372 protein-coding genes, 17 tRNA genes and 4 pseudogenes (2 of these 393 cut by a window edge) are annotated in these 461,373 nt (G+C 46.7%); 197 read left to right on the forward strand and 196 right to left on the reverse strand.

The annotated features are described in order from the left end of the window. The 3 genes from SHEWMR4_RS09970 to cmoA all read right to left on the reverse strand — a co-directional run. On the reverse strand, positions 1 to 415 hold the 5' portion of the coding sequence (locus tag SHEWMR4_RS09970) for an ATP-dependent zinc protease (RefSeq protein ID WP_011622665.1). 410 nt of this gene lie to the left of the window's left edge; only the first 415 of its 825 coding nucleotides appear in the window; it begins with the start codon at positions 413 to 415; its stop codon lies off the left edge, out of view. A gap of 83 nt (positions 416 to 498) precedes the next feature. Next, positions 499 to 1,491 carry a tRNA 5-methoxyuridine(34)/uridine 5-oxyacetic acid(34) synthase CmoB gene (cmoB, locus tag SHEWMR4_RS09975; RefSeq protein WP_011622666.1) on the reverse strand — a complete coding sequence of 331 codons (993 nt, stop codon included), beginning with the start codon at positions 1,489 to 1,491 and terminating at the stop codon, positions 499 to 501. Continuing rightward, on the reverse strand, positions 1,488 to 2,219 hold the full coding sequence (gene cmoA, locus SHEWMR4_RS09980) for a carboxy-S-adenosyl-L-methionine synthase CmoA (RefSeq protein WP_011622667.1): 732 nt from the start codon (positions 2,217 to 2,219) through the stop codon (positions 1,488 to 1,490). The genes cmoB and cmoA overlap by 4 nt, the downstream gene beginning before the upstream one ends. 148 nt (positions 2,220 to 2,367) lie before the next feature. Between cmoA and SHEWMR4_RS09985 the strand changes: the two genes are divergently transcribed. The 11 genes from SHEWMR4_RS09985 (at position 2,368) to SHEWMR4_RS10035 (ending at position 16,940) form a co-directional block, all read left to right on the forward strand. Beyond that, entirely contained in the window at positions 2,368 to 5,181 is a 2,814-nt protein-coding gene (locus tag SHEWMR4_RS09985; RefSeq protein WP_011622668.1) for a diguanylate cyclase domain-containing protein, read from the forward strand. A 184-nt stretch (positions 5,182 to 5,365) separates the two neighbouring features. Next, entirely contained in the window at positions 5,366 to 7,141 is a 1,776-nt protein-coding gene (gene aspS, locus SHEWMR4_RS09990) for an aspartate--tRNA ligase (protein WP_011622669.1), read from the forward strand. Between the two features lie 216 nt (positions 7,142 to 7,357). Continuing rightward, entirely contained in the window at positions 7,358 to 8,104 is a 747-nt protein-coding gene (locus SHEWMR4_RS09995) for a YebC/PmpR family DNA-binding transcriptional regulator (RefSeq protein WP_011622670.1), read from the forward strand. A gap of 257 nt (positions 8,105 to 8,361) precedes the next feature. Further along, positions 8,362 to 8,883, forward strand: a complete 522-nt coding sequence (gene ruvC / locus SHEWMR4_RS10000) for a crossover junction endodeoxyribonuclease RuvC (RefSeq protein WP_011622671.1) — start codon at positions 8,362 to 8,364, stop codon at positions 8,881 to 8,883. Further along, entirely contained in the window at positions 8,880 to 9,497 is a 618-nt protein-coding gene (ruvA, locus tag SHEWMR4_RS10005; RefSeq protein ID WP_011622672.1) for a Holliday junction branch migration protein RuvA, read from the forward strand. Before ruvC ends, ruvA begins: the two co-directional genes overlap by 4 nt. A gap of 120 nt (positions 9,498 to 9,617) precedes the next feature. Beyond that, positions 9,618 to 10,622 carry a Holliday junction branch migration DNA helicase RuvB gene (gene ruvB, locus SHEWMR4_RS10010; protein ID WP_011622673.1) on the forward strand — a complete coding sequence of 335 codons (1,005 nt, stop codon included), beginning with the start codon at positions 9,618 to 9,620 and terminating at the stop codon, positions 10,620 to 10,622. 961 nt (positions 10,623 to 11,583) lie between these two features. Next, on the forward strand, positions 11,584 to 14,151 hold the full coding sequence (locus tag SHEWMR4_RS10015) for a TonB-dependent receptor plug domain-containing protein (protein WP_011622674.1): 2,568 nt from the start codon (positions 11,584 to 11,586) through the stop codon (positions 14,149 to 14,151). A 196-nt stretch (positions 14,152 to 14,347) separates the two neighbouring features. After that, complete coding sequence (locus SHEWMR4_RS10020) at positions 14,348 to 15,028, forward strand: response regulator transcription factor (protein ID WP_011622675.1); 681 nt, start codon at positions 14,348 to 14,350, stop codon at positions 15,026 to 15,028. Between the two features lie 180 nt (positions 15,029 to 15,208). Then, entirely contained in the window at positions 15,209 to 16,336 is a 1,128-nt protein-coding gene (locus SHEWMR4_RS10025; RefSeq protein WP_011622676.1) for a M14-type cytosolic carboxypeptidase, read from the forward strand. A gap of 8 nt (positions 16,337 to 16,344) precedes the next feature. Continuing rightward, the gene (locus tag SHEWMR4_RS10030) at positions 16,345 to 16,662 is read left to right on the forward strand and encodes a hypothetical protein (protein WP_011622677.1); all 318 of its coding nucleotides are present in this window, start codon (positions 16,345 to 16,347) and stop codon (positions 16,660 to 16,662) included. Next, on the forward strand, positions 16,659 to 16,940 hold the full coding sequence (locus SHEWMR4_RS10035; RefSeq protein WP_011622678.1) for a YeaC family protein: 282 nt from the start codon (positions 16,659 to 16,661) through the stop codon (positions 16,938 to 16,940). Before SHEWMR4_RS10030 ends, SHEWMR4_RS10035 begins: the two co-directional genes overlap by 4 nt. 70 nt (positions 16,941 to 17,010) lie before the next feature. On the opposite strand, the gene ansA is transcribed toward SHEWMR4_RS10035, so the two are convergent. Together ansA and sppA are read right to left on the reverse strand one after the other, a co-directional pair. Further along, a complete protein-coding gene (ansA, locus tag SHEWMR4_RS10040) occupies positions 17,011 to 18,024 on the reverse strand; it encodes an asparaginase (protein ID WP_011622679.1) in 1,014 nt (337 codons plus the stop codon). A gap of 111 nt (positions 18,025 to 18,135) precedes the next feature. Further along, positions 18,136 to 19,980: a signal peptide peptidase SppA gene (gene sppA / locus SHEWMR4_RS10045; RefSeq protein ID WP_011622680.1), complete on the reverse strand. Its 1,845-nt coding sequence runs from the start codon at positions 19,978 to 19,980 to the stop codon at positions 18,136 to 18,138. A gap of 165 nt (positions 19,981 to 20,145) precedes the next feature. Between sppA and SHEWMR4_RS10050 the strand changes: the two genes are divergently transcribed. Next, positions 20,146 to 22,164: an FAD-dependent oxidoreductase gene (locus SHEWMR4_RS10050; RefSeq protein ID WP_011622681.1), complete on the forward strand. Its 2,019-nt coding sequence runs from the start codon at positions 20,146 to 20,148 to the stop codon at positions 22,162 to 22,164. Positions 22,165 to 22,208: 44 nt separating this feature from the next. On the opposite strand, the gene SHEWMR4_RS20760 is transcribed toward SHEWMR4_RS10050, so the two are convergent. The 7 genes from SHEWMR4_RS20760 to ubiG form a co-directional block, all read right to left on the reverse strand. Beyond that, positions 22,209 to 23,437 (reverse strand): IS3 family transposase gene (locus SHEWMR4_RS20760; protein WP_086022262.1). Its coding sequence is split into 2 segments (ribosomal slippage): positions 22,209 to 23,086 and positions 23,086 to 23,437, totalling 1,230 coding nucleotides; the frame shifts between segments, so codons are not numbered across the junction. A gap of 129 nt (positions 23,438 to 23,566) precedes the next feature. Next, complete coding sequence (locus SHEWMR4_RS10065; protein WP_227499240.1) at positions 23,567 to 24,022, reverse strand: nuclear transport factor 2 family protein; 456 nt, start codon at positions 24,020 to 24,022, stop codon at positions 23,567 to 23,569. A 198-nt stretch (positions 24,023 to 24,220) separates the two neighbouring features. Then, positions 24,221 to 24,631: a class I ribonucleotide reductase maintenance protein YfaE gene (yfaE, locus tag SHEWMR4_RS10070; RefSeq protein ID WP_011622685.1), complete on the reverse strand. Its 411-nt coding sequence runs from the start codon at positions 24,629 to 24,631 to the stop codon at positions 24,221 to 24,223. A gap of 16 nt (positions 24,632 to 24,647) precedes the next feature. Further along, positions 24,648 to 25,778: a class Ia ribonucleoside-diphosphate reductase subunit beta gene (gene nrdB / locus SHEWMR4_RS10075; RefSeq protein WP_011622686.1), complete on the reverse strand. Its 1,131-nt coding sequence runs from the start codon at positions 25,776 to 25,778 to the stop codon at positions 24,648 to 24,650. 61 nt (positions 25,779 to 25,839) lie between these two features. After that, a complete protein-coding gene (nrdA, locus tag SHEWMR4_RS10080; RefSeq protein WP_011622687.1) occupies positions 25,840 to 28,128 on the reverse strand; it encodes a class 1a ribonucleoside-diphosphate reductase subunit alpha in 2,289 nt (762 codons plus the stop codon). 487 nt (positions 28,129 to 28,615) lie between these two features. Then, complete coding sequence (locus SHEWMR4_RS10085; protein WP_011622688.1) at positions 28,616 to 29,290, reverse strand: HAD family hydrolase; 675 nt, start codon at positions 29,288 to 29,290, stop codon at positions 28,616 to 28,618. Between the two features lies 1 nt (position 29,291). Then, the gene (gene ubiG / locus SHEWMR4_RS10090) at positions 29,292 to 30,002 is read right to left on the reverse strand and encodes a bifunctional 2-polyprenyl-6-hydroxyphenol methylase/3-demethylubiquinol 3-O-methyltransferase UbiG (protein ID WP_011622689.1); all 711 of its coding nucleotides are present in this window, start codon (positions 30,000 to 30,002) and stop codon (positions 29,292 to 29,294) included. A gap of 385 nt (positions 30,003 to 30,387) precedes the next feature. On the opposite strand from ubiG, the gene gyrA reads away from it, so the two are divergent. Both gyrA and serC read left to right on the forward strand, forming a co-directional pair. Then, on the forward strand, positions 30,388 to 33,150 hold the full coding sequence (gene gyrA / locus SHEWMR4_RS10095; protein ID WP_041409038.1) for a DNA gyrase subunit A: 2,763 nt from the start codon (positions 30,388 to 30,390) through the stop codon (positions 33,148 to 33,150). A 105-nt stretch (positions 33,151 to 33,255) separates the two neighbouring features. After that, positions 33,256 to 34,347 (forward strand): 3-phosphoserine/phosphohydroxythreonine transaminase, encoded by a 1,092-nt coding sequence (gene serC / locus SHEWMR4_RS10100; protein WP_011622691.1) that lies wholly within the window; start codon positions 33,256 to 33,258, stop codon positions 34,345 to 34,347. Between the two features lie 258 nt (positions 34,348 to 34,605). On the opposite strand, the gene SHEWMR4_RS10105 is transcribed toward serC, so the two are convergent. Next, the gene (locus SHEWMR4_RS10105) at positions 34,606 to 35,796 is read right to left on the reverse strand and encodes an amino acid aminotransferase (RefSeq protein WP_011622692.1); all 1,191 of its coding nucleotides are present in this window, start codon (positions 35,794 to 35,796) and stop codon (positions 34,606 to 34,608) included. A 435-nt stretch (positions 35,797 to 36,231) separates the two neighbouring features. Here SHEWMR4_RS10105 and aroA point away from each other — a divergent pair, with 435 nt between their 5' ends. The 10 genes from aroA (at position 36,232) to SHEWMR4_RS10155 (ending at position 46,293) form a co-directional block, all read left to right on the forward strand. Further along, the gene (gene aroA, locus SHEWMR4_RS10110) at positions 36,232 to 37,512 is read left to right on the forward strand and encodes a 3-phosphoshikimate 1-carboxyvinyltransferase (RefSeq protein ID WP_011622693.1); all 1,281 of its coding nucleotides are present in this window, start codon (positions 36,232 to 36,234) and stop codon (positions 37,510 to 37,512) included. A 182-nt stretch (positions 37,513 to 37,694) separates the two neighbouring features. After that, a complete protein-coding gene (cmk, locus tag SHEWMR4_RS10115) occupies positions 37,695 to 38,387 on the forward strand; it encodes a (d)CMP kinase (RefSeq protein ID WP_011622694.1) in 693 nt (230 codons plus the stop codon). A 102-nt stretch (positions 38,388 to 38,489) separates the two neighbouring features. Continuing rightward, a complete protein-coding gene (gene rpsA, locus SHEWMR4_RS10120; protein ID WP_011622695.1) occupies positions 38,490 to 40,157 on the forward strand; it encodes a 30S ribosomal protein S1 in 1,668 nt (555 codons plus the stop codon). A 72-nt stretch (positions 40,158 to 40,229) separates the two neighbouring features. Next, the gene (gene ihfB / locus SHEWMR4_RS10125; protein ID WP_011072380.1) at positions 40,230 to 40,517 is read left to right on the forward strand and encodes an integration host factor subunit beta; all 288 of its coding nucleotides are present in this window, start codon (positions 40,230 to 40,232) and stop codon (positions 40,515 to 40,517) included. 123 nt (positions 40,518 to 40,640) lie between these two features. Then, complete coding sequence (locus SHEWMR4_RS10130) at positions 40,641 to 40,916, forward strand: LapA family protein (protein WP_011622696.1); 276 nt, start codon at positions 40,641 to 40,643, stop codon at positions 40,914 to 40,916. Between the two features lies 1 nt (position 40,917). Further along, the gene (gene lapB, locus SHEWMR4_RS10135; protein ID WP_011622697.1) at positions 40,918 to 42,078 is read left to right on the forward strand and encodes a lipopolysaccharide assembly protein LapB; all 1,161 of its coding nucleotides are present in this window, start codon (positions 40,918 to 40,920) and stop codon (positions 42,076 to 42,078) included. 42 nt (positions 42,079 to 42,120) lie between these two features. Beyond that, positions 42,121 to 42,816 carry an orotidine-5'-phosphate decarboxylase gene (gene pyrF / locus SHEWMR4_RS10140; RefSeq protein WP_011622698.1) on the forward strand — a complete coding sequence of 232 codons (696 nt, stop codon included), beginning with the start codon at positions 42,121 to 42,123 and terminating at the stop codon, positions 42,814 to 42,816. 72 nt (positions 42,817 to 42,888) lie between these two features. Continuing rightward, positions 42,889 to 43,686, forward strand: coding sequence for an SDR family oxidoreductase (locus tag SHEWMR4_RS10145; RefSeq protein ID WP_011622699.1), 798 nt, complete (start codon positions 42,889 to 42,891; stop codon positions 43,684 to 43,686). A gap of 89 nt (positions 43,687 to 43,775) precedes the next feature. Next, the gene (locus SHEWMR4_RS10150) at positions 43,776 to 44,318 is read left to right on the forward strand and encodes a DUF2058 domain-containing protein (RefSeq protein WP_011622700.1); all 543 of its coding nucleotides are present in this window, start codon (positions 43,776 to 43,778) and stop codon (positions 44,316 to 44,318) included. A 217-nt stretch (positions 44,319 to 44,535) separates the two neighbouring features. Then, the gene (locus SHEWMR4_RS10155; protein WP_011622701.1) at positions 44,536 to 46,293 is read left to right on the forward strand and encodes an acyl-CoA dehydrogenase family protein; all 1,758 of its coding nucleotides are present in this window, start codon (positions 44,536 to 44,538) and stop codon (positions 46,291 to 46,293) included. Between the two features lie 108 nt (positions 46,294 to 46,401). On the opposite strand, the gene dacB is transcribed toward SHEWMR4_RS10155, so the two are convergent. Together dacB and SHEWMR4_RS10165 are read right to left on the reverse strand one after the other, a co-directional pair. Next, a complete protein-coding gene (dacB, locus tag SHEWMR4_RS10160) occupies positions 46,402 to 47,943 on the reverse strand; it encodes a D-alanyl-D-alanine carboxypeptidase/D-alanyl-D-alanine-endopeptidase (protein WP_011622702.1) in 1,542 nt (513 codons plus the stop codon). Between the two features lie 26 nt (positions 47,944 to 47,969). After that, complete coding sequence (locus SHEWMR4_RS10165) at positions 47,970 to 48,146, reverse strand: hypothetical protein (RefSeq protein ID WP_011622703.1); 177 nt, start codon at positions 48,144 to 48,146, stop codon at positions 47,970 to 47,972. A 380-nt stretch (positions 48,147 to 48,526) separates the two neighbouring features. Here SHEWMR4_RS10165 and SHEWMR4_RS10170 point away from each other — a divergent pair, with 380 nt between their 5' ends. Together SHEWMR4_RS10170 and pssA are read left to right on the forward strand one after the other, a co-directional pair. Then, positions 48,527 to 48,859, forward strand: a complete 333-nt coding sequence (locus tag SHEWMR4_RS10170; RefSeq protein ID WP_011622704.1) for a DUF1904 domain-containing protein — start codon at positions 48,527 to 48,529, stop codon at positions 48,857 to 48,859. An 11-nt stretch (positions 48,860 to 48,870) separates the two neighbouring features. Continuing rightward, a complete protein-coding gene (gene pssA, locus SHEWMR4_RS10175; protein WP_011622705.1) occupies positions 48,871 to 50,184 on the forward strand; it encodes a CDP-diacylglycerol--serine O-phosphatidyltransferase in 1,314 nt (437 codons plus the stop codon). Between the two features lie 63 nt (positions 50,185 to 50,247). Here pssA and emrD read toward each other — a convergent pair whose 3' ends face one another. Beyond that, a complete protein-coding gene (gene emrD / locus SHEWMR4_RS10180) occupies positions 50,248 to 51,492 on the reverse strand; it encodes a multidrug efflux MFS transporter EmrD (RefSeq protein WP_011622706.1) in 1,245 nt (414 codons plus the stop codon). A 340-nt stretch (positions 51,493 to 51,832) separates the two neighbouring features. Then, complete coding sequence (gene ampC / locus SHEWMR4_RS10185) at positions 51,833 to 53,086, reverse strand: class C beta-lactamase (RefSeq protein ID WP_011622707.1); 1,254 nt, start codon at positions 53,084 to 53,086, stop codon at positions 51,833 to 51,835. Between the two features lie 427 nt (positions 53,087 to 53,513). Here ampC and SHEWMR4_RS10190 point away from each other — a divergent pair, with 427 nt between their 5' ends. From SHEWMR4_RS10190 to SHEWMR4_RS10205, 4 genes are all read left to right on the forward strand, one after another. Next, positions 53,514 to 54,278 carry a tRNA-uridine aminocarboxypropyltransferase gene (locus tag SHEWMR4_RS10190; RefSeq protein ID WP_011622708.1) on the forward strand — a complete coding sequence of 255 codons (765 nt, stop codon included), beginning with the start codon at positions 53,514 to 53,516 and terminating at the stop codon, positions 54,276 to 54,278. Between the two features lie 265 nt (positions 54,279 to 54,543). Next, entirely contained in the window at positions 54,544 to 55,800 is a 1,257-nt protein-coding gene (locus SHEWMR4_RS10195) for an efflux RND transporter periplasmic adaptor subunit (RefSeq protein WP_011622709.1), read from the forward strand. Then, entirely contained in the window at positions 55,800 to 58,967 is a 3,168-nt protein-coding gene (locus SHEWMR4_RS10200; protein ID WP_011622710.1) for an efflux RND transporter permease subunit, read from the forward strand. Before SHEWMR4_RS10195 ends, SHEWMR4_RS10200 begins: the two co-directional genes overlap by 1 nt. Continuing rightward, positions 58,960 to 60,453 (forward strand): efflux transporter outer membrane subunit, encoded by a 1,494-nt coding sequence (locus SHEWMR4_RS10205; protein ID WP_011622711.1) that lies wholly within the window; start codon positions 58,960 to 58,962, stop codon positions 60,451 to 60,453. The genes SHEWMR4_RS10200 and SHEWMR4_RS10205 overlap by 8 nt, the downstream gene beginning before the upstream one ends. A gap of 50 nt (positions 60,454 to 60,503) precedes the next feature. Here the strand turns inward: SHEWMR4_RS10205 and SHEWMR4_RS10210 are convergent, their stop codons facing one another. Beyond that, positions 60,504 to 62,561, reverse strand: coding sequence for a PhoX family protein (locus SHEWMR4_RS10210; protein WP_011622712.1), 2,058 nt, complete (start codon positions 62,559 to 62,561; stop codon positions 60,504 to 60,506). A 195-nt stretch (positions 62,562 to 62,756) separates the two neighbouring features. After that, positions 62,757 to 63,866, reverse strand: coding sequence for a tyrosine-type recombinase/integrase (locus SHEWMR4_RS10215; protein WP_011622713.1), 1,110 nt, complete (start codon positions 63,864 to 63,866; stop codon positions 62,757 to 62,759). Positions 63,867 to 64,491: 625 nt separating this feature from the next. Between SHEWMR4_RS10215 and SHEWMR4_RS10220 the strand changes: the two genes are divergently transcribed. From SHEWMR4_RS10220 to SHEWMR4_RS10230, 3 genes are all read left to right on the forward strand, one after another. Continuing rightward, positions 64,492 to 64,992: a hypothetical protein gene (locus SHEWMR4_RS10220; RefSeq protein ID WP_011622714.1), complete on the forward strand. Its 501-nt coding sequence runs from the start codon at positions 64,492 to 64,494 to the stop codon at positions 64,990 to 64,992. A 156-nt stretch (positions 64,993 to 65,148) separates the two neighbouring features. After that, positions 65,149 to 65,475 carry a hypothetical protein gene (locus SHEWMR4_RS10225; protein ID WP_011622715.1) on the forward strand — a complete coding sequence of 109 codons (327 nt, stop codon included), beginning with the start codon at positions 65,149 to 65,151 and terminating at the stop codon, positions 65,473 to 65,475. An 88-nt stretch (positions 65,476 to 65,563) separates the two neighbouring features. Next, a complete protein-coding gene (locus SHEWMR4_RS10230) occupies positions 65,564 to 67,540 on the forward strand; it encodes an ATP-dependent DNA helicase RecQ (RefSeq protein WP_011622716.1) in 1,977 nt (658 codons plus the stop codon). A gap of 84 nt (positions 67,541 to 67,624) precedes the next feature. Here the strand turns inward: SHEWMR4_RS10230 and eco are convergent, their stop codons facing one another. Further along, on the reverse strand, positions 67,625 to 68,176 hold the full coding sequence (gene eco / locus SHEWMR4_RS10235) for a serine protease inhibitor ecotin (RefSeq protein ID WP_011622717.1): 552 nt from the start codon (positions 68,174 to 68,176) through the stop codon (positions 67,625 to 67,627). 730 nt (positions 68,177 to 68,906) lie between these two features. On the opposite strand from eco, the gene SHEWMR4_RS10240 reads away from it, so the two are divergent. The 3 genes and pseudogenes from SHEWMR4_RS10240 to SHEWMR4_RS10250 all read left to right on the forward strand — a co-directional run bounded on the left by SHEWMR4_RS10240 (position 68,907) and on the right by SHEWMR4_RS10250 (position 71,696). After that, the gene (locus tag SHEWMR4_RS10240; protein ID WP_011622718.1) at positions 68,907 to 69,908 is read left to right on the forward strand and encodes a DUF4382 domain-containing protein; all 1,002 of its coding nucleotides are present in this window, start codon (positions 68,907 to 68,909) and stop codon (positions 69,906 to 69,908) included. A 300-nt stretch (positions 69,909 to 70,208) separates the two neighbouring features. After that, a pseudogene (locus SHEWMR4_RS10245) lies at positions 70,209 to 70,790 on the forward strand (IS5 family transposase); the annotation flags it as partial. Positions 70,791 to 70,850: 60 nt separating this feature from the next. Beyond that, positions 70,851 to 71,696, forward strand: a complete 846-nt coding sequence (locus SHEWMR4_RS10250) for a HupE/UreJ family protein (protein ID WP_011622719.1) — start codon at positions 70,851 to 70,853, stop codon at positions 71,694 to 71,696. A gap of 153 nt (positions 71,697 to 71,849) precedes the next feature. Here SHEWMR4_RS10250 and SHEWMR4_RS10255 read toward each other — a convergent pair. The 3 genes from SHEWMR4_RS10255 to SHEWMR4_RS10265 form a co-directional block, all read right to left on the reverse strand. Continuing rightward, positions 71,850 to 71,926: transfer RNA gene (locus SHEWMR4_RS10255), tRNA-Val, on the reverse strand. A 38-nt stretch (positions 71,927 to 71,964) separates the two neighbouring features. Continuing rightward, positions 71,965 to 72,041: transfer RNA gene (locus tag SHEWMR4_RS10260), tRNA-Val, on the reverse strand. A gap of 250 nt (positions 72,042 to 72,291) precedes the next feature. Beyond that, complete coding sequence (locus SHEWMR4_RS10265) at positions 72,292 to 73,671, reverse strand: MATE family efflux transporter (RefSeq protein ID WP_011622720.1); 1,380 nt, start codon at positions 73,669 to 73,671, stop codon at positions 72,292 to 72,294. 33 nt (positions 73,672 to 73,704) lie between these two features. Between SHEWMR4_RS10265 and SHEWMR4_RS10270 the strand changes: the two genes are divergently transcribed. After that, positions 73,705 to 74,325: a riboflavin synthase gene (locus tag SHEWMR4_RS10270; RefSeq protein WP_011622721.1), complete on the forward strand. Its 621-nt coding sequence runs from the start codon at positions 73,705 to 73,707 to the stop codon at positions 74,323 to 74,325. A gap of 9 nt (positions 74,326 to 74,334) precedes the next feature. Here SHEWMR4_RS10270 and SHEWMR4_RS10275 read toward each other — a convergent pair whose 3' ends face one another. Further along, the gene (locus SHEWMR4_RS10275; RefSeq protein ID WP_011622722.1) at positions 74,335 to 74,535 is read right to left on the reverse strand and encodes a CPXCG motif-containing cysteine-rich protein; all 201 of its coding nucleotides are present in this window, start codon (positions 74,533 to 74,535) and stop codon (positions 74,335 to 74,337) included. Between the two features lie 214 nt (positions 74,536 to 74,749). Beyond that, entirely contained in the window at positions 74,750 to 75,010 is a 261-nt protein-coding gene (locus SHEWMR4_RS10280) for a hypothetical protein (RefSeq protein ID WP_227499241.1), read from the reverse strand. A 374-nt stretch (positions 75,011 to 75,384) separates the two neighbouring features. On the opposite strand from SHEWMR4_RS10280, the gene thrS reads away from it, so the two are divergent. The 4 genes from thrS to rplT all read left to right on the forward strand — a co-directional run bounded on the left by thrS (position 75,385) and on the right by rplT (position 78,511). Next, entirely contained in the window at positions 75,385 to 77,313 is a 1,929-nt protein-coding gene (gene thrS / locus SHEWMR4_RS10285) for a threonine--tRNA ligase (protein ID WP_011622724.1), read from the forward strand. A 3-nt stretch (positions 77,314 to 77,316) separates the two neighbouring features. Further along, a complete protein-coding gene (infC, locus tag SHEWMR4_RS10290; RefSeq protein WP_083757895.1) occupies positions 77,317 to 77,859 on the forward strand; it encodes a translation initiation factor IF-3 in 543 nt (180 codons plus the stop codon). 84 nt (positions 77,860 to 77,943) lie between these two features. Beyond that, positions 77,944 to 78,138, forward strand: coding sequence for a 50S ribosomal protein L35 (rpmI, locus tag SHEWMR4_RS10295; protein ID WP_011072303.1), 195 nt, complete (start codon positions 77,944 to 77,946; stop codon positions 78,136 to 78,138). Between the two features lie 16 nt (positions 78,139 to 78,154). After that, positions 78,155 to 78,511, forward strand: a complete 357-nt coding sequence (gene rplT / locus SHEWMR4_RS10300; RefSeq protein ID WP_006081652.1) for a 50S ribosomal protein L20 — start codon at positions 78,155 to 78,157, stop codon at positions 78,509 to 78,511. A gap of 163 nt (positions 78,512 to 78,674) precedes the next feature. On the opposite strand, the gene trxB is transcribed toward rplT, so the two are convergent. Next, on the reverse strand, positions 78,675 to 79,628 hold the full coding sequence (gene trxB, locus SHEWMR4_RS10305) for a thioredoxin-disulfide reductase (protein WP_011622726.1): 954 nt from the start codon (positions 79,626 to 79,628) through the stop codon (positions 78,675 to 78,677). Between the two features lie 265 nt (positions 79,629 to 79,893). Between trxB and SHEWMR4_RS21100 the strand changes: the two genes are divergently transcribed. After that, positions 79,894 to 80,097, forward strand: a complete 204-nt coding sequence (locus SHEWMR4_RS21100) for a hypothetical protein (protein WP_011622727.1) — start codon at positions 79,894 to 79,896, stop codon at positions 80,095 to 80,097. Positions 80,098 to 80,145: 48 nt separating this feature from the next. Here SHEWMR4_RS21100 and ald read toward each other — a convergent pair whose 3' ends face one another. Next, a complete protein-coding gene (ald, locus tag SHEWMR4_RS10310) occupies positions 80,146 to 81,261 on the reverse strand; it encodes an alanine dehydrogenase (protein WP_011622728.1) in 1,116 nt (371 codons plus the stop codon). A 180-nt stretch (positions 81,262 to 81,441) separates the two neighbouring features. Here ald and lrp point away from each other — a divergent pair, with 180 nt between their 5' ends. The 7 genes from lrp (at position 81,442) to SHEWMR4_RS21185 (ending at position 88,857) form a co-directional block, all read left to right on the forward strand. Further along, a complete protein-coding gene (lrp, locus tag SHEWMR4_RS10315) occupies positions 81,442 to 81,948 on the forward strand; it encodes a leucine-responsive transcriptional regulator Lrp (protein WP_007647640.1) in 507 nt (168 codons plus the stop codon). A gap of 321 nt (positions 81,949 to 82,269) precedes the next feature. Beyond that, the gene (locus tag SHEWMR4_RS10320; RefSeq protein WP_011622729.1) at positions 82,270 to 85,014 is read left to right on the forward strand and encodes a DNA translocase FtsK; all 2,745 of its coding nucleotides are present in this window, start codon (positions 82,270 to 82,272) and stop codon (positions 85,012 to 85,014) included. A 69-nt stretch (positions 85,015 to 85,083) separates the two neighbouring features. Continuing rightward, a complete protein-coding gene (gene lolA, locus SHEWMR4_RS10325) occupies positions 85,084 to 85,704 on the forward strand; it encodes an outer membrane lipoprotein chaperone LolA (RefSeq protein WP_011622730.1) in 621 nt (206 codons plus the stop codon). 8 nt (positions 85,705 to 85,712) lie between these two features. After that, positions 85,713 to 87,044: a replication-associated recombination protein A gene (locus tag SHEWMR4_RS10330; protein ID WP_011622731.1), complete on the forward strand. Its 1,332-nt coding sequence runs from the start codon at positions 85,713 to 85,715 to the stop codon at positions 87,042 to 87,044. Further along, positions 87,037 to 87,411, forward strand: a complete 375-nt coding sequence (gene crcB, locus SHEWMR4_RS10335) for a fluoride efflux transporter CrcB (RefSeq protein WP_011622732.1) — start codon at positions 87,037 to 87,039, stop codon at positions 87,409 to 87,411. Before SHEWMR4_RS10330 ends, crcB begins: the two co-directional genes overlap by 8 nt. A gap of 18 nt (positions 87,412 to 87,429) precedes the next feature. Then, positions 87,430 to 88,716: a serine--tRNA ligase gene (gene serS, locus SHEWMR4_RS10340; protein WP_011622733.1), complete on the forward strand. Its 1,287-nt coding sequence runs from the start codon at positions 87,430 to 87,432 to the stop codon at positions 88,714 to 88,716. A gap of 18 nt (positions 88,717 to 88,734) precedes the next feature. After that, a complete protein-coding gene (locus SHEWMR4_RS21185) occupies positions 88,735 to 88,857 on the forward strand; it encodes a hypothetical protein (protein ID WP_011622734.1) in 123 nt (40 codons plus the stop codon). A gap of 67 nt (positions 88,858 to 88,924) precedes the next feature. Here the strand turns inward: SHEWMR4_RS21185 and SHEWMR4_RS10350 are convergent, their stop codons facing one another. The 6 genes from SHEWMR4_RS10350 to punR form a co-directional block, all read right to left on the reverse strand. Next, positions 88,925 to 89,263: a TusE/DsrC/DsvC family sulfur relay protein gene (locus SHEWMR4_RS10350; protein ID WP_011622735.1), complete on the reverse strand. Its 339-nt coding sequence runs from the start codon at positions 89,261 to 89,263 to the stop codon at positions 88,925 to 88,927. Then, a complete protein-coding gene (gene tusB, locus SHEWMR4_RS10355) occupies positions 89,257 to 89,538 on the reverse strand; it encodes a sulfurtransferase complex subunit TusB (protein WP_011622736.1) in 282 nt (93 codons plus the stop codon). Before tusB ends, SHEWMR4_RS10350 begins: the two co-directional genes overlap by 7 nt. Further along, on the reverse strand, positions 89,538 to 89,894 hold the full coding sequence (gene tusC, locus SHEWMR4_RS10360; RefSeq protein WP_011622737.1) for a sulfurtransferase complex subunit TusC: 357 nt from the start codon (positions 89,892 to 89,894) through the stop codon (positions 89,538 to 89,540). Before tusC ends, tusB begins: the two co-directional genes overlap by 1 nt. 14 nt (positions 89,895 to 89,908) lie before the next feature. Continuing rightward, positions 89,909 to 90,298, reverse strand: a complete 390-nt coding sequence (gene tusD, locus SHEWMR4_RS10365) for a sulfurtransferase complex subunit TusD (RefSeq protein WP_041409040.1) — start codon at positions 90,296 to 90,298, stop codon at positions 89,909 to 89,911. A gap of 59 nt (positions 90,299 to 90,357) precedes the next feature. Next, complete coding sequence (locus tag SHEWMR4_RS10370; RefSeq protein WP_011622739.1) at positions 90,358 to 91,017, reverse strand: Bax inhibitor-1/YccA family protein; 660 nt, start codon at positions 91,015 to 91,017, stop codon at positions 90,358 to 90,360. A gap of 259 nt (positions 91,018 to 91,276) precedes the next feature. Continuing rightward, positions 91,277 to 92,179, reverse strand: coding sequence for a DNA-binding transcriptional activator PunR (gene punR, locus SHEWMR4_RS10375; protein ID WP_041408771.1), 903 nt, complete (start codon positions 92,177 to 92,179; stop codon positions 91,277 to 91,279). A gap of 115 nt (positions 92,180 to 92,294) precedes the next feature. Between punR and punC the strand changes: the two genes are divergently transcribed. Together punC and SHEWMR4_RS10385 are read left to right on the forward strand one after the other, a co-directional pair. Then, on the forward strand, positions 92,295 to 93,566 hold the full coding sequence (gene punC, locus SHEWMR4_RS10380; protein ID WP_011622741.1) for a purine nucleoside transporter PunC: 1,272 nt from the start codon (positions 92,295 to 92,297) through the stop codon (positions 93,564 to 93,566). Positions 93,567 to 93,646: 80 nt separating this feature from the next. Then, positions 93,647 to 93,737: transfer RNA gene (locus SHEWMR4_RS10385), tRNA-Ser, on the forward strand. A 228-nt stretch (positions 93,738 to 93,965) separates the two neighbouring features. On the opposite strand, the gene SHEWMR4_RS10390 is transcribed toward SHEWMR4_RS10385, so the two are convergent. Then, positions 93,966 to 94,496: a hypothetical protein gene (locus SHEWMR4_RS10390; RefSeq protein WP_011622742.1), complete on the reverse strand. Its 531-nt coding sequence runs from the start codon at positions 94,494 to 94,496 to the stop codon at positions 93,966 to 93,968. Between the two features lie 369 nt (positions 94,497 to 94,865). On the opposite strand from SHEWMR4_RS10390, the gene SHEWMR4_RS10395 reads away from it, so the two are divergent. The 5 genes from SHEWMR4_RS10395 (at position 94,866) to SHEWMR4_RS10415 (ending at position 100,414) form a co-directional block, all read left to right on the forward strand. After that, entirely contained in the window at positions 94,866 to 96,539 is a 1,674-nt protein-coding gene (locus tag SHEWMR4_RS10395) for a ribulokinase (protein ID WP_011622743.1), read from the forward strand. A gap of 1 nt (position 96,540) precedes the next feature. Then, positions 96,541 to 97,236, forward strand: a complete 696-nt coding sequence (locus SHEWMR4_RS10400) for an L-ribulose-5-phosphate 4-epimerase (protein WP_011622744.1) — start codon at positions 96,541 to 96,543, stop codon at positions 97,234 to 97,236. 38 nt (positions 97,237 to 97,274) lie between these two features. Then, positions 97,275 to 98,777: an L-arabinose isomerase gene (araA, locus tag SHEWMR4_RS10405; protein WP_011622745.1), complete on the forward strand. Its 1,503-nt coding sequence runs from the start codon at positions 97,275 to 97,277 to the stop codon at positions 98,775 to 98,777. Between the two features lie 76 nt (positions 98,778 to 98,853). Further along, complete coding sequence (locus SHEWMR4_RS10410; RefSeq protein WP_011622746.1) at positions 98,854 to 99,462, forward strand: HAD family hydrolase; 609 nt, start codon at positions 98,854 to 98,856, stop codon at positions 99,460 to 99,462. Between the two features lie 235 nt (positions 99,463 to 99,697). After that, complete coding sequence (locus SHEWMR4_RS10415) at positions 99,698 to 100,414, forward strand: FadR/GntR family transcriptional regulator (RefSeq protein ID WP_011622747.1); 717 nt, start codon at positions 99,698 to 99,700, stop codon at positions 100,412 to 100,414. Positions 100,415 to 100,502: 88 nt separating this feature from the next. On the opposite strand, the gene SHEWMR4_RS10420 is transcribed toward SHEWMR4_RS10415, so the two are convergent. Beyond that, positions 100,503 to 101,450 carry a glycoside hydrolase family 43 protein gene (locus SHEWMR4_RS10420; RefSeq protein ID WP_011622748.1) on the reverse strand — a complete coding sequence of 316 codons (948 nt, stop codon included), beginning with the start codon at positions 101,448 to 101,450 and terminating at the stop codon, positions 100,503 to 100,505. 176 nt (positions 101,451 to 101,626) lie between these two features. Here SHEWMR4_RS10420 and SHEWMR4_RS10425 point away from each other — a divergent pair, with 176 nt between their 5' ends. The 10 genes from SHEWMR4_RS10425 to SHEWMR4_RS10470 all read left to right on the forward strand — a co-directional run bounded on the left by SHEWMR4_RS10425 (position 101,627) and on the right by SHEWMR4_RS10470 (position 113,121). Beyond that, positions 101,627 to 103,360 carry an IlvD/Edd family dehydratase gene (locus SHEWMR4_RS10425; protein ID WP_011622749.1) on the forward strand — a complete coding sequence of 578 codons (1,734 nt, stop codon included), beginning with the start codon at positions 101,627 to 101,629 and terminating at the stop codon, positions 103,358 to 103,360. A gap of 60 nt (positions 103,361 to 103,420) precedes the next feature. Continuing rightward, the gene (locus SHEWMR4_RS10430) at positions 103,421 to 104,191 is read left to right on the forward strand and encodes an SDR family NAD(P)-dependent oxidoreductase (protein WP_011622750.1); all 771 of its coding nucleotides are present in this window, start codon (positions 103,421 to 103,423) and stop codon (positions 104,189 to 104,191) included. A gap of 79 nt (positions 104,192 to 104,270) precedes the next feature. Then, positions 104,271 to 105,326: an aldose epimerase family protein gene (locus SHEWMR4_RS10435; protein WP_011622751.1), complete on the forward strand. Its 1,056-nt coding sequence runs from the start codon at positions 104,271 to 104,273 to the stop codon at positions 105,324 to 105,326. Between the two features lie 98 nt (positions 105,327 to 105,424). Then, positions 105,425 to 106,366, forward strand: coding sequence for an ABC transporter substrate-binding protein (locus SHEWMR4_RS10440; RefSeq protein WP_011622752.1), 942 nt, complete (start codon positions 105,425 to 105,427; stop codon positions 106,364 to 106,366). Positions 106,367 to 106,397: 31 nt separating this feature from the next. Further along, the gene (locus tag SHEWMR4_RS10445; RefSeq protein ID WP_011622753.1) at positions 106,398 to 107,900 is read left to right on the forward strand and encodes a sugar ABC transporter ATP-binding protein; all 1,503 of its coding nucleotides are present in this window, start codon (positions 106,398 to 106,400) and stop codon (positions 107,898 to 107,900) included. After that, the gene (locus tag SHEWMR4_RS10450; protein WP_011622754.1) at positions 107,897 to 109,114 is read left to right on the forward strand and encodes an ABC transporter permease; all 1,218 of its coding nucleotides are present in this window, start codon (positions 107,897 to 107,899) and stop codon (positions 109,112 to 109,114) included. Before SHEWMR4_RS10445 ends, SHEWMR4_RS10450 begins: the two co-directional genes overlap by 4 nt. Beyond that, positions 109,111 to 110,073, forward strand: coding sequence for a galactofuranose ABC transporter, permease protein YjfF (gene yjfF / locus SHEWMR4_RS10455; protein ID WP_011622755.1), 963 nt, complete (start codon positions 109,111 to 109,113; stop codon positions 110,071 to 110,073). The genes SHEWMR4_RS10450 and yjfF overlap by 4 nt, the downstream gene beginning before the upstream one ends. Then, positions 110,048 to 111,184: a family 43 glycosylhydrolase gene (locus SHEWMR4_RS10460; protein WP_011622756.1), complete on the forward strand. Its 1,137-nt coding sequence runs from the start codon at positions 110,048 to 110,050 to the stop codon at positions 111,182 to 111,184. Before yjfF ends, SHEWMR4_RS10460 begins: the two co-directional genes overlap by 26 nt. 61 nt (positions 111,185 to 111,245) lie before the next feature. Then, entirely contained in the window at positions 111,246 to 112,247 is a 1,002-nt protein-coding gene (locus tag SHEWMR4_RS10465; protein ID WP_011622757.1) for a family 43 glycosylhydrolase, read from the forward strand. Positions 112,248 to 112,530: 283 nt separating this feature from the next. Next, positions 112,531 to 113,121, forward strand: coding sequence for a DUF4303 domain-containing protein (locus tag SHEWMR4_RS10470; protein ID WP_011622758.1), 591 nt, complete (start codon positions 112,531 to 112,533; stop codon positions 113,119 to 113,121). A 268-nt stretch (positions 113,122 to 113,389) separates the two neighbouring features. Here the strand turns inward: SHEWMR4_RS10470 and SHEWMR4_RS10475 are convergent, their stop codons facing one another. Then, positions 113,390 to 115,777 carry a glycoside hydrolase family 127 protein gene (locus SHEWMR4_RS10475; RefSeq protein ID WP_011622759.1) on the reverse strand — a complete coding sequence of 796 codons (2,388 nt, stop codon included), beginning with the start codon at positions 115,775 to 115,777 and terminating at the stop codon, positions 113,390 to 113,392. Between the two features lie 107 nt (positions 115,778 to 115,884). Next, positions 115,885 to 117,330, reverse strand: a complete 1,446-nt coding sequence (locus tag SHEWMR4_RS10480; RefSeq protein WP_011622760.1) for an MFS transporter — start codon at positions 117,328 to 117,330, stop codon at positions 115,885 to 115,887. Positions 117,331 to 117,538: 208 nt separating this feature from the next. Between SHEWMR4_RS10480 and SHEWMR4_RS10485 the strand changes: the two genes are divergently transcribed. After that, a complete protein-coding gene (locus SHEWMR4_RS10485) occupies positions 117,539 to 118,606 on the forward strand; it encodes an arabinan endo-1,5-alpha-L-arabinosidase (RefSeq protein WP_011622761.1) in 1,068 nt (355 codons plus the stop codon). 2 nt (positions 118,607 to 118,608) lie between these two features. Further along, positions 118,609 to 120,513, forward strand: a complete 1,905-nt coding sequence (locus SHEWMR4_RS10490; protein WP_011622762.1) for a family 43 glycosylhydrolase — start codon at positions 118,609 to 118,611, stop codon at positions 120,511 to 120,513. Positions 120,514 to 120,872: 359 nt separating this feature from the next. On the opposite strand, the gene SHEWMR4_RS10495 is transcribed toward SHEWMR4_RS10490, so the two are convergent. Together SHEWMR4_RS10495 and SHEWMR4_RS10500 are read right to left on the reverse strand one after the other, a co-directional pair. After that, on the reverse strand, positions 120,873 to 121,628 hold the full coding sequence (locus SHEWMR4_RS10495; protein ID WP_011622763.1) for a sulfite exporter TauE/SafE family protein: 756 nt from the start codon (positions 121,626 to 121,628) through the stop codon (positions 120,873 to 120,875). 174 nt (positions 121,629 to 121,802) lie between these two features. After that, positions 121,803 to 124,613, reverse strand: coding sequence for a TonB-dependent receptor (locus SHEWMR4_RS10500; protein ID WP_011622764.1), 2,811 nt, complete (start codon positions 124,611 to 124,613; stop codon positions 121,803 to 121,805). Positions 124,614 to 125,200: 587 nt separating this feature from the next. Between SHEWMR4_RS10500 and SHEWMR4_RS10505 the strand changes: the two genes are divergently transcribed. The 3 genes from SHEWMR4_RS10505 to SHEWMR4_RS10515 all read left to right on the forward strand — a co-directional run bounded on the left by SHEWMR4_RS10505 (position 125,201) and on the right by SHEWMR4_RS10515 (position 130,525). Next, positions 125,201 to 128,566, forward strand: a complete 3,366-nt coding sequence (locus tag SHEWMR4_RS10505) for a LamG-like jellyroll fold domain-containing protein (protein WP_011622765.1) — start codon at positions 125,201 to 125,203, stop codon at positions 128,564 to 128,566. A 99-nt stretch (positions 128,567 to 128,665) separates the two neighbouring features. After that, the gene (locus SHEWMR4_RS10510) at positions 128,666 to 129,517 is read left to right on the forward strand and encodes a DMT family transporter (RefSeq protein WP_011622766.1); all 852 of its coding nucleotides are present in this window, start codon (positions 128,666 to 128,668) and stop codon (positions 129,515 to 129,517) included. 99 nt (positions 129,518 to 129,616) lie between these two features. Next, entirely contained in the window at positions 129,617 to 130,525 is a 909-nt protein-coding gene (locus tag SHEWMR4_RS10515; protein ID WP_011622767.1) for an SMP-30/gluconolactonase/LRE family protein, read from the forward strand. A 506-nt stretch (positions 130,526 to 131,031) separates the two neighbouring features. Here SHEWMR4_RS10515 and SHEWMR4_RS10520 read toward each other — a convergent pair. After that, entirely contained in the window at positions 131,032 to 132,327 is a 1,296-nt protein-coding gene (locus SHEWMR4_RS10520) for a tyrosine-type recombinase/integrase (RefSeq protein ID WP_011622768.1), read from the reverse strand. A gap of 61 nt (positions 132,328 to 132,388) precedes the next feature. Beyond that, positions 132,389 to 132,607, reverse strand: coding sequence for a hypothetical protein (locus SHEWMR4_RS10525; RefSeq protein WP_011622769.1), 219 nt, complete (start codon positions 132,605 to 132,607; stop codon positions 132,389 to 132,391). Positions 132,608 to 132,778: 171 nt separating this feature from the next. On the opposite strand from SHEWMR4_RS10525, the gene SHEWMR4_RS10530 reads away from it, so the two are divergent. Further along, positions 132,779 to 134,356, forward strand: coding sequence for a DUF3369 domain-containing protein (locus SHEWMR4_RS10530; protein WP_011622770.1), 1,578 nt, complete (start codon positions 132,779 to 132,781; stop codon positions 134,354 to 134,356). A 108-nt stretch (positions 134,357 to 134,464) separates the two neighbouring features. Here the strand turns inward: SHEWMR4_RS10530 and SHEWMR4_RS10535 are convergent, their stop codons facing one another. After that, positions 134,465 to 134,950, reverse strand: coding sequence for a hypothetical protein (locus tag SHEWMR4_RS10535; RefSeq protein ID WP_011622771.1), 486 nt, complete (start codon positions 134,948 to 134,950; stop codon positions 134,465 to 134,467). 223 nt (positions 134,951 to 135,173) lie between these two features. Here SHEWMR4_RS10535 and ccoN point away from each other — a divergent pair, with 223 nt between their 5' ends. The 11 genes from ccoN (at position 135,174) to ttcA (ending at position 145,268) form a co-directional block, all read left to right on the forward strand. After that, the gene (gene ccoN, locus SHEWMR4_RS10540) at positions 135,174 to 136,610 is read left to right on the forward strand and encodes a cytochrome-c oxidase, cbb3-type subunit I (RefSeq protein ID WP_011072351.1); all 1,437 of its coding nucleotides are present in this window, start codon (positions 135,174 to 135,176) and stop codon (positions 136,608 to 136,610) included. Between the two features lie 12 nt (positions 136,611 to 136,622). Continuing rightward, positions 136,623 to 137,249: a cytochrome-c oxidase, cbb3-type subunit II gene (ccoO, locus tag SHEWMR4_RS10545; protein ID WP_011622772.1), complete on the forward strand. Its 627-nt coding sequence runs from the start codon at positions 136,623 to 136,625 to the stop codon at positions 137,247 to 137,249. An 11-nt stretch (positions 137,250 to 137,260) separates the two neighbouring features. Beyond that, positions 137,261 to 137,437: a CcoQ/FixQ family Cbb3-type cytochrome c oxidase assembly chaperone gene (locus SHEWMR4_RS10550; RefSeq protein WP_011072349.1), complete on the forward strand. Its 177-nt coding sequence runs from the start codon at positions 137,261 to 137,263 to the stop codon at positions 137,435 to 137,437. Next, positions 137,437 to 138,405, forward strand: a complete 969-nt coding sequence (gene ccoP / locus SHEWMR4_RS10555) for a cytochrome-c oxidase, cbb3-type subunit III (RefSeq protein WP_011622773.1) — start codon at positions 137,437 to 137,439, stop codon at positions 138,403 to 138,405. The genes SHEWMR4_RS10550 and ccoP overlap by 1 nt, the downstream gene beginning before the upstream one ends. Positions 138,406 to 138,515: 110 nt before the next feature. After that, a complete protein-coding gene (locus SHEWMR4_RS10560) occupies positions 138,516 to 138,995 on the forward strand; it encodes a FixH family protein (RefSeq protein ID WP_011622774.1) in 480 nt (159 codons plus the stop codon). A gap of 22 nt (positions 138,996 to 139,017) precedes the next feature. After that, positions 139,018 to 141,417, forward strand: coding sequence for a heavy metal translocating P-type ATPase (locus SHEWMR4_RS10565; RefSeq protein ID WP_041408772.1), 2,400 nt, complete (start codon positions 139,018 to 139,020; stop codon positions 141,415 to 141,417). A gap of 20 nt (positions 141,418 to 141,437) precedes the next feature. Further along, positions 141,438 to 141,638 carry a cbb3-type cytochrome oxidase assembly protein CcoS gene (ccoS, locus tag SHEWMR4_RS10570; RefSeq protein ID WP_011622776.1) on the forward strand — a complete coding sequence of 67 codons (201 nt, stop codon included), beginning with the start codon at positions 141,438 to 141,440 and terminating at the stop codon, positions 141,636 to 141,638. 8 nt (positions 141,639 to 141,646) lie between these two features. Beyond that, complete coding sequence (locus SHEWMR4_RS10575) at positions 141,647 to 142,339, forward strand: sulfite exporter TauE/SafE family protein (RefSeq protein ID WP_011622777.1); 693 nt, start codon at positions 141,647 to 141,649, stop codon at positions 142,337 to 142,339. Between the two features lie 55 nt (positions 142,340 to 142,394). Continuing rightward, positions 142,395 to 143,147 carry an electron transport transcriptional regulator EtrA gene (gene etrA / locus SHEWMR4_RS10580; protein ID WP_011622778.1) on the forward strand — a complete coding sequence of 251 codons (753 nt, stop codon included), beginning with the start codon at positions 142,395 to 142,397 and terminating at the stop codon, positions 143,145 to 143,147. A 142-nt stretch (positions 143,148 to 143,289) separates the two neighbouring features. Beyond that, positions 143,290 to 144,222 (forward strand): universal stress protein UspE, encoded by a 933-nt coding sequence (uspE, locus tag SHEWMR4_RS10585; protein ID WP_011622779.1) that lies wholly within the window; start codon positions 143,290 to 143,292, stop codon positions 144,220 to 144,222. A gap of 77 nt (positions 144,223 to 144,299) precedes the next feature. Then, on the forward strand, positions 144,300 to 145,268 hold the full coding sequence (gene ttcA / locus SHEWMR4_RS10590; RefSeq protein ID WP_011622780.1) for a tRNA 2-thiocytidine(32) synthetase TtcA: 969 nt from the start codon (positions 144,300 to 144,302) through the stop codon (positions 145,266 to 145,268). 58 nt (positions 145,269 to 145,326) lie between these two features. Here the strand turns inward: ttcA and SHEWMR4_RS10595 are convergent, their stop codons facing one another. Both SHEWMR4_RS10595 and SHEWMR4_RS10600 read right to left on the reverse strand, forming a co-directional pair. Beyond that, positions 145,327 to 145,950 carry a DUF2987 domain-containing protein gene (locus SHEWMR4_RS10595; protein ID WP_011622781.1) on the reverse strand — a complete coding sequence of 208 codons (624 nt, stop codon included), beginning with the start codon at positions 145,948 to 145,950 and terminating at the stop codon, positions 145,327 to 145,329. Then, positions 145,943 to 146,755 carry a glucosaminidase domain-containing protein gene (locus SHEWMR4_RS10600; protein WP_011622782.1) on the reverse strand — a complete coding sequence of 271 codons (813 nt, stop codon included), beginning with the start codon at positions 146,753 to 146,755 and terminating at the stop codon, positions 145,943 to 145,945. Before SHEWMR4_RS10600 ends, SHEWMR4_RS10595 begins: the two co-directional genes overlap by 8 nt. 317 nt (positions 146,756 to 147,072) lie before the next feature. On the opposite strand from SHEWMR4_RS10600, the gene SHEWMR4_RS10605 reads away from it, so the two are divergent. Then, positions 147,073 to 147,996: a YvcK family protein gene (locus SHEWMR4_RS10605; RefSeq protein ID WP_011622783.1), complete on the forward strand. Its 924-nt coding sequence runs from the start codon at positions 147,073 to 147,075 to the stop codon at positions 147,994 to 147,996. Positions 147,997 to 148,147: 151 nt separating this feature from the next. Here the strand turns inward: SHEWMR4_RS10605 and SHEWMR4_RS10610 are convergent, their stop codons facing one another. The 5 genes from SHEWMR4_RS10610 to SHEWMR4_RS10630 form a co-directional block, all read right to left on the reverse strand. Then, complete coding sequence (locus tag SHEWMR4_RS10610; RefSeq protein WP_011622784.1) at positions 148,148 to 149,341, reverse strand: amino acid aminotransferase; 1,194 nt, start codon at positions 149,339 to 149,341, stop codon at positions 148,148 to 148,150. A 293-nt stretch (positions 149,342 to 149,634) separates the two neighbouring features. After that, positions 149,635 to 149,721: transfer RNA gene (locus SHEWMR4_RS10615), tRNA-Leu, on the reverse strand. A gap of 49 nt (positions 149,722 to 149,770) precedes the next feature. Continuing rightward, a tRNA-Cys gene (locus SHEWMR4_RS10620) sits at positions 149,771 to 149,844 on the reverse strand. Positions 149,845 to 149,867: 23 nt separating this feature from the next. Next, positions 149,868 to 149,943: transfer RNA gene (locus SHEWMR4_RS10625), tRNA-Gly, on the reverse strand. A 314-nt stretch (positions 149,944 to 150,257) separates the two neighbouring features. Further along, entirely contained in the window at positions 150,258 to 151,691 is a 1,434-nt protein-coding gene (locus SHEWMR4_RS10630) for a glyceraldehyde-3-phosphate dehydrogenase (RefSeq protein ID WP_011622785.1), read from the reverse strand. Between the two features lie 206 nt (positions 151,692 to 151,897). On the opposite strand from SHEWMR4_RS10630, the gene SHEWMR4_RS10635 reads away from it, so the two are divergent. Next, on the forward strand, positions 151,898 to 152,788 hold the full coding sequence (locus tag SHEWMR4_RS10635; protein WP_011622786.1) for a DUF2989 domain-containing protein: 891 nt from the start codon (positions 151,898 to 151,900) through the stop codon (positions 152,786 to 152,788). Between the two features lie 212 nt (positions 152,789 to 153,000). Then, a complete protein-coding gene (gene gap / locus SHEWMR4_RS10640; protein ID WP_011622787.1) occupies positions 153,001 to 154,011 on the forward strand; it encodes a type I glyceraldehyde-3-phosphate dehydrogenase in 1,011 nt (336 codons plus the stop codon). A 125-nt stretch (positions 154,012 to 154,136) separates the two neighbouring features. On the opposite strand, the gene sodC is transcribed toward gap, so the two are convergent. From sodC to astE, 6 genes are all read right to left on the reverse strand, one after another. Beyond that, a complete protein-coding gene (gene sodC, locus SHEWMR4_RS10645) occupies positions 154,137 to 154,649 on the reverse strand; it encodes a superoxide dismutase family protein (protein ID WP_011622788.1) in 513 nt (170 codons plus the stop codon). Positions 154,650 to 154,940: 291 nt separating this feature from the next. Continuing rightward, positions 154,941 to 156,014, reverse strand: a complete 1,074-nt coding sequence (nadA, locus tag SHEWMR4_RS10650; protein ID WP_011622789.1) for a quinolinate synthase NadA — start codon at positions 156,012 to 156,014, stop codon at positions 154,941 to 154,943. Between the two features lie 144 nt (positions 156,015 to 156,158). Beyond that, on the reverse strand, positions 156,159 to 157,754 hold the full coding sequence (locus SHEWMR4_RS10655; protein ID WP_011622790.1) for a dihydrolipoyllysine-residue acetyltransferase: 1,596 nt from the start codon (positions 157,752 to 157,754) through the stop codon (positions 156,159 to 156,161). A 9-nt stretch (positions 157,755 to 157,763) separates the two neighbouring features. Next, positions 157,764 to 158,741 (reverse strand): alpha-ketoacid dehydrogenase subunit beta, encoded by a 978-nt coding sequence (locus tag SHEWMR4_RS10660; protein ID WP_011622791.1) that lies wholly within the window; start codon positions 158,739 to 158,741, stop codon positions 157,764 to 157,766. 3 nt (positions 158,742 to 158,744) lie between these two features. After that, positions 158,745 to 159,923: a thiamine pyrophosphate-dependent dehydrogenase E1 component subunit alpha gene (locus SHEWMR4_RS10665; protein WP_011622792.1), complete on the reverse strand. Its 1,179-nt coding sequence runs from the start codon at positions 159,921 to 159,923 to the stop codon at positions 158,745 to 158,747. A gap of 162 nt (positions 159,924 to 160,085) precedes the next feature. Continuing rightward, positions 160,086 to 161,120 carry a succinylglutamate desuccinylase gene (astE, locus tag SHEWMR4_RS10670; RefSeq protein WP_011622793.1) on the reverse strand — a complete coding sequence of 345 codons (1,035 nt, stop codon included), beginning with the start codon at positions 161,118 to 161,120 and terminating at the stop codon, positions 160,086 to 160,088. Positions 161,121 to 161,398: 278 nt separating this feature from the next. Here astE and msrA point away from each other — a divergent pair, with 278 nt between their 5' ends. Next, the gene (msrA, locus tag SHEWMR4_RS10675) at positions 161,399 to 161,878 is read left to right on the forward strand and encodes a peptide-methionine (S)-S-oxide reductase MsrA (RefSeq protein WP_011622794.1); all 480 of its coding nucleotides are present in this window, start codon (positions 161,399 to 161,401) and stop codon (positions 161,876 to 161,878) included. A gap of 119 nt (positions 161,879 to 161,997) precedes the next feature. Here the strand turns inward: msrA and pgm are convergent, their stop codons facing one another. Next, entirely contained in the window at positions 161,998 to 163,650 is a 1,653-nt protein-coding gene (gene pgm, locus SHEWMR4_RS10680; protein ID WP_011622795.1) for a phosphoglucomutase (alpha-D-glucose-1,6-bisphosphate-dependent), read from the reverse strand. Positions 163,651 to 163,721: 71 nt separating this feature from the next. Further along, positions 163,722 to 164,273, reverse strand: a complete 552-nt coding sequence (gene seqA, locus SHEWMR4_RS10685) for a replication initiation negative regulator SeqA (RefSeq protein ID WP_011622796.1) — start codon at positions 164,271 to 164,273, stop codon at positions 163,722 to 163,724. Positions 164,274 to 164,568: 295 nt separating this feature from the next. Between seqA and SHEWMR4_RS10690 the strand changes: the two genes are divergently transcribed. The 6 genes from SHEWMR4_RS10690 to efp all read left to right on the forward strand — a co-directional run bounded on the left by SHEWMR4_RS10690 (position 164,569) and on the right by efp (position 168,401). Then, positions 164,569 to 165,345: an alpha/beta fold hydrolase gene (locus SHEWMR4_RS10690; protein WP_041408773.1), complete on the forward strand. Its 777-nt coding sequence runs from the start codon at positions 164,569 to 164,571 to the stop codon at positions 165,343 to 165,345. A gap of 101 nt (positions 165,346 to 165,446) precedes the next feature. Next, the gene (locus SHEWMR4_RS10695; RefSeq protein ID WP_007648263.1) at positions 165,447 to 165,668 is read left to right on the forward strand and encodes a DUF2788 domain-containing protein; all 222 of its coding nucleotides are present in this window, start codon (positions 165,447 to 165,449) and stop codon (positions 165,666 to 165,668) included. 11 nt (positions 165,669 to 165,679) lie between these two features. Then, positions 165,680 to 165,952: a LexA regulated protein gene (gene ybfE, locus SHEWMR4_RS10700; protein WP_011622798.1), complete on the forward strand. Its 273-nt coding sequence runs from the start codon at positions 165,680 to 165,682 to the stop codon at positions 165,950 to 165,952. 55 nt (positions 165,953 to 166,007) lie between these two features. Then, positions 166,008 to 166,535, forward strand: coding sequence for a flavodoxin FldA (gene fldA / locus SHEWMR4_RS10705; RefSeq protein WP_011622799.1), 528 nt, complete (start codon positions 166,008 to 166,010; stop codon positions 166,533 to 166,535). A gap of 79 nt (positions 166,536 to 166,614) precedes the next feature. Further along, positions 166,615 to 167,796 (forward strand): elongation factor P maturation arginine rhamnosyltransferase EarP, encoded by a 1,182-nt coding sequence (earP, locus tag SHEWMR4_RS10710; protein WP_041408774.1) that lies wholly within the window; start codon positions 166,615 to 166,617, stop codon positions 167,794 to 167,796. Positions 167,797 to 167,840: 44 nt separating this feature from the next. After that, positions 167,841 to 168,401 carry an elongation factor P gene (gene efp / locus SHEWMR4_RS10715; protein ID WP_011622801.1) on the forward strand — a complete coding sequence of 187 codons (561 nt, stop codon included), beginning with the start codon at positions 167,841 to 167,843 and terminating at the stop codon, positions 168,399 to 168,401. A 326-nt stretch (positions 168,402 to 168,727) separates the two neighbouring features. Here efp and SHEWMR4_RS10720 read toward each other — a convergent pair whose 3' ends face one another. After that, on the reverse strand, positions 168,728 to 170,110 hold the full coding sequence (locus SHEWMR4_RS10720) for a Na+/H+ antiporter NhaC family protein (RefSeq protein WP_011622802.1): 1,383 nt from the start codon (positions 170,108 to 170,110) through the stop codon (positions 168,728 to 168,730). 740 nt (positions 170,111 to 170,850) lie between these two features. Between SHEWMR4_RS10720 and SHEWMR4_RS10725 the strand changes: the two genes are divergently transcribed. The 3 genes from SHEWMR4_RS10725 to SHEWMR4_RS10735 all read left to right on the forward strand — a co-directional run bounded on the left by SHEWMR4_RS10725 (position 170,851) and on the right by SHEWMR4_RS10735 (position 174,273). Then, the gene (locus SHEWMR4_RS10725) at positions 170,851 to 172,065 is read left to right on the forward strand and encodes a pyridoxal phosphate-dependent aminotransferase (protein WP_011622803.1); all 1,215 of its coding nucleotides are present in this window, start codon (positions 170,851 to 170,853) and stop codon (positions 172,063 to 172,065) included. Between the two features lie 254 nt (positions 172,066 to 172,319). Next, positions 172,320 to 172,907, forward strand: coding sequence for a 5'-deoxynucleotidase (yfbR, locus tag SHEWMR4_RS10730; RefSeq protein ID WP_011622804.1), 588 nt, complete (start codon positions 172,320 to 172,322; stop codon positions 172,905 to 172,907). A 25-nt stretch (positions 172,908 to 172,932) separates the two neighbouring features. After that, entirely contained in the window at positions 172,933 to 174,273 is a 1,341-nt protein-coding gene (locus tag SHEWMR4_RS10735) for an anti-phage deoxyguanosine triphosphatase (RefSeq protein ID WP_011622805.1), read from the forward strand. 70 nt (positions 174,274 to 174,343) lie between these two features. Here the strand turns inward: SHEWMR4_RS10735 and SHEWMR4_RS10740 are convergent, their stop codons facing one another. Genes SHEWMR4_RS10740 through zwf form a run of 4 tightly spaced genes read right to left on the reverse strand, consistent with a single transcriptional unit; the run spans position 174,344 to position 179,025 of the window. Beyond that, on the reverse strand, positions 174,344 to 174,985 hold the full coding sequence (locus SHEWMR4_RS10740; RefSeq protein WP_011622806.1) for a bifunctional 4-hydroxy-2-oxoglutarate aldolase/2-dehydro-3-deoxy-phosphogluconate aldolase: 642 nt from the start codon (positions 174,983 to 174,985) through the stop codon (positions 174,344 to 174,346). Between the two features lie 20 nt (positions 174,986 to 175,005). After that, positions 175,006 to 176,832, reverse strand: coding sequence for a phosphogluconate dehydratase (edd, locus tag SHEWMR4_RS10745; RefSeq protein ID WP_011622807.1), 1,827 nt, complete (start codon positions 176,830 to 176,832; stop codon positions 175,006 to 175,008). A gap of 12 nt (positions 176,833 to 176,844) precedes the next feature. Next, the gene (pgl, locus tag SHEWMR4_RS10750; protein ID WP_011622808.1) at positions 176,845 to 177,543 is read right to left on the reverse strand and encodes a 6-phosphogluconolactonase; all 699 of its coding nucleotides are present in this window, start codon (positions 177,541 to 177,543) and stop codon (positions 176,845 to 176,847) included. Between the two features lie 9 nt (positions 177,544 to 177,552). Continuing rightward, the gene (gene zwf, locus SHEWMR4_RS10755; RefSeq protein ID WP_011622809.1) at positions 177,553 to 179,025 is read right to left on the reverse strand and encodes a glucose-6-phosphate dehydrogenase; all 1,473 of its coding nucleotides are present in this window, start codon (positions 179,023 to 179,025) and stop codon (positions 177,553 to 177,555) included. A gap of 312 nt (positions 179,026 to 179,337) precedes the next feature. Between zwf and SHEWMR4_RS10760 the strand changes: the two genes are divergently transcribed. Continuing rightward, complete coding sequence (locus SHEWMR4_RS10760; RefSeq protein ID WP_011622810.1) at positions 179,338 to 180,192, forward strand: MurR/RpiR family transcriptional regulator; 855 nt, start codon at positions 179,338 to 179,340, stop codon at positions 180,190 to 180,192. A 184-nt stretch (positions 180,193 to 180,376) separates the two neighbouring features. Continuing rightward, complete coding sequence (gene pyk / locus SHEWMR4_RS10765) at positions 180,377 to 181,816, forward strand: pyruvate kinase (protein ID WP_011622811.1); 1,440 nt, start codon at positions 180,377 to 180,379, stop codon at positions 181,814 to 181,816. 139 nt (positions 181,817 to 181,955) lie between these two features. On the opposite strand, the gene SHEWMR4_RS10770 is transcribed toward pyk, so the two are convergent. Further along, complete coding sequence (locus tag SHEWMR4_RS10770) at positions 181,956 to 184,235, reverse strand: acyl-CoA dehydrogenase (protein WP_011622812.1); 2,280 nt, start codon at positions 184,233 to 184,235, stop codon at positions 181,956 to 181,958. Positions 184,236 to 184,250: 15 nt separating this feature from the next. Beyond that, positions 184,251 to 184,889, reverse strand: a complete 639-nt coding sequence (locus tag SHEWMR4_RS10775) for a TetR/AcrR family transcriptional regulator (protein WP_011622813.1) — start codon at positions 184,887 to 184,889, stop codon at positions 184,251 to 184,253. A 218-nt stretch (positions 184,890 to 185,107) separates the two neighbouring features. On the opposite strand from SHEWMR4_RS10775, the gene SHEWMR4_RS10780 reads away from it, so the two are divergent. Continuing rightward, positions 185,108 to 186,970: a M2 family metallopeptidase gene (locus SHEWMR4_RS10780; RefSeq protein WP_011622814.1), complete on the forward strand. Its 1,863-nt coding sequence runs from the start codon at positions 185,108 to 185,110 to the stop codon at positions 186,968 to 186,970. 170 nt (positions 186,971 to 187,140) lie between these two features. Here the strand turns inward: SHEWMR4_RS10780 and smrA are convergent, their stop codons facing one another. Further along, positions 187,141 to 187,731 carry a DNA endonuclease SmrA gene (gene smrA / locus SHEWMR4_RS10785; protein ID WP_011622815.1) on the reverse strand — a complete coding sequence of 197 codons (591 nt, stop codon included), beginning with the start codon at positions 187,729 to 187,731 and terminating at the stop codon, positions 187,141 to 187,143. A gap of 132 nt (positions 187,732 to 187,863) precedes the next feature. Here smrA and SHEWMR4_RS10790 point away from each other — a divergent pair, with 132 nt between their 5' ends. Both SHEWMR4_RS10790 and SHEWMR4_RS10795 read left to right on the forward strand, forming a co-directional pair. Next, positions 187,864 to 188,442, forward strand: coding sequence for a hypothetical protein (locus SHEWMR4_RS10790; RefSeq protein WP_011622816.1), 579 nt, complete (start codon positions 187,864 to 187,866; stop codon positions 188,440 to 188,442). Between the two features lie 27 nt (positions 188,443 to 188,469). Further along, a complete protein-coding gene (locus tag SHEWMR4_RS10795) occupies positions 188,470 to 188,964 on the forward strand; it encodes a YchJ family protein (protein WP_011622817.1) in 495 nt (164 codons plus the stop codon). 79 nt (positions 188,965 to 189,043) lie between these two features. Here SHEWMR4_RS10795 and SHEWMR4_RS10800 read toward each other — a convergent pair whose 3' ends face one another. From SHEWMR4_RS10800 to SHEWMR4_RS10810, 3 genes are all read right to left on the reverse strand, one after another. Further along, the gene (locus SHEWMR4_RS10800) at positions 189,044 to 191,227 is read right to left on the reverse strand and encodes a putative bifunctional diguanylate cyclase/phosphodiesterase (RefSeq protein ID WP_011622818.1); all 2,184 of its coding nucleotides are present in this window, start codon (positions 191,225 to 191,227) and stop codon (positions 189,044 to 189,046) included. 191 nt (positions 191,228 to 191,418) lie between these two features. Further along, positions 191,419 to 191,706, reverse strand: a complete 288-nt coding sequence (locus SHEWMR4_RS10805; protein WP_011622819.1) for a DUF406 family protein — start codon at positions 191,704 to 191,706, stop codon at positions 191,419 to 191,421. 238 nt (positions 191,707 to 191,944) lie between these two features. Continuing rightward, on the reverse strand, positions 191,945 to 192,433 hold the full coding sequence (locus tag SHEWMR4_RS10810; RefSeq protein ID WP_011622820.1) for a VC2046/SO_2500 family protein: 489 nt from the start codon (positions 192,431 to 192,433) through the stop codon (positions 191,945 to 191,947). Positions 192,434 to 192,558: 125 nt separating this feature from the next. On the opposite strand from SHEWMR4_RS10810, the gene SHEWMR4_RS10815 reads away from it, so the two are divergent. The 3 genes from SHEWMR4_RS10815 (at position 192,559) to SHEWMR4_RS10825 (ending at position 192,968) form a co-directional block, all read left to right on the forward strand. Next, positions 192,559 to 192,643: transfer RNA gene (locus tag SHEWMR4_RS10815), tRNA-Tyr, on the forward strand. A gap of 39 nt (positions 192,644 to 192,682) precedes the next feature. Next, positions 192,683 to 192,767 (forward strand) — tRNA-Tyr (locus SHEWMR4_RS10820). Positions 192,768 to 192,883: 116 nt separating this feature from the next. Beyond that, a tRNA-Tyr gene (locus SHEWMR4_RS10825) sits at positions 192,884 to 192,968 on the forward strand. Between the two features lie 180 nt (positions 192,969 to 193,148). Here the strand turns inward: SHEWMR4_RS10825 and queE are convergent. Next, positions 193,149 to 193,817: a 7-carboxy-7-deazaguanine synthase QueE gene (gene queE / locus SHEWMR4_RS10830; protein ID WP_011622821.1), complete on the reverse strand. Its 669-nt coding sequence runs from the start codon at positions 193,815 to 193,817 to the stop codon at positions 193,149 to 193,151. A gap of 188 nt (positions 193,818 to 194,005) precedes the next feature. Here queE and queC point away from each other — a divergent pair, with 188 nt between their 5' ends. Both queC and rrtA read left to right on the forward strand, forming a co-directional pair. Then, on the forward strand, positions 194,006 to 194,725 hold the full coding sequence (gene queC / locus SHEWMR4_RS10835; RefSeq protein WP_011622822.1) for a 7-cyano-7-deazaguanine synthase QueC: 720 nt from the start codon (positions 194,006 to 194,008) through the stop codon (positions 194,723 to 194,725). Further along, positions 194,722 to 195,336, forward strand: coding sequence for a rhombosortase (rrtA, locus tag SHEWMR4_RS10840; RefSeq protein WP_011622823.1), 615 nt, complete (start codon positions 194,722 to 194,724; stop codon positions 195,334 to 195,336). The genes queC and rrtA overlap by 4 nt, the downstream gene beginning before the upstream one ends. A gap of 146 nt (positions 195,337 to 195,482) precedes the next feature. Here rrtA and uvrB read toward each other — a convergent pair whose 3' ends face one another. Continuing rightward, entirely contained in the window at positions 195,483 to 197,504 is a 2,022-nt protein-coding gene (gene uvrB / locus SHEWMR4_RS10845; protein WP_011622824.1) for an excinuclease ABC subunit UvrB, read from the reverse strand. 711 nt (positions 197,505 to 198,215) lie between these two features. Further along, positions 198,216 to 198,419, reverse strand: coding sequence for a hypothetical protein (locus tag SHEWMR4_RS10850; RefSeq protein WP_011622825.1), 204 nt, complete (start codon positions 198,417 to 198,419; stop codon positions 198,216 to 198,218). A gap of 587 nt (positions 198,420 to 199,006) precedes the next feature. Between SHEWMR4_RS10850 and SHEWMR4_RS10855 the strand changes: the two genes are divergently transcribed. The 13 genes from SHEWMR4_RS10855 to nth all read left to right on the forward strand — a co-directional run bounded on the left by SHEWMR4_RS10855 (position 199,007) and on the right by nth (position 208,604). After that, a tRNA-Asn gene (locus tag SHEWMR4_RS10855) sits at positions 199,007 to 199,082 on the forward strand. A 46-nt stretch (positions 199,083 to 199,128) separates the two neighbouring features. Beyond that, a tRNA-Asn gene (locus tag SHEWMR4_RS10860) sits at positions 199,129 to 199,204 on the forward strand. A gap of 30 nt (positions 199,205 to 199,234) precedes the next feature. Further along, positions 199,235 to 199,310: transfer RNA gene (locus tag SHEWMR4_RS10865), tRNA-Asn, on the forward strand. A gap of 45 nt (positions 199,311 to 199,355) precedes the next feature. Then, positions 199,356 to 199,431 (forward strand) — tRNA-Asn (locus tag SHEWMR4_RS10870). Positions 199,432 to 199,477: 46 nt separating this feature from the next. Then, positions 199,478 to 199,553, forward strand: a tRNA-Asn gene (locus tag SHEWMR4_RS10875). A gap of 206 nt (positions 199,554 to 199,759) precedes the next feature. Continuing rightward, the gene (locus tag SHEWMR4_RS10880) at positions 199,760 to 201,664 is read left to right on the forward strand and encodes a GGDEF domain-containing protein (RefSeq protein ID WP_011622826.1); all 1,905 of its coding nucleotides are present in this window, start codon (positions 199,760 to 199,762) and stop codon (positions 201,662 to 201,664) included. 125 nt (positions 201,665 to 201,789) lie between these two features. Then, complete coding sequence (rsxA, locus tag SHEWMR4_RS10885; RefSeq protein WP_011622827.1) at positions 201,790 to 202,368, forward strand: electron transport complex subunit RsxA; 579 nt, start codon at positions 201,790 to 201,792, stop codon at positions 202,366 to 202,368. Further along, positions 202,369 to 202,950: an electron transport complex subunit RsxB gene (gene rsxB, locus SHEWMR4_RS10890; RefSeq protein WP_011622828.1), complete on the forward strand. Its 582-nt coding sequence runs from the start codon at positions 202,369 to 202,371 to the stop codon at positions 202,948 to 202,950. A 3-nt stretch (positions 202,951 to 202,953) separates the two neighbouring features. Further along, a complete protein-coding gene (gene rsxC / locus SHEWMR4_RS10895; RefSeq protein ID WP_011622829.1) occupies positions 202,954 to 205,383 on the forward strand; it encodes an electron transport complex subunit RsxC in 2,430 nt (809 codons plus the stop codon). A gap of 80 nt (positions 205,384 to 205,463) precedes the next feature. After that, the gene (rsxD, locus tag SHEWMR4_RS10900; RefSeq protein ID WP_011622830.1) at positions 205,464 to 206,513 is read left to right on the forward strand and encodes an electron transport complex subunit RsxD; all 1,050 of its coding nucleotides are present in this window, start codon (positions 205,464 to 205,466) and stop codon (positions 206,511 to 206,513) included. Between the two features lie 53 nt (positions 206,514 to 206,566). After that, positions 206,567 to 207,205 (forward strand): electron transport complex subunit RsxG, encoded by a 639-nt coding sequence (rsxG, locus tag SHEWMR4_RS10905; protein ID WP_083757899.1) that lies wholly within the window; start codon positions 206,567 to 206,569, stop codon positions 207,203 to 207,205. Then, the gene (locus SHEWMR4_RS10910) at positions 207,198 to 207,896 is read left to right on the forward strand and encodes an electron transport complex subunit E (RefSeq protein WP_011622832.1); all 699 of its coding nucleotides are present in this window, start codon (positions 207,198 to 207,200) and stop codon (positions 207,894 to 207,896) included. The genes rsxG and SHEWMR4_RS10910 overlap by 8 nt, the downstream gene beginning before the upstream one ends. 66 nt (positions 207,897 to 207,962) lie before the next feature. Then, positions 207,963 to 208,604: an endonuclease III gene (nth, locus tag SHEWMR4_RS10915; RefSeq protein WP_011622833.1), complete on the forward strand. Its 642-nt coding sequence runs from the start codon at positions 207,963 to 207,965 to the stop codon at positions 208,602 to 208,604. A 161-nt stretch (positions 208,605 to 208,765) separates the two neighbouring features. Here the strand turns inward: nth and SHEWMR4_RS10920 are convergent, their stop codons facing one another. After that, positions 208,766 to 209,032: a hypothetical protein gene (locus SHEWMR4_RS10920; RefSeq protein ID WP_011622834.1), complete on the reverse strand. Its 267-nt coding sequence runs from the start codon at positions 209,030 to 209,032 to the stop codon at positions 208,766 to 208,768. 148 nt (positions 209,033 to 209,180) lie between these two features. Beyond that, positions 209,181 to 210,056 carry a LysR family transcriptional regulator gene (locus tag SHEWMR4_RS10925; protein ID WP_264622713.1) on the reverse strand — a complete coding sequence of 292 codons (876 nt, stop codon included), beginning with the start codon at positions 210,054 to 210,056 and terminating at the stop codon, positions 209,181 to 209,183. Between the two features lie 238 nt (positions 210,057 to 210,294). Here SHEWMR4_RS10925 and SHEWMR4_RS10930 point away from each other — a divergent pair, with 238 nt between their 5' ends. Beyond that, a complete protein-coding gene (locus SHEWMR4_RS10930) occupies positions 210,295 to 211,527 on the forward strand; it encodes an anaerobic sulfatase maturase (RefSeq protein ID WP_011622836.1) in 1,233 nt (410 codons plus the stop codon). A gap of 5 nt (positions 211,528 to 211,532) precedes the next feature. Then, entirely contained in the window at positions 211,533 to 213,902 is a 2,370-nt protein-coding gene (locus SHEWMR4_RS10935; protein WP_011622837.1) for an arylsulfatase, read from the forward strand. A gap of 218 nt (positions 213,903 to 214,120) precedes the next feature. On the opposite strand, the gene SHEWMR4_RS10940 is transcribed toward SHEWMR4_RS10935, so the two are convergent. Further along, entirely contained in the window at positions 214,121 to 214,585 is a 465-nt protein-coding gene (locus SHEWMR4_RS10940; protein ID WP_011622838.1) for a hypothetical protein, read from the reverse strand. Beyond that, positions 214,585 to 215,754 (reverse strand): PepSY-associated TM helix domain-containing protein, encoded by a 1,170-nt coding sequence (locus SHEWMR4_RS10945; protein WP_011622839.1) that lies wholly within the window; start codon positions 215,752 to 215,754, stop codon positions 214,585 to 214,587. Before SHEWMR4_RS10945 ends, SHEWMR4_RS10940 begins: the two co-directional genes overlap by 1 nt. A gap of 229 nt (positions 215,755 to 215,983) precedes the next feature. Between SHEWMR4_RS10945 and SHEWMR4_RS10950 the strand changes: the two genes are divergently transcribed. Then, positions 215,984 to 216,805 carry an MBL fold metallo-hydrolase gene (locus SHEWMR4_RS10950; RefSeq protein WP_011622840.1) on the forward strand — a complete coding sequence of 274 codons (822 nt, stop codon included), beginning with the start codon at positions 215,984 to 215,986 and terminating at the stop codon, positions 216,803 to 216,805. Between the two features lie 254 nt (positions 216,806 to 217,059). After that, a complete protein-coding gene (locus tag SHEWMR4_RS10955; protein ID WP_011622841.1) occupies positions 217,060 to 218,016 on the forward strand; it encodes a hypothetical protein in 957 nt (318 codons plus the stop codon). Between the two features lie 10 nt (positions 218,017 to 218,026). Here the strand turns inward: SHEWMR4_RS10955 and SHEWMR4_RS10960 are convergent, their stop codons facing one another. From SHEWMR4_RS10960 to SHEWMR4_RS10975, 3 genes are all read right to left on the reverse strand, one after another. Beyond that, the gene (locus tag SHEWMR4_RS10960) at positions 218,027 to 218,809 is read right to left on the reverse strand and encodes a CLCA_X family protein (protein ID WP_041408775.1); all 783 of its coding nucleotides are present in this window, start codon (positions 218,807 to 218,809) and stop codon (positions 218,027 to 218,029) included. A 331-nt stretch (positions 218,810 to 219,140) separates the two neighbouring features. Next, positions 219,141 to 220,364 (reverse strand): AraC family transcriptional regulator, encoded by a 1,224-nt coding sequence (locus tag SHEWMR4_RS20775; RefSeq protein WP_011622843.1) that lies wholly within the window; start codon positions 220,362 to 220,364, stop codon positions 219,141 to 219,143. Then, on the reverse strand, positions 220,364 to 221,329 hold the full coding sequence (locus SHEWMR4_RS10975) for a GGDEF domain-containing protein (protein ID WP_011622844.1): 966 nt from the start codon (positions 221,327 to 221,329) through the stop codon (positions 220,364 to 220,366). Before SHEWMR4_RS10975 ends, SHEWMR4_RS20775 begins: the two co-directional genes overlap by 1 nt. 651 nt (positions 221,330 to 221,980) lie before the next feature. Here SHEWMR4_RS10975 and SHEWMR4_RS10980 point away from each other — a divergent pair. The 3 genes from SHEWMR4_RS10980 (at position 221,981) to SHEWMR4_RS10990 (ending at position 228,593) form a co-directional block, all read left to right on the forward strand. Beyond that, complete coding sequence (locus SHEWMR4_RS10980) at positions 221,981 to 224,809, forward strand: TonB-dependent receptor (protein ID WP_011622845.1); 2,829 nt, start codon at positions 221,981 to 221,983, stop codon at positions 224,807 to 224,809. Positions 224,810 to 224,833: 24 nt separating this feature from the next. Continuing rightward, positions 224,834 to 226,771, forward strand: coding sequence for a phytase (locus SHEWMR4_RS10985; protein ID WP_011622846.1), 1,938 nt, complete (start codon positions 224,834 to 224,836; stop codon positions 226,769 to 226,771). Positions 226,772 to 227,000: 229 nt separating this feature from the next. Further along, entirely contained in the window at positions 227,001 to 228,593 is a 1,593-nt protein-coding gene (locus tag SHEWMR4_RS10990; RefSeq protein ID WP_011622847.1) for an ABC-F family ATPase, read from the forward strand. A gap of 169 nt (positions 228,594 to 228,762) precedes the next feature. Here SHEWMR4_RS10990 and SHEWMR4_RS10995 read toward each other — a convergent pair whose 3' ends face one another. Both SHEWMR4_RS10995 and SHEWMR4_RS11000 read right to left on the reverse strand, forming a co-directional pair. Further along, positions 228,763 to 229,212, reverse strand: coding sequence for an SRPBCC family protein (locus SHEWMR4_RS10995; RefSeq protein WP_011622848.1), 450 nt, complete (start codon positions 229,210 to 229,212; stop codon positions 228,763 to 228,765). 111 nt (positions 229,213 to 229,323) lie between these two features. Then, on the reverse strand, positions 229,324 to 230,478 hold the full coding sequence (locus SHEWMR4_RS11000) for a DUF1570 domain-containing protein (RefSeq protein ID WP_011622849.1): 1,155 nt from the start codon (positions 230,476 to 230,478) through the stop codon (positions 229,324 to 229,326). Between the two features lie 352 nt (positions 230,479 to 230,830). Here SHEWMR4_RS11000 and SHEWMR4_RS11005 point away from each other — a divergent pair, with 352 nt between their 5' ends. Next, entirely contained in the window at positions 230,831 to 232,465 is a 1,635-nt protein-coding gene (locus tag SHEWMR4_RS11005) for a diguanylate cyclase (RefSeq protein WP_011622850.1), read from the forward strand. Positions 232,466 to 232,697: 232 nt separating this feature from the next. Here the strand turns inward: SHEWMR4_RS11005 and SHEWMR4_RS11010 are convergent, their stop codons facing one another. From SHEWMR4_RS11010 to SHEWMR4_RS11055, 10 genes are read right to left on the reverse strand one after another with little or no spacing between them, the layout of a single operon-like run. Then, positions 232,698 to 233,753 (reverse strand): protein-glutamate methylesterase/protein-glutamine glutaminase, encoded by a 1,056-nt coding sequence (locus SHEWMR4_RS11010; protein ID WP_011622851.1) that lies wholly within the window; start codon positions 233,751 to 233,753, stop codon positions 232,698 to 232,700. Positions 233,754 to 233,756: 3 nt separating this feature from the next. After that, entirely contained in the window at positions 233,757 to 234,377 is a 621-nt protein-coding gene (cheD, locus tag SHEWMR4_RS11015) for a chemoreceptor glutamine deamidase CheD (protein ID WP_011622852.1), read from the reverse strand. Continuing rightward, a complete protein-coding gene (locus SHEWMR4_RS11020) occupies positions 234,378 to 235,208 on the reverse strand; it encodes a CheR family methyltransferase (protein WP_011622853.1) in 831 nt (276 codons plus the stop codon). Then, on the reverse strand, positions 235,209 to 237,179 hold the full coding sequence (locus SHEWMR4_RS11025) for a methyl-accepting chemotaxis protein (RefSeq protein WP_011622854.1): 1,971 nt from the start codon (positions 237,177 to 237,179) through the stop codon (positions 235,209 to 235,211). A 5-nt stretch (positions 237,180 to 237,184) separates the two neighbouring features. Next, on the reverse strand, positions 237,185 to 237,697 hold the full coding sequence (locus SHEWMR4_RS11030) for a chemotaxis protein CheW (protein WP_011622855.1): 513 nt from the start codon (positions 237,695 to 237,697) through the stop codon (positions 237,185 to 237,187). Positions 237,698 to 237,711: 14 nt separating this feature from the next. After that, the gene (locus tag SHEWMR4_RS11035) at positions 237,712 to 239,922 is read right to left on the reverse strand and encodes a chemotaxis protein CheA (protein ID WP_011622856.1); all 2,211 of its coding nucleotides are present in this window, start codon (positions 239,920 to 239,922) and stop codon (positions 237,712 to 237,714) included. An 18-nt stretch (positions 239,923 to 239,940) separates the two neighbouring features. Continuing rightward, positions 239,941 to 240,306 carry a response regulator gene (locus tag SHEWMR4_RS11040; RefSeq protein ID WP_011622857.1) on the reverse strand — a complete coding sequence of 122 codons (366 nt, stop codon included), beginning with the start codon at positions 240,304 to 240,306 and terminating at the stop codon, positions 239,941 to 239,943. Then, the gene (locus tag SHEWMR4_RS11045) at positions 240,307 to 242,010 is read right to left on the reverse strand and encodes a fused response regulator/phosphatase (protein ID WP_011622858.1); all 1,704 of its coding nucleotides are present in this window, start codon (positions 242,008 to 242,010) and stop codon (positions 240,307 to 240,309) included. Beyond that, positions 242,011 to 242,304 (reverse strand): STAS domain-containing protein, encoded by a 294-nt coding sequence (locus SHEWMR4_RS11050; protein WP_011622859.1) that lies wholly within the window; start codon positions 242,302 to 242,304, stop codon positions 242,011 to 242,013. Between the two features lie 15 nt (positions 242,305 to 242,319). Continuing rightward, entirely contained in the window at positions 242,320 to 243,456 is a 1,137-nt protein-coding gene (locus tag SHEWMR4_RS11055; RefSeq protein WP_011622860.1) for a methyl-accepting chemotaxis protein, read from the reverse strand. A gap of 253 nt (positions 243,457 to 243,709) precedes the next feature. Between SHEWMR4_RS11055 and SHEWMR4_RS11060 the strand changes: the two genes are divergently transcribed. Continuing rightward, a complete protein-coding gene (locus SHEWMR4_RS11060) occupies positions 243,710 to 246,424 on the forward strand; it encodes an acetate--CoA ligase family protein (protein WP_041408776.1) in 2,715 nt (904 codons plus the stop codon). Between the two features lie 123 nt (positions 246,425 to 246,547). Here SHEWMR4_RS11060 and SHEWMR4_RS11065 read toward each other — a convergent pair whose 3' ends face one another. The 8 genes and pseudogenes from SHEWMR4_RS11065 to dmeF form a co-directional block, all read right to left on the reverse strand. Then, positions 246,548 to 248,131: a DHA2 family efflux MFS transporter permease subunit gene (locus SHEWMR4_RS11065; protein WP_011622862.1), complete on the reverse strand. Its 1,584-nt coding sequence runs from the start codon at positions 248,129 to 248,131 to the stop codon at positions 246,548 to 246,550. After that, positions 248,128 to 249,183 carry an HlyD family secretion protein gene (locus tag SHEWMR4_RS11070; RefSeq protein ID WP_011622863.1) on the reverse strand — a complete coding sequence of 352 codons (1,056 nt, stop codon included), beginning with the start codon at positions 249,181 to 249,183 and terminating at the stop codon, positions 248,128 to 248,130. The genes SHEWMR4_RS11065 and SHEWMR4_RS11070 overlap by 4 nt, the downstream gene beginning before the upstream one ends. A 55-nt stretch (positions 249,184 to 249,238) precedes the next feature. Further along, positions 249,239 to 249,667, reverse strand: coding sequence for a MarR family winged helix-turn-helix transcriptional regulator (locus SHEWMR4_RS11075; protein WP_011622864.1), 429 nt, complete (start codon positions 249,665 to 249,667; stop codon positions 249,239 to 249,241). Positions 249,668 to 249,960: 293 nt separating this feature from the next. Then, positions 249,961 to 250,989, reverse strand: a pseudogene (locus tag SHEWMR4_RS11080) (GGDEF domain-containing protein). 155 nt (positions 250,990 to 251,144) lie between these two features. Beyond that, complete coding sequence (locus SHEWMR4_RS11085; protein WP_011622866.1) at positions 251,145 to 252,770, reverse strand: phosphoethanolamine transferase; 1,626 nt, start codon at positions 252,768 to 252,770, stop codon at positions 251,145 to 251,147. Between the two features lie 253 nt (positions 252,771 to 253,023). Continuing rightward, positions 253,024 to 255,117, reverse strand: a complete 2,094-nt coding sequence (locus tag SHEWMR4_RS11090) for a prolyl oligopeptidase family serine peptidase (protein ID WP_011622867.1) — start codon at positions 255,115 to 255,117, stop codon at positions 253,024 to 253,026. A gap of 548 nt (positions 255,118 to 255,665) precedes the next feature. Further along, the gene (locus tag SHEWMR4_RS11095; RefSeq protein WP_011622868.1) at positions 255,666 to 256,127 is read right to left on the reverse strand and encodes a MarR family winged helix-turn-helix transcriptional regulator; all 462 of its coding nucleotides are present in this window, start codon (positions 256,125 to 256,127) and stop codon (positions 255,666 to 255,668) included. Then, positions 256,127 to 257,341, reverse strand: coding sequence for a CDF family Co(II)/Ni(II) efflux transporter DmeF (gene dmeF, locus SHEWMR4_RS11100; protein WP_011622869.1), 1,215 nt, complete (start codon positions 257,339 to 257,341; stop codon positions 256,127 to 256,129). The genes SHEWMR4_RS11095 and dmeF overlap by 1 nt, the downstream gene beginning before the upstream one ends. Positions 257,342 to 258,070: 729 nt before the next feature. Between dmeF and gloA the strand changes: the two genes are divergently transcribed. Then, positions 258,071 to 258,481 carry a lactoylglutathione lyase gene (gene gloA, locus SHEWMR4_RS11105; RefSeq protein WP_011622870.1) on the forward strand — a complete coding sequence of 137 codons (411 nt, stop codon included), beginning with the start codon at positions 258,071 to 258,073 and terminating at the stop codon, positions 258,479 to 258,481. 92 nt (positions 258,482 to 258,573) lie between these two features. Here the strand turns inward: gloA and msrQ are convergent, their stop codons facing one another. Together msrQ and msrP are read right to left on the reverse strand one after the other, a co-directional pair. Continuing rightward, on the reverse strand, positions 258,574 to 259,221 hold the full coding sequence (msrQ, locus tag SHEWMR4_RS11110; protein WP_011622871.1) for a protein-methionine-sulfoxide reductase heme-binding subunit MsrQ: 648 nt from the start codon (positions 259,219 to 259,221) through the stop codon (positions 258,574 to 258,576). Positions 259,222 to 259,327: 106 nt separating this feature from the next. Next, complete coding sequence (msrP, locus tag SHEWMR4_RS11115; RefSeq protein ID WP_011622872.1) at positions 259,328 to 260,362, reverse strand: protein-methionine-sulfoxide reductase catalytic subunit MsrP; 1,035 nt, start codon at positions 260,360 to 260,362, stop codon at positions 259,328 to 259,330. A gap of 274 nt (positions 260,363 to 260,636) precedes the next feature. Here msrP and rmuC point away from each other — a divergent pair, with 274 nt between their 5' ends. The 3 genes from rmuC (at position 260,637) to SHEWMR4_RS11130 (ending at position 265,137) form a co-directional block, all read left to right on the forward strand. Then, positions 260,637 to 262,202 (forward strand): DNA recombination protein RmuC, encoded by a 1,566-nt coding sequence (gene rmuC, locus SHEWMR4_RS11120; protein ID WP_011622873.1) that lies wholly within the window; start codon positions 260,637 to 260,639, stop codon positions 262,200 to 262,202. A gap of 93 nt (positions 262,203 to 262,295) precedes the next feature. After that, positions 262,296 to 264,221, forward strand: coding sequence for a transglycosylase SLT domain-containing protein (locus tag SHEWMR4_RS11125; protein WP_011622874.1), 1,926 nt, complete (start codon positions 262,296 to 262,298; stop codon positions 264,219 to 264,221). Positions 264,222 to 264,435: 214 nt separating this feature from the next. Next, positions 264,436 to 265,137 carry an EAL domain-containing protein gene (locus tag SHEWMR4_RS11130; protein ID WP_011622875.1) on the forward strand — a complete coding sequence of 234 codons (702 nt, stop codon included), beginning with the start codon at positions 264,436 to 264,438 and terminating at the stop codon, positions 265,135 to 265,137. A 312-nt stretch (positions 265,138 to 265,449) separates the two neighbouring features. Here the strand turns inward: SHEWMR4_RS11130 and SHEWMR4_RS11135 are convergent, their stop codons facing one another. The 3 genes from SHEWMR4_RS11135 to SHEWMR4_RS11145 all read right to left on the reverse strand — a co-directional run bounded on the left by SHEWMR4_RS11135 (position 265,450) and on the right by SHEWMR4_RS11145 (position 268,797). After that, positions 265,450 to 266,103 (reverse strand): hypothetical protein, encoded by a 654-nt coding sequence (locus SHEWMR4_RS11135; RefSeq protein WP_011622876.1) that lies wholly within the window; start codon positions 266,101 to 266,103, stop codon positions 265,450 to 265,452. A 694-nt stretch (positions 266,104 to 266,797) separates the two neighbouring features. Next, the gene (locus SHEWMR4_RS11140) at positions 266,798 to 267,721 is read right to left on the reverse strand and encodes an IS5-like element ISSod12 family transposase (protein WP_011622877.1); all 924 of its coding nucleotides are present in this window, start codon (positions 267,719 to 267,721) and stop codon (positions 266,798 to 266,800) included. A 248-nt stretch (positions 267,722 to 267,969) separates the two neighbouring features. Further along, the gene (locus SHEWMR4_RS11145) at positions 267,970 to 268,797 is read right to left on the reverse strand and encodes a hypothetical protein (RefSeq protein ID WP_157037028.1); all 828 of its coding nucleotides are present in this window, start codon (positions 268,795 to 268,797) and stop codon (positions 267,970 to 267,972) included. Between the two features lie 313 nt (positions 268,798 to 269,110). Here SHEWMR4_RS11145 and SHEWMR4_RS20780 point away from each other — a divergent pair. Then, a protein-coding gene (locus SHEWMR4_RS20780) for an IS3-like element ISShes2 family transposase (protein WP_086022263.1) occupies positions 269,111 to 270,339 on the forward strand; the annotation gives its coding sequence in 2 pieces (ribosomal slippage) (positions 269,111 to 269,462 and positions 269,462 to 270,339; 1,230 coding nt in all). A 148-nt stretch (positions 270,340 to 270,487) separates the two neighbouring features. Here SHEWMR4_RS20780 and ltrA read toward each other — a convergent pair. Continuing rightward, positions 270,488 to 271,960, reverse strand: coding sequence for a group II intron reverse transcriptase/maturase (gene ltrA / locus SHEWMR4_RS11160; protein ID WP_011622881.1), 1,473 nt, complete (start codon positions 271,958 to 271,960; stop codon positions 270,488 to 270,490). Between the two features lie 1,449 nt (positions 271,961 to 273,409). Between ltrA and SHEWMR4_RS11165 the strand changes: the two genes are divergently transcribed. Further along, positions 273,410 to 273,844 carry a hypothetical protein gene (locus SHEWMR4_RS11165; protein WP_041408778.1) on the forward strand — a complete coding sequence of 145 codons (435 nt, stop codon included), beginning with the start codon at positions 273,410 to 273,412 and terminating at the stop codon, positions 273,842 to 273,844. 445 nt (positions 273,845 to 274,289) lie between these two features. Beyond that, positions 274,290 to 275,342: pseudogene (locus tag SHEWMR4_RS11170) on the forward strand (Y-family DNA polymerase); the annotation flags it as partial. Positions 275,343 to 275,609: 267 nt separating this feature from the next. On the opposite strand, the gene SHEWMR4_RS11175 reads toward SHEWMR4_RS11170, so the two are convergent. From SHEWMR4_RS11175 to SHEWMR4_RS11190, 4 genes are all read right to left on the reverse strand, one after another. Then, the gene (locus SHEWMR4_RS11175) at positions 275,610 to 276,545 is read right to left on the reverse strand and encodes a M14 family metallocarboxypeptidase (RefSeq protein WP_011622884.1); all 936 of its coding nucleotides are present in this window, start codon (positions 276,543 to 276,545) and stop codon (positions 275,610 to 275,612) included. Positions 276,546 to 276,600: 55 nt separating this feature from the next. Beyond that, positions 276,601 to 277,059 (reverse strand): GNAT family N-acetyltransferase, encoded by a 459-nt coding sequence (locus tag SHEWMR4_RS11180; RefSeq protein WP_011622885.1) that lies wholly within the window; start codon positions 277,057 to 277,059, stop codon positions 276,601 to 276,603. A 137-nt stretch (positions 277,060 to 277,196) separates the two neighbouring features. Continuing rightward, positions 277,197 to 279,248 (reverse strand): alpha/beta hydrolase family protein, encoded by a 2,052-nt coding sequence (locus tag SHEWMR4_RS11185; RefSeq protein WP_041408779.1) that lies wholly within the window; start codon positions 279,246 to 279,248, stop codon positions 277,197 to 277,199. A 274-nt stretch (positions 279,249 to 279,522) separates the two neighbouring features. Next, complete coding sequence (locus SHEWMR4_RS11190; protein ID WP_011622887.1) at positions 279,523 to 281,067, reverse strand: fumarate hydratase; 1,545 nt, start codon at positions 281,065 to 281,067, stop codon at positions 279,523 to 279,525. 121 nt (positions 281,068 to 281,188) lie between these two features. Here SHEWMR4_RS11190 and pabB point away from each other — a divergent pair, with 121 nt between their 5' ends. Both pabB and SHEWMR4_RS11200 read left to right on the forward strand, forming a co-directional pair. Next, positions 281,189 to 282,592 (forward strand): aminodeoxychorismate synthase component I, encoded by a 1,404-nt coding sequence (gene pabB, locus SHEWMR4_RS11195; protein WP_011622888.1) that lies wholly within the window; start codon positions 281,189 to 281,191, stop codon positions 282,590 to 282,592. 25 nt (positions 282,593 to 282,617) lie between these two features. Next, positions 282,618 to 283,205: a CoA pyrophosphatase gene (locus SHEWMR4_RS11200; RefSeq protein ID WP_011622889.1), complete on the forward strand. Its 588-nt coding sequence runs from the start codon at positions 282,618 to 282,620 to the stop codon at positions 283,203 to 283,205. A gap of 24 nt (positions 283,206 to 283,229) precedes the next feature. Here SHEWMR4_RS11200 and SHEWMR4_RS11205 read toward each other — a convergent pair whose 3' ends face one another. Then, positions 283,230 to 283,565: a hypothetical protein gene (locus SHEWMR4_RS11205; RefSeq protein WP_011622890.1), complete on the reverse strand. Its 336-nt coding sequence runs from the start codon at positions 283,563 to 283,565 to the stop codon at positions 283,230 to 283,232. A 151-nt stretch (positions 283,566 to 283,716) separates the two neighbouring features. On the opposite strand from SHEWMR4_RS11205, the gene asnS reads away from it, so the two are divergent. Next, entirely contained in the window at positions 283,717 to 285,117 is a 1,401-nt protein-coding gene (gene asnS, locus SHEWMR4_RS11210) for an asparagine--tRNA ligase (RefSeq protein ID WP_011622891.1), read from the forward strand. A gap of 263 nt (positions 285,118 to 285,380) precedes the next feature. Continuing rightward, positions 285,381 to 286,391 (forward strand): D-alanine--D-alanine ligase, encoded by a 1,011-nt coding sequence (locus tag SHEWMR4_RS11215; RefSeq protein ID WP_011622892.1) that lies wholly within the window; start codon positions 285,381 to 285,383, stop codon positions 286,389 to 286,391. A 52-nt stretch (positions 286,392 to 286,443) separates the two neighbouring features. Here the strand turns inward: SHEWMR4_RS11215 and SHEWMR4_RS11220 are convergent, their stop codons facing one another. From SHEWMR4_RS11220 to SHEWMR4_RS11235, 4 genes are all read right to left on the reverse strand, one after another. Next, positions 286,444 to 288,702: a putative bifunctional diguanylate cyclase/phosphodiesterase gene (locus tag SHEWMR4_RS11220; protein WP_011622893.1), complete on the reverse strand. Its 2,259-nt coding sequence runs from the start codon at positions 288,700 to 288,702 to the stop codon at positions 286,444 to 286,446. Between the two features lie 150 nt (positions 288,703 to 288,852). Beyond that, positions 288,853 to 290,067 (reverse strand): RsmB/NOP family class I SAM-dependent RNA methyltransferase, encoded by a 1,215-nt coding sequence (locus SHEWMR4_RS11225; protein WP_011622894.1) that lies wholly within the window; start codon positions 290,065 to 290,067, stop codon positions 288,853 to 288,855. A gap of 152 nt (positions 290,068 to 290,219) precedes the next feature. After that, entirely contained in the window at positions 290,220 to 291,491 is a 1,272-nt protein-coding gene (locus SHEWMR4_RS11230) for a sugar MFS transporter (RefSeq protein ID WP_011622895.1), read from the reverse strand. A 125-nt stretch (positions 291,492 to 291,616) separates the two neighbouring features. Beyond that, positions 291,617 to 293,239 carry an alpha-amylase family glycosyl hydrolase gene (locus SHEWMR4_RS11235; RefSeq protein ID WP_011622896.1) on the reverse strand — a complete coding sequence of 541 codons (1,623 nt, stop codon included), beginning with the start codon at positions 293,237 to 293,239 and terminating at the stop codon, positions 291,617 to 291,619. Positions 293,240 to 293,737: 498 nt separating this feature from the next. On the opposite strand from SHEWMR4_RS11235, the gene SHEWMR4_RS11240 reads away from it, so the two are divergent. The 5 genes from SHEWMR4_RS11240 to SHEWMR4_RS11260 all read left to right on the forward strand — a co-directional run bounded on the left by SHEWMR4_RS11240 (position 293,738) and on the right by SHEWMR4_RS11260 (position 301,797). After that, positions 293,738 to 296,557, forward strand: a complete 2,820-nt coding sequence (locus tag SHEWMR4_RS11240; RefSeq protein WP_011622897.1) for a TonB-dependent receptor — start codon at positions 293,738 to 293,740, stop codon at positions 296,555 to 296,557. A 129-nt stretch (positions 296,558 to 296,686) separates the two neighbouring features. Beyond that, positions 296,687 to 298,684 carry a glycoside hydrolase family 13 protein gene (locus tag SHEWMR4_RS11245; protein WP_011622898.1) on the forward strand — a complete coding sequence of 666 codons (1,998 nt, stop codon included), beginning with the start codon at positions 296,687 to 296,689 and terminating at the stop codon, positions 298,682 to 298,684. Between the two features lie 77 nt (positions 298,685 to 298,761). After that, a complete protein-coding gene (locus SHEWMR4_RS11250; protein WP_011622899.1) occupies positions 298,762 to 300,876 on the forward strand; it encodes an alpha-amylase family protein in 2,115 nt (704 codons plus the stop codon). Between the two features lie 118 nt (positions 300,877 to 300,994). Further along, positions 300,995 to 301,378 carry a VOC family protein gene (locus SHEWMR4_RS11255; protein ID WP_011622900.1) on the forward strand — a complete coding sequence of 128 codons (384 nt, stop codon included), beginning with the start codon at positions 300,995 to 300,997 and terminating at the stop codon, positions 301,376 to 301,378. 209 nt (positions 301,379 to 301,587) lie between these two features. Then, positions 301,588 to 301,797, forward strand: a complete 210-nt coding sequence (locus tag SHEWMR4_RS11260) for a hypothetical protein (RefSeq protein ID WP_011622901.1) — start codon at positions 301,588 to 301,590, stop codon at positions 301,795 to 301,797. A 609-nt stretch (positions 301,798 to 302,406) separates the two neighbouring features. On the opposite strand, the gene SHEWMR4_RS11265 is transcribed toward SHEWMR4_RS11260, so the two are convergent. The 4 genes from SHEWMR4_RS11265 to def form a co-directional block, all read right to left on the reverse strand. After that, positions 302,407 to 304,260 carry an NERD domain-containing protein/DEAD/DEAH box helicase gene (locus SHEWMR4_RS11265; protein ID WP_011622902.1) on the reverse strand — a complete coding sequence of 618 codons (1,854 nt, stop codon included), beginning with the start codon at positions 304,258 to 304,260 and terminating at the stop codon, positions 302,407 to 302,409. 116 nt (positions 304,261 to 304,376) lie between these two features. Beyond that, the gene (locus SHEWMR4_RS11270; protein ID WP_011622903.1) at positions 304,377 to 305,255 is read right to left on the reverse strand and encodes a hypothetical protein; all 879 of its coding nucleotides are present in this window, start codon (positions 305,253 to 305,255) and stop codon (positions 304,377 to 304,379) included. A gap of 790 nt (positions 305,256 to 306,045) precedes the next feature. After that, positions 306,046 to 306,894, reverse strand: a complete 849-nt coding sequence (gene rhlP, locus SHEWMR4_RS11275) for a rhombotarget lipoprotein (RefSeq protein WP_011622904.1) — start codon at positions 306,892 to 306,894, stop codon at positions 306,046 to 306,048. A 209-nt stretch (positions 306,895 to 307,103) separates the two neighbouring features. After that, a complete protein-coding gene (gene def / locus SHEWMR4_RS11280) occupies positions 307,104 to 307,595 on the reverse strand; it encodes a peptide deformylase (RefSeq protein ID WP_011622905.1) in 492 nt (163 codons plus the stop codon). A 210-nt stretch (positions 307,596 to 307,805) separates the two neighbouring features. Between def and SHEWMR4_RS11285 the strand changes: the two genes are divergently transcribed. Beyond that, a complete protein-coding gene (locus SHEWMR4_RS11285) occupies positions 307,806 to 308,246 on the forward strand; it encodes an MGMT family protein (RefSeq protein WP_109286028.1) in 441 nt (146 codons plus the stop codon). Positions 308,247 to 308,375: 129 nt separating this feature from the next. Next, positions 308,376 to 309,188: a DUF3108 domain-containing protein gene (locus SHEWMR4_RS11290; RefSeq protein ID WP_011622907.1), complete on the forward strand. Its 813-nt coding sequence runs from the start codon at positions 308,376 to 308,378 to the stop codon at positions 309,186 to 309,188. A 165-nt stretch (positions 309,189 to 309,353) separates the two neighbouring features. On the opposite strand, the gene SHEWMR4_RS11295 is transcribed toward SHEWMR4_RS11290, so the two are convergent. Further along, positions 309,354 to 310,133: a class II glutamine amidotransferase gene (locus tag SHEWMR4_RS11295; protein ID WP_011622908.1), complete on the reverse strand. Its 780-nt coding sequence runs from the start codon at positions 310,131 to 310,133 to the stop codon at positions 309,354 to 309,356. 243 nt (positions 310,134 to 310,376) lie between these two features. On the opposite strand from SHEWMR4_RS11295, the gene fadE reads away from it, so the two are divergent. Continuing rightward, a complete protein-coding gene (fadE, locus tag SHEWMR4_RS11300) occupies positions 310,377 to 312,824 on the forward strand; it encodes an acyl-CoA dehydrogenase FadE (protein ID WP_011622909.1) in 2,448 nt (815 codons plus the stop codon). 118 nt (positions 312,825 to 312,942) lie between these two features. Here fadE and SHEWMR4_RS11305 read toward each other — a convergent pair whose 3' ends face one another. Next, the gene (locus SHEWMR4_RS11305) at positions 312,943 to 314,955 is read right to left on the reverse strand and encodes a cation:proton antiporter (RefSeq protein ID WP_011622910.1); all 2,013 of its coding nucleotides are present in this window, start codon (positions 314,953 to 314,955) and stop codon (positions 312,943 to 312,945) included. An 802-nt stretch (positions 314,956 to 315,757) separates the two neighbouring features. Beyond that, entirely contained in the window at positions 315,758 to 316,414 is a 657-nt protein-coding gene (locus SHEWMR4_RS11310; protein ID WP_041408780.1) for a TetR/AcrR family transcriptional regulator, read from the reverse strand. A gap of 121 nt (positions 316,415 to 316,535) precedes the next feature. On the opposite strand from SHEWMR4_RS11310, the gene SHEWMR4_RS11315 reads away from it, so the two are divergent. Beyond that, positions 316,536 to 317,420 carry a LysR family transcriptional regulator gene (locus SHEWMR4_RS11315; protein WP_011622912.1) on the forward strand — a complete coding sequence of 295 codons (885 nt, stop codon included), beginning with the start codon at positions 316,536 to 316,538 and terminating at the stop codon, positions 317,418 to 317,420. A gap of 86 nt (positions 317,421 to 317,506) precedes the next feature. On the opposite strand, the gene SHEWMR4_RS11320 is transcribed toward SHEWMR4_RS11315, so the two are convergent. From SHEWMR4_RS11320 to SHEWMR4_RS11340, 5 genes are all read right to left on the reverse strand, one after another. Beyond that, on the reverse strand, positions 317,507 to 318,634 hold the full coding sequence (locus SHEWMR4_RS11320) for a hypothetical protein (protein WP_011622913.1): 1,128 nt from the start codon (positions 318,632 to 318,634) through the stop codon (positions 317,507 to 317,509). Between the two features lie 84 nt (positions 318,635 to 318,718). After that, positions 318,719 to 319,963, reverse strand: coding sequence for a hypothetical protein (locus tag SHEWMR4_RS11325; protein WP_011622914.1), 1,245 nt, complete (start codon positions 319,961 to 319,963; stop codon positions 318,719 to 318,721). 383 nt (positions 319,964 to 320,346) lie between these two features. After that, positions 320,347 to 320,700: a cytochrome c3 family protein gene (locus SHEWMR4_RS11330; protein ID WP_011622915.1), complete on the reverse strand. Its 354-nt coding sequence runs from the start codon at positions 320,698 to 320,700 to the stop codon at positions 320,347 to 320,349. Between the two features lie 27 nt (positions 320,701 to 320,727). Then, positions 320,728 to 322,248, reverse strand: a complete 1,521-nt coding sequence (locus SHEWMR4_RS11335; RefSeq protein WP_011622916.1) for a flavocytochrome c — start codon at positions 322,246 to 322,248, stop codon at positions 320,728 to 320,730. Positions 322,249 to 322,556: 308 nt separating this feature from the next. Then, positions 322,557 to 323,537 carry an MDR family oxidoreductase gene (locus tag SHEWMR4_RS11340; protein ID WP_011622917.1) on the reverse strand — a complete coding sequence of 327 codons (981 nt, stop codon included), beginning with the start codon at positions 323,535 to 323,537 and terminating at the stop codon, positions 322,557 to 322,559. A gap of 1,069 nt (positions 323,538 to 324,606) precedes the next feature. Here SHEWMR4_RS11340 and SHEWMR4_RS11345 point away from each other — a divergent pair. After that, positions 324,607 to 326,700, forward strand: coding sequence for a putative bifunctional diguanylate cyclase/phosphodiesterase (locus SHEWMR4_RS11345; RefSeq protein WP_011622918.1), 2,094 nt, complete (start codon positions 324,607 to 324,609; stop codon positions 326,698 to 326,700). A gap of 661 nt (positions 326,701 to 327,361) precedes the next feature. On the opposite strand, the gene SHEWMR4_RS11350 is transcribed toward SHEWMR4_RS11345, so the two are convergent. The 4 genes from SHEWMR4_RS11350 to dnaQ all read right to left on the reverse strand — a co-directional run bounded on the left by SHEWMR4_RS11350 (position 327,362) and on the right by dnaQ (position 330,026). After that, positions 327,362 to 327,438, reverse strand: a tRNA-Asp gene (locus tag SHEWMR4_RS11350). A gap of 57 nt (positions 327,439 to 327,495) precedes the next feature. Beyond that, a tRNA-Asp gene (locus SHEWMR4_RS11355) sits at positions 327,496 to 327,572 on the reverse strand. Between the two features lie 167 nt (positions 327,573 to 327,739). Continuing rightward, positions 327,740 to 328,990 (reverse strand): TIGR03503 family protein, encoded by a 1,251-nt coding sequence (locus tag SHEWMR4_RS11360; RefSeq protein ID WP_227499253.1) that lies wholly within the window; start codon positions 328,988 to 328,990, stop codon positions 327,740 to 327,742. A gap of 307 nt (positions 328,991 to 329,297) precedes the next feature. After that, positions 329,298 to 330,026: a DNA polymerase III subunit epsilon gene (gene dnaQ, locus SHEWMR4_RS11365; protein WP_011622920.1), complete on the reverse strand. Its 729-nt coding sequence runs from the start codon at positions 330,024 to 330,026 to the stop codon at positions 329,298 to 329,300. A gap of 70 nt (positions 330,027 to 330,096) precedes the next feature. Here dnaQ and rnhA point away from each other — a divergent pair, with 70 nt between their 5' ends. Next, positions 330,097 to 330,573 carry a ribonuclease HI gene (gene rnhA / locus SHEWMR4_RS11370; protein WP_011622921.1) on the forward strand — a complete coding sequence of 159 codons (477 nt, stop codon included), beginning with the start codon at positions 330,097 to 330,099 and terminating at the stop codon, positions 330,571 to 330,573. A 21-nt stretch (positions 330,574 to 330,594) separates the two neighbouring features. On the opposite strand, the gene SHEWMR4_RS11375 is transcribed toward rnhA, so the two are convergent. Together SHEWMR4_RS11375 and SHEWMR4_RS11380 are read right to left on the reverse strand one after the other, a co-directional pair. Next, positions 330,595 to 331,509 (reverse strand): LysR substrate-binding domain-containing protein, encoded by a 915-nt coding sequence (locus SHEWMR4_RS11375; RefSeq protein WP_011622922.1) that lies wholly within the window; start codon positions 331,507 to 331,509, stop codon positions 330,595 to 330,597. Positions 331,510 to 331,533: 24 nt separating this feature from the next. Next, entirely contained in the window at positions 331,534 to 332,268 is a 735-nt protein-coding gene (locus SHEWMR4_RS11380; RefSeq protein WP_011622923.1) for a class I SAM-dependent methyltransferase, read from the reverse strand. 168 nt (positions 332,269 to 332,436) lie between these two features. Between SHEWMR4_RS11380 and gloB the strand changes: the two genes are divergently transcribed. Beyond that, positions 332,437 to 333,240, forward strand: coding sequence for a hydroxyacylglutathione hydrolase (gene gloB, locus SHEWMR4_RS11385; protein ID WP_041408782.1), 804 nt, complete (start codon positions 332,437 to 332,439; stop codon positions 333,238 to 333,240). 251 nt (positions 333,241 to 333,491) lie between these two features. Next, positions 333,492 to 335,039 (forward strand): LysM peptidoglycan-binding domain-containing protein, encoded by a 1,548-nt coding sequence (locus SHEWMR4_RS11390; RefSeq protein ID WP_011622925.1) that lies wholly within the window; start codon positions 333,492 to 333,494, stop codon positions 335,037 to 335,039. A 228-nt stretch (positions 335,040 to 335,267) separates the two neighbouring features. On the opposite strand, the gene SHEWMR4_RS11395 is transcribed toward SHEWMR4_RS11390, so the two are convergent. The 3 genes from SHEWMR4_RS11395 to SHEWMR4_RS11405 are packed head-to-tail and all read right to left on the reverse strand — an operon-like array spanning position 335,268 to position 338,287. Beyond that, positions 335,268 to 335,927: a BsuPI-related putative proteinase inhibitor gene (locus SHEWMR4_RS11395; RefSeq protein WP_011622926.1), complete on the reverse strand. Its 660-nt coding sequence runs from the start codon at positions 335,925 to 335,927 to the stop codon at positions 335,268 to 335,270. Between the two features lie 2 nt (positions 335,928 to 335,929). Continuing rightward, positions 335,930 to 337,750, reverse strand: coding sequence for an AsmA family protein (locus SHEWMR4_RS11400; protein ID WP_011622927.1), 1,821 nt, complete (start codon positions 337,748 to 337,750; stop codon positions 335,930 to 335,932). Between the two features lie 42 nt (positions 337,751 to 337,792). Continuing rightward, positions 337,793 to 338,287 (reverse strand): putative 4-hydroxy-4-methyl-2-oxoglutarate aldolase, encoded by a 495-nt coding sequence (locus SHEWMR4_RS11405; protein WP_011622928.1) that lies wholly within the window; start codon positions 338,285 to 338,287, stop codon positions 337,793 to 337,795. Between the two features lie 220 nt (positions 338,288 to 338,507). Here SHEWMR4_RS11405 and SHEWMR4_RS11410 point away from each other — a divergent pair, with 220 nt between their 5' ends. Then, complete coding sequence (locus SHEWMR4_RS11410; RefSeq protein WP_011622929.1) at positions 338,508 to 338,828, forward strand: hypothetical protein; 321 nt, start codon at positions 338,508 to 338,510, stop codon at positions 338,826 to 338,828. A gap of 188 nt (positions 338,829 to 339,016) precedes the next feature. Here the strand turns inward: SHEWMR4_RS11410 and SHEWMR4_RS11415 are convergent, their stop codons facing one another. Continuing rightward, on the reverse strand, positions 339,017 to 340,807 hold the full coding sequence (locus SHEWMR4_RS11415; RefSeq protein ID WP_011622930.1) for a DUF885 domain-containing protein: 1,791 nt from the start codon (positions 340,805 to 340,807) through the stop codon (positions 339,017 to 339,019). A 312-nt stretch (positions 340,808 to 341,119) separates the two neighbouring features. Between SHEWMR4_RS11415 and SHEWMR4_RS11420 the strand changes: the two genes are divergently transcribed. After that, entirely contained in the window at positions 341,120 to 342,583 is a 1,464-nt protein-coding gene (locus tag SHEWMR4_RS11420) for a DEAD/DEAH box helicase (RefSeq protein WP_011622931.1), read from the forward strand. A gap of 45 nt (positions 342,584 to 342,628) precedes the next feature. After that, positions 342,629 to 343,129, forward strand: a complete 501-nt coding sequence (locus tag SHEWMR4_RS11425; RefSeq protein ID WP_011622932.1) for a peptidylprolyl isomerase — start codon at positions 342,629 to 342,631, stop codon at positions 343,127 to 343,129. 244 nt (positions 343,130 to 343,373) lie between these two features. Here the strand turns inward: SHEWMR4_RS11425 and SHEWMR4_RS11430 are convergent, their stop codons facing one another. Genes SHEWMR4_RS11430 through SHEWMR4_RS11440 form a run of 3 tightly spaced genes read right to left on the reverse strand, consistent with a single transcriptional unit; the run spans position 343,374 to position 345,175 of the window. Continuing rightward, entirely contained in the window at positions 343,374 to 343,814 is a 441-nt protein-coding gene (locus tag SHEWMR4_RS11430) for a YcgN family cysteine cluster protein (protein WP_041408783.1), read from the reverse strand. A gap of 56 nt (positions 343,815 to 343,870) precedes the next feature. Next, entirely contained in the window at positions 343,871 to 344,872 is a 1,002-nt protein-coding gene (locus SHEWMR4_RS11435) for a lytic transglycosylase domain-containing protein (RefSeq protein ID WP_011622934.1), read from the reverse strand. A gap of 24 nt (positions 344,873 to 344,896) precedes the next feature. Then, entirely contained in the window at positions 344,897 to 345,175 is a 279-nt protein-coding gene (locus SHEWMR4_RS11440) for a YcgL domain-containing protein (protein ID WP_011622935.1), read from the reverse strand. Positions 345,176 to 345,298: 123 nt separating this feature from the next. Between SHEWMR4_RS11440 and minC the strand changes: the two genes are divergently transcribed. The 3 genes from minC to minE are packed head-to-tail and all read left to right on the forward strand — an operon-like array spanning position 345,299 to position 347,061. Next, a complete protein-coding gene (minC, locus tag SHEWMR4_RS11445) occupies positions 345,299 to 345,964 on the forward strand; it encodes a septum site-determining protein MinC (protein WP_011622936.1) in 666 nt (221 codons plus the stop codon). Positions 345,965 to 345,991: 27 nt separating this feature from the next. After that, positions 345,992 to 346,801, forward strand: coding sequence for a septum site-determining protein MinD (gene minD / locus SHEWMR4_RS11450; RefSeq protein ID WP_011622937.1), 810 nt, complete (start codon positions 345,992 to 345,994; stop codon positions 346,799 to 346,801). Between the two features lie 2 nt (positions 346,802 to 346,803). Continuing rightward, on the forward strand, positions 346,804 to 347,061 hold the full coding sequence (gene minE, locus SHEWMR4_RS11455) for a cell division topological specificity factor MinE (RefSeq protein ID WP_011622938.1): 258 nt from the start codon (positions 346,804 to 346,806) through the stop codon (positions 347,059 to 347,061). A 188-nt stretch (positions 347,062 to 347,249) separates the two neighbouring features. Here the strand turns inward: minE and rnd are convergent, their stop codons facing one another. The 7 genes from rnd to tsaB all read right to left on the reverse strand — a co-directional run bounded on the left by rnd (position 347,250) and on the right by tsaB (position 353,996). Further along, positions 347,250 to 348,359 carry a ribonuclease D gene (gene rnd / locus SHEWMR4_RS11460; protein ID WP_041408784.1) on the reverse strand — a complete coding sequence of 370 codons (1,110 nt, stop codon included), beginning with the start codon at positions 348,357 to 348,359 and terminating at the stop codon, positions 347,250 to 347,252. A gap of 70 nt (positions 348,360 to 348,429) precedes the next feature. Then, entirely contained in the window at positions 348,430 to 350,103 is a 1,674-nt protein-coding gene (gene fadD / locus SHEWMR4_RS11465) for a long-chain-fatty-acid--CoA ligase FadD (RefSeq protein ID WP_011622940.1), read from the reverse strand. Between the two features lie 199 nt (positions 350,104 to 350,302). After that, positions 350,303 to 351,169, reverse strand: coding sequence for an alpha/beta hydrolase (locus SHEWMR4_RS11470; RefSeq protein WP_011622941.1), 867 nt, complete (start codon positions 351,167 to 351,169; stop codon positions 350,303 to 350,305). Between the two features lie 21 nt (positions 351,170 to 351,190). Beyond that, positions 351,191 to 352,003, reverse strand: coding sequence for a class I SAM-dependent methyltransferase (locus SHEWMR4_RS11475; protein ID WP_011622942.1), 813 nt, complete (start codon positions 352,001 to 352,003; stop codon positions 351,191 to 351,193). Between the two features lie 131 nt (positions 352,004 to 352,134). Beyond that, positions 352,135 to 352,842 (reverse strand): M50 family metallopeptidase, encoded by a 708-nt coding sequence (locus SHEWMR4_RS11480; protein ID WP_011622943.1) that lies wholly within the window; start codon positions 352,840 to 352,842, stop codon positions 352,135 to 352,137. Continuing rightward, positions 352,835 to 353,143, reverse strand: a complete 309-nt coding sequence (locus SHEWMR4_RS11485; protein WP_011622944.1) for a hypothetical protein — start codon at positions 353,141 to 353,143, stop codon at positions 352,835 to 352,837. Before SHEWMR4_RS11485 ends, SHEWMR4_RS11480 begins: the two co-directional genes overlap by 8 nt. Before the next feature lie 142 nt (positions 353,144 to 353,285). Then, the gene (tsaB, locus tag SHEWMR4_RS11490; protein WP_011622945.1) at positions 353,286 to 353,996 is read right to left on the reverse strand and encodes a tRNA (adenosine(37)-N6)-threonylcarbamoyltransferase complex dimerization subunit type 1 TsaB; all 711 of its coding nucleotides are present in this window, start codon (positions 353,994 to 353,996) and stop codon (positions 353,286 to 353,288) included. Between the two features lie 372 nt (positions 353,997 to 354,368). Here tsaB and hemB point away from each other — a divergent pair, with 372 nt between their 5' ends. Next, positions 354,369 to 355,367, forward strand: coding sequence for a porphobilinogen synthase (gene hemB / locus SHEWMR4_RS11495; protein WP_011622946.1), 999 nt, complete (start codon positions 354,369 to 354,371; stop codon positions 355,365 to 355,367). A 92-nt stretch (positions 355,368 to 355,459) separates the two neighbouring features. Here the strand turns inward: hemB and SHEWMR4_RS11500 are convergent, their stop codons facing one another. After that, positions 355,460 to 356,365, reverse strand: a complete 906-nt coding sequence (locus SHEWMR4_RS11500; RefSeq protein ID WP_011622947.1) for a bifunctional methionine sulfoxide reductase B/A protein — start codon at positions 356,363 to 356,365, stop codon at positions 355,460 to 355,462. Between the two features lie 377 nt (positions 356,366 to 356,742). Here SHEWMR4_RS11500 and SHEWMR4_RS11505 point away from each other — a divergent pair, with 377 nt between their 5' ends. Both SHEWMR4_RS11505 and ylqF read left to right on the forward strand, forming a co-directional pair. Further along, positions 356,743 to 357,582: an isopenicillin N synthase family dioxygenase gene (locus SHEWMR4_RS11505; RefSeq protein ID WP_011622948.1), complete on the forward strand. Its 840-nt coding sequence runs from the start codon at positions 356,743 to 356,745 to the stop codon at positions 357,580 to 357,582. 136 nt (positions 357,583 to 357,718) lie between these two features. Next, positions 357,719 to 358,660, forward strand: a complete 942-nt coding sequence (gene ylqF / locus SHEWMR4_RS11510; RefSeq protein WP_011622949.1) for a ribosome biogenesis GTPase YlqF — start codon at positions 357,719 to 357,721, stop codon at positions 358,658 to 358,660. A gap of 313 nt (positions 358,661 to 358,973) precedes the next feature. On the opposite strand, the gene SHEWMR4_RS11515 is transcribed toward ylqF, so the two are convergent. The 6 genes from SHEWMR4_RS11515 to SHEWMR4_RS11535 all read right to left on the reverse strand — a co-directional run bounded on the left by SHEWMR4_RS11515 (position 358,974) and on the right by SHEWMR4_RS11535 (position 363,437). Next, entirely contained in the window at positions 358,974 to 359,414 is a 441-nt protein-coding gene (locus SHEWMR4_RS11515; protein WP_011622950.1) for a hypothetical protein, read from the reverse strand. A gap of 232 nt (positions 359,415 to 359,646) precedes the next feature. After that, positions 359,647 to 360,213 (reverse strand): hypothetical protein, encoded by a 567-nt coding sequence (locus SHEWMR4_RS11520; RefSeq protein ID WP_011622951.1) that lies wholly within the window; start codon positions 360,211 to 360,213, stop codon positions 359,647 to 359,649. Between the two features lie 73 nt (positions 360,214 to 360,286). Continuing rightward, entirely contained in the window at positions 360,287 to 360,421 is a 135-nt protein-coding gene (locus SHEWMR4_RS21265) for a hypothetical protein (protein WP_413540367.1), read from the reverse strand. A gap of 446 nt (positions 360,422 to 360,867) precedes the next feature. Next, complete coding sequence (locus SHEWMR4_RS11525) at positions 360,868 to 361,332, reverse strand: low molecular weight protein-tyrosine-phosphatase (protein ID WP_041409055.1); 465 nt, start codon at positions 361,330 to 361,332, stop codon at positions 360,868 to 360,870. A 71-nt stretch (positions 361,333 to 361,403) separates the two neighbouring features. Next, positions 361,404 to 362,426, reverse strand: a complete 1,023-nt coding sequence (locus SHEWMR4_RS11530; RefSeq protein ID WP_011622953.1) for a hypothetical protein — start codon at positions 362,424 to 362,426, stop codon at positions 361,404 to 361,406. Positions 362,427 to 362,528: 102 nt separating this feature from the next. Next, positions 362,529 to 363,437, reverse strand: a complete 909-nt coding sequence (locus tag SHEWMR4_RS11535; RefSeq protein ID WP_011622954.1) for a DNA ligase — start codon at positions 363,435 to 363,437, stop codon at positions 362,529 to 362,531. A gap of 253 nt (positions 363,438 to 363,690) precedes the next feature. Between SHEWMR4_RS11535 and SHEWMR4_RS11540 the strand changes: the two genes are divergently transcribed. Then, complete coding sequence (locus SHEWMR4_RS11540) at positions 363,691 to 364,062, forward strand: diacylglycerol kinase (RefSeq protein ID WP_011622955.1); 372 nt, start codon at positions 363,691 to 363,693, stop codon at positions 364,060 to 364,062. A gap of 148 nt (positions 364,063 to 364,210) precedes the next feature. Here SHEWMR4_RS11540 and hdfR read toward each other — a convergent pair whose 3' ends face one another. After that, complete coding sequence (gene hdfR / locus SHEWMR4_RS11545) at positions 364,211 to 365,071, reverse strand: HTH-type transcriptional regulator HdfR (RefSeq protein ID WP_011622956.1); 861 nt, start codon at positions 365,069 to 365,071, stop codon at positions 364,211 to 364,213. A gap of 108 nt (positions 365,072 to 365,179) precedes the next feature. Between hdfR and SHEWMR4_RS11550 the strand changes: the two genes are divergently transcribed. The 3 genes from SHEWMR4_RS11550 (at position 365,180) to SHEWMR4_RS11560 (ending at position 367,839) form a co-directional block, all read left to right on the forward strand. Beyond that, positions 365,180 to 365,632 (forward strand): DUF413 domain-containing protein, encoded by a 453-nt coding sequence (locus tag SHEWMR4_RS11550; RefSeq protein ID WP_011622957.1) that lies wholly within the window; start codon positions 365,180 to 365,182, stop codon positions 365,630 to 365,632. A 20-nt stretch (positions 365,633 to 365,652) separates the two neighbouring features. Next, entirely contained in the window at positions 365,653 to 366,663 is a 1,011-nt protein-coding gene (locus SHEWMR4_RS11555) for an ATP-grasp domain-containing protein (protein WP_011622958.1), read from the forward strand. A gap of 312 nt (positions 366,664 to 366,975) precedes the next feature. Beyond that, a complete protein-coding gene (locus SHEWMR4_RS11560) occupies positions 366,976 to 367,839 on the forward strand; it encodes a hypothetical protein (protein WP_041409057.1) in 864 nt (287 codons plus the stop codon). A 55-nt stretch (positions 367,840 to 367,894) separates the two neighbouring features. On the opposite strand, the gene SHEWMR4_RS11565 is transcribed toward SHEWMR4_RS11560, so the two are convergent. Continuing rightward, positions 367,895 to 369,520 (reverse strand): M28 family metallopeptidase, encoded by a 1,626-nt coding sequence (locus SHEWMR4_RS11565; protein WP_011622960.1) that lies wholly within the window; start codon positions 369,518 to 369,520, stop codon positions 367,895 to 367,897. Between the two features lie 160 nt (positions 369,521 to 369,680). Here SHEWMR4_RS11565 and SHEWMR4_RS11570 point away from each other — a divergent pair, with 160 nt between their 5' ends. Next, positions 369,681 to 370,706 (forward strand): GGDEF domain-containing protein, encoded by a 1,026-nt coding sequence (locus tag SHEWMR4_RS11570; RefSeq protein WP_011622961.1) that lies wholly within the window; start codon positions 369,681 to 369,683, stop codon positions 370,704 to 370,706. A gap of 123 nt (positions 370,707 to 370,829) precedes the next feature. On the opposite strand, the gene SHEWMR4_RS11575 is transcribed toward SHEWMR4_RS11570, so the two are convergent. Genes SHEWMR4_RS11575 through pdsO form a run of 3 tightly spaced genes read right to left on the reverse strand, consistent with a single transcriptional unit; the run spans position 370,830 to position 374,642 of the window. Continuing rightward, a complete protein-coding gene (locus tag SHEWMR4_RS11575; RefSeq protein WP_041408785.1) occupies positions 370,830 to 371,513 on the reverse strand; it encodes a class GN sortase in 684 nt (227 codons plus the stop codon). A 9-nt stretch (positions 371,514 to 371,522) separates the two neighbouring features. Beyond that, positions 371,523 to 373,802 carry a marine proteobacterial sortase target protein gene (locus SHEWMR4_RS11580; protein ID WP_011622963.1) on the reverse strand — a complete coding sequence of 760 codons (2,280 nt, stop codon included), beginning with the start codon at positions 373,800 to 373,802 and terminating at the stop codon, positions 371,523 to 371,525. Between the two features lie 45 nt (positions 373,803 to 373,847). Then, entirely contained in the window at positions 373,848 to 374,642 is a 795-nt protein-coding gene (gene pdsO, locus SHEWMR4_RS11585) for a sortase-associated OmpA-like protein PdsO (RefSeq protein ID WP_011622964.1), read from the reverse strand. A gap of 245 nt (positions 374,643 to 374,887) precedes the next feature. Between pdsO and pdsR the strand changes: the two genes are divergently transcribed. The 3 genes from pdsR (at position 374,888) to SHEWMR4_RS11600 (ending at position 379,096) form a co-directional block, all read left to right on the forward strand. Continuing rightward, positions 374,888 to 375,580, forward strand: coding sequence for a proteobacterial dedicated sortase system response regulator (gene pdsR, locus SHEWMR4_RS11590; RefSeq protein ID WP_011622965.1), 693 nt, complete (start codon positions 374,888 to 374,890; stop codon positions 375,578 to 375,580). Positions 375,581 to 375,612: 32 nt separating this feature from the next. Further along, on the forward strand, positions 375,613 to 377,772 hold the full coding sequence (gene pdsS, locus SHEWMR4_RS11595) for a proteobacterial dedicated sortase system histidine kinase (protein WP_011622966.1): 2,160 nt from the start codon (positions 375,613 to 375,615) through the stop codon (positions 377,770 to 377,772). Between the two features lie 124 nt (positions 377,773 to 377,896). Beyond that, entirely contained in the window at positions 377,897 to 379,096 is a 1,200-nt protein-coding gene (locus tag SHEWMR4_RS11600) for a cystathionine beta-lyase (RefSeq protein ID WP_011622967.1), read from the forward strand. A gap of 112 nt (positions 379,097 to 379,208) precedes the next feature. Here the strand turns inward: SHEWMR4_RS11600 and SHEWMR4_RS11605 are convergent, their stop codons facing one another. Both SHEWMR4_RS11605 and yegD read right to left on the reverse strand, forming a co-directional pair. Further along, the gene (locus tag SHEWMR4_RS11605; RefSeq protein WP_083757983.1) at positions 379,209 to 379,706 is read right to left on the reverse strand and encodes a CreA family protein; all 498 of its coding nucleotides are present in this window, start codon (positions 379,704 to 379,706) and stop codon (positions 379,209 to 379,211) included. A 27-nt stretch (positions 379,707 to 379,733) separates the two neighbouring features. Beyond that, positions 379,734 to 381,188, reverse strand: coding sequence for a molecular chaperone (gene yegD / locus SHEWMR4_RS11610; RefSeq protein WP_011622969.1), 1,455 nt, complete (start codon positions 381,186 to 381,188; stop codon positions 379,734 to 379,736). Positions 381,189 to 381,512: 324 nt separating this feature from the next. Between yegD and ppk1 the strand changes: the two genes are divergently transcribed. Both ppk1 and ppx read left to right on the forward strand, forming a co-directional pair. Next, complete coding sequence (ppk1, locus tag SHEWMR4_RS11615) at positions 381,513 to 383,675, forward strand: polyphosphate kinase 1 (RefSeq protein ID WP_011622970.1); 2,163 nt, start codon at positions 381,513 to 381,515, stop codon at positions 383,673 to 383,675. A gap of 42 nt (positions 383,676 to 383,717) precedes the next feature. Continuing rightward, positions 383,718 to 385,274 carry an exopolyphosphatase gene (gene ppx, locus SHEWMR4_RS11620; protein WP_011622971.1) on the forward strand — a complete coding sequence of 519 codons (1,557 nt, stop codon included), beginning with the start codon at positions 383,718 to 383,720 and terminating at the stop codon, positions 385,272 to 385,274. A gap of 79 nt (positions 385,275 to 385,353) precedes the next feature. On the opposite strand, the gene SHEWMR4_RS11625 is transcribed toward ppx, so the two are convergent. Continuing rightward, entirely contained in the window at positions 385,354 to 386,223 is an 870-nt protein-coding gene (locus tag SHEWMR4_RS11625; RefSeq protein ID WP_011622972.1) for an ion transporter, read from the reverse strand. A 157-nt stretch (positions 386,224 to 386,380) separates the two neighbouring features. Here SHEWMR4_RS11625 and SHEWMR4_RS11630 point away from each other — a divergent pair, with 157 nt between their 5' ends. The 4 genes from SHEWMR4_RS11630 to SHEWMR4_RS11645 all read left to right on the forward strand — a co-directional run bounded on the left by SHEWMR4_RS11630 (position 386,381) and on the right by SHEWMR4_RS11645 (position 388,650). Next, positions 386,381 to 386,896 carry a L,D-transpeptidase family protein gene (locus SHEWMR4_RS11630; RefSeq protein WP_011622973.1) on the forward strand — a complete coding sequence of 172 codons (516 nt, stop codon included), beginning with the start codon at positions 386,381 to 386,383 and terminating at the stop codon, positions 386,894 to 386,896. A gap of 97 nt (positions 386,897 to 386,993) precedes the next feature. Then, a complete protein-coding gene (locus SHEWMR4_RS11635; protein WP_011622974.1) occupies positions 386,994 to 387,608 on the forward strand; it encodes a VOC family protein in 615 nt (204 codons plus the stop codon). Positions 387,609 to 387,836: 228 nt separating this feature from the next. Further along, complete coding sequence (locus tag SHEWMR4_RS11640; RefSeq protein ID WP_011622975.1) at positions 387,837 to 388,097, forward strand: DUF5062 family protein; 261 nt, start codon at positions 387,837 to 387,839, stop codon at positions 388,095 to 388,097. A 196-nt stretch (positions 388,098 to 388,293) separates the two neighbouring features. Then, complete coding sequence (locus tag SHEWMR4_RS11645) at positions 388,294 to 388,650, forward strand: hypothetical protein (protein ID WP_011622976.1); 357 nt, start codon at positions 388,294 to 388,296, stop codon at positions 388,648 to 388,650. 120 nt (positions 388,651 to 388,770) lie between these two features. Here the strand turns inward: SHEWMR4_RS11645 and SHEWMR4_RS11650 are convergent, their stop codons facing one another. Together SHEWMR4_RS11650 and SHEWMR4_RS11655 are read right to left on the reverse strand one after the other, a co-directional pair. Beyond that, the gene (locus SHEWMR4_RS11650) at positions 388,771 to 389,676 is read right to left on the reverse strand and encodes a M23 family metallopeptidase (protein WP_011622977.1); all 906 of its coding nucleotides are present in this window, start codon (positions 389,674 to 389,676) and stop codon (positions 388,771 to 388,773) included. Between the two features lie 67 nt (positions 389,677 to 389,743). Then, entirely contained in the window at positions 389,744 to 390,619 is an 876-nt protein-coding gene (locus SHEWMR4_RS11655) for a 6-pyruvoyl trahydropterin synthase family protein (protein WP_011622978.1), read from the reverse strand. A 582-nt stretch (positions 390,620 to 391,201) separates the two neighbouring features. Between SHEWMR4_RS11655 and SHEWMR4_RS11660 the strand changes: the two genes are divergently transcribed. After that, the gene (locus SHEWMR4_RS11660) at positions 391,202 to 392,203 is read left to right on the forward strand and encodes a cytochrome-c peroxidase (RefSeq protein ID WP_011622979.1); all 1,002 of its coding nucleotides are present in this window, start codon (positions 391,202 to 391,204) and stop codon (positions 392,201 to 392,203) included. A 138-nt stretch (positions 392,204 to 392,341) separates the two neighbouring features. On the opposite strand, the gene yejK is transcribed toward SHEWMR4_RS11660, so the two are convergent. Next, entirely contained in the window at positions 392,342 to 393,370 is a 1,029-nt protein-coding gene (gene yejK, locus SHEWMR4_RS11665; protein WP_011622980.1) for a nucleoid-associated protein YejK, read from the reverse strand. Positions 393,371 to 393,447: 77 nt separating this feature from the next. On the opposite strand from yejK, the gene SHEWMR4_RS11670 reads away from it, so the two are divergent. Together SHEWMR4_RS11670 and SHEWMR4_RS11675 are read left to right on the forward strand one after the other, a co-directional pair. After that, positions 393,448 to 393,666, forward strand: a complete 219-nt coding sequence (locus SHEWMR4_RS11670; RefSeq protein ID WP_011622981.1) for a YejL family protein — start codon at positions 393,448 to 393,450, stop codon at positions 393,664 to 393,666. 66 nt (positions 393,667 to 393,732) lie between these two features. Beyond that, positions 393,733 to 395,523, forward strand: coding sequence for a DUF3413 domain-containing protein (locus SHEWMR4_RS11675; RefSeq protein ID WP_011622982.1), 1,791 nt, complete (start codon positions 393,733 to 393,735; stop codon positions 395,521 to 395,523). A 127-nt stretch (positions 395,524 to 395,650) separates the two neighbouring features. Here the strand turns inward: SHEWMR4_RS11675 and SHEWMR4_RS11680 are convergent, their stop codons facing one another. Next, positions 395,651 to 396,763 (reverse strand): NADH:flavin oxidoreductase/NADH oxidase, encoded by a 1,113-nt coding sequence (locus tag SHEWMR4_RS11680; RefSeq protein WP_011622983.1) that lies wholly within the window; start codon positions 396,761 to 396,763, stop codon positions 395,651 to 395,653. Between the two features lie 101 nt (positions 396,764 to 396,864). Here SHEWMR4_RS11680 and SHEWMR4_RS11685 point away from each other — a divergent pair, with 101 nt between their 5' ends. Both SHEWMR4_RS11685 and SHEWMR4_RS11690 read left to right on the forward strand, forming a co-directional pair. Then, on the forward strand, positions 396,865 to 397,731 hold the full coding sequence (locus SHEWMR4_RS11685) for a LysR family transcriptional regulator (RefSeq protein ID WP_011622984.1): 867 nt from the start codon (positions 396,865 to 396,867) through the stop codon (positions 397,729 to 397,731). 182 nt (positions 397,732 to 397,913) lie between these two features. Beyond that, on the forward strand, positions 397,914 to 398,852 hold the full coding sequence (locus SHEWMR4_RS11690; protein ID WP_011622985.1) for a GGDEF domain-containing protein: 939 nt from the start codon (positions 397,914 to 397,916) through the stop codon (positions 398,850 to 398,852). 202 nt (positions 398,853 to 399,054) lie between these two features. Here the strand turns inward: SHEWMR4_RS11690 and narL are convergent, their stop codons facing one another. Further along, positions 399,055 to 399,720 (reverse strand): two-component system response regulator NarL, encoded by a 666-nt coding sequence (gene narL / locus SHEWMR4_RS11695; protein WP_011622986.1) that lies wholly within the window; start codon positions 399,718 to 399,720, stop codon positions 399,055 to 399,057. Continuing rightward, the gene (gene narX, locus SHEWMR4_RS11700; RefSeq protein ID WP_041409066.1) at positions 399,713 to 401,566 is read right to left on the reverse strand and encodes a nitrate/nitrite two-component system sensor histidine kinase NarX; all 1,854 of its coding nucleotides are present in this window, start codon (positions 401,564 to 401,566) and stop codon (positions 399,713 to 399,715) included. The genes narL and narX overlap by 8 nt, the downstream gene beginning before the upstream one ends. Positions 401,567 to 401,884: 318 nt before the next feature. Here narX and SHEWMR4_RS11705 point away from each other — a divergent pair, with 318 nt between their 5' ends. The 6 genes from SHEWMR4_RS11705 (at position 401,885) to SHEWMR4_RS21105 (ending at position 410,940) form a co-directional block, all read left to right on the forward strand. After that, entirely contained in the window at positions 401,885 to 403,303 is a 1,419-nt protein-coding gene (locus SHEWMR4_RS11705) for a NarK family nitrate/nitrite MFS transporter (protein ID WP_011622988.1), read from the forward strand. 406 nt (positions 403,304 to 403,709) lie between these two features. Continuing rightward, the gene (locus tag SHEWMR4_RS11710) at positions 403,710 to 407,474 is read left to right on the forward strand and encodes a nitrate reductase subunit alpha (protein ID WP_011622989.1); all 3,765 of its coding nucleotides are present in this window, start codon (positions 403,710 to 403,712) and stop codon (positions 407,472 to 407,474) included. A 2-nt stretch (positions 407,475 to 407,476) separates the two neighbouring features. Further along, positions 407,477 to 409,015: a nitrate reductase subunit beta gene (narH, locus tag SHEWMR4_RS11715; protein WP_011622990.1), complete on the forward strand. Its 1,539-nt coding sequence runs from the start codon at positions 407,477 to 407,479 to the stop codon at positions 409,013 to 409,015. Beyond that, entirely contained in the window at positions 409,015 to 409,731 is a 717-nt protein-coding gene (gene narJ, locus SHEWMR4_RS11720) for a nitrate reductase molybdenum cofactor assembly chaperone (RefSeq protein ID WP_227499200.1), read from the forward strand. Before narH ends, narJ begins: the two co-directional genes overlap by 1 nt. Positions 409,732 to 409,733: 2 nt before the next feature. Next, the gene (narI, locus tag SHEWMR4_RS11725; protein WP_011622992.1) at positions 409,734 to 410,417 is read left to right on the forward strand and encodes a respiratory nitrate reductase subunit gamma; all 684 of its coding nucleotides are present in this window, start codon (positions 409,734 to 409,736) and stop codon (positions 410,415 to 410,417) included. Between the two features lie 163 nt (positions 410,418 to 410,580). Next, positions 410,581 to 410,940 (forward strand): diguanylate cyclase domain-containing protein, encoded by a 360-nt coding sequence (locus tag SHEWMR4_RS21105; protein WP_011622993.1) that lies wholly within the window; start codon positions 410,581 to 410,583, stop codon positions 410,938 to 410,940. A 287-nt stretch (positions 410,941 to 411,227) separates the two neighbouring features. Here the strand turns inward: SHEWMR4_RS21105 and SHEWMR4_RS11730 are convergent, their stop codons facing one another. Next, positions 411,228 to 412,163 carry a helix-turn-helix domain-containing protein gene (locus tag SHEWMR4_RS11730; protein ID WP_011622994.1) on the reverse strand — a complete coding sequence of 312 codons (936 nt, stop codon included), beginning with the start codon at positions 412,161 to 412,163 and terminating at the stop codon, positions 411,228 to 411,230. Positions 412,164 to 412,742: 579 nt separating this feature from the next. On the opposite strand from SHEWMR4_RS11730, the pseudogene SHEWMR4_RS11740 reads away from it, so the two are divergent. After that, positions 412,743 to 413,698 (forward strand): annotated as a pseudogene (locus SHEWMR4_RS11740) (transposase). 50 nt (positions 413,699 to 413,748) lie between these two features. Here SHEWMR4_RS11740 and SHEWMR4_RS11745 read toward each other — a convergent pair. From SHEWMR4_RS11745 to SHEWMR4_RS11760, 4 genes are all read right to left on the reverse strand, one after another. Beyond that, the gene (locus tag SHEWMR4_RS11745; protein ID WP_011622996.1) at positions 413,749 to 414,765 is read right to left on the reverse strand and encodes a fimbrial protein; all 1,017 of its coding nucleotides are present in this window, start codon (positions 414,763 to 414,765) and stop codon (positions 413,749 to 413,751) included. Between the two features lie 96 nt (positions 414,766 to 414,861). Next, on the reverse strand, positions 414,862 to 417,321 hold the full coding sequence (locus SHEWMR4_RS11750) for a fimbria/pilus outer membrane usher protein (protein ID WP_011622997.1): 2,460 nt from the start codon (positions 417,319 to 417,321) through the stop codon (positions 414,862 to 414,864). 2 nt (positions 417,322 to 417,323) lie between these two features. After that, positions 417,324 to 418,025, reverse strand: coding sequence for a molecular chaperone (locus SHEWMR4_RS11755; RefSeq protein WP_011622998.1), 702 nt, complete (start codon positions 418,023 to 418,025; stop codon positions 417,324 to 417,326). Positions 418,026 to 418,092: 67 nt separating this feature from the next. Beyond that, positions 418,093 to 418,641, reverse strand: coding sequence for a fimbrial protein (locus SHEWMR4_RS11760; protein ID WP_011622999.1), 549 nt, complete (start codon positions 418,639 to 418,641; stop codon positions 418,093 to 418,095). Positions 418,642 to 419,878: 1,237 nt separating this feature from the next. Here SHEWMR4_RS11760 and SHEWMR4_RS11770 point away from each other — a divergent pair. Together SHEWMR4_RS11770 and SHEWMR4_RS11775 are read left to right on the forward strand one after the other, a co-directional pair. Then, on the forward strand, positions 419,879 to 420,856 hold the full coding sequence (locus tag SHEWMR4_RS11770; RefSeq protein ID WP_157037030.1) for a fimbrial protein: 978 nt from the start codon (positions 419,879 to 419,881) through the stop codon (positions 420,854 to 420,856). A 1,067-nt stretch (positions 420,857 to 421,923) separates the two neighbouring features. Next, on the forward strand, positions 421,924 to 423,126 hold the full coding sequence (locus SHEWMR4_RS11775) for an IS4-like element ISShes5 family transposase (protein ID WP_011623001.1): 1,203 nt from the start codon (positions 421,924 to 421,926) through the stop codon (positions 423,124 to 423,126). A 224-nt stretch (positions 423,127 to 423,350) separates the two neighbouring features. Here the strand turns inward: SHEWMR4_RS11775 and SHEWMR4_RS20605 are convergent, their stop codons facing one another. Further along, a complete protein-coding gene (locus SHEWMR4_RS20605) occupies positions 423,351 to 424,346 on the reverse strand; it encodes a fimbrial protein (RefSeq protein WP_011623002.1) in 996 nt (331 codons plus the stop codon). A 173-nt stretch (positions 424,347 to 424,519) separates the two neighbouring features. Here SHEWMR4_RS20605 and SHEWMR4_RS11785 point away from each other — a divergent pair, with 173 nt between their 5' ends. Further along, complete coding sequence (locus SHEWMR4_RS11785; RefSeq protein WP_011623003.1) at positions 424,520 to 425,242, forward strand: EAL domain-containing protein; 723 nt, start codon at positions 424,520 to 424,522, stop codon at positions 425,240 to 425,242. Positions 425,243 to 425,521: 279 nt separating this feature from the next. Here the strand turns inward: SHEWMR4_RS11785 and SHEWMR4_RS11790 are convergent. Beyond that, positions 425,522 to 425,598: transfer RNA gene (locus tag SHEWMR4_RS11790), tRNA-Pro, on the reverse strand. Positions 425,599 to 425,951: 353 nt separating this feature from the next. On the opposite strand from SHEWMR4_RS11790, the gene SHEWMR4_RS11795 reads away from it, so the two are divergent. Then, positions 425,952 to 428,132, forward strand: a complete 2,181-nt coding sequence (locus tag SHEWMR4_RS11795; protein WP_011623004.1) for a diguanylate cyclase — start codon at positions 425,952 to 425,954, stop codon at positions 428,130 to 428,132. Here SHEWMR4_RS11795 and SHEWMR4_RS11800 read toward each other — a convergent pair. Next, positions 428,129 to 429,595 (reverse strand): alpha/beta hydrolase, encoded by a 1,467-nt coding sequence (locus SHEWMR4_RS11800; RefSeq protein ID WP_011623005.1) that lies wholly within the window; start codon positions 429,593 to 429,595, stop codon positions 428,129 to 428,131. The two genes, SHEWMR4_RS11795 and SHEWMR4_RS11800, sit on opposite strands and share 4 nt — an antisense overlap. Before the next feature lie 164 nt (positions 429,596 to 429,759). Between SHEWMR4_RS11800 and SHEWMR4_RS11805 the strand changes: the two genes are divergently transcribed. Then, positions 429,760 to 430,296 carry a DUF6942 family protein gene (locus SHEWMR4_RS11805; protein WP_011623006.1) on the forward strand — a complete coding sequence of 179 codons (537 nt, stop codon included), beginning with the start codon at positions 429,760 to 429,762 and terminating at the stop codon, positions 430,294 to 430,296. Positions 430,297 to 430,474: 178 nt separating this feature from the next. On the opposite strand, the gene nadE is transcribed toward SHEWMR4_RS11805, so the two are convergent. From nadE to SHEWMR4_RS11880, 15 genes are all read right to left on the reverse strand, one after another. Next, entirely contained in the window at positions 430,475 to 431,305 is an 831-nt protein-coding gene (gene nadE, locus SHEWMR4_RS11810; protein WP_041409073.1) for an ammonia-dependent NAD(+) synthetase, read from the reverse strand. A gap of 209 nt (positions 431,306 to 431,514) precedes the next feature. After that, positions 431,515 to 432,819, reverse strand: a complete 1,305-nt coding sequence (locus tag SHEWMR4_RS11815) for an inosine/guanosine kinase (RefSeq protein ID WP_011623008.1) — start codon at positions 432,817 to 432,819, stop codon at positions 431,515 to 431,517. A 190-nt stretch (positions 432,820 to 433,009) separates the two neighbouring features. Further along, positions 433,010 to 434,056 carry a ferrochelatase gene (hemH, locus tag SHEWMR4_RS11820; protein WP_011623009.1) on the reverse strand — a complete coding sequence of 349 codons (1,047 nt, stop codon included), beginning with the start codon at positions 434,054 to 434,056 and terminating at the stop codon, positions 433,010 to 433,012. Positions 434,057 to 434,135: 79 nt separating this feature from the next. Further along, positions 434,136 to 434,780 (reverse strand): adenylate kinase, encoded by a 645-nt coding sequence (adk, locus tag SHEWMR4_RS11825; protein ID WP_011623010.1) that lies wholly within the window; start codon positions 434,778 to 434,780, stop codon positions 434,136 to 434,138. A gap of 141 nt (positions 434,781 to 434,921) precedes the next feature. After that, a complete protein-coding gene (locus tag SHEWMR4_RS11830; protein ID WP_011623011.1) occupies positions 434,922 to 435,785 on the reverse strand; it encodes a co-chaperone YbbN in 864 nt (287 codons plus the stop codon). A gap of 117 nt (positions 435,786 to 435,902) precedes the next feature. Next, positions 435,903 to 437,816, reverse strand: coding sequence for a molecular chaperone HtpG (gene htpG / locus SHEWMR4_RS11835; RefSeq protein ID WP_011623012.1), 1,914 nt, complete (start codon positions 437,814 to 437,816; stop codon positions 435,903 to 435,905). 290 nt (positions 437,817 to 438,106) lie between these two features. Beyond that, positions 438,107 to 438,706, reverse strand: coding sequence for a recombination mediator RecR (recR, locus tag SHEWMR4_RS11840; protein WP_011623013.1), 600 nt, complete (start codon positions 438,704 to 438,706; stop codon positions 438,107 to 438,109). A gap of 12 nt (positions 438,707 to 438,718) precedes the next feature. Continuing rightward, the gene (locus tag SHEWMR4_RS11845) at positions 438,719 to 439,048 is read right to left on the reverse strand and encodes a YbaB/EbfC family nucleoid-associated protein (protein WP_041409075.1); all 330 of its coding nucleotides are present in this window, start codon (positions 439,046 to 439,048) and stop codon (positions 438,719 to 438,721) included. A gap of 170 nt (positions 439,049 to 439,218) precedes the next feature. Beyond that, the gene (gene dnaX, locus SHEWMR4_RS11850) at positions 439,219 to 442,434 is read right to left on the reverse strand and encodes a DNA polymerase III subunit gamma/tau (protein WP_011623015.1); all 3,216 of its coding nucleotides are present in this window, start codon (positions 442,432 to 442,434) and stop codon (positions 439,219 to 439,221) included. A gap of 129 nt (positions 442,435 to 442,563) precedes the next feature. Continuing rightward, positions 442,564 to 443,115 carry an adenine phosphoribosyltransferase gene (gene apt, locus SHEWMR4_RS11855; RefSeq protein ID WP_011623016.1) on the reverse strand — a complete coding sequence of 184 codons (552 nt, stop codon included), beginning with the start codon at positions 443,113 to 443,115 and terminating at the stop codon, positions 442,564 to 442,566. Between the two features lie 180 nt (positions 443,116 to 443,295). Next, a complete protein-coding gene (locus tag SHEWMR4_RS11860; protein ID WP_011623017.1) occupies positions 443,296 to 443,664 on the reverse strand; it encodes a YbaN family protein in 369 nt (122 codons plus the stop codon). Positions 443,665 to 443,764: 100 nt separating this feature from the next. Beyond that, on the reverse strand, positions 443,765 to 443,887 hold the full coding sequence (locus SHEWMR4_RS21195) for a hypothetical protein (protein ID WP_011623018.1): 123 nt from the start codon (positions 443,885 to 443,887) through the stop codon (positions 443,765 to 443,767). 156 nt (positions 443,888 to 444,043) lie between these two features. Continuing rightward, positions 444,044 to 444,784 carry a DUF2063 domain-containing protein gene (locus tag SHEWMR4_RS11870; RefSeq protein ID WP_011623019.1) on the reverse strand — a complete coding sequence of 247 codons (741 nt, stop codon included), beginning with the start codon at positions 444,782 to 444,784 and terminating at the stop codon, positions 444,044 to 444,046. Continuing rightward, positions 444,784 to 445,623 carry a DUF692 domain-containing protein gene (locus SHEWMR4_RS11875; RefSeq protein WP_011623020.1) on the reverse strand — a complete coding sequence of 280 codons (840 nt, stop codon included), beginning with the start codon at positions 445,621 to 445,623 and terminating at the stop codon, positions 444,784 to 444,786. Before SHEWMR4_RS11875 ends, SHEWMR4_RS11870 begins: the two co-directional genes overlap by 1 nt. Positions 445,624 to 445,757: 134 nt before the next feature. Continuing rightward, entirely contained in the window at positions 445,758 to 446,189 is a 432-nt protein-coding gene (locus tag SHEWMR4_RS11880; RefSeq protein ID WP_011623021.1) for a hypothetical protein, read from the reverse strand. A 259-nt stretch (positions 446,190 to 446,448) separates the two neighbouring features. Here SHEWMR4_RS11880 and SHEWMR4_RS11885 point away from each other — a divergent pair, with 259 nt between their 5' ends. Beyond that, positions 446,449 to 447,396 carry a tRNA-dihydrouridine synthase gene (locus SHEWMR4_RS11885; protein ID WP_011623022.1) on the forward strand — a complete coding sequence of 316 codons (948 nt, stop codon included), beginning with the start codon at positions 446,449 to 446,451 and terminating at the stop codon, positions 447,394 to 447,396. A 163-nt stretch (positions 447,397 to 447,559) separates the two neighbouring features. Further along, a complete protein-coding gene (locus tag SHEWMR4_RS11890; RefSeq protein ID WP_011623023.1) occupies positions 447,560 to 447,919 on the forward strand; it encodes a TraR/DksA C4-type zinc finger protein in 360 nt (119 codons plus the stop codon). Positions 447,920 to 448,235: 316 nt separating this feature from the next. Here SHEWMR4_RS11890 and SHEWMR4_RS11895 read toward each other — a convergent pair whose 3' ends face one another. The 4 genes from SHEWMR4_RS11895 to SHEWMR4_RS11910 all read right to left on the reverse strand — a co-directional run bounded on the left by SHEWMR4_RS11895 (position 448,236) and on the right by SHEWMR4_RS11910 (position 454,363). After that, positions 448,236 to 450,884 carry a TonB-dependent receptor gene (locus SHEWMR4_RS11895; protein WP_011623024.1) on the reverse strand — a complete coding sequence of 883 codons (2,649 nt, stop codon included), beginning with the start codon at positions 450,882 to 450,884 and terminating at the stop codon, positions 448,236 to 448,238. 447 nt (positions 450,885 to 451,331) lie between these two features. Further along, positions 451,332 to 453,053 carry a bifunctional UDP-sugar hydrolase/5'-nucleotidase UshA gene (gene ushA / locus SHEWMR4_RS11900; RefSeq protein ID WP_011623025.1) on the reverse strand — a complete coding sequence of 574 codons (1,722 nt, stop codon included), beginning with the start codon at positions 453,051 to 453,053 and terminating at the stop codon, positions 451,332 to 451,334. 364 nt (positions 453,054 to 453,417) lie between these two features. Beyond that, positions 453,418 to 454,083: an alpha/beta hydrolase gene (locus SHEWMR4_RS11905; RefSeq protein WP_011623026.1), complete on the reverse strand. Its 666-nt coding sequence runs from the start codon at positions 454,081 to 454,083 to the stop codon at positions 453,418 to 453,420. A gap of 52 nt (positions 454,084 to 454,135) precedes the next feature. Further along, entirely contained in the window at positions 454,136 to 454,363 is a 228-nt protein-coding gene (locus SHEWMR4_RS11910) for a DUF3389 domain-containing protein (protein WP_011623027.1), read from the reverse strand. 386 nt (positions 454,364 to 454,749) lie between these two features. Here SHEWMR4_RS11910 and SHEWMR4_RS11915 point away from each other — a divergent pair, with 386 nt between their 5' ends. Beyond that, positions 454,750 to 456,678 carry a M1 family metallopeptidase gene (locus tag SHEWMR4_RS11915; protein WP_011623028.1) on the forward strand — a complete coding sequence of 643 codons (1,929 nt, stop codon included), beginning with the start codon at positions 454,750 to 454,752 and terminating at the stop codon, positions 456,676 to 456,678. Positions 456,679 to 456,966: 288 nt separating this feature from the next. On the opposite strand, the gene SHEWMR4_RS11920 is transcribed toward SHEWMR4_RS11915, so the two are convergent. Then, positions 456,967 to 457,455 carry an FKBP-type peptidyl-prolyl cis-trans isomerase gene (locus SHEWMR4_RS11920; protein ID WP_011623029.1) on the reverse strand — a complete coding sequence of 163 codons (489 nt, stop codon included), beginning with the start codon at positions 457,453 to 457,455 and terminating at the stop codon, positions 456,967 to 456,969. A 208-nt stretch (positions 457,456 to 457,663) separates the two neighbouring features. Next, positions 457,664 to 458,938: a lytic murein transglycosylase gene (locus SHEWMR4_RS11925; RefSeq protein ID WP_011623030.1), complete on the reverse strand. Its 1,275-nt coding sequence runs from the start codon at positions 458,936 to 458,938 to the stop codon at positions 457,664 to 457,666. 424 nt (positions 458,939 to 459,362) lie between these two features. Here SHEWMR4_RS11925 and SHEWMR4_RS11930 point away from each other — a divergent pair, with 424 nt between their 5' ends. Then, positions 459,363 to 459,722, forward strand: a complete 360-nt coding sequence (locus SHEWMR4_RS11930) for a DUF2750 domain-containing protein (protein ID WP_011623031.1) — start codon at positions 459,363 to 459,365, stop codon at positions 459,720 to 459,722. 57 nt (positions 459,723 to 459,779) lie between these two features. Next, a complete protein-coding gene (locus tag SHEWMR4_RS11935) occupies positions 459,780 to 460,421 on the forward strand; it encodes a hypothetical protein (protein ID WP_011623032.1) in 642 nt (213 codons plus the stop codon). 102 nt (positions 460,422 to 460,523) lie between these two features. Here SHEWMR4_RS11935 and SHEWMR4_RS11940 read toward each other — a convergent pair whose 3' ends face one another. Continuing rightward, positions 460,524 to 461,373, reverse strand: partial view of a chemotaxis protein CheV gene (locus SHEWMR4_RS11940; protein WP_011623033.1) — the 3' portion only. Its footprint extends 95 nt past the window's final position; 850 of the gene's 945 nt are visible here — the last part of the coding sequence; its start codon lies beyond the right edge, outside the window — the gene reads right to left on this strand; the stop codon is at positions 460,524 to 460,526.

The raw sequence follows: 461,373 nt of genomic DNA on the forward strand, positions 1-461,373 counted from the left end.
AGGACTCTGCGCCGGTATCAATGCGGGTGGCAAAGCTGGCGTTGAGTTCATCGATAAACACATTTTCGATTTCACCGAGTAAAAACTTATCCCCAAGGGCGGATTTGGGGCATTGGCTCGGTGCAGGCGTCACCACCGCGGCTTGCTTTTGCGCGGTGAGGTTTTTCGCCGCTTGATTTAAATGATTGATTTGCAGACTGAGCTGCTCGACTTGGCTATTGAGTGTCGCAAGCGAGGTTAAATCTGCAGGCTGGCATTGCTGATTAATCGCAGCCACTAATTGATCTTGCTGCTGATTAAGACGGGTATTAAAGGTATCAGTATCGAGTGGTTTGGGGGCGTGGGCGGTCGGTTCTGTCGCTGCGCAACCCATTAAGCTGCTGGCAACGGCGATAGCGATCAACTGCTTTAGCATAGTACTTCCTATTGGCGTTAAAACGGGTTTTATGCCTAGGGTTTACCTAGGCATAAGCGTATTAGGCCACTGGAGTTAACTCGTTAGGTCAAATCTTGATTGGGTTGATTTTTCACCGCAATAATCGTTGCGCGTTTCGGCGCGGGGTAACCCTCGATAGTCTTAGTGATATCGTTAGGGTCAAGATATTCAACCAGTGACTCATTCGGCATCCAATCGGTTCGGCGCTGTTCGGCTAATGCGGTGACATCGGTGTCGACACAACGTATGTCTGTGAAATCACACTTCTTTAGCCAGAGCATCAGGGCCGCGACGGATGGAATAAACCATACATTATTCATTTTCCCATATCTATCTTGAGGGACGAGTACGGCGTTTTCATCACCATCTATTACCAAAGTCTCTAACACTAATTCCCCACCCATACGTAACTGATCACGTAATTGTAACAAGTGATCAATAGGCGAACGTCTGTGATACAAGACGCCCATGGAGAAAACCGTATCGAATGCATCCAGTGGTGGCAGCTCTTCAATGCCAAGTGGCAGTAAGTGTACCGGGTGATTTTCACCACTTAGGCGTTTAACGGCTTCGAATTGGCATAAAAACAATGGCGAAGGGTCGATGCCCACCACGCGTTTTGCGCCCGCACCAAGCATGCGCCACATGTGATAACCGCTGCCACAGCCGACATCGAGCACAGTGCGGTTTTGCAAAGGAGAAATATGCGGGCTCACGCGATCCCACTTCCAATCGCTGCGCCATTCGGTATCGATATGAATGCCGTGGATATGGAAAGGGCCTTTGCGCCAAGGCATAAACAAGCGCAGTAGGTTCTCAAGCTTTTCCTTTTCGCCGGGCGTGAGTTGCTCGCCAGTGCCGACGGTCACGCTGCTGACAAAGTCAACGCGATCTGGGGCAGGATAGTGCAGCTTATTGAGCACTTTTTCCCACTTGGGTAAGTTGCCGTGCTTATGTTCTCTTTGCCATTTGCCGAGAATGGCTGGCAAAGTCTCGAGCCAATGCTGCAAATTGGAATCGGCAATTTGTTGGTAAAAGGAGCTGAAACTGATCACTTGATGGCCACCATGGAAGAGAAATTAAAACATTGGAACCACAAGCTAAAGTGGCTAAACCCTTGGCGAGTCAAACGTTGCTGGTGGAGAGTTAAGGTATCGGGCTTCATCACGTTTTCGAGCGCGCTGCGCTTTTGACTGATTTCGAGCTCGCTGTAGCCATTGGCGCGTTTAAAGTCTAAGTGCAGCTCTTCGAGCACACTTTGGATCGGCGCATCATCGAAGCGAATTTTTTCCGACAGCACTAACAGACCGCCGGGATTCAAGCCGTGATAAATCTTCGCGATCAGCGCTTCTCTGTCCTCTGGCGGTAAAAATTGCAGGGTAAAGTTAAGCACGACTAAAGAAGCGTTTTCGATGTGAATATCACGAATATCGCCGCAGATCAGCTCAACCTCAGTATCACTCACATAGGCATTGAGGTTTTCTTGGCAGCGCGTCACCATGGATTCGCTATTGTCCACGGCGATAATGCGACAATCGCGGCCCTGGATTTGACGGCGAATACTTAAAGTGGCTGCGCCTAAAGAGCAACCTAAATCATAGACTTGGGTATTCGGCTTGACGAAACGATCCGCAAAATCGCCAATAGTATTGATAATTTGCGTATAGCCAGGAACCGAGCGGCGGATCATGTCACTGAAGACACCCGCGACACGATTATCAAACTGGAAATCGCTAATGTGTTCGCTCGCTTGAGCGTAGATAGTATCTTGGGAAGCGTTCATCTGGGAATATCTCGAAAATTCAGCCATGCATTTTAACGAATCCCGTTGACTAGCAGCAAGTCTCGGCTAGTAATTTGCCCGAAATTTCTGTCTAATATGCATCAATAACAAAGTCTTTACATTGTACATCAAGTACTAGGGACCCCAGTTGAAGTTAGTGCTCCAGCTTATCGTGATCCTGTGTTGCACACTCTTAAGTAGCGCAGTTAACGCCAGTCAAGGACAGACTGAGTCACTGATTGTGGTGATGGGGGAAGACAGCTTTCCCTATCAGTTTGTCGACAACGACGGCGAAGCCACGGGACTATTAGTCGATCTCTGGAAGGAATGGGGCAAGCGCACCGATACACCATTAGTGTTTGTGGCGCGGCATTGGAATGAATCTTTGGTGCAATTACAGCAAGGCAAAGCCCAAGTGCATATTGGGATGGGGCAGACTCCTGAACGTGAACAATTGTTTGATTTCGCACAGCCTATCGCTAATGTCAGCACCTATTTATACCTGCATAAATCCTTACAAGGCAAAAAGTCCATCAAGGAACTTATTCCTTATCAAATCGGCATTGTGAGCGGCTCATCCCATGAGGCGGAGCTGCGCCGTATCGAACCGAATTTAGTCTTCAAATATTATGAGAGCCGTGAAAAACTGCTGGCGGGTGTTGCAGCGGGAGAGACGGTTGTGTTTGCCGGACTCGATGGTTATCTTCGCGATCCCGCCTCCAGTCAAGCCATTGCAGGTAGCTTTCCGATCAGTGCGCGTATCCCCATCAAAGCCATGCAGTTTGTCCCCGCGGTGATGAAAGGTAATCACGGCTTAGTCAAGAAGATTAATAAAGGCTTTCAGGCGCTCGATCCGCGTTTTGTGCAACAAACCGAGCGGCGCTGGCTTGGGTATCATGGTCAAAAGGCTGGCCTAGTGGTGGCCATGCAATTGGGCGTTGAACCCTTTGTTGATCTCGGCGTTGACGGTTTGCCCCATGGGCTTTATGTGGATCTGTGGCAATTATGGTCGGCAAAAACGGGTATCAATGTCGATTTTATCCCAGGCGACATGAATGCCACCGTCAACGATGTGCGTCAAGGTTTAGCCGATGCGCATATTGGTTACCCAGAAAGTGACGATCTGAAAACCGGCTTAACCCGTGCGTGGCAACTCTATACGGTGAAGAGTCGGCTGTTCTTATATCAACAACAACTGACCGATTTGCAGAGTTTAAAGGGCAAACGTATCGGTGTTGTGCCTACGGCACCTTATTTAGTGGCGCTGCGTAAAGCGCTGCCCGACATTACTCTGCGTTATTACGACAATATGGATAACATGGTGGCGGGGGCGAGATCTGGGGAAATTGTCGGCTTTGTGGCTGCGGGGGCATGGACTTCCCATTATTTATTGCAAAATAAGGCCTGGTCCGAATTTCACCAATATCCTGAGCTTGAGTTTCCGACCGATGTGTATGTGCTCACGCGAAGTGACGATCCAGGCTTAACCCAACGCATCGCTAATGGTTTTCGCAGCATTAGCATGCAGGAATTTGCCGAAGTTGAGCAGAAATGGATGCTGAATCCTAAGGACCGTATTTTTAATCAGAAGGGATTACATGGTACTCAGCTCTCAAGTAGCGAACAGGATTACCTCGCACAATTAGGTGAAGTTAAGTTAGGTTACTTAAAACAGTGGCCACCGATGGAGTTTAACGATGACGAGGGTCAATTTGCGGGGATTAATAGTGATGTAAGCCATATCCTCGCCGAGCAATTGCAGATAAATCTTCGACCCGTTGCCTTCGATGATTGGCAATCGCTGATCAGTGCTTTACGCTCGGGGGAAATTGCGCTTGCGGGTAGTATTGCCCAAACGGCTGAACGACAACAATACTTAGCTTTTAGTGATCCCTACTGGCCATCGCCGTGGGGTTTAGTGTCACAGCTTGAGCAGGTGTCGGTATTTAATCTGGCGCAATTGGCGGGGCAAAGAGTCGCTGTGGTGGAGGGGTACCATCTTGTGGCACAACTGATGGCGTTGCAGCCTTCGCTTAAGCTCGTGTTGGTGCAAGATATCCAGTCGGGACTCGCTGCGGTCAATGAGGGTCATGCGGATGTATTTATCGACAAAGTAGTGACGCTGGCCTCTGAGTTAAAAACGGGCCAATATCCGCTACTCAAAATGTCGCTACTCAGTGATTTAGCCGATCAGCACAGCCACTTTGGACTTAATCCGCAATATGCGCCTTTGGTTCCCTTAATCAATCGTGTGTTAGCGCAAATCGACCTGCATACTCAGCAACAAATCTATTCCCATTGGGTGAGTTTCTCCCTTGATTCGGACAATAGCCGCTATGTGCAATGGATCCGCTATCTATTGGTTGGTGCGCTAAGCTTAGCGGTCGTTATGGTTGCGGTATTAATGGTGAATCGTCGCTTAAACTTGGAGATCACTCGCCGCATTGCCGCAGAAAAACGTTTACAACACGTTGCCAGCCACGATGCTTTAACCCAGTTACCTAATCGGGCACTCTTGGATGACAGATTGTCACAGGCTTTGTTGGCCCATCGGCGGGATCATAGTCACTTTGCCTTACTGTTTATCGATTTAGACAACTTTAAACAGATTAATGATCAATATGGTCACCCGGTAGGAGATGCGTTGTTATTGCAAGTGGCGGGATTACTGACCAAAGCCATTCGTCATTCTGATACAGTAGCAAGATTCGGGGGAGATGAGTTTGTGATCCTGCTAAATCGTGTGCAAGATCTCGATGCTGCCACCCAAGTTGCTGATAATATTCTGCACTCGCTTTCGTCACCTTTTAGCGTAGAAGGGGTGACAGTCGAGGTTGCCATCAGCATAGGTGTGGTGATTTATCCCCGCGATGGCGATACGGCCATCGAGTTAATGAAGAAAGCTGACCAACTGATGTATCAAGCCAAAACGGCGGGTGGCCGTTGCTACCGCCTAGCTTGATGTTTTTTTGAACGCTTATACGCAGATAGTGCGTTCGCCTCTAGTCAAGGGCGTAAAACTGTTTGATACTTCACCGCCTAAAAGTGAAGTACTTTGGTAATCGGCATTATTTGACTATAATGCCGCTTTTATCTCGTTTTGATTATTTCCAAAGCACCGGTTTCCGGATAAAGGATAGAGTTAGATGCGCAGTCATTATTGTGGAGACGTCAATAAGTCTCACGTTGGACAAGAAGTTACCTTGGTAGGTTGGGTTAATCGTAGCCGTGATTTGGGTGGCGTGGTCTTTTTAGATTTAAGAGACAGAGAAGGTCTGGTCCAAGTGGTTTACGATCCAGATTTACCTGAGGTCTTTAATGTTGCCAGTACGCTGCGCGCCGAGTTTTGTGTTCAGGTCAAAGGTCTCGTGCGTGCCCGTCCTAATAGCCAAGTTAACGCGCAAATGAAGACCGGCGAAATTGAAGTATTAGGTAAAGAACTGACGATCATCAATAGTTCTGAGCCGCTGCCGCTGAGCTTAGATAACTATCAAAACAACAGTGAAGAGCAGCGTCTAAAGTACCGTTATTTAGATTTACGTCGCCCAGAAATGGCGCAGCGCTTAATGTTCCGCGCGAAAGTGACCAGTGCTGTGCGTCGTTTCCTCGACTCAAACGGCTTCTTAGATATCGAAACGCCTATTCTGACTAAGGCGACGCCAGAAGGTGCACGTGACTATTTAGTGCCAAGCCGCACTTACAAAGGTCAATTCTTCGCGCTGCCACAATCACCACAGCTGTTTAAACAGTTACTGATGATGTCAGGCTTTGATCGTTACTATCAAATCGTAAAATGCTTCCGTGACGAAGACTTACGTGCTGACCGTCAGCCAGAATTTACTCAAATCGATATCGAAACTTCATTTATGACGTCTGAGCAGGTGATGGCTAAGACCGAAGAAATGATGCGTGGTCTGTTCCTTGAGATGCTGAACGTCGATTTAGGCGAATTCCCACGTATGACCTATAACGAAGCCATGCGTCGTTTCGGTTCAGATAAGCCTGATTTACGTAACCCATTAGAACTGGTTGACGTAGCTGACTTGCTCAAAGAAGTGGAGTTTGCGGTATTCTCAGGCCCAGCTAATGACGAAGAAGGTCGTGTTGCGGCCCTGCGTATTCCAGGTGGCGCGAGCTTATCCCGTAAGCAAATCGATGATTACACTAAGTTTGTCGGTATATACGGTGCTAAAGGTTTAGCGTGGATGAAGCTAAACGACCTTACTCAAGGCTTAGAAGGCATTCAATCACCTGTGCTCAAGTTCTTGAACGAAGACATTGTGAACGAAATCATCAGCCGCACTGGCGCACAAACTGGCGATATCATCCTGTTTGGTGCCGATAACGCGACTGTGGTTGCTGAATCTATGGGCGCACTGCGTCTAAAAGCCGGTGAAGACTTTAACCTGCTCGAAGGTCAATGGCGTCCACTGTGGGTGGTTGACTTCCCAATGTTTGAGAAGATCAACGGCAGCTTCCACGCGGTTCACCATCCGTTTACTGCGCCACGCGGCGTGACACCACAAGAGCTGGAAGCCAATCCGGCTAACCGTGTGTCAGATGCCTACGACATGGTATTAAACGGCTGTGAATTAGGTGGTGGTTCAGTTCGTATCCACAACCAAGAGATGCAATCTGCGGTATTCCGTATCCTTGGCATTACTGATGAAGAAGCGAAAGAGAAATTCGGCTTCTTACTCGAAGCGCTGCGCTACGGTACGCCACCACATGCGGGTCTGGCATTCGGTTTAGACCGTATTATCATGCTGATGACGGGCGCAAGCTCAATCCGTGATGTGATGGCTTTCCCGAAAACCACCACTGCTGCGTGTCCGTTAACCAATGCTCCAGGTTTTGCTAACCCACAACAATTAGCTGAACTAGGTATTTCCGTGGTGAAAGCCGCGAAGACTGAAGACTAATCTTTAGTGATTATCGAGTACCGAGGCGCAAGCCTCGGTCTATTTTTACCCCGTCATTTCATTTCTTATCAATATCTGCGTCATCGACGTCACTGAATTTGCCGTCAATCTTTGTGTAAAGGAACATTGGTTATAGGAACCTCACAAGAGGCGCCGTCAAGGTTACCTTAGGCTATTGATAAGATGTGCAATGGCTATGTGTAGAGGAGAACTCCCATGGCAGGTCATAGTAAGTGGGCCAACATTAAGCACCGCAAAGCAGCGCAAGATGCTAAACGCGGTAAACTCTTTACCAAATTTATCCGCGAGTTAACGGTTTCAGCCCGTGAAGGTGGCTCAGATCCCGATTCAAACCCGCGTCTGCGTATCGCAATCGATAAAGCGCTCGGCGGCAACATGACCCGCGACACCATTGAGCGCGCAATCAAACGCGGCGCTGGTGAGCTTGAAGGCCAGCAACTCGAAACCATTATTTACGAAGGCTATGGCCCAGGCGGCACCGCTGTGATGGTCGAAACCATGACTGATAACCGTAACCGTACCGTGAGCGGCGTGCGTAATGCCTTTAGTAAATCGGGTGGGAACTTAGGGACCGATGGTTCGGTTGCCTATTTGTTCACTAAGCGCGGCGTGTTGTCCTATGCGCCGGGCACAGATGAAGACGCCCTGATGGACGCGGCGCTAGAAGCGGGCGCCGAAGATGTGGTGAGTTACGATGATGGTGCAATTGACGTATTTACCGAACCGACGGAGTTTTATGGGGTGAAAGATGCCCTCGATGCGGCGGGATTTGTCAGTGATAACGCCGAAATCGCGATGATAGCCTCGACCAAAGCGGAGTTAGATGCAGAGACGGCAGAGAAGTTTATGCGTCTTATCGATACCCTCGAAGAGCACGATGATGTGCAAGAGGTGTATCATAATGCCGAAATCTCCGATGAGATTATGGAAAGCTTAGGGTAAACCCAAGCTGTCATTTGATTTTTATCTTAGTAGGTGGCCGGAACTGAACTCGCCAGAGCTTAATTCTTGCATAGATCGATTCTTACATAGAGCAAGCGTTTAACACTCAGCTTTGAACCAGCGTTTAGACACCGCATCTTGCTTATAGGGTCACCTTAGATTTATCTTTGATTTATTGATGTTTTTTGCGCTGTTACTCGGCTTACAACCGCCGTTATCTAGGTTGAATAAAGTCGAGCACAGGCATTAGGGATAGCATGGCGATTATTTTAGGGGTTGACCCAGGTTCTCGGATCACAGGTTACGGCGTTATCCAATGCCAAGGGCGGCAGCAACTTTATTTGGGCAGCGGCTGCATTCGCACCTCGGGTGAGGATTTACCATTAAGACTCAAGCAAATCTTTGATGGGATCAGTGAAATTATTCGCCAATACCAACCCGATGAATTTGCGATTGAGCGAGTGTTTCTCGCCAAGAATGCCGACTCGGCCTTGAAATTGGGCCAAGCCCGTGGTGCGGCCATCGTGGCTGCAACAGTGGCCAACTTACCCGTTGCCGAATACAGTGCCACCCAAATTAAGAATGCGGTGGTCGGAACGGGGCGAGCCAAGAAAGAACAGGTTCAACATATGATCCAGCAATTACTTAAGCTGCCCGCGGCGCCACAGGCCGACGCTGCGGATGCGCTTGGCGTTGCGGTATGTCATTATCACACCAATCAAAGTTTGGTCGCCTTAAGCGGCCGAGCGACAACAAGAACATATGGACGGTACAGATGATAGGTCGTTTACGTGGCGTGTTAATTGAAAAGCAAGCGCCAGAGGTGTTGATTGATGTCAATGGCGTGGGTTACGAGTTACAGATGCCCCTTACCAGCTTCTATGAACTCCCGGAGGTCAATCAACCGACCACAGTGTATACCCATTTTGTGGTGCGTGAAGATGCCCAGCTGCTTTACGGCTTTATCACTAAAAAAGAGCGCTCACTGTTTCGCTTGCTTATCAAGGCCAACGGCGTGGGTCCTAAACTGGCGTTAACCATTCTTTCTGGCATGACCGCCAGCGAGTTTGTGGGCTGTGTCGAGCGCGATGATATAGTGACGCTGGTGAAATTACCCGGTGTTGGTAAAAAGACCGCCGAACGTTTATTAGTCGAGATGCGCGATAAATTGAAGAGCTTGATGGAAGCATCGGTAGGCTCTGAGCGTGAGTTCGTGCTGCAATCTAACTATTCACCGGCTCCGACGGTCAATAGTGCCGAAGAGGATGCGATTTCAGCCTTGCTCTCCCTCGGCTATAAACCACCACAGGCGAGTAAAGCCGTTTCTGCCGCCTATAAAGAAGGCATGGACAGTGAGACCTTGATTAAGGCCGCGTTAAAATCGATGCTCTAATGGCATGGTTTTCATTGAGGCTAGTGTTATATTGCGGTACGCGATTTTTGCAGCCAGTTAGGTTGCAACTGCACAAAAATAGCAAGTGCCGTATGTCGATGCGGTAACAGGAATAGGTAAATGATTGAAGCAGATAGACTGATCCAGCCGCAGCTGCAAGGTCAAGATGATGTTATCGACAGGGCGATGCGCCCTAAATTGCTCGATGAATATACTGGGCAGGATGATACGCGTGCCCAATTAAAAGTGTTTATTCAAGCGGCAAAGAATCGCGAAGAAGCCTTAGACCATATGTTGATCTACGGCCCGCCGGGGTTAGGTAAAACCACCTTAGCCATGATCGTGGCTAATGAAATGGGGGTGAACATCAAATCGACGTCGGGGCCAGTGCTCGAGAAAGCCGGGGATTTGGCGGCGCTGCTCACCAATCTTGAGGCGGGGGATGTGCTTTTTATCGATGAAATTCACCGTTTAAGTCCTGTCGTCGAAGAAATTCTGTATCCTGCGATGGAAGACTATCAGCTGGATATTATGATAGGTGAGGGGCCAGCAGCTCGCTCGATTAAGTTGGATCTACCGCCTTTTACCTTGGTGGGGGCGACCACGCGGGCAGGTGCGTTAACCTCTCCGCTAAGGGCGCGTTTTGGCATTCCACTTCGGCTCGAGTTTTATAATGTTAAAGATTTAAGCACCATTGTGACACGTTCGGCGCAGGTGATGGGATTGGCCATTGATAGTGAAGGGGCGACCGAAATTGCCAAACGCTCACGGGGCACTCCGAGGATTGCCAACCGTTTACTGCGCCGAGTGCGTGATTATGCGGAAGTGAAACACGATGGCGCTGTAACCAAGAAAGTCGCTGAGCACGCGCTCGATTTACTCGATGTTGATGGTGAAGGGTTCGATTATATGGACCGAAAACTGCTACTCGCGATTATCGATAAGTTTATGGGTGGCCCTGTGGGGCTTGATAACCTTGCCGCGGCAATTGGTGAGGAGCGTGAAACCATTGAAGATGTATTGGAACCTTTCCTTATCCAACAAGGCTTTATCCAACGAACGCCACGCGGTCGTATTGCCACAACCAGAGCCTATCTGCATTTTGGCATGATAAAACCAGAGTAACATCCAAGAAGGATGACCTTGTTAACAAAAAGCGGCCTTGGCCGCTTTTTGTTTTTACCGATTTTATTATTGTCCTTTTTGTCACCAGATAACTTTGTCGCTAGAACGAACCACATCCAAATCATTAAGATGAATATTATTTAATGAATAGTGGTTTAATTTAATGGACTATGGAGCGGGATAGTCATTGGGATGCTGTTTTTATTTAAATTTATTCGCCTAAATAATAATCTTTTTTGGTTTCTAAAAAATATTTAACTCGACTCATTAACAATAATAAAACAAATATATTTATGTGTTGAGTTGGAATAACTCGAATGGTATTTATATTGTTCATAAAATCAGCATTCAGATGGTTTTGGCTCAGCGTTTCCTATCCGATAGATGCATTATATTTCCGCTTTTTTATCCCTATCTCCCCCTGAAGCATCTCATGCTTAAGATTGATAATAATTTACAATGAATTGTTGCGTTTTTGTTTATCGTATATGTGTGGTGCATAAAAATCACAAGTTATTCATTTTTTATCTATGTCCAGCATGAAATCTCTTATATTTGCACGATTCTTTTTGTTGCAAAGATTGCCTGCGTGCATAATTAATCGACATTTGATTCTGTGCGTCAGATAGTTCTCATTTGATGAAATGTGATGTGCGTCACATTTTTAAGGGAATTCAATGTTTGTTAAATGTTATTTTATTAACAGCTGAAATCACTGTTTACCCCTAAAATTTACGGTTTTAAATGCTGTTAATAGGAGTTGATTGGTACTCAATATCAGAGTTAAACAATTGGGTTACAACATTGGTCAAAATAATAAACAAATTTGTTGTTAAGGTTAAAAAAATGAACGTTGACTGAATGAAAGTGAATCCTCAGTATCAAGCGCAACAGTCGTACAGCAATAGTCGTACAAACTGTAAGCATAAAAATAATAGTAAGATCTAGGGAGCATTCATTCATGATCAAAAGAACCAAAGTTGCATCAGCTATTAATTTAGCTGTCGTTAGCTCAATTGCTGCAGGTACCTTTGTTGCATCAAGCGCATTTGCAGCCGAAGAGACTGCAAAAGTTGAACGTATTGAAGTCACGGGTTCACGTATTCAACGTCAAGATATGGAAACAGCTTCTCCTGTTACCGTTATTGATGCAGCTGCAATCAAAGCCGAAGGCTTCACCTCTGTAGACCAAATGCTACAAGTTCAAACTTCAATGGCAGGTGCTGCGATTGGTTCAACCACTAACAACGGTGCAGACGGTGTTGCTCAAGTTGACTTACGTGGTATGGGCTCGCAACGTACACTCGTACTATTAAACGGCCGTCGCATGGTGAACTCAGGTTCAGGTGCTGACAGTGCAGTGGATTTAAACTCTATCCCTGTAGCTATGATCGCTCGCGTTGAAATCCTGAAAGACGGTGCCTCAGCGGTATACGGTTCTGATGCGATCGCCGGTGTAGTGAACATCATCACTAAGAAAGATTTCGATGGTTTCCAATTAGACTTCAACGGTAGCGGCACCGACAAGGGTGACGGTCAAAACGGTGATGTCAGTGCATTATATGGTTTCAATACCGATGGTGGTAACTACACCTTTGGTGCGGCTTACTCAGATCGTCGTGGTGTGATCCAATCGGACCGTAGTTGGACTAAACCTGGTGCTAGCTCTTTTGTACCAAATGGCGGACTTGTCGGTAACGTTTTAGATGAAAATGGCCAGCCTGTTCTGGATGAAGATGGTGTCAATGAGAAAGAAGTTAAAATTAATCAAGGAGGAAATTGGAGTCCATTAGAAAATGGTTACAATTTCACCCAAGATAGTTTTTATCAGACTCCGAGTGAAAGACGTAGCTTGTTTGCAAATATGACGCAAGAGCTTGGTAATGATGTGGTGTTAACTGCTGATGCCTTATACACAAACCGTCGCTCTAACCAACAGTTAGCTCCACAACCTGCTGATATTATGCTGAATGTTTGTGGTCAAGGTGTTGACCCAACAAAATGTGTTACGTTGGATAACTCAATGGCTACAGCTGGCATTGTTGCAGATGATGGCATGGTTAACTATCGCCGTCGTATGAATGATGTTGGACCACGTATTTATTCTCAGGATACTGATACTTGGCGTTTATCTGGTGGTTTAGCGGGTACTTTAGATGTACATACAGGTATGAACTGGGACGTTACTTATACCTATGGTAAAAACCAGGCTAAAACAGCTGTTGCAAACTCTATTAATGCTAAAGATGTTGCTAATTCAATATATGCTGACCAAGATGTTTGGTTTAGCGGTGCAGAATTATCAAACCAAATTGGTAATGATGTAAGCTACACAGAAAAGGCAAACGGCGGTAATGAGCAACAAACACTGTCAGCTGGTCTGAACGGTGAGTTATTCGACCTGAGCGCTGGTGCTGTAGGTTTCGCTATCGGTGCAGAGTACCGTCGTGAAAGTGGCTTCTATAATCCAGATCCTATTGTTGTTGCGGGTGAAAGTACTGCTTCACAACAAGATCCAACCGATGGTAACTACAACGTAATTTCTATTTTCCAAGAAGTTAGCGTGCCTTTTACTGAAAAACTGACGGGTGAATTTGCACTGCGTTTAGATGATTACTCAACCTTTGGTAAAGCGACCACTTGGAAAATCGGTTTAACATATAATGCAACAGACGAGCTGATGGTTCGTACCGTAGCAGCAACAGGTTTCCGTGCTCCGAGTGTAAGTGAGCTTTATGGCGGCAACTCAGGTTCATTTGATTACCTAACAGATCCTTGGGGTAAAGAATTAGATGAACAAATTGAAGTTAACTATATATCAGATGCAGATCTTAAGCCTGAAGAATCAGACTCTTACACTGCTGGTTTAGTGTACTCACCAAGCTACCTCGATGGTATGTCAGTGACACTTGACTACTGGCGCTTCAAAGTAACTAATGCAATCGCTCGTGCAAACACACAAGATGGTTTAGATGCGTGTTTCGCGGGTGATACTGCAGCTTGTGATCAATTCAATATTGGCGCAGGTGGAGATTTAACAAACTTGTCGAATGCGTTAACTAACGTAGGTTCACAAGACACTAGTGGTATCGACTTCAACTTAGCCTACAACTTCGAGCTGATTGGCTTAGATTGGAAAGTAAACAACGATACGACTTACTTAGTGAAGTTCGAGCAGGATGGTGAAGAATACACTGGCACTATCGACGGTAACTTCGGTGCTTATGCTCGCGTACGTAACAACTTCAGTATCTCTGCAGGTCAAGACGATTGGAACGTAATGTACTTCAACCGTTTCATCGGCGACATGCGTGACCTGAGCAAAGGTTACAATGTAGGTGATATCCTTTATCACAACATTTCTGGTACTTATCATATCAATGATATGGCAACTATTAGCTTCGGTGTGAAGAACTTTACTGATGAAAAACCATTGACCGTTTCTAACGGTAGTGATGGCGGTACTGTTCCAGAAGTTTACGACACTATCGGCCGTACCATTTACGGTGGTGTGACAGTTAAGTTCTAATCTTAGATAGAACCAACCCTCAAAAAGCGCCTTCGGGCGCTTTTTTGTTTTGGTGCAAAAGGTTACAACCCATTATTCATCGCTGCCAACTTGATCACAAATAAGCTAAAACTGATTTTTAATCACTTATGATGCTAGAGACATATTTTTAGTTATGGTAACATAAATGATATTGATTCTCGTTTGGTGTTTAGGGATGAGTAGAATACTGTTAGTCGATGATGATCCTTTATTCAGAGTTTGGTTAACTGATGCGCTGAAAACACAGGGACATGAGGTTGAATGTGCCATAAATGGCATTGAAGGGCTGAAACGGATCCGCAGTTTTATGCCCGACATTATCATGCTCGATCTGATCATGCCGCAGATGGATGGTTTTTCGCTTTTAGAGGCGAGGGACTGTATGACACCGATCATGATGCTTTCTGCCCGTGACAATGAGGAAGATAGGATCAGATGTTATGAGCTTGGCGCGGATGATTTTTTGACGAAACCCTTTAGCATTAAAGAGTTATTAGTCCGTTTGCATGCCTTAGAGCGGCGATTGATATCGCGCCCACCAGAGCAAATGGCCATAGAGCAGGCAACAATTCAGCCGGTCAAATTCGATGAAACGGCCTATAGGATCACTATCGGAAAAAATGCCGTAGAACTCACGCAAACCGAGTTTAGGCTGTTTAAATACCTGTTTGAGCGTAAGGGGCAAGTGATCACTAAGCAAGAACTGCAAAAATCTGTATTGCAGAAGGAGCTAGGGCGCTTTGACCGCAATTTAGATATGCATATCAGTAACACGCGGCGCAAACTGGCAAATACCCGTTTACCGCGGACATTAATCAACACTGTCCGTGGTCAAGGATACAGTTTTTCTGCTTGATGTGTAGTGAAAGGCTAACAAACTTGGCACTGATAAATAAAAGCACGACTGCTGGCTTCTTAGGCAATTTTGGTCGCTTTCATTTTCCCCAAATACGGATTTGGTTTATTCTAACGGGCATTAAAGTAGATGTGCATTTAGCATCATTACCCTCACATGAATAACCAAGTAGGAATCATTATGCGGATCAGTGCCAATTTTGATGGCGGAAATATCCAAGTCATTAATCTTGATAATAAAGACGATATTCAACTGGCAATCCGTCCCGATGCGGGCGGTGAGTTTTATCAATGGTTCAACTTCCGATTCGAAGGTGAGGTGGGTAATCAATACACCTTGAATATCATCAATGCGGGCACGGCTTCCTATCCTAAGGGCTGGCAAGATTATCACGCGGTTGCCAGTTACGATCGCCAACATTGGTTCCGTGTGCCAACCCAATATATCGACGGCAAACTGAGCATTCAGTTAGCGCTTGATTGTGATGCGATTCAAATCGCATACTTTGCGCCCTACAGCTATGAGCGTCATTTAGATCTTCTCAGCAACGCACAATTGCATCCCGATGTTAATCTTGAGCATTTAGGACTGACCTTAGATGGCCGTGATATCACCCTGATGAAAGTGGGCGATGGCAATCCCGATAAACGCAATATCTGGATCACCGCAAGACAACATCCTGGTGAAACCATGGCGGAATGGCTAGTCGAAGGCTTAGTTAACCGACTGCTGGATAATGATTGTCCAACGGCAAAAGCGCTGCTCGATAAAGCAAATTTCTACATTGTGCCGAACATGAACCCGGATGGCAGCGTAAGAGGTCATCTGCGTACCAATGCGATTGGGGTTAACCTTAACCGTGAATGGCAAACCTCGAGCTTAGAAAGAAGCCCTGAGGTTTACCATGTAGTGCATAAGATGCAGCAAACTGGCGTTGATTTGTTCTACGATGTCCATGGTGATGAAGGCCTCCCTTATGTGTTCCTCGCGGGTTGTGAGGGGGTGCCAGCTTACAATGAGCGATTGGCGCAGCTGCAAGCTGACTTGACTCAGGCATTAACCTTAGCCAGTGCAGATTTCCAAACCGAATTTGGTTACGCCAAAGATGAGCCAGGTCAAGCCAACCTGACCGTGGCCTCTAATTGGGTAGCGCAAACCTTCGACTGTTTGTCTAACACCTTAGAAATGCCATTTAAAGACAATAACAATCTGCAGGATCCATTTGTGGGTTGGTCACCAGAGCGCAGTATTTATTTAGGCGAAGCGTCATTGATTGCCATGCTCGCCGTGGTTGATAAGTTAAGATAGGTGCGAGTATGGCATTAATCGAATGTCCAATCTGCCGTAAACGGATGTCTAGCAAGGCACCAGCTTGCCCGCACTGTGAGGCAAAAACCAATGGTGACAATGACTCGCTTGCACGGATCAGTCATATCCAAAAGTCCAGCAGCCTCATGAACCATAGCTTTGTCGCCATGACGCTGTTTATTGCGGGAGTGGTGATTTGGTTTTGGGGCGGAGAGCCTGCCGAAGGTTTACGTGCGACCATTGGTGCCATCTGTTTTGTCTTTGGTTTTGTGGGTTATTTAATTACCCGTGTCAGAATCGTATTACATAAGCGAAAGAGTGTATGACAGATATTAATCAAGTGATCGACCAAATGCCCGAAGAAGTCTATGAAAGGCTGCGTAGCGCCGCTGAATTAGGCAAATGGGAGGATGGCACAGTATTAACTGAAGCCCAGCGTGAATCGACTCTACAAGTGGTGATGCTCTATCAGGCACGCCGTTTAGAGCAAACTGAACATTTCACCATAGGTGCCGGTGGAAAGTTAAATGAGCTGTCAAAGGCGGAGTTGAAGAAACAATTCCGTGGCGAGTCGATTGCCGAGTTTAAAGCTGACGAACTGTAATAGCAGAGTTGATGCTTAAACAACAAAAAGCCCACCAATGTGGGCTTTTTTATGCGTAACGTTGCGATATTTAGTCGGGACTGAGTTCACCGACCAAGTTTTGCAACATAGCCGCTTTGATTTCGCTCGGTTTTAGGTTTTTCGAGAGTAGGTAATGCAACTTCGCCAGTGCGGCTTCAATAGTCATATCTGCACCACTGATCACCCCCGCTTTGGCGAGGGCATTGCCTGTAGCGTAACCGCCCATATTGACCTTGCCTTGGAAACACTGAGTCAGGTTCACTAGCACAATTCCCCGTTCATCCGCTTGCTTTAGGGTATGGAGCAATGCCGGATCCTGCGGCGCATTGCCCACGCCAAAGGTCAGTAAAATAAGCGCCTTAACGGGTTGCTGCAGAATATTTTCAAAAATTTGCGTCGAAATGCCAGGGTAGAGAGTCACTACACCAACGGGCTGCGGGCTGATATTAGCGACTTCCAAAGGCTTATCGCTTGGCGTGGCAATTTTACCTGCACGCAGATTAATTTTGATGCCCGCTTCAAGCAGTAAGGGGAAGTTTGGCGAGGCAAAGGCATCGAAGCCGTCGGCATGAGCTTTGGTGGAGCGATTGCCGCGGAACAGTTTGTTATTAAAGAATAAACAAACCTCAGCCACCGGATAATTGGCGGCGATATATAAAGAGTTGAGCAGATTGGTTTGACCGTCAGATCTTAACTGTGCCAAGGGGATTTGTGAGCCAGTGACGATAACAGGTTTGGACAGGCCTTGAAGCATAAACGACAGTGCCGATGCGGTGTAGGCCATGGTATCTGTGCCATGGAGGATTACAAAGCCATCGTACTTGTCGTAATTGGCCTTGATATCATCGGCGATCATTTGCCAGTCGGTCGGTGCCATATTGGATGAGTCGATGAGCGGGCAGTACTCGTGGATCACAAATTCTGGCATTTCATCATGGTAAAACTCGGGCATGGATTGTACGCATTGGGTGAGAAATCCCGCCACTGGCGCAAAGCCATTTGCGGTTTTTTGCATGCCTATGGTGCCGCCCGTATAGGCGACATAAATGGAGCGTTTAGTCATTGTTATCGTTATCTTAGCTTCGAGTGGGCTGAATTATACGATTTTGCAGGCAGAAACCCAATAAAAAAGCCCGAGGGTTCGGGCTTTTCTCTTATGGATGTTGAGTGAGGTTTAGTTGATCACGCAGCTGTCACAATACACATACACATGGTTAGGATCGTTAAAGGCGGCGATGGTCTTTAAGTTGCCAGTCCATTGAGCCAGCATTTGCTCAAGCAGTGTTGAATGGCTGAGTGACGCGGGTAAGTAGGCTGAAACAGAGGCAAACATTTGCTGCACAAAACGCTGCTCAGGCGTGAGCTCTTGCTCAATTAAGCGGGTGTCGAACAAACTTAAATCCGCGAGTTTAGCGGCTTTAGCAACGGCTTGGTCGATATCGCCAAGCTCATCCACTAAACCTAACTCTAGGGCTTTTTTACCACTCCACACACGGCCTTGGGCGATGCTATCCACTTGTTCTAAGGTCATTTTACGTTCCTTAGCGACCAGAGAGATAAAGTCTAAATAGCCACGCTCGATATGGCGCTGGATAACCGACTCGATTTGTGGCGAGAGGGTACGAGTCACTGACAAACCTGCCCATTCTGAGGTCGATACGCCATCGGTATGGATGCCTAAGCTGGCGAGTGAATCTTCGAAAGTGGTGATCATCCCAAAGATCCCGATAGAACCCGTCAGTGTGGTTGGGGTTGCGAAGATATAATCGGCGCTGGCCGAAATCCAATAGCCACCGGACGCCGCAAGGCTACCCATACTCACCACCACAGGTTTACCCGCCGCTTTGAGGGCGAGTAATTCTTGGCGAATTTGCTCCGAGGCAAAGGCGCTACCACCAGGGCTGTCGACGCGAAGAACTAGCGCTTTGATATGTTTATCAAATCGCGCCTTGCGTAACAGCTCTGCGGTGCTATCACCACCGATTTGGCCGGCGGGTTGGCTGCCATTTAAAATAGTGCCGCTGGCAACGATAATGCCGACACTGTCTTGTTCTACGAAGCTTGGCAGAGGTGTCACTAAGGTTAAATAGTCGTAAAAGCTGACTTGTTTAAAGCTGTCACCCGACTTCTCTTTACCCACGCTATCTAGCATGACTTTACGGAACTCTTCATCGGTCGCTAGGGTATCGACCCATTTCATATTGATGGCCATAGTGGCGGAGTCGCCTTCGGCCTTATCGAGTTGCGCGAGGTAATTTGCCGAGTCGAGCACTAAGGTATTGGCATCAATTTGGCGATTTTGTGCCACAGTTTGAGTGTAACTCTGCCATACATCGGCGAGTAGGGCGCTGCTGGCTTCTCTGGCCGCATCCGACATATCGTCACGCATGTATGGTTCTACTGCGGATTTAAAGGTGCCGACGCGGAAAATGTGGGCCTTTATCTTGAGCTTCTCGAGGGCAGACTTGAAGTATTGGTTATACATACTTAGGCCATCGAGGGCGACGCTACCTTGGGGATTGAGGTAAATGGTATCGGCAAAGCTGGCAAGAAAGTATTGGTTTTGCTCGTAGTAGTTTCCAATTGCCACCACCTTTTTGCCGCTTTCTTTAAAACGATTTAGGGCATCACCGATGGATTGTAATTTGCTGATCCCTGCGCGTTTCAGCTCGGCCAAGTCTAAGACTATGGTGCTGATCCTGTTATCGTGCGTCGCGTTATCAATCACATAGATAATATCTGCCAGCAGGATTTCGCCATCGCTACTGCCGTTATTGCCTTGCTTAAGTGCGGCTTCAATCGGATCGACCTGCTGTTTTTGATCGACAATCGAACCCGCCAGATTAAGCACCAATGCTGAGTTATCTTCGACCTGAATATCTTCACTGCTGCCAATAGTAATGAGGATGATGGCGAGGAAGCCAAAAAAAATCAGGTTGAGTATGAATTTACGGATCCCGTTAAGGGTGTTCCATATAAATAAACATATTCTCTTGAAAAACGATGGGTTAGCGGACATTAGCCACTCCTTTGCTTATCGAATGTGCCAATGCTAACTGAAAATCCCCTCACTGGCTAAACACAATTGTAAAGGATTTTAACTTTTAACCCCCTAGCAACAGTTGAGCTTACATTTGACTCAAGGTATGCTCATTTAAATCACTTGTTTAAAAAGGATGTTTGAATGTCGTTTCCCCATTTATTAGAACCCTTAGATCTGGGATTTACCCAGCTCAAAAATCGTGTGTTAATGGGCTCCATGCACACGGGTTTAGAAGAAGAAAAGGGCGGATTTGAGAAACTGGCAGCGTTTTATAAAGAGCGCGCGTTAGGCGGCGTCGGTTTAATTGTCACCGGCGGTATCTCACCCAACCTACGTGGTCGCTTGACTCCCCATGCTTGTCAGCTGAGTTTTCCCTGGCAAGTAGGTAAACACCGCATTGTGACTCAAGCAGTGCACGAGGCTGGCGGTAAGATCTGTATGCAAATCCTGCATGCGGGGCGCTATGGTTACCATCCTTTTTCGCAGGCGCCGAGTAAAATCAAGTCGCCTATCACTCCCTTTACACCTTCGGCCATGTCAAGCCGCCAAGTACGCGCCACCATTAAGGATTACGCCAGTTCTGCCGCTTTAGCGAAAAGAGCGGGGTACGATGGTGTTGAAGTGATGGGCTCTGAGGGGTATTTGATTAACCAATTTATCAGTTCGCGAACTAATACGCGCACCGATGAATGGGGAGGCAGTTTTGAAAAACGCGCGCAATTCCCGATTGAGATTGTGAATGCGATTCGCGCCAAAGTGGGCAAAGACTTTATCATTATCTTCCGCTTATCCATGCTCGACTTAGTCGATAACGGTTCCACCTGGGACGAAGTCGTACAACTGGCCAAGTGGCTTGAGCATGCTGGGGTGTCGATTATTAATACTGGGATTGGCTGGCATGAGGCTCGTGTGCCAACCATTGCGACCAGCGTGCCCCGCGGCGCCTTTGCTTGGGTAACAGAAAAACTTAAAAAATCGGTTTCAGTGCCTCTGATTGCCACAAACCGCATCAATACGCCTGAGATTGGCGAGCAAATCATTGTCTCTGGTCAAGCGGATATGGTGTCAATGGCGCGGCCGTTCCTAGCCGATCCTGAGTTTGTGAATAAAGCGGCGGCTAACACGCCAGAGCTTATCAACACCTGTATTGGCTGTAATCAGGCCTGTTTGGATCATACATTCTCACTCAAACGTGCCACTTGCTTGGTCAACCCTCGTGCCTGTTATGAGACCGAAATTAACTTTTTACCCACCAGTAACAAGAAGCGTATTGCTGTGATGGGCGCAGGCCCCGCTGGGATGGCATTTTCGGTGTATGCGGCCATGCGCGGCCATGAAGTGGTACTCTTTGAGGCTAAGTCCGAGGTGGGTGGTCAGTTTAACCTGGCACGTAAAATCCCAGGAAAAGAAGAGTTTAACGAGACGATTCGTTATTTCCTTAATCAAATCAAACTGCATAAAATTGATTTGCGCTTAAATACCCGTTTAGATGCTAAGGTACTGGAAACCGAAACCTTTGATGAAATCGTTATCGCCTCGGGCGTGGTCCCGCGTGAGTTAAGCTTACCAGGATTTGATAGCCCCAAAGTGGTGGATTATCAACAGGTACTGACGGGCCAAGCCACGATTGGCAACAAAGTGGCCCTGATTGGTGCCGGCGGTATCGGCTTTGATATGGCGCATTACCTCTGCGAATCTGAGTCGAGTACGCTTAATCCTGAAAAATGGTTAAAGCAGTGGGGTATCGACAAGCAATATCAGCATGCGGGCGGTTTAGCTGAGCCTGAAGTCGATAATAGCGAGCATAGACAAGTCTATCTGTTACAACGTAAGACCTCTAAGATGGGCCAAGGCTTAGGTAAAACCACCGGCTGGATCCACCGTTTAGTGTTAAAACAGCACGATGTGAAGATGAAAACCGGCGTCAGCTATGACAAGTTTGACGATGCGGGCCTGCATATCCGCGTTGGCGAGCAAACCGAAGTATTGGCCGTGGATAATGTTATCCTTTGCGCCGGACAAGAATCTAACCGCACCTTAGTCGATGAGATGAAAGCAACGGGCATTCCAGTGCACTTGATTGGCGGTGTTGATGTGGCCGCCGAGCTCGATGCAAAACGTGCCATTCGCCAAGGCGCCGAGCTTGCCATGCGACTGTAGTTTTTATGAGGTTTATGTCCCGTCCTAAGATAGGTTGACAGTTTTTAGGCCAGCTCCAGTAGCTGGCCTTTTCTATTGTGCACCTGATTAGGGGAGTCCATATTCAAACTCAGATGCGGTCTCATATTGTTGTATATTGCTATCGATTCTCTAACAAGTATCTTCAGCTCCGCAAATGTCCTACATCGGTGCAGTAAAAACTCCTGCTTCAGTATGCCATTCACTCTTTCTGCTAATGCATTTTGGTAGCAATCATAACCATCCGTCATTGACGGCTGGATTTGGCTCGCCTGAAGCGCATTCTGATAAACTGCTGAGCAGTATTGTAAACCTCTGTCTGAGTGATGCACTGCGTTGCCGATATAGCGCTTATCTTTTATGGCCATTTTTAACGCTTTCACCACACTCTCGGCTTTCATGTCTTTACTCACGTGATGACCGACTATCTTACGAGAACTGGCATCGGTGACTAGTGACAGGTAGTGCACACCTTGGTCTGACTCAAGATAGGTGATATCGCTGACCAGTACATGCTCTGCATCATGCAGTCCTTCCTCTTTCAGCAGATTAGGATGCTTCTTCATCCAGTGTTTGCTGAACGTGGTTTTTGTGTAGCTTTTCTTCGGTTTAACCTGTAAACCTTCACTTCTCAAATAGGTAAAGAACCCATCTCGCCCGAGTTTAATATCGTGCTCAACCAGCCTGGATTTTATCAACGTGTAGAGCTTACGGGCCCCTAACCTTGGCATATATTTACGCCAGTACTGGACCCAGTCTTTGATGACCGATAGCTCAGCTCTACGACTTTCCATTCGCGCAACTGCCTGATAAATACCTTGCCTCGACATACCCGCAGCACGACATGCGGCAGCGAGGTTTATTTCTCCGTTGCCTTTTGCTTGCCAGACGTACCGGATAAGTACTTTTTTCTGAGGCCTGCTCCATATTCATTGTCCATGATATCAACCATGCCATTGAGGATTTTGTTACGCAGTTTCTCTTCTGCTAACTCACGTTCAAGGCGCTTGATAGTTTCGGCAGGGGTTTCTTTTGACTTAGGCATAAGGGGATGCTGAAAAGGTTTCGACCAATCGAGTCTACCATGTTTTCTAAGCCAAACGAGTACCGTTGAACGGCCTTGAATACCAAAATGGGCTTGGGCTTGTTTGTACGTCATTTCGCCTTTTTCAACACGCTCTACAACGCCTAATTTAAAGGCTAAGGTGTAATCTCGTTGTGTGCGCTTACGGCTTGAGTTAATTGATGTTGTCATAAAGAAGTCCTCTTTATGTCAACGTATTTCAGGACTAGACATTACTAACACAAAAGCCTGAGTCAGACTCAGGCTTTTTTGTTGATTGATATGAAGATAAGCGCTTATCTATATGAGTGGGCCATCTGCTTAGTTGGGTAAATGCCCATAACTTACCACCCGCGTGACTTGCCACTGGCCATTGGCGTGTTGCCAGACCATTAAAAATTTGGCTTTGCCGTCACAACTGCCTGTTTCTTGGCTGCAAAATTTATGTACGCCCTCAGTTATCGCACCAAAGTCCTTGATGGGATAGGCTTGAAAGCTTTCTTCAACCAGTGAGCGGGTGTATTTACCGCAGGCATAGTTTTTAGTGTTGTCGATCATCGACTGGCGATCCCAAGTGACACCACCGTTGTCATGGTAAAACTCGACCTTCTCTGCAAAGTAACTTTCGTGTAGCTTGAGTTGTTGCTCATCGGCACAATGATTAAATGAATCAAATACCTTGCTATCCATATCTTTCATCTCGGCAACGAGGTTATCTGCACTTGAAAATGCACTCATTGACACAAGCAGCAAGCTGATCGCGATTAACTTATCCATAGCTCTCCTTGGCATAAACTGGTCCACCTAATACAAAGTAAAAGTTAGTGGAAAGCAATAACATAATGATCTTTTGGCAAGCTAACAAGGACGAGTGATAAAGCGTTTGGGAAGCCGTAATAATGCTGTCTTTTGCTAATTAGTAAGTGTTATGCAGGGAAGATGTTCGTCAATACGAATCGGTAGCAAACGACTCTGCTAGTCTTCGACCACTTCTTGCTGTGGCACAGCTTTGAGATTGGCGGTTTTACGCGTCGATGGGGTTTGGGCGCGAGTGTTACCGCAAGCATAGGTCACCACGGCAGCACCTTCGGGGGATAAATCGAGTTCTAAATCTTCGCTAGGAATACAGCAGCAGGGCAGACATTCGTCGGCATTAAGCTCGGCCAAAGGCTCGGTTAAATAGCTGACGCTGCCGCTAATAATACGGGTCTTGCAAGCGCCGCAAAAACCACTGCGGCACTCAGAGAAAATGGTCACTTTTTTGGCTTCGAGTGCTTGCAACAACGAATTGTGCTGTTCGGTAAACAGCAGCACAGGTTGCCCTTGAAGGCGCACAATGGGCGCCTTCGCAAAGGGGTTGTTTAACAGCAGGTTCGATTTAGCCATAAGCAATCAAATCCCGTTAGAGATCGAAATCGAGGAATTCATCACTGTCGACGGCCGAATCGATTTGACCGACAAGATAAGATGACACTTCGACTTCCTGTGGTGCCACTTGTACTGCATCACTCTCTAACCAGTTCTTCATCCAAGGCAGTGGGTTAGACTGCTCTGCATAAGGCTGTGGCAGGTTAACGGACTTCATCCGTTGGTTAGTGATGTACTCAACGTATTGGCAGAGGATCTGCTCGTTGAGACCGATCATCGAGCCGTCTTTGAACAGGTATTTCGCCCATTCTTTTTCTTGCTCGGCGGCTTTTAGGAACAGGTTATAGGCTTCCTGTTGGCACTCTGCTGCAATTTCACCCATTTCAGGATCGTCTTTGCCGGCCTGCATAATGGTTAAAATATGCTGAGTACTGTTTAAGTGCAGCGCTTCGTCACGGGCGATAAGACGAATAATTTTCGCGTTACCTTCCATGAGCTTGCGCTCAGCAAATGCGAATGAGCAGGCAAAACTGACGTAGAAGCGAATCGCTTCGAGGGCGTTAACTGACATCATGCACAGGTACAACGCTTTCTTTAGCGTGCGAGTGTTGACTTCAATCGGCTCGCCATCGATCACATGGGTGCCTTCACCTAACAGGTGGTAAACCTGCGTGAGTTTAATTAAGTGATCGTAATATTCGGCAATGTCAGTCGCGCGGCGCAGGATCTCTTGATTCACCACGATATCGTCAAAAATCACTGAAGGATCGTTCACGATATTGCGAATAATGTGAGTGTATGAGCGCGAGTGGATGGTCTCCGAGAATGACCAAGTCTCAATCCAGGTTTCTAACTCTGGCAGCGATACCAGCGGTAGAAATGCCACGTTGGGCGAACGACCTTGGATAGAATCGAGCAGTGTTTGGTATTTCAGGTTCGAAATAAAAATATGCTTTTCATGATCTGGCAGTGAGTTGTAATCGATCTTATCGCGGCTCACGTCGACTTCCTCTGGGCGCCAGAAGAAAGACAGCTGCTTTTCAATTAGTTTTTCAAACACTTCATATTTTTGTTGGTCGTAACGAGCGACGTTAACCGATTGTCCGAAAAACATAGGTTCACGGGTGGCATCGTTCGGTGTTTGGCAAAAAGTAGAGTAGGTCATGGTACGAGTATTCCAATAAGTCGGGATCCCAAAGGGATCCCGTAACCGTTAACATTAAAGATTAGATTTTGCAGGCGCCGCCAGCACAGCCGTCATCTTCTTTCTCTATGTTGGTAATGTCATCGTGTTGATCCGATGCACCATCGCGAGTGTTATGGTAGTACAGCGTTTTTACACCTAACTTATAGGCATTGAGTAAGTCTTTCAGCAGAGTCTGCATCGGAACCTTACGGCCTTCGAAACGCGTGGGATCATAGTTAGTGTTGGCCGAAATTGCTTGGTCAACGAATTTCTGCATGATACCCACGAGCTGTAAGTAACCTTCGTTGCTTGGCATTTGCCATAGCAGCTCGTAGTTGTATTTCAGCTCATCAAAATCAGGCACCACTTGCTTTAACTGGCCATCTTTACTGGCTTTGACACTGATCAAACCGCGTGGCGGTTCGATACCGTTAGTCGCGTTTGAGATCTGTGATGAAGTTTCAGACGGCATCAGCGCAGACAGGGTCGAGTTACGTAAACCGTGCTGTTTGATGTCTTGGCGCAGTGTTTCCCAGTCTAAATGCAATGGCTCGCTGCAAATTTTATCTAAATCACGTTTGTAGGTATCGATAGGTAAAATACCTTGGGCGTAAGTGGTCTCATTAAATAATGGGCACGCACCTTGCTCTTTTGCCAGATTCATTGACGCCTTGAGCAGATAGAATTGAATCGCTTCAAAGGTCTTGTGAGTCAGGTTGTTCGCGCTACCATCGGAGTACTTCATGCCATTCTTCGCTAAGTAGTTAGCGAAGTTGATAACACCAATACCTAAGGTACGACGGTTCATCGATGAAATTTCAGCCGCTTTGATTGGATAATCTTGGTAATCCAGCAGGTTATCCAGTGCACGTACCGCTAAATCGGCTAATGGCTCAAGCTCGGCTAAGTTTTTGATCGCACCTAAGTTTAACGCTGACAGTGTACACAGCGCGATTTCACCGTTCGGATCGTCAATGTTGTTCAGTGGCTTGGTCGGCAACGCGATTTCAAGACAAAGGTTAGATTGTCTGATCGGAGCGACTTTCGAGTCGAACGGACTGTGGGTGTTACAGTGGTCAACGTTTTGGATGTAGATACGGCCTGTTGAAGCACGCTCTTGCATCATTAATGAAAACAGTTCGACTGCTTTCAATGTCTTCTTACGAATGCTGCTGTCTTGCTCATATTGCAGGTACAGACGTTCGAATTCGTCTTGATCTTCGAAGAAGGCATCGTAAAGACCTGGCACGTCCGATGGACTGAACAGGCTGATGTTTTCGCCTTTGATCAGACGTTGATACATCAGCTTGTTGAGCTGCACGCCGTAGTCTAAGTGGCGAATACGGTTATCTTCAACACCGCGGTTGTTTTTCAGTACCAGCAGCGATTCTACTTCTAAGTGCCAAATGGGGTAGAAGAGGGTCGCTGCACCACCACGAACGCCGCCTTGCGAGCAAGACTTCACCGCCGTTTGGAAATACTTGTAGAAAGGTAAGCAACCAGTGTGGAAGGCTTCGCCGCCGCGGATTGGGCTACCTAATGCACGGATACGACCGGCGTTGATACCGATACCCGCGCGTTGGCTGACATACTTCACGATAGAAGAGGCGGTCGCGTTGATAGAATCTAAGCTGTCGCCACACTCAATCAGAACACATGAACTGAATTGACGCGTTGGCGTACGTACACCCGCCATGATTGGCGTGGGCAGAGAAATCTTAAAGGTCGATACCGCGTCGTAAAAATCTTTAACGTATTGTAGGCGCGTTTCTTTTGGATAACGGGCAAACAAGCAGGCCGCCACCAGAATATAGAGGAACTGGGCGCTCTCATAGATCTCGTGGGTGACACGGTTTTGTACCAGATACTTACCTTCGAGCTGTTTTACCGCCGCGTAGGAGAAGTTCATATCGCGCCAATGGTCGATATAGGTATCCATGATATCGAGTTCTTCGCGGGTGTAATCCTGCAGAATATGCATATCATACTTGCCAAGCTCGACCAGTTTAGTCACATGGTCGTATAACTTTGGCGGCTCGAACTGACCAAAGGCCTTCTTACGTAAATGGAATACGGCTAAGCGCGCAGCCAGAAACTGATAATCCGGTGATTCTGGGGAAATTAAATCCGCCGCAGATTTGATGATCGTTTCGTGGATAGCTTCGGTTGGGATCCCGTCGAAAAACTGTAAATGCGTGCGAAGTTCAACTTCAGAAACAGAAACGTTTTTTAATCCCTTGGCTGCCCAAGTAATTACGCGGTGTATTTTGTCGAGATCGATTGTCTCACGTGCACCACAGCGTTTTGTGACTGTCATATTGCTATTCATTGAAGAGAGGCCTTGGTTCTGATATCTGTTCAGGTGAACTAAGTCACCGTACGTTTCCTTGTAAAACAATCAACCTGAAAACCCTTAATACTGCTGACTATGCAGGAGATAGTCGATTTAACGGGGAACTTCTAGTGTGTCTGATTGCTACCTATACACAAGATATGGTGTTTTAAATAATCTGAGATACAAGATAGTGAGGTTTGACGCTATTTGCAAGTCTCAATTCAGGGGGTATCTTGTGGATATCTTGAGGATAATGAAAAGCGTTAGTGATGACTAACCCTGAAGCTCAAATTGAGATTAGCGTGCGACATTGATGACGTTTTTTTGCGCAAATTTCACTGTGTGATCGATCGCTAAAATAAGCAGCGATCGCGATCGCAAGGATTGACCCTTAGCCTAAATTGCATTACCAGCGAAGGGCGCATTTTTTCGCCGTTAATGGGATTCGGTTGGGCCGTTAACCTTGGTCAATCCGTTACTGCTATTTGGCCAATGCTTGGCTTAAGGCCGAATGCAAACTCGATGGCGAGTTAAACTGCGCATAGGCAGGCCATGCATCGGGCGTATCGGCTTCACTCAAATATCCCCACAAGGCCACACCGCCGAGCATGCCCGCCGCTTGAGCCGCGAGTAAATCCCGCTCCGCATCCCCTAGATAGAGGATTTGCTGTGGATGGCACTGCAGCTGCTGCGCGCCCAATAGCATAGGTGCGGTATGGGGCTTAGGGAAACGAGTCGAATCGCCACTGATCATCACTGGCATACGCGAGCTGAGCTTCAGCTTATGCAATAGAGGGCGAGTAAAGCGGGCGGGTTTATTGGTGATCACTCCAAACGGCACGCGGCATAACTCGAGCCAATCGAGCAGGGGAGCGATACCATCAAACAACTGGCAATGGTCGCCATTGATCCTTTGATAGTGGGCGAGGAGTCCTTGCTGTACTTGAGTGCGCAGTGCGTCATCAGCGCCGGGAATCGCCGCATCGACTAAGGCAAAGCTGCCATGGGAGGCGGCGCTACGCATGTCAGCTAAAGGTTTTGCCGCGATACCGACATCAGACAAACTGAGGTTAAGGGCCTGAACCAGATCCGGCGCGGTATCGGCAAGGGTACCGTCAAGGTCGAATAAGACCCCTTTAACCTCAGCTAAGCTCATCTTAATCTACCTTTTGCGTCGCAATCATATAGTTAACATCGACCTTTGGGGTGTACTTAAAGATCCCCGTCAGTGGGTTATAGGTGATCCCAAGTGCATCTTTGCAGAGAAGATCGGTGTTATCGACTAAGGCCATGAGTTCCGATGGCTTGATGAACTTATTATGGTCATGGGTGCCAATTGGCAGCATCTTTAATAGGTACTCGGCGCCGATAATGGTCTCGACAAAAGACTTAATATTACGGTTGATGGTTGAGAAAAACACAAAACCGCCGGGTTTAACCATATCGCAGCAGGCTTGAATGACCGATTGCGGATCTGGCACATGCTCGAGCATCTCCATACAAGTCACCACATCGTAGTATTCGCGGTGATCTTCTCGATGGGCCTCGGCAGTGTTTTTGACATAGTTGATGCTCACGCCAGTTTCCAATGCATGTAAACGCGCGACTTCTAATGGTTCTTCACCCATATCGAGGCCGTCAACGACCGCGCCGATGCGCGCCATGCTTTCGGATAAAATGCCGCCGCCGCAGCCGACGTCTAGCACTTTCTTACCAAAAATCCCGCCTGCCGTTTGATCGATATAGTTAAGGCGCAGGGGATTTAATAGATGCAGCGGCTTAAACTCGCCGTTAAGATCCCACCAGGTTTCGGCCATACGTTCAAACTTTGCGATTTCCTGCGGGTCTACGTTGGTACTCTGTTGCATGCTATTACCTATAGCGGCTGTCATTGTGCGGCCATTATAACGACAATGGGGGATAAACACAGTATTGGCTGATTCTAAGTCTTTGTGGTTGAGTGAAATTTCAACAATTATCATTAATTCTTCGACACTTTGTGATGCAGAGCGGTTTTTCTGCTCAGAGATTAATCAAGTGTTGGCCTCAATTTAACCGTTAACGACGGATTTTATTGAGTTTAATAGGCCAAATTGACAGTGTTTTCATCTATTAAGCCACATCCTTCGCAATTCACGAAGGATAGGTCTGGCGACATTAAATAACTGTGTTAGAATGCCAAATCACGTTTTTGGGCCGCTCAATGATACGGATTATGCGTTGTCGGCTAATTTTCAGGGGAACGAGCAGTTTATGACTGATCTGGCATCATCTATTTCGCCAATTAATATCGAAGACGAACTAAAGAATTCGTACCTTGATTACGCCATGAGCGTCATCGTGGGACGTGCATTACCAGACGTGCGTGATGGCCTCAAGCCTGTGCATCGCCGCGTGCTGTTTGCCATGAGTGAATTGAAGAACGATTGGAACAAGCCGTACAAAAAGTCTGCCCGTGTGGTTGGTGACGTGATCGGTAAATATCACCCCCATGGTGATTCAGCGGTTTACGATACAATCGTACGTATGGCTCAGCCTTTCTCTCTGCGTTACACCTTAGTCGATGGTCAAGGAAACTTCGGTTCGGTTGACGGTGACTCCGCAGCGGCAATGCGTTATACCGAAATCCGTATGGATAAGTTAGCGCACCAGCTCCTCGCCGATCTTGAAAAAGAAACCGTTGACTATGTGCCAAACTACGACGGCACTGAACAAATTCCTGCGGTATTACCGACACGCGTACCTAACCTGTTGATCAACGGTTCATCGGGTATTGCGGTAGGTATGGCGACTAACATTCCGCCCCATAACTTAACCGAAGTCGTTAAGGGCTGTTTAGCGCTGATCGCCGATCCTGCGCTGTCTATTGAACAGCTGATGGAACATATTCCAGGCCCGGACTTCCCAACGGCTGCGATTATCAATGGCCGTAAGGGCATTATCGATGCCTATAAAACAGGCCGCGGCCGTGCTGTCATGCGCGCGCTGGCTGAAGTCGAAACTGAAGACAACGGCCGTGAACGTATTATCGTCACCGAAATCCCTTATCAGGTGAACAAGGCGAAACTCATCGAGAAAATCGCTGAGTTAGTCAAAGATAAGAAGATTGAAGGCATCAGCGGTCTGCGCGACGAGTCTGACAAAGACGGTATGCGCATCGTTATCGAAATCAAACGCGGTGAAGTGGGTGAAGTTGTCCTGAACAATCTCTATGCCCAGACACAGATGCAATGTTCTTTTGGTATCAACATGGTGGCATTGACCAATGGTCAGCCTAAGTTGTTCAACTTAAAAGAAATGCTCGAGTGCTTTATCCTGCACCGCCGTGAAGTGGTGACTCGTCGTACCGTATTCGAACTGCGTAAAGCGCGAGAACGCGCCCATATTCTTGAGGCATTAGCGGTTGCGCTGGCCAACATCGACCCGATTATTGCGCTGATCAAAGCTTCGCCAACGCCAGCAGACGCTAAAGTCAAACTGGTTGAGCAGGGCTGGGCACTTGGCCATGTACAGGGCATGCTTGAAAAAGCGGGTGACGATGCGGCGCGTCCTGAATGGTTAGAGCCAGAATTCGGTATCCGTGATGGCTTATATTACCTGACTGAGCAACAGGCTCAGGCGATTCTAGAGCTGCGTTTACACCGTTTAACTGGTCTTGAGCACGATAAGATCATCGCCGAATACGAAGAACTGCTCGAGTTCATCGCGGGTCTGCTGTTTATTCTGCGCAGCCCTGAGCGTTTGATGGAAGTGATCAAAGAAGAGCTAGAAGAAATTCTTGCTGAATACGGTGATGCTCGCCGCACTGTCATCAACGCCAATGAAATTGATATGAGTCTTGAAGACTTAATCAACGAAGAAGACGTGGTTGTGACCCTGTCACACTTAGGTTACGCCAAGTACCAACCGCTGAGCGATTATCAAGCCCAGCGCCGTGGTGGTAAGGGTAAAGCCGCAACTAAGGTGAAAGACGAAGATTTCGTTGAAAAACTGCTGGTTGCCAACACTCACGATACCATTTTGTGCTTCTCAGATTTCGGTAAGATGTACTGGCTTAAGGTCTATCAATTACCGCTGGCGAGCCGTACTTCCCGTGGTCGTCCGATTGTTAACTTACTGCCGCTGTCCGATGGTGAACGCATTACTGCGATTCTACCAGTGCGTGAATACGCAGAAGATAAGTACATTATCATGGCGACCTCTAACGGTACCGTGAAGAAAACTGCGCTGACAGCTTATAGCAACCCACGTGCTAACGGCATTATCGCCGTGAACCTGAAAGACGGTGACCAACTGATCGGTGTCGATATCACCAACGGTGATGATGAGATCATGTTGTTCTCGAACGAAGGTAAAGTGGTTCGCTTTAAAGAAGGCGAAGAAGTGTCCGTACTCGATGAAAACGGCAACCCAGTGCTGGATGAAGAAGGTAACCCACAAATCAACTTCAAGGGCGTGCGTCCAATGGGTCGCGGCGCGACCGGTGTTCGCGGTATCAAGCTTGAAGAAGGTCAAAAAGTGGTGTCTCTCATCGTACCTAAGGGCGATGGCGCTATCTTAACCGTGACCGAAAACGGCTATGGTAAACGTACTGAACTGTCTGAATACCCATCTAAGAGCCGCGCGACTAAAGGTGTGGTATCGATCAAGGTGAGTGAGCGTAACGGTGCGGTTGTTGGCGCGGTACAAGTTGGCGGTAATGACGAAATCATGCTGATCAGCGATAAAGGTACCTTAGTCCGTACGCCTGCGAACGGTGTGTCAATCATCGGCCGTAACACCCAAGGTGTGACCATTATCCGTACGGCTAGTGATGAGAAAGTGGTTGGTCTGCAACGTATCGATGAGATCCAAGGCGACGAAGATGAAGTCGAGCTGGATGAAAACGGTATGCCAATCGTCCCAGTTGTCGCTGAAGGTAACTCTGTTCATGAAGAGCCTTTAGAAGAGGAACTGGAAGAAGAATTAGACGAAGACGAAGACGAAGAGCTTGACGACGAGCAAGACGAAGACTAATTCGAGAGTATGAAAACGAGCGTCCAATTGGACGCTCGTTTTTTTCATGGCAACGTTTTATTTTATGAATTCTAATATCATGGTTTGTAAATAAGGAGAGTGGCAGTGAGCGCGATTTATAATTTCTGTGCAGGTCCTGCGATGTTACCCGCAGCGGTAATGAAAAAAGCACAACAGGAATTACTCGATTGGAATGGGCTAGGTGTCTCCGTGATGGAAGTCAGCCACAGAGGTAAGGAATTTATCGCGCTGACCAAGCAAGCTGAGGCGGATTTACGCGAGCTGATGCACATTCCACAGAACTATCATGTGCTGTTTATGCACGGCGGTGGTCGCGGTCAGTTCTCTGCCGTTGTGAATAATTTTTTAGGCAACCAAGGCCGAGCCCTGTATTTAGTCAGTGGTCAATGGTCTTCTGCAGCGTTAGCCGAAGCACAAAAGCTGGCGGGCGACACGCAAATTGATAGCCTTAACATTGTTGAAAAACATAATGGACTCAATGCAGTAGTGTTGCCTGATCTGCATAAGATTGATGCCGATTACCGTTATGTGCACTATTGCCCAAATGAGACAGTTGATGGTATCGAAATTTTTGATGAGTTAGACAGTCCATGGCCAATTGTCGCGGACTTATCATCTACCATCATGTCTCGCGAAATCGATGTCAGTCGTTACGGCTTAATCTATGCTGGCGCACAGAAGAACATTGGTCCTTCGGGCTTATCAATTGTGATCGTGCGTGATGATATGTTGAAACTGCCGAGTTTAACCCAATCATCCATCATGGATTACCGTTTAGCGGTGGAGCATGACTCTATGTTCAATACGCCGCCAACCTTTGCTTGGTACTTAGCGGCTGAAGTGTTTGCCTGGCTCAAATCCTTAGGTGGTGTGGCCAGTATCGCGAAAATCAATCAGCAAAAAGCGCAAATGCTGTATGCCTGTATCGATGCCAATCCTTTCTATAAAAATGGTGTCGTCGCGGCAAACCGCTCACAAATGAACGTGACTTTCCAACTGGCGGATGAATCCCTTGATGGCGCCTTCTTAAAAGAGGCCGAAGCGGCGGGCCTAGTGGCCTTAAAAGGGCACCGAATCGTTGGTGGCATGCGTGCCAGCCTTTACAATGCTATGCCACTTGAAGGCGTAGCTGCGCTGGTGAGCTTTATGAACGAATTTGCGGCAAAGCATAGCTAGGCCAAGCCATGAAGTTTACCTAACTTGCTTAACTCGCTAATTGATACGTGTCGTTTAAAGTCAGTTTTAACAGCGTAAAGTGAGAAAAAAACGAATGCCTAGGCATTCGTTTTTTATTGGTTGCATAAAGCTAAATGCTTATTTAAAGCAGACTCTTATGTGAAAGCGGCATTTATGTCAAAGCTGGCACTAAGTAAGAGCTGAAGTGTAAGGCGAGGGGACTTAGGCCGAATTAGGCGCTTTATCCCAACAGTCTTGTTACAGTACTTCGGCAATCGACTTAGCTAAGTAATCCACATTGTCTTCGCTAATGCCTGCAATGCTAATGCGGCTCGAACCCACCATATAAATGCTGAATTCTTTCTGCAGACGCGCCACTTGCTCAGGATTAACCCCTAGGAAAGAGAACATGCCTTTTTGACGTGCGATAAAGCTAAAGTCGCGGTCCACGCCATTGGTTTTGAGGTTTTCCACTAAAATGGCGCGGTTACCGTTGATACGGTCGCGCATTACTTTGAGCTCATCTAACCACTCTTGCTTTAATTCTGCCGAACCTAGAATGGTTTCGACAATCGCCGCGCCGTGGGCTGGCGGCATGGAGTAGAGGCAACGAACTACGTAAAGCAGTACTGATTGCGCGATGCTTGCCGTGTTTGCATCTTTTGCAACCACAGAGCATGAACCGATACGCTCACGGTACAGACCAAAGTTTTTCGAGCAAGAGCTACACAGGATCATATTATCGACCGCGGCGGCCATTTTACGCACGCCGTAGGCATCGATATCGACCCCATCACCAAAACCTTGGTAAGCCATGTCGATAAGCGGGGTAAAACCTTGCTCCTTGGTGAGGGCAACCACTTTATCCCATTGTTCTGCCGTTAAATCCATCCCGCTCGGGTTATGGCAACAGGCGTGGAATAGCACAACATCGTTCGGGCCAATCTGCGCAAGCGCGCTGAGCATCTCATCAAACTTTAACGATTTAGTGTCGTAATCATAGTAAGGGTAGGTTTTAACAGTCAGACCCGCCGCTTCAAACAAGCCTATATGGTTAGCCCATGTGGGATCGCTCACCCATAGCACAGCATTAGGATTGCAGCGTTTAATAAAATCACCGGCAACGCGCAGGGCGCCTGTACCACCAGGCGTGGATACAGTACGAATTCGGTTGGCGATAATCGCGCTGTGATCACTGCCAAAGGCTAATTCTGTTATCAGGGTATTAAACTGAGGCGAACCGGTTGGGCCGATATACACTTTGGTGGTTTCAGTGTCTAAACGGAATTTTTCGGCTTTTTTCACGCAATTAAGGATGGGAGTGTTTCCAGCGGGATCCTTATAAACGCCCACACCTAAGTCGACTTTTTGAGGATGTGAGTCTTCACGGTACTGGGTTAATAGGCCGAGGATAGGATCCGCAGGCATTGCGACGAGTGAGTTAAACATGGCTCCATCTACCTTTTTGGTTATATTGCGACAACATGAATTGCAAAGAATATGCGTGATTTATCGTTTGAAACCTAGAATAGCGTGGATAGATGAAAAATTTAAAGCAAAAACTGTGAACTATGGCCAATTAATCTGGCAAAAAAGCCTGCCAAAAAACGCTTTAGATCACAATTTAACCGCAGATATTTTGTGTTTTTGTTATTTTTAGACTGACTTGAGTAATTTTCCGGTTTAAAAAGCCGTTTTTTAGTAAAAAACGGTTGAATCCTGCGTCACTATCGGTAATTTTATAACGACGAAGCACCAACAAGGTCCCCAATCTCCTTTAATTTGTAATCTTAACTTGACGCCATGTAGCGTGAGGTTGCCATTTACCTATTTTCAGTCTGCGTGCCATCGATGGTTACGCCCTAAGAGAAAGAAGATTTATTCATGAAGCAATTACGTCTTGAACCTGTTGTGCAAGTCCGCGGTGAGATCAATATCCCTGGCTCAAAAAGCATTTCTAACCGCGCGTTATTATTGGCGACCTTAGCTAAAGGCACCACCACGCTAACCAATTTGCTCGACTCCGATGATATTCGTCATATGTTGGCGTCTTTAAAGCAGTTGGGGGTTGAATACCGCTTATCGCAAAATAATACTGTCTGCGAGCTTATTGGTTTAGGTGGCGCTATCTCGGCGGACACCGCGCAAACGTTGTTTCTAGGCAATGCGGGCACGGCTATGCGTCCATTGTGCGCTGCGCTGACCTTAGGTCGTGGCGAATTTACCCTAACGGGCGAACCGCGCATGGAAGAGCGTCCCATTGGTGACTTGGTCGATGCCCTAAAACAATTGGGCGCTAATATTGTGTACCTTAAGAATGAAGGGTTTCCGCCTCTGGCCATCAATGCAACCGGGCTTAACGGTGGCGATGTGGAAATTGCTGGCGATCTGTCTAGCCAATTCTTAACCGCGCTGTTAATGGTTGCCCCCCTCGCTAAGGACAGTGTGAATATTCATGTCAAAGGTGAACTGGTTTCAAAACCTTATATCGACATTACCTTAGCCTTGATGGCCCAGTTTGGCGTTCAGGTGATTAACCATGACTATGCCCGCTTTGAGATCCCAGCTGGGCAGCAGTATGTGTCTCCGGGTAAAGTGTTAGTAGAAGGGGATGCATCTTCTGCATCTTACTTTTTAGCAGCGGGAGCCATTAAAGGCGGCGAAGTGAAAGTCACTGGTGTTGGCCGTTTAAGCATTCAGGGCGATGTGAAATTTGCCGATGTGCTGGAAAAAATGGGCGCTGATATTGAGTGGGGCGATGATTACATTATTGCCCGTGGCGCGCCGTTAACCGCGGTTGATTTAGACATGAATCATATTCCCGATGCGGCAATGACCATTGCCACCGCGGCCTTGTTTGCTAAGGGCACGACCACCATTCGTAACATCTATAACTGGCGCATTAAAGAGACCGACCGATTAGCTGCGATGGCCACAGAGCTGCGTAAAGTGGGAGCGTTAGTGGAAGAGGGGCATGATTATATTCAAATCACGCCGCCAGCTGTGTTGAATACCGCAGAGATTGATACTTATAACGACCACCGCATGGCCATGTGCTTCTCCATGATGGCCTTTGCCAATTGCGGGATCACTATCAACGATCCCGACTGCACCTCGAAAACCTTCCCTGATTATTTTGCCCAATTTGCCAGTCTGAAAGTCTAATTGCACCCAATAACAGACTGAATTTGGTCATATCAAGATGATGAAGCCGCATTTGAGCGGCTTCTAAACTTCATAAAAAATCCACGGATTTTATTTGTATAGTATTGTACAATGCGGCGCGCTCATTTTCGGGGCTCTAGTTAAGAACTCACGGATGATGATTATTTTTTGCGGAGGAATGTATGTCTGAACGGGCTCCTGTAGTCACAATCGACGGCCCAAGTGGTGCTGGTAAAGGGACAATTAGCCAATTATTGGCTAAGCATCTTGGATGGCAACTGCTTGATAGTGGTGCTATTTACCGAGTGCTTGCGTTAGCTGCAATTCACCACGATGTAGAACTGGAAAATGAAGAATCCATCACACTCCTTGCTGCGCACCTTGATGTGAAATTTTTAACCGGCAACGAGAAAGATCCAGTTCAAGTGATCTTAGAAGGTGAAGACGTCACTACTGCGATACGTACTCAAGAATGCTCAAATGCGGCCTCTAAAGTGGCGGCATTTCCCCGTGTACGGGAAGCCTTATTACGCCGTCAACGTGCCTTTAGAACAGCACCTGGATTAATCGCCGATGGCCGCGACATGGGCACGGTTGTTTTCCCAACGGCATCGGCTAAATTATATTTAACTGCTTCTGCAGAGGAGCGAGCTCAAAGACGCTATAATCAGTTGCAGGACAAGGGCTTCGATGTTAATATCGAGCGCCTTTTAGCTGAAATTATCGAGCGTGACGACCGCGATATGAATCGTCCAGTGGCCCCTTTGGTCCCTGCCGAGGATGCGCTCGTTATCGATACTAGCGATAAAGGTATTGATGAAGTACTTGAGCTTGCGCTCAACTACATCAACCAAAAATTATCCAACACTAACTAAGTTATTGTTTGGATAGGTATTCGTATTAAGGATGATACGGATAATTTGACTGACTCCACGTCTAGGATTGACTGTGGTTTATTACATTAAAGTAACCTAAACATGACTGAATCTTTTGCTGATCTATTTGAACAATCCCTTCAAACTCTGGAATTCCGTCCAGGCTCTATCGTTCGTGGTACTGTAGTTGCTATCGAAAACGGTATGGTTCTGGTTGATGCCGGTCTGAAGTCTGAAAGCCCAATCCCAGCTGAACAATTCAAAAACGCTCAAGGCGTTTTAGAAATCGCTGTTGGTGATGAAGTTGACGTAGCTCTTGACTCTGTTGAAGACGGCTTCGGTGAGACTCAACTGTCTCGCGAAAAAGCGAAACGTCACGAAGCTTGGATCGTTCTGGAAAAAGCTTACGAAGATGCTGAAACTGTAATCGGTATCATCAATGGTAAAGTGAAAGGCGGTTTCACTGTTGAATTAAACGGTATCCGTGCCTTCTTACCAGGTTCTCTAGTTGACGTGCGCCCAGTTCGCGACACCGCTCACTTAGAGTACAAAGAATTAGAATTCAAAGTTATCAAACTAGACCAGAAGCGTAACAACGTTGTTGTTTCTCGTCGTGCAGTTATCGAATCAGAAAGCAGCGCAGAGCGTGATGCACTGTTAGAAAACCTGCAAGAAGGTCAAGCAGTTAAAGGTATCGTTAAGAACCTGACTGACTACGGTGCATTCGTAGATTTAGGTGGTGTTGACGGTCTGTTACATATCACTGATATGGCATGGAAACGCGTTAAGCACCCATCTGAAATCGTAAACGTTGGTGACGAAATCAACGTTAAAGTTCTGAAGTACGATCGTGAGCGCACTCGTGTGTCTTTAGGTCTGAAACAACTTGGCGAAGATCCATGGTTAGAAATCAGCAAGCGCTACCCAGAAAACACTAAGTTAACTGGTCGCGTAACTAACCTGACTGACTACGGCTGTTTCGTTGAAATCGAAGAAGGCGTTGAAGGCTTAGTTCACGTTTCTGAAATGGATTGGACTAACAAGAACATTCACCCATCTAAAGTGGTTAACTTAGGTGATGAAGTTGAAGTTCTGGTTCTGGACATCGATGAAGAGCGTCGTCGTATTTCTCTAGGTCTGAAGCAATGTAAGACCAACCCATGGGATGACTTCGCAACTCGTTACAACAAAGGCGACAAGGTTTCTGGTAAGATCAAGTCAATCACTGACTTCGGTATCTTCATCGGTCTTGACGGCGGTATCGATGGTTTAGTTCACCTGTCTGACATTTCTTGGAACGGTACTGGCGAAGACGCAGTATCTGAGTACAAGAAAGGCGACGAAATCCACGCAGTGGTTCTGTCTGTTGACCCAGAGCGCGAGCGCATCAGCTTAGGCGTTAAGCAAACTGAAGACGATCCATTCAACGCTTACTTAGCTGACAAGAAGAAAGGTACTATCGTAAACGGTACTGTTTCTGCTGTTGATGCTAAAGGTGTGACTGTTGAACTAGCTGACACTGTTGAAGGTTACATCCGTGTAGCTGACATCAGCCGTGAGCGCATCGAAGATGCATCTACTGTTTACTCAGTAGGTGACGCTATCGAAGCTAAGTTCATGGGTGTTGACCGTAAGAACCGTTCTATCAGCCTGTCAATCAAAGCGAAAGACGAAGCTGAAGAAAAAGAAGTAATGGCGACCTTGAATAAACAAGAAGACGCTGTTATTAGTAATGCAATGGCTGAAGCGTTTAAAGCAGCTCGCAAATAATCGCCTGTTGTATGGGGAGTTTTTCTCCCCATTAGGTGACTGTGTTTGGCTTGATAATAGGGGATAGCTAGGATGACAAAATCCGAACTGATCGAAAAACTCGCCACCAGGCAGTCGCAGCTGTCGGCGAAAGAGGTTGAAGGCGCAATCAAAGAGATGTTGGAGCAAATGGCAACAACATTAGAAAGCGGTGATCGTATTGAGATCCGTGGCTTTGGTAGTTTCTCGCTTCATTATCGTGCACCGCGTACTGGCCGTAATCCAAAGACTGGTTCATCAGTCGAATTGGAAGGCAAATACGTCCCGCACTTTAAGCCAGGCAAAGAACTGCGCGAACGCGTTGACGCAGTTAATGTATAATTGACCGCATTACAAAAAGCCTCCGTAAGGGGGCTTTTTTATATCTAATGCAAGGCAAAGCTGGTCAGCTCAGTAAATTTCTTGGATAATCAGAAAATTGAAAGGCGTTTAAGGGAGTGCGACGTGAAATCTTTTGTAGCGACAGTCCTTGTGGCACTGTTATTTATCGTGGCATTGATTTTTGGTGCGCGTAATGAACAAGTAGTGACGATCAGCTACTTTGTGGCTCAGGGTGAGTACCGTTTACCCGTAGTCTTGGCCGTGGTTTTCTTTGCTGGCTTTATGTTGAGTTGGCTTGTGGCCAGCTATTATATTGTCAAACTCAAATTGGCTTTAGCGGCAACCAGAAAGAAGTTAACGGTCCAAACCGCTAAAAATCCTCAAGGTGTAGACGCCTAATATGCTTGAGATCCTCTTCCTGTTGCTCCCTATTGCTGCCGGTTACGGCTGGTATATGGGGCGGCGGAGCATAAGGCAAAACCAGAGTAATCAGCGTAAACAATTAAGTCGTGATTATTTCACCGGCTTAAATTTCCTGTTGTCGAACGAGTCAGACAAAGCGGTCGACTTGTTTATCAGTATGCTCGATGTGGATGATGAAACTATCGATACCCATCTTTCCCTCGGTTCGTTATTTCGCAAACGCGGTGAAGTTGACCGTTCCATTCGTATCCATCAGAACTTAATTGCACGACCAACGCTCACCAATGAGCAGCGCGATATGGCTATGATGGAACTGGGTAAAGATTACCTTGCCGCAGGGTTTTACGACCGCGCTGAGGAAATTTTCTTGAATTTAGTGAGTCAAGATGATCACAGTGAAGAGTCTGAAACTCAGCTGATTGCCATTTATCAGGTGATTAAGGAATGGCAAAAAGCCATCGACATCACCAAACGCTTAAGCCGTAAGCGTCAGCAGGCACTCAAACCGATTATTGCCCATTTTTATTGCCAGCTTGCGGATGAATCCGGGGATGATGCGGATAAAATAAAGCTGCTGCAACAGGCATTAAAACAAGATCCTAAGTGCGGCCGAGCCTTGCTCACGCTCGCCAAAAAATTTCTCGATGCTAAGGATTACACCCAGTGTAAATCCATGCTGATGGCACTGAAAAAAGCCGATATAGAACTCTTTGCCGATGCTTTGCCCACCGCGAAACAAGTGTATCGCGATACCCAAGATAAAGAGGGTTATCAAGAATTATTAGCGGGTGCTATGGCCGAAGGGGCGGGAGCCTCTGTGGTGGTAGCGCTTGCTCAACATATGATTAGTCTCGATGAGATAAAGGCCGCTGAAAACATGGTATTGGATGCCCTGTATCGCCATCCCACCATGAAGGGATTTCAGCACTTAATGCAGATGCACCTGCGTCAAGCCGAAGAAGGGCAAGCCAAACAAAGTTTGACTATGCTTGAGCAACTCGTTGAACAACAAATTAAATTCCGTCCAAGTTATCGCTGTAAAGAATGCGGTTTTCCATCCCACACACTTTATTGGCATTGTCCCTCCTGTAAAAAATGGGGCACCATTAAACGGATCCGTGGTTTAGACGGTGAATAACCTTTTGAAAAAACCTGTTAGTGTAACCCAGTTGGAGAGATGATGACGACCAAACCTATCCTCGTAGCGCTTGATTACGATAATAAAAACCACGCCTTACAACTGATAGATCAACTCGATCCCAACATGTGCCGCCTTAAAGTGGGCAAAGAAATGTTCACCCTGTTTGGCCCACAATTGGTGAAAGATATTCACGACCGTGGTTTCGATCTTTTCCTCGACTTAAAGTTTCACGATATTCCTAATACGGTCGCCAAAGCGGTCGCGGCCGCGGCAGAACTGGGCGTGTGGATGACAAACGTGCATGCCAGCGGCGGCTTGGCCATGATGGAAGCGGCAAAAAAAGCGTTGCTGCCCTATGGTAATGATGCGCCTATGCTAATCGCAGTAACGGTTCTCACTTCCATGAGTGATGAAGATTTAAAACTCATCGGCATTGATGTTCCTGCCTTTGAGCATGTGCAACGTCTCGCGAAACTCACCAAGCAGGCGGGCCTCGATGGTGTAGTCTGTTCGGCGCAAGAGGCAAGCGTACTTAAATCACTCTTAGGTCAAGATTTTAAACTTATCACCCCGGGGATCCGCCCTGTGGGCAGCGACGTGGGCGACCAACACCGGGTGATGACGCCATCGCAGGCGCTTGCAGCCGGTTCTGATTATTTAGTGATTGGTCGACCAATCACTAAGGCCGCCGACCCTCTGGCTGCACTGCAGGCGATTCATCAATCTCTAGCTTGAGAGACATGGTGACAGCCATTGCGGCTTAAGCACTTATTCGCGCGTTAATTTGACCGTTCACGGAGAATGCCCATGCTGAATACTACGATGTTTAATTATCAAGGTAAGAATGTTGTCGTTGTCGGTGGTACGAGTGGAATTAACCTCGCGATTGCCAACGCCTTTGCGCTGGCTGGCGCGAATGTGGCGGTGGCGAGTCGCAGCCAAGACAAGATTGATGCCGCCGTGTTGCAGCTAAAGCAGTCAAATCCTGATGGGATCCACCTTGGGGTGAGTTTTGATGTCAGGGATTTGGCTGCGGTCGAGCAGGGGTTTGACACTATCGCCTCCGAATTTGGCTTTATCGATGTGTTGGTAAGTGGCGCTGCAGGTAACTTTCCGGCTACAGCGGCAAAACTCTCTGCTAATGGCTTTAAAGCCGTGATGGACATTGATCTGCTGGGCAGTTTTCAAGTGCTAAAGACGGCTTATCCTTTACTGCGTCGCCCCCAAGGGAATATTATTCAAATCTCGGCGCCGCAGGCATCGATAGCCATGCCAATGCAAGCTCATGTGTGCGCTGCTAAAGCTGGTGTAGACATGCTCACTCGGACATTGGCGATAGAATGGGGCTGTGAAGGGATTCGAATTAACTCGATTGTGCCTGGTCCTATTGCGGGCACAGAAGGCTTTAACCGCTTAGCGCCGAGTGCAGCTCTGCAACAAGGAGTGGCACAATCAGTACCGTTAAAACGCAATGGTGAAGGGCAGGACATTGCTAATGCCGCGATGTTTTTAGGCTCTGAGTTGGCCTCCTACATCACAGGGGTTGTGCTTCCTGTCGATGGCGGATGGTCGCTCGGTGGCGCCAGCATTGCGATGTCGGATTAAGCGAATTGGCACCAAAGGGCAATAAGTGATAGTGCAACACTCAAAACCTTGTAACTAATTTATTTGATAGAGAAATCGGGTGAAAATCCATGGCGAATGCATTACAAGAGCAGCTGCTTAAGGCTGGCCTTGCCAGTAAACAAAAAGTGCGCGATGTGAAAACGCAAAAACGTCGCGATAAAAAGGCGCGCGTTGACGATGGTTCAAGTGCATTGAAGCACGAGATTGCTGAGCAAAAACGTCTGCAGGCAGAAAAAGATAAGGCATTAAACGAACAGCGTTTTGCTGAGGCTACAGCACGCGGGCAAGTGCGTGGTTTGGTGAGTGAGTTCACTCAATTTGCCATTAAGATCCCAAGCCATGCCGAGGTCAAGTTTAACTATACCCTCGATAATAAAATCTATTCAGTCTATATCGATGAGAAAATCCAATCGGAACTGCTTAAAGGACTGTTAGGGATCGTTCGATATGAAGATAAGAGCTACCTTGTCCCCCATAAATTGGCTGAGCGCGTCAATCTTTTAGTGCCACAATGGTGCGGTTATCTATGGCAACAGGATGAAGGGAAGGCGATAGAGGTCGAAGATGACCCCTATGCTGATTATGCGATCCCGGACGATTTAATGTGGTAATCAATGCGTTAATCGTGAGCTAAGCCGACGACGCATTGCTTATCTCTGGCTACACTAAAACCCTTAAGGCAACTTAAGGGTTTTTTATTGCCCGTATTTCACATTAACGGTTTTACTGGTTCTTAGTTACAAAGTGAATTTGTAATGAGATTGTTTTCTGTATTGAACTGGTATAAATTAAAACAACTGTTTAAATCCTACGTTTAAGAGTCTACCCATGAATCCTTACCAAGCTCCGTTAGCGGATATGCGTTTCTTATTGGAACAGGTTTTTGATGCGCCAAATACTTGGGCACAACTCCCTGATATTGCTGAAATGGTCGATATGGATACGGCCGGCGCGATTCTCGAAGAAGCCGCGAAAATCAGTGCTGAATTAATCCATCCGCTTAACCGTGCTGGCGATGAGCAAGGTGTTCTTCATCAGGATAATCGAGTGATTACGCCCGATGGTTATAAAGCCGTTTACGATCAATATTCCCAAGGCGGCTGGGTGGGCCTGTGTGGTGAACCCGAGTTTGGTGGTATGGGTATGCCGAAAATGCTCGGTGTGTTAGTCGATGAAATGGCTTACAGCGCCTGTAATGCATTTACCCTGTATGGTTCACTCACGGCTGGTGCCGCGCTGTGTATTAATGCCCACGGCAGTGAAGAGATCAAAGAAACCTATTTACCAAAACTCTACAGCGGTGAATGGGCAGGGGCTATGGATATGACGGAGCCTCAGGCGGGCTCAGATCTACGTAATATCCGTACCCGTGCGATCCCACAGGATGACGGCAGTTATGCCATCAGCGGCAGCAAGATTTTTATCACGGGTGGCGATCATGATTTAACCGAGAACGTCATTCATTTAGTGCTCGCAAAACTTCCTGAAAGCAAAGGTATTTCACTGTTCCTCGTGCCTAAAACAACGGTCAATGCCGATGGCAGTTTAGGCCAAGCGAACGGTGTCACTGTCGGTTCAATCGAACACAAAATGGGTCTTAAGGGCTCTGCAACCTGCGTGATGAACTTTGATGAGGCCAAAGGTTACCTGATTGGCGAGCCTAATCGTGGTCTAGTGTGTATGTTCACTATGATGAATTACGAACGTTTAGCCATTGGTATTCAAGGGCTTGGCAGTGCACAAGCCGCTTATCAAATGGCCGCCGATTATGCCAAAGAGCGCAACCAAGGCGTTGCCGCTGGCGGCTCACCTACGGGCAGCGACTCCGATCCTATTATTGTGCATGGTGACGTGCGTCGTATGCTGATGACAATCAGAGCGATGACAGAGGCGGGGCGCGCACTCTCAGTATTTACCGGTAAACAACTCGATTTAGCAAAATATGCCGAAGATGAAGTTAAAGCCAAGGCTGCTCGTTATGTGGGCTTGTTAACACCTGTAGCGAAAGCATTTTTAACAGACCGTGGTTTAGATGCCACTATCATGGCACAGCAAGTGTTTGGTGGTCATGGCTATATTCGCGAAACAGGCATTGAGCAGTTAGTACGTGATACTCGTATTGCCCAGATTTACGAAGGTACCAACGGCATTCAGGCCATCGACTTCCTCGGTCGAAAAGTCACAGGTGACAACTTAGCGACGCTAAAAGAATTTGTCGCCGAGTTGAAAGCGCAAATGCGCGGGTTCACCCGAGTTGATGCGGTGAAAGTGGCCGCCGTTTGTGCCCGTTTAGATGCCTTAGTCATTGTCGCTGAGTCAGTCAATGAACACAAAGTCGCTCAGCCAGCACTAATCAACGCGAGTGCCGTCGACTTTTTGGATGCCTTTGGTTACACCCTCTATGGTTTCTATTGGTTAGCCATGTTAGATAAAGCCGTTGATGCTGAAGATAAACAGTTTGCCGAGCAGAAATCCTACCTAGCCAAATTCTATTTCGACAAGTTGCTGCCTAAAGCTGACTATCACTTAGCGCAAGTGCGCGCGGGAGATACCAGCACAATGGCGATACCAGCAGAACTGTTCTAACGCAAGCTTAATCGCGTTAAGCGTTCGAATTTACCTAATAAAAAAGCACTGATATTCAGTGCTTTTTGTTTTAATTGCTGTGTATATGACTCTACACCTTATTGGATATTAATCACTTAACTTAACGGTGCTCAGCTCTGTGGTCGTTGTTTGGCTGGTCTGAGTCTGAGTTTCGACAGCGCTCAGCAGCCGAGTTAAAAAATCGGCGCTAAAGGCGGGTTTACGCTGTTTTTTAGTTTCGGGGCTAATGCCGTTCTCAAGTACCACAAATAGAATATCCCGTTGCTGCGCTAAACGCATAAAGCCAGCTAAATTGGCAACGCCCTGCATCGAGCCGGTCTTGGCAAACACTAGATGTTTTAAGGGCGGTTTAGTATATCCCAAGCGATATTGCAGTGTGCCGCTGACACCGGCCTCGGGCAAACTGTCAATGAGGGTGTGAAAGCGTGCATCTTGGTAAATGAGCGCCAGTACATCGGCTAACTGTTTTGCGCTCAACAGGTTATAGCGAGAAAGCCCTGAACCATCGACAATATTAGCGTTGGTTAAATCAATCCCAAGCTCAGTCAGAATATGGCGCATAGCCGCAGCACCATGGGTAAAGCTGCCTTGGGCTTTGTAATAATTTTGCCCCACGCGCTTAAACAAACTGTCGGCGATGAGGTTATCCGACTTCAACAGCATGGTTTTTAACAGCTCAGGCAAGGGCGCGCTGCTATGGCTGGCAATCAGTTTCGCCTTAGAAGGGATGGTATTGCCTATTTTCACTTTCCCCGAAAGTGATATTTCCCCCTTGAGCGTCGCGGTTAGGGTGTCCATGGCAAATTTTTCGGGATCGCTAATGGCAATCGCCAGTGGTATCGCTTCACTGCCGGGATAGCAGCCGCGTAGATGATATTGGTTTTGGCCAAGGCGTACTAAATCGAGCTGGCAAAAATCATGGCCTGCTTTAGGGGAGAATATGGCATCGCTACTGACTTTCACCCCAAAACTGGATGCCCTTAATTTGACCTCAGAGGCATGTTTGGCTGAGCTTGGCGCAAACTGCCCATAAACGCAGTTTTGATTGATGATGTAACTGGATACCGGCGCTGCAAAGCAAATCCCTAGGTCATCCCACACCCAACCAGGTGCTTGTAATTGTTCCTGTTTATCCCCGATCAGATAGAGATGCCCCTCAATGCTTGTTATGCCTTGCTTTTGTAGATGGGCAAACAAGGCTTTGAGATCGTCCTGAGTCAGCGTTGGATCGCCGCTAAAACGCAGATAAACACTGCCCGCAATATGACCTTGGCGAATGGGCGCATCACTCCAGAGCTCAGTGACATAGCGAAAATCTGGGCCAAGGCTGGCCATAGCGGTCACGGCGGTCAGCACCTTTTGCGTGCTGGCGGGGATAAATAAGGTATCGGCTTGCTGGCTGTATAACAGGGTATTAGTACTTAAATCACGGGCCAGCAAAGCGACTTGCGAATGACGCGGGGCAATGTCGGCGATTTGCTTGGCAAATGTCGACTCATCCAGCGGATGAATTGCTGCAATCGCTTGGGTTGGCAGCAGAATACTTAACATGCTGCCTAAAAGTAATCCCTTAAGCTTGGGGCGAGTGAATGATGCCTGTAACTGATCCTTGTTTATCGAGTGCGTCATAGGTGTCCTGAATGTCCTTTTTACCATTAGCGGTCATTGCTGCCATCGTCTTTTTCCATAAGACGATACAGCCTTAGGGTGACAAATAAAACTAATCCAATAAAAAGCGGCAAAATGAGTAAGCCAAGTTGTGCTTTAAAATGAAAAATTCCCCAGGCTAAGGCTAGAGTGAGGGCGAGGGTCAGTAGGATTTTTTTATTCATAGTGTTTGACAATAGGGACGGACATACGACGTTTTAGTTTACGCTAAAACAACAGAGACAGGCAGGCATGTCCGCGGAATAACCCTTTTTTGTGACTCACGCACCATTTTATTAACGTGATTTTGTACGGCCCAATACGCTCTGGAGATAAAGAATAAAAGCATTTAGTTAACCTTTAAAGCCAGTATCTTAGCCTGCATCTTGTGTGACAAATCGCGGCATTTTAATCCTTAGGATTGGCAATTCGTCGTTTCAGGTCAAATTACCAGCAAAATAGGCGCTATCCCGGGTCCTTTTCGCCGAAAAGTCTTGCCGAGTTGCAGTGAAGTCGGTAATTTCTACCCCTTACGATTTTAGGATCTCAGGTAACCACTAAAACCATGCCTCATATTAGTATGCGCGGCTTGCCACAGGCAGTTGTTGCAGAGCTTAGCCAAACATTACTGCAGTCTTTGGCGGCTATATGTAAAGGTAATGCAGAGAGTTTTACATTAGATTGGATCCCAAGCATCAGCTACCGTAATGGTAGAATTGATCAACGCTTTGTCCAAATCGAATTGCTTTGGTTTCCTGTCGACCCTGATATCCATCTTAAAGTAGAACAAACGATCAGGCTGGCAGTGACAGAAGCCTATCCAGAATTAACCCAAATTGCTGTGATGTTTTTGTCACTGACCCCAAGCGCTTCCTATCGGGGTGGTCAGCATGTTTAAAGGAGGATGCCTTGCTAGATAAGCTTGGTGGAATAGCCATTCAACCCGAGGCTTTAACGTGGTTGCTTACGCCATGCCGATTTAAGGCAGAATTGCTTAGCCGTATCGAAAATGCCAAGGACAGCATTTATATCGCCGCACTCTATCTTGAAGACGATGAGGCGGGGCGCGAAATTTTACAGGCCTTGATGACGGCTAAGGCGAATAACCCCGCGTTAGATATCAAGATTTTGGTCGATTTTCACCGTGCTAGACGCGGCTTGATTGGTCACAAGGGCGACAGCGGTAACTATCTGATGTACCGCAAGGTTATGGCCGAGGCAGAGCATCCTATTGACATTATGGGCGTGCCGGTCAAATCCCGTGAGTTTATGGGCGTGCTGCACCTTAAGGGCTTTGTGATTGATGATGCGGTGATTTACAGCGGTGCCAGCCTGAATAACATTTATCTGCAGCAAAACGATAAATACCGCTTCGACCGTTACCATGTAATTGAGTCGGCCGAGTTAGCGCGCAGTATGCGCACTATGATCCAGCGTTATATCATTGCCGATCCTGCCGTTGCCTCACTTACTCAAGATGCGCAGCAAGAAGTCTTGCCACCTAAAACCGATGTGCGCAGCTTCAAACTGCGATTATCACAGGCACAGTACGAGTTTAACGCGACCCGCAGTGGCAACCGTGTCACCCCTTTACTGGGATTAGGCCGCAAACATAACCTGCTGAATAAAGCCGTGATTGCCATGGTGGAAGAGTCAAAAGATAGGCTGTTTATTTGCACGCCTTATTTTAATCCTCCCTATATTTTGGTGCGTGCCTTGGCTAAGCACCTGCGCAAAGGCAAACGTATCGACATAGTCGTAGGGGATAAAACGGCGAATGATTTTTACATTCCGCCCGAGCAGGATTTTTCTACCATAGGGGCCTTGCCGTATCTGTATGAGCAATCGCTGCGAAAATTTGCTAAGCGTCAGCAATGGGCAATCGATAATGGTCAGCTTAATATTCACCTGTGGAAACACGGCATCAATAGCTATCACCTCAAGGGGATCAGTGCAGATGGTCGTAAGCATTTGATCACGGGCTCAAACTTAAACCCAAGAGCATGGGCGCTGGATTTAGAGAATGGGTTACTCATTCACGATGAAAGCGGTAGCTGGAAGGCGCAATTCGAGGCCGAACAAAGCCATATCCTCGAACACACGCAACGGCTGTATCACTACAGTCAAGTGGATACCTTACAAAGCTATCCCGCCCCAGTGAAGAAGATTATGAATCGCATTAGAAGGCTAAAAGCAGATTTCCTGCTCAGACGGATCCTCTAATCTAAATCGGAACAATAAAATAGCCCACATCTGTGGGCTATTTTATTATTGGCTATATGCTCACTATGAGTTTTGTGGTAACAGAGTGTGATGGCTATCGTTTTGATCCCTAGCATAATGCAAGGCGACAATCACTAACAGCACCATCAGTGCACTCAGCAAACCGATACTTAACTGGCCACCCATAGGCACTAAAGACATGGTTAAGGCGGCAAGCCCCGCGCCGAAATTTTGTAAACCGCCTAGCAAGGCACCTGCAATTCCTGCCTGACGCGGAAATGGTTCTAAAGCGGCCGAGGTTAATGTCGGAAATAACATGCCTGCGCCGCTAAAGAACAGAATTGAACCTATCAATAAACTCCACCCCACGACCAGCTGAAATATTCCGGGGATCAAGATAAACAGCGCACCCGCTCCCAGAAGGGCAACACCTTGTAAAACAGTTCGCTGTGGCTGTTTTTTTCTGCCAGCAATAAGGGCACCGAGCAAATATCCTGGGATTGGGGCCACAAAATAGCAGCTCACCATAACAGGCGAGAGTTGCAAATATTGGCCATAGAGCACACCAGCTATGGCTTCGAAGGCGGCTATTCCGGCAAAAGTGGCGATAAGAGACAGCAAATAGGCCCTAAAGCCACGGTGACGCAGCACATGGCGATAGGATGCCAATATGGGTTGTTGTTCCCGCTTCTCTTTTGGTAAGGACTCCTTAAAGCCAAAGCAAATGAGTAGCCAAACAAAAGAGCCAAATCCAAATAGCACCCAATAAACCGCTTGCCATCCAAAGTAAGCCGAGGCGAAGCTGCCTAAGAAGGGCGCCACCAAGGGCAAAAACACCACGGCCATAGACACATAACTATTAAATTTTACTAAGTTATCGCCAAAATAATGGTCCCTTGGAATACTGCGGCACAGCGCGCCGGCACTCGCTGTACCCAGTCCCTGAAGTAAGCTCGCGAAAATCAGTTGGCTAAAACTTGTGGCTTCTGCCGCCATAAACGCGCCGACGATAAAAATCCCGATGCCAATGAGCAGCGGAATTTTACGCCCAACTCGGTCGGATAATGGGCCATAGATAAACTGACATAAGCCGTAGGCGAGTAGATAACAGGCCATCAACGCCTGTAATTTACTGGCATCCACGGCTAAGCCCTGGGCGATAAGGGGGAGTGCGGGGACAAATATGGTTTGTGCCATCTGCCCGCAAGCCACCATAAATACCAGCATAAAGAGTAACTGAGTAGTGTTGCCTGCTGCGGGTGTCGGCGCTTTTTGTGAGATTAAAGACGGTATTTTGTCTGACATCATAATTCCATTAAAAAGCAAAGCTGAACGATGGCGCGCATATTACGCCCAAATAATTTCAGTTCAAGTATCAATCATATTGATTAACATAGATATTTTTTCGTCGAGTTGACAAGTTTTATTATCAATTTATGGCTGTAAAATTTAGCTTACACCTAGTTTTTAAGTGGTTAATAAGGTTTGATTATTGATAACTGAGTGCTGGTAAAATTAATTGCCACAAGCCTTTTATTCACAATATTTTAATTAAACAGATAGGGATGGAGAGCTATAACGTTGCTCTCCACCGAGATGGACTGTGAAGGCTATCGCAAGTAAAAGGAATAAATGTCTAGATTGTGGATTAGTTTGGCAGTGTTTCTAAACTGGTTAATATTTGGTAGCCCACAGTCACCCTAGGGGGCACGGGATAATTTTTATTACTGAGTAACACCATGGCCAGTTTTTTTGCGGGAAGATAAGCCACATAGGCGGCAAAACCGCCGGTTGAGCCAGTCTTATTTACCCACTGATCAGACTGTTGTACCTGTCGCGGCTCGATGGCTTTAACTGGCATGCTACCAAACACTACATCTTGAGTATGTCCCGCAAGTAGCTTGTCGAGGGTTATTGGATAGGGATAATGCTCCCAAATCATCTCTTGTGTCATCATGCCCACATCAAAATAGCCCATATGTGTGGCATCGATAGCCTGTTGCAGCGTGTTAGAAATAGTATGCTGTTGCATATTAGTCTCAACAAAACGCAGTAGATCGACGGCAGATGTTTTTATTCCGTAAGCCTCATCGGCCAATACGCCGGGATTAAGACGCACCGGCTGGTCTTGCTTATTATAACCTTGGGCATAATCAACCATTTTATTTGTTGGCACCTTAAGATAACTGCTAGTCATGCCAAGTTGTGGAAAGACGGTTTGTTCCATGGCCTCAGTAAAGCTTTGCCCCAACTGTTTTGCCGCAATTAAGCCGAGTAAGCCAATGCTGGGATTGGCATAGTTACGGTGTGTTCCCGCGGCATAAGCGGGTTGCCATTCTTTAAAATAACGCATTAATTCAACATTGTTGGTCACCTTATCAGGCACTTGCATGGGCAAATCGCCCGCGGTATGGGTCGCGAGATTGATAAGATTTATCTGGTCAAAAGCACTGCCCCTTAATTCGGGCACATACTCACTCACCTTATCCGTGAGTGTGAGTTTCCCTTGAACTTGAGCATAAGTTGCGAGTGTCGCGGTAAAGGTTTTACTGATGGAACCTATCTCAAACAATGTGTTTGTACTGACTCTTTGATTGCTGGTCTTAGAGCTAACACCATAGGGGAAGAAATACCTTTGCCCATTGAGGCTGATCCCAACGATTGCACCTGGGATCCCATACTCTGTCATTAAGGGATTAACCGCCGAATCTACAAGGGCTTGGATCTGCTCTGTTTGTAGGTGTTCCGCATTGCGCGCATCTGATGCTGCATAGGTTAACAATGGCGTAGTCGAGAGCAGCAATAAGCCTAACGCGGTTGGCCCCAAACGATTTGAACTCAATTGACCTGAAAATCGGGCATTATGGGGATGTCTTAGGAGGGACTGACTAAATGTAGACATATAATTCCTTTGATTATGATGGAGGCTCACCGAATGCTACAGTTTAAACATCTTCTACGTATAAAAATCGGTGAAGTAAAACCATATATTGATGAAAGATTTAGCATGATTTAAGCCATACTGGCTATCAGATTTGCCCTAGGCGACTTAAGTGATGGCAAAAGGTTATCAATCAACTGGTAAAGCGTTGCAATCTAAGCTGCTTAATGTTGCTTAAATGCTTTTTAGTTGACTAATACAATATCGTTTTCGGTCAAATTGATGCGCTTTGAGTTTATGTAAAGGGCGCTTTTACATTAGGCTAATTGCGCCTTTCTCGGCCAAAGGATACACTGCGCCACCGCGCCGAGGTATATGCTAAGCCGCGTATACTGAGTACTGCTTTTGATAACGAATTTGACAGAGAATTGACCGAGAATTGGCTGCCATGGCTCTAGCCCCCCACGCTGTACATCGTTTATATGAATACCGTAAATCCCTTTCAACTAAGCCCTTTGGCGCCCGCGGAAAAAAACTCATCCGCTGTCACTTGTGTCTATTGGGTGAGCAATTTTGTACCTGTTCGCTGCGTAAACAGTTGACTACTCAGGCAAGTTTTATACTTATCATGTATAACGATGAGGTATTAAAACCCACCAATAGTGGCCGCTTGATTGCCGATCTTATTCCCGATACTCATGCCTTTCTCTGGTCGCGCACCGAACCCGCCCCTGAGCTGCTGGCACTATTGGCCTCAAGCGACTATCAACCGTTTTTAGTCTTTCCCGCGCAATATGCCGACCAAGGGCAAACCGTATTGACTGAAGTTCCTATGGCGAGTCTTGCCGAGGGTAAACGACCTTTGCTGATTATGCTCGACGGCAGTTGGCGTGAGGCAATTAAGATGTTTCGCAAGAGTACCTATCTGCAAGGCTTACCTATGTTGTCCTTCGATCCCGACACCTTAGCAACCTACGCCCTGCGTAAGGGCAGCCATGACTTTCAATTAGGCACGGCGGAAGTGGCGTCATTGGCATTGGCGGCTATGGGCGAAGAGGCCAATGCCAAGGCATTAACGGCATGGTTCGATCTCTTTGTTGAGTCATCATTGCTAGGACGTAACCGCCGCTGCCGTGAAGACATTTTACCCATCAGCGATTTTACCGACGCCTTTGAAGCGGCTTACCATGCTGCAACGCCTACCAGCAATTAATCACTTAATTCATCATTTTATGCTCCCCGAGTGTGCAGCCATGTACGCTTGGGGAAAAATGTTTCCCAAGCATTCCTGTAGTAATCGTTTTAGCATTCCCGTCACAAATCATTGAACTTATTGATTTTAAAATTTCAATTTTATCCCGTTTGTCTTACACTGGGTTTGCATTGGTCACAGGACGTTACCTAGAACCGACTAAAATTGTTCAGACCACTTTGCCTATGCGAGTGGTTCCACTGTGTTTAGAGTGCGGGATTCGCAAATGCCTCAACCATCTGTTATAGCTCGTTTTTCAGTATCACGCTTCGGCTCATTTCCCCTTTATTTGAGTGGTGTTTTGCTCTGTCTCTCTGTGAGTGGCTGCAAGGAACCCGAGATTAAAATCTCCCCCAAAATGGTCGTGGTGGAGAAAGTCACCACGGCAACTGTGCCGCTCTACGGTAATTATATCGGCGTGACCCAAGCCTCCTTAGATGTGGAAGTACGGGCGCGGGTCGATGGCTTTGTAGAGGAAAAACGTTTTGTCGAAGGCAGCGCGGTCAAGGCGGGTGAACTGCTGTATCAGATTGATAATAAACCCTATGTAGCTGTGGTGAATCGGTTAAAGGCCAAACTCTCTTCACAACAGGCCATTGTTGATAAGGCCGAGCGGGATGTTAAACGTCTAAAGCCGCTATATGAGCAAGATGCCGCCAGTCAACTCGATTATGATAATGCACTTTCCACACTGGCTCAGGCACGATCTAACCTCACTGCGAGCCGCGCCGAAGTGGAGGAGGCCGAATTAGAGCTGAGTTATACCGAAATTAAGGCACCGATAGCCGGACTGGTGAGTCGCTCCGAGGTCGACATTGGCGCACTCGTGGGCAGTAAGGGCCAATCGCTCCTGACGCGGGTTAAACAAGTTGACCCGATTTATGTCAGCTTTAATATGTCGGCGCTCGATTACTTAAATGCCCAGCGACGCTTGACCAGTTACTCGGCGAAGAAAGAAGCTGAGGTTGAAGGTAAGGCGCTGGCAGGCTTTGTGCGAATTACGCTTCCCGATAACAGTGAATACCGCTATTTAGGGGATGTGAGTTTTACCGATCCCCAGGTTAACCCCAATACTGGCACCTTTGAGGTGCGGGCCATTCTGCCCAACCCTGAGAAGGAGCTGTTGCCCGGCCAATATACCAATGTACGGATTAAATTATCCGAAATCCCCAATGCGATTGTCATCCCGCAAAGAGCTACCCAAGTGGACCAAGGCGGGGTATACGTGATGGTAGTATTGCCCAATAACACGGTCGAACGGCGCTTTATCGTGATCGATCACCAAGGGATTGAAGGTGTGGTGGTCAAAAGTGGCCTCAAGGCTGGGGAGATGGTGATCACCGAAGGTATGCACCGTGTACGCCACGGGCAAATTGCTGAGCCATTAAGTGCTAAGGAATACGCCGAGAAGGAAGATGAAATGTCAAAAGCCGAGGCACTTAAGCGCCAAGCCTTGGAGCAGCAAAAGCAGGAGCAAAAATAATGGCGCAGTTTTTTATTAATCGGCCGATTTTTGCCAGCGTTATCTCCATCGTTATCGTGCTGCTCGGGGTGATCGCTATGTTTAAGCTGCCCGTCGATCAGTATCCTTACATCACGCCGCCACAGGTGACGATTTCGGCCTCTTATCCGGGCGCCAGTTCTACTACGGCCGCCGAGTCCGTCGCCACACCGCTCGAACAGGAAGTGAACGGTGTGCCCAATATGATTTATATGAGTTCAAAGAGTACGAACTCGGGCAGCACCAGTGTGACTATTACCTTCGATGTGGGTACTAATGCGGACTTGGCTGCGGTGGATGTGCAAAACTCCGCTCAACAAGCTTCGGGTGGACTGCCAATCGACGTGCAAACCGAAGGGGTGACTGTCTCTAAAGATGCGTCGGTGGAATTATTAAAACTGGCGTTAACCTCGAACGATGAAAGGTTCGATGAGATTTACCTCAGTAATTACGCCACCATCAATATCGAATCGGCGCTCAAGCGGATCCCCGGCGTGGGCCGCACCCGTAACACGGGTTCACGCAGTTATGCGATGCGTATTTGGTTAAAACCCGATGCCATGGCGGGGTATAGCTTAACCACCACAGATGTGATCAACGCCATCAAGGCACAAAATAAAGAATCCCCCGCAGGCACCATTGGTACTCAACCCAATAATGACGATATCAGTTTAACCTTGCCCATCAGTGTGGCGGGCAGATTAAGCTCGGTGCAAGCATTTAACGAGATCATAGTGCGCGCCAACCCCGACGGCTCAATTATCCGGCTACGGGATATTGCTGGCGTAGAACTCGGCTCCTCCGCCTACACGTTGCAATCCCAGTTAAACGGTGAAAATGCCACCATCTTACAGGTGTATTTGCTCCCCGGCGCCAATGCCCTCGAGGTTACCCATAAGGTGAAACAGGCGATGGCCGAACTGTCGCAAAAGTTTCCCCAAGGGATGAAATGGGAAGTGTTTTATGACGCATCCATCTTTATTCAAGAATCTATCGATGAGGTGATCCACACCCTCATCGAGGCCTTAGTGCTTGTGGTGTTGGTGGTTTACTTGTTCCTGCAGAATGTGCGCGCCACTTTGATCCCCGCCATTGCGGTACCAGTTTCCTTGATAGGCACCTTGGCGGCCATGCTGGCCTTTGGTTTTACCATTAATACTGTGAGTTTACTCGCGCTGGTTCTCGCCATTGGGATTGTGGTCGACGATGCCATTGTGGTGGTCGAAAACGTCGAGCGTTTAATTCACGAGAAAGGCATGAGCGCCATCGATGCGACTCGGATTGCGATGAAAGAATTGTCGGGTGCACTGGTTGCCACCAGTTTAGTGCTCTGCGCGGTATTCGTCCCCGTGTCATTCTTAGCGGGGATCACAGGCATCATGTACCGCGAGTTTGCGGTGGCAATTACGGTTGCCGTGTTGATTTCTACTCTAGTGGCGTTGACCCTAAGTCCCGCACTCTGCGCCTTACTATTAAAACCGAGTAAGGCACCACAGCGGGGATTCTTTCACTGGCTGAATCGCAAACTCGACTTGGGGACCAATCAATATGTCGGTTTAGTCGCCTTAACCAATAAATACGCCAAACGCAGTTACTTAGCTTTTGCAATTATGTTTGGTGGTACCTATTTCATCATGTCCCACTTACCGAGCAGCTTTATGCCCGACGAGGACCAAGGTCGATTCTTTATCGATATGACATTACCCGATGGCTCTACGGTTAATCGTACCGAGGCGATTTTAAAGAAAGCCGAGCAATATGTGCGCGCCAATCCCGCTGTTGCCTATTCATTTACGCTGGCGGGGGAAAACCGCCGCTCGGGGGCAAATCAGGCTAACGGCCAATTTGAAGTGGTGCTTAAGCCTTGGGCTGAGCGCGAAGCCAGTCATGCCACGGTACAATCCGTGATGAAGGCGATAGATAAGGATCTGAAAAACGTCTTAGAAGCTGAGTTTAACCTGTATTTGCCATCGGCCGTCCCCGGTTTAGGCAATGGATCTGGGGTGGAAATGCAGCTCCAAGATACCTCAGGCACCCATTTTGATGGCTTGATTGAAACCGCCAACGAATTAGTCGAGCAGCTAAAGCTGCAGCCTGAGGTTGCCAGTGCCAGCGTGTCGTTGCAGAGCGCAATCCCGCAATTGCACTTAACGGTCGATGAGGCAAAGGCGATGGCGATTGGGGTGAATGTGGGTGATATCTACAGCACAATCAAAACCTTAACCGACTCATCAACCGTGAATGACTTTAACCTCTTTGGCCGGGTGTATCGGGTGAAGATCCAAGCGGAAGAGAGTTACCGTCAATTCCCACACCAAATCAAAGATTATTATGTGCGCTCATCGAACGGCGCTATGGTGCCGATTGGTGTGCTGGCTAAGTATGATTATACGGTGGGACCATCTTCCGTGACCCACTACAATTTATTCTCCAGCGCCTCCATCAATGTGACGCCCGCAACGGGCTACGCGACAGGCGATGTTATTCAAGCCATCGAGCGGGTCGCAACGCCGATCCTGCCCGATGAGTTTAAATACGAATGGACAGGCATTACCTACCAAGAGGTGCAGTCGGCAAACCAAACCGGCATTGCCATTGGGTTAGCCCTGTTATTTGTATTCCTGTTTTTAGCTGCGCTCTATGAGAGTTGGAGTATCCCTGTGGCGGTATTGCTGATCGCGCCCATCGCACTCTTAGGCGCGGCGGTCACGACCTTAATCAGTGGTATGCAGAGTAACTTATTCTTCCAAGTGGCATTTATTGCCTTAATCGGCATGGCCGCGAAGAATGCGATTTTAATTGTCGAGTTTGCCAATCAGTTGCACCAGCAGGGGCGTACGCGAATTTCGGCGGCGCTCGAAGCGGCGACCATGCGCTTTAGGCCGATTTTAATGACCTCAATGGCGTTTATTCTTGGGGTGTTACCGCTGGTGTTATCCGAAGGGCCAGGGGCCGTGAGTCGGCAATCAATTTCGTTACCTATCCTGGGTGGAATGGTGTTGGCAACCACCATAGGTATAGTGTTTGTGCCGCTATTCTTTGTGACGACCGCAGGCTGGGTAAAAAAGAAAACCGTTAAACAACCTATTAAAACAAAAGAGGAATTACTCCTAGATCAAGAAACCGTTGAGGAGGTGAGCCGTGGTTAATCGCCTAACTCTATCCGACTCTCAATCAACGGCGGCTCAGCCTTGGATACAGCCCATTTCGTTTGTTTTTCGTTTGCGCGTAAAGCCGCTTTATCTAGGGCTAGTGACGGCATTCAGTGTTGCGGGTTGCGCCATGGGGCCAGATTACCAGCGACCCGAGCTGGCATTACCGAGTCAGTATCAAGCGCAAATCTTGTCGCAAACAACTGCCGAGCAGGGGAATATAAAGGACGTCTCGGCCCTCTCTTGGCGGCATTTTTACCAAGATCCTGTACTGATTTCCTTGATTGAACATGCGCTGGCGAACAATTTGGATCTGCAAATGGCGCAGTCGCGCCTGCTCGCCGCCCGTTCAAAAATGACTGTGGTCGACAGTGCGCTTTGGCCAGAAGTCTCGGCAAATTTAGGCTATGAGCGCAGTCTCGATAGCGGTGCAACCAGTAAGGATCCCAGCCCGACTACCGCAGTGGATCTGGCGGGCACTGTGTCGTGGGAGCTCGATCTATGGGGTGCCAACCGCAGGGCGAGTGAGGCCGCAAAAGCTGATTATCTCTCTGAGGTTGAAAAACTGAGGCTCACCTATGTCAGCCTTATCAGTGACATTGCTAGCCGTTATTATGAATGGCTCGATATCGAGCAGCGTTATAGTGTGTCTATCGATACCGTAGGCATACGGCAGAAGGAACTGGATATTGCCAAGCTTCGCCATGCCAATGGTGTGATTTCGGGTCTTGATGTGCGTCAGGCTGAAGTTGAGCTGCAGAGTACAAAAGTGACCTTGCCGACATTAGACTATGAAAGAAAATACAAAATAAATCAGCTGCATATCTTACTCGGAGAATACGATTACGCCTTTCCATCTCCTCAAGGTTTACCCGAGAATGTTGGTTTACCCTATGAGCTGAGCGCAGGCGTGCCCTCTGAATTATTGACATTAAGGCCCGATGTCAAAATGTCAGAACAAGCAATGATAGCCGCCAATGCGCAGGTTGGGATTGCCAAGGCTGCGTTCTTTCCTAAGTTCACCATTTCGGGCCAATATGGCCGGGAAAATAATCACCTTAAGGATATTTTTGATAGCAATGGTGTGACTTGGTCGCTCCTTGGCGGCATTAGCGCGCCGATTTTTAATCGCGGCAAGATTGCCGCCGAATACGATATCGCCACCGAAGAGGCGAAACAGTCGATGCTAAGTTATCGCAATGTGGTGTTGACCGCTTATTTTGATGTGAACGATGCGCTGAATAATCTAAAACGTGCCCAAGAGGCCATCAAAGCGCAAAGGGAATTAGTCCAATCTTCATCGGCTTATGCGCGTCTTGCACGGCTACGTTACCAAAATGGTGTCGCTACTTCGCTGGATTTAATGGATGCGCAGCGGCAATTATTTAGCGCTCAACTAGCCTACAGCGAGATCTTAAGGGATAAGCAATTGGCCAAAATTGCCCTGTATCGCGCCCTCGGTGGTGGCCCAGTTAACGAATAAAAAATCCCCGCAGTAGCGGGGATTTTTATCGGGTTTCGGTGGGGTGACGATTAGACCGCCACTTCTTTACCATCGAGTTTACGAATAACAACCGTTGCCGCGCGTGGACGCAGCACGGTACCAGCAGGCGTTATTTCGGCGGCATTATTCGAATAAGGCCAGTTACCCGGATGCTGAATGTTGGCAAAAACCGAAGTGTAATCGGGGCTGATTGCAAAACCTGTGACTTCGCAATCGTTTGGCCCGACAAAGAAACGCTTCAATTCCATTTGGTTTTCGGCCGTCACACTCGCTTGCTTGTTAGCACTGTCGACTAAGGTCGATGGCACAATCGCCAGCATTTGATCGTTGGTTTCTTCGGCGACTTCTTTGGCACCATTATCGGTTTGCACCCATAAAATACCGCGGGCGTCGAAGGCCAATCCATCGGGGCTGGCAAATTGGTTTAGATCCGTTAAGCCCGACAGGTTGGTCTCGGCATTGCCATCACTCGGTGAGCCAAAGACAAAAATATCCCATGTGAATTCAGTGTCTATATCACCTTCATCCCAACGAATAATATGTCCAAAGGTGTTTTTGAGTCTGGGGTTGGCAGGGTTAGCTTCGGTACGTTTAGAGTTGTTGGTCAGGGTTAAATAGGCTGAACCTGTGAAGGGGTCTACCGCACACCATTCAGGTCGATCCATAGGTGTCGCGCCGACTAAATCCGCTGCACCCGCGGTATTTAAGATAATCTCGGCCAGACTGGCAAAGCTATCACCTAGGGTTTTACCGTCTGTCGTTTGGCTATCTAAGGTTAAAGGTAACCAGACACCACCGCCATTTTCGTTAAACTTAGCGGCATATAATGTTCCTTCATTCATATACTTATCACCCATTTGCAGGCGATTTGAGCTGTTGGCATCCTGTGGATCCCACACCGCATTCGACACAAATTTATATAAGTATTCGAATCGAGAATCGTGGCCAGAGTAGAACACCACAGGCTTACCTTCGGCTAATTTTCCGAAGGTACAACCCTCGTGGCGGAAGCGGCCAAGGGCAGTTCGTTTGATGGCGCGTGAACTTGGATTGTAGGGGTCAATTTCAACGATATAACCGTGGCCATTAGCCTCGTTGCGATAATCATCTTGTGCACTATTGCCCTTTGGCGTGACATCAAAACGCGCGAATTCATCGAGACGTTCCTCGGCGTGACCCGCTAAATCACCCCAGCCATAGCGAGTGCTGCTTTTGCTGATCCCGATGCGCGCTTGATCGGCGGCTAAAGTGCCACGGTTGGCAAAGTAACCCGGCCAGTTTTCTTCGCAGGTCAAATAGGTGCCCCAAGGCGTGTAACCATTACCACAGTTATTTAAGGTGCCACGAGCTTGACTGCCATCGGGGGAGTAACGGGTTTCGAGTAGCGGTGAATAGGCGAGGGGGCCGGCGATATCCATCACAGTTGCGCCAGTAAAGCGGCGGTTATGGTCGTCGTTGTAAACAACTTCCCATTGATTATTAATGAGTTTAATTCTTACCACCGACACGCCGTGGGCATTAATTTCCTTACGGACCTCATCGATTATGGTCCGTAATCCAATGGTTTCATCCACGGTTGGGCCATAAGGATGTAAGGCCATCTCATCGATATATTCATGGTTGATACAGAGTAAACCGTCATCGCCGGCGTCATTCAATGGGAAGAAATGCATGCCATCATGGTGCATACCAACGGAGTTTGCTTGGTCATCGGCGGTATTGCTGCCATCGGCTTTCCAAGGCGCAGCCTTAGAATTTAATGGTGTTCCCCAAGGGGCGAGTACTTGGGCGCTGTAACCTTCGGGTACCACAACCGCATCCAAGCGAGCGCCAGCGACTGATGTGAAGTTTAATTTAGCGCTACTTTGAGTTGGTGGCAGTGGCGGCACGGGATCTATAGGGGTTGGGGCGGGCGAACTGTCTGAACCACAGCCTACTAATCCCACACCTGCAAAAGCGGTCATTGCCCCTAGGCCTAATCCGCTTTTAACAAAATTGCGGCGGGATAAATGTTTATCCAACACTTGATTAAAAGGTTCGTTATTACTTTTATTATAAAGTGTCGGGTCAAAGGTGGCCTTGCTCATATTTTACTCCAGCTAGTACGAAGAATTAAATTTCGAAGCTAAGCCTAAAGTAGCAATATGACACTAAAGCTGAGTTTATATGACAGTAATACTGCAATATGTAAAACTTATTGTTTATTAATTTTATCTTAAAATTGCAGTGTTTTTTAATCAATAGATGAAAAGAGAGTTGTTAATTAAGAGATAATATTGCGGTTAATCTTCTTTTGGCTTGAGGTAATGGCGTAATGAGCGGGGATCCGTATGTCCAGTTCTTGCCATGATATACAATGTATCTCGATTATTTTCATGAAGTTGCGTAACACATCCACTACGCAAACTATGGGCGCCATAATATTGCGCTGGTAAACCTGCCTTTAGACAATATTGTTTAATGATCCGATAAATATCATCACCATTTAAGAATCCACTATTTCGAATGAGTGATGATTTAGATGTGACATTATCACTGACTTGATAAGGTCTTAAGGTTTTTCCATCTCGAGAAATTGAGCGAAATAAATGACCTTCGGTAATTTTACTTTCATTTAACCAGTCCTTGACGGCATTATATGCAGCAAAAGGTTCAGAGTCGGGTAAATTCTTCCATTCCCTTAATCCCTGCTGATTGCTTTTAGAAAAAGGCAGCCGTACTTTTAATTTATCCCGCATAAAACTTAAATATTGTACTTTTAAATTGGCCAATTCTGAGCGGCGAAATCCACCTTGTAGTCCAAGTTGAATAATGGCCTTATCCCTTGAGCGCAACAATGGATGGGGTTGTTGCTCTATCGCTTGGAGCAATAGCTCGACCTCATCGTACATGATTGGTTGCTGATCATAATCTTGGACTTGCCTATGGTGATTACGACTAAGGCCGCGCATCACACGGATCACCAACGGGTGTTCGGTGGGGGATGGAAATCCTGCTTGAATATGATAGTAACGGATCGCGGCTAGCCGAGTCGTTAAGGTTTGCTTTGAAAGCTGAGTCCCACTGCTTGCTTGGAGCAATTCTTTTTGATGACCGATAAAAGAAATAATACTGCGCGGATCGGCGGGTAAGGACTGCAGCTGATGCGCCGTGCAATATTGTTCAAATAGGCCAAAGCTGGTCCGATAAACCCGACGGGTATTGATGGAGATTTCGTATTCAGTTTCGGCGGCCGCGTTAAAAAAATCACTGTGAACCGATTGGGGCAGTGAGCTTTCCTCAAAAAATGGCGTATCCATTTGTTTATCACTTGATGTGAAATTTGATGCTATGCCAGAGGAACGGCTAGGAGCATTTCCACCTGTGGAATAATGGATAATCGATTTAGACATGGGAGTATTTTACGGCCGATAAAACTGGCGCAATTATAAGTAATTTCATTCCTTATCTACCAGTGATAATCGTCATTATCACTGGTAGTGCTGTTGTTTGTATTTTAATTAATCGTATCGATTAAAAAGAAAGCATTATTTAAGATAGAGGAGTAGGCAAGGCGGGCTCAATACGAATTAAATGTATAAGGTGGGTTCAGGTAACAGATTAATAAGCGATAAAGATGAGCCTGGTTTGTTGTTTGTTATTTAGTCAATTACGGCTGTGCGAGTTAAATTTGGCTGGAAAATAACCTGCATTTATTTTGCTAGTCGGTTAACTGTGTTGGTGAGTACCTTTATTTTTAAAAGATGGTTTAACCATTTTATGCGATTAAAAAGTAGCATAAAAATTTAACTTATGATTTGCTGATGTAAAACTGATATGGATTTAGCCATGCTAAAACAGGGGATTAGTGGACAAAAGAAGTGCGAGCTCAACCTCGTTTGTTTGTGGAGTGGAGCGTTTAACCTTGTGCTGTAAAAATGAACCTATAAAATGGTGTAACCATTCTTTTAATTTATAATGTTTGTCGGTATCATGAGTCTATTCATAAACCATTATTAGAAGTATAAAACGATACCAATGACGACAAACACGCTATGGGAATATCATCATGCCGCGCCTACCGCGGGCCGAAAATTATTACTGTTAGATAAAACTGAATTAGTGTTTGCCCTGCCGTTAATTTATCGCATGGTTCATCCCGAAAGTGTCACAGAGCGGGCAGAGTGGTTTCAGTTAAATCAGTCGCAATCCAGTTATACCGAATTAATTGCTAATTTAAATTTACTGGTTCAACTGCGTAAAAAAAATCAGCCCGTTGACCAACAACTGCAATCTGTAAATCGAATGCTGAATCAATATTTCAGTGACTTGGGCTGGCGCATGGTGCGAAAAGAACTTTCACAAATTAAAAAGCGCCAGAAGAAATCCCATATCGAAGTCAGTAAAGATATTATTTTACGTTTGAAGCGTTATATGGAACTCGAACGTTTGGACAGTTTTGATCAAGCGCTCGATACGTTATTATCGGAACATGCCGCGGCCGTAGCAGCCATGGCTGAAGATGATAGTGATGCTTAAAATATTGAAGTGTGATTTTTAACCTTAGCGTACGTGACTTCTTACGGGTGTCACATACACTCAAAGAGAGGCAGTTAAAGCGTGAATATAGCTAATTCGCTTCTGCCACCTCTTTTGTAACTTTCTATTTTTGATGAGTTTTATACAGGGAATAGCATGTCACAGCATAGAACTGTCGCCGTCCTTTGCCGCATCGAACCCGGATGTTTAGGGCCTGATGGACGTGAACATATTGAAGCTTTTTGTGCCTTAGCGCAGCAAGCGATGAAGCACTTTGCCGCCGATGTGGTGACTTGGACGCTAGTGCCCCGTTACGATAAAACACTGCCAGAAATGGAATACAGTATCGCCAACAAAAGTTTATCTCGCGCGCAAGTGACACAGTATTTCAATACCTTAGGTCAAGATGTTGATGCCTTTGAAGAAGCCTTCAATGACAAACTCACCGCCTTTATCAATTTATATTTAGCCAGAAAATCATAGCGACACGCTTACTCGCATTCACTCGCCCATTCATCTGTTTGCGTGGTCGCCAACGCCTCCACACTTGTGGTGGCATAAGGATTTGTTTATGACTTATTCAATAACGCCGTCAGCGAACGCTGTGGATTATGCTTCTTTATTACAGCAACAGTTTGGTTTTGATGGGTTCAGGCAAGGGCAACATGAGGTTGTCTCGCAGTTGTTGTCGGGCCATTCGAGCCTTGCTATTTTCCCCACCGGCTCAGGAAAATCACTCTGTTACCAATTTACCGCTCTGCAACTTCCGCATCTAACCTTAGTGGTATCACCCTTACTGGCGTTGATCAAAGATCAACTGAGTTTTCTGCATGAAAAAGGTATCAAGGCGGCAAGTATCGACTCGACCTTAACGCCTGAATTAACCCAACAGGTCATGCGTGATGCTCGCTCTGGCGAATTAAAACTCTTGATGGTATCGGTTGAACGTTTTAAAAATGAGCGCTTTAGGCAATTTATTCAATCAATTCCTATCTCTATGCTGGTTGTCGATGAAGCGCACTGCATCTCGGAATGGGGGCATAATTTTCGCCCCGACTATTTAAAGCTTCCCGATTATCGCCGTGAATTAGCAATTCCATTGGTGCTGTTACTCACGGCGACCGCGACACGTAAAGTGAAACTGGATATGGCGGCGCGTTTCGATATCAAGCCACAACATATTGTTCAAACAGGCTTTTATCGTTCAAACCTCGACTTGACGGTCTTGCCTGTAGCAAGCCAACACAAACTGACGGCACTGCAACAACAGCTTAATCACTTTACTGGTGCGGGGATTGTGTATGTGACTTTGCAGCATACTGCGGAGGATGTTGCCGCGAAACTTTGCCAAATGGGCTTTGATGCGAGTGCCTATCATGCGGGGTTTGAGGATGAAAAACGTCAGCAAATTCAGCAGGATTTTATGCAAGGTAAGATCCGCATCGTGGTTGCGACTATCGCCTTTGGTATGGGCATAGACAAAAGCAATATTCGCTTTGTGGTTCACTACGATCTGCCTAAATCCATAGAGAATTATTGCCAAGAAATTGGCCGTGCAGGAAGGGATGGTCAGCTCTCCCATTGTGTGACTTTGGCGAATTTAGATGGCATAAACACGGTCGAAAATTTTGTTTACGGCGATACGCCGGAACTGGCCAGTATTACTGCCGTGATTGATAACATTCGCGAAGAAACCCATAACGGACGTTGGGAGCTGCAACTTCATCAGCTATCAAATGTGAGTAATATCAGGCAGCTCCCCCTTAAAACCTTGCTAGTTCAGCTTGAAATGATGGGCGTGATTAAGCCGCTATATGCTTATTACGCCGATATCAGTTACCGTTTTATTGAGCCACAGGCGCAGATCTTGAGCCAGTTTTCCCCCGAGCGTCAGGCATTTTTAAATGACATCTTTACCCATACTCAGATGAAGCGAGTATGGGGCAGTTTAGATTTTTCCGCGCTCTACCAAGCCACAGGTGCGGAACGTACTCGAGTATTAGCGGCATTAGAATATCTTGCCAGTCAGCAGCTTATCGAATTGGAAGCTAAGCGAGTAACGGATGTTTATCAAGTGAATACTGAGGTGCTAGCACAGGGGCATTTAGCCGACGGGCTCCATCAATACTTTACCGACAAAGAGGCGAAAGAAGTCGCCCGTATTGCCCAGTTAGTGCGATTTTTTGAGCTAACGACTTGCTTAAATTACAATTTGGCCCGCTATTTTGATGATAATGCCGCGCCTCAATCCTGTGGTCATTGCAGTGTATGCCGTGGCCAATTGGCTAAATTGACGTATTCCGACGTGCCAAAGTGGCCTGATGATGCGCAGCTTAAGGCCGATTTGCATGAGCTGGAGCGCGCGGCGGAGTCGAAAGGTCTAGCTTCATTATCCTTAGATACTCAATGCCGGTTTTTGGCTGGCATGACATTACCGCTGTTTACTCGCCTACAAGTACGGAAATTATCGGGTTTTGGTCGCTGCGAACACCTCAGATATGCAGAAATTAAAGCTAAATTAGCGCAGTTAGCCGACGCACCTTGCTGATAAAAAAAGGGCATATCTTGTGAGATATGCCCTTTATATCACCGCAGTAATACCTTTAAATAAACAACTTATATTGATGCACGTTTATTTAGCGTAGTGATAAGTTGAATCGACTTTCCAGGTTCTAAAGCGCAGCTCTGTGCCTTCTGGTAGATAAAATACCTTAGGCAAACGGCTGTCGTAACGCATTTTAAGTTCACCAGGAATGCGGACAAAGGCTTCTTTTTTTGCCATCTCTAAACAGGCCATCATAGTGCTTGGGCCTTCTGAGACTTCAGACACTTGATAATAGCTATAACCCCATCCCTTAACCGAGAGTTCTTTTAACTCGCCGTTCAAACCATGCTTATTACAGTCGACTAATTGGGTCTGGCCAATTTGGATTTCAACCATGTAATCGTCTTCATTTTCTAGTTTAGGTAAGGTCAAAATATGTTGCACCATACCCGCCTCAGGTGCAGGAAACATTTTCGTGGCTTCTTGCTCGGCATAATTTTTATGGTTGAAACTCGCGACACTGATCATAGGTGCATTTAATCCCGTTGGATGTGGTAGGCTCACTGCTGCGGCATTAAAAGACAGTAATGCAAAGGCAAGGGGAAGAGCCGCAGTGTTAAATACGTGAGTCAATTTCATAATATTCTCCTTTTGAATGTCATTAAGGTATAGAGCGGATGGATGTACCATCATTTGCTGTATTCCTATCCTTGTAAACGCTGTAGCAGGTAAAAAGGGTTAATCTTTTCTAAAATTTTTTCAAAAAAACTGGGGTTTTTCTGCAACATTATGAAAATAAAGCTTTTAAAATTTAAGCGCTAGTTTAATTTCTGTCGTTATTTTATCTTAATTTTGGACATCCTCATCGATTAAATGAATCACTGATTCAACTTGATATTTATGATACCAACCGACTCATGATAAATTTTAATCTGAAACGAAACTCTCTCATTCGAGCTAAAAGTCTAACTGAGAGTTGTCTCTATTCATTTGCATGAACAAACATCTAGGTTAAACAGTGCTCTGGGCCTGCAAGTGTCCGTTGGGTAGGTTTGCTATCCATTGAGAAGGATGCATAAGCTGCGCAGACCAGTTATCCAAAAGCAAAAATGCGCAGTTTGCGTTTTAGGAAATTGCGGTGGGAGGAATCCATGATCTTCCCCATGGATTGAAATGTTCTTTCCTGCCTGAACTTTTCGCAAATGTTAATTTTATTTCAGCTTAATTTACAATTTGGTCACAATTCGGCCTAAAATAAGGCGTTTTGATGTCTCAAACAGAGTTGCTTTGATTTACATCACAATTTTCAATCTCCTACCATCAGATTATTTACGGGCTATTGCACCGTTAAATTGAGTGGGAGTATAAAATGAAATGTTCCAACTTTATGTTATTGTTTTTAAGTATGTTTTTAGTGGCTTGTGGCGGTAACAGCGACACGAGTAACAATCCTTCCCCTAATACCCCGACAACTGGCAGCTCAACTGGCACATTGAGCATAGCGCTATCTGACGCTCCGATGAGAGGAGTGACAGGGGTGATGTTGCAGTTAGATGAGTTGGTGATGACCGATGAATCTAATGTTCAGCATCATTACTCCCTGCAAGGTCAACATGTGGACCTTATTGACTATCAAGGCAGCCATAGTTTGAAGGTTGTAGATGGGCTGACAATGCCTATCGGTAACTATCACAATGTTTATATGTCCGTTATTCAAGGTGATGGGAACAATGGTTGCTATGTTGAAGATGATCAGGGGATCCATGTAATGCAGGTTCAGGATGGTAGGATCCCACTGATGGACTTTGCGGTGGTCGCAAACCAACACCACAGCTTTACCGCTGAGATAGGGCTTTATATGGGGCTTCATCAAGATCAGGAGCATAACTATACATTAAGCCACCATGGAAGTTGGTCGGTAAACAACCGATATATGGGGCATCTGCTTGGGGAAGTGGATCCTCAATGGATAGCTGAATGTGAGACTCAGCATTCCGCCATGCTTCCCATCAATAGTGAATACATGCACTTAGCCTACTTATATCCCAATACCGTGACTAGCCTTACCCAGATGGGGGATGTTAATGATGCAATGTCTGCGGGACATATTTCTGCCATCGCCGTTGCCCCATTAAGACAAGATAGTGCTGGAAACTGGTACTTTGAGATGGGCTATTTACCCGAAGGCACATATCGTGTGGGCTATAGCTGTTTAGGTGATTTAGATGATCCACACAGAGATGATATCAACAGTGGCTTATTTTCTATGTTTGCAGATGCAGGCACAGTGACAATTGACGCGGGCACCGATGGTGGAAGTCATACTGTGATGCAGTGCGGTAGGGGGAATGGCGGTCATCACGGAGGTTAATCGCCCATTTCTAACTGTCGAACGAAATATTGAGTTAACCCTAAGCTATTATTATTGAATAATAATATTTTAGAAAGTTAATTACAGCAATGCCTTGTCTATTAAGATAAGGCATTTTTTGGTCCTCATTTTGTGAAATGTTTAAATGCCGTGACAGTCTTCATCTTTGAGTCACTTTAGGATAAAGCAGTCGCTAACGTGATGATTATCGCAGGAGACTAAGGATGATAGCGATGCTTCGAGTTTTGCAAGCTCCCGTTGAGTTTGACGAATATGCTCGAGTTGTTCGGCAATAATGTCATCGAGCACTTGGCTATCGACTCCACAGGCTTAAAGGTTTACGGCGAAGGTGACTTGGAAAGTGAAGAAATAGGGTACAGATGGCAAACGCCGAGTGTGGCGTAAACGACACATTACCGTTGATACACATACTCACGAGATTATTGCTGCAGAGTTCAGCTTATCAAAGGTGACCGACGCTGAAGTCATGCCGAATTTGCTCAAACAAACCCATCGAAAAATCCGCAATATCTCAGGTGATGGTGCATACGATACGAGAGCCTATGATGATGCCGTTCGTCGAAAACGCGCTTTTGTGCTCATCCCGCCTCGGGAAGGTGCAGCGCTCTGGGAACCAGGACATCCACGTAACTTAGCGGTCAGTTGGCAACAACTTCATGGTTCAAATAAACAGTGTAAGAAGCGCTATGGGTATCATAGTCGGTCAATCTCCGAAACGGCCATGTACAGTATGAAGCAACTACTAGGTGGCAGATAAGCCTGCGAAATTATAACGGTCAGGAAGGAGAAACTTACGCGATGATAAGGGCGTTTAACAAGCTTACAGGGCTAGGCATGCCTGAAACTCACTATGTAGCTTAATAATTGAACAGCCATAGGGCGCTTTGTTCGCTGAGTCGATTTAGGAAACAAAGCCACGGCATGGTTCAGAATATCCGCCCTGTCTTTGACAATCGATTCAATTTAACGCCATTGCCGGGGGAAAGTATCGTTAATGGCTTTGTTCTGTTTCGATACCGACTTTCTGGTGAGAACGGCCTTGGCGGTTCGTCAGTGACAATTGATAATCTAGACCGCACAACAATGGATGCGTTGATTAATGTCTCTATGTTGGATGGCTCTAGGTACAGTTTACTGTTAAAGCCAAGAGAGAATTCTGTGGTTATTCCTGAGGTTCAAACTGGCTGGCAGTTAGTCTATTCCTACACTCGTCTTGGTGTAGAGCATATTCTTGAAGGGTGGGATCACTTAGCGTTTGTCGCAGCACTGATGCTCATAGTCAGTGGCTGGCCAATGTTATTTAAAACCATTACAGCCTTTACTCTGGCACACTCAATTACACTAGCCTTAGCAACATTGGAATATTTAACGCTTCCACCACCTCCGGTAGAAGCATTAATTGCTCTGAGCATAGTATTCATTGCGTCAGAAGCCGTCCATCTTCGTCAAGGAAGACAAACGTTAGCCAGTCGCTGGCCTTGGATTCTGGCGTTTACATTCGGTTTACTACACGGTTTTGGCTTTGCTGGTGCGCTTAAGGAAATAGGTCTTCCCCAAAGTGATGTACCAATGGCATTACTCTTCTTTAACGTGGGGGTCGAGTTAGGGCAACTGATGTTTATCAGCGCAATACTTGCGCTAGTTTCACTATATCGTAAAGTTGCCAGAGTACCTAAGCGAGCACCGATTTTCACGGCTTACTGTTTAGGTGCATTAGCCACATTTTGGTTAATAGAACGATTAGATCTTATGTTTGTTAGTTCGTGACGGCGAGTTTAGCAAAGGGGAGTGCATGTTTGAATGTTTTAGGAAAATCTAGAACAGGCATGAAGATTTTATCTTAGGCACAAATATGCATCTAAAACCCTACTGGGGTAAATCATAATAAATTGAGATTTTATAGCGAGGTAAAGCAAGATATGGTACACCCGAGTGGACTCGAACCACCGACCCCTACCATGTCAAGGTAGTGCTCTAACCAACTGAGCTACGGGTGCACTGTTTGAATTTCAAAATTTAGACTCTTTGAAGAGAGTGGTACACCCGAGTGGACTCGAACCACCGACCCCTACCATGTCAAGGTAGTGCTCTAACCAACTGAGCTACGGGTGCATTGTTTTAATCGTTACGACAACACTACTTTGCGTTGTGCTTCGGAACGAGCGCTATATTAGGGGGATAGCGAAAGGCTGGCAAGCAAAAAAATGAATTTTATTGCCAAATGGTGAATTGCTGTGCAACTTGTCCAGTGTTTCAGCAAAGTTGTTGATAAAACGGCAAGTTAGATTGTTATGCAAGCCAAAATCACCCCGCACGGAATAAAACGGCGAGCATTTAGCTCGCCGTTTATCTTTCCATCTGCTTAGTGATGCACGCTGTCGCCTTCAATCAAACTTAAATGCACACCATGCTTTTGAATATAACGAAGGCGGATGAAAAACAGCAGCGCCGCCGAGGTGAGGCCTGCAATTAATCCTGTCCAAAAACCATGGGCGCCCATGGCGGGGACGATTAAGTCGGTATACGCCAAGGTGTAACCTAATGTCATGCCGATGCCCCAATAGGAGAATAGCGTAATGTAAAACGCACTGCGGGTATCTTTATATCCACGCAAGGCGCCGGCGGCGACCACTTGGACAGAGTCAGATAATTGATACAGCGCGGCCATCAGCATCAAACTGCCCGCAAGTACCACCACTTCGGGATCGCCGTTATACAACTCGGCGATTTGGAAACGGAATAACACAGTTAAGATTGCCGTCGACAATGCCAATGAAAGCGCCAACCACAATCCGACCTTTGCCACCACGGCAGAAATATCCGCACGATCGCGGCCGAGGTAGTAGCCAATACGAATCGAGACGGCAATACCTATCGAAAGTGGCAACATAAATACTATGGCGGAGAAGTTCAACGCAATCTGATGGCTGGCCACCACAGTCGCGCCTAATGGCGCCAGCAGCAGGGCGATAATCGCAAACAGGCTCACCTCAAAGAAGAGCGCCATCGCAATCGGCATCCCAAGCTTCGTCATCTTCTTCATCGTGGTAAAATCGGGGCGATGGAACTGGCTAAAGGGCGCCAATGCAGCAAACTTTTTATGGAACTGCATATAAATCGTCATGGCTATTAACATGGCCCAAAAGACTAAAGCAGTCGCGACACCACAACCTGCGCCGCCCATGGCTGGCACGCCGAAATGGCCATAGATAAAGATATAGTTTGCCGGGATATTCACCGCTAACCCCACGAATCCGATGATCATGGTCGGTAATGTGTAAGAAATCCCTTCACTGCAACCGCGTAATACCTGATAGAGCACAAATGCGGGCGCGCCCCATAAAATACCGTCGATATATCCTATGGTTAAGTTGTACAATTGGGGCTCTAAATTCATATGGCTAAGCACGAGTGGCGCGGATGCGAGAAACGCCATCACGCCAAGGCCACCAATTAAGGCCAGATAAGCGCCTTGAAACGCCAGCGGTTGAATGGCTTTCTGATTGTTTGCGCCATTGTGATGGGCAAATAACGGCGTAAACGCCATCAACAACCCTTGGACAAATAAGATGGCGGGTAACCAAAGACTAGTTCCTACGGCCACGGCGGCCATATCGACAGCACTGACGCGGCCCGCCATAACAGTATCGATAAACCCCATCATGGTTTGTGTCACTTGGGCGATCAACACTGGGAGTGCGAGTTGAATTAAGCGTTTGGCCTGAAAGCCTGAATGATTCATAAATACAGCCTTTAACGAATAAGCGAGCAAAAAATGTTTACTGGTATAGTTCAAGCCACCTGTGAGGTGGTTGCAATACATAAGAAAGATGGCCTAAATACCCTTGAGGTAGCGTTTAAACCTGATTTGCATGAGGGACTTGCGATCGGTGCAAGTGTGGCAAATAACGGGGTATGTCTGACGGTGACTCAGGTCGTTGATGATAGGGTATTTTTCGATGTAGTGGAAGAGACCTTAAGGTTGACAAACCTTGCCAATTTGACCGTTGGCCAGCGGGTGAACATTGAGCGTTCTTTGACGTTTGGCAGCGAAATCGGCGGCCATATCCTCTCGGGACACATTCATACTAAGGCGAAAGTGAGCCACATTAGTCACACCGAGCAGCATTATGATCTAACCTTAAGCGTCGAGCCCAAATGGATGAACTATATCCTTTATAAAGGTTTTGTCGGGGTAAACGGTTGCAGCTTAACGGTAGGCGAGGTGACCGAAAGCAGTTTTATGCTGCACTTGATCCCAGAAACCCTCAAATTAACCAATTTAGGCCAGTGTCAGGTCGGAGATGAGTTAAATATCGAAATTGACAGCCAAACCCAAGCGATCGTCGACACCGTCGAACGCGTGCTGGCCAAACGTTTTAGCGGCCAATCTTAATCAAGATGCCTAGTAAATTTGCTCGTCGTCCGAGTCAATATATAACTCTATGGTGCGGCGGGCATCATCCACATGTAAACGCAGGTGGATGGGATTGCAACAAATTCGGCAGTCATCGTAATAATCCTGATCGCCACTGCTGGCATCAATACTAATATGTTGATGGTGTCCGCAGTGGGGGCAGGCAATCACTTTATTCATGATCCTCATGGCGCAACTCCTCTCTAACGAATGCTAGGGATACACTTGTCGCTAAGCCTTCACACTGGCTTTAGTTGAGTATACAAGAATATGTCCTGGTAACTTAGATAAAGTCGGTATCAAAATCTCAGTAACTAGATTTTTCCGCTCAGCGCTTGGTACTTTTTTCACTGATATTTATCTAGCGTAAGAATCGTCAAGCATATACACCAGCTAAGTTAACTCAATCTTTTACTGTCATCAGTTCGACAGGCGCAGTCGGTAATATGCCTTCCTCTATATTGTCACTTATGGCCTGCGATAGCTGTTCTATCTGCAGCAAAAGCTCGGCGTGAATATCGGCCTGCAAACCAATGGCGTCAAATTGCACCGCTTGACGTTGAACCGCTCGGGGTTCAGGTTGAGTGAGTGCCGTGGGGCTAACTGGGATTGGGTTCTGGGCGACTTGGCTAAGTGCAACCGTCAATAGGATACTTGTGAACATACCAACTCCTTTGGCTTCATTATTTACAGCGATGCGACTGCGCGGTATGCGTGGTGGTAAACCTCCAACCCACCCGCAATCATTTAACGCGCATAGCGTAGGGGCGTTAAATGACTGCCACATGAACGATTGACTGCAATATGATGAATTCACGGCAAACTTCGCAGATGGTGTTAATAAAGGAGCTGATTTGGGGGCTAAGCCTCGCAATTGGGCCATTTAACTTGCGTGCCTTAAAGACTATCCCGTAGAATAACTGTCCTGCTACGCAAGGCGGCTAAGACTCCTGTACTGTCTTAACCTCGCGAGCATTCTCTTTTTACTTAATCACCATGTGGCCCTACGTGTGGGTCACCACTGGACAAGGATATTTCATGCCTGTAATTACACTTCCTGATGGTAGCAAACGCGAGTTTGCACATCCCGTATCGACTCTCGATGTTGCCGCTGATATCGGCCCTGGTCTAGCTAAAGCCTGTATCGCTGGTCGCGTGAATGGCGAACTAAAAGACGCTTGCGATCTGATCGAAACCGATGCTGAACTTTCTATTATTACCGCTAAAGACGAAGAAGGTATTGAAATCCTTCGCCATTCTTGCGCGCATTTATTAGGCCATGCAATCAAGCAATTATGGCCACAAACCAAGATGGCGATCGGTCCCGTGATCGATAACGGCTTCTACTACGACATCGATCTTGAGCACAAGCTGACTCAAGAAGATATCGAAGCCCTCGAAAAACGTATGCTTGAACTGGCGAAAACCAATTACGACGTAGTGAAACGCGTTGTGAGCTGGCAAGAAGCCCGTGATACCTTCGCCGCCCGCGGTGAAGAATACAAGATCGCGATTCTGGATGAGAACATCAGCAAAGATGCGACTCCAGCGCTCTATCATCACGAAGAATACACCGACATGTGCCGTGGTCCACACGTGCCAAACATGCGTTTCTGCCACCATTTCAAGTTGATGAGCATTGCTGGCGCTTATTGGCGTGGTAACTCTGAAAACAAGATGCTGCAACGTATTTACGGTACAGCATGGGCTGATAAAAAAGCCCTGAGCACCCATTTAGCCCGTCTTGAAGAAGCGGCTAAACGTGACCACCGTAAAATTGGTAAGCAGCTTGACCTCTACCATATGCAAGAAGAAGCACCAGGCATGGTGTTCTGGCATAACGATGGTTGGAGCATCTTCCTTGAATTAGAACGTTTCATTCGCCGTAAGTTAAATCAATACACTTACCAAGAAGTAAAAGGTCCATTGATGATGGACCGCGTACTGTGGGAACGTTCTGGTCACTGGGATAAATACTCAGAAGCCATGTTCACAACCAGCAGTGAAAACCGTGAATACGCGGTTAAGCCAATGAACTGCCCAGGCCACGTACAGATCTTCAACCAAGGCTTGAAATCTTACCGTGATCTGCCATTGCGTATGGCGGAGTTTGGTTGCTGTCACCGCAATGAGCCCTCAGGTTCGCTGCACGGACTCATGCGCGTACGTGGTTTTACTCAAGACGATGCCCATATCTTCTGTACTGAAGATCAAGTTCAAGCAGAAGTGAGCTCTTGTATCCAAATGGTATACGACACTTACTCGACATTTGGCTTTGAAAACATCGTTGTAAAACTGTCGACTCGCCCAGAAAAACGTATCGGTGACGATGCCATGTGGGACAGAGCCGAAGAAGCACTCAAGCAAGCCTTACGTGCGAACAACATCGAGTTCACCATTTTACCGGGTGAAGGCGCCTTCTACGGTCCTAAGATTGAGTTCACGTTGCACGACTGTTTAGACCGTGCATGGCAGTGCGGTACTGTGCAATTAGACTACGCATTACCGAGCCGTTTAGGGGCAACTTACGTTGCCGAAGATAACAGCCGTCAAACACCTGTGATGATCCATCGTGCGATTTTAGGCTCGTTGGAACGTTTCTTAGGTATTTTGATTGAAGAATACGCTGGTCGCTTCCCAACTTGGTTGGCCCCAATGCAAGTTGTCGTGATGAATATCACCGACAAACAGGCTGATTATGTTGAAGAAGTGGTCAAATTCTTCAAAGAACAAGGTATTCGTGCCTCATTTGACTTGAGGAATGAGAAAATAGGCTTTAAAATACGCGAGCACACCTTAAGGCGTGTTCCTTATTTATTGGTCGTTGGCGATCAGGAAATGGAAAATAAGGAAGTTGCGGTGCGTACACGTGATGGAGTCGATTTAGGTAAGATGCGAATCGAAGATTTCGCCGCCAAGATCCATCAACAAATTTCGCTCCGTAGTCTCAAATTGTTGGAGGAATAGGTCATAAAGATCAAGAAAACAGCAGGGCGTCAGCCGGCCCCTAATAGAATCAATGAAGAAATCACAGGTGTACCTGAAGTACGCTTAACTGGCATTGATGGTGAAGCTATTGGTGTGGTAAGCATCAGAGATGCTCAGAATTTGGCAGATGAAGCGGGTGTAGACCTAGTCGAAATTAGTCCAAACGCTGAACCTCCAGTATGTCGCATTATGGACTACGGTAAGTTCCTATTTGATAAAGCGAAAGCTCAAAAGGAACAAAAGAAGAAGCAAAAACAGGTTCAGGTTAAGGAAATCAAATTCCGTCCTGGAACTGACGAAAACGACTATCAGGTAAAACTACGCAACCTGATACGTTTTCTGGAAGACGGGGACAAAGCGAAAATTACGCTGCGTTTCCGAGGTCGCGAAATGGCTCACCAAAACCTGGGTATGGATCTATTGAACCGTATCAAAACAGACTTGGATGAGTATGCAATTGTTGAATCCTTCCCGAAAATGGAAGGCCGACAAGCCATTATGGTGCTAGCGCCTAAAAAGAAATAAGTAGGGCAACCTATAAAGTAGCGAAGGCTATATGCTTTCGCTCGCCTTGCTTTTTATTTAACATCCCAATGCGGAGTTTTAGTAATGCCTAAAATGAAAACCGACAGAGGTGTAGCGAAGCGTTTTAAGAAAACCGCCAATGGTTTCAAGCGCAAGCAAGCCCATTTACGTCACATTCTGACCAAAAAGAGCACTAAGCGTAAGCGTCACTTACGTAACAAGTGTTTAGTTGCCAAAGTTGACGTTCCAGCAATCGCGCGTCAATTACCATACGCTTAATTTAGGAGATTAGAAAATGCCAAGAGTTAAGCGTGGTGTAACCGCACGTGCTCGTCACAAGAAAGTTTTAAAATTAGCTAAAGGTTATTATGGCGCTCGTAGCCGTACTTACCGCGTTGCTGTTCAAGCAGTAACTAAAGCTGGTCAATATGCTTACCGTGACCGCCGTCAGAAAAAACGTCAATTCCGTCAACTGTGGATTGCACGTATTAATGCTGCAGCTCGTCAAAATGGTCTGTCTTACAGCCGTTTCATCAACGGTCTGAAGAAGGCGTCTATCGAAATCGATCGTAAGATTTTGGCTGACATCGCTGTATTCGACAAAGTTGTATTCGCAACTTTAGTTGAAAAAGCAAAAGAAGCGTTAAACTAAGCAATTAGTTTGTCGCACTTAAGAGGGGACCATTTGGTCCCTTTTTTTGTTGCTGAAGTTGAGGCTTGCTTCAGGCGAGCCATAAAGCAGATAAAAAAATAGCAGGCTGATGCCTGCTATTTTTATTTGAGTGGACACTCGGAAAGACTCACACTCGATTGTTTTACTTTTTAGCGTCTAAGTAACGTTCTGCATCTAATGCAGCCATACAACCTGTACCCGCAGAGGTAATCGCTTGACGGTAATGTTGGTCCATAACGTCACCTGCGGCAAACACCCCTTCGATGCTGGTTTGGGTCGCGTTACCTTGAAGGCCGCTTTGCACCTTCAAATAGCCATTGTTCATCTCTAATTGGCCTTCGAAAATCCCAGTATTTGGGCTGTGACCAATGGCCACGAACACACCAGCGACAGCTAAATCAGTGATAGAACCATCTTTGGTGCTCTTCATTTTCAGGCCTGTTACACCCATAGCATCACCAACCACTTCCTCCATAGTTTGGTCAAGGTGCAGGATAATGTTGCCGTTGGCCACTTTATCCATTAAACGGTCGATAAGGATTTTCTCTGAGCGGAAGGTGTCGCGGCGGTGAATTAAGTGCACTTCAGCGGCGATGTTACTCAAATAAAGTGCTTCTTCAACGGCAGTGTTACCGCCACCAATCACTGCTACTTTTTGATTGCGATAGAAGAAACCATCGCAGGTCGCACAGGCCGATACACCGCGTCCTTTGAACGCTTCTTCAGACTCAAGTCCTAAGTAACGAGCAGAGGCGCCTGTCGCAATGATCAGCGCATCACAAGTGTATTCACCGTTATCGCCTTTTAGACGGAAAGGGCGCTCAGTCAGCGTGACTTCATTGATATGGTCGAAAAGGATTTCAGTATCAAACTTTTCCGCATGCTTTTGCATACGTTCCATTAATGCTGGACCCGTTAAGTCTTCTGCATCACCTGGCCAGTTTTCAACTTCAGTCGTGGTGGTTAACTGACCACCTTGCTGCATACCTGTGATCATCACTGGCTTTAAGTTTGCGCGCGCAGCATAAACTGCGGCCGTGTATCCTGCGGGACCTGAACCTAAAATCAATAGGTTGCTGTGTCTGACTTGGCTCATTTTTCTCTCCGTGCCTTTAGCAAATTGCATGGATTGTAGGGAATTTACCTGTAGGGGTAAAGCGCTGTTTGGTGATTCTTTTAGATTATGCTAATCGAATCCTAAGGCAAATTGTCAGCCAGAGTTTACTAAGGCTTTGGCTTATACCAATCACATTAAATATCTAATCAGTTCAGAGCCTCGCAGGCATTTCAATCCAAGGCGCATTGACGCAGAAATGGTCATTCCCTTTTAAGTCAATGTAACACCGGAGTGGGATGCCTGTGTGGCTCCCAAAGGGCAGGTTTCAACGCGCTTTATACTGCGTTTAAGGCTTTCGAAAGAGCGCCACTATGCCTTCAAGCCTTCGCCTTGTCTAAAGCGCGTTGAATTCCCGCTGAATGAACAGATATTTAATACGATTGGTATTAAACCCCGCACGGGTGAAGATATTTGTGATCAGCATAAAAAATCGGCCTCAACAGAGTGAGGCCGAACAAAACTGAGTAGGTAAGTGAAGACCTATGCTCTCATATGATTAGGCTAATAAACTTGCTGGTGCTGTGTACTCAAGATTTAATGCTTGAGCTACTTCTTTACAAACCAGTTTGCCGTGCATCACGTTCAAACCGTTTAGTAAGTGTTTGTCTTGTAACAGGGCAGCTTTATAACCTAAGTTAGCTAACTTAAGGATATAAGGCAGAGTCGCGTTATTCAGAGCAAAAGTTGAAGTGCGGGCAACGGCACCAGGCATGTTTGCCACACAGTAGTGCACTACGTCATCAACGATGTAGGTTGGATCTTGGTGAGTCGTTGCATGTGAAGTTTCCACACAACCACCTTGGTCGATTGCTACGTCAACGATAGCACTGCCTGGTTTCATGCGTGCAATCATGCTACGAGTCACAAGTTTAGGTGCCGCAGCACCAGGAATTAATACGCCACCAATCACGAGATCAGCTTCTAATACATGGCGCTCAATTGCGTCGGCAGTAGAGTAAACCGCTTTAACTGCTGAACCAAATTGTACGTTTAAGCGACGCAGTGCATCGATACTGCGGTCAAGTACGACAACATCAGCGCCCATGCCCACAGCCATTTGTGCTGCATTGGTACCGACCATGCCGCCACCGATAATCACAACTTTAGCTGGCTCAACACCAGGTACGCCACCAAGTAACATGCCGCGGCCACCAGAGGATTTCTCTAATGCCATCGCGCCTGCTTGAATCGACATGCGACCCGCCACTTCTGACATTGGCGCAAGCAGGGGCAGGCCACCACGGTCATCAGTTACGGTTTCATAAGCGATACATACGGCACCACTTTTAATTAAATCTTCTGTTTGCGGTAAATCTGGCGCTAAATGCAGATAAGTGAATAAAATCTGGTCATGACGCAGCATAGCGCGTTCAACTGCTTGAGGCTCTTTTACCTTTACGATCATCTCTGCTTTAGCAAAGACTTCAGCAGCAGTTGCTAATATTTTGGCACCTGCATCAACATAATCCTGATCTGAAAAACCAATTCCCGTGCCGGCATTAGTTTCTACAAACACTTCGTGACCTTTGATTGTCAATTCGCGAACGCTTGAAGGAACCATACCGACACGATACTCGTGGTTTTTAATTTCCTTTGGTACACCAATAATCATTTTTGAGCCTCAATTGCCTGAAAAACCCACTTTTAATGGGCATAATTGTTATTTTATCGTGACCTGAACGTGATTAATTCAGGGATATCTAGTATAGTATCGGCGACGCAGTTTATGCTGCTGAACTTTTGACATACGTAGAATAAAATGTTGTTTTAGTGATAAAGCAAGGTTAAATAAATGGCATATAATAAAAAGAGTCCTGTAAAAGACTTGGATCGCATCGATCGCAACATTCTTAATGAATTACAAATTGATGGACGCATTTCAAATGTGGAACTATCTAAAAGAGTTGGATTAAGTCCGACTCCGTGTTTAGAAAGAGTGAAACGGCTCGAAAAGCAAGGATATATCAATGGCTATACCGCCTTGGTCAATCCTCATTTCTTGGGTGCATCCCTACTGGTATTCGTGGAAATCACGTTGAGCCGTGATACTCCCGAAGTATTTGATAAGTTTAATCGCGCTGTGCAACTGTTAGATGATATTCAAGAGTGTCATCTGGTTTCTGGTGACTTTGACTACTTATTGAAGACACGTGTTTCTGATATGTCAGCTTACCGCCGTTTACTCGGTGAGACGCTGCTGAAATTACCTTCAGTCTCCGATACCCGTACTTACGTGGTGATGGAAGAAGTGAAACACACCAGTCGCGTCGCAATAAACCACTTGCTCTCCGATATTTAATACCCTGAACGTTTTCAATAAGGGGCTTAGGCCCCTTATTTATTCCAGTGTAAGTCGTTTCGAACACAATGATCACCTTGCTTTGCCCTTAGGTTTGCCAGCTTAGGGGCATATTTTTATCTCGCATTTATCTTAAATAAATGCAGCAAATTGGTTGTGTAATAACCAGTTAGTGCGCAAAAGCTTGGCTTTATGTCGTTAGCGCCGTTTTTTTGTCTTGCACCAGTAATTCTTAGGATAAAAACGCCCTAAGATGCTCCACATTTAGTGGGATTCTGGTATCGTTAGCCCACCTGTTTTCATTTTTATGGATTAAGTCGTTTGTCTCAAGGAAATAGTGTACGCACGCTCTCAGGGCTGCAGCGTCTGCTCGAAGGCGGACTCATCATTTGCTGTGTTTTAGCCACCTATATTTTGCTTGCCTTAACCAGTTTTAGTCCGTCGGATCCGGGCTGGAGCCAGTCTCATTTTCAAGGCGATATCAAAAACTGGACGGGGGCAGTCGGGGCGTGGATTGCCGACATTCTGCTGTACTTTTTTGGCGTCACTGCTTACATCATGCCGATCATTGTGGCCTCCACAGGTTGGCTGCTTTTCAAACGCGCCCATGATTTATTGGAAATTGACTACTTTTCAGTCGCACTGCGCATCATAGGTTTTCTACTGCTTATTCTTGGTTTTTCAGCATTAGCCAGCATGAATGCCAATAATATCTATGAGTTTTCCGCAGGTGGCGTGGCAGGGGATGTTATCGGCCAAGCCATGTTGCCGTATTTTAATAAGCTCGGTACGACCTTGTTGCTGCTGTGCTTTTTAGGCTCGGGCTTTACGCTCTTAACTGGGATCAGCTGGTTGACTGTGGTCGAGAAGGTCGGCTTTGCCTCCATTTGGTGTTTTAGAAAGCTCAAACGTCTGCCGCAGGCGTTAAAACGCGAGCGTGAAACCGAAGATACCCGCGGTTTTATGACGGTCGTTGATAAGTTTAAACAGCGCCGTGACTCACAGCATCAGCTTGAAAAAGCCCGGGTGCGTGAGCCAGAGGTGGCACCGAGTCGTATCTTCACGACTCGCCCCGCGAAGGAAGAAGAGGTCAGCGACGAAATCATCACCGAAGCAAGCACAGGTAAGGGCAAGCTGTCGGCGCTCGCGAAAATCTTAAGTTTAAACAGCAATAAAACCAAGGCTGAACCTAAAGGCCTGCAAAGAGTTGAGCCCCAATTAGATCAAGCCAGTGCCGTGGCTGAGCATGGTCATTTTGAAGCGCCGCCTTGGGTCGCCAAGCCTAAAGAGGCCGAGTTAGATTTAGATGATGAAACTGAGTTCAAGGCGCACGTTTTCGAAGATGAAGATGACGATGAACCCGTATTCCATCGTGAAACCATGCTCGATGATGAGGTTGAAGACGAATTAGGTTTCAACGATGATGATGTCATCGATTTTGATACTAAGGCCTCAACGGGCGCAGTGACTCAGGCGCAACGTCAAAAAGAAGCGCCAAAGGCGAAGATTGTCGATGGCATTGTGGTCTTACCGGGACAAGAAGATAAACCTGTTCCAGCAAAACCTATGGATCCGTTGCCAAGCATCAGCTTGCTGGATGTGCCTAATCGTAAAAAGAATCCGATAAGCCCTGAGGAATTAGAGCAAGTAGCCCGCTTAGTCGAGGCCAAGCTTGCCGACTTTAACATTGTGGCCACTGTAGTGGGGGTTTATCCCGGTCCTGTGATCACCCGTTTTGAGCTAGATTTAGCGCCAGGTATTAAAGCCTCGAAGATTTCAAACCTTGCCAACGACCTAGCGCGTTCGCTACTGGCCGAGCGTGTGCGTGTGGTTGAAGTCATTCCGGGTAAATCCTATGTGGGTCTCGAACTGCCAAACAAGTTCCGCGAAACCGTGTACATGCGCGATGTGCTCGATTGCGAAGCTTTTACCGAGAGCAAATCGAACCTGACCATGGTGCTTGGCCAAGACATTTCCGGCGAGCCTGTAGTGGTTGATTTAGGCAAAATGCCGCACTTACTGGTAGCCGGTACCACAGGTTCGGGTAAATCGGTCGGGGTGAACGTGATGATCACCAGCTTATTGTATAAGTCTGGCCCTGAAGATGTTCGCTTTATCATGATCGACCCGAAAATGCTGGAATTATCGGTTTATGAAGGCATCCCACATTTACTCTGTGAAGTGGTTACCGACATGAAAGAAGCGGCCAATGCGCTGCGCTGGTGTGTGGGTGAGATGGAGCGCCGCTACAAGCTAATGTCTATGATGGGCGTTCGTAACATCAAGGGATATAACGCGAAGATTGCCGAAGCGAAAGCGAATGGCGAAGTGATTTTAGACCCCATGTGGAAGTCATCTGACAGCATGGAGCCAGAGGCGCCAGCCTTAGATAAACTGCCATCGATTGTGGTTGTCGTCGACGAATTTGCTGACATGATGATGATTGTCGGTAAGAAAGTGGAAGAACTGATCGCCCGTATCGCCCAAAAGGCCCGTGCTGCGGGTATCCATTTAATCCTCGCGACCCAACGTCCATCGGTGGATGTGATCACGGGCTTAATTAAGGCCAACATCCCGACACGGATGGCCTTCCAAGTGTCTTCCCGTATCGACTCCCGTACCATTTTGGATCAGCAGGGCGCTGAAACCTTATTGGGCATGGGTGACATGCTGTATTTACCACCCGGAACTGCGGTGCCAAACCGTGTTCATGGTGCCTTTATCGATGACCATGAAGTTCACCGTGTGGTGGCCGATTGGTGTGCCCGTGGTAAGCCACAATACATTGATGAGATCCTCAATGGTGTGAGTGAAGGCGAACAAGTGCTCTTGCCGGGTGAAACCGCCGAATCCGATGAAGAATACGATCCGCTTTACGATGAGGCCGTCGCCTTCGTGACCGAAACTCGCCGCGGTTCAATTTCGAGCGTGCAGCGTAAATTTAAGATTGGTTATAACCGCGCCGCGCGTATTATCGAACAAATGGAAATGCAGGGTGTGGTCTCGGCGCAGGGCCATAATGGTAACCGCGAAGTGCTGGCACCGCCGGCCCCGAAACACTATTAATGTTAAGCTAGATGTCAGTTTGAACTCGCCATAATGCGGCGAGTTCAACTTTTAGTCCAAAGGATACCTATGAAAAAACTGTTGTGTGCTGTGTTGTTATCACCATTGTTATACAGCAATGCAGTATTGGCCGATGACGCAAAGCAATTACGCGAAACCTTAAACGGCACTGAGTCACTCAAGGCCGATTTCAAGCAAACCGTTACCGATATCAATAAAAAGGTCATCCAAACGGGCGCGGGTGTATTCGCACTGGCCCATCCAAACCAGTTTTATTGGCATTTAACCGCGCCCGATGAATCCCAAATTGTCGCCGACGGTAAAGATTTATGGATCTACAATCCCTTCGCCGAAGAAGTGGTGATTATGGATTTTGCTGAAGCCATTAATGCATCGCCCATCGCCTTATTGGTGCACCGCGATGACGCCACTTGGTCGCAATATAGCGTGACCAAAAAGCAAGACTGTTATGAAATCAAACCTAAGTCCACGGATGCGGGAATCACCTCGGTCAATGTCTGTTTTAACAAAGGTACACTGAATAAATTTAATGTGCTCGATGATAAAGGCAACCTGAGCCAATTTGACCTGAGTAACCAACACAGCATTAACGCCGCAGATAAAGCGCTGTTTAAGTTTGTGTTGCCAGAAAACGTTGATGTGGATGATCAACGTCTTAAAACCCAATAGGTTAGCGCGTGAGCAGTTTATCGTTTAATTTTGCGCCTGATTTTCGTCCATTAGCCGCGCGTATGCGGCCAAGGACGATTGCCGAGTATATGGGTCAAGCCCATTTGTTGGGGGAAGGCCAACCACTGCGCCAAGCATTAGAAGCGGGCCGTGCCCATTCGATGATGTTATGGGGACCACCGGGCACAGGTAAAACGACACTTGCCGAACTTATTGCCCATTATTCCAATGCCCATGTTGAACGCATCTCGGCGGTTACCTCGGGTGTAAAAGACATTCGCGCCGCCATCGAGCAGGCCCAAGCCGTTGCCCAATCCCGTGGACAACGCACTTTACTGTTTGTCGACGAAGTGCATCGCTTTAATAAGAGTCAACAGGACGCCTTTTTGCCCTTCATTGAAGATGGCACTGTGATTTTTATTGGGGCGACCACTGAAAACCCTTCATTTGAAATCAATAACGCTTTACTGTCGCGGGCACGTGTCTATCTTATCAAGCGCTTAAGCCAAGACGAGATAGTACATATCATCACCCAAGCCTTAACGGATACCGAGCGTGGTTTAGGGCAGCGTCAGTTAGTCATGCCAACGGATGTGCTCAATAAGCTGGCGCAGCTCTGTGACGGCGATGCGCGCAAGGCGCTAAACTTGCTTGAGTTGATGAGCGATATGGTGGCCGATAGCGGCAGTTTTACCACAGAGATGCTGGTACAAGTCGCCGGCCATCAAGTGGCGGGGTTCGATAAAAACGGCGATCAGTTTTACGATTTGATTTCGGCGGTACACAAATCGATTCGTGGCTCGGCGCCCGATGCCGCGCTGTATTGGTTCTGCCGCATTCTAGAAGGCGGCGGCGATCCGTTATATGTCGCCAGACGCTTATTAGCCATAGCCTCGGAAGATGTGGGTAATGCCGATCCTAATGCCATGACAGTCGCGCTCAATGCCTGGGATTGTTTCCACCGCGTAGGACCCGCCGAAGGTGAGCGGGCGATTGCCCAAGCGATTGTGTATTTAGCCAGCGCGCCTAAGAGTAATGCCGTTTACACCGCCTTTAAAGCTGCGAGGGCGCTCGCCCGCGAAACGGGCCAAGAGGCAGTGCCTTATCATCTGCGCAATGCGCCGACCAAACTCATGGCGGAAATGGGCTTTGGCGCCGAATATCGCTATGCCCACGATGAACCCAATGCCTATGCCAGTGGCGAGAATTATTTCCCCGAATCCTTACAAGCATCGCAATTTTATTTCCCGACCGAACGCGGATTTGAGAAGCGGATTAAGGACAAATTGGCGCAATTAGCGCAATTAGATCAAGCCAGTGGGAGAAAAAGGTATGAATAATCTCCTACTTGTGGCCTTGGGTGGTTCCATTGGTGCGGTTTTTCGCTATCTTATTTCAATATTCATGATCCAAGTATTTGGCAGCAGTTTTCCTTTTGGTACACTGTTGGTCAATGTCCTCGGTTCATTTTTAATGGGCGTCATTTACGCACTGGGACAAATGAGTCATATCAGCCCAGAACTCAAAGCCCTGATCGGCGTTGGCCTGTTAGGCGCTTTGACAACGTTTTCAACTTTCTCAAACGAAACTTTATTGCTGATGCAAGAAGGAGATTGGTTGAAGGCGGCTTTGAATGTGGTGTTGAACCTAAGTCTATGTTTGTTTATGGTTTACTTAGGCCAACAACTGGTTTTTTCTCGCATTTAACTATTAAGAATATATCACATGTTAGATCCTAAATTTTTGCGCAACGAATTAGCAGTTACCGCTGAGCGATTAGCTACCCGTGGTTTTATTTTAGATGTCGCTCATCTCACTCAATTAGAAGAAAAACGTAAGTCACTGCAAGTGGCGACTGAAGAGTTACAAGCTTCGCGTAATGCTATTTCCAAGTCCATCGGACAAGCAAAAGCCCGCGGCGAAGATGTGGATGCCATCATGGCGCAGGTTGGCGATTTAGGTGCGCAATTAGATGCGAAGAAAGTCGAGCTGGCTGCGGTACTTGAAGAAGTGAACGCGATTGCCATGTCGATGCCAAACCTGCCGGATGAGTCTGCGCCTATAGGTGCTGACGAGACTGAAAACGTTGAAATCCGTCGTTGGGGCACACCACGCAGCTTCGATTTCCCTGTTAAAGATCATATCGACTTAGGTGAAGGCCTAAACGGTTTAGATTTTAAGAGCGCCGTGAAAATCACTGGCTCACGCTTTATCGTGATGAAAGGCCAAATCGCCCGTTTAAACCGCGCATTAGGTCAGTTCATGTTAGATCTGCACACTACTGAGCACGGTTATACCGAAGCTTACGTGCCATTACTGGTTAACGAAGCAAGCTTACTGGGTACAGGCCAATTGCCTAAGTTTGGTGAAGACTTGTTCCACACTAAACCTGCGACCGAAGAAGGCCAAGGTTTAAGCCTGATCCCAACCGCAGAAGTGCCATTAACGAACTTAGTGCGTGACAGCATTGTCGATGAAGACGAATTACCGATTAAGTTAACCGCGCATACCGCCTGTTTCCGCAGTGAAGCTGGCTCATACGGTAAAGATACCCGTGGTCTTATCCGTCAGCACCAATTCGATAAAGTGGAATTAGTGCAACTGGTTAAGCCTGAAGACTCAATGGCGGCGCTCGAAGCACTAACGGGCCACGCTGAAACCGTACTGCAACGCCTCGGTCTGCCATACCGCACTGTGATCCTGTGTACCGGTGACATGGGCTTTGGTTCAAGCAAAACCTACGATATCGAAGTGTGGTTACCAGGCCAAAACACTTACCGCGAGATTTCTTCATGTTCAAACATGAAAGACTTCCAAGCCCGTCGTATGCAAGCCCGTTACCGCGTTAAGGCCGATAACAAGCCAGCCTTGCTGCACACCTTAAACGGCTCAGGCCTAGCGGTAGGTCGTACGTTAGTTGCGATTTTAGAAAACTATCAAAATGCCGATGGTAGCGTGACCATTCCAGAAGCTCTGCGTCCATACATGGGCGGACTGACTCAGATCGGTTAATTGGCGTAACACAACACCATGGATAAAGGTCAACGTTATCTTCGTTGGCTTTCCTACACCGCTGTCATCGCCGTGTTTTGCGCTGTGATGTTGGCCACCCTAGGTAAAGCCGTCTGGGTTGTGTTAGAAAACGTGAAATAGCACGACTCAAATAAAAAGGTATATTCCACTGGAATATACCTTTTTTGTTAGCAGAAGTGATTAAACCTTAAATACACTTGGCAGGTTTAGGCAGGCCCGCAATCTTTGTCGCCTGTTTGGCAGGACCAACCGGAAAGAGGGTATAGAGGTACTTGGAGTTACCTTTATCCGGCCCTAAGGCTTGTCCAATAGCTTTAACTAACACCCTGATCGCAGGGCTGGTTTTATATTCCAGATAAAAATCTCGAACAAAGTGGATCACTTCCCAGTGGGCACTGGTCAGTTCAATCTGTTCTTCTTGGGCTAACAGCGGCGCCATATCCGGCTGCCAGTCGGCGATATTCTTTAAATAACCTTGATGGTCGCGCTCAATTTCGACGCCATTGAATATAAGCGGATTTACCACGTGATCACCTTATCGTGCTGCAAAGATTGAGCGACAAACTCGTTGTAATCAATTTGACTAATGTTTTTAAGACGTTCCGTTAAGCCGCGGGCGATGACATCGTCCTTCAGCACCATCACCTTAAAGGGCGATAGCGCCATGGCCCATTGGCGCAGTAATAATGCGTTAACGCCATCGCTTGAGAGTAAAATCGCATCCTCTTTGCAAGCATAACGCAGGCAAAGTTTGAGGGCATTGTCTCGGCTAGGCGAGGTTTGGATATGATGTAAAATCATTAGAATACTAAGACCTCATCGACGGCTTTTAAGTGAGCCGAGATGGCTTCATCGTTTAAGATAGTCACCGGAATCGACAGCAAGCCATGGCTTAAGCCGTAGTCACCTAAGGACTGTTTGCAGGCGAACACTGATTCGATGTCGTACAGCGGGAGCGCTTTTAGCGCGGCGAGGTAATCTTTTCCGCCGATAAGCTCGGGTTGTTGGTCTTTTAGCAGATGCAACACGCCTTCATCGACAAACACTAAACTCACTTCTTGCTCAAAGCTGGCGCTTAACAGGGCAAAGTCTAAGGCTTCGCGGCCCTTAGTGGTGCCATGGGGCGCGCTTCGGAACAATATACAGATTTTTTTCATAACATTTCCGAAGCTTAAAAGCAGATCAAACGATCGGCTGATTCAATTCCCGTGACCAGTTCACCTAGTCCACCCATAATAAAAGAATGTTCAACATTCCAGTGGCTTAAGCCGTTCTCTTGCGCCTCTTGCTGCGAGACTATGCCACGTCGTAATGCCGCTGAGACACAGTTTACTAACGAGACTTGATGCTCGGCTGCCAGTTGTTTCCAAGCTTTAACCACATCATATTCATCGGATGCGGGTAAGTTAAAGTCCGTCGAGTTATACACGCCATCCTGATAGAAAAACACGCAGACAATCTCATGTCCGCTTTGCAAGGAGGCTTGGGTGAAACGTAGGGCATTCACGCTTGCCGACGTGCCATAGGCTGGCCCGTTTACTTGGATAATAAATTTGCTCATCATAAAAAAAATGGCCCTAAAAGTAGGGCCATTTTAGCGTAAGTTTCGCGAAAAGGGGATTAATCATCGTTACCAATGCCAAGCAAATGCAAAATGGCAATGAACAGGTTTAAAAAGTCCAGATACAAGGAGATAGTGGCGCGGATATAGTTAGTCTCGCCACCATTCACGATACGGCTAGTATCGAACAGGATAAAGCCGGTCATTAACAGTGCAAGAGCCGCGTTAATCGCCATAAAGGCCACACTGTTACCCACGAAAATGTTAATCAGCGCAGCGGCGATCACCACAATCAATCCGGCGAACAGGAAACCACGTAGGAAAGAGAAATCTTTCTTCGTTGTGACTGCATAGGCTGAGAGCGCAATAAAGATAACCGAGGTTAATCCTAAAGCTTGCATGATAAGCTCAGAGCCATTGGTCATGCCAGCGTAGTGGTTAAGCATGTAACCTAATGAGGCGCCTTCCATACCGGTGAAGGCAAATACCCAGAAGATGCCCGCAGCCGAGTCAGCTTTGCGTAGGGTAACGAACAACAGCACTAAACCACCGATAGATAAACCGAGTGACATCAGAGGGCTAATATTGAGTGCCATCGCTAAGCCTGCACACAATGCCGAGAAGGCGAGGGTCATGGCCAACAATAAATAGGTATTTTTAAGAAGTTTATTCACTTCTAAGGTGGATGCACTCGCTGAGTACAAAGTTTGCTGAGTCATATATTTCTCCATTAGCTTTTAAATCCAAACTGATCATTTTGATTTTTAACGGGGACGAGAGTTCCCATCAATATCGCAAATCCAGTAAAACTGGGTGAATACTACCGAAAACAGCGCTGTGCTTAAAGGATTCACGCCACAAATAACAAGTTGTAATGACTGATTTTTCTGTGCGGCCTAACGCTTAAGGCGTATTTCGTTACACCAGTGCAACACAAAGACTTTAAAACAAGCTTAATCCTGTGGTAATACGGAAATATTACGCCAGCCATTCACGGTGTAATTTCTCGGTATCTCCTAAGTAGTCGAGCACCCAAGCTAGGGCGGGCGACATCTTATCGGCGTTCCAAGCTAAGCAACATGGGCTGGTTAATTTCGGATTTTCAAGCTGCTTTTCAACCAAGGCGCCCGCTTTAATAAATACGCTGGCCAGATGTACTGGCATATAGCCGATACCTAATCCCTCTCTAAAGCAGTTAATTGCGCGGATCCAATCTGGCACCACGAGTCTGCGTTGATTCTCCAATAACCAGGTCATGCGCTTAGGAATTTCCCGCGAGGTATCTTCCAAACAAATAGAGGGGAAGGGACGCAATTCATCATCCGTCAAGGGCCGGTCAATACTGGCTAAGGGATGGTTTTTACTCACCAAAAATGCCCATTGAATATCGCCCATGTCTTTATATTGATATACGCCTCCAACAGGGATCGCCGTTGTTGCACCAATGGCGATATCACTGCGACCGGTCGCAAGCGCCTCCCACACACCGTTAAAGACCTCGATGCGGATGATAAGCTCAATATCATGGAAATGACGGTAAAAGTCGGCAATTAATACGCTAATTCTATCGGCGCGCACTATGTTATCTAAGGCGATAGACAATGTGGGTTGCCAGCCGTTGGCCACACGCTGGGTGCCGCGTTTCATCTCATCCATTTGAGTCAGCAAGTTTCTGGCTTGCTTAACAAAATGCTCTCCCGCGGGGGTCAAGGTCACGCTGCGGTGGTGGCGCTCAAATAACACTACGCCAAGTTCTTCTTCGATTTGTTTAACGGCATAACTGACCGCAGAAGGGACCTTGTGTAGTCGATTGGCTGCTGCCGTAAAACTCCCAACACGGGCCACGATATCAATGAGTTCTAACGCTTGTTCCGAGAGCATAGCTGACATCCATTGTGATGAAAATAATTGATAGCATCTGTCAAAAATAAACGTTTCCAATCAAATTAACAAGTATTTAGACTGCACGCCTTAAGTCTTTTGACATGATTATTTTATGAAAACGTCTAGTAATATCTTTGTAAATATGAAGTTTTTTATATTCTTATTCTATTTGGCATTATTAAGCATGTTAGGCTTTATTGCCACTGACATGTATTTGCCTGCTTTCAAAGCAATTGAAAGTTCGTTCAATTCTTCACCGTCTCAAGTAGCAATGTCGCTCACCTGTTTTTTGGCTGGTTTAGCCTTAGGGCAACTGATTTATGGCCCCTTGGTCAGTAAACTCGGCAAACGTTATGCTCTTATCCTCGGCCTTGGCATTTTTGCGCTCGCCAGTGTGGCCATCGCCAATAGCGACTCGATACTGATGTTAAACATCGCTCGCTTCTTCCAAGCCGTTGGCGCCTGTAGTGCAGGGGTCATCTGGCAAGCGATTGTGGTCGAGCAATATGATGCCGAAAAAGCGCAGGGGATTTTCAGTAACATTATGCCGTTAGTGGCATTATCACCCGCATTAGCCCCCATCCTTGGCGCTTATATTCTGAACGATTTTGGATGGCGTGCAATCTTTATCTCATTGTGTGTGATTGCCTTTTTATTGGTGTTGATGACCTTATACTTCGTGCCGAGCCATGCAGAGCATCAGGATGCTAAGCCAAGCGCGGTTTCCTACGGCAAGATTTTGAAAAATACCCGTTACCTTGGCAATGTGGTGATTTTTGGTGCCTGTTCGGGTGCGTTTTTCGCATATCTTACTGTATGGCCGATTGTGATGGAGCAACACGGCTATCAGGCAACAGAGATTGGGCTGAGCTTTATTCCGCAAACCATCATGTTTATTGTGGGCGGATACGCAAGCAAGTTATTGATAAAACGCATTGGTGCCGACCGTACACTCAACGTATTGCTGTCCATTTTTGGACTCTGCGTTATCTCGATTGTGTTTTTCACCTTATTAATGAAGGCGGAAACCATTTTCCCACTGCTGATTTCCTTCTCGATACTCGCAGCGGCGAACGGGGCGGTTTATCCCATTGTGGTGAACAGTGCTTTGCAGCAATTCACTCAAAATGCGGCTAAGGCGGCAGGATTACAGAACTTTTTGCAAATCACCATCGCCTTTGGCGCCTCAAGTTTAGTCGCACTCTGGGCAAGTTCAGGAGAAGTCGCCATAGGTTGGGGCATTCTGAGCTGTTCATTAGTGGTGATCTTGGGTTACCTGTTAAAAACCGAACAAACTTGGGCTGATTTTGCTAAACACTTTACTGCGCCAGATCCTGCTCGTCTTGGGATCAATGCAGATACGAAGCAAAATCAAGCAGATTGAATGTAATACGAGCAGTTAGCGCATAATTATCAGTTAGTGCTTTACAGTCAGTAAACTAACTTATATTATGCGCCTCGTTCGGAGGGGTGGCAGAGTGGTTTAATGCACCGGTCTTGAAAACCGGCGTGGGTTTATAGCCCACCCAGGGTTCAAATCCCTGCTCCTCCGCCATATTCTACGAAAAAGCCATCAGCAATGATGGCTTTTTTGTTTTTGCAGTTCCGGAAGTAGAACCCTAGGGTTCCTCATGCTAACCACAGTACCTCCACCCAATTCAGATAAAAAGGCCGCTAATGATTAGCAGCCTTTTTCTTTCGCAATGGATTTCGTTTACCTATTAGCCTAGTTGTTTAAATAGCAAAGCAGCTTAGGTTAAAGGCTAGGTTAAGTAAGGCTAGGCTAAGTGAGCTTATGCCTGATAAGACTTAGCGCAAAAGCTTCATAGGCAACAACCGTTTCACTTCCCACCCATATACAGTCGATGCTGGCGGGGTCACTCAATTTAAGCCCCAGAGCGTCAAGATAGTCGGCGCCATTAACCACAAAGAACTGCTTTTTGTAGGGCAACAACACCATCTGTGGTGATTGCTGTAAAAAAGCCTGCGCCTCATCAAAAACGCTGAACCAGTGATTGAGCAAGCTATCGCAGCGCCTGCTATGGAATAGGGTACCTAAGTCTTCACCGATTTGTGCTTGACCCGATAACACTCTTTGACAGTGATTAAAATCAGTAAAACCGAGCTCACGAGCCAATAGGCTTTGGCAATGCTTAAGCTGGATATCCTGCTGCGTTAAACCTTGCTTATTCATCAAGGAAGCGAGTTTATCTAGCGCCACGGCATCGCCAGCTTGGCAGGCTTTAAGGTGCTTTTTAGCGAGGATTTTAACTTCGGTTAAGGCGCGTGGTGCAGGGGTAATTTGTTGTATCACAAACAATTCTCCTAAGTTTTATTGGCATCTCCGCTAAGCCAAACCTAATCAATTGTTGTGTCATACATGTGATGCGAACATCGAGATATGAGTCAGAGTGATGTCATCTTCTGCGGATAGGCGTCTCTGCAACCTAGCGCCATTATTCGACTTCTTCATGCTCGAGTCAAGCTCAGCACTGCTTCTACCTTTCTTACGCTTCATCCCCTAAATCGTTACATGCTCAGCCTTAATGTTAAAAATTTTATCACTCAATAATTAAAATCATATTGTATTACTATTAAGCTGTAGTAATATTGTAGTACTAAATAATATTCACTCTACCTGCGTAAACCTGATCGGACGCAGATAAAATGTACGGGGATGCAAATGTCGAATGTTTTAGGGGCTTACGCGTTAGGGCTTGATTACGGCTCAGATTCAGTTCGCGCGTTATTGGTGGATACCCAAACGGGCGCAGAAGTAGCAACGAATGTGGTTTACTACCCACGTTGGAAGAAGGGGCTTTTTTGCGATCCTGCCAAGAATCAATTTAGACAACATCCCCTCGATTACATCGAAAGCCTTATCGAGGTAGTTCAAGGACTCTGGGCAAAAGCTCCCAGTGGCGCCGCGCAAAGAGTCTGCGGTTTGAGTGTTGATACCACAGGCTCAACCCCGATTGCGGTTGATGAATCCGGTGTTGCTCTAGCCTTAAAGCCAGAGTTTGCGAGTAATCCCAATGCCATGTTTTTGCTTTGGAAAGATCACAGCGCCATCCTCGAAGCCCAGCAAATTACCGCTGCGGCAAACAATGCAAGTGAAAACTACCTGAAATATGAAGGAGGAATTTACTCCTCCGAATGGTTTTGGGCGAAAGCGCTATTTGTATTGCGCCACGACACAGAAGTCAGACAAGCCGCTTATAGCTGGGTCGAACACTGTGATTGGATCACCGCATTAATGACAGGCACCACACATCCAAAAGTCTTTAAGGCAGGGCGCTGCGCCGCCGGTCACAAAGTGATGTGGCATGAGTCATGGAATGGTTATCCGCCGAATGACTTTTTCGTTGGTATCGACCCCTTACTCGATGGATTGAGAGACAAGTTACCGCTTGAAACCTGCACATCTGACAAAGTTTGCGGCCAGCTAACCCCTGAGTGGGCTCAGCATTTAGGGCTATCGACCGAGGTTATTGTATCTTTTGGCTCATTTGACTGCCACGCAGGCGCCGTTGGAGCCAATGTTAAACCTGGTGTCTTAACCAAGGTGATGGGGACTTCTACCTGCGACATTACGGTCGCCAGTTATGATGATATAGGTGAGCGTTGTATCAAAGGTATTTGCGGTCAAGTGGATGGCTCAGTATTACCCGGCATGATAGGGCTGGAAGCGGGTCAGTCAGCCTTCGGCGATCTCTACGCTTGGTTTAGGGATCTCACCGCATGGCCGATGCAACAGCTTGACACCTCTGCCTTATTTGATGACAACACCAAAGCCAAACTCATTCAGCAACTCGAATCTGAAACCCTGACAATGTTAGGCAATGCGGCTGCGAAAATTCCCGTTGGCGAGACTGGTATTGTCGCGCTGGATTGGATTAACGGACGTCGCACCCCCGATGCCGACCAATCTGTTGCCATGGCTATCACAGGGTTAACCATGGGCAGCCAAGCACCGCAAGTCTTCAAAGCTTTAGTGGAAGCCAGTGCCTATGGCGCACGGGCCATTATCGAGCGCTTCAAACAAGAAGGCGTTTGCATTGACCATGTGGTCACCATTGGTGGGATCTCGAAAAAATCCGACTTCATTATGCAAACCTGTGCCGATGTGTGGAATTGCAACATCGACGTACTCGAGAGCGAGCAAAGCTGTGCCCTAGGCGCCGCTATTTATGCTGCAACCGCAGCCGGGGTTTATCCCGATGTGCTGAGTGCCCAAGCCGCCATGGCCTCAAACGTTGCGAAAACCTATCAGCCAAATCCTGAAAACGCAGAGAAATATCAAGCGCTTTACCAAGGGTACTTAGCCCTTGGCCACTATGTTGATGGAGCGAAATAAGATGTCTTTTTTAGAGCTAAAACGCGAAGTATACGAAGCCAACATGGAGCTTGAGAAACGCAAACTGGTGACTTACACCTTCGGCAACGTTTCACAAATTGACCGCCAACTCGGCGTGATTGGTATCAAGCCCAGCGGCGTGCCCTATGAAGATTTGAAGGTTGAAGACATTGTAATTGTTGACCTTGAGAATCAAATCGTAGAAGGGCGCATGCGTCCTTCATCCGATACCAAGACACACACCTATTTGTATCGCCAGTGGCAGAGTATTGGTGGCATTACCCATACCCATTCAACCTATGCCACCGCCTGGGCGCAAGCGCAGATAGCGATTCCCTGCTTAGGCACGACACAAGCCGATTATGTGTACGGTGAAATCCCATGCACAGCAGTGATGCGAAGCGATCAGATCAGCCGCGACTATGAAGAAGAAACCGGCGTGCAGATCCTCGATTGTTTCGCCGACCGAGATCCCAACGAGTCGCCCATGGTGATAGTGGCAGGCCATGCACCGTTCACTTGGGGCGCGAATGCGGCTAAATCTGTGTACCACGCCGTGTTGCTCGAAGAAATCGCTCGGATGGCGTATCTCACCAAAACTTTATCACCAGGCATTAGTCAGTTAAAACAAGAGCTTATTGATAAGCATTATTTGCGTAAGCATGGAAAAGACGCTTATTACGGCCAAAGCAAGTAATTGCCAGTCGGGTCTCATTTCAAACTAGAGAGAGTAATATGAAAGCCTTCAAACAAAAACAAGTGTGGTTTATCACGGGTTCGCAGGATTTATACGGCCCAAAAGTATTAGAGCAAGTCGCTAAAAACAGTGAGCAAATTGTTTATGGCTTTAATGAATCTTCCGCCATTTCCATTGAAGTGGTGTATAAGCCAACCGTAAAATCCCCACGTGAAATTCACGCCGTATGTCAAGCGGCCAACAGCGATGAAAACTGTGTTGGCGTTATTCTGTGGATGCACACTTTCTCTCCTGCCAAGATGTGGATTGCTGGCCTTAATGAATTAAGCAAGCCATTCATGCACTTACACACTCAGTTCAATGCTGAGCTCCCTTGGAGCGAAATCAATATGAACTACATGAACACCCACCAAAGTGCTCACGGTTGCCGCGAATTTGGTTTTATCGGCACTCGTATGCGTAAAGAGCGCAAAGTGGTTGTGGGTCACTGGCAATCGAGCGATGTACAGGCTCAAATCGATGATTGGTGCCGCGCAGCGGCGGGTTGGCACGAGAGCCAAAACCTGCGTATTGCCCGCTTTGGCGACAACATGCGTCAAGTGGCCGTAACCGAAGGCGACAAAGTTGCCGCACAAATTCAATTCGGTTACGAAGTGCACGCCTACAGCTTAGGTGAACTCAATGAAGCGATTGCAGCCATTGCCGAAGGCGATGTAACCGCACAACTCGACCGTTACGCCAGCGAATACCAAGTGGGTAACGAGCTATTTGGCGATGAATACCAATTAGACCGTTTAAGAAAAGAAGCCAAGATTGAACTCGGCTTAACCCAATTCTTAACCCAAGGTGGATTTGGTGCCTTTACCAACTGCTTCGAAAACCTCACCGGCATGACAGGATTACCAGGACTGGCTACCCAACGTCTGATGGCGAACGGTTTCGGTTACGGCGGTGAAGGTGACTGGAAAACGGCTGCCATGGTGCGCATCATGAAGGTGATGGGCCAAGGCCGCGCCGGTGGTACTTCATTTATGGAAGACTACACCTATAACTTTGGGGCGACTGACCAAGTTCTTGGCGCCCACATGTTAGAAGTGTGCCCATCGATTGCTGCTGCAAAACCGCGTTTAGAAGTTCACCGCCACACCATTGGTGTGCGTTGTGACGTGCCACGTCTGTTATTCACAGGTAAAGCGGGCCCAGCAATCAACGTATCGACTATCGATTTAGGCAACCGTTTCCGTATCATTCTCAATGAATTAGATACAGTGACACCACCACAGGATCTGCCAAATCTGCCTGTCGCATCTGCGCTGTGGGAGCCTCGTCCGAATTTAGCGGTTGCCGCCGCAGCTTGGATCCACGCCGGTGGTGCTCACCACTCAGCTTACAGCCAAGCTATCACGACGGATCAGATTGTCGACTTTGCTGAAATGGCCGGTGCTGAACTGGTTATCATCGATGCCGATACTAAGATCCGCGAGTTTAAGAATGAGCTTCGCCAAAATTCCGTTTATTACGGTTTAGCAAGAGGTTTATAATTCTCGCGCAGCAATAAAGCCGCCTTCGGGCGGCTTTCATTTTTCTGGCACCATTCATTTGATAGGGTTAACACAGATGTATACAGAATTTGACGGCATTATCTTCGATATGGATGGCACCTTAGTCGACAGTGGTCAATTGCATGAGCAGGCATGGCGACAAACCTTGAATCACTTTGGGATCCCCGTAGAGCCTGCACTGATGCGCTCGTTAGCGGGTGTGCCCACCATTGGTACCTTAGAGATTTTGATCGCCCATTTTGGCGTCACGCCAACGGCCAGTTGTGAGGCCATGAACGAGTATAAAGAAGCCCTAGTGCGCGACACTATGCATTTATATGTCAAACCGACGGCATTAGCCGAATTTGCCAAGCAGAATCAGGGCAAACGCCCAATGGCGGTCGGCACAGGCGCCTACACAGAGGAAGCAATTCAAATCTTGACCCTGTGTGGATTGTTGGAATTAGTCGATTATGTGGTGGGCGCCGACCAAGTCGCGTCACCCAAACCTGCGCCCGATACCTTTTTACGCTGCGCCGAACTGATGGGCATAGCGCCTGAGCGCTGTATCGTATTTGAAGATGCGAAGGCGGGCATCCAAGCCGCCGAAGCTGCGGGGATGTTTGTGGTCGATGTGCATGCCGAATTACAGATTGAAAATGACTATTTCCTAGGCGCTCAGTAGCCGTTGTGAGCTTGTCCAATCACTGGCTAAAACGCAAAATTAGGCTTTACAATGTAAAAGTTTGGGGTAAGGTAGGGACAGTAAGTTTGAGGAAATTCCCATAAATTCTTAGCGTTAACAAAATTTTTATTACCTTTATCAGGAAAGGTAGTATCATAACATTTGTTTATCAGCGTTAAGCACCTTATCCAGCTGATTGGATTGAGCACAGAGATAGAGAGTTAAAGAGGGCACTATGGCAAATCAGGCAAATAACCGTCCGCAGAATATCCATAACTGGGTGGCAAGCGAATTAGGTTCTCGCATTGTGGGCGGCTTTTATGCGCCAGGTGAATATATCCCTAATGAAAATGCTATCTGTGAAGAGCTGGAAGTGTCACGCACCTCGTTGAGGGAAGCCTTTAAGGTGCTCACGGCAAAAGGGCTTATCGAATCTCGTCCTAAACTTGGCACCCGTATTCGTGAGCGTCGCCACTGGAATATGTTCGATCCGGTGATCTTAAACTGGTTTTCCCAATCTAAACCTTCGCCCGAGTTTTACACTTCTCTCTATGAAATCCGTGAAGTGTTTGAACCCGCAGCGGCTGAACTGGCGGCGAAAAAACGCACCCCTGAGCAGCTTGAGGTGATTGCGGCGGCCTATGCCAAGATGGAAGCGGCCGAATTAGGTACGGATGAAGTCTATACCTCGGACATCGATTTCCACATGGCGATTTTAGATGCGACCAATAACGAGTTTATGGTGTCCCTCGGCGTGTCAATCCAATCTGCGCTGCTCGAAATCTTTAGACTCAGTAGCACAATTCAGGATGACTTTATCCAATCACTCCCAGGCCATAAGGCCATTTATACTGCGATTGCCGCAGGGGACAGTGAAGGCGCGAAAGCCGAGATGAATAAATTACTCTCGACCTCTCAAGATACAGTGCATAAAAATATTGAGCGTAAATAACGAGTTATTCATTTTTAACGCACTCTACCGATAAAAAAAGGTGAACTTAGGTTCACCTTTTTTACTTTGGCGCGAGCAAAAAATAGGATTACTGCGGCTCGCTGATGCCTTCGCTCGTCATATGAATGCGCTGTAGGGTGCCATCGGCATTGTAATGCAGCGGGTCAATTGCCACTGAACGTCTAAACTCACCGCCACCATCCTGCGATGCGCCGGTATGGTAGATAAAGTAGGATTTCCCTTTAAATTCAATAATCGCTTGATGGTTTGTCGGCGAGTTGCCCGCCACTTCATTTAAGATGCCTTGGTACTTCCACGGCCCCAGAATACTATCGCTGGTTGCATAGGCAATTTTTTCAGGGAAGCCTGAAGCGTATGAAAGATAATAAGTTTTATCTTTTTTATGAACCCAAAGCGCTTCGGTAAAGTTAGGGACATCAATGGCGTGTATTGGGCCATCGAGTTCAATCATATTGGCTTTTAACTTGGCAAATCTTGGCTTAGTGTTGCCCCAAAACAGATAGGCTTGCTTGTCATCATCGATAAAGACAGCAGGATCGATATCATCCCAATCAATCTCGGTATCAGTGGTCATGTCATTAGTGATGAGGGCGCTGCCGCGGGCATCCTTGAAGGGGCCAAGTGGACTATCTGCAACCGCGACACCAATCGCAAAACCATTGATTTTGTTGTGTCTTGCCGTTACATACCAGTAAAACTTACCTTCTTTTTCGATCACATGGCTAGCCCATGCATCTCCTTTAGCCCAGCTGAAATCTTTCACAGATAACTTGCTGCCATGGGCCGTCCAATTGTGCATATCCTTAGAGCTAAAAACGAGCCAATCATGCATTTCGAAGAAGGTGCGATTGTCCTTTGCAACGTCATGACCAGTATAAAGATAAACAGTATCTTGATGCACTATGGCGGCAGGATCGGCGGTAAATACATCCGTAAACAGAGGGTTAGCAGCAATCGCTGCAGTGCTGACACTCGTACTCAATGCCAAACACACACTCAAAAATGCCTTTTTCATACTTCCTCTATTGTTTTTTGATATTTTGGTATTATAGTAATACCAATACTTTTACGTGCTAGCAATATTAAAGTACAAATTGTTAACTCAGGGCATTAGGTTCGTCCGTTTGTTTTATGTTGAGTGTTACTCAATCGTTCGGGCAGGGCATGTGCCTTGGAAGACGAAGGTGTCATATGAATAATAAAAAACCGAAAACACTTCGTTCGGCTAGTTGGTTTGGTAGTGATGACAAAAATGGCTTTATGTATCGCAGTTGGATGAAAAACCAAGGCATACCCGAGCATCACTTTCAAAATAAGCCTGTAATTGGTATTTGCAATACCTGGTCAGAATTGACGCCCTGTAATGGTCATCTACGGGAATTGGCGCAAAGAGTAAAGAATGGCATTCGGGAAGCGGGTGGCATTCCAGTGGAGTTTCCAGTGTTTTCGAATGGCGAGTCCAACTTACGTCCAAGCGCCATGCTTACCCGTAATCTTGCTGCCATGGACACGGAAGAAGCCATTCGAGGCAACCCCATCGACGGAGTTGTGCTGTTAGTGGGCTGTGATAAAACGACTCCGGCTTTATTGATGGGCGCGGCCAGTTGTGATTTACCGACAATCGTTGTTACCGGTGGTCCCATGCTCAATGGTAAGCATAAGGGCAAGGATGTCGGTTCGGGCACTCTCGTATGGGAACTGCATCAAGAATATAAAGCGGGCAACATCAGTCTCGCCGCATTTATGAATGCCGAAGCGGATATGTCACGCTCAACGGGCACCTGCAACACTATGGGCACAGCATCGACCATGGCCTGTATGGTGGAAACCCTTGGGGTGAGTTTGCCACACAATGCAGCCATTCCTGCGGTGGATTCTCGCCGCCAAGTATTGGCGCATATGTCGGGAATGCGAATTGTGGACATGGTCAAAGAGGATTTGACCTTAAGTAAAATTTTAAGCCGTGATGCTTTTATCAATGCCATCAAAGTCAATGCTGCCATTGGTGGTTCAACCAACGCCGTTATCCATTTAAAGGCGATTGCCGGCAGGATAGGGGTTGAGCTGTCACTCGATGACTGGCGCCATGGTTACACAGTACCGACCATAGTGAATCTTAAGCCTTCGGGTCAGTACTTAATGGAAGACTTTTACTACGCAGGTGGCCTGCCAGCAGTATTAAGGCAGCTGTTTGAGCATGATTTACTGAGCAAAAACACGCTTACAGTCAATGCCGCTAGCCTCTGGGACAATGTCAAAGAGGCGCCTTGTTATAACCAAGAGGTGATCATGTCACTTGAAAATCCCTTGGTTGAAAATGGCGGCATTCGCGTACTTCGCGGCAATCTCGCGCCCCGAGGCGCAGTGATCAAAACGTCAGCCGCCAGCGCACACCTGATGCAACACCGCGGTAAAGCCGTGGTGTTTGAAAGCTTCGACGATTACAACGCCCGCATCGGCGATCCTGAATTGGATATCGATGAAAACAGCATTATGGTGCTTAAAAACTGTGGCCCGAAGGGATATCCGGGCATGGCTGAGGTCGGCAATATGGGACTGCCACCTAAGTTGTTGAAAAAAGGAATTAAGGACATGGTTAGGATTTCTGATGCACGCATGAGTGGCACCGCCTTTGGCACAGTTGTGCTGCATGTTGCCCCAGAAGCACAAGCCCTTGGGCCACTGGCCGCCGTTCAAAATGGTGACATGATAGCGCTTGATACCTATGCCGGAACGTTACAGCTGGAGATCAGTGACCAAGAGTTACAAGCCCGTCTTGCCAAACTGGCGACGGTGAAATCCATTCCCGTGAATGGTGGCTATCTCTCGCTATTTAAGGAGCATGTTCTCCAGGCGGATGAGGGATGTGATTTTGATTTTCTCGTGGGATGTCGAGGTGCAGAGATACCAGCACATTCCCATTAAATATGAACTCGTTTTCTTTTATAATAAAACCAGATAATTATTTTAATAAAAGGTTGAGTTATGAAGTTGACTAATCAATACCCGAGTTTACAAGGGAAAACCATTTTTATCAGTGGTGGCGCAACGGGTATTGGAGCTTGCTTGGTTAATGCTTTTTTAGAGCAGGGCGCTAAGGTGGCATTTGTCGATATTTTAGTTGAGGAGTCGACTCAACTCGTCGCTGACCTTAAGCAGACTCAACCAGAGGCCAGCGTACAATTTTATCACTGCGATCTTGTCGATATCGCCGCCCTCAAGCGTGTGATTGCTCAGGTCGAGGACGATTTAGGTTCAATCTCGGTATTAATTAACAATGCCGCGTGCGATCAACGCCATAGCATCGACGAAGTGACCCCAGAATATTGGGACCAATGCCTAAACACCAATTTGCGGCATTATTTTTTCGCCGTACAAGCGGTCAGGCCGCAAATGCAGCGCCTCGGTGGAGGCTCAGTGATCAACTTAGGTTCAATGAGTTGGCACAATCGGCAAGCGGGCATGGCGGGTTACACCGCATCTAAGGCCGGCGCCATGGGCTTAACCCGAGGGTTAGCTGCCGATTTAGGTAAAGATAAAATCCGGATTAATACCTTAACGCCGGGTTGGGTGATGACAAAACGTCAACTCACACACTGGGTAGATAAAGATACGGCAAAACATATCGAAAATAACCAATGTATTAAAGAATATGTAATGCCCGAAGATATTGCTGCTATGGCGTTATTTTTAGCAGCAGATGATAGCAAACTCTGCACCGCACAAAATTTTATTGTCGATGGTGGTTGGATTTAAATATCACAATAAAATTTCAGTTCATTAAATAATGAGGTGAGTGCTGAGTTTATTTTAAATAAAAGGTAAAGCACTCACCATGCAACTCTCTGTTACTAAAAAAAGCCTACAACACGCCGCATTTGCGGATGAATTACAATTAGTCACGCTCACCAATAGCCACGGGCTTGAAGTGGTTCTGTCAAATTACGGCGCCAGCATTTGGTCGGTCAAATTTTATGGTCAAGCGCAAGAACCTATTTCATTAAGTCTTGGCTATCAAGATATTAAAGATTGGGCGACTAATCCGTATTATTTTGGTATTACCGCAGGCCGTGTCGCAAATCGTATTGGTAAAGCACAATTCCCCTTAGCAGGTAAAACAATTCAATTAGTCGCCAATGAAGGCAATAATCAACTTCACGGCGGACCTAAAGGATTAAGCCATTGCACTTGGCAGGTTGAGACGCTGCAGGACAATGACAGTGTGGCGGCGGTTTTCAGCATTACCAGCCCCGATGGCGATCAAGGATTTCCGGGTAATCTTGCCATTAAGCTAGAATACCGCCTCAATGAAAACAATGAATTAACTCTGAATTATCAAGCCGTTTGCGATCAAACCACCCCCGTCTGTTTAACCAATCATGCTTACTGGAATCTTGCCTCCAACAAACAGCAGGGCATTTTAGGGCACGAACTCTCCATTCAAGCCAGCCATTTCCTGGCACTCGATAATGAACAGATCCCAACAGGCGAATTAACCTTAGTCGACGATGGCGCTTACGATTTCAAACAACCGAAGCTAATTGCCACGGATATTAAGCAATTAACTAATGGTTATGATCATTATTTTGTTATGGATAGAAATCCTGACAATAAAAACAGTTTGCAGACTATTGCGGTGTTAAAAGATCCTCTTTCTGGCCGAGAACTCGAAATTAGTACCACTGAAGTCGGCGTGCAATTTTATAGCGGTAACTTTCTCGATGGCAGCCATATTGATGATGAAGGGTATAGCATTAATCAATTCCATGGCCTGTGTTTAGAAACCCACGGTTATCCGAATGCGGTAAACATTGCCCATTTCCCGAGTGTCATGCTTGAGGCAAATACTCAATATCAACAAATTACGGTACATAAGTTTAAGAATATTTAATTCAATCAAGGCTAAATAACATTTATTTGTACGAGTTGGCCTGCTGTTAACAGCAGGCTAGGGGATCTCTGTTACCTAAAATTATAAAGGGAATAATAATGAAACATAATAAAATCATTACCGCATTGGGATTATGGGCTGTCAGTGCAACTTGTGCCTACGCCACCACGGTGGGCTTTTCACAGGTTGGCTCCGAGAGTGGTTGGCGCACCAGCTTTAGTGAAGCGGTCAAGGCCGAAGCCAAACAGCGTGGCATCGATTTAAAATTTGCCGACGCTCAGCAAAAACAAGAGAACCAAATCAAAGCCGTGCGTAGCTTTATCGCCCAAGGCGTGGATGCCATTATTATCGCTCCCGTGGTAGAAACAGGCTGGAAACCCGTACTCAAAGAAGCCAAACGTGCCCATATTCCTGTGGTGATTGTCGACCGTAATATTAAGGTCGATGATGACTCCTTATTCCTTACCCGTATCGCCTCCGACTTTACCGAAGAAGGCCGCAAGATTGGCCAATGGCTAATGGATAAAACCCAAGGCAACTGCGATATCGCCGAGTTGCAGGGCACAGTAGGTGCAACCGCAGCGATTGATCGCGCCGCCGGTTTTAACCAAGTGATTGCCAATTATCCCAATGCCAAGATCGTTCGCAGCCAAACCGGCGAATTTACCCGCGCTAAGGGTAAAGAAGTGATGGAAGGTTTCCTCAAGGCGCAAAACGGTCAACCACTGTGCGCCGTGTGGTCGCATAACGATGAAATGGCCCTTGGCGCCGTGCAAGCCATTAAAGAAGCGGGTTTAAAACCGGGCAAAGATATTCTGATTGTCTCCGTGGACGGTGTTCCCGATTACTTTAAGGCGATGGCCGATGGCGATGTTAATGCCACGGTTGAGCTTAGCCCATACTTAGGCGGCCCAGCGTTCGATGCTATCGATGCGTACCTGAAGGGCAATAAGGATCAAGCCAAGCTTATTAGCACCACGGGTGATGTATTTACCCAAGAAACCGCTGCCGCAGAGTACGAAAAGCGCCGCCAGCAATAATCCCATTGACGCTTTCTTGGGGAATAGCGCTATGAGCCTTATTTTAGAACTCAAGCAGATCAGTAAGCATTATCCGGGCGTTAAAGCCCTTGAGGATGTGAGCTTACGGTTATTTGCAGGGGAAGTTCACGCCCTATTGGGCGAAAACGGTGCGGGTAAATCAACCCTGGTGAAAGTGATGACAGGCGCCCAGTCGAAAGACATGGGCGACATCCTTTTCCTCGGTGAGCCGCAACACTTCAACACACCAATGGACGCGCAAAAGGCGGGGATCAGCACGGTTTATCAAGAGGTGAACTTAGTGCCTAACCTGACCGTGGCACAAAACCTGTTCCTCGGTTACGAACCGCGCCGCCTTGGGCTGATCCATTTTAAAAAAATGTATGCCGACGCGCGGGCCGTGTTAACCCAGTTCAAACTGGATATCGATGTTAGCGCGCCGCTGTCAGATTATTCCATCGCGGTGCAGCAACTGATCGCCATCGCCCGCGGCGTAGCCATGTCGGCCAAGGTATTAGTGCTCGATGAGCCTACCGCGAGCTTAGATGCCAAAGAAGTGCAAGTGCTGTTTGGGATCTTAAACCAGCTCAAAGCCAAGGGCGTGGCTATTGTCTTTATCACTCACTTCCTCGATCAGGTTTATCAGATAAGCGATCGCATTACCGTGTTACGTAACGGGCAGTTTATCGGCGAATATCTGACGGCAGAACTGCCACAACCTAAGTTGATTGAAGCCATGCTCGGGCGTTCTCTGCAGGAGCAATTGGTTGATAAACAGGAAAAGGAGCGCACAGTCACCCGCGCTGAGGCTGTGCTCTTGTCCCTCAAAGATGTGTCGGTAAAAGGTTCAATCCAATCGATGAATCTCACCGTGCCAAAGGGGCAGGCAGTTGGACTTGCGGGGCTGCTAGGCTCTGGGCGCAGCGAAGTCTGCAACGCCGTATTTGGGCTGGACTTGGTCGATAGCGGCAGTATCCATTTAGCTGGGCAGAAATTGAATCTGTCACAACCCGTGGATGCGATCAGCGCCGGGATCGCCCTGTGCCCGGAAGATCGCAAGATTGACGGCATCATCGGCCCTTTATCGATTCGTGAAAATATTATCCTCGCGCTGCAGGCACGTATCGGTTGGTGGCGGTATTTATCTAAAGCTCGGCAACAGGAAATTGCCCAGTTCTTTATCGATAAATTACAGATTGCAACCCCAGATGCGGATAAACCCATAGAGCAATTGAGTGGCGGTAATCAGCAGAAGGTGATCCTCGCGCGTTGGTTAGCCATCGAGCCGATTTTATTGGTACTGGATGAGCCTACCCGCGGCATCGATATTGGCGCCCACGCAGAAATCGTCAAGCTTATCAGAACCTTGTGTGATGAAGGCATGTCACTGCTGGTTGCATCGTCTGAGCTCGATGAGCTCGTGGCCTTTTCGAATAAAGTCGTGGTATTACGCGACAGATATGCAGTACGTGAACTTTCAGGAGCGGAATTAACCTCGCAACACGTAATGCAAGCGATTGCGGAGGGAAAATGAAAAGCTCAGCCGAAACCCTATCATCCACACGCATGTCCGCCGATTTGATCTCACCCCAGATGAACGCATCTGAGGCGCATTCATCTGAGCGGCAACCGCGGATGCAGGAAAGCGACAAGACCATGGTTCAAGAAAAAAACGCTCGTTACCAAGCGGGCAAGTCGACCTCCATTGGTCGATACCTGTGGCCACTATTGGCCTTAACTATTCTGTTACTGGCCAATCTGTTCATTGACAGCAGTTTCTTCAATATCAGCTATCAAGACGACCGACTCTATGGCTCTTTGATTGATATTTTAAATCGCAGTGCACCCGTGGCGCTGCTCTCCATTGGCATGAGTCTCGTGATTGCCACTGGCGGTATTGACCTGTCGGTTGGTGCCGTGATGGCGATTGCGGGCGCGGTTTGCGCGAATCTACTGTTAGTGCCGGATATCAGCTTAGTCACCGTTATTGCAGCAGGCCTGATCGTTGGGCTCTTAGCTGGCTGTATTAATGGCGGTCTGGTGAGTTTCTTAGGCATTCAACCAATTGTTGCGACCTTGCTGCTCATGGTGGCGGGGCGCGGTGTCGCTCAGCTTATCAACCAAGGACAAATTATCACCTTCCAGCACCCTGGCTTTGCCGCCATTGGCGTGGGCCAGTTTTTAGGCCTGCCGATGCCAGTGTGGATTGTGATTGGGATGCTAACCTTCAGCCAATTACTGCTGCGTAAAACCGCTTTAGGGCTTTTTATCGAAGCGGTTGGCTGTAATGCCAAGGCGAGTCGTTACCTTGGGATCAACGATAAATCCATCAAACTGTTTGCCTATGGCATTGCGGGTCTGTGTGCGGCCTTAGCCGGCATGATCAGCACCGCCGATATCCAAGGGTCAGATGCGAATAACGCAGGGCTTTGGCTTGAGCTCGATGCGGTGCTGGCCGTCGTAATTGGCGGCGCAGCGCTCACAGGCGGGCGTTTCTCGTTAATTTTGTCGGTCGTCGGCGCGCTGATCATTCAAACCTTAGCGACCACCATTATCGTCAGTGGTTTACCCGCTAAGTTTAACCTGCTGATCAAAGCCATCGTTATCCTGACCGTACTGCTGTTGCAATCGGCTAAATTTAGGCGCCAATTGTCGGCGCTGTTCACATCCAAGCGTCAAGCGAATGCTAAACCAGCAGAAAAGGGCACAAGTGCAAAAGCCAGTACCGCAACAGGAGAAAAACTATGATAGCAAGACGTTTTATTCCGCTGTGGATCACCGCCTCATTGCTGCTGACCATGTTTTTGGTCGGCACCTTTCAGTTTGACGGTTTTGCCAGTGGCCGAGTGGTCACCAACCTGTTGCGTGACAATGCATTCCTATTGATCACCGCATTAGGTATGACCTTAGTGATTATCTCTGGGGGGATCGATCTCTCGGTTGGCGCCGTCATCGCCTTAAGTGGAGTCGTCACCAGTTTATTGATCACCGAGTACCAGTGGCATCCATTGTTGGCCTTTGCGGTTATTCTGCCCCTGGGCACTCTGTTTGGCGCGCTCATGGGCACTATTATCCATGTGTATAAGTTGCAGCCATTTATTGTGACGCTTGCGGGGATGTTTCTGGCGCGGGGCTTAGCGACGACGCTCAGCGAAGAGTCGATTGCCATTGACCATCCATTTTACGATGCGGTGGCCGAGATGAGCATTGCACTACCAGGCAATGGTGCGCTCGATTTAAGCTCGCTGATCTTTATCCTGTTCTTTGTGATTATCGCCGTGGTTATGCATTACACCCGTTTTGGTACGAATGTGTATGCCATTGGTGGCAATCAACATTCCGCCGAGCTAATGGGGATTTCCATCGCTAAAACCACCATCAGTATTTACGCCATCAGTAGCTTCCTGGCGACGCTGGCGGGCATTGTCTTTACCTTTTACACCTTCTCTGGCTATGCGCTTGGCGCCATTGGCGTCGAACTGGATGCCATTGCGGCCGTAGTCATTGGTGGCACCCTGTTAACTGGCGGCAGTGGCTTTGTGCTCGGCACTGTGCTTGGGGTGATTTTGATGGGGGTGATTCAAACCTATATTACCTTCGATGGCAGCTTAAGCAGTTGGTGGACCAAGATTGTCATTGGCCTGTTACTGTTCTTCTTCATCCTGTTACAGAAACTCTTGAATGGACGCAAAACACAACATGGATAATCGTCAACCTAACCTGTCGGTCTTTCGACGCTTGCCTTTGACCTGCGGCTTACTCGCCGCATTGGCGGTGCCATTAGCACAAGCCGTGCCTGTGCTTGAGATTAGCCGCGCACAATCCCACAGCGCCACGGTGCAAACCCTCGATGCGAATGCGCCCTTTATCGAGAGAAGGGCGGATCCTTGGGTCATCCGCGATGATGACGGCAGTTACTACTTTATTGCCTCGGTGCCTGAGTTTGACCGCATCGAACTTCGCCACGCCAAAACCATCGACGGTTTACGCCAAGCAACACCTAAAACCCTGTGGCACAAGCATGAAAATGGCCCCATGAGTATCGATATTTGGGCACCTGAGCTGCACAAAATCGATGGTCGCTGGTATATCTATTTTGCGGCCAGCAATAAGGATGTGCGTTTTCATAACCGCATGTTTGTCTTAGGACTTGAAGGCGACTCACCGATGACAGGCCAATGGCAAGAACTTGGTAAGTTACAATCGGCGCAGGATGCTTTCTCCCTCGATGCGACCAGCTTTAGCCTCAAGGGCGAGCGATATTTTATTTGGGCGCAGCAGGACAAAGCCAAGCGTTACAACACCGGCTTAGTGATTGCCAAAATGCTATCGCCAACTCAACTCTCTGATAACGAAACCATTATCAGCGAGCCCTTATTGGATTGGGAACGTTTGGGCTTTAAAGTCAACGAGGGCGCCGCTGTGTTGGTTAAAAACGGTAAAGTCTTCGTGACCTATTCCGCCAGTGCCACGGATGACCGTTATGCCATGGGGCTGTTATGGGCCGATGAAAATGCCGATTTACTCGATCCCAAGAGTTGGCATAAATCGCCAAGCCCAGTCTTTACCACTGAGCCTAGCTTGAATCGTTTTGGTCCTGGCCATAATAGTTTTGTGCTGGCAGAGGATGGTAAAACCGAGCTGATGTTTTACCATGCACGTAATTACCTTGAGCTGCAGGGGACGCCATTGACCGACGGTAATAGACACACTTACTACCGCGCCATTCGCTGGTCGGCGGACGGTTTCCCAGTATTTGATAATCCGCAGAGCGATAGCCAAACCTTGAATCAGCAAGACACGCAATCCCGCGAATAAGCGAAATGCGTTTAACAGACACGAATAGCACACTTAAGTAATCGAAATAGACAGGTTTTCCATGATAAGAGCAACAAACAGCCCCCTAGTCGAGCAGCGCGCCGATCCCTTTGTGTACCTACATAGCGACGGTTATTACTACTTTACGGGCTCTGTTCCGACCTACGATCGGATTGAACTGCGTAAATCCAAGACCTTAGACGGCTTAAAAGACGCACAAACCTTCGATATCTGGTTTAAACACCAAAGCGGCCCAATGAGCCGCCACGTATGGGCGCCCGAGATCCATTATCTCGACGGCAAATGGTATATCTACTTTGCGGCAAGTGAAGAGGAAAATATTTGGGCCTTACGCCCCTATGTGCTTGAGTGTCTAGGACAAGATCCATTAAATGATGAATGGATTGAACTTGGCATGATGCAGGCGGCTGAGGGTGATAATAAGTCCTTTATCGACTTTTCCTTAGATGCGACCATTTTCGAAAACAACGGTAAGCGTTACTTCTGCTGGGCGGAGAAAACCGGTGGACAATTTGCGGCATCCAACCTGTATCTTGCGGAAATGGCATCGCCCATCAAGTTAAAGACGGCGCAATTTATGCTCACCACCCCAGATTATGATTGGGAGCGCGTCGATTTTTGGGTTAACGAAGGGCCTGCAGTACTTAAACACCAAGGTAAAATCTTCATTACTTTCTCAGCCAGCGCCACAGGTGCTTGTTATTGCATGGGTTATATGGAGGCCGATGAGCATGCTGATCTGCTCGATCGTAACTCATGGAAGAAAACCCGCCAGCCAGTGCTGTGCACAGATGTCGACAAGCAAATATTCGGCCCTGGTCATAACAGTTTCACCGTGGCAGAAGATGGCGTGACGCCCATCTGTGTTTACCATGCCCGTGATTATGAACATGCGGTGGGCGATCCTAGCGTGGTGCCAAAGACAGATACCCGTCCATTAGCGCAAATCATTAAAGATCCACTCTATGATCCCAATCGCCATGCGCGGACGTTAGCGGTGTCATTTGATGAGAGCGGGCGCCCCTTGTTCAACCTCTACTAATTGATTTGCCGCCATAAATGATGTGATAACCGCGGGGCATGCTTCAGCAGCCCCGCTTTTTTATGCCTGACTTAAGCGCTATTGCTTAGGTAAAACGCGATTTTTAGGCTCGCACGCACAACAAGCTATTCCGCTCGCTATTTCAATCACTTAACCGATTCAACCTTTGAACCTATTGATGTTATATTGCCGCCCGAACATTCACTTGGTGGGCAGAAGTACTGCCTGCGTGTGGAAGTGAATATCAGTGATGATGATTTTGCCAAGTTCGAGGAGTAGGGAAATGGCGATAAACAAGGACAAACTTAGTGCAGATATTGAAGCAAGAATGGATGAGTTTGCTCAAGAACTCACTCAGGCACTTGCGAAATATTTCGATTGGTGGCTGTCAGAATATCCGGCGCAGACCCTCTACGGTTTTTGCCTATACAGCACGCCCTTAGTGGAATATTTAGGCGCCACCCTTTTCACCGAGGAAGGCCTGACGGCCGTCGCAGAGCAATATCAAAACGATCATCGTTTTCGGCATAAATCCCTCACACAGCTTAAGCAAACGCTGCGCTGGTCGGCCTGCGACTCTCCACATCACAATGAAAATGAAGATATTTTTGAGGCGATTAACGACAAACTGCAATTGCTGCAAGAGGACGCTGAGGCGCTCGAGTCCGAAAAGACATACGATGCTTACCTTAAAGCCTTGTACGCCATATTAGTCAGGGCGCTCAATGAGGTTAAAGCCATGCGCCCGCTAAACCCACAGGCAATATTGTTCTCCGTCTGGTTTGGCGATCAAAGCGATACTGATATCAATTATTTTGTTCAAAATTGCAATAACAAAGAGATGGTTGCTCTTTTTTATCAGCAATGGCGATAGATTTTGCCTACAAATATTTTCAACTAAACAGGCTTATTTCGTCTATTACCGAAGAGGTCCCACTCAATATTGACTGAAATGGTGACTGAAATATTGACGGCTAGTGGTTGATATTTACGGCGAGTCGCATAGGGCCACCAGCAAACATTAGGTAGTGCCAAGCGCAGAAACTCTGGGTTAGGGGATAAAAACAAGGGAAAGCGTTTCACTTTCCCTTATCTGAATCAGTGTGTTAAGCCCGAGGCCTACATGCGCGAGGGATGCTCGCTTACTGAGTCGAGCTTGGCTCACTTTTTAGTAGGCGCACCTCATATAAACCGCCGACAATCGAGCCCGGTTTTGCCACAAATTTCACCCTGAAGGGCACTGTGCTATCCGAAAGCATGTCGGCGGGAATAGGGTAGTCGACGTTGTAAAATATCGGCCCCTTATCGGCAGGCAGAGTGACTTCGGCAAGGCGTTTATCGTTGATCCAAATGTCGAAACGTCGCCCAGCATCCAAGCCAAAGTAAGTTAAGCGCAATATGGGTTGCGGCTCACCTTTAGCATCGAGTTGATAGCTAAACCAATCCTCGGCATGGCGCCAATGGCGATTACCATTAAGGCCCGCTTCACTCTTTGATGCCTTAAAGAAATGATCCGACTCAGGTTGCTGCTCACCGGGCTGCACACTATCTAAGGTTTGCGCCATCAGCTTGGCTTCCATTTGGGCTTTTTGAGCTAACTCTTGCTGTTTCTGTTGCCATTCATCAGGAGCACTCTGGCCAAAATACAAGGTATAGCGGCTGTCATGCAGGCGAAAGAAGGGGATCAGCGTGATGGGGCTCGCTTGATTTGTACGGGCTTTGCCCGTGGTAAATTGCAGCTGACTCATGGGCTCACGGCGGATATCGGTTAAAAAGCGGGTACCATCACTGATAAAAATTGGCGCCTGACTGGGTTCGCACATAGGGCCACTGGCAATATGCCCCATGCGACTGGCATCGCCGATAAAGTTTAAGGCTTCATTGGCGATAGGCGCCGTTTTTGCCGCTAGCACAATTGGCCCATAAAGCACTGAGTAATAGGCGGTTTTATCGGGTAGCTGCTCAAGACTAATGTCCATGGGTAAGGTGATGGTCACGCTATCGCCCTTGCGCCAGTGCCGTGTTAAAGGAATATATTGCCCTTGAGTCGGTGTAAACCTTTGCGGCTCGCCATTAATGCTCACGGTCACGTCACCCTTAGCCCATGTGGGATAGCGCAGATTGAGGGTAAAGTCCGCTTCCTGATGGATAATCATCTGCGAAGTATTGTCATCGGGAAACTGAGTTTTTTGGCTAAGGCTGATGCCCTTGGCTTTCCAGTTGACCTCGGAGTCGACAAACAGGTTCACAAACAGATTGTTGTCCTCCTCGGCATAGATGAGCTCGCCGTATTTAGCATGGTTTTCGATGCCAGAGCCGACACAACACCACATACTTTCCTGCGCCGAGGAATAGACGCGGTAATGGTCTGGGCGCATTGGCGTAAAATACACTAGGCCGCCAGTTTGCGGATGCTGGGACGAGAGAATATGGTTGTAGAGTGCGCGCTCGTAGTAATCGATATAACGCAAATCACGTTTGTTTTCATAGAGTAATTTAGACAGCTTCAGCATGTTGTAGGTATTGCAGGTCTCAGGGCCTTCTACCGAATCGAGCATACTGCTGAAGTCTTCGCTGGGATGAAAATGCTCGCGCACACTGTTGCCACCGATGGAAACGGTGCGCTGGTGAACCACTTGCTGCCAAAAGTAATCGGCGCTCTCTAACCACGCCTTGTTATGACTGAGCTCGGCAATACGTGCCACTCCCACAATTTTAGGAATTTGTGTATTGGCATGTAGGCCCGTCAGTTTCTCTTGATGCTGCAACAGGGGTTGTAACAGGCTTTGATCCGTATAACGATTCGCAAGATTTAAGTATTTGTTTTGACCTGTAATGCTGTACACATCCGCTAAGGTTTCATTTAAGCCACCGTATTCGGTGCGCAGCATAAGCTGCAGCTGCTCATCAGTTAGATTGCGACTTAAATCCAGCATCCAATCGGCAAAACCGACGAGCATTTTCTTCGCCGTAGGATTTTGAGTATAAAGATAGGCATCCCGCAGGCCTGCAAATACCTTATGCAGGTTATACCAAGGCACCCATGATTGGTTGAGCGTAAACAGATCCGCTTCAATATGGCCAGCGGCGACCTGCTGCCATAATTTGTCTCCATGAGGGACACCGCCCACGTAACCATTGCCATGGGCCTGTTGGCACTTTTCCAACTCAGCCACCATGTAGTTGAGTCGCTCAAGCACCGCCTGATCGCCCGTGGCGGCATACATAAGGGCCAATGCCGATAGATAATGCCCACCGATATGGCCATCGAGGCCCGTATTTTCCCAATTGGGGTAGTTGTCGGCCGTAGTCGCAATTCCCGCTTCCTTACGGTAAGGGGCCAGTAGTCGCTCGGGATCCATCGACATGATGTAAGCCAAATCGGTCTGCTGGGCATGCAGAAACGGCCCGGCTGTGAGGCGCACATCGTTTAGTGGAATGGGGGTAAGGCTAGCAAAACTTGGCTGGGATACGAATGGGCAAGTTAATGGCAATAACAGGCAAAGGCCAAACAATCGGGCAGTGTTCATCTTGGCTCCCTTTATTATACGGATTGGAGTTTTACGTTTGGATTAACTCAGTTTTTGCGTGATAAAAAAGCCCCTGGGTAGGGGCTTAGGGTGTTATCGCAGATAGATTACGCCGATACTTGGGGCGCAGCAGTCTTAGGCGTTACGGCCTCAGAGGATTCAGTGCTAGAGGCTAGAGCCTTAGACGTCAGGTTGGCGTCCGTTTGGCTTGAATGGGCCTGCTCGGGTAAAGCCTGTTTGATTTCTTCATAAACGCGGTCAGAAATCTTGTATTTGAACATCAGTAAGCCCATCAGCGCGTGGAATGCGCCAGGGATCACCGTCAGCATTAACGAAATACCGGTCAACGCAAACTCGCTTTGGGTTTCACCGGGTTGATAGTTGAAGTAGGTCAGCAGCATACCCACCACAAATCCCGCCGCGCCCATACCCGCTTTTTGGGCGAATGAAATCCCGCCAAAGGCAAGGCCAGAGACCCTGTGGCCCGTTTTGACTGTGCCATAATCCACCGACTCGGAAATCACCGACCAGAAGACAGGCGCATGTAAATCCACCACGAATGAAATCGAAAAATAGAGTACAAAGGCCAGCACTATGTCGCCCGGCTGCACGGCAAAGAACATGATGACGCTTAAGATCCCAACCACGATTTGGCTGTAGCGGAAGAGTTTTAGTTTGCAGTAACGCTTAGTGATCCAAGTAGAAGCGACCATGGCCAGAATCGCGGCACCCACACCGGTCGACAGGAATGCCGAGAGCATTTTGGCATCGCCGCCCAAGTAATAGGTGGCGTAGTAGGCTGCTACCGAGCCGCGGATCACATAGCCAATGGTGCCAATCACACAAATCGCGACTAATACTAACCATTGATCGTTTTTGAACAATAATCGCAGTTGCATGCCAACAGGCTTAGTTTCCACCTTGTAGGCCACGCGCTCTGTGGTAGTGAAAAAGCAGAATAAAAACAGTAGTGTTGCCATCAATGCCATCACGCCCATGGCTTTTTGATAGCCCGCGGCAATGTTCTCTCCGCCCCAGGCAGACGCTAGCATAGGCACGATAATGGTCACTAAAAAGGCGGCAATCTTTGCGAAGAACAAACGATAACCGTTGGCGGATAACCGCTCTTTAGGATCGTCGGTGATCACGCTGATAATCGAAATATACGGAATAGTCACAGTGGTGAAGATGATAGTGACCAGAATATAGGTCGAGTAAGCCCAGATAAGTTTGGCATTGTAATCCCAATCTGGGGTTGAGAAGGTTAAGAAAACCGAAATACCAAAGGGAATCGCCATAAACAGGAAGTAGGGGCGATATCTTCCCCAGCGGGTCGTCACTTTATCGTTAATAATGCCCATTAAAGGATCGGTAATGGCATCGATAAGGCGAACCAACAGGAACAATATCCCGACATCGGCGGGTTTTAACCCAAAAATATCGGTATAAAAGAAGGTAATAATTAACATCATTGACGAAATCACCACGTTAACGGCCATGTCCCCGGAGCCGTAACCGATCTTTTCAATGACTGACAATTTATGAGAACTCATCAGAAATCCTTATTATATTTATTATAAACAGTGAGTTATTGTGTTATTTTGCAATTTACCGCATCCGCAATGTTAACACATTTTTCTCCTGTTAATTTTTTTGCATTTGATTGTTACTTCCTTGTCCTGATAGTATGATAACTTAATTCATCATACAATAGCATAATAACTATTTTGTTATATGGGATGGGGTTCATAAGGAGAATTGATGCCAGCTATGAGAGTCACACCGAAAACAGCCCTAAAACGTCACCTTAAGATGCTCAATTGTGCGCTGCTAGGCGTATTGGGAACCCTAGGCCAAGCGAGTGCCAAACAGGTGAGTATTCACGATCCTGTGATGGCAAAAGAGGCCGGACAGTATTATCTCTTCAGCACTGGCCCCGGCATTACCTATTATTCCTCAAAGGATAAAATCCATTGGGAATTAGCTGGGCGGGTATTCGAAACCGAGCCTAGCTGGGCAAAGGACGTTGCGCCAGAGTTTAACGGCCATTTATGGGCGCCGGATATCATTGAGCATAACGGCTTGTTTTATCTGTATTACTCAGTATCAGCCTTTGGTAAAAACACCTCGGCCATTGGCGTGACAGTCAATAAAACCCTCGACAAAAACTCAAAGGAATATCAGTGGACAGATAAGGGGATCGTTATTCAATCTGTGCCAAATCGCGATGCATGGAACGCGATTGATCCCAATATTATTGTCGATGAGCAGGGTACACCTTGGATGAGTTTTGGCTCCTTTTGGCAAGGGTTAAAACTGGTCAAACTCAATCCAGACTTTATCTCCATCTCCAAACCAGAGGAGTGGCATACGCTAGCCAAGTTAGAACGCCCCGCACTGCTTGGTGAAACCGAGCCAGGCCCTGCTGAAATCGAAGCGCCGTTTATCTATAAAAAAGATGACTATTACTATCTTTTTGTCTCCTATGGCCTTTGCTGTCGTGGGGACGACAGCACTTACCACTTAGCCGTGGGCCGCACCAAAACGGTGACTGGGCCTTACCTCGATAAAGAGGGCAAAGACATGGCGCAAGGCGGCGGTTCGGTTTTACTGCATGGCACTAAGGCTTGGCCGGGATTGGGCCATAACAGTGTTTATGCCTTCGATGGCAAAGATTACTTAGTCTTTCATGCCTACGAATCGGCTGATAATGGCTTACAAAAACTCAAGATGGCGGAACTGAGCTGGCGCCAAGGTTGGCCAGAGGTCGATCCTAAGGCGCTCAATCAATACCAGAGCGTATTAGTTGCACCCGAAGGAACAAAATAATAATGACTCACACAATCAACAAACGAATGGCTACGCTTGCGCTGGCCATGGGACTTAGTGCGACCTGCTTGGGGGCAGGTAACCTACATGCTGCAGAGAGTGCGAAGGGCGTGGATGGAAACCGCATTACCGCTGCGACCTTTGCGAATCCGTTATTTCGAAATGGAGCCGATCCTTGGCTCGAATACCACAATGGTAACTATTACCTCACCACCACCACGTGGACCTCTGAGCTGGTGATGCGTAAATCGCCCACCATTGCAGGGCTTGCCGATGCGCCGGCCCACAATATTTGGAGCGGCACCGATAAGTCCAACTGCTGTAATTTTTGGGCATTCGAATTCCACCCTCTGCAAACTGCGCAGGGATTACGTTGGTATGTAATTTACACCTCGGGCGTGGCAGAAAACTTCGATGGCCAGCGTAACCATATCCTCGAGAGTGAAGGCAGTGACCCTATGGGGCCATACAAGTTTAAGGGCACGCCAATGCCCGACCACTGGAATATCGACGGCAGCTATTTGGAGTATAAAGGCCAGCTATATTTCCTCTGGTCCGAATGGCACGGCCAAGATCAAGTCAACTTGATTGCCAAGATGAGTAACCCTTGGACCGTCGAGGGCGAACATAAGGTGATCACAGCGCCCATTCACGACTGGGAAAAATCAGGCTTAAACGTCAACGAAGGCCCTGAAATCATCCAGCATGAGGGCAGAACCTTTTTAGTTCACTCGGCAAGCTTTTGTAATACTGAGGATTATTCCTTAGCCGTGGTTGAACTCACAGGTGACGATCCTATGGATCCCGCCGCATGGACTAAGTACGACAAGCCTTTCTTTAGCAAAGCCAATGGCGTCTATGGCCCTGGCCACCATGGTTTCTTCAAGTCTCCCGATGGAAAAGAAGATTGGCTCATTTACCATGGCAACTCCTCGGCCTCAGACGGCTGTAGTGGTACCCGAGCGGCACGTGCTCAACCCTTTACTTGGGATAACAAAGGCTTGCCTAAATTTGGCGAACCATTGGCGGATAAAAAGCAATTGCCAGTCCCAAGTGGCGAGTTTGGCCCGATAACCACTCAAGTGGAAGGCGTGAAATACCGCATCGTGAGCCGTGAAGTCGGTCAATGCCTAGTGACCAATGCCAAGGGCCAGGTCAGTGTCGGTAAGTGCGAGGATGACAACAGCCAATGGGTAATTGATCCGAGTAACGATGGCCTGTATCGCTTTGCTAATGTGGGTCAGGGAACCTTTTTAACTCAGGCTCTGTGCCAAGATGAGTCTTCAACGGCACTGAATTCGGCGCCTTGGGTCGCCTCCCGTTGTCAGCGTTGGTCGGTGGATTCGACCCGTGAAGGCTGGTTCCGTTTCGCAAACGATCGCTCCATTGGCAATCTGCAGGTGAAAAACTGCAGTAAAAAGGCCGGCGCAGAGGTGATTGCGGGGGAAAACCGTGTCAGTGAATGCACCGATTGGCGGATTGAGCCAGTCTCCACATTTGCCATAGTCAACGCCCATAGCGGCCGAGTGGTTAGCGCCGAACAATGTCAGCTTAAACCTAATGCCAATGTGGCTCAGTTTGAATACACCGGCGATGCCTGTCAGCAGTGGCAAGCAATGCCGACAACCGATGGATTTTACCGTCTGCAATCCATCCAACTTTCAAACAACAAGGCGCAACAATGCCTTGTGACCAACGAAGGTAATCTGGAGCTAGGGGCGTGTAATGCAATCGACAGCGAGTTCCGTAGCGAGTTGATGCCAAATGGATCATTAAGGCTAGTGTCTCGCAAGGGTGGTTCGTCCATGAAAGTGGCCAATGGCTCCTATGCCAATGGCGATAACATAGTGGAAGACGTGTGGAAAAACACCATTTCACAACAGTTCTATTTTAGAGAGGTGAAATAATTCATCCTTCTAAATAACTGAGCATCACCACGGCGGTGGTAATACCCAAACAACCTGAAGATGTAGGATTTAGCGGGAGTTTAACGCACTTTAGGCAAGGCGGTTATTTGAGAATCTATGAGCTAAGTTAAAAATAACCAACACAGCATAAAGTACGTTAAAACCCGCCGGGACGGAGCGCCCTAGGCGCACTGAAACTCGTATCGTCAGGTAGCTTGGGTATATACGCGTGCTTGTAATGTCGTTTAAGTTGAGGTCGCTTAACGGCATCTTGGTTGAGCCTTGTTTGCTCGGCACCAGAGCAGTAGTTGTGTATGCAGCTGCTGCTCTTTTTTACTCAGGCTCTCTTATTCCAAGTTTTATCCCACTAAGGCCTGCCACAATAAACGTATCGCCAGCAGTGTCAGCACCCAATTAAAGGCGACGCTGAAATGTTTATCCGTCACCCGCGCTAACATCTTAAAGCCAAGCCAGGTTCCCAAGGCGCCGCTTAAAATCATGCAGAGTAGCAGCGGCCACCACGGCAGGATAGGAATATCCAGCCCCTCAAAAACGAGAATTTTGACGCCATGTTGCAGTGACATCGCCATCGCAAAGGTCGCGACAGTGCGAAAACGGTCAACGTCTAATTGTTTGATAAAGGCAGCTACTAAGGGACCTGTCGCGCCGACAAATAACGAGATAAAGGTTGTTAACGCACCAGCGATTATCGTCCCGGCTGTTCCCAGCACCACGCGAGGGATTTTCGGTCCCCAGCAGGAATACAAAATAAACAGGGCGATGGTGAGGTACATGACCTTTGGCGGCAATGCGACTAACACTAAGCTCCCCAAGGCGGCGCCAACGAGCGCGCCAGGTAAGAAACGACTGATAAGCCACCACTGCACATGCTGCCAACCTAATAGGGCGCGGCCCAGATTCGAGCCTAATTGCACCACGCCATGGAGGGGAATAATTACTTGAGGCGGAAGGACTTGCGCCATCACGCCTAATAACATTACGCCACCACCAATCCCGAAGCAGGCGGTAAAAAATGCAGTAAAGGCCGAGGCTAAGGTTAACAGCGTGAATATATCGATAGGGATCAGCGTAAAGTCGAACCAGGCGGTATGCATAGTCAATATTCAAGGAAGAAAAGAAATATAAACTAGCAAAGCATGGGCTCAGACAAAAGCAATTTGATAAATAAGCATTAGAAATATCGAGTAAAGATCTTGTTATTTGCCTGATATAAAAAGAAAAAGCTAATCCATAGGATTAGCTTTTTCGGTTTACACAACAGTGGTCAATTAGAAGGAGTAACGAACGCCCAGAGCAAAGGTACGAGTGAAGATATTGTTCGTACGGTTGAATAGGGTCGAATCCTCATAGTATTCCTGATATACATCGTCCAGCAGGTTAGTCGCATCGAAGCTCACGACTAAGTCATCGCTGATGTTGTAGCTTAATTGGAAGTCCAATGACTGCTCCGGCTTACGATAGATACCGCGAGGCATGGCAAAGTTAGGCGCATCATAGGCGTTTAAGAACTCACTACGCCAGGTATAAGACATACGCGCGCTGAAGAAATCTTTGTCGTAAATCAACACGGCACTATAAGACTCATCGGATACCCCAAACATATCACGGGTCGTAACACCAATTCGCTCACCCGTCCCTGTGTTATATTCAGGAATATCCTGTGAAGAATCCAGCAGTGTCCCACTAAGCTGAGCGCCTAAACCGTCTAACAGACTAGGTAATCCTTCGGGGAAGTACACTGCACCTAACTCGAATCCGGTTAACTTACCGTTAGAAGTGTTACCAGGACGACTTAGGATATAGGTTTCATCTACTCCATCGCCATCATAGTCGTAGAGCGTGGTCGATAGAGAGTTATATACTAAACCTTCAATATCGCGGCGGAAATAAGTACCGTAAATCGAATTACCATTCCCAAAATAGTACTCGAGGGTGAAGTCATAGTTTTTAGAGGTCACAGGCTCTAAATCAGGATTACCACCACTGGCAGAACCATAATTCGTCTTAGATAAGTCAGGTACGTAATAGGTGAAAGAGTTCAGATCCGCAAAGGCGGGTTGACGAATGGTTTCGGTATAGGCGAAACGCGCAACAAAATCATCCGTTAACCAGTAACGCATCACTAAACTAGGTAACAATTTTGAGGTATCCGTAGTATCGCTGCTCACGGCGGTATAGACATTGCCATTAGCGTCTTTGGCATCATTGTCAAAGAAGTCCATATCCGCTTTCGTGCCTTCGTAGCGAACACCCATTTGACCATCTAAACGCTTACCAAAGACTTCAGTATCAAAGTCGGCCATCAGGTAGCCTGCCCAAGCTTGTTCAGAGATATCAAAGGTTTTCATGAGTTGTAACTTTCTGGCTTCGAAGCCCCAAAGCTTTTCAAACTCACTGCGGTTTTTGTATAGGTTATAACCATTGATTACTGCCCATGAATCAGGCACATTCGCGCGGCCTTCAAAGAAGCCCGATGTCACCATATACATGGAAGGATCTAAATCAGTATAGGCAATTTTCTTAGCGCTACTGACAGTGCGGCTGAAGTTAGTAGCGCCACGTTTTTCATAACGAGCGCCAAATTGCACTTTAGTGAAAATGGCATAATCCACATACACGCTGCCATCCATTGTCCAAGACAAGGAATCACCCTCGTCTTTGCTGCCATTATCAAAGAAATCAGCTGTTTGCCATAGATCTGGATTTGTCATGTCTGACTCATCGAGTACGGTATCGGGATTATCTAAATAACTCCAGCTTGGGATACCATCGTCAGCATTAGCATCAATCTCGACACCATAAACCGTGGCATCACCGCGCATTGCTGTAAATTCATTCTCATAGGTACTCTGTTGATAAACCACTTCCGACTTTAATTGGAACTCGTCGGAAATGTCCCATTTACCCCCTAAGGCAAAGACATAGCTATCTGTGCTGGCTTTAGAGTGATCGCCACTGGTGAAGTTGTAGGCATTGTATGCGGTGCGCGATTTCACCACATTGGTGCCATCGTACACTTCAATCCCATCCTGGATCACTTGCTGCCAGTTCGCAGGAGAATCAACAAAACTAAACAACATTGAGTTAAAACTTTCATTGCGATAGCCATTGTAGAAGGCTTCGAAGGTGTATTCAGAGCTATCATTTGGCGCCCATTGCAATGAGATATTAAACGCAGGACGTTCACGCTCGCCCTCGAGAATGTTGCCAAACATGGCATCGCGAGCCAGTAAATATTCTTTGCCATCGATGGTGGCGCCAGCGCTGGTATCGATACCATGGGCAGAACCCACGTTCCAACCACTGGTAATGCGAGTACCATCTTCAACAAAATAGGGGAAGGATGCACCAGGTGAGACACTTTCATCTTTATAGTTAGTGCGGATATAAGACACGTTAACTAAAGCGCCCACTTCACCAATACTGGTATCCCAACGATTACTTGCTAATGCACTGAAATTAGGGTCGATAGTATCGGGTTGGTCTGAATAGATGCCTTTCGCAGCAACAGAGACTTTACTGTCTTCAAAATCGAAAGGCTTATGGGTGCGGATATCAATTTGACCTGCGATACCGCTGGCCACTTGAGAAGAAGAACGGGTTTTAAAGACTTCAACACTGCCAAGCAGTGCGGCGGGAATATCGGCGATAGCAACTGAGCGGCCCGTTGCGGTGAAGATTTGGCGGCCGTTCACTGTGGTCGTCACATCCGTTAAACCACGAATACTGACAACATTCGCTTCACCAGACGCGCGGTCAGTCACTTGAACACCGGTTACCCGTTGTAAGGCTTCAACCACGTTATTATCTGGGAATTTGCCAATATCTTCGGCAACGATGGCATCGACAACTTGAATGTTTTGACGTTTAAGTTCTACCGCTTTATTTAAACTACCGCGGATCCCCTGAACCTGTATGATCTCCATCTCTTCATTATTATTTTGCGCTTTGCCGCCAGAAGAGGGCTGAGCCGTTTCTTCTGCCTGAGGCGATTGTGTCGCTTCAGCTTCCGCCGCATAAGTCGCTTGACTAGCAAGAGCAAGCAGAATAGCACTTGCCAAATAAGTCTGTTTAAACATCTAGTTAATCTCCGGTAGTTTTATTATTTGACCCGGTAGCCTAAGACACCATCTGACGTCCCGGTCTTTTTTATTCCACTTCAGAGTCACGGACATCCCCACAGTGTCCCTGAAAATTTAGAATTTTGTAGCCTATTTTGTAGCGTATAGTGCGCCGCGTTAAGTCAATTACGCTCCAACGGGCGAGGTTAAGAATTTATCACAACTGTTAAAATCATATTGTATGACTATTTGCATGTCAACTCACTGTTTGACGCAATAGGAAAGCAAGATCACATTTCGTTAAAATGCGGAAAAAGGGATGAATCACAGTTATCCATATGAAATAAAATGAATTAATTGAAAATAATGATGGTTTGGTGGTGAAAACACGACCTGAATTGAATAGGCACTACAGACCCAGCAAGCTGACCTTAACGTCGAATGTTTTGCAAAATCTCACAAATCTCTGTCACAAGATATTTACTTCTATCCCCATAATGCTAATGTAACTTTAGTGTTACAGTAGTATTGTATTACTTTTTCATTTGATACATTGATACACGCTAACCTAATTATCAAACACAACAATAAAAGGAACGACGCTCATGGTGCTTAAACGCTCATTCGTGTCAGCAAGCTTGATCATGGCACTAGCCTCCTGTGGTGGGGACGACAGCAGCTACAGTGCGAACGACACAAATACCTTTACCCCTCCCGCCCCTGTGACATCGGCAGACCCAACAATTGCAGGTGAGGTGAGCTACAAAAACGCAGTAGTTCATGATCCTTCCATCATTAAAGATACCGATGGTACCTATTATGTTTTCGGATCCCACTTGGCGGTGGCCAGTTCTACCGACTTGATGAACTGGACACAAATTGCCTCGGATGGTGCCGCCAAGAGCAGCCTGTTTAATACCTATGAGTCAGAAATCGCGGAAGGCACTGCATGGACGGGTGGCTTTGTTGGTTCGTGGGCACCGGATGTGATAAAGCTTGCCGACGGTAAGTATCATTTCTATTACGACTTCTGTGGCGGCCCCGATAAGATTGATTGCGTATCGCGCTCCTATTTGGGGATGGCCACCTCGGACAATATTTTAGGCCCTTATGTTAACCAAGGCTTGATCCTGAAATCAGGTCATGAGGGGGCTGAAAACCCTGGCGCAAACGGTCAAATTTACGATGGCTTTGTCGACCCTAACGCTATCGATCCAGCCGTGTTTTACGATAAAGATGGCGGCCTATGGATGACCTATGGTTCCTATTCCGGCGGGATCTGGGTGATGCAGTTAGATCCAGCAACGGGTAAACCGTTAGCGGATCAGGGCTATGGCACTAAGATCATGGGCGGCAATTACAGTGCGATTGAAGGGTCTTATGTTATCTATAGCCCTGAATCCGAATACTATTATATGTTTACCTCCTTTGGTGGCTTCGCCCAAAAAGACGGTTACAACATTCGTATCTCTCGCTCTAAAAATCCTAACGGTCCCTATGTGGATGCTGCGGGTCTGGACATGATTGGCGCAACGGCCGCAGGCAATATCGCCGACTATGGCGTCAAACTGATGGGCGGTTTCCAATTTGTGGCCCACCCGGGCGATGTGGGTCATGATCACGGTTACCTGTCACCCGGCCACAACTCCGCTTTTTATGATGCACAAACGGGCAAATACTTCTTAGTATTCCATACGCGCTTCCCCGATACCGGCGAAGGTCACAGCGTGCGCGTGCATGAGCTATTTCTCAACAGCGATGGTTGGCTAGTTGCCTCACCACAGCGTTATGCACCGATCAACGGCGATAACATTGTCGATGAAATCGATGTCACTGGTGATTATCAATTTATTAATCACGCAAAAAATATCAATACGGCGGCGCACACCTCCCTGCACATTAAGTTATCCCGTACTTGGACCAATAAAGGCAGTGTGTCTGGCGATGTGACTGGTACTTACCAACAGGGCGATGACAACCAAATCACCTTAATGCTAGACAATTTAGGCACTTTTGAAGGCGTACTCGCCTGGCAATGGGATCCTGAGCAAAACAAACTCATGCCAACCTTTAGCGCCATTTCTAATGATGGGGTGAGTATTTGGGGCGTGAAGCTCACCGATAACACCACTGAGGAAATTTTATCGGCATCGGCAAACGGCATTAGCCTGCCGACCGAAGCTACCGAAGGTAAGATCGCCTTACCGATACAAGGTACCCGTGGATCAACTATCGAGTGGCAATCGAGCGACGAGTCAGTGATCCGTGCCGATGGCACCATTATCCGACCCAACGTGGGCGAGGGCGATAAGGTCGTGACCTTAACCGCGACAATTATGGTCAATGGTAAGAAGGTGACTAAAACCTTCCAAATTACTGTATTTGCCCATAAAACCTATAACCGTATTGCCCAGTACAGCTTCGAGAATAACCTCAAGGATTCCTTAGGCTTATTTGGTGATGGTCAGCCCACTGGCGATAGGATCTTCAAAGCGGGTGATACCATTGGCTACGCCACAGGCTTTGAAGGACAAGCCCTATCATTAGATGGTGCCCACGGGGTGTTACTGCCATCGGGCATTATCTCTAGCTACGAGTACACAGTGTCTTTTTGGGCAAGTCCTGCAGTGATTACAGGATTTACCACGGCATTCTTCGGCGCAGTTAACGAGCAAACCGCTGAAGATGGTAGTAAGTTCTCCAATACTTGGGTCAGCTTGCTGCCACAGGGCTGGGACGGTAATACCATGTTCTGGAGCCATAATATCGATACCAGCGGCAGCTCAGTGCTTGAGACCTGGTTTGATGGTGTCACCGGTGAGCGCATCGCTGAAAACACTTGGTCGCATCTGGCGTTCTCAGTCAATAAAGGGTTGGTAAAAGTCTTTATCAACGGGGTTGAGCGCTTTAGCAGCGGTAACCTTGCCAACTACTTTACGGGTGCTCAGGGCGTTTTCGGTCTTGGGGTTAACTACTGGGATGTTCCATACAACGGCCTTATCGATGAGCTAAAAATATATGAAGCGGCATTAACGGCTGAAGAAGTCAAAGCCCTCGATATCGACAAGTTAGCCGACAGTGAACTCTTGTCCTCAGCAACGGCCATTCTGGAGCTAGGCGACTTATCGGCGGTGCGTGAAAATATCGAACTGCCAGTAACGGGACCTTATGCTTCGGCAATCACTTGGGTCTCTTCCGATCCAACCATTATCGATACCCGCGGCACGGTCAATCAGCCAGGCCGTGAGGAAACCGATAAGGTGGTGACCCTAACGGCGACCTTAAAACTCGGTCAAGCGACACAGACGAAAGTCTTCACCGCCACCGTTAAGTCTAAGGCGCCGCCAACACCGGTCGCAGTCTATAGCTTTGAAGACAATCTTAACGACAGTACCGCTAACTTCGGCGCGGGCACTGTAGTGGGTAACCTGATTGGCGTTGAAGGCGGTAAAATCAGCTATGTGGATGGCGCGGTAGGCAAGGCGGCGGTCTTTGATGGTGCCTCTGGTGTTGTATTGCCGAATAACCTTATCAAAGACTACACCTACTCAGTGTCGATGTGGCTCAACCCTGAGCAGCTGAATAAGTACACTACAGCCTTGTTTGGTTATGCGACCGATTCTAGCTGGACCAGCGTCTTACCAGGCGGTCAAAATGATTATGAGCGCATGGTGTTATGGTCAGGCACAGCATGGTACGACGGTAGAACCGGTTTTGTGATGCCAAAATCCCAATGGACGCACCTGGCGTACACAGTGAATGGCGGCGATGTGAAGGTCTATATCAATGGTGAATTGAAGTTTACCGGCGCGAACTTCCCGAACATCTTCTCAGTACCAACCACTAAGTTTGCGGTCGGGGTCAACTTCTGGGATACGCCTTTCAAAGGGGCAATCGATGAAATCAAGTTCTATGACGAAGCGATTACTGAACAAGATGTAGCTGATTTATTTGGCGAATCTAATCAATAATCGAGATTAGCTGTCTATACTGAAAGCACCCATTCGGGTGCTTTTTTATTATTTTCAGCATGGTAATTGAATTCAGGTTATCCGTGACTAAGGAATCTAATGACTGTTTTTCGTCTATTTACGCTGACAACGCTCACCATGTTGGCCTTTGCCTGTAACTCGATACTTTGCCGGCTCGCGTTAAAGGATGGCAGTATCGATGCGGGCAGCTTTACCCTGATCCGGTTGTTATCGGGTGCCATCATGCTCTGGCTATTAAGCCTCAACAAACCTGCGCAGGAGGCCAAGGGCCATTGGGGCTCAGCCTTGGCATTGTTTGTCTACGCAGCGGGATTTTCCTATGCCTATATCAATATGACGGCCTCAATGGGCGCGCTGTTACTCTTTGGCGCCGTACAAGCCACCATGATTGGCTATGGGCTTTACCGAAAAGAAACCTTTAATACCAGACAATGGCTTGGATTAGCCTGCGCCGCTGCCGGTTTGATTTTTCTGCTGTTACCTGGGCTGTCGGCGCCGCCGCTACTGAGTTCATTGCTGATGATAAGCGCTGGAGTCGCTTGGGGGATTTATTCGATTAAGGGCAGGGGAGCCAAGCATCCCATTCCAGTCAGTGCAGGCAACTTTATCCGCACTGTGCCGATAGCACTGTTATTACTGTTAGTAGTTCGAGATCCCTTAGCGGTAAGTCAGATGGGGATTATCTATGCGTTAGCTTCGGGCGCTATCGCTTCAGGCTTAGGTTATGCGATTTGGTATTCCATTTTACCTTTATTGTCATCCACCTACGCCGCCACTGTACAATTGAGTGTGCCGTTAATTGCCGCGGTTGGCGGGGTGCTATTGCTGGATGAACCTCTAAGCCTTCGATTATTGCTAGCCTCCGGTGCCATCCTCGGTGGCATTGCACTGGTTGTCCTCAGCAAATCTGCACCACAAAATAAAAGCTAAATAGAAAGAAACATTTATCTTTTCCTTTTGCCCTTGCGTCTGCCAACGCCTTGTTTAAGAATAAGGCCATTCTGGGTAAAAGGACGTCTTGAGTAAATCATGCAAACGGTCACGGTTGGCGATCTGTTGATGACAATCCCTGTGGGCAACCGCCTTGGCGAAGGTGTGCTATGGGATGAGTTACACCAATCCATTTGGTGGACCGACATTTTATCCTCTGTGATTTATCGTTTTCATCTCGCGAGCCGCTCCTTAGAGACTTTTTCCATGCCACACCGCGTCGGCTCCTTTGGCCTCACGGCAAAGCCTACAACACTTATCGTCGCATTCGATATCGGTATTGCAACTTATGATATTGAAGATCAAAGCCTGACATGGTTGGCGCAGCCAGAATCTCATTTTGCTGGCAATCGCTTTAATGATGGTCGCATCGATAGGCAAGGGCGTTTTTGGGCGGGCACTATGGTTGAGCAGCGCGATACTTTGCAACAAACCGCAGCCCTGTATTGTCTAGATGAGAAAGGGCATTGCCACCAACACCTTACAAATCTCGAAATCTCCAACGGCCTGTGCTGGAGCGTGGATGGACGAACGCTCTACCATGCTGATTCGCCAAAACACCAAATCTATCAATATGATTTTGATATTGAGCAGGGGTTATTGAGTCGTAAGCGCCTCTTTGCGAGCACGAGCCATAATATTTTCCCTGATGGTTCAGATGTCGATGCGGCGGGTTATCTCTGGAATGCCCAGTGGGGCGGTGGCCAGGTGGTGCGCTATCGTCCCGATGGTGAAGTCGATCTTATCCTCAAATTACCCGTTACCCACCCAACCAGCATCGCCTTTGGCGGCGAAAAGCGCGATTTACTGATCGTCACCAGTGCCAAACACTCACTTAACGCATCGCAATTAGACCAAGAGCCGCAAGCTGGCGATGTGTTTATCTACCCATTACAGGGTATTTGTGGTGTAAATAATCCACGTTACTTGAGTGGGGATCCATGGTGACAGGCCTCTCTAAATGGATAGCGTGAACATCTCGAACCATGGGATGATTTCGGCGGGCGATATAGCTGGAATTTTTCTTAAAAACAATTGTATAGATGGAGAGTATGTAAATTGTAGGAAAATGTAACGTAACGAGGATAATCTCACAGCGTTTCACAATAGAGCGTAAAGCAACTCAACCGATGCTTAAGATCACTTAAATATGAAACCTTTATCCTTTAAGTCTCATTCGTGCGCTACGTAAAATCTGAGAAACTCGGCGAGGTAACTTAGCCAATTATTCACGTAGTAACGCCGTTAAATAAAGCCGTAAAGTTCATCCATCACTTTGATTAGATCAAATCAGCAGTAAGCGCTAAAACGAGGGCATTCATAGCTGTTGATTTGACCGACCAATAAAGCTTTTGAATAGAGTATTGGGAAACTAGGATTTGACAATACTCCATTTAACATAATATACATTGTGCGCAGTTTTGTGTGAGAGGGATTTAAACATCAACATTTATCTAGCCAATGCCTTGTAGATGGTCTAATGGCTTATTAAAGGCGCTTTCGTGTCTTTCTATTTGTGTGGTATGCAAATATTTCGATGTGGTGTCGATACTCTCATGACCCGCATCGGCTTGTACGTGTGACAATGGCCGACGATTGATGTTGATATCATGAGTGATCCCCGTGTGCCGAATGTTGTGCGCGGTGAGTTTTCGCATTTGCTCTGCATCTTGGCCAAAGCCATCGGTTTGTGCATTATCCGCCGCGAGATTGATAATGGTTTGAATGTCTTCGCGGATTTGCCGGATCCCAAGATTGGCATTTACAAGACCCGCGTCGCGGCCGCGACCGGCGGCACGATGGCGTACAAACAAAGGATGATGTTCGCCTTGGTTTGGAAAATCTGACAGCTCCAAAAATTGCCTGTATTTAACCAAACCATCGAGTAACGCCTTAGAAATCGCAACGCTACGTTTTTTCCCGCCTTTACTGAGTGGAATGTGAAAACTCCAAATACCCGTCTGTGGATTTTGCCTAAATTGCCCCATAACGGGCGCATAGCCAACCCGAGCGGATACGTCTGAAATACGTAGGTAGCAAGAATAAATTAATGAAATCAAAAACAAACTTCGTTGATGTAATTCGGGTGACGTTTCAGCTAATTGAGTGACTGTGCTCATCACATAGGACCACTGTAATTCAGTGAAAGCCAAGCTGTTTTCATCTTCATCAGTTTGTCTTTGGTATTGTTTGTTTTGGCCAAAGCGACTGTGATTCAACCAAATTTGTGCAGGATTGCGCTCACAAAACTCCTCGCTCATTAAGTAGCTATAAAACGAGGATAAAATGGCAATCTTAGTCTTTAACGCGTTATCGCTCAGCACATAAGGTTGCACTTGCCCAAGGGTTTTCTTGCCGACAAATGGCCGCCAAAGGCTGTTGGGCACTCGCTCATCCCGCAATTTATCGAGTTTAAACTGTGGCACGTTAAAGTAACCGATTAGCATTAATGGTGGCGCCAGGCAGTAATCCACATAGCGACTCATATCCTTACGTAGCACCTGTGTGGGCGACATTTTCGCGACATCAAAACACCAATGCAGGAACGTAGTTACTTCACTCCGATAGGCTTTATAGTTGTTTTCACTGTGTTTTTGCTCAAATAACCAATCAGTTGCGTGTTCCATCACTAAACCCGCATCCGGTACGTCAGCAAGACTGACTTGAGTGATGTATTGATTCACCACACTGTTGCCGTCTTGTATGAACTGAATTGAATCAAATAATGGTAATACGGGAGGAAGCTGCATATTAACTTTAAAATTTAATGGTTTATTGCATGATAATACTTAAATGCAAATGCCGATAACGTTATTTATCGGCATTAACCAAAAACTCAATTTGTGGACAGCTCGTTTGTGTACATTGCTGGCAACTGATGCGTTTTTGGCAGCAAATCAGACACAGCTGCCAGACTTTGCGTTTAGATTGACTATCGAGACAAGAAAAGTCCGCCGCACATAACGAGCCTTCACGAATAAGCTGTGCCAGTTTCTCCTCTGATATGGATAAATTGATCCGTTCTGCCATATAAATCCCCTGCGATTAACCCTGTGTCGATAATACTAAAATGAGAATAGTTATCAACAAGGTTAATGCAATAATGCTAACTCCCCCACTATCTTAATTATTTTCAACTGATCTTATTGGCTTCAACTACACTCTAACTGTGTGCTGCTCCTTAACGTGTTGAGGTACCGGATGGTGATTGATCTTACAAACAAAAAGCCGTTGTTCTCCACTAAGAAAACCACTGAAACATCTACCTCTGGGAGCCCTTGGAAGATCCTTGTTGTCGATGATGAGCCCGATGTCCATACCGTGACAAAACTCGCCCTTTCCCGTTTTCGACTCGATGGCCGTGCCCTCACCTTTATTAATGCTTACAGTGGCGAACAGGCAAAGGAGCTGCTCGCCAATGAACAAGATATTGCCGTTGCTTTTATCGATGTTGTCATGGAAAGCGACCATGCGGGGCTCGAGCTGGTGAAATGGATCCGTGAAGTGCAAGTAAACAAAAATATTAGACTGATTTTACGTACCGGTCAGCCCGGACAAGCCCCCGAAGAAGATGTGATAGTTAATTACGATATCAATGATTACAAAGCAAAATCGGAGCTAGATTCCCGCAAACTGATGACCAGCGTCTACTCTGCCCTGCGCTCCTATCGCGATATTATGGAAATAGAGCAAGCAAGACGAACACAGGTTAATCATCGTAAGGGTTTAGAGCGTGTGCTTGAGGCCACCTCGGGCTTATTTGAACTCAGGACCTTACATAGATTTGCTGATGGCCTATTAACCCAGGTCGCCACCTTGCTTAATCTTGATACCGAGACCCTACTGCTGACCTGCAATGCGATGGATGCTATCAGTGGCCATGTAGATTCAGCCGAAATTGAAATCTTGGCGGGCACGGGACAGTTTGCTAATAGCCCTCCACATAAGGATTTACCTGAGCATATCAGCAAGCTACTGCGTAGTGCGTTAATGCAAAAGCGCTGTTTGTACGAAGATAATTGTTTTGTTGGTTATTTTCCGACAAAGAGTGGCCTTATTAATCTGCTCTATATGGATGGTATTGATAAGATAGATGATTTGGACAAAAAGCTTGTCGATATTTTTGCAATAAATGTGGGGGTTGCCTTTGAAAATCTGCTCCTTAATCAGGAGGTCGAAGATACTCAATCTGAACTGATCCTGCGCTTGGGAGATGTGGTTGAAAGTCGCTCTAAAGAGGCCGCGAATCACGTTAAACGCATGGCAGAATACTGTGCCCAACTGGCGTTATTGGCGGGGTTAACTGAGACCGAGGCAGACTTATTACGTCGGGCTTCACCTATGCACGACATAGGTAAAATCGCGATCCCAGATGCTGTGTTACTCAAACCCGGCAAGTTAGACGACCATGAGTGGTCGGTGATGCGCCAACACCCCACTATTGGACATCAAATTCTTGCCAATTCCGAGCGGCCGATTTTAAAAGCGGCGGCAATTATCGCCCTACAGCACCATGAAAAATATGACGGCTCTGGCTATCCTGGCAATTTAAAACAAGATCAAATTCACATTTTTGCCCGCATCGTTGCCATCGCGGATGTGTTTGACGCCCTCTCCCATGCACGTTGTTATAAAGCCGCGTGGCCTTTGGATGAAGTTATCGACGAAATGCGTAAAGGAGCGGGTAAACATTTTGACCCGGATTTACTCTCACTCTTTATTGAAAACATCGATATCTTTGTCCAAGTCAAAGAAAGCTGGAAGGATCATGACGAATAATTAAATTAATCTTAAAAATCAGAACAAAGTGAGTTATAAGTGACCATATCCGCTGATTGCGCAATAAAAGTCAGCGAACCTGAGTTTTATTTACCTCAACTACTCCGATTAACTGGGATTATCGGCGAGAAAGTCAAAAACAACGGCTTGTTCTACACCGTTTCGACTAAAACGTACAAATCCTCGCCATACCATGTATCCACTACTGCAAGCGCCGTAAATCATCTGGCCTTCATAGCTGGTTTTGTTTATTTCACGAAGATTAACTGGAATAACCCCCATAAACATATCTCTACCTTCTAAACGGATCTGAAGGTTATCGATAGCATCGGATGATAATAGCTTCAATGTTAATGGTTTTTCGCTCGGTGCATGCGCTGGTGTTAGACTAATACTCAGCTCTAAATCGCCAATGCGTTTAATACAATCCCCCTGTGTAAAGGCACAAAGTGTCGGGTCAGCGGGCATTGTTTTTATCTGTTGCGTGGTCTTTTCATTGCAAGCTGCGAGATTAACCATAACTAGCATGAGAGAGAGTGGGAGAAGTTTGCGAATAAGCACAAAAATTAACCTTGTGATGCAAGATGTTAACATTCTATGGCGTAGGTTGATCTAGATCAACTTTCCAGCCCCCTTCTTTGGTATCTTTTTTGACATGGCTCAAGTATCATTGCGAAACCTCATATTTGAGCACAAATGTGTAGGGTAACGCATTGACATGACTTCACAACCCTAATAGGGAAGTGGATTTTGTGTCATATATAACAGGTAAAGCTTGTCTTTACTAAAAGTAAAAGTAATAAGCAGTGGAAGCATTATGATGAACCATTCCCAGCCAACAGGCGCTGATTACAATTACACCATTGTCCGCCAATTTGCCTTAACCACAGTTTTGTGGGGTATTGTTGGTATGTCAGTCGGTGTATTAATTGCGGCTCAGTTAATCTGGCCACATCTGAACTTTGATACTCCTTGGTTTACGTATAGTCGCTTGCGACCATTACATACCAATGCGGTAATCTTCGCGTTCGGAACATCAGCCCTCTTTGCAACATCCTATTATGTCGTACAACGCACCTGTCAAACCCGACTATTTGCACCTAAATTAGCTGCATTTACGTTTTGGGGATGGCAAGCCATCATTCTGTCAGCAGCCATCACTCTGCCAATGGGTTACACCAGCGGTAAAGAATATGCTGAATTAGAATGGCCAATCGATATTGCCATCACCATCGTTTGGGTATCCTATGCAATAGTGTTCTTCGGCACTATTATCAAACGAACAACATCGCATATTTACGTAGCGAACTGGTTCTTTGGTGCATTTATCATTACGGTTGCCGTGCTTCACATCGTGAACTCAATGGCCGTTCCTGTTAGCTTGTTCAAGTCATACTCTATGTACAGTGGCGCGGTCGATGCCATGGTGCAATGGTGGTATGGTCACAACGCGGTAGGCTTCCTGTTAACCGCAGGCTTCTTAGGTATGATGTACTACTTCGTTCCTAAGCAAGCGGGTCGTCCTGTTTACTCATATCGTCTGTCGATTGTGCACTTCTGGGCACTGATCGCACTGTACATTTGGGCAGGTCCTCACCACTTACACTACACTGCCCTGCCAGACTGGACTCAGTCTTTAGGTATGGTGATGTCACTGATCCTGTTCGCACCATCTTGGGGCGGTATGATCAACGGTATCATGACCTTATCTGGCGCATGGCATAAACTCCGTACTGACCCAGTACTGCGTTTCTTAGTGGTTTCTCTGTCTTTCTACGGTATGTCGACCTTCGAAGGTCCGATGATGGCCATCAAGACAGTTAACGCTTTATCTCACTACACAGACTGGACTGTCGGTCACGTTCACTCAGGCGCGCTAGGCTGGGTTGCAATGGTGTCTATCGGTTCTCTGTATCACTTGATCCCAGTACTGTTCGGCCACGGCCGTATGTACAGCATCAAGTTAGTCAACGTGCATTTCTGGTTAGCGACTATCGGTACCGTACTTTACATCGTGTCTATGTGGATTTCGGGTGTAATGCAAGGTCTGATGTGGCGTGCAGTTAACGCTGACGGTACTTTGACTTATAGCTTTGTTGAAAGTCTGGAAGCTTCTTATCCTTTCTACTTCGTACGTTTCCTCGGCGGTTGTTTCTTCTTAACCGGTATGCTGATCATGGCATACAACGTGATCCGTACTGTGAAAGCCTCTAAAGATTCATTGCCAGCACTGGCTGAAGCAAAAGCGGCTTAAGGAGCAAACTCGATGAAATTTAATCATGAGATAGTTGAAAAAAACATCGGTTTGTTAGCGATCTTCACTGTTATCGCTATCAGCTTCGGTAGCTTGGTAGAAATCACGCCGTTGATTTTCCAAAAAGATACCACTGAGCCTGTTGAAGGTTTGAAACCCTACACTGCCCTGCAGCTTGAAGGCCGTGACATTTATGTGCGTGAAGGTTGCTACAACTGCCACAGCCAGATGATCCGTCCTTTACGTGCAGAGACTGAACGTTACGGTCACTACTCTGTTGCCGGTGAGTCTGTTTGGGATCACCCATTCCAATGGGGTTCTAAGCGTACTGGTCCAGACTTGGCCCGTGTTGGTGGTCGCTACAGCGATAAATGGCATGAAGTTCACTTAATCGATCCTCGTGCTGTGGTCCCTCAATCGAATATGCCAGGCTTCCCATGGCTTGCCGAAAACAAGTTAGACGGCAAGTTAACCGGCGACAAGATGACTATTCTGCGTAACATGCACAAAGGCGGTTACAAAGGTAATGATCTTTACACCGATGAAGAAATCGCAGGCGCTCAGAAAGCTGTTGAAGGTAAGACAGAGCTGGAAGCCTTGATTGCATATCTTCAGTCTTTGGGTCACGCACTCAAATAAGGAGGCAATATATGGATTACGGCACATTACAAGGTATTTTAACCATCATTGTGATGCTGACCTTCGTCGGTATATTTGCTTGGGCATATAGCTCGCGCCGTCAAAAATCCTTTGATGAAGCAGCTAATCTTGTGTTTTCCGATGAGGAAATCAGCAAGGAATCGAAGGACTCAGGAGAGAATAAGTGATGAGTAGCTTCTGGAGTATTTGGATTAGCGTACTCTCGTTAATTGTGATCGCAGGATGTTTTCTGTTGCTGCGTGTGTGTTCAAAGAACACCACGGATGTCAAAGAAGGCGAATCTATGGGTCACAGTTTCGATGGTATCGAAGAACTCAATAACCCACTGCCAAAATGGTGGAGTTATATGTTCTATATCACTATCGTGTTTGGCCTGGTTTACTTAGCCCTCTTCCCAGGTTTAGGTAACTACAAAGGTCTACTGAACTGGACCAGCTCTAACCAGAGCATTGGTACAGAGAAAGGTATTAAAGCCGATTCTGCAGCAGCGGTTGAGCTGGCTGCAAAAGAAGGCATGTACGTTCAGTATGATCAAGAAGTTAAACATGCTAACGAAAAATATGGCCCAATCTTCGCGGCTTACTTGGCTACACCACTCGAAGAGTTAGTGAAAAACCAAGAAGCGTTGAAAGTGGGCGGCCGTTTGTTCCTACAAAACTGCGCTCAGTGCCATGGCTCTGACGCACGTGGTAGCAAAGGCTTCCCTAACCTGACCGACAGTGATTGGTTATATGGTGGTGATTTAGCCACTATCAAGACCACTATCATGAACGGTCGTCATGGCATGATGCCACCAAAAGGTGGTTTGCCAATCGACGATAGCGAAATTGCAGGTCTAGCCGAGTACGTAGTTAAGTTATCTGGCCGTGAGCACGACGAGAAACTCGCCGCTCAAGGTCAAGGTTCATTCATGAAGGGTTGTTTTGCGTGTCACGGTATGGACGCAAAAGGCAACAAACTCATGGGCGCACCTAACTTAACTGACGATGTTTGGTTATATGGCGGTAGCCGCGGCATGATCGAAGAAACGATCAAGCACGGCCGCGCAGGCGTAATGCCAGCATGGAAAGACGTTCTCGGTGAAGAGAAAGTCCACGTGATCGCAGCTTATGTTTATAGCTTGTCAAACAAGTAATTAGATGTGAGTAACGCTAAGGCCTCGATAACGTCGAGGCCTTTTTTTTAAAGTGCTAAAGCCACCTTTTAACGGTAAAATGGCGCAAATTTTTATTATGGGTATTTAACATGAGCGAACAACAACCCTGGTATAAGCAGTTTTGGCCTTGGTTTTTAATTATTCTTCCTTTGTGTGCCGTCGTCGCAAGTTTTACCACGCTAAAAATTGCCCTCTCTAACTCTGACTCTCTGGTCGCCGAGGATTATTACAAAGAAGGCAAAGCCATCAACATGGACTTGAGTAAAGTCAAATATGCCAAGCAGCTTGGCATGCAATGGCAACTCGAACAAAATCACCACGAAGTGCTATTCACCCAACACGGTGGACCTGCCTATCAAGCCGCGTTAAAAGTCGAATTTTATCACCCAACAATTGCCGAAAAAGACATCAAGATGACGGTAACGGCCGATGCTAACCATGTGTATCGCATTACCCTGCCCGATGTATTAACGGGTGCTTGGGAAGTCCGCCTCGAAGGTTTTGACGGTAAATGGCGTATTCATCAACGTGTCGAACTCAAAGACAACGTCCAATTGTGGTTGAACTAATTGTGGTTGAATGAATATTGCTATGACACATCCAAGTTGTTTTCACTGTAATGAGCCCGTGCTCACTGGGACTCAGTTTGTCACCCGCATTAATGACCGCGATGAACTCATGTGTTGCCCAGGCTGCCAAGCGGTATCTCAAGCCATTGTGGATGCAGGCTTATTAAGCTATTACAAGTTTCGAACCGAACCTGGCAGTAAACAGACGGCACTGGTACCAGATGAATTAAATCAGTTTAGTGCCTACGATTTGCCCGAAGTACAGCAGGACTTTGTCCACTCGGAGGAAAAGAGTGACTCTGTGTCGCTGTCCATCGACGGCATTACCTGTGCGGCCTGCGCTTGGTTAATCGAACATAAAGTGAAACAACTGCCTGGCGTCAGCCAAGTGATGGTCAACTCCACCACCCAAAGGGCGATGATCAGCTGGGATAAACAGCAAGTTAAACTCAGTGATATTCTTGGGCAAATTAGCCGTATTGGTTATCAAGCCGCGCCCTATCAAGTGGATGAGCAAGAACTGACCGCCAAGCAAAATAGCCGCAAATTTTTACTGCGCTTAGGCTTGGCGGGCTTTGCTACCATGCAAGTGATGATGTTCGCCCTCGCCCTCTATACCGGTTACTTTACCGATTTGGATGTGCAATATCGGGATTATTTCCGCTGGGTGAGCATGATTTTTGCCACACCCGTGGTGCTTTACTCGGCGCAGCCCTTCTATTTCAGCGCCATTCGCACCCTGCTCAGTGGCAAACTCAATATGGATGTGTCGGTCTCTATCGCCATTGGCGGCGCCTATATCGCCAGTTGCTTTGCGACGGTTAACGGCACGGGCGAAGTCTATTTTGAATCCGTCTCCATGTTTACCTTCTTCCTGCTGCTGGGGCGTTATTTCGAGCAGAAGGCAAGACAAAAAGCTTCCGTTAGCTCCAGTAATCTCCATAAATTAGTGCCGTTAACGGCGCATTTGGTTACGGCCCAAGGGCAAGAAGAGATCCCCGCGAAAAAATTACGTCTCGGGGACATTATCCTAATTAAACCCGGCGAAATGGTCGCCGCCGACGGAATCGTTGTTGACGGCCACACCAGCATCAATGAAGCCATGCTCACCGGTGAGCAAATGCCGATTGAAAAGCCCGTCGATAGCCAAGTATTTGCTGGCACCATTAACCTAGACCAACCCATTAAGGTTAAAGTGACCGCCCTTGGGCAAGACCAATTGGTTGCCGAAATTATTCGTCTGCAGGAATTAGCCTCAAACACTAAACCTGCCGTCGCTATGTTGGCTGATAAATTGTCGCGTTATTTCTCAGGCACTATCTTATCCATTGCGACGATCACCTATCTGGTGTGGCTCCAAATCTCCCCCGAAGATGCATTTTGGGTCACCTTGTCGGTATTAGTGGCAACTTGCCCTTGCGCGCTTGCGCTAGCCACCCCTACAGCCGTCACCTGCGCGACCGCGATTTTTACTCGCCTTGGGATTATTACCCGCAAAGCCGGCGTCTTTGAAAAACTGCCACAAATCAAACATGTGGTATTTGATAAAACTGGCACCCTCACCTGCGGCACCCTATCAATTGCCAAGGTTGAATGCCATAGCGATATCGAGAAAGAACAGGTACTGGCAATCGCAGCAGCGCTAGAATCAGGCTCACGCCACCCTATCGCTGCGGCCTTTGCCAGCTTTGCCCAAGTCGATGTTGTGGCCGAGCAAGTTCACCATGAAGTGGGTTTTGGGGTGAAAGGCTTGATTAATGGCACCGAGTACCGCATTGGTAATTCAAGTTTTACGGGGGCCGCCGCCGAGCCCAAACTTGCAAACCAGCTGATTTGGCTCGCCCGAAGTCAGAATGGCCAGCTTGAAGTCATCGCCACGATTGAGATCCAAGATAATATCCGTGTCGATAGCAAAGAAACCGTCGATATTTTGAAGCAACAAGGTTGCCAGGTCAGTATCGCCAGTGGCGATAGCTCAGGGCATGTGCATCAATTGGCGAAAGACCTCGGCATTAGCGATGTCCACAGTGGACTGACTCCAGCCGATAAACTGGCACTGGTGACCAAACTGCAGCAATCGACACCAGTTGCCATGTTCGGCGATGGCATCAACGATGCGCCCGTGCTGGCGGGCGCCGACTTATCCGTGGCTATGGGCAGCGGTAGTGCGATAGCCAAAAATAGCGCCGATCTTATTCTGCTTGGCGATCACCTCTCCCGCTTCACCCAAGCGGTTAAGGTTGCTAAACTGACCACACAAATTATTCGTCAAAACCTCGCTTGGGCCTTAAGCTATAACGCGCTTATTTTACCGCTGGCGGTAACTGGGCATGTTGCGCCTTATATTGCCGCCCTTGGTATGTCGGCAAGCTCTTTGATTGTTGTGGGTAACAGTTTGAGATTATTACGAATTAAATTATAACAATGAAATAGGCTTAGGTTATGAGCATCATTTATGTACTAATCCCTATCGCGATGATCTTTGTGTTGATCGCCGTAGCCGTGTTCTTTTGGGCGGTAAAATCCGAACAATTCGATGACTTAGACCGTCAAAGTGTGTCGATTCTTTTCGATGAGGATGCAGACAAACCGACTCAAGCCAATCCATCGTCACAGGCACAAGATAAAGGCATGCCTCAGTGATTGGCTCTGTGATTGAATATAACGTCACAGGGGCATTTCTGGTGGGATTAATGGGCGCAGCCCACTGCTTTGGTATGTGTGGCGGCCTCGTTGGCGCCTTTTCCTCCCAACTGCCGAATCCTAAACAGGGTAATCACTTAGCCCATCAACTCACCTACTTATTAAGCTATAACCTCGGCCGGATTTTAAGTTATACCCTCGCAGGTGCCTTAGTCGGCGGTTCGTCGGCCATGCTTGGGCACTTATTCGAACTCGACAGTTACCTGTTAATCCTAAGGATCATTGCTGGCGTGATGATGATTGCAACAGGGCTTTACATTGCAAAAATCTGGGTGGGTATAGTGCAGATTGAGCGCCTTGGCCAAGTGTTATGGCGCTACCTTAAACCTTTAGCCCAACGCCTCGTGCCCATCACTACGCCCATGCAGGCCATCACCGCTGGACTCATTTGGGGCTGGCTACCCTGCGGCTTGGTCTATAGCACCTTAACCTGGTCGGTGGCGGCAGGCTCTGCCAGCCAAGGCGCCTTGATTATGTTCGCCTTTGGATTAGGGACACTGCCAGCGTTACTGAGTGCCGGAGTGGCGGCCAAACGTTTAGCCAATTGGGTACAGCAAAAAACCGTTAGATTATTGAGTGGCTTACTTTTAATTGCCTTTGGCGCACAAACTTTATATATCGCCCTGTCGCAGCTAAACTAGCCCAAGCGAGTGAATTGGTTTAACATGGCTGCAGTGGATTAACTTGAGAACCGACATGACAATAGAGCAGAATAAAAACCGTCGTCCCGCCGCGAGTGGGTGCGCAATTCATTGTCACGATTGCAGTATGGGTACCCTTTGTATTCCGTTTACCCTCAATGCCAACGAGCTCGATCAGCTCGATGACATCATTGAGCGTAAAAAGCCAATTCAAAAAGGTGAGCAGATTTTTAAATCAGGCGATCCATTAAAGTCCTTGTTCGCCATCCGCTCTGGTACTGTCAAAAGTTATACGATTACCGAACAGGGCGATGAACAGATCACCGGTTTCCATTTAGCGGGCGATGTGATTGGTTTTGACGGTATTCATGCTCAATCCCACCAGAGTTTTGCCCAAGCCTTAGAAACCTCCATGGTATGTGAAATCCCCTTCAATATTCTCGATGAGCTTTCAGGCAGCATGCCCAAGTTACGCCAACAAATCATGCGCTTAATGAGTAATGAAATCATGAGCGATCAAGAAATGATTTTATTGCTGAGCAAGAAAAACGCTGAAGAGCGCCTCGCCGCGTTTATCAGCAATCTTGCAAATCGCTTTGGCAACCGTGGTTTTTCTCCGAAAGAATTCCGTTTAACCATGACCCGTGGTGACATTGGTAACTACCTTGGCTTAACCGTAGAAACCATCAGCCGCTTGTTAGGCCGTTTCCAAAAGTCAGGTTTGATTGAAGTGAAAGGCAAGTACATCACCATCCTTGACCACCACGAACTGAATCTCTTGGCAGGTAATGCCAGGATCGCCAGATAAGTCACACCTTCCTGCGTTTGTGCTTTAATATTCGTAATTAATGCGCTAGGCACTGGTTTTGAAAAGAGTTTTGATCTAGAACAATACAGATAATTGCCAAAGGCTCATGATGAACATGAGCCTATGACTAAAGGAACATGTTATGAAGGATTATCAAAAAATACTGGTAGTAGTCGACCCTACGACAGAGCATCAAGTTGCACTCGCCCGAGCGGTGACCTTGGCCAGTAAAAGTAACGCCCATGTGACTGTGTTTCTCTCTATTTTTGACTTCTCCTACGAAATGACATCGATTCTATCGAGCCAAGAGCGCGAAGCCATGCGCCAAGGTGTGATTGATCAGCGTCTGGCGTGGATCCAAGATCTACTGACCGCCTATAACCACCTGCAACTCGATATTGATACTCAAGTTATTTGGCACAATCGCCCATTTGAAAGCATCATCAACCATGCGATTGCAGGGCAATATGATTTGATCGTCAAAGGCACCCACGCCCACGACAAGTTAAAGGCCGTTATTTTTACTCCAACCGATTGGCATTTAATGCGTAAAGCGCCTGTGCCCGTGTTGATGGTTAAAGATCATGATTGGCCTGAAGCGGGTAAGATCCTCTGCGCCGTCAACGTGGCAACCGAAGACACCGATCATCAGATGCTAAACGGCAAGATTATCGAACATGCCAAGGATTTAGCCGCAAAATTTGCCGCCGAAGTGCACTTAGTCAATGGTTATCCCGGCACACCGGTGAATCTTGCCATTGAACTGCCTGATTTCGATGCACAAACCTATAACGACACCATTCGCATGCAACATGAGCAACGAGTGCAATACCTTGCCAATGCCTATGGTATCGATACCCTGCACTGCCATGTGAAAGAAGGCTTGCCAGAGGATGTGATCCCTGAGCTTGCCGAGCAACTCGATGCCGAGCTGGTCATTTTAGGCACCGTCGGTCGGACTGGATTCTCGGCGGCGCTTATCGGCAATACCGCAGAGCATGTGATTGATAGCATTAACTGTGATTTATTAGCCATCAAACCCGATGGTTATAAATCGCCGCTTGAAGAGGCATAACGCACGCCGCTCTTTACCCCGCCGTCGATAGCTGGAATAATACGCGCCCTGAAACTGAGTTACTGGGCGCTTTTTTTATGTTGGAAGCTATGTCTGAAGTTACGGCGAGTCAAATGCCTGAAGAATTATCAAAAAAACAAATTACCCGTCTGAATAAATTACAGAAGCGTCTGCGCCGTGAAGTGGGTAGTGCCATCGCCGATTACAACATGATTGAAGATGGCGACCGAGTCATGTGCTGCTTAAGTGGCGGTAAAGACAGTTACGCCATGCTGGATATTCTGCTTAATCTACAGCAGCGCGCGCCCGTACAGTTCGAAATTATTGCCGTTAATTTAGATCAAAAACAGCCGGGTTTCCCTGAACACGTACTGCCAGCCTATTTAGACAGCCTAAATATTCCTTATCACATCCTCGAGAAAGACACTTACTCGATTGTGAAAGAAAAGATCCCTGAAGGCAAAACCACTTGCTCGCTGTGCTCTCGCCTGCGTCGCGGTACACTCTATGGCTTTGCCCAGCGCATTGGCGCAACCAAAATCGCCCTAGGCCACCACAGAGACGATATTATTGAGACCATGTTCCTCAACATGTTCTACGGCGGCAAGATGAAAGCCATGCCACCTAAGTTGCTCTCGGACGACGGCGCTAACGTGGTTATTCGTCCACTCGCCTATTGCCGCGAAAAGGATTTAGAAGAATATGCGGAATTGAAAAAATTCCCCATCATTCCCTGTAACCTTTGTGGCTCGCAGGAAAACCTCAAGCGCCAAGCAGTGAAAGACATGCTCAATCAGTGGGATAGACTCTACCCAGGCCGTATTGAAACCATTTTTACCGCCATGCAAAACACCGCCCCTTCACAGGGTGTTGACCGTGAGCAGTTTGACTTTGTGTCGTTGAAACGCGATCCCAACGCGCCAATGAAGGGTGATGTGGCCGAAGCCGATTTACCCGCATTTGACTTTTTGGATATCGCCAACAGCGGCCATATCGATTTAGATGCGGCAAAACGCATCAATATCGTCAACGTTTACGAAGCGTAAACGCGATACGCATAAAAAAGCCCACGAGAGTGGGCTTTTTTATAACTTAAATCTATCGTTACTTAACCCAAGGGCTCAATACGGTCGGCGCCTGGCTAAATTGCAACGACGTCAAGCTGTTAAGCTGCTCAACACTCAACTTAAAGCTGCTGTTCACCTGTTGCTCACGCCCATCAAGCGTCACAGTAACGGCTTGGTCTTGAGCAAATTCAAAGTTTAATCCCGCGATTGGCTCCTTAAAATAGCGCATCGGGAAGCCCTGCATGGCTCCGAGTAAAGCATCCATTTCGCTGGCGATTTGCGCTAGTCGCGCCTTGTCGTATGTGGCTAAAGTCTGCTTAGCTCTGACTTGCATTGCAATACCACAGCCCTCAGCCTTGCCTTCAAACTCTAGATTCACTAATGCGCGTTGATCTTTAAGCGCGTCATCAAAGGGAATAAACAACCGCTGCGCCGCAGTATAAGTGAGTGGCGTTGAATTTAATTCACTCGAAATGCTTCCACTCTGGATCTGACAATTAGGTAGCATTGGTACACTAAAGGCGATTTCGACTAACTGATAATTTCCCTTATTGACTTGCTTTAATCTGTCATAAAAGCCTTTATATTCGAGGGAAATCGTTTCTGCCTGCAGACTTGTCGCACACAAGCAAAGCCCCACTAACCACCATTTTTTATGCATCCGCCTTCACCAAATATTTTTCATTATGACGTAACATATCGAGTAACTCGTCGATATAAGCCTCTTGCCTTTCAGAATAATTCACTAGTCCATAGATCAGTTGGTCGGCACTTAATTCGGCTTCCTGAGAGCGTAAATCTGCACGTATTGAGCGAAACAGCGTGTATGCCGTATTCGAGTTCAAATTGCGCATATAGGAAGACACTGAAGCGTCCACCGAGGGAAACACTTTCACTTCATGGGTTTTGCCCGAACCTCGAGAGGATGGCACTATGCCGCAACCATTGCTAAAACACCATTCACCGAAAAAGTTAAAGCCTTCACGGGCAAAACGCGAACTACCCCACCCCGATTCATTGGCCGCCTGAATAAGCACCATAGATTCGGGAATAATATCGACCCGTTTGAGTAAACTGTTCAGGGATTTTGCATCCACATTACGGGCAGCATATTGATATTTATCAAATAACTGATTGAGCTGTGCTAACTGTTTATCCGACAGAGTGCTGTCGTTCTCCACTAAGGCCAACATGTCGGTGATAAAGTCACGCTCGGTGGCAATAATGGCATTTTGCTGTTGAATGATCGGCCTGAGAAAATCAAAAAAGGCACGCTTTTTTTCCGCCACATCATTGATGGCAGAAAAGTCAGGCACTTGAGTAACGGGATCAACGGAGTTTTCCAGTTGGTTAACGATAGATTCAGGCTCATCAATAGTAGGAATGAGCCAGACTCTCAGCGAAAAAATCGCTAAGATCACTAGGGCTAACGCGAGTGTAAACGAACCAATTCTACCTGTTTTCAATAAGTCACCTTTGATATTGAGTCACGAGTGGCAAAATAAGCGCCAGATTATATGTCATATCTTGAAATTCACGAAATCTGACGACAAAACCGCCCATGCCAAGTGCAGTCAAAGCGTATCTGTGCTGAAAATGCGATCCCACGCTTAACTCATACACATTGGCACAATTTGAGCGTGAATATTTAGTGCATGCTTTTGACTGAGCTTTTATACTAAGGTTCCGTTAACGCAAGTATTGGTAACCGAGCCCAAACGAAGGTTCGCAGCACCGCTTAACAACAGGACAGGATTTTTTGGGTATTCAGGAAGGAACCCTCATGCAGCATCAAATCTTAAATCAATACAGACACGTGGTTGCCATTGGCGGTGGTCACGGCTTGGGTCGTGTGCTCTCATCGCTGGATTTTCTGGGCAATCGTCTCACGGGCATTGTTGCAACCACAGATAATGGTGGCTCTACAGGCAGATTACGGGCCGAACAGGACTGTATTGCCTGGGGCGATCTGCGTAATTGTCTGTCTCAACTTGCCCATCGCCCTTCGGTGAGCTCACAATTATTTGAGTACCGCTTTCAGGGTGAAACCGAACTAAGCGGCCACAATCTGGGTAATTTGATGTTGCTTGCCCTCGACAAGCTTTGCGTTAGGCCCCTCGAGGCCGTCAATCTTATTCGTCATATGCTTAAGATTGAAACCAATATCATCCCTATGTCAGAGCAACCAACCCATTTAGTGGCATTGCAGGCCTCTGGCTGTAAGGTCTTTGGTGAGGTTAATGTCGATAAGATGAATGAGGCGCCCATTGCCTTATGCCTTGAGCCACAGGTTGATGCGACTGCCGAAGCCTGTGAGGCCATCAGCCGTGCGGATCTGATTATCCTAGGTCCAGGGAGCTTCCTGACCAGTATTATGCCACCGCTGTTACTGCCCTGCTTTGCTAAAGCCTTAGCGACGACCACTGCGCCCGTGGTTTTTATCGATAATCTGAATGAAGAAACTTCACCAGCCGGCCAGTTTAGTATTGAGCAACGGATAGCTTGGTGCCATCAAGTGATTGGCAAGCCTGTGGTCACTAAGGTGCTGCGTCACTCTGAACAAGTGCGCCTTGGCACTTTAATGAATTACTTTCCGTTAAGGAATCGCCACAATCCGCAATTACACGATCAGGCTGGACTGCGTGATGCGCTCAGCGCTGTGTTGAGAATTAAGTCGGATTTACCGCTAGAAACCTTGGCGTCATAACGACAGACTAACCGCATCCTTTAGCATCCAACAGATTCAAAATGCTAAAGGACAACTCAAAATACAAAAAGGACAGCCTAGGCTGTCCTTTTTAGTGAGCCCTCTTCTAATATTAGAGGACTAAATTAAAGAGCTAAATTAAAGAACTAAGTTAAAGAACCTGGGCAATCGCTTTACAGATCACAGGCATATTGGTTTTGGTCATACCGGCAACACTAATACGGCCTGAGCCTACGATATAAATACCAAACTCGTCTTTCAAGCGTGCAACCTGCGCTTTGTTTAAACCAGAGAAGCTAAACATACCGTTTTGACGGGAAATAAAGCTAAAGTCCTGGGTGACGCCTTCATCCTTTAAGCTTTGGACGAACAGGGTACGCATCTCGGCGATACGCTCACGCATTTCGGTCAACTCTTGTACCCAAAGTGCTTTCAATGCCGCATCACTTAAAATGGTGCTAACGATTAACGCACCGTGTGCTGGTGGGTTTGAGTAATTAGCGCGGATAGTACGTTTCACTTGGCTAAAGGCACGTACTGCTTCATCGGCATTTTGTGCAACCACAGTCACAGCACCGATACGCTCGTTATAAAGACCAAAGTTTTTAGAGAATGAGTTAGCCACTAACAACTCAGGTACTTTTGCAGCCACTAAACGTAAACCTGCGGCATCTTCTTCAATCCCAGCACCAAAACCTTGGTAAGCAAAGTCAAACAATGGCACTAACTGTTTGTCTGCACACAGGTTAGCAACCAATTCCCATTGGGCTAAGGTCAAATCAATACCCGTTGGGTTATGGCAGCAGCCGTGCAGTAGAACAATGTCACCCGCCTGTGCATTGGCGAGATCAGTCATCATGCCATCGAAATCGATATCGTGAGCACTTGCATTGTAGTAACCGTATTCTTTAACCGTTAAACCTGCAGTTTCAAAAATATTCTGATGGTTCGCCCAAGTTGGGTTACTGACCCACACAGTGCGCGATGGCGTGTTGCGCAGTAGAAACTCGGCGGCAATACGCAGTGCACCAGTACCACCTGGCGCCTGAGCGGTCGCGGCACGGCCTGACGTCACAAGCGTACTGCCCTCGCCAAATAATAGCTCTTGTACCACGCGGTTATAGGTTTGAACCCCTTCAATACCTAAATAGTTCTTGGTCTTCTCTTGCTCAAGCAATAGGGCTTCTGCTTTCTTCACTGACTGTAATACTGGAGTCTGCCCTGCTTCATCCTTATAAATGCCAACACCGAGGTTCACTTTATCTTGGCGTGGATCGGCCTTGAAGGTATCGGTTAAACCAAGGATGGGATCAGCGGGTGCGAGTACTACCTGAGAGAAAATCATGACTACTTATCCTAAATGTTCACGTGTAGGGGAAATTCGGCTTATTTATACCACTGTCTTAAGAGGGGGAATAGCGCCTATTGCCGCATCTTAAGGAAATAGTTTGCGTATTATGGATTGATTAAAATAAATAACAACTAAATGAGAGATCAATTGTCTTGAGGCTGAAATTTTTGATAATTGTGATTTTTAAGAGGCTGATCACTATTTGTTTAAGGATTAATTTGTAGGGGTTAGAACGGGATTTGCGGCAATAAAAAAGGCCTAACATCTGTTAGGCCTTCTCTATGTTATGGTACCCGAGGCCAGACTTGAACTGGCACGCTGTTACCAGCGAGGGATTTTAAATCCCTTGTGTCTACCGATTCCACCACTCGGGCAAACTCTTTATATTAACGACGGGAATCGTGTCATTAATACCTTAATCTATGGAGGCGCGACCCGGAGTCGAACCGAGATCGACGGATTTGCAATCCGCAGCATAGCCATTCTGCCATCGCGCCAGATTTCCAAACTCGTAAAGAGTTGGAGCGACATATCGGGTTCGAACCGATGACCTATACCTTGGCAAGGTATCGCTCTACCAACTGAGCTAATGTCGCATCGATGTCACAGCTTAATCAGCGATTAAGCTTAGGAGTTACGTTGCTACGCTTTCCCCTGACTGCGGATTGGCATTCTACCGATTTAACATTCAGAGTCAATCAACAAATTTGAAATATTGCGCTTAGAAGCACTGTTTGCCCAATATTCAGCCACAGAAATAAAAACTTGCCGATGGAATAATCAATTTGATGATTTTCTTTGCAACAACAAGAGCTGAAGTGATGTTATCCAGCCTTATCAACGCGCATCATGCCATAAAAAAAGCGCCCTACTGGACGCTTTTTCTTGGACGTTTTTATGTGCGTAGCGATTATGCTGGCAGAGACAGAGTCGTCAGGCCTAACATCGTCTGCATCACACCGACTACTTGGCAGCTGTAACCAAATTCGTTGTCATACCATACGTACAGAATGGCACGTTTACCTTCGGCGATAGTCGCTTGTGAATCAACCACACCCGCATAGCGAGAACCCACTAAATCGCTTGATACGATTTCAGTTGAGTCTGTGTAATCGATTTGATTCTGCAATGGTGATTGCAGCGCCGTGTCTTTCAAGTATTCGTTCAATTCGTCTTTGTTGGTCTCAGCATTGAGGTTCATGCTGATGATCGCCATAGATACGTTTGGTGTTGGCACGCGAATCGCGTTACCCGTCAGTTTACCCGCTAATACTGGCAGAGCTTTAGCTACGGCTTTAGCCGCGCCCGTTTCAGTGATCACCATGTTTAATGGTGCACTGCGACCACGACGGTCAGCACTGTGGTAGTTGTCGATCAGGTTTTGATCGTTCGTGTATGAGTGAATAGTCTCAACGTGACCATTCTCGATACCGTACTTGTCGTTTACCGCTTTCAGTACTGGTGTGATGGCGTTAGTGGTACAGCTCGCCGCAGACACAATGATATCTTCTGCAGTGATGTCGCCTTCATTCACGCCGTAAACGATGTTCTTGATGGCGCCTTTTGCAGGTGCAGTCAGTAACACTTTGCTGGCACCAGGGCTCTTCAAGTGTAAACCTAGGCCAGCTTCATCTTTCCAAATACCCGTGTTGTCTACCACTAAGGCATCTGTAATACCGTATTTGGTGTAATCCACTTCATCTGGCGAGTTTGCGTAAATAACTTGGATATAAGTGCCGTTAGCGATGATAGCGTTGTTCTCTTCATCCACTTCAACTGAACCGTTAAATGGACCATGAACAGAGTCACGACGCAGTAAGCTTGCGCGTTTTTCTAAATCGCCCTTCTTACCACCACGTAACACGATAGCGCGCAGTCTTAACTTGTTGCTGCGGCCAGTACGTTCGATCAGTAAGCGCGCTAATAAGCGGCCAATACGACCAAAACCATACAACACTACATCACGCGGGGCGATATCATCAGCATGATCAATCGCTGCCGCTAATTCACGTGCCATATAGCTTTCAATTTCGTTGGTATCGGTATGTTCAGCCCAGTATTTAACGGCAAGCTTACCAATATCCACTTTACATTGTTTAACAGCGAGTCTGCTTAAGGCTTGAACAAACGGGAAACTCTCGCGTAAACGTAATTTCTCGCCGACATGACGACGAACTAAACGGTGCGCTTTAATAATCTCAATAGTAGAAGCATTGAGTAATGGCTTACCATAAACCACAACTTCGACGCCTTGGTTACGGTACAACTTGCCCAGCAAAGGTTGCATTGCCTCTGCCATTTCAAAACGTTCTTGCCAACTTTGTAGGTGTTTATCAGCGCTCATTTACAGATCCTTTATCTCACTTTTCAATAAAATATATTGAAAGGTTTGAGTAACATGACGAAAAGACCAATAATCTTATGGAGGTTTTAGGGAAAACCCTGTGTTTTGGTCGGCGCCATTGTAATGAAAACTGACCCAGCTTGCCAGTAAGATATTTTCTGTAAATCTGTAATTTTATTAGAGAAAATTGCATTTTGGAGCGTATTTTGAGACAAAATCTAGTAATAATTACATCATTTACCCTCGCGATAAGCCTTTTCGGTTGTGATAATGGCCGAAATATCGAAACGATTTGTAAAAATAATCCTGAAATTTGTGCCGATTTGCATAAGGATGGATGGTGTTTAACCGAGAAAACCCTGCTGATCCAGAGCCGATTCGACCTATTAGACAACAAAAATCCTACGGGTAAGCAACTTTACCAACAGTTAACTTACCTTGAAGATTACAGCCGTTGTATTGAATTGGCCTCAGGGGTGCAACATATCATCCATACGAATCGCACAGCTGACCGAGCAAGAGCCTTTCGCCTAAGTACAGAAAACCTCAGCCGTCTACAGGAAGAAACCCGCGAACGCCAAGACCCCTTTATGTCTTACTATCAATGGACACGTTTTGGTGACACCGATGCCTTAAACCGACTATTAGCGCAAGAAAATGCCGGTGAAGTCACAGAGCCTTTTCTCCTTGCACAAATCGCCACCTATTACAGCAATCGAAATGCCATCAAAGCGCAACAACTCTATCTTAAAGTGTTTGCAGAAATTCAATATGCCGACTTTGATCCCAACTGGTTGCTTGGGCTCGCCTCAGCCTATCGTCAAACCCAAGCGTTTGAAAAAACATATATGCTGACCAAAGCCAATTTACTACTTACGCAGCAGAAGTATTCTGAAGATAAGATGCTAGCCTTAATCGGTGGCGACAAGACGCTTGCGGCCAAATTAGATCAATACGCCCAGAACTTAATCGACGCGTTAGAAGATGGCCTCTATTCGACCAGTCCGGTTGCGCTCTGGCTTGCTCCGCCCCAGACGGAGGTCACACCGCCTGCGGCAACAACAACTGTCGAGCCAGAGAAGCCAAATTCGCCTTAACTTGCGTTTTGAAGAACGTCGGCAAAATGTTTGCCACCTTGTAATTTTTTACCCAAATACAGCGCTGAAAATGGTGTTTTCGCGAGCAATGTAAAAAAAACACCTAATTTGTTAACCGAATCCCGGCAAAATTGCCGAATTCACTTGACGATAGCTGTCAGTTTGGTAATTTTACTACCAGTTGAATTTTATAATCACCAGAGGGATATGAGATGACTATCCGTGTAGCAATAAATGGTTATGGCCGTATCGGTAGAAACGTATTACGCGCCCTGTATGAAAGCGAAAAAGCTTACCCAATCAAAATTGTTGCCATCAACGATTTAGGCGACGCTTCAATCAACGCTCACCTGACAAAATACGATTCTGTACATGGTCGTTTCAATGCCAAAGTTGAGCATGATGCTGAAGCAATTTATGTCAACGGCGACAAGATCCTCACCTTCCAAGAACGCGATCCAGGTAAATTACCTTGGGGCGACTTACAAGTTGACGTCGTGTTCGAATGTACTGGTATCTTCACTTCTAAAGAATCTGTACAGCCACATTTAGCGGCGGGCGCGAAGAAAGTCATTATTTCTGCACCAGGTAAAAACGTTGATGCAACCGTCGTTTACGGTGTGAACAACAATGTATTGACCGCGGATATGACTGTTATCTCTAACGCTTCATGTACCACTAACTGTTTAGCGCCTTTCGCTAAGCCGTTAAATGACGAAATTGGCATCGAATCCGGTCTGATGACCACCATTCATGCTTACACCAACGATCAACGTTTATCTGACGTATACCACACAGATTTACGCCGTGCCCGCGCTGCAGCACTGTCAATGATCCCAACTAAAACTGGCGCTGCCGCGGCAGTAGGTTTAGTTGTACCTGAATTACAAGGTAAATTCGATGGTTTAGCAGTACGTGTACCGACTGTTAACGTGTCTTTAGTGGATTTATCTTTCATTGCAGCACGTGATACCACTGTTGAAGAAGTTAACGCCATCATCGAACGTGCCGCTGCTGTTGCGCCTCTGAGCGAAGTGTTAGCGGTTAACAAAGAGCCACTGGTGTCTATCGACTTTAACCACAATGCGTTTTCATCTAACTTCGATGCGACTCAAACCCGCGTTAACGGCCGTTTAGTTAAAGTGATGGCATGGTACGATAACGAATGGGGCTTCAGTAACCGTATGTTGGACAACGCGGTTGCGCTGATGAACGCGAAGTAATCATTCTTCTTTATCAAAAAGCCCCGCTCTTGCGGGGCTTTTTTTATACCGATTTCACGGCTCATTAATCCACTGTCGTTACCAATGCTCGCATTTCGCCGCTAACAACTGAATGTGGCGATACATTAATTGATAATACCGCAGGCTACACGCGCACCGCCGCCACCTAAAGGCGCTGGGTGATCGGAATGGTTGTCGCCACCGGCATGGATCATGATCGCATGGCCTTTAAGATCACCCATTTTTAAGCGCGGTGCCAGCACGGCCTGACTAGCTGCACCGTCTGCATCGACAAACAATGGTGGCAGATCGCCTAAATGCCCTTCTCCCCATGGCGTGCCGTGGGCTTTTGTGGCGGCAGGATCATAGTGTCCACCTGCCGCGCCAGCAGGGACGATTTTTCCGTCCTTTTCCTTTGGATCACAGCTGCCGTTCTCATGTAGATGGAAACCATGTAATCCTGGCATTAAGCCTTTGAGTGATGGCGTAAATACCACTCCATACTGTGACTCTGAAATGGTCACTTGACCGACACTTTCACCCACGCCCTTTTCGTTGACAAGATTCATTGGCACGCTCACGTCTGCAAATGCACTGGCAGCAGACATTGATGCAAGCAGTAACACGATGTTTTTCATACCCTTCTCCATGGTTATCTTATACAAAATTGCATGAACACAGCGCAATGAGTGAACTCTCCTACGCTTTGCTATATCAAATTTAGGCCAACAACACCGATCCAGTAAGTAAAAGAGCGTGAATTTCTTTAAATTGAAGCATATATGCATCTATGAAGAATGGCGTCTAAAAGCTAGCGCACCTTATTAAGCACATACTTAGCAGCTTAGCTGCTGATCAATTTGAACCGATACAAAAATCCCCGCCAAGTGGCAGGGATTTCATTTTTCGTGAGTGTTATGGACGCTTGATTAAGCGTTGCCTTTCACTTTCATATTCAGTGTTTTAGCGAAATCGAGCATACGGGTCAGCGGGATTAAGGCTTTCACGCGTAAATCTTCATCGACAAAGATTTCGTGAGTCGTTTTGTCGCTGTCACTTAAAGACGCTTCAATCGCCTTTAAGCCGTTCATTGCCATCCAAGGACAGTGAGCACAGCTCTTACAGGTGGCACCATTACCGCCAGTAGGCGCTTCAATCAGTGTTTTACCCGGCGCCGCTTGTTGCATTTTGTAGAAAATACCGCGATCGGTCGCCACAATAAAACGCTCATTAGCCATGGTTTGCGCAGCTTTAATCAACTGGCTGGTGGAGCCGACAGCATCCGCCATCGCCACCACACTCGCGGGTGACTCTGGGTGCACTAGAATAGCGGCATCGGGGTAAACACGCTTTAAATCACGCAGCGCATTGGCCTTAAACTCATCGTGAACGATACAGTCGCCCTGCCACATCAACATCTCGGCGCCGGTTTGTTTGGCAATATAACTGCCTAAATGACGGTCTGGGCCCCAAATGATTTTTTTGCCTTCGCTGTCTAAGTGCTCAACGATTTCAAGGGCAATACTCGAGGTAACCACCCAATCGGCACGGGCTTTTACCGCCGCCGAAGTATTGGCATAAACGACCACGGTATGATCAGGATGCGCATCACAGAAGGCGCTGAATTTATCGATGGGGCAACCTAAGTCCAATGAACAGGTCGCCTCCAAGGTCGGCATCAGAATGGTTTTTTCTGGGCTTAAGATTTTGGCGGTTTCACCCATAAATTTCACCCCAGCGACAATTAACGTCTTGGCGGGATGATCGCGGCCAAAGCGCGCCATTTCGAGTGAGTCGGAAACACAACCGCCGGTTTCTTCGGCCAGCGCTTGAATTTCAGGGTCGGTATAATAATGGGCAACCAATACCGCATCTTTTTCAATCAGCAGCTGCTTGATACGTGCCTTGTAGTCCGCCTTTTCGGCATCGGACAGAGGAATTGGCTTAGGCGGAAACGGATAATCAATAGTTTCGATTGTTGGGGCAAATGGGCTGGGGCTCATAACAAATCCATCAGGATAACAACGTTCGCGAATTATACGTAATTGGGATCAAAAGATTAACCCATTTATGGCCTGCGAATAAAAAAGGACGCTAAATTGCGTCCTTTTTTGCTGGATTGGCTGTAAGTATTGGCTGACAGCCGATTAGCGCATGGCTAATAGCATATCCTGCGGCTGCTCAAGGTATTGTTTCCAAAGGTTACAGAAACGAGCAATGGTGCCGCCATCAATAACGCGGTGATCCCCTGACCAACTCACTTGCATGATCTGACGCGCTTCGACTTCACCTTTCGCATTGAAGCGCGGCAAGGTTTGTAACTTACCTAATGCGACAATCGCGACTTCCGGCTTATTGATAATAGGCGTTGCAACTGTGCCACCTAAGGCGCCAATATTCGAAATCGAGATGGTGCCTTCTTTAAGATCCGCCGGCGCCACACGGCCGCTGCGTGCAGCATTGGTTAAGCGGGTGATTTCGGCAGCAACCTCGAGGATGCTCTTATCTTGCACATCCTTCACGTTTGGTACCAATAATCCCACCTTAGAGTCGACCGCCATACCTATGTTATGACGCGCCTTGTAGGTGATTTCCGTACAATCAGCATTCACTTGGCTGTTAAGCACAGGGAACTGCGTTAAGGCTAACGACATGGCTTTCATAAAGAATGGCATCATGGTTAGCTTAACTTCGTCGGAGGAATACTTGGCCTTCATGCTTTCACGCAGAGCGACTAAGTCTGTCAAATCAAACTCTTCGCAATAAGTGAAGTGTGGAATGGTGGATACCGATTCCACCATCATTTTTGCCATCACGGCTTTCACGCCACGGATAGGCTCAACAATGTCACCCCGTGCAGCGCTTGCCACTGCGGTAGAAACGGTCGATTGAGCCACAGTTGGGGCAGCTACCACTAGCGCAGCGGCAGGCACAGCGCCACCCTGTGCTTGGAAGCGAGTAATGTCTTCCTTATACACACGGCCATGTTTACCACTACCAGGGACGCGACTTAAATCGATATCTAAGGCACGTGCCATACGGCGAACGGCTGGACTGGCTAAGGCTTTACCTTGGCGAGCAGGCTCCGAGGACACCGCCGCGCAAGCGGCTGGTGCTGCAGTATTCACAGCGGCAGCGCTTGCTTCCTGTGCATGGCTGACTGGCGCACTCACGCCACCTTCGACCTCAATCGCAAATAGTGGTGCATGTACTTTCGCTAACTGGCCCTTACGGTAGTGCAATTTGACAATTTTACCCGCTTTGATAGCAGGGATTTGCACTAGGGCTTTATCTGTCATCACATCGGCGATGGGTTGATCTTCAACCACAGTATCGCCTTCTTGGACTAACCATTCGACCAGTTCACACTCAACAATGCCTTCGCCAATATCGGGCAGCAGAAATTCTTCTACGCTCGTACCCACCGCGCTGGATTGGCTTGCAGGTGTTTGAGTAGATGCCTGTACTTCAGGTTGAGAAGCAGCAACAGGTGCGGCTTCGTCGGACTCAATCTGCACGGCATAAAGCGGCGCATGCACCTTAGCGATATCGCCTTTGGCGTAATACAGCTTGGTCACGACTCCCGCAAAAGGCGCCGGAATTTGCACTAAGGCTTTGTCAGTCATTACATCGGCGATGGGTTGATCTTCAGCAATCGTATCGCCCTCTTGCACCAACCACTCGACGAGTTCGCACTCGACAACGCCTTCACCAATGTCCGGCAAAATAAAATCTTTAATCATACCGGACTCCTAGAAGTTCACCGATGCCTTAATGGCTTCAAAGGTTTTGAGCGCATCGGGCATATATTCTTTTTCGTGGACCAGTGGATATGGGGTATCTAGACCACATACACGGCTGATAGGTGATTCTAAATACAGGAAACATTCCTGCTGAATCGTCGCCGCGATTTCACCGGCAAAACCACCCGTTAATGGTGCTTCATGGTTGATCAGTAAGCGGCCGGTCTTCTTCACAGAATCAGCAACGGTATCCACATCCCAAGGTGCGAGTGTACGTAGGTCGATAATTTCGCAGGAAATCCCCTCTTTTGCCGCCATGTCAGCCGCTTTTTCGATGATTTCCATCTGTGCGCCCCACGCCACTAAGGTGATGTCTTTCCCTTCGCGCACCACTTCGGCTTTACCCAGCTCGATTTCATAATCGCCCGCAGGGACTTCACCCACAGAAGCACGGTATAAACGCTTTGGCTCGAAGAACACCACAGGGTTTTTATCGCGAATAGAGGCTAATAATAAGCCCTTGGCCTGCTCAGGATTACGTGGCACAACCACTTTTAAGCCTGGCGTTTGGGTAAAATAAGCTTCTGGCGATTGTGAATGATAATGGCCGCCCGCAATACCGCCGCCATAAGGTGTACGGAACACTAGGCTTCCCACGTTAAATTCATTACCGCTGCGGTAACGGAATTTAGCAGACTCGTTCACTATTTGATCGAATGCTGGAAAGATGTAATCGGCGAACTGGATTTCGGCTACGGCGGTCATACCATTAGAGGCTAAACCGTTGGCAAAACCCGCAATGCCTTGTTCAGTCAGCGGCGTGTTAAAGCAGCGACTGCGACCAAACTTTTCCTGTAAACCTGAGGTTGCGCGAAACACACCGCCAAAGTGGCCAACGTCTTCACCAAACACCACCATGCGCTCGTCAGATTGCATGGCAATAGACAAGGCCTCATTGACGGCCTGTAACATATTCATTTCTGCCACGGCTTATAGCCTCCCTGCACTTTTGGGATAGGATTGCGGATATTTCTTGATGTGTTCTTTAAGTTCACTCAGCTGCTTTTTCAGCGCTGGTGTTGGCTTGTCGAACACATCTTCAATGATCTCATCCAGCATAGGGATAGGTAATTTTTCAGCGACTTTAACGGCGGCTAACACTTCTTCACGGTACTTTTCGTAACGCAGGGCATCATCGGCCTCGGCCAACCACCCTTTGTTGATCAACCATAACTTGAAGCGTTTGACTGGATCGTGTTGCTGCCATTTTGCCTCTTCTTCTTTGGAGCGATAGCCAGAAGGATCGTCAGAAGATGAGTGCGCGCCAAGGCGATAAGTCATGGCTTCAATCAACACGGGGGCATTGTGCTCAATCGCATAGGCACGCGCCTGTTGCGTCGCGGCTAACACCGCCAGCATATCGTTACCGTCGACACGAATGGTGTGCATGCCGTAACCCACACCGCGGCTAGCGATACCGTTACCAGCAAACTGTTCTTCGGTTGGGGTGGAAATCGCATAACCATTGTTACGGCAGAAGAAAATCACCGGGCATTTTAACACCGCAGCCATATTCAAGCCGGCGTGGAAGTCACCTTCAGACGCAGCGCCTTCACCAAAATAACAGACGGCAACATTACGTTTGCCTTGCATTTTCAGGCTATAACCGACACCTGTCGCTTGCGGGATTTGCGTGGCCAGTGGCGATGAGATGGTTTGGTAGTTTAACGCAGCGCAGCCGTAATGAATTGGCATTTGGCGACCTTTACCTAAGTCCTTCTCATTACTGAACATTTGGTTCATAAACTGTTCAGTGGTAAAGCCACGGTAACGTAGCGCCGCATGTTCACGATATTGCGCGAGGATCACGTCCTCAGCGTCCAGCGCCGCGACACTGCCGACGATCGCCGCTTCTTCACCTGTACAGGTCATATAGAAGCTGATCCGGCCCTGACGCTGCGCGCCTAACATACGTTCGTCGAGTACCCGCGTAAACACGCAGGTATCGTAAATTTTGGTGGCTAAGGCTTCATCTATTACAGGCAAAACCGCGGTTTCATAGGTAGTGCCGTCTGCTTGTAGAATTCGAAGGATAGGAATGTGAAGCGATGCCTTATCCAAGAAGCCGACACGGTGCACTGTATCAGTGTTGAGTGTTGCTTTGCTCATATTGTGCTCTTGTTATCTCGTTACGCCATGGAAAATCCACAACGCCTAATTTATACGAATATGCCGGATGAACATTACGTTAACGTAAACTACCTATCAACCGTTGGCACAGTTCAAACGACAACTAATCCCCTGTGGGCATGTATATAATGCTTTACAAAACTAGCGAACATCTGGCGCGACTGAAGGGATCAGGCAAATCACAGTGCGATTGCCGATGGGCACCTTAGCATTGGGGAAGACAATCGATTCACATTCCTGTTCGACTTTAATTTCCTGCCCACCCTCTCGGGCCAATACAAAGCCTTTCGGGAACGATCGGAAGTTTTCGACATCGGTCGCGAAGGTAAATTCAAAATCATCAAAATGTTTGTTAATCACCCGACATACTTGATACAGATTCACCTTATCCGCTGAGAATGGCTCAAGCGCTAAGGGTTTGTCTGTGATAAGGCGCATAAACATCTCTTGGGCGGCAATAAAACGCGTCATATCGTTTTGCCCCATGGGATACACCTTACCTAATTCAATGGTAAAGGCATCGGCGCCATACTGCTCGGAGGAAAAATAACTAAAGGTGGTCGTCGGCTCATGGTGAAATAACACAGTATCGACGCCACTGGCCGCTAAAAACATGATTTGCTCGGCGCTGTAAGCACGGCCGGGACGATAGGGATAAATCGCAAACTTTTCGTGTTTTGACGCACGCATCGCCGTGTGTAAATCGTAGTGAATACGCTGGCGCCCTGCTGCTGCGCCCTTAAAGAAGCGGTCGACATAGGCTTCTAATTTTTTTGCCCGCACCCGCTCAGGATTCACTAATCCCGGTGGGTTTGAATGCTCGCCACTAAACAGACGATTCATGTTCTCGTCGATAATGCGAGTCCCATTATTAATCGCTAAAGGGTTACCAATAAGAAAGAGCGTGCGTTGTTTGGCGATGATTTTTTGTTGGAGAAGCTGTTTGATTAAGGTATTGCAGAGTTCGATGGGGGCGGTTTCATTCCCGTGGACACCGCAGGAGAGAATGACATCCTTACCTTGGGCTTGTACTGGCTCAAAAACGATGACGCCGGTGTCCCACACTTCGACTCGAGTATGTTCCCCTAAGGTGAAACTAAACTCATCTCCGAGGGTTTCAGGATTGGCGAGGGTCAGCGCGAGAAAATCCTTCGAATCTAACAGAGCTTGTAACACAGAATTCTCCTTATAATAGCGTGTTAAAGGCGTGTGTGATGGTAATAACTGCCTGTTTCATGGCACTTATCGCTACCCGCCTTAAAAAGCGCATCCATACTAACACAAGTTTTTGGGCCGTTACTCTGTCATTCTGGTCAAACAAGCGCATTTCGCGGCAAAACCACAGCATCTTAGCCGCCTTTGGTCGACATAGGATTAATTTTGTCGACACACTTGCTTTTAGGCATGAGTTTTATCACAATCCTTAGCCATCTAGACTTCTATCAGGATTTATCATGGCGTTAGCAACTTTCGGTGCCGGCTGTTTTTGGGGCGTGGAGTATTTCTTTAGACAAGTCAACGGCGTGACCAACGCGACCTGTGGCTATATGGGTGGCAATAACGACGCGACCACCTATGAGGAAGTCAAAAAAGGCAAGACAGGCCATGCTGAAGTCGTGCAAGTGGAATTTGACCCTGCGATTGTCAGCTACGACGAGTTATTAGATGTGTTTTGGAAGAACCACAACCCCACCACACTCAATATGCAGGGCGGCGATATCGGCACTCAGTACCGCAGTACCATTTTCTTCCATGACCGTGAGCAAAAAGCGACGGCCGAAGCTTCTAAACTGGCCTTTGCCCGCTCGGGCCGCTGGGGATTACGCCACATTGTGACTGAAATTGTACCTTTGCAGCAATTCCATGTGGCAGAGGAATATCATCAAAACTATATCGATAAGAACAACTTACCAAGTTGCCATCTCGAGTATTGATCATCACCATTTAGCATCTGCGTGAAAGGCTTGGCTTCTCATCGCTGCAAATAAAAACGCACTCATAGGATTTCCATGAGTGCGTTTTTTATCGGTAAAAAGAATGCTTAACTGCTAGGTCAGGCGCTAAGCGCCTTATCAATCAAGGCCTGTGCGTCCTTAATGATATCGGCAAGATGCTGCTCACTGATAAAGCTCTCACCGTAAATCTTAAATAACGCCTCAGTGCCCGACGGCCGCGCCGCGAACCAACCATTGGCCGTCGTCACTTTAATGCCACCTATCGAGGCATTGTTACCTGGGGCGTGGGTCAATACGGCATCAATCTTCTCACCCGCCAGCATAGTAGCGTTTAAGGTCTCGGCATTAAGCTTGGCAAATTTGGCTTTGTTCTCAAGACTAATCGGGCTGTCGATACGCTTGTAGAAGCTTTGACCGAATTGCGCCACTAATTCTTGATGGCGTTGCCCAGGCGTCTTGCCAGTAACCGCGAGCATTTCGGCCGCTAGCAGTACCAGAATAAAACCGTCTTTGTCGGTACACCAAGTCGTGCCATCACGGCGCAGGAACGCCGCGCCCGCACTCTCCTCACCACCAAAGGCAATAGTCGCCTCGGCTAACCCATCGACGAACCACTTAAAGCCGACAGGGACTTCGAGTAATTTTTTGCCATGGAAGGTACAGATTTTATCGATAAGCGCGCTCGATACCAGCGTCTTGCCGATGGCTAACTGCTCGCTCCATTCGGGTCTGTGGGTCAGCAAATAATCAATTGCTACCGCTAAATAGTGGTTGGGATCCATCAGCCCTGTGCCCGGACACACGATGCCGTGTCTGTCGTAGTCAGGATCGTTACCAACGCATAAATCGAAGGATTCTTTGTGGGCAAGTAAGCCTGCCATCGCATAGGGAGAAGAGCAATCCATACGGATCTTGCCGTCTTTATCGAGCGACATAAAGCTAAAACTTGGGTCGACCTTATCGTTAACTAAGGTGATATCAATGCCATAGTGCTTGGCAATCGGTGCCCAATAATGAATACCCGAGCCGCCTAATGGGTCAACGCCCAATTTCAGCTTAGCCTTAGCGATAGCGTGCATATCGACCACATTGACTAAATCCGCGACATAGGGCGTGATCAAATCAATGGCATGCACATAACCCGAAGTTAACGCATCGGCATAAGCCAGCTTATTAACGCCCTTAAGCCCTGCGCGCAGGTAATCATTAGCACGGGACTCAATCCACGCTGTGATATTGCCTTCGGCTGGGCCGCCATGGGGAGGATTGTACTTGATACCACCATCCTGCGGTGGATTATGGGATGGCGTAATAATCAAACCATCGCTTAACGCGGCGCCACTCAGCGCCGCTTCACGATTAGCGCAAATAATGGCATGGGACACCACAGGTGTGGGGGTAAAGCTATCATTTTGCTGAATATGCACAGTCACCTTATTGGCGGCTAACACTTCAATCGCCGACACGTAAGCCGCATAAGATAAGGCGTGGGTATCGATACCTAAAAATAGCGGGCCGTCGATATTCACCGATTGGCGATAATCCACCACGGCCTGAGTGATCGCCCAAATATGGTCTTGGTTAAAACTTGCTTGAAACGCCGTTCCACGGTGACCCGAGGTCCCGAACGTCACACGTTGCTCGGCAGCATCCACATTAGGTTTGATGCTGTAATAATGGCTCATCAGCTTTGGAATATTCACCAGATCCGTCTGACTCGCGGTTTGTCCTGCCCGTTGATGTATTGCCACCTGATCCTCTCCTACTGGAAAATCGGTTAATTAAATGGAAACGCCGCATCATTGCGGCGTCGATAAAGGCGTTATACGCGTTCGGCAATGCCGTTGGCGATTTGGGCATCGCAGCCAAATTGCATTAAGGCTTCGACTAAAATCGCCCGTTTTTTGGCGGTGTTATTGTTGGTCGTGACCCAAAATCCGGTGTTACCGATTTCCTTGGGGTTAGCGGTAGCACTGGCCTTGAGTAACTCTTCCCTTGAGCGCGCAAAATAGAGTCGATCGCGACCTTGGATCTGTAAAATTTGCGAGAATTGCGCTTGGCTCTGTTGATATAAACTCTCAAGCAAAAATAAGAAACGACCCACGGCGCCTTTTTGCTGCTCTAACTTATGCTCATCCACCAATTGATTGAAATCGGTCGCAGAGACTAAGGTTTCGACCTGAGGCGCAATCTGTGGCTCAGGCGTCGCTGCCTCTAAACTCGGTTGGCTAATGGCCTGTGGCTGCGCCTGTTCAACCGCATCGACGGACAGGCCGAGTAATCGACGGAGAATGTCAGAGGCGCTCTCACCAATACGTTCCGTTTTGCTGGCAATATGACGATAGAGCTCTTCATCCACTTCGATGTATTTCATAACCTTATTATCCTTTGTTATTCGATAGGCTTAACCGAAAAAGTGCACCACAGGCGATCCTCGCAAAGGATCTGTGCGATCATTGCCCCAGTGTATCTATCTCTATCAATCTGATAAAGCATCATTAATCTAAAAATGCGTGAAATCGCACATCAAATTAGCACAAGCGCGTTAATCGCTGAAAAAGCCAGCAAGTTCGGCGCACGGAGCCTCAAAATTGCCTCAAGACTTGTCAAACTTAACCCATTAGGGGCACAATCCGCAGCACTTTATGTACCACAGCACAGGCGATTCCATGAATTTTGCATCCACAGGTCAAGGAGAAGCAGTCCTCCTTATCCACGGACTCTTTGGCAATTTAGATAATCTTAAGGGGCTAGGACAAGTCCTCGAAGCAAATCATCAGGTTATCCGCGTTGATGTGCCTAATCATGGTTTGAGTGAACATTGGCAGGAGATGGATTACCCAAGCCTAGCCGAGGCCATGGTGGCATTGTTAGATGAACTTGAGCTTGAGCGTGTACACATTGTTGGCCATTCCATGGGCGGCAAAATCGCCATGGCAACGGCCCTTGCCTATCCAGAACGCATCATCAGCATGGTGGCCGCCGATATTGCCCCAGTAGCTTATCAGCCGCGCCATGATGCGGTATTTGCGGCACTCGAAAGTTTGCCTCTTGAAGGCCACACCGACCGCCGTTTTGCGTTATCGCATTTATTAGCAGGTGGCATTGATGAACCGACCGCGCAGTTTTTACTCAAAAACCTCCAGCGCACCGACACAGGCTTTCGTTGGAAGATGAATCTTACAGGCTTAAAAAGCTGTTATCCCAACATCATTGGTTGGCCTAATGAAAACCACAAATCGCAGCAAGTCTATAACGGACCGAGCCTTTTTATCCGTGGTGGTGAATCTAATTATGTGACCGCCGAACATCGCGATGAGATCATGCGTCAATTTCCCGCGGCGCAGGCCAAAACATTAGAAGGTTGTGGCCATTGGCTACATGCTCAAAAACCAGCGGTGTTTAATCGTATTGTGTCTGAATTTATTGACAAACACTCAGTGTAAATGACAATGATTCTCGACCTAAATCATATAGCCGACACCCTGCTGATGTGATATATTCGCGCCTCTTTTAGCCTTAGAAGACTCTAGAGGACTAAGAAAGTATGTTATCTCAGTACATGGAACAAATTGAAACCATCGGCCTGAACCTGTTTTTTGCCGCGATATTTTTCTTTATCGGCATGGCCATCCACGATGTGCTTAAACAAGGTAATGTGCCGAAATTTGGTCGATTTATTGTGTGGTTAGTGTTATTTCTCGGCTGCGCCGGGTTTATTGCAAAAGGTATTATCCAGATGTCCTGGGAAGGTTCAGGCATCGGTTAAACAATAAGAACATGGCAAAAGAAGCAACAGATAGAACAACCATTGACCTTTTTGCCAATGAAAAGCGCCGGGGCCGCCCACGTAGCAATCCTTTGTCCCGTAGCCAGCAACTTAAGGTCAATAAGCGCAACCAGATCCAGCGGGATAAAGCCAAAGGATTAAAGCGAATAGAGTTAAAGGTGTCACAAGATTTATATGACGCCTTGAATGAGCAGGCATTGGCCAGTAACATCAGCCGAAGCCAGTTAATCGAATTAATTCTTCAGCAAAAAATTGAATGCTGAGCAATCGATAGCAGCAAGATTAACGTATAAGTGAACTAGACATAAAGGATAGACAATGGCAACTGTAGGTCTTTTTTTCGGTAGCGACACAGGCAACACCGAAGCTGTCGCCAAGATGATCCAGAAGAAACTGGGTAAGAAAATGGTTGAGGTGAAAGATATCGCCAAGAGCACCAAAGAACAGATCGCAGAATACGACCTGCTGCTGTTCGGCATCCCAACCTGGTATTACGGTGAAGCACAGTGCGACTGGGATGACTTTTTCCCTGAATTAGAACAGATTGATTTTACAGACAAACTGGTTGCTATCTTCGGTTGTGGTGACCAAGAAGACTACGCAGAATACTTCCTCGATGCCATGGGTATGGTGGGCGATATCGTTCAAGCTCGTGGCGGTATCATCATCGGTCACTGGCCAACGGCTGGTTATAACTTCGAAGCGTCAAAAGGCTTAGTCGATGATGACCACTTCATCGGTTTAGGGATTGACGAAGACCGTCAACCAGAGCTGACTGAAGAGCGTGTGGATGCTTGGGTTAAGCAAATCTACGAAGAAATGTGCTTAGCCGAGTTCGAAGACTAAGCACAGCTCCGTAAAAAAAGCGGCCGAAACGCCGCTTTTTTTATGTGTGCTCTCCCGATTAATGAAAGCGATACACTCAATGGCAACCACCGCCCCCCACTGGGACATCTTTTGCTGCGTCGTCGATAATTACGGCGATATCGGCGTCACTTGGCGCTTAGCCAAACAGCTGGTCAATGAATATCAGCTCCCCATTATACTCTGGGTCGATGACTTAAACAGCTTCTCGCATATTTTACCAAGCCTTGATCCAAACCAAAGCAGCCAAGTCTTTAATGGCGTCACCATCAATCATTGGACAACGCCCCTGCCCGTGGCATTTGTGCCCGGCGCCGTGTTAATTGAAGCCTTTGCCTGCGAACTGCCTGACGAGGTCAAACAACAACTCATCACGCTGCACAGCACCACACCGCAAGCTGTGCCCGTATGGCTGAATTTAGAATATTTAAGCGCCGAAGACTGGGTCGATGGCTGCCATGGGTTACCCTCGATGCAGGCAAGTGGCATCAAAAAGTATTTCTTTTTCCCGGGTTTTACCCCAAAGACGGGTGGACTGATCTGTGAGCGTGAGCTGTTTGCCGAACGCGATGCATGGCAACTGGATAGCACCAATAAATTGCAATTATTTGAGCGCCTTGGTCTTAAGGATATTCAAGCGCAAGATACTGTCTACAGTGTCTTTAGTTATGAAACTGATTCTCTGCCGGCCTTATGTGAGCTCTGGCAAGCCAGTGCAACAAGCGATGCCAAAATCCATGCGCTTATTCCCAAGGGACGCAGCTTAAACAGCTTACAACACTTATTACCCTGCAAGGTTGAGGCGCTCAGCCCCGGACAGCAAATTAAGCTAGGTCATTTGACCCTGCATATCTTGCCGATGACAGACCAACAAGGGTTCGACCGCCTGCTGTGGAGCTGCGACTTTAATATTGTCCGCGGTGAAGACAGCTTCCTGAGGGCGCAATGGGCCGCTAAACCCTTCATTTGGCATATTTATCCGCAAGAAGATGATTATCATCTAATAAAATTAGAAGCTTTTATCCAACTTTACTGCGATAATCTGCCCCCTGATATTGCTGGTACTTGGTCTAAATTGAATGTTGCATTTAACCAAGGCGAGCAATCTGCCGTGAAAACTCACTGGCAAAACCTAAATCCTGTCAGTTTGCCACTTTTGCAACATGCTAAAGATTGGCCAATTGACGCAATAAATGCTGCAGATCTTGCGACTCGGCTAGTCCAATTCGTCAAAAAAAGCTAAGATGCTGCGCTGAAATAGAAAATCGACATATAGGAAATTGTGTAATGAAAACTGCTCATGAAGTCCGTCCTGGTAACGTGATCATGTTTGAAGGCAGCCCATGGGTTGTACAGAAAACAGAAACAACTCGTTCTGGCCGTAACGCTGCCATCGTTAAGTTAAAGCTGAAAAACTTGCTGCTTAACTCTGGTACTGAAACCACTTTCAAAGGTGAAGATAAGATTGACGATATTATCCTAGATCGTCTGGATTGTACTTATTCTTACTTTGCTGATCCTATGTACGTGTTCATGGATGCAGAATACAACCAATACGACGTAGAAGCTGAGAACTTAGGTGATGCAGCGGCTTACATCGTTGACGGTATGGAAGAAACTTGCCAAGTAACTTTCTACGAAGGCAAAGCAATTTCTGTTGAAATGCCAACCACTATCGTACGTGAAGTGATCTACACTGAGCCATCAGCTCGTGGCGATACTTCAGGTAAAGTAATGAAGCCAGCAACTATCACTGGCGGCGGTACAATCAGCGTGGCTGACTTCGTTAAAGTTGGCGACAAGATTGAAATCGACACTCGTACTGGCGAATTCAAGAAGCGCGTATAATCGCCCTTCCTACTCCCAGATAAAAAAGCCAGTGCCTACACTGGCTTTTTTATTGGCTTTGCTCTGCCCTAACTCGTGTTAACACTCACCAAACAGATACTTCCCGGCGAAACCAACTCCACCCGATTATTCCTTAGTGTTAAATGGTTCGTCGTTCTGGAGTTCACAAGGCATGTGCCACAAGGGAAATACCTTATAAACCAGCCAAGCCAAAAACAATTAAGGTGTTCAAGAGCAGTCAGCTGTGTTCATTTACTAAGCCGCCCTAAACACAAGCAATAAAAAAACCAGCCGTAGCTGGTTTTTTATATTTACTGTATCGCGGCTTAGGCAATCAAGATAAAGCCAATGAACGCAATCACAGCGGCAATTAACGCATAGGGTAACTGAGTCACCGCATGGCTCACTAAGTTACAACCAGAGCCTTGTGCGGCCAATACAGTTGAATCCGAGTAGAAACACGCTTGGCTACCAAAAGATGATGCCGACAGCAGCGCACCAATCACCAGTGGAATATCAGCACCAACCGATTGCGCCAATGGCATCACGATTGGAATTGTCACCGCAAAAATCCCCCAGCTTGAACCCGTCGCAAAAGCAAGGATAGCCATAGAGAGGAATACTACCGCTGGCAACATCTTAGGCGTCATGAATGGGCTCAATGATTCAATCACATATTGTGGCAGCAGCAGCGCATCACACACATCCTTAAACACGAATGCGGCGATCACGGTACCAATGGCGGGCAACATGCTCTTAAAACCATCGATCATCTGATCCATCATCTCTGACAGTGGCATTAAACGTTGCACTGCATAGTAAGGCAACGTGATAACTAATGTCGCTAATAAGCCCTTCCACACGTCGATATCAAAATAAACGGTAAAGGCAACCAGTAGCAGAATAGGCACCAAGAAGTTGTGCAGCTTGCCCTGATTGTCGGCATGCTTAAACTCTTCTTCAATCGCAGCAATCGCGTATTCGTCAGAGGTTTGTACCTGGTCTAAATCGACTTGCGCCTCAGCAGGTTCACCTTGGGCGGCGCGCAGCTGGGCTTTTTTCATCGGACCAATGGCAGGCACAACACCTAACACCACCAGTAACACCATGGCTACGGCTAACCAAGCGTAAAGCATGTAGGGGATCGCCTGCATATATACGCTAATGCCCTGACCTTCTGCCGCCACACCGTTATCGACCAGCAAGCCACCAAAGAATACTGCCCAGGTGGATAATGGCACGAGCACGCAAACTGGCGCTGCTGTAGAGTCAACCACATAGGCCAGCATTTCACGTGACACTTTAAACTTATCGGTCACACGTTTCATGGTTTCACCCACGGTTAACGCGTTCAGATAGTCATCGATAAAAATCACAATCCCGAGAATAAAGGTCATAAACAGAGAGGATTTAGGGCCTTTAGCAAATTTCAGTGCATTTCGACCAAACGCCAGTGCACCACCAGTACGCACTAACAGGGCAATTAACGCACCAAAACAACCACAGACTAAAATCAACCAACCGATGGTTTCATCGGCCATGACTTTTAATGAAGTACTGGCGAAATTATTTAAGACTTGCGACGGATCGAGTAACAGAAACCCAGTTACCGCACCAATGATCAGAGAAAGAATGGGGCGGCGTAACCAAATGGCCAACACCAATACCACCAGAGGTGGAATAAGACTTAACGCTGTCGGTTCAGACATGCACTTAGGTCCTCTAAATAAGTTGCCTAAAAGGCAAAAGTTTTTAGAACAGCGCCTGAAATCACCTCGATAACGGACGCCAATATTGCTGCTTCATGATGACTAACTCCGCTGATAAAACCTGCTAAAAGCTTGTTATCTTAGGTGCCTTGCCAAAAACATCGCGCAGAAAATAAAGCGCATCGAATATCGAGTCAACCATAAATTTATGCTAACCATAAATAATTTTTAATACTGAAATAAGTATTGGCATATGCATTTGATTCTAAATGACTTTAAGCCAGCGTAACGAAATCTTTATTTGACCTTAAATGCTTAATAAGCATTCAGTTAATCTGCCTAAATATCAAAAAATCGCTGAACACCCGATAAAACCGCATTAACTAAAATCACCACTAGTAAATCAGCGGTTAAGCAAAAACTGATTAACAATTTTATTAACATTTAACCGCTGAATGGATTTTCAGTTTCAAAAAATGCGGCCACAGGCTCAAGCAAGCCACTTGATAGTCGCAAAGGCTGACCCCACCAAAACCAACAGTGAATTAGTTTGATACTTTGCATGCATTCAGCATTTAAAACTTGTTTTAATTTATTTAAAGCTTGGTTAAAGCATATTTAACTGGAGAGTTTGATGAAAAAAACTTGTTATTTGTGCTCAAGCCCCCTTCCTTAAGCCCAATAATTTCGTTATGGTGCACAAACTTAAGCCTAAATTAACTGCATGTTTCGAGGTGTAAATGCGCCCTATCATCAAGTCCAACAAGTTGGATACTGTTTGCTACGACATCCGCGGCCCAGTGCACAAGGAAGCCAGACGTTTAGAAGACGAGGGACACCGCATCCTCAAACTCAACATTGGTAACCCCGCCCCCTTCGGTTTTGAAGCGCCGGAAGAAATTGTGCGCGATGTGATCCTCAATCTTCCCAGCGCTCAAGGCTACTGTGAGTCGAAAGGATTATTCTCTGCCCGCAAGGCGATTGTGCAGCATTATCAAGCACAGGGCATTAAAGGCGTCGATATCGAAGATGTCTATATCGGTAATGGTGTGTCAGAGCTGATTATGATGGCCATGCAGGGCTTATTAAACACCGATGATGAAGTGCTTATCCCCTCTCCCGACTATCCGCTATGGACCGCGGCGGCGAATTTAGCCGGCGGTAAAGCGGTACATTACCGCTGCGATGAAGAGGCGGATTGGTTCCCGGATCTTGATGATATTAAGAGCAAAATTTCGTCTCGTACCCGTGGTATTGTGCTGATTAACCCGAACAACCCTACGGGCGCTGTTTACAGCAAAGAATTACTGCTGCAAGTTATCGAGCTCTGCCGCGAGCACAACCTGATCCTGTTTGCCGATGAAATCTACGATAAGATTTTATACGACGAGGCCAAACATATTCCGGCCGCGAGCCTCTCTGACGATATCTTAACCGTGACCTTTAATGGTCTTTCAAAAGCCTATCGCGCAGCGGGCTTTCGTGTCGGTTGGATGATGTTGTCTGGCAATCTTAAGGCAGCCAAGAGTTATATCGAAGGTTTAGAGATGCTCTCCTCGATGCGCCTATGTGCCAACGTGCCGAATCAACACGCGATTCAAACCGCGCTCGGCGGTTACCAAAGCATTAATGAGCTGATTTTACCTAGCGGCCGCTTAACGGTTCAGCGCGATACCTGTTATGAGTTATTGAACCAAATTCCCGGTGTGAGCGTGAAAAAGCCCAAGGGGGCACTGTACGCCTTCCCCAAACTGGACATGAAAAAGTTCAACCTCAGGGATGATGAGCGCTTAGTACTCGATTTGCTCAGGGATAAAAAAATCCTCCTCGTCCACGGCAGCGCCTTTAACTGGCCAGAGCCGGATCATTTAAGAGTGGTGTTTTTACCCTATAAGGAAGATTTGACTAAAGCATTGACAGAGTTTGGCAATTTCCTCGAGACCTACAAACAATAATGTTTTAGTCTCACCGCCAAGATGACCATTAGGTTAACCTCGACTAAAGCGATCCACTGGGTCGCTTTATTTTTTGCAGTGCGTAAAAACTCTTCAATCATTCCACTCACTTATCCTCTTGCCTGTGTTAGGCTAAAGCTTCATCACCGTACTTTTTTATGCAGTATTTTTAAGCCGTATTTTTAAGCCACGCTTCTCGCCAATTTACCTCGAGTTGAGTGTTGTGCGATCCGGCATTCATATAAAGGAGCATTATGAGTCATTTATTTGCCCACCTCGCCCGAATGAAACTTATCCAGCGCTGGCCCTTAATGTACAACGTGCGCACCGAAAACGTTCAAGAGCATTCACTGCAAGTTGCCATGGTGGCCCATGCCCTAGTTATTATCAGTAATAAGAAATTTGGCACCACGCTCGATGCCCATCAGGCGACCAGTTTAGCGATTTTCCATGATGCCAGTGAGATTTTAACTGGCGACTTACCGACTCCGGTAAAGTACTTTAATAAAGAAATCGAAGCCGAGTATAAGAAGATTGAGGCCATTGCCGAGCAGCGTATGCTCGATATGGTACCCGATGAATTTAAAGAGGATTATCGCAGCCTGTTTATTAGCGATTACGCCGATCCGATTTACAAAGCCATAGTCAAATCCGCCGATACCCTGTGCGCTTACCTTAAATGTCTAGAGGAAAACCGCGCTGGCAACACCGAATTTAATACCGCGCGTAAACGACTCGAAGCCATGCTGGCGGCCAATTCCGATCCGGCGGTGAAATATTTTATGGATTGCTTTGTGCCAAGTTTCACCTTGAATTTAGACGAAATTAACAAGATGTTGTGATGTATCACTCTCGCTAGGAATGCATATGAGCTCAAGTGTTTGGCAAGAACGCCGCCATGGCGAAGATAAACAAAGACGTAATGATCATCGAAGCCCTTTCCAAAGGGACAGAGCAAGGATCCTCCACTCCGCCGCTTTTCGCCGCCTACAGGCCAAAACCCAAGTGCTTGGGGTGGGCATGAATGACTTTTATCGCACACGCTTAACCCATTCACTCGAAGTGTCACAAATCGGCACGGGCATCGCCGCACAGCTCAGCCGCAAGTATCCCGAGCATAAGCCTTTATTAGGCTCGATGAGCCTACTCGAATCCCTCTGTCTTGCCCATGATATTGGCCATCCACCCTTTGGTCACGGCGGTGAAGTCGCGCTCAACTATATGATGCGCCACCACGGTGGCTTTGAAGGCAATGGCCAGACGTTTCGTATTCTCTCGAAACTCGAGCCTTATACCGAGGCCTTTGGGATGAATCTGTGCCGCCGTACTATGCTCGGCATTTTAAAATATCCCGCGCCGCAATCACTGCTCTTTGTGCCGGGATCACATCCTGAAATCACCAATCACAGACAGCTTAAACCATCACAATGGCCGCCTGTTAAAGGCATATTCGACGATGATAGCGACATTTTCGATTGGGTACTGGAACCGTTATCCGTTGCCGATAGAGCGCGCTTTACCTCCGTTCAGCCGAGCCTGCAGCCAAACTACCCGCATCTACGCACTCAGTTTAAATCCTTCGATTGCTCGATTATGGAGCTGGCAGACGACATCGCCTACGCCGTGCACGATCTTGAAGATGCGATTGTCATGGGCATAGTCACCGCCTCACAATGGCAACAGGATGTGGCGCCGACACTTAAGCACAGTGGCGATCCTTGGATCCGCCAGGAGCTTGCCGATATCGGCACTAAGCTCTTCTCCCATGAACATCATCTGCGAAAGGATGCCATCGGTACCTTAGTAAATGGTTTTGTCACCGCCATTATTATCAACGACGATCCGGCTTTCGAGGAACCGTTGCTGCGGTTTAATGCCAGCCTCGAACCCGAATTTGCTAATGCGCTCAATGTGCTAAAGCAGTTAGTGTTTAAATACGTTATCCGTAAACCCGAGATCCAAATGCTAGAATACAAGGGACAACAGATTGTAATGGGGCTCTTTGAGGCGTTTGCCTCGGATCCTGAGCGGTTATTACCACTCAATACCCAAGAACGTTGGCGCACCAGTGAGCTGCAAGGTCAAAACAGCCACAGGGTGTTGGCGGATTATATTTCTGGCATGACGGATGAATTTGCCGGACGACTGTACCAGCAGTTATTTAGCCCCAAGGCCGGCTCGAACGTGGAACTCAGCAAAGAGATGTAGCGCTGAACAGGCAATAAAAAACCACCGCAAGGTGGTTTTTTATTATCAGTGCGTTCCGCAAGTAAACGGCTTAGAGTCCGCCAATCGCATCTTTACACAATTGGGTGATACGCGCCCAATCGCCCTGCTCCATTGCATCGGTTGGGGCAATCCAACTGCCGCCGATACAATCCACATTTTTCAGCGCTAAGTAATCTTTATAGCTGCTTGGCGTAATTCCACCCGTTGGGCAGAAACGGATATCCGCTAATGGGCCAGAGAATGCTTTTAGCGCATCCACACCGCCCGAAGCTTCCGCTGGGAAGAATTTAAAGTGTGTGTAACCGAGCGCCATGCCCGTCATCACTTCGGAGATACTGGCAACGCCAGGGATCAAAGGCACAGGGCCTTGCATACCCGCTTTAAGCAGCTCAACCGTCGCCCCTGGGGTGATAATAAATTGTGCGCCGGCGGCAATCGCTTGATCGAGCTGGGCTTCATTTAAAATGGTACCCGCGCCAACAAGTGCCTCAGGCACTTCTTGGGCGATTTTAGTGATAGCTTCGAGGGCGCATGGAGTACGTAATGTCACTTCCAAAACGCTGATCCCGCCAGCGACTAAGGCTTTAGCCAACGGCACCGCATGTTCAATCTTGTTAATGACCATAACAGGAACAATAGGGCTGCGTTTAAAAATATCTTGTGGTTGTAATGACCAGTTATTCTCAAGCATTGCGGTATTCTTCCTTTGTATTAATAAAGTTCGTCAATGGCGCTGGTACTGCGCGCACCGGTTTCTGGACTGCTTAAGTTTGAACGCAGTGCCCCAAACAACTCACGACCCATTCCATAGCGTGAGTGGCGTAAATCGATTTCTGTAGCGGTTCTCGCGGCAAGTTCGGCATCAGAGACCAATAAGCTCAGCTCACCGGTCAGCGCGTCGACACGAATAAGATCGCCATCTTGCACTTTGGCAATCAGCCCGCCATCGATAGCCTCTGGCGTTAAGTGAATCGCTGCTGGTACTTTGCCCGATGCGCCTGACATACGACCGTCGGTCATCAGTGCCACTTTAAAGCCTTTATCCTGCAAAGAGCCTAACAGCGGCGTTAACTTGTGCAGCTCTGGCATACCGTTCGCTTTCGGCCCTTGACCTTTTACTACCACCACACAATCTCGGTCTAATGCGCCGGATTTAAACAGCGCATCCAGTTTGTTTTGATCGTCAATCACCACGGCTGGCGCTTCAACTACACGGTGCTTTTCTTGCACGGCTGACACTTTAATCACAGCACGACCCAAGTTGCCCTTAAGCAGTTTTAAGCCACCGTTGTTTTGGAAAGGCGTAGCGACAGACGTTAATACTTCGGTATCTAGGCTGACGGTTGGACCATCTACCCAGCGCACCTCGCCATCGAGTAATTTGGGCTCTTGGGTGTAACGACGTAGACCAAAACCTGCAACTGTGTTGACATCCTCGTGCAGTAGGCCCGCATCGAGTAATTCCTTGATAAGGAAAGCCATACCGCCTGCGGCGTGGAAGTGGTTAATGTCCGCATGACCGTTTGGATAAACACGTGCCAATAATGGAACCGCGTCAGATAATTCAGAAAAATCATCCCAGTTAACGATAATGCCGGCCGCACGCGCCGCCGCCACAATGTGCATGGTTAAGTTAGTTGAACCACCCGTTGCCAGTAGCGCCACTATGCCGTTCACGACGGATTTCTCGTTAACCACTTCACCGATTGGGCTGTATTGAGTACCCAGTTCGGTTAAGCGGCACACTTGCTTGGCCGCCATTTTATTCAGGGCTTCACGCAGTGGATCGTCAGGATTTACAAATGATGAACCCGGCAATTGCAGCCCCATCACTTCAAGCATCAGCTGATTCGAGTTGGCCGTACCGTAGAAGGTACAGGTACCAGCGCTGTGGTAAGACTGCGCTTCGGCTTCAAGCAGCTGCGCTCTATCGACTTTACCTTGGGCAAATTGCTGGCGAATACGGGCTTTTTCCTTGTTTGGGATCCCCGACTTCATTGGGCCTGCAGGCACAAACAGCATAGGTAAATGGCCAAAACTTAAGGCGCCAATCAATAAGCCCGGCACGATTTTGTCGCAGATACCCAGTAATAAGGCGCCATCAAACATGTTGTGGGATAAGCCCACCGCCGTCGCCATGGCAATCACTTCACGACTCAGTAAGCTCAGTTCCATCCCGGGTTGACCTTGAGTCACACCGTCACACATCGCGGGTACACCACCTGCGACCTGTGCAACACTGCCCACTTCCTGACAAGCTTTTTTCAGCAATTCAGGATAGGTTTCATAGGGTTGGTGTGCAGACAACATATCGTTGAATGCGGTAATAATCCCGATGTTAGCTTTGGTCAGTTGACGCAATGAATTTTTGTCATCTGGACTACAAGCAGCAAAACCGTGGGCTAAGTTACCGCAGCTTAAGGAGCTACGGTGTACGCCATGGTTACGAGCATCATTTAACGCGGCTAAATACGCTTCACGAGATGCTTTGCTACGGGCAATAATTCTGTCGGTAACAGATTGAACGACTGAGTGCATGAGAGTGACTCCTTAAGCGCTCCAGAACACGTCAACGGGCGTTTTACGCTGCGCTAATACGGCTCTGATGGGCATAGCATTAACATCATCATTTTCTAAGGCTTGACGATATACGGATAATTTCTGTTCCCCGACCAAATGCAGATAAATCTGTCTGCTATTGAGGATCGCATTCTTAGATAATGTGATCCGGCCGTGGGGCGCTGTGGTGGGATTGGTTGCCACACACAGGGCCTGAGTGCTCAAGGCATCATTTAACTCGGCGCTGCAAGGGAACCATGAGCAAGTGTGACCATCGTTGCCCATACCGAGCACCACTACATCGAAGGGACGCGGAAAATTAGACAGCGACTCGGCGGTCATATCGGCGCCCGCTTCGGCGGTGGAAAACATATTCTTTAATCCGCGGAACTTGGCATTGGCCGCGCGGTTTTGCAGTAAATGTTCACGCACTAAACGCTCATTCGATGCACTGTCTTCCACATCTACCCAGCGCTCATCGGCGAGCGTGACATAAACATCACTCCAATCGATGGATTTCATGCTGAGGAGCTCAAACAGTTTCAGCGGTGTTGAGCCGCCGGAAACGACTAAGCTAGCCTTACCACGCGCATCCACAGCCTCTTGCAACTGGCTGGCGATCTTATTCGCCAACTGTTGCTCGAGCGCTGCAGGTGTATCAAAGGATTTAAATACGGTTTCTTTAATCATCGAAGCCCCCTATTCATCCCACGAACGGCCGTCTTTGGTGATCAGCGCGACCGACGCTACAGGTCCCCAAGTGCCCGCAGGATAAGGTTTCGGTTTCTCGTTACTTTGTTCCCATGATTGGATGATGCCATCCACCCAAGTCCAAGCCTGCTCTACTTCGTCACGGCGAACGAACAGTGCTTGGTTACCGAGCATGGCTTCGAGCAACAGACGCTCGTAAGCATCGGCGATACGCTCATTTTTAAAGGTATCCGAGAAACTCAAGTCGAGTTTAGTGGTTTGTAAACGTTGCTTCTGCTCTAGCCCCGGCACCTTGTTCATCATCTGGATCTCAACCCCTTCATGTGGTTGCAGACGGATGGTTAACTTGTTAGGTGGCAAGTTACGGTAGCTTGAGCGATACAAGTTGTGGGGTGGGTTTTTAAAATACACCACAATTTCAGAGCTCTTGAACGGCATGCGTTTACCGCTACGCAGATAAAATGGCACGCCCGCCCAACGCCAGTTGTCGATATCGACACGCAGCGCCACAAAGGTTTCGGTGTGGGACTGAAGGTTAGCGCCCTCTTCCTCTAAATACCCAGGAACTGGACTGCCCTTGAGGAAGCCGGCACTGTACTGACCACGGACAGTGTTTTCATAGACATTGTCGGCATTAATTGGGCGCAGCGACTTCAGTACTTTCACTTTTTCATCGCGAATACTGTCGGCATCTAAGTTAACCGGAGGATCCATGGCAACCAGTGTCAACACTTGCAGTAAGTGGTTTTGGATCATATCGCGCATCTGACCGGCTTTATCGAAGTAACCCCAACGGCCTTCGATACCCACTTCTTCAGCAACGGTGATCTGGACATGGTCAATGGTCCGGTTGTCCCACTTAGACGCGAATAACGAGTTAGCAAAACGCAGCGCAATCAGGTTTTGGACCGTCTCTTTACCTAAGTAATGGTCGATACGATAAACTTGGTTTTCTTTGAAGTAGGCAGAAACTTGATCGTTAATCACGCGGGAAGAAGCGAGATCAGAGCCAATGGGCTTTTCGAGTACCACGCGAGAATCGCTATGGATAAGATTTTGTTCGTGTAGACAGCGGCAGATATCACCAAAAATCGCAGGAGGGGTGGCAAAATAACTGACCATGACGCGCTCTTCTGGTTTGAGCAATTCATGGAAGGCGCTGTAGCCTGCAGATTCGGTGAAATTCGTGCCGACATAATGGCAGCGGGACAAGAAACGTTCGACAGTCTCTTCGCAGAGCGGTTCTTTTACGAAGGTTTTTAACGCAAGGATGACGAGTTCTCTAAATTCATCCTGACTGAACTCATCTTTGGCAACCCCAATGACTTTGGTGTTTTTATCCAGAAGTTCAGCTTTATCTAGCTGGTATAAAGAAGGTAACAACTTGCGTCGTGCCAAGTCGCCTTTAGTACCAAAGAGTACGAAGTCACAAGCTTTGGCGCCTGATGTTGTTTTGCCCATTGCGTTACGCTCTCCTTTGTATGTCGTGTCCCTTCATGCCAATGAAGAAATCCACACTTTTGTTGTAATATAACAACAGAATTTGTTAAATGCATCTATTTTTATCAATATTAACATTCTTGCTAACTAGGCACCTAGGGCATAAATCTGATATGCTTTTTGTGCTTAAATTACTGATGATAGTAAATTCTTATTTCAAAAATGTACTTAAAACTTACTTAAGCAGTGTCGATTAGTGAGATCCTGAAACAGATCAGCAGCACTAAACAAAAATAAATAAAATTACATTCTCAATTTAGCGGACGTACGCGTATGAATACCCTAGAAAAGGTTCAAAAAAGCCTCACCCATTTTAGTAAGTCAGAACGCAAGGTTGCAGAGGTGATCTTAGCCTCTCCGCAAACAGCTATTCACTCGAGTATTGCCACTCTAGCTAAGATGGCAGATGTGAGTGAACCTACTGTGAACCGTTTCTGTCGCCGCTTAGATACTAAAGGCTTTCCTGATTTTAAGTTACATCTGGCGCAAAGTCTCGCAAACGGTACGCCTTATGTGAGCCGCCATGTGGAAGAAGATGACTCTCCAGAGTCTTACACGACAAAAATTTTCGAATCATCAATGGCTTCCTTAGATACAGCACGTCAAAGCTTAGACGTCACTGCCATCAATAAAGCCGTGGATATTCTGACTCAAGCCAAAACCATCTCCTTCTTTGGCTTAGGCGCTTCGGCCTCCGTTGCCCATGATGCCCAGAATAAATTTTTCCGTTTTAATGTGCCTGTCATCTGTTTTGACGATGTTCTGATGCAGCGCATGAGCTGTATTAACAGCAATGAAGGCGATGTTGTGGTGCTGATTTCCCATACAGGCCGCACTAAATCATTGATAGAAATAGCGCGTTTAGCGAGAGAAAACGGCGCGGCTGTGATTGGTATTACGGCTCGTAACTCACCGTTATCCATGGAATGTACACTGCCCGTGACGATGGAAGTGCCTGAAGATACCGATATGTATTTGCCTATGGCCTCGCGTTTAGCGCAATTGGTGACTATAGATGTATTGGCGACTGGTTTTACCCTACGCCGCGGCCCACGTTTCCGTGACAATTTAAAGCGTGTGAAAGAAGTGTTGAAAGAGTCTCGTATCAATAAAGATCCGATACTGTAATTCACTTCCTATCTTAAAAAAGGCTAGTGCAAATCGCCCGTCTAGCCTTTTTTAAAGCAAATTTCAGCGATACCTCACAAATTTGAAACATAACTTTAGATCAATTTGATTGTAACTTTACTACATAATTTGGAATTGCATGGTAATATAGCCCCAAGATTTTTTAACTTTAACGGAGTATCTTATGTTCCGCAGAACCAAAATCGTCACCACTCTGGGCCCCGCCACTGACCGTGACGATAACTTACGCCGTATTATCGCGGCAGGTGCAAACGTTGTTCGTCTTAACTTCTCCCACGGTTCCCCCGAAGATCATCTCAAACGCGCGACTCAAGCTCGCGAAATTGCAAAAGAATTAGGTGTCCATGTTGCTATTTTAGGTGACTTACAAGGTCCTAAGATCCGTGTATCTACCTTTAAAGACAACAAAAAAGTTCAACTGAACTTAGGTCAAGCCTACATTCTGGATGCCGAGTTAGGTAAAGGCGAAGGCGACGAGAATCAAGTCGGTATCGACTACAAGCAATTGCCAGACGATGTGAAAATTGGCGATATCCTGATGCTCGACGACGGCCGTGTACAACTGCGTGTTGAGCGCGTTGAAGGTCGTAAAGTGCACACGACTGTTACCGTTGCTGGCCCTCTATCAAACAATAAAGGGATCAACAAACAAGGTGGTGGTCTATCTGCAGCGGCTCTGACTGAAAAAGACAAGGCTGATATCCTGACTGCGGCCATGATCCAAGTGGATTACTTAGCCGTGTCTTTCCCACGTAGTGGCGCCGATCTGGAATACGCGCGTTCTTTAGCGCAGCAAGCTGGCAGTAATGCACTGATCGTCGCAAAAGTAGAACGTGCTGAAGCCGTGGCTAGCGAAGAAGCGATGGATGATGTAATTTTAGCCTCTGACGTAGTCATGGTTGCCCGTGGTGACTTAGGGGTTGAGATTGGTGATGCAGCGCTTGTAGCAGTACAGAAGAAGCTTATCGCTCGCTCTCGTCAACTGAATAAAATCGTGATCACTGCGACTCAAATGATGGAGTCAATGATTTCGAGCCCAATGCCTACTCGCGCGGAAGTCATGGACGTGGCCAACGCCGTGCTCGATGGTACTGACGCAGTGATGCTGTCTGCCGAAACTGCTGCTGGTGACTTCCCAGAAGAAACCGTTAAGGCGATGGCGAATGTGTGTATCGGTGCCGAATCTCACCCAAGCGTGAAAGTTTCTAAGCACAGATTAGATGCACGTTTCACTTCAGTTGAAGAAACGATTGCACTATCGACTATGTATGCTGCTAACCACTTAGAAGGCGTGAAAGCAATTATTGCCTTAACTGAGTCTGGCGCAACACCTAAACTGATGTCACGTATCAGTTCATCTTTACCCATCCTTGGTTTATCACGCCATGAGACAACGCTGGCGAAGATGGCACTGTACCGTGGTGTGTTACCGATTTACTTCGACTCAACCATTTATCCTGCCGATGAGTTAGCGCAAAAAGCGTTGGAATCATTAACAACTGCGGGTTATCTGCAGAGTGGCGACTTGGTATTAATGACCAAGGGTGATGCGATGGAAACTATCGGCGGCACTAACACTTGTAAAGTGTTGATCGTTGCATAATTTTTGCTGATTGGCGTTAGCTAGACGTAAAGAGTAAGGCTAACCGTCATCAAGCTTAAAAACAAAAACCACCTCAATTGAGGTGGTTTTTTATATCTTGTCAGGCTAGAAACGATTGCAGTCGTGCTAGCCGATCGGATTATAAGGCTTCAAAATCATTCACATTGATGGCCGCTAAGCGCAGCTTATCAGCATGTAACAGCTTTTGATGCTCATCTTGAGTCACAGTGCCCTGCTCCAACGCTTTAGCAAATAACACCAAGTTAGGCACTTTGGCTGGTAACTCACCGGCGCGTTGCGCTTTCTTGAGCTTCTTGTAAATCTCTTTACAGGCATATTGCGCCACGAAGGCCTGTTCAACTTCAGCAATACCACCCACGTCGCCTTCAAACTCAGGGCATAGGAAAGTAATGCGTTCACGGGCAGGACTTGGTTTTAACATGCCAGAGACCAATTCGGTCCCCATTTTATCGCTAGGCGCGTTGAAATGGTTGCCGATGGGGAAAATCAGCGCACGTAGCAGCCATGCAAATGGGCGGTTCGGGAAGTTACGGATCACTTCTTCAAGCGCTTTAGCTGCTAAGTGCAAGCGATTTGCCATCACATAACGCACCGCGGGTAAATCGTCCTGTTGACGGCCATTGTCTTCAAACAGTTTTAGGGTAGCCGAGCCTAAGTACAGCTGGCTTAACACATCCCCCATACGTGCCGACAACATTTCCTTACGCTTCAAATCGCCGCCCATGATCAGCATCGAAATATCTGTCATCAAGGCTAATGCCGATGAAATGCGCGACATATCTTTATAATACTGCTTAGTTTCACCGCTCACTGGCGCACTACCAAAGCGGCTGGCAGTCAAGGCGTTGAATAAGGCGCTAAACGCGTTACGAGTGGCGTAACCCATATGACCCATTAACAGCGAGTCGAAACGCTCGAGCGCATCGTGCTCGTTTTCCATCGCCGCGGCTTCCATTTCGGCCAACACATAAGGATGGCAACGGGTTGCACCTTGACCAAAAATCATCAAGGAACGCGTCAAAATGTTCGCTCCTTCAACGGTAATCGAAATAGGATTCGACATATAAGGGTGGCCTAAGTAGTTTTTAGGTCCTAATTGAATGCCCTTACCCGACTGAATATCCATCGCATCGTTCATCACCGCGCGGCCAAGTTCAGTCATGTGGAATTTGGCAATCGCTGTCACCACTGAAGGTTTAACTTTAAGATCGATCCCCGTGGTGGTTAAACGGCGCGCCGCTTCCAATTGATAAGTATTGGCGATAATGCGCGCCAGCGCTTCCTGCACACCTTCAAAGTTGCCAATCGCCATACCAAATTGATGACGCACATAGCTGTAAGCCGTGGTGGTTTTGGTCGCCATATGGCCAGACGCGGTAGCCAATGCAGGCAGAGAAATACCGCGACCCGCCGATAAACATTCAACCAGCATGCGCCAGCCTCTGCCCGCAAACTCAGGACCACCGATGATCCAATCCAGCGGAATAAAGACTTCTTCGCCCTTAGTAGTCCCGTTCATAAACGCCATGTTGAGCGGATTATGACGACGGCCAATGACAACACCAGGATGATCGGTTGGGATCAAGGCACAGGTAATACCTAAATTCTTTTTATCACCAAGCAAACCATCAGGATCGCGCATCTGGAAGGCTAAACCTAATACGGTTGCCACTGGTGCGAGGGTAATATAACGCTTGTCCCAGGTTAATTTCAGGCCTAAAACTTCTTCACCGTTAAACTCACCACGGCAAACAATACCCACATCGGGGATAGCGCCCGCATCACTACCTGCTTCTGGACCAGTTAATGCAAAGCATGGGATCTCATCACCCTTAGCTAATGCAGGTAACCAGCGCTCCTTTTGCTCCTTAGTGCCATAGTGAGTCAAAAGCTCACCAGGGCCTAATGAGTTTGGCACCATCACAGTGACCGCGGCACTCACGCTGCGGCTGGCTAATTTACTCACAATCGTCGAGTTGGCGTAGGCAGAAAACGCACGACCACCAAACTTTTTCGGGATGATCAGCGCAAAAAAGCCTTCTTTCTTAAAGTAGTCCCACAGCTCTGGTGGCAAATCCTTACGGTTATGCACGATATCAAAATCATCGATCATCTTCAGGGCGGTCATCACCTGATTATCGATAAAGTCTTTCTCTTCAGCCGTGAGTGTGGGTTTACCGTAGCTGTGCAGGGTATTCCAATTTGGATTACCGCGGAATAGCTCGCCTTCCCACCACACATCACCCGCTTCCATCGCTTCGCGCTCGGTATCGGATAATGGCGGTAATACTTTTTTAAAGAAGTGAAAAACCGGCTGGGTGATAAATTGCATCCGAAGGCTCTTTACTGCAAACAGCGCAATAATCGCAATCAGGGCAATAATTATAATCGTCAACATAATCAAGACCTTTTATTAAGAAGCCACGGGGACAGATACGCCCGCTGCCATGTAGGGGATCACTTTACGGATCACGGCTTCGATGTCGTTATGCTCACCAAATTCGGCCGCGGCAATATCATTGAGCGCATCGGCTGACGCCATGGTGAAAACAATCGTGCCTAGGGTAAAGTGTAAGCGCCAAAACATTTCAGCAGGAGGAATATGCGGTGCACTGGCCGAAACAGCTTTTACAAAGGTGTCTAAATGCTGCCCATAATGGGTGGTGATAAACCAACGCAGGTGCCCTTGGCTTTCAATGTAACCGCGACCCAGCAATTGTAGGAAAATTGTCGTGCCTTCGGTGCGCAGCTCGTTCAAATCCAATAATGGATCGACTAACGCAGAGAAAATCTCCTCTAACGAAGCTTGTGTTGGCGCTGTATGCAAGCGTTTTATGGCCGTCGATGCGGCGGGCATAAACACGTCTAAATAGCGGGCTAACACGGCGCGAATTAACTCTTTTTTAGAGCCAAAGTGATAGTTCACCGAGGCTAAGTTAACCTCCGCCTTGCTGGTAATAAGTCGCAATGACGTCTCAGAAAACCCCCTTTCGGCAAAAAGCTTCTCTGCGGCATCAAGTATTCTAGTTTTTGTATCGGATCGACTTGCCATTCCGTGACCTTGAATTAATTTAAAACACTCGTTTAAATTAAACATTGGTATGGGAGTTGTCAAACGAAAAATGGCCAAATAAGCTGCGCCTTGCTGACAGGGATTAACAGGCCACTCACATCTATTGCAAAAAACCATGAAAAGTCATCAAGTCCTGTGCAAAAAACACTGTGCTTAGGTAGAATGCTTAACACAAAAACAACAAAGGACTGCAATACATGGCTATTCTATTGAATCGTCCCACCACTCTTGCGCTCACCATAGCGCTAACCTTAGGTTTAACCGCCTGTAATGATGCCCAAAGCAAGGCCGAAACCACTGCAGCGGCACCAGCTGCAACTCAGGCCGCGCCCGATAAAGCTCAGGCCATCGCCTTTATTCAAGATGCTGAAGCCCAGATGGCGCAGCTCTCTATCGAAGCGAATCGCGCCGAATGGATTTACAGTAACTTCATCACCGAAGATACCGCTGCACTCTCGGCCGCAGTGGGTGAAAAAGTCAGTGCCGCGTCGGTCAAATTCGCCACCGAAGCCGCCAAGTTCGCCAATGTGGAGCTCGATCCTGCCAATGCGCGTAAACTGAATATTCTGCGCAGCGCACTCGTGTTACCTGCGCCGCTTGATCCCGCCAAAAATGCTGAGCTGGCGCAAATCAGCTCCGAGCTCAATGGACTCTATGGTAAAGGCAAATACTGTTTCGCCGATGGCAAGTGTATGACCCAGCCAGAGCTGTCGAGCCTGATGGCGGAATCGCGTGACCCCGCCAAACTGCTTGAGGCATGGAAAGGCTGGCGTGAAATTGCAAAACCGATGCGCCCGCTATTTCAACGTGAAGTTGAACTCGCCAACGAAGGTGCAAAAGATCTAGGTTACGCTAACCTCTCTGAGTTATGGCGCAGCCAATACGATATGAAACCCGATGAATTTTCACAGGAATTAGATCGTTTATGGGGTCAAGTTAAGCCTCTCTACGAATCCCTGCATTGTTATGTTCGCGGCGAGCTGAATAACGAATACGGTGACGCCATCGCGCCAAAAACTGGCCCTATTCCCGCACACTTACTTGGAAATATGTGGGCGCAGCAATGGGGTAATGTGTACGATCTCGTCGCCCCTGACGATGCCGATCCTGGCTACGATGTGACAGAATTACTCGAGCAAAAAGGCTATGATGAACACAAGATGGTCAAACAGGCCGAAAGCTTTTTCACCTCGTTAGGCTTTGCGCCGCTGCCAGACAGTTTTTGGAGCCGCTCTTTATTCTTGCAACCCAAGGATCGTGATGTCGTTTGTCATGCCTCGGCGTGGGATTTGGATAACCTCGACGATATTCGCATCAAGATGTGTATCCAGAAAACCGCTGAAGACTTCACCGTTATTCACCACGAACTTGGGCACAACTTCTATCAACGTGCCTATAAACAGCAGCCTTTCCTGTTTAAAAACAGTGCCAATGATGGTTTCCATGAGGCCATTGGTGACACGATCGCGCTATCAATTACCCCAAGCTATCTAAAACAGATTGGCTTGCTCGAAGACGTGCCCGATGCTTCCAAGGATATTGGCTTACTGCTGAAACAAGCTCTGGATAAAATCGCCTTCCTACCCTTTGGTTTGATGATTGACCAGTGGCGCTGGAAAGTCTTTAGCGGTGAAATCACTCCAGCACAATATAACCAAGCCTGGTGGGAATTAAGAGAGAAATACCAAGGCGTTAAGGCGCCGACAGACCGCAGCGAAGCCGATTTTGACCCAGGTGCCAAGTACCATGTGCCCGGTAACGTGCCTTATACGCGCTACTTCCTCGCGCATATTCTACAATTCCAGTTCCATAAGGCACTGTGTGATACCGCTGGCGATAAAGGGCCTGTGCACAGATGCAGTATTTATGGCAACCAAGCTGCAGGGGAAAAGCTCAATAAAATGTTAGAGCTGGGTGCAAGTCAACCTTGGCCAGTTGCTTTAAAAGAAGTGACAGGTACTGAGGGGATGGATGCCAAAGCCGTACTCGATTATTTTGCGCCGCTTAAAACCTGGCTCGATGAGCAAAACACGGCGGCGAATCGTCAATGTGGTTGGTAATTAAGCCTCTGACGAAATGAAGCCTCTGACGTCAGTAACACCTAAGCTCTTAGGTGTGAAAATGTAACCGATAAAAATGCCCAACGATGTTGGGCATTTTCTTTTTAAGCTTCGGTATTAGTAACGAACGCGAGGAACAATCAGATAAAATCAATGCATTCAGAAACCTATTAACGCCAACCCATTCCCTTGCGATTTGCCTCTTTATTCTCAATCTTAAGCTGTTCGGATTTAGTCAGCATCACATATAAGGCGCCCGTGCCGCCCTGCTCGGTTTTCGCCGAATGATAGGCCAGCACCATATCAAGCTGAGACAACCAATGGCAGACGGCAGATTTCAGCAGGCCAGCCACGGGTTTACTGTTATGGCCCTTACCATGGATAAGCATGACGCAGCGTTCCCCATGGGCCTGCGCTGCTAACAGATAATTGAGCAACGCATCACGGGCCTGACTTAAACGGTAGGCATGTACATCTAATTCCATCTTAACGCTGTACTGCCCCAGCCTTAAGCGCTTAAATACCGCTCCTTGTACCCCTTCGCGCTTAAAACTGGCAATATCATCGGGCGCTATTATCGGGATCAAACTCAAATCCAAGGGCATGCAGGCTAAATAAGCCTCGCGTTGCAAGGCATCACGGCGCTGAAGTTGCTCCTCCGTTAGTGCCTTAGGCTGCAAATTCACCGCTTTCACATCACCCTTAAGTGGCACAACCCCCGCCATTTCTTCAAAAAACAGTGCTGATTCATCATCTAGCATGGCAAGCTCCTCCACTCTTAACGCTCAGTGTGCACTTTTAGAACAGAAACACACTTTGTAAACATTCAACCCTTTAGTTCAGCGGGCACCTCCATTATAGTGGCGCCATGAATGCTTGATTAGAATAATGTAATGAGATTTTTGCTGCTAGCCCTGATATGCCTATTGTCGCTTCCAAGTTTTGCTACTCCCGCAAAAGCCAAAACAACCATGACAACCGATCAGCTGATCAATGCTAATTATCCGCTGTTCACTAAAGCATTTACTGAGCTTGCCCCCGAAGTCACCGCCGAGATTTATGCGAAAGATGCAAGCTATCTCTCTGAAAGCCAAAGTAAAGAGATCTATTATGGCCGTGAGAGCATTGTTGCTATATACCAACGTTTTTTCGATAAAATCCGCAATAAAAAGGCCCGTATCGATATCGATTTCCGGGTACTCAACCGTAAGCTATCCGGCAACAGCGCGTTCGACACTGGCTATTATTTAGTGCGTTTTTACCCCGCAGAAGAAACTGGCGAACCTGTGAGTGAATTTGCTGGCAAATTTGTGATTGGCACCCAAAAAGACTCTCAGCAGCGCTGGAACGTCACACTGGATATGAATAACCGTGCCGAACCCAGTTTCTATTTGAATGCCAAACCTGTACCCAATCTTTACTATGGCCGCCAGTTCCCACCGTTACCGGACAGCCAAAAGAAAAAGCAGTAATCTATTATATTTTAAAGCATTACCATTATGACACACGACAAAAACTGCCCTTGCGGCAGCCAGAAATCCTACCAAGACTGCTGCCAAGCACTGCATCTAGGGCTCGATTCAGGAGCACAACTGGCGACAAGTCCTGAGCAATTAATGCGCTCTCGCTACTGCGCTTTTGTGTTGAAAAATTTTGATTACATTATCAAAACACACCATGCAGCTTACCTCGATGGCTTAACCCTTGAGCAGCTCCAACAAGGTCCACATCCCGAATGGTTAGGGCTCGATGTATTATCCGCCAATGACACTACCCAGCCCGATGGCAGCAAGTTCGGTACTGTAACTTTCAAAGCCTGGTATAAGATGAATGGCGAGATTGATGCCATTTACGAGCGCTCAGAGTTTATCTTCGAGCAAGGTCGTTGGTTTTACACTAAAGGCCATCAAATGCATGCCAAATTACCGGGGCGCAATGATCCCTGCGTCTGCCACAGCGGTAAGAAGTTTAAGCAGTGCTGCATGAAGGGTTAACCAAGTCCACAGATAAAACAAAAGGCAATCGATTGATTGCCTTTTGTTTTTATATCACCTGTACGACTAATCTAACTGGTTAATGCGTCACAAGATTAGGTTCTTTTGCCGCCAATAAGAATTGCGCAAATTCGGGCTCTCGCAACGCAGGACTGTATAAATACCCCTGCGCCTGATGGCAAAAACTCTTGGCCAAAAACGCTTCCTGCTCGGCGGTTTCAACCCCTTCTGCGGTCAAGGAAATATTGAGCGCGCTTGCCATCGCAATAATGGCCGAGACGATTTCTTGGCTTTCGCGGCTAATGGTGAGATCGGAGATAAAGGAGCGGTCGATTTTTAACTTACTGATCGGGAACTGTTTAAGATAGCGCATCGAGCTGTAACCCGTACCAAAGTCATCGATGGCCAGCCCCACACCCAGCTCTGCCAATTCCTGACATAAGAGCGTGGCATGGCGAATGTCGCCCATTAATTCCGTCTCGGTGATCTCAAGGATCAGGGTCTTAGGCTTTAAACGATAGCGCGTCAGCAGTTGCCAGACTTGCTCATACAGGTTTCCACTAAAAAACTGCCGCGCCGACACATTAACATGCATGCTTAAATCGGCATTATGGTGCTGCCATATATTTAATTGTCGGCACGCGGCCTCCAGTACCCAGCTACCAATGGCGTTGATCATCCCAGATTGTTCGGCAATATCGATAAAAGCGCCGGGATACAGCACGCCTCTTTTAGGGTGATGCCAGCGGATCAGTGCTTCGGCGCCGATATAGGTTTGCTGCTCTAAATCCCTCAAGGGCTGATAATAAAGCTCAAACTGACGACCGCGAATCGCACTATGTAAATCACGCTCTATTTGCGCATCTTCCTTAAAAGCACTGAGCAAGGCACTGTTAAACACTTGAATAGCAGTGCCCTTTTTCTTTTTCGCGTATTGCACGGCAATATCGGCACAAGTTAGCGGTGCAAACAAATTTGCCACCGAGGCGATATCGACAACTGCCAGTGCGGGTTTTGGCTCGATTTGCTCACGACCGATTAAAATCGGCATGGCTAAATGCTGATACAGGCGGGTACTGAAATAATCCAGATCGTAAACCGCGTTATCATCGGTGAGCAACACGGCAAACTCGTCGCTACCGACGCGGGCAATTTCGGTTGCCTTATTGATTTCAGAGAAATGTTTTAAGCGTCGGCCAATTTCAATCAGCAAGCTGTCGCCATTTTCGTGACCATAAGTATCGTTAAAACGCTTAAAAGCCACTAAATCAACGAGTAACAATAATCCCTTGTTGGTTTTCTCTAGTACTCGATTAAAGTGACTGCGGTTATTCAGCCCAGTCAAACTACAACGCCAAGCTAAACGCTCAAGCTCTGCTTTATAGTTGTGTTCATCCGTGCTTTCTTCGCCGGAGACTAAGGCGTAATGATTACCTCGATCGGTGATAAATTGGCTGACCACATACTTAAGCCAGTATCGACTTCCATCGGCTCGATTAAATTGCACTTCGCCCTTGGCCTGCTCGCCTCTGAAGATTTGCGCGAGCGTTAGTTCAGCTAATTCATTGTGCTGTTTAAAAAAACTTAACTCGCGTAAATTGGTGCCTATGCTTTTTTCACGCGCTAAGCCAGTGATCTCCGCGTGAGCTTGATTCACGTATTCCACTTTTTCGGTGTGCAGGTTAATCAGCATGCTCATCTGGCGAGACTGCTCGGTGGCACAGCGGAACAGGCTTAAGCGCTCTTCTTTGTCATAGGAGTGTTTGGTGGCCAGCGTGAGGGCCAGTTGATCGGCCATTTGGCAGGCAAGATGGATTTCGCTATCGTGCCAATGGTGAGTTAATTGCGCACGCTCAAGACAGAGTACACCTTCGAGATGGCCGTTAATGCGAATACCAATCTCGAGACTGGATAAAATCTGCCGTGGGACAAAGTAGTTATCGACTAACTCAGTCAAGCGCGGATCGATAAGCGTGTTGCCCGCATCTATGTGTCTATGACTTTTTAGTTCATTTAAATAGCGTGGCAGTGTCTGCAACTGCGAAGGTCGGTAGGTGTCTTGTAGGGCCATGGCGCCAAATTGCGCCACCAGGGATTGGCTCGATTGATCGGCGGAAAAAATCCACACCGATACCAGAGAAATGGCTAAATTTTGGCAAAGTAGCTCAGTGGCTAACTCTGCGGTCTTAGTAAAATCCCCCTGCTGTTTAGCTGTGGAATGCACTAAAGACTCGACTAAATGCTGATGCTGACGTCGCTTCACTCTGATCCCTACAAAACTTCGTGTTGGGTAAAACGATACTGCTGCGACTAACACGCCTGTGTGTCGGCGGGTTAATGGAGCCGATTTATCATTATTTTTGTTGATGCAGATTACACTATCTATATTTTAAACAGCAACATCGGCCACAATTTATTACAAATTAACACTAACGGACTTCACAGTCGCTTGCATCATAGGCCATTCTCTAATTGGAAAATCATTTTCTCGACACTCACATCGAAGACCAGCTTGAGGGTAACACCCGCTTCATCCTGCACAATATTCCCTTGGGTTTGGCTAAAACGCGCTTGAGCCCGCTCCAACATCTTAGTCGCTTCGACCTCAGCCTCTGCACCCGCGAAGGATAACTCCAACACTGTATCCTGCTCATCAATCACAGCGCCAATATCCACAAAACTGCCGCAATCGGTGCATGTGTCGTTTACGGTAGCCGCTTGTCCTGCAATGATACCTTTCATCTGTTTTTCCTCTCTAATCGCTGTAAGGGTGATGCATCAACTTAAACCAGCATCATTAACGCCTTATTATAGATAACAGTGGCTGCAGAGACTCAGCTTTAGCTCACGCTTATTATTGTGCATCAGCACAGTTGACGGCTATTTGGCCAACAAGTTCCTTTCATCCCAACCAGTGCTTTTAAAGACAGCATCTTGCTTAACCGCCCGATAGCGACTAGGAAGCAAGACGACATACTCGTTAGGCGCTGGCCAATAACGGCACTAAGTTCCGTTGAATCGCCAGTTGATCGGCAAAATGCATGACGTCCATTTTCGGGGATGGCAACTGGCCACGTTGGCGCAGACGTGTGGTGAGATCGCAATTGCTTAAGGCTTCGGCCATCGCGATAGGCTCAGCACCGCGGATCACTAACGCTTCAGGGCGCAGCGCCTGTTGCAATTGAAACGCCCTCGCCCCTTGCTCGACAAAAACAGCACTATTGTCGGTAACCTTGTTATCCGTCGATAAATCCGCCACAAGTGCTTGCTTTGGGGGTAACTCGAACTGACGTTGTAATTTTTCTGCATTATCGAGCTCTTTTTGCCATTGAAACTGCGCCATGTCCCTCGCGTCTGCAGACAATAGCGACAGCAACAGGGCGAACTCTCCTCGCCTGTTGTGTTCGATTGCCGCATTTAAGCGGGAGCCAATTTGGGCTTCATTGATTAAAGGAACATCGATTCGCATAAAAAAACATCACAAAAACAACTCGTTGTTAGTTAATCGACCAGTTGAACCAGAACTTTAGGAAAATTTTCATATTTAGACTTTACATGCCAAACGTTTCTGACTACTATGGCGGCCGCAATTGAGGAGGGGTTCCCGAGTGGCCAAAGGGATCAGACTGTAAATCTGACGGCTCCGCCTTCGAAGGTTCGAATCCTTCTCCCTCCACCATTTGCACTAACAATTAGCGATGCTATAAAAGATACTCGTGGAGGGGTTCCCGAGTGGCCAAAGGGATCAGACTGTAAATCTGACGGCTCCGCCTTCGAAGGTTCGAATCCTTCTCCCTCCACCACTTTTATCTTATGTGGTTCGTCAATCGTTAGTCTGCTGTAAACTTGCTTTACTCTTAAATCCGGCCAAGATTTAAGATGTCTTTTAAGTTCTACTTGAAAGCGAAAGAAAATATGTGGAGGGGTTCCCGAGTGGCCAAAGGGATCAGACTGTAAATCTGACGGCTCCGCCTTCGAAGGTTCGAATCCTTCTCCCTCCACCACTTCTTTCTCATTTCATTCTCTATCTCGCTTTATTTCCCAAGTTTTCAAATCCATAACCCGTGTGACCCCCTTTTAGCACTTTTGCTTGCTCAAACGCATTTCTCGCAAACATCGATTTAGCCAATAAAAAAACGCCCCATTCGGAGCGTTAAATAACAGTGCACAGCGCTAAGTGGCGATTAATCGATATTCAGGTACTTATGGGTCTGAATCGATAAACGCCAGTTGCGGGCAATACACACCTTCATGGCTAATTCCGTCGCCCTTGGTTTTTGGCTGATCGGTTGCAGACAAATAGTTTTCACTGACACATCAATCCCTTTGAGTAACTCATCGAGTTCGTCGATATGATTTTCGGTCGCTATCGGATGCTTTATCTCGTTGGCGCGAGTCAAGGCTTGCGCTAACACCTGATAACCGCCCTTCATATTCACCTTGGGCGAGACAGTCACCCAGGTATCAGCATCGCACTTCACCTCAAAGGTGCCACTGGTCTCGATTTGAGTGGCAAAACCGGCAGCATGAAGCGTGTGAGTTAGTTCATTCAGATCGTACATACAAGGCTCACCACCTGTGATCACCACATGGCGCGCCGTGTATCCCTTAGCGTTGAACGCCTCAATAAGACTCTGCGCCGTATGATTAGCCCAGCGCCCCACGGAGCCATCGACGGTAATCACTTGTTGGGGTGACACCTTATTTTCCTCAAGCAGACCCCAAGTCTGTTTCGTATCACACCATGCACATCCCACAGGGCAACCCTGTAAACGCACAAAAATGGCGGGCACTCCGGTAAAGACACCTTCACCTTGAATGGTTTCAAAGACTTCGTTGACTGGGTAATTCATGCTAGCGTTCCGTTTTTCTGGGGCGGCATTTATAGAGGATTTTAGCTGCAGCTGCAAGTTTTTACCGCCTCTGCCATTGTGATACCAAGTGCCGCATAGCCGTCGCCACGCGCCAGCAAAGAGTTTGCAAGCCCTAGCGCCTGAGTTACACTTACGCCCTATTTTATGTGTCAATTTAAGTGGATCCTATGTCAGCAGCATCAGTTTCAAAGGTGGTAGTGGTTTTCAGTGGCGGACAAGACTCAACGACTTGTCTTATTCAAGCCTTAACTCAGTTTGATGAAGTCCACGGGATCACCTTCGATTATGGTCAGCGTCACCGTGAAGAAATTGAAGTTGCTAAATCCCTCGCCAAGCGCTTAAAGATCACTAGCCATAAAGTGATGGATGTAAGCTTACTCAATGAGTTAGCGATTTCTGCCCTCACCCGCGATGCGATCCCCGTGTCCCACGAATTAATGGAAAATGGCTTACCCAATACCTTTGTGCCCGGTCGTAATATCCTGTTTTTGACTTTAGCGGGGATCTACGCCTATCAATTAGGGGCAGAGGCGATTATTACCGGTGTCTGCGAAACCGATTTTTCGGGTTATCCCGACTGTCGCCACGACTTTGTCCGCGCGATGGAATCGGCACTGGTGCAAGGCATGGATAAAAAGCTTGAGATCATCACGCCATTAATGTGGCTCAACAAAGCCCAAACCTGGGCGCTGGCCGATAAATATCAGCAGCTCGATTTAGTTCGCCACCATACACTGACCTGTTATAACGGCATTGTCGGCGATGGTTGCGGTGAATGCCCAGCCTGCCATCTTCGTAAACGCGGCTTAGAGGATTACCTGCAAAATAAAGCAGAGGTAATGGCCTCACTCGACAAGGCAACTGAAACGGGTAAACCGCAGACGTGAAACTGGTGACGTTAAAAAAACTCGGCCCCTATTGGTTGGCGCTAATCGTCAGTCTGCTCTGCGCACTCTTGTATGTTGCGGGACTTCTTACCCCGAGCATAGATAACTTGCTCGCCTATCGCCGCAGCGCTATCAGTGACGGCCAGTGGTGGCGTCTGATCACAGGCAATCTACTGCATACCAATCATTGGCACCTGTTGATGAACCTCGCAGGATTATGGGTAGTGTTGTTTTTGCACCACTTTCATTACCGACTTAAAGGATTAACCGCGCTGTTTATCCTACTCTGTCTGTTTGAAGGCATTGGCCTGTATCTAGGTTATCCGCAACTCTTAGGCTATGTTGGGCTGAGCGGCATGTTACACGGCCTATTTAGTTATGGTGCTGTGCAGGATATACGCCGCAAAATGCGCTCGGGTTATTTGCTGCTGCTCGGCGTGATAGTCAAAGTCGGCCACGAACAGTTTTATGGCGCAAGTGACGATGTGACCGCAATGATTGGTGCACGCGTGGCCACCGAGGCACATTTAGTCGGCCTGATCTGCGGCTTAGTCTGCGCGTTACTATTCTTTGTACTCCAACGCACGATGTTAACCAAACAAAAAGCCTAATTGAACGATTTCCTTTGACTATTGAGTCAATAAAAAGCCGCCTAACACTGTCGTGTTGGCGGCTTTTATTTTGCCGAGAACTATAGTGCCGATCTTTAAGCACCAAGCGTCGAGTACTAACGCCTTGCTTAAACTCGGCACTAAATTTAAGCGGTGATCAGCAACTCCCGTAACCGTTTCACCTCATCGCGTAGCGCCGCTGCCTGTTCAAACTCCAAGTTACGCGCATGTTCATGCATTTGCTTCTCGAGCTTGTCGATATCATGGCTCAGCTGCGCCGCATCGGCTTGATAACGTTTGGCTTTAGGTTCAGCCACTTTATTCAGTGATGACTGACGATAACCTTTTTCAGACTCTCTACCATCATCGACATCCATTACGTCGGTAATGCGTTTCACCACCCCTTTAGGCACAATGCCGTGCTCAAGATTGTAGGCGCGCTGTTTCTCACGGCGGCGCTCAGTTTCTCCCATCGCCTTGGCCATCGACTGAGTGATCCTATCCGCATAGAGGATAACCTTGCCATTGACGTTACGAGCGGCGCGACCAATGGTCTGAATCAGTGAACGCTCCGAACGTAAAAAGCCTTCCTTATCCGCATCGAGAATACAGACCAAGGAGACTTCCGGCATATCTAAGCCTTCGCGTAACAAGTTGATACCGACCAGCACATCAAACTTACCAAGGCGCAGATCGCGAATGATCTCCACCCGCTCCACGGTATCGATATCCGAGTGCAAATAACGGACTTTGACGCCATGTTCATCGAGGTATTCGGTTAAATCCTCCGACATGCGCTTGGTTAAGGTGGTAACAAGCACCCGCTCATTGACGGCGACGCGTTTAGCGACCTCGGAGAGTAAATCATCCACTTGAATGCTAACCGGGCGCACTTCTAACTCGGGATCGAGCAATCCCGTTGGCCGCACGACTTGCTCAACAATCTCGCCGTCGCTTTTCTCCAGTTCGTAAGGATTAGGCGTTGCCGACACATAAATGGTCTGCGGCATCAATTGCTCAAACTCTTCGAACTTCAATGGCCGGTTATCCAGCGCCGAGGGTAAACGGAAGCCATATTCCACAAGCGTGGTCTTACGGGAGCGGTCACCCTTATACATGGCACCAATTTGCGGCACAGTGACGTGGGACTCGTCGATGATCAACAAACCATCGGCGGGTAAATAATCCAGCAAGGTTGGTGGCCCTTCTCCCGGCGCCCGTCCCGACAAATAGCGGGAGTAGTTCTCAATGCCGGAGCAATAACCCAACTCAACCATCATCTCGATATCGTATTGCACCCGCTCATGGATCCGCTGCGCTTCGATGAGCTTATTGTTGTCGAGCAGATACTGCTTACGCTCGCGCAGCTCTTGCTTAATTGACTCAGTCGCTTCAAGGATTTTTTCCCGTGGCGTCACATAGTGGGTTTTGGGATACACAGTGGTGCGCGCGATACGCTTAACTATCTGCCCCGTTAACGGGTCAAATTCGCTTAGGCGCTCAATTTCATCGTCAAAGAGTTCTACCCGAATCCCGTAGCGGTCAGAATCGGCGGGGAAAATATCGATAACTTCACCACGGGCGCGGAAAGTACCGCGCTGCAACTCGAGATCGTTACGAGTATATTGCAGCTCACTCAAGCGCTTAAGAATATCCCGCTGCCCCATGGTATCGCCCTGGCGTAGGTGCAAAAGCATCTTCATGTAGGAATCGGGATCGCCCAGACCGTAAATTGCCGATACAGAGGCAATCAAGACGACATCCTTACGCTCCAACAAGGCTTTAGTCGCCGAGAGTCGCATTTGCTCGATATGGGCGTTAACCGACGCATCCTTTTCAATAAAGGTGTTTGATGCGGGCACATAGGCTTCTGGCTGGTAATAATCGTAATAGGAGACAAAGTATTCCACCGCATTATTGGGGAAAAACTCTTTCATCTCGCCATAAAGCTGCGCCGCCAGCGTCTTGTTTGGCGCCATAATAATGGTTGGGCGCCCCAGTTGGGCGATCACATTGGCGATAGTGAATGTCTTGCCCGAGCCTGTTACCCCCAATAGGGTTTGGCAAGCTAGGCCCGATTCTAAGCCATCGACCAACTTGGCAATGGCCGTGGGCTGATCCCCTGCGGGAGCAAATTGAGATTCAAGCTGAAAAACAGATTCTGACACGCGAACATATCCTTGTGGTTAGTCGCCCCATTCTAATCAACTCATCCTTTAAGCTCCAGCAGTTCTCCTTTAGAAGTCGAAGGGAACATTAAGCCCTAAACCATCTGAATGACAGTTTGATGGACAGAAAATGAAACTTTTTGACCACGAGCTTTTAATGCTCAAATTGGCGATAAAACGCCCAAAAATACAGGGGAAATGCCAAATTAATACACAAGAGTCGACTTTCACTTGCTTACAAAATTGCAACCTCAAACAAGCCCAAAAAAGATAAGACTTGCAATTCATATCTATTTGATAAATATATTATTAAATTTTTATCGCCAAAATAGTGCAATTTAAGTCCAGCGCACGTACCACAAGGCTTTGCCGCCTGTTTCAAGCCGCAACCCACAGGGTTATCCACAGATTTTGTTGATAAGTCGAAATTAGTGAGAAACCATGCGGGATTGAGGACTATTCCACCCTTAGTTCGCGCGCTCGTCGGGTTTGGTAATTTTATTACATTTGATAAATGTTACTACTTGTTACAACCGATAACATTCACAAAATCTGATTGATCTCCTGCTGTTACGCCTTTATTCGTGTTTTACAGCATAAAATGACAGCGTTTTCCGCTTTATCCGTATCAGTCAGTAGAATTGGGGCTATCTGTTCGCAGAAAAGAGTAGAAAGTGAATATTCATGACCGAGGGATAACTTGATTAGCGCTTAAATTAAGTCTTCTGCAAGCGCAGCCGCAAAAAGCGCTTCGTCCGTAGAGGCAACCACAAAGAGGATTTCGGCTAAATCTTGGATTTTTTGAAAATCAGGATCATCTAAATGCATGGACAACTCACGGTACTGACGCAGTACATCTAAGGTTAAGGGCTGCTCGAGTAACGCTTCTGCTTGTTCTAATCGACTCATTGCCATTGTTTTCACCTCTCGATAAGTGTTTTGCCACTCGGCTGAGATGGGCTTGCCGCTGTCGCTTTAGGGATAACCAGTGGAAGCTGCAGTGCTGCCTAATATACCTACCGCATAATGTGCACTTTATAAATAGTCAGCACTTCATTATTAGTATCTTATATTGTGAGCTCAGTAATTAAAGCATCAGGTTAAGACTTACCAAGCGAGTGGCAGCATGACTGCGTAACTGTTTTGACCACAAAAGCATCGATTCGTTGCCACTCAAGTAAACTTTATCTATTTAAGTCTGAGGTTTTTGAAAGATCAAATGGGTCTCTCGCCAGAATAATGCTGAGAATTTAACCAAATAGGTCTATTTGCGCTTTTTGTCTCCCTGAAAAATCCCAAGTGTTTTTAAGATGAAGACACGCTATCTTACGAAAACATAAGTTATTTCTTCATCAAAATGCTGATTTTGGCACCACGATGCACATTAGATGAGCACTTAACAGCATAATTACACTTTTTTTAGTAACTCGAGTTGACTCATCCCACAGAGCGTTTTACTATGCGCTCCGTTCTCAACGAGTCATCGAGACGAGAGAAACGATTCCCCTGTAGTTCAGTCGGTAGAACGGCGGACTGTTAATCCGTATGTCACTGGTTCAAGTCCAGTCAGGGGAGCCAAATTTCAATCTCGGTAAAAGTGAGGCGCAGTTAGGTAACTAATGATTCCCCTGTAGTTCAGTCGGTAGAACGGCGGACTGTTAATCCGTATGTCACTGGTTCAAGTCCAGTCAGGGGAGCCACTTAATTATCAAGCTGATGCGTTAAACGATTCCCCTGTAGTTCAGTCGGTAGAACGGCGGACTGTTAATCCGTATGTCACTGGTTCAAGTCCAGTCAGGGGAGCCACTAACGCAAGACAAGTAAAGTCGATAGCAATATCGCATCATCTACTCCCCTGTAGTTCAGTCGGTAGAACGGCGGACTGTTAATCCGTATGTCACTGGTTCAAGTCCAGTCAGGGGAGCCACTTTAAAGATGATATCTCAAGTCGATAGCAATATCGCACCCTCTACTCCCCTGTAGTTCAGTCGGTAGAACGGCGGACTGTTAATCCGTATGTCACTGGTTCAAGTCCAGTCAGGGGAGCCATTTTCTTATAGTAATACACAAAATCCCCTCCTTTGTTACTCCGTTAAACTAATCGCTTTTCATTTCTGTTTTGCCTCAAATACAGTTACACTGTGATCTGATTGTTAACCAAAATGTTGAGTATCATCACGCAGATAGGCATATTAACTGGGCACTCCTTTAATATTACTGTCCGTAATACTGAGACACTTTAAGAGCGGATTTTTATGGCGATGTCTAAATCATATCCCATCTTTTTATTGCTGATTTTTTTAGGACTGTTTGGTTGGATTTATCACAACGAGAATAGCCAACTCAAAGTACAGCAACAGCAAGAACTCAATAACTTCAAACAATACTTGGGTAACTTTTCCCAGTGGCAAGGCAATGGTGCCGAACTCTATCAAACTATTTCCGCCCATTATCCGCTGCAGTTTTTTCAATATATCGATGACACCGATGGACAACTCAATTACACCCAAGGCGAACTCAATGCTCCAGGCATCAATCCGGTGGCCACATTATTTGCCTTAGATTTATCCCATACGCAAAAACTGACCGCCGGTCGTTTACAGGTAAAATTAAGTGCCGATCAGGCAATCAAAAATGCCATCGACAGTACCCAACAATTGGGTCTAATGCTGATACTGGCCTACATTATCTTGATAGTTGTTTTTATCCTGCTTATCAATAAATTAAAGTCATCTATCCGTTATGCGGCTGAGTATATTTCCCACATTCCAGAGATGAATTTTTCCGCCATTGAGTCCTCCAAACTCAATGGTGAAATGACACCAGTGAGATTGGCACTCGAAGACTGCCGCCTGCAGCTCAAATCGCAAATGGATACCCTCACTCAAGAAAACCAGAAACTGCATAAGGTGGCTTATCAGGATCCAATCACCGGATTTGGCAGCCGCCCACGTTTTACCACAAAGTTAGAAAACATTAGTAACCGCAGCGTGCCGCAACTTGGGCTGCTAGCCATGGTTAAAGCGACTGAGCTTTCCCATGTGAACCAGTTACAAGGTCGCTCCGCCGGTGACGATTATTTAGCCAGTGTCGCCAATTGCATTCGTAAGGCCTGTTCAAAATATCCCGATTCGGAATGCTACCGCGTCTCAAGCGCCGATTTTGCGATTTTTTTACCCGATTTAGTGTTAAAAGACGGCCCGAAGTTTTTAGAACAACTTAAAGTATTCCTCGATGAATACCAGCAGATGACTAGAGCCGAATCCGTGGCGCATATGGGCTTAGTGCCATATCAACAGGGCACAGATCCCGTTAACCTGCTCTCCTTGGCCGACACCGCCGTGAGCATAGCGCAAACCTTAGGCCCCAACAGTTTCCATATTCAAGAGAAACTCAATGGTGACGAGCAGTTTGGTGACGACCGTTGGAAAGTAGCAATCAATGACTTGATCGCCCGCCAAGCGCTGAAGTTTTTTCAACAACCCATACAACCTTGCCGCAATGATGTCGAGGTCTACCGCGAGTTACTGGCACGCTTTTACAACAGCGAAGGCAAGTTTTTACCCACCACCACAGTTATCGCCATGGCCGAGCGCCACGGCATGAGCACCGAATTAGATAAACTCGTGGTGATCAGCACATTAAGAATGCTTAAAGAAAATCCGACCATTAGCGGTAATTTTGGCATCAATATCAGCGCTTTTTCGGCCCATCAAGAACTGTTTGTCGGCTGGTTGCGAGATGTTCTCGGCAAGCACAGGTATATCGCCTCACGTTTAGTGTTTGAGATCAACGAGTCAGGTATGCAAGCCAATTTAGGTGCCAGCTATAAGTTTGTCCGTGAGGTTCACAGTGTTGGTTCGCGGGTCTCAATCGAGCGATTCGGGATGAGCTTTACCTCTTTCAAATTCTTCAGCGAAGTCCGCCCAGACTACATAAAACTAGATGGCAGCTACACCTCATCAATCGATGAAGACAGCAATAATAAGTTCTTCGTGCGTATGATGGTGGATGTGGCAAGACGCATCGGCATTCGTGTTATCGCGACGAGTGTCGAACGTCAGGAGGAAAAACTGACCCTCGAAAAACTCCTCGTCGATGGGCTGCAGGGCTATTATATTGCCCAGCCCCAAGCCATTACCTTAACTGACCAAATTTAAGCCAGCGCAGGGTTAACGGAGCGCGCAAATTTACAGTAAAGATAGTTAACCCTGCATTCTATATGTTGTTTATGCAAACGGAAAAGTCGATAATACGGCCAAGATCCGTTTAGACAAGTATTCAGATGAGTGAATATCTCCTGTTGTTGATCAGCACAGTGCTGGTTAACAATTTCGTTTTAGTGAAATTCTTAGGTTTATGTCCATTTATGGGGGTCTCCAGCAAGTTGGAGTCCGCTATCGGCATGTCTATGGCCACGACCTTTGTGTTGACCTTAGCGTCAATCCTCAGTTACCTCGTCAACCAATATCTGTTATTGCCCTTTGACTTAGGTTACCTGCGTACCATGAGCTTTATTCTGGTGATTGCCGTGGTGGTGCAATTTACTGAGATGGTGGTGCAAAAAACCAGTGCGGCTTTACACCGCGCCCTCGGTATCTATCTGCCGCTCATCACCACTAACTGCGCCGTACTCGGGGTTGCCCTGTTAAACGTGAACGAAAAACACGATTTTATTCAATCTGCTATCTATGGTTTTGGTGCAGCGGTGGGTTTTTCCTTAGTGTTAATTCTGTTTTCCGCGATGCGTGAACGTTTAGCTGCGGCCGACGTGCCTATGCCTTTCAAAGGTGGCGCGATTGCCATGATCACCGCAGGGCTGATGTCCTTGGCCTTTATGGGATTCACAGGATTGGTTAAATAGATGTCCACCATGTTAATTGCCGTTATTTTATTAACCCTATTGGCATTGTTCTTTGGGGTATTACTCGGATTTGCCGCCTTAAAATTTAAGGTTGAAGGTAATCCCATCGTCGATGAACTCGAAGCGATTCTGCCACAAACCCAATGCGGTCAATGTGGTTATCCCGGCTGCCGCCCCTACGCTGAAGCGATTGCCAATGGCGATAAAGTCAACAAGTGCCCGCCTGGCGGCACCGCGACCATGGAAAAGCTCGCCAGCTTAATGGGTGTAGAGCCAGAGCCGCTCAATGCAGAGGCCCAATCCCAAGTCAAAAAAGTCGCCTACATTCGCGAAGATGAATGTATTGGCTGCACTAAATGTATTCAGGCCTGTCCTGTTGACGCCATTATTGGTGCGGGCAAACTCATGCATACCGTGCTTACGGCAGACTGCACAGGTTGCGATCTCTGTGTCGAGCCCTGCCCCGTTGACTGTATCGATATGCTCCCTGTGGGCCAAAATCTGAAAAACTGGAACTGGCGCTTAAATGCCATTCCCGTGACTCTTATCCAAGAGACCCCGCACGAAGAAAAGAGAGGATAAGCGGTGCTGACTTTATTAGATCAATTAGATAAAGGAACCCTTTGGCGCTCACCCGGTGGCATTCATCCACCTGAAGTCAAATTCCTCTCCAACACGACACCGATTAGCCAACTGCCCTTAGCGCAGGAATACCTTGTACCCGTGCCACAGGTGGGTGAAAACTGCACCCTTGTAGTCAAAGTGGGTGACAAAGTATTAAAAGGCGCGCCATTAACTCAAGGCACCTCGATTTGGCATTTGCCAGTACATGCGCCAACCTCTGGCACGGTCGTCGCCATTGAGCCAAGAGCCAGTAACCACGCCTCGGCCTTGCCGGTCAATACCTGCGTGATTGCCGCCGATGGTGAAGACCGCTGGTGCGAGTTAACGCCAGGCTCAATTGAGCTTAGCAATCATGAGATGATTGCCAAAATCCATGGTGCAGGCATTGCCGGTATGGGCGGCGCCGCCTTCCCAAGCCATATCAAGCTGAATCCCGTCAGTGAAATCGAATTAGTGATTATCAACGGCGTGGAATGTGAGCCTTATATCAGCGCCGACGATCGCTTAATGCGCGAATACAGCCAAGACATTCTGGCGGGGATTGGGATTATCCATCGCCTCCTCGCGCCCAAGCGTATTGTGATTGCTATCGAAGACAACAAGCCCGAAGCCATCAAAGCCATGCAACAGGCGGTGAGTCAATCCACGCTCCCTGCGGGCAGCACGCGGGTGACAGCGATACCAACCAAGTATCCTTCTGGCGGTGAAAAGCAGCTTATTCAGATCATCACGGGGCGTGAAGTGCCCTCAGGCTCCATCCCCGCTAAGCTTGGGATTGTCGTGCATAACGTAGGAACCGCGTTTGCGATTCACCAAGCCGTGACCCAAGGTAAACCGTTGATTGAGCGAGTGGTTACCGTTACCGGACAAAATATCGGTAAGCCCGGCAACTATTGGTTACCCATAGGCACGCCCGTTGAACATGTGCTCAAACACACTGAATTTAACGCAGAAGCCGATCAAAAAGTGATTATTGGCGGTCCTATGATGGGCCATGCGTTACCCACCATCCAAGTGCCTATTTTAAAGGGCACAAACTGTATTTTGGTGCCAAGCAGTCAAGAGATTGGAACCACTCCAGAGGAAAAGGCCTGTATCCGCTGCGGCGAATGTGCCAATGCCTGCCCTGCACTCTTGCTACCACAACAACTGTTTTGGCATGCAAAAGCCGAAGAATATGACAAGGCGGCCAGCTACAACCTTAAAGATTGCATCGAATGCGGTTGCTGTAGCTACGTGTGCCCCAGTGATATACCACTGGTGGAATATTACCGCATCGCTAAATCGGCACTAAAACAAGCCGCCGATGAAAAACATCAAGCCGAGCGCGCCAAACTGCGTTTCGAGGCGCGTATTCAACGCCTCGAAGAAGAAAAACTCGCCCGCGAAGCCAAGGCTAAGGAAGCCGCTGCGCGTCGCCAAGCAACCATGAGCTCAACGGATAAAAATGCCGTTGCCGAAGCCATGGCGCGGATCGCGGCCAAAAAGGCAGCTGCGGCAGAAACCACAGCTGATAACACGCAGGTCGAAGTTGTAAATGCTGATGCAAACAGCACTGAGGCGCCTAAGGGGAAAGCAGCCGTAGCCGCCGCGATTGCCCGCGCTAAAGCCAAGAAAGCTGCCGCTGCAGCTCAAAGTGCGGATGATGCAGAATCGTCTCAACAAGCAGTCTCTTCTGAACAAACGGTATCTTCTGAGCAAAGCGAGCCAACTGAGCAGGCTGAGACGTTATCGCAAAAAGATAAAGTCGCCGCAGCCATCGCTCGCGCCAAAGCGAAAAAAGCGGCGTTGAAGGCCGACTCGGATCCCAATAGCGATACTGATGCCGCGACAGACAACACAGATAAGCCAGCAACAGAAACGACTGCTAACGCAGAAGCGGATGACAAAAAAGCCAAGGTCGCTGCAGCCGTTGCCCGTGCAAAAGCCAAAAAAGCCGCCGCGCAGCAAGCTGAATCAACTGATGTTGTTGACGAGCAGCCCAAGCTAGCTGCAGACGCTCAGCCAGCTTCAAGCTCTGAATTTGGCAATGAATCAAGTTCAGTCGCTGAACCAAACGCACCACTCAGTCCCGAAGATGAGAAGAAAGCCAAAGTCGCAGCTGCCGTTGCCCGCGCAAAAGCAAAGAAAGCCGCCGCACAGCAAGCTGATTCGACTGAGGTTACCGAAGTTCAGCCCGAGTTAGTCTCAGTTGCTAAGCCTGAATCAGACATTGAGTCAGGTTCTGAATCAGACTCTGAATCAGGCGATGAATCAAGCTCAGTCGCTGAACCAAGTGCGCCACTCAGTCCCGAAGATGAGAAGAAAGCCAAGGTCGCTGCTGCCGTTGCCCGTGCGAAAGCCAAAAAAGCGGCCAGAGAAGCGAATGCGATCAGCGACGCAAATGAATAGCACTGCGGGTTTTAACCTCAGTGCTTTAAAAATGATTAGCTTAAAAATCAGTGACTCAAGATTAGATAAAAGGGATCACAATGGCGTTTAAAATAGCCTCATCACCCCATGTTACCCGTAATTTGCATACTTCAACGGTTATGCAAAGGGTCATTTTATGCTTGTTACCCGGCCTTGTGGTGCAATGCGCCTTTTTCGGCTGGGGCACACTTATTCAAGTGTTACTGGCGATTATCGTTGCCCTAAGCTGTGAAGCCGCGGTGATGAAACTGCGTAACCGCAGCATCAAAGCAAGCTTAAGCGATAACAGCGCTATGCTGACGGCGATCTTAATCGGGGTTGCGATCCCGCCGCTGGCACCTTGGTGGATGATCGTTATGGGCACAGTGTTTGCGATTGTTATCGTCAAACACCTCTACGGTGGCCTAGGCCATAACCTGTTCAACCCCGCGATGGCCGCCTATGTGTTACTGCTGGTTTCATTCCCTGTGCAGATGACCAGTTGGATTGCGCCAAGTACGGTTGCGCTCAATACCCCAAGTGTAATCGATAGTTTGCAATTGATCTTCAATGTCGGCGCCCATGGTGGCATGGAGCAATTCCGCCTCGGTATCGATGGGATCAGTATGGCGACTCCGCTCGATACCCTCAAAACAGATCTGTCCTTAGGGCTCACCACCACCGAAAGTATGGCTAAAAGCATATTCGATGGCGGCACTGGCGTTGGTTGGTTTTGGGTCAATTTAGCCTATTTGGCTGGCGGTTTAGTGCTGCTTAAATTAAAAGCCATCCGTTGGCATATCAGCACCGGCGTCTTGGCGGGATTATTTGTGGCATCGAGCATTGGCTTTTTACTGTCGCCCGATACTCAGGCAAGCCCACTGTTCCATTTATTCTCGGGCGCGACCATGCTCGCCGCCTTCTTTATTGCAACCGATCCTGTCACCGCGGCGACCAGTCCGCGTGGCCGTTTGATTTTCGGCGCATTAATTGGCGTCTTGGTCTATGTCATTCGTACCCAAGGTGGCTACCCCGATGCCTTCGCCTTTGCCGTGCTGCTCGCAAACCTTTGCGCGCCATTTATTGACTACTATGTGCGTCCGCGCACCTATGGCCATTCAGCGCCCTAGGCCTGTGGCAAAAGAATCAAGCATGCTTGAACAAAGATTCTTGAGGAATAAAAGTGAATAATCCAATGATTAAAAATGGTCTGTTACTTGCGCTATTTGCCCTGCTCTGCACGGGCTTAGTCGCAGTGGTCAATCAACAGACCTTAGACAAAATTAAGCAGCAAGAGCAGCAGGAATTGATGCGCGTGTTGCATCAACTGATCCCTGATGAGCTCCATGACAATGAGCTGACCGCGCAATGCACTCTGTTGCAGGATAAAGAGGCGCTCGGCACCGAAGATGCCATGCCCGCCTATATCGCCACAGCTGCCGGTAAACCCGTTGCTATCGCCCTAGAAGCCATTGCCCCCGATGGTTACAACGGCAATATTAAGCTGATTGTGGGCATCAATACCCAAGGTGAAGTATTAGGCGTGCGCACACTCGCCCACCAAGAAACCCCAGGCCTTGGGGATAAAATCGATTTACGTAAATCCGACTGGGTAACGCAATTCGTCGGTAAAGTGCTTAAATCAGAAGATGATAAGCAATGGCAAGTGCAAAAAGACGGGGGTGATTTCGACCAATTTACCGGCGCGACAATCACACCACGCGCCTATGTGAAAGCGGTTAAACGCGCCGTATGGTACTTTACTCAGCATCAAGCAGAGATTTTCAGCCAACCTCTGAATTGTGAGGCCAACCATGACTAATTATCGCGAAATTGCCTGGCAAGGACTGTGGAAAAACAACCCTGGCTTAGTGCAATTACTGGGCTTGTGCCCACTGTTAGCCGTAACGGCCACCCTCACCAACGCCCTCGGGCTTGGGGTTGCCACTATGTTGGTGCTGATAGGCTCAAACATTTTAGTCTCGTTGGTACGTGACTATGTGCCTAAGGAAATCCGTATCCCCGTGTTTGTGATGATCATTGCCGCGCTGGTGACGGCGGTGCAACTGCTGATCAACGCCTACGCCTATGGTCTGTATTTGTCCTTAGGGATCTTCTTGCCGCTGATTGTGACCAACTGCATTATCATTGGCCGCGCCGAGGCGTTTGCCTCCCGTAATAATGCCTTTAGCGCCGCCTTCGATGGGCTGATGATGGGGCTTGGCTTTACCTTAGTCTTAGCGGTTCTTGGCGCTACGCGCGAAATTCTCGGCCAAGGCACCCTGTTTGATGGCGCCGACCAACTGCTCGGCCCATGGGCTAAAGCCTTAACGATTCAGGTATGGCAAGTCGATACCCCCTTCCTGCTGGCGATGTTACCACCTGGCGCCTTTATTGTGATGGGCCTACTTATCGCCCTGAAAAACGTTATCGATAAAAAGCTTAAAGAGCGTCAACCCGAAGCGGCTGTACAACCAAGCGTGACACGGGCACGGATCACCAAAGTGAGTTAAGCCCTTATTGAGATAACAGCTTAAGTAGTGGGTTTAGCGTTAAACCCACTACTTCCAAGGATCACTATGAATCAAGAAAAACGCATCCAAATCCTCACCCGCCTTCGCGAAAACAATCCCAAACCCGAAACCGAGCTGAATTTCTCCAGTCCCTTTGAATTACTGGTGGCGGTGACTTTATCGGCGCAGGCGACCGATGTGAGCGTAAATAAGGCGACTGATAAACTGTTTCCAGTCGCCAATACCGCCCACAGTATTTATGCCTTAGGCGTGGAGGGATTAAAGGAATATATCAAGACCATTGGCCTGTATAACAACAAGGCCATCAATGTGATTAAAGCCTGTGAGATCTTGATTGAAAAATACAACGGCGAAGTCCCAGAAGACAGAGAGGCGCTAGAGTCGCTTCCAGGCGTAGGTCGTAAAACCGCTAACGTGGTGCTCAATACCGCCTTTGGCTGGCCAACCATCGCCGTCGACACCCATATCTTTCGCATGGCAAACCGCACTAAATTCGCCCCTGGTAAAAACGTGGTCGAAGTCGAGGAGCGCATGTTAAAGGTTGTTCCCGCCGAATTTAAAGTCGATGTGCATCACTGGTTTATTCTGCATGGCCGCTATACCTGTCTGGCTCGCAAACCCCGCTGTGGCAGTTGCATTATTGAGGACCTTTGCGAATTTAAAGAAAAGGTCTATCCCGAAGAATAAGGGCGCCATATGGCTATCGTTAAGCGCTTTAACTAACGGAATGAACAAGTAACAAGGGCTTTCGAATACTTTCGGCTAGTTAAGATTTTGCTGAAAGCCCTTTGTTATTAGCGCTGTTGTTAGCACCGTTCTTAGCACTGTGATTAGTACTGTGGTGCAGATTAATCGTTTTGCTGAGCGGCTTTTTGCTGCAACAATTCTAGCAATTCTTCATATTTTGGCCCTTGGCCAAACTGGGGTAGCGCAACCGCAAAAACCACCAGCGCAAAGGCAATATAAATCGCGTAAGGGTGACTCCAAAATCCTGCCAGCAGCGTAAGCGTGCCTAAGATAAGCAACATAATTACCCCAACTCGCACCCGCTGCGCCATGTGCACTTTTTGTTTCGCGGCAGTGATTAGCGCGAGTTCTGCCTCAGTAAATTCCATTAAAATCGTTATCCTTTTAATTTTAAAATCAAATACTAATGTCCCAAACTGCATTCCATGTTGGACCAAAATACACGTTAGTTAAAATAAGTTAAGGTAAATTCAATATCAATATGAATCTAACCGAGCACATTGAAAAATATACACCTTAATGATTTCTAACTTGGTTACGCATCAATTCCGATATTTCACCGTGAAACCAATGAATTAATTCATCATTACTCCTGGTTTTATCATACAGAAAACCAAAATTTCGTTGCTGCAAAGGAACAAATGATAACGAATCAGAACTGATATACGTAAATTTTGTATCCAAGGTTTTCGCTAAGTTAATTGAGCAAGGAAATAAGTAATCATTGTTTTCAAGCGCCTTTAACAACACGCTTAAATGAGTCGTACGCAGTGCCACATTTGTCTCGACCCCAAGTTTCTTGAGATATCGAGACAAATGATCTTGGCCTTCATTCCAATACTTCATCACATGTACAGCTAAAGGAAATTGACTAAAGTGATCTAGCTTAATATTTTGTGTCGCTAGAGGATGTTGTGTACGACACACAACCACAAAATGGTCTAGCTCACCGCATTTTTGCACTAAGTTCTTCGATAAATTTAATGGAAAATAATGGATCCCATAATCAACTCTATGTTCACAAATATGTTGAGGTGTTGCATCACTCCAGTCTTCAATTGTCAATTTTATACCTGGAGCATTTTTTGCCAAATGGTCAATTAGTAAAGGAGCAAACCATTGAGCAATAGATGCATTCATCGCTATGGTAATATTGCTGGTGAGCATGAGAGGGTTGAATGATTCATTCTCCGTTAGGCTTTCAATTTCCTCGATGATACGACTTACTTTTTCACGTAATGCGATAGCTTTAGTCGTAAGTTCCATTTTGCCATTTTTTCTTGTTAGCAATTCATCTTCAAAAATATGTCTTAACGTTTTCAGCGTACGACTTACGGCCGACGAACTCGTCTTTAGCTGAGTGGCGGTGTCGTTAATACTCTGTGTTTCCAATAAAAAACTCAATGGTTTAAGCAGGTTGTAGTTTAGCCGCATCGTCTTTTAATTTATGTAATGTGTTATCTTATCAAGTTATCAAAACTGATAATATGAGTCTATCAACATTGTCAATTGCTGAATGATGCTCAGATTGCTAAAGTAAGTTTTAACGTCATGTGCTAGATTTTAATATTGTCAATAAGGCAAGAATAAATTGAAATTGCACCTCAACAGGAAATAAGAAGTCGAATAAATGACAGGGATACACACAACAGTCAAAGTAGTAGGTTCAAAATGTAATTATGATTGCCAATACTGTTTTTATCTTGAAAAAGATTTGGTCCTAAACTCAAAAAAGGTTATGAGTTTAGACGTGTTAGAGCGTTACATTCAAAACTATATTGCTAATCAAGACTCTCAGATTGTTGAGTTTGCATGGCATGGCGGCGAGCCGACCTTAGCTGGACTCGATTTTTTTCGACATGCTGTGGCGTTGCAACGAAAATACGCACAAGACAAAATCATTAAAAATACCTTACAGACCAATGGTTCTAAACTCGATAAACAATGGTGCCAATTCTTTAAAGAAAATAATTTTCTTGTAGGCCTGAGTCTTGATGGCCCTGAATGGCTACAAGCAACTTATCGCACTAAGCAAGGTAAAAGTGTGTTTGATGAGAATCTGAAAGCTCTCAAGCTCTTGCAAAAAATGAACGTTGAACACAATGTGTTAGCTTGTGTAACGCAGGAATATTGTCAACACGCAGAGAGCATTTATGCCTTTTTCAGAAAGCATAAAGTGAAATACATTCAATTCTCCCCTATCGTCGAGTCTAAGCCCTCTGAACAAGAGCAAGCCCGTGGCCAACATTTTTCCAGTAATCTCATTTTATCGACCGGTAAACAAGCTGAAGTGCATCAACCTATGCCATGGTCCGTAAACAGCAAAGATTACGGTAAGTTCCTCGTCGATATTTTCCAGCAGTGGATAAAACAAGATGTCGGCAAAGTGTTTATTTCCAATTTTGAGCAGGCTTTAACTCAGTATATTGGCAATGACTCACCCAATTGCATTCACGCACAAGAATGTGGTTCTTCCTACGCTATCGAGTCCAATGGAGACGTCTATTTTTGTGACCATGTCGCCTATCCCGAATCTCATCTCGGTAACATCACCCTCCACCCCTTAAAACAAATAAAAGAACATTCGACACAATTTCATTTTAACAAGCAATCACGACTCTCCAATCGTTGTAAACAGTGCCGGTATTTAAAAATGTGTAATGGTGGTTGCCCTAAACACCGCTATCTCGCCGCCAATGGTGAATATGAAAATGTACTTTGCGAAGGATACTTCTATTTCTTTCAGCAGATAGAGAAGTACTTACATGCCATGACTAGGTTATTAGCTAACGGTTACCCCGCTAGTTATGTGATGCAAGCCTTAGATGGTCCGTTAATCCTCACTACCTCCAACAAAAGGTAAACAATATGGATGTTTTTAAAACAACCTTAACTGTCAGTAGCTTACTGGCGCCGTGTCTGACATCAGCGCAAACTATTGACAGAACACAGCTGCCAATTGCTGATATTGAACCTCAAACCTACGACCAACTCGATGTACGTGATGTTCAGCGTCCAACTCCAGCGAGCCGGATTAAGGCGCCAGATGGAGCGCCGAACGTGTTAGTGATTTTGCTCGACGATGTTGGTTTTAGTCAAAGCTCACTCTTTGGTGGGGCTGTGGATATGCCAACTTTAGATGCATTGGCGGCACAGGGATTGATTTACAATCAGTTTCATACCACAGGTGTCAGCTCGGCGACACGAACCGCGTTGTTGACGGGGCGAAACCATCATCAAAACAACATGGGATCGATTGCAGAAACCTCGACGGCCTTTCCTGGTAATACGGGAGCGCGTCCAAATTATATTGCCGCATTACCTAAAGTGTTAAAATACAACGGCTATAGCACAGCGATGTTTGGCAAAAACCATGAGATTCCGCCCTGGGAAACCGGTCCAGCAGCCAACCAGAGTTTATGGCCCAGCCAAATTGGTTTTGAGAAGTTCTATGGTTTTTTTGGCGGTGAAACAGATCAATTCCAACCCGTGCTTATCGATGGCAATACCCGTATAAAAACACCGAGAAAGGAAAACTACCATTTCACAACCGATATGACAGATCAAACCATTCAATGGTTAAATCTGCAGCAAAGTTATAATGCCGATAAACCTTTCTTCGTTTACTATGCCCCAGGTGCAGCACACGCGCCGCATCAAGCGCCTAAAGAATGGATTGATAAGTTCAAAGGAAAATTCTCGATGGGTTGGGACAAACTCAGACAAGACACCTTTGAGCGTCAAAAGGCTGCGGGGATTATTCCTAAAGACACCATTCTCCCCCCCATGCCTGAGCAAGTGCCGCGATGGGATTCACTCACCCCAGATGAAAAACGTGTGTTTGAACGCCAAATGGAAGTTTACGCGGGCTTTTTGACTCACACCGATCATGAGATAGGGCGAATCGTAGATACCCTGAAGAAAAATGGTAAGTTCGACAATACGCTCATTTTCTACATAGTTGGTGATAATGGGGCAAGTGGCGAAGGTAACCGCAACGGTAGCTTCAATTCGCTCGCATTTTATAACGGTATCGAAGAGGACACAAAAACAGTACTCGACAACATTGATAAGCTAGGTGGGCCCGATAGCTTCGGTCACTATGCTGCGGGATGGTCAATTGCCGGAGATACGCCCTTTGTATGGATGAAGGGCATGGCATCCGATCTCGGCGGTACTCGTAATGGCATGGTCGTCAGTTGGCCCAAGGGCATCAAGTCGAAAGGAGAAGAGATCCGTAATCAATGGTCACACGTGATTGATATTGCACCTACGATATTGGAGGTAGCCGACCTTCCCGACCCCAAAATGGTCGATGGCGTGAAACAATTACCTATCGCTGGAGTCAGTTTTGCTGACACCTTCAACAATGCTCAAGCCAAAACCAAACATACCACTCAGTATTTTGAATTGGGTGGTAATCGCGCTATCTATAATGATGGTTGGTTGGCTCGTGTAATACATTTTCCATTGTGGGAAGACTCTAAAAAGTTCGCAACTCTGCAAACTGATAAATGGGAACTGTTTGACACACGTAAAGATTGGTCATTGTCTACCGATCTTGCAAAAAACAACCCTGATAAGCTGAAAGAGCTGCGCTCGATATTCGACAAAGAAGCTGAAATCAATCATGTGTATCCCATTGATGACCGAACTTTAGAGCGCATGAATGCCGAAGTTGCAGGCAGACCAGACGCCCTATTTGGAAAGAAGAGTTTAACTCTCTATGAAGGTGCAAAGGGGATCCCCGAAAACTCATTCTTAAACATCAAAAATAAATCCTTCGATCTTGTCGCGAAAGTCATGATTGACGATGTTGACAATACCAATGGGGTGATCATTGCTCAAGGCGGTAATTTCGCAGGATGGAGTTTGTATGTGATGAAGGGAATACCTACCTTTGAATACAACTGGTTAACCTATGAATACACCAAGCTTTCTGGCGCAAAACTCCAGCCTGGCGAGAATGAGATCACAATGAAGTTCCGTTATGACGAAAATGGCGTTGGCGGAAAAGGAAACTCAGTCGGTACCGGGAAAGGAGGTAATGCCTATCTTTACGTCAATGGCAAATTGGTAGAGAAGAAACTGATCCCCAACACCATTAGTCGGCTTTACTCACTGGATGATGGTGTGGGTATCGGTGAAGACGAAGGCGGTTCTGTCAGTCGAGATTATCAAGCCCCATTTGAGTTCTCTCAGCGTATTGAAAGTGTAACAACATCAATCGTGGAATAATCCATACAAGTAGTTGTTTAACCAAAGAAAAGGCCATCAAAATTAGATGGCCTTTTACTTTCAACCCCACAAATCTGAATACCGTTTATCAGTCTATAGCCTAAAGCTATTTTATTTCGCCCACGTTTGTGACTATCGTCTGCACCATTTTAGTCAAGGCTGTGAAATATAGACTGGAAAGCAACCTCACCCCTTTTGAGTAAACAAACTCAACGCTATTACTGCACTAACACCGCCTCGGGTACGGGCCATTGGCTAACCAACCATTCGCCCTGCCAATTTTGAATCGACACCCACAAGCTGTCCGTTGCCGCTAACTTAGCGCCAGTGATCGCATGCACATGCTGACCATGTTTGCTGCCATGCAACACCCCGTTTTCGCCTTTTTGTAGGGCTTCCAATGGCAGAGCCTCTGGACCGATATTGGCATAACCCTGGCGAATATGGGCCACATTCCCCTGTTCAAAGATCAACATAAAATCTTTTACGTAATCATCGTGGTGCTTATAAGGTGCCTTTAAATCTAACGGCATTGGCGCGATTTTAAATTCACCTAATTGCTGGCTCGGCCACGCGGGGGGAAAACTCGGGTTAAGCGACTGATAGAGAAACACTAAGGGTAAGATCAAAATCAAACCACTGAGCTTATATTTATGTTTTAACCAAAATACCGATGATGCCATTAGCGTGCCTCCCCTAACATATCTGCGGCTAAGTCTTTGCTTTCGGCCTGTTTAAAGGCACGGACATGGCGTAATCCCCACATCATAAAACCGGTGATCGACATGCCCGAAAGCACTAGCCCAAAGAAGAACCAAATCAATTTAGTCCAAATCCCGCCTAAGGTGCCGTAATGCAGCGGATCGGCAATATGCATTAAGGTCTGCATACCTGTCATGGTTTCTGGCGAGGTCGCGCTAGCAATCTCACCCGTCCACGGATTGATACTGAGGTTGTAGGAATATTGATCGTAGAAGATATGATCGCCACTACCGCTCAGATGATACATATCCCGTTGATGCTCAGGCAGCATCACATAACTTGGCTGAAAATCGGGGAAGCGCTGCTTAGCTAAACTTAAGGCCTCAGTAAAAGAGACATTGGCGCTTGGCGCTTGTGGATCACCCGCTTGCATCAGCGGCACTTGCTCGGCGGCAATAATAGGGGCATGGGGCTCGATATCAATATCCGCATGCCAGAAGATAGCTTGAACTAAATACCACAGCCCAGTCAGGCTCATAATCGCAATAAACCAAATCGACCAGACGCCGGATAATTTATGCAAATCAGAGAGTAAAGTTTTCTTCCCTTGGGTAAGTCTAAGTTTGGGTGCAAAAAAGCTGCGCCAAAAACGCTTATAAACGATCAATCCAGTAATCAATGAGGCAAGCATCATAAGTGCCATAGAGCAAACAAGGTAATAGCCGATGCTGTAACCGCTTTGCCAAGGAAACAACAACCAACCATGCAAAGAACGCATAAAGCCAATAAAGGTTAGTCCTTCGTTGATCTGCTGAATTTGCCCCGTATATTGATTCACATAGGCGATAGCATAAGGTTTATCGGCATCGGTAAAGGTAAACGCATTGACTAAGTAAGGCTCAAAGGTCATCGCCCCCATCACCTGCGCATTCGGATAGGCCTTTTCGACCACCAGCATTAATTCATCGACGGGTTTCGCGGGCAGCTCATCTGGATTGAGCGCACGGGCTGCGGGGTTGGTCAGCCAAGTCAGTTCATGACTGAGTACGGCAACCGTGCCCGTTAAGCAGATAAAACTGAATAAAATCCAGATGGGCAAAGATACCCAACCGTGTAACATAAACCAGAAGCGATTACTTATTTTCGCCATGGGGGATTGTTCCTACCTCTTTTAGAATCCCGATAGTGTAAGGTTAATGCGAATTGTTATCAATACGACATATTGATAATACGATAGGTTTATAAGATTTGTCACAAATTAAGCAGATGTGAGAGTTGGCGAGACAGCTAACTGACGCTAATAATGCGTATAGATTTGATGCGAATAGATTTGATGCGAATAGATTTCAACACTCACACTTAATCATAGGCTTGCCTACATGTATAAAGCATTAGCTCCCCTCGTCTTTGTTACATGCTATTTTGCAGCCAACGCCGATACCATCACTATTGAAAAAGTCTCCGATCAACTACTGCAGTTGAAAGGTGTGGACTACGGAACCAATATCGGCGTGCTATCAACGAGCGAAGGCTTAGTGTTTATCGACCCTATGCCAGGGGATGAACACTTAGATACCTTAAGTCGTACCATCCAATCCCTCTATGGCAAACCCGTTAAATTTATCTTGAATACCCATGAACACACCGATCATACCGGCGGTAATCAATATTTTATCCAACAAGGTGCCAGCTTAGCGCCAACACAAAGCCTAGCGTCAGCGCAGTCATTCATGGCAGAGATAGTGACCATTCAAGTTTCATCCCATTCTGCTGCCGACAGGATCTATTTTCACCCGCAAAGTAACAGCCTATTTGTCGGCGATATTGTCGATAACAGCTGGCACCCCACATTCTATGCCGGTGGAATACGCGGCTTTAATGCGGCAATCAACCACATTTTACGCCTCGGCGATGAAGACAGCCTTATCGTGCCGGGGCATGGTAAGCCAAGTAATAAAGCATCACTTCGCAGCTTTCAGCAAAACACCAACGACTGGGTACACTTGATTGAAACCCAGCTAGATGCGGGTAACAGTGTGGAGGACATCATTCAACATCCACAGGTCGCGACCCTTATTGCACGCTTTAATCAGGAGGATAAATCCCCTTTTCTACCGCCAAAGGCTTTAAGGAAATTTATCGAAAGAACCATTAGCGTGATTGAAAAAGCGCGTCTTAGCACGCCAACCAATAGCAACTAAATCATTCAGTGAGCCATTTAGTTAACTCACTAAAAACGCTAAATAATGAGTTCAAAAAGGCGTTCGATGGCATCAGGTTGCAAGTGTCTCTTTAAACGTGAAACTCCCCATCAAACCTTAATAAAACAGTCTAACGTACTGTTATTGTGAAATTTTATTAATGAGTCTACAGAGACTCGATAGGGAATAGCCCTTTAGTCAGCGGGGAAGTTCCAGTACAATTAGCCTCTTTGTTTTACAGAGTCCTTGCGAGTATGTCCTATCCACAGCCCTTAGCCGATGCGCCTCAATCACATACGCATATGCACCGTCAATTGGCTGAGCCACAACCCAGGATTTCGTTAAGCGCATTTGCCGAGCAGCTCAAGCTTGAGCAGGCCACCATTATCGGTAACGCTTCGGGCGACTGGCAACCCGCAAACAAAGGACTCACCTTTATCTTCAATGGCACCCAATGCCCAGAAGATGTATCTTCCCATGGCCAAGTGGTCAATATTGCCAATGGTGGCTTTGCCGAATCTCAATATGCCTTCGAAGTGCAAGGTCATCCCCAAGGCGTGCAACTGGCAAAGGCTCTGACCCAAATCGCGACCGATCTCACCCCTTCCCTCGGCTGCTGGCCTTCTTCGGGCCTAACCACAGTCGTGTTAATGATGTCATTAGCCAAAAAGGTACAAGTTCAGCGGATGTCGCTGTTGCCGAGCTTACAGCGCAGTATGGACCTGCCAGACAACATTCATTTGCCTTGTATGGTACACAACTGGCTTGGAGAGAGAAGAATCGCCCAAACGCTGCTATGCGAGCGTATCGATTGGCCTGAATTTACCTTAACGCCGTGGGAGAGTATGCATAAGGCCTGTGAGACTGATGGCGCAGAGAGTAAACCAACTCGCCACACTGACCGAAACGAACGATTTGAAGATCCCTTCAGCCAACTGGATTTACTCAGACAATCCACACTTACACCAAACGTAAGTGAGCAAACAAAGCAACAACTACGTGAACAGTTAGCCAAACTCGCCCTTACACCCAGTGCGATTTGGCAACAATTTGCTGAAAAATCGAAGCTTAAAGCATGCGAGTCACTGTTTTTTAATCATCAGCCCGAAAGCCAAATCAGCCCTTGGTATCTGATGGATTATGCCGCCTCACAAACCCTCGATGCCATTCGCCACCAGCTCGCCTATTGCCAGCAGCAACTCACGGACTAGCGCCTAAGGTTTATCCGGTTTTCCCTAACGCCATGCCTAATGGCTCAAAGTAGGCAATCAAGGCATTAAAGATACGTTGTCTATGTGGCTCATCGGGGTAGGCCCCTTCCTTTGCCAGCGCTGAATAGCGCGTGCCAGAGACTAAATAGGGATTTTGGATCCCTTGATAGGATTCGATGCAGGCCTCAAAGGCCCTCGCCATCATTTCCGTCGGTTTAGCAAAATACTGCGCACCATAACGCTTATCTAAGGCAATTGCGCGGCGAACGTAATCACTTGGCTCCAAATTGTCCTCGGAGAGCAAGGTAACCCGAAAGATCTCAGCTAAACGGTGATTAAGGGGATGCTCGATAAGCGGCTGATCCGCAAGCCAGAGATCGCTGGCGCACTTAAAACGTCCCGTGGCGCGCGAAAACGCCTTAGGGGCAACATAGTGGTCAAACGCATGCCAAAACTCATGGGCCAGCGCCCCAGCACCCGCATTTTTCGCTAATGCCAATTCTCGCGCCCCTGGCGCATAGTGTGCCTGCACACCCTTTTGCCCACCGTGGCCAAAGGCAAGGCTTAAGGTTTGCCTTAGTCCTAAGGTCAACGGCGGTAAAATGAGGATAAAGGCAAGATCTGCCAGCGAATCAAATACCAAATTCGCGGCAATCAATGACTCCTCGCGCGTGACCCAACGTCCCACACGTACATGGCTAAAACCAAAGGTTTGCTTCACATCGAGAAAGGTCATTTGCTCCCCAAAGCGATAATCGGGGCCATGACGATGGTATTGCTGATGGATTAGCACGCGATCCCTTAAAACGGCAAGTGAAAGGTCGAGGACGGTTATTCTAAGTGAAACAAAACAGCATTTATAGCCCAGTCCTTCAACGATACAAGGCACTTTAATACTCACATACGTAATGGCACAGACAAAAATCCATTTTGAGTATCTATTCACACATTTGCATAAATAAAAATATAACCCTCGGGAATTTTCTAACAAATATTCAAATCAATGAATAGTCATTCAAAAACGGATAAAGATGGTTTATTTATCATCAGTCTGGAGGGAAATTGCGGGGAGCTGTTGTTTAAGCTAATTGGGGCCTGGCTTATGGGGACTGGGCTAATTGGAGCTAGGCTAACCAAAAGCGGAAATACGCAGGCAGTTGACCTGTCCAACGTTTAAAGGAACGCCTGAAATTACTGGCATCACTGAAGGATAGAGAATTAGCAATCGTGTGCGCGTCTTGCTCGGGTTCGGCTAAAAAATACAGCGCCCGGATCAAACGCGTTTCGTCGGCAAGTTGCCCGTAACTTAAGCCCATCTCCGTCAGGCGGCGTTTTAAGGTTGCGGGGCTCATCTCCAGCGATTGTGCCATCTCTGGCAAGGAAAGAGTGCTGCGCATCAGTTTAAGGCGGATCCCTCCCGCCAACCCAAGGCGAAACTCGTGTGTTAACAACGCTTGGCGAGCCGCCTGGGTCATATTCGGCGCAGGAGCGATATTCGACGCTGACATTATATTTGGCGCCTGATCCAGCCTATTCTGTTGAGATACAATAGTTTGAGACGCTGTGGCTTGAGTTCCTATTGCTTGTGATGCAATGGCTAAAGAGTCACCCACAGAATGACTAGCGCCATGATGAATCACACCATTATGAATGAGATTGTCATCCCTCTCTTCCCCAGTTGATAAGGCATAGGCCGTGCTCTGGCGCGCAAATAATGAGGGTTGGCGTAACTGGGCTTTAGTCATCGAAATCCGGCAAAGGGGCGCATCGAAACTTAAGTCGGTACCAAAGTATTTATAGTAATGGGCCAAATTATCCGGCGCGCGGTAGGGAAAGCACAGACTGCCGCGCCAAGCTTGCCCAAGCAGCTGCTTACAGGCTGCGGTAAGCGACGACAGACTCAGCTCAATCAAAAACTGCCGATGGCGCTGCATACCTAAGTCTAGACTCAAGAGATAATGCCACTCATGCTCGCCTTGGCAGCACCAAGTTTGCAGCCAAGGCTGAGTGAGCCAATGATACTTATGCCAAACGCGGCTTAATGCCTGTAAATCCTGCGCGCAAAACATGGCCGCCGTCAGCGCGCCGCTTTGGGATGGCAACCAACGTTGACCCAATAAAAAACTTAAATCGCCGCTTGGCCACAGGGAGAGCGCATTATCCAGCAGTCGTGATAATTGCTTGGGACTAATAAGGTGATCGGGTTTACGAATATCCGCGATAAAAATCCCCGTCCCGCGCAGTAACTTATCAGTATCCAATTCACGCTGCTTAAATAACATCACTAAACTTGCCACCAGCAATTGGCTATCGATACATTTATCCTGCCATGTGGCGAGCGCGCGCATCAGTTAAGCCCGCTTTCAGTCGAGGTGCTGCACGAATGAAACGGCTGAGTGAAAGGTGCCGCTGAGGCGCGATACGCTTTTTGCTGTGATATTTTTTGATTCAATAATTGCAACAGCGTTGCAGCCTCAGCCTTTGGACTATTCTGCTTGTCCTGCCTATCCAATGCTTTGGGAGAGGGTAGCGTCCAAACCACTGAAACAGAGCAGCCCAACTCCTTCACCCCTTGCTGTATCTGCTCTGCCATCACACTCACTAAGGGCGGAATGGCGCCACGCATCAGAATGATAAAGCGATCGCCAGCATAACGGCAGACTAAATCCTGACTTCTTAGGCTCGCGCTTAGCCACAATGCCAACTGGGACAACAGCCTATCACCCTCTTCGACGCCGTTTGATTCGTTGTATTGATGAAAATTATCGACATCAAGCATAATAAGACCAAATGATTGATTTTGCGATATTTGTCTAATGAGATGCTGTTCGAAGGCCTTGGCATCATTGAGTAAGGTTAAACCGTCGGTTAACTGATGTTCGCGGTGAAACTGCTCCCGAGTTTGTAGCTGGCGATTGACGACGGTTTGCTCATCGCGCCATAACCATAAACCGTAGGTCAACACCAGCAGCCCGACAGGCGTGGGCATCTTTTCAAACCAGTTATATACAGGAATGGTTTTGACGATAAAAATCTCGTCCAGTAAATCCAAATAACAACCCAAACAATAGCTTGATAGGCCCGCAATCAACAGATTTGTCACTCTACCCGAGGGGCGCACCGAGACCATCACCATCAGCCAGCACATGCCGAGCACGAATAAGGCGCCCTCGGTGACCACATCAAACCAATCGACCGCCGTTATGGTTTTGGCCGTGGTGCTCTGCCAAAGCAGTAAAGGCACCATAAAGATGATCAGCAGACTCACGACATAGACGCTGGCGAGCCGTAATGATTTTGCAGGAGTTTCCAAAATACACACCTTGTTTAATAAAGCCCTAAAGGGAGAATTAAGCCTTGATACTATGGGGACGCAAGTTAGCGGGCTTTTATGACAACTCGGTGACGTCACTTGTCGCGACTTTACGATAGAAAATGCAGGATATATCTATAACTAATTAAATTTAAAGCTAAAAATAACCTTCCAACCTCACAACACGCAATGCTGCTGCGGCAAATTAGCTCAGGCAGTTTTCCGCTGAGTCGAGAAAAGTGCCATCTTCGCTTAATTTGAGTCCCTGTGAACTCAATCTACGCCGTATTCACGGCCCCAAAATCATCGCACCCCGCCCTAAAATAACGAGCCAAAATCTAAATAAACACTCTCTAACCCATTCTAAAGATGGGTTATTTTCACTTCAAACGGGATTAAACGATTCAATCATGCGAGCGACCCATAACAGCCAACGCCTTCTTATATGACGCTGATTCTGTAAGCGTCATTTTGGCTCAGCCTTAGCTCAAAATCGCCATATTACTCGGTAAAAGCGGGCCAAACCGTACGGCTCAACGATGCCGTCACAAATCTGACATTTTGCTCCCCTAACTTGGCCGCCATGACGAAGAGGCCTTCCCACAAGGCTTGCAATAACACTCAACTGAAACAACTGAAACGGAACTCAAGATGCAATCTCCAATCGCTCGACAATTAGGTTCTCTGATACCACAACAAGCGCATCCTGTCGCTAGGGTCCACAAACGTCTCACGTCGCGTCTCTCGGCCTTAAGCTTAGCCATGGTGCTCGCTGGACTGAGTCACAATGCTCTCGCCATAGGCAAACTTGAGGGGCAAATTCGCGATAACAGCAGCCAACAGCCCCTTGCAGGTGCAACCGTCACCTTAAAAGAGCTCAACCTTAGCCAACAAGCAGGCCGTGATGGCCGTTTCTTTTTTGTCGGTGTGCAGGATGGCGATTACACCTTAGTGGTCAACTACCTAGGGGCGATGCCAAACGAGCATAGGATCAGCATTCGCGATAAACAAACCACACTGCAAGATATCAACTTAAGCAGCCAAGATGATGTGGAGCATATCCGCGTGGTCGGCCAACAAGGCGCATTAAGTAAATCCATGAACCGCCAACGCGGCGCCGACAATGTGCTGAGCGTGGTCAGTGCCGATGTGCTGGGGAATTTCCCCGACAGCAATATCAGTGAATCACTGCAACGGGTGCCAGGGCTGTCTATCGAGCGGGATCAGGGCGAAGGTCGCTTTGTGCGCGTGCGCGGTATGGCGCCTGACTATAACTCAGTGTCGATGAACGGCACGCGCTTACCCTCACCCGAAAGCGATCGCCGTGCGGTTGCCCTTGATGTAGTGCCATCGGATCTATTGCAATCGGTAGAAGTGAGTAAAACCTTAACACCGGATATGGATGCCGATGCACTGGGCGGCGCCATTGAGGTCAAAAGTCTGTCGGCCTTCGATCGCGATGATACTTATCTCAACCTCAACGCCGAGGCGAGCCAAGATACCTTAACCGACAATACCAATCCCAAACTTGCCGCCAGCTACAGCGATATCTTTGCCGACAAGCTAGGGGTAGCCATAGGTGCCAGTTGGTATAACCGTGACTTTGGCTCAGACAACGTCGAAACCGGCGGTAAATGGGAATTTGCCGGGGATAACGGCTTTGAGGATGCGGCGCTTGAATCCGTCGATGCACGGGATTATGAAATCAATCGTGAACGTTTAGGCATAGGGGTGAACTTCGATTATCGCCCGAGCGATGATACCGATCTGTATCTGCGCACCCTTTACAGTGAGTTTGATGATACCGAAACCCGCAACAGCGCTAAAACCAAGTGGAAATCGCCGCAGCAAGAAAATGCCCTCAGCCAAGGCAAAACCACCCGCTCGCTAAAATCACGCACCGAGAACCAAAACATCACCTCCTTTGTGCTGGGCGGTCAAACCCGCTTCGAACGCTGGACCTTTGACTATCAAGCAAGCCACAGCACCGCCAGCGCCGACAAACCGCGGGATATTGCCGGCGCCAACTTTGTCGCCAAGATTGATAACACGGGTTTTAGCAATACCAATCAGCCACAGATAATCGCCCCCGAAGACTATTACCAAAACGACAATTTTGAATTAGATGAAATTGAAGTTGCCGCCTCCAAGGCCGAAGACACCATCAACAGTGGCCAACTGGATCTCACCCGCCAGTTAACCATTGCGGATTACAGCGTCGAGCTAAAAACTGGGGTCAAGCTGAGCCGCCGCGATAAATCCAATCGCGAAGATATTTGGATCTACAGCGACTTAGGCGATCAAGGCGTGAGCGATGAAGACTTGTTATTGAGTCAATACGCAGGCAATGAGCTTGACTATGACCTCGGCCGCTTTGGCAGCGGCATCAATGCTGCGCCGCTATGGCAGCTTATCGACAGCCTCGATGCCGACAGCAATCGCGATGATATCGAGTCCACCATTAACGATTTTGATATCAGCGAAGATATCAACGCCGCCTACCTGATGGGCCACATCGATATCGAGAAACTGCGTATCTTAACTGGGCTGCGTTTTGAGCAAAATCAATGGGATTCTAGCGGGTACGGTTACGATGGTGCCAAGGGCGAGTTTATCGATATCAAGCATTCCCGCGATGAAGATCATTGGCTGCCCGCACTGCACCTCACTTACCGCTATAGCGACAATACCGTGCTGCGCGCCGCTTGGACCAACACCTTAGTGCGCCCAACATTCGGCCAATTAGCGCCGGGATATTTGCTCGAAGAGGATGATGGCGATATCGACTTAACCTTTGGTAATCCACAACTTAAGTCGCTCGAATCGATGAACTTTGACTTAAGCCTCGAGCACTATTTTGGCAATATCGGCTTAATTTCGGCGGGGCTGTTTTATAAAGATATCGACAACTTTATCTATCAGGCAGATTTAGCTGGTCGTGGCGATTATATCGATGCCCACAGCGCCGTGACCTTTGTCAATGGCGACAGTGCCGACATCTACGGCGTGGAGCTCAGCTATGTGCAAGAGTTTAACTTTTTGCCCGAGCCCTTTAATGCGCTGGTGCTCAACTCTAACCTCACCTACACAGATTCCAGTGCTCAGATCAGTTGGCTGGAGGATGGCCAATTACTGAGCCGCGATATTCCCATGCCAAGCCAATCGGATCTCACCGCAAACCTGTCCCTTGGCTATGAAAACAGCTACGCCAGTGTTTGGTTATCGGCGGCCTATAAATCCGAATATTTACAGGAAGTCACAGAGCTCAGTGATGAGCGCTACGATCTCTATCAAGACAATCATTTGCAGTGGGACTTTGTCGCCAAGGCCCATTTAACCAGCAATTTAACCTTGTATTTCAAAGGGGTGAACCTGACCGACGAGCCCTACTACAGCTACACGGGTGACAGCAGCTATAACGCCCAATACGAAGCCTATGGCCGCACTTTCCAGTTAGGCGTGCAGTACACCAACTATTAATCACCCATTGAAAAGAACGAAGATATGACAACAGCATTTACCCAAATTAGTGCCATAGCACTGACCTTAGGCCTTATCAGTGCGCCCTTGAGCGCCTTAGCTCAACCCGTCTCAGCCCAAGCTTATAAAGGCAGCCAAGCCCAAGCCTTGCTGTTTAACAACGATAACAACGCAGTAATCCCTGCAGTCGATTGGCTGTGGGTGAGTGAAAAGCAAGGTTTGATGCGACAAAGCATGCCAAGCGCAGATAAAACGCCCCTGCCCGCCGCGAAAACCTTAGTTAAGGGTGAGTTTGAGCTGTTAGCCTTTAGCGATCCCTATGCTTTAACGCTCGATCGCCGCGCCGATCGCATTCGCCCTATCATGATCAAACAGATAGAAGGCAAAGTCGCGACCAATGTATTGCCATTGCTGCCGATGGCATCGTTTGAAATCAATTGGATCTGCATTCAGCCAAGGCCGCAGGATGGCAATATCTATGCGTGGTTTGGCGGCGAAGACGGTTATAGCGAGCAATGGCTGTTAGGCGATGCCGGACACTTTATGCCGAAAAAGCTGCGCAGTCAGGCGATTCCCGTCAACAGCACCAGCTGCGCCATCGATGGCGACAAACTGCTAGTCAGTGAGCCAGAAGCCGGTGTCTGGCAATTTGATGCCAGCCCCTTTGCCGACAATAGCGCTAAGTTGGTTCTCGCCGCACTCAATAATGATATCGCGGGCATGCAAGTCATCGATGGCAAGTTATTGTTAAGCGATAAAAAAGGCGCCATTACCTTAGATAAACAGGCTATTGCGAACTACGACTTAGGGAAGGTACAGGGATTCAGTGGTTATCTAAGCGGAACCAGCACCAACAAGGCAATCCAGTTTGCTCTCTATGATGATAAAACCGATCAGTACTTATTTAGCCAAGCAGTCTTACCTAAAGACCTGAGTCAATCAAATAACGAGTCTAGCGATAATATTATCGAAATCCCTGCTTGGGTTGAAAGCGCGCCATCCGATAGGCCCGGCGATACCATGGACGACCCTGCGATTTGGGTGCATCCAACTCAACCAGAAAAAAGCCTAGTGCTTGGCACCAACAAACGTTGGGGACTCTTGAGCTTTAATATGCGTGGCGAGCAGGTTCAAGCCCTGCCATCGGGGCGTATCAATAACGTCGATCTGCGCCAGCAAGTGATGCTGGGCGGTAAAAAACGCGATATCGCGGTGGCGACCTTAAGAGATAACGACAGCCTCGCCTTCTATGAAATCGACGCTGAAGGGAAGCTCAACGAGTATTCCAATCAAGCCACCAATATGGTGGATATTTATGGTCTGTGCCTGTATCAAGATGCCGATACCCTGTATGTGTTCGCCAATGAAAAGTCTGGCCGCATCGCCCAATACCGCGTCGATTGGCAGGCAAATGGCCCAAGTATCGCGCTGGTGCGCGATATTCATACTCCAAGCCAAGTCGAAGGTTGTGTGGTCGATGAGGCTCAGCACGCGCTATTTATCGGTGAAGAGGACAAAGGCATTTGGCGCTTTAATGCCAAGGCCAATGGCGGCACCCAAGGCGAACTCATCATTAAAGCCGAGGGCGACTTAGTCCCTGATGTCGAAGGGATTTCACTCTACCAAGGCGCAACTATTCACGGTAAAAAGCAGGATCTGCTGGTGGTCTCCAGCCAAGGCGATAACAGCTACTTGCTGTATCAGGCGCAGCCGCCCTACGCCCAATTAGGCAAATTCCGCATTGGAATGAACCTTAACGGGATGGAAAATGGCCGTGAAACCAGTATCGATGCGAGCAGTGAAACCGATGGCTTAGCCGTGACTCACTTAAGCGTCGGCACGGGAGCTTGGCAACAGGGAATGCTAGTAGTACAGGATGGGCATAATCATTTACCCGATAATAATCAATCCTTTAAATGGCTGCCTTGGCGCAGTATTGTCGAGAAGTTATCGCTTAACTGAATATTGTCTCAATTGAAATCGGCATCTTCTGGTTAGACGAATGATAACCGAGCCCGAGTGGCTCGGTTTGCTTTTGCCTTGAACCTTTATGCTTGAAACTCGCATCTTGAGCCTGAAATCGCTATACTCCGCGCCCAAATATGTGGCCAATAACTAGCTCGATATTGCAATCCTTTGCGGTTGTCAGCTTTTTAAGCCGTTATTAACGACTTTTTCCTAGGACATACCCTTGATCTCTACCGCAAATATCACCATGCAATTCGGCCCAGAGCCATTATTTGAAAATATCTCGGCAAAATTTGGCAACGGCAACCGTTATGGTTTGATTGGCGCAAACGGCTGCGGCAAATCGACTTTTATGAAGATCTTAAGTGGCGCCCTCGCCCCAACCTCAGGCAATGTGTCTATCACGCCGGGTTTAAAGGTCGGCACCCTAAGCCAAGATCAATTCGCCTTCGAACAATACACAGTTATCGATGCGGTAATCATGGGCGATACCCAGCTGTGGAAAATCAAGCAAGAGCGTGATGCTATTTATGCCAAACCCGATATGACCGAGGAAGATGGCATGCGTGTGGGCGATCTCGAGAGTGAATTCGCCGAAATGGACGGCTACAGCGCCGAGAGCCGCGCGGGCGAAATCTTGATTGAAGCCGGTATCGAAGAGTCCTTCCACTATGGCCCTATGTCACAGGTTGCACCCGGTTGGAAACTGCGCGTACTGTTAGCCCAAGCCCTGTTTGCTAACCCCGATATTCTGCTGCTCGACGAGCCCACCAACAACTTGGATATTCACACCATCAGTTGGCTCGAAACTGAGCTGAATAAGCGCAAATGCACCATGATCATCATTTCCCACGACAGACACTTCTTAAATGCTGTCTGTACCCATATGGCGGATATCGATTACGGTGAACTGCGAATTTACCCTGGCAACTACGAATACTTCCTCGAGCAATCGGCTCTGCAGCGCGAACAACTGCTGTCGAGCAACGCCAAGAAGAGCGCCGAAATTGAAGAACTACAGGACTTCGTTAACCGCTTCGGGGCTAACGCCTCTAAGGCAAAACTCGCCAGCTCACGCGCCAAGCGCATGGACAAAATTAAGCTGGATGAGGTCAAATCCTCCAGCCGTATCGCGCCATCGATTCGCTTCGCGCCGGGCAAAAAGATGCACCGTCAGGCATTGGTGCTTGAGAACCTCGCCCACGGTTTTGATGGCGAATTATTATTCGAAGGCGGCGATTTAATCCTCGAAGCCGGTGCAAAGCTTGCGATTATCGGCGAGAACGGCGTAGGTAAAACAACTTTATTACGCTGTTTAGTCAATGAGTTAATCCATAATCAAGGCGTGATTAAGTGGTCCGAAAACGCTTCCATTGGTTACTGCCCGCAGGACAGCACTAGCGACTTCGATAATGATTTGACTATTATTGAATGGATGGACCAATGGCGTCAGCCAAAACATAACGACTTGATGGTGCGAGCCATGTTAGGTCGTTTGCTGTTTACCGAAGATGATGCCAACAAAAAAGCGAAAAACTGCTCAGGCGGTGAGAAAAACCGTTTAATTTTCGGCAAGTTAATGATGCAAGATATCAACGTCATCATTATGGACGAACCGACTAACCATATGGATATGGAAGCGATTGAATCCTTAAATAATGCCCTCAAAGATTTTGAAGGCACATTGATTTTCGTTAGCCACGACCGCGAATTCGTGTCCTCGTTAGCGACCCGCATTATCGATATTCGGGATAGAAAATTGGTCAACTTCCAAGGGACCTTTGATGAGTATCTGGCAAACCTTGCCAGTGCATAATCCTGCTGCTGTTGTGTGATAAGCCTTTTTTAAAAGGCTTTATCCATTACCTAATAAGATAGCCCTATAAAGTTACCTAATAAAAAGACGCTACACTCTACTCGAGATAAGCGTCTTTTTTATATCCCACTCGCATATCACCCTTTATAACACCCAGTGACTGACTGCTTCATTCTGTTTTCGCTTCTACCAAAGCCGCAAGTTGCAGTAATGATTCCTGCCAACCTAAGTAACACATCTCCTCTGGGATCACGGCAGGAATGCCCTCCTGCGTGATCTGCAAACTGGTACCGCAGGAAACCTCGGTTAACTCAATAGTCACCTGCATCCCCCCAGGCAGATGTTCATCATCAAACTGGTCGGTATGGCGGATAAGTGTGTTGGGGATAAGCTCGTTATAGACCACCTTAAAGGAGTGACTGTGTCCGGTCGCAAATTGGGTAAAGCTCATGGAATACCCTGACCCAACGGCTAATTCAAACTCATGAATCGTTCCCACAAAGCCGCAAGGTGGTAACCAACGCTCTAGGGCCGCTTTATCGGTAAACGCCTTGTAGACTAACGCCGCTGGCGCACGTAGCACCCGATGTAACGTCACTGTACCTGTGTTATTGGGCATAACCTTATCCTTTAAAATGACCTTGAAGCATCGTGTCTGCTCTCAGTATTTAACCAGAGCGAAGACAAAATTATAGTTGCTCGGTTAATTTCTATAGTCAAAATTCTCTATCTATCGTTGCCTCCACCCCAGCCAATCTCGATTCAATTGATTGAGCCCGCCGGGATAGGAAGCGAGTATTTCATCAACATTCTTATTTTCACAACGCTGAGCACTAAGGTGCTCAAATAATTTCCTTAATAACTGTTTGCCATTTTTATGCTGAAACAGAAAGCGAACAAAGCTGTGAGAATGTTGATAGAGCGCATCTTGCTTCTGTCCTTGCCAATCTTGTTCTGAACTAAGTAGTTCAACAAGTCCCATCGATAAAGGAGCTCTATCATCCACAAAAATCATATTCGACTTCTTCCGAGTGTTATTGTTAATAATTGATTCATAGCGAGTATTTAACTCAACGGTCTCTAAGAATTCTGAAGATTCAAAGTACTCTGCAAGTCCTTCATTTAACCAGCGAGGCGTACCACCAAATTGTCCGGCGTTCATCACATGAACACTCTCATGGATTGCGGTTCTAAATGCTTGTGAGTCTTCACGATGCCATACGGCTGCCAGATTATGTTGACCGGAGTAAAATCCTTGGCTTGCTCCTACTTGCGAAGCATACATTGCCTTTAATTTGTTATAAGCAGACAGGTTTCCAGCCAACATTAAGTTGACCTTAACGGGATGAAGTTGGCGTTTGGGTAAGTATTTTCGGTAAATACTATCAATGTCTTTAATCGTTGCGCTGAGGCGATCTCGAAAAAATGGTGGAGGAGTTGTCGCCAATGAATCTATCTTCAACTCAAAACTATATTGAGGCTCGGTGTAATGTGTCAGCTGACTATCCTTAATTGCATGGCTACTATAGGAGAAATGTGTCAGCCCTTTTTCATCAACCCAAGTATATATTCCTCTACTTTGCAGAGCCTCTTCCGCTTGTTTTATAACTAAGTCATCACATCCACCATAATCCATTTGATGTGACTCATTATCCACATTCCGAGATGTTGTTTGACTCATTGTGGGAGTGATCTCTGCTGATGCACTGCACCAATCCCATTGATTCACAGAACAATTGCGGTGAATGGGCTCCAGAATGTCTGCCAATAGATGACTAGCCTCAATTCGGCTCCATCGACCTTGATAGTGAAAATAATCGACTAGCAAAGCAATAATGGCCATTGAAAATAACGTTACAAAAATACGCTTTGTGCGGCTTTCCATTGCCAACACTCCCTTTAGATTCAATTACGATTAAGCTGCCGAGTGAACACATAAAACTTGTCTTCAATTCTCAAAAGTTGAATGCCAAGATGCCTTGAAACAAGACGTTATTTGATCAGTCAGCAAACTACTACATCAAAATACACAACACTATAGTATTCACTTAAGACTAAACAAAATATCCACCAGAAAAGGCTTGTTTTGCCGCATTTTCTCAACCTTGGTTTACACTCTTAGGGTATCGAATAAGCAGAAAATCCCACTAATTGTGCCGACTAATACTTATGAGGTATTGCATACGCGCCAGCAGTGCACCAGCTTATCCTATAAATTCTGATGGTGGTGATAGCCTATGAGTCTTGAAGAATCCTTAGAACAACTAAAACGTCAGTACTTACATGCACTACCCGATAAGAAGAAACAAATTATCACCCTGTGGATCTCGCTACGGAAAAACTGGCAGAGCCATATGCTGTCGGCGGTCTACCGTGAAGTCCATAACTTAAAAGGCTCCTGCGAAACTTTTGGCTTGACCGACACCAAAGAGATTGTCGATAAACTTGAGCTGCTGTTAAAGAATTTACTCGATTCGCCAGCTCCAGCGCTGAATGTGATCAAAAGCTTAGATACCCTCTTTCACCAACTGCTGCAAAATAACCTCCGTGGCGAGCCAGCGGCCCCCGTGGTTGAAGCGCAAATGCAGCACAGTCCCTATAAGCCGACAAAAGCACGGCACGAGTATCGAATTGCAATTATTGAGGATGACAATAATGTCGGGGCGATGATAACCAAGCAGCTGCATGAGTTTGGCTTTAATGTGCAGCACTTTTTAAATTTCACCGACTTCCTCGAAATTCAAAATACCTCGCCCTTCGATTTGATTCTATTAGATCTCATCTTGCCCGATTATACCGAAGAGGCCTTATTTACCGCGGCGACCGAGTTTGAGAAACACAATACCCGTGTATTTGTTCTCTCTTCCCGCGGTGATTTTGAGATGCGACTGCTGGCGATCCGTGCCAATGTCAGCGAGTATTTTGTTAAACCCGCCGAAACCACCCTACTGGTACGCAAGATCCACCAGTGGCTCAAAATGTCAGAAAAACAGCCGCTTAAAATTTTGCTGGTGGACGATCAGCAATCCATGGTCGATTATTTTTCCAGTCTGCTTCGCAGTCATGGGCTGATGGTGAAAGGCATGACCAAACCCGAGCAAGTGCTGCCGACCCTAGAGCAATTTGAGCCAGATCTGTTTATTTTCGATTTGTATATGCCCGATGTGAATGGTTTAGAGCTGGCAAAAATGATCCGCCAATTAGATAAATACAGCTCAAGCCCTATCCTAGTGCTCAGCTCCGACGACACTATGCAGAACAAAGTCAGCATCATTCAGGCGGGTTCCGACGATTTAATCTCGAAACAAACCGCACCGAGTTTATTCGTGACGCAAGTGATTTCCCGCGCCCAGCGTGGCCATGATATTCGAAGCTCCGCCAGCCGCGATAGCTTAACGGGTCTGCTTAATCACACCCAGATCCTCGTTGCTGCCCGCCGCTGTTTTAACCTCGCCAAACGCATCAACTCCTCGGTGTGCATTGCTATGCTGGACTTAGATCACTTTAAACAAGTGAATGATACCTATGGGCATTCTGGCGGCGACAAAGTGCTATTAGCCTTTGCTCATTTGTTGCAGCAATCCCTGCGCCCCGTGGATTTTATGGGTCGTTACGGCGGCGAAGAATTTATGTTGGTCTTACCCGATCTGCCCGCCCCCTTAGCCATTGCTAAGCTTAATGCTATTCGCGAGAGCTTTAGCCATATTGTGTTTGTTGAAGATGCCGCCGAATTTAAAGTCACCTTAAGCGGAGGGTTAGCCTTCTCGGCCGAATGCGGCGAGTTTCAAGATTGTTTATTACTAGCGGATAAAAATCTGTATGAGGCAAAACGTACTGGACGTAACCGTTTGATCACTAACTTAATAAAATAAGCCCGACTCTCGCGATATGCTCTGATCATATGTTCTGGCGATAATCTCGTTATGTTAGGGCTTTAAAAAATTGATCAATGGTAGTGTGCATGAGTAACTAAACGAATGCGCACAAATAAGGTTGTTGTGTGGAATGACAAGGTAGCGCGTAATTTGCCATTGTTTGCGATTGATAAGAACAAAGAGCATCGACGCGCTAAGCCTACAATCTCAACAGACGTTGTAAGTGCTTTTAGTCTCGCTTAAGCGAGGCTAAATAATTGAGCATCTTATCCGCCAGTTGTGGCAGTTCGACGACATGATGGATAACGCCGCGTTTGATCGCTTCCCTTGGCATGCCAAATACGACGCAGCTCTGTTCCCCCTGCGCAAAGGTTTTACCGCCCTGTTCATCGATTAACGCCATCCCATCGGCGCCATCTTTGCCCATGCCAGTTAGGATCGCCGCAGTAGTATTGGCCCCCGCGCACTCGGCAACCGAGTTAAATAACACATCCACCGAGGGTCTATGGCCACTCACCTTGTCGCCCTGGGTCAAACGGGTCTTAAAACTGCCGCCGACCTTAATCACTTCTAAATGTTGATCTCCCGGCGCAATATACACATAACAGGGCAGCAAACGTTCACCATCTTCGGCCTGTTTGACATTCAAACGGGTAAGTTTATTTAGCCGCTCAGCAAAGGTGCGAGTAAAGCCCGGTGGCATATGTTGGGTGATCACAATCGGTGGCATCACCGCCGGAAACTGCTGTAACAGCGACAAAATGGCTTCGGTACCGCCGGTAGAGGCGCCAATTGCCACCAATTGCGTGTTGATCACTCGGCTGCTCAGCGCGGGTTTATGGCTAGGTTGCACCACGACGGCAGGAGCTGCTCGTTGGGTTTTCAGTTTAGCGTGGGCGGCTGATTTAATTTTCTCCAAAATTAAATCTTGGTATTCATTAAAATCCTGGGGCGAATCTAATTTCGGCTTAGGGATAAAATCCACCGCCCCGAGGGCGAGCGCGTTAAATGTAGCGTCCGCGCCTTCTTCGGTTAACGACGAAATCATCACCACCGCCGTGGGTCTAGCCTTCATTAAGCGGTCTAAAAAGGTCAAGCCATCCACTTTAGGCATTTCAATATCTAAAGTAATCACATCGGGGCGATGCTGATTGACCATATCCTTGGCCATGTAGGCATCCGCTGCCATGCCAACTAGGGAAAGTTCGCTATCGGCTTCGATCATCTGACCCAATAAGTTACGGATCAATGCCGAATCATCAACCACCAGTACTTTTATCGTCATGTCTTAGTCACCAAAGAGTTCCACATCACCGCCGCTCGGCAAATTCCTGATCCTTAGGCGATACTCACTTTCCCTGTCCATAATGGTGCTATTATGCATTGTTCTGATTTTTCTAACTTTTACTAAACCTGTCGCCGGAAAAAAATATACCTTTCGAGGATAATAATCGAGTAAGTCTGCGGCCAGTATCGGGATTTGCTCAAGCTGCAAATATTCGAGCACAAACTCCGAATTACGCTCGCCGATATTATGGGTGGTGATCCCGTTAAGCATATTTCCACCACCAAACACTTTAGCGACCAAGGCACGGCGCCTAGCACCGAGTTTGAGCAGCTCGTTGATCAATAACTCCATGGCGTACACACCGTAACGAGCTGAATCTGCTAATATTCCCGAACAATTGCCGTTGTCACTCGGCAATAGAAAATGGTTCATCCCCCCAATTTTTAATTCAGGATCGGAGAGGCAAACGGACACACATGAGCCTAACACTGTGACTATCATGGTTTGGTCCCGTGTGGCGTAAAACTCCCCCGGCAGAATTTTAACCGCATCACAGCCAAAATGATGATCAAAATAGCGATTCGGCTCAATAACAGGGTATTCAATATTCGGCTTTGGCACTCAAGCTCCCTTTACCGCCTTGTAGGTTGTATTGCCCACTGGCTTAATAATCTGGGGGAACATATTAAAGTTCTCCGAATGGCCTGCGATGTAGAGTCCATCATCGGCAAGGGAAAGCATCATGTGTTTAAGAATGCTTTCCTGCGTGGTTTTATCGAAATAAATCATCACGTTTCGACAAAAAATCACATCGATAGGCATCTTGATTGACCAAAACTCATCGACTAAGTTGAGCCGGGTAAACTGCAGCATCTGTTTGAGCTCTGGCACCACGCGCACATTGCCTTGTTGTGCCCCGCGCCCCCGCTGAAAAAACGCTTTCTTGCGCTCGGCACTTACCGCCTCGATACGCTCGATAGGATAAATACCCAGTTGCGCCTTTTTCAGTACGCCGCTGTCGATGTCCGAAGCAATGATTTCGATGGGTGTGTTGAAGCGGCCGAAATGCTCCGCGACCACCATAGCAATGGAGTAAGGTTCCTCCCCCGTGCTACTGGCCGCACACCAGATCCTTTTAGTGTGCGGATGGGCCTGCAAATATTGTTTTAGGATCTCAAAGTGATGGGGCTCGCGAAAGAACGCCGTCTGATTAGTGGTTAGCGCATTAATAAACTCCTGATGTTCACTCTCATGCGCCTGCAAATACTCAAAATACGCGGTAAATCCCGCTAACTTGAGCGCCCTTATCCGCCGGACTAAACGGCTGTACACCATGGCGTCTTTACTGTCGGCCAACTTAATGCCGGCAAATTGGTACAGCCGAGTTTTCACCGTATTAAAGTGCGCCGCCGTAAAAACAAACTCTTTCCCTAGAGGTTGATGTTCGCTCAATCAAAAATCTTCCCATTCATCTTGGTCGGCTTTATTGACCTTTGGCGCCATCGCCTTAGGTTTAACGGGCATGCGAGTCACAGTCGATGGCGGTTTAACCGCTAACTTCTTGTGACTCGCCACGGGTTTGGGCGCAGCTGTGGTGTCTTCGTCCACGGTAAAGTTGGCCACACTGTCCGCTAACTGCTGTGCCTGTGATTGCATGCTTTCGGCTGCTGCGGCGGCCTCTTCCACTAAGGCCGCGTTTTGCTGCGTCATTTCATCCATTTGCACTACGGCTTTACTGATCTCATCGATACCGATCGCCTGCTCATTCGAGGCTGAGGCAATTTCGGCCATAATGTCGTTCACCCGTTTAATGGCGATGACGATTTCTTTCATGGTGTCGCCGGATTTGCCGACTAAGCTGTTACCGCTTTCGATTTTGGTCACCGAGTCGGAGATCAAGGCTTTAATGTCTTTGGCTGCGTTGGCCGAACGTTGGGCCAAACTTCTCACCTCTGAGGCCACCACCGCAAATCCACGACCTTGCTCACCGGCTCTGGCCGCTTCGACCGCCGCATTTAGCGCTAAGATATTGGTTTGGAAGGCTATGCCATCAATTACACCGATAATATCGGCAATCTTGCGTGCCGATTCGTTAATCGATGCCATGGTTTGCACCACTTGCTGGATAAGTTCGCCCCCATCGACGGCGACATCGGCGGCCTTAGAGGCAAGTGCATTGGCCTGGCTAGCGTTGTCGGCATTTAGCTTCACTGTGCCCGTCAGTTCTTCCATACTCGCCGAGGTTTGTTCAAGACTCGAGGCTTGCTCCTCGGTGCGGCTCGACAGATCAGCATTGCCCTGAGCGATTTCGGAAGAGGCGGTATTGATGGTATCGGCGGCCTTTTGAATGTCTCTTATCATGTAAGAGAGCTTTTCAGCGGTTTGATTTGAATAGTTTTTCAAATCATTAAAGGTACCTTCGTAATCGTTATAGATACGCGTGGTTAAATCGCCTTCGGCGAGCGCCATCAACACCCGCGCCACATCCTGTAGACCGCGATCCGAGGTTTCAATCAAAGCATTGAGGCTGTTGGCCAGCATTAAGAAGAAGCCCTGCTTACCTTGTGTCTCAGCCCGTTGGGAGAAATCTCCCGCCGCCGCCGCATTGACGATCCGCGAGATTTCCTGCTCGATTTGCACTTCGACCGTGCGGTCGAGCCATTCGACGACAGAACCTAACCGCTCACCCGTTTTGGAAATAATCGGGCTTGCGGTTAAGCGGAAGTGACAACTGGCCACTTTGATTTGCGATTCATATTTACGGTCGAGCTTGTCTAACAGACTGGCTTGATGGGCAGGATTCTTATGGAAAATATCCATCGAGCTGCCAAGAATTTTATCGACGGAGAAATGCGGCAGCGCTTGCCTGATCTCATTCTCTGATTGGCGCAGCATCAATTCCACCGAGCGGTTCATATAGATGATGGTGCGGTTGGCATCGGCGATCATCACATTGGTACTGGTATTATTCAGCGCTTCTAAAATGCGCTGCGTCGCCCGCTCGGACTCTATGCTCTCCGTTCTATCAATCCACTCAACCCCCGTACCTAAGTGCTTATTCTCGCGGGTGATAATGGGCGTCAGGATCAGTTTAAAAGTCCGCTTCCCAATGGTGATTTGCGCCGTATGGGATTGGGTTAGGCGCTCGAGCATATTGCGTTGATGGGCCGGGTTTTTATGGAAAATATCGATATTACTGCCCACCACCTTGGCCACAGAGAACTGCGGCAGCTCTTTGCGAATGTCCGCCTCAGCCTCGGATAACATATTCAATACCGCTTTATTGGCGTAGATAATATTGCGGTTGCTGTCGGCGATCATAAAGCTGTTGCCGCTGTTATCTAATAATTGGAAATAGCGTTGCAGCTCCTCTTCCTTTTGCTGGCGCGCCTCTTCATTTCCAAACACATTGAAAATACCCATTATGATTACTCCTGATCAGACAGACTATTTGCATCAATTAGACCCAGCTCATCACTGCTGATCAGAGCCTGTATATTTACCAAAATGATCATCTTGTCTTCTACCGTTGCCAGCCCCTTGAGGTAACGGCTATCGAAGGCCACCCCAAATTCGGGGGCGGGTAGAATTTCTTCGGCGGCGAGTTTAATCACATCCGACACCGCATCGACGACAATCCCGACGATACGGTCAAACACATTCAACATAATGACGATGGTGAACTCGTTGTAGGTCGCACTGCCCACGGCAAACTTCATCCTTAAATCGACAATAGGTACGATATCGCCCCTAAGATTCAGTACGCCTTTGATAAAACTCGGCGCATTGGCGATTTTGGTGACAGGCTCATACCCGCGGATCTCCTTCACCGACATAATGTCGAGCGCATAGTGTTCTTCACCCAGCACAAAACTTAAAAACTCGACCTCATCGTGGACGCTGTACTCCTGCTTACTCACCGTGTTCGTGCGGTTATCCATTGCGACATCCTTAGTTAATTTTTGATATGCAGTGCAAGTGATTCAACATCGAGGATCAAGGCCACGCTGCCATCGCCCATGATGGTCGCCCCCGATACGCCGGGGATCCGCCGATAATGTTTTTCAAGGCTCTTGATCACCACTTGTTGCTGCCCGACGAGTGCATCGACACACAGGCCAAAGCGTTTATTATTGCTTTCGAGCAAGACCACTATGCCGGCTTCTGGCGTCTTAGCTTGGGGTTCGATTTCCATTAATTGATAGAGGTTTAGTAGGGGTAAATATTCTTCCCGCACCCTGAGTAACCGCTCTTTGGCCAAAAATTTAAGCTGCTCAGTTTGCGGTTGTATCGATTCGATAATGTGTACTAAAGGTAAGATATAAATTTGATTGCCTACGCTGACGCTCATGCCATCGACAATGGCTAAGGTAAGAGGAAGTTGGATTTCGAAGGTCGCGCCCTGACCCGCAACGGAATCAATATCGATGCGACCACCTAAGGCCTCAATATTCTTGCGTACCACATCCATACCCACGCCGCGCCCCGAGACATCGGTAACCTCAGCCGCCGTTGAGAACCCTGCGGCAAAGATCAATTGCCACACTTGTTTGTCCGTCATGTTCTCGGGCAGTGCCATGCCATTTTCCCGGGCCTTTTGCAAAATGCGCTCGCGGTTTAAACCGCCGCCATCATCGTGGACGGCGATCACTATACTGCCGCCGCGCTGACTGGCTTTAAGGGACAAGACACCGGCTTCAGTTTTGCCTGCTGCAAGTCTTTTTTCTGGTTTTTCAATACCATGGTCAAGACTGTTACGAACAAGGTGAGTGAGCGGATCGACTAACTTTTCAATCATCCCCTTATCAATTTCAGTGTTACCGCCCTCAATCACCAGACTGACATTTTTGCCAAGCTGATCCGATAAATCCCGCACCAGTCGATGAAAACGATTAAACACAAACGACACGGGTAACATGCGCACCGACATGACGGCTTCCTGCATTTCCCGGGTATTGCGTTCTAACTCATTAAGCGCGGTTTTTAGCCGCTCACCTAATTCACCGCCCAGTTCATTGCCGATAAGGGTGAGCATGGATTGGGTGATCACCAATTCACCCGCAAGATTAACCAAGGTATCTATCTTGGAGGTTTCTACCCTCAAAGTGGCATCTTGGCTGGCGGCACTGGCTTTTTTCGCTGCGGGTTGGTTACTACTGGCTGGTGCTGCGCTGATTGCAGCAGAGGAAGATAGTAGTTGCGTTGTCTCTGCGTTAGTACTGGTGTTTGCTTGGAGTGGCTTTGCCTCCTTTGACTGTTTTTTCGCTCGAGTCGGCTTCGATATTGAGCTTTCAGTCTGTACATCAAGGGGCGATATCGCATCTTTCATTGGATTGGCTTTTGCCGATGCTGAGGTTAAGGCATCGATTTCACTGGCGAATGTCTCGGGTGTTAATGACTCAAAAAAGCCATAGCCCAGTTCATCATCCAGTCCATAACCATTTACTGCCGAGTCTTCATTTACTGGCGCTGCTTTATTAACGGCAATATGTTCGTTCGTACTGGTCTTAAGCACCGCTGAAGGCTTGGCATTAATATCCTCGGCGCGGATTTCCTTTGCGGTATAAGCCTCATCAAAAAAGCCGAAATGTTCCGTTTCATCGACTAACCCAAGCTCCACTTCATCCTCAAAAAAACCGAAGCTATCGTCTACTGATTGAGTGGCCACGCTTGACGTAACCGCAGCTTGTAAGGGTTTATCTTCGGTCTGATTATTGGTATTGGGATTAGCGGCACTCACCCCATTTGCCGCATTGGCGGTTTGAGTAGAAAAGGTTTCGCCATTTAAGACCGCCACCAGCTGGTTTTTAGCAAACTCCACCTGTTGCCAATCGATGGGCTCCTCTTCCCGATAGAGGTTTAAAATATGTGAAAGGGTATCGACGGTACGAAGCAGAAGATCAATCACTGAGGAGGAAAGCTCAAACGTGCCCTTACGGGTCTTATCGAGCAAATTCTCCATTACATGGGTCACGCTGGTAAGCGCGGTAAAACCAAAGATGCCACTGCCGCCTTTAATCGAATGAGCAGCGCGAAAAATGGTATTTAATTCTTCGGGATCGGGGGCGTCTAAATCTAATGCAAGGAGCAATTGCTCCATATTTTCAAGATGTTCGTGGCTTTCTTCAAAAAAAACCTGATGGAACTCTGCCATATTAATGGACATAGCACACCCCGACCTAGTTTAGCCCAGAACTTTGGCTGTGATAGCTAATAGCTTCTGCGGATCAAAGGGCTTGACCATCCATCCCGTTGCGCCAGCGGCTCGACCTTGCGCCTTCATGTCTTCTCCGGCTTCGGTGGTTAGCATAACAATGGGAGTGCGCATAAAGGCCGACATGCCCCTAAGGGATTTAATGAGCGTCAAACCGTCCATACGGGGCATATTTTGATCCGTCAAAATAAAATCGAATCGTTGTCCACCACATAAATCTAGGGCTTCACGACCATCCTTGGCGAGCACGACTTGGTAATTTGCCGACTTTAACGTCGCCTCAACCATCTGTCTGATCGCGGCCGAGTCATCAACAATTAATATTTTTTTACTCATCTACCATTCCATTATGACTTTAGTTTTATTTCCTGGAGCCACTAATTCATAGCTCTTAGAGAGGGATTTCACCAATAAAAGCCCACGACCCGAAATTTGAAACCAATCTGTTATTGCCTCCTGCTCATTAGGAAGATAACCCTCTCCACTGTCTGAAACGCTAATCCAAAGTTCGCTGAGTTGCGCATGCCATTCAAGCTCAACTTTGACCCAATCTTCAGCCTTAAGCTTGTCGATGCTGCTTTCACGTATACTGTGATATAACTCAAAACGTTCAGGATCATTTTTAAGACGAGAGTCTAACTTGAGTACACCATGGTCAACTGCGTTAGTAACTAACTCAGAAACAACAGTAAATACTCTCTGACTAAACGTAGTAGAAAACCCAAAAATATTCAAAAACTGATTCAGTGAATTTAAATAATCCACATTCAACAACATGGCCCCCATCATTTTAATGGCCCATGCAAACTCTCCCCGCATACAAATTTGACTCGATTTATGTTCTCGTTCTCGATACCAATTATGTAATAACTCAAAATCGAGTACACAGACCGCAATATCATCTGTGATCTCATGTTCAAAAATGGTTTTGAGTTTTGTTCTTAGGTATTCGGTTAAATCGCGGCCATAGAAACTCAGCAGCGAAATCACGCTATCCATACCAAAAAATGCGCCGCCTTTGCTCTTACTCTGCTGTTCAATTAACCCGTCACTGAGTAAACAGATCCGGCCCGTACGCGGAATGGGGAAAGTGGCAATATTGGCCACAAACGCACTGGGAGATAAAATCCCTAACGCCATGTTTTTAGAGCGGTATTTCTGTATATGCTCATGCTCGGCATAAGCCGAATCGCTTTCCAATTCATCTTGATAAAGCAATGCGTCCGGCATGCCGCCATTCCAAAGATTGATTTGATTTTTAAAGAAATCTATCTCTAAGACCACAGCCGCCACAAAACGATCGCCAGGGCTATCTTCATATACGTTAGCATTAAGTTCATAAATCAAACTGACGAGATTAAAGCCTTTCGCGACCATGGCCCTAAAGGTATTGGCCACCCGCAAAATCGGCATAGCCGCGCTTAATCCATGGCCAGTCGAATCCGCAATAATTAAAAAGAAGTTTCCGTTGGGACCAACGGTATTAAGAATAATATCGCCGCTAAAATTAGCACTGGCTTGGGTAAAGGATTTAACGAAATCAAAACTGGCATTGCGAATATTAACGAGGTGCTCAAATAAATGTCTTGCCATTTGTTCTTCGCGGGCTTTTTGATACAACATTTTTTCCAATATTGAACGTTGCTGCTTAACTTGCTTCTCTAAGGAAAAATGCGCTAAAAGCCCTTCAACTTTATGCCAGAAGAGTTCTAAATTAATCGGTTTAATAATAAAATCTAAGGCGCCTAACCGAAAGCAGGATAATATCTTTTGATATTCATTATCCGCACTGATCACAATAACAGGGACGGTTGGCTCACGGTATCGCAATCTTTCTAGTAAGGTTAGTGCGGTACCATCGGGCAAATAATAGTCTAATAAAATAAGCTCGATATTTTGCTGATTAATTTCTTCATAAGCTTCTTCTAGATTACAGCAAGTGATCACCCCCCACCCTTTACTGTGAATAAACGCCGTAAGAATTTGGTTTGTGACTAAGTCATCATCAATGACCAGAATATAACGTTGGCTTTTAGGCACTTATTCATCCCGTTCAACAAGATACAAACGTCCCATATTGGCAATGGTAATAATTTCTTCGGCTTGCCCATGTAATCCACGAATCGCAGTGCTGATCTGACGCTCAAGCGCCTTACGATGTAGCAGCACCATCATCCCCAGCGCCGAACTATCAATGTAAAGCACGCGGCTAAAGTCCAACACTAAGTGCTTAATATCTTCTTCGAGAAAGGCTTTTTGATAGTCGCTGGTGAATTTTTTATGATGATAAAAATCAAAACGTTCAGGCAAAGAGATATAGAAAATATTAGCCATCAGAATCGTCCCTGTTTAGAAAAGCTCAATCTCACCACAACTAATTTGACTTGCGGATACTGGATTATGAGTGTTGGTACGCCGACTACTGATCTGAGAAACCAGGCCATCGCAATGTTCATCGAATTCTTCAGGCGACATTGCCGTGACTCGATTAATAGATTCACGCAAATGTTTCAGACTCTGATTGGTGTAAATCAAACTTTGCGAGGTAATATCGCTAAATTGTAAACCACGGATCGTATCGGCGATGGCGCTTTCTAATTCGTGTGCAGAAGTGTCGATCCGTTCGATAACCACAGCGTCTTTTTCTGCTTTAACAATAATTTGTTTCAATGCCGTATCGAGATCTTTTTTCGCCTCGATAATGTAAGACATATCCTGAGCAGCCACTTTACTCACTTGATGGGTTAACTGTTCAATTTGCACTTGAATTGTATGTAATTGTTTTTGAATACTTTCGCTAAAACCAGCGCTGCGGTTAGACAAGGCGCGCACCTCATCGGCCACCACAGCAAAGCCTCTACCCGCATCCCCTGCACGGGCGGCCTCAATTGCCGCGTTCAAGGCCAGTAAATTGGTTTGCGAAGAGATTTGGTCGATATCCTTTAATGCCTTCATCGCTTGGGGCATAGATTCATAAATCACATTCACTTTCTCGAGCAAATCGATATTAGAGGCTGACATTTCAATGGTCGATTGAATAAAACGCTCCAACGTGGTCGAGGTGTTATTGGCAAATAACTTCATCTGCTCTGAATGGAAAATCTCTTCATCATCGTTGCTATGCACCAGTGCTGAGATAAACTCGCTTTGCTCATTCATCAGCTTTCCAAGACCATCGAAGGCGCCGCCCAATAGGTTGACCGCATCCGACTGCACCGACAGCACATCGTCGATACTCTGCTCGCAGGTTTTTAATGAGACTGATACTTCTTGATAGAGATTAAGCTGATCTTGCCAATCGGCGCGGGCACTTGGAGTAGCATAGGCGTGAGTGGCGGTTTGAGATGCTGAAGATTGTCGATAAAACTGCCAAGCAAGCATGATTATCACGGCAATTAAGGGACTCAGTACAAAGCTGACTAAGCTGCCGATGAAATATCCTATTACTGCAGCAAACACTGCAACAATGCCATCCTTGTATGTCATAGAGACTTCGCAATTATTGATCTGTGATTAAAAAGTAGTTTCATATTCAGGGGTTTTCAAACAGCTAATCGACTTTTTTCACTAAAATCAGAACGGCATGCGCAAAATGGATACGCTATACAGGCATTCGGTCTGCAGTCAGGCGAATGACTGATTAATGTAGAGACTTGTCTAGTGGATACATAAACTTAGCTGTGCAGCCACTACAGGCTAGGTTACACTGGCGATGTCTTCGACTGGGATGGGATCTTTTATGAGTCAACGTACATTACACTCCTTATTTAAACCCACATCCGTAGCCATTATTGGCGCCTCCAATAGCGAGAAACGTGCCGGTAATGTGCTGATGAAAAACCTGCTCTCGAGCGGATTTTCTGGCCCCATCATGCCCGTGACGCCAAAATACCGCGCCGTGATGGGGGTGCTTGCTTATCCCAATATTGAAGCCTTGCCGATAAAGCCCGATTTAGCGGTCATCTGTACCCGCGCCAGCCGCGTGCCCGCCATCGTCGAAACCCTAGCCCAATTCGGCTGTAAAGTGGCGATTATCATGGCCTCCGGCATGGCACAGGAAGTCAATGAAGAAGGTGTCAGCCTACTCGACTTAGCCATGCAACATGCTAAACGCTACGGCATGCGCATTCTTGGCCCCAATAGTTTGGGGATGTTATTGCCGCCGCTAGGACTCAATGCCAGTTTGGCCCATGCCAGCGCCCTGCCCGGCAAAATTGCTTTTGTATCGCAATCAGCCGCCATTTGTACCACAGTGCTGGATTGGGCGAATAACAAAGGCATTGGCTTCTCATCCTTTATTTCCCTTGGGGATGCCACCGATATTAACTTCGATGAATTACTCGATTTCCTCGGGCGCGATAGCCGTACCAGCGCCATCATGTTGTATATCGATTCGGTCAATGAAAAGCGCCATTTCCTCTCCGCCGCCCGCGCCGCTTCCCGCAATAAGCCCATATTAGTGATTAAATCCGGCCGCAGCGCTGAAGGCGTGCGTGCCGCTAAATTACATACGGGTGGGATTGGCGGCAACGATGCCGTGTATGAAGCCGCCTTTAGGCGCGCGGGTATGCTGCGGGTAAATGATTTGATTGAACTTTTTGCCGCAGTAGAAAGTCTCGCCCACTCTAATCCATTGCAGGGCGAGCGATTAGGCATTATCAGTAATGGTGGCGGCCCCGCGGTATTAGCCGTCGATGAACTGATCCTACGCGGTGGTAAACTGGCAGAATTATCCCAAGACACCATAGCGAAACTCGATGCCGTACTGCCCAATACTTGGTCGAAACAAAATCCCGTCGATATTATCGGCGATGCCAACGCCAGCCGTTACTCCAGCGCGCTTAATATCTTGATGGATTGTGAAGAATTAGACGCCATCTTAGTGCTGCATTCGCCGTCCGCCCTTGGCGAAAGTGTCGAGATTGCCGATGCCTTAATTAAAGTGATCCACGCGCATCCGAAGAAAAACCGCTTAAATATCCTCACCAACTGGAGCGGTGAAGACTCGGCCTATCAGGCCCGCAAACGCTTTACCAAGGGCGGCATCTCTACCTATCGCACCCCCGAAGGTGCGGTCGGTGCCTTTATGCATATGGTGGAATATCGCCGTAACCAAAAACTGCTGCAGGAAGTGCCGCAGTCGATCCCCGACAATATTCCAACCGATAGCCAAACGGCGCGAAAACTGCTGCAAGCGGCGCAGGCCAAGGGCAAAGCGGTGCTCGAAACCCACGAGGCTAGCCCGATTTTGCGCGCCTATGGTCTCAATACTATCGACACTTGGTTTGTCAAAGATGCCGATGAGGCCGTCGCCATCGCCAACGAGGCGGGTTATCCCCTCGCGCTCAAGGTGCAATCACCGAATATTTTGCATAAATCCGATGTCCACGGCGTCATGCTTAACCTCACCTCGGCAGATGATATTCGCCATGCCGCCAATGCAATTACCCAGAGGGTGCATCAGGCCAATCCCGACGCGATTATCGAGGGCATGATAGTGCAGAAGATGGCCTTGACCGCGGGCGCGCAGGAAATTCGGGTCGCCGTGATAAGTGATCCCGTGTTCGGCCCGGCCATCTGTTTAGGTGAAGGCGGCTCGGAGTGGGATCCGACTCAAGATGCCGCGGTCGCCTTGCCGCCACTCAATATGGCACTGGCCCGCTACATGGTGATCCAAGCTTTAAAGACCCATAAGTTAAAGGACAGGCATTTACCGCTGGGGCTGGATATGAACGCCCTATGCGTGATGCTGACGCAAATTTCCCACATCATCATCGACTGCCCAGAGATAGCATCATTAGATCTTAACCCTGTGCTGGCGGCGGGGGAAAACATCACCCTGCTCGATGTGAATATCCGTCTGCACGATGCCAATACCGATAATACCTCGCGCCTTGCCATCATGCCTTATCCCAAGGAATTAGAGGAATTTGCCGAGCTTAAAAATGGCCTTAAAGTCATGCTGCGCCCGATTCTGCCCGAGGATGAGCCCAAGCATTTGGCCTTTGATAATTCCCTCTCCGATGAAGATAGATACAAACGCTACTTTGGTGTGCGCTCTAAGATGACCCACGAGGAAATGGCAGTACTGACCCAAATCGACTATGCCCGCGAAATGGCGTTTATCGCCACCGCCAAGGGGCCGGACGGTGATGACATTACCTTAGGTGCGGTCAGGGCCTCCATCGATCCCGACAATACCGAAGCCGAATTTGCCATGGCGGTGCGAGGCGATCACCAAGGTATTGGGCTGGGTAAATTACTGCTCGAAAAATTGATTAAATACTATCAAGCCAACGACACTCCAGTGCTGACGGGCTTTACCATGTTTGAAAACCGTAATATGGCAAGCCTTGCCAAGAGCTTAGGCTTTAAGGTCACCTTCGATATGGAGGAACATTTGATCAAAATGCATATGGATCTTAAGGCGCCCAATGCCAATAGCAGTCAATAGCGCGAAGCAAGCTTCGGTTCGCTGAACACAATAAAAAACGCCGCACTCAAAAGATGCGGCGTTTTTATTTATCATGCAGTTAGCGCTTAGCTGAACCCACTAAACCCCGATTTACTGATCGCCTTAAAGCTTTGGTTTTTTATGCACGCCTTTAAGCAGAAACACTAAGGGCACGGCGGATAACGTCACCCACATCATTAATCTAAAGTCCTGCAAATAGGCCAAGGTAGCCGCCTGACGATTCACTTCGGCATTGAGTAATGCCATGCCCTGCGTCGTCGATAAATCAACGGCATGAACATCAACAGCATGTTGCAGCGCAAAACTAAAGGGATGAATGTAATCGGCAAACACCGCATGATTCATCTGTGTGTGCTGAGCAAGATAGGTGATCACCACAGAGATCCCTATGCTGCTGCCGATATTTCGCATCAGACTAAAGAGCGCAGTCCCCTCATTACGGTATTTCGCCGCTAAGGTTGCAAAGGTAATGGTCGAGAGCGGTACAAAGATAAACCCTAAGCCAAGGCCCTGGATAACCCCAGTGCGCACTATGTCCCAGCCGGTAATATTGGTGTTAAAACCCGTCATCTCCCATAGGGACAAAATAGTGAGCATCAAACCTAAAAAGATTTGGTAGCGCACATCCACTTTGCCGGCGAGCTTACCCACAGTCATCATGGCGATCATAGTGCCGACGCCCCTTGGCGCCAGCAAGTAGCCCACATCAATCACAGGATAACCTAACAGGTTCTGCATAAACGGCGGCAGTAAGGCCATGGTCGCCAGCAGAATAATCCCAATGATAAAGATGAAGATAAGCCCCACACTGAAGTTTCTGTCCTTAAACAGCCCTGGCTCAATAAAGGGATGTTTATGGGTAAAGATATGGGCCACAAACAAATAAAACGCCATGCCAGCAATAATGGCTTCGATAACAATTTCGCGACTAGAAAACCAATCGAGGGATTCTCCCCTATCGAGCAACATTTGCAAGGCGCCAATGGCCAGACTCAACATGGCAAAACCGAGTAAATCGAACTTACGGCTATGGTCCAGTGGCGTTTCTTTCACATAGGCGGCAAGACCAAACCAGGCCAATAGCCCAAAAGGCAGATTAATATAGAACACCCAGCGCCAGTTGTAATACTCAGTTAACCAACCACCGAGGGATGGCCCCAAAATCGGCCCGACCATCACACCCACTCCCCAAAGGGCCATGGCCGAACCATGGCGCTCTGGCGGGTAACTGTCGAGTAATACCGATTGGGATAAAGGCACTAAGCTGGCACCAAACACCCCTTGCAATAAGCGAAATAACACAATTTGCTCGAGGTTTTGCGCCGCGCCGCAGAGCATAGAGGCAATCGTAAAGCCCACCACAGCCCACATAAATACCCGTTTACGCCCAAGCCTTGCGGTTAAAAAACCCGTCAGCGGCATAAAAATCGCCGCGGCCACAATATAGGAGGTTAACACCCAAGAGATTTGATCCTGAGTTGCCCCCATGCTGCCCTGCATATGGGGCAAGGCCACGTTGGCAATCGTAGTATCCAGCGCTTGCATAATGGTCGCCAGCATCACCGAAAGCGTGATAAACCCAAGGTGTTGCTCAGACTTAGGTTTAGTATCGGCTTGCAAAGCGTCGCTCGAATTCACGCCCTCAGCTTGGGCATGGTCTTGCCCTGCGATTACTTGCTGACTCACAGACTAAAACCCAACAACTTACGTTGATATTCAGTATCGATATCCACCACGGCGCTTAATCCGGCACGCAGCGGCGCCTCGGGTAACACAGTATCAATGGCAATTCGCACCGGAACGCGCTGGGCGATTTTCACCCAGTTGCCCGTGGCATTTTGCGCGGGGATCAGCGAGAACTCAGCGCCGGTTGCCGGACTTAAACTCTCGACCGTACCTTGCCAGCGATTGTCGGGAAAGGTATCGATATGGATATTGACCTTTTGTCCGGGTTTGACGTGGGTTAAATCGGTTTCGGTGAAGTTAGCCTCAATCCAGAGGGCATGATCGGCCACCAGCGCTAAAGCGATGGCGCCAACATTCACATATTGTCCCAACTTAGGCAGTTGGCTAACGACACCTGATACTGGGGCTTTAATCTCCACGCGGCTTAAATCAAGCTTGGCTTCATTTAATTGGGCTAAAGCTTCTAAATAACTGGGATGTTGTTCAATCGGAAAATCGGGGCTGCCACCTAAGCTTTCGGCAATGCGGTGTAAATCTTTTTGCAGGGTCTGAATATTCTGCCGCGCGATATCGGTATTTTGTCTTGCATCTTCAAGCTGAGATTCGGACACAAAGTGTTTACCGATTAAATTCTCCTGCCGCTTTTGCTCTTTCTCGGCAAAGGTTAACTTGGTTTCAGCTAGGGTAATTTCGGCTTGTTTCTCATGGTAACTCGCCTTGAGTACCGCTAAATCGGTTTTGACCTGTGCCAGTTTGGCGCTTGCCTTATCGACCATCACCTTAAACATGGCATCGTCGAGGCGAAACAACACTTGCCCCTTTTCAACCCGTTGGTTTTCCACCACATACAAGCTGTCCACATTCCCGGCCACTTGAGCACTCACGGGGACTTTATCCGCCTTCACGTAGGCGTTATCGGTTTCCATGTAGCGGCCGCCATGCAGATAAACCGCACCTATGGTCAAAACAGATAACAGAGGAACCACAATCAGTAACACGCTGCGTTTTTTACGCATATTACCTTGAGGGGCTTGAGGGTTTGCGTCACTCATTACTACAACTCCAACTTCGCGAATTTTTTATAACAGGAAAGACGATCAGCTTTGATTAGACTGAAAAATTTTTATGAATTTGCGACAACAAGCGGACCACCATCTGTGACTCGGCTTCATCGAATCCTTTAAAGGCTTGGGCGTACACTATGGTCACGGCGCGTTCAATTTCGGCCAAATGGGGCGCAGCCGCTTCAGTCAAAAATAACTGAAAAGCGCGTCTGTCCTTGGCATCGGGCCTACGTTCAACCAAACCTGCGTCACACAACACATCAATTAATCTCGCGGCCGTGATAGGTTTAATTTCGAGGCGATCCGCCAGTTCAATCTGTTTAAGACCTTCGTTGCGCTCGATATGTAATAAGGCTCTCGCCTGAGACAGTGTCAGCGAGCAGTCTGCCGTGGGCCTGTAGGTTTCTTGGAATACGCGGCGCATCATGCGGGTAATATCACTTAAGAGTGCGCCTAGGGTATTTGATGCCATTTTAATAAGTCATCCACATAGTAAGCATTGCTTATTATATGGATGATAAAAGATGTAAAGCAATTTCCAACTTGAGCAACATAGGTAACAAAATGCAAAAGCGGCAGGTAAATTGCGATAACCCATTGATCATGTTTAACATTAAACATTTTTAATTAAAGGTATACGATGCAAAAAAGCTCAGGCAAGTCACGTAAGACGAAACAAATTAACCACTCTGCTTAAGCATTTATCCCCTAGGGTAGCTAGTCAAACTTTGTAACATCTGCCGCAGAAAGACTCTACCGACATAATTAGCCACGAACACAGTTACGGCCATCGGATTTGGCCTCATACAAGGCTTTATCCGCTCGGCTGAATAAGGTTTCGGCATCGTCCCCTTTTTGTAATGAGGCTTAGCCGATAGACACTGTAATCGCGCCTAGGGAGAGTTTTTTATCTTTGCCTATGGCTAAACGCCGCTCTGAGATACGCTCCCTTAAGGTTTCGGCCACTTGGAGCGCATCGTGGAAATGAGTGTTAGGCAACACCACCACAAATTCTTCACCGCCATAGCGGGCGACAAAGTCATCCCCCCGCACACATTGTTTGAGGGCGAGCGCAACATAGGCTAACACCTTATCCCCCACTTGATGGCCATAGGTGTCGTTAAACAATTTAAAGCGGTCAATATCGATGAGTAACAGGCTACAACGGGTTTGCTGCTCCTCCGCGCGGTGAATATGATCTTGAATGGCAATCTCGTAGGCGCGGCGGTTATGCAGAGAGGTCAATTGATCTGTCATGGCCGCTAAACTTAGGTTCTCCATCTCGGATTTTAAGTTCTGCACCTCTTGCCCCATGGCCGTTAAGCTTTGCTCCATGTTCTGGTTGTTGATTAAGAGATTTTGCATTTCATCTATCACCCCACCCACTAATTGGTTCAAGGTGCAGACATCGGGGGTCGATTGCAGTTGCAGTCCAAAGTCCGCCAGGGTACTTGAAAAGGCCTCAGTCCCTTGGGTTAACTGAGAAATTTTACTGATCAGTGAGTTGATCAATATTTGAGTTTCAATTTGGACATTCTCAATCACTTCTGGGGATTTTTCTTGAATAAAATTCTTGTACAGGCTGGTATTCACCTCTTTGGTAAACACCACTTTGTTTGCCAGAAAGCCATCAATGGCGCGATTTAAGTCGAGGTTTGACTGGGCAAAATACTCATACCAAACCGTGTAGTTTTCGGGGGTCACGGGAATATCAAGCGCAGACATTTGTGGCACGGCTAATCGCAGGATTTGCGCCGCCGAATCGAGCTCTTTATTTGCTGCAGAAGAAGACATGAATCGCGCACCCAATGGTTGTTATGTTTTTGTATCATTTAAGTTAACTCAACTACTTCGATTTGGATACTGGGCACAATGATTATTATGATGGCGCGCAAAAAACAAAGGAGGATGTCGCCATCCTCCTTCATCTATTCACAAGCGCGCTGAACTTAACCGCGGCAGCGGGCAAAAATATCTAACTTAGGCTGATACACTTGGGTCTGTACGTTCATTAATCCCAACAGACTGTCGAACAGATTGTCGTGGGAGAAGCCCCCCTTCTCAGCCTCTTTGGCCAAACACGCCATATTTAAATGGTTGTCTTGGCTGAAATCCTCCGACACCCAGGCCAGCATAGGAATACTGGTTTGTTCAATCGGCGCGATGCTGTACGGCGCACCATGCAGATACATGCCTTTCTCACCCAGAGATTCGCCGTGGTCCGACACATAGAACATGGCTGTATCAAACTTAGCTTGTTGCTGTTTAAGCTTATTCACCACTTCACTAATGATGTAATCGGTATACAAAATCGTGTTGTCATAGGTGTTCATCAGCTCTTCGGCGCTGCAGTTTTGAATATCACTGCGTGGGCAATCCGGCGTAAATTTACGGTGCTCTGGCGGATAACGCAGGAAGTACGTCGGCCCATGGCTGCCGATCACATGCAGGGCAATCACAGTGTCTTTCTGCTCCGCATTGGCTAAGGCTTCATCGAGTTTATTGAGCAGCACTTGGTCGAAACAATATTGGCCCGAACAGAGTTCAGGATCGCTATTAAGGTCGATGGTGATGTTTTCAACCTGATCGCACACCCCTTTACAACCCGAGTCATTATCAAACCACTGCACTTTAATCCCGCCGTGATTCAGTACATCCATAGCCGTGTCTTGGGCATAGGCGCGGCGAGAATCGTAATCCTCACGTCCCATACGCGAGAACATGCAAGGCAGCGAGACCGCAGTGGCCGTACCGCAGGAATGGGTATCTTTAAAGGCGATTAAGCCTTGCCCCTCAGTGTGAGCATTGGTCGGTCTATCATATCCATAGTATTGATAGTTCATCGAACGAGCGGTCTCACCCACCACCAGCACTAACAGGTTAGGTTTGCCGTTGGCATTGGTCGTCACATTTTTTGCATCCAAGCCCAGTTGCTGATATTCCATCGGCGTTTGCAAATAATGCACGTTAATGTATTTAGAGGCCGCACCAATAAAATAGGTCGGCACGATATAGCGCTTGATCTCATCATTATTGCGACCAAAGGCGGCGTAATCTTGGAAATAGAAGAAGGCGATAATCCCCAGCCCCGCGAGCATCGCCAGCATAAACAAAACTTTATGCAGCAATTCTTTAAAAAATGGCTTGTATTGGATATCGGCTTTATAAATTAAATAGGCGGGTAAAATCCCCGTGAGCAGCATGTTGAGAATGGAAGCAAAGTTCACATACATCAAGGCTTCAGCGCTGTTGGTTTGAAAGGTGTTTTCAATCATGCCGTAGTCGAAGACGACATTGTATTTAAGCGCGGCAAAAAACACGCTCGAGGAGAGCAGCGTAAGAATGATGAAAAAGGGTTTTACCAGATACTTCACCGTAAACAGTGAAAACACAAAACTCAGTGCAAAGGTTAAAAACAGCGGCATAGTGGCGATAAAGATCGGATCCACATCAGGTTGTTTTTCAATGCCTTTTTTGATGACTTCAAAGAGAGGGATATTAAAAACGCAAACGTAAAATAATGCGGTGAGGAAGGTGAAGCGATTCACAGTTAGGGTTTTAAATCTCGTCAGCACTGGTAATGGTCTCTCAAATAAATAGTGGGCCGAAGCTAACTTAGTTTTCTTAAGGTAATCTTATGCCTAAAAATGAATGTCATCTTAGCAACTGACCTTGGCTCACTCAATAAAATTATTAATATTATTAACAAGTTAAAATGCGGATTAAAAAAACGGCCGAACCTGAATGAATTCGACCGTTTTTTGCTCCCCAACCTATAGGGACTTGCTCGGTGCTAATCGCGACACTTTTTGCGTGTAAAGGTCACGATTATTTTAACTGCTGTAATAAGTAGGCAAACGCCATTGAATTTAGTTCCGCAGCTTGATTATTATCTGCAGCCCCAGCATGCCCACCTTCGATATTTTCATAGTAAAGCACATCGATACCCATGTCCTTCATCTTGGCCACCATCTTACGCGCGTGTCCTGGGTGAACCCTGTCATCACGGGTTGAGGTGGTGAAGAACACCTTTGGATAATGCGTATCCTTGTGCAGATTATGGTATGGCGAATAAGTTTTAATGTAAGCCCATTCCTCTGGAACATCGGGATTTCCGTATTCCCCCATCCAACTTGCGCCGGCGAGTAACTTATTGAAGCGGTACATGTCGAGTAACGGCACTTGGCAGACCACGGCATTGTAGAGATCGGGACGGCGGGTAAAAGCGGCGCCCATCAGCAAACCACCATTGCTGCCACCTTGAATACCTAAGTGCTTGCTCGAGGTAATCTTACGGGCAATGAGATCCTCGGCGATGGCTTCAAAGTCCTCGTAAGCCTTATGACGATTTTCCTTAAGCGCCGCTTGATGCCACGCAGGCCCATACTCGCCGCCACCACGGATATTCGCCAGCACATACACGCCGCCCTGCTCTAACCAGTTTTTACCAATGGTTGCAGAATAGGCTGGGCGCAGTGACACTTCAAAACCACCATAACCATAAAGCAGTGTTGGATTACTGCCATCGAGCTTAAGATCTTTTGCCATCACCACAAAATACGGCACTTTAGTGCCATCCTTTGAGGTTGCAAAATACTGCTCGGTGGTAAATTTATCCGCCGCAAATTGCTGAGGCATACCTTTCATTTTTTGCGGTTTTAGCGCCTTAGCATTGACGGTATACAGGCTCGATGGTTCAAGGAAACTCGTGTAATTGACAAAGAAATCATCACTGTCACGCTCCATATCCATCACGGTTAGCGCGCCATTGGCCTCAAAGGGTACGGGCGTGCTTTGCCATGCGCCTTTCGCGTCTTGCTCATAGCGAACCAGTTTGCTTTTCACGTTATCGAGCCAATTAACAAAAATTGCGCTCTTACTGAACGTTAACTGGGCGATTGATGCGGTCGGCGTTGGGCTGACAAATTCAGTAAAGGCGGCTTTTTGGGCAATCAAATCCGCCACATTAGCGTACACCACTGCGCCTTGGCTGAATGTCGCCGCAGGGGTTGCTAACTCACTCTTAAGCTCAATAAACAACTTGCCTTGGAAATAGCCTTTAATCTCGGCATCCTGTGGGAGTGGCAGCTTTATGAGTTTGCCGTCTTGGTAAACATATTGAGTAGCGGTGTAAAAGGTATGCGCCTCGGTGACTAGGCTCAGTGGGGTTTTATCGTCAAATATCACCCAACCCGATACCGCGACCGAAGTTTTGTCGCCACTGAAAATGGTTTTCGCTTGCTCAAGCGGCGTACCACGTTGCCATAACTTTACCACGCGGGGATAGCCCGAGTCCGTCATACTTTGGCCATCGCCAAAATCGGTACCGACAAATGCCTGATCGGTATTAATCCAACTAAGGCTAGATTTCGCTTCTTTTAAGAAGAAAGGTTTGTCTTTCGCAGGCACAAAGTCTTTGGTGGTTAAATCAAATTCACGCACTTCGACCGCATCGGCGCCGCCACGGGATAAGGACACAAAGCAGCGCTGATTCTGTGGATACTGGCAATCAATGCCTTTGAACACCCAGTTCACCGCTTCGGTTTTGCCTAAGGCATCGACATCGAGCACGGTTTCCCACTTTGGATCCGCCTTGGCGTATTCTTCCATCGTAGTGCGACGGTAAATCCCCCGCACATGGGTATCATCCTTCCAGAAGTTATACAGCTTATCGCCAATATGGGTGGCGTAAGGAATACGCTCTTTGTCATTGAGGATAGCAAGGCTGTTGGCTACTAAGGTATCGAAGCCTTTGAAGGCTTTAATTTCAGCGGCAGAAGTGGCATTTTGGGCCTTAACCCACTCCATCGGCTTTGCGCCTTCAACTTCTTCAAGCCAAAGGTATTTGTCTTCTTCGGCGTGGAGTTGACCACTCATAGTGAGTACCCCTGCGATGCACCAAGGCAGTAATTTACGATTCATGTTATTCCTTTTTAAACAGAGCCCTTAAACAAAGTCCTTGAACAGAGTCCTTGAATAGGCCCTTAAATTGAGTCCATCTTGATTTCTGCCCTACATTACCTTAATTGACCTCCAGTTCAACCTTTAATACAACAAGAATGTAACAAAAGGTAAGATATTGTAATCACGGATGATTAATCGAGAATGAATCGAAAATATTCGAGATGTTATGCGGGCGTGTTGACGTTTCGAGATTAGATTTTGTTCATTCTGGCAAGCTCGTGCTCGCGAAACGAGGAATGATGTGTAGTCTACTCAAATGACGAGCGGCTCTTATGACAGAAAGTAAGAGCAAAGGCTTGCCAGACGAACCCTTCGGGCAGCATTTGGCTGGCGTTTCTGCTGCGTTATCGTCCGTTTATGTAGAATAACTACACGGCACGGACTTTGCCTTGCATAAAAGCCAGCCTAATTGCTGCAAAAATAACCCTGAAACGTCAACACGCCCGCCAAAAAAAGCGCCCATCGGGGCGCTTTAATCAATACTGAATCGCGAGTAAACGCTGCCATTAAAACTCTTGATTCATCCGCGTCAACAGACTCAGCAGTAAACTTCGCTCCTCTGCACTCATCTTAGCCGTGAGATCGGTCGTTAATTGCAAATGCAGTGCATCATGCTCGAGGAACAGCGCCTGACCTTTCTCGGTGAGCTCAACCAGAATCGAACGTCTGTCACTCTCATGGGGACGGCGCATCACCCACTGGGACTCGACCATTTTATCGATTTGTACGGTGAGCGTACCTGTGGTCACGCCGATTTTGTCGGCCAGTTCCTTCATGCGCATCGCGCCGTGCACCCCCAACAACTCTATCGTGTGTACCTGCGACAAGCTAAAACCCTTATCGCGCACAATAGCATGCTCCCACGATGATAGTTTTTCATAAAACTCAATAATCACATGGTTCAGGGCCTGATCCGTAGAATGGGCGGACGCGGCTGATAAAGCATCATGCGGGTGTGCAACAGTCATTAGGCTTCCTTAGCCACACACTCACGTTGACGGCAAGTATGCAGCTCAATGGTAATATGGGATAACTCAGGGAACTTAGTCAGTAACTGATTAAAATAACTGGCTTCTTTCGGTGAGTGAGACACAATGGACACCATAATAGCATGGTGATCGGCACTCACGCGCCAAATATGTAAATCGGCCACTTGATGATCCGGTACCGCCTCTATGGTCTCACGCACTTTGCGCTGTAGCGAGGCCTTTACCCCACCGTCCAACAGAATTGGACTGGTCTGTTGGATAAGGCCCCATGACCAGCGGCTGATAATAATCGCGCCAACAATCCCCATAATCGGATCGAGCCAAGTTAAGCCCATATATTTACCGAATAACAGCGCCGCAATCGCCAGCACAGAGGTTAACGCATCGGCTAAAACGTGGAAATAGGCAGCCCTCAGGTTGTGATCATGGCCCGAGTGCCCATGTGAATGCCCATGGGAATGACCCTGTGCGTGGCTGTGTGAATGGTCGTCATGGTCATGGTCATGGTCATGGTCATGGTCATGGTCATGGTCATGGTCATGGTCAGCAGCATGATGATCGTGCCCATGGCAGCAATGATTATCTTGATGCTCTTTATGATCATCATCGTCGTGATCATGGTCGTGTGAGTGACTGTGTGAATGTCCATGCGAGTGGCCGTGTGAATGCCCGAGTGAATGTCCATGGCCGTGGGAATGGTGATCTTTCAACAGGAACACACTCAATACGTTCACGCTTAAGCCAATCAGGGCGACAAAAATCGCTTCATTAAAGTGAATATCCTCAGGATTAATCAAGCGCATGCCCGACTCAATTAACATCACTAAGGCCACTAAGCCTAAGGCGATGGCGCTGGTGTAACCGCCAAGCACACTCACCTTTCCTGTACCAAAGGCAAAGGCCGGATCATTGGCATGCTTACGGGCATAGGAATAGGCAAACAGGGTGATCATAAAGGCGGCGGCGTGGGTGCCCATATGCCAACCATCGGCCAGCAAGGCCATAGAGCCATAAAGGGTCCCCGCCACAATCTCGGCCACCATGGTAATCACGGTGAGATACAACACATAGCGAGTGTTTTTTTCGCCCGCCGTATTTTGGTTAGAAAATCCATGGGAATGCTGCCACTGCGCGACAGAATGCCCAAGCCCGGTACTCTGCATCGGCTTCTCGGTTGAAGATGTTGTTTTCATTATTTTTTCCTAAGCGATTTCCCTAGCTTGCATAAATGAGTGAGCGTAAATTCATGCAGCAAGAGCAAACTCGCTGTGGTGATTGATGACTTCTGTCGCCAGTTTAGTTTGAAAATCAAAATATATAAATATCAAAATAATCATTTTTCAAACTATTTGCACAACTGTTGCTAAATATCACAGGAGTAAACGCAGGCAAAACCAGCCCCGCAAGTGTTTAGCAATGACGCCATCGCTTAGGCAAGACTAAGCACAACAGCTCAGGAGATTGAAATAAAGAACGGGATAAACGCTATGGGACAAATAACACAAAGGCGCTTAAATCAATCGACTTAAGCGCCTCTGCATGGGAAGGGATTTGAAAGCAATATCAGAACATGGATACAAAGAATGCACTGAAAAATAAAGCAATTACAACTGTCGTACCTAGCGCCATTTTTAGTTCGGTGGTCATATTCACTCTCCTAGTTGGTATAACCCCATTATTATCAAGGCTGAGATAAATGCCTATATTGAGATAGTTATTTTGTGAGCAAGAGCTAAATAATAGTGCGCTTTTCACACCGCTCGGGCTGACAAAGTGATACAGCTCACATTACACCCTCTTCCCTAGCGCACGTAATTATCGAAATCAAGATTGGGCAATCCATTTATTCGATTAACATTCCGGCATGACTTACGGCAAATTTTGATATACTGCCGACGTAATTCATTGACCGAGATAATCCTATGTCACAACTGTTACACACCATGCTTCGCGTCGGTAACTTAGAACGCAGTATCGCTTTTTACACTCAAGTGCTGGGCATGAAGCTGCTACGCACCTCCAAAAATCCAGAGTACAAATATTCCCTCGCCTTCGTGGGTTACGGTGAAGAATCAACGGGTCAGGCCGTCATCGAGTTAACCTACAACTGGGGAACGGAAAAATACGATCTCGGCACGGCCTTTGGTCATATTGCCATCGGTGATGAAGACATTTATGCCCGCTGTGAAGCCATTGCCGCTGCGGGTGGTAAAGTCACCCGCGCGCCCGGCCCTGTTGCTGGCGGCACCACTGAAATCGCGTTTGTGGAAGATCCCGACGGTTATAAGATTGAATTTATTCAAATGAAGTCGGCGACCCAAGGTTTAGGTTAAGCCTTTAATCTTCCCGCCAGATATGAAAACGGCGTTTGCATGCCCTGCAAACGCCGTTTTCTTTACTCATTGATAAATGCCAACACTACAGATTATCGCTTGCCCTCGGCGGCCATCGCGATACGGCTGCTGCGCTTCTTCTGCCAAATGGGTAAACGCCACGCGAGCAACAAACCAAAGCCGAGGATATACAGACTCGGTTCGATAATTTCGGATTTTACCGACCAATAAAAATGAATGGGCGCAAGTAGCGCCACCAAATACACGCCATTGTGCAGCGTTTGCCAACGGCGGCCCATTTTACGCATTAAGGCTTTAAAGGACGTCAGCGCTAGCGCGGTGACTATCACATAGGCCAGAGCGCCTACTAAAATATAAGGCCGTTTCGCTACCTCGCTAAAGAATAACTCCCAGGCAAACAGCAGATCTAAACTAAAAAACGCCACAATATGCAAAGTCGCATAGGCAAACACATACAAGCCAACCAAGCGGCGCGTCTGCATCAACCAGCCTAACTTTAATCCCTTAGCAAGGGGAGAAATCAGCAGCGTAGCCGCCAACGCATTTAAAGCGCCAATGCCCGTAAAGTGGATAATATGCTGCACAGGATCGCCGCCAGCACGGCCCGACAGCACAGTAAAAACCAACCAAACAATCGGGATAAGCCCAATCAAATGAAAGACTAATTTTACCCAGAGCAGCTGTTTTGGTGTGACTCTTAACGCCGTGATGTTGAACATAAGACTCCTACTCTTTTTGCCCTTTAAAAGCGCTGACCTATTTGCAGCTTTTGCAGCTCGTTCGCTAGGCGCAATCGACTGCGCCTAAGAATACGGCCGCCATAGGTTAATAAAATTGCCTTAAATCCATGCCTTCATATAAAGAAGCGACAAATTCGCCATAGCCATTAAAGGGCAAGGTATCGATACGTTTTGCCGAGAACAACCCACCCTCGCCGATGCGCCGCTCACTCGCCTGCGACCAACGGGGATGATCCACCGCAGGATTCACATTGGCATAAAAACCATACTCATGGGGCGCGAGTTGATTCCAACTGGTGGGTGGCTGCTTGTCCATCACCCGAATGCGGACAATGGATTTAATGCTCTTAAAACCGTATTTCCAAGGCACCACTAAGCGAATTGGCGCGCCGTTTTGCGGCGGCAAAGTTTTTCCGTAGAGTCCGACCGACATCAGCGTCAGCTCATTCATCGCCTCGGCAATGGTTAGACCTTCCACATAGGGATAATGAATACCGCCGCCCATTAAACGGCTCTTTTGTCCCGGCATTTGCTCGGGATCGAAGGCCGTTTCAAAGGCAACATACTTACCTTTACTGGTCACCCCGACTTTTTTCAATAAAGCGGCGAGTGGAAAGCCCACCCAGGGGATCACCATGGACCAAGCTTCGACGCAACGCAGCCGATAAATGCGTTCTTCTAGCGGAAATAGCTTAGTGAGATCTTGATAATCGAGCGTCATCGGGCGCTCCACTTCACCTTCGATACGTAATTGCCAAGGCTCGACCTTAAACTGCTGGGCGTTATCAGACGGATCCTGCTTGCTGGTACCAAACTCATAAAAGTTATTGTGGGTGGTGACCTTATCGACGGGCGTTAGCACTTCGTTCTTGCCAAAGCGCGCATTGGCCTCAAAGGTTAATGGCGTGGTGATAAAGCTAGTTTTGGGTTGTTCGCCAAACAGATCGAATAATCCCGCCTGCACATAACCCGGAATACTAGCCCCAATCGCGCCAAGGCCCATGGCTTTCACTATATGGCGGCGCGCCATAAACACCGATTCGGGTGTCACTTGATTATCTTGGATATGCCAGCGCGCTTTTTTCAAAATACCCGGTGTAAAACGTGATTGATTAGCCAATGGACACCTCTGCAAAAATAAATGTTATCTACCGACGCTTAACTCACCCTCAGCGCTCGCCCAAAAACCTCAGGTACATTTACCTGTGTTGATAAGCTGTAGGGATATAGACACAGATAACAGCAAAAAAATTTCATCCCTCACAGTATCTCAACTTAAGCGACTAAGTCTTGTTCATTTGAGTTACCGCCTAAACAGATTGTTTATTAAAGCACTTGAAGCCTTTTTTGGGGCATGCGACCCTAGGCGCCACAGCTAAAGGAGTGCTAGTAAGATGCCATTTTCTCAATCTTTTTCCCTCGCCCAGATCATCGGCCTACTCGCCGTGGCCTTTTTAGGACTGTTAATCGGTGCCCTGCTCAATCAACGTCTCACTCGTTCTCGCTGGCAACAGTTTAAAGACGAATTAGAGCAAGAAATGCGGCAGGTAAACGAAGACGCCGAGCTCTCCCTCGCCCAGCAGCAAATTTTAGTCGACGATAAAGACAGCCAACTGCGCCAGTGCCAACAGCGCTTAGAGCAAAAGATAGAACAACTGGGCAAAGCCGAAGCCATGGCCGAGCGCCTGCCGAGTTTAGAGCAACAACTTGCCGACAGCCATCGCCGCCAACTTGAGCTACAACTGGCCTTATCCAAATCCAATGCGATGCAACAAACCATTCAAGCCAAGGCTGATGCCCAGCAATCTGCGATGCAGGAAAAAATCGCCACTTTAGAAATGGCCGAAGTGCGCCTGCAAACTCAGTTTGAGAACCTTGCCAATCGAATTTTCGAAGAGCGCAGCGAAAGCTTTAAACATCAAAATGCGAACCAGTTAGAAGGCGTGCTCGGGCCGTTAAAGCAGCAGTTAGAAGGTTTTAGACAGCAAATTCGCGAATCCTACAACCATGAACAGTCGGAACGCAGCGCCCTTAAACATCAATTAGAACACCTGCGCGAGCTCAACTTAAAAATGAGCCAGGATGCCATTAACCTGACCAAAGCCTTAAAGGGCGATAACAAGCAGCAAGGCAACTGGGGCGAAGTGATTTTAGACCGCGTGCTGCAAGAAAGCGGCCTGCGTGAAGGTCACGAATACCACACCCAGCAGGATCTGAAGGACGACAGCGGCAAACGCTTTAAGCCGGATGTGATCGTACATTTGCCTGAAAATAAAGACGTGGTGATCGATGCCAAAATGTCGCTCATCAGCTACGAGCGCTATTTTAATAGCGAAGATCCGCTGGTGCGTGAACAGGCCATCAATGAACACGTTTTATCGATCCGAAATCATATTAAGGGCTTGAGTCAAAAGGATTATCAGCGTTTACACGGGCTAAAAAGCTTAGATTATGTGCTGATGTTTATCCCGATTGAACCCGCCTTCTTGCTGGCCCTAGAGCATGACCCAAGCCTAGTTAACTTTGCCCTTGAGCAAAATATTATGCTGGTCAGTCCAACCAACCTCTTGGTTGCCCTGCGAACAATCAATAATATCTGGCGTTACGAGTATCAAAACCAGCACGCCCAAACCATTGCCAAACAGGCGGGTCGCATCTACGACAAACTCTGTGGCTACCTCGACGATATGGAAAAACTCGGCCGTGCTCTGGATAACGCCGAAAAAACCTATCACAGTGCCATGAACAAATTGTCATCGGGCAAAGGCAATTTAGTGCGTCAAGCGCATTTAATGCAGCAACTAGGTGTTGATACCAGCAAACAACTCGATAAGATGTTACTTGAGAAGGCGCTCAATGAAGCCTTAGACGAGGGTGATGCCCAGGACAGCAGTGATGATGATACAAATCGCGATACGCTTTTGACCCATACTGAGGATGCCACCGCACTCGAACAATAACGATAACCACGCAGTTTAAAAGCCAATAACTCATAATCCTGAATCGATAGGGAAAAGTCGATTGTAACCTTGATGCCCGGAGGCAAGTTCTGCATGTGCAACCCATTGACAAAGATGGTGTTATCCAGCGCAATTATCATCGCAGGGGCATTCAATGCCTCTGCGGCTTTCGCGTTAACTTCTACCCAGAAGACCTTTCTTGAGGCTGAAAAAGCCTTAAAGAAACAAGACTATGCCACCTACAAGCCCCTGCGTGCTAAGTTAGGCGATTATCCGCTGGCGATTTATCTCGACCATGATATCGACATTGGCAAGCTTAACGATTTACGCGGCAACGACGCTAAGGCCATGATAGATAAATATCAAACCACGCCTATGTATCAGCGCCTGCGTTCAAAATATTTATTAAATGCCGGCGGCCAAAAGCGTTGGAATGACTTTTTGAGCCTCGCTCAAGACGCGCCGACCGATGTCAGGCTACAGTGCTATTTTTATGAAGCCAAACTCGCCAAGGGCGAAACCCAAACCGCCTACACGGCGGCGCAGTCACTATGGGTCTATGGCGATTCCCGTCCTAAGGAATGCGATCCCCTCTTCAATGCCTGGACCAAGGCCGGTAAGCGCACTCAAGATGTGATTTGGGCGCGGATGTTACTGAGTTTCGATGAGGGCCAAACCAGTCTGCTGAGTTATTTATCGCAAAAAATCACCGTGCATAGCGCCGAGGCAAAACGCTTAGTGGCGGTATTTAAAGATCCCAATAGCCTGCGCCATACCGAAAAATTTAAGGATAAAAATCCTATTGTTGGCGATATCGTTGCCGCAGGCTTAAAACGCCTTGCCCGTAAGGATCTCGACCAAGCCATTAATTTATATACTCGGTATCAAAAAGCAAAACGCTTTACCCCAGCACAAGATCAACAGCTGCAAAAGTACTTGGTACGCCGCGTGTTGATTGAGCAGGATGATAACTTTAAAGACTGGGCCGATAACCTGCTGCCCGAGATGAAAAGCGATGATATGTTCGAGCGCCGCTTACGCTGGGCGATCCGCGAGCAGGACAACACCCATATCGCGCGCTACTTAGATTTATTATCGCCCGAAACCTTAGCCAAAGAACGCTGGCAATATTGGCTGTATCGCACCAACGCAAAACACGCCCCCGAAAGCGCCACCAAGGCGTTAGCGGCGGTCAGTAATGAGCGTAACTTTTACGGTTTTGCCGCGTCACAGTTATTGAATAAGCCCGTGTCCTTAAATCAAAGCCCAGAGCCTGTAGTGGATGGGACCAGTCAAAAACTCGAAGACGACTTAGGCTTTGTGCGCGTATTGGAACTGATGGCACTGGATCGTTACTTCGATGCCCGCTATGAATGGGTTGCCCTGCTAAAACGCAGCAATAATGAGATGCGCGCCCGCTATGGTCGTTATGCCCACGATCAAGGCTGGTATGACTTTGGCGTGGAGGCCAGTATCCAAGGCAAGCTCTGGGATGATATTCCCCTGCGCTTCCCGATGGCGCATCAATCTGGCTTTGAACATGCCAGTAAAAAGCACAAGGTTAATATCGATGAAATCCGCGCCATTAGCCGCCGCGAAAGTGCGTTTTTCCTTTATGCGACTTCAGGTGTGGGCGCCCGCGGATTAATGCAAATTATGCCCGCTACCGCCAAGGCTACGGCCAAAAAACACGGTGCCAAGTACCGCGATCCTAAGGATCTGTACAGCGCCGAACTTAACTTAAACTTAGGCAGCGCCTACTACGCGCAATTATTGAAAGAATTCAATCAAAACCGCGTATTAGCCACCGCCGCCTATAACGCAGGCCCCTCACGGGTTCGCCGCTGGTTAGCGGAGTCGAATGGTCAACTCGATGCTATGAGTTTTGTCGAGTCCATTCCCTTTACCGAGACCCGTGAATATGTGCAAGCCGTGTTAAGTTATCGCTTGATTTACGAGGCGCAAAAACAAAAGCCACAGCCGTTATTCAACGAGGCCGAGCTCAAGTTCCATTACTAAGTTCCATTACTAAGTAACATTGAGTAACTGGGATCACAATCGAGGTGGCTTAAGCCGCCTCGATTGTTTTTACAGCATCAAGATTTTGTTTACACACATAAAGTTAACCGTATGTGCATTAAATCGGCAAACGCACTCATGCGAGGTAAACTTGTTTGCACTCTTGGCCACTAAATGCGAATAATTAGCGATTAGCCATTTACCCCCAGTTTCGATGCTCAATCTCAGCGGTTTATCCTTAAGTTGCGAATACCAGCCCTTTGTCTGTCCCCACACTCAACGTATTCATGGCTATGAAGCACTCGCCCGTTTTTACCTCGAGCAGGGTCAAGCCATCGCCCCTAATCTAATCTTTGAGCAATTACACGAAGCCAGCGAACAACTGGCGGCAGTTGAGTTTCAGGCAAAAGCTTTTCAGCTCAAACACGCCCCACAGAACCAGCGTTTATTTGTGAATGTGGATCCCCACGCAGTAGATGGAGCGCATACCCCAAAGTTACTCGGCCTGCTATCGCAGCATCCGCAATTGACGGTGGAAATCATCGAAAATACTTGCGTTAGTGATGCCGAGCTCGCGAATCGCTTATTTCATCAATTTAAAGCGGCCAATATTCAAGTGGCACTCGATGATATCGGCGCGCCTCACTCCATGCTCTCCATCGATTTAATAATGAATGTGGATTACCTCAAATTTGACCGCTACTGGCTGCAATTAATCGACGCGCCCCATGGTATCGCCCTGCTCGGCGCCCTGATTGAATTTGGCAAACGCTCGGGCAAACAATGTATCCTCGAAGGCATAGAAACCGAAGCCCAGCTCCAGCAGGCTCGCGAGCTGAATGTCGATTTGGTACAGGGATTCCTATTCAAACCTTGGTTTATCCGCCCAGAGCAAAGCGAAAAGTTAATTTGTTAGGGAGTAAGGCGGCTTTATACAAAAATGACAGAGTGCATATCGATTTGCTGTTATTATTATATTAAGTAATGGTCCCAATTTAATAGTTGCATAGCACTGATATTCATTTTATATAGAGTTAAACTACCACGAGGCCTTATCAATTAAGAAGCTGAGAAAAGCAGGATTACAATGCTTGGTGTAGCCATTTAACAGTATTACAGTAACGCTTAGCCTATTGACTCAAAAATATTGGATTATATTTTTATATGACGACAGTATCTTAGCCCTATCGATTTACAAAACGCTAGGCACTGTCGGATGGAATCAATGTTAACGAGATGAGTTCAGTGAATCAAAAATGTTTTTAGCATTTTGATTATCACGATAATAATTCAATAATTCCTCCGAAGGGCAGCTAAGTTTAGCATTTTTTCTTAATCCATTAATTTTCCCTTGATAAAATCCATCAGGATTTGCATAAAAAACAGCTAACATGGCACTGTATACATTCGTTTTCCATATATCGCTATAATCTTTTGCTAATCTCCAAAGGGTTTTATCTCCATCGTATTCTAGAGTGCAAGAATTAGAATTCGGCGTAATCTGCATTGGATAACCACCCGATGACGCATTTACTTCTTCTACATAATCTATCTCATTAAAAAGAGGAATCGAGCCGATAGGGTTGCTGTACCGCACAATAAGTTTAGCATTAATGTCATAGACTTTTTCTTGGCCCATAACAACAAGTATAAATTGATTTTGTTGTCGAACGACAAGTCTTTCTTCACTATTTTTCTGTACTAAAACAAATTCTAGGTTTGGAATATGTTGCGGATCTGCCACTATGTTTATTTTTAATATTGGGACTTTACCAATTTCGAACATCCTCTCATTTAAACTAATATGTTTAATTTCAGAATATGCACTTGGAATTATCATAAGAAAAGCTATAGCGATAAAAAATAAATATACATATCTCATTTAAAATATTCTTAAGCAACAGCTAGTTTTAGTTTAGATCGTGAAACCAGTAAATTCACCGATAGCGAATTCTCTAGCCCACATCGACAGACTTGTATAAAAATCTTCCAGTCTCTGATAATTTCAGCCCATCCAAACGCAAAGCAACTTGACTTCAGAAAACCTGTTAACCAGAAGCGTACATTAGCCGTCAGCATTAATTCTCTGTACAGCCAATGCGTTAAAAATTAACATATAGGCAATTTAACAAGCTGACCAAAACGGCGTAAGTCTCCCACCCTAACGTTGGAATCTCATATGTTCTCAACGATCAATTCATTTGGATGAAGCTTAGAATCCTATATCGGTTTATGTATAGAGCCTGACCGCTACCTACGGAATCCTTTGCAATATTAAATACCTTTAAATTATTTATTACCTCAACTAAGAATTCTCGAATTATACCTGTCACGAAAATTTTAAATTAGCAGGCAGAAAAAATTCAGCAATCAAATGCTAATTTGAAAAATATTTAACACTAAAGAAGATAGTTCGAAATTATTGACACCCAATCTTAATAAAATGAAATTACGGATACCTATCTTTAATAGCGAGGTGGTTAAGCTCCGACTATGCTTGGCTAAGCATTGAACAAGGAGGTGGCTTTGTTTCCTAAATCGAGTCAGCGAACGAAACTCTCATCATTGTTCAAATATCAAGCTATATAGTGGGTTTCAGGCATACCTAGCCCAGTGAGTTTGTTCAAAGCCCTAATCATCGCGTAAGCTTCTCCCACCTGAGCGTTATAATTTCGCATGCTCAACGTGCCTCCTAGCAGTTGTTTTATCCTGTACATTGCGGTTTCTGAGATTGAGCGGCGATGATAACCATACCGTTTTTTCCATTGCTTATTTGAGCCATGAAGCTGTTGCCAACTGACGGCTAAGTTTCGTGGATGCCCTTGTTCCCATAGCGCAGCACCTTCCCTAGGTGGAATGAGCACTAAAGCGCGTTTTCGACGAACGGCTTCGTGACAGGCTTTCGTGTCGTAAGCACCATCACCCGAGATATTGCGGATTTTTCGATGGGTTTGCTTAAGTAAATTGGGCATCACTTCAGCGTCTGTTACACCTGATAAACTGAGTTCTGCGGCAATAATTTCATGGCTATGTGTATCTACGGCAATATGCAGTTTACGCCACACTCTGCGCTTTCCATCTGTGCCGTGTTTCTTCACTTTCCACTCAGCTTCGCCATAGACCTTCAAGCCTGTCGAGTCGATAGCTAAGTGCTCAATGGCGCCGCGAGTCTTGGTTTTAAAAGCAATATTGACCGTTTTCGCGCGTTTACTGATACAGGTGTAATGCGGGCAAGATAATGGGATGTCACCCAGTTTAAACACCGAATTGATAAAGCCCTGTAAGGCTCTCAGTGGCATAGAGAAAATACGCTTAACCATCAACGCAGTGGTAATGGCTAAGTCGCTAAATAATTGAGGGCGACCTTTCTTGGGCGGCTCGACCTTGGCTTTCCACTTAGCAATTGCATCCTCATCAATCCAGAAGGTAAGTGAACCGCGGTTGATTAAGGCTTGGTTGTATTGCTTCCAGTTGGTTGTTTTATAGCGAGGCTTTGACACGGTTGATGGGTAAGTTGATAGGCGATGCCGATCAGATCTGCGGCTACGGTTTTAGTTCAACCTATTTAGGAAACAAAGTCCTCCAAAACTTGTTTCGCATGACTGAACTAGCTCTGCTTGGTACTGGTCTGTTGACCTAATTTACTAATGTTTAGAAAGTCACTACAATATCAGTGGCGATTCAGTATTGCTTCGCCACTTCACGTGTCTCATTCATATCAAATGCTCAGTTCATGTAGTTATACAGGCTATTTGTTAGCTGAGTATCGATTCCTGATCGTTCTGATAGTATCACCAAGGATGAGTTTATCTTCAGGAAAATCTAAAACTACATTGATAATGTCTGCCATTGCTTGATTACTGAATCTAAATCCGATAGGCAGCTGATTTAGTTCATCAAATTGGGCGTCAAACGCAAGAACAAAATCTTTATGGTCTGACGATCTTCCATCTAGTACTGCATCAGGGATTTCAACATGTTGTGGTATTGGTTGAAGCTCTTCAAACTCACCAATAGCTTCTACGACATCAGCCCGTGAAGGCCAGTATTTAAGACCATATTTGCAAGCCAGACTTTTAAGCTCATTTTTAACGTAAGCTCCGAAAAGATAGTTATGCTCTCCGCCTTGCACCAACGAATCGACTGCTGTTTGATAATCATGCCGGCGAAAACCAGATAACTCATACAATTCACTCTGGCGTCTTAGCATACCGGCCAGACGACATGAAAGCTCTGAGATATCTTCTTGTAATTTGAGTAGCTCACGCCTATTGGTTCTAGCTTGGATAAACTCTTCCTTCGCAAAATCACCGCTCATCCAGATATGTTCCAATGTCAACCAAACAGCTTCAGCATTTGGCCTTTCTGATTCATAAAGGATAGCTAGTTTATCAGCGTAGCCAAACTGATTGATTAGCTCGTTGAATACCCTTTCAAGGTTTGATGCCTGGTCAATCATCCGTTGCATAAGTGGCCAGCGGCTCATCCAAATCATTTTCTCTCGGTTATCTTCAAGTTCTCTTTCTATAAAGGCTACGCAAAAGTCAGTTGGTGAGTTTGTAGGTAATTTCGTCACGATAAGCACCTTTTGTTTCTGTATTTTCGTACTAAGATATCGCTTAGTAAAACGAATTACCGTGTCTCAAAATTTTTATTTTTTGGCCTTCAGACACGCACGCCTTCTGTTATGCCGTGAAACTAATCAAAGATCAACCAACCGATAAGCCTGAACAAACTTACAAGGTTTACTCTCTTGTTGTGGGAGAGTAATCAGTTTGATACTAAGTATTAAAGATTCATACTGAAATGGCAGCGATCACATAGGTACTCTGCCTTTTCTAAAACGTTTGTCTAGTCCTGAAATACGTTGACATAAAGAGGACTTCTTTATGACAACATCAATTAACTCAAGCCGTAAGCGCACACAACGAGATTACACCTTAGCCTTTAAATTAGGCGTTGTAGAGCGTGTTGAAAAAGGCGAAATGACGTACAAACAAGCCCAAGCCCATTTTGGTATTCAAGGCCGTTCAACGGTACTCGTTTGGCTTAGAAAACATGGTAGACTCGATTGGTCGAAACCTTTTCAGCATCCCCTTATGCCTAAGTCAAATGAAACCCCTGCCGAAACTATCAAGCGCCTTGAACGTGAGTTAGCAGAAGAGAAACTGCGTAACAAAATCCTCAATGGCATGGTTGATATCATGGACAATGAATATGGAGCAGGCCTCAGAAAAAAGTACTTATCCGGTACGTCTGGCAAGCAAAAAACAACGGAGAAATAAACCTCGCTGCCGCATGTCGTGCTGCGGGTATGTCGCGGCAAGGTATTTATCAGGCAGTTGCTCGAATGGAAAGTCGTAGAGCTGAGCTATCGGTCATCAAAGACTGGGTCCAGTACTGGCGTAAATATATGCCAAGGTTAGGGGCCCGTAAGCTCTACACGTTGATAAAATCCAGGCTGGTTGAGCACGATATTAAACTCGGGCGAGATGGGTTCTTTACCTATTTGAGAAGTGAAGGTTTACTGGTTAAACCGAAGAAAAGCTACACCAAAACCACGTTCAGCAAACACTGGATGAAGAAGCATCCTAATCTGCTGAAAGAGGAAGGACTGCATGATGCAGGGCATGTACTGGTCAGTGATATCACCTATCTTGAGTCAGACCAAGGTGTGCACTACCTGTCACTGGTCACCGATGCCAGTTCTCGTAAGATAGTCGGTCATCACGTGAGTAAAGACATGAAAGCCGAGAGTGTGGTGAAAGCGTTAAAAATGGCCATAAAAGATAAACGCTATATCGGCAACGCAGTGCATCACTCAGACAGAGGTTTACAATACTGCTCAGCAGTTTATCAGAATGCGCTTCAGGCGAGCCAAATCCAGCCGTCAATGACGGATGGTTATGATTGCTACCAAAATGCATTAGCAGAAAGAGTGAATGGCATTCTGAAGCAGGAGTTTTTACTGCACCGATGTAGGACATTTGCGGAGCTGAAGATACTTGTTAGAGAATCGATAGCAATATACAACGATATGAGACCGCATCTGAGTTTGAATATGGCAACCCCTAATCAGGTGCACAATAGAAAAGGCCAGCTACTGGAGCTGGCCTAAAAACTGTCAACCTATCTTAGGACGGGACAGTTTAATGTCGGATAGGCGACACCTGTTACCAAGTGCCGCCCTCCTAAGAACCGTACGTGCAACTTTCACTGCATACGGCTCAAGCCTCCACGAAGGCATTAAGATAATACCCAGCAACTTACAACGCAGTTTGGACGGGTTCCAACCAAGAGTTACGACTTCCTTTCTCCCGCCTTAGCTTTCTAAAATACTCAGAAAATTGGGGGTCATAAGGCGTTGCCGCACTTCTGATTTTCACATGTCGCACTATCGGCGTATGGGCGATTTGCACAAGGTTAAACTGACAGTCCATATCAGCGACTTTGTTCCAACCGTGAAATTGCCATTGGCCTTGGCGGTTTATGAAATATTTGAACGCTACCCACCGCTTTCCTTTAGTGGGATGACGTCTCACTGCCCAGTGCCATAGTGTCTGGAATAGTTTGTAACTCACATAGCCGAAAGTTTGCTTAGCTACAACATGGCGATAATAGTTCGCCCAGCCGCGCAACTTCGGATTCATCAGTCTGATGAGATCGTTAGTTGATGTCGTGCCGTGTGTTTTGATGAGTGTTCGCATGTTACCTAAGAATGACAGCGCATTGGATTTACTCGGTTTGATGAGTAATTTCCCTTTGTATTTCCTGAGATTAAAACCTAGAAAATCAAATCCATCATTGATATGAGTGACATGGGTTTTCTCTTCCGATAGCGTTAGTCCTCTTTCTGCTAAGAAGCGTGCAATCAGCGGTTTGATTTCGTTTACTAGCACTTCCTTTGAAGATCCAGTAACGACGAAATCGTCTGCATATCCGATAAAGTTAACGTTGCAGCCTTTACGGCGGGCCGTGGCTTTAAGGAGTTGTTCCAGTCCTGAGAGGGTGAGTAACATCAATGTCGGTGAGATGATCCCACCTTGGGGTGTTCCCTCATCGGTTCTGTAGAATAACCCTTTGTCCATAAAGCCACATTCCAGCCATTGTCTTAGCATTTTCTTGTCTAGCGCTATGTTGTCGATAAGCCATTGGTGGCCAATCTTGTCAAAACACGCTTTGATATCACCCTCAAGAACCCATTCGCTAGAATACCTTTGGCTCAGACATAGGAAGCACTGAGCGATTGCATCAGCAGTGCTTCGATGAGGCCGAAAGCCATAGCTATTTGGGTCTGCGACAGTCTCTGATATCGGCTCTAAAGCAAGTAAATGCAGCGCTTGTTGCGCCCTATCTATCATGCAGGGGATACCGAGTGGTCTGAGTTTGCCATTTTTCTTGGGGATGTAGATACGCTTGAGAGGTTTGGCTTGATACGCTTTCCGTTTCAGTTGCTTAACCGCTGCAATACGGCGAGCATCTGTGTTCCAGATGACGCCATCTATTCCAGGTGTATTACTGCCTTTGTTTTGTGAAACACGCTTAACCGCAAGGAGTTTTGCGGAGCGTGAGTGAGTCAATACCCATTGCAGGGCTTTCACCTTGCCTTGTTTACCTTCTCTTGTTGCCTTTGCAATACGCATCTGAAGCTTTAATACAAGCGACTCAGCGGCCTTCCAGTCAATGGATTGCCACGGGTTGCTGTCGAGGGAGGCACTGATTTCATGAGAAACCATCATTTGCGTTTCGCCTTAAATAAAGTTCTTCAAACTCTTTCGCAATGGGAGACCAGTCGGAAGTGGGCTCACTTTCGTGCCAGACAGTCGCCTGTATCTGCATCATTACAATGCAGCCTTTGCTTTTTCCAACATCCTATACCTGCACCGCCATCGGCTATATTGGCTTTCCCAGAGGGAGCGATACAGGCTTACCGTGTTCCGTATGTCGCGCAATGTCAGGTTAGATGCCCGCTATGGTGCGGAGAGTTCAATGATCACGAAAGAGCATGGGGCAATCTCTTTCCGACTCTCTTGCCTTTTGGCTACAGCGTATTAACCACTTCCGCTGTTTCAACGTATAACGCGCCTTATGCGGATTCACTTATGTTCATCATACTGACTACCTAGCACTCACCCGATTTGTGGTTATCAGGAGGATCGTCTTCTCACGATTTCGATCCCGATTGGTGCATACCAACCTTCGTTACATTGTCAGAGCCGCTACTTTATTCAGGCTCCTAGGTTCATCTGGTGATACAGATGGTTCACTCATTAAGCGGTGAACAGCACTTCATACGACTTCACGTCGCACGCCCCATTCCTTGTTTAGGCTCGTTAGCTCAACCGAAAATTCCCACACCTGCTGCCATACATATTCTTATCTATTTGCCTATGTTTGGCCTTACCAGAAATCGGCTAACAATGTATGGGTATACAGTCATATTTAAATTTAGGTGTTTTGGTATGATTTTTAGACAAAATCAGTGCGCACTAATTCCATCCGCAATAAATAAAATTCTATCAAATCAATTAACTATGGTGACAGATTTTTAGTTAATAGGTTTGGAAAACGCGCATGCGCGTTTTTCCAGATGGTATATTTAATAGAATGCTGATAAGTTCTTTGCATACAGATAGTTAACTGTGCGCGTTTTCACTGGTACAACGAGATAAACGCGCATGCGCACGAATAAAATGTTATGCTTAATCACGTAAAATCAGTGGTTTATGGTTTTTCTTTGTTCCCTCGGCTTTTCAGTTTCGCGTTTGTCGGCAAGCCAGCTTTTTTGAGCGCTGTTTTTCGGACACTTATTCTTTGGCGCTGAAAATTCAGAGCGTTGCCTCAATCAATTTTCGGGTAAGCGCGAGGTTAGGGTGGCTGGTTCAATCAGAAATCCATTTTTGGTTTTTAAACTCCAAGCCAGTTTTGCCAAAATTCGAAGTCTGATTATTAAAACTATGATTCATTTCGGTTTTCTACATTTTGGCTTTTGTTTGTAAATCAAAGTCGAGTTAATCTTGGTTCTGGTCAAACGTAAGTCATTGAAGCTTAAGCATAACAAAGCGTTTAAGTGGGATTTGGCACGCGTGGCATTTTCAGTTTGCGTTGGGTTTGGTGATTAAGTCGCTGTGCGGTAGCTTTTGTATTGCGTGCCTGCACCCCTTAACGCGGCGTTAGGCAATAAACACGTGAATACATCTGAGCTAGAGAAAATACTGCTGGAAGAAGGGTGTAACCCAAATAATTTTTGCATTGGCTCAGCTGGCGCAAAGTCTGATATCTACTGTCTATCTGAAAATCATGGGAAATGGACAATTTACTACACCGAGCGCGGATCAAATTCCAAGCCTATATATGAGTCAAAGAACGAAGCCGAAGCCTGCAAATTCTATTACAAAGAAATTATGTCTATCGAGCATTGGCATAATGTCGGATTCTTTGAAAGCGAAGAGTCAGCGTTAAATTTACAGAAAGAATTGGAGGCTGCTGGCATCAAAGCAATTCGTAATGATATGCCCCCATTAAAAGCTGGAGGCCAAAAAATACGAAGGGTATTTGTTGTAGGCAAAGATATTTTCAAAGTTAAAAGTATGTATGCTAGCTTGCCAATTAAAAATGCCTAACAAGCCAATGCAGCAGATAGCCAACACTACGCTTACTTTGTGTTGCTCGCTGCGCTCACAAACTAACACAAAGTAAGCTCCATGCCGGCTGCAGCTGATTGGGGCGTTAACCCATAGATATTTTTATCTGAAGCAGACGCGTTTGAGTTAAGGCTTTAACTCGGAAATGTCCCAAAGTGAGCTAGAAAGCAACAGGCAGATGACATGTGATTACTGAGTCACTTGAACCTGTTTGTGTCGAGTGAAGATTGTCCCTAGGCAATTTGTCTGTCAGTATTCAAATTATTAATTCCTTAGCGATCAAATTGATTACAAAATTAGACATATGGATGAATCCCTACTAAAAAATAGACAGCAAATTGAGCTTGGTGATTTTTCAGGCGTTAGACGCCAGCAACCTATGTAGCAGAAAGGATGATCACTTATTCGTCTATTTTTAGCAGGAATTATTAGCCAACTGTATGAACTCTATGCCGATTTGTCGGCAAAAATGATGGAAATCATCGGCCGCTTCGCACCCGAGCAACATATTTACTCCATTGATGAATCATTTTTATCCTTCAAGCACTGCCACTCCAGCATTCCCTGCTTAAAAACGCATGGACTGCGTATCCGTCAAACCGTTTGGAAAGAAGCTCGCTTACCCGTTTGTGTTGGTATAGGTGCAACACTTACATTGGCTAAAATCGCCAATCATGCTGCCAAAAAACTACCTGGTTATCATGGCGTTTGCCTGATTGATAATGACCTACAACGGATTGAAATTCTCAAGCAACTCTCAGTCGGTGACGTGTGGGGAATTGGACGACAGCTCAGCAAAAAGCTGGCGAGTATGGGCATTCAGACCGCTTACGATCTTGCGCAAATGCCAGCAGGCCTTGCACGCAAGCAATTCAGCATAGAGATAGAGCGAACAGTCCGAGAACTTAATGGCACTGCCTGTAAACAATGGGACTACACACGGGCGGATAAACAACAGATATTTTCCACTCGCTCCGTGGGTGAGCGCATCATGGATTTTGATTCGTTACTACAGGCATTGAGCAAACACGTTGGAATTGCAGCGGCAAAAGCTAGGGCGCAAGGTTCGTGCTGCAAATCGATGCTGATTTTTGCCAATAACTCCCCTTACGATGAACAACCCGTCGGTTTTAAATCCCTTATCCATTTCCCCACGGCAACCAATTGCACGATTGAAATGACGCAGGCAATGTCTTTGGCTGCCCCAAAATTATTTCGACCAGGAATTAGGTACTACAAGATAGGTGTAGGCTTAATTAATCTCGAACAGGATAGATATCAGCAACTCGATTTGTTCAATCGTCCTAAAACCAAACCCATACTAATGAACGCACTGGATGGAATAAATTCCCGCTATGGACAAGACACCTTATTTTTGGCAGCACAAGGCATAGAACAAAAATGGGCAATGCGGCGGGCATTACTAACGCCACAATACACCACTCTGTGGGGCGGCATACCGAGAGTCAAGTGCTAATCCCCTAACTAAGAGAACTGGATTGACTTAGATTTTGCCCAGAAGCAATAGAATAAATCAGTAAAAACTGATGCTAGTACATAAATATGTTGGGAGTGACGAGTAATGCCGTTCACTTAAGAAAAACCATAAAATAAAGGGCTACAGTGGAGATTAATCGAAATCGTCCTGTAGCCCTTCTGGTATGCGGTTAAGCTCAAGCAAAATCAAGTAATAACACCATCTAAAACGTGACGACTGTTCAAGCTAAGTATCAAATAAACTCAATTAGTTCAACGCTAATACATAGTCGATGGCACTAGTGATTGCCGCGACTTGGGCTAAGTTGCACTCTGCAGGCGTGGCCGATGGGCTGTCGGGATACACTTCCGTGGTGGTGTTATAAATACAACCCGTCACACTGCTGCATAAACCTAGCGCTTTCAATGGGTAGTTGATCACCCCGTGTTGCACCACTGTCGAACCGATAATCTCGCCCTTTTCATCGGCGGGCGCGATGTGAGTGACTTTACTCACCCCGTCGATAATCGCCTTTTGGAAGGCATCCTGTGGATTTTCGGTATCGCCTACGGCATAAAAACCATCAGGAATGGTGCCGGGAATAAAGTCTTTGCCATCACGCGCGGCCAAGGCTGGGCGAAATTCATCTTCATCCGAGTCGGTGGTTTCATGTAAATCCACATGCACATCAAAACCTTGTGGGACACTTGCCACCAGTGCCATCAATGCTGCCGACTCTTCAGCTGGGCTATTGGCATAAAACGAGCGGTTTGGATCGATAGCTTTCGGGTTCCAGCGATTAATAGTCTCATAACCCCAAGGGCTTACACACACTGCCACCACTAAGTTTACCCGGTTTGCATAGTGAGCCGCGTTGTTAGCCAAAAAAGCCAAGGCGCCATGCACGCCGCTGGTTTCGTAGCCGTGTACACCACCTGTGACTAAGACGGTTTTCTTGTTCGGATCGAACGTAGCAGATCTAACCGCAAACAAGGGATAACGTGCAGAATCAATCGATAAGGCGCCATATTGCACCACACTCAGCCCTATTTCGGCCAGTTGTGACTCCATCGCTTTTAGTGGCGTAACAACATTGTCATGGTAAGAACGCTTAATTTGCGTACTAGCAAACCATGCGGCCTTTTCGGCATCGCCCCATTTTTCACCGACTGTCCCGATTGGGTAAAAACTCACATTCGCCATAGGTTCTCTTCTTCTGATTTTATGTTTTGGTCTTATGGTTAAAGATCGTTATAGATCAAAGCACGAGTTGCATTGGAATATCGCGGATCCCACCGCGCTCGCGAATATCACTTTGTGCAACAAAGCCAAAGTGCTGATAGACAGGCAGCGCATTCACCGCCGAGTTAACGGTAAAAGTGCCGGGATTCCCCTTGGCTAGACACTCAGCTTTGGCAAGCTCCCACAACTGACGCGACAGGCCTTGCCCCTTGGCAATATCCGCCACAAATAGATGATAAAGATGACTGTTATCCTTCACCCCCACCACACCAACGAGTTCGCCAGCCTCATTCACTGCGACATGATATTGATAACCTGAGGCAAAATAATGAGCCACCGACTCAATCGACATGGCGTTGACTAAGGTTTCAGCGCCAACATCTGTACACGTGGGGGCGATATAAACTTGTGTCAGCTGCGTGATTAATGCGCTTATCGCCTCAATATCTGTTGTACTCGCCGCTCTGATCAGCATCTTCATTCCTTGATAAGTCCAGTGTGTAACTGACTTAGATTCACAATCCTAGTATTAAAAAGCCAGAACAGGGTTCTGGCTTTGGCAACAGGTTAACGGGACTTAATACCCAGTGGATTTAAGTCCATCATCCTCGGTTACTTTTTCGTCCAGCTGTCCATCCAACGGAACACGTTCGCGTACCATTGTTCGAGGTTTTCAGGCTTTAAGATCCAGTGGTTTTCATCAGGGAAAATCAGCAGCTCTGATGGAATTCCCTTGCGTTGCATATAGCTAAATGAGGCTAAACCTTGACCATAAGGCACACGGAAGTCCTTCTCGCCATGGATAACCAACATTGGCGTTTTCCAGTTTTCCACATAGTTTACTGGGTTAAACTTCTCATATAAGGCTTTGTTATCTGAGTAAGTGCCACCAAACTCATGCTCTGGGAACCATACTTCTTCGGTCACATAGTACATAGAGCGCATATCGAACAGACCCGCGTGGTTAACGAGGCACTTAAAGCCATCGTTCCAGTTGCCTTGGATCCAGTTCATCATGTAGCCGCCGTAAGAGCCGCCCAATGCACAGGCATTTTGTGGATCGAGCCATTTTTGTTGTTGGCTCACCGCTGCCAGACCTTTTTGTAAGTCTTCTAATGGCTTACCACCCCAATCTTGGCTGATAGAATCGGTAAAGGCTTGGCCGTAACCAGTTGAACCGTGGAAGTCCACCATCACAACGCCATAACCCGCGCCAGCCCATAACTGGGCGTTCCAACGACCACTGAAGGCGTTACCAAATGACCCCTGCGGACCACCGTGGACTAGATATGCAATCGGATACTTTTTGCCTTCTTGGTAGTTGGCAGGTTTGATCCAGTAACCGTAAACATCTTCGTTGTTCCAACCCTTAAAGCTAAATTGTTGGAATTCACCGAATTTGATTTCGGCCAGTTTGTCTTTGTTAACTTCAGTCAGACGTTTCAGGCCTTGGCCGTCGGTGTTGATGCGGTACAGATCGCCCGGCTCAACTAAGGTTTTGCTGTCGAAGATCAGTTGATCGTCGGCGATCGCAATCAGGCTATTGCTGCCGTCGCTGTAGACAGACTGCACATCACCAAACTGAGTATTCACTTTGAAAATAGACACTTGACCAATGTCTTGAGCCGTCACATACAGAGTACGGTTGTCTGGTGCAAACATCAGCGAGCTTGGGCTTCTGTCCCACAGCGGTGCCACTTCCTTCGACTGTCCAGTGCTAGTATCACGCAGCATAATGCGGTAACGGTCAGCTTCGAAGCCGGGTTTAGTCATCGCGAGGTACGCCATATAGCGACCATCGCTTGAGAATATTGGCTGGGCGTCCCAAGCGATGTTATCGGCGGTTAAGTTAGTGGCTTTTCCACCGTTTACACTCACCTGCCACAGATCGTAGTTTGTCGTCCAAGCTTGATCTTTGCTTGGCGCTTTGGCGCTGTACACCACATATTTGCCATCAGGAGTGAAGGACACTTCTTCCATGCCTGAGAATGGCTTAGGTGGGGTTTCTGTGTCTAAACCTTGGGTGATGTCCACCACTTTGGTCAGCTTCTCGCCATTAAGGGCACCCACAAATAAGTGGTTACGGGCATGATCTTCCCAGGTATCCCAGTGACGCACCATCAACTGCTTGTATTCACGGCCCGTCGATTTACGCTCTTCTTCGGCCTTAAATTTGTCTTTTGAACAAGCTAAGTCTTTACACTCGGGGAAAACACGCATGCTGAGCACGATTTGCTTACCATCGTTAGAGAGTTTGTAACCATCAATATCCAATGGCAGATCAGAAACTTGCTGCGCTTCACCGCCCGTTAATGGCAGTTGGAACAGTTGGCTTGAACCACTGCGGCTGGCGAGGAAATAAATCGATTTGTCATCGTTTGCGAAGCTGACATCGTGCTCAGTACCCGCTGCAGAAGTGATCTGCATCGGTTTCGCGTCCGCTTGCGTCAAATCGAGAATATATAAATCTGAGCTCGCCTCTCCCTTGTCATTAACGGTTTTCAGGCCGTAGACCAATTTTGTGCCGTCGTGGGACACCGCGGCTGAATGCAATTTGTTGAGTTTAACCAGCTGTTGCACAGTAAAAGGCTTAGGATCGGCCGCGTGGGCTGAGCAGGCCAAACCAGCCGCGCCAAGCGCCAATAGGAGAGGAGCTATTTTCATTGTTATATCCATCTTTTGTTAAACACATTCGGTAGTTGTACCGAATGAACGGTCAAAACGGTCATCAATCGTCTTTGTGAAGATAAGTTTGCCACACTAACGAAACAAAAACGCTCAAGCAAGCCAAAAGGCGTACTTGAGCGTATTTTTTTGTGACAAATTGTCAGTCAGCATCGAATGGCGTCATTGAGTGTCACTCGCCGCCCTTTCCCGCTCGAATCCCGCTCAAAAAAGCGACATTTTTGCAAGAAGGACATTCGCTTAGGCCATTTGCTTAGGCTTTGGCGTTAGCGATATTCACTTTCCAAATCGCAGGGCCAGTTTCATGGGCATTCACGCCGTTTGAGTCTACCGCCACAGTCACTGGCATATCTTGTACGTCAAACTCGTAAATTGCTTCCATACCTAAGTCGGCAAACGCCACTACGCGGGATTTCTTAATGGCTTTCGACACTAAGTAAGCCGCGCCGCCCACAGCCATCAGGTACACAGCTTTGTGTTTCTTGATAGACTCAACGGTCGCTGGACCACGTTCAGCCTTACCAATCATGCCCATCAGTCCGGTTTTATCCAGCATCAGATCGGTGAACTTGTCCATACGGGTCGCGGTAGTTGGGCCAGCAGGACCCACAACTTCGTTACCGACTGGGTCAACTGGGCCCACGTAGTAGATAAACTTGCCAGTAAAGTCCACGCCTTCTGGTAAACCTTCACCGCTTTCAATCAGGCTTTGGATACGCTTATGGGCAGCATCACGGCCGGTGAGCATTTTACCGCTTAACAGAATGGTTTCACCGCTCTTCCACTGCTCGATATCGGCTTGAGTAACTGTGTCTAAATTAACACGGCGCACATCGCTGCCCACTTCGCGGGTGATTTCTGGCCAGTCGCTCAGTGTCGGCGGCGCAAGATCAGCAGGGCCAGTACCATCTAAATGGAAGTGTACGTGGCGAGTTGCCGCGCAGTTCGGGATCATCACCACAGGTTTTGATGCTGCATGAGTAGGTGCAGATTTGATTTTCACGTCTAACACTGTGGTTAAACCGCCAAGACCCTGCGCACCAATACCGAGGTTGTTAGCACGTTCGAAAATGTCTAAACGCAGTTTTTCTTCGCTGGTTTCTGCACCGCGTGCCATTAACTCATGGATATCCACGCTTTCCATCAGCGCTTCTTTCGCCAGCACAGCAGCCTTTTCAGCGGTGCCACCAATACCGATGCCGAGCATACCCGGTGGACACCAGCCCGCGCCCATGGTTGGCAGCGTTTTTTCAACCCAAGCGGCGATATCGTCAGATGGGTTTAACATCACCATCTTGGCTTTGTTTTCACTGCCGCCGCCCTTGGCTGCGATAGCGACTTCAATATGATTGCCTGGCACCATATCGATATGCACTACAGATGGCGTGTTGTCTTTGGTGTTTTTACGGCTACCCGCAGGATCAGCCACAATCGATGCACGCAGTGGGTTATCTGGATTGGTATAAGCACGACGCACACCTTCATCGACCATTTGCTGCACGGTCATATCGGTTTTGTCCCACTTAACTCCCATACCAATCTTAACGAAGGTGGTCACAATACCCGTGTCTTGACACAGTGGGCGTTTACCTTCGGCAGACATACGCGAGTTAATCAAAATTTGCGCAATCGCATCCTTCGCCGCCGCACTTTGCTCACGCTCATAAGCTTCGCTCATGGCATCCACAAAATCTTTGGGATGATAATAGGAGATGTATTGCAGGGCATCGGCCACACTTTCAATAAAGTCGGCTTGTTTAATCACTACATTTTCAGACGTTTCATGGTGAGATGACATAGTAGGTGCGCTCCAGCAGCCTTTAGGGCCTTACTTGTTTTTTGTGTAATTCTTTCTGGGCCAATATGATACTCTTTCCCATCTTTTTGGGCTACATCACATTTTTAGATAGGGTTAATTGATGGCAAATAGGGCGGCATTACCGCTGGCAGTACGCCAACTTGACTGGACTTTCAGCACAGCAGCAATCTTCGAACACTTTGCGGCTGAACCTTGGGCGATACTGCTCGACTCGGCCAATGCGTCCCATCAGGACGCTAAATTCGATATGATTTGCGCAGGTCCCATCGCCACCCTCATCACCCAAGGCGAGCTGACTGACATTCAAGTTCATCAGCCTGAATTAGCCAAACCGACTCACCTCAGCCCGCAGGATGACCCTTTTACCCTGGTCAAACAGCTGCTGCGCCATTGGTATCCACACTCTTTTGCCTGCGATTTGCCCTTTAGTGGCGGCGCCATGGGCAGCTTTAGTTATGATTTAGGCCGTCGAATTGAGCAGCTCCCCTGCACTGCGGCGCAGGATATTCACCTCGGCGAGATGAATATTGGCTTTTACGACTGGGCATTGATTTTCGATTATCAGCAGCAAAGCTGGTTTTTAGTGCACTATTTGGGTGATGCCGCCCTCGATACTCAATTGAAAATAATTGAATCTAAAATAGCCAAAGCCACAAAACAGGCCGAATTTAATCTCACAAGCCCTTGGTCATCGCAACTCACCAAAGCCAAGTACATTTCAAAATTCAATGAAGTACAGGCATATCTGCATAGCGGCGATTGCTATCAAATTAATTTGACCCAGCGCTTTGAAGCAGAGTATCAAGGCGATGAATGGCGCGCTTACTGCAAGCTACGAAGTGCCAATCAAGCGCCCTTCTCCGCCTTTATGCGGCTTGATGCCAACGCGATTTTATCGATTTCGCCCGAGCGTTTTATTCAGCTGCACGGTGACGATATTCAAACCAAACCGATTAAAGGCACGCTGCCGCGCCATAGCGACCCGATGCTAGATAAGCGAGCAGCGCAAGCCCTTGCCCATTCACCCAAGGATCGCGCCGAAAACGTGATGATTGTGGATTTACTGCGCAATGACATAGGTAAAGTCGCCGCGCCCGGCACTGTACAAGTGCCACATCTATTTGCCGTCGAAAGCTTTCCTGCGGTGCACCATTTAGTCAGTACCGTTACCGCCAAACTCGACCCACAATACCACGCCTGTGACTTACTGCGCGCAGCCTTTCCCGGCGGTTCAATAACCGGAGCGCCTAAAATCCGCGCCATGGAAATTATTGAAGAGCTGGAACCCTCACGCCGCAGTCTGTATTGTGGCTCCATGGGTTACATCAGCCAAGATGGGCAAATGGATACTAGCATCACCATTCGCACTATCGTGGCTGAGCAAGGTAAACTCTATTGCTGGGCGGGCGGCGGCATAGTCGCGGACTCTAATGTCGATGCCGAGTACCAAGAAAGCTTCGATAAGATAAGCCGTATCTTACCCTTACTCGATAGCCCTCAATAAGCGTCAGGAAACGAATAGGAAGCCTATGGATCAAGCAGAATTTAGACTCAGATTTAATCTGCATCCTTTAGCCACGCAAGACCCGGCGGCTATCCCTCACCTTGGGTTGCGTAAAGCCGCGGTACTGATCCCCTTGCAGGAAATTCAGGGCGAGCTCAGTCTGATTTTAACCCAAAGACCGATGCACCTTAGGGCGCACCCTGGGCAAATTAGCTTTCCAGGCGGCAAGATTGAGCCCAGTGATAGTAGCGCCATTACGGCCGCGCTGAGGGAAGCGGAAGAAGAAATTGGTCTTTGCCGAGAAAATGTAGAAGTGATAGGCACCTTCCCCGCCCATAACACCTTTACCGGTTTTGAAATCACTCCAGTGGTGGGCATGATTAAGCAGGATTTTGCCTTAAGGCTCGATCCCGGCGAAGTCGCCGATTGCTTTACCGTACCCTTAAGTTTTTTTATCGAACCGCAAAATCGCCACCGCAAACAGTTTTTACGCCAAGGGCGTTATTACAGCGTGCATTTTATTCCGTATCAGCAACGTTTTATCTGGGGCGCGACGGCGGCGATTATCGATCACCTCTGTCGGCATTTGAGTCTTCCCGAGCAGATGCTGTAAACCCGCATTGCTCTTTTGGATAATTCAAATCACAAAATGCACATATAAGCCCGCCACTAACGAGGTAAGCAGCAGCAAGGGAATATTAAACCAATAACCCAGTTTGCTGTGATGGGCGACATAGTAATTAAACGCCAGACTTATCAGGCTTATCGCACCGCAGCCCCAAATGATGTATTGCAGTAATTCGGTTTCGCTTGGGTCCCAATAGTGTCTGAAGGTTTCACCGCGACTCAAGTAGGATCCGACCTCTCGTTCGGGGCGAGCCTCGCCAAACACCATCAGCGCGTACACCGCCAAGGTCCAGCCCAGAATGGATAATGTGGCGAGGATCATCTGAAATATTTTGACTTTCCGCATACCGCCTCCCAAGTTTTAAGGCACCCTATCACTCAATATTAGTAATATTAACCTCAGGATACCTTTTTCAGCTTGAGAAAAGCCACCAGCAAGGTAATATAAACCTCCAAAAATTTTCATATAAAACGTTTCGTTGGAGAACTAAGCAACAATGAGCATTGCATCGGTCGCTTCTGTATTTAAAGGTGAGCACGCAGTTGGTTCGACAGTCACAGTCCGTGGCTGGGTCAGAACCCGTCGTGACTCTAAAGCTGGCATCTCTTTTTTAGCTGTCTATGACGGCTCCTGCTTTAATCCTATCCAAGGTGTTGTGCCAAATAGCTTAGAAAATTACGACAACGAAGTGTTAAAGCTGACAGCTGGCTGCTCTGTGATCGTAACCGGTGAGATTGTGGAATCTCCTGGCGCTGGCCAAGCCTACGAGCTGCAAGTCACACAAGTTGAAGTGACAGGCTGGGTTGAAGATCCAGACACTTACCCAATGGCGGCTAAGCGTCACTCAATCGAGCATTTACGCGAACTGGCCCACTTACGCCCACGTACCAACATCATTGGTGCCGTTGCCCGCGTGCGTAACTGTTTGTCTCAAGCGATTCACCGTTTCTACCACGAAAATGGTTTCGTGTGGGTGTCTACACCGCTGATCACCGCATCAGACTGTGAAGGCGCGGGTGAAATGTTCCGTGTCTCCACACTGGATATGGAAAACCTGCCACGCACCAGCGACGGCAAAGTAGACTATGACAAAGACTTCTTCGGTAAAGAGGCATTCTTAACCGTATCGGGCCAGCTGAACGGCGAAACCTACGCCTGCGCCCTGTCAAAAATCTATACCTTTGGCCCGACGTTCCGTGCTGAAAACTCAAACACCAGCCGCCACTTAGCGGAATTCTGGATGGTTGAGCCAGAAGTGGCGTTCGCGACCTTAAGCGATATCGCAAACCTTGCCGAAGGCATGCTGAAATACGCCTTTAACGCCGTATTAGCTGAGCGTATGGACGATTTACAATTCTTCGCCCAGCACGTAGATAAAACTGTGATTGAGCGTCTGCAGTCTTTCGTATCGAGTGATTTCGCCCAAGTGGATTACACCGATGCGGTTGAGATCCTGCAAAAATGTGGTCGTGAGTTCGAATTCCCAGTGTCTTGGGGTATCGACTTATCCTCTGAGCACGAGCGTTATCTGGCCGAGGAGCACTTCAAAGCCCCCGTGGTTGTGAAGAACTATCCAAAAGATATCAAAGCTTTCTACATGCGCCTCAACGAAGACGGTAAAACCGTTGCCGCGATGGACGTATTAGCCCCAGGCATCGGTGAAATCATCGGTGGTTCACAACGTGAAGAGCGTTTAGACGTACTGGATATGCGTTTAGAAGAAATGGATCTGAACAAAGAAGATTACTGGTGGTACCGCGATCTGCGCCGTTACGGCACAGTTCCACACGCAGGTTTCGGTCTGGGCTTCGAGCGTTTAGTGTCTTACGTGACGGGCGTATCGAACATCCGTGACGTGATCCCATTCCCACGCGCGCCTCGCACTGCGAACTTCTAATTTGTCCGTTAAAAGACACATACTTTAAAACGCGCCTCGGCGCGTTTTTTATTGCCCAGTAAAAATGCGTTAAAATTCATCACTCGGTCAAACTCCTTTGCCTGAGTCCTTGCACTTTAGGGGGCAAGAAATCTAAGATGGCTGCGGCTAACTTATGTGTTTAGCGCAGATAAAAGCCCTGTGGCAGGAAGTCACCTAGTCGTCGTTAGTAAGCGAGTTGCAAAAGGCAACTCAACAGCATTTTGCTCAATCGAGGAATCACAATGTCAAAAATCAATTTACTTTTGCTGTGCGGCGGTGGAAGTGCGGAACACGATATTTCCCTACTGTCGGCTAATTATTTTGAAACCTCATTAGCAAAATCCGAGCAGTTTAATGTACTGCGTGTGGTACTGGACAAGTTTGGCCAATACCAAACCGCCGCAGGCGATGACTGTGAGCTGACCAATAACCGCGAAATTCGCTTCCGTGATGAGACCAAGGCGCCTTGGCCTGTGGATTATGTGATCCCCTGTATTCACGGCTATCCGGGCGAGACAGGCGACATCCAGTCGTACTTTAACCTTATCCAACTGCCCTACTTTGGTTGCGAATCCGAAGCCAGCAGCAACTGTTTTAACAAGATCACCGCTAAGATGTGGTTCAGTGCCTTAGGCATTCCTAACACACCTTATATCTTCTTAAATCAATACGATGATGAAGCGATTGCCCAAACCCAAGCCGCGCTCGAAAACTGGGGTTCGATTTTCGTCAAAGCCGCATCTCAAGGTTCTTCTGTGGGTTGCTATAAAGTCGATGACAGCAGCAAAGTCGCAGGCGTGTTAAAAGATGCCTTTGGTTATGCACCCTATGTGATTGTCGAAAAAACCATTAAAGCCCGTGAGCTTGAAGTCGCCGTTTATGAGTATCAAGGCGAAGTGGTTGCGACTCTGCCGGGCGAAATCATCTGCGATAGCAATACCTTCTACACCTTCGATGAAAAATACGCCAAGAGCAGTAAGGCACGCACCGATGTAGTCGCACAAAATGTGCCTACTGACATCAGCGAGCAGATCCGCGCCTATGCAATTAAAGCCTTTAAGGGCATGAAGCTTCGCCATCTGTCACGTATCGACTTTTTCTTAACCCAGGATAATGAAATCCTGCTTAACGAAATCAATACCTTCCCAGGTTCGACGCCGATTTCGATGTTCCCTAAGATGTTACAAAACCATGGGCATGATTTTACCGAATACTTAAGTTTGGTGATTAACGGCCAGTTAGCGGCTAAGTGATAAACAAAGAGCGCCTATGGCGCTCTTCTTTTTTGAGGTTAGTTTGAACTCATCATGAATGGTGATGGGCCGCAGCTTGCTCGGCAAGTAACTCAAAAAATGCCGCCTTGGGCATGGGCTTATAAAAGATATAGCCTTGAATTTCTTGAATATGGTTTTCCATCATCACCTTTAGCTGCGCTTCGGTTTCCACCCCTTCTGCCGTCACACTCAAATTCAGCGCATGACTTAAGCGCACTATCGCCTCAACCAAGGCAAGGTGGCGCTCACCTTCATCCAATCTATCGATAAAGCTCTTATCGATTTTGATTTGATCTATCGGGAAATTCGCTAAATAGGACAAAGAAGAATAACCGGTACCAAAGTCGTCGAGGGAGATTTTAATGCCACGACCGCGTAACTCATTCAGTACTTTGATTAAATGCACATGCTGTTTCATCAACAGCGATTCGGTGATTTCTAAGGTGATAAGCTCGTAGGGAAACTCAATCAAGCCCAACTCTTCGATAATATCGGCAAAAGAGTCACAAAATTCATCCTGTAACTCATGGGACCAAAACTCAAAGGTCGACACGTTGACCGCTAAATTGATTGGCCAGCCCAATGCTTGCATGTCAATAATGGTTTGCATCACAGCTTTGCGTACATAGCGGCCAATGTTAACGATCAAACCGCTGTTTTCGGCGATGGGGATAAATTCATCGGGGGAAATAAACTGCCCCTCGTGCTGCCAACGTAGTAGCACTTCAGCGCGCAGCACAAGTCCAGTTGTCGCATCGACTATAGGCTGAAAATACAGTTCGAAAGCCTCTTGCTCTAAAGCTTGTTTCAGTAATGTATGCAAATTCGCCGTGCGCTCGGCGTTTAACTGCATTTGTTCGGTGAAAAAATGATAACGATTACGGCCATTCGCCTTGGAGATATACATGGCCTGATCGGCGCAGTTTAACAGTTGCTCTAAATCCAGCGCATCTTCGGGAAAGCGGGCAATCCCAATACTCACAGAACTGTATACCCCCTTATCCAGGGACAGCTCATAACGCCGATAAACCTGTCTATTAATTTTTTCAGCCAGTTGTGACAACTCCCGCTGCGTCACAATGCCAGGGAGGAGCAAGGCAAACTCATCACCCCCAAGGCGTGAGAATACCGCTTGATCATTTAGGCAGGTTTTAATCTCCTCCACCACCTGCACCAGCAGCGCATCCCCTTTATCGTGGCCGTAGGTATCGTTCACTTGTTTAAAGTTATCTAAATCCATCAGCATAAAGCTAAAGCCGGGTGTTAAGCTGTCGGCGGAGATCAGCTCTTGGATTTGTCGAAACAAGGCATTACGGTTGGCAAGCCCAGTGAGGGAATCGTTATTGGCTTGATACTTGATTAACTGCGCCGCTTTTTTACGCTCACTGATATCGGAAAATAACCAAGCAAAACCGTTTTCGTTACTATGGGATTCGCGAAACACTGTTACGGTTAAATCGAGGTAAAAGGTCTCACCGTTATTACGTAGGCCAATCAACTCACCCTGCCACATTTTGCCCTCAGACAGATGTTGAAACAGGGAATCGATTTCGTGGGGTTCAGAGGGAGAGAAAAAGTGTTCGGGGCAAAAATCATCAATATCAGTGGTTTCAGGATAAACCATCTGGGTAAAAGCATCGTTAGCATAGAGCACGGAATGGCTGGCATTGGTGATGACTAACGACAGAGGTAGGCGATCAAATATTTTCACCGCAAGACGCTGAAACTCGAGCGAGCGACTGCGTTCTATGGCTAAACTCGCCAGTCTCGCCGCCTCGGCTATCAAGGTTAAATCTGCAGTCGTTGGCGATTTAACCTCCTCATAGTACATGGCAAAAGTACCTAACACCTTGCCTTGACTATCTTTGATAGGTTCAGACCAACAGGCTCTCAGCCCATGGGCTAGCGCAAAGGATTGATACAAGGCCCAATAGGGATGATGCTCGATATCTTCGACTATCACACGCTCCCCCGTATAAGCCGCAGTACCACAGGAACCGACCTCTGGGCCAATTTCGACTCCATGGATAGCTTGGTTATAACTGTCGGGTAAATGTGGCGCGGCGCCCGTGAGTAGCTTTTTACCATCTTCACTGAGCAACAACACGGAGGCGTGCGTACCTAAACGCTGATCTTCGATTTTTAACACTAAAGCATGGAGAATTTCTGCTAATGGCGCGCCATTAAGCAGCATAGAGAGAATGCCGCTATAGCATTCTAGGCTTACGCTTTGATTAAAATGAGTATTTTTATCGCCGATACTGCCAGTAACCTGAATTCCTTCGTCCATACATCCCTTAGTCATTTAGCGCGTAAGTTAACGACCTTACTAAGATGAACAACCTTTGTAAATCAGGGGTGAATTTTAGGTATTAAAAAGCACTAAAGCAACTTTTCAATTCGAATGAAAACTTGCTTTAGTGCGAGATATTACGAAGGTTTACTCTTGAATTCGCTCGAGTTTTGCTAAATAAAAACCATCAAATCCGCTATCGGCAGGACTGATAGTTTCATCCTCAAGCAAGCGGAAATTGGGGTTTTCCGCTAAAAAAGCATCCACTTGGCCGCGGTTTTCACAGGGGAAAATTGAGCAGGTCGCGTACACCACAATGCCGCCAACCTTCACCATACGGCTATAACTGCTCAGGATATGCTTTTGCAGCTCCATCAACACGGGTAAACGCTCGGCGGTATCACGCCATTTAGCATCGGGATTGCGCTTTAATACCCCAAGGCCAGAGCAAGGCACATCGAGCAGCACACGATCGGCGCTAAGTTTTAAGCGTTTGATGGTTTTTGAGCCGACAATTAATCGGGTTTCGATATTGTGGGCACCATTACGGCGGGCGCGTTCCTTGAGGTTGTCGAGTTTCCATTGCTCCACATCCATCGCCAATAAACGGCCTTTACCCTGCATCTGCGCGGCGATATGTAGGGTCTTGCCCCCCGCTCCCGCGCAGGCATCGATCACTCGCATTCCCGGTTTGGCATCGAGCGCGGCGGCCACACGTTGTGAGCCCGCATCTTGTTGCTCAAATAGACCGTCTTTAAAGCTGTTAGTCCGGAACAGCGCGGAATCGGAGGTCACTTCAAGGGCTGAATCAACGTCCTCAACCGCTTGGGTGGTGACAAATTCGGTCGCCAGTTTTTGCGCTAACTCATCACGACTGACTTTCAGGCCATTGACCCGCAGGAAGCGTTTTGGTGGCGTGCTTAAGGCGGCGCGCTCCTTTTCCCAAGACGTGCCAAGCTGCGCTTGACCCATGGTATCTAGCCATTCAGGGCAACCGTCCCAAAGTACGGGTTGGCGCTGCGCCTGCTCGATACGCTCGGCTAAACGCTCTGCATCGACCGGCAAGGAATACTGCATCTTAGGCAGTTCTAGCTTGTGGAATAAATGCCACACATTAAGCAGCTTAGAGCCTAAACGCTCCATTTCTTCAGGCTTAATTTCGGCTAAGAAACAATACAGATTTAACCGGCGCAGAATATCGCCCGTTACAGTGGCAATACGCGCCTGTTCGGCGGGTACTAACTTTAATCCCGAAAAATGCTGAGAATACGCCCGGTCTAAGGGTTTTCCTTCGCTTAGCACCATAGCTAAGATACTGATCACTAATTCATTCGAGCTGGCAGAAAGCGGAGAATTCAACATTTACAGGTCACCGTGAGTAATAAAACCGGGGGATCATAGGAGGTCAGGCACTAATACGCAAGTAAACAGATGCCTAGTTGCTCTTTCGAAGCGAAAAAGACCAATAAAAAAGCGATCCAAGGGGATCGCTTTTATCGAAATGGCCAATGCCGTTACATCTTAGAGCCTTTCGCCCCATAGAACAGAATAAAACCGTAGCACACCACAGGCAGAATAAAGGCCAATTGAATGCCTAAGTTATCAGCCAACACCCCTTGCAACAATGGCACAATCGCACCACCCACAATGGCTAAACAGAGAATACCGCTACCCTGCGACGTGTGCGGACCTAGGTCACGCAGCGCTAAGCTGAAAATAGTGGGGAACATAATCGAGTTAAATAATCCCACGCCCAAAATCGCCCACATTGCCAGCGTGCCACTGCTGGTGATCGCAACCAGCACCAACAATGCCGCCATCAAGGCATTGAAAGCCAGCACTGTGCCAGCAGGGATTTTTTGCATTACCGCCGAACCGATAAAGCGCCCGACCATAGCGCCGCCCCAGTAATAGGCGATGTAATGGGCCGCTTGCTCTTCTGGCATGCCGACGATATGTGATTCGCCGAGGAAGTTGACTAAGAAGCTACCAATAGACACTTCTGCGCCCACATAAACAAAAATCCCCACCGCACCTAACACCAAATGGGTGCTTTGCAGCGCGCTGGTTTTGCCTAAATGGCTTTGCACTTCGCCCGACGCGGCTTCGCTATGTTCACGGATCACTGGCAAGTCTAGCTTAGCGAAAATCACCGCGAGTACGGCAAGGGCTGCAGCTAACATTAAGTACGGCAGCTTGACCACTTCCGCCTCGGCATTGGCTTGCGCTAATTCAGAAGATGCTGTTGTCGCCACTGAAAGAATCAAAATCGAGCCAAAAAATGGCGCGACCGTCGTCCCTAAAGAGTTGAAAGCTTGAGTCAGGTTTAAGCGGCTCGATGCGGTTTCACTGCTGCCAAGCGCGTTAACATAGGGGTTAGCCGCTACTTGTAATATTGTGATCCCAGAGGCCAATACAAACAAAGCGCCGAGGAATAATCCGTAGGTCGCAAAGGACGCGGCAGGATAGAACAAACCACAGCCGATACTTGCAATCACTAAGCCTGTGACTATGCCTTTTTGATAACCGAGTCGTTTCACTAACTGCCCCGCCGGAATCGACACCAGAAAATAGGCGCCAAAGAAGCAGAACTGGATCAACATCGCTTGGGTGTAATTGAGTGAAAACACCGCCTTAAGATGAGGGATCAGAATATCGTTCAGACAAGTAATAAAGCCCCACATAAAAAACAGTGAGGTCAATGAGACTAACGCAAAACGATAATTACCGTTTCCCGCCTCGCTCACGCTGCTCGTGTGGCTGCTGGTGTTTATAGATGACGCCATAGTTGTGCTCTCTAATCATGTTTTTATTATCTAAAGGGAATGTCCCTTAGGCGTTTTCGTACAACGACAGGCAGTCACAATCAACGTGTGCTGCCCGTCCGAACGAGTGTTATGCCCGTCGAAAACTAGTTCAACAGCGCATAAAAGCAGGCATAGGCCGAGAATGTCAATGTGTCAGCGACCCTTTGCGCAGTTTTCAAGCCATGCCCGGTCAATTCTTGTTGTATGCTGAGCTTATCCAGCACCCACTGGGTTTCTGTGTCTAATAGATTGAAACACACAAGGAGTTTCTGCTCACCCAGTGTTCGCACAAACACCAATAAGGGTTCTGGCGCGTCGAGGAACTCAATCTCCCCTTCGATTAAAATAGGATAGCCTTTGCGCCACGCGAGGAACTGACGATAGCCCTGCAACATTGAAGCGGGATCGGCTTCCTGCACATCGACCGCCAATGCCCTGTGTGCATTCGCCACAGGCAACCAAGGTGTCACTTGGCTAAAGCCGCTAAAATCGGCGTGTTGTTCCCACGGCATCGGAGTGCGGCAACCATCACGGCCCTTAAACATTGGCCAGAAAGTTTTACCGAAGGGATCCTGCAATTCATGGTATTCAATTGGCGCCTCGGTTAAGCCAAGCTCTTCTCCTTGGTAACTACAGACACGGCCGCGAAGTGAGCTGAGCATGGCATTAAGCATTTTCACCATGTCGTGGGTTTGCTTGCCCCGTCCCCAACGGCTGGCGACGCGCTGCACATCGTGGTTACCAATCGCCCAACAAGGCCAACCATCACCAATACTGGCTTCCAGTGCTTCGACGGTTTGGCGAATATAAGCGGCGCTATAGTCATCGGTCAGCAGCTCAAAACTGTAGGCCATATGTAAGCGGTCTTCACCCTTGGTATAGGCAGCCATCACCGCGAGAGAATCCTCAGCGGAGACTTCGCCTAAAGTCACTGCACCCGGATAGCGATTGATCAGTTGGCGTAATTCTTCAATAAATAGAATCGTTTGCGGGCGATCATTATTGTAGTAATGGTACTGATAGGCATAGGGATTATCTTCACTGAACCCACGCCCCTGGCGCTTATCCTTAGGTTTTGCCGGATTATCCCGAAGCTGCTCATCGTGATAACAGAAGGTAATAGCATCTAGGCGGAAACCATCGACGCCCTTCTTCAACCAAAACTCCACATTCTCTAACACGGCTTGACGCACATCGGGATTATGGAAGTTAATATCGGGCTGACTGCGTAAAAAGTTGTGCAGATAATATTGTTGTCTGCGCGGTTCCCACTCCCAGGCGCAACCGCCGAAAATCGCCAACCAGTTGTTTGGCGCCGTCCCATCTTCCTTAGGATCGGCCCACACATACCAATCGGCCTTGGGATTGGTGCGGCTCTCGCGGCTCTCACAAAACCAAGCATGCTGATCTGAGGTATGGCTTAGCACTTGGTCAATAATGACTTTAATGCCACGTTGATGGGCTTTTTCGATCAGCTCATCGAAATCCTGCATCGAACCAAATAGTGGATCCACCTCCCGATAGTCACTGATATCGTAACCAAAGTCAGCCATTGGGGATTTAAAGAACGGCGAAATCCAAATGGCATCCACATTCAGGCTGGCAATATAGTCCAACTTGGTGATAATACCGCGCAGATCGCCAACGCCATCACCATTAGTATCCAAAAGGCTACGTGGATAAATTTGATAGATCACGGCTCCACGCCACCAAGTTAACTCACTCATATTGCCCCTTTATCCTTATTCTTCAGCGCGCTAACCCAAAAACTCTCACATGAGCAGTTACAATCATGTTACTGCGGAGTAAAGGCGCTACGGCTTGTATTAGTGGCAACGAGCATACGTGAACAGGGAAATAAGGTTCAATACACCTGCATACGTATGCAAAACGGACTATCATTAGAATTGTCTGATTAAGATAAAATTAACCCTTTACTAACATAAGGTTGCATTGAAATACCCGGAGATAAAATCGGACTTTTTTTGGCCGAAATCCCTGTTTTTGCGAGCGTCTGACCTATTGAATACGTATGCACAATATTGTGACGCCAAGATTCTCGGGAGTAGTATCTTCACCGTTGCATAACAATTTGGTCATAAACGCAGCACTTATGCAGTCAATTAAGCGCCGAAATACCAAAAAAAGGCCGCAAAAACAATGCGGTAATAACGATAAAACGCTCTACATAAGCGGTAAAAAGCGACTTCAAGGGGAAGATAGAAATGATGCGATTTAAACCCAGCTTGCTGACCTTAGCACTCGTTGCTGCAGGCGCCAGTATGCACTCCTACGCAGCAGATGATGTAAAAGAAAAAGACCTAAAAGCCAAAGATGCCGAAATTGAAGTAATCCAAGTTAAAGGCTTCAGAACCAGTGTGATCAAATCGCTTAATGAAAAACGTTTTGGCGATACCGTATCTGAATCTATCTCTGCCGACGACCTCGGCGCCCTGCCCGACCAATCTATCGCCGATGCGTTAACCCGTTTACCAGGCGTCACCGCTGTTCGTACTGGCGGCCAAGCCAGTGGTTTGAACATCCGTGGTCTGGATGGCGATTTCGTGTTTGCAACCCTCAATGGCCACGAACAGGTGACCACTGGTGGTAAACGTGCCATTGAGTTTGACCAATATCCATCCGAATTAATTAGTCAGGCAGCGGTTTACAAAACACCTAAAGCCTCACTGATCGAAGGCGGCGTGGCCGGTACGGTTGAATTAAAAACCGCCGATCCGCTGAAGAATGACAAAGATCAATCATTCAATATCAATGCCCGTGGCAGCTTTAACGATCGCGCCGATGAAATCTCCGATGCAGAGCAATACGGCAATCGTTTAAGTCTCGCTTATCAAGGTAAATTCCTCGAAGACACCTTAGGGGTGGCAGTGGGCTATGCTCACCTGTATCAACCTTATGTTGCAAGCCAATTCATTGGGTTACGTTTTAATGATGATAAAAAAGACGTTAACGGTGACGGTGTAACCGAAGCGATTAGTGAAGGTTTTGAACTGCAACAAAAAGGCGGCGACGATACCCGTGATGGCTATATGGCTGCTATCCATTGGCAACCGAGTGACAGCCTGAGTGTGAAGGGCGATCTGTTCCACTCTAAATTTACCTCTGAAAACTTTGCCCGTGGTTTCCGCGTCAAGTCATTGAAAAATGGTACTATCAGTGATGCCGTTGTCGAAAACGGTTCTATGACGGGTGGTACAGTCTCTACTGATGGCACGGATAACTTTGCGGTTTTCGTGATCAACGATAACGACTCAAAATACTCAGAATTGACTTCAGGCTCTTTGAACCTTGAGTGGAATAACGGTGGCGCACTGACAGTGGCGGCCGATGTCAGCTATTCCAAAGCCGATGGTGAATTCGTTAACGGCGGTACTCGCGCCGTGTTGTACGATGATCTGGGCAATGAAGTTCGTTCAGCTGAGTCTGTTACTTATCAACTGAATGGCTTAAATCCTGCGGATGTCAGCTTTGCTAACGACTACACCAATACCTCGACCCTAGGTCTGAAAGAAGTGGGTATGTGGCCCTATAATCAGCAAAACGATCTGATTGCCTACAAACTCGATTTTAACTATGTCTTAGACACCAGCTTTGTCTCTTCTGTTGATTTTGGTGTGCGTTATGCTGAACGTGAATTCAACGCACAGCGTTCACAGGCAGGTTACGGTTTCGAGTTTGGTAAAAACCCTGATAATCAACCAGTCCTAGCACTGAACGGCGATATGGCCAAAGTGGTTGATTTTGGTGGTGAATTAGCAGGTTACCCAAGTTTCCTCGCCATTGACTTTAACAAAGCCATTGAACTGGTGAACGCACAACTGGCGGCAACTGGCCAATCACCTTTCACTCCAACGGCGAACTGGTCAAATAACTGGACCATGATCCAAAGCGGCGCGGTCAATGAAGATGTATTAGCCGGTTACGTGCAGGCAAACTTAGACTTCGATATCGGCGATGTTAAAGTCACAGGTAACTTAGGTGTACGTGTCGTACACACAGATCAAAGCAGTACTGGTCTGCAACAAGTTGGTTATGGTTTAGGTGAAGCCATTACCGATGAGCAAGGCGTCGTAAGCACGGATTATATCCGTAACAAGGTCGGCAAAACCTATACCGACTACTTACCGTCACTGAACTTAACCTTCCACCTGACTGAAAACGATCAACTGCGTTTTGCAGCGGCCTCTGTGATGTCACGCCCACCAATCGACAAGTTAAAGTCAGGTATGGGTTCTTGGTATGACGACTCTGCTACGCCTGGATACAAAAAGTACAATGCGTGGGGTAACACCAGTCCGTTATTAGATCCTTTCTATGCGGATCAATATGACTTGTCCTACGAGCACTACTTTGAAGAGTCTGAAGGTGCGGTCGTTGTGGCCTTGTTCTATAAAGATATTAAATCTTTCATCAACAACTTCACTATTCAACCATTTGATTTTGAAGCGAATGGCTTTATCGTGCCCGATACCATTATCGACAATGGCGTTGAGTTCCCAGTTGTTAAAGATGAAGGCCAATATCAAACAGCCATCAACAACGATAAAGGCGGTTATATCCGTGGTATCGAGTTAGGCTATACCCAAGTGTTTGATTTCCTACCGTCACCTTTAGATGGTTTAGGTTTCACTGGTAGCTATTCCTATTCAGACAGTGAAGTGGAATTCACTACAGACTTAAGCGGTTCTAACCTGACCATTCCATTACCAGGTCTGTCAGAAAACGTGCTGAACACTACCCTGTTCTACACCTTGGATGGTTTCGATACCCGTGTGAGCATGAGATACCGTAGTAGTTATGTGTCAGAGCAAGTTGCGGTTGAATCTCAACTGGCGTTCTTTGATGCAGAAACGATTGTGGATTATCAGGCTTCTTATGCGCTGGACAACGGACTTAAGTTCCTGTTCCAAATCAATAACCTCACCGATGAGCCTAATAAAACTTACTTTGGTGAAGAGCATCAAACCGGAACAATTCAATACTTCGGTAGACAATATTTCCTTGGTTTAACCTACTCTCTGTAAGCTGTCATCGTAAAAGCCTGCTTCACTGTGAAGCAGGCTTTTCTTTTTACCCATAATAATAGTGAGATGATACGCCGCTCTTTATTTCTAAAGTCACACTTAAAACCTACCCGATAAAAGGCCCATAGTATGATACGTCACAGTCTACTCTTCGCCCTTGTGTTAACCGCCTCTTCTCCCTTATCTATTTCGGCGCAGACCAACAATAGCCCCGTCAGCAGTACAGCATCTTTTCATCTTGAGCCGCTCTCTTGGTGGGCGGGCATGCATAATCCAAAGTTGCAACTGATGCTCCACAGCAATGCACTGCCCGCGGATGCGACGCAACTTAAGGTTGAGATTACTGGCCAAGATGTGGTGTTTGAAGGAATAGAGCAGACGGATAATCCCCATTATTTGTTCATCAATTTAGATTTGCGCCAAGCCAAGCCGCAGACCTTTGATATCCGCATTCTCGCTGGCGACAAGCAGCTCTTCAAACTGCCCTACACTTTAGCTGCGCGGGCAGATGGCAGCCGCGAACGCCAAGGCTTTAGTAATAAAGATGTGATTTACCTTATCACCCCAGACCGATTCGCCAATGGCAACCCAAACAATGACAATCAAGCCGATATGCTCGAGCATGCGGCGCCTGATAATTCCGATGGCCGCCATGGCGGCGATATCGAAGGTATACGCCAGCACTTAGATTACTTAGCCAAATTAGGTGTCACTCAGCTATGGATTAACCCACTGCTTGAAAATAACCAAGCCCAATACTCCTACCATGGTTACGCCATTACCAATCTGTATCGGGTCGACCCGCGTTTTGGCAGCAATCAGGATTACCAAAAGTTAGTCACAGAGGCCAAACAGCATGGTCTTGGGGTGATTAAAGACGTAGTACTTAACCATATTGGCTCAAACCATTGGTGGTTAAAGGATTTACCGAGCAGTGACTGGCTCAATTACCCACAGCAGCCCAATGTCACTGATGCTAATACGGCTCCAGCCGCCAGTTTTACCAGCCCTAGTTTTACGAGCCCGAGCTTTACCAGTCATAGACGCACCACAGTGCAAGATCCCTACGCCGACACACAAGATAAAAGTGACTTTGTCGACGGTTGGTTTGTCGATTCGATGCCCGATCTCAATCAGCGCAACCCAAAAGTTGCGACTTATCTTATTCAAAACAGCATTTGGTGGGTGGAATACGCGGGGCTTTCGGGCATTCGCGAAGACACCTATTCCTACGCCGATAAAACCTTTTTAGCCCAATGGTCAAAGGCCTTAATGGCCGAATACCCACATTTTAATATTGTCGGTGAAGAGTGGACCGCCAATCCCATTACCGTCTCCTATTGGCAAAAAGGCAAAATCAATGCCGATGGCTATCGCTCGGATTTACCTAGCCTGATGGACTTTCCACTCAATGAAAAGCTGGTTGAAAGCCTGAACGAGCCCGAAGGCTGGGATACTGGTTTTATCAAGCTTTACGAGATGTTAGCGAATGATGTGGTGTATGCTAATCCAAGTCAGTTAGTCCTCTTTGAAGGCAACCACGACACCAATCGGATTTATAGTCTGCTTAAAGAAAACCTGCCGCTGTACCAAATGGCCCTCACCTATGTGTTAACGGCAAAACGCATTCCACAGCTGTTTTACGGCACAGAAGTATTAATGACCAGCCCAACCGAAGGCCGCCACGACGGTGTCGTGCGTAGCGATTTTCCGGGTGGCTTTGCTAATAGCAAAGTCAACGGTTTTAGCGGTAAAGGGCTTAACGTAAAACAGCAGCAAGCGCTTGCGTTTGTGCGCACCCTACTTAATTACCGTAAACATTCAGCCGCGCTGCAAACGGGCGATTTACTGCACTTTGTGCCACAAAACGGCATTTATGTGCTATTTCGATGCGCGGCAAAACGTCCCGCAGCGGGCAATGCCTGCTACCAAGCCGATGCGGATAAAGTGATGGTGATTTACAACAAGAATGACCAAACACAAACGCTGGATTTAAGCCGCTTTAACAAGGTATTGGCGGGAAATACCTCGGCGAACTCAGTCTTCACAGGTGATAAGTTCAAGCTTAATCAATCAGTTACTCTGCCCCATGCTGGCGTTATGCTGCTTGAACTCAATCATCAATAACCCATACTACTAAGCATGCTTAGCTAACAACGCGGCCAAACCACAGTTTGGCCGCCAAGTCAGTAAAGGAATCTAGGTTGAATTTTCTATTATCTAACAGCAGCAAACGTCGCGCTTATCGCTGGCAACAGGGATTTAGCATACTGGCCCTCAGCAGCATTAGCACCTTTTGCACCATGGCCGCACCAGCAATCAGCACTCAAGCAACGGCGGCTAAAACCATGGCTGCCAATCCAAATGTGGCCGAAGGCGAAATCCTGCCAGCCCGTCACAATGACGAGCAAGCAAATAAGTTTAAACCCGTTGTTTATCAAATTTTTACCCGACTCTATGGCAATAAAAACACCACCAATAAACCTTGGGGCACGATTAGCGAAAACGGTGTGGGTAAATTTAATGATATTGATGACATAGCACTCAAAAGTATCAAAGACTTAGGCGTTACCCATGTGTGGTATACGGGTGTGCCCCACCACGCCTTAATTGGCGATTACAGTGCAATTGGCGTAAGTCACGATGATCCCGATGTGGTTAAGGGCCGCGCCGGTTCGCCCTATGCGGTTAAAGATTATTACAACGTAAACCCCGATTTAGCAGTCTACCCCGCCAAGCGCTTACAGGAGTTTCAGGCTCTTATCGAGCGCACCCACAAGCAAGGCTTAAAGGTGATTATCGATATAGTCCCTAACCATGTGGCGCGTAATTACCATTCCATCACTAAGCCCGAGGGCGTGCGTGATTTTGGTGAAGATGATAATCAAACCCTTGAATATGAAAGGCATAATAACTTTTACTATGTGACTGATAAAAAGCAATCCTCTGGCTTTCAAGTGCCCGATTTGCCTGATACCCTCAAACCGTTAGGCGGCGAATCGCATCCCCTAAGTGATGGTCAATTTGAAGAGATCCCCGCCAAATGGACTGGCAACGGCTCACGCCTTGCCAAACCGGATATGAATGACTGGTATGAAACCGTTAAAATCAATTACGGTGTCCGCCCCGATGGCAGCCATGATTTCCCCGCACTGCCGCCACGCTATGCCACACTCGGCGCCGAGCAGCACTATGCTTTTTGGCAGCAACATAGCCATGAATTACCTAACTCTTGGATCAAGTTCAATCAAATTGCCCAATATTGGTTAGCGATGGGAGTCGATGGATTTCGTTACGATATGGCCGAAATGGTGCCAGTCGAGTTTTGGAGCTATTTAAATAGTCATATAAAACATAGCCATCCCGAAGCCTTTATCTTAGCAGAGGTCTATAACCCTGCGCTGTATCGCGACTATATTCATCTCGGCAAAATGGACTACCTCTACGACAAGGTCGATCTTTACGACACCCTCAAAGCCATTATGGCAGGACAAAAAAGTACCGCGCAGATCGCCGCGGACCAGGCCAAAGTGCAAGATATCGACTCGCATATGCTGCATTTTTTAGAAAACCACGACGAGCAGCGCATCGCCAATGCCGCCTTTTTAGGCGTATTAACTGGTAACACCTCGACAGATGCGGTCGATCCCCGCTACGCCCTGCCTGCAATGGTGGTGTCGGCGACCTTAAGTACCTCACCCACCTTGCTTTATTTCGGTCAAGAAGTGGGAGAAGCGGCGACGCAAAACCTAGGCTTTGGCCATGCGTCACGCACCAGTATTTTTGATTATGCGGGTGTTCCCGCCCATCAGCGCTGGATGAATCAAGGTAAATTTGATGGTGGCCAATCAACCGCCGCAGAAGTTGCGCTACGTACCTATTACCAAAAATTATTGAACCTGAGCACGGGGAAAAATGCACCCGCGCTCTTAGGGAAATATCACTCGCTAGATGCTGCCAACCGCAGCGCGGTATCGGCTGCAAAGGCTAGCAATAAGGCTAGCAATAAGACAAACAATGGCAGCGCAACGGGTTATGATGACTCAACCTTTGCCTTTGTCCGCTTTGAGGCCCATACAGCCAATAGCAAAGGTCAAAAGCTGATTATTGTCAGTAACTTTAGTCAAACCCAAGCCAAGTTATTTTCCCTTAAACTCCCCAAATCTTTGATTGCGCAATGGCAGTTAACCGATGCAAGCTATCCGCTTAAGGATTTACTGGAAGAACATACGGCGCAGTTAATTGTCGAGCGAGGTGAAGGACAGGTTCAGTTGCAGCTTGCACCTCTCTCCTCCGCGATATTTGAACTCGTCCACTAGCCAGCTAGCGAAGTAAGATAAAAATCATAGGTTAGCGCCAGAGTCACACTTAGTTGTGACTCTGGCTTTTTTAAAACACACTCGCATAAACATCAGTTAAACAGTACAGAGGCAAGCCATGTTACTCGGCATTCACCATGCAGCGATTATTTGCAGTGACTATCAAAAGTCGAAACACTTTTATGTGACTATTCTTGGCCTTAGCGTGCTTGCAGAGCATTATCGTGAGGCGCGCCAGTCTTACAAACTCGATTTACAACTGCCGGATATGAGCCAAATCGAGTTGTTTTCCTTCGAAAATCCTCCCAAACGCCCTAGCTATCCAGAGGCATGCGGCCTTAGACATCTCGCCTTTCGCGTTGCATCGATTGAAACGGCGATCGAGCATCTTACGGCCCATGATATCGCCGTCGAACCTGTCCGCATCGACGAATACACAGGCAAAAAGTTCACCTTCTTTAGCGATCCCGACGGCTTACCCCTAGAGTTATATGAGCTATAACCAGAATCCTCACTGTATTAAAAATATAAATAAAACAGTGCACTAAAATAGTGGATTCACGCAACGAATAAGATGAATAAAGCTTAATTACGCAAAGGGATATTTAGCAGTAGACTCAATTCAGCGGCGCAGCACTAGCCCATCATTTGACCAAGATGGCAGAGTAAAAGGGCTACGCTTACCAAGCGCTAATCATTGAGGAACTCAAGGTGTTTGATAATCCAGCAATATTGTTATGGAGTTTAGTCTTTGGCCTCTTTGGTCTTGGCTTTTTCACCTACGGCAAGCGCCAAGCCGCCCCCATCCCTCTGGCCGTCGGCCTCACCCTGATGATTTACCCTTATTTTGTCACCAATCTCGCGCTACTTATCGCCATCGGCATCGCCCTTATCGCACTCCCCTATTTTGTAAGGATATGATTAAGTAGTAGAAATACTCAAAGCCAGAAATGCGTTGAATAACTGACAGGATTAAAATAAAGCTGAGTGGTTGATAAATTCTTAGAATTTAAAACTGCTTTGCAGGTATTGGCTTATAGCGAGCCATGGTATTTACTCATTGACATGGTGAATAGAAACCTAATTTCTAAGCTTATGAACCAGAGCCATGATCGTTCTCATTCGTCCCTGCATGGCACGACATTCAGGCGTCCTGCCTATCAGATGGCGAACTTGCCATTAAACACGGATATTGTTCAAGTGCATGCAGGGCCGTCCCGTCTGATGTGAATGGATTCACGAATGCCGCGTTCACATGGCCAATGATGTTCCCGACACCATACTGGCATTTCCTAAATCCCTATGGGTCAGATGTTAATTAGCGGCCATGTCGCCAACGGTCACTGGTTCCCCAATGCCAGTTTTAACTTCCTATTTGCGATATGTACGTAAAAAGCTAAGGGACATTTTCGAGTTAAAGCCTTAACTCAAACGCGTTTGCTTCAGATAAAAATATCTATCGGTAACGCCTGAATTAAGCCGCGAAGCGGCGTCGGCTTGAATGAATTGTTAGACCGCAACACGCATACGTTACATTTTTTCATAGTTCGGCCACGATTTTCCGAATTCAGCAAGGGAGCTTGCACGCGAAACAACTGTTAAATAGCTACCCACTTCATGCCGTTTTAGCCGAGTTAGGCCTGCATAGATCAATGCGTAGTCTTGATTGTCCTCTACAAAGAGAACAATTGCACGGGACTCCCAGCCTTTGAAGCTATGCAGCGTTGTTGCTTTGACTCTGGCGTCCCCCATATAGAACCCCATCTTCTTCCTGCGCGATTCTTTTTTATCGGAGCTGTATGTGTGGACTGCATTAACTCCTTTTGACTCAAGAACACTCACCACGGCTGCCCCCATCTTTTGAGTTCCTGTTAAAAATGTAATGTCCGTAATCGCTAGAATGTCATTTTCGGCTCTCGGTGCCATTTTCAGAATTTCTTCTGCACAGACCTGCACCTCATTTCCTTCAGATACTTGCACCCATAGCAGTAAGCATGGATAAAGGTCAAGCTCGCCCTGAGGGCCGTTTGGCAAATCGACCGTATCACTTGGCAAGTATTGATCAGCAAAATTTCGTGCGATTTCCATCGCTGTAGGCGGAAGTCTGTAGCACGTCTGAAGCTCCGCCCATCTACCGCCAGGAAATCCCGCGCCAGTCATGGCCTCGTCAGTCCACGATCGAGCAGTTCCGTAGATGTCCTGTGTCGCATCAGCGACGAGCAACATCTCTCCACCTGTTCGACACACTTTTCTCAGTACGTTCCACCAAGTAGGAAGAAAATCTTGTCCTTCATCTACGAGCACGGCATCGTATCGTTGTATAGATTCTTCAGAATCTTTATCTATACAGCTTGCGATGAGCGCAGGAAGTTGTGTGCTTAGGACATGATCTTGTTGACCTTCGCCGCCTTTCCAAAGGTTGCGATATTCATCTTCACGGTCAGATTCTTCGCAGACCCGTTTACACCACGAATGGAAATTCAGCCAAGTTATTCCCTGCCTTGTCCGGCCGTGAGAATTTGGCCATCTCACAGCCACATCCATCAGGTAGTGGAGCAATGTGATGTTGAAGGTAACAACAAGGACTTCTTTACCCTCACCAAGCAACTGCGCCGCTCTAGCCGCAAGAATTAGGGATTTGCCAGAGCCTGCCGGCCCTTTGATTCGCCTGTAGCCAGATTGAGTGCGCGAAGTTACATAACCCCTTTGTGCGACATCCAGCTCAATAGGCTTTCGCTGAGTGGCGGCATAGTCTGGCTCAACAAGCCAGTTCCTCATATCGTTAGCTTGGTCTTCAGTCATAAACTTCGACGAAGATCGACGGCCTTCTGGAAACACTAGGTCAATTCTGTTTTCTGAAATTGCTTCGGCGCCAGAGATCGGATTGTATTGAGGCCAATCCAGCATCCCTCTGTGCGCCAAGCAAGGCCTCAATAAGTCACTTATTTGATCTTGTCTGGCAAACGGAAATATCGCGCCAGCAGTGATAGTGGCAAAACCTGCCTGCCCATCCAGCCTTGGACAGTAAAGATTATGTATCTCCTGCTTGTATCTAAATACCTTCTCAATAGGATTTTGATTTTGAATTGAGAACGACTTGCGACCATCGCTTGCACATAGCTTTGGAGCCTTCCCATCTCTCTTCTCAGTCCAATACTGCATTGCATCGAGGTTCCAGTCTTTAACCTCAAACACAGCAATCCCAACACTGGGGTTCAGAAGGACAAAGTCTGGCCTTAACCCATTTAGGTGAGGCTGGATGTAGATTTCCCATTCTGGCGCCAACTTCTCATTGAAGAGATTGAAAACCAGTCGTTCGCCTTCGGTAAGCGGCTGGCGCAGCTTCTCCAATTGGTCAATCGACGGTGATACGAATCGCTTCACTTCTTCGCGAACTCCTGCCTTGCGGCTTAATGCCTTACTAAACGGCGTGAAATTGTTGGCTAAAATGGCGAGGAACGAGCGCTAGCCAACTGTTTGGCGTCCGTTTAAGTAACTTGTTATCTGAATACATCATCACCAAATTGGTCATAGTCATACATAAAAGCTTCAATTGACTTAGATTTAGAAACCTTATCTGTATTGTTGCGAATATAATCATCAAAACTTTCTTTATGTTGCTCAGGAATTTTATCGTAAGCCTCTGCTATTGCCTCACATTTTTCCACAATATAATTTATAAAACCATCAGGCCACCAATACTCTCTAGGTTTTATTGTGCCTTTACCGAGTTCAATTTTACTCGATTTCATTAATTCAGGTTCTTTAACACGTATAAAGCCGAGAATTATAAATGAAGGTAATTTAGTATAAATAAATGCATCGGTAGAATTACCAATAATGTCCATAGCCATTGTTCTTAAAAAATAGCGATTGATATTAGATGGTAATCCCATTTCAGTTGTTGATTCAATTCTCTCAAGTGGAAAGACATGCTGTTCATATTGATACAATTCAGAGGTTTTACCCTGTAAGAAGTCAGATAAGCATTTCTCTGCTTTATCTAAAGCTTCATTATATTCTTTAGGTTTAGTGCTTCTATCATTTTTACTACTAATAAAGCCCAATGTACGCCATGAAACTGAAGCACAAAACTTTGCCATCCAACTATCGTATTCTGCGACACACTCGCCTTTATCTACGAAAGGAAAGAAAACTTTGTTAGCAAAGCTTCTTTCCCATCCAGAAAACAACTCTTCGCATTCACCACAAAGCCAATGTTCCTTTGCAATATCTTGTGCTCTTTTATGTACGGAGCGACCTTCTCTGATATAACCTGTAACAGATGTTTTTTTCACCCATTTACCGACAAATTTAGGGATAAAATGACTAACTTTGAGTTTTGATTGCTTTTTGCATAGCTTACATGTTCCTTGCACCGTACTCTCCATTATTCAGATAACATTTTATTCGTGCGCATGCGCGTTTATCATGTTAGACCAGTGAAAACGCGCACTGTTAACTATCTGTATGCAAAGAACTTATCAGCTTTCTGCCAAATACACCATCTTGAAAAACGCGCATGCGCGTTTTTCAAACCTATTAACTAAAAGCCAATCACTGTAGTTAATTGATTTTATAGAGTTTTATTTATTGCGAATGGAATTGGTGCGCACTGATTTTGTCTAAAAATCATACCAAAACACCTAAATTTAAATACGACTGTATACCCATACATTGTTAGTCGATTTATGGTAGGGCAAAACATAGGTAACTAGATGAGAGTTTGTATGGCTACAGGTGTAGGAATTTTCGGTTGATCTAACGAGCCGAAACAAGGAATGGGGCAAAAGCTTTTAGCCAGATGAACAGTTCAATGGCCGTAAAGATTGTCATTGTTGCAATAGTGACCGTTGGCGACATGGCCGCTCTTTCACATCCATGTGAACGCGGCATTTACACTTCCATGTGTTGCAGATGCCGCCGTCGAGCCTATAGGGATATATTTACGGCGAGTCACTGGGGAAACAATGACAATTCATGCTGCACTATTGACGACAAAGTTATCTTGCTTTGGGGCAAAAGCTTTTCGCGGAATTAACCGTGTCATGGTTAGTTAAGATTGCCATCAATACAGCAGTGCTCTTAACGGCATAAATATCATCCTAACTAACCTTCACTATCTCACCTTCCCTATCTGAATAAATGGCCCAAACCCAATCAACTCAACTATTCTCGGCAGATAGTTAAACGGCGAATTGCAAATATGCTAAGCAGCGAAAGGATTAATAGGGATAAACTGCCACCGCCGCTATAACCTTGTTTATGTTCAATGGTTGCAATATGTTCTTCTTTCACGCGGGTTTTAAAGCGGGCTAATTCGGCGTCTAAGTTAGTGATCATATCGTTTACCGCTAGTTCAAAACCTTCAGCGGATTTTTCACGTAACACATTGGTGACGCTCACCGCGGTTGAAGTATCTGTAAGTTGGTTGATGCCGGGCGCCCTAAACAACATCTTTTGGCTGCGCATATCAAATACCGCAGTGTCGACAAAGGTTTGGATCGCGTTTTCATTGCCGGGCACCATATACATGCCGACTATGGTCCAATACAGCAGTGAAGCCTTATTCTCGCTGCTTTGTAACAGTTGATCGTAAGACACCAGCGCCATCACATCGACATCGTGTAAGCGGGCGACCTGCTGCAAGGTGCTAAAGCCTTTACCATTTTTAAGGTAAGTGCTGGGGATTAATTCGATACGGTCAATAAAGTCATATTTAACAAAGGATTGTTTCACTTTATCCAGCAAGGCGATTTGCGAGCTGCTATCGAGGACTTCGAATTGCCAATGGGTGGAAGGTAAAAAGGCGATGCCAACCGTGATGGGAAGACGCAAAACCGGAATACTGGGTTGCTGAGCCTCGCGTTGTTTATCATCGGGATAGAGATATTCAACCAGACTGCTGGAAACTACGTTTTTTTCGGTGGTGTTACCGTTAAAAAAAACACTGCAACCACCAAGCAAGATGCTAATCGATGCCAGCGCCCCCACAAGCGCAATGAATTTTGTTTTCATCTGTTTCCCTACCGTATCCTTACTGCGCACAGGCCATGCAACCCGTGCATATTGCCGCTACCTTAGCGAGTCATTGCTGTAAAAACAAGCCGTTAACTTCACATATCGCGCTTTTGTTTGGCTATTTTAGGCTTAGAAACAACAAAGCCGCATCGGAATGCGGCTTTGACTTAGATAATGACGACAATCAGTTGAGCAAATTCATCTGCTTAGGCGTATTTACGCACTTTTTTCAACGCGATTTGCTGCTTTAATGCCGATAAATGTTCGATAAACACTTTACCGTGTAAATGGTCGATTTCGTGTTGTAAAACAATGGCTAAAAAGTCATCAGTTTCGATTTCAATCGCTTTGCCCTGTCTATCTAAGGCAGTGACTTTAACCTTTTCAAAACGGCTCACTTTTGCGCGATAGCCAGGGATAGAAAGACAGCCTTCTTCACCCACGTATTCGCCTGACTTTTCAACAATCTCTGGATTAATCAGCACTAAGGGTTGATCGCGATTTTCGGATAAATCGATCACAATCACCGCATCTGTACTACCCACTTGGGTCGAGGCCAGACCGATACCATCATCGGTGTGGTACATGGTTTCGATTAAATCATCGATAAATCCCTGAATCGCTTCAATGTCTTTTACGGGTTGTGCTTTGCGCTTTAGACGCTCATCGGGAATTGTCAGAATATCGAGTACAGCCATGCCTGTTTCATCTCTTAGTGAGTCAAAAAATTTGGCGCTATTATGAACTATTCCTGTGTTTTCTCAATATTCAAAACTAAATAGTTTAATAAAAATCATTACAATCGGTTTTTTAGATTTAAATTGCAGCAATATCAGCCGTCCTCTGTTTCACTTAGGCGGAAATTAACGCTACACTGGCTCACCTCATTCATGGTTTTATTTGGCATCATCATGCGGTTTGCAAAAGATAAATCCCCACTTTATCGCTACTTAGAGCAAGATAAGGCCATTACGCCAGACGAAACGAACAGCACACAAGAGACACAAAACACCCTCTCGCCGATGGCAAAGATTTGGCATATTGTCGCGATGATCCCGCCCGGCAAAGTCAGCAGTTATGGCAAAGTGGCCGATTTTGCAGGTTTACCCGGGCGTGCCCGCTATGTGTCGAAGGCGCTCAAATCGGCCCCCGAACATTTGTCACTTCCTTGGCATAGAGTACTCAACAGCCAAGGGAAAATTTCCTTCGAAAAGCATTCAGTCTCCTTTCAGGAACAGATGGAATTATTGCGTATTGAAGGCGTTACAGTGAACTGTGGCAAAGTAGACTTGTCTGAGTTTGAGTGGCAACCGGATATGGCAACCTTAGTGATGTCAATCCCCTTCTAGTTTAATATATTGATCTATAAACTGTTTACACCCGATATGGCCTCAGCTATAAACAATTAAGCTTGGCAGTTCAGCCAATGAGATAAGCGGTGTTAGCCGAAATCTGTTTGCGATATAAAGGAGCATTAATTGCGCACAATTCCAACGTTATTCGTGAGTCTCGCACTCACCCACAGCGTATTTGCGATGGCGGCGCCAACGCCTTTAACGCCTCAAACTGCTGAATATCAAGTTAATTATGGTGATATTGAGTTGGGTAAGGCCAAGTATCAACTGCCCGCCATGGAGGATGGGATCTACAAATATCGCTTCGACAGCGATCTTAGCCTGTTATTACTGACCGATGTGCGCCATGTGCTGAGTGAGTTTGCCCAGGATGGCAATCAATTATTACCCCTGCGCTATTTGCATGAGCGCCAAGGTGTCGGCCCGAATTTTATCGAGCAAACCGCCTTTGCCAAGGGGCAAGGGATGATCCACACCCGTTATAAGGATGAAAAAGGTAAATTCCCCTTCGAAGGCGATATTTTCGATCCGTTAATGGTGCAGTTGCAGTTTCGTCTCGATATCAGCGCTGGTAAAGAAGTGCTTGATTATAAGATGATTAAATCTAACGAACTCGATGAATACAAATTCCATGTGATTGGTAAGGAACGGATGACAATTGAGAGTGGCAGTTACGATACAGTCAAAATTGAGGTCGTGCGGGACAATAATAAACGCCAAACCTTCTTCTGGATGGCGCCGGATTTAGCCTACCTCCCCGTTCGTCTAACGCACTTTGAAAAAGGCAGTAAACAGCTGGATATCAAACTGCTGAATTATCATTTCGACGATGTGCCAGTCGAAGTCGTGCCCGCAGCCGTTGAAGCCGCTACCGTTGAAACAGATGTTGCGACGGAGCAGAAAGTGCCTAAACTCCTCGGCACAGGCGCGAATTAAGCCTGATATACCGTTATCGCTGGTTTAAGTCGGATTGAGTGCTGTTGCTAAGATGCCATAACAGCGCAGCACAAAACACAAAAGGCCAAACGTGAGTGACTCCGTTTGGCCTTTTTGTTTCAGATTTAATTCCGTCAAAGTGGAATGGCAGCGACAGCGCCCCGATTACAAGTCGATAAGCAGCTCACCTAAGCGGAACAACTTCCAATTGCCAGGCTGCATCACCTGCCAGTCTTCGTTTTCGGTGAGCGGCCGAGTCGCAATTACAGTCACGACATCGTGTGGCGTGGTTTCTTTATCAAAATCAATCACGACATCGGTATCAATTAATTTTGCCTTGCCAAACGGTGCCCTGCGGGTGATGTAACACAGATTATTACTGCAATAGCTCATCAAGTATTCGCCATCGCTGAGGATCATATTAAACACCCCAAGGGCGCGGATTTGTTCGGCAAGCGTAGCCACAAATCGAAACACCGCTTGCATATCCTCTGGGCGGCGGTCACCAAACTTGGCCACGACTTGCTCCAATATCCAGCAAAAAGCCAGCTCGCTGTCGGTATCGCCGACACTCTGATAGCGTGACACCTGAAACTTTGCCTGATAGTCGCTTAACTGACCATTATGGGCATAGGTCCAATAACGCCCCCACAACTCACGGGTGAATGGGTGGGTATTTTCAAGGGAAACACAGCCGCGATTGGCCTGACGAATATGGCTTATCACCACCTCGCTTTTAATCGGATAGGATTTGATTAATTTTGCAATGTGCGACTCACTACTCGGGCAAGCATCTTTAAACGTACGGCTGCCACGGCCCTCATAGAAAGTGATCCCCCAACCGTCGACATGGGGCCCAGTGACGCCACCACGCTGTGCTAACCCAGTAAAACTAAACACAATATCGGTCGGCACATTGGCGCTCATCGCCAGTAACTCACACATGTTTATCGCCTTTTTCTATCCAAATATCCACGGTTTTGCATTGTAACTAGTTGATGACATTTGTGGAATGATCAAAGGTGACAAAAAATTTAAACAATTGTTTGAAAAATACTTGTATTAAAACTGCCTTAGGTTTAACTTTTATGCGACACAGGTCAGACCACAAACTATAATTGTGATCGCAATCAACAAAACTCGTTATGGCCTGTGATTGGCACTCGGTCATACTTAAGGAGAATTACAGTGACTACCCTACTTTGGATCATCGCCATGATCTTAGTGCTAGGAGCCCTAGCTTACCTTCGGGTATCTTTGCTCACTGCCACTATTGCAGCCGCTGTTGTGATGACAGCCGGATGGACACTCGATGTTGTTGGCCCTATCTCTTGGATTATCTTCCTAGTGATCGCGCTGCCCCTCAATATCAGTGCATTTAGACAAAATGTTATCAGTCGCCCACTGATGAAGATGTACCGTGGCATCATGCCCGAAATGTCTTCTACCGAAAAAGAAGCGATTGAAGCCGGTACCACTTGGTGGGAAGCCGATCTGTTTGCGGGTAACCCGAACTGGAAAAAACTCCACAACTACCCTGTCGCTCGTTTAAGTGCCGATGAGCAAGCCTTCTTAGACGGTCCAGTTGAAGAAGTGTGCCGCATGGTGAACCAACATCAAGTATCACATCAACTGGCTGATTTGCCTGCTGAAGTATGGCAATACCTGAAAGATCACGGCTTCTTCGCCATGATTATCAAGAAAAAATACGGCGGTTTAGAGTACTCAGCCTACGCCCAATCACGCGTGCTGCAAAAGCTTGCGGGTTTAAGCAGCGAGCTGGCATCCACTGTAGGTGTACCTAACTCCTTAGGCCCTGGCGAACTGTTACAACACTATGGTACGCCTGAGCAGCAAAACCATTACCTGCCACGTTTAGCCAAAGGTTTAGAAGTCCCTTGTTTCGCATTAACTAGCCCTGAGGCTGGTAGCGACGCGGGTTCTATCCCTGACTTTGGTATCGTGTGTAAAGGTCAATGGGAAGGCGAAGAAGTCTTAGGTATGCGCTTAACCTGGAACAAGCGTTATATCACCCTAGCGCCAGTTGCGACTGTATTAGGTCTGGCGTTTAAACTGCGTGACCCTGAACACCTATTAGGCGACAAAGAAGAACTGGGCATTACCTGCGCGCTGATCCCAACTGATGTTGAAGGCGTTGAAACAGGCCGTCGTCACTTCCCGCTGAACTGTATGTTCCAAAACGGTCCAACTCGCGGTAAAGACGTATTCGTACCATTAAGCTTTATCATTGGTGGTCCGAAAATGGCTGGCCAAGGCTGGCGTATGCTGGTTGAGTGTTTGTCTGTTGGCCGTGGTATCACACTGCCATCAAACTCTGCCGGTGGCGTAAAAACCGCAGCGCTTGCAACGGGTGCCTATGCGCGTATTCGTCGTCAATTCAAACTGCCGATTGGTAAGTTAGAAGGGATTGAAGAGCCAATGGCACGCATCGGTGGTAACGCCTACCTGATGGATGCAGTGACCTCATTAACCACCACTGGTATCGACTTAGGTGAAAAACCTTCGGTTATCTCGGCTATCGTGAAATATCACCTGACCGATCGTATGCAGAAATGCGTTATCGACGCCATGGATATCCACGGTGGTAAGGGTGTGTGTTTAGGCCCGAACAACTACTTAGGTCGTGGCTATCAAGCGGCTCCGATTGCGATTACCGTTGAAGGTGCAAACATCCTGACACGTTCGATGATCATCTATGGTCAAGGTGCAATCCGTTGTCATCCTTATGTATTGGCTGAAATGGAGTCAGCGTTTGACACTGAGTCTGGCCAAGGCTTAGCCAACTTCGATGCAGCCATCTTCGGTCACATTGGTTTTGCGACCAGTAACTTTGTCCGTAGCTTCTGGTTAGGTCTGACATCAAGCCGTTTCTCTAACGCGCCTTACTCAGATAAAACCAAGCGTTATTATCAACATATGAACCGTTTCAGTGCCAACCTAGCCCTGCTGTCAGACTTAGCCATGGCAACCTTAGGCGGTAACTTAAAACGTAAAGAACGTATTTCTGCCCGTTTAGGCGATCTGTTAAGCCAGTTATACCTTGCTTCTGCAACTTTAAAACGTTACCAAGATGAAGGCCGTCAAACCGACGATCTACCACTGGTGCAATGGGCGGTTGAAGATGCTCTGTACAAGTTACAGGCTTCATTAGACGATTTACTGGATAACTTCCCTATGGGTCTAGGCGGCGTACTACGTGCCATCATGTTCCCATTCGGCCGTCCACTGAAACGTCCAAGCGATGTGTTGGACCATAAAGTGGCTAAGATCATGCAAACCCCTTGTGAAAGCCGTGATCGTTTAGGTAAAGGCCAATTCTGGACTAACTCTGAGCACAATGCTGTGGGTATCCAAGAGCAAACGCTGAAGGATATTCTGGCTGCCGAACCTTTATTCGATAAAGTCTGTAAGGCCAGTGGCAAGCGTTTACCTTTCATGTGGTTAGATAAAGTCGCCGCTGAAGGTAAAGCCTTAGGGGTATTAAGCGACAGCGAAGTACAACTGTTGGAACGTGCCGAAATCGGCCGTATGAAGTCTATCAATGTGGATGACTTTGACCCAGCAGAGCTGCGCCCTGAAGTGGTATCTACCACTTCACAGGAACGCGCAGCCTAATCGATAAGCCCCATCTTAATAACAAAAGAGGCACTACTATGTAGTGCCTCTTTATTTATCAGCGTCTTTCTAAGCAAACTAAAGCATATATCCCTTAACTATCTATGTGCCTCAACCGCTATCCCTTAGCGAGCGATTCATCCGAGGTTGCTATGGCTTCTTGTGAGCCTGTCTCGGGTTGCGATTGTTCAGACGCCTTCATTTGTTCTTCCTGCTCTAGCCGTTGGCGCTCAGCTTCTGCTTCCGCCTCGGCCTTGGCTTTCGCAAGGGCCGCTTCTTCCGCCGCTTTTGCCTGTGCAGCGATTGCCTCTTGCTCGGCAATCGCCTGTTGGATTTTGGCTTCTTCAAGCGCCTCAACGGGCAATAAACTAATTAACTCAATGCCATTGGGGAATTGAGTCTCATTGCCTGAAACAATTACCACTTTGCCCTCTTTGGTTAGATAAACGAGCGGCAGCGCGGTTTCACCGTAACGCTTACGGAAATGCTCGAAGGTAAAGTTTTCAGTTAAGTTAGTGACTTTAAGCTGCGCCCCCTTCGCCATTTGGCTGGCAATTTTGGCGTAGGACACCGCATCACCAAACAAACATAACCGCTGTTTGTAAGACTCAGACAATTGATGACGCGCGCTGCCTTGCTCGGTATTGTTAAGACCAAAGACCTTTTTAGAGCCTAAAACATCTTGAAAATAAAAGGTCACCAGTGGGTTCAACTGCTTATAAGGCGACATGATCAGCACTCGACCAATCCCAGTTAAATCCATATAGGTTTCAGCATGTTCCGAGGCTGGATTACCAAAATAGACCGGAATATTGTCCATCCGCGCGAGGCGAATATTATCCCAGTTGCTATCGGCTAGCAGTACTTTGACATCCTTCGCCTTTAAGATTTTTGCCAGCTCGCGGGAAAACTTTGAAGCACCAAAGATAAGTAGGCCTTGGGCAGAACCCGAGGTTACTCCAAGGTATTTCGCCCAGCGGCCCGCGGTTAAACTTTGGATAACGACAGTGCCGATAATGATTAAAAATACTAAGGGCACGATGGCATCGGCGCCCTGCACATTGGTGGCTTCTAACTTAATGGCGAATAAGGAAGATACGGCCGCCGCCACAATCCCCCGCGGGGCAATCCAACATAGGAACCACTTATCGGCTCTTGAGAGTGACGTCCCTATGCCTGACACCCAAATACTGAGTGGCCGCGCGATAAGCATGGTCACGGCGAGTACACCAACACCGCCCCAACCTAAATCCATCATGGCATTCGAATCGAGTCTTGCGGCTAACAGGATGAATAGTGCGGAGATAAGCAGTACTGTCAGCGTTTCTTTAAACTCAAGGATTTCAGCAATATCCACACCGCGCATATTTGCCAGCCAAATCCCCATCACAGTCACAGTGAGTAATCCCGACTCTTCCTGTAGTAGGTTGGAGCCGACGAAAATCCCCAGCATAAGGGTTAATACTGCGGTATTACGTAAATAATGGGGCAATAGATTACGGCGGATCACTTGACCAATTAAGTAGCCCGACACCGCACCTAAACCTAAACCCAGTGTCAGCATGGAGCCCAATGCAAAGAGCACATGGCTAGTGGGATCGCCTGATACCGTAATATATTCAAACACTAATACTGCAAGGAGTGCGCCGATTGGGTCAATCACAATCCCTTCCCAGCGTAAAATACTCGCCAGTTGCGACTTAGGCCGTACGCTGCGCAGCATGGGGACAATCACGGTCGGACCAGTGACCACCACAAGGGCGCCAAATAACAGTGCGACCTCCCAGCTAAAATTGAGCAAATAAAAGGTCGCGACACTGATACAACCCCAAGTGATCACCATGCCGATGCTCACTAAGTGAGTCACCATGCGGCCATGATCTTTAATCTCTTTAAAATTGAGGGTTAATGCGCCCTCAAACAGGATAACGGCAACACCGAGAGAAATGATGGGAAACAGCAAATCCCCAAATATCGCATCGGGATTGAGTACCCCAAATGCTGGGCCTAACAATAAACCACAGAGTAATAAGGGTAAAATTGCAGGTAACCTAAGCTTCCAACCCACCCATTGACAAAATAACGAAAGCACTCCAATCAGTGCTAACATCCCAGTGATTTTTTCAACCATATAACTTCCTTTAGTTGGCATGGATAGGTAAGAACTCATCCAACCTAACACGCTTTTTTCTTGCAGAAAAATGAACTATTGGTGATAACAATAGCAGCAAAAAATGCAGTCCTGTAACTCGAATCTGCTTTGTTTTCTAAATGGGTAAAACTAATTCTGTATTAGATACTCAGTTCGGTATCTTTCACCCATACGTCAAAGAACCGTACTAAATACTCACAATAAAACCACCAGCAGTTAACCCTGTCACCAAGCCTGATAAACTAAGGCTCGCTTAAATTTTGGATTACAAAATATCGCCACGTGATTGCTGGCATGGCACCTCGTTCAGCAAACGGATAAACACGCCATAGTTCCTTTAAAACCCAAGATATATTCAGCACTTGGCCATAGATGTCATGGACTTAACGTTATGACGAAGGGGACAGGAAATAAGCATGGCACTGACGGTAAATACCGGGCACAGCGTAAACTTCATTGCGGTAGAGCAGGAGATTATCGCGAAAAAGCGTCACTTCGCAAATATAACTGCGTAGGAGTACTGCTTAAAATGCGTAAAACTGATTAGAAAATCCGCCCTATGTCAGGCGATAACGCCTTTTATACAAGAAGTGCGATGAAGCGATGAGTCGTATATTCGCATTCAACGACATCTGAAAAAATGATGCTGTAATAGCTTGAGACAAGGACTTTCAAGCCAAGCCGCTTGAGCTGCATTTATTATAGGAGTTTTGCTTAACATGAAGATAAAACCACGACGGGTTAACCTTTATACAAGTAAGAAGTATGAATAAATTTTTCATTAAGCAGCCGAAAGCTCCGCCGCACCACTCGGTAAGTTCGACAGCCAGTTTGCAAATACGCCTTCAGTTGGAATACGTTTATCCGAGTGCCCCATTAACTGAGTTAACGCATAACTAAATTGACAATAGAGTTGTACATCATCCGCTTTTCTATTGGAGTCATCGCTGTTTATCATTGCGCCACGAAGATAGTCCATGACGAGTTCGGTTCGATTAAATCCGGGTATATCCCCTACCTCTGAAATCGTATTTCGATTCCACTGATGGTATTCATCAAATAGAGTTTCAAATCGCTGCCGACAACTCTCTGTCGCTTCAAATAATAAAGTTTGATTGGGCATAATACGCTCAATCACAAACCGTTGTTGCGATAAGACTTGATGAAGTCGAAAGCAGTGATGATATAAGAATCTGCTAAAAGGATCTGGATATCGCTGAACATCCTGCTTTGCTGCGCAGAGCCACTCATCGTATTGGGCAGAAGCGACGGCAACGATAAGATCAGCTTCTGTCGTAAAATGATTGTAGATAGTGCCTTTCGATATTTGGCTCACCTGCACCAAATGAGAACGACATAAATCAAACGTTTTGTGCCCTCTCAAGCTGCGAAGTGCAACTTGTGTTAGGTAGTCTCTCCTTTGCTCCCAGCTACTCATCTCGACCTCGTCACATTCCGACAAACAATAACATTGCAACTTCACAATCAAACAATAACAGTATTTAAGGCGAGGCCAAATTGAGTAATACTGATACCACCATGAATAAACTCAATAGCAAATGTTAAAAATAGAATTACTTGAGAGTTTTATTGCGATAGCGGAATGCGGCAACTTGTCAAAAGCGGCAGATAAAGTCTGTCGCACACAATCAACCTTGAGTTTACAAGTCAAAAAGCTTGAAGAGGTCGTTGGACAATCGTTGTTGCTGCGAGACAACAAAGGCGTAGCCTTAACCGAGGCTGGTTTAACTCTATTAAATTACGCCTATAAAATGATGCAACTCAACTCGCAGGCAATACATGAATTAAAAGATTGCCCCAACCGAGAAATGATTAGATTAGGGGTGCCTACCGACTATATTGGATGTTATTTAAACAGTTGTTTATTGGAATTTATCCGAGAATTCACCTGTATCGAACTCGTGATCGACACTGATGTCAGTGGGAATCTGTTTAAGCGCCTACAGCAGGGGGAATTTGATCTCATCGTGGCCACCCATTGGCAAACACCAATTAACGGTGAGTTGCTGTTCTCCCGCCGCTTTCACTGGGTTGCAGCCAAAGGTGGCAACGCACATAAACGCGAGACGATTCCGATGGCGCTTTACCCAGAAAACTGCCCGATACGGGCGCAGGTATTTGCCAACCATCAACTCAGTATGCGGCCAATTCATGTATTGTTATCGACCCCATCACCACAGGCCTTATGTTTGGCGGTAGAGAATGATCTTGTCATTGCGCCCATTGCCGAGTTTCGCATTAATGAACAGATGCAAATATTGGAGCCACTCGAATATGGCTTACCACCACTTCCACTCTTTAATGAATCTCTCTATTTAAATCCAGAAACGCAAACAGATGCCACAATTCAACTAATCGCTTTACTCAAAGCAAATGTAGATCATTTAGAAAATACTGAATCATGCGTAATTTCAGTGAGATAAATATTGCTTTATCACTAACCGAATTGAACGTATGCCAACATAAATGTTGGCATACGTATAAGTAGGAAATGCCTTTTTAGCACCGCTTAGAAATAATATCCGAAATTAATATTAACTCGCTTATCCCAACTATCACCGATTTCAGGTAAACCAACGTGACCATTGTCGCGAGTGGAGGCATACATGTTTTTACCCATAATAAAATCGACCATGGTATAAGTTGGGCCTGCTGCAATGGCGCAGCCAGTCACATTTTGATAGCTGGTATCAAAGCTGTCATCGGATACATCCGGTGTCACCATGCCAAAATCATTATAGAACTTAAGACTACCCCAATCGGTCGTGACTGTCTTTGCGATATTAACACTGTATGCCTGCGCCTTAGAGGCAATCTCATACTGCCAATTGTAAGCAGCGACCGCTATTTTATTACTATCTATGGCATCGGCTGCATCATATTCATACTGCATAGCCTGCAGTTGTAGGCCCCAACCATTGTAGGTCGCATCCAGATGAATCGCGACAGCATAGCGGTCACCATTGTTGCCCGTTGCATCGTTATAGATCTGGCCGTATTCGATAGAGCCACCCAAAAGGGTTTTGCCACCTTCATAGCTCATCTCGTACATTTGACGTAGGTTTAACTGGTTCGTCTCTTCGTTGTTGTATTCGGTACCGTTAACAATACCGCTATACAGATCAGGTGAGTAACGATCGGCGCGACCAGCGCCATATTCCGCATTCTTATAGAAGGCCATTTCGGTCCCCCAAGCGCCCTTCTGGTATACCCCTTTCACCCCCAAGTCGTAATCATCTTCGAATCCTAAGTAGTAAGGCACGCCAAACCAGAAGCTGTTTGAAATAAATCCAGGATTACCAAAAGGTACCTGATTCACACCGAATTGAATCTGCCAGTCAGCACTAAGGTCGTAAAAACCATAACCATAACGCAGCGCTTGCCAGCCATCATAAAAACGGTATTCACTGGCAAGTCCCCACTCACCCAGCTTACCGTTAAACTTAATTGCCGCCATATCGAAAGTAAGATCGCCGCCCTTATCTTTTGAGCTCTGACTGTAATCTTTATAGGCATAATTCACCCTAACAGTACCGCCAACATCAATGCCATTTTGCGGTTCTTCTGCCTGTACCGCACTCGTTGTCAATGCAAGGAAAATCCATGCTGCGATAAGATATAAGTTTAGATTTTTCATCATTTACCTCTTTATTTTCCATGCAATTTTAGGTGCACGGTACCACTTCATATTGACCTTATTTTTGGCCTTATTTTTCCGTTATTACCACTTCAAGTTAGTCAGATCACACTGAATAACCTCATCTTTATTTGCTGGAGTCCCTGGATGTTTCGCCGACTCACACAGCAGTGTCGTTCCATAGTCATTGCGCTTGTCATGGGCATTACTTCTGGCCCAAACCGAGACAATAGCCCGCTCATGAGGCTTAGCTTCACAGCTACCATCGATATCAAAAGCATGTATTGTGTTCTTGTGGAAATACATCAAGGGATCTTGCTGATAGCTGCTGGCTAACCACATGGTATGGCCATTGTGTTGTGCGGCATCGAATTGCACTCTGCGCATTTTGTCATCTTGCTTCACCGTCTTGAGCAAGGGCGAATCAGCACGTACGGCAAAACTCTTAAATTGATTGGCACACGCGGGTACGCGCATGTTGTAGTAGATCTCCGCAATCGCATGATTGTGATAGGGATAGAGCGTATCGACTAACTGTACTGTCATCCCCACTTCAGCACCCACCTTTTCACCATTAATCTCATCGATACGGAGTAATCCCCAATGACCGAAGATCTCAGCATAGGCATAGCCACCGCGGATGTTGTTAAAATTCTTATCATTTCGCTTACTCTCTTCGGCATACATAGGAAACCAACCTGCTGCTGCCCACAAATTGGGTAGAGTGTTGGCGCTGATATCATATGGAAAGGCTGAGGGCATTTTCACTTCATCACCAGTGACCATCTTATAGAAATTATCAGTGAAGATCTGACCTAATTTCTGCACCTCTTTATTTGTCACCTTTGTTTTAAAGAATTCATCAAACGTTGTACGCTTGAAATACTGCGCAACGGGTGAGTGTTTGGTTAATTCGCCACCGGGGTTATAAATCCAATTAACCTCTTCACGGGCGCCGAAACATTGTTTAGCCTTGTCGGCGTTGTAGATCACCTGATAGATGTTTTTCACCATCAACTGCATGTCTCTACGATCCATAATGCACATCTTATTTGCACTCAGGGTCGAATCGACAATGGCCTCATCAGAATTCAGGCAGTGACTGTTTTCGCCATTGGTTAACGCGATAGCGTAGGCCTTAAGGTAGGTTAGCGTCTCATCCCAAAGCATATCGAGATAATTTTGATCTGCTTTCGAATGCTTGACAGGTTCTCCCAAACACTTAAACCGTGCATTGTATATATCCGTCTCATCTAAATAGTCAGGTAGATTAGCTGCCATAGCAGCGTTTATCGATAACAATGACAGAGCAATGATTGCCTTTTTCATTCATCTCATCCTTATTCACATATTATTTTTCTAACCACTTACGGAGTGAATAATACGCTTGGAATCCATTCCAAAAATGTAGCTAGCACATAGGCAAAACAGCCTAGCCGACTAAAAAAGCAATACTGGCCACATAAGTTGTAACATCATGTTTAACAAGGATATTTAACTAAAAACCATAAAAAAGCCCCTTAGTCATAACCACTAAGGGGCACATAAAGCGAGGATGTTAACTATAAATTGCTTTGCAGGGATAATTTAATTTGTCAATTCGCTATATTTGTTTCATAAACTTAGGTGGCGCCAAATTTATATCATCTTAAACATTAAGCGAGTTAAGATTGAGTGATAGCCTAGGGTAATCCTAGGCCATGTCGGAGCCTTTACTTTTTATACTTGTCAAACTTAAAGGTGTGGCAATTACTGCATAAAGGTTGCTTAGACTTATGTTCACCGTGACATTCCTGACACGGCAGATCTTTACCATAATGCAGATTATTATGTGGATTCTGCCACTTATCCTCTTCACTACGAGCCGTTTTCTTTGCTAAATCATCCACATCGTGACACTGCAAACAAGCTTGATCCGAAGGAAATTGCTTGATGCCATTGTCGTGACATACCTTACAATCTTTGCCAATGACTTCTTTATGCCAAGGACGTTGTTCTACGGCGTGAGCAGACAGACTCACCAAGCCACCTAAGACCAGTGCGAGTACAATATTTAACATTTTCATTATTGATTCCTCTTATTTACTGGCCACTTAGGCTTGCATCATGCTGCGGGCGGCTGTCATACCCATCACCATACATTCTGGAATTGAGCAGCTCCCCAGACGGCTAACACCGTGAATACCACCACAGACTTCACCTGCAGCATACAAACCTGGGATAGGTTGACCCGTAAAGCTGTCTTTCACTTGTGCCTTAGTATTGACCTGCACACCACCTTGGCAGTAATGCACTTTTGGCCATAGACGAACTACGGTAAATGGCGCTTCAATATATTTATCCTTGGCTTTTGTCATATTCTTGTTAAATTGCTTATCAACGCCCGTTTTGACATAGCTGTTATATTCTTCAATCTGCGCTTTTAATGGCTCGATTGGTATGCCAAAGTGTTTCGCTAACGCCTCAAGAGTATCGAACTTCCAACCCACATTATATTTAAGCACTTTGGCAGTATTAGGATGCTGCTTAGAGTCTTTAAAACTCGTAATTAAAATGGGTGGTAGCGGTTCACCTTTAGCATCACGACATGCCAACTCCGCATCGGCTCGTGTTTTCCGGTCCGCAATCTCATCCATAAAGCGTTTACCAGTCATACAGTTAATCGCAATTGAATGAGGGAAGTTAAAAATCGAATAATTAGATACATAGCCAAAGCCGCCTTCATCGGGCGAAGCCCATGGCCCAGATTGGATATGGGCAAGGTGGACAGGCACTGCCCCTAAGCGGAACATTTCCAACATGCCCTCACCCGTCGCGCCAGGCGCATTGGTACAGCCTACTTCAGAGGTTAGCGTCGGATCTTGCGCCATCCGAAAATCGATATTCTGCGCAAAGCCGCCGGTCGCCATAAGCACGCCTCGCAATGCTCGAATATTAACAACCTTCCCTGGTTGATCTTCAGCAAAGTGATAGTTTTCGCGCATTTTCACACCGACAACATTTCCCTTCCCCCCCAGAATGAAACCTTCAAACTTAGCGCGGTTATGGGTCTTTACACCTAGCCTGCGGCACTCTTTTAGCAGAGGTTGAGTAATACCGGCACCACAACTCACACTCGTTTGGTAAGTTCGAGCAACGGAATGACCACCCAGTTGCTGCAAATATGGATGAAATTCAGCTCCTGCATCTAACGTCATTTGCAGCGCCTCTACAGCATGTGAAGCCACATGCCGTAATAAGCTCTCGTCCGCAATACCGCGGCCAGATGCAATTTGATCTGCTACCATTTTTTCAACTGAATCATCAATGCCTTCTTTTTTCTGCATTGGCGTCCCAGGTGCCGCGAATAAACCGCCGTTAATTGCAGAGTTACCACCGAAATAAGACATTTTTTCAAATATATGTACATCTTTAGCGCCTTTGCGAATAGCCTCTATACCTGCAGCCAATCCTGCAAAACCAGATCCCACAATTAGCACTTCAACTTCTTTATCCCATTTAACACCGTCGGCCTTTTCTGATAACGCCATAGCAGGTGCTGCAATTGCAACACCTGTAGCGGCACCCAAGCCTTTAATAAAATTACGGCGTCCTAGCAGATCATATTTTCTCATCTGTCATCACCCTTATTGTTTTAGTAGACAGGGACATATTAAAGGTGGAATACATTCCAAAACGTGAGAATTACCAGACTTACTTAGGCTAAAATGAGTGCAACAAAATAAATGTAAACCAAATTCAGTTTTGCGACAAAATTTGACTCAAGTTCAATTATGGAAACCATTCCAAAAATTGACACAACTCCATTAACGTAGCCAGGCTAAACAAGCATGATAATTAAAATAAAAATGGCAACACTAATGTGCTGCCATTTATAAAATAGAAAGAGAGATAAAACCTATCTATTACAAATATTATTAGATTAAAGCCTAACTAATACACGCCCTGTAACTTGGCCTTGAATAATCTTATTCGCAAAGTCAGGAACCTCTGCCAATGATATCTGTTGGCATGCTTGTTGATAAAAATGCGCTGGTAACGCTTTAACCACAGCTTCCCACGCAGCCTTTCGTTTCTCAAATGGACAATAAACCGAATCGATTCCCAGTAAATTTACTCCCCGCAAAATAAATGGCATTACGGTTGTTGGTAAGGCAAACCCGCCCGCTAAACCACAAATCGCGGCAGCACCACCGTATTGAATTTGTGCTAATGCCTTAGCGAGGATCTTATTACCAACGGTATCAACCACACCTGCCCAGCGCTGCGCCTCGAGCGGCTTTGCATCTTGCTCAAGCTCACGACGATCAATTACTTCTGCTGCACCAAGCTGCAGCAATAATGGCGTATTCTGCTCAACCCGACCACTGCAGGCGACCACACGATAGCCAGCATTGGCAAGTAGAGTCACAGCAACAGAACCCACACCACCGCTGGCTCCTGTGACCAGAATATCCCCACTTTGAGGCGTCACGCCAGCCTGCTCAAGTGCTTGCACGCATAACATCGCCGTAAGCCCTGCGGTACCAATCATCATCGCTTTGGCAGGGTCACAGTTTTGGGGCATAGATACCAACCAATCCGCTTTGACTCTAGCTTTTTGCGCCATACCGCCCCAGTGATTTTCGCCTACGCCCCACCCTGTCAAAATCACCTGATCGCCAGCTTGATATCTAGGATCATTCGATTGGTTAACAACACCGGCAAAATCGATCCCAGGAACCATAGGAAACTGACGAATAATTTTGCCTGTTCCCGTCACTGCTAAACCATCTTTATAATTTAATGAGGAATAAGCAACATCGACTAAGACTTCACCTTCAGGTAGATCCGTTTCGCTGATCTGAGCAACTCGAGCGTTTATACGACTATCTTCTTGTGTCAAGACTAAAGCATCAAACATAATTTTCTCCACAAGCCATATCAAAAATCATTGAAACATTAAAATAAGACTCTTTGACATCATTAACAAGTAAATTTATTTTTAAGAGAATTTTTTTAGACAGGAATAGCAAAATGCAAACTTATGACGACTCGATAAAAAATGAACCACTTCGGCTCCAGGAATTCTATTAAAGTCGACATTATAAACACTAAGGTATTCCGTAGCTTTATTAACTGCCAAGATGGGCGGAAGGATGACTCTAACAACATATCAATTAATGGTTAAATATTAGGATGTCAATACAAACAACGACAGAATAGAATAGCTACCCGTAGTAAATAAAATTTAACTGCGATAGCTATATTAAATTTGCATCTAGACAACCCCGTAACATTTTGAATTATAGTGGTAGAATGATTAACCACTATCGTTTTATAGACTGTGTTTCCTAAGTTGATTGAACTAAAACATGTGCAATTGATTTGATCTGTACGCTCCACTTTCTACCTTGTTTTTCAACCAAAACCTCATGACAAAACCACTGATAGGAAAATAGACGTCACATAGCAATCGGTTGCCAAAAGCCTTATGGGCGGTGAAAGAAGTGTGCTACTAGTATCAAGGAACAATCTCAGTCAGCGCCATGGTTGAGGGTAAAGCATCTGCTAGCGGATACCTTGAGTATTCGAAATGATAACGCTCTGTTAGGAAAAACTACGCCAGGATAAAGACGTGAAACAAGCTTATTGGGCGAGGAATGCCTAAAACTCATGGTACAGTTAATATTCAAGCAGACACAAAGGACTGTTCATCATTTAACGTTTTGAAAAAAAGCCATTTTTCCACACCATTAGAGATGCTATACTGCATAAAGTGTTACATTAGAGCCTGCTACATTAGTCGACTTATTCTACTGGAATTGTTTACCGCTACTTGAGGCTCACACAAGGCATAAATCTATAGCTTTGATGATTACGTCTATACTCATCAAAAAACATCAAGTGAATGATAAAATCATGTGCATTGAAATTGATTCAAAAAAGGCTTCATCCCCCCTTTATTTCACGTTAAGCGTGGGACGACAATAATGCCGAGTAGTCGTTTTCAAGATGCGGATACACAAGTTCAACTTATCCAATTGGCACCCTTATTGAATCAGGCTGGTGTCTACATATTCACGAAAGACCATGCTGATCGCTATACCTTCGTAAATGAAGCTGTCTGTAAATTTTATCAGGCATCCTTGCCAGAAATCTTGGGGCAGAAGGCTGAACAATTCTTGGAGCTTGGGCTAGCAAAAATACTGCGCGAAGGAGATAAAAGGGTTTTACAACAGGGTGAAGAATTATTAATGGAGGAGGAGCTGGTCGTTAGAAAGACCAGAGAAAAACGGCTTTTTTGGTCAATTAGAATACCACTACGAGACATTAACGGTGATATTTCTGGACTATTTGGCATATCGATTGACATCACAGGCCGCAGAAGTATTGCAGATAGAATTGGTGAGCACAATCAATTGCTTAATACTCTTCTTTCAAACATTGATGCCTTTGTTTATATGAAGTCGATTGACGGTAAATATCTATATGCTAATCACAAAATTGTTGAACTCCACAATCGTTCATTAAGTGATATTATCGGTAAAACCGATCTCGAATTGATGAATGAGAATTTTGCGGATCCTTTAATGGAGATGGATAAGCAAGTTTTTCAATCCGGTTTGCGTAAGAGTACACAAGAAATAGTCGTTGGAGCCGACGGTATTGAACGTTCTTTTTGGTCAATAAAAGTACCGATAAAACTGCCGGGACAAGAACCTGCATTAGTTGGATTTTCAACTGAAATCACTGAACTCTTACAACTCAAGGAACATCTAGAATATCAGCGTGTTACAGATAATCTGACCGGCCTTCCTAACCAGCACAAATTTGAACAATCGTTACAACTAGCACTGGACAATGCAAAGCGTTCTAAACAACAGTTAGCGGTATTACTGATAAATTTTGATCAGTTTAAATATGTAAATAATGCATTGGGTCATGAATCTGCAAATGAGATTATCAAAGCAGCTGCTAGACGGTTGGATCAGTGTGATTGGTTGTCCGGTAGTCTTGCCAGATTTTCCAGTGGTGACTTTGCCATATTACTGGCAAAAACAGGATCGGCAGACGAAGTGGCCATGGTCGCAGAACGTCTACGAATGGTATGTGCCGAACCATATCGGGTTGCAGGACAAGTCTTTCATCTAACGGCGAGTGTGGGTGTCAGTAGTTACCCTGCAGATGGCGATATGGTTTGGCACTTAATTAAACATGCCGAATCAGCTATGTATCATGCCAAAGATCAAGGGCGCGATCAGATACAGTTTTATTCTGCTCATCTCAGTAAAGCCGTATCTGAGAGAATACTGTTAGAACGGGATTTGCGCATTGCTTTAATAGAGAAACAATTTGAACTCTATTACCAACCCAAAATACGCTTGGCAGACAAACAAGTCGCAGGAGTTGAGGCCCTACTCCGCTGGAACAGACCCATGCATGGCTTTATGTCTCCAGCATTGTTTATCCCTCTGGCAGAGAGCCTTGGTTTGATAAATCAAATTGGCGACTGGGTGATAGAAACAGCCTGCCAACAATTATCAGCATGGTCGACTCAAGGATTAGGTGAAATTCAAATAGCCGTTAATCTTTCTCCCAGCCAACTAACCAGTTCCACATTACTAGATCGGGTGAAGTTGTTACTTGCTCAATATGCAATTAAACCCAACATGCTGGAAATGGAGGTAACAGAGTCAATGATGATGCACAATCCCGAGGAAGCCATCAGTAAACTCCAAGCGTTGAGAGAATTGAATATCCAACTTTATATTGATGATTTTGGCACGGGTTACTCATCCATGTCATATCTTAAACGCCTACCGATCAATGCGTTGAAACTGGATCGCAGTTTCATTATTCATATGGCCACCGATCCCCGTGATGCCGATGTTTGTGAAGGGATAATCGAACTGGCGCATAAACTCGGATTAGATGTGGTGGCCGAAGGTGTTGAAACTCAAGCACAATATGATGCATTGCTTGAGCGAGGTTGCGATATTATTCAGGGCTATTTGTACAGCCGTCCTTTGCCAATAGAACAAGTCTCCCGTTTTTTATTAAAGCATTTAATGTGTAAGGCCTGAGAGCTGCCAGTAACACTTTTTTAGCCCAAAGAAGTTCCGCATTTTGTTGCTCTGCTCCGAAATCAACTGCATGCAATCACTCTTTAAATTTGGCTTTCTTTGGTACTTGTGGAGCACGAGCCTTAATTATTTGTTCTATAAAATTGCCGGCCACCTTTCTAAATCTCCACAATTTCGGTAAACAACCGTAAGCCTTATATCTAGTGATATAAGGCAACACAGAACCCCTAAAATCCATACATAATAATTTAAGACTAAGCCATTAAGATCGCTCAGAAAATTGGCATGTCTGCAGCTATTCATGGGCTTAATTTTATGAGTCAGAACTCTACAATTGGTGCTCCCGTGCCGAGATGAAATCAAACACTAGGTCCATAGAAGCAGAGCTTGCTACGAGGTATTAAGACTTAAAGGACAACTCACAGAGCGAACCTAAGATTTGGAAATCTTGAAGAAAATGGGAACCTATTTTCTAAAAATCAAAAGTGGTCAGATTCGAGTTAATCCTTCAACATCGGTCTCGATTTTCCCTTAAACGAATGGTTTGTCAGTGTAAGATGTCACGTATTGGGCACTCGACTTACTCGTCGACAGATTGGGAATATTGAATAGATAAAATCAAAAAGCCCATGCTATTTAATAGCATGGGCTTCATGAATGTTGGCGGAGCGGACGGGACTCGAACCCGCGACCCCCGGCGTGACAGGCCGGTATTCTAACCAACTGAACTACCGCTCCAAACTTTTTATTATACCGCTACTTGAGCACTATAATTTTAACTTTCAATAACTTGACTGGCGGAGCGGACGGGACTCGAACCCGCGACCCCCGGCGTGACAGGCCGGTATTCTAACCAACTGAACTACCGCTCCACTCAAGTTGCGGTGAATAATACGGTTGAGCGTTCGAAGCGTCAACCGTTTTTTTCACTCTATTGCATCGTTTAGTTAAAATTTCGCCAAACTTAACAAAACCCCATGATAAGTGAACAAAATATCCGCAAAACCTGTGTAAACTCCCCCTGCATTGGGTGGTTAATTTATCTTCGCGGGTCAGACTCGTCCGGCATCGTTAAATCAATCTCATCAAGGGATGGGGCTTCAGGCTTATTCTGCTCCGCCTCATCTAACATACGCTGCTCTGCAGCGGCTAGCGCCTGCGCTAAACTCTGCCGCTTACGCCAAATAATCAGCCCCGCAACGCCAAGCACTATTAACACAGCATTGATGGTAATGATCCAAAACAGCGCATCCTGTTTTGCGACGGCTTCTTCTTCAGCGGCTTTTTGGGCTGCAACGGCGGCTAACTCCTCTTCACTCGGTGGAGGTTCAGGAGGTTGAACTAAGTTAAAGAAGAGTTCGGGTAAATCCAGCATAATTTGACGACCCGTGACTGTCGTTGTCGCCACAGTGCCTTTAATCCGGTAGCTGCCAAACTCGGTAACAGGCGGTATTTGCAATTCAGTTTCACTCTCCTTAAGCCCATGTAGCACAAGAGGAAGTTGTAAACCTGCTGGCCCAACAAGCTCGAAGGAGAAATGGGTTTCAGCCAATTGCAGCACACTGCTATCGGCGTGCAACATGATTTTCCATTGTCCTGTTAAGGGATCCTCTGGGGTGATCACCTCGGCATTAACTGGCCTTGGAGATAAGGTAAAGGGAAATGAAACCTGTCTCTCAAACACGTTGTTACGTGCCTGCACCACAAAATCGTACTCGCCCCAGGGCTGTTTTAGATTGATATCGCTGGTAAACATGCCATCGTCGGGTCTTTCATCGAACTTTTCGCCATTATCTTTGTAAGAGCCGACGATAATGTCACCGGCGGCAAAGTTCTCATCTCCAGCGCGATGTTTACTCACAAAATGCGCGGTCCACTCGACTAAATAATCTAGCCCCGGCATGCGTACCCGCTCCGCATCCCCCATTAATTGGGCGACGACTTTGGCTTCTTCGCCTTGGAATAACGGCTGTGGCAGTTGCTGCACTTCAATCTCAAGTTTAGAGACACGTTTGAGTTGCGAACCTGGAACCACCTTACCCACCAATTGCCAAGGGCCAGGTTGAGGCGATTCGATATAAATGATGTCTCCGGTGATGCCATCGACCCATTTTACCGTTTCTGGATGACGATTGGCGTACCACTTACTGCCGTCGGGCAGAACGATAACCACAGGCGCAGAGCCGTACTCCCGTTGGATCAACAGCGTCATACTGCTGACCATATGGTCAACTCTAAATCGATTTTTAAGTTCAGAAGCAGTACTCACAGGCACCGCTTGAGTAGTCATAGGCTTGGGCGGTTTTGCCTTAACTTCCGTGATCGGTTTTGCATCAACTTGCTTTTCGGCGTTTACTTTTGCGTCAGCGGGTTTATCGGCACTCGCATTAACCTCATTGACTTTAATGGCAGTCGCTTTTGTGTCACTGGGCTGCGCATCTTTGCCCTGAGTCGTCAGATTCATGGCTGGCGTTGTCGGTTTTACCGCTACAGGCTCAGCATCAGCCGCAAACGATGGCGCGCTCAAGCAGAGACTGCTGAGCACTAAGGTGGTATTCAGTAGGGATTTTCGCAGCGACATCGTCATAGGCAATAAATTATCCTCTCCAGAGGCATTTTCCTGATTTTGCGACTAAATCAAGACGCTCTTCATGCATAACGAGTTCATCGGCAGATGCGCGGATCACTTTAAGATTAAGTGATGTGGGATCAAAGCGTTGAATACCACCGGCCTCTTGGCCGACTTCTTCGTTAGAAAGATTAAACTTAGTCTGCCCGCCCGTCATCGCCAAATACACATCAGCAAGGATCTCGGCGTCGAGTAATGCCCCGTGGTACAGGCGGCGAGAGTTATCTATGCCATAACGTTTACACAGCGCGTCTAAGTTGTTCTTTTGCCCTGGATGCAAAAATTTTGCAATGTCGAGGGAGTCTAAAATCTCACAAATATCACTCGTCTTTGGCCCTAAAGGCTGCAGCAGTGAAAACTCATGGTCCATAAAGCTCACGTCGAAGTTTGCGTTATGGGCCACAATTTCTGCGCCACTGATAAAATCGATAAACTCCTGCGCTATCTGATGAAATCGCGGCTCATTGGCGACGCGCTCATCGGTGATCCCGTGAACCGCAATAGCTTCTGGGTCAATCGCTTGGCCGGGATTAATATATTGATGGTAATAACGTCCCGTTAAACGGCGGTTGATCACCTCAACACAGCCTATCTCAATAATTCTGTGCCCTAAATACACTGCACCACTGCCTTGGTTCATACCCGTGGTTTCAGTATCCAAAATAACCTGACGGCTCGCGTTTGAGATAATATTCATACTTTTATGCGCTTCTTATGACATTTTTTGGTTATACTCGGCCGATATTTACGCCGCTGGTAACCATTTGATGACTGAACTAAAACTGATCCACATCTTCACCGATGGCTCTTGCTTAGGCAATCCTGGCCCCGGTGGCTATGGCATTGTAATGAATTATAAGGGCCATACAAAGGAGATGTCCGATGGTTTTGCCCTGACGACCAATAATCGCATGGAATTATTAGCCCCCATCGTTGCCCTCGAGGCCTTAAAAGAGCCTTGCAAGGTCATTTTAACCAGCGATAGCCAATATATGCGCCAAGGGATCACCACTTGGATCCACGGTTGGAAGAAAAAAGGTTGGATGACCTCTAATCGAACACCGGTGAAAAATGTCGATCTCTGGAAACGCCTAGACAAAGCCGCCCAACTCCATCATATCGATTGGCGTTGGGTGAAAGGCCACGCCGGGCACGCAGAGAATGAACGCTGCGATCAACTCGCCCGCGCCGCCGCCGAAGCGAGCCCTACCCAGATCGATGAAGGTTATCAGGCTGAGTCCTAATGCCAGCCTTGATTTCGGCGCTTAACGTTGCGCCGTTAATTCCCGAGATAAATGAAAAAAATTACTGCAAAACTGCACAAAGGCCGATCCTAGCGAGGTTGCTTGACGGCTCTTATGGGTGATGCGGTAAAACTGACGCTCTAGCACTAAGCCTTCGATGGTGACTAGGGCTAACTCTTTTCGGCTGATGTCTTTATCCAGCGCCAATTCAGAGAGCACGCCAAGTCCCGCCCCTTGTTTTACCGCAAGCTTGATAGCATCGGGGGTAGTAAAACAAAACTTCGCCTCGGGCTGCATTCCTAATTCATTGGCAGCATTAACAAAATACTCCCGCGTACCCGAGCCTTCCTCCCTGAGTACCCATGATAGGCCTTTGACCTCAACGGGTTTGACCGTTTGCCCCGCGAGAGGATGGGCGGGATGGCAAAAGACCAATAACCTGTCCTTATGCCATGGCTCAATATTCAAGCGGTTATCGGTGCAATGCCCTTCGATAAAGCCCATTTCGGCGCGAAATTGCGCGACCGATTGGATAACATCTTGGGTATTGGTAATCGCCACATCTACATGGGTCTGAGTGTGTTGCTGACAAAAGGCCACCGCCGCCTTCGCCATTAAATAGTTGCCGATAGTCGAACTGGCACTCACGCTTAAATGCCCGACCAAATCGCCGTCTTGGCGGGTGAACGCCTGCTCGATTTGCTCGACTCGATGCAACAAGTCCGTCGCCAGTGGCAGTAACAGATTACCCTGGGAGTTGAGCTGCAACCTATTACCAATCCGTTCAAATAAACGGGCGTTAAGCTGCTTTTCTAATTCGGCCAAGGCCATTGAGGTCGCTGGCGGCGAGAGATTAACCTGCTCCGCCGCTTTGGCTACTTGCCCACTGCGTGCAACAGCTTCAAATACCGCAAGTTGCCTTAAGGTTATTCGCATAACAGACTCATTATATAGATGAACTTATTTGGTATGTTCGGATAAATGTCCGGTTCGACCTGCGCTAGGGGCAGTAGACCAATTAGGTTGTAACACTTTACGTTTGTCGCGGATGGGCGTTAATGGCGACTCTAATTTACGCGCCACAATCAAATATAAACTGCCCGCACTGGGTAGCCAGGAGGCCAAGGTTTGCTGCATAAAACGGCCTTCATTAAACTCACCAATTAAAGGGTGATAGACCAAACGCTCATCGCTCACCACTTGATAACCTAATAATCCCAACCAATCTCGCACCCGAGATGGCATAAAAAAACGTCCGCACCAGGGCAAATTGTCCTGATATTTAGGCCATAACTTGCCAAGAAACACTGGGCTTAGGGGATTAAAACCCACAATAAATAAGTAACCGCCGGCGATCAGCACCCTATCGGTTTCCCGCAAAATACGGTAGGGATCGGCCTCAAATTCGAGCAACAGGCTCATCAGCACCGCATCGATCACCCCATTTTGTAAGGGCAAATGACAAAAATCCCCAATGAGTGAGGCATTTGGCTCTGAACACAAAGAAAAATGATGGGCAACGGGGGATGCCATGCTCGACAGCTCGGCACTTAATGGACCAAGTTTGAGGAGGTGATAACCAAATACCCTCGGCCACCAATCGGCAAGCTTATCGGCCACGGCTTGTTGGAGTGCAGGACCATTGGGCAAATCTTCCCATTGCTCGGGTTTGCGCACAGTACTGTTATACGACACAAGTCTCCTCCCTTCCCGTTACCATTTGCTTAATGCTGAATTGAGATCATCCTATCTTGCCATGACAGCCTTGGCTTTTGTCTCATGCAATACCAACAGTCGCCAAATGGACCCCTCTTATGGATAATAACCCTATCTTCAAATCGAAATACAGCGATCGGCGGTGCTATGCTCACTATAACAGCGATTAATGCCTTTAATGACAATTATATCTGGGTGTTGCGACAAGACTCCCAGCAAAATGTGTATGTGGTTGACCCGGGCGATGCCAATGTCGTACTCGACTACTTACACAAACATCAACTCACGCTTGCAGGTATTTTGATAACCCATCACCATAGGGATCACACTGGAGGGATCGCCGCCCTCGCGGCCCATGTTGAGCAGACAACAGGCCATACCTTAGCGGTTTATGGCCCACAAAGTGAAGCCATTCAAGGCATCAATCTGCCAATTGACCCAAAGCCTAGCGATACACTCACCCTGCCCTTTATCGATGCACCAGTGCATATCTTGTCCGTGCCTGGTCATACGGCTGGGCATATAGCCTATCTGGTTGATGGCGCATTATTTTGCGGTGATACGCTTTTTAGCGCGGGCTGCGGCCGTTTATTTGAAGGCTCGCCAGCGCAGATGTGGCAATCCTTAAGTCTGCTCGCGGCGCTGCCCGATACAACCCGCGTGTACTGCGCCCATGAATACACCCTCGCCAATCTGAAATTTGCCCAAGCGGTCGATACCGATAATGAAGCACTCAAGGCCTATGTGAAACGCACCAACGACCTTCGCGCCCAAAACAAAGCCACCATTCCCTCAACGATAGAATTAGAGCGGGCAATTAATCCCTTCCTGCGTCCATTAGCGCCCACCATAGTCAACAGCATAAAAAATCAGTTTTGTGATCAAGATCTGACTAAAACAGATGAACTGACCTGTTTTACCCTACTCAGGCAGTGGAAAGATATTTTCTAGTTAAAAACGATCCATTTATGGCTGAAATTTATACAATTTTTTCCACTTTTGATGATGTAAATCAAAAGTGACCCTACAAGATGTACGATAATTTAAGGACAAGATCGAAAAGATCCCATAGAATGGCTCGTTTTTGCGTGAATACTTTGCGCTCTGTGTTGCCACTATTTACATAATAATCAATCAATTAGCTTATTTATGCTATTCGATGTGTGCAGTGGCAATGCACTAACAGAGGACTATCGTTTTCCATGAGAGTATCACTTTATGTTGTAGTAGGGGGATTTGCCCTACTCACAGGTTGTCAGACCTTAGACAACCATCAGGTGACCAAACCTGAAGCTGAAACCGTCACAACCGAAAATAGCGTCCCACAGTATTATCTCGCAACCGAACCTGAATCGGCGCAAATTACTGATGTTTGGGAGCGAATTCGTCAAGGAATGCAACTTCCGGTTCCTGACAAAAAATTAGTTAACTATTATCGCGATTGGTACATTAGCAACCCCAAACACCTCGAAGTGATTTCTGAGCGTGCGGCGCCTTACATGTATTTGATCGTCGAAGAGCTTGAAAAGCGCCATCTGCCGATCGAGATCGCACTCTTGCCTATTATTGAAAGTGCTTTCGATCCCAGTGCTTCATCGGCCAGTGCTGCATCTGGGCTTTGGCAATTTACGACTCCAATGGCAAGCCATTTTGGGTTAGAGATGAATTGGTGGTACGACGGCCGTCGTGATGTGCCCGCCTCCACCGTAGCCGCCTTGGACATGCTCGAATACCTGTACGACAAAACCAATAATAATTGGCTCTATGCGATTGCGGCCTACAATTCTGGTGAGTCTCGCGTCCTCAATGCGATTAAACGCAATGAGGATAAAGGACTTAAAACCGATTTTTGGTCACTCGATCTCCCAAAAGAGACTGAGCGTTACGTGCCACAATTATTGGCCCTTGCCGAAGTGATAAAACATGCCGACGAGTACGGTATTACACTCGCGCCAATTGATAACAGCCCTTCTATCGAAGTAGTTGATATCGATAGCCAAATTGACTTGGCCATGGCGGCAGGGCTCGCCAATATGACGACCCATGAGCTATTAAAACTCAATCCTGGATACAATCGCTGGGCGACCGCTCCGACTGGCCCCCATACCTTGGTATTGCCGATTGATAAGTCAGAAGAGTTTAAAAAAGCACTGGCCGAAACCGAGAGTGATGCCCGTGTGAGTTGGCTCAGATACACCATTAAATCCGGTGACAGTATCGGCGCCATCGCCCAGAAACACCATACCACAGTCAATGCGATCCGCGCGGCTAATGGTATGAAAAATAACACTATCGTCGCTGGAAGACATCTGATTATCCCCGTATCCGCCGACGATAAACAGCTATATGCGATGTCAACCAGCCAGAAATTACCCAAAAAAGCGGCAACTTCGACCTCTGGCAATAAGTTGACTTACCAAGTGAAATCCGGCGACACCCTGTGGCAAATAGCTCAAGCTCATAAAGTATCGGTTAAGCAGCTCACTGCTTGGAACCATTTAAGCAAAGACAGTAAATTGCAGATGGGCCAAAAACTGATCATAGTAGCACCGCAAACCCAAGTTGCGGCGGAGCAAATTCGTACCGTCAGCTACAAGGTGAAATCTGGTGATTCGTTAGCACGCATTGCCAGCAAGTTTAAAGTGACCGTCGCTGAACTGCTCGAATGGAACAGCTTAACGCCATCACAATATATTCAACCCGGCCAAGTGTTAAAGCTGGTTGTGGATGAAAGCAATTTAAATGCCTAATGCTGAGTTTGAAAACGGCTTAGATATTGAGTTAAGTCCGACTTATCGGCGAAAGAGCTACAAGCATTAACACTTAAGCCATTTGTAATAATGGCAAACAAAAAGGCAGTAACCCTAGGTTACTGCCTTTTTCATTCGCAAAAAATCGTCCTAAATAGCCTCTTGTCCTTGAAACCCGCTATCTTTCAATCTGCAATCTTAAATACACTGCAGTTTGCAAGAATCCCGTTACTCAAGGGTGAGCAAGTACACGACGGGCGCCATTGCTGGCAATTCGCTCTCCAGCGCCTTTGCGGCAAATTGCGCTTCAAGATGAGCCCCATCATTTGGGATCCCTGCCAAGGCTTTTGGCGGGATCGCAAACCTGACCACTAACTCCTCACCAGCGGCTAACTGCTTATCACGCAGGGCTTGAGTAAACATCATATCGTCAGACCAAGCCCAAAGACGCTTTCCTTGCACTGTGGTCAGTAGCAAATCGGCAGTCATGCCCGAGTGATAACGCAGTGCAACCGCCTGAGTCGAGGGATTACGAACAGTTAATGTCGCCTTAAGCGGCTGTTTAAAATCCACAAAAGCATCGAGGGAAAGCTCACCAGTAAGCAAAGCCTGAGACTGATGGCTCGAGACCTGTTCAACCTTTAAGCTGGATTTTGTCTCTATCCCTTGTAGCTTTGCGGCTAAATCGGCGGTCTGTAACAGTTCAGGTTGTTTAGCCGCCTCGGTACGAATATCCGTTTTTGGCACATTAGGCTGGGCTTGCGGGGCAAAGCAGCCAAATAGCTGCCCCGCTACCAGCACTACACCAAACGGACGCAGGATACGACCTAAGGCCTGCGTTGTTCGAGGCTTAGACCTCGACACTGGCTTGGAGGAGTATTTTAGCATTCCTAAAAACCACCGAGTTTTTTCAGTAAGGAATCCTTTAACTTATCCTTGGCTTTATCCGTTTCTTCCTTCAACTGATTATTCAGTAGCGCTTGGGTATCTAAGGCATATTCAGGCTTTTGGAAGGTGCCGGTGATCGCAAGTGGAATATCAATGCCAGCCAATGCATCTTTTTCGTTGCCGCCTTGACCTTTAAGGGAGTTGACTAAGGTCGTGGTCAATCGATAATCCAAGCCTTCGGTCAGCAGGTTTGCACTGCCCTTACCCGCCACCCGTAATAGTGGTGATGACATGGCAAGATCAGGATTTGTCGCCACACCATTCTCAAGGGTGAAGTTACCCGTCAGGCTCGAAAAGTCGGTTTTACGCTCCTCTTTCGTGTCGGCGGACATATCACCCTTTAACTTGGCCTGAGCGCTACGGATCATTTGCGGAATATTCACCCCGTAAAGGGCACCGTCGGTAATATCAAAACGGCCATTAGCAAGTAGGTTTTTCTTCAACTGCTCTGGAATTAAACTCTTACCTTTGCCTTTGACGTTAAAATTCGCCGTACCTGCCAGGATTTCCAGCTCGGCGGCATCCTTGAGTAATGGACGAATTTGAACACCCGAGATTTGCTTATCAAATTGATAACTCGCGACTTTTGAACGGGCATCGACCTGTGCATTCAGCATCAACTTACCTTGGTAAAGATCCGCAGTCAGTTGCTTAAGGTCGACCACACCATTCTTAATGCCCAAATCCATCAACCAGTTTTGCGTTGATAGGTTCGCCACCTTAATGGATTTTACCGCTAAGGTGAGTTTGGCATCCAAGCCATTGAGCGCGGTGAGATCTGGTTCAGCCGCCTGGGTTTGTGTAGGCGTTGCTGCGGTTTGTTTTTCCGCCGTATCAGATTTAGGCAACAAGGCATCGAGATCAATATCGCCGAGTTGGAAATCCGCGCTAATTTGCGGTACTTTTCCGCCATAATTGACCGCCAACTTGCCCGTTGCATTGATATCCATCGCAGTTAACTTGCTGATGTGCGCAGACAATTGCTTTTTATCTAATGCGATTTGGCTGTTTACACTGACCTCGGCAGTCAATTTTTTATTGGGGATACCTTCACCTTCAACCTGAGTTTCAATATCCAGCTTCTCGATCACCAGTTGATTAAAATCATGGCTTAATTTGATTTGCCCTTCGCCCTTACTGCTCACTGTCATGTCCGGCATGGTCGCGGCAAATTCGTAGCTAATAGGTGCAAATTTATCGAGTGAAAATGCCCCCAGCGTAAATTGCTTTAAGGTTAAGGTTTGGGTTTGTCCCTTGGCTTCATCAATTAAATTGATTTCGGTATTGGTAATCGAAACGCCGCCCACATCAATGCTGGTTAATTGCGCTTTGGCGCTTGGCTCGGCAGGCGTTGCTGGTTTTTCAGCGGCATTGCCCGTTAAACCATCGAGGCTCGAGCTACCATTTTTACGAGTAACCAGATTGATTTTTGCACCATCGAGACTGAGCTGAGCAATTTCAATTTGTTTACTAAAGAGTGGCATAAGCTCGACTTCGGCCACCGCTTTATTCACTTCTAACATAGATTTTGGGGTAAATCCCTCAGGGTTAGAGAGAGAAACACCCCCTAAATTAATCCCTACCGTGGGAAAAAACGTCCACGACAAGTCATCAGCAATGACAAATTCACGCCCAGTTTGTTTTTTAACGGCGTTGACTATTTCCGGTTTAAAATCATTAGGGTCAAAAAATACGGTGAGATATACGGTGACAGCAACGACTAAGGTCACTAGAAGAGCTATAAGCCACTTAATGAATTTCATAGAAACATCCTTATCAATAACATCTTGAATTTTTGATAAAACTTAATTTAAAAAAGCGAAGTTTAATGACTCCTCGCTAACGGCAATGCCATTCTCATCGGCATAAAGCATCATGCCGGGTTTAATCACGACAGTACCAAACTCAATCGGCACATCGATTTGACCTTGGTTTAATTTTTCGGTCTTGATCGGCATAGCCCCTAAGGCATAAACGCCGAGGTTAAAAGTAGAAAGCCTCGCCGCATCACGGACATAGCCATTAATCACCACGCCTTGCCAGCCGTTATCGAGGGCACTTTGTGCAATCAAATCCCCCAATAACGCCCGACGGGACGAACTACCACCATCGACGACTAACACTTTTCCATGACCAGGCTGGGCCAGCACTTCTTTCACTTTGGAGTTATCTTCAAAACATTTAACCGTAACAACTTCACCCCAAAACAAACGCTTACCACCAAAACTACGAAAATCGAGCGGTAACAGCGTCAATTTTGATGGATAGTGATCGAACAAATCAGGCAATAGATCAAGCATTTGGCTCTCCGCGAAGTGAAAAGTTTAGACTAACCATTATTGTAGACCCCTACAAGCCCAATGCGAAACTCGACTTTTTAGTTACTTTTACGCTTTAATTACTTTATGAGCATTGGCAGAAACATGATAATCTGCGATAGTTAACCTCCTATGACACCCGCTTGGGTAAAGCAAATTCATTATTTAGCTTCTCAACTTCTTGTAATAAAGTGAACACCAAATGACAACAGATCTTGATTTGCAAAGCGCTATCGCTGCGCTGGATGAATATGGATATGAGAAAAAAGCCTCAATGGATCTTGAGCAAGCCCGTAATAAACAACAAATGGGAAAATATATCAAATCCCTAGACTACAGTTTACGTCGATTATTGATACTGCAAGAAACTGTTAACGAATTAGTAGAAGAAAAGAAACATCAGCTCGCACAACAAGAAAACATTCAAACCTATAAAACCAAAATCATTAACCTCTCTCGCGAATTAAACCTTTCCTACGAAGAAGTATTAGCCATTATGGCTGATTCTAGCACTAAGAAATAATTAACTTCGATACCCAACATGACTGACCTAATCCGCTAACATTTCTGATAAATGTAAATTCTCAGGAAACATTTGCTTAAGTGATTGTTGTTTTAGAGAGTGATTAATGCATCGCTCACCACCAATTGATGGATAAAACACAAATAGATATAAGGCGCTAACCCTGCGCCTTATATCTGGATGGTAGATTACATCTCTAACATTAATTGGCGAATATATTTCACCGGTGCACTGCCATAACTTAAGAACTTCTCATGGAATGCTTTTAGGTCAAAATCCTTGCCTTTGAGCTGCTTATATTCTTCGCGGAAATCGTAAATTTCGCGGTAACCCGAGTAGTAACTGGTCAGCTGCACTTGGCTTAGGGTGGCACGGCGCCATTTGCCTTCCGCCTCAGCACGTTGCTGGAACGCTTCATCCATCATCAGACTAATGGCTTGCTCTTCAGTCATGCCTTTAACATGAATGCTGTAGTCTAAGATGGTGTTACAGATAACACGTAAATTCCACTTGTAATACATCAACCACATTTCAGGCTCAAAATTACCATAACCCTCTTCAAGCATCATGCGTTCGGTATAAACGGCCCAACCTTCGACCATAGCGCCATTACCAAATAAGCTTTTCACTAAGCTTGGTGACTCATTGGAATAAACTAATTGGGTATAGTGTCCAGGAATCGCCTCATGGATATTTAAAATCTGTAATATCCAGTGGTTATATTCGCGTAAATAGCTTTCTGCGGATTCATCACTCATACCATCGAGTGGCGTGACGTTATAATAGGTATTGCCTAATTTATCATAAGGACCAGGCGCACTAATCGAAGCTCCAGCATAACCACGCATATACTCAGGGGTTTCACGCACGACTAATGGTTTTTTAGGATCTAAGGTCACTAAGTCTTTTTGATTTACAAATTCAATCAACTCAGGAATTTGTTTACGTACTTCGCTCACAAAGTCATCACGCTTAACGTGCTCTGTCGATAATTTATCAATCAATTGGCGAATCGCGATTTTATTGTCGGCAGGTTTTGGCGTAGTGAAATATTTTGGCCACAGCTTGTCGGTGATCTTCGCCATTTCACCTTGCACTCTTTCTTTATCCGCCATGGCTTTTTGATAAAGCTGTTTTGCTGTCATGCCCGCTTGGATATCAAAGGCAAACTTTTGCTCGTATAATTCTTCACCAATTCTAAAGCTGCTGGCACCGTCTTTTTTCAGTTGGCTGACCTGTGCATTTAACCAAGTAATATGTTCGTTAATCGCTTTCGTTGCCGTGTCGAAACGGGATTTAAACAGCGATTTTTCCGCATCTGACAGACCCGAATCCGCCACTTGCTTCAATAAATCATCGGAGAAGACCGAAAACGCACCTTGGTTTTGCATCACAGCCAATTCAGTGTGTTCTAGGGTTGGCTGCTGAATATTGCTGCGCGCCGCGGCGTAATAAGCTGGGATATTTTCCATTCTGGCCAATACGGAGCGTAATCTGTCATCCAGTGGCGCAAAGTTTTCATTGATGATTTGTGCAAAACCGCCCGCCACGTTATAGCTCGAGGGATCCCATTGCCATGATTTAAAGTCGGTGATTTCCCACGCCATGCTGTTTAGCAGATTATCAATCAAGTGATAATCGATGGTTTCGTTAGAGCTCAGAGACTTAAGTTCAAACTGTTTCAGCTTTGCCTGCTGAGTTTTTACAAAGGCAAGGGTCTTAACACGGCTCGCTTCATTGGGGATTTCTAAATAGCCATCATTAACATGTTTGCCGCTGTAAAGCGCCCAGGTTGGCGCTAATTGCCACAAATCATCGATAAAAGTCTGGCTAAATTGTGCAAAGGCGCTGGTCTTCACATCAGCACCGACCACGCTTGATTTGGCGGTATCGGCTGACGCTTGAGTTGATTGCGATTGGCAACCCGCAAGGCCTGTGAGCGATAACAAGATCGCAAGAGAGATGGCGGTTTTCTTCATTCTTTTTCGTCCTTTTTATATTTATGCGTTAATTCCAGTGCCTCGAGGCGACCGTAAGCGTCTAAAAACTTAACTCATCAGACGCCAATAAAAGGACTTAAGTTAATCATATCAGCCGCCTAATTGCAGCTGTGTTGCAAGCGAATACATGCCCAGTTACAAATTTGTAAGCCCGAGTGCCGATAGCGCTCAACTGCCAACCTGCGAGAGATAATCCCCTATTTCACTATCGCTACTGCTATAATAGCGACCTGCTTCGCTGTTCGCCTCAGGCCTACAGTTTGCCAATAAATCATTTAGTTGAGACTCTCAATGCCATTCTCCCAACTTGGATTACACAGCGCGCTTGTCAAAGCGGTGACTGAACTGGGTTACACGACCCCCACGCCGATACAGACAAAGGCCATACCCAGCATTTTAGCGGGCAAGAATGTGCTTGCTGCGGCGCAAACGGGCACAGGTAAAACCGCCAGTTTTGTGCTGCCGCTGCTACACAGATTCGCCGATGCCCCCAAGATCCGCCCTAAGCGAGTGCGGGCCATCATACTCACCCCCACACGTGAGTTAGCGCTTCAGGTCGAAGAAAATATCAACCAATACGCCAAGTATTTACCCTTAACGGCCATGGCGATGTACGGTGGTGTCGACGCCGCGCCGCAAAAGAAACGACTGATTGAAGGCGTCGATTTACTGGTGGCCACGCCAGGGCGTTTGCTCGACATGTATACCCAAAGGGCCATCCGTTTCGATGAAGTTTCAGTATTGGTGCTCGACGAAGCCGACCGCATGCTCGATATGGGCTTTATCGAAGATATTAATAGCATCATAGAAAAGCTGCCCGAGCAGCGACAAAATCTCTTATTTTCAGCCACCTTATCGAAACAGGTGAAAGCGCTGGCAAAATCCGCTATTCCGGACGCCATCGAAATTGAAATCAGCCGTAAGAGCGCGGCGTCGACTCATATTGACCAATGGTTGACCACGGTCGATAAAGATAAAAAGTCAGCGTTGCTGAGTCATTTGATCCAAGAAAATAACTGGTCACAGGCATTAATTTTTATCCAAACCAAACACGGCGCCGCCAAATTGGTTAGCCAGTTAGAAAAGCGTGGCATTGTTGCAGAGGCTTTTCACAGTGGCCGCAGCCAAGCGGTGCGTGAGCAACTGCTTATCGATTTTAAAGCGGGTAAAGTCTCCTTCTTGGTCGCTACGGGTGTGGCCTCACGCGGTATTGATATCGATGCCTTAGCACGGGTGATCAACTACGACTTGCCCGATGAAGCCGACGACTATATTCACCGTATTGGCCGTACAGGACGTGCGGGTAACCAAGGTGAAGCGATTTCGTTTGTCTCTAAGGATGATTTCAGAAACCTATGCGCCATCGAACGTCGCTTAGGTCATGTTATCGTACGCAGGGAGATAGCAGGCTTTGAGCCGAAAAAAATCGTGCCGATTTCCATACTCGATTTTGTGCCTAAATCGGCATCGACAACAGAGCGTAAACCCCATAAACCGACCGACACAAGTGCTCAACCCCGCCCCTATTCGAGCGGCAAGCCGGGCACCTTTGAGGCGACACAAGCCAAGAAGCATCGTAGTGCCAAAGCGACTCCTGCGCCTAAAGCCCCAAAGACAGGGACGGATAGTCGCTCAGGTACTCGTTCAGATAGCCGCCCTACGAGCCCACTGCAAGGTAATCCATGGCAAAACAGCATCAAGCCGCAGGGTGATACCGAACCCCAGGCAAATCCTTGGCACAAAAGCACTAAGTGAATTAGCAGCTTATTAACGAATTAACTCAAAATAGCAGAAGCAAATATGACGATTATTTTTACAACCAACTTCGGTGATATCAGTATCGAACTCGATATGGAGCGCGCGCCCGTTACCGCCAAAAACTTTATCCGCTACTGCCAAGAAGGTTTTTATGAGCACACGATTTTCCATCGAGTGATCAAAGGCTTTATGATCCAAGGCGGTGGTTTTACCGCCAAAATGAAGGAAAAGCCCACCCACGAGCCGATTGTCAACGAAGCCAACAAAGGCCTATCGAATGTGTTGGGCACTATCGCTATGGCCCGTACCGATGCACCGCACTCGGCGACCGCGCAGTTTTTTATTAATACGGCCAACAATGAGTTCCTCGACCACACAGCAACCACGAACAACGGTTGGGGTTATGCGGTATTTGGTAAAGTCACCGCGGGACTCGAGGTCGTACTGCAAATTGAAGGCGTAAAAACCACCCGTGTTGCAGGCCATGAGGACGTGCCACGTGAGCCGATTATTATCGAAAAAGTAACTATTGTTGAAAAATAGTGATTATCGTTGAAAAATAGTCATTCTGGTTGAATAAGTACTTTATCTAATCGAGGAATAGTGTGGCGTTACTTAGCTGTGATACAGCAATAACACCGCCATTCCTTGATAGATAACGCTTTGGTTTTAAAGCCTAGAGAGAAAAAGGAGCACTCAACCCAATGGTTAGTTGCTCCTTTTTGTTCATTAACACCTGATTGTTTATTAATGTCTGTTAATTGAGACAAACGCTGCTGCAATGGCGTTAATCTAGATCTTTCAGCGGCCACAGCACGATATGATCTTCAATATCTTTCACCCTGCGCTCATCCACCACTTTGCCTTGAATCGACATACCCGCAAGGTGCATGGCTTCTTTAGAGCCAGTAAGTAATGGATGCCAGCTTGGTAATTCTCGACCGGCGGCTAAACGACGATAGGCACAGCTATCGGGTAACCACGTCAGTTCATGGACGTTTTGCAGTGTGATCACAGTACATTGGGGAACATGGCTAAAACGGTCACTATAATGCTTGCAGCTAGCACTTTGATGATCGAGCAGTAGGCAAGCTGCATTGGTGTAATACAACTCTTCAGTTTCATCATCGATCAACTTGTTTAAACAACACTTACCACAACCATCGCAGAGGGACTCCCACTCCTGCGACGTCAATTCGGTTAACGCTTTATTCTGCCAAAATGCCATGTTTACGCTTATCTTCATATAAAAAACCCGCTTAGTGCGGGCCATTTTACACCAATTTACTGGGGAGTCTTAATTCTCTCCGATAAATGCACCACAGAGATGCCAAAATAATCGCCCTCGCCTAAATAATTCACCGCTTGCCAGTGCATTAAGGCGCGGTAATTGCCATAGACCAGATATTTTCGGCCTTTGGCGCCGTCGGGCATGATAAGCGAAGCGTGAATATCCTCACGATTGGGTAAATCCGTATTATCGAAACGCCTGACACCTAGCTGTTGCCACTTGGCTAAGGTTTGGGATTGATTGAGTCCGATAAACTCGGCCTTCAGATCCGCCGGTGCTTGAACCTGACGTCCCCAGGTATCCTCCCCATTCCAGCCCTGCTGCTTAAGCAGGTTCGCGGCAGAGGCAAAGGCATCGGTCACATTGTGCCAAATGTCTTTTTTACCATCACCGTCGCCATCTTGGCCGTAGGCTAAATATTCACTCGGAAGCAATTGGGTTTGCCCCATAAAGCCTTTGTCATTGCTTTTAAGATCATCAAACTTAAGATGCTCTTTATCCATGATCAAAAGCGCGGCCATAAACTCCCGCTGGTAACGCGCCGTATCTTCGCCCGTAAAGGCTAACGACGCCATTACAGACAGTACAGGATAATCCCCGGACGCATCACCAAAGTTAGACACTAAGCCCCAGAGCGCCACTAAAAACCGCGGCTGCACCTGATATTTATCAGCAATGTGTGTCAACGTCACTTCATGCTCGTTAAAGAGCACGCGCGCCGTATCCACCTTCCATTCCGGTACCACTTCTGGCAGATAGGTTTCAAGGGTTTTAGATTGGCTTGGCGCTGCGGCCACATTGGCTTTTTTAAAGCGTTTTATCTGCGGAAAAGCCGTATCGAGCGTCGCTTGGCTAATGCCTTGAGCACTCGCCTCTTGCTTAAGCTTAAGAAGATAATCATTGAAGGAGGTATCTTGCCCTAGCGCGCTATGGCTTATCAAGGGCAAGAAAATCAATGTACATGCTGCAACGCGTTTAAGGAGTGTCTTTGGCATATACCATTGTCCGAAGTTTATTGGCTAGTCTTTAATCCCAAGACTTACTCTGTGTTCGGCCAATAAATTAACCTGCGGTGGCGGAATTTGTAAATAAAAACCCTTTTCCTCGAGTGCTGCTCTGACCTTTTGAATATCGGCAATACCGAGGGATTCACGCTTAGCTATGGGGAACACCATCACTAACTGAGGCACACCAAACATATCCAACAGCGCTTGGGGGACGTCATCAAAACAGTCCCTTTTGTTCACAAATAAATAAGTGTCAGCCTTTCGACTACTTTTATAAACCGCACATAGCATAACAGTATAAATATCCAATAGTTCAAACTTGCCAGTCAATGGGGCACACTATAACATGGTCGCCTAGTAATTTAATTGCAAAATCAGCGAACCGACTGATGATTTCTGGAGAATAGTGCCGGGATGTCAAAACCTAGCTTAGAGTTAAAAGGCGCTTCTTTTACTCTTTCAGTGCTTCATATCAATAGCAGCGACTTAAATGCTGTCATGGCTGAATTAGATAGCAAATTGGCACAAGCCCCTCAATTTTTTCTGGGTGCCCCCTTAGTCGTCAACCTCAGCGCCATCCAAGATAACGATTTCAATTTACATGGCTTAAAAGAGTTATTACTTTCCCGCCAGTTAGTTATCGTGGGGATCACCGGGGCAACCATCGCTCTCAGTAATCAAGCCAAGACCCTAGGACTTGCCATAGTGAAAGCGGGCAAACAGAGCGTTACGCCCCCGCCTGCGCCGCGTCAAACTAAGGTTTTGAAGCAAAATATCCGTTCAGGTCAGCAAGTCTATGCAAAAAATGGCGATTTAATCATATTTGGTGCCGTAGGGAATGGCGCTGAAGTCATTGCCGATGGTAGCATTCATATTTATGGCGCATTACGAGGAAAAGCCATGGCGGGCGCGGCTGGCGACAGCAGCGCAGTGATCATCGCCCATTCCCTCGAGGCTGAATTAGTTTCAATAGCAGGGCAATATTGGCTCGCTGAAAATCTACAACAACATAGCTCAGATAAAAGCGGCTGCATTCGCTTAAATGGCGAGTCGCTTATCGTTGAATCATTGCCCCTCTAAATGGCATAAAAAAGGATAGAGAGAAACATGGCACAAATTATTGTTGTCACTTCAGGTAAAGGTGGTGTTGGTAAGACCACATCCAGTGCGGCGATTGCAACTGGACTTGCACTACAAGGGCATAAAACTGTTGTTATCGATTTCGATATAGGCTTACGTAACTTAGATCTGATCATGGGCTGTGAGCGCCGCGTCGTCTATGATTTTGTCAATGTGATCAACGGCGAAGCCAATTTAAATCAGGCTCTGATTAAAGACAAACGCTGCGACAAACTGTTTGTACTGCCTGCATCGCAAACCCGTGATAAAGATGCACTGACCAAAGAAGGCGTGGGTCGTGTGCTTGATGATTTAGCGAAAGAATTTGATTTTATTCTCTGTGACTCACCCGCAGGGATCGAGCAAGGCGCGATGATGGCACTGTATTTTGCCGATATCGCCATTGTGACCACCAACCCTGAAGTGAGCTCGGTTCGGGACTCTGACCGTATTCTGGGTATGCTACAGAGCAAGTCACGCCGCGCCGAACTGAATTTAGAACCGATAAAAGAGTACTTACTGCTGACTCGTTATTCTCCTAGTCGGGTAAAATCGGGCGAAATGTTAAGTGTTGACGATGTAAAAGAAATCCTTGCCATTGAATTACTTGGTGTTATCCCTGAATCACAATCTGTACTCAAGGCCTCTAACTCGGGTGTGCCTGTGATTATCGATCAAGAGAGTGATGCAGGTGCGGCTTACAGTGATACGGTCGCGCGTTTACTGGGTGAAGATGTGCCAGTACGCTTCATTACGGAAGAGAAAAAAGGTTTCTTACAACGGATATTTGGTAGCTAATTATGTCTTTACTCGACTATTTCAAAAGCAAGAAAAAGCCTAGCACTGCGGTAATGGCAAAAGAGCGACTACAAATTATTGTGGCCCATCAACGTGGACAACGGGATACACCCGATTATTTTCCACAGATGAAACAAGAAATTATCGCCGTGATCCGCAAATATGTGCATATTTCTGATGATCAAGTTTCTGTGCAGTTAGATCAGAACGACGATAACCTGTCGGTACTCGAACTTAACGTCACACTGCCTGACAGATAAGTCGAGCGTTGGCGTCATCCTCATCACGGGGATGACGCTTTCTGCTGTGATTTTTCTAGCATTTGGGCGAAATGAGCTGAGTTAAGCCTTGATATAAGTGATTAATTAAAGTGATAAAGGCCTCAACGATTGCCAAGACCTCGATTTTACTTCAGCTTTTAAAATCAGCCTTTAAACAGCCTTAAATATTAAACTTCAAGCTTTGCCAACGATTCGGCGGCAATTTGTCCGCGCCAACCACTCAAGACCGTCGGTAACTCACCCTGCTGCTTATCCCAACGCCATTGTAAATACTCATGAATATGACGTTTTGAGCCTAGCATTTCCATCGGGATGGCATGCTGCTCGCACAGTTCAGTTAAGCAGGTTTTTATGTTCTTAAAGGCCGATTTGTAACCTGGTTTGAGCGCTAAGACATCCACTAATTCTGGTGGATTGTTTAAATCCGCGGTCTGCATCACCCGTAAAATATCTTTACCGTGAATGCGTTTCTCTTGCTCGGTCAAATCGTTCAGTTTGAGCAAATCACTCATGCTCTTAGGTTGTTTCTTCGCAAGAGCAATCAAACCATGATCTTTTATCACAAAGCCCAAGGCTAAATCCCGCGCTAAGGCTTTTTCTAAACGCCACTTCGCCAGCACTTTAAGGTAAGCCAGCTGATTCTCGGTAAGCTGAAAAGCGTTTTTGACTCTCAGGTACGCAGTATCCATATCCGGCGGCGCTAAGCGCCCTTCTGTCATCCGCTCACCTTCTTCATACAGCCAGCCTAAGCGATCTTGCGCTTTAAGCTTGTCGGCGAGTTGCGGATAGAGTTGATACAGATACAACACATCGTTGGCGGCGTAGCTAAGCTGCGCCTCAGTCAAAGGGCGGCGCATCCAGTCGGTGCGCGACTCACCTTTATCAATCACTTCACCTAAACAGGTTTCCACTAACTTGGCATAACCCAGGCCATGGCCCATGCCACATAAAGAGGCGGCAATTTGGCTATCGAATAAGGGCGTTGGTTGACGCTGACCATAGTGGGCGAAGACCTCTAAGTCCTCACTGCAAGAGTGCACTAGTTTGATAATGTTAGGATTATCCAGCAAAGACCAGAATGCACTGAGGTCGGGTAAGGCAACAGGGTCAATTAAGGCTAAGGTTTTACCATCATAGGCTTGAATAAGGCCAAGCTTAGCGTAATAGGTACGTGTGCGCACAAACTCGGTATCTAATACGAGCAGCGGACTCTGTTGATATTGAGCTACGAGGGCATTGAGGCTCGCTTCGTCGCTCACATACTGAAACACTGACAAATTCTTCTCCAGTTCCTGTGGGTTAATCACATTCCATAAAAACAAAAGCCGGCTGATGCCGGCTTCAATCTTACGCGCGCTTCACTTCGTCTCGAAGCTCTCGTCGCAAGATCTTACCCACGTTGGTTTTAGGTAACTCATCCCTAAATTCTACCAGCTTCGGTACTTTATATCCCGTTAAATGCGCGCGGCAATGCTTAATGATGTCGTCAGCGGTTAAAGATTTATCTTTTGCCACCACAAACACCTTTACTAATTCACCGCTCGCGTCATTTGGTACCCCAACTGCGGCCACTTCAATGACTTTAGGATGCAAAGCAACCACTTCTTCGACTTCATTGGGGAAGACGTTGAAGCCCGAAACTAAAATCATGTCTTTCTTACGATCGACGATATAGAAGAAACCTTGTTCATCCATATAACCGATATCGCCCGTGGCGAGCCAGCCGTCTTTATCAATCACTTTGGCGGTCTCTTCTGGACGCTGCCAATAGCCTTTCATGATTTGTGGGCCTTTACCCAACAGCTCACCCGTCTCACCTTGCGGTAACACATTACCCGCATCATCACGTACTTGAATTAAGGTTGATGGTGCCGGGAACCCGATAGAACCGTTGTAGCCATCTAAGTTATAGGGGCAGCATGTGAGTAGCGGTGACGCTTCGGTTAAACCATAACCTTCGAGTAAGCGGGTTTTGGTGATGCTCTGCCATTTGTCGGCTACGGCTTTTTGTACCGCCATCCCGCCACCAATGGATAATTTGAGGCGAGAAAAGTCCAGTTCAGCAAAATCGCTACTGTTCACTAACGCATTAAACAGGGTGTTGACGCCCGTCAGCGCGGTAAAAGGATATTTCTTGAGTTCAGCCACAAACCCTGGAATATCGCGAGGGTTAGTGATTAACAGGTTCTGACTGCCCTTATGTAAAAACAGTAAGCAGTTCACTGTTAATGCAAAAATATGGTAAAGCGGTAAGGCAGTGACCACAAACTCACTGCCATCACGTAGTGCCGGGGAGTAAGCCCCATTCGCCTGCAATACGTTTGCGACCACGTTTCTGTGGGTCAACATGGCGCCCTTTGACACCCCAGTCGTACCACCTGTGTATTGCAAAAAGGCTAAGTCATCACCCGTGATAACCGGTTTGACATACTGCATACGGCGCCCTCTTGAGAGGGTTTCGCGCATCGAGAGTGCATGGGGTAGATCGTATTTAGGCACTAGTTTTTTGATGTATTTAACCACAAAGTTAACTAAGGTGCGTTTTGGCGCACTGAGTTGGTCACCTAAACTTGTGATAATCACGCTTTTTACAGGTGTCTGTTCGACAACTTCTTCCAAGGTACGGGCAAAGTTCGATACCACAACAATAGCCTTAGCGCCCGAGTCGACTAATTGGTGCTTTAATTCGCGCGGAGTGTAAAGTGGGTTAACGTTAACCACTACCATGCCCGCACGTAAAATGCCGAACAGCGCAATGGGATATTGCAGCAAATTCGGCATCATCAGGGCAACGCGGTCACCCTTTTGTAGCTTTAATTCATTTTGCAGATAGGCGGCAAACGCGCGGCTGCGTTCTTCAAGTTTACGGTAAGTTAGCGTAGCTCCCATGTTGATAAATGCTGGTTGATCCGCATATTTAGCCACCGCTGTCTCGAACATATCGACGAGTGATGAATACTGATCCACATTAATCTCAGCAGGCACATCTTTTGGCAAATGATTAATCCAAGGCTGATCCACTACTTTCTCCTAAATCCCCATAACTGCGGACACGGTATCCCTACTACCGTCAATACTCGACAAATACCGAGTTAAAATACCGACTTACATTTTATTGTTATTGATTGCCCCTGATAAATCATACGGGCGTTTTAATTTTGATCATCATCACATAAAAAAAATAAAAAACCTAGCGTCTTTTTTATGTAATCAAAAGCGATTATTCGACAAACTGCTGGATCAAGTGTGCAACCCCTTTGGCGTTATCCATATGCACATGGTGATCGCCCTCGAGCATATGTTCAGACAAGTGTGTGAACCATTTCCTCGCCTTAGGCAGTGCCGACTGCAACTGGCTAAAGCCCTGTTTGCCGCAAATCAATAGGGTCGAGACAGAGATGTGCTGCATCAATGCATCGACCTGCTCAAAGGTAAGTCGCATTGGCGAGTCGAGCCTTAATCTTGGATCACTGCGCCAGGCAACACCATCGGTGGTAGGTTGCATATTGCGCTCGAGTAACAAGCGGCACCAAGGCTCCGCCAGCCCAGTTAAGTGCACTCTGGCTTTTACTGCCGTGTCCATGTTGTCGTAGACTTTTAGCTGTTTATGCTTTTGCGCTAAAAACTTCTCGTGCTGATAAAAACTCTTTCGCAGCCGCGTTTTTGCCTGAGTTGGCGACTCAAATAGTGGGCTTAACGCCTCAATCAAAATCAGTTTGTTAACCTTTTCAGGAAAGGTTGCGGTATACGCGGAGGCAATAATGCCCCCTAACGAATGTCCGATAATGGCCAACGGCTTTTGCGGCAACATCGCCAGTAACGCATCGAGATCGTATAAATAGTCAATCCAATGCAACGGATAATGCCCCGGCCGATGCGCAGAAAAGCCATGACCGGGCCAATCTATGGCAAGTATCTGATAATGAGGCAAATACTCAGCTAGTGGCTCAAAACTGTTCGCATTGTCTAACCAACCATGCAACGCGAGTAATAACGGTTTATCTTTCGCCCCCCATAATCGACCACTCAGCTTGATATGGGGTAACACAAACTCGACTTGATTTTTGGGGGCGAAAGATTGCCACATATTGCCTCTAATGTCAGGTGATTAGCGCGATTTTTTGATAAATTTGAGCGTCATGCGATCGCTCTCACCAATTGCTTGGTATTTTTCCTTATCGGTATCGCCTAGAGCAAAGGAAGGTGGTAGCGTCCATACCCCCTTAGCGTAGTCCTTAGTGTCTTTCGGATTGGCGTTGATTTCTGAGCTTTCGGCTAAGGTAAACCCGACTTTTTTGGCCAGCGCGATCATCTCGTCTTGGTCCATATAGCCAGTACTTATATTCATGCCTTTGTTGGCTCTATGTTCAACCACACCAAACACACCGCCATCTTTAAGCACTTTATAGGAAGCTGTAAACACGTTTTCCAGCTGATCGCTTGAGGCCCAGTTATGCAAGTTACGGAAGGTTAATACCAAGTCCGCACTGCCATCGGCACCTAAATTCATCTTGGCCGGTGGGTCGAGGATCAGCATTTTCGCATTACCAAACAAGGCTTTATTAGCCGTCATCCAAGTATCGAATTTCACGCCCGCTTTGGCACGATAGCGATTACCTGGGGTGTCTGTGCTTGGGTTAGTTTCAAAGCTTGCGGCAATATACTGTCCCTCAGGCGCTAAATAAGGCGCGAGAATTTCCGTGTACCAGCCATTGCCTGGCCAGAGTTCAATCACGGTTTGTGTTGGGGTAATACCAAAAAATGTGAGGGTTTCTGCGGGGTGACGATAACTATCGCGGCTGGCGTTTTTCGCTTGGCGAAACTCGCTCTTAATGGCTTTATCCAAACCTTCATCGGCATAGGCCATGCCTGAACATAGACCAGCAATCAGCATACTGGCGACGAGTGTGACTTTTTTCATAATAATTCTCCTTGGATACCGAAGACTTAAGCTAGCAGTCAATGTAAGAAAATCCAAGAAATAGCCACATAAGTTGGCCAATTAGGCTGTAAATAATTGTGATGCAAGAAAGGCGTTAACGCAGGAGTATTTTAGCGTGACGAGGCAGAATCAATCCTTCGCCAAGCCATAAACAAGGCGCAGATACTGCAAAACAGCCAAATCGCCACCCATATCCATGCAGGGATCCATGAACGCTCAGCCAGCAACACCGCATCGCCCTGCCCTTCGAGCCCAAGTAGTACAGTTGGGCTTGCCAGCGCATTGAGCATGATCATTAGGCCAATGATGCGTAAAAATTGCGTGAGGATTTTGTTTTTGCTGAGTTTTAACGGCAGTAATAGCACTATCGTCAGCACAACTAAAATGGCTAAGGTCAGTAAATCTCTCCCCCACAGCAGACCACTTAACACCACTAAACCGCCCAGAAAGGCAAAGCTTAAGCGAATGCCCTTAGGCCAAGTTGCCAGCAGATAAATAAGGTAACCCCAACAGGCCGCGCCAAAATAACCCGCAAATCCAATCACGAGTGGCGAGCCACCTTGGCTAAAGCAAAACCCAGCGCCATTGGGAAAGAGCTGAATATGACTCACTATGCCGCCACTGAGCACAGTCGCGATCCCATGGGACAACTCGTGAAAATAGCTCTCGAGCCACTTAAAAGGCACGCTCAGGTAAGGAATACGCGTCAGCAATAGCGCCAACATCAGTTCGATGATAAACAAACCGCGGCTAGGAAGACCGCCAGTTAAACGAGGAGTTAAACGGGATTGAGAAGACACGGGCGAGCTATCAGGCATAAATATCCACGCCCACCATCTGCTGAATTTCTTCACGTTTAGCGGCATGTTGGGTTTGTAGGTATTGGGCGATAGCCCCTTGATGACCTCGAGTACTTTGCTCGTAGTCGAGCTGGGCACCGAGTCTAGATTGTAAGTTTTGCGCAGGTCCTTCAGAGGTATCATCAAAGGCTAAGGCCGAAACCGCATCGAGCTCAATCACTGGGCGCGGCGCTTCCGTCGGCGACATTCCCTGTATGACTGCGGGGCGATTACTCGCAACCGCTTGTGTCAAACTCGTTTGAAGCGAATTTACCTGCATCGAAATGCCCAGTTTATATCCTATTAGCCTAGTTAACCTTGTTAGGCTGTTGTGACGAGTGCCTAACTAAGAATTGATGTCTGCATCGAGAACCCATGCAGACACTTTAGATTCTAACGTATCATAGGCAAGAATGAACAGTTTATTCACGTCCCGGCAACTTTTTCCATGTCACAGTATCACGTAAATATACAGGTTCGAGTTCATCGACACTGGTGGTTAATCCCGCTTTGATACCGACTTCGGCCAGCGCTAACATGGCTCGAGCATCGGGATACTTCACCGCCGCTAAGGAAGTAATGCCGCTGCCTAACGCTAGTAACTCGGGATAAGCATCAAACCCAGTGCCACAGCCGACAATGGCTCTATTAAGATCGAATGCCAGTTCAACCTGCTCTGGCACGCTCACTACCTCTTTACCGACTAAGGTGGCAATGCCATCGACGGCAACAAATTGCCCCCAGTACACTTCTCCCATACGAGCATCGATACAACAGAGCACTTGCTCGGCAGCGTGCTCAGCAATCGCCATTTGTGCCATGGCCGCTAAGGTGGAAATGCCGATAACGGGTAGGTCTAACCCTAGGGCTAAACCTTGGGTCATGCTGGTGCAAATACGGATACCCGTAAAACTACCTGGCCCACGGCCGTAGGCAATCGCATCCAGTTTATCTAAGCCGACATTGGCTTGTTTTAATACGGCTTCCACCATAGGCAATAAACGCTGACTATGCTCCCGAGGCGCATCGGCTAACTCAGCAAAAATCTGTCCTTGATAATACAGGGCAGCCGAACAAGCTTCGGTACAAGTGTCGAGGGCGAGAATACAAACAGAGTCTTGGGGTGTTGTCATATAAAAACCGCGCTGTGGGTATAGTTGGACAGACGAAAAGTGACTTATTAGGTCCTGCACTATACCAAGTGTAAATTGGCGCAAATGATAACATCAAATAATCGAAAGCAAAGGCTTAAAAGCGGCGGCTAATAGATCGATTAGCTTAGCGCTGGGTTTGTGATCGCCATCACTAACTCAAAAACCTCTCCGGCCTTTGGCCAAATATTGGGAAACTTTTCCTCCATTTTGGGTCTGAGCAAACAGTGTTGAAGCTTTTGTCTCACTTAATCAAGTTCACCAAAACAAGCACGTCCTAAGCATCGTTTTTACTCTCTCCCACTTACGCGAAGCTTCGCGTAATGCTTTGCACTCTGTAAATAAGGAAATTCAATGAGCAGTACATTCAAAACAAACCTTAAACCCCTTCGCCGTTTAAGACGCCTGCGCCGCACCGAGGCCATGCGTGACCTAGTGCGTGAAACCCAGATTTCCCTAAGCGACTTGGTTCACCCACTCTTCATCGAAGAGCACATCAGCCAAGCCGTGCCCATTTCAACCTTGCCGGGGATCAGCCGTCTGCCCGAGAGTACGCTTGCCGATGAAATTCAAAGGCTTTACGCCCTAGGGATCCGTTATGTGATGCCCTTTGGCATTTCACACACCAAAGATGCGCAGGGCAGCGACACTTGGGATGACAATGGCTTACTCGCGCGAATGATCCGCACCATCAAAACCGCCGCACCAGAGATGATGGTGATCCCCGATATTTGTTTTTGTGAATATACCAACCACGGACACTGCGGCGTAATGCACCATGACGAAGTCTGTAACGATCAAACCGTGGCTAACTTAGTCAAACAATCCATTACTGCCGCCAAAGCCGGAGCCGATATGCTGGCGCCATCGGCCATGATGGACGGCCAGATTAAAGCCATTCGCCAAGGGCTGGATGAGGCAGGCTTTGAGCACATTGCCATTTTGGCCCATGCAGCCAAGTTCGCCTCCTCCTTCTATGGGCCTTTTAGGGCCGCAGTGGATTGTGAACTTAGCGGAAACCGTAAAGGCTACCAACTCGATTACGCCAATGGTCGCCAAGCCTTGCTCGAAGCACTGCTCGATGAAGAGGAAGGCGCAGATATTTTGATGGTGAAACCCGGCACGCCCTATTTGGATGTGTTAAGTCGACTAAGACAGGAAACCCACCTTCCCTTAGCGGCTTATCAGGTTGGCGGCGAATATGCCGGCATTAAGTTTGCCGCTCTGGCTGGCGCCCTCGATGAGCGCGCCGTCGTCACCGAGACCTTTATCGGATTAAAGCGTGCGGGCGCCGATTTAATTGTCAGTTATTACGCGAAACAATATGCCGAATGGTTAGCGCAATCCCGCTAATGCGCTGAGTCTTCAGCCTATCAGCCAAACAATAACGAAAACGCCACCCTATCGGTGGCGTTTTTATCCGTCAATTTACCCGCACATTAAGCCTATGCTTGTAGCTCGGCAAAAAGGGCTCTGATCTTTTCAACCTTTGGCCTTACCACAATTTGGCAATAGGGCTGCTCGCCATGCAGGGCGAAGTAATCATTGTGATAATCCTCCGCAGGATAAAAAGACTCAAAAGCCACCACTTGGGTGACGATCGGCGCATCAAATACCCTTGCCTCGGTTAACTTTGTAATCATGGCGTTAGTCTCTTCAATCTGAGCCGCATCATGGGCAAAGACGACTGAGCGATACTGCGGCCCTTTATCGTTGCCTTGGCGATTAAGCGTGGTGGGATCGTGACTCTCAAATAACACCTGCAGCAACGTTGTAAAGCTGATTTGCGCGGGGTCAAACTCGATGTGCACCACTTCAGCATGCCCAGTTAATCCCGAACACACCGACTTATAATCGGCATCGCTTGCCTCGCCGCCCGAGTAACCAGAGCTGACATTCAGCACACCCTTCAGACTCTTAAAAATCGCTTCAACACACCAAAAACAGCCCGCCCCAAAGGTCGCAAAGGCCGTTTTATGCGTTGATATTGTCACCTCATCGGCGGCTTGAAACACCATGGAGACAGAATTAACGCAGTGACGAATATTCTTCGGCGTTAAATATTCCCCTTCAAACACATGGCCTAAATGACCGCCACACTGGCTACAGACGATTTCGGTACGGCGACCATCTGCGTCGACATGACGACTCACCGCCCCCGGAATTTCATCATCGAAGGCTGGCCAACCACAGTGGGCATTAAACTTATCTTCTGATCGATACAAAGGCGCATGGCATTTTTTGCATAAATACACGCCTTTAGCGTCATGTTTATAATACTCACCGCTAAAGGGACGTTCAGTGCCCTTTTCTTCTATGACATAGCGTTCAAAATCAGTCAGTTTGTTCATAAAAGTCTCCTTTAGCTCCTAAGGTGTTCGCCTGCATAAGACCGTTTATTCCTTAGGTTTATTGCGCCTCGGCCTGAATTGGCTTTTTGGCATAGTAGCCGCTTTAGTCGATAAAATCCTGTTGATTGAGCCATTGCTTAAATAACTGGAGGAAAATTCAGCAATGCTCTACGCCCATCGTTTTCAATGTTTGCACCAAGCAGAGTGCAAAGCTACACTTGCTGCGGGTCAATTCTCTACCCAAATGCTTTCTATATTGGCCGCTTTGCACTAGGGCTTTGCGCACCATACCGATAATGAGATAAGTGGCTACGACTCCTTACCTTTATCCTTAAAAAGTGTTTGGTTAACAACCATATATAACAAGTAGAAACAATATGAAATTAGAAACCATTGATTATCGCGCAGCCGATAGCGCCAAACGCTTTGTCGAATCCCTACGTGAAACGGGCTTTGGTGTGCTCTCTAACCACCCTATCGATAAAGAGCTGGTCGAAAGTATTTACGCTGAGTGGCAAGCCTTTTTCAATTCTGACGCTAAGAACGAGTTTATGTTCAATCGTGAAACCCACGATGGCTTCTTCCCTGCGTCGATTTCTGAAACCGCAAAAGGTCACACGGTTAAAGACATCAAAGAGTATTACCACGTGTACCCTTGGGGTCGTATTCCAGATTCTTTGCGTACCAATATTCTGGCCTACTATGAAAAAGCCAATGCGCTGGCCTCTGAACTGTTAGAGTGGATTGAAACCTACTCGCCAGACGAGGTTAAAGCCAAGTTTTCAATTCCGCTGCCAGAAATGATTGCCGACAGCCACAAAACCCTGCTGCGCATTCTGCATTACCCACCGATGACGGGCGATGAAGAAATGGGCGCTATCCGCGCTGCGGCCCACGAAGATATTAACCTTATCACTGTGCTGCCCGCGGCCAACGAGCCAGGGCTGCAAGTCAAAGCCAAAGACGGCTCTTGGTTAGATGTGCCAAGTGATTTTGGCAACATTATCATCAACATTGGTGATATGTTGCAGGAAGCCTCAGGCGGTTATTTCCCATCGACCTCACACCGAGTGATTAACCCTGAAGGCACGGATAAGACTAAGTCGCGTATTTCTCTGCCCTTATTCTTACACCCAAATCCTTCGGTCGTACTATCTGAGCGTTATACCGCCGACAGCTACTTAATGGAAAGATTGCGTGAGCTGGGCGTACTTTAACTCAGCCCCAAGTAATAGATGCTCAAATTCGCATCAAGATTAAGCAATTAAAGCGCCTTCGGGCGCTTTTTTTATGACATTCGTCGCCTTCAAGGTAGAATAAGCGTCTTTAGGTCATTTAGAACAAGGCGCTATCATGGCAATTCAATGGTATCCGGGGCACATGCACAAGGCACGCAAAGAGATCGAAGAGGCTATGCCTCAGGTCGATCTGGTGATTGAGGTGCTGGACGCTCGTATTCCCTACAGTAGTGAAAACCCCATGGTGTCAAAGCTTCGTGGCGACAAACCTTGTATTAAGCTACTGAATAAATCCGACTTAGCCGATCCTGACATCACCGCCCAATGGATTGAATACCTTGAGCGTGAACAAGGGGTAAAAGCGACTGCGATTACTACACTGCAACCGGGTATGTTGAAAATGCTGCCGGATCTTTGCCGTAAGTTAGTGCCGAGTCGCGATAAGACCGAAAAGGACATTCGCACTATGATCATGGGGATCCCAAACGTGGGTAAGTCCACCATTATCAATACCTTAGCCGGTCGTGTTATCGCTAAAACCGGTAACGAACCCGCCGTCACCAAAAGCCAGCAGCGCATTAACCTACGCAACGGCATTGTGCTCTCGGACACCCCTGGGATTTTATGGCCTAAAGTCGATAACGAAGCCAGTAGCTATCGCCTCGCCGTCACGGGAGCCATTAAAGATACCGCCATGGAATACGAAGATGTGGCACTGTTTGCCGCAGGTTATTTCTTAAAGGCGTACCCGAAGGAAATTTGCGAGCGTTATAACATCAGTGAATTACCTAAGGATGATATGGCGTTACTCGAAGAAATCGGCCGTAAACGCGGTGCCCTGCGTCCCGGTGGTCGCATCGATTTGCATAAAGCCTCGGAAGTCGTGTTACACGATTACCGCTCAGGTCGAATTGGCCTGTTATCCCTCGAAACCCCTGCGATGGCCGAAATCGAAAAAGCCGAAGTGGAACGCATTCTGGCTGAAAAAGCCGCCGAGAAAGCCGCTAAGCTAGAAGCGGAAAAACTGAAACGCTCAGGAAAACGACATAACGTTTAAGCGCTGTTTTTAATCACTTTACCCCGTCAATAGCGGGCTAAAGTGACTCATTAAAGTGATGATTTAGATTAGAAGTGATGATTTAAATTAAAAGTCATTATTTATATTAAGAAATATCGCACAGCAGAATGCATTCATAGTCCTCAGTTTGACGTATCAGCCAGCGCCATCTCAGCGCTGGCATTTTATTTGCTCCCACGTATTCATCGTTCGCTGAGTAATCTCCCAATCTACAGCAAAATTAACTGCGAAGTGGGCAGGCATCTATTAGCGACAATATAAGCCTTAAGCCATTATACTTAGGGGCTATCCATCAGTACAAACCAGAGGCACTATTGGCTTCAAACACTGGGGCTTGGCCTGCCGCTATCATGTTGTAACTCAACATAAAGGGTACTCCACCCTCCGAGGCCATAATATTATCCATCCAGCCAATCGGATTATTGAACAAGGAGTTATCGTGATTTAATACCCCAATGGCGCCGTTGGCTTCATCAAAGTCCCAAACGACTGAGCCCCAGTGCCAGTTGAGCCCTTCCACATATTGCCAGCCAAGCAAGGCACCGAGTGCGTACAGTACATCATCATCCATCATCCGTTGATTTGCCCGATAGTCACGCGTCAGTTCCGTAATGGCCGCCACTATCTCATGCGGCAGAGTCGTCTCCGTCAAACTGAGTAATGCAAGTCCTTTTTGGGCTAAGTGTTCGAGTTCTTTGTGTATTTCCTCAGATATAGCATTAATTTCGGCCATAATACCTCCCTTAGAATGAGCCAAATCTTCAATGCAAGATACGGATAAATCCCTTTGGTGCCCATACCACCTAGGGATGAAAACACTAAAGCAGATCACCCATTGTAGATAAATCCATCAGCATAGAATGGGACATAAATGATTTACGCTCCGGGGCTCATTTCTGGACAAAATGAGCTAGGGCATTTGCTTTAGTGAACCAGACATCGATTATAAATAGTATCTTAGTCCCTTAATTATCTCCGCCTAATTTATATAGTGTATTGTTATTGTTGGCATATTTTAAAGCTTGAGAACTATTGGTTTCTTTTATTTGTTGATTGGTTGGGTTTATTATTTGTATTTCAATTTTTTGATCAGTCGAATTGAATATTGCAATTGCTGCTGAAATTACAGTTGTTATAGTTGCTAATATCGAAATATAAAAAGCCCATTTCCCTATCTTTCTTTGCTTTTTATTTATGATGAAGTCAATCCCTTCGCGAGTTATTTTTACATATTGCATTGGTGTTCCATCCTTAGCCTTTCCATTTGAAATGGAGGCGAAGCCAAGGGTAATTAAAAGAGCTGAGTTTACTTTAACTATATACAGAGCTTCGTGAAAAACCATTTCATCTTTTATCTTTAAGTATCTAGAATACGATAAGTAACCCTTATAAAGCACTGTTTTCAAATACTTAGTTAGATGATCAGTCTCATCTTCCATTTTTGTAGTTGAAAGAGATATATATGGGTTTGAATATAGATATTCTAGCCCTAACTCCCAATTAAAAATCTGTTTGTTGTATTTATCTTCCATGCTCTCATACGCCTAGTTTCATTTATTTGTTTTGTTTGAACTCAAAGCTTAACGCTGAAATAGTTAAATCACTTCACTGGTTCAGATAATCTACCGATGGTTTTATCACATCTCTATTTAAGATTTTAAAAAGAAGGTATTTATTAGAAAGTCCAAGTGCTGATTTGCAGCCGTCTAGGTAGATCACCAACCAATCATGGCTAGCCATTATTAATCACAGGTCTATTTTCTATATCTGCTGCCTCTTCAGCCATAATTTCCTCTATTGGGTGTAACGTAAAGTTCAATAGCCGAATGCTGAATACACAATTAGGGTAATAATCTGCTATTAGGAATAGTAGGTCAAGGATTGACAAGAGAAAGAGGTTAGGAATCTGAGGCTAGCAAGCTTTGGGGCATTAGCTTTTTTGCCAAATGAACAGTGCAATGGCCGTCAAAATTGCCATTGTTGCAACAGTGACCGTTGGCGACATGGCCGCTCTTTCACATCTATGTGAACGCGGCATTTACACTTCCATGTGTTGCAGATGCCGCCGTCGAGCCTATAGGGACATATTCACGGCGTGTCACTGGGGAAACAGTGGTAATGCATATATCGCAATATCCGATTCAGCCGACTTGCTTTGGGGCAATTACGCTTTATTCAAGTTGCACTTAATCGTTATTCTTCCCATCCGTTTTTCCGGCTAACTGCGCTAATAAAGCGTCAATACTCTGTTCGAGTAAATCGAGGACTAATTCGAATCCTTGCGCACCGCCGTAATAGGGATCGGGGACTTCATCCGTGTCGCAATCACCAAAAGACAACATCAGCTTTAATTTGTATTGATATTCGGGTGGGCAACGGCGGCGTAAATCACCGAGGTTACTATTATCTGCCGCTAAAATAAGATCGAAATGCTCAAAATCGGCATCAACCACTTGTCTTGCTCGCATGCCGTCGAAACTCAATCCGCGTTTTTTTCCTGCCGCCATTGAACGGCTATCGGGTTGATCCCCTTGGTGATAACCAATAGTGCCCGCCGAATCGACGTCGATATTAAGACGGCGCTCGCGAATTTTAGCTCGGCAAACGGCCTCGGCGGTGGGCGAACGACAAATATTGCCCATACAGACCATTAAGATGCGTCGTACATGCTGCTCTTTTGCTAACGCTTTATCTTCTAACAACTTAACATCCTCTCGCGTTGCTACTTAGGTGTTGATGCCACCTGACCAAAGGCGGGAGAAATACATTTTTTGACTTCAAAATGGTAACCATACTGCTCATGGGCAGACTCGGTGATTTCCAATATTTCATAGTCATTTAGCTCAATCACCACTGAGTCGGCTAATTTATCACACCGACTGCGACCATCGGCTTCAAATTTATAGGCAAATAAGGCAATTAAATCACGGATCCCTTTGTAGTAACTATGACCAAAGGCTTTGAGTGTTTCGGTGGTGTCGGTTTGATTGGGTTGCTGTGTGAGTTCAGTTCCCGCTTGTTCAATACTGTCCTCGGCTTTGAGAATGGTTTCGCCTTCATCCACAACTTTAACTTCAAGCATATCGCCTTTTATCCCTTGGGTAGTCTTGGCTAAATCCCCTACCCAGTTTTCGCCATCGGTAATCGCAATTAAGTTTAATAACAGCACTACAGACAGGATCATACGCACCAACGCGGTTGTCACCACAAATCGTTTTTTACTGCCTTGCTGCTTGGCTTCGAGTCCTAAGATCCTTAATCCGATATGGAAGAATAAATAACAAGGGATCACCAATTGCAGTAGGAGTAAGGCGAGGATGGAGATACACACAAACCAAATCGGCAGGTACAGCAGAATCGCAAAGTTATGGGTATAGGATAGATGTGACGCCGAAACACCAGTGATTTCGTTCACCACACTGCCGCTGGCGGCTAGGGCAAAGTTAGCGATGACCGCATAAAACAATAGGAAAATGGCTTTGCCCGCCAGCGTATGCCAAGCCATGGCAAATTTGGGCCAAAACTCAATAATCAAGGCGATAGCGGTGATCATCGCGGCAATCCAAATTTCGGGTTGAAATACCATTAACGCCAGTAGTGCTAATAGGTAACAACGCTGAGCGACATTTAAGCTCAACCAAAATTGCTTAAGTGTCACGAATGGATGTTTAAGCCATTTAGGCACAGTCAAGGCTTGCAGCACACGCTGCTTCCAAAGGGTTAATCCATGTTGACTGTCGACCAAAACTCACTCCTTGATATGATTGCCCATTAATAATCAATACGATATATGGCAACGCTTGTAATTAAGAGCTCGATTTTTATCAAAGTTAAACAATTTCGCAACTTATTCTTTATCTTTGTCTTCAGCTGGCATATCTGCTCTTATTCGCAAATAACTGGCAAAGCGCGGGAGGCCATTGACGGTTAATCCAAGATATTTGTAGGTGATAAGCGTGCCAATGGCGGGTGGATGCTGACGCTCGGCAAGGGTAAAACCTGTGCCAATACTAAAGACACGGCCATCCGGTGTTTGCACTCTTAATGCCCCCATCTGCCCAGCAAACTGCCCTTTACCCGCTATATGCCCAATCACCTTGGCTTCGGCATCCAAATAAGGCTTTAACTTCATCACATTAGGATTTCGCCCTGGTGTATACAAGGCTGAGCGCCTATGCAGAATTAAACCTTCGGCGCCCTGAGCTACCAAGGCATCCAACTTTTGATAAAGCGCCTCGATACTCTCTACCCTCACCTGCTCAATGACTTGAAGATAAATCGATTTACCTGCAAGCAGAGTCTGCATCTGTTGATAGCGCGTTTCAAAGCTCCCTTGCGCCTCGGGTAAATCAAATACCATAAAGCGTACGTTCTGCCAGTCGCTCTCCTTCGGCGACATTTGGCGAATAATCCCAGATATCGCCTCAAACTGCCCTCGCCCAAGCCATAACTCACCGTCCATTGGGGTGGTTGGAAAGTCCGCAGTAAACCAACTTGGCGCTAAGATTGGATTGCCCTGACGAGTCACTAAACGTTTTCCATCCCAATAACCGCGCACACCATCGAGTTTTTCGCTGACGAGAAAATCACTGATGTGGGCACTATTTTCCCTTGAATATTCGGTCGCTAATTGGATCTTGGGCGCTTGGGGATTGGCGTAACTCACGGCCATCAATAAGCCGAAAATACCGTAGAAAAACACTAAACACCGCACGAGCGTGGATGTTAAAAACTGTGAGCGAGTTGTAAGAGCCATTCCTTTGCCTCTCAAATGTCACCTGATTAAGCTTCAAGCTTAGCGTTAAGATTTGTCCTCTGCGAATCCATCTACCGCGATGGTAACACCCTAGCAGGGCTGCGAATTTGTGCGTTTGGCTATTTATGCACAAAGGATCTCGGGCTATACTGCGGCCTCTTTTTTAAGCTCGTTCAAATGTTAACACTCAATTCGTACGCTATTTGAACAGGTAAATGCTTCGCGAACAAGCGCCCAAGTCTATGGAATTATTATGAAACCAGCTAACAATCACGGTATTAAACGCATCTTTAGAGCAACGGGATTTTCGATGAAGGGCTTAAAAGCCGCTTGGATCCACGAAGCCGCTTTTAGACAGGAATTGATGCTGGCCGTGGTGATGCTGCCTATCGCGCTGTTAGTCGATATCAGCACCATGGAACGCCTGATGCTGATTTTAACCTTGTTTATCGTGTTGATTGTTGAGCTATTAAACTCGGCGATTGAAGCCGTAGTTGACCGTGTTGGCAGTGAAATCCACCACCTCAGTGGTCAAGCAAAAGATATCGCCTCTGCTGCGGTATTTATGAGCTTAGCGCTATGTGCTATCACTTGGCTTGTGGTGTTACTGCCACTCTTTATCTAATACGCTGCTTTTTAGTGCGCTATTTATCTCACATTCGCCTTAACAAGCCTTGTTGTATCCGTAAAGCGAGGTCTATCGCTTTAGCCACTGTCATTTCGATAAAAAAACGCCTTTGAGATCTCTCCTAAAGGCGTTTTTCTACTGTAGATCACAGCGTTTCAGCGACTGTTTTATCGGCTAAAAAGCCAATTGCCTGTTTTATTTGCTCCAAGCGGTCATTTTCGGCCCAATAGGCAACATACACGCTGCGTGAAATGGCGCTCGCGCCCGCAACTAAATGCAGCTCGCCGCGGTTCAACAGTGGCAGAACCAAATGCTCGGGTAAAAACGCGCAGCCACCGTTATTCAAGATAAAATCCAAGGCGATACGGGCCGAACTGGTATGTAAGGTCGGCACGGGTAAGGCGGCATATTCCTGCGCATGCAGGATATTAAAGGCCGTGCCCCAATCCACTTTGACATATTGTCCGGCCTGCACCGCATTGACCGCCACATCCATGGTTTTGGATACCAGCAATAAATTGATTTGCCCTAGTTGCACCAGTTCGAATTGGTCCAGTTTGGGTGGGTCGAAGGAAATCGCCAAGTCCAAGGTCCGGTCCATCAATTGCCGTGTCATCACAGTTAATGGCAAGACTTCGGTCCGAAGTGCAACCCCTGGTAATCCCACATGCAAATGCTGTAAATGCCCCTGCAAATAGGCATCCCAGATATTGGGGCCTGCGCCAATGGCGAGTTGAGTCGATTGTAACTGACTGAGGGAGACATCCTGCTTGGCGCGCTCCCAAGCGGTTAATACCGCTTCGGCATGCCCAAGCATACGTTCGCCCGCTGGCGTGGGCTGAATATTGTTGCGTTGGCGCTCAAACAAGGCGACGCCAAGAATGCTTTCAAGCTGTTTGACCCGAAAGCTCACCGCGCTGCGGGTAAGGTAAAGATTTTCCGCGGCCTTACCAAAATGACGAGTACGGGAGACTTCCAAAAAGGTCTTAAGTAAATCGGTATCCATAAAAATTCTTGACCAACATTGGCAAATTTTTTTGATTTATAAATCAATAATACTAGCCAATACTCCAGTTGCAAATCTTTGTATATCAAAAACTAGAAGGTAACAGCCATGTCTGAACAGTCTTTTTCAAACGCTAACAAGGGTTCTGAGACGGTGAACGGCTCAGCTGCCAGCTTTATATCCCATAAACGTTTTTATGACGATACCAATTTCCCTAAAGGTTTTAAGCGGAGTGGCGACTTCACCAGTAAAGAGGCCGAACTGCTTGAATTACATGGCCATGCCATGAAAAACCTCGATGAAGGCAAGTCGCTCCCTGTCACCGCAGACGAGGCGCAATTTGTCGAAGTCATCAAAGGAAACATCGCTCCCAGTAGCTTGTTAGAGCATATCTGGTTAAAGTACCGCAAACTCTCTCAGGGTAAGCCCTTTTATGCTGTAGTTGGCACTGTTCATTTACCTGCCACTAAACCTGAGGTTGAGCCAGAAGCGGCATTCGATGTGGATGTCGAAATTGAAGATGATGTTCAGGATGAAGCTGAACCCGAGGATAAAGAATGAAAATGAAGGTTTGCGATTAAATGCGTGGGTGGATTTTATATAAAGAGACCGCGACTCAGCTAAAACCTGAATTGTATGAAATTGAACGTCTATTGGCAGCAGCCAAGGCCGACAATATTGAGTTAGAAGTATATGCTCCGGATGAGTTTGATCTCACCGTGACCCGAGAAGATAACAAGAGTATTTTGTTAAACGGTCAACCCGTTGAGCTGCCAGACTTTATCATTCCGAGAATGGGATCTGGCACCACCTATTTTGCGTTGGCAATTATTCGCCATTTAGAGCGTTTAGGTGTGTACTGCTTAAACCCTTCTAAAGCCATTGAAATCGTTAAAGATAAGCTCTTTTCCCAGCAATTACTGGCCGAGAAGAACTTACCTACGCCCAAAACCATGCTGGTAAAGTTCCCCGTCGACATCGAACTGGTTGAACGCCACTTAGGTTTTCCCGTGGTAATTAAAACCCTCTCGGGTTCACAGGGAAGCGGCGTATTTTTATCCCATAAGGCCCGTGAATTTGATGACTTAATGCAATTAATCGAAGCGACTAATAAAAACGCCAACATTATTTTGCAGGAATTTATCGCCAACAGTCATGGCCGAGACTTACGGGTATTTACCATTGGTGGACGTGTGGCGGGCTGCTACGAACGTCGTGGACAAGAAGATAGCTTTAAAGCCAATGTCAGCGCGGGTGGTTCGGCGCGCCCCTTCGAGATCACACCTGAAATCGAATGGCTGGCGACACAAACCGCCAATATTCTCGATTTAGATGTGGCGGGTATCGATTTGTTATTCGATAACGGCCACTACAAGATCTGTGAAGCCAACTCATCACCTGGTTTCGAAGGCTTAGAGTCTTGCTTAAATGTGGATATTGCCGCACAGATTTTACACTTTATCCGCATCCGTTTAGGCATGTTTAATAAGGATGAAAAAAGCAGCGAGTCACAGCAAGCTCAAGCAACAAAGCCCGAGGTGAGCGCATCGGCAAACGTCAACGCGCCAGAGACCAAACCGGCCGCTAACTAGCGCTGCAAGTGACACTTTATCGCTAACATCGTATCTGCGGCTCAGTCTCCACTGAGTCGCATTTTTTGGGCCCTAGGCTGCATTTCCTACGCAATTCACCAAGATGCAAATTACCGTGATCCGTCCCACAAGCTCATCAAACCAAGCCAATTAGCCGTACTACTTTTGTCTTAAATCACAAAAACCGGCAATTTTAAAAACATTTCATTCACATTTTGAAATTTGCTGTTACACTCCAAATGTCCATAGCTTATGGCACTTAAGTCTGATGTTATCGCTGGAAATAATAAGAAGAATACTGGAGTAACGTTGATTTCTACTCGTCTAACACCCCTAGTCATCGCCCTACTCGGCAGCAGCCCTGTGCTGGCGGGCGAATTAAGCCTTGAACTAGGGGGATTTTATTCACAGTCTGATACCAATATGGAAGTGACTAACCCTATATCAGGGAATAACTTCACCTTAGACTATGAATCCGATCTGCAACTGGCCGAGAACGAGTTTTTACCCTTTGTTGAGTTAAATTATCACTTTAACGAACGGCATAATATTTACCTCGACTGGAAACAACTCCACCGCAGCGCTGAAACTCAAGCCTTAAGTAAACCCTTTCAAATCGAAATCAACGATACCATCTACGATATTAAGGCGGGCGGCAAACTCAGCTCCACCTTAAATATTGATATATTACGTGTCGGTTACGGTTATGATGCTCTCCAAGGCAGCAATTACGATGTCGGCTTTTCCCTTGGTTTGCACACTATGTTTATCAAAACGGGATTTGAAGGCGTTATCGGCGTCTGTCATCCCTCTGAGTTGCTCAACAATGTCTGTGGCAGCCAAGCAATCCCTCGCATCGTCGATGAAAATGTCACCGCCCCCCTGCCAGATTTTGGCTTATATGCCAACTATGAGTTTATCCCTGGCTGGAAACTGGCAACCCATGCCCAGTACTTCTACATCAAACTCAATGATGTAAAAGGTGAGCTTGTGGATGTCAAACTCGGCATCGATGCCAATATTACCGAAAATTGGCGCATGAGCGTGGCCTATAACTACTACAAGGTCGATGTGGATATCGCCCAAAAATCACCGAATAAAGATACCCAAATCGCCGACTATAACATTTACTACAGTTTTATCGGCCCAATGCTTTCGGTGAGTTATACATTCTAAGGTTTTGATAAGCATAAAAAAGGACGCCTTGGCGTCCTTTTTACATTTGTCACTATTACTTTTTACGACCGTCTTGCTCGCGCTTAGTCTTAAAATCCGACGCCTCTAACCAATGGGGCCAATCGGTGCCATTGGCTAAGGTGGTTAGCATGCTCGCCATCAGATCTAAATCCTGCTTCACCCCTTCTAGGGTCCAGTTAGGATCATAATCATCGGCGCCCTTGTGGTATTTGTGAGCAATATAGTCAGGATCCGTATCCCCAAGGCTCATAAATAACAAACCTGGCACACCTTGCTGGGCCAAGGCAAAGTGATCCGATCTAAACATCAAACCATTTTGTGGTCTAGGATCGCCCTTAACCACTCGCCCCTGCGCCTTAGCAGCTTTGTCCAAATACGTTTCTAACTCAGACACGCCCTCACCGTAGCGCAGAATATAATCCACACCTTGGTTCATATTCATGCCGTCGATATTTAAAAAAGCGACAATGTTTTTGGTCGGTACACTCGGATGCTGAGCAAAGTGTTGGGCACCTATAAGCCCAGTTTCTTCGGCGGTAAAGGCACTAAACAGAATCGAGCGCTCTAGCGGCGCGGTTTGTGCTTGTTTAGCAAAGTAACGCGCAAGCGCCAGTACTCCCGCCACACCACTGGCGTTATCCACGGCACCATTAATGATCTCAGATTTGCCATCTTCAATCACAGTGCCTAAATGATCCCAATGGGCATGCATCATCACCACTTCATCAGGGTGGCTTTTTCCAGGTAATAGTGCCGCCACGTTGTGGGATTCGGCGCGTTCAATTTGATTGTTTAAGCTGACATTCGCCTTTAACTTTAATGGAATGGCCTTAAAGTTTGGCTTGGCGGCTTGCTGTTTTAAGGTATCGAAGTCCACACCAGCCTTAGCAAAAATCTTATTGGCGACATCATGTTGTACCCAGCCCATCACGCCAACCTGTCCGAGGTTATTATTGGCATCGACCAAGGTGAACTTAGTGCCTGTATTGGAGTTTTGCACCACTCCCCAGCCATACGCGGCAGGCGCCGTTTCGTGGACGATAAATACGGCTTCGGCGCCTTGGCGAGCGGCCTCTTCGTATTTGTAAGTCCAGCGACCATAGTAAGTCATGGCATTGCCTTTAAAGACCTTGGGATCTTGAGTCGCAAAACCTGGGTCATTGACTAGCACAATCACGGTTTTGCCTTTGACATCGAGTCCCTGATAGTCATTCCAACCATACTCAGGCGCATTAATGCCATAACCGACAAATACTACATCGCTATTACTGAGGTTGACCTTGTCGCTAATTCTCTGGGTTCTGGCGGTAAACTCGCTACCATTGGCAAACTTGAGTCCGCCGATATCGAGTTGCATGTTTTGATCAGCGGTGATTTTCGCCAGCGGCACAGCTTGTAAATAGCTATCGCCAAATCCTGGCTTAAGTCCCATCTCCTTAAAGGCTTTCTCAAGGTAATCAATCGTTAGCTGCTCGCCTTCGGATAAGGGCGCGCGACCGCCGAAGGCATCACTGGCTAAGGTTTTGACGTCGGTACGATATTGATTTAAATCTAGGCTGTCACTGAAGGAAGACGCGGCCATAGCTGGCAGTGACAGTAAGGAACCTAGGGCACCGGCAAGGATGAAATTTTTCAAGACTTTCTCCCAAGTTATTATCATTATTTAGTTTTAGCGATAAACTCTACCATATCCCCCCAAGATTTTGGCAGGTAATTCGCCGAACTTAAGGGCTTTAGTTGTAACGGGATTTGACGAGCAAAACTGTTTACCCAGATGTGGTATAACGGGTTAATTGAGTTATTTTTATTGGGATGTATCCATGTCACGAGATTTATTACAAACCGCAGCCTTGAATCTTAAAAAAGCGGTTCCCTTAATGCTCAAACATCAAATTCCCACCACGCCAATCAATTATGCCCTCTGGTATACCTATGTTGGGGAACAAAACCCAGCACTCAATGCCCAGCTTGATACTGTGATTGCTCACTACAACACCTGCCCGCCCGTGAGCAGCGAGTTGTTGTTCCGCCAGTATGTCGCAGATCCAGTTGAGCTGGATGTACGCGATATGCGGCTAAACCTTGAGGCCATGGCCACAGAATTATCGCAATCAATTCGGGATACCAATCTGGATGCAACTGAGTTCCAAAGCTGTATTAACACTAACTTTGCCAAACTCAATGGCATCGAAGAAGGTGCGCTCAGTGTTGAGCAAGTGCTCGATTTAGTACGCAATTTAGTCAAAGAATCCGAGAATATTCGCTCAAGTACCGAGTTTTTTACTGCCCAATTACAAAAAGCCCAGACAGAGATTGATGCGCTGAAGCAAAAGCTCGAAAAAACCGAAAAAGATGTACTGTATGACGCGCTGACCGGCTGTTTAAACCGCCGCGCTTTCGACGCCGATATCGCCGGCATGTTGGCTCAGGCGCCCGAGGGCACCTGTCTTATCTTTGTCGATATCGATCACTTTAAGGCCTTTAATGATAATTACGGCCACCAGCTAGGCGATCAAGTATTAAAAGCGGTGGCAAAGCGCTTGCAGGAAGCCTGTCGTGATGGCTGTAAGTTATACCGCTTCGGTGGCGAAGAGTTCGCGATTGTGGTGCCTAAGAGCCAACTGCGTATTGCGCGGCAACTGGCTGAAGCCATGCGCCGCGGCCTTGAAAAACTCAGCCTCAAGGATAGACGTAAGGATCAACGTATCGATCATATCACCGCCTCCTTTGGTGTCGCCCAGTGGCAAGAAAAGCAATCCGTAATGCAACTGATTGAAAAAACAGATAAGTTGCTTTACGAGGCCAAACGCCTAGGCCGCAACCGAGTCATGCCGATAAGCAACTAATCCAAGCAACAAGGCAGAGCCATCAGCTCTGCCTTGTTTATCAGTCGATTGTGAACACTTGTTGGTTATCGGTCGATGAGCTGTTTATTACTGCGAATTGCCCTCTTACTCAAATCCGAATGACTAAGCCACTTTTTGTGCCGCAGTCGTATTGACCGTCGTTTCTACGGATTGCGCGGCAGCATTCTCTGGCAGGACAGGAATAGCCTGCACCACAAAACGCAGTTCGGCCCCGCCTTGCAGCGCATCAAAGGGGTAACAAGTGATTAGCGTTAAACGATTATCCTCACTTGGCGCCATCAACTCAGTTTGCGATTCGTGCACCACTTCGGTCGCCACCACTTGGTAAACAATTTCCTTACCCGTCGCGGTTTGCAGCGCCAAGCGGCGTCCAACACTGATACCATTTAACATCGCAAAATGCGTATCCCTGTGCCCAGCAATCACTGTGTTGCCTTGCGCGCCAGCGGGCGCACTCGATAGCACTAAGGCAGGCCCAAAGGCCAAATTACGACCAGATGCGCCCGCCAGCACATATAAGCTGTCGTTGGATGCCGGACCATCGAAGTGATTCGGTCTTTTGGCCTGCTCGATGGAGAGCTTAGCCACGGGATAGGTATCGGCCCAGGACCAAGGTTTATGGGATTGACCATCGATTAAGGTTTTCGCCCAGGCTTGTTCAATCAAATATTGGGCAAAGTGTGCTTTCGCTTGCATATAGAATCCTTTTCCAAACAACGTAATGCCAAGTAATACCAATCCCACCAGCACCCCTATTTGTATCTGTTGAGTCATGCGCATACTCATGGACATGACTCAACTATTCAGCGCTAATGACAGCGCGCGTTGCTGCCGCTGCTGGCGACGAATCGACAGCGCCAACATCAAGGCAAGCAGTAACACGCTGCCCCCTAAGAGCATGTCGAAACGGCTCGAGGTCGATGTTTGTGGCAAAACACCCATTGGCTGCCACCCCAAAGGTAAATGCTGGCGCACCACAGCATCGCGGCTCATGGCATTGCTGGTGATGGGGGTTAAATCCACCGCGACCAAGCTGGTATAAGGGCTGACTAAGTGATAGTTGAGCGACAGCGCCGTGACCTGTTGTTTGACCTTGTCATCGTTAGCGCCGTTTTTACTCAGCTCTAAGGCCGCAATCTGTTTGCGCGCCCAGAGCAAATCGAGTCCCGCCGTGGGTTGCGCTACATCAATTGCAGAATGGCTTGCGTCATTGGCTTGCAAAGATAGCGACTGTTGCCAGTTTTTATGGCCCTGACGACCGGAGATCACCAGTTCCTGAGGCTCACGTGGGTGGCGCTTTAGGCTGATCAATACCGGCTCACCGCGATATAGATCGGGTATAGGCGCGGGCCAGTAATCAGGTACAGAGCCATCGTCAAAGCGCACCTGCAAATCGGTCAGAACCGGATACTGGATTTTGGCTAGTAACTTGCTGATCTTTTGCTCCACTTCATCCACATCACCAATGTAAGTAAAAGTACCGCGCCCAAGTTCAGCCGCACGCTGCATAAAATGCGAGTTCGGCGCCGAGCCAATGCCGACGGTGAAAAGACGGTTGTCGCCGATTTGATTGCGGATTAACTCAAACAACGCCGACTCATTACCGACTGAGCCATCGGTCATAAAGATCACTTGTCTTAACGACTTATCCTCACCCGACGCTGTGTTAAACGCTTGTCTTGGCAGCGCGGAATTTAAAGCCTGCGCCATTTCGGTGCCACCATCGGCCTGCAAACGATTCACAAACTGACGTGCCATGGCGAGATTAGTCGCGGTCGCGGGCAGCGGTGTTGACGACAGTAAAGACACATCTGAGTTAAATTCGATAATGTTAAAACTATCCTGTGGCCTTAAACCGCGCAGCGCATAACGCAGGGCATTTTTTGCCTGAATGATGGAATCTCCTGCCATCGACCCCGATGTATCAATCACTAAAATAAGCTCACGGGGCAAGTTCGGTTGTTCACTGGCCTCGACTTTGGGCGGCAGGACCATCACTAAGCTGTAGTTATTGTTGCTATTGCTATTCCCATCGACACTGGCAGTTGAACCACTATCTGCACTCGCATTATCGTCCTGCGTCGTATGGGTTTTGCCCGCTTGGTTGAATACCCAAGCCACGGGACTGGTGCCCTGCTTAAGACGCCATTGCAGCACAAAGTCACGATTAGCGGGCACGCGATTAGCCAAGGCCGCCGTCAGTTGGCCCTGTTTTTCATCAATCGTAATGGGATGATACGGACTCACTACGGCGGATTTGTCCACGCCTTCACCGAGCTTGACCTTAATATCGGCCTTAAGCACGGGATCCGTCTCACTACTGGCATCGCGGATCGGGGCAATAATTCGGTCAGCATCGAAGACTTGGCTGCTGGTCACGCGCTCATGATTGTTTCCGCCTAGCGTTAACCCAGGAATATAGCGCGGCGCCACCACCAGCGGAAAACGTAGGCTAAAGAGACCATCTTCATAATGAATGGTTTCTTGATAGCTGATTTCGACCACCAACTCCTCATCGGGAGCAAGGTTGGCTACTTCGGTCGTGAACATATTGGGCCGTTCTTGGCTGACTAGACTGGCGCGTTTCCCTTCGGCTTTGGCCTGCTCAAAAATCTGTTTTGCTTGCTGCTTTGGGTGAATTTGACCTTCGATGATCCGCTCTCCAATGTGCAAACGCAGTGAGTCCACCGCCGCCTCATTGGGTAAAGGGAACAGATAACGGCCATTGAGGACAAATCCCGTTTGATTACTGAAAACCTGCTTTACGCTCACCCTATTGGTTAACCCCGAGACCTGCATCGACACCTGCGTGTCCACGGGTAAGGACGGCATTAAACGGCCGCTGGCGGTTTGATACACCAACATCCCTTGGGTGACGTCATCGAAACTGAAAGCTGGCAATGTGCTCGCTGTGTGTTCATCGAAGGTCGCGGCAATATTTTGTGGCGCCGATAAGGTGCCGACACTGTTCGGTGAGGCTAACACCGCAAATGGTAGCCCCCAACAAATGGAGGCGCCGATCACTAGCATCGCCAGTGTTTGACAAACTTCTTTTACCCTTTTCCCTGTGATCATCACAAAGGCTCCTGATCTTGATTGAATACGATTGATATTGTTGAATTATTCGGTCACACGGCTCGCCATCAGTCCTTGGTTAGGCTGCATGGTCAAAGTGACTCGGCGATCGAACACATCGGATTCACTATCTTGCTGATCATTGAGCGGCATTCTGGCGCCGAAGGCTTGGGTGGTGATCCGCTCGGGGGCTACGCCTTGCTTAATCAAGTATCCCCGCACTTCTAACAAACGTTGCTCCGAGAGCGCTTGGTTGTAGGCCAGATCACCGCGACGGTCGGCATAACCTTTCAGCTCGAGATTGGACTCGCTCGAGCGCTTCATCACCTTGGCGACATTGTCTAATTGGGGCAAAAAATGGCTTTCAAGCTCCGACGAACCAGTACGGAACTGCACATTCATGCCCAGCGCCAACTCACTTAACAGTTGTTGTTGCTCGGCGAGCAGCTCATCGAGTTGCTTTTGGGTTGAGGCGTATTCGGCGGCGCGTTGCTCGCTGGCCTGTTGTTTGGACGATAAGCTCGCCAGTTGTTGGCGCTGCAGGGCAATATGCTGTTGCTGGGTTTTAACCGTGTCGGTATCGGAGACCGATTGGCCAATTAAGGTGCCGGTAAATCCACCGATAATGGCGCCAACGGGGCCACCCACTAGGGCGCCAAGTAACGCTCCGCCGCTAAGACCGATAAGCGCTTCGCCATCATCCTCATCTTGCTCAAGCATCTCAGTCTGTGGCTCTGAGAGCACAGGTTGATTTTGCAAGGAAACCCTTGCCGATACGCTAGCGATGGGCGCGGCGAATACACTCAGTACCAAGATATTAATCAGCGTCTTTTTCATCATCTCATTCCTTTTGATTTGTGCTGCGCTTACCCGCCTAAGTCATTAGCGCGGCGGGTAAAACGGAATGAGCTTATTAAACACAAGCGCCATGGCATAAGCGGGGATGGAAAATGGCAATGCGACTATCAATTGTGGCAACAAAATGGCAATTGCATTTGGGAGCTTTTCTCAGAAATAAATTCCTGTATAGTCACGAAAACTTATCCCCAGACACTTAGTCCCAGCAGTCAATAGGAAGATGGCTAATGAAACGTATCGCCATTGTGGAAGATGAAGCGGCCATTCGCGAAAATTACAAGGATGTGTTGCAGCAACACGGTTACAGTGTGCAAACCTATGCCGACAGGCCGTCTGCCATGTTGGCGTTTAATACCCGTCTGCCGGATCTAGCCATTATCGATATCGGCCTTGGCAATGAGATTGACGGCGGTTTTATGCTGTGTCAGTCCCTGCGCGCCATGTCGAACACTTTGCCGATCATCTTCTTAACCGCGCGGGATAGCGATTTTGATACTGTGTGCGGCCTGCGTTTAGGCGCCGATGATTACCTGAGCAAAGAAGTGAGCTTCCCCCATTTGACGGCGCGTTTAGCCGCGTTGTTTCGCCGCTCTGAGCTAGCCACCAGCCAAACGCCGCAGGAAAATTTACTGGAGCGCGGACCGCTTACTATCGACGCCAATCGGATGCAGGTTTCTTGGAACCAGATCCCGATTGAACTCACAGTCACCGAATTTTGGATGGTGCACGCCCTTGCTAAGCACCCGGGGCACGTCCGTAGCCGCCATGAGCTGATGCAGGAGGCGAAGATTTTTGTCGATGACAGCACTATCACCTCCCATGTGAAGCGCATTCGTAAGAAGTTTATGGCCGCCGCGCCCGAATTTGATTGTATTGATACCGTTTATGGCATGGGCTATCGCTGGGACAGCCTAGCCTAAACCATGCAAAGTAGCAGATTAGCCAGCATTCTATGACACGTTTTCCCTTCGGTCTTCGCACTAAAGTTATTGGCCTTAGCCTGTTTTTACTCTGCCTACCTTGGCTGGGGTACCAATATGTGTGGGAGATGGAAAAATACCTGCGCCACGGTCAGGAACGCACCTTAGAGGGTACCACTCAAGCCTTAGCGACCGCCTTGCACGAGCGCCCCAAGCTGTTCGACGGTCAGGCTAGCTTTTTAAAGCAGGTTGAAAAGAGTCGCGATCTCTATGCTTATCCCTTAGCGGGCGCGATTCTGCTCGATGGCAAACTCAATGAATGGCAGGAATATCAGCACAGATTTATTCAGTACGGTGAGGCGAATCTCATCATGCGCGCCGATCCCAGCACGCCGCTCACCTTGAGTTTTACCCATATGGTGGGTCAGTACGATGGTTATCTGTATGCCTTTTTTCAGGTGGTCGATCCCAATGTAGTGTTTCGCGGCAAAAATGCCTTAAGCGTTGATAGAAACGATCACCTGTCGATTGCGACCCTTGCCCCCGACAATAAATTTAAACGCTATATCGTGGCCACGACCCAGCCCGGCTGGATCAGTGCCTTCGAGCTGCCCGCCAACCCTAAGCAAACAGTGCCCGTAACACCCGAAGTCCGGATTCAAGGACAATGGGCCACCACGGATGTGGGCTACAATATCGAGCTGCGTATCCCCTTGGATATGGTGGGCAGCAAACTGGGATTTGCGATTTCCGATGTCAACGACAGCAAATACCGCGATGTGACCGCGGTTGTCGGCACCTCAGCCTTAGATACCGTAGATAAACTCGGCACAGTCCTAGTGCCATCACCCGAAATTGAAAATATTATCAAAGGCATGAGCCACTACAGCTCACGAATTTGGGTGGTCGATAAACACGGGCGTGTACTCGCGAAGTCCGGCGATATCCGTGACAGCAACAGTGTATGGACGCGCACCCTCGATGATGAAAACAGCAACTCAATGTGGCAGCGTTTTCAGCGCGACTACCTGCACCCACTCTACTATAAAATCCTCACCAAACCGCCGAAGGATTTTATCGATTCCCTGCAAGACTCGACCGAACTCGACGGCAGCCATATTCAAAAAGCGCTCGCGGGACAACAAAGCTCGACCTGGCGACTGACGCCAGACAATAAAGCAGTGGTGCTGGCGGCCGCCAGCCCCATTTGGATTGATAACAATGTGATGGGCGCCGTGGTGGCCGAAGAAACCACCCACGGTATTCGCACCCTGCGTAACCGTGCGCTGGAAAAACTGTTTAACGTGATCTTGACCATTATGAGCATGGGCACCTTAGCATTGTTTTTCTTCGCCTCGAGTATTTCCAATCGTATCCGCAAACTGCGCGATGAAGCCGAGAATGCCATCGACAGCCAAGGCCGCGTGCGGAACCATTTAAAACCCTCCAAGGCGCGGGACGAGATTGGCGACTTATCCCGCAGTTTTGCCAGCATTGTCGGCCGTTTGGGTCAATACACCCATTATTTAGAGAATATGTCGTCGCGCCTGTCCCACGAGCTACGTACACCAGTGGCCGTGGTGCGCTCCTCTTTAGAGCATTTAAATCTGCAAACCTTAGATAAAGACACGCAAAAGTACGTCGACCGTGCCCAAGAAGGGGTGAGCCGATTAAGCATGATTTTAAACAACATGAGTGAGGCAACGCGCCTTGAGCAGAGCCTTACTCAGGCCGATGTGGCTAAGTTCCCGCTATCCCAAGTGGTGAGCGGTTGTATGCAGGGCTATCAAATGACCTACCCTGAGCAGCAATTTAGCGTCAAAGTGCCCGAGCAACCTTTGATGATGCAGGGCGTGCCCGAATACATAGCCCAATTGATGGACAAGCTTATCGCCAACGCCATCGAGTTTTGTCATCAAGGCAGTGCGATCGAAGTCACCCTCACCCAAGTTGGCAAACAAGCCACTTTGCTTATCAGTAACTTAGGACCACAGTTGCCAGTGGATATGTCGGAGCAGATCTTCGACTCCATGGTTTCGGTGCGGATCAATCAAGCCCAAGACAAACCTCACCTAGGCTTAGGTTTGTATATTGCACGGCTCGTGACCGAGTTCCATCAGGGGATAATTTTGGCCCGCAACCGCAGCGAAAACGATGGGGTCGATATTCTGGTCACCCTACCGCTGAGCTAATCAACGCTCTGCAACTTGAGGCAAACTCATCTGTTTGCCTCCTGCCATTTTCACGGGCAGATGCTAAGATGACGGCCATCACAATGGATAACAACATAAAAACTGACTCGCCAAGGTAAGCCCTATGACAGATAAACATCAGCTAGCCACCCAAATCGTCAGCGTCGGTCGAGATAAAAAATGGACCAAGGGCGTGATTAACCCGCCCGTATTTCGCGCATCGACTATCGTCTTCGACACAATGGAAGACATGCGTCACGCCGCCAAAAACAAAACCAATGGCGAAATGTTCTATGGCCGCCGTGGTACCCCAACCCATTTTGCGTTTCAGGCAGCGATCAGTGAGCTCGAAGGTGGCGTAGGTACGGCGCTGTATCCCTCAGGTGCAGCGGCGATTAGCGCGGCTTTGTTATCGTTTTTACAGGCGGGCGATCACCTGCTGATGGTCGACAGTGTGTACGAGCCAACCCGCGATCTCTGTAGCCATATTCTGGCGGGCTTTAATATTGAGACCACCTATTACGATCCCCTGATTGGTGAAGGTATTCGCGCGCTTATTCGCCCCAATACTAAGGTGCTGTTTTTAGAGTCTCCCGGCTCCATCACCATGGAAGTGCAGGACGTCCCGACCCTATGCCGTATCGCCCATGAACATGGAATGGTGACCATTCTCGACAACACTTGGGCCTCACCAATCAATAGCAAGCCCTTTGAGATGGGTGTCGATGTGTCGATTCAAGCCGCGACCAAATATATCGTCGGTCACTCTGATGTGATGATTGGCACCGCGACTGCCAACGAAAAGCACTGGCCGCAGCTGCGTGAACGCAGTTATTTATTGGGGCAAACGACTTCTCCCGATGATGTGTATCTCGCTACGCGCGGATTACGCACCCTTGGCGTGCGCATGGCGCAGCATGAGAAAAATGCCCTTAAAGTGGCTAACTGGTTGAAAACTCGCCCCGAGGTTGACCATTTACGTCACCCCGCCTTTGATACCTGCCCAGGACATGAGTTCTTTAAACGCGACTTTAGCGCCGCCAATGGTCTGTTCTCCTTCGTGTTAAAGCAAGGGGATCAGGAGGCAGTGACCGCGCTCGTTGAAAATATGCAGCATTTTAAAATGGGCTTTTCTTGGGGAGGTTATGAGAGTCTGATCCTAGGGATTTTCGGGATTGAAAAAATCCGCAGTGCCACTCAGTGGGATGCAAGCAAGCCATTGATCCGTGTGCATATTGGCCTCGAAGATCCCGATGATTTAATTGCCGATCTCAGCGCAGGCTTCGATCGCTTTAATGCCGTACTCGCCGCCAAGGCCAAATAAAGCTTACACAAATTATGTGAAAACAACGAAGGCGGGAGCTTACTCGCCTTCATTTTGCCAAGCCTTCATTTTGTTCTACGTTCGTCGCGAGTGAACCTTCAATTCACCTTTGCTATTTGGGCTGCGCCGCGCTTATGGCGGGGTCAATCCACGCCTGAGAACCGTACAAAGGCACGGTCGATAAGGCATGTTTGTGGCTGCCATTGGTCTCTTTGGTCGAATAGGACAAATACAGTAGGGTTTGATTAGGCGCATCGTAAATTCGGCGCACTTTTAAGCTCTTAAATAAGATACTTAAGGATTCGGTAAAGACCACTTCACCGTGTTTGCTCTTATCGATGTTGGCGATATCGGCGGCGGAAATCGGCCCCGTTTGACGACAACTAATGCCCATATCCGAAGGATCGGCAAAATCGAGGTTCGCTTCGATACGGCTAATATGGCAAGTCACTCCTGGGATTTTTGGATCCTGCTTGGCATCGATTATCACATCTTTAGTGGTAAATAACCCAAGGCTTACTTTACCTACGTCATCGCCGCAGCCCGTGAGCAGAGTCCCCGCCAGCGTCACTGCAAGCAAAGACATTAAAGCCTTATTGACTCTTTTCATCTGTTTATCCTTATTCATCATCCTTCCCTATTGAGCAAAACACTTTTGTGCCCAGCGCGTTAATCCCGCCGTCACCGAACCAAAGTGGTCACCGACGACCACTGGGGTTTCGGGATAAAGGCTAGTGATTTTAGCGTAAATCGCGGGGCTGCGCGCGGTGCCGCCCGTCACATAAATCACATCGGGTTTGCACTCTAGACTATCGGCATCCACGGACAGCTCCTCTGGCGCTAAACCATTGCCCGCAAGACTCTTTGCCGCCTGAGTCAGCGCTTGGTGCATCAACGCCTCAACCTTGGTGAGCGAAGGCTCAATCGCCGTTTCAAACCCCGTGCGGCTCACTTCTGCCTGAAGTGACGCTTCAATAAAGTCCAGCGCACTCTGCGTCGTTTGTGCCTCCGACAGGGCAATTTTGGCGCGCTCGGCGAGTCGTACAATTTGGTAGCTTAACTGTTGTTGCTGCACTTTGAGCAATCTTTTTAACAGCTGTGGCTGCTCGGCCTCTTTAATGAGTTCATCGATCAGCTTGCGAGTGCTTAGGGTGGCAAACTCACGCTGCGCACTGATATCGTTGACGGCGACCGCATTCCAAAAGGGATTGCTCGGCATTGGCTTACCGTTGCTCATTAGCGAGCCTAAACCAAAGTGCGGCATAAAGGCATTCATCGCCAGCGCAATATCCAAATCATTCCCGCCAATCCGCTGGCCGCTGTGGCCGAGGCAATCGGCACTGCGGTCAAAACTTGCCTGATGCTTTGGCCCCATTTTAACCACAGAGCAGTCGGTCGTACCGCCACCCACGTCGACCACCAGCACGGTTTGGTCGGCACTGAGACTCGCCTCATAGTCCATCCCCGCGGCCAGTGGTTCGAACAGAAATGCTACATCGACAAACCCCGCCCGTTTCGCGGCTAAGGTTAAAATGGCCTCGGCTTGGCGGTTGCTCTCTTCACCACCAATGCCTTGAAAGTTCACAGGGCGGCCAATCACCGCATGGGTAATGCTTGTCTCTCCCTCTGATTCAACGCCCTTTTCAGCGAGTACGGCTTCGGCACGCACTTTAATGTGCTGCATCATTAAGGTGACTATGTCTTCAAACAGGGCAACTTGCTCGGGTCTCAAGCCCGTAGCCCCTAAAAAGGATTTTGGCGAACGGACATAAAAACCTTCTTCCGGCATTTCAAGATAAGCGGCCACGGCCTGCTCACCTACAAACACCGCTTGGGTTTCGGCATCGAGATCTAATTCATGGCGCACCATACGGGCGCGGCTCAATTGCGCGGCGCGCTTCTTGGCATAATCCGCTTTCAACGCCTGCGGCAAGCCGCGGTAAACGGCCTCGGCAATAAGCTCTCTATCCATTGCATACACAGTGGAAGGTAAATAGGCTGAATCGCTCGATAAGGGTAACAGTGAAACTTCATCTCCCTGCATGATCCCAACGGCACAGTTGGCACTGCCATAATCAAATCCGACAAACATCCGCTTACCCCTACAGTCAAACCACAATCAAAAAGCCGAGCAAGGTAACACAGTTTGCCCCAATCCCAAAGGAAGCCCCGCACAGTTCCCCTGCTTTACCTTGTAAATTTGCGGCTAAATGCAAGTTCATTTTAAAGTCACATTTCTGTCACACTTGTCATCAATCTGACATATTCAGCTCGTATCTTTGAGCGCATATCACTTTCGCCTGAAGGGGAAATGGTCTGTAAATCCCTTCATTTTTCAGTAGCAAATCTGATTGCACTCCGATGGATGAATGCTATTGTATATTGCGCTATGACGCTTGCTTAAAGGAGCTGTGCAGTGTCCCCGAATACCGATAAACTGTCGATCGATAAAGAAATCTCTTGGTTGTCATTCAACGAGCGGGTGCTGCAGGAGGCCTGTGATCCCAATGTGCCTATCGTGGAGCGGGTGCGCTTTTTAGGCATATTCTCCAATAATATGGATGAGTTCTTCCGGGTGCGGGTGGCCGCGGTCAGACGCTCAATTCTGCTCTCTGCGCTGCAGGAAGGTCGCAGCAATAGCCGCCATCTAATGGCCAAAATTCAGACCAAAGTCATGGCATTGCAGGAACGTTTCGACAGCATTTACGTCGAGCTGATGCGTGAGTTAGTCCGCCGTAATATTTTGTTAATCAACGAAAAACAATTAAGCGAGTTCCACAGTAACTGGCTTAAAAAACATTTTCGCGATCACTTTAAACGCCATATCGCGCCGCTTATCGTCAACAACAATCGCGACCTAGTGAAGCATATCAACGACGACGCCACCTATCTGTGCGTGTGTTTATTCACTAAATCCCGCAGACAATATGCCCTCGTGGAAGTGCCCACTAAAAATGTGCCGCGTTTCATCGAGTTACCCGCCGAAAAATCGAAGGCGAAAAAATACTTGATCCTGCTGGATAACATTATTCGCCACTGTGTGGACGACCTATTTGGTCCCTTCTTCGAGTACGAGGCCATTGAAGTCTATTCGATGAAGCTGACCCGCGACGCCGAGTTCGATATTACCGACGAACTTGAACAAACCCAGCTCGAGAAAATGACCAAGGGTTTGAAAAAACGCCTGACCGCCGAACCCGTGCGTTTGGTGTACGACAAAGAAATGCCCGAGCACATGCTCGAAATGCTAAAAGAAAATTTAAACATTAGCTCGACTGAGTGTTTGATCCCCGGCGGGCGTTACCACAGCTTTAAGGACTTTATCGGCTTCCCTAACCCTAGCCGTGATTACCTCGAAAACGAAAAATTGCCCGCCCTCAATAGCTCGGGCTTTGGCCGCAGCGCCAACAGTTTCGATGCGATCAAGATGGGCGATATTATGGTCAACTACCCGTACCATAAGTTCTCCCACTTTACCGAAATGGTGCGTCAGGCAGCCTACGATCCTGCTGTGCGTTTTATTCGGATCAACCTTTACCGTGTTGCGAAAAAATCCCATGTGATGCAATCACTTATCGATGCGGTTAAAAATGGTAAACAAGTCACCGCCGTGATTGAGTTGCGGGCGCGCTTTGACGAACAATCTAATATTGAGTGGACACGGGTGCTCGCCGAGGCGGGTGTGAAGGTCCACCATGGGATCACCAGCTTAAAAGTGCACTCTAAGTTGTGTTTGATTGGCCGCGAAGAGCAAGGCGAGATGAAACTCTATTGCCACGTAGGCTCAGGCAACTTTAACGAAGGCACGGCGCGGGTCTATACCGACTTATCGCTATTTACCGCCAATCAGGAAATCGCCCGCGAAGTGGAGCAAGTGTTCGACTTGATTGAACATCCTTACCGCCGCGATAACTTCCAGCATTTGATTGTGTCGCCCTATGATGCGAGACAAAAACTAACCCATTTGATCGATAACGAAATCGTCAATGCCCAGAGCCATATTAAGGCGGCGATCACCTTAAAATTGAATAACCTGCTCGATGAATCCTTAGTCCAAAAACTTTACGAGGCCTCGGCTGCGGGAGTCAAAATCAAACTGTTGATCCGCGGTATGTGCTCGCTTATTCCACAAATTCCGGGGATCAGCGACAACATCGAGATCTACAGTATTGTCGACCGATTTTTAGAACATTCACGGGTGATGCTATTCCACGCCGGTGGTGAGAATAAATTATTTATCAGCTCGGCCGATTGGATGAGCCGCAACATAGATAACCGCGTCGAAGTGAGTGTGCCTATTTATGATCTGCGTCTAAAACAAATGGTGATGGATATTTTATCGTTACAGTTCAATGACAACACTAAGGCGCGCATCATCAATAAGGAGCAGAGCAATCCTTATCGTAACCGCGGTAATAAACGTAAAGTGCGTTCTCAAATTGCCATTTATCAATATCTGATTAATTATGAGAAGCGGTTGCAGCAAGAATTTAGCGCCCAGCGCGAAGCCGCAAAGCTTGAAGCGGAGCACGCGGCGGAACTTGCCCACAATCCCGAATTACAGGCCAAAGCCAGCTAACGCTGGCTTTATCATCGTCTCGATTGCCTAAGGATAATCCGATTGGTTGCCACACATTCACAACCGCGACACTTTGTCGCTATCGACATGGGCTCGAACAGTTTTCATCTGGTTATCGCCCGTGAGCAAGACGGCAGCTTGCAAATATTGCACAAAGAAAAACAACAAGTTCAGTTAGCGACGGGTCTCAATGCGCAGAACATCCTCAGCGTGGATGCTATCGAGCGCGGCCTCAATTGCCTGCGGGACTTTAATCAGCGTTTTTCCAACCTCGACCAAGCCCAAGTGCGTTTAGTCGCTACCCACACCCTAAGGGTGGCCAAAAACCGTGAGCAGTTTATTGAAGCGGCACTCAGCATTATGCCCTACCCGGTGGAGGTGATTTCTGGCCACGAGGAAGCGCGCCTTATCTATAACGGCATTGCCCAAAGCCAAGTGCTTGGCAAACGGAATATAGTGATCGACATTGGTGGCGGCTCGACCGAAGTGGTCCTCGGGCAAAAAAATACTCCCACCCATTTATCGAGCCTGCGTTGTGGCTGCGTGAGTTTTAACGAGCGTTTTTTTATCGATGGCCAAATCACACCGGCCTCATTTCGCGGAGCCCAAAGCGCCGCCGATAAACAATTTGCCTCACTGTCGAAGGAATATTTCAGTGGCGACTGGGACTTAGTGCTTGGCAGCTCTGGTACAGTCAAAGCCATTTGCGAAGCGATTCAGGAAGATCATGGCGATGAAATCGTCACCCTCGCCCGTCTCAAACAATTAAAGCTGAAACTGATTAAGTGCGGACACATCAGCCAAGTGCAATTTGCTAATGTCGATGATAAACGCACGCCGCTCGTACCCGCAGGCCTTGCCATTTTAATCAGCTTTTTTAGGCGCTTACCCATTGAGCAATTGGAGTTTAGTCCGGGCGCCCTGCGCGAAGGCGTACTCTACGAATTAGCGAAAATCGGCCAATATCAAGATATTCGCCACCGTACAGTTGAAAGCATCGCCCAGCTTTACCATGTGGATATGCCCCATGCGGCCAAAGTGCGGGACACCGCCATGGCGCTGTTTGAGCAGGTCGCCGATGAATGGGGATTAAGGCCCCATGCACGTTTGCTCTCCTACGCCGCCACCTTGCATGAGATAGGGCTGCACATTAACTCAAAGGCATTGCATAAACACGGCGCTTATATCATTAGCAACAGCGACTTACCCGGCTTTAGCGAGGCGCTGCAACAGGATTTAGCCAGACTGATTGCCAACCACCGTAAGAAACCCAATGAATTACTACTGGCCGAATTAGAACCTGGCCACAAACTCACCCTCATTCGTCTCGCCTGTCTGCTGCGCTTGGCGGTGTTAGTGCATTTAGGCCGAATTGCCAAAGCCCTAGTGCTTGAAAAAATCCAAGTGGTTCCAGATGGGCTCATGCTAGTGCTACCCAGCCATAAACGTAAAATCAGTTTATTTATGAAAGATTTGCAGCGTGAACAAAAACAGATGGCGGCTTTAGGGATGCAGCTGCGTTTAGTCTCTAGCCTTGGGCTGAATCAGGATAAAAATCTCGAGGTAAAAGACGACACACTGAACGCCGTCGCCAGCTAATCTGTTAGTCCTTTCTCATCCCTTCTACCCCTTCATCCCTTAGTGCCGTTAACACACTAAGGGATGCAAAACTCTCCAATTACTTATCCCCTTTCCCGTGGGGCGCTTCGAGCTTATCCAGCTCACAACCGCAACGATTACAATAGGTGGCATCGAGATCGTGGCCCATCTTATGACATTGATTGCAGGAACGCAGATCCCTGTGCCGGCCCACTTCTTGGGAAATTTCCGCCGTTAAAATCCCCGTTGGGATCGCAATAATCGAATAACCCAGCAACATAGTAAAAGCCGCAATCGCTTGACCTAATTCGGTTTTCGGCGTGATATCGCCGTAACCTACAGTGGTGATTGTCACAATTGTCCAGTAGACGGATTTGGGGATAGAGCTAAAACCATTCTCAGGGCCTTCGACCACATACATCACGGCGCTTAACACCATGATGATTAAACTCACCGAGAAGAAAAACAAAAACACCTTGCGGCTCGACTGCAACATGGCCTTGAGCAGCAGATTACCTTCGCTTAAATAGCGCAGTAGTTTCAGTACCCTAAAGATCCTAAAGAGGCGCAGCACCCTGATCACTAAGGTGAAATTCGCCCCAGGAATAAACAGCGCCAGATAACTCGGCAATACTGACAATAAATCCACTAAACCGTAAAAGCTGCGGGCATACGACACAGGATGGGTCGCGCAGTACAACCTTAAACCATATTCAATGGTAAAAATCAGCGTAAACACCCACTCTAAAACGCGAATGATGTGCCCATAATCTTGGTGAACCGCTTCGACCGTATCGAGGAACACCAGCGCAACACTGAGCACAATACAGACCATTAAGCCAATATCAAAATAGCGCCCTGCGGGCGTATCAGTGCCAAAAATAATAGTGCGTAGCTGGCGTTTTAATGGGCTTTCGGTGTCTGGTTTTTCAGGCGACAGATCTGACATAGGGGAAAACTTCCTTGCGATAAAAAGCGTTATCTTTTCCAAATCCCCAAAGTCTGCCATGCAATTGCCACTAGCTCAAAATTATCTACTCACATAGACATAAAATTGCGGTATGATGCGCGAAAAACCTATATCTGCGTCATTTTTAGAGGAAGACATGCGCGTACCCCTACTCACTAAAACAATTACTGTGGCCATGACTGTCGCCGCACTGATTTCACCCCAAGTGCTCGCCTCATCGGGTATAGGTAAAGTCGATTTAGTGGTGATCACTAAGTCTGAGTCCAATATGGCGCTGTTAAGGGACGGCAAAATCCTCAAGCAATACCGTATTGCCATGGGTGACTTGCCGACGGGCCACAAGTTAACTGAAGGCGACCAACGTACGCCGCAGGGCCGTTATATTCTGGACTATAAAAAATCCGATAGCGCCTATTACAAGTCGATCCATATTTCTTATCCAAATGAAGAAGATAAGTTAAGAGCCAAGGCACTGGGGATCCGCCCGGGCGGCATGATCATGATCCACGGCCAGAACCCTCGTTCACCTCTCTCGCCCGAGCAGGCACAGCAATACAACTGGACCGACGGTTGTATCGCCATTACCAACGCCGAGATGGATGAAGTGTGGAAAGCCGTCGATGAAGGCACGCCCATCGAGATTTGGCCCTAAGCGCTAAGCGCTAAGCGCTAAGCTTGATTAGCCTATGCGACTCAACGCCCAGTCAAATGGGCGTTTTTATTTGTATTCCCCGCTTTAAGGATGTTTTATGTCAACAATCACTACAGAGGCTGCGGTATTCAGCTACGCCACCTTAGAACAGACATGGCCAGAGTTTGAGGCGAAGATCCTCACGTTTCTTGGCAGATTAGGCTTAGCGGACAAGGCGCTGCATTGTGATCATGTCGCCCTGAGAGTGAACAGCATCGCAGCAGCCGATGCACTCAAGCAGGCCTTTAGCGCACGCGGGCGGATCATCTCGGATAATCAAATTAATGGCCGCACGATCCTTATCATCGAACTGGATAAGCCCCTAATATTAGGTAGCTTTAGCATTGACTGCGTCGAGCTACCCTATCCCGGTGATACCCTCTACCCCCAAGAAGGCTGGGAACATATCGAACTGGTACTGCCATCGACGGCACAGGACTGCGACGGCCTAAGCCAAGAGCTGGCTCAGTTGAGTCCATCACTTGTGCCCTTACTCCAAGGGCAAGCGGCATCCTTAACCGAAGCGCCGATAAAAGTGAAATTCAGCTCGCCCAAGGGTGATAAAGAACGTTTAGCCAACCCCACCATTGCCTTTAAACAAGCCGATGTCTGTATCAAAATTCACCCGCACAGCATTAAAGCCGTTATCGCCAGCGAACATGCGGAGATGTGATATCACCGAGGCGCGAACGGCTCCCTTAGAATGTGACAACAATTCCAATTACTTATAATGGATTGCATAAAACAAGCAGTTTGAGAAAAAGTTAGCAGCAATAATGATAGAAATAGCCTAGATTCAAGCTATTAACGCTTTGATTAGCCATTAGGTTTTATCGAGTTTTGTGTTATCGACCACGGGAATGCCAGCGGGCTTTCCGTGATATCCATAAGGACGCAGCGCATGAAACCCCACAAGCATGAAGCACAGCTACTCAAACTCGCCCTAGAAATTGGTATCGGCTACGCCAAAAAACGCGGTTTTGATGACTTTGACAAAGGTGTGTCGCCCAAGGATAAAGTGGAATGTATTTATCGGCTGTTAGTGACCGATAATTTGATCCAACCCTTAGCCAAAGATAAGGAGGATGGCCCGAATATGAAGCACAAGCTGGTACTGTGGATCATCCGCCATCTGCCTGAAAATCATCCACTTTTAAAATAAGTTAATACGTGATGTTTTAAGCTGCGAGTCGTATGAGTTCTTTGCGCCTACGACAAAGGATTACTCCAGAGGTATTCTATTAACTTACTGTTGCATATAAATTATTTTGGCAGAATCATTGAGGAATATTGCTTTTCAAGCTAGGGTTTACTGATAAATCGAGATAACACAATCTAAGCGAGCAGAGGAAATCAGCATGAAAGATTTAATATTGGAACTCGTCGTCAAATTCTCTGAATCAGAGTCCCCTATTGAAACAGGCATAACACTCCTGGTGGACGGGTTTCTCGTCTCTGGGTTTATTATTAGTAAAGATAAATACATGGAGAGCAACCTCATCACTTCGACTATTGATGAAGGAATTCGAGATTTTCTCCTGAAGAATCAAAAAGAAGAACCACTAGATAATGGAGAGAGAAATTTTATCCATCTACGAGATGCAAAATACTTCGCCCCCGGCCAACCACCTATTCCTGAAAATGAAGCTATTTATTGTCGGATTGCACTTGCAAAGGTTTCCGGCTTTAACCTAGGTATACTTCAATCATCATAATGGGTCTGCTGCCTGAATAAACCAGCACGCTACATCAATCAATTCAGTAAATAGTAAGCGCAAAGAGAGTGACCAACGGCTAGTTGTTCACTCTCAAAATATGATAATTCTTTTCCGTTTCTATTGTTTTTGTGCTTTTTCCGCCGCCAGCACAGTCGCCATAGATGGCACTATGGTTGTCGGATCGAGGCGCATTTGAAACCAGTTCACACGCCAATCTAAATGCGGGCCATTCGCTCGGCCTGTCGCGCCGACTTCTGCCACGGCTTGGCCTTGCTTAACGGTTTCGCCTGCATTGACATAGAGTTTGCTTAAGTGCAAAAAGCTTGAACTCACGCCATAGCCATGGTCGATGATCATAGTGCCGCCCGAATAAAACATATCGGGAACCGACAGGCTGATCACGCCATCGGCAGGCGCGACGACCACAGTACCGGTTTTCGCAGCGACATCCACACCAAAATGGGGGTTGCCAGGCACATCGTTATAAATACGCTGACTACCATAGACGCCGGAGATCCTGCCGGTTAATGGCCAAATAAACGACTGTAAAAATGCCGTTTGCTCGCTAAAAGTGCCACGGGCCGCTTTCACCTGCGCCGTATCTTTAGCCGCTCGCTCCTGCGCCACGGGATCGGGCTTCATGATCTTATTGCTGATGCCCTTAACGCTTTGAATATTGTATTCGCGCTTAGTAACACTGAGCGGTTTGACTTCGGTTAAGCCATCGGGATAGACCAAGCGTAGTTCTTGACTCAGCTGCGCATCCCGATCAAAGCCAAAGGCAAAATGGCCATCTGGCGTTACTTTTAATGCCTCACCGTTAAGACTTATCTGCGTGCCCGCCGGCGCTTTACCACGAATTAACGCGCCCTGCTCAAATTGCCCTTCAAAACTCACCTGCGCCTGAGTCGATAAGCTAAATAGGGTTAAGAGCGACAAGACTACCGCCTTACAACTGAGTGATGGTGTGTTCGGTAAAGTTTTTAACAACTTAGGTAGGGCATTGGGTACGGCGTTTAGCATCTTCTCAAAAATCCTTATTCAAACAATAACGCCCTAAAGATTAGGGCGTTATAAAAAATCGACTGGCTTAATTGCCTTTGCTCACTATGGCGCCTTTACCCACGCCTTCGTAGGCAATCACAGTAAATTGGCTCGATGGCACTTTTGCTACTAAGGTAGTCGCCATATAGTCGGCCAGCAATTCAACCGTGGTATCGTGCGGGATCAAATCACAACATTCCTTGGGCATGGCCAGTTGGAAATCCCCCTGCGGCGCTTGATAGTGGAAACCATAATGGCTGTCATCACTGATCCGCGTTTGTGGCGATAGATTAAGGGTCTTCACTGACACTAAATCCTCCTCGCTACCGAGATAGATATCGTGCCAACGCTTGGCCCAATATTCATCCCATTTCGGTGCTGGAATGCCGTTTTCAAACACTTGCACCGGGCTACGATGACCATGGGCAATCCGCTGGCAATTGCCATCGTGTTTACGTAAACCATGGCTGTAATGATAGTAAGGCGAGTTGAGGAACTCATGCCTTAAAGTGAGGCTAATACCTTCAACATTATCGGGCAGAGTTTCCCGCAGTGCTTTTTGTAAAAAGGCGTTAACACTTGGAATATCAATCTGTTCCGATGGAACGAGTGCAAAGGCTTGGGAAGGACAAGCTAAGTGGATCTCACCGAGCGTGCTATCGAAATCCATCCACACTCTATCGCCTTGCTGCTGCCAACGCACGCCACTGTAGGCAGTCGGCACCAATAAACGATGATCGGCCACCGCATCAATTGTCTGCTTGATGGTTCGCTTCACTTTAGCGAAATCGAGCACCATATTTTGCTCGTCTAGGCCGCCTTCTAATACCACATCGACAATCCAGCTTTCCCCCACCATGCCACGCTTGGGGCAAAGGTAGGAAAAATCGATCACGGTTAAATCTTTTACAAACAGTTGCATTGACTCTCCTCGGCAGAAAAACAGTCCGCCTTAATAGGGATTGCGCCACTTAGCGATGGCCGAGCACGCTCACTTGGCAATAACCAAGCTTACCCAAACAGTAAATAAGGATTCTAATCAATTCTGCCTCGCCCCGCGACAAATGAATCCGCTGTTAGGCGCTTTTTATCTGGATGACACAACAAATGCACAAGCATCGCGTATGAGTTAACCAATTCGCTGGCTCATTCAATGACTGAGTGAGCAAAAAGCAAAATGCACTTATGTCACTCGCCCCGCCCAACAACGCGGAAAAATCTCGATAAAGGCGTCAAGGATGTCACCGCTGAGCTAATAGCGATGAATAGGCAAGCGTAAATACAGACTGCTTAATAGGCACTCGCGATTAGCAGATAAATTGCTAAACGAAACACCACTCACCCTATCGAGATAATCAAATAAAAACAGCGAATTAGCTCACAAAAACCTAATCCATAACTGCGATAGACCCAATCGAAACAAGGCGTTATCCCTAAGGCGATTAAGCCGTTAGTATCGCCCTATAAACCATACATAAAACAAGGTTAATAAGGGAGAGACCAGATGATCAAACTCACCGCTATCGCGATCAGTATTATGGCCATGTTAGGCGGACACTACGCCGTTGCTGCCGAACCGATTGAAGTGATTACGCCAGCTAAAATCACTGAGCCAGAAAAAGTCGAACTGGGTAAGATGCTGTTTTTCGAACCCAGACTGTCGAAATCAGGCTTTATCTCCTGTAATTCTTGCCACAATCTTTCTACTGGCGGCGTGGATGCCCTGCCCACATCGATTGGCCACCATTGGCAAGAGGGTCCAATTAACTCCCCAACCGTGCTGAACACCGACTTTATGCTGGCGCAATTCTGGGATGGCCGCGCCAGCGACTTAAAAGAGCAAGCCGCAGGCCCGATTGCCAATCCAAAGGAAATGGGCTTTACCCATGAACTTGCCACCGAAACCATTGCCTCAATGCCCGCATACCGCGCTCGCTTCGCTAAGGTTTATGGCGATGAAAAAGTCGATATCGATCGTTTAACCGATGCCATTGCCGCCTTCGAAAAAACCTTAGTCACGCCGAATAGCCCATTCGATCAATATTTATTAGGTAAACAGGATGCGATTAGTAGCGAAGCCAAAGCCGGTTACCAACTGTTTAAGGACAAAGGCTGCGTCAGCTGCCACAATGGCCCCGCGGTCGGTGGCACTATGTTTATGAAGATGGGCCTCATCAAACCATTCCACACCAATAATCCTGCCGAAGGGCGTAAAGGCGTGACGGGCAAAGAAGCCGATAAATATGTGTTTAAAGTACCAACACTGCGTAATATCGAGCTGACCTATCCCTACTTCCACGATGGCAGTGTTTGGACGCTCGAAGAAGCGGTAAATACCATGGCGGATATTCAGTTAGGCCAAAAGCTCACCGACAAAGAAACTAAGGAAATGGTGGCCTTCTTAAATTCGCTCACAGGTGAACAGCCGCAGATCACGCTGCCAATTCTGCCGCCATCGAATAAAGCAACGCCACGCCCGGTACCATTTGCAGCAGCTTCCAAGTAAGCCGAGTTAAGCGGCGCTTCAGATAAGTCGCTTTCGCACAAAAGTTAAAGGCCGAGGATTAATCCTCGGCCTTTGTGTTTAATGCTTGATGCTTAAAAAGCTGACGCTTAAAGCTTAAGTGATATTATCCAAGGCGGATTATTCGCCCTTAAGACGTCTATCTAACTGATCTTTTAAGTTAGCGGGCACGCCTTTAATCAAAAGCGTGTCGGAAATCGGATCGTAAATCACCCGCTGCCCTAAATGGCCGCCATCGAAGCTAATAGTGACGCCGCCACCGGTACCCGAAAACTTCTTCAATTGTCTTAAGGTCGATTTATCGGCGGGGAATTCTTCATCCAGCTCATAGCTACCGCCACGGGCAAAGTCATAGAAAGACTCCATACCTTGATCGGCGAGTTCATCGGCTAAATCTTTGATCTCAATGTCAGCGCCTTCATCGAAACGCTCGGAGCAATACTCAAACACTTTGTTACGGCATTGCTGACGTTCTTCTTTGGTCAGATCGCTGCTGGCAACAAAATCTTCCACCGCATTCATTAGGGTCTTATTTTGCGCCTTAGTATTTACGCCTTCGACACAGCCCATAAAGTCGAGGAAGAAGTCCGCCACCTTACGGCCTGCACGTCCACGGATAAAGGAGATGTACTTGCGGGAATCCTTATCGGCCTGCCATTCAGTAAGATCGATACGTGCCGCTAATTGAATATTACTTAAATCTAAGTGGTTGTTTTGCGACAGTTCCATATCATCGAGTACCGTCATCGATGACTTGGCACTCAGCAGCGCCACAAACAAAAAGTCACTCGCCATGCTGGTATAGCAGGACATCAACAGGAATCCGCCTTGGCTAAAATCATATTTTGCCAACTCTTCCTGCAACAACTTACTGGCTTGGCCGGTAAATTCGACGAAGCCTAAATCCCCTGCACGGTATTCCTGCAGCGCATTCGAAAAGGCCGGATTAGCCTCACCGTCATCACCATGGATACCAAAATAGCCAAATCCTTTGCCGGATTTGCTGGTATAAGTCTGATGCAATTCTTCCAGCATCATCTCGACAGCCTGACTGTTCAGCAGAGGTTGAGGACGTAAACGGCAGCGTAATTGCCCCTGACTGTCCTGGGAAATCTCGTGAATAATTGCTTGTTCGATGTTAATACTCATAAGCCCTGATAGTGATGCTGGAATAAATCCGCTATTATATGCCGCTAATCCATTCCAAAGTGAAACATTTTTTGATTATGGCAATCCAATCGAAATACTCAAACGCACAAGTTGAATCATTAATCGCCGAGATTTTAGCGGTACTCGAAAAGCACAAAGCCCCTACTGACTTAAGCCTGATGGCACTGGGCAACTGTGTCACTCACCTGCTCGAGCGCAAAGTGCCAAGTGAATCTCGCCAAGCAGTCGCTGAACAATTTGCGAAAGCACTCGCACAATCGGTGAAATCCAATTAAGTTAGTCGAGTAACAATCGTTAAAACAACATAAGATACAACGTCTTTTAGGAATAAGCGGATCACTATGGTCGAGCGAAAAAAGCAAATGAGCCGCGATCGCGTGTCACGACTCATCAACTGGGGACATTGGTTCGCCTTCTTTAATGGCCTGTTGGCCATGATTGTCGGCACACGCTATCTGAGCAGTGTGGGTTATCCCGAAACCTGGTTTGGCTGGGGCTACCTCGCCGTCAGCACCATTGGCCAGTTCAGTTTTCTTGCTTTTATCGCTTACTTGATCTGCCTATTCCCGCTGACCTTAATCTTGCCTTACTCCAAGATTTTAAGGGGCTTAGCGGCAGTGACCGCCACCTTAAGCCTGTGTATCTTATTGTATGACACCATAGTGTATGCCGATTATGGCATGCACTTGAGCCCCTTCGCCTTTGACTTAGCCTGGGCCGATTTAAATGCCCTGCTCCACGGCACCTCTTATATTGTCACGCCCATTGCCATTTTGGTGATTGAGCTAACGGCGGCTAACTTCCTGTGGAAACGGATTGAGAAAATCCAAAAGCTGAATCTTGGCAATAAAGTGATTACCTTTATTGGGGTGTGTTTTGTCAGCAGCCATTTGATCCACATTTGGGCCGACGCGGCCGATATCACTGAAATTACCCGTTTCGATGATACTTATCCGCTGTCATACCCCGCCACGGCTCGCTCCTTTATGGAAAGCCATGGGATTGATGGTTCTTCGCAATCGGATGATGAAGCCAATCATGCGACCAGCACGCTCAGTTATCCCGCACAGCCACTACAATGCCAAGCCGACAGCAAACCCAATGTGTTAATGCTGACCATCGATAGCTTACGTGCCGACATGGTGGACGCTAAGACCATGCCGTTTTTGCATCAATACACTGAGCAGAATCAGAGCTTTACTCAGCATTACAGTGGCGGTAATCAATTTAGAACCGGCATGTTCTCCCTGCTCTATGGCTTACAAGGCAGCTATGGCGATGCGCGCATCTTCAATAGCACTAGCCCAATCATGACCCAAAGCTTTAAACAGGCGGGTTATCAGCTTGGCTTATTTATCCCCGAAACCAATCTGAATTTACGCTCGGCGCAGGCCATGTTTAATGATTTTACCCCTGTCATCGCCAAAGAAACCAATGGCAGTGCCGATGCGGATTTACGCAGCGTAGGCCACTTTAAACAATGGCAAAGCGAGCAACAGAGCCCATGGTTTGCCCTCGTCAACCTGAAGGCGCCGGAGAATTTTGATACCCCAGTCGGCTTCCTTGGCATCGAAACCGTCAAGGCCGATGCGAATTTGAAACCGGCCCAAAAGGTGCTGTTTAACCAATATCGCCAATCGTTGAATTTTATTGATAAGCAAATCCAAGCGATAGTGAGTGAGTTGCCGAGCGATACCTTAGTGGTGATCACCGGCGTTAATGGCAAAATTTTCACCAGCAACAGCGACGAAGCCCAGCGCAATCTGTCTCCCGAGAGTGTCAGAGTGCCTATGGTCATTCATTGGCCCAATGTCGGCGCCAGTAAGGTTAAATACCGCACGAGTCACTATGGTGTAGTGCCTACCTTGATGACCCATATCTTAGGTTGCACCAATAACACCACGGACTACAGCGCGGGCCGTAGCCTGTTGCAACCGAACCAAGAGACCTGGATTTACATCGGCGACAGTCGCATTTTTGCCATTTACCAACAGTCGGAAATCACCGTCATCGACCGCCATGGTAAATACCGCATTTACGATGAAAACTTTGAGCACAGACTGCATAAGAAGATGAGCGCGCCTGAGCTTATCCAAGTGATGCGAGAGGGACGTCGCCTCTACAATCATTAAGTAAAGCGTCACTAAGCCAGCAAATCGTTCAGGCCGTTATCGCCCCAGTAAAAGTTTGCGTTAAAGCGAGAATAAACAAAAAGCCCCACCTTAAACGTGGGGCTTTTTATTTGGCGAACAACTCACTTCAATCTATGGATGATTCCACTTTCACGGTGGAGTAACGTTCTAACCAATGGGCGTAGGATGAAGGTAATACCCAAGATGGACGCGAGACCTTTAAGGTTTGTGCCGCTTGATAAGGCCAGTGAGGGTTAGCCAAGAACGCTTTACCTATCATCACTAAATCCATTTGCTGATCTTGAATCGCTTGCTCCGCATGGTGAGGATTATCCATGCCCCAAGATGTTGCCACCGGGAAACCTACTTCCCGACGCACTCGCTCGGCAATAGGCGCCAAAAAGGCTGGACGCCAAGGAATGTTCGCCGTGGGGGTTGAAAAACAAATACTGACGTTAAGCATATCGAGGCCCGCGCGCTTAAATTGCTTTACCAAGGCGATGGACTCACTCAGGGTTTGCTCGTCTTTATCATCAAATTCAATCACACCAAAGCGCGCCGTTAACGGTAAATGCTCAGGCCAAACCGCCCTCACCGCTTCCACTGTCTCGATAAGGAAACGGCCTCGTCCTTCGGCATCGCCACCGTATTCATCGGTACGTTGGTTGGCATAGGTAGAGAAGAAGCTTTGCGCTAAATAGCCGTGAGCAAAGTGCAGCTCTAACCATTCAAACCCAGCGTCGAGCGCTCGCTTGGCCGCCGCCACAAAATCGGCTTTCACACGTTGAATATCGTCAATCGTCATGGCTGTCGGTACTTTGCCAAGGTTTTCGCCAAATGCCACGGCCGATGGCGACAGTGTTTGCCAACCTTGATCCCCCTCAATATGGTCATCCCCTTCCCAAGGAATGTTGGCACTGGCTTTACGACCAGCGTGGGCGATTTGGATCCCCGCCACCGCGCCAGAATCTTTAATTGCCGTGGCAATTTTTGCTAAGCCCGCCGCTTGCTCATCGTTCCACAAGCCTAAACAGCGCGGAGTGATCCGCCCCTCTGGCGATACGGCGGTCGCCTCAACCACCACTAAGCCTGCGCCGCCGCGAGCAAGGCTCGTGTAGTGCACTTGGTGCCAGTCGTTACTCAGCCCGTCGTGAGCCTGATACTGGCACATAGGTGCCACGGCAATGCGGTTTTTAAGGGTAATATTTTTTAATTTGAAAGGAGAAAATAGCTGGGTCATCTGACAGTCCTAACCATGGGTTAACTATGATGAGGACAGACTAAAACGAACGTGCCATAATTAAAAGCACTGCCATATTATAGGTTCTATAAGATTTCATTATGATAAATCCACAATGGCTCAATACCTTTGCAGTGTTAGTGGAAAAGGGAAACTTTACCCGAACGGCCGAAGCCATAGGTATCACCCAAGCCGCGGTCAGCCAACATATCAGTCGCTTAGAGGAAGAATACGGCACTCTATTTTTGCGCCGTAGCCGCCAACTCGAAATCACCCCCGTTGGTGAGCATTTGTTGAGTTACGTCAAAGACATAAACTGCGCCCAGAAGCGATTACAGCAAAAACTCATCCAAGATGATGCCCATATTGGCGAAATTAGCCTTATCACCCCAGGCAGTATCGGCTTAACACTTTACCCATTGCTCTTACAGCTACAAACGGAGTTTTCGCAGCTAAAAATTCATCATCGTTTTGCCCCCGATAATGAAATCCTCTCCGCTATTCTGACCAATCAACATGAGTTTGGGATGGTAACTTTTAAGCCATCGGATCCTAGTATTTGCAGTCGCCATTTTACCGAAGAACCGCTCGAGTTGGTTGTGCCCGCAGGGCATAAAATCGCTGATTGGCAAGATTTACAGCGCATCGGATTTATCTCTCACCCCGATGGCGAAGCCATGGCAACGCGTTTACTGAGTCGTAAATATCCAGGGAGTCCTGGCATCCAAGAGATCCCCTGCAAAGGTTTTATCAATCAGATCAGTTTAATCCTCGAACCCGTTGCCAAGGGGCTCGGCTTTACCGTGATCCCTCGCTATGCCCGTAAAGCCTTTGAACGACAAGATGAAATCTATGTGGTTGAGTGTGGCAGCCCAGTGGTAGACACCATTTGGCTGATCCACAGAGCCGAGTGGCCTTTATCACGTCGGGCACAAAAAGCGATCGCCTACTTAAAAAATAAAATTTAAATAGAGTCCGACAGCTTAGGTTGGCACAGCGAAAGGCATTCAAAACGGCATCGATTGGGCATAAAGAAAAATATTTATTATTTTAATTAATTGAATATTGGACAGATTTATAGGCTATATTAGCCTCTATAATTAGTACTACATGTTGTTAGTATTCCATTCGATAGTTCGGTTGCGACTCAATGACCCAAATAGCCCCACTACACGCCGATACGGACCATAATCAAGCCATTGAGACTATCCTCAATAGCCTCGATGTGTTGGTCTATGTATCAGATTTAAATACCTATGATTTGCTCTATTTAAATAGTTATGGCGCATCAGTTTGGGGGGATGCGAAAGGAAAAAAGTGCTATCAAGTTCTGCAATCGGCACAAAACTCCCCTTGCCAATTTTGCACTAATCCTAAACTAGTGGACTCGGATGGAAATCCTACGGGCGTCCATGTATGGGAGTTTCAAAATACGCAAAATGGCCGTTGGTATCAATGTCGAGATCAAGCCATTCATTGGACTGATGGCCGATTAGTCAGAATTGAAATCGCCACCGATATCACCGAACGCAAACAGATGGAGCAAGCACTAATAGAGGCCAAATCTACGGCAGAGCGCCTTGCCCATACCGACGAACTGACCCAGCTCTATAATCGCCGGGCTTTTTTCAATCTCGGTCGTCAAATCGCGCAGCAAGCCCAACAACCGCTGTCGTTTATTATGTTTGATATTGACCATTTCAAGCGGATTAACGACCATTGGGGCCACGCAATCGGTGATGCGGCGCTTATCCATATCGCAAGATTGACGCAAACTAAACTGAGTTCGAGTGATATTCTCGCCCGTTTAGGGGGTGAAGAGTTTGGCCTGATTTTACCCAACACTCACCATGAGCAAGCATGGCAAGTTGCGGAAGCGATTCGCCATGGGTTTGATACACAGCCGCTGCACCTTGATGGACATAGCATCCGCTGCACCGCAAGCTTTGGCATATCATCCATAATCTTACCAAAAATCAATCACCTCGATGAGGCACAAACTCTCTTGGAGAGCTTATTCAATAATGCCGATCAGGCCATGATGCAAGCTAAACGCGCAGGTAGGAATCAAGTCTGCCATGCGGCATAACCCGTGGTAAGAAAGTAAGGTTGTTTAATACCTGAGTAAAACTTGAAATACGGCCCTCTTCTCTCGCAGATGGATTGCCAGAACCCAGCTTTTATTACCATTGAGTTAATTCAACATCCTTTAAGAGCTTCTCATAGCTTAATAAGAGGTTCAAAGTCGTCTAGAAAAGTAGTGACGATTCTTCGAACTAATGCAAAATATATTAAAATATATTTTCTTGAAGAATCCATACAGTCGCTTCAACTCTCGATTTGAATGATAGCTTTTTCAGTAGATTCTTAACATGAACTTTTACCGTTCCCTCCGTAATAATAAGTTTACGAGCAATCATTTTATTCGACAAGCCTTGTGAAACTAGTCTGATGATATCTTTTTCTCTCGCTGTCAGGGATTCAATATCTCGTTTTGTTGCAGGGGGATTATGTCGTAAACCTGTCGCTAAAATCGGAGCGATAGCATCGCTTAATACAATTTTCCCAGCAGCAGCTTGCTGTATAGATTGCAGTAAATCTTCAGGCTCCATATCTTTCAACAAATAACCATCTGCTCCATATTTAAAAGCATTAACTATATCGCCCTCATAATTTGAGACTGTAAATACGATAATGCGACTGGATAGTTCACACTCTCTAAGTTTAGTCAGGGTTTCTAGGCCATTAAATTCTGGCATATTTAGATCAAGCAAAATTAAATCTGGGTCTAATTGAGTCGCCAATATTATGCCATCCTTTCCGCAACTGGCTTCAGCAACTATGCATAAATTGTCTGCCATACCAATTAATTGCTTAACGCCGTTACGTAGCATGGGATGGTCATCTATAAGTAAAATTGTTGCCTTATCTTCCTCAGTGATAACTTGATTACACATTATCATCTCCATTTTTAATTAAAGAGGAATAAGTAGCATTAAATAAAATCTTTACCTCAACGCCACCATTTAAATGATTATCTATAGAGCACTTACCTGGGAGGTTTTTTGCACGATCATTCATTATAGATATTCCATAATGATTTACTTTTGCCATATCACCACTGAGACCTATACCATTATCTCGTATGACGACTTGAATATGATTATGAATAGGATCAAAGTCTAATTGAACCACAGCACAATCTGCATTAGCATGTTTGTATATGTTACTTAGCGCTTCTCGCACGATATGAACTAAATGAATAGCTTGATGTGAACTCACACAATTTGGCGGTAATTGATAAATTAATTCAATGGAAAAACCTAACTTTTGATTGAACTCTTCTATCGTTGACTCCAATGCAGGATGTAATCCCGGTTCATTGAGTTTCAGTCTAAAGGTTGTAAGTAACTCTCTCAAATGGCTGTATGCAGAGTTAAGTTCGGTACGCATTTCTTGAATCAGCACTAACTGTTCAGCACCTAGATTTTTACTCTGCATTTGTAAACAGCTTACTTTTATTTTCAAACAAGACAGTGATTGGGCAATCGAATCATGAAGTTCTCTTGCAATAACTGCTCTTTCATCCATTATCATAAGCTGTTTATTTTTATAATCTTGATATTCTAAAGCTAATGATGTTGACAATTGCTCCACTAATGTTTTAACCAATTGAGACTGCAAAGGAGTTAAATCTTGATCATTTAAGCAGTAAGCTATCATTACTCCATATTCACCATACTGATCCCTAAGCGGCCATTCTAACATTTTACAATTTAATGTAGATTGACTAAAACTATTATCTAAACACAATTCACATTCATGATCGGCACAATATTTTGGCCTAACTGTGTTAGATGTTTTAAATTGTTCAAAATTATTTGAGTTATTGTATTCATACAAACGTAACTGCATTGATGTAAAAGGTATTAATTCTTCCAACTCTTTTAATATAGGGAAATAACGTAAACATGTAGATGCCGAACTATGAAGTTGATTGCTCGAACGGTACAGGAAAGATAACCAAAGATTTTGTTCACGTATATGTAGTGTTTTTTGTTGAACTCTACGTTCTAACTCATCATACATCTTTCTTAATTGAGTTGACATACAACTCATAGCATCACCAAGAATAGTCATTTCATCATGATATTTTCTTTCCCTGAATCGCTGACTAAAATCACCTGAACTAATGCTGTTAGCTATCCTTAATAGCTCTTGCCAAGGGCGAAATATTCGTAAATTTAAAAAAAAGACCCCAACTATAGTTAACAGTACACTTAAAAAGATAAAAACACTATGAACTCGAGATACAAGCTTTAACTTTACTTCTGTATTACTATCTATTTTTTTTACTAGGTTATCTAGCTTAGCCACAAAAAAATCGACCTTAACCCTAGCATCACTTGCTGCTTTTGCCGATAGTAATGTTGGTTGTAACTGTAAACTCCAATATTGATACAAATCATTAAAATCGTTGATTAAATCCTCCCTCTCTAAAAAAACCTTTAATTTAACAACATCCTCACCCTTATTTAATTGATTTTGGCCTATATTCAACTTACTGATAAATGGCGAGTTGGCCAACAATAACTTCTGTTCATTCTCTAAGGGTAAAAATGAAAGTAGTCGGTAACTTTTCATTCGCATTGAGCCTATCTCATCTATTGCATGGGCACTTCCTTGGAGACTATTCGATACCCATGATGATATAACCATCCCTGTAATACCCAAGAAACTCAAGGCAATGATGAGTACCCCAATCTTTTTTACAATAGAAAGAGTACGGTTAAAACTTAACATAGCGCTATAGTTCACCACTAATTGACTCGTATATATTGTTTCACTACGACATAGTCTATTTATTTACTATTTCAATCATATACCCCCTTGTGGATACCTCTTAATTTCAAAATAAATAAAATCATCCGTTAACACAAAAAATGCTTACTTATCTATATGATATATAAAAGTTTAAACAGATTATCGCTAGCACCCATTAAGGAGTAGCATGGACATTCGCCAAAAGACATAATTGAACCTCGATTGATTTACATCAATTTCCTTTCGTGTTTAAGCCAGTAAAAGCGTGACTACTTTCAATTTTTTGTAGGATGTCTTATGGCTTTATCTCAAACCACCCCAAAATCACGTCAGGGAGTCATACATGATTGGCACCCAGATGATAAAAAATTTTGGCTACTCAAAGGTAGTAAAATTGCGAGAAAAAACTTAATAATTTCTATATGTTGTCTACTACTTTCATTTTCTGTTTGGATGTTATTTAGTGCGGTTGCTGTCAATCTTAATAAAGTGGGTTTTAACTTTACGACTGACCAGCTCTTTTTATTAACGGCTTTACCTTCGGTATCAGGTGCATTATTGCGCGTACCTTATTCGTTCGTCATACCCATTTTTGGAGGCCGCCGTTGGACCGCTTTCAGTACCGCCTTGCTAATGATTCCGAGTCTTTGGTTAGGATTTGCTGTGCAAGATAATACAACCCCCTTCAGCATATTTGTCATTATTGCACTGTTATGTGGGTTTGGTGGTGCCAATTTTGCTTCAAGTATGGCCAATATTAGTTTTTTCTATCCTAAGGATAAACAAGGTAGTGCATTAGGGTTAAATGGAGGATTAGGAAATCTAGGTGTCAGCGTTATGCAACTATTCGTCCCCCTGATCATCTCAATAGGAATCTTCAATATCTTTGGAGAAAGTGCTGATATTCAAAGCAATGGCAACACCATTTGGTTACAAAATGCCGCTTGGGTTTGGCTTCCCTTCTTATTAATCAGTACTCTGATGGCTTGGTTCGGAATGAATGATATCGCTGCAGCTAAAGCATCAATCAAACAACAACTTCCTGTATTAAAGCAAGGTCATCTGTGGATTTTGAGTTTACTGTATCTCGCTACATTTGGATCATTCATCGGCTTTTCAGCAGGCTTTGCGATGCTAACAAGTACCCAATTCCCAAATATCGATATTTTGCATTTCGCTTTTTTAGGCCCTTTAGTGGGTGCATTAATGCGCCCTGTTGGTGGCATTTTATCCGATAAATGGGGTGGTATTAATGTCACCATGGTAAATTTTATGTTAATGGGACTCTTTGCCACATTACTATTTTTTACCCTTCCCACAGCAGAAACCGAGGGGCATTTTAATGCTTTCTTCATATTATTTTTGGCGCTTTTTGCTACCGCAGGATTAGGCAGTGGCTCAACATTTCAAATGATTTCTGTCGTTTTTAGACGATTAATCGTGACAAGTGTTAAAGCAAAAGGGGGAAGTGACGCCCAGGCCCAAGTAAAAGCAGCAACAGATACTGCTGCCGCATTAGGGTTTATCTCAGCCATAGGTGCTATTGGAGGTTTTTTCATTCCCAAGGCATTCGGAACATCATTAGCATTAACCGGTTCTCCCGTTAATGCCATGAAGGTCTTTATCTTTTGTTATATTGCTTGCCTTTTTATCACATGGTTGATTTATGGGCGAAAAATTAAAACTATGGCCACTGAAAAGATTTCAACTGTTTAGTGATTTGATTGTTGTATGAATAAAAACGGTTTGCCTAGGCAAACCGTTTTTATTCATACGAGTTAAATGATGATGCTCCTTCCCGATTGAGCATCATTGCTTGAACTTGACTTACACATGTTGAATAACGCCTTGCTGTCTCAACTACCTCTTAATAGTTCAGCTGATAAAACACACGCTCTCCCAACATTGGAAATTAATAAAATAATCTAATAAACAGTGCCTTAATAGCAAACACCCTCTATTACCTTGGTGGTATTTGGTCATTGCCGTCACAAATTGCTCATTGCCTAACTTGATCTTTGTCAACTTCTACTAACGTTCTGCTCTTTATCCTGCGGTCACCTCAAAGCAATAAATCCGTATACATAAAATAACTAGTACGCCACCATTAGGAGTAACTTGGATGAGTAAGTTTCTTGACCGGTTTCGCTATTTCAAACAAGTCGGAGATACATTTTCCGGCGACCACGGCCAAACATTGCATACTAATCGAGAATGGGAAGATGGTTATCGTAGCCGCTGGCAACACGATAAAATCGTTCGTTCAACCCATGGAGTAAATTGTACCGGTTCTTGTAGTTGGAAAATTTACGTAAAAAATGGTCTTGTAACATGGGAAACACAACAAACCGATTATCCCAGAACCCGCCCCGATTTACCTAACCATGAGCCGCGCGGATGCCCTCGAGGTGCCAGCTACTCTTGGTATCTCTACAGTGCTAACCGTCTTAAATATCCTATGGTACGTAAACCGCTGCTTAAACTCTGGCGAGAAGCTAAACAGCGTTTTACGGATCCAGTTCATGCTTGGGAATCGATAGTCACGAATCAAACTGCAGCAAAGGAATATAAATCTGCACGTGGTCGTGGTGGTTTTGTTCGCAGTTCATGGGTAGAGGTCAATGAAATCATTGCTGCATCAAACGTTTATACCATCAAACAGCATGGCCCTGACCGAGTTGTCGGCTTCTCGCCAATCCCTGCAATGTCGATGGTATCTTATGCTGCGGGAGCACGTTATTTATCACTTATCGGCGGTTCATGTTTAAGTTTCTATGACTGGTATTGCGACCTCCCACCAGCATCTCCGATGACTTGGGGTGAGCAAACTGACGTCCCAGAATCTGCCGATTGGTATAACTCTTCTTATATCATCGCTTGGGGCTCAAATATTCCACAAACTCGTACCCCAGACGCACATTTCTTCACAGAAGTCAGATACAAAGGCACTAAAACTGTCGCCATTACTCCTGATTATGCAGAAGTCGCAAAACTTTGCGATCACTGGCTCAATCCCAAGCAAGGAACCGATAGCGCCGTCGCCTTAGCCATGGGGCATGTGATTCTGCGAGAATTCCACGTCAATCGACAATCAGAGTATTTCCAAAATTACCTGCGCCAGTATTCGGATATGCCCATGCTGGTACAATTAGATCCTCGTGAAGATGGTAGTTTTGCCGCAGGTCGTTTTCTACGCGCCTCGGATCTGATTGATAAACTTGGTGAAGAAAACAATCCTGATTGGAAGACAGTCGCCATTAATGATCAAAATGGCGAACTGGTTGCACCGAATGGCACAGCAGGTTATCGCTGGGGTGAAAAAGGCAAATGGAACCTGGCGCAGCTAGCTGGTAAAGACCAAGACAAAGTGAAGTTACGTCTTGGGATTCATAATGAAGATCATATTGTTGACGTTGCCTTTCCATACTTTGGCGGTATAGAACATGAACATTTCAGCAGTGTCCCCTTAAAAGATCTTATCCATCGAAAACTGCCTGTAAAACGTATCCAACTTGCTGATGGAAGCGAAACGTATGTTACAACGGTATACGATTTAACCTTAGCAAACTACGGCGTTGAACGCGGTTTGCAGGATCCAAGCTGCGCACAAACCTATGCCGATGTAAAAGCATACTCCCCTGCTTGGGCAGAGAAAATCACTGGTGTCGCAGCCGATGAAATCACCCGCATTGCCCGTGAATTTGCAGATAACGCAGAAAAAACTCGTGGCCGTTCGATGATTATCGTCGGCGCAGGATTAAACCACTGGTATCACATGGATATGAACTACCGCGGATTAATCAACATGTTGGTCTTCTGTGGTTGCGTGGGGCAAAGTGGCGGCGGCTGGGCTCACTATGTCGGCCAGGAAAAACTGCGCCCGCAAACGGGTTGGCAGCCACTGGCATTTGGCCTCGATTGGCAAAAACCTCCACGTCATATGAACGGCACGTCCTTTTTCTACAATCACTCAAGCCAATGGCGCTATGAGAAATTAAAAACCGAAGAGCTGCTGTCCCCTCTTGCTGATAAATCACGTTATAGCCAGCACTTAATCGACATGAACGTTAAAGCTGAACGTTTAGGTTGGTTACCGTCATCGCCACAACTGAACGTCAATCCATTACACATTGCCAAGCAGGCAAATAGCGTAGGGTTATCGCCAACAGATTACACGGTTAAAGCTTTAAAAGAAGGTACTATTCGCTTCGCAGCTGAGCAACCAGAAGATCACTATCCGCGTAACATGTTTATCTGGCGCTCAAACCTGCTAGGTTCATCGGGCAAAGGCCATGAATACTTACTCAAGTATTTATTGGGTACCGAACACGGTATTCAAGGGAAAGACTTAGGTGAAATGAGTGCCGAAAAACCTAATGAAATCGAATGGAAAGATACCCCCACTCAAGGCAAGCTAGATTTAGTGGTGACTCTAGACTTCCGGATGTCAAGCACCTGCTTATTCTCGGACATAGTATTACCAACGGCGACCTGGTACGAAAAGGACGATATGAATACTTCGGATATGCATCCATTCATTCATCCGTTATCCGCAGCAGTAGACCCAGCATGGGAAGCTAAATCAGACTGGGACATTTACAAGGGGATTACCAAGGCATTTTCCAAAGTCTGTGAAGGCCACCTTGGAAAAGAGACTGATGTAGTGACTCTGCCAATCCAGCATGACTCGCCCGCGGAAATTGCTCAAGCATTTGACGTGCGAGACTGGAAGCTAGGCGAATGTGACCTCATTCCAGGAAAAACTGCACCTCACATAACAACTGTTGAACGGGATTATCCCAATACTTATGCTCGCTTTACGGCTTTGGGTCCACTGTTAACAAGCCAAGGCAATGGCGGTAAAGGGATTAACTGGAACACCGACAGCGAAGTCGAACTACTTAAAAAACTCAACTATGTACACCACGATGGCATAGCACAGGGCTTAGCAAAGATTGAATCAGCAATCGACGCTGCTGAAGTCATCTTGGCTCTAGCGCCTGAAACCAACGGCCATGTTGCAGTGAAAGCTTGGGATGCTCTAAGTGAGGTCACAGGGCTTGAACATCGGCATCTTGCCATCAATAAAGAAGATGAAAAAATCCGCTTCCGCGATATTCAAGCTCAGCCACGAAAGATTATTTCTAGCCCGACCTGGTCAGGCCTTGAAGATGAGCACGTTTCCTACAACGCAGGTTATACCAACGTCCATGAGTTTATTCCTTGGCGTACCGTGACTGGGCGTCAGCAACTCTACCAAGATCACCAATGGATGCGTGACTTCGGTGAAAGCTTGATTGCCTACCGCCCCCCCATCAATACCCGCACGGTACACGAAATTATGGGAAAAAAAGGTAATGGCAATAAGGAAAAAGCATTGAATTGGATCACACCACATCAAAAATGGGGGATCCACTCAACCTATAGCGAAAACCTATTAATGCTGACCCTATCCCGAGGTGGACCAATCGTCTGGATGAGTGAAGACGATGCTAAAGACTTAGGCATTGAAGATAACGATTGGATTGAAGCCTTCAATAGCAATGGCTCATTAACTGCTCGCGCGGTAGTCAGCCAACGAGTACCAGAAGGCATGGTGATGATGTATCACGCCCAAGAACGTTTGGTGAACATTCCTGGATCAGAAATTACCGGGCAACGCGGTGGTATTCATAACTCGGTCACTCGAGTTTGCCCAAAGCCCACGCATATGATTGGAGGCTATGTCCATCAAGCCTACGGCTTTAACTATTATGGCACTGTGGGTTCTAACCGAGATGAGTTTGTCGTTGTTCGTCGCATGAATAACGTTAACTGGTTAGACAACGAAAATAATGATCACAAACAAGCACCCAATATGCACAGCGGTCTGTCTGGGGAGAAATAAGTATGAGAATTCGTTCACAAGTCGGCATGGTCCTGAACTTAGATAAATGTATTGGCTGCCATACCTGTTCGGTAACTTGTAAAAATGTCTGGACTAGCCGAGAAGGCATGGAGTACGCATGGTTTAACAATGTCGAAAGCAAGCCTGGTACTGGCTACCCTAGCGATTGGGAAAACCAAGAAAAATGGAAAGGCGGCTGGATACGCAAAATTAGCGGTAAGCTTGAACCAAAAATGGGCGGTAAAATCAGTGTGTTATCGAAGTTATTCAACAACCCAGATATGCCCGTTATTGATGATTATTATGAGCCATTCACCTTTGATTACGAACATTTGCATAATGCTCCGCAAGGTAAACATCAGCCGATTGCCCGCCCTCGCTCACTGATCACCGGCGAACGTATGGACAAAATTGAAAAAGGGCCAAACTGGGAAGAAATCCTCGGCGGCGAATTTTCTAAGCGCTCGGCGGATCAAAACTTCAACCATATACAAAAAGAAATGTATGGTCAGTTTGAAAACACTTTCATGATGTACTTACCTCGTTTGTGCGAGCACTGTTTAAACCCTGCTTGTGCCGCTACCTGTCCAAGCGGTGCAATTTATAAACGAGAAGAAGACGGTATAGTACTGATAGATCAGGACAAATGTCGTGGTTGGCGCATGTGCTTAACAGGCTGTCCATACAAAAAAATCTATTTTAACTGGAAGAGCGGTAAGTCAGAAAAATGTATCTTCTGTTATCCTCGGATTGAAGCGGGTCAACCCACAGTCTGCTCCGAGACCTGTGTCGGACGTATTCGCTATTTGGGCGTTATTTTGTACGATGCTGATCGTATTGAGCAAGCTGCCTCAGCACATAACACTCAGGATCTCTACCAAAGCCAATTAGATATTTTCTTAGATCCGAACGACCCGAAAGTGATTGCAGAAGCCCGCAAACAGGGAATTACCGAAAACGTACTCGAGGCGGCACAAAAATCCCCAGTCTACAAAATGGCGATTGATTGGAAACTTGCACTTCCTTTACACCCTGAGTATCGCACTCTACCAATGGTCTGGTATGTACCACCACTCTCACCGATCCAATCAGCCGCAGATGCTGGCGCTATCGGCCAAGAGGGTGTGTTACCCGATGTGAAGAGCCTGCGCATTCCTGTTCAATACCTCGCCAATATGTTAACCGCAGGCGATACCAAACCTGTGCTACATGCATTAAAACGAATGTTAGCTATGCGCCACTTTAAACGTGCAGAAACCGTCGATGGTGTTGTCGATACTAGTGCATTAGACCAAGTAGGATTAACGGCACAACAAGCTCAAGAAATGTATCGTTACCTCGCAATAGCCAATTATGAAGATCGCTTCGTGGTACCAAGTAGCCACCGCGAACTCGCAAAGGAAGCCTTTTCCGAAGCCAAAGGTTGTGGTTTTAGCTTTGGTAATGGTTGCCATGGTGGTGACGACAGCAAATTCAATCTCTTTAACAGCCAACGCATCAACGCCATCGACATTACCGCTAAAACCTTGGGGGATAAATAATGCAGATGACATCACTCAGGTTAATAGCCCTATTGCTAGATTATCCCGAACAGGAGGTTTGGGATAATGCACAGGAACTAAACCATCTAATAAAACAGTGTGCGGAACTAAACGAATACCAAAAAGAACGTATTAATCAATTTATTGAACAAATGACTCAAACTCCTTTAATGGATTTACAGGCACAATATGGTGATTTGTTTGAGCGTGGTCGTTCTTTATCATTATTACTATTTGAACACGTCCACGGTGAATCCCGTGACCGTGGACAGGCAATGATTGATTTACTCAACCAATATAATGCAGCAGGAATGGTATTAACGGCTAAACAACTGCCCGACTATTTGCCAACCTACCTCGAATACTTGTCGCAATTGACAGTGTACGAGTCAATAAGCGGCTTAAAGGATGTCGCCCCAATTCTCGCGCTTCTCAAAGAGCGACTGAGTCAACGGCAGAGCTACTACAGTAATTTATTGCAGGTATTAATCGAGCAATCTGGGGAGAAAATTGCACAGGAAAAACTGGCCGAGACGGTGGCAAATGAAGCCAAAGATGACACACCGCAAGCACTCGATGCGGTGTGGGAAGAAGAGCAAATAAAGTTCTTGGGCGATGAGGGATGCGCCTCAGTCCAACAAACTCTCCATCAAAAACGATTTGCTCACGCCGTTGTTCCGCAATACCTCGACACTAAAGCATTAAACGGAGCGTAACCATGAATTTTCTTAATGGTTTTTTCTTTGATATTTATCCTTATATTGCCGCAGCTGTGTTCTTTATCGGTAGTTGGCTCAGATATGACTACGGCCAATATACTTGGCGGGCAGGCTCGAGCCAGCTATTGGATAATACGAATATGCAACTTGCTTCTGGCCTATTTCATATAGGTATTATTGGGATCCTACTGGGGCATTTTTTTGGAATGCTAACCCCACATTGGATGTATGAATCCTTCTTGTCGATTCAGACTAAACAACTTATTGCCATGATCGCTGGGGGAATTTTTGGTCTGATGACAATTGCCGGTGGAGCAATGCTACTCAAGCGAAGATTGACTAATGTTCGTGTCCGCGCAACATCGTCATTTGCCGATATCATGATCCTCACGTTACTTGTCATCCAAGCTTGTCTAGGGGTGCTAACGATTCCTTTCTCTGCCCAACATTTAGATGGTAGTGAAATGATGAAATTAGTCAGTTGGGTGCAAGGCATTGTCACATTCCAAGCTGGAGCATCCGCTCACTTAGAGGGCGTTGGTTTTATATTTAGATTGCATATGGTCTTAGGCATGACACTGTTCTTACTATTTCCATTCTGCCGATTAGTACATATTTGGAGTGTACCTGTCGAATATCTCACCCGCCGCTATCAAATTGTCCGTAGCCGGAACAATATCTAAGTTCTAAATAATAAAGCCACCTGTTTTGCAGGTGGCTTTGATACGACATTCCTCTAGAAAACTAAGCATTGATTGACTCGCTGGAGAATGAGTCTTAATTGAAAATTATCACAGATACAAAAAATTATTCAGCCGCGAAGAGGCAAAACCGAGGGCCTAGCCCTTGTCATACAGACCAACTGACCTAGCTCTATCATCGCCGTACTTTATTTCTATAAAGCCCACAAATAACACTGCAAGCCTAACAACAGCTGTATATATTGACCGTTTCGAGCGGATAAACGTTCATTGGGGCCACGCAATCGGAGATGCGGCGCTTATTTATATCGCAAGGTTGACGCAAACTAAACTGAGTTCGAGTGATATTCACACCCGTCTAGGGGCTTACCTGATGTTATCCAATACTGACCATGAAGACATCGGCAAGTTGCGGAATCGATTCGACATGGGCTTGGTATGCAGCCATAGCACCATGATGGACATAGCATCCGCTGCATCGCAAGCTTTGGTTTATCATCCATAATCTTACCGAAAATCAATCACCTCGAGAGGTGCAAACTTCCTTGGAGAGCTTATTCAATCATGCCATTCAGGCCATGACGCGAGCCAAACACGCAGAGAAGAATAGAGTAAATACAGCAAAAAACAGTCATCTTGTAGTTTAGATAATTCTCACATACCATAAGATACTTTGTTATATCAGGCAGACCACACAAAAACCTTAACAAATAAGTTATCTTTGGACAAAGTTATTCCTAAAATTTTGCTCATTCAAATATACGAAATTCTCATCAAAAGAATAATATAGCTTTAATTTAAAAATTTATTCAAATTACATTGTCTACATTTATCATCACAATTAAAAAGGCATTGTAGTTTTTTTTGCACATCTTTGAGAACAGCAGGATTGCTAATAGCTTTAATTATATTAAATTTCATTAGATACATACCCATTTTATTATCACTACTTCGATAGTACTTCACTTCCTTTGCTTCGAACACAACTTTACAAAAGCTAAGCATAGGCGGAAAGTCTGCTATAAAAAAATAAACATAATCCTTTTCGCTTGAAAATTTTAACAAATAATAACAAATTGCAAGATTGATAAGTTCAAAATAATGTTTGGAACTAGTATAGTAACCAGGCATTACTAAGGCGCTTTTTTTTACTTCATCCTTATCAAGCTTGATAAAATGAGGACTATCATTTAGAGGCAAAAGATTCGCAATCCCTGACCAATGCCCCACTATCAGACCATCATCATTCTTCAACAAAAGAGCTGTATACAATAAATCTTTAGTAGACAAAAATTTATTAAACTCCTTTAAAGATAAAATATTACTATTAAACTTACCAAAAATATTTTGATACTCATCACTTCTAATCTCTGAAACCTCCGAAATGACATGTTCAGGCAACTTAAAGTAAGAGAATGATGATATTGAAAAATCTAGCGCCTTCGAGAGTAGATTAACGGCAGTCATAGCCTTATTAGAGGACTTTTGTTCCAATACATCGACCTCTTTGAGTATATCGACAAAGTTAACCCCCAAAATCTTTGCAATATACAATTGTTTATATAACGGAGGAGTACTCTTGCCATTAATCCAGCGACTTAAGGTAATTAAATCCAATCCATCGAATATATCGTAATACTCACACTGCAACAGCGCGATCAAATCTTTCCTAGATATTTCTTTTTGCTCAATCCATGACTCCAATTTAGTTGAAAACTTGTATGTCACAATAGCCCCTATACATTGCAAACCACATCAAAGTAAATCTATTTCTAGCAGAAATAAATTTAGATATTAAATTATCATCTCAAAAACAGTAAAACTAGAAAGACAATCCAAAAACCACTACCAAATAGGCATGTACAAATAATGTCCATGGACCTAAAAAGGTGATTAACGAAATAAGAAGTCAATAATTGACAAATGATATAAATGGTACAGTTATTATATGATAAGATGTTTACTACTAAACATATGATACATTAAAATTACTTTAGATTCGAAAAATAAGAATAAAAATGTGACGCGACCCACATTTAAAACACATAAAAAAATAAAAAAATAAACATAGATACAACTTTAACTTGCTTAAAACGCCAGCAACAACGTTTAAAAAATGTATCGCATTGAATTCCCGTATAGATTTCATTACTATAACGAAAGATGCATAACTATCTAGCATTTTGTTTTTTGATAAACAGTTATCCTCATCTAACATTACTCTTGATGAACAATAATCATAGTCTTGAATCAACACCGATTTCCTAGAAATCTTTTAGTTAGATAAACTAACCTAAAGAGGTATCTATGAACCATAAACGTTATCCCGAAGAATTTAAAATCGAAGCTGTTAAGCAAGTTACCATTGCTGGCTATTCTGTTGCTGATGTTACTCAGCGTTTAGGAACAACCACCCACAGTCTTTATGCCTGGATTAAGCGCTATGACCCCGATTCAGAAGAACATTTGCAAAAGTCTAAGAGTCCGTCGAGAACGGCTACAGAAAGAGCTCAAGCGTGGCACTGAAGAACATGACTTGTTAAAAATGCAGCAGAATACTTCGCTAGCCACCCCGAGTAAGATACGCCTTTATTCAACAGCATCATCACAGCTATTTAGTGCGACAACTTTGTCAGCTGTTTGATGTTCATCCGAGCGGGTATTACTCATGGAGAATCAGCCATATGGAGAATCAGCCACAAATCAAAGTAACAGAAGGAAAATGAACGACTTGCTGGACAGCTTAAGTTGAGTTAGCTTGAATCTGGTGGAGATTATGGATATCGGAAACCTTGTGCTCGCGGCGGTGAACGCCATATAGTGACGCTAAATCGTTTAGAGCGACAATTTAATCCATCGGCCCCCAATATGGCTTGGATAGCCGATATTACCTGCATCAAAAAAATGAAGATTGGTTATATGTTGGTGCAGTTATGGACTTATTTTCTCGTCGTATTACTGGTTGGTTGATGGGCAGCAGAATAACCAAAGAGCTAGCCTTAGAAGTGCTTTTAATGGCTATATGGAGCCGTAAACCTACAGGTAAGGTGTTAGTCCACTCAGATCCGGAAAGCCAATAGTTTCTTTCAGTTGCTAAAGCGTGAGCAGATCAAACCGAAGATCTATTCGACAAGAGAAGTGGCTAAAGTGATATTTTTAAGTTTTACAACCCAAAACTGCAGCATAGTCCCTATCATGGCTTATCACCGTTAGAGCATGAACGCCAGTATTTTACTGAGGGTCAAAATTGTATAATGAAATAGTGGCGATTCAAACAAAGCCCCATAATAAGTGTTTAATATTTGATTTTTGGCTATTCATAAGTCATAACAACTATTGTTTTTGCCTCAACTGTTCCTGCAGTCAAAACTGGGTCCACTTGTATATATCTAGCTGAAAATGGAATGGTGTAACTCGCAGCGGCCGAGTCATCAGCACCAACAACATAAAATGGTGTATTTAGTACAATTGCCCCCCCCCAGTTGTTCGATAGAATCTGTATATTAACCCCATCGGCAGATGTCGTTGAGGTCAATGTAGATAGAGAATCGCTAGAGTTACTCGAGTTATAAGCATCTGAAAAACTGATATAAGCTTTTGTTCCACTTTGACAAGTCACATTCAGGTTAAAGTTTTTTTCCCCAGCGCCAGTTCCAACACCATTAAAATCACCAACATTCACAGTTGGCAAATTAACAACCTTATTATCATCTTCCGTTGAAAAAGAACATGTACCTGGGTTGACATTCACTGTAAATAAATATGAAACGTCCCGACTTACATAGCCATTATTTGAGTATTGATTCTCAGATAAATATGCATACCCTAATCCTCCATAAACTTGATGAATTCCTTTATCGATAACTCCCCTTACATGAAATCGAGTTTTGTAGTGTGCCGAGTACCAGCCGTTACCATCCGGATGATTACGTAAATTAACATGTCTACTTGATATAGTAGCCAAATTAATCCAAGGACCACCACTATCTTTTACCCATAGTTCATAAAAAACATTCGGATTATTAGTAGCAAACATCGCGGTAGAATCAATAGTTTCTATTTGCGAATTAGGGGAGTAAAACCAATGTGAACTTCCTGCTGAAGAGCAACCATAAAAGGTCCAGTACAACCCATTTCCTCCAGTTGTATACCAATCAGAAGTAAATACACTAGAGTCACTCATATCCCCTTGAGATACATCACCCATATTAATACTTGCATTTAGATATACATTAGGAGCCCCAACACTTGTACAATATGCCAATATTTTTTCGCTGAAAAATAAAAGTAAACAAAAAACACAAAAACGAAACTTTATTGCAAAAAACATATTGAAGACCCGTTACATTAACATTTCACACCATTTACTTCTGCTTATAAAATTGCAAAAAACAAAGCATATATACAGAAACGACTTCACAATAAACTAAATACAATCAACATTTAAAATATTCAACGTGCCTTTAGATTTATTTTTATTGACATCATACTTAATAGAACAATACTCCCCATTTTTTATATTAACTTTTAATATTCCATTACTACTTTTTGTTCTTGCAAAAACGATACTTCCTTGCGCTACATTGCCAATATTTAAACCATTCTCATCAATCACATCAGCACCAAATGGCAATGCATCACCTTTAAAACTACTATTAATTAAAATTGAAAACCCAATCTCCGTTCCATATTGTAATTTAACAATTGCACTATCGTAAGGAACTGTTTTATTCACAGTATTGCTCAAGGAAGCATTCTTTGAAGTGCCATTTGGGTCAACATGAATATGGTTAACTTGATAAGGTCTCAAATTTGGTACAACAGCATGTCCTAGGTTGTTTATTTTAATTCCCTTGTAACCAGAAACAGTTGCTCCCTCCATACCTTTGGCTTCAACTAAAGCAAAAGTATTTCCTGAGTATGGTGAAAGTGTAACGCCACCAGAATGGCCAACTAATGTCCCAGACAAACCAAATCCATAACTCTTGTAATTATTTCCTTTGCTTGCATTCGCAGACAACTTAGCAATTGGACTAACATACGAAGCATTACCATTAAAGGAGTTCGAACTTTCATCGTTTGATACTGACACATCATAACTTAGTAATTTTTCTTCCCCGACCACATCAGACAAACCAACTTGCGCTTGTTGATATCCATCACTATCTCTATTTAAATTAAGCCTAACTCGTGAATCCCTTAATTCTCCTTCAAAACCAAGAGGAATTGAAAGTGAAAGAGCATAATTTGTTTGATATTGTCCATATTGATCTTCATTTCTACTCACCGATACCCCCCAGCTAAGCCTTTTATATTGATTATTATAACTGACTTGATATTGTCTAGAATAGTTAGTTTCATTCCAGAAGTTTTCGAAAACTCCAGAAAGATAAAGATTACCATAACCTTCAGGAAAACTTTGGCCGACAGTAACTAAGTACCTGTTTTTTGAATTATATAAATCGTTATATAAGTATCCTCTCCTTATATTGTCCAAATACAGCATAGCTGTCTGATAATCCATATACTCTTTGGTACTATATTTATATGCTCCTAAAGACAGATTAGTGCCACTCGAAAAAATGTTTTTACTATACTTCAATTCATAACTCTGCCCTGAATAATTTTCGTCTAGAAAAGCATAAGATTGCGTCCCTCCAAATGAAAAAGTACCTAAACTTGTGCCCAAAGCGAGACCACCTTGCAATGATAAAAAGTCTTCATTTGCTTGCCCCCCCCAATATCCCGTAACAAAGTTATTAATACCGAGCTCATAAGTTCCCTCTATAAGCATGGGAGTAAATGAAAGTCTGTCATTCTTATACTGCCCTATAGAAAATGAATATCTTGAGGTATTAGGCCTTAACAATTGTGCCATTGACTCATATGGAACAGAAAATCTTTGCTCAGTGCCATCAGCTTCTAAAATAATGACATTTAGATTACCACCATATCCTGTTGGATAGAGATCATTTATTAAAAACTCGCCAGGACTCACTAATGTCTCATATATAATACGTCCATTTTGCTCCACCTTAACGATTGCATTAGTTTTAGCCACACCAAAAATTTCTGGCGCATAACCTTTTTGCGAGTCTGCTAACATATTTTGGTCATCATAAATCTGCATACCTAGCAATGGTACTGTGTCAAATAATCTACCATTCGTATTTTTCTTCCCAAGAACAACATTACCTTTAATGCTGGCAACTGGCCTATAAAGATACGAGTCTAGTGCGTTGTATTGCTCACCTGTATACTCATTCCAGCTATACATACCTTTATGCTTAAAATACCAACCATTAATATTTATACCAGAATCAAAATATGCATTAAAATTTTTGACATCATTTGGACTGACACCGAATAAATCATAGGATATATAGGCCGCAGAGATCCCTCTTTCCCACTCGGCAGGATCAACATATCCTCTAACGACCTTATCAAGATATATCTGAGGCACCTGTATATCTAACTTTGACATTCCCATTGTAAAGTTCACTGCTGAGCCAACAATCACCTCCTCCAATACTATACAGTCTTTAATAAGATTGTCACTTTCAATTAAAATAGACTCTTTTATTCCTAATGAGTTTAAGATATTCATATCTATACATGGACGTGACTTACCACCATCCTCTTTAACCTCAAGAGAAACCTTTTTTAAAAAGGAACCATTAACGAATAAATCGGCAGGATAGACACCACTAGGAACATAATTACTATATGCAAATTTTTGAATCAAAGAGGCATCATTTACATTGAAAAATGCGCTATCAAATTCAATCATTTCATTTTCTTTTGCGAATGTAAAACTACCAAACAGAATAAAAAAAATAGGAAAAACACTGCTTAAAACATTCAATTTATGATATATGAAGTTCATATTTATAAACCTACAATTTTTTGTTTTTCTGTCGCGCCATAGTCATTTATGAATGATATATTATGAACCAAAGAACTATTATATTCACTTGAAACAGTCAACACTTCAAATGGTGAAATCATTATGTTTTCTATTAATTTTTTTTCAATATCACCACTTTCAACTGCAGATATACTCAAAATAGTAATAAAAAAAGGTGTAGGATTATTAATTTCCATTCCATTTTCTAACTTGCTCAACTTTATTTTTTCCACAGCGCTACTTGTTGACCCATCTAATGAGGTAGGTCTGAAAAATAGTTTTATCTTGGTTTTAAATGCAAGTTGGAGCTTATTAGCATTAGAATTATTCTTCGGGGGGACCGAAAGTACGTTTAACCAAAATATAGACTCTTTATTATCTGGAAGAGTTTCCCCTGTGTAAAAAATTCGCAAATGCTGTCCCTCGCCAGCATTAATCTTGTTTATAGGAGGTGATATGACAAATGGAACTTTAATATTGGAAGGATCTAAATTAAGCTCGCCATTATCAATCCAACTCTGAACTAGAAATGGTTCACTTCCTTTATTTGTCAACTTCAAACTAACTTCTTCTTTATCTGATCTATATATTATCCTTGTATTATCCAGTACAACACTAGCTTCCACTGATGAAAAAATAAAAATTGATATAAATATTGCAAATTTATATTTCAAACCATTCATTTATATCAGCCCTCCATATAAAGAGGCACGTGTATAAATACTCTCATACACGTGCACCATTTCATTGTTACATATAATGAATAGAATAAGTGACACTAGAAGTAACTGTGCCAGCAGTTGCCGCTGCACCTTCAGCATAATATTCAACAGCATATGGTAGAATCGCTGTACCATCCCCGGCTACAGTTGTTGCTGTATTACTTGTTTTCTGACCTTCATCGCCAGCCTTAATAACACTTGAATTCACCGCATCAAGCAATTGCAAAGAGACATTTCCTGCCGTACCATTATTTTTCAAACGGCCAGTAGTAGCCACAACATTTGTGCCGCTCTCAAAGAAAGCAACAACCTGTGACTGATTTGCATCCAGAGTACATTCTGACAAATTAATTGTGAATGTTGTTCTACCTGCTACCACAGTGTCTGCGGCTAAATCCGAAGTAGAAACAGTTGGAAGTGTAACAACTGCATCTGCACTGGTGCCATTAACTTTAACAGTACAAGTCGACGATGTAACTTCACCGTTAAATGTAATGGTTCCTGTCGATGCTTTAGCTGTTGGCACCACGATTACGGGTAAACATGCAATTGCTAAAGAAATAATTTTTTTATTCATTTTCTCACCTTTTTATAAATAAATAATTAATTAGCCACACCAATTAATTACGTTGATATAAACGCAATTTTATTAGACAACAATTCAACCTTTTATAATTAGCATCAAAAAATAAAAATCACCATAGACGCTCTTGACATTGAAGATATATGCATGCTAACAAAACTAACTTTAATGTATAAAAAAGGCCGCCTAACTTTATATAGGCGGCCTTTAGCTAGTAACACTTTAACTTCCTTGATAAATCCCTTTCTCACCGAATCCCTTCTCACAGAATCCCTTCTCACAGAATCTCCCTTCTCACAGAATCCCTTCTCACAGAATCCCTTCTCACAGAATCCCTTCTCACAGAATCCCTTCCTCTCTCTACAGACTACAAAACCTCTAATAATCCGTTTAATTTCGCATTGTTTAGAACGTTACAAAACAAAATGGCACAAAAAGACATCCTGTACACCCTGTACCTGCAAAGACATATTTTGCCATCTGCAAAAAGGCCAGACTTAGCACTCACAAAAAAAGCGCGCGTCAGATGCTAACTCTCGAACATCGAGTGCCGCTAGAATGAATTCGTCTAGGGACTATAAAATAAAGGAAAAGCATTATGATTAATTGTACTTGTGATCTTTTAAACATACTAATGCAAAGTTACAATATCAACTTTACTAATAAAATTAGTTATAGATTATGTTTGGTTAACAAAAAACATAGTGAATCACCTATAAAAGGAAATATTTATACTATTTTGATCAATGATTCAAATTTTGACTCATCGGCAAAGAACCATATTGTCAATCAAAGATTATTATTAACAAACACTCCTAGAGAAATTTTTAATATAATCCGAAAAAACAAAATAAAACTTGAGAAGTTAGAATGCAGATTTCTATTCCTACCATTTGAGCGTAGTTATTTGTGCGATATGCATCTGCTAATAGAACTACTTGACTTACAGGTCTGTCTTTCGAAGTCAAACATAGGGCTAGTAATTGAAATAAATCACCGTTCCCATTATGGCTGTACAGATTGCCCAAATGCCAATTTAGGATTGAAATATATTGATAAAAAAATAGACATTATATACACAAAAAAATCAAATGAAGATTTTTTCACTAAATCACCTTGAATATGACTAATCAGCCAATGATCAAGACTTATATTTTTATGATTGTATATAGGTAAATGTATAAATCATATAGTTCACTAATTAAAACCCATAGAGACTTAGAGGATGTTCATGAGAAAAACTGTAAATTTTAAATGGATTATTCCTATAATTTTGTGGGGTGCACAAAATCAATCTGTTTATGCATTTTATTGCTCTTTCAGTTCGACCACAACAACAATTAAATTGAGTGATGTAGCAAACATCGGTGATGAAATCGTTCTTTATAACTTAGCAGGGCAAACTTGCAGTGGTTGGGGAAGCCCTAACTATCTAGATGCACTTAGAGTTTATAGTTTCACTGAATACAATATTTTGCAAGGTTCTGGACTTTCAGTGTTCTATGTCGATAATGGCTATTACTACAAATACCCAGAAGTTATTAATCGCTGTGTTTGGCCTTGGAGTGGAAGTACATGTCCTTACTCTACCTTTACGGATGGTACCTACCCTGTCAGAGGACGGCTAGTGCTCAGACGGACGGGCACCACCGCATCCAACGTAACTATTCCTGCAAACTCAAAATTAGCCGAAATTGGGTTTCAGCAAAGAGGATATTCCAGCTCAGGACCAGCATGGAGTAGTAACGTTTATAAAATATCCGTCTCAAATAGTGACGCATTATCTTTTCCAACGTGTGATGTAGATATTGGCAGTCAAAATCAAACTATAGCTTTTTCTCCAGTATCTTCAAATCAATTCTCGGGGATTGGGACGACCGCTGAAAGTGAATTGTTTTCAATAAAATTAAATTGCAAAGCGGGTGTTTCTGTATATGCAACCGTTACCGATTCGAATCAACTAGGTAGCGCAGGCCCTAACTTATCACTTGATCCAAGCTCAAGTGCCGCAGGGGTTGGCATTCAAGTTTTGTATAATGGCGCACCATTGGGATTCGGAGTTGCAAACCAATTTTATGTAGCAGGAAACGCCTCCACTCCGGAAGTATCACACATAGTTCCCTTTGAAGCACGTTATGTTCAAACTCAATTGAAAATTATTCCTGGCTCGGTGTCTGCAAAAGCGATCATATCTTTTGAATATTTGTAGTAAGACAATTTAAAGCTGTATAGATCGCTAATGATTCCCCTAGGCACCTTTTAGTTAGATGAACTAACACAAGAGATGCCTAGAGACCACAACCTTATCCCAGAGAATTTATAATCGAAGCTGTTAATAAATTACCTTTGCAGTTCATTCTGTTGTTGCTCAACGCTTAGGTCCATTCAGAGATTAAACGCTATGGCTCAGATTCAGATCAACACTTGCGCAATGTTTGATTAATCTGCCGAAATTAATCAACTTCAGAAAAAATAAAGCGTGTAACTGAAAAATGTGACTAGTTAAAAAGCTGCCGCGTACTTTGGAGCCTGTCCTCGTAAGATACGCCTTTTTTCAAGAACATCACTACTTGCCAGTACAACAACTTTATGAACGAGTTTAATGTTAATCTGAGCAGGTTTTACGCACCGAGAAACCGCTCTAAATCAAAGTAGCAGAAGGATAATAAAAGAAGACTTACAGGGCAACTCCAAAGGAGGTATCTCGGAGTTTGTGGTGTTATAGATATCCTAAAATCTGCCGAGATATGAGGACATTGGCTGGTAATGTGAGATTAATCGTGTACACCGACTCATGCGACTAGTAGGACTGAAAGTATAAGTTGAAATCGGAAACCACGTGCTCATGCAGGTGAACGGCATGTAATCGCCAAATCGTTTAGCGGCAATGTATCCCAGAGGCTCCCGATATGGTTAGAGGTAATCGATATTTATAACATCAAAATACATGAAGGTTGGTTTTATCTTGGAAGATTGATGGGTAAAAGAATAGCTAAATCCCTGGTATTACAGCGTTTTTAATGGCTATATGGTGCGTTAAATCTACAGGTAAGATTACTTAATTGTAAACAATGAAACCAATATTCCCAGCCATGACTGGAGTGAACTTCTTACTGCACATGGATTGGAAGGCGCCATGAGACGACGTGGTAATTAGTATGATAATGCCGTAGTCTAGCAAATCCCCAGATAAATTCGATGGAATTCAAATAAGTAGACACGCATGATGCTGTTTGATCTAATTAATTTCGCCAAAAACCTACTAGATCCAACATCATGCGTGATATCGACATATTACACGATTTACTCAAAAAACAATGCCCTCAAATACATCAAAAACGCCTTAATTCTCTGATGGTTGCTACCGAGTCTTTACTCGATGGTAATCAACTCTCGTTAACCCAGTTAGGACGGAACATAACGGGGAATGTTGCACCAAAACACAATATCAAGCGCATTGACCGACTGCTCGGAAATTTACATGTTATCAAAGATAAGTTCGCTATTTATCAATGGCATGCACAATATCTCTGCGGCGCAAATCCGATGCCCATTATTCTTGTGGATTGGTCTGATGTACGCGAGCAACTGCGAATGATTACCTTACGCGCATCAATCAGTGTTAAAGGTCGCTCCATTACTTTGTACGAACGCACTTTTCTGTTTGAAGATTACAATGCTCCACGCAGTCATAACGCTTTCCTAGTTGAGCTTGCAAACGTATTGCCGCCAGGATGCTGCCCGCTCATCGTCACCGATGCAGGTTATCGCAATACTTGGTTTAGGGAAGTTGAGCGCCATGGCTGGTTTTGGCTAGGTAGAGTTCGCGGTGACGTCAGTTTTATGCTCAACGGCCAAACATCATGGCAGTCAAATAAATCCCTCTATCCTAAAGCGAATTCAACCGCGAAATACATAGGTAGTGTCAAGTTAGCACGCAAGTCTCCGCTACAATGTTACCTGCACTTGTTTAAAGCTAAACCTAAGCTGCGTAAGGATAAACGCTCTTCTAAGGCTGGACGAAATCACACCGCACAAAAGAGTTACAGCTTAGGAAGTAAAGAGCCTTGGCTACTCGCCACCAATCTACCTCCAGATTACTTTGGCCCTTCGAAGGTCGTCGATTTGTATGCTAAACGAATGCAAATTGAAGAAACCTTCCGCGATTTAAAAAGTCCGCAATATGGCATGGGCCTCAGACAAAGCCGCAGCCGTTGTCCAAAGCGATATGATGTATTGCTGCTCATCGCTATGCTCGCTGAAATCGTGTTGTGGTGTATTGGGTTAGCGGCACAACACCTTGGATGGCAAAGATATTTTCAAGCCAATACCGTGAGAAAGCGGGCAGTGCTATCAATTGTTAGACTTGGAAAGGAAGTACGTAAAAGAGACAAATATCCGGTAAAGGAGACAATTTTTCGCTGGGCATTAGTCGAATATATAAACTTAGTTCATGACGCTGGAAGACCTCAATTATGAGGGGATCCCCCAGTGCCGTAGTATAGAGCTTTTCCCTGTTATTAAAGCATGAAAAAATAATATAGAAGCTCTATTCTACAAGAGAAACGCCACAAAGAGTGATTTTTAAGTGCGTTGTTGCTAAACAAATTAGGCCACTAGTGAAATAATAGCTATTCAGGGCTGTTTTACATTCTCATTTAGGAAAACGATATTTTGTTTAAATTCTACAAAGGGAGTAAAAGTTATAGGTAACTGAATGAAATCACTGTTTTGGCTATGACTGTCCCAGGATTTATAATTGTTGAAGTTTGTACATAACGTGCTTCAAACGGCACAGAATAAGTACTCGCCGAAGGTATTCCTGTTCCAGAGATATAAACAGGATTGCCAAATGATAAAGGATTGCCACTCTGTAATAATTGAATACCAACCCCCGATGCAGTCGAGGAACCATCAAGAGATAAGTTAGGCCCAGTATTACTTAATTGGTTAGTATCACTAACAGTAGCATAGACAGAAACTCCTGCATCACAATCTAACACAATCCCAAATGGCACGCTTTCAGCTGTTGTTCCAACACCTAAGAAGTCACTTGTTGAAACCTCAGGGAGTAAAACAGTTTGCTCTGAATTATTTACAGTGCATGTTGGGGCTGTTACTATTGAAGATCCAAAACCCATTCTGTTATAAATAGCAGAATCTGATGATACAACCGAATAATATCTGCTTGTTAATGCTTTAATTGTTGGAATAGGTAACTGTATCACTCCTGACTTTAAAGGCCCGGTAACAATAAACCGCACATATATAGAGGCAAGATACGCAGCACCGCCAGATGTATTATGTTGATACCAGTACTTAGGTGTGTTACCAATCATGACTGTCTTACCGAAGGTAGTGTATACTTGAACTCCAACTCCATCAACGTTGGTATCGTACACTTCATATCCATTATATGTGACGCTCGACTTTACCATGGGCTGCTCAAAAGCTAACCACATATAAGGTATATAACCGCAGTTCAGAGCAGAAGCACTCCCACTAAAAGAGCCAAATAGTGCTAGCTGTTGGCCTATTGACACATTGGCTGGCACACTAACACTCCCTAGCGAGCGATTGCTGTAGATAGCGTTAGCGCTGCAAGCTTCAGCTTTAGCAATAAAGATAAAACAAAAAAAAACCAGACCAACTAGAGCAAAAATTAGCCACAGCATTTTCTTCTCAGATAGAAACATCATTACTCACCCATAAAATATTTCAACATAGCACAGCTCTTAAATAAGAATTTTGAAATTTACCACCATGCCAAAAAAAAGAGTTGGCACGCGCGCAATTATTTCTCAAGAGATGCTAACTACTCGCAACTAAAACTAGGTGATTATTTTTATTAAAATAATTAGAGGTTCTAATAATGATATACACCTCCACAGTAAGTCATTGCAAATATAAACAATGTATTTTCCATAGTGTAGAATGTGATAAGTCAAATTGTCGACATTATTATATCTACCAAAATATCATTGATAGAAATGGAGGCTTACACGCCATTGAAATCCTTTCAAGACCTATCTCAAACATTAAAATCTCAATAGAAAAATACTTTGACATATTAAGTCAAGATGAAGGAACGAAGATATTAAAACATCAATTACTAAACTTTTCTAAAAACTTCAAAAAACTGGATATTGGAACAAAAAAAATTTTTTTGAATGTTGATAAACACCTACTTAATAACCAAAAAAATGTCGACTTGCTTATTAACAGCAGCACTGACTTTAACCAAAATTTCTGGGAGATTGTTTTTGAAATCACAGAAAGACAATATGGAAAAATCCCTGGGATAAGAAATGCTTTTTGCCAAATGATATTAAATGATGTGTTATTTGCCGCAGATGATTACTCATCAATTACAAACACGCATAATTTTTTAATTGACTACACCTATATAAAAATAGATATGCATGAAATAATTGAGCGTACGAATCGAGACTTTAATGATTTTATTGATGAGCTTTATTTAATGAAAGAATGCGGCAAAAAACTTATAGTAGAAAAAATACAGACACAAAATGATTACCTTTTAACAATCGCAATGCCATTTGACTATTTTCAAGGTTTTTATTTTGATGATTAAATAGAAGATTGAATCATGAGGTGCTCAGGATTCATCTGCATTTTATTTTCGCTATGCCTGATGGTACATTTTTTGTATACAAGTATAAGCTGAATTAACCAGGTCACCAACAAAGAGTCAAGGCAACATAATAACTATGCACTATTGTTTATGCGAAGCTTTAATAGACCACCCTACTAAAAACTAAAAATCATCGTATAAAAACATTAAAGCCTCACAGTAAAAGTTACTATGAGGCCTTTATATTGATTGACTTCGGGTGAAACCAATCTCCGAATTTGGTCGGTATGAGAGGATTCGAACCTCCGACCCCTGACACCCCATGACAGTGCGCTACCGGGCTGCGCTACATACCGAGAATTTTCGTGCTTAACTAAACTGACTTCTGTAAGCTTAAGCACTTGTTACTTAAGATGCTATCGACTGGGGTTCACCTTAAGTGACGCTGACTTTACCAAGTGGATCGGCTCAACGCAAGTGCTTAGTGATATGAGTTTGGTCAACTGCTTAGTTTCTGGTCTGAATGGCGAGTTTTGCAAAAAAATTCCCTCCCATCTTGGCTGTAACAGCCACTGACTGTGAACTAGAGCGAAACTTAACTGAACCAGTCAATATCAAATTAAGAAACATCTGCTAAGCTAGATGTAATTCATCGTTTCAATGCAATAGATTGCTTTTTAAACATAAATTTTGTGGAAGGGAATTATCATTGCGTGTACCTGCTGTTAATGCCGCCCATCTAAAGTTAGCCACCTTTCTTGGTCTACTGGGTCTAATACTCAACATTTACCCTATTCCGCTCTTTGCTAACGTGCAGCTTATTTTAGGTAATGCGGCGGTAGTAATAGTGGCCATTCTGCTTGGGCCTTGGTATGCCCTATTGACAGCCTTATTTACGGCAACAGGCTTGATGTTGGCCTGGTCCAGTGCCCATGTGTATCTGGTGTTTTTACTCGAAGCCCTTTGGTTGGGGTTTGCGCGGCGCAGAGACGTACCTATCCTGTACGCCAGTATAAGTTACTGGCTGTTAATAGGTTTGCCATTAATGAGTTTGTACCTGTGGCTTATCACGGGAATGCCAGCTTACCACATCCCTTTTACCACAATAAAACAAGCATTTAACGGGATTTTCTACACCACGTTAGGGGAGCTTTGCGTGGTCGCCCTCCCCAGTTTATGGCATTTAAAAGATAGGTTGGTGAATCACACTCGCCGAACCATGAGTTCACAGATCAGCTATCTGTTTATTTTAATTACCACCATCAGCTTATTAACCTCATCCTTAGTGTTTAACCATTATTTCATGGATAAACAACAAATATTGATTAATCAGAATCTTAACGACACAGGCATCTCCCTTGGACACGCCACCGAAACCTACATTAGTACTAACACCCGTACCATTGCCAGTGTCGGGAAATTTATCAGTGTATCGGGTCTACCTTTTGAACAATGGCAGCGCATACTCGATAGCGTCCAGAGTCTGACCCCCAGTTTTACCACTATGTTTATTGCCAATGAACATGGGGAGATTGTCGCAGGAAGCCCTATTGAAAAGCTTAATAATTTCAAAAAGCTGGAACAAAGGTTCAATGTGCAAGATAGGGATTACTTTATCCAAGCCCTCATTAACCACAACACCTTTGTGTCCCCCGTCTTTATCGGAAGGGGTTTAGATAAAGAAATCATCATTGCTATCAGTACCCCCATTTTTAAAGAAGGCTCTAACACCGCCATAGGTATTGTGCAAGGAAGCCTAGACTTGGGGTATTTCTCCAATATTGATAAACAAAATCAACACCATGAAACACAGTCTATTATTTTATTGGATGAGAAAAAGAACATCGTTTATGCATCCGAAAGACTCGGACTCACCCCGTTAACGCCCTTCAACTTCATCACCGGCAGTACTGAATACCGTACCCGATTAAAATTGATGGACATTAATCAATCAGAAGCTGATACCCCTGAATATATTTATGCTCACCATCAACTGAATAATGGCTGGCATTTGTATGTGGTGGAACCTTTCGTTCCCTTATTGAAATTAGCGCAAGAGCAATATACTAAGACGATAGCGCTGTTATTACTGAGTATGATAGGTGCCGTGATTATCGCTAAGGCGATCAGTCGCTTAACGACCACTCCCCTCGCCTTACTGGCTCAACACTTTAGTCAAACAAAAGATGGCAGTTTTAATGAGGAAAAGTTTGAGCATGAACTCCTCAACAACAGCACACCTAAAGAAATCTATAGTCTGTATGAGAGCTTAGAAGCGAATCAACAAGCATTGCTCACTCATCAATTCGAGTTAGAAGATAAAGTGAAACAGCGCACTATGGATTTAGAGGCCGCTAACCGCAAACTCAAGGACATGGCGGAGCGGGATTCATTAACCAATCTCTATAACCGCCGTTATACCGAAAACCAATTCCTCAAAATCCAAGATCTGTGTGAGCGTGGTCAAGATGCGATTGCCGTAGTATTACTCGATCTCGATTACTTCAAAAAAGTGAACGATACCTACGGCCATCTCGCGGGCGATGAATGTCTGCGAGTGATGGCAGAGGTCTTATCGCGCCACTTTAAGCGCGACGTCGATCTGCTATGCCGTTACGGCGGTGAAGAGTTTATCTTGATATTACCTATGTGTAATAGCCTGAAAGTCGAGCAGCATCTTAATGACTTCCGCGAAAAACTCGCCAGCGTCATCATTACCAATCCGGCCGATCAAGTCACCTTTAGCGTAACCGTAAGCATAGGCGCCATCATTGCGGATGCAACTTACAGTACAACACTTGACGTCTGGTTAAAGCAGGCTGACGAAAATCTGTATAAGGCAAAAGAGCAAGGGCGCAACCGTGTTGTTTGCACCCTAATCTCCTCTTAATGGGGCATGTGTGCGGTGCGATATTGGTCAATCCGCGTCAACATGTAAGGGAAAAATGGATTCCACTTTTGGCGTAACATTTCCGAAGCGGGCACGCTATAAACGCCGCGCTCGCCTCGGGATGCGGCAGCGCCAATCTGGATCCTGAGTAATTTTCCATTGTTTTTAATGCCATATAGTCCATCATCTTCATTAAATGGCAAGGCAACATGGGACAAGGAATACACGCCTAAAGGCCAATGTAAGGATAAAGCTTCCACCTCCGGCATACTGTTATCTTGCAACATAAGCCCAAACTCCCGAGCTTGGACTTGAGTGGTTTCACTATCGATATTTTCAATCAGCGTTCCACGGTAATGGATATTGTCACGGGATGTCGCTAACAAAGATGGCAGCGGATCATTTGTCATCAACTTGCTGTTAATCACGGTACGATTCATATCAAACAACACTAGCTCATGGCCTTTTTCAGGCAGCACTTGATAAAGCAGATCGACCACGGCGGCGCTCGAAACCGTCGCATCAGCGACGGATTGAAAAGTGAGTATGGATGGGATCTGTTCGCGCTGCGAAGGCCTTAGTCCACTCAATAGACTTTGATTACGCAGCGCCAATTGGTAAACCACATCACCCGCATTCACTGCAAATGAAGTGTATTTAAAGGGATCGTATTCCATCTGAATACTGTTCCACTGCAACTTATCTAAATCGAGCAAACGGCCAATCCAGCTCTGCCAACGAGCCGCCGCCGCAATAGGGGCAAGCCCTATTGCAGGGGACATAAAAATCATCCCTGCATAATCGGGCGTTTTATCCTGATTAATTAACTCAAGCTCATGATTAAGGGCAACCGCGGCGCCTGTTGAAAAGCCAATCACAAACAGCGGCTTACCTTTAAGCTCTTGTTTCATATGGGCTGTTGCCAGATTCACCGCAGCGGCTAAGTCTTGCCAATAGAGACTAGTTAGGCCACTTGGGATGGTGCCGTGTCCTGGGAGTCTTAATCCAAGCACATGGGCTTTGTCTTTAAAATGAGCCGCCACATTTGACATGGCATAGGGTGAATCAGACATACCATGGAGAAGGAGTACACCAAAGGGCGCATTGGCTTTAGGCCACTCGAAGGTGCGATTCCAGTTATGGGGCCAACGGGCGGGATCCGACAGGCTATTTTTAACATAACGATTCACGGGTGAAGCATCCGTCGCCGAGACTTTTTTGAGGACTTTATTCTCCACTTCGGCAAATAACTTATCTTCTAAGGCGATGTAATCACTGAATTTGTCTAATTTGGTGTTGTAGCGAAATTCGTTTTTAAGTTCTGTGGTGTGCCAGAGGGAGAGATCGGGTCTGGCATTGAGAAAGTGTATCCCTGTCACCAACAGGGCGACGGCAATCCCCAAACAGGCATAAAATGCCGCGAAAAATAGATGCTTGGTTGAGCCTATGATGATGGCTTTCATTCTCGTCCCTTGGATCCCATAAAATGCGCAATTAGATTATAAGGTTAGATAAAAAAAAACCTCAACTTTCATGTTTAAGATTTGATCTCGCAGCAATTTAGTTTCGGCAGCGCGCCTAAGTTAGGGTAAGATCCACCCAACTTTGACTCCCATATTCGACTGTTATGCACATTGGCCCAGCCATAGCGACCTATGCGTTTTATCTCCCTAATCCCCCACTCATGCCTGAAGATTGGCATTGGTCGCAGGATAATGCGATATCAGAGCTTATCGCCTTAAATGGCAATCACTGGCGTAAGATCTTCACAATTATGGCAAAAATTTGCGCCCCCAGTGAGGATTGGCGCAATTATCGCGACAATCAGTTACTCAAACAGCAGCAAATGTTATTGATAGGTGCCAATGCTCTCTCGCCACATGCCAATATTCATATTGTCTGTGGGCAAGCTGCCGCCACGGCATTAGGGATTGCTGCCGATAGCAACATCACCACTAACACACTGCAAACAAACGCGCAGCGAACACCCGAGCTGCAATTAATGCAAGACTCAGAGGCTAAACTGCAAGACGTCACAGCGATGCTGCAAGCACAATCCCCGCACTCAAGTTGTGTACTGCTCACGCCCTATTTAGACTATCGCCAATACTCAAACGCTTTGATTGCCCTGACGCGTCACCACCTTCAAGCGAAGCAAAGCTAAATGAATGCGGCTGAACTCAATGCAACTCTGCTCAATGAAACTCAGCTCAATACGGCTAAGCACAATGTGATTAAGTTCGAATCGAGACACTTGGCGAGATAGCACTAAGCATTCGCACATAAAAAAGCACCCAACCAGGGTGCTTTTTCGTTAATTTTCAGACGGTAAGCATCTTAAATTAATCGTAAATAGTGGGGATAGGTTGACGCTTATGCTGCGTGGCCTGGTAGATATTGATAAGTTTCTCTTCCACGGCCTTATCGACGGCTTTCCCTTCGAGGAAATCATCGATTTGCTCGTAGGTCAGCCCGAGCGCCACTTCATCTTCGAGTAGCGGTTGATTATCTTCCAAATCCGCGGTTGGTGCTTTATAGACTAAGGTCTCTGGTGCGCCTAAATACGCCGCTACCTGACGCACTTGGCGTTTGTTGAGGCCAAATAAAGGCGCCAGATCGCAGGCACCATCGCCCCATTTAGTATAAAAACCAGTGATATTCTCGGCGCTATGATCTGTCCCCACCACTAAGCCACCCACTAAACCGGCTAACTCATACTGGGCAATCATGCGCATCCGCGCTTTCACGTTACCTTTAATAAAATCGACTTTAGCCGCATCCGGTGAATGCAATCCCGCTTCGACAAAGGCCGTTAAGGTGGCTTGATGCACACCATCGACCCCTTGATGCACATTGATGGTGACTAATTTGGTCGGCTGAATAAATTGGCAAGCTTGCTGAGCTTCGTGCTCATCTTTTTGAATTTGATAGGGTAAGCGCACCGCAATAAACTGATAGCCGCCGTCTGGATGCTCGCTATTGAGGCTATCAACGGCCAACTGGCATAAACGCCCTGCGGTGGACGAATCCACACCACCGCTGATCCCAAGGACCAAGGCTTTGCTGCGGGCTGCTTGCAGTTTAGATTTAATAAACGCCACACGGCGCTGCACTTCGAACTCAGGATCGATTGTCTTGAGTACCTTCATTTCTGTTAAGATCTGCGCTTTCACCGAAAATTCCACCTTAATATTCGCTGTTATTGGGAGCAGTGATTCGGCTAACGTTATCATTTATTCGGGTCTGCCTGTAGCAAAAATTAACATCCACAGGGTTAATTGTTGAGAAAACGTCATTGGCTCAAGTTTTCATCTCTCTCAAAAACAATAAGGGCAATAACGGTTTGCCGCTATTGCCCTTATTTACTTAAACCTATTCAGGCTTATCTTTCCCAGTAGGATTCTTCTAAGCTGTCTTCACGCTCAGGTAAACCGCGGGAGAGACGCGGACTGTGCTGCGCCAACACCTCGTAAGCCACGCGGTTGGCGTACTTACAAATTTGGGAGAATGACGAATAGCACAGACCATCACGCTTGTGCTTGCTTGAGCCTGGCACATTGGTCTTGTGGAAGGTATTAGCCGCCAAGTCGTGTAACAATGCCGACAACGCGCCATCACCAGCACCATTAGTGTTACCGATTTTCTCTGGGCCGCCCATGTAAGGCGAAATATGCGCAAACACTTTAATCGGGTTTTCGCAGTCACGCTTCAGCTTAGGACGCGAGAACTCATAACGGTTAAATTCGGGGATAGCACCGGGCAACAGTGTATGGGTGGTTTCACGCTTTTCGGCATCATCGGTATAACCCGCGGTGTAAAGCCCGATTGGGCCAGCGGTGGTTAACACCATATCACACCACTCGAGGGCTTTTTCGCTGGCAAGCAGCGGATCGCGAAATCCGGTTAAGGCCTCACCTTCATCTTCGTTCATCGCCAAAATGGTCACATGCTCTTGGATAAAATTTTGCCACCAGACCGGATCTTCTTCGATTAAGAAGCGAGTGCCTAAGGTCAATACCACCGGGACTTCGGCCGCTTTGGCATATTCAATCGCGCACATGGCCGCATCGGTGATCCTGTCGCCGCCGCTGGCACGCATTAAATAGGCGGTTAATACCAAGGCAGAACTGCCCTGCACTACGTCTTTATCAATGTATTCAGGGGTTAACTTGTCCATCGCCCCTTTACTGATCGCAAAAGTACGCTCACCGCAATCCGAAATCAGGGTGAAACAACGGCCGATAGGACCATCGACGGGTTGCAGGAAGTTAAGGTCAACCTTAGAGGAGGTGTTGCAAAGATAACGGTAGGCGTAACTGCCGACTTCGATATTTTGGCTCATCACCCCAAACAACACTGAGCGGTCATCGGCCAAAATAGAATAATTGTGCACTGTGTTACCAATAGTGCCGCCCGCAAACTCATCGCTGATCAAACCGTTTTGTTTCAGCTCGGTATACAGGGCATGCGCTTGCTCGTCATTGATAAGCGTAGAATTGCCCTTCGGTAAACCATAACGGCCGAGCAACTCATCCTCTACCTTGGCTTCGATATCCACTAGGGTTTGATCGATACCGCTGACATAAGTCGAAAAGGGTTGAGGTTGCTGCGTTAATTGCTCAAGCAATGGGTCACGGGTTTTGACCGGAAAATAATGTTTCGATTTGCGCTGACCGGGAAACTTCATAGTGGCTCTCTTTTCCTGGCATCCATGCTAATGGGCATTACAATGAGCCTGCGCTCATCGTGTCCTAAAAATAATGAGTCTAGGCTAGAGAGATAAAAAATCCACTCCCGAGCCACAAAGGGCGCAGATTCTACCATAAAATCAGCATGAAACTAGGCCGTGTTTCGGTTTCAACGGGAGAAATTTACCGTCACTCTGCGCATATCCAAGGTTGAGCTTGTTCTTGCACCAGTTGCCTGAGCAGCTCGATATGGAGCTCATCATCATTTAAACAGGGAATAAAGTGATAGGCCTCGCCGCCCGCATGCAGGAAAGTCTCTTTACCGCCAATGGAAATTTCTTCTAAAGTTTCAAGGCAATCGGTGGCAAAGGCTGGGCAAATGACATCGACACTTTTTACGCCTTGGCGGGGTAAATCGGCCAGCAGCTCATCGGCATAGGGGGTTAACCACTCTTCTTTACCGAAGCGGGATTGGAAACACACCTGCCATTGTCCGTCGGTTAACTCCAGCGCCTGCGCCAATAACTTAGCCGTCGAGCGGCACTGCTCAGGATAGGGATCGCCTTCGGTGGCATAACGCAGCGGAATACCGTGGAAGGATAAAATCAACTTATCGGCCTGCCCATGGGTTTTCCAATGGCGCTTAACCGAATGCGCTAAGGCCGCGATATAGGCGTCATGGTCAAAATACTGTTTGCTGAAACGCAGCTCAGGAATGTCACGCACTTGGGTAAAATACTGCGCCACCGCATCGAACACACTGGCGACGGTCGAGCAGGAATATTGCGGATACAGCGGCAGTACCACGATACGTTCGGCGCCTTGGGCCTTAAGTTTGGCAAAGCCGCTATCAATCGAAGGATTGCCATAGCTCATGCCCAGTTCCACCGGAATGGTTTGATTAAAGGTCGCGCTCAGATCCGTGGCTAACTTCTGCGCCTGCTGCTCGCTTATCACCATCAGCGGCGAGCCCTGCTCCGTCCACACGCTCTGATAAAGTTTGGCCACCTTGGCGGGTCGGGTGTTAAGGATTATCCCCTGCAAAATCGGCTGCCACAGCCAAGGGGACAAATCGACGACCCGAGGATCACTTAAAAACTGTTTGAGGAATCGCTTAACCGCTTTGGGAGTGGGTTCATCGGGCGTGCCGAGATTGACCAATAACACGCCAAACGCAGGAGAGGGAGAAGTCAATGTGGTACCTTTTATCAGCCAAATACCTCGGCAGGCTAACATTCGATCGCCAATAAAAAAAGCCTGCAATAGCAGGCTTTTTCCTAATATGAGAACTTGTTCTCGAATTTAGCAATGATGCTTATTTCAGCACGCTGGCTAATTGTGCACTCACAGCCGCTACCGACTGAGTACCATCAAATTTGTGGTATTGAGTGTTACCCGCCGCAGCTACTTTGCCATAGTATTCAACCAATGGCTTAGTTTGCTCGTGGTAAATGCCTAAACGCTTACGTACTGTGGCTTCTTCGTCATCTGGACGAATCGCTAAGTCTTCGCCTGTTACATCGTCCTTGCCTTCCACTTTAGGTGGATTGAATACCACGTGGTAAACACGGCCAGAACCTGGGTGAACGCGACGACCGCTCATGCGCTTAACGATTTCTTCGTCTGGCACATCGATTTCGATCACGTGATCAATGCTGATACCGTTTGCCGCCATCGCATCCGCTTGTGGGATAGTGCGTGGGAAACCGTCTAACAGGAAACCTTTAACACAGTCGTCCTGTGCGATACGCTCTTTAACCAGTCCAATGATCAGATCATCAGAAACCAGTTGGCCTGCATCCATCACTTTCTTCGCTTCTAAACCCAGCGGAGTACCGGCTTTAACGGCAGCACGTAACATGTCGCCAGTAGAAATTTGTGGGATACCATACTGTTCCATAATGAACTGGGCCTGGGTACCTTTACCGGCACCTGGGGCGCCCAATAGGATAATGCGCATCTCAAGAGTCCTCTTTTTCGCATTGATATTCTTCTTAGGGCGGCGATCTTCGCACATCTGGCCGCCATTGAGAAGGCTTTTAGCTTCGACTTTAGCCTCAGAAACCGTAAATAAATCGCAGTTTTGCGGCCAATTTAATCCTTAATAGAGCAAGGTATAGAGCTTACGGCGGTACTGATTCGCCAGACTATTACCTTGCCCAAGCGCCGTTAAAATCTCCATAAAGACTTGTTTTACTTTGCCATTTTCAGCGGTTAAATTCTTAGATAACACACTGTATAAATGTGCGAGCGCTTCTTCGTCTCGATGGGCCGAATGCAAGGCCTTACAAAGTTCGAGTAATAACACTAAATCCTGCGGATTATGCTCGAACTTCTGCTGCAAATCACGAATTTCTGGCGTGTCCGCCGCATCCAAAGCAAGGGTTAATTTCGCCTTTAAGCTTTGGTAATAACCGTCTTGGTCGGCAAGACCAATCTGCTCGAGTAGCAGCTGCGCTTGGGCGAGTTCACCCTGCATCAAATACACATCGGCAAGTACTAAACTCACCTCGGCAGCCTGATTTGAGGCGCTGTAGGCGTCTTTCAGTAACACAGCCGCCGTGGATAAATCCTCCGCCGACACTTGGCTTAAGGCTAACAGGGCTTTGGCTTGCTCAAGCTGTAATTGCCATAAGGGTGGCAAGTGTTTCTCCAGCATAGCGTTAACCTGCGCCGCCTCTTGTATGCCCGCAAAGCCATCTATTGGCTGGCCCTTATCGAGCACTAAGGTGGTCGGCAGTGCTTGAATGCGGAAATAGTTAGCAATTTCCAGCTCGGTTTCGCAGTTCACTTTCGCCAGCACAAAACGGCCAGCATGCTGCGCGGCAAGTTGCTCGAGTGTTTGCACCATGGCAACACTCTGCGGCTGTGGCTGGGCCCAAAACACCATCACCACCAGTTGCTGCATCGAAGCATCAACAACTTGCTGAATATTGTCTTTCGTTAGATCGAGGATATTGTCCATGGTTTTCCTTACTCCCAAACTGGCACCTCTCCAGAGAAATGCCCTAGGATAATGCGACTCGCGCTGCCTAAAACGGAATCGGGGCACTTGTGTCTCGACTCAAGTGCCCCGAATGTCTTACTTCAGGTTCGCCAATAGCATTTGGTTCATCAGCTTAATAAAGGCCGATGGATCCGCTAGGCTGCCCTTCTCCGACAATTGCGCCTGCTGCAATAACAGATTCGACCAATCGGCGAAGGCGGCTTCATCTTGTAGATCGTTTAAGCGCGACACTAATGGGTGCGCTGGGTTGATCTCAAACGTCGGCTTAACCTCTGGCACTGGCTGACCCGCAGCTTGCATCAGTTTGATCATCTGGCTCGACATCTCACCTTCACCCGTCACCACACAGGCTGGGGTATCGGTTAAGCGTGAAGTGACTTTCACATCGGCCACGCTAGCGCCTAATGCCGCTTTAATGCGTTCAACTAATGGCGCAGACTCTTCGGCGAGTTTCTCCTGCGCTTCCTTCTCGGCCGCATCTTCCAGCTCACCTAATTCCAGCTCGCCACGGGTCACTGAGTGCAGTTGTTTCTCTTTGTATTCGGTTAAGTGATTGATTAACCACTCGTCGATACGTTCTGACATCAGCAACACTTCGATGCCTTTCTTACGCAGCAGTTCTAAGTGTGGGCTGTTGGCCGCGGCTTCATGGCTGTCGGCAACGATATAGTAAATCTTGGTTTGGCCTTCCTTCATGCGGCTTAAGTAGTCATCGAGTGACACTGTTGGGGCCGCGCTGCCAGTATGGGTAGACGCAAAACGCAGTAAGCCTGCAATACGCTCACGGTTTGCAAAGTCTTCCGCTGGGCCTTCCTTCAACACTTGACCAAATTCGGCCCAGAATTGTTGGTATTTTTCCGCATCGTCTTTTGCCAGTTTTTCCAACATACCCAGCACGCGCTTAGTGATACCGGTGCGCATCGCCTTGGTGATGTGGTTGTCCTGCAAAATCTCGCGAGACACGTTCAGCGGCAGATCGTTTGAGTCAATCAAACCCTGCACAAAGCGCAGGTAAGATGGCATAAACTGCTCGGCGTCATCCATGATAAACACGCGCTGAACAAAGAGTTTCAAGCCATGCTTACGGTCGCGGTTCCACAGATCCCATGGCGCTTTTGAAGGGATATACAACAGGTTAGTGTATTCCTGTTTACCTTCAACGCGGTTATGGCTCCACAGCAGTGCGTCTGTGTAGTCGTGGGAAATGTGCTTATAAAATTCTTGGTACTCTTCGTCACTGATCTCAGACTTATTGCGCATCCACAGCGCAGTCGCCTTGTTCATGACCTTCCAGTAACCTTCGGTAGCGGGGATTTTTTCACCGTCTGGGCCATCGCGCTCAGGGGTGCCTTCCTGCCACATTTCAACGGGTACGGAGATATGATCTGAGTATTTTGTGATGATGGAACGTAGGCGCCACTCATCGGCAAACTCTTTCTCTTCATCACGCAGGTGCAGGGTGATCTCAGTACCACGGCTCGCCTTAGTGATGGTATCGACGGTGAAACTGCCCTCACCTTCCGATTCCCACAATACGGCTTCATTGGCCTTATGGCCCGCCGCACGGGTGCGTACTGTAACTTTTTTCGCCACGATAAAGGCGGAATAGAAGCCCACACCGAATTGACCGATCAACTGCGAATCCTTTGAGGCCTCGCCTGAGAGGTTTTTGAAGAATTCAGCAGTGCCCGACTTGGCGATCGTGCCTAAATGCTCAATCACACCATCGCGGGTCATACCTACGCCGTTGTCTTCGATGGTCACAGTGCCTTTTTCTTTGTCTGCGCTGATGCGCACACGTAGCTCACCGTCACCTTCGTATAGTGCGTCGTTGGTCAACGCAAGGTAACGCAGCTTATCGGCCGCATCCGCAGCGTTGGAGACCAGTTCACGCAAGAAAATTTCTTTGTTGGAATACAAAGAATGGATCATCAAATGCAACAGCTGTTTGACTTCAGTTTGAAAACCATGAGTTTCTTGTTGTGACATGAAATTTTCCTTATTTGTTACGCAATTTGGTTAAAGCAAACGCTTAGTGCTTTATAAAATGGGGCTGCAAATCCACTTTTCAAGGGGCGAGATAAAATCGCAGAGCAAATGGCGAAAAATAAGGCAGTATCAGGCCGAAATAACAGCTATTACAATGATGATCCCGAGCAAGCAATGATAAACGCGAAAACTAGATGGCGGCAAACAAGCCGCCTGTCGCAAAAAACACGCCATAAAATAAAAACCCGCGAGCACAGGGCTGGCGGGTTTACTCTTTAGGCCATCGCTCGCTACAGCGGGATACGCCCATTGAAGGACAGTGCTAAGGTGGTGCTGTCGACATATTCCAGCTCGCCACCCACGGGAACACCGTGGGCGATGCGGCTGATCACCACCTTATGGCGCCGTGCCATATCGGCAATAAAGTGGGCGGTGGCCTCACCTTCTACCGTTGGATTGGTCGCGAGGATAAGCTCGGCAACATCGCCCGAGGCTAAGTGACGCTCTAATAGCGCCAAGCCTAACTCTTCAGGCCCCACCCCATCGAGGGGGGATAAATGACCGAGCAATACAAAGTAGCGACCAGAAAAATGTCCACCCGCTTCAATGGCTAATACATCGGCCGGTGTTTCGACCACACAAATCGTCGACGAGGAGCCGCGTTTATGGCTAGCACAAATCGGACAGAGGCTTTCTTCAGTGTAGGTTCGACAAGACTGACAATGACCGATATCGCTCATGGCACTCGACAGCGCCGAGGCTAATTTAAGCCCGGCCTTTCTATCGCGCTCAAGCAATTGAAACGCCATACGTTGAGCCGATTTCGGCCCAACCCCAGGCAAACAGCGCAGGGACTGAATTAACTCGTCAAGCAGTGGACTAAATTTCATTGTCTATCTCAATTAAAATGGCATTTTCATGCCTGGTGGTAATTGCATACCGCCAGTCACTTCGGCCATTTTAGCTTTTTGATTCTCTTCGATACGACGTGCAGCATCGTTACAGGCTGCCGCGATCAAATCTTCCAGCATTTCTTTATCGTCTTCCATTAAGCTTGGATCGATTTCGACTTTACGTACTGTGTGTGCGCCAGTCATGGTCACTTTAACCAGACCCGCACCTGACTCACCGACCATTTCCATGCGGGCAATTTCTTCCTGCATTTTTGCCATTCTTTCTTGCATCATCTGGGCTTGTTTCATCAGATTGCCCATACCGCCTTTTCCAAACATAGTCATTTCTCTTCTATTAGGGTTAGTCGCAAGCTTTTAAGCTGGCTAATCTTACTGAAATAAATGGGATTGGCAATCAATGCCGTTATCCCATCGCTAAACTTATGATCTTGATAGCGAGTTTTTAAGCAAACTCAGCCACTCTCTGCTCGATATGCAGGAATTATGTGTCACTCTGGCTCAGGCAGTGCGGGAATGAGCCCACTACGCTGAGCTAACAATTCTGGCGGATAAACCAAAGTGTCCTGATCAAGCTCGGCCCCAAATCGGTTAATCAGCCACTGTACATTATCGTCCATCATCAGGGATTGACGCGCCTGTTGCAGCAACTCTTGATGGAACCGCTTACGTAGCTCTAAGGGCGTTTCCCGTGTGGGATCGATTCCTATGACCACCTCGACTTGCCTTGGGTTCCCCAATGCGGCCGTCAATGCTTGCTCCAGCTGCTCAATTGCTACTGGCGCCGACAAGTGTTTTTGATCAGGTTTTAGCAACAAAGGCAAAGGGTTAGCCTGCAGCTGACAAATCGAGTTTACCGCCAACTGTCGCACACGGCCGCCAATCTCTAGGCTCGCCATGAGCTTATACCAGTGCAAGTCTAAAGGATGACCGGTAATCGATTGCGCCAAGGTTAATGCTGTGGATGGTGCAGATTGTTGCGTCTCCTCGCTTGACTGTGGCGGGGTCTGGGTTTGAGTCACGGGCTGCGCCGCCGTATCTCTTTGTGGATGAGGCGCTATCGCTTGCTCAACCCGAGTCTCTTCACTATTAGCCGTCTTGGTATTAGCCGCCCCGGTATCAGTAGGCAGAGTAGGAATTGAGGCAGAATGCGCAATTCCAGTCGCCAATTCAGGCTCTTGAGGCGCGATAATTGGCTGTGGTGTCTGGCTGACTTGCGGCGCGCGCGCGGTTTCACTCCCTTGATAAGAAGTTGCTACGGGTTCGACATCGGCTAGAGTATCCACTGGCGCCTCCTCCCATGGCGGACGATCATTGGGATCGAACTGCGGATGTGGCGCAGGCGCAACATGAGCGGGTAGTGAAGCGTTTATTACTCCTGCCTGAGCTTCAAAAAGGCTCTCGATCTCAAAATCATCGTCAAAGGGCAGCTCAAAATCATTCTCGGCCTCACCACTGGCGGTTTTCGTCTCTGAAGGTGTACTGGCAGACGCTTTAGTTGCTGGCGCAGTATGCACGTTCTGGCTCGGGGTTTTAACCTTAACTTCCGTTGCCAGCTTTTTTCCATCACCTTCCTTGGTGCTAAGCGCATCAAGATCGGATAACAAGGAGTCTCGCGCCGCTAATACCGCCGATAAAATATCGTCATCCTCGAGGGACACAGTAGCTGTTGAAACCGGAGGAGTTGTTGAAACTGAATTGTCGGCAAAAGACTGCGATTTGGGGGCCGCAGCAGCGGGCTCATGCACAACATCACTATGGTCGATAGACTGAATACTGTCGCTCATCAACGAGCTATCTTCCATGCCAGAGAATCTGCCCTGCTCCTCAACCATAAATTGCGAATAATCATCCTGATAGGCATCGAGCGGCGCGGCGGCATAATCGTATTGTCCGTAATCCTCTGCAGAATATTCATCTGACGCTAGCGCATCTGTACTCTGATTAGCACCCGCTTGAATATTTTCCTCGGCATCATCATAAGATAAGGCAACAGTTGCTGTTAATGCCGCAGCAGAAGGCTTCTGAGCAATACTAGCGGAATCCATCATTGCAGCTTGATTATGCTCAGCATCAAGATTCGATACAGGCGTAGAAACAGAGCTCGGTTCAGGGCTTGATTCAGAGCTTGCGTCAGTTTTTGAATTAGGGCTTGATTCTGAAATTAAGACGGCTTCAGTACTCGATACCACCTCGGTACTTGCGCCAAAACCTTGGCTTTGGGCTTGGCTTAAGATCACTTGCTGCTCGGCAATCAATGCCGCGTTGAGTGCTGACTCTTCACCAGCTGTATCATCTCCATCGACTGCTGATACATCTTCATCGGATAAAAGCTGCTGCGCGGCTTCGGCTACTAACGCTTGTGAAGCTTGAGAAGCCTTAGAGATCTCGGGCTGAGGAAGCGTGGGGTCTGCAACACTTGGTTCTGACATAAACCCAGACTGAACCGCTTCCGTTGCCGCGGGTTGTGAGTCAACGGTGGAAGTTAACGGAGTTTTTTTTTCAGCCTCTGCCTGATTTTCCACCCTATTCACTGCCTGCTCTGTCGCAGCAGGTATGGTCGAAGGCTGCTGAGCTGGCAAGCTCACCTTAGCAGCATCTTCAACCTGCCAACGTTTTACTGGCTTTTCGGGAACAAATGCCACCGCACGCAGTAACGCCATTTCGAGGCCCGATTTAGGATCCGGCGCATGGGGTAAGTCTTTACGGCCAGTCAGTAAAATCTGGTAATACAACTGCACTTGTTCAGGCGCTAACTGCTCGGCAAAGGCTTGAATTTGTGCGCTATAAAGGGATTGCTGCGCCGCAGCAGGTGCAAATTGAGTCAGGGTAATTTGATGCAATAATTCCAGTAAACTGCGCAGCACTTCTTGGGCGTCCGCGCCATAGGCGAGCACCTGTGCGCAGCTTTGCATCAAGACGCCAATATCGGCATCGGTTAAGGCTTTGAGTAAGCGCAGCACATGCTGCTCATCGATGCTGCCCAGCATAGATTGCACTTGATTGAGCATTACCGTGCCACCACCAAAGGCAATGGCCTGATCGGTCAAACTTAAGGCATCACGCATACTGCCATTGGCCGCTTTGGCGAGCAGAGTTAAGGCTTCGTGCTCAAAGGGCAATTGCTCTTGGGTTAAAATATGCTGTAGCTGAGTGCCAATTTCCTGCTGGGTTAAGCTCTTTAAATTAAATTGCAGACAGCGGGATAACACAGTCACCGGCAGCTTTTGCGGATCGGTCGTCGCCAGTAAAAATTTCACATGCTCTGGCGGTTCTTCGAGGGTTTTTAGCAGCGCATTAAAACTGCTGCGGGAGAGCATGTGCACTTCGTCAATCAGGTAGACCTTAAAACGGCCACGGGTCGGACGATATTGCACATTATCTAAGAGTTCACGGGTGTCATCGACTTTAGTACGCGAGGCGGCATCGACTTCGATCAAGTCAACAAAGCGGCCTTGGGCAATTTCGACACAGCTGCCACACACACCACAGGGGGATGCCGTTACGCCCTTTTCACAGTTGAGGCCTTTGGCGAAGAGGCGCGCCAAACTGGTCTTGCCCACACCGCGTGTACCCGTAAAAAGATAAGCATGGTGTAAACGTTGTTGCGTTAACGCATTCGTGAGCGCGTGCAACACGTGGCTTTGGCCGACCATCTGTTCGAATGTGGCAGGGCGCCATTTTCTGGCTAACACCTGATATGACATGGAACTCCCCAATGTGCATGACAAGAATGTTGGTACAAAAAAGGGGATCGCGCCCCGAGATAGTTGCAAGATAACATGTCAATTAACGACATGCCATTAAACTATCCCTAGGCGCCTTTGGCTGAAGAATTATTCGCCTTCAAACTCACAAAGTTTAACCAACTCAAGACCTAAGGCAGTTAAACGGGCTTCGCCACCGAGATCGGGTAATGAAATCACAAAGGCCGCATCTTGTACTTCACCACCCAGTTGGCGGATAAGTTTGACTGTGGCTTCGATAGTACCGCCAGTGGCCAGCAAATCGTCAACCACCAACACTTTGTCATTCGCGGTAATCGCATCGGTATGGATTTCAAGACTATCGTGGCCATATTCCAGCTCATAGCTTTGGCTAATGGTCGCACGTGGTAACTTACCTGGCTTACGTACAGGCACAAAACCAATGCCTAATTCCAGAGCTAAAGGCGCACCAAACAAGAAACCACGGGCTTCGGTGCCCACAATCTTGGTAAAGCCTTTATTGCGATATTGCTCAACTAATAAATCGATAGTCGCTTTATAGGCCGCGGCATTTTCCAGCAGACTGGTCACATCGCGAAATAGAATCCCTTCCTTAGGATAATTAGGAATCGTTTTAATGCTTTGCTTTATCAAGGATAAGGTTTCTGTATTCATAGCCATTTAATTAACTTAATCATTTCGCCACGCGTAACTGCTGGCGGTAAAAACAAAACGTCCACAGCGAGTGTGGACGAGCTTTAATAATTCGCACAAAGCTTATGCCGCTTTGGTTTGAGTTGCAATAAGCAGCGTATTCAAGTGACGAATTGGTTACCAATTTGTGCCTTAGATCAAATGTGCTTAGGATTCGATTTCAGGAATGGTTTTAAGATACCAAAGTAATCCGCAAGCCATGGTGAGCAGCAGCAACTTCACCCATACAATCGGGACCACCAAAATGCTAATGCTAAAACTGAGTCCCGTGAGCAACATCGCTCGGCGTTTAAGGCCGGGGCGCATCGCCCTGTGTTGTTGCCATTGGGTCAGCGCATCGGCAAACCAAGGGTGTGTCATCAACCACTGGTGTAAGCGCTCGCTTGAGCGGGCAAAACAAAAAGCCGCCAATAGAATAAACGGCACAGTCGGTAGTAGAGGCAATACAATACCCAGCAGTCCAAGGCCTAACGCCAAGCAACCTATCAATAAAAACAAACCGCGTTTCAATATCATAGTTTGTAAATGATCATAGTATGTAGATGCCTCAAACCTGAAAAACAAAAGCCACTCTAAGAGTGGCCAGTAGTATACTCAATTTGAGATTAAAACCTGCTTAAATTAAGCCTAATTGCTTTAACCAAGTCAGGCTTGCTGGTAGCGTCGGCAACAGTAAGACTAAAATAAAACCAATAAAATACATAAAGTTAAATGGGTCTTTAAATGGCTGACTGCTCATTACAGCTCCTCAAATGTGTGCAAAGATAAGTGCGCAGGAATCGTACAGTGATTAAGATCACAAAACGGGCGCCATTGTAGCGGTTTGTCAAATCAACAAAAACCCTTTTTATGTAAGGTTATTGCATTTATTTTGCTGATTTTGGCAGCATGCAGCTTAAATCCCGCGCACTATCCCTTTAACGGCCAGTTGTTCGAGTAACTGAATACAGCCTTGGGTTAACATCTCTGGTTGCATTTGCGGATAAATCCCTTGCAACCAGTTCAGTATGTCATCGAGGCAACTCTGTCCTTGTTCTACCAAATATCCCAGCACTTGCGCACTTAACGGCGTTAATTGTAAGAAGCCCACCTCGCCCGCCTCATCCTGATAGAGGCAAAAAAACACTGGCTGCGGCAGCGGCGCTGTCGGGCGATAATCTTGGCGGATCTGCTGCACCGGATATTGGTACTGGGCCACACTCGCCGTTGCCGCTAAACACAAATAACGCTGCAAAATATCTGCGCTGGACAGTCTCTCTTGCTGGTCAACTTGTTGCGCCGTCGCCACTCGCAGCTCGAGCCATTCATAGTGCGCCAGCTCCAACATAAAAGACGGATCACTTTCTGCTGGTGAATATTCAAATTGCAGGAATTGCAAAAATTCTCCGGCAATATCAATAAAAATTGGGGACTTACAATCGTGTTGACTGAAAAAAGCCTGCACTAAGGCTTGCCACTGTGCATCGCTATAAAGACTTTTAAGAACGGGAAAAGCATTAGAGACAAAACCCATCACATTATTAAAAAACAGCTCTCGATAAACCTGCATCCGCTCTAAGGGCACACCGCTCGGCACTGGGTTTTGTGGATCGCGAATATAATCGATAAAAGACTGCTGTACTTGCGTAAAATCCATCAGGCAATCCTCTTGTCTAAACGATTTTTCGCCCGCGCTTGATAGGCATGGATTTGATTAATCTCATCCAATAACTGCACCGTTTCAGGCAGATTAAAGTCACGTTCCAGCAGTGTCGGCAAGACACCATGCTGGGCATAGCACTTATCCAACAATGCCCAAACCGGATCGTTGATGTCGCTGCCATGGGTGTCGATCAGCAAGGTTTCAGACTGTTGGTAATGCCCTGCGATATGCAAATAGGCGATGCGCTCCGTTGGCATGGCCTTTAAATAAGCCTCGGCATCGTATTGATGATTTATCGAATTCACATAGATATTATTAACATCTAACAGCAGCTTACAGTCGGCCTCTTCTAACACTGCGGTCAAAAATGCCTGCTCACTCATCTGTGCGCTCGGCGCGGCATAAAAGGAAATATTCTCGAGGATCAAAGGCCGCTCTAAAATATCCTCCACCTGTTTTACCCGCGTTGCCACATGCTTAACGGCGTCATAGGTAAAGGGAATGGGCATGAGATCGTATAAATGACCGCCACCCGAGCAATAACTTAAATGCTCCGAATAGACTTCAATTTGGTGCAGATCCATAAACGCCTTCACTTGGCGGACAAATTCCAAATCTAAGGGGGCAGGACTGCCGATAGAGAGTGATAGACCATGGCAGAAAAAAGTATGTTGCTCAGTAAGCTGCCTAAATTGCTTGCCGTATTTTCCACCGAGCGTCATCCAGTTTTCAGGGGCGACCTCTAAAAAATCGATAGCCGTTGGCAGCGCTTGGCAAAACTCACTGAGCATTTCACGCCTTAAGCCTAATCCAACCAGTCCACTCTCTTGCATTGCTTTCACCTCTCACCTAGGGCTTGTCGAGATTACCTTTTCGTTCTGGCAAGCCCACACTCGAATGCTGCTAAACAAAGGCCAGCTGAGGCTGGCCAAGTGTAGAGCTGAAGCTCGATAGTATCGACTCGTGCTTATTTCATCTCTTTTTTGACTGCGTCGGCCTTAGCTTCGACTTTTTCAGCGGTTTTCTTCATATCGCCACCGCATTTAGCTTCACCACATTTACCTTCGTGGGCTTTATCGGCTGCGGCTTTTTTCATATCGGCGCCACATTTAGCTTCACCGCATTTGCCTTCGTGGGCTTTATCAGCAGCGGCTTTCTTCATGTCGGCACCACATTTGGCTTCGCCACATTTACCTTCTTTGGCTTTTTCGGCTGCGGCTTTTTTCATATCGCCACCACATTTAGCTTCGCCGCATTTACCTTCTGAACCGACGATTTGATAACCCGCTTCCATGGTTTCAAATCCGAATGGGTTGGTTTGCGCATTCACGGCAAACGCAGAACCGACCACCACTGTACCTAACGCAACTGCAACGGCTGTTTGCTTAACTGACTTCATATATTTCTTCCTTTTATTTGATGAATGGTGGCCAACAACAGTGTTGTAGCTGGCTTACTGCAAAAGACCCGCCCCATCTCGGTTTCATTTCAAAAAATATCACTAAATCACAGAAATAATCAAAATATGCTGATAGGAAACAGAATTTAGTCGCATAAATCCCCAAAAACAGCTCTTACCCTTCCCTCGCAATGCTTTGTAACCACAGTCCAATAGGATAGAATGCACGCCCTTTGAAACTGGATATGGGTTTGTTGCAGTGCGCGTAATTTTGGCTCCGATGGAAGGCGTGGTTGACGACTTAATGCGAGATATTTTGTCTTCAATTAACCCCTACGATTTGCTCGTCACCGAATTTGTGCGCGTGGTTGACCAACTCTTACCCGAAAAAGTGTTTCTCAAACTCTGCCCCGAACTGCTCAATGGCGGCTTTACCCCCTCGGGCACGCCGGTTCGTGTACAGCTTTTAGGGCAAGAGCCCAACTGCATGGCCGAAAACGCGATGCGCGCGATTGAGCTTGGCTCCCACGGCGTCGATGCAAACTTTGGTTGCCCCGCTAAGATGGTGAACCGCAGTAATGGCGGCGCGGTGTTGCTGCAATACCCTAATACGATTCACGATATTGTGCGTGCCATGCGCCAAGCCGTGCCCGCCGAGCATCCGGTGACGGCGAAAATTCGTTTAGGCTACGAAGACAAATCCCTGTTTATGGAAAATGCGCTGGCCGTTTATGAAGCGGGCGCGACAGAACTGGCTATCCATGCCCGCAGTAAGGTCGATGGTTACAAACCGCCCGCCTACTGGGAATACATTACCGAAGTGCGCGAGCGTTTGCCCATTCCAGTGATTGCTAATGGTGAGATTTGGAACCGCGAAGATGCCGAGCGTTGTATGGCGGTGACGGGCTGCGACAGCATTATGATAGGCCGCGGCGCGATTTCGCTGCCTAATCTTGCCGACACGATTAAGACTGGCGCGGCGCCTTATCGCTGGGCCGACACCTTAGGTTTGATGCTCAGCTACACCCAACGCGAGCTGAGCGGCCGTAAGAGTGATTATTATCCGGCGCGAATTAAGCAGTGGTTTAGTTATCTCAATCGCCAATACCCCGAGGCGGACACCCTGTTTAGGGAGCTACGCATCTATAAAACCACAGAGGAAATTGTGCGAGTGCTAGAAGAGGCGCAGCTACGCCTTAATCAATAAGGGCTCAACGCTCACAGGATAATCCCATAAAAAAGTGGTGAATTTTTAGGTAAACCACCACTTAATCCCTATAAATCGTACAGATACTTGATCTTTATCATAGTCGCTGATAGTGGAACTATTAGACTGAATGTCCAGAGTCAGATAAAACAGGCGATTTTACGTGAGCACCACCCATATCAGACAAGAATTGTCAGAGCTTGAAGCTAATCTAAGGAAGGAAATCGGCGCGCTCCCTCAGTTTATAGAAATACTTGGGGCGGATTATGCCAACCTCACCCTAGGCGAACTTATCGACCGCTTGGCACAGAGCCACCTCGCAGAGCATCCACTATTTTGCCGTTTAAACCGCCTCGATGCTGCCTCCTGTCAACTCGACTTAGGTCTGTACGGCCTCTGCTCCGATTGTGAAACTGAAATCGAAGCCGAGCGCTTAAACCAAGATCCCACAGAACAACGCTGCAGCAGCTGTGCTGAACATTATCAGCATGAACATAGGCATGAACTGCGCCTGAGTCACTAGGGCATGTTGACGTTTAATGGTTACTTTTACAGCAACTTGGCTGGCGTTTATGCAAGGCAAAGTCCGCGCGGTGTAGTTATTCTACATAAACGGACGATAACGTAGCAGAAACGCCAGCCAAACACTGCCCGAAGGGTTCTTCTGGCAAGGTTGCTCTCTTTGTCACACGTCATTCCTCGTTTCGCGAGCGCGAGCTTGCCAGAATGAACAAAATTTAATCTCGAAACGTCAACACGCCCTAGCTAATAACTCAATAATCTATAAGCAAAAAAACCTCCGCAAGCGGAGGTTTGGGTTATCCAGGGAGAGGGATAACTTAAAACTTCTGATTAATTCTCAGATAATAAGTACGACCTAATACATCATAGAGGCCGACGTTTACATCGCGATAATCGGCATAGGTGTAGTAGTTAGGTGCATCGGCATCGAACAGATTATTGACCCCAACCGTGATTGTGCCGTTGTAAGCATGGCTATAAGCAAACTGGATATTGTGTTTGAAGTAGCTAGAATAATCGACGTAACGATCGGTCTCTTCCAAGGTATTGTAGTAATCGGCCGATTGACTACCTATATACACAACAGTCCACGCTGCTGAAAAATCTTCATATTTCCAGCTCGTCGCAAAGTTACCACGCCAATCGGGTGTATCTGTCACGCCCGCGTAATCAATCATCTCGGCTTCGGCATTATCTTGCTTTTTAAAGTCAAGAACATGGGTCAGATCGACTTTGAAGTTAAAGTCACCTATTGCCGTTTCAAGGTTATAGGCGGTTACAAAATCGATACCCGAGGTTTCAACCGAGGCTAAGTTACGAACGCCCGCTTCGATATATTCAATCTTGCCATCGGCACCACGGTGAATATAAGGTGACGAGCCATTCTTGATTTCATCACGCAGGATGTCATCTACATCGACAGATTCAATCTTATTGTCATAGGTAATTGAAAAATAAGATAACTCAACGTTCCAATCATCGGTGACATTCCAGACTCCACCTAAAGTCAGCGAATTGCCCTCCTCTGCCTCAAGGTCAGGATTACCGCCGTACCAGGTTTTGTGCTGGTTATTGGTCGCACAGTAAACGGCATCAACGTTACCTGGCTCATTACACCACAGGGAATCGACAGCCTTTTCAAAACTTAACGATTGAGATGAGAACATTTCACTCATATTTGGTGCGCGGAAAGAATCCCCATAACTTGCCCGCAATAATAGGCTATCAACAGGACGCCAACTTAACCCAAACTTAGGTACCACAGCATCGAAGGTCGATGAATTAACCACTTGACCCTGAGCCCCCGTGAGCGAACCTTCCTGTTCATAGCGTTCATAGCGAACCGCAGCCGACAACTCAACATTAGCTGGTAATCCGACTTGGAATTCTAAATAAGCCGCCGAGCGATCACGTTCAGCATCTACGTCATCACCACCAGAGCCACCCGAAATAATGCCCGATGCGGATTCAGGATCACTGGTCTGCTTGAATTTGATCATTTCATACTCAAGCCCACCGACCATAGCAACAGAGACATCGCCGTTATCGACTAGCAGTGTTGAGGCTAAACCATCGAGTTGCGTACTCTCAAACTTACCTTGATACACACCTGTATGAGCCGCTTTGCGATACAGCTCGGTCATTTGCTGGTTCCATTGTTGGTAACTCATACCCGAGGTATTAAAAATATCGTATTGTTCAGAATCTATCCCTTGTTGAACAATTTCATCGTTAATCAAATTATAATTAAATGAATTCGTGGTCGAGCGGGAATGCTGTGCATTTAGTTCCCAATCAATACCATTACCGAAATCAAGGGTACCGACAAAGCCACCTAAAATATCGACATTATTTGTTTCAGTTAAGGTATCGCGCTCACCAATTTGAGCGGAGCGCATATAAAGCGTCATATCCTCCCCTAGTGGATTAAATTTATTATCAGCGCTCATAACCGGATAATTAGTCGATACTGGCGTTCCGGCGTAACGGGTTTCAGTTTCTGCTAACGAGGCTGATGCGCGGCCGCGGAATTGAATCGTGTCAGTAATTTCATAGGAAAAGTTCGATAAAATAGAGTTACGAGTTTGGTCACCAAATAATTTAGTCACGTTGCCATGGTTATATAAACAACGACCAACATTATTGCCATCGGTTGTATCTACGGTATTTTCAGTTTGCTCACAAATTTCTGAATTGCTATACCAACCCGATGCCGAACTGCCATTAGGCACAGAACTAAAACCACTGTAAGCCGAATAACTCGGATCATCCATATTCCAAATATCACGATCCATTACCGCTTTGGTATCATAATATTCATAGGTCAAGGTAATATTACCTTTATCGGTGTTATAGCCCGTTGCAATCGACAAGCGATTAGCATCACCACCTTCAACTCTCGGTTGCTCAGTGCTGTAATCTAATTGCAGGCCATCAAATTCTTTCTTCGTAATAATATTGATTACACCAGCCACTGCATCAGAACCATAAACCGCAGAAGCACCATCACGCAGAATTTCGATGCGTTCAACAATCGCCATTGGGATAGAAGAGGTATCGGCAACCGAGCCTGAGCTTGAGCTAGTGCCTGGCATGCGCCGACCATCAAGCAACACAAGTGTTGCCGATGAGCCTAAGCCACGAAGGTTAACATTGCTCGTTGAACTCGCCCCCGAACCATATCCTGAAATGCCACGCCATGAACCAAAACTATTTATCGCCGAGTTATTTAAAACATCCGCTACGGTTTTCTCACCCGTCATGGCAATATCTGCCGCATTAATCACAGTAACAGGCGAAACAGTTTCCATATCCACCTGTTTAATACGTGAACCAGTCACTTCTATACGTTCAACTTTAGCATTTTCCTCTGCCGCAATTGTCATGCCTGAAAATAAAACACTGGCAGAACCCATAGTGATAATACTAGCGCGTACAGCTTTAGCTGCTAACGTTAAATGGTGCATATATCTCTCCTAGAGGTTTAATAAATTAAACCTGACTTGTTGTTATTTTTGTTAATTTGCAAGTTTCCTTGGCGTATCAATATTGTTAACAATTAATAAATTGCGCAATGAAAAATAACAACAAAGAACAAATTGATACATGTAGAATATATACTGGAGAGAAAAGACCACACTAAAACGATAATAAACAATAAGTTATGTATGCTAATAAAAACATCATCATTATTATCAATGCGATACAGGCAGCCGCTTATTGATAATAAAATGTTTTAAATAACTTATTTTTGAAAATTTATCAACAATTGATACAAGGTGTATCTATTTAATAATTGAGTTTCAATATTAATGAGTGCTTAACACTGAAAGAGACGAGATATAAATAATAATGCCACTCAAAAGAGTGGCATTATTGGATCAAAAATTAGCTATAAACATATATCTTAAAGATTACAGCTTACAGCCTTCAACACTGTTTGAGTTTTCGTAAACAATGTCGCCCACTGGGTTGTAGTCTGCAGCAACGATAGCTTGTTTCTCTTTCAGGAATGAATAGAGTAAGTCCGCATCCACATAACCCGTTTGGATTGGGCTAGCCAGTTTTGGATAACCGTCACCACCTGCAGCGTTAAAGCTAGGAACGGTGAACTTATAGTTTGCGGTTGCGCTGAACTCTTTGCCGTTGATTTCGCTGATATTAGCCGTCTTGGCCACACAGTCGATGGTCATTTTCACGCCAGTGATCTGCGCATAACCACCCGAACCGATTTGGATACTGCCCACAGCGCCTAAGTAAGCCGCGACTTCAGTACCTGTCATTTCGTTCAGGGTCACCATGTTGCCGAAAGGTTGAACCGTCAGCACGTCACGGTAAGTAATGTCGCCAGCTTGAATAGAAGCGCGCACACCACCTGAGTTCATTACACCAAAGTCAGCAGACACTTTACCGCTTTGCGCCATGGCTAACATGCGGCCTAAGTTGGTTTGCTTGTTACGTACGTTTGCACGTTCACCGTCGAGCAACGCATCGGTAGTCGCAATCACTTCGTCTAACTTAGCTTGGCCTTTCTCTTGGTAGTAAGACAGCAGCTCTTTTAACTCAGCATCTGGCTCAATCTTAGTGCCAGCCAGCTCAGTGGTTTTCTTGCCTGCTTCGTCCAGCTTACGCATGTTCACAGGGATCAGCTTGTAGCTAGCTAAGTGCAGTTCGCCATTGAAGTATTCGAAATCCGCACGGCCAACATACTTACCCCATTCGTGGGCTTGCATGATCCAAGTGCCGTTTTGTTGGTCTGGCGCGCAATCATCACCAGGTTTGAAGTCGGCGTAAGACTTGTTGTCAGTACCCGGTTCCATACACACTGGGTTTTGTGAGTGACCACCGATAACAACTTGTAAGTCGCCTTTATTTAACGCACGCGCCATTGCCACATCGCCTGGGGCGTTGCTACCGTTTTGACCGTCGGCATAGTGACCCATATGAGTCGTTGCGAAGATCACATCAGCCGCTTTGGCGTCTTTAATTTCTTTGATAACTTTCGCCACTTCCACTTTAGGATCGGTGAAAATCAAATCGCTGATAAATTCTGGGTTACCGATTTTTGCAGTGTCTTCGGTGGTTAAACCAATCACAGCCACTTTAAGACCGTTAATATCGAACACTTTGTAAGGCTCGAAATAACGTTCACCTTGACCACCCTCAGCGTTTTTACGGTAAATGTTTGCCGCCAGCATTGGGAATTCGGCTAAACGACGCTGCATATCTAAAACAGATAATGGGTTATCGAATTCATGGTTACCGACTGCCATTGCGTCGTAACCAATTTTGTTCATACCAGTAAAGTCAGGAATCGCATCTTGTAAATCAGATTCTGGTACGCCAGTGTTAATATCACCGCCAGATAATAATAATGTTTGGCCGCCATTCTTGCTGACTTCAGCGCGAATTTGATCGACTAGGGCTTTACGAGCCGCCATACCATATTCGCCATCACTGTTTTCCCAGAAACGGCCATGGTTATCGTTGGTGTGTAATACGGTAAATGTTTTACAAGCGCTGCCCGCTTCGGCACAGGTTGTTGGTACTTTAGTATTATCATCATCACTATTACAACCTGCTAGCGCAGCAAGCACTGCAGTCGCAATTAATCCTTTAATAAGCTTATTTGTCATTACATCAACCCCTTGATTTTAATTATTTTATCATAGATAGATTGTGCGAGTACCATCGACTCTCGCGCCACGCATAATAACAAAGAATAAAGACGAATTGTGTCATTTTTATTAATAAACGTGACTTTAATGTGGGATCTTTAATGAGTTTTAAGACAGATTTGTTTCAAATAAAAAATAAGCTAAACGACTTATTTTTTATTTAACAATTTAATGGGGAAGGTATTTAAAAAGAAAAGATTTAACGCTTTAATTTAAGCAACTTAGATAGCACTGGCAATATAATGGATTGTTCTCTATATAAAACACCATGCAACCAAAATTTAATTTACCGCATGGTGTTTTTATCGGCATTTAGATTTTTCTACATTTCAAAACACTGTTGTAACCAAGTGCTTATTGCTTTCAATTGTACCGGGATAACCGAATGCAGCATCGGGTAGGTTTGCCATTGCACCGAATATCCTCCGGCCATTAACGCATCTTTCGCTAATAAACCTGCGGATAGTGGCACTACATCATCCTGTTCACCGTGCTGATGTAAAATAGGCGTTTTCGCATTGGCTGCACTTAATTGGCTGGGTAATACATCACCCGTCGGTAAATAACAGGAGAGTGCCATAATGCCAGCGAGTTTTTGAGGATAACGTAATCCTGTAAATAAGCTCATCACCCCGCCTTGGCTAAATCCGGCTAAGACGATGCGCTCACTGGGGATCCCCGCGGCGATTTGTTCGTCAATCAAGGCCTGTACACTCAGCTCCGAGGCCATCACGCCCTGCATATCGGCTCTATCGTGCAAATCCATGCTTTTAATGTCATACCAAGCGCGCATAATGTAACCGCCGTTGATGGTCACCGCTTGCTCTGGCGCATGGGGGAAGATAAAGCGAATGCTGTGTCCCGCTGGCAAGCCTAATGCTGGAACCACAGGTGCAAACCCTGCGCCCGAGTCCCCTAAACCGTGTAACCAAATCACCGCAGCCGTCGCCTCAACTTGAGGCTCAATCACAATACGTTCAAGTGTCATACTGACAAATCCTTTATAAATCAAAAGTTATTATGCTCGCCCTGCGAGCGCTTTACAGATAATCAATACCAAGGAGAGCTTGCAATGCATCGAGCTGGTTGGTGTTATCTAATTTAATGCTCCAACGCACGCCGCCGCCATTGGCGATGATCATCGGCGGCTCCTGCCTAAGGCTGATGTCTTCGGCCGCGGCTTGAAGCACCACATTGGCCATGTTCAGCCGGATCTGCACTTCAAATTCAGTGGCAATCAACTTACCCTGAGAAAATTCCACTAGCATAGCAATTCCGCTCTCGTGATGAACCACTCTTAAAACGCGCCATAATAGCAAAGTTATATCGCTAAGGATGAACTTTTAAACTCGCATTACCGCTGATGACAGACACACCATAGGTTGAAAAAGCTTAGATTTACACATCGACAGCAAATCTACATCGCTCGGTATTGAATTCGCTTACCTCAAGTCCTGCGCACTCGGCATAGGCTGTTAACCCTGCGTTTTAGCAAGGCAATTCGAGAGTCTAGATAAAGTTTAATTACATTTTAGTGTCAGCTAAATTGCCCCAAACCAAAGCAGTTCGAGTAAAATCCCGCATCAGCGATGATAAGCCGCTCGAGGCTAGCGCGTTTTACACCATAACAAGAATCACAACACTGGGTGGTTATATGTTTTTATCCCGTCGTACCCTCATTAGCAGCGCACTCGTGATGCTGCTGCCATTAGTACAGTATGCCAATGCGGCCAATACCTTACCGAATACCAGCCTGGCAAGTGTCGCCGCCAGCCAAATGCACTCTGTCACCGATGAGCTGACCTTTGCCAATTACCAGCAAGTGAGCATTCATCACATCGCATTGGCATTAAAGGTAGATTTTGCGCAGCAGCAACTCGCGGGGGATGCGATTCTCGAGCTGGATTGGCATCAGGCCGGAAAAGTACTAGTGCTCGATACCCGTGACCTTACGATTAACAGTGTCAGCATGTTAGATGCAAACGGCCAATGGCAATCCGTGCCTTTTAGTTTAGGTGCGGCCGATAAGGTCAAAGGTGCAGCGCTCACCATCAATCTGCCTCACGAGCGAGTCGCCAAAGTCAAAGTTAATTATCATACATCCAAGAATCCATCAGGCATTCAATGGCTTACCCCAGAGCAAACCCAAGGTAAGCAATGGCCATTTATGTTTAGTCAAAGCCAAGCCATCCATGCCAGAAGCTGGATCCCACTGCAAGATACGCCCGCTGTGCGCCAAACCTACAGCGCCACCGTTACAGCCAAGCAAGGCATTAGCGTCGTCATGAGTGCCGACCGAGAGAGCGTGTCTGCGACGCAAACCCAATTCACTATGCCGCAGGCGATTCCTGCTTACTTGATTGCCATTGCCGCGGGACACCTGCAATTTGCCGCCTTAGACGACACCTCAGGCATTTGGGCCGAGCCCGAAATGCTTGCCAAGGCCAGCAAAGAATTTGCCGATACGCCGGAGATGATTGCCATCGCCGCCAAACGCTACGGCGATTACCGTTGGGGTCGATACGATTTACTGATCCTTCCGCCGAGTTTTCCCTTCGGCGGGATGGAAAATCCGCGATTATCCTTTATTACCCCCACAGTCATCGCGGGAGATAAAAGCTTAGTGAGTTTAATCGCCCACGAGCTGGCCCATTCTTGGTCGGGCAATTTAGTCACTAACGCCACCTGGCGCGATCTCTGGCTTAACGAAGGTTTTACCACTTATGTGGAAAACCGCATTATGGAAGATCTCTATGGCCGCGACCGCGCCCTGATGGAGCAAACCATTGGTTACTCTGAGCTATTGGTCGAATTAGCCGAGTTGCCCGCCGGCGATTCTGTACTGCATATTGACTTAGGCGAGCGCGATCCCGACGATGCCTTTAGCGGCGTCCCCTATGTGAAAGGACAATTATTTTTGCGCTTCCTCGAGCAAAAATTTGGCCGTGAGCGGTTCGACACCTTCGTGAAATGCTACTTCGATCACTTTGCGTTTCAAAGCATTACCACGGAGCAGTTCCGCAATTACCTCACGCAGCAGTTATTACAGAAATATCCCAATATCGTCAGCGAGTCCGAAGTGGATACTTGGGTGGAGGGACAAGGTTTACCCAGCTTTTTAGTGCCACCCAACTCACACGCCTTCGATGATATCGATGCCCAGCGCCAAGCGTGGTTAGAAGGCAAACGTGCCGCCAGCGCTCTGAACACTCAGGGCTGGACAGTGCATCAATGGCTACGCTTTATTAATGAAATGCCGAGGCTAAATCTCACTGAGCAGCAATTAGCCGAGTTAGATAAGGCCTTTCATTTTACTGGCACGCACAATAATGAAATCGCCTTTGCTTGGTATGCCCTCGCCCTCGATAACGGTTACTACAGTGTCTTACCGGCACTGAAACAACATTTAACCGATATTGGCCGCCGCAGGCTGATTGTGCCTTTGTATCAAAAACTGGCGAGCAGCGAGCACTATGACTGGGCAAAAACCGTTTACCTGGCGGCCCGCAGTGGTTACCACCCACAGACCCAAGCGAGTCTCGATATGATGTTTAGTGATAAACCGATGGAGCATGTTCATTAAGCGGTGTGCATGTTTGGGATTGGGCGCAGAAAGCCTGTGCTCAAGCCTCGCCATGAAAAGTGGGCATAAGTTTAGCGGTGAATCCTATACACAAAAGCCACGACCTTGATTGAGAGATTTTGATTACGAAACTGTGGTTGCGAGACTTTGATTACAAACATGGATTGCAAACCAAAGTATTAGCGCACAAAAAAGCCCAAACCTAGGTTTGGGCTTTTGTTTACTTATCTGGTCATTACTCCCGAGCACCCCTGCTGTAGCAGAATATTGATGGGAGAACCACACAGATTAGTGGTGGTGACCGCCTACACCGTGGGCATGACCGTGGGCGATTTCTTCATCGGTCGCATCACGGGCGCCAACCACTTCGATATCGAAGGTTAAGTCACGGCCCGCTAATGGATGGTTAACATCCACAGTTGCCATAAACTTACCCACTTTGACGATAGTCACTTGACGTTGACCCTGATCAGTGTGAACCACAGCCGTCATGCCTGGTTTCCACACGCTAGCGCCTAACAGGTGCTTCACAGACACACGTTGCTGCGCCGCTTCACCTTCGATACGTTGACCATAGGTTTCAGTGCATGGCAGAGTAACAGTGAACTTTTCACCAATCGCTTTACCATTAATTGCATTCTCAACACCTGGCATCATGTTGTCATGGCCGTGTAAGTAAGCAATCGGCTCGCGACCTTCGTTCGTCTCGATCACTTCGCCTTTTTCGTCGCGCAGAGTGTAGTTAAACTGCACAACCATATCGTCTTTAATGCTCATCGAATATCCTTTGATTTGCTTCGATTTCAAATGTCGGCCGAGCTTAACAAAACTGGCCTTTGCACTCCACTGTTTTATCCCTGCGATACACCACCAAAGCTTAAGCGGCTGCGGATCAGCAAGCACAGCGTCTAAAGTGGCATGAGTTGAGTAAACCACAGGCCACTTGCGGCAACATTCGCAGGCAGTACGACACTACGTAAAGACTTTAGAGTGAAATCCCCAATGCGCTAAAGACTTCAGGGCTTGGGAAACCGTCGGCAATCATATTCTTACTGCGCTGGAATGCTTGGATCCCCGCCGAAGAGTTACGCCCAAGTACGCCATCGGGTTTACCGACATCGAAGCCTGATTCATTCAGCTTGGTTTGTAACTGTTTGATTTGCTCACGACTCAAACGTGGCTGCTCGGGCGGTGCCACTTTTAATGGTTCGCCACCATTAATTCTATCGGCCAAATGACCAACGGTAATGGCGTAAAACTCAGAGCGGTTCCAACGCATGATCACATTGAAATTTTCATAGCCTAAAAACGCGGGACCAGTATGACCCGAGGGCAAATACAGCGCCGCCTTCATATCGATAGCGGGTAAAGGCTGACCATTACTTTGCACTAAGGATTGCGCCGCCCATTGGGATAGCGGCTGCGCCTGTTTAGCGCCAAGGTTTTCATAGCTGAAATTGCGCGGCAATATCACTTCACGCCCCCAACGCTCATTGCGTTGCCAGCCTAAGTGCTGCAAAAAGTTCGCCGCCGAGGTGAGTGCATCTTCGGTGCTATTCCACAAATCGGCCTTACCGTCGCCATCCCCATCGATGGCATATTTTGCATAGGCCGAGGGCATAAACTGGGTGTGCCCCATGGCGCCGGCCCAAGAGCCCACCATAGTGCTCTTATCAAAGCCGTATTTTTCTTTTAACTTAAGCGCTTGCATTAGCTCAGTCGTAAAATAGCCACTGCGACGCGGCTCACAGGCCAAGGTAGCAAGAGAATCTAACACGGACATTTTGCCTTTGTAGGAACCGTAGTTAGTCTCAAGTCCCCAGAAAGACAGAATATATTGTGGTGGCACACCGTATTCCTGCGCCAATTTATCGAGCAGCGCGCGGTGTTTTTTCAGTAAACGGCGGCCTTCATTCACCCGCCAATCGGTCGCCCGCTTGGTAAAATAATTATTGAAGGTTTGGCTAAACTCGGGCTGAGCTTGGTCAAGCTCAATCACTTTAGGCACAAACTGCAAACTAGCGACTGTGTCCTTGATGGTGGCTTCAGATAAGCCTTCACTACGTGCGCGCTCCTGTAGGTTAGCCACACAGGTAGGAAATGCCTCAGCATGGGCGGCAATGGTGTCACTAAGCTGCATTTCTTGCACGGCGGCTTGCGTCTCGGCGATCGCGGTTTGACTATTACCGCTCGAGGTTGGCGCGCTCGAACACGCACTTAAGCTCACACACGCGGCGATACTGGCGGCAAGATAGGACATTCCTTTCAGTTTGATCAAATCAATTACTCCTACAGTCAGCGCTAAGAGTTTATCTTAGCTGAGCGAGGCAAGAGGTGGATAACCCCGAGCCAAGAGAGATACGATATTTAGCCATAAACAGGTTGCCGCTATGTTGATGGGACAACAAACAGGGCAACGGCCAAACACCCACGAAACTATTTTCTCCCCCAGAAAATCGAGCCAGATACTCACCAATAATCAGTAAACATTATCGGTGCCTCTGCTCGGCACATCCTGACCCATAGCGCCCGCTAACACAATGCTTATCACCACAAATCGCCAGATAAATTCACTTATTGCTCAGTTAACCAACAGCGAAAAAATCTTAGCAAAGAATCCCTTGGACTATCTATCCGTTGCCGTATAATGGACAAGTTAACAGCATACTTCAAAGAGACCTATCATGACTGAAATCAACGCGGCGTTGGCTGGCTTTATCGAAAACGTAAAAGAACATCAAACACTCTGGGGTTTGATGGATGAAACTGGCGAAGGCTGGGTCGTTTGTGACTCGGGCGAGTTCGAAGACACTGATGTCATGCCTTTATGGTCGAGTGAAGCACAGGCGAAATCTCACTGCACCGAAGAATGGAAAGATTACCAAGCGGTGGCCATTAGCCTCGAAGAATTCCTTGAGTACTGGGTATCGGATCTCAACGATGATGGTGTGTTGATTGGTGTCGATTGGCAAACCGATGAAGACTGCTTAGAGTTAGATCCTATCGTTCTGGCGAAAGATCTCGTTGATGTTGAAGAAGTTTAATTCCATCAACCAAAACAGCATGTTTAAGGCATCAAGGGCTGAGGTATTTAGCTCTTGATGTCTGCTTTCCCTTGTATCGACATTCCCTTCGATAAACGTCACCTCTGTTGGTTTTGCGGCGAGCCCTGCAAAGACCGATTGGATTATCAAGCCGAGTCACACGCGCCCCACCCAGCATTGGCCGTCCCTTGCTGCGCCGAATGCTTAAAACTGGCCCAAAAACACACCTTAACTTCGATTTGGGACTGCCGTGTGGCGGTTAAAGATGCCCTAATGAGCATTTATGCCAAGCACTTAGCCATTGGGATTAATTGGACGGAGGAAGAACTAGCCGAGTCTGAGTTCTCCTGCAAAGTGTTTGAAGGTTTTAAAAAAAGCGCTTGGATGATGTATCAAATTGCCCGCGACAGGATTAACTTTCCGGGCTGGCCGATACAACTTGAAGGGGTCGAACTCGAATGCCAGTTAGACAGTACCCGCTTTGAGTTTGATGGGGTAACTTACACTTCGTTGCCCGCGGCAATTCACTATTACAGTCAACAATTTTGCTTAGATCCGCTGTTTTTTGCCGAGCTGATAAGGTTAGTCGGTCGGCAGAGATTTAACTATGCCCTTAGGCTTGCCCGGATCCATATCGCGGCCACCAAAGAAATGAAGCGGCAGGTCCTAGCCGATGTCAAAGCTGAAGTGACTGAATAGCGTAAATCGCAGGTGCAAAGCTTAAAAAAAACCAAGCCGCCAATAGCGTTATGTTGCTAAGGCAGCCAATCTGCTTCGATGGTGTTATTTAGCTAAGTAGCATTATTGATTGAGGACTTGCTTCAATCTGTCCTGTACCACTTCCACCAGCAAATCCGGCTGGAACTTCGAAATAAACCGGTCGCAACCGACCTTCTCCACCATGGCATGGTTAAAACTACCACTGAGTGAAGTATTTAAGGTGATAAATAAGTCTGCCATGGCCTTATCGTTACGCACTTCGTAGGTCAGCTTGTAGCCGTCCATCTCAGGCATTTCGGCATCGGTTATCATCATCAAAAGCTCCTTGGCGACATTCTTGCCTTCATCGCGCCATTTTTGCAGTAAATGCAATGCCTGCAAGCCATCGGAGGCTTCGATAATTTCAATCCCGAGTTGGCCTAAGGTCTCACGCACTTGACGCCTTGCTGTTGAAGAGTCATCGACAATCAAGACCTTCTTACCGGGCATCTTGTCTAACAGGCTCTCATCCAATACCCCTTCGGAGAGACGAATATCATAATGGACGATTTCTGCTAATACTTTCTCGACATCGATGATAGACACCAGTTGCGACTGACCTTGGTATTCGATTCGGGTGATGGCCGTGAGGTAATTATTTCGCCCAGCCGTTTTAGGCGGCGGCATAATATCGCTCCAGGTCATATTGATAATGTGCTCGACCTTACCGACTAAGAAACCCTGCACACTGCGGTTATATTCGGTGATGATCATATTGGCATCATCTCCCGGAGGCACAGGCTTAAAACCGATAGCCGAACGCAAATCAATCACGGGAATCGACATGCCGCGAATATTCGCCACTCCAAAAATATGGGGATGACTGCCAGGCATGGAATTTAATGGCGGTAACTTGACGACTTCTTTGACTTTAAAGACGTTAATCGCAAAT

Origin of the sequence: Shewanella sp. MR-4, assembly GCF_000014685.1 — a bacterium.
GTDB lineage: Bacteria > Pseudomonadota > Gammaproteobacteria > Enterobacterales > Shewanellaceae > Shewanella.

What these genes read in the sequence shown, in the direction of transcription:
- cmoA (WP_011622667.1), bottom strand. Translation starts at nt 2,219, where the DNA reads ATGAACGCTTCCCAAGATACTATCTACGCTCAAGCGAGCGAACACATT.
- aspS (WP_011622669.1), top strand. Translation starts at nt 5,366, where the DNA reads ATGCGCAGTCATTATTGTGGAGACGTCAATAAGTCTCACGTTGGACAA.
- SHEWMR4_RS09995 (WP_011622670.1), top strand. Translation starts at nt 7,358, where the DNA reads ATGGCAGGTCATAGTAAGTGGGCCAACATTAAGCACCGCAAAGCAGCG.
- ruvC (WP_011622671.1), top strand. Translation starts at nt 8,362, where the DNA reads ATGGCGATTATTTTAGGGGTTGACCCAGGTTCTCGGATCACAGGTTAC.
- ruvA (WP_011622672.1), top strand. Translation starts at nt 8,880, where the DNA reads ATGATAGGTCGTTTACGTGGCGTGTTAATTGAAAAGCAAGCGCCAGAG.
- ruvB (WP_011622673.1), top strand. Translation starts at nt 9,618, where the DNA reads ATGATTGAAGCAGATAGACTGATCCAGCCGCAGCTGCAAGGTCAAGAT.
- SHEWMR4_RS10015 (WP_011622674.1), top strand. Translation starts at nt 11,584, where the DNA reads ATGATCAAAAGAACCAAAGTTGCATCAGCTATTAATTTAGCTGTCGTT.
- SHEWMR4_RS10020 (WP_011622675.1), top strand. Translation starts at nt 14,348, where the DNA reads ATGAGTAGAATACTGTTAGTCGATGATGATCCTTTATTCAGAGTTTGG.
- SHEWMR4_RS10025 (WP_011622676.1), top strand. Translation starts at nt 15,209, where the DNA reads ATGCGGATCAGTGCCAATTTTGATGGCGGAAATATCCAAGTCATTAAT.
- SHEWMR4_RS10030 (WP_011622677.1), top strand. Translation starts at nt 16,345, where the DNA reads ATGGCATTAATCGAATGTCCAATCTGCCGTAAACGGATGTCTAGCAAG.
- SHEWMR4_RS10035 (WP_011622678.1), top strand. Translation starts at nt 16,659, where the DNA reads ATGACAGATATTAATCAAGTGATCGACCAAATGCCCGAAGAAGTCTAT.
- ansA (WP_011622679.1), bottom strand. Translation starts at nt 18,024, where the DNA reads ATGACTAAACGCTCCATTTATGTCGCCTATACGGGCGGCACCATAGGC.
- sppA (WP_011622680.1), bottom strand. Translation starts at nt 19,980, where the DNA reads ATGTCCGCTAACCCATCGTTTTTCAAGAGAATATGTTTATTTATATGG.
- SHEWMR4_RS10050 (WP_011622681.1), top strand. Translation starts at nt 20,146, where the DNA reads ATGTCGTTTCCCCATTTATTAGAACCCTTAGATCTGGGATTTACCCAG.
- SHEWMR4_RS10065 (WP_227499240.1), bottom strand. Translation starts at nt 24,022, where the DNA reads ATGGATAAGTTAATCGCGATCAGCTTGCTGCTTGTGTCAATGAGTGCA.
- yfaE (WP_011622685.1), bottom strand. Translation starts at nt 24,631, where the DNA reads ATGGCTAAATCGAACCTGCTGTTAAACAACCCCTTTGCGAAGGCGCCC.
- nrdB (WP_011622686.1), bottom strand. Translation starts at nt 25,778, where the DNA reads ATGACCTACTCTACTTTTTGCCAAACACCGAACGATGCCACCCGTGAA.
- nrdA (WP_011622687.1), bottom strand. Translation starts at nt 28,128, where the DNA reads ATGAATAGCAATATGACAGTCACAAAACGCTGTGGTGCACGTGAGACA.
- SHEWMR4_RS10085 (WP_011622688.1), bottom strand. Translation starts at nt 29,290, where the DNA reads ATGAGCTTAGCTGAGGTTAAAGGGGTCTTATTCGACCTTGACGGTACC.
- ubiG (WP_011622689.1), bottom strand. Translation starts at nt 30,002, where the DNA reads ATGCAACAGAGTACCAACGTAGACCCGCAGGAAATCGCAAAGTTTGAA.
- gyrA (WP_041409038.1), top strand. Translation starts at nt 30,388, where the DNA reads ATGACTGATCTGGCATCATCTATTTCGCCAATTAATATCGAAGACGAA.
- SHEWMR4_RS10105 (WP_011622692.1), bottom strand. Translation starts at nt 35,796, where the DNA reads ATGTTTAACTCACTCGTCGCAATGCCTGCGGATCCTATCCTCGGCCTA.
- aroA (WP_011622693.1), top strand. Translation starts at nt 36,232, where the DNA reads ATGAAGCAATTACGTCTTGAACCTGTTGTGCAAGTCCGCGGTGAGATC.
- cmk (WP_011622694.1), top strand. Translation starts at nt 37,695, where the DNA reads ATGTCTGAACGGGCTCCTGTAGTCACAATCGACGGCCCAAGTGGTGCT.
- rpsA (WP_011622695.1), top strand. Translation starts at nt 38,490, where the DNA reads ATGACTGAATCTTTTGCTGATCTATTTGAACAATCCCTTCAAACTCTG.
- ihfB (WP_011072380.1), top strand. Translation starts at nt 40,230, where the DNA reads ATGACAAAATCCGAACTGATCGAAAAACTCGCCACCAGGCAGTCGCAG.
- lapB (WP_011622697.1), top strand. Translation starts at nt 40,918, where the DNA reads ATGCTTGAGATCCTCTTCCTGTTGCTCCCTATTGCTGCCGGTTACGGC.
- pyrF (WP_011622698.1), top strand. Translation starts at nt 42,121, where the DNA reads ATGACGACCAAACCTATCCTCGTAGCGCTTGATTACGATAATAAAAAC.
- SHEWMR4_RS10145 (WP_011622699.1), top strand. Translation starts at nt 42,889, where the DNA reads ATGCTGAATACTACGATGTTTAATTATCAAGGTAAGAATGTTGTCGTT.
- SHEWMR4_RS10150 (WP_011622700.1), top strand. Translation starts at nt 43,776, where the DNA reads ATGGCGAATGCATTACAAGAGCAGCTGCTTAAGGCTGGCCTTGCCAGT.
- SHEWMR4_RS10155 (WP_011622701.1), top strand. Translation starts at nt 44,536, where the DNA reads ATGAATCCTTACCAAGCTCCGTTAGCGGATATGCGTTTCTTATTGGAA.
- dacB (WP_011622702.1), bottom strand. Translation starts at nt 47,943, where the DNA reads ATGACGCACTCGATAAACAAGGATCAGTTACAGGCATCATTCACTCGC.
- SHEWMR4_RS10165 (WP_011622703.1), bottom strand. Translation starts at nt 48,146, where the DNA reads ATGAATAAAAAAATCCTACTGACCCTCGCCCTCACTCTAGCCTTAGCC.
- SHEWMR4_RS10170 (WP_011622704.1), top strand. Translation starts at nt 48,527, where the DNA reads ATGCCTCATATTAGTATGCGCGGCTTGCCACAGGCAGTTGTTGCAGAG.
- emrD (WP_011622706.1), bottom strand. Translation starts at nt 51,492, where the DNA reads ATGATGTCAGACAAAATACCGTCTTTAATCTCACAAAAAGCGCCGACA.
- ampC (WP_011622707.1), bottom strand. Translation starts at nt 53,086, where the DNA reads ATGTCTACATTTAGTCAGTCCCTCCTAAGACATCCCCATAATGCCCGA.
- SHEWMR4_RS10190 (WP_011622708.1), top strand. Translation starts at nt 53,514, where the DNA reads ATGGCTCTAGCCCCCCACGCTGTACATCGTTTATATGAATACCGTAAA.
- SHEWMR4_RS10195 (WP_011622709.1), top strand. Translation starts at nt 54,544, where the DNA reads ATGCCTCAACCATCTGTTATAGCTCGTTTTTCAGTATCACGCTTCGGC.
- SHEWMR4_RS10200 (WP_011622710.1), top strand. Translation starts at nt 55,800, where the DNA reads ATGGCGCAGTTTTTTATTAATCGGCCGATTTTTGCCAGCGTTATCTCC.
- SHEWMR4_RS10210 (WP_011622712.1), bottom strand. Translation starts at nt 62,561, where the DNA reads ATGAGCAAGGCCACCTTTGACCCGACACTTTATAATAAAAGTAATAAC.
- SHEWMR4_RS10215 (WP_011622713.1), bottom strand. Translation starts at nt 63,866, where the DNA reads ATGTCTAAATCGATTATCCATTATTCCACAGGTGGAAATGCTCCTAGC.
- SHEWMR4_RS10220 (WP_011622714.1), top strand. Translation starts at nt 64,492, where the DNA reads ATGACGACAAACACGCTATGGGAATATCATCATGCCGCGCCTACCGCG.
- SHEWMR4_RS10225 (WP_011622715.1), top strand. Translation starts at nt 65,149, where the DNA reads ATGTCACAGCATAGAACTGTCGCCGTCCTTTGCCGCATCGAACCCGGA.
- SHEWMR4_RS10230 (WP_011622716.1), top strand. Translation starts at nt 65,564, where the DNA reads ATGACTTATTCAATAACGCCGTCAGCGAACGCTGTGGATTATGCTTCT.
- eco (WP_011622717.1), bottom strand. Translation starts at nt 68,176, where the DNA reads ATGAAATTGACTCACGTATTTAACACTGCGGCTCTTCCCCTTGCCTTT.
- SHEWMR4_RS10240 (WP_011622718.1), top strand. Translation starts at nt 68,907, where the DNA reads ATGAAATGTTCCAACTTTATGTTATTGTTTTTAAGTATGTTTTTAGTG.
- SHEWMR4_RS10250 (WP_011622719.1), top strand. Translation starts at nt 70,851, where the DNA reads ATGGTTCAGAATATCCGCCCTGTCTTTGACAATCGATTCAATTTAACG.
- SHEWMR4_RS10265 (WP_011622720.1), bottom strand. Translation starts at nt 73,671, where the DNA reads ATGAATCATTCAGGCTTTCAGGCCAAACGCTTAATTCAACTCGCACTC.
- SHEWMR4_RS10270 (WP_011622721.1), top strand. Translation starts at nt 73,705, where the DNA reads ATGTTTACTGGTATAGTTCAAGCCACCTGTGAGGTGGTTGCAATACAT.
- SHEWMR4_RS10275 (WP_011622722.1), bottom strand. Translation starts at nt 74,535, where the DNA reads ATGAGGATCATGAATAAAGTGATTGCCTGCCCCCACTGCGGACACCAT.
- SHEWMR4_RS10280 (WP_227499241.1), bottom strand. Translation starts at nt 75,010, where the DNA reads ATGTTCACAAGTATCCTATTGACGGTTGCACTTAGCCAAGTCGCCCAG.
- thrS (WP_011622724.1), top strand. Translation starts at nt 75,385, where the DNA reads ATGCCTGTAATTACACTTCCTGATGGTAGCAAACGCGAGTTTGCACAT.
- rpmI (WP_011072303.1), top strand. Translation starts at nt 77,944, where the DNA reads ATGCCTAAAATGAAAACCGACAGAGGTGTAGCGAAGCGTTTTAAGAAA.
- rplT (WP_006081652.1), top strand. Translation starts at nt 78,155, where the DNA reads ATGCCAAGAGTTAAGCGTGGTGTAACCGCACGTGCTCGTCACAAGAAA.
- trxB (WP_011622726.1), bottom strand. Translation starts at nt 79,628, where the DNA reads ATGAGCCAAGTCAGACACAGCAACCTATTGATTTTAGGTTCAGGTCCC.
- ald (WP_011622728.1), bottom strand. Translation starts at nt 81,261, where the DNA reads ATGATTATTGGTGTACCAAAGGAAATTAAAAACCACGAGTATCGTGTC.
- lrp (WP_007647640.1), top strand. Translation starts at nt 81,442, where the DNA reads ATGGCATATAATAAAAAGAGTCCTGTAAAAGACTTGGATCGCATCGAT.
- lolA (WP_011622730.1), top strand. Translation starts at nt 85,084, where the DNA reads ATGAAAAAACTGTTGTGTGCTGTGTTGTTATCACCATTGTTATACAGC.
- crcB (WP_011622732.1), top strand. Translation starts at nt 87,037, where the DNA reads ATGAATAATCTCCTACTTGTGGCCTTGGGTGGTTCCATTGGTGCGGTT.
- serS (WP_011622733.1), top strand. Translation starts at nt 87,430, where the DNA reads ATGTTAGATCCTAAATTTTTGCGCAACGAATTAGCAGTTACCGCTGAG.
- SHEWMR4_RS21185 (WP_011622734.1), top strand. Translation starts at nt 88,735, where the DNA reads ATGGATAAAGGTCAACGTTATCTTCGTTGGCTTTCCTACACCGCTGTC.
- tusB (WP_011622736.1), bottom strand. Translation starts at nt 89,538, where the DNA reads ATGATTTTACATCATATCCAAACCTCGCCTAGCCGAGACAATGCCCTC.
- tusC (WP_011622737.1), bottom strand. Translation starts at nt 89,894, where the DNA reads ATGAAAAAAATCTGTATATTGTTCCGAAGCGCGCCCCATGGCACCACT.
- tusD (WP_041409040.1), bottom strand. Translation starts at nt 90,298, where the DNA reads ATGAGCAAATTTATTATCCAAGTAAACGGGCCAGCCTATGGCACGTCG.
- SHEWMR4_RS10370 (WP_011622739.1), bottom strand. Translation starts at nt 91,017, where the DNA reads ATGACTCAGCAAACTTTGTACTCAGCGAGTGCATCCACCTTAGAAGTG.
- punR (WP_041408771.1), bottom strand. Translation starts at nt 92,179, where the DNA reads ATGCTCTCGGAACAAGCGTTAGAACTCATTGATATCGTGGCCCGTGTT.
- punC (WP_011622741.1), top strand. Translation starts at nt 92,295, where the DNA reads ATGAAAACGTCTAGTAATATCTTTGTAAATATGAAGTTTTTTATATTC.
- SHEWMR4_RS10395 (WP_011622743.1), top strand. Translation starts at nt 94,866, where the DNA reads ATGTCGAATGTTTTAGGGGCTTACGCGTTAGGGCTTGATTACGGCTCA.
- SHEWMR4_RS10400 (WP_011622744.1), top strand. Translation starts at nt 96,541, where the DNA reads ATGTCTTTTTTAGAGCTAAAACGCGAAGTATACGAAGCCAACATGGAG.
- araA (WP_011622745.1), top strand. Translation starts at nt 97,275, where the DNA reads ATGAAAGCCTTCAAACAAAAACAAGTGTGGTTTATCACGGGTTCGCAG.
- SHEWMR4_RS10410 (WP_011622746.1), top strand. Translation starts at nt 98,854, where the DNA reads ATGTATACAGAATTTGACGGCATTATCTTCGATATGGATGGCACCTTA.
- SHEWMR4_RS10415 (WP_011622747.1), top strand. Translation starts at nt 99,698, where the DNA reads ATGGCAAATCAGGCAAATAACCGTCCGCAGAATATCCATAACTGGGTG.
- SHEWMR4_RS10420 (WP_011622748.1), bottom strand. Translation starts at nt 101,450, where the DNA reads ATGAAAAAGGCATTTTTGAGTGTGTGTTTGGCATTGAGTACGAGTGTC.
- SHEWMR4_RS10425 (WP_011622749.1), top strand. Translation starts at nt 101,627, where the DNA reads ATGAATAATAAAAAACCGAAAACACTTCGTTCGGCTAGTTGGTTTGGT.
- SHEWMR4_RS10430 (WP_011622750.1), top strand. Translation starts at nt 103,421, where the DNA reads ATGAAGTTGACTAATCAATACCCGAGTTTACAAGGGAAAACCATTTTT.
- SHEWMR4_RS10435 (WP_011622751.1), top strand. Translation starts at nt 104,271, where the DNA reads ATGCAACTCTCTGTTACTAAAAAAAGCCTACAACACGCCGCATTTGCG.
- SHEWMR4_RS10440 (WP_011622752.1), top strand. Translation starts at nt 105,425, where the DNA reads ATGAAACATAATAAAATCATTACCGCATTGGGATTATGGGCTGTCAGT.
- SHEWMR4_RS10445 (WP_011622753.1), top strand. Translation starts at nt 106,398, where the DNA reads ATGAGCCTTATTTTAGAACTCAAGCAGATCAGTAAGCATTATCCGGGC.
- SHEWMR4_RS10450 (WP_011622754.1), top strand. Translation starts at nt 107,897, where the DNA reads ATGAAAAGCTCAGCCGAAACCCTATCATCCACACGCATGTCCGCCGAT.
- yjfF (WP_011622755.1), top strand. Translation starts at nt 109,111, where the DNA reads ATGATAGCAAGACGTTTTATTCCGCTGTGGATCACCGCCTCATTGCTG.
- SHEWMR4_RS10460 (WP_011622756.1), top strand. Translation starts at nt 110,048, where the DNA reads ATGGACGCAAAACACAACATGGATAATCGTCAACCTAACCTGTCGGTC.
- SHEWMR4_RS10465 (WP_011622757.1), top strand. Translation starts at nt 111,246, where the DNA reads ATGATAAGAGCAACAAACAGCCCCCTAGTCGAGCAGCGCGCCGATCCC.
- SHEWMR4_RS10470 (WP_011622758.1), top strand. Translation starts at nt 112,531, where the DNA reads ATGGCGATAAACAAGGACAAACTTAGTGCAGATATTGAAGCAAGAATG.
- SHEWMR4_RS10475 (WP_011622759.1), bottom strand. Translation starts at nt 115,777, where the DNA reads ATGAACACTGCCCGATTGTTTGGCCTTTGCCTGTTATTGCCATTAACT.
- SHEWMR4_RS10480 (WP_011622760.1), bottom strand. Translation starts at nt 117,330, where the DNA reads ATGAGTTCTCATAAATTGTCAGTCATTGAAAAGATCGGTTACGGCTCC.
- SHEWMR4_RS10485 (WP_011622761.1), top strand. Translation starts at nt 117,539, where the DNA reads ATGCCAGCTATGAGAGTCACACCGAAAACAGCCCTAAAACGTCACCTT.
- SHEWMR4_RS10490 (WP_011622762.1), top strand. Translation starts at nt 118,609, where the DNA reads ATGACTCACACAATCAACAAACGAATGGCTACGCTTGCGCTGGCCATG.
- SHEWMR4_RS10495 (WP_011622763.1), bottom strand. Translation starts at nt 121,628, where the DNA reads ATGCATACCGCCTGGTTCGACTTTACGCTGATCCCTATCGATATATTC.
- SHEWMR4_RS10500 (WP_011622764.1), bottom strand. Translation starts at nt 124,613, where the DNA reads ATGTTTAAACAGACTTATTTGGCAAGTGCTATTCTGCTTGCTCTTGCT.
- SHEWMR4_RS10505 (WP_011622765.1), top strand. Translation starts at nt 125,201, where the DNA reads ATGGTGCTTAAACGCTCATTCGTGTCAGCAAGCTTGATCATGGCACTA.
- SHEWMR4_RS10510 (WP_011622766.1), top strand. Translation starts at nt 128,666, where the DNA reads ATGACTGTTTTTCGTCTATTTACGCTGACAACGCTCACCATGTTGGCC.
- SHEWMR4_RS10515 (WP_011622767.1), top strand. Translation starts at nt 129,617, where the DNA reads ATGCAAACGGTCACGGTTGGCGATCTGTTGATGACAATCCCTGTGGGC.
- SHEWMR4_RS10520 (WP_011622768.1), bottom strand. Translation starts at nt 132,327, where the DNA reads ATGCAGCTTCCTCCCGTATTACCATTATTTGATTCAATTCAGTTCATA.
- SHEWMR4_RS10525 (WP_011622769.1), bottom strand. Translation starts at nt 132,607, where the DNA reads ATGGCAGAACGGATCAATTTATCCATATCAGAGGAGAAACTGGCACAG.
- SHEWMR4_RS10530 (WP_011622770.1), top strand. Translation starts at nt 132,779, where the DNA reads ATGGTGATTGATCTTACAAACAAAAAGCCGTTGTTCTCCACTAAGAAA.
- SHEWMR4_RS10535 (WP_011622771.1), bottom strand. Translation starts at nt 134,950, where the DNA reads ATGTTAACATCTTGCATCACAAGGTTAATTTTTGTGCTTATTCGCAAA.
- ccoN (WP_011072351.1), top strand. Translation starts at nt 135,174, where the DNA reads ATGATGAACCATTCCCAGCCAACAGGCGCTGATTACAATTACACCATT.
- ccoO (WP_011622772.1), top strand. Translation starts at nt 136,623, where the DNA reads ATGAAATTTAATCATGAGATAGTTGAAAAAAACATCGGTTTGTTAGCG.
- SHEWMR4_RS10550 (WP_011072349.1), top strand. Translation starts at nt 137,261, where the DNA reads ATGGATTACGGCACATTACAAGGTATTTTAACCATCATTGTGATGCTG.
- ccoP (WP_011622773.1), top strand. Translation starts at nt 137,437, where the DNA reads ATGAGTAGCTTCTGGAGTATTTGGATTAGCGTACTCTCGTTAATTGTG.
- SHEWMR4_RS10560 (WP_011622774.1), top strand. Translation starts at nt 138,516, where the DNA reads ATGAGCGAACAACAACCCTGGTATAAGCAGTTTTGGCCTTGGTTTTTA.
- SHEWMR4_RS10565 (WP_041408772.1), top strand. Translation starts at nt 139,018, where the DNA reads ATGACACATCCAAGTTGTTTTCACTGTAATGAGCCCGTGCTCACTGGG.
- ccoS (WP_011622776.1), top strand. Translation starts at nt 141,438, where the DNA reads ATGAGCATCATTTATGTACTAATCCCTATCGCGATGATCTTTGTGTTG.
- etrA (WP_011622778.1), top strand. Translation starts at nt 142,395, where the DNA reads ATGACAATAGAGCAGAATAAAAACCGTCGTCCCGCCGCGAGTGGGTGC.
- uspE (WP_011622779.1), top strand. Translation starts at nt 143,290, where the DNA reads ATGAAGGATTATCAAAAAATACTGGTAGTAGTCGACCCTACGACAGAG.
- ttcA (WP_011622780.1), top strand. Translation starts at nt 144,300, where the DNA reads ATGTTGGAAGCTATGTCTGAAGTTACGGCGAGTCAAATGCCTGAAGAA.
- SHEWMR4_RS10595 (WP_011622781.1), bottom strand. Translation starts at nt 145,950, where the DNA reads ATGCATAAAAAATGGTGGTTAGTGGGGCTTTGCTTGTGTGCGACAAGT.
- SHEWMR4_RS10605 (WP_011622783.1), top strand. Translation starts at nt 147,073, where the DNA reads ATGCAGCATCAAATCTTAAATCAATACAGACACGTGGTTGCCATTGGC.
- SHEWMR4_RS10610 (WP_011622784.1), bottom strand. Translation starts at nt 149,341, where the DNA reads ATGATTTTCTCTCAGGTAGTACTCGCACCCGCTGATCCCATCCTTGGT.
- SHEWMR4_RS10630 (WP_011622785.1), bottom strand. Translation starts at nt 151,691, where the DNA reads ATGAGCGCTGATAAACACCTACAAAGTTGGCAAGAACGTTTTGAAATG.
- gap (WP_011622787.1), top strand. Translation starts at nt 153,001, where the DNA reads ATGACTATCCGTGTAGCAATAAATGGTTATGGCCGTATCGGTAGAAAC.
- sodC (WP_011622788.1), bottom strand. Translation starts at nt 154,649, where the DNA reads ATGAAAAACATCGTGTTACTGCTTGCATCAATGTCTGCTGCCAGTGCA.
- nadA (WP_011622789.1), bottom strand. Translation starts at nt 156,014, where the DNA reads ATGAGCCCCAGCCCATTTGCCCCAACAATCGAAACTATTGATTATCCG.
- SHEWMR4_RS10655 (WP_011622790.1), bottom strand. Translation starts at nt 157,754, where the DNA reads ATGATTAAAGATTTTATTTTGCCGGACATTGGTGAAGGCGTTGTCGAG.
- SHEWMR4_RS10665 (WP_011622792.1), bottom strand. Translation starts at nt 159,923, where the DNA reads ATGAGCAAAGCAACACTCAACACTGATACAGTGCACCGTGTCGGCTTC.
- msrA (WP_011622794.1), top strand. Translation starts at nt 161,399, where the DNA reads ATGGCGTTAGCAACTTTCGGTGCCGGCTGTTTTTGGGGCGTGGAGTAT.
- seqA (WP_011622796.1), bottom strand. Translation starts at nt 164,273, where the DNA reads ATGAAATACATCGAAGTGGATGAAGAGCTCTATCGTCATATTGCCAGC.
- SHEWMR4_RS10690 (WP_041408773.1), top strand. Translation starts at nt 164,569, where the DNA reads ATGAATTTTGCATCCACAGGTCAAGGAGAAGCAGTCCTCCTTATCCAC.
- SHEWMR4_RS10695 (WP_007648263.1), top strand. Translation starts at nt 165,447, where the DNA reads ATGTTATCTCAGTACATGGAACAAATTGAAACCATCGGCCTGAACCTG.
- ybfE (WP_011622798.1), top strand. Translation starts at nt 165,680, where the DNA reads ATGGCAAAAGAAGCAACAGATAGAACAACCATTGACCTTTTTGCCAAT.
- fldA (WP_011622799.1), top strand. Translation starts at nt 166,008, where the DNA reads ATGGCAACTGTAGGTCTTTTTTTCGGTAGCGACACAGGCAACACCGAA.
- earP (WP_041408774.1), top strand. Translation starts at nt 166,615, where the DNA reads ATGGCAACCACCGCCCCCCACTGGGACATCTTTTGCTGCGTCGTCGAT.
- efp (WP_011622801.1), top strand. Translation starts at nt 167,841, where the DNA reads ATGAAAACTGCTCATGAAGTCCGTCCTGGTAACGTGATCATGTTTGAA.
- SHEWMR4_RS10720 (WP_011622802.1), bottom strand. Translation starts at nt 170,110, where the DNA reads ATGTCTGAACCGACAGCGTTAAGTCTTATTCCACCTCTGGTGGTATTG.
- SHEWMR4_RS10725 (WP_011622803.1), top strand. Translation starts at nt 170,851, where the DNA reads ATGCGCCCTATCATCAAGTCCAACAAGTTGGATACTGTTTGCTACGAC.
- yfbR (WP_011622804.1), top strand. Translation starts at nt 172,320, where the DNA reads ATGAGTCATTTATTTGCCCACCTCGCCCGAATGAAACTTATCCAGCGC.
- SHEWMR4_RS10735 (WP_011622805.1), top strand. Translation starts at nt 172,933, where the DNA reads ATGAGCTCAAGTGTTTGGCAAGAACGCCGCCATGGCGAAGATAAACAA.
- SHEWMR4_RS10740 (WP_011622806.1), bottom strand. Translation starts at nt 174,985, where the DNA reads ATGCTTGAGAATAACTGGTCATTACAACCACAAGATATTTTTAAACGC.
- edd (WP_011622807.1), bottom strand. Translation starts at nt 176,832, where the DNA reads ATGCACTCAGTCGTTCAATCTGTTACCGACAGAATTATTGCCCGTAGC.
- pgl (WP_011622808.1), bottom strand. Translation starts at nt 177,543, where the DNA reads ATGATTAAAGAAACCGTATTTAAATCCTTTGATACACCTGCAGCGCTC.
- zwf (WP_011622809.1), bottom strand. Translation starts at nt 179,025, where the DNA reads ATGGGCAAAACAACATCAGGCGCCAAAGCTTGTGACTTCGTACTCTTT.
- SHEWMR4_RS10760 (WP_011622810.1), top strand. Translation starts at nt 179,338, where the DNA reads ATGAATACCCTAGAAAAGGTTCAAAAAAGCCTCACCCATTTTAGTAAG.
- pyk (WP_011622811.1), top strand. Translation starts at nt 180,377, where the DNA reads ATGTTCCGCAGAACCAAAATCGTCACCACTCTGGGCCCCGCCACTGAC.
- SHEWMR4_RS10770 (WP_011622812.1), bottom strand. Translation starts at nt 184,235, where the DNA reads ATGTTGACGATTATAATTATTGCCCTGATTGCGATTATTGCGCTGTTT.
- SHEWMR4_RS10775 (WP_011622813.1), bottom strand. Translation starts at nt 184,889, where the DNA reads ATGGCAAGTCGATCCGATACAAAAACTAGAATACTTGATGCCGCAGAG.
- SHEWMR4_RS10780 (WP_011622814.1), top strand. Translation starts at nt 185,108, where the DNA reads ATGGCTATTCTATTGAATCGTCCCACCACTCTTGCGCTCACCATAGCG.
- smrA (WP_011622815.1), bottom strand. Translation starts at nt 187,731, where the DNA reads ATGCTAGATGATGAATCAGCACTGTTTTTTGAAGAAATGGCGGGGGTT.
- SHEWMR4_RS10790 (WP_011622816.1), top strand. Translation starts at nt 187,864, where the DNA reads ATGAGATTTTTGCTGCTAGCCCTGATATGCCTATTGTCGCTTCCAAGT.
- SHEWMR4_RS10795 (WP_011622817.1), top strand. Translation starts at nt 188,470, where the DNA reads ATGACACACGACAAAAACTGCCCTTGCGGCAGCCAGAAATCCTACCAA.
- SHEWMR4_RS10805 (WP_011622819.1), bottom strand. Translation starts at nt 191,706, where the DNA reads ATGAAAGGTATCATTGCAGGACAAGCGGCTACCGTAAACGACACATGC.
- SHEWMR4_RS10810 (WP_011622820.1), bottom strand. Translation starts at nt 192,433, where the DNA reads ATGCGAATCGATGTTCCTTTAATCAATGAAGCCCAAATTGGCTCCCGC.
- queE (WP_011622821.1), bottom strand. Translation starts at nt 193,817, where the DNA reads ATGAATTACCCAGTCAACGAAGTCTTTGAAACCATTCAAGGTGAAGGT.
- queC (WP_011622822.1), top strand. Translation starts at nt 194,006, where the DNA reads ATGTCAGCAGCATCAGTTTCAAAGGTGGTAGTGGTTTTCAGTGGCGGA.
- SHEWMR4_RS10850 (WP_011622825.1), bottom strand. Translation starts at nt 198,419, where the DNA reads ATGGCAATGAGTCGATTAGAACAAGCAGAAGCGTTACTCGAGCAGCCC.
- SHEWMR4_RS10880 (WP_011622826.1), top strand. Translation starts at nt 199,760, where the DNA reads ATGGCGATGTCTAAATCATATCCCATCTTTTTATTGCTGATTTTTTTA.
- rsxA (WP_011622827.1), top strand. Translation starts at nt 201,790, where the DNA reads ATGAGTGAATATCTCCTGTTGTTGATCAGCACAGTGCTGGTTAACAAT.
- rsxB (WP_011622828.1), top strand. Translation starts at nt 202,369, where the DNA reads ATGTCCACCATGTTAATTGCCGTTATTTTATTAACCCTATTGGCATTG.
- rsxD (WP_011622830.1), top strand. Translation starts at nt 205,464, where the DNA reads ATGGCGTTTAAAATAGCCTCATCACCCCATGTTACCCGTAATTTGCAT.
- SHEWMR4_RS10910 (WP_011622832.1), top strand. Translation starts at nt 207,198, where the DNA reads ATGACTAATTATCGCGAAATTGCCTGGCAAGGACTGTGGAAAAACAAC.
- nth (WP_011622833.1), top strand. Translation starts at nt 207,963, where the DNA reads ATGAATCAAGAAAAACGCATCCAAATCCTCACCCGCCTTCGCGAAAAC.
- SHEWMR4_RS10920 (WP_011622834.1), bottom strand. Translation starts at nt 209,032, where the DNA reads ATGGAATTTACTGAGGCAGAACTCGCGCTAATCACTGCCGCGAAACAA.
- SHEWMR4_RS10930 (WP_011622836.1), top strand. Translation starts at nt 210,295, where the DNA reads ATGACAGGGATACACACAACAGTCAAAGTAGTAGGTTCAAAATGTAAT.
- SHEWMR4_RS10935 (WP_011622837.1), top strand. Translation starts at nt 211,533, where the DNA reads ATGGATGTTTTTAAAACAACCTTAACTGTCAGTAGCTTACTGGCGCCG.
- SHEWMR4_RS10940 (WP_011622838.1), bottom strand. Translation starts at nt 214,585, where the DNA reads ATGGCATCATCGGTATTTTGGTTAAAACATAAATATAAGCTCAGTGGT.
- SHEWMR4_RS10945 (WP_011622839.1), bottom strand. Translation starts at nt 215,754, where the DNA reads ATGGCGAAAATAAGTAATCGCTTCTGGTTTATGTTACACGGTTGGGTA.
- SHEWMR4_RS10950 (WP_011622840.1), top strand. Translation starts at nt 215,984, where the DNA reads ATGTATAAAGCATTAGCTCCCCTCGTCTTTGTTACATGCTATTTTGCA.
- SHEWMR4_RS10955 (WP_011622841.1), top strand. Translation starts at nt 217,060, where the DNA reads ATGTCCTATCCACAGCCCTTAGCCGATGCGCCTCAATCACATACGCAT.
- SHEWMR4_RS20775 (WP_011622843.1), bottom strand. Translation starts at nt 220,364, where the DNA reads ATGCGCGCGCTCGCCACATGGCAGGATAAATGTATCGATAGCCAATTG.
- SHEWMR4_RS10980 (WP_011622845.1), top strand. Translation starts at nt 221,981, where the DNA reads ATGCAATCTCCAATCGCTCGACAATTAGGTTCTCTGATACCACAACAA.
- SHEWMR4_RS10985 (WP_011622846.1), top strand. Translation starts at nt 224,834, where the DNA reads ATGACAACAGCATTTACCCAAATTAGTGCCATAGCACTGACCTTAGGC.
- SHEWMR4_RS10995 (WP_011622848.1), bottom strand. Translation starts at nt 229,212, where the DNA reads ATGCCCAATAACACAGGTACAGTGACGTTACATCGGGTGCTACGTGCG.
- SHEWMR4_RS11000 (WP_011622849.1), bottom strand. Translation starts at nt 230,478, where the DNA reads ATGGAAAGCCGCACAAAGCGTATTTTTGTAACGTTATTTTCAATGGCC.
- SHEWMR4_RS11005 (WP_011622850.1), top strand. Translation starts at nt 230,831, where the DNA reads ATGAGTCTTGAAGAATCCTTAGAACAACTAAAACGTCAGTACTTACAT.
- SHEWMR4_RS11010 (WP_011622851.1), bottom strand. Translation starts at nt 233,753, where the DNA reads ATGACGATAAAAGTACTGGTGGTTGATGATTCGGCATTGATCCGTAAC.
- SHEWMR4_RS11025 (WP_011622854.1), bottom strand. Translation starts at nt 237,179, where the DNA reads ATGGGTATTTTCAATGTGTTTGGAAATGAAGAGGCGCGCCAGCAAAAG.
- SHEWMR4_RS11030 (WP_011622855.1), bottom strand. Translation starts at nt 237,697, where the DNA reads ATGGATAACCGCACGAACACGGTGAGTAAGCAGGAGTACAGCGTCCAC.
- SHEWMR4_RS11035 (WP_011622856.1), bottom strand. Translation starts at nt 239,922, where the DNA reads ATGTCCATTAATATGGCAGAGTTCCATCAGGTTTTTTTTGAAGAAAGC.
- SHEWMR4_RS11040 (WP_011622857.1), bottom strand. Translation starts at nt 240,306, where the DNA reads ATGAGTAAAAAAATATTAATTGTTGATGACTCGGCCGCGATCAGACAG.
- SHEWMR4_RS11050 (WP_011622859.1), bottom strand. Translation starts at nt 242,304, where the DNA reads ATGGCTAATATTTTCTATATCTCTTTGCCTGAACGTTTTGATTTTTAT.
- SHEWMR4_RS11055 (WP_011622860.1), bottom strand. Translation starts at nt 243,456, where the DNA reads ATGACATACAAGGATGGCATTGTTGCAGTGTTTGCTGCAGTAATAGGA.
- SHEWMR4_RS11060 (WP_041408776.1), top strand. Translation starts at nt 243,710, where the DNA reads ATGAGTCAACGTACATTACACTCCTTATTTAAACCCACATCCGTAGCC.
- SHEWMR4_RS11070 (WP_011622863.1), bottom strand. Translation starts at nt 249,183, where the DNA reads ATGAGTGACGCAAACCCTCAAGCCCCTCAAGGTAATATGCGTAAAAAA.
- SHEWMR4_RS11075 (WP_011622864.1), bottom strand. Translation starts at nt 249,667, where the DNA reads ATGGCATCAAATACCCTAGGCGCACTCTTAAGTGATATTACCCGCATG.
- SHEWMR4_RS11090 (WP_011622867.1), bottom strand. Translation starts at nt 255,117, where the DNA reads ATGAATCGTAAATTACTGCCTTGGTGCATCGCAGGGGTACTCACTATG.
- SHEWMR4_RS11095 (WP_011622868.1), bottom strand. Translation starts at nt 256,127, where the DNA reads ATGACTGTTGCACACCCGCATGATGCTTTATCAGCCGCGTCCGCCCAT.
- dmeF (WP_011622869.1), bottom strand. Translation starts at nt 257,341, where the DNA reads ATGAAAACAACATCTTCAACCGAGAAGCCGATGCAGAGTACCGGGCTT.
- gloA (WP_011622870.1), top strand. Translation starts at nt 258,071, where the DNA reads ATGTCACAACTGTTACACACCATGCTTCGCGTCGGTAACTTAGAACGC.
- msrQ (WP_011622871.1), bottom strand. Translation starts at nt 259,221, where the DNA reads ATGTTCAACATCACGGCGTTAAGAGTCACACCAAAACAGCTGCTCTGG.
- rmuC (WP_011622873.1), top strand. Translation starts at nt 260,637, where the DNA reads ATGCCATTTTCTCAATCTTTTTCCCTCGCCCAGATCATCGGCCTACTC.
- SHEWMR4_RS11125 (WP_011622874.1), top strand. Translation starts at nt 262,296, where the DNA reads ATGTGCAACCCATTGACAAAGATGGTGTTATCCAGCGCAATTATCATC.
- SHEWMR4_RS11130 (WP_011622875.1), top strand. Translation starts at nt 264,436, where the DNA reads ATGCTCAATCTCAGCGGTTTATCCTTAAGTTGCGAATACCAGCCCTTT.
- SHEWMR4_RS11135 (WP_011622876.1), bottom strand. Translation starts at nt 266,103, where the DNA reads ATGAGATATGTATATTTATTTTTTATCGCTATAGCTTTTCTTATGATA.
- ltrA (WP_011622881.1), bottom strand. Translation starts at nt 271,960, where the DNA reads ATGATGGTTTCTCATGAAATCAGTGCCTCCCTCGACAGCAACCCGTGG.
- SHEWMR4_RS11175 (WP_011622884.1), bottom strand. Translation starts at nt 276,545, where the DNA reads ATGGCGAATGTGAGTTTTTACCCAATCGGGACAGTCGGTGAAAAATGG.
- SHEWMR4_RS11180 (WP_011622885.1), bottom strand. Translation starts at nt 277,059, where the DNA reads ATGCTGATCAGAGCGGCGAGTACAACAGATATTGAGGCGATAAGCGCA.
- SHEWMR4_RS11185 (WP_041408779.1), bottom strand. Translation starts at nt 279,248, where the DNA reads ATGAAAATAGCTCCTCTCCTATTGGCGCTTGGCGCGGCTGGTTTGGCC.
- SHEWMR4_RS11190 (WP_011622887.1), bottom strand. Translation starts at nt 281,067, where the DNA reads ATGTCATCTCACCATGAAACGTCTGAAAATGTAGTGATTAAACAAGCC.
- pabB (WP_011622888.1), top strand. Translation starts at nt 281,189, where the DNA reads ATGGCAAATAGGGCGGCATTACCGCTGGCAGTACGCCAACTTGACTGG.
- SHEWMR4_RS11200 (WP_011622889.1), top strand. Translation starts at nt 282,618, where the DNA reads ATGGATCAAGCAGAATTTAGACTCAGATTTAATCTGCATCCTTTAGCC.
- SHEWMR4_RS11205 (WP_011622890.1), bottom strand. Translation starts at nt 283,565, where the DNA reads ATGCGGAAAGTCAAAATATTTCAGATGATCCTCGCCACATTATCCATT.
- asnS (WP_011622891.1), top strand. Translation starts at nt 283,717, where the DNA reads ATGAGCATTGCATCGGTCGCTTCTGTATTTAAAGGTGAGCACGCAGTT.
- SHEWMR4_RS11215 (WP_011622892.1), top strand. Translation starts at nt 285,381, where the DNA reads ATGTCAAAAATCAATTTACTTTTGCTGTGCGGCGGTGGAAGTGCGGAA.
- SHEWMR4_RS11220 (WP_011622893.1), bottom strand. Translation starts at nt 288,702, where the DNA reads ATGGACGAAGGAATTCAGGTTACTGGCAGTATCGGCGATAAAAATACT.
- SHEWMR4_RS11225 (WP_011622894.1), bottom strand. Translation starts at nt 290,067, where the DNA reads ATGTTGAATTCTCCGCTTTCTGCCAGCTCGAATGAATTAGTGATCAGT.
- SHEWMR4_RS11230 (WP_011622895.1), bottom strand. Translation starts at nt 291,491, where the DNA reads ATGGCGTCATCTATAAACACCAGCAGCCACACGAGCAGCGTGAGCGAG.
- SHEWMR4_RS11235 (WP_011622896.1), bottom strand. Translation starts at nt 293,239, where the DNA reads ATGAGTGAGTTAACTTGGTGGCGTGGAGCCGTGATCTATCAAATTTAT.
- SHEWMR4_RS11240 (WP_011622897.1), top strand. Translation starts at nt 293,738, where the DNA reads ATGATGCGATTTAAACCCAGCTTGCTGACCTTAGCACTCGTTGCTGCA.
- SHEWMR4_RS11245 (WP_011622898.1), top strand. Translation starts at nt 296,687, where the DNA reads ATGATACGTCACAGTCTACTCTTCGCCCTTGTGTTAACCGCCTCTTCT.
- SHEWMR4_RS11255 (WP_011622900.1), top strand. Translation starts at nt 300,995, where the DNA reads ATGTTACTCGGCATTCACCATGCAGCGATTATTTGCAGTGACTATCAA.
- rhlP (WP_011622904.1), bottom strand. Translation starts at nt 306,894, where the DNA reads ATGAAAACAAAATTCATTGCGCTTGTGGGGGCGCTGGCATCGATTAGC.
- def (WP_011622905.1), bottom strand. Translation starts at nt 307,595, where the DNA reads ATGGCTGTACTCGATATTCTGACAATTCCCGATGAGCGTCTAAAGCGC.
- SHEWMR4_RS11295 (WP_011622908.1), bottom strand. Translation starts at nt 310,133, where the DNA reads ATGTGTGAGTTACTGGCGATGAGCGCCAATGTGCCGACCGATATTGTG.
- SHEWMR4_RS11305 (WP_011622910.1), bottom strand. Translation starts at nt 314,955, where the DNA reads ATGGTTGAAAAAATCACTGGGATGTTAGCACTGATTGGAGTGCTTTCG.
- SHEWMR4_RS11310 (WP_041408780.1), bottom strand. Translation starts at nt 316,414, where the DNA reads ATGAGTAGCTGGGAGCAAAGGAGAGACTACCTAACACAAGTTGCACTT.
- SHEWMR4_RS11315 (WP_011622912.1), top strand. Translation starts at nt 316,536, where the DNA reads ATGTTAAAAATAGAATTACTTGAGAGTTTTATTGCGATAGCGGAATGC.
- SHEWMR4_RS11320 (WP_011622913.1), bottom strand. Translation starts at nt 318,634, where the DNA reads ATGAAAAATCTAAACTTATATCTTATCGCAGCATGGATTTTCCTTGCA.
- SHEWMR4_RS11325 (WP_011622914.1), bottom strand. Translation starts at nt 319,963, where the DNA reads ATGAAAAAGGCAATCATTGCTCTGTCATTGTTATCGATAAACGCTGCT.
- SHEWMR4_RS11330 (WP_011622915.1), bottom strand. Translation starts at nt 320,700, where the DNA reads ATGAAAATGTTAAATATTGTACTCGCACTGGTCTTAGGTGGCTTGGTG.
- SHEWMR4_RS11335 (WP_011622916.1), bottom strand. Translation starts at nt 322,248, where the DNA reads ATGAGAAAATATGATCTGCTAGGACGCCGTAATTTTATTAAAGGCTTG.
- SHEWMR4_RS11340 (WP_011622917.1), bottom strand. Translation starts at nt 323,537, where the DNA reads ATGTTTGATGCTTTAGTCTTGACACAAGAAGATAGTCGTATAAACGCT.
- SHEWMR4_RS11345 (WP_011622918.1), top strand. Translation starts at nt 324,607, where the DNA reads ATGCCGAGTAGTCGTTTTCAAGATGCGGATACACAAGTTCAACTTATC.
- SHEWMR4_RS11360 (WP_227499253.1), bottom strand. Translation starts at nt 328,990, where the DNA reads ATGACTACTCAAGCGGTGCCTGTGAGTACTGCTTCTGAACTTAAAAAT.
- dnaQ (WP_011622920.1), bottom strand. Translation starts at nt 330,026, where the DNA reads ATGAATATTATCTCAAACGCGAGCCGTCAGGTTATTTTGGATACTGAA.
- rnhA (WP_011622921.1), top strand. Translation starts at nt 330,097, where the DNA reads ATGACTGAACTAAAACTGATCCACATCTTCACCGATGGCTCTTGCTTA.
- SHEWMR4_RS11375 (WP_011622922.1), bottom strand. Translation starts at nt 331,509, where the DNA reads ATGCGAATAACCTTAAGGCAACTTGCGGTATTTGAAGCTGTTGCACGC.
- gloB (WP_041408782.1), top strand. Translation starts at nt 332,437, where the DNA reads ATGCTCACTATAACAGCGATTAATGCCTTTAATGACAATTATATCTGG.
- SHEWMR4_RS11390 (WP_011622925.1), top strand. Translation starts at nt 333,492, where the DNA reads ATGAGAGTATCACTTTATGTTGTAGTAGGGGGATTTGCCCTACTCACA.
- SHEWMR4_RS11395 (WP_011622926.1), bottom strand. Translation starts at nt 335,927, where the DNA reads ATGCTAAAATACTCCTCCAAGCCAGTGTCGAGGTCTAAGCCTCGAACA.
- SHEWMR4_RS11400 (WP_011622927.1), bottom strand. Translation starts at nt 337,750, where the DNA reads ATGAAATTCATTAAGTGGCTTATAGCTCTTCTAGTGACCTTAGTCGTT.
- SHEWMR4_RS11405 (WP_011622928.1), bottom strand. Translation starts at nt 338,287, where the DNA reads ATGCTTGATCTATTGCCTGATTTGTTCGATCACTATCCATCAAAATTG.
- SHEWMR4_RS11410 (WP_011622929.1), top strand. Translation starts at nt 338,508, where the DNA reads ATGACAACAGATCTTGATTTGCAAAGCGCTATCGCTGCGCTGGATGAA.
- SHEWMR4_RS11415 (WP_011622930.1), bottom strand. Translation starts at nt 340,807, where the DNA reads ATGAAGAAAACCGCCATCTCTCTTGCGATCTTGTTATCGCTCACAGGC.
- SHEWMR4_RS11420 (WP_011622931.1), top strand. Translation starts at nt 341,120, where the DNA reads ATGCCATTCTCCCAACTTGGATTACACAGCGCGCTTGTCAAAGCGGTG.
- SHEWMR4_RS11425 (WP_011622932.1), top strand. Translation starts at nt 342,629, where the DNA reads ATGACGATTATTTTTACAACCAACTTCGGTGATATCAGTATCGAACTC.
- SHEWMR4_RS11430 (WP_041408783.1), bottom strand. Translation starts at nt 343,814, where the DNA reads ATGGCATTTTGGCAGAATAAAGCGTTAACCGAATTGACGTCGCAGGAG.
- SHEWMR4_RS11435 (WP_011622934.1), bottom strand. Translation starts at nt 344,872, where the DNA reads ATGCCAAAGACACTCCTTAAACGCGTTGCAGCATGTACATTGATTTTC.
- SHEWMR4_RS11440 (WP_011622935.1), bottom strand. Translation starts at nt 345,175, where the DNA reads ATGCTATGTGCGGTTTATAAAAGTAGTCGAAAGGCTGACACTTATTTA.
- minC (WP_011622936.1), top strand. Translation starts at nt 345,299, where the DNA reads ATGTCAAAACCTAGCTTAGAGTTAAAAGGCGCTTCTTTTACTCTTTCA.
- minD (WP_011622937.1), top strand. Translation starts at nt 345,992, where the DNA reads ATGGCACAAATTATTGTTGTCACTTCAGGTAAAGGTGGTGTTGGTAAG.
- minE (WP_011622938.1), top strand. Translation starts at nt 346,804, where the DNA reads ATGTCTTTACTCGACTATTTCAAAAGCAAGAAAAAGCCTAGCACTGCG.
- SHEWMR4_RS11470 (WP_011622941.1), bottom strand. Translation starts at nt 351,169, where the DNA reads ATGTGGCAATCTTTCGCCCCCAAAAATCAAGTCGAGTTTGTGTTACCC.
- SHEWMR4_RS11475 (WP_011622942.1), bottom strand. Translation starts at nt 352,003, where the DNA reads ATGAAAAAAGTCACACTCGTCGCCAGTATGCTGATTGCTGGTCTATGT.
- SHEWMR4_RS11480 (WP_011622943.1), bottom strand. Translation starts at nt 352,842, where the DNA reads ATGCCTGATAGCTCGCCCGTGTCTTCTCAATCCCGTTTAACTCCTCGT.
- SHEWMR4_RS11485 (WP_011622944.1), bottom strand. Translation starts at nt 353,143, where the DNA reads ATGCAGGTAAATTCGCTTCAAACGAGTTTGACACAAGCGGTTGCGAGT.
- tsaB (WP_011622945.1), bottom strand. Translation starts at nt 353,996, where the DNA reads ATGACAACACCCCAAGACTCTGTTTGTATTCTCGCCCTCGACACTTGT.
- hemB (WP_011622946.1), top strand. Translation starts at nt 354,369, where the DNA reads ATGAGCAGTACATTCAAAACAAACCTTAAACCCCTTCGCCGTTTAAGA.
- SHEWMR4_RS11500 (WP_011622947.1), bottom strand. Translation starts at nt 356,365, where the DNA reads ATGAACAAACTGACTGATTTTGAACGCTATGTCATAGAAGAAAAGGGC.
- SHEWMR4_RS11505 (WP_011622948.1), top strand. Translation starts at nt 356,743, where the DNA reads ATGAAATTAGAAACCATTGATTATCGCGCAGCCGATAGCGCCAAACGC.
- ylqF (WP_011622949.1), top strand. Translation starts at nt 357,719, where the DNA reads ATGGCAATTCAATGGTATCCGGGGCACATGCACAAGGCACGCAAAGAG.
- SHEWMR4_RS11515 (WP_011622950.1), bottom strand. Translation starts at nt 359,414, where the DNA reads ATGGCCGAAATTAATGCTATATCTGAGGAAATACACAAAGAACTCGAA.
- SHEWMR4_RS11520 (WP_011622951.1), bottom strand. Translation starts at nt 360,213, where the DNA reads ATGGAAGATAAATACAACAAACAGATTTTTAATTGGGAGTTAGGGCTA.
- SHEWMR4_RS21265 (WP_413540367.1), bottom strand. Translation starts at nt 360,421, where the DNA reads ATGGCTAGCCATGATTGGTTGGTGATCTACCTAGACGGCTGCAAATCA.
- SHEWMR4_RS11525 (WP_041409055.1), bottom strand. Translation starts at nt 361,332, where the DNA reads ATGGTCTGTATGGGCAATATTTGTCGTTCGCCCACCGCCGAGGCCGTT.
- SHEWMR4_RS11535 (WP_011622954.1), bottom strand. Translation starts at nt 363,437, where the DNA reads ATGGCTCTTACAACTCGCTCACAGTTTTTAACATCCACGCTCGTGCGG.
- SHEWMR4_RS11540 (WP_011622955.1), top strand. Translation starts at nt 363,691, where the DNA reads ATGAAACCAGCTAACAATCACGGTATTAAACGCATCTTTAGAGCAACG.
- hdfR (WP_011622956.1), bottom strand. Translation starts at nt 365,071, where the DNA reads ATGGATACCGATTTACTTAAGACCTTTTTGGAAGTCTCCCGTACTCGT.
- SHEWMR4_RS11550 (WP_011622957.1), top strand. Translation starts at nt 365,180, where the DNA reads ATGTCTGAACAGTCTTTTTCAAACGCTAACAAGGGTTCTGAGACGGTG.
- SHEWMR4_RS11555 (WP_011622958.1), top strand. Translation starts at nt 365,653, where the DNA reads ATGCGTGGGTGGATTTTATATAAAGAGACCGCGACTCAGCTAAAACCT.
- SHEWMR4_RS11565 (WP_011622960.1), bottom strand. Translation starts at nt 369,520, where the DNA reads ATGATAATAACTTGGGAGAAAGTCTTGAAAAATTTCATCCTTGCCGGT.
- SHEWMR4_RS11570 (WP_011622961.1), top strand. Translation starts at nt 369,681, where the DNA reads ATGTCACGAGATTTATTACAAACCGCAGCCTTGAATCTTAAAAAAGCG.
- SHEWMR4_RS11575 (WP_041408785.1), bottom strand. Translation starts at nt 371,513, where the DNA reads ATGAGTATGCGCATGACTCAACAGATACAAATAGGGGTGCTGGTGGGA.
- SHEWMR4_RS11580 (WP_011622963.1), bottom strand. Translation starts at nt 373,802, where the DNA reads ATGATCACAGGGAAAAGGGTAAAAGAAGTTTGTCAAACACTGGCGATG.
- pdsO (WP_011622964.1), bottom strand. Translation starts at nt 374,642, where the DNA reads ATGATGAAAAAGACGCTGATTAATATCTTGGTACTGAGTGTATTCGCC.
- pdsR (WP_011622965.1), top strand. Translation starts at nt 374,888, where the DNA reads ATGAAACGTATCGCCATTGTGGAAGATGAAGCGGCCATTCGCGAAAAT.
- pdsS (WP_011622966.1), top strand. Translation starts at nt 375,613, where the DNA reads ATGACACGTTTTCCCTTCGGTCTTCGCACTAAAGTTATTGGCCTTAGC.
- SHEWMR4_RS11600 (WP_011622967.1), top strand. Translation starts at nt 377,897, where the DNA reads ATGACAGATAAACATCAGCTAGCCACCCAAATCGTCAGCGTCGGTCGA.
- SHEWMR4_RS11605 (WP_083757983.1), bottom strand. Translation starts at nt 379,706, where the DNA reads ATGAAAAGAGTCAATAAGGCTTTAATGTCTTTGCTTGCAGTGACGCTG.
- yegD (WP_011622969.1), bottom strand. Translation starts at nt 381,188, where the DNA reads ATGTTTGTCGGATTTGATTATGGCAGTGCCAACTGTGCCGTTGGGATC.
- SHEWMR4_RS11625 (WP_011622972.1), bottom strand. Translation starts at nt 386,223, where the DNA reads ATGTCAGATCTGTCGCCTGAAAAACCAGACACCGAAAGCCCATTAAAA.
- SHEWMR4_RS11630 (WP_011622973.1), top strand. Translation starts at nt 386,381, where the DNA reads ATGCGCGTACCCCTACTCACTAAAACAATTACTGTGGCCATGACTGTC.
- SHEWMR4_RS11635 (WP_011622974.1), top strand. Translation starts at nt 386,994, where the DNA reads ATGTCAACAATCACTACAGAGGCTGCGGTATTCAGCTACGCCACCTTA.
- SHEWMR4_RS11640 (WP_011622975.1), top strand. Translation starts at nt 387,837, where the DNA reads ATGAAACCCCACAAGCATGAAGCACAGCTACTCAAACTCGCCCTAGAA.
- SHEWMR4_RS11645 (WP_011622976.1), top strand. Translation starts at nt 388,294, where the DNA reads ATGAAAGATTTAATATTGGAACTCGTCGTCAAATTCTCTGAATCAGAG.
- SHEWMR4_RS11650 (WP_011622977.1), bottom strand. Translation starts at nt 389,676, where the DNA reads ATGCTAAACGCCGTACCCAATGCCCTACCTAAGTTGTTAAAAACTTTA.
- SHEWMR4_RS11655 (WP_011622978.1), bottom strand. Translation starts at nt 390,619, where the DNA reads ATGCAACTGTTTGTAAAAGATTTAACCGTGATCGATTTTTCCTACCTT.
- SHEWMR4_RS11660 (WP_011622979.1), top strand. Translation starts at nt 391,202, where the DNA reads ATGATCAAACTCACCGCTATCGCGATCAGTATTATGGCCATGTTAGGC.
- yejK (WP_011622980.1), bottom strand. Translation starts at nt 393,370, where the DNA reads ATGAGTATTAACATCGAACAAGCAATTATTCACGAGATTTCCCAGGAC.
- SHEWMR4_RS11670 (WP_011622981.1), top strand. Translation starts at nt 393,448, where the DNA reads ATGGCAATCCAATCGAAATACTCAAACGCACAAGTTGAATCATTAATC.
- SHEWMR4_RS11675 (WP_011622982.1), top strand. Translation starts at nt 393,733, where the DNA reads ATGGTCGAGCGAAAAAAGCAAATGAGCCGCGATCGCGTGTCACGACTC.
- SHEWMR4_RS11680 (WP_011622983.1), bottom strand. Translation starts at nt 396,763, where the DNA reads ATGACCCAGCTATTTTCTCCTTTCAAATTAAAAAATATTACCCTTAAA.
- SHEWMR4_RS11685 (WP_011622984.1), top strand. Translation starts at nt 396,865, where the DNA reads ATGATAAATCCACAATGGCTCAATACCTTTGCAGTGTTAGTGGAAAAG.
- SHEWMR4_RS11690 (WP_011622985.1), top strand. Translation starts at nt 397,914, where the DNA reads ATGACCCAAATAGCCCCACTACACGCCGATACGGACCATAATCAAGCC.
- narL (WP_011622986.1), bottom strand. Translation starts at nt 399,720, where the DNA reads ATGTGTAATCAAGTTATCACTGAGGAAGATAAGGCAACAATTTTACTT.
- narX (WP_041409066.1), bottom strand. Translation starts at nt 401,566, where the DNA reads ATGTTAAGTTTTAACCGTACTCTTTCTATTGTAAAAAAGATTGGGGTA.
- SHEWMR4_RS11705 (WP_011622988.1), top strand. Translation starts at nt 401,885, where the DNA reads ATGGCTTTATCTCAAACCACCCCAAAATCACGTCAGGGAGTCATACAT.
- SHEWMR4_RS11710 (WP_011622989.1), top strand. Translation starts at nt 403,710, where the DNA reads ATGAGTAAGTTTCTTGACCGGTTTCGCTATTTCAAACAAGTCGGAGAT.
- narH (WP_011622990.1), top strand. Translation starts at nt 407,477, where the DNA reads ATGAGAATTCGTTCACAAGTCGGCATGGTCCTGAACTTAGATAAATGT.
- narJ (WP_227499200.1), top strand. Translation starts at nt 409,015, where the DNA reads ATGCAGATGACATCACTCAGGTTAATAGCCCTATTGCTAGATTATCCC.
- narI (WP_011622992.1), top strand. Translation starts at nt 409,734, where the DNA reads ATGAATTTTCTTAATGGTTTTTTCTTTGATATTTATCCTTATATTGCC.
- SHEWMR4_RS11745 (WP_011622996.1), bottom strand. Translation starts at nt 414,765, where the DNA reads ATGTTTTTTGCAATAAAGTTTCGTTTTTGTGTTTTTTGTTTACTTTTA.
- SHEWMR4_RS11750 (WP_011622997.1), bottom strand. Translation starts at nt 417,321, where the DNA reads ATGAACTTCATATATCATAAATTGAATGTTTTAAGCAGTGTTTTTCCT.
- SHEWMR4_RS11755 (WP_011622998.1), bottom strand. Translation starts at nt 418,025, where the DNA reads ATGAATGGTTTGAAATATAAATTTGCAATATTTATATCAATTTTTATT.
- SHEWMR4_RS11760 (WP_011622999.1), bottom strand. Translation starts at nt 418,641, where the DNA reads ATGAATAAAAAAATTATTTCTTTAGCAATTGCATGTTTACCCGTAATC.
- SHEWMR4_RS11770 (WP_157037030.1), top strand. Translation starts at nt 419,879, where the DNA reads ATGAGAAAAACTGTAAATTTTAAATGGATTATTCCTATAATTTTGTGG.
- SHEWMR4_RS11775 (WP_011623001.1), top strand. Translation starts at nt 421,924, where the DNA reads ATGCGTGATATCGACATATTACACGATTTACTCAAAAAACAATGCCCT.
- SHEWMR4_RS20605 (WP_011623002.1), bottom strand. Translation starts at nt 424,346, where the DNA reads ATGATGTTTCTATCTGAGAAGAAAATGCTGTGGCTAATTTTTGCTCTA.
- SHEWMR4_RS11785 (WP_011623003.1), top strand. Translation starts at nt 424,520, where the DNA reads ATGATATACACCTCCACAGTAAGTCATTGCAAATATAAACAATGTATT.
- SHEWMR4_RS11800 (WP_011623005.1), bottom strand. Translation starts at nt 429,595, where the DNA reads ATGAAAGCCATCATCATAGGCTCAACCAAGCATCTATTTTTCGCGGCA.
- SHEWMR4_RS11805 (WP_011623006.1), top strand. Translation starts at nt 429,760, where the DNA reads ATGCACATTGGCCCAGCCATAGCGACCTATGCGTTTTATCTCCCTAAT.
- SHEWMR4_RS11815 (WP_011623008.1), bottom strand. Translation starts at nt 432,819, where the DNA reads ATGAAGTTTCCCGGTCAGCGCAAATCGAAACATTATTTTCCGGTCAAA.
- hemH (WP_011623009.1), bottom strand. Translation starts at nt 434,056, where the DNA reads ATGTTAGCCTGCCGAGGTATTTGGCTGATAAAAGGTACCACATTGACT.
- adk (WP_011623010.1), bottom strand. Translation starts at nt 434,780, where the DNA reads ATGCGCATTATCCTATTGGGCGCCCCAGGTGCCGGTAAAGGTACCCAG.
- SHEWMR4_RS11830 (WP_011623011.1), bottom strand. Translation starts at nt 435,785, where the DNA reads ATGGACAATATCCTCGATCTAACGAAAGACAATATTCAGCAAGTTGTT.
- htpG (WP_011623012.1), bottom strand. Translation starts at nt 437,816, where the DNA reads ATGTCACAACAAGAAACTCATGGTTTTCAAACTGAAGTCAAACAGCTG.
- recR (WP_011623013.1), bottom strand. Translation starts at nt 438,706, where the DNA reads ATGAAATTTAGTCCACTGCTTGACGAGTTAATTCAGTCCCTGCGCTGT.
- SHEWMR4_RS11845 (WP_041409075.1), bottom strand. Translation starts at nt 439,048, where the DNA reads ATGTTTGGAAAAGGCGGTATGGGCAATCTGATGAAACAAGCCCAGATG.
- dnaX (WP_011623015.1), bottom strand. Translation starts at nt 442,434, where the DNA reads ATGTCATATCAGGTGTTAGCCAGAAAATGGCGCCCTGCCACATTCGAA.
- apt (WP_011623016.1), bottom strand. Translation starts at nt 443,115, where the DNA reads ATGGCTATGAATACAGAAACCTTATCCTTGATAAAGCAAAGCATTAAA.
- SHEWMR4_RS11860 (WP_011623017.1), bottom strand. Translation starts at nt 443,664, where the DNA reads ATGATATTGAAACGCGGTTTGTTTTTATTGATAGGTTGCTTGGCGTTA.
- SHEWMR4_RS21195 (WP_011623018.1), bottom strand. Translation starts at nt 443,887, where the DNA reads ATGAGCAGTCAGCCATTTAAAGACCCATTTAACTTTATGTATTTTATT.
- SHEWMR4_RS11870 (WP_011623019.1), bottom strand. Translation starts at nt 444,784, where the DNA reads ATGGATTTTACGCAAGTACAGCAGTCTTTTATCGATTATATTCGCGAT.
- SHEWMR4_RS11875 (WP_011623020.1), bottom strand. Translation starts at nt 445,623, where the DNA reads ATGCAAGAGAGTGGACTGGTTGGATTAGGCTTAAGGCGTGAAATGCTC.
- SHEWMR4_RS11880 (WP_011623021.1), bottom strand. Translation starts at nt 446,189, where the DNA reads ATGAAGTCAGTTAAGCAAACAGCCGTTGCAGTTGCGTTAGGTACAGTG.
- SHEWMR4_RS11895 (WP_011623024.1), bottom strand. Translation starts at nt 450,884, where the DNA reads ATGCACCATTTAACGTTAGCAGCTAAAGCTGTACGCGCTAGTATTATC.
- ushA (WP_011623025.1), bottom strand. Translation starts at nt 453,053, where the DNA reads ATGACAAATAAGCTTATTAAAGGATTAATTGCGACTGCAGTGCTTGCT.
- SHEWMR4_RS11905 (WP_011623026.1), bottom strand. Translation starts at nt 454,083, where the DNA reads ATGACACTTGAACGTATTGTGATTGAGCCTCAAGTTGAGGCGACGGCT.
- SHEWMR4_RS11910 (WP_011623027.1), bottom strand. Translation starts at nt 454,363, where the DNA reads ATGCTAGTGGAATTTTCTCAGGGTAAGTTGATTGCCACTGAATTTGAA.
- SHEWMR4_RS11915 (WP_011623028.1), top strand. Translation starts at nt 454,750, where the DNA reads ATGTTTTTATCCCGTCGTACCCTCATTAGCAGCGCACTCGTGATGCTG.
- SHEWMR4_RS11920 (WP_011623029.1), bottom strand. Translation starts at nt 457,455, where the DNA reads ATGAGCATTAAAGACGATATGGTTGTGCAGTTTAACTACACTCTGCGC.
- SHEWMR4_RS11925 (WP_011623030.1), bottom strand. Translation starts at nt 458,938, where the DNA reads ATGTCCTATCTTGCCGCCAGTATCGCCGCGTGTGTGAGCTTAAGTGCG.
- SHEWMR4_RS11930 (WP_011623031.1), top strand. Translation starts at nt 459,363, where the DNA reads ATGACTGAAATCAACGCGGCGTTGGCTGGCTTTATCGAAAACGTAAAA.
- SHEWMR4_RS11935 (WP_011623032.1), top strand. Translation starts at nt 459,780, where the DNA reads ATGTCTGCTTTCCCTTGTATCGACATTCCCTTCGATAAACGTCACCTC.